This is a genomic window from Pedobacter polysacchareus (assembly GCF_019802255.1).
In the GTDB taxonomy this organism is placed as follows: Bacteria; Bacteroidota; Bacteroidia; order Sphingobacteriales; family Sphingobacteriaceae; genus Pedobacter; species Pedobacter polysacchareus.
The window spans coordinates 57,672-519,044 of sequence record NZ_JAHYSS010000005.1; the positions used below are offsets into that span (position 1 = coordinate 57,672).

Below are 461,373 nucleotides of genomic sequence, written 5' to 3' on the forward strand. Positions count from 1 at the left end.
CCGTACTGGAACATTTGGAACTTCATGATTACCTCAATGTTGCTGAAGGTTATCATAAAGTAGATGAGATTCCTTTTGATTTTCAGCGAAGAAGAATGAGTGTGATTCTGGAGCAGCAGCATGGAAAACAGCTGCTGATTTGTAAAGGCGCAGTGGAAGAAATGCTCGATCTATGTTCTCATGCCTTTGAGCCTGGTGAAAATCGCCAGCTGCACCTGGAAAAAGACGCGGTAATCCCGATGGATGAGCGCATGAGAAAAACAGTGCTGAAAACTTCCAGAAAGCTAAATGAAGATGGGCTGAGGGTATTATTGGTGGCCATAAAGGAATATGACCCGCGTCCATCAAACTATGGTGTGAGGGATGAAAATAAGCTGATATTAACTGGATTCATTGGCTTTCTAGATCCCGCTAAACCTTCTGCCAGACCTGCAATCGAAGGGCTGCAGGAACTCGGGATTACAGTGAAAGTACTGACTGGTGATAATGATGTGGTGACCAGAAAGATCTGTAAAGAGGTAGGAATTCCCTTTCAGCAGGTTTTATTAGGACATGAGCTGGATCAGATGGGGGAGGAGGAGCTTTCTGCTAAGCTTCAGGATACCAGTGTTTTTGCAAAATTAAGCCCTGTTCAAAAGTCCAGGATTGTGAGGTTGTTACAAGCGAAAGGACATACAGTAGGTTTTATGGGAGATGGGATCAATGATGCGGCAGCATTAAGAGTTGCTGACGTGGGCATCTCTGTAGATACTGCGGTAGACATAGCAAAAGAAAGCGCCGACATTATCCTGCTGGAAAAAGACCTGATGGTGCTTCGCAAAGGGGTGATCTATGGACGGCGAACCTTTGGGAACATCATTAAATACATCAAAATGACCGCCAGCAGTAATTTTGGCAATATGTTCAGTATGTTAGGTGCGAGTGCTTTTCTGCCTTTTTTACCGATGCTGCCCATCCATCTGCTGATTCAAAACCTGTTGTATGACGTTTCCCAGATTTCTATCCCATGGGACCGTATGGATGAGGACTTTTTGAAGAAACCACAGAACTGGGATGCTGGAGGGATCAGCAAGTTTATGGTCTTTATCGGGCCAATTAGTTCAATTTTTGACTATGCCACTTTTGCGGTCATGTTTTATGTGTTTAAGGCGAATAGTCCGGCACACCAAACGTTGTTTCAAACCGGTTGGTTCGTAGAAGGATTATTGTCGCAAACGCTGATTGTTCACATGATCAGAACCCGTAAGATTCCATTTATTCAAAGCTGGGCTACAGCTCCGGTGATCGCGCTGACCACCTTGATAATGCTGGTTGGAATCGCGATTCCTTTTACATCTTTTGCAGGGGTTTTGAAGCTAACGCCTTTGCCAATGAGCTATTTTCCATGGCTGTTTGGGATCCTTTTGAGCTATTGTCTTTTAACTCAGTATGTGAAAACTTTGTTTATCAAAAGGTTTAGTCAGTGGTTGTAAGTATCTGAATATGTATTAAATAAAAAATTCAATATTTTGGTGTTTAGTCCTTGTAAACAGCGTATTTTCCATTTTATGCGTTGAAAATCTTCCCGAAATAAATATTAAAAAAAAGAACATGAAACATTTGATTTTAAGCGGCAGTTTACTGCTGTTCCTGGCTTCCTGTGCCCAAAAAAAAGAGGCAGATCCGATTGATAATTACCAATTACAGGGAGATACATTAGTACTTCCTACAGTGTCAAAACTAAATGGCCTTTTGCATTTGGATACGGTGGCCGAAGCTCCTTTTCAAATGGAAATTACCAGTGTGGGCAAGGTAAAAGCCATCCCTAATTTCTATGCAGAAATTGCCAGTCCCTTTTCCGGGCGTTTGCTTCGGGTTTTCATAAAATTAGGCATGAAAGTGAGCCCTGGAACGCCGCTTTTTGAATTGGCATCGCCCGATTTTATTGAACTTCAGCAGCGTTTTTTTAGTACAAAAGCGCAGTTGAAAAAGGCGGGGCTGGATTTGAAACGCCAGAATGATCTTTTCAAAAACGAGGTGTCATCAGTTAAAGATTTGGAAGAGGTTAGTCAGTCTTATAATCTGATTTTAAGTGAGTATAGGAATTTGGTGGAAGGATTAAAAGTGTATCATGTTGTTGCGGATCAGTTGAAAATCGGACAGCCGTTTGTACTTCGTTCTCCTATTAAAGGGGAAGTGATTCAGAATGATCTGGTGACGGGAGGGTACCTGAATACGGAAGCTGCAGCAGGGGTTAAAATAGCGGAATTGAGTCGGGTATATGTCGCCGCACAGGTGAAGGAAAAAGACATCCGTTTTATCCATAAGGGAGACGAGGTCAGGCTGGAGATCACTGCTGATCCTGGCAAAAAAATTAAAGGAAAGGTGGGGCATATCGCAGAGATCCTGGATGAGGAAAGCAGAAGCATTCAGGTGCTCATCGAATGTGAAAACCCGGATGCGGCCTTAAAACCAGAAATGTACGCGAAGATCAGTTTCAAAGGAAGGCCGGAAAATGCGCTGTTTATACCCGAAAAAGCAGTGTTTCAGCAAAATGACAGCAGTTTCGTTTTTCTGCAAACAGGAAAAGGACGCTTTGTTCGAAGAACAGTGGAAACAGGAGGCCTGCATCAGGGTAAAATAATGATTACAAAGGGCTTAAAGGTTGGAGATGTGCTGGTTGCCTCTGGCGCCTTTTACCTCCTGGAAGCAAAATAAATGAGGGAAACATAATTAAAAAGATATGATGAAAAATATGCTACTGATTGCTATACAAAAACGTTGGCTGATGCTGGCCCTTTTTATCATGCTGAGCTTGCTCGGCTATTATTCCTGGACAAAACTGGCGCTGGAGGCCTATCCTGATATTGCAGATGTGACTTCTCAGGTAGTAACTCAAGTACCCGGACTTGCCGCAGAAGAAGTGGAACAACAGGTCACTATCCCCATAGAACGGGCTTTAAATGGGATGCCCGGCATGGAAGTGATGCGTAGTAAAAGTACTTTTGGCCTGTCTATGGTGACCATTGTTTTTAAAGATGGGACCAATGATTATTTCGCCAGGAATCGTATTGAAGAACGTTTAAAAGAACTATCCTTGCCTTATGGGGCGGCACCTGGCCTGGATCCGCTAACTTCCCCAACCGGTGAAATCTATCGGTACATCATTGAGGGCAGCCCGCAGGAGCTGCGGAAACTGACCGATTTGCAGAACTGGGTCATCATTCCTAAGCTAAAACAGGTTGCTGGTGTGGCGGATGTGACCAATTTTGGCGGAGTGACCACGCAATACCAGGTAGAGCTCGATCCTGTGAAACTTGATCAGTATCATTTGAGTACCCTGGACGTAGAAGAGTCGATTCAAAAAAACAATGCCAATGCTGGCGGGAGTATTTTAAATGTGGGAGAACAGGGCTATGTCGTTCGTGGGATCGGCCTGATCCAAAACCTGGAAGATATTGGCCGGATTGTGATTAAAACGGAAAAGGGCGTACCTATTCTGGTGAGTGATCTAGGGGAATTGAAATACGGAAATTTAGAGCGGAAAGGGATTTTGGGTTATACCGATCACCGCAGAAATTACAGTGAAAGCCTGGAAGGAATTGTACTGCTTTTAAAAGGAGAAAACCCTTCTGAAGTCCTAAAAGGAGTGCATAAAGCGGTGGATGAGCTCAATAACGGTCTTTTGCCGGAAGGGGTAGTCATTCATCCTTTTTTGGACCGTACAGACTTAGTGAATACCACTTTAAACACAGTTTCGCATACTTTAATCGAAGGAATGGTTTTAGTGGTGGTGGTTTTGATTGTATTCCTTGGCAGCTGGAGGGGCGCTTTACTGGTGGCCATTACCATCCCTATTTCCCTGCTGAGTGCTTTTATCCTGATGAAACTCACTGATATTCCCGCCAATTTATTGTCGCTGGGCGCAATCGATTTTGGGATCCTGGTGGATGGTGCTATTGTGATGATGGAAACAATTTTGAAAAAGAGAGAAGCTGATCCGGAAGCGGTACTGGAAGAAAAATCAATCGCTAAAAGAGCAATGGAAGTAGCAAAACCGATCATTTTCTCTACCCTGATCATCATTACGGCCTACCTGCCCTTATTTGCTTTTGAACGGGTAGAAAAGAAATTGTTTACGCCGATGGCTTTCACCGTTGCCTATGCTTTACTCGCTGCTTTGGCCGTAGCGCTGCTCTTAATTCCTGGCCTGGCCTACCTGACTTATCGCAGGCCACAGAAGTTATATCACAATAAATGGCTGGAAAAACTGACCGGCCACTATGAACGGATGATCAGCCGGATCATGATGGCTCCTAAGCGCGTTTTCCTGCCTTTACTATTGGTTTTATGTGCCGGAATAGCATTAAGTGTGACTGTCGGTAAGGATTTTCTGCCAGTTTTAGATGAGGGGTCTATCTGGTTACAGGTTCAGCTTCCTCCGGGAATTACGCTGGACAAAGCGAGAGAGATGAGTGATACCCTGAGAAGTCGGACCATGCAGCATCCGGAGCTGAGTTATATGATGGTTCAGGCGGGAAGAAATGACGATGGAACGGATCCTTTTACCGCCTCTCATTTTGAATGTTCTATAGGTTTAAAGCCCTATGACCAATGGCCAGCTGGAAAAACAAAAGAGGACCTGATTGCAGAACTGTCCAAAACCTATGCAGCGATGCCGGGCTATACGGTTGGTTTTGCACAGCCGATGATTGATGGCGTCATGGATAAAATTTCCGGTGCACACAGTGAATTGGTGGTGAAAATTTATGGTTCGGATTTTAAAGAAAGCAGACGGATTGCGGAAGATATGATGCGGATGCTGAAAAGCCTGAAGGGAGCAGTGGATGTGGCCATAGACCAGGAACCTGCGCTGCCTCAGCTGCAGATCATTGCTGATCGGGAAAAAATGGCGCAATACGGGTTAAATACGGAGGAACTGAATAGACTGATCGCAGTGGCTATTGGTGGAAAAGCGATTTCAGCCGTGTTTATTGGCGATCGTGTATTTGAAGTGGTTTGCCGTTACAAGGCCGACAGCCGGGATAGCCGGGAGAAGATTGGAAATCTAATGCTCAGCAATGCGCAGGGAGCCAAAATTCCACTTTCTCAAGTTGCAGAGGTTAAATTGAGTACAGGGGAAAGTACGATCACAAGAGAAGAAAATCAGCGGCACCTGACCGTAAAACTGAATGTGAGGGGCCTGGATTTGGGAACGTTATTGAAGAATGCCCGTGCTAAAATTGATCAAGAATTGAAGTATGATGAAAGTAAGTTCAGGATTGAATGGGGCGGGCAATTTGAAAACCAGAGCCGTGCTTATTCCAGGCTCGCCGTTATTGTGCCGCTGGCATTAACCTTGATGTTTCTGCTGCTGTATGCTGCTTTTGGGAAGTTTCATCAGGCAGCATTGATTCTGGCAATGGTTCCATTGGCGCTGTTTGGCGGGATGCTGGCCTTGAATGTTCGTGGAATGACGCTGAATGTTTCCTCGGCAGTAGGCTTTATCGCTTTGTTTGGCCTGGCGATACAGAATGGCGTACTCATGATGACACACATCAACCAGCTCCGTGAAAAAGGTGTAGCACTCAAAGCAGCCGTTATGGAAGGAGCAAAACATCGTTTCAGGCCAATTTTGATGACCGCTACAGTGGCCATCCTCGGACTGCTGCCAGCTTCTCTTGCTACAGGAATTGGCTCGGATGTGCAGCGTCCTTTGGCTACAGTGATCGTTTACGGTTTGCTTTTTTCTACCGGAATCACGCTGTTTGCACTCCCTGCCCTGTATTATCTTTTGGAACGTGGCAGGGAAATCCGGACTCAGCTGACTAAATCCAACCCTAAGGCTTTCGTCATCATGCTGCTGGTTTTTCTTTTTGTGGGCTTTAGTGGAAAATCGCATGCCCAGGTGGATACTACTTTTAATCAGCATAAAATCGCCTATCCGGCTTTTTTGAAAATGCTGAGCCAAAACAATCTAGGCTATGCGGCAGAGCGGTTTAAGGTAAGTATTGCCACCGCGGATGCGCTGAGTGCAAAGATATTTCCAGATCCGGAATTCAATTTAAGTGCCGGCGACCAACGGGAAGGCGGACTTAGAAAAGGCTATGAACTCATTTCTGGCCTCAGCTATCAGTTGGAACTTGGCGGAAAGCGCAAAGCCAGAATTGAGCTCGCTAATGGAGAACGCAGGCTTACGGAGCTTTCACTGAACGACTATTTCAGGCAGCTGAGAATGGAAGCCACTGTTGCGTACCTGAAAGCCATGAAGGAACAGCGCTTATTAAAGGTCAAAATCAACGGTTATCAAATGATGAAACAGTTGAGCAGGGCAGACAGCCTTCGGTTCAAATCCGGTGCCATTCCAGGCTTGGATGTGCGGCAGTCCCGTCTGGAAGCCAGGTCTCAATTGAACGAAGTTTACCAGCAGGAGGCAGAGTGGAAAATGAGCCTTGCCGCACTGGATCAGCTGTTGGGAACGAAAACGGAAGCCTTGATTTTCCAGCCTACAGGAGACTTTTTGAAGTTCGAAAGAGAATTTCAATTGTCTGCGCTGATTATAAACGCTCAGCAGCATCGTTCTGATGCGCTGGTGGCCATGCAAGAGTTGAATCAAACTCATAACTCGTTTCGTTTGGCAAAGTCGCTCAGAACGCCTGATTTAGGTTTATCCTTAAATGTGACTGCCAATACTGTCGCTTCGAATCGGGCAGATCCCGGTCTTCCTTCTGGTACGATCGCCTTTGGAATGAGCCTTCCTTTGAAATTTTCTAACCAGAATAAAGGAGCCTTGCGCATTGCGGATTATAAAGTACAGCAGGCGGAGTTGAAATATCAGCAGGTAGAATTGCAGATTCAGAGCGAGGTCAGTCAGGCTTATCATCAATATATGAGCAGTCGGAAACAAGTTTTGCAGTACAGGACAGGAATGCTGAATGACGCGCAAAAAGTGCTTGATGGGCGTATTTATAGTTACAAAAGAGGAGAAAGTAGTTTCATAGAGGTATTGATTGCCCAGCGGACTTTCAACGAGGTTCAGGAAAGTTATCTGGAGATCCTTTACGGAAAGGCCATCGCATTGCTGGAATTGGAGCAGGCGGCAGGGATTTGGGATATTGATTTTTAAATGTAATTAATGATGGGATAGCGGTATATTTGAAGCCATGTTTCATATATTTCTACACTTTCTGGTACCTGCAATTGTGGCTTTTCTTTTTTACAGGAAAGCCTTGTTGAAATCCTGGCTGATCATGATGGCTACTATGGCGGTGGATTTGGATCATTTATTGGCAGTGCCGATTTATGATCCAAATCGCTGCAGCATTGGTTATCATCCTTTGCATTCTTATTACGCGATTGGCCTGTACGTCATCCTGCTTTTCTTTCCAAAAACAAGAATCGTGGGCGTAGGTCTGGTGATCCACATGATTCTTGATTACCTGGATTGCTTCATGTAAATAGAATTTATATTGATCAGCTTCCTTATAGAAGTGGAGAGAGCAAACGCGCTATTTTTTCAGGCAGCTGTACCCAGGCAGATCTGGCAGTCCAGACATTTGCGTCAATGATTTTTGAAACTTCGAGGTCTTCTTCAAAAGCGGCTTTCAGCTGCTTTGCAATTTCATCGTCATACACCACTGTATTCACTTCAAAGTTAAGCTCAAAGCTGCGTTCATCCATATTCGCTGTGCCAATAAAAGAAAGCTGTTCATCGATGACCATCGTTTTCGCATGGATAAAGCCCTTTTGATATTGATAGATTTCTACCCCAACATCCAGTAATTCCTGATAATAAGACCTCGCTGCGGCAGCTACCCAAACAGAATCTGATTGGAAAGGGACGAGCAGTTTGATTTTTACCCCACTCAAAGCCGCCACGTAAAGTGCATCCAATAAACTGATTCCAGGGATGAAATACGGGCTGGTGATCAAAATCTCCTGATCTGCCATTCCGATGGCCTGAATCAGGTTCAATAATATTGTGGGATGGTCTGAATCGGGGCCACTGGCGGCAATCTGTAAGTCTACCTTCCCGGCCGGATTGTTCGTGAAATCGAAAAACTCTGGCTGTATTGCTAAATCTTCTTCGGCACAAAAGTTCCAATCGGAGATGAAAAGGTGCTGTAGGTAGTGTACGCCGGTTCCTTTAATTTTTAAATGGGTATCTCTCCAGAATAGTTTGTCATTATATTTTGGGTCATTGATGTAGCGGTCGCTGATATTGATCCCACCGGTAAATGCAATGTTTCCGTCGATGATGATGATCTTTCTGTGGTTCCGGTAATTGAGTCGGTTGGCCAGGGCAATAAAGATCACTTTATAAAAGGGAAAGGCCTGTACGCCTGCTTTTTTAAGTGCTGGGACTAACTTTTTCCGTATGGACCGGCTCCCAAAATCATCATAAATAAAGCGAACCTGAACACCCGCTAATGCTTTTTCAATTAAAATGTCTTTAATTTCATTGCCAATCTTTTCATCTTCAAAAATGTAATATTCTAAATGGATATGGTGTTTTGCCTCCCTTAAAGCCTGTATTACTTCCGGAAATTTCTGCTCTCCGTTGATCAGCAGTTTCACTTCATTGTTGCCGGTTAAGCCGCTTGTATTGCTATTCAATAGCAACTGAGTCATTTTTTTAAACTTTTGAAAGGAAGGGCTCATTTCTCCAATGGTTTTTTCCGAACTCTTCATGATGCTGGAGGTCACCCTTTGCAGCTGGATTTCATCGGAGATGATCTTCTTATTGTAGATCTTCCTGACCCGGTAATTGATCCCAAAAGAAAAATAAATGATCACCCCGATGACTGGTAAGAAAACGGCCAGGAGCAGGTAAGCTAAGGTTTTACTAACCGATCTGGTATCATAGATGATGCGAAGACATACCGTGATGATGAAGAGCACATAAGCAATTTCAAAAACAAGAATCCATTTCATAAAAAAGGGCAATTTACATTACAGACCGAAAAACGGCCATTTTGTTTGATTGATACTAAAATTTGTTTGTTCTGGATCAGGTAAAATGACTAGAGGATTTTGGCTTCATCTAAATCCAGTTGGTTTTCCTGTTTCCGAATCTGTTCATCACTAAATGTTTTCTCTTTTCGCAGCTGGTATAATTCTTTACGTTGAATGCTGTACAAGTCCATTAATACGGCATTGTACCGGGCAATTTCCTGTATTTCGGTAGTGTCACATTCCAGTGATTCTAAATGCTGACGGGTGATGGAAATATTACTTTCCAGCTGTTTTTTTAAAAATCCAATCAGTTCATTTTCTTTTATATCGACCGCGAACTTTTCATTTAACCTCTTTAAGGCCGCCTGCATCAATCTTAAGCGAATTCCAGCTTCCTGTTCTCCCTCAGGAGGAAAATCTTCAATGTCTTTGATTCCGATCCATTTAATTACCAGCGGTAAGGTCAGTCCCTGAAAAACCAGGGTCACCAGGATCACGATAAAAGTAATGAACAGGATGAGGCTACGGTGTGGAAAGGCCTCGCCATTGCTCAATAACAAAGGAATCGAGAGCGCAGATGCTAAGGATACCACCCCTCTCATGCCAGCCCAGCCTACAATGACCGCACCTTTCCATAATGGATTCACAGGGTCTTTCCCTTTCGTATTTCCTAGCCAGGCAGGAATATAAGTAATGAGCAGGGTATATAGCAGGCGGATAATGATGATCGTGATGCTGATAATCAGTCCATAATTAATGGCTTGGGTAATGGAATAATTACCCAGATTTTCCATGATCACCGGGAGTTCCAATCCGATGAGGATAAAGACCAGTCCATTTAAAACATAGGCCAGTGTAGCCCATACGCTGATGGCCTGAATTCTGGAAGCGCTATGGGACAGGATTTCATGGGACCGATAAGAGAGGAATAATCCACCGGCAACTACAGCCATGACCCCTGAAAAATGGAAATGTTCTGCAGCCATGTACATAAAATATGGCGTCATTAGCGTTAATGCGGCATCAATACTAGGGGTGGTGGGTAGAAAACGGTGTACCACATAGACGATATGGGCAATGACAAGACCTACAATCACACCCATCCCTGCAACTAAAAAAAACTGCCCAATGGCTTGTTCCATGGAGAAATACCCGGATAAGATGGCGGCCAGGGCGAAGCGGAATACAATTAAACTGGAGGCATCATTGATTAAACTTTCGCCTTCCAGAACGGTGGTCAGCCTTTTTGGAATTTTAATATGCTTTAAAACGGAATTTGCAGCAACAGCATCAGGGGGAGAGATGATGCCGCCCAATAGAAATCCCATGGCCAAAGTAAAACCGGGAATCATGGCTGTGGAAACAAAAGCGACAATAATTGAAGTGAAAAATACGAGACCAAATGCCAGCATCGCGATCGGTGTTCGCCATTTCCAGAAATCATTCCAGGAAGTATACCAGGCAGATTCATAAAGCAGCGGAGGCAAAAAAATGAGGAACACCAGCTCGGGCTCGACCTCAATTTTAGGAATACCTGGAATAAAACTGATACCCAGGCCGGCAATCACCAGAAATATAGGGTAGGAGATTTTTAGCTTTTGGGCAAGCATAGTGAGCATAAACACCGCAAAAAGCAATGCCAATACCAGGAGCAGGGTTTCAGTAAACATAATCGGTCGTTATTGTTCAGAGGCATAGTCCGAATCTGACCTCAATATAAGTAAAAACCTATAGCTCTTTCATCTCCTGCATGGTCTTTTCGACCTTTTCGCTTGCTTTTTTTGAGTATTTAGCCATGATCTGAAAATTAATGTATTTACTTATAAAAACAATCCAGCAAATAATCGGTTTTTCTAAGTGTAGGGTTTGTCAGTATTTGGTTTAAATTCAGTGCTTTACTTGTCTTTTGTTGAATATTTGACGAAATTTAATTGGTCATGAAAGAGCTAGGGAAAAGATTTGGTTTGGAAGAATTCTTCCTTGATGGACTGGAAGATGTCTATGATGCGGAAAGAAAATTTATGAAGTGTTTTGCTGCATTGGGGATTGCTGCTGGACATGAAGCATTAAAAGAGGTGTTGGTAGTCAATATCAATACTACAGAAAAGCATCTCGGGCATTTAAAGGCCATACTAGAGCGGTTCAATCGGGACGGCAGTAATGGGAAATGTGAGATTGTAGGGTGCTTAACGGAGAAAGCTGCTACAGTAATCAGAGATATGGAGACAGGATCGCCACTGAGGGATGTTGCGCTGATATGCCTGGTCCAGATCATTCAGCATTATAAAATTGCTTCCTATGGAAACCTGATGTCTTTAGCGACTGAAATGAATCATCAGAAAGTTAAAATATTGATCGAAGAGTGTCTTCAAGATGAAAAAAGAACGGATTTACACCTTACTGAAATCGCCAGAAATTTTATAAATCCATCAGCAAAATAATATACTTATTATTTTTATCCATTTTTTTACTAAAGATCGGAAAACAATAGAAATGATCTTGTGTTAAGCTTTTACATATATCTGTCTATGTTAAAGTGGGTTGTGTTTGTTGTTGAGGAAAAAGCAAGACTTTTTTTATTGCTGCTGGGAATAGCTTTGTTGTCTGCATGCGCAATAAAACGTCCTAAGGGATCGACTATGGTAGAAAGATATGGTCAGGATCAGAAGGAAGCTGTGGATTCCGATCTTCAGGAAAGGAGGCGGGAGCAGGAAATTTTGAAGCGGCAGAACGATTCCGCTTTGGTCTTCAAACAACAATTAAAAGCCAATAGCAGCCTGACACAGCATCCTGAATGGTTGGATAGTATTTACAAGGATCATCTTTATAAACCCTTCCTGATCGCTCAGGGAGGTAAATCACCTCTAAAAATAGTGGAGTACCTGCGGAAATCAACGCTTCATGGCCTGGATACCAATTATTTTTACATGAATGGGATTGGACCTTTGCTGAGGGACCTGGAATCATCATCTTTGAAATATCGGGAACAACTGAAACTGGAAATGCTGATGGCCTCTGCTTTACTCAAATATAGCGAAGCCATGCAATATGGGCTGATCCGTCCCGATAGCCTGGATAAAAACTATTTCATCAAGACACAGGCGCCAGACCGATCAAAAATCACAGCAGTATTTAGCGCTCCCGATCTTTTGGCTTTTCTAGACAGTATACAACCCTCCTCTGTGGCTTATCTCGCTTTGCAAAAGGCTTTAAAAGCAGGGAAAGGTACCATAAACAGGAATAAGGAGGATGCTGCCCTGACGATTAAATTAAATCTGGAACGTTTGAGATGGAAGAATCAACCTGATGCGCAGAAATATGTATGGGTCAATATTCCTGATTTTACCTTGAATGTTATTGAAAAGGGAAGTTCTACGCTGGAAATGAAAGTCTGCGTGGGAGAGGGAAGAACGGATACAGACCCGGGTACTAAAGAAACGCCTCAGTTAAACAGTATGATTTACAGCGTTCAGGTTAACCCAATATGGAATATTCCTGCCAGTATCGCGAGGAAAGAGATTTCCAGGTACGCGAGTAATGATCCTTATTACCTCAGCAACAATGATATTGATGTATACAAGGCTGGAAAACGGGTTTCTTCTCCGGAAAGGATAGATTGGGTGAGTGCAGACATTTCACAATATACCTTCAAGCAGCGTCCGGGAGAACAGAATTCTTTGGGGAAAATCAAGTTTATCTTCGACAATAGCAGCAGTGTTTACCTTCATGATACGCCTGCCAGGTCTGCTTTTAAGAAAAAGGGGAGAGCCATCAGTCATGGATGTGTGCGGGTAGAAAAACCGATGGAACTGGCATTGGCACTATTTGGTCCCGGAAAAACCTATGATCAGATTAAAGCAGCTATGGAACGTTCTTATCCAAGAGCCAAATATATTGGTTTGCCAGCAAAAGTGCCGGTTTACCTCACTTATATCACTGCCTGGGTGGATGATCAGCACATCCTGCAAATTAGAAACGACATTTATGGATTAGATGACTTGCTGTATAAGGAGATGAAGTCCAGGGGGATGATTGCAGAATAAAAATCCTTTCTAAAGCCTGTTTATGAGGATAAAGGCCGCAGAAAGGATTTGAGTTAAACAGTTCTATTATCGCTTAATAACCTGCATTGCCATTGATTTCGCCTGCACGTTTGAAATGACGCTCAGACATCCTTAAAGCTTTGGTCGAAAAATTCCTGATTTTAACATCACCAGTTACGCTGGCTGCTTTATAAAGGTCTATTGCAGCGGCATTGTCTTTGATCATCATATCTATATAATGTTTTTCAAAGGCAGCTACATCCATATTTTTAAGTTCTTCTAGATGTTTTAAATCTGCTGCTGGCAGCGCAGAAGGCAAGGCAATACTTTTGCTGGCCGATAATGCCTTTAGGTCTGTTATCGTTTTAGTCTGATCTTTTACGATGACTTCCGCAAATCTTTTGATCAGTTTATTGGTAGATTTCTGTGCAGCCAATTTTCCTAATTCCAGCTGCATCATGCCATCAATTGCTGCTTCCTGCATGAAAGCAGATATATCCCCCCCTCTGCTCACCGTCGCTGTATCAGGAATGGTCTGAGCAATGGTAGAATCAGTAGTGGAGGCGTTGATGTTTTCGGTGTTCCGGCAGGCGGATAAGGAAATCACTCCCAGTGTAAAAATGGCTAGTAAATGGTTGTTTTTCATGGGTTTTGATTTATCGTTTAACGTTAATGTAATTACAAATCTGGAACTGAAATGTTTTGAGTAAATGAGTTTTTTGGCTTGTGCTGCCTCCCTGAGTTGAAACTTTTTAATTCTTCTAATGTTATAGCTACAAAATCACCGATACTTATCCTATACTGATGAAAATTAATAAAGCGAATTTTTTTGAAAGGGCCTCTACAACGATTACCAACTGGACAGGGAGCCCGGTGGCTTTTTGCGTTGCTTTTCTTGTAGTGATTATATGGGTGCTTTCCGGGCCTATCTTTAATTATTCAGATACCTGGCAATTGGTAATCAATACAGGAACTACTATTATTACTTTTTTAATGGTATTCCTGATTCAGAAAAGTCAAAATAAGGATTCTAAGGCTATCCAGTTGAAATTAAACGAGCTGATTGCGGCAAGCAGGCAGGCGAGTAACCGGATGGTCGATATTGAAGACCTGACAGAATCTGAATTAGATGTATTGCACAAATACTATCAGAAGCTATCAGATATCGCGGAGGCTGATTGCGATATTCATCGTTCGCATTCCATTGATGAGGCTGTGAAAAATCACAAACTGAAAACAAGCCCAAGACCAGCAAAGCAAATGGTTAAAAAAGCAGTTCACAGGAAACCGGCCGTTGATCCGAATCCAGAAGCCAAATCCTGATTTTCCTTGTATTTTTTTGTTTACATTTTGATGATCCAGCTTATTAAGATTCATTCTTGATTCAGCTATTTGCATATTTAGTGATAATTTAATAATATTAGATCATCAACCATTCAACCAAATATATGAGTGAATTTCAAATCAAAAAATCGTCTGAGGTCTACGATGTAGTTATCGTAGGGTCTGGAGCAGGCGGAGGTATGGCCGGATATGTATTGGCCCATGCCGGTCAAAAAGTACTGATGCTAGAAGCTGGTGCTTATTTCGACCCAAGAATCGACGCACAACAGTTAAAATGGCCATGGGAATCCCCAAGACGCGGCGCAGGAACAACAAGACCTTTTGGCGATTTTGACGCCTCATATGGCGGTTGGGAATTAGATGGCGAACCGTATACCCAGAAATCTGGAACCGAATTTGCCTGGTTCAGGTCTAGAATGCTAGGTGGAAGAACCAATCACTGGGGAAGAATTTCCTTAAGAATGGGGCCATTAGATTTTAAATGTAAGGATGGACTAACCGACGACTGGCCTATTACGTATGAAGAGCTAAAACCTTTTTATGACCGAATAGACCGCCTTCTTGGCATCTATGGCTCTGTAGAAGGAATCGAAAATGAACCAGATGGAATTTTCATGGCTCCTCCAAAACCTAGGTTAAATGAGCTGTTCATTAAAAAAGCAGGAGAGAAAACCGGGGTAACCGTAATTCCAGGCAGGGGATCTGTTTTAACAGAAGCTTTGCCAGGTAATAAAGATCGTGCACCTTGTTTTTACTGCGGACAATGCGGACGCAGCTGTAAAGTATATGGTGACTTCTCTTCTTCTTCTTGTTTAGTTATCCCAGCTGTAAAAACTGGAAACTTAACCGTGATCACGAATGCGATGGTTAGGGAAGTGCTGACGGATAAAAACGGATTGGCTACGGGTGTTTCTTATGTCAATAAAAAAGACGGTCTGGAATATCAGGTGAATGCGAAAACGGTAATACTTGGTGCGAGTGCCTGTGAGTCTGCACGTATCCTATTGAACTCTAAATCTGTGGCTCACCCTGGTGGATTGGCCAATGGAAGCGGTGTAGTAGGAAAATACCTGCACGATTCGACTGGTGCCAGTTTAAGTGGTTTCTTACCGCAGCTGATGGACCGCAAGCGTTACAATGAAGATGGTGTAGGTAGTGTACACATTTACTCACCTTGGTGGTTAGACAATAAAAAACTGGATTTCCCTCGTGGTTATCATATTGAATATTGGGGTGGCATGGGGATGCCAGCTTACGGATTTGGTGGTGGTACCGCTAAATTAAATGGTATGGTACCGGGCAGAGACGGTAAAATGAAAGAAGCTGGCGGTTACGGTGCTTCATTAAAAGATGATTACAGACGCTTTTACGGGGCTTCAGTAGGTATGGCCGGTAGAGGAACCGCTATTGCCAGAGCATCCAACTATTGCGAAATAGATCCTAAAGTGGTGGATAAATTTGGTATTCCAGTATTGAGATTCAACTATAAATGGGCAGATGAAGAAGTGAAACAGGCGAAACACATGCAGGAGACCTTCCAGTCGATGATGCATGCCATGGGCGCAATCATTACTTCTGATATTCCTGGCCCGGAAACCAATTACGGTTTAGAGGCTCCAGGAAAGATCATCCATGAGGTAGGAACGATCAGAATGGGTGATGATCCTAAAAAATCAGCCTTGAATAAATGGTGTCAGGCACATGAATGTAAAAACTTATTCGTGGTAGATGCAGCGCCTTTTGTTCAGCAAGGAGATAAAAATGCAACCTGGACCATTCTTGCACTTTCTATGAGAACTGCGGAATATATCCTGGATCAAAAGAAAAAACAAAATATTTAATCTGTTTAAAGCGAGATAAAAATTATGAACAGACGTGATTCGTTAAAAGTCTTAGGACTAACCGCCATAAGTTCGGCAGTACTGCTGGATGCCTGTAAACCAGGTGAACCTAAAGTAGCCGGAGTTCCTGAAGAAGGTGCTCCCGCAGGAAGAGAAGAATGGGAAGTACTCAGAGATAAGACGCTGATGGAGGAGAAGTTCTTTTCCGCGCATGAAATGGCCACTATCGCTGTGCTTTCTGACATCATTATCCCTAAAGATGATAAGTCTGGAAGTGCTACTGATGCGAAAGTGCCAGACTTTATTGAGTTTATTGTGAAGGATATGCCGGAACATAAAACACCAATGAGAGGTGGATTGAGGTGGTTGGACCTTCAATGTTTAAACCGTTGGGAAAAACCATTCAAAGATGCTTCTGCCGCTCAGCAAATTGAAATGGTGGATCAGATTGCTTACCCTAAGAAAGCAAAACCAGGAATGGAGCAAGGAGTAGCCTTCTTTAACCTGATGAGAAGTTTAACTGCTTCCGGATTTTATACCACTGAAATGGGCGTGAAAGATATCGGTTATGTAGGAAACGTTCCTAATAAATGGGAAGGTGTGCCTGCAGACGTATTAAAGCAATATGGATTTGCCTAAAAAGCAAGCTGATCATTTGGAGAATCCCTTAGCTGTGATGGCTAAGGGATTTTTTTATGCTTAGATACTGGTCTTTTTTAGCTGATCAAATGCTGGATCTGTATTCAGGCTAAAGATCAGACCGTCCCCGTAATCTACAGGGATTTTGAATATATTTTGAAGAGGAATTTCAATTAAGTAGGCCCAGATACATCTGATCACTCCAGCATGAGTGACAATAGCTACCTTTTTGAAATCCTGTTTTCTGAGCAGGTTCATGAATTCCTGTACTCTTTTGAAAAGTATGGCCAAACTTTCTCCATTTGGTGCTTTGGTATGAACAAAATCAGCCATCCAGATGCCTAAAATTTCCTGATCCATTTCGTTCCATTGCCGTTGTTCCCAATCTCCGAAGTTCATTTCCATTAATGCTTTGTCGCATTCCAATGCTAAACCAGTAATCTGGCTGGCTAATCGCTGGCAGCGACTGGAGGGACTACTGTAGATTTTATCAAAATCCTGTGGCAGTTTCCTGGTTAAAGTTTGAATATCTTGCTCCGCAGATGCTGCTAAGGGAATGTCCGCTTGCCCATAACATACCCCTTTAGGTATGCCTACAGCGGTATGTCTGATTACATAAACTTCCATATCACCAAAAATGTTAATAGGGTAATCACTTCTGCAAATTGTTCTACGGCACCCAGGCAATCACCGGTATAACCATCCAGCCATTTGTTAAAGTACCGCTGACTGATCAGATAAAGCAGGATGAGCGGGACTAATACAAAGATGAGCTGCCAATGAATTGTGGTCAGTACGGCCAGCGGAGCGAGTCCGAATACATAAGCACCAATTACCTCTTTATAAGAATAGGATTTGGCGATCGGCTTGGATTTACTGCTTTCATCCTCTCGGGAATATTTTGAAGTAAAAGTGAGCTGAATGGCAGTGAGTCGGGCAAGAGAATGATAAGTGATGAAAATGAGGAGCAGGAGGTAGGGAGATTGTAGATGGCCAGCTACTTTTTGTAGGGCCAGGTATTTTATGCCAAACAGAAAGATCAAAGCAACTACGCCATAAGTGCCCAGGCGACTGTCTTTCATGATGTCCAGGATTTTTGACTTGGTCCAGCCTCCGCCAAACCCATCAAATACATCCGCAAAACCATCTTCATGGAAGGAGCCGGTAATGTAGACTCCTGCGGCCAACGATAAAATGACTGCGATTTCCGGATCAAATAAGAAATTACTGAGCCAAAATACGAGGAAGGAAAGTCCGCCAACAAGCCATCCGATCAAAGGAAAGTATCGGGTGGATTTGTTCATATAATCCGAGTTATGGTCTACCCATTTCGGACAAGGCAATTGCGTATAAAACATCATTGCCGTAAAAAATATGCGAAGTTCTTCTTTCATTTAGGCCTCTTTTGAGGAAACACCGGAGCTTTCAAAGCTGGCCATTTCATTTAAAAAAAGTACGGCACTTTGAATCAGGGGATAGGCTACTGCACATCCAGTACCTTCACCAAGTCTCATGTTTAAGCTTACTATTGGATCTGCCTGTAAGTATTTCAGCAATTGTCGGTGACCGGTTTCGTCCGATAAATGGCAGAAAATCGCATTGTTTTGTAGTAATGGATTGATCATCACTGCAGCCAGATAAGCGGCGGTAGCAATAAATCCATCAACCATGATCAGCATATTATTTTCATAAGCTGCCAGCATTGCACCGGTGATGTGAGCAATCTCAAAGCCACCATAAGTCTGTAATACAGCTACCGGGTCTGCCGAACGGCCATGGCGCAGTTCACATTGCTTTAATATGTTGATTTTATGTGCAAATTGTTCGTCGTTTAATGCCGTCCCTCTTCCTACGCAGCTTTCAATGGGTAGTCCGCAAAGGTTACTCATCATCATGGTAGCAGCAGAAGTGTTGCCAATCCCCATTTCGCCAAATCCGATGATGTTACAGCCACCGGTATGCAGGTCATTCACGATCTTTTCTGCCTGACTGAGGCAGCTTTCCAATTCCTGAATGTTCATGGCTTTTTCTTCCAGGAAGTTTTTGGTGCCTTTTTCTACTTTTGCCTGGATCAGTTTTTTATGCGGCTCGAATTTGAATTTTACACCCGTATCTACTACTAAAAGGTCAATCTGGTGTTGTTTGCAAAATACATTTATAGCTGCGCCTTCGTTTAAGAAATTCAGTACCATCTGGTAGGTTACTTCTTGTGGATATGCGCTCACACCAGCATTAGCGATGCCATGATCACCGGCGAATACCACAATAGTGGGTTTAGTCAATTCCGGGCTCAGTGTATTTTGTACCGTGCCTATTTGTTGAGCAAGCTTTTCTAACTTACCTAATGCACCTTGTGGTTTCGTCTTTAAATCTATTTTTTGTTGAAGTTCTTCCTTCATATCCTGATCTCAGCTGATTTTGATGATAAATGTAAGCCACATCTGTAGGGATGTGGCTTATACGGGCTGAAATTAATCATATTACTTGTTAAAATTGATAAAACAGCTAGGGATAAATCAACAAAATTTATATGGTGCTGGAAGCCTATTAGATAGGATTTAAACAGAGATTATTGAGAATATGTATGACATAAAACGAAATAATTAGCTATAATTGGGGCAAATAATATTTAATCCCTATTATGAAATACCAATTACTAATTTTTTCGTTTGTTATCTTTCTTTTCTCTTGTAAAAAGGCTGAAAAAGAACGCATTGAAACTGTTGTTTCTACCAAAATTGTAAACTTTAAAACCATCACAGGACTGGAGAATTTGTTGGCTGATACGGAGCCTACTGCTCTGATGGTGACGCGAAGCATCACTTTACGTGATCCGCTTAAAGTTGAACTGACTGGCGCAGCTGAAATAAAACTGATCAATTTCACGTTGAAAACCATCAAAGATGTGCATGTTTTCATGAAGTTGGCTGGCGATGAAGAAAGAGTTGAGCTGTTAAAAATCGACTCGATTACACCATTAGTGGCTTTCAAATTACCTTTGTCGATTGCAGAAAAGGAAGAGCAGCTGTATACTGAAAGTGGGAGATTAGTGACCATTGCCAAACAGACTGATCTTTCAAAAGCCGCGTTTACGGTAGTGGTAGATGATCCGTTTTATAAAACATTGAACAGCATTAAAATCCCATGGAAGCTCAGCTTCCGCAAGTCGCAGGAAGATGCAGGAAATTGGTACCGGATGAATCCTTTACATGCCAGAGAAAGTCTGGTGATGTTTACCAATTTAGCTTATTTGTTTTCACAGCCTTCTACACAAACTGCTTTTATGGCTTATGAAGGACTGACGGCTAATGATGGAGCTTTACTAAGCTCAGAGAAGAAAGAAGCGGTATACCGCGACATTTTGACCAGAGCAAATATAGAAACTGGTTTGGTTAGAAATGTGAGTGGTTTAGGTGGTGGAAATCTCGTTGCTGGTGCAGAATATGTTTTGATGCGTCATTACAACAAGAATGCAGAAGAAGTGATTGTTCATGAATTGGGTCATGCACTTGGTTTCAGCCATAGCAGTAATATGACTTATGCATCGAATAGTAAAGCTTTTCATTTGGCAATGAGGCCTTTGATCAATAAACTGCTGACGGATCGTGAATATCCTTATTGGGACTATAGAATGTTGAATACTTATAACAAGTATATTGATAGGATTGGTGATTACCTCCGTGAAGGAAAGAATCCAGATGGGAGCAGACATAACGCTACCAGGTACGAGTACTAATCCTTTAGGTATAACCTACAGCAGATATTATATTTTATAATGCAAGCGCCGGCAATCGCCGGCGTTTGCATTAAGCCTATTTACGCTTCTATAATATCTCCTTTACCGCCTTTAGCTTTGAGCTCCGTCCGGTCGGTAACGATTCCTTTTTCAATTAAAACAGCAATTCCCAGCTTGGAAATCGCATGGACTCCATTCAACGACGTTTTTCCATTTTGTGTAACAGATATCGCCACTGAATTTTTTCCTTCTGCGATGACCTCTCCTTTGATAGATAATTCTTTGACTATACCACCTTCAACATTGAAAGTCTGGACCCCACTGCCATAGGTAATGAGGCTTCCAAAGATGTTTAACTGCTTAATTTCTCCTCCGGCTTTCACACTGATTCCATCTGCAGGTAAGGATACGAGTACACCTTTAACCAGCGTTTGGCCAACAGCCCCATGAGTGATCAGGTCATTTTTTATGGTGATATTGCCCACTGGTTTACTCACCTGAATGCCAATAGAACCATTGCCATGGGTTTGAATTCCATGAAACACTGCCTGATTGACGGTTCCATCATATTGGTTAAAACCTCTGGAGCCAAGTCCAAAAGTTTCTATTTTATCTTTTGCTTCGAAATAATCGACCACTCCGAAGTTGACGAAGCCGATTCCGCTGGGTCCATAAGAGGTAATTGGCTGTTCGGCTACCCAGCGATCTACCTGGCCCCAGGTATCCAGCACCATATCATTTACGCCATAGGTAGTTACACGGCCTTTATTAGTTAGTTTTTTAATTTTAGCGCCATTTAAAATAAACACAGCTGCGGTGATCATATTAGGCTGGCCATAAGGAATCATGCCATTGCTGTAAATATCTCCGGTACTGATCTGATCCGCAAGTACCCAGCCACCATTGTCGCCAAAGCCAGCAACAAATAAGCCTGTACCAATGACAGGAGCACCCTTTCTTCCTAAAGTAATATTGGTCAGCGTGGCTTGAATCACGCTTTCCGGGTTACTATTGTAGTTGTAAACTGTAAACGCACCCTGGTAAACGTTCACTCCATATTTTTGTGGCTGTTCAGAATATCTACGGGCATCACAGCTCACAATATCTATGTTTTCCGCAATCAATCGGGCTTTAAGGGAGCCTGAACGGATTAATATTTGAACCTGTCCGGTGATGGTTAAGTTGCTGAGCGTAAGCGTTCCAAGATCGTCCTGTTGGCTTAACAGGTAGATCGCACGATTACCCGGGTTGGTTTGAATGTTGAGGTTGCTAATCTCATTGTTGGCCGTTAAACCAACCCCATCACTGTTATTGAAACTAAGGATAGTTTTTTCTTGATCTACGGAGCTGAGGCTAAATCCAACGGGCAGTACAATTGCAAAAGGACAAAGAATGGAAGTCTGGAGTTCTAGATTTAATGGAGAATCCTGGTCTAAAGCGGCCATGAGTTCTTCAAAAGAGTTGATTTTTGCTTTCATAGAAGATATTTTTCAATATAAAAATACGGAAATTTTTAGGTTTGATATAGGGTTCACAAAGAAGGAGTGCAATGGGATCTTCTAATTTTTTTACAGTTAAGTGCTTTATTAGATGTTAATTACAAGATATTTCTTATTTTTATATAGTGTAGGCATTGGATTGAATGCCGAATGAAATTATTGCGGGTATATAGTGTTTGTTTGAATTATAATATTTCTAACCTATAAAACTATAAGCATGAATTTAATTGAAATGTTAAAGAATGAGGTAAGCGGTAACGTAGTCTCTTCTTTAAGCCAGAAAGCTGGTGTAACTGAGGACCAGGTGAAAGCAGGTTTTTCTGCCGGTATCCCTGCGGTTTTAGCGGGAATCCTCAAAAATGGCGCTGGAGGAGGCTTTCTGGATAGCATCCTACCTGGGGTAACCGGTTCTACGGCTGCCAATGCTACCGAAGATTTAGTAAATGGTCCTGAAGATAACCTATTGGAAAAGGGAAAATCCATGCTGGGCAGCTTATTTGGAAATGATTCAGGATCGGTAAATAATGCCGTAGCTGAAGCTACAGGACTTCCTGAAGGCAAATCCGCGGGTTTACTGGCGATGATCGTTCCCTTAATCACCGGCTTAATTACCAAGCTGATGGCTTCAAAAGGCTGGGGTGTATCTGATTTATTAGGGAAAATCTTTGAAAGTAAAAATGAGATTGCTGCAGCACTTCCTGCCGGTTTGGGTACTTCTTTAGGCATAGGCAATATGCATCCTCCAAAATTAGATATTCCTGATGTGCCTAAAGTTGAAGCACGTCACAGTAGTTATACCACACCGGTAAACGTGCCGGATAAAAATACAGGTGGTGGTTTTATCAAATGGCTGCTGCCGCTGATCATCGTGATTGTGGCCTTATGGTGGTTATTGGGCAGACAAGGCTGCAATCAAACGGCAGTGACCAGCACTGTGGATTCTGTTTCCGCTAATATTGATACTGCAGGGGCAAAAATGGGTGGTGTAGTAGATGCAACGGTGGTTGCAGTGGAAGGAAAATTAAATGAAGCCGGAGATTTTGTGAAGGTTCTGGGTGTTAAGATGACCAAGAAACTCCCTGATGGAAAAGAGATCAGCATTGCTGAAAACTCGGTAGAGAACAAGCTGATTGGATTCATCGAAGATAAAAATAAACCTGTAGATAAGACCACGTGGTTTACCTTCGATAGGTTATATTTTGAACCTGGAAAAAGCACGCTGAAACCAGAGTCACAGGAGCAGTTAAACAATATTGCCGCGATTTTAGTGGCTTATCCGCTGGTGAACCTGAAATTAGGTGGTTATACCGATAGCACAGGTAATGCAGATGTAAACAAGAAAATCTCTAATGAGCGTGCAAATGCAGCCAAAAACGAATTGGTGAAATTAGGTATTGATCAAAAACGATTAGAGGCGGAAGGTTATGGTCCTGAGCATCCGGTTGCGAGCAATACAACTGCGGAAGGAAGGGCGCAAAATCGACGCATAGATATCCGTGTAACAGCAAAATAAAGATTTAAATCACAAAAGCCGTTAGGAATAAATCCTAACGGCTTTTCTTATGCTGCGTTATTTGATCAATAGTGCCCCTATGTTTTTATTGAAATTAACCCCCTGATCACAATTGCTGAAAAACACATAACCATTATGATTGGCCTTGTTGATCTTGAATCCCGATTGAGCATCACCATTATTGCCCCCATGTTCGTATAGAACACCGTAGTCAACAGGTTTTATAGCAATGCCTAATCCCCAGGCCGTATCGCCATTATAAAGGTAATGTGGACTCTTCTTATCCAGCTGCACTTGTGCTTTAAACAGCTCTGCATTCATTTCTTTCGATAAGCCCCGACCATCCATTAAGGCTATCAAAAACCGGGAAAAACTCAAAGCTTCCGTATGTAATCCTCCGGCGGCCTCAAACCAGGTGGAATCTTGTTCAGGAAAAGAGGTTGGCCATGCTTTGTCAAATGGTTTTCCATTGACATGGCCTTTAACTTTATGTAATGTGATGTACTTATCGCTGCTAAACCAGGCTTTTTGGAGATGAAGAGGCTGGCTGACTTCCTGTTGAAACAAGGGGTCTAAGGTTTGTATCGTTAAATTGTTCAGCTTGGCGATCACTTTTGAGAGGTAAAAGTACCCTTCTCCGGAATAAGAGAATGCTGTGCCCGGATTAAATTTCAGGTACAATTCCCCATATTTATACAGGTGCTCATCGCGTTTATCGTAATATCTCCAGTTGGGGAAGCCAGTGGTGTGGGAGAGTACCATACGAGCCGTAATGAGTTTGTAACGCTCATCTTTGGCAATATCAGCGTAAGGTAAGTATCGGTATAAGGGCGTATCCAGGTTTAATTTATGCTGATCCACCTTTTTCAATACAAAATATGCAAACAGTGTTTTCGATAGCGATGCTGCTTCAAAGATGGAGTTTGCATTTACTTTTTCTTTGGTTTCGATATTTGTAACACCTAAAGACCGGTGATAAACTACTTTCCCATTGTTAATCAAGGCAAATGATAAGCCTGGCAGACCAAGGGAATCCATTTGATGCTTTATGAATTTGTCTAAATCAGCAACCTTGATTTTAGCTCCGCTTAGGGTTTGTAATTGCGCCCGACTTTGGAAGGCAGAAATAGAGAACAGGAGATAGGTAAGGAGGGGAAATGCGAATCTTTTCATAAATGCAGCCTAGGATTTAGTCTGGTTTATTTTATAGACCCGAAAGAAAGATCGGTGTTACAGCAAGAAGACAAAAGGTTAATAAAACATAACCAATAATTTTTTTCATTAAACAGACTTCCAGATTTTAAAGGTATTCTGATGATTTCCATTAGTTTGGATCACCAGGCAAAGGTGTTCTTCTCTTTGAGGAAAATATTTGTCAATGATCAATTGTGTCTGTTGGATCAATTGTCCAAGGTGCTGTTCAAAATCTATATTTTTAACGTTTAAGATCACCTGGTTCATTCTTGATGAAATGGTGCATTCGAAGGTGAATTCTCTTTTCAGTGCTTTTACTACTTTTGACCTCAGTTTTTTCATTGAATTCTGATTTAGGATGTCATTGAATAGGGTTTTTCCCATTTGTTATTTCAGCTTTAAACGCTGGTAGCTTTTATAAATTGCACCGGGAAATGTCATTATTTTTTATTTCCTGGAAATAATTGGCTACTTTCTAAAAATAGTAAAATCTATATAAGTCAAGACATTTTTAGAGCTCTTTTACTGTAACAAATTTGGGGTGATCGCCTTCTTTTCCAATGGGTTCCTATCCTAAAAAAGCCCCAAGACTTTATAAAATCGAGGGGCTTATCTTTCCGAATTTTGAGGCAATATATTTAATTTGCCAAATTCATTGTATTCTGAAATCTTTTATTTAAACATTGCATTAAGTGCATTTTGTACTTTCTGCGCATCATCTTCAATTGTTTTTTTGATAGCAGGATTAAATGAAGCAGCAAATTCTGGTGTAATAGAAATTAATTCTGGTTCATTTAAGATCGTAAGGTCAAATACATTGCTGCCGAACTTAAACGTGCTTTTAACTTTGGTGATGTCTTTTTCTATGTTTTTTGCAAACTCGTAGCTGTTGCTGATTTGGTCAAATGCATCTTTTGCCGACTGGAATATAATTTGAGTAGCTACATTCAGGTCATTGATGATAATGGTGGCTGCTTGTAATTCTGATTTTAATGCTCCTTTCACACCTTCATCTAAGCTATTCAGCTCAGGTAATAAATCTTCACTGAAGATGATGTCCTTTGGATCTTTAATGAAAATAGCCAGTTTTCCGCTCTCGTCTAAATGCTGTTCCAGAGATATAGGTGCATTACCGTCTTTCAGGTTTGCAACGTTTGTAGAAGTGTATTCAATTTTGATGTCGCTGATCACATTTTTGATAACGTTTACAACGTGTTCCAATACCGGGTTTGGAGTAATATTGCTCATTCTGTAATATTTTTTTTGCAAAGGTACGGGATGCTAACTTCGTTCATATACCCAAAGGATAAAAAAGAATTGATTTTTAAATAAGATATTCATTTTGAGCTGTTTGTGTTTTTCGGTTATTGAGCATGATGCAAATGATTATTTCATGCTGCTTTCCTTATTGCTGAATACAAAAAGCGCTTTTATAATCGACCTCTGATCTCCTGGTTCGCCTCAATGGCCTTATTTTTGATTTTTTGCGGTGTACTGAAGCTATAAACAAGCATAAAAAGGAAGGATCGGGTCCTTCTTTTCTGGTAAAAATCCAGGCTAAAGTCCTCGTAGGTAGAGAAGTTCTTGTCTCGTTGTGTATTGAACACATCATTGCAAGCGAACTTCAGCTGTGCTTTTCCTGCTAATATGCTTTTCTGCAGACTAAAATCAAGCCTGTATTGAGGGGCAGCGCTCACTACATAGTTCTGAAATCTGGAATTGAATACATTTAAAAGGTCTGCGGACCAGGTTTTAGACATACTGAACCGCGTATAAATATTACTGTTGAAAGAATATTGGGAAGGTTGTAAATGACCATTTTTAAATTGGTAATAATAAGCACCTAAAGTAGTATTGGTATACAACCATTTCGTCAGGTTGCTGAAGTAGCTATAGTCGATCCCATACCTGGACTGCGAGCCAAAGTTCTGGGGTTTATAATAGGTGATATTTCCTATATTGGTATACACGCCTGCGATTAAATTCTCGGTATGGTTCATATAAAAAGAGAACAATTGTTTGGGGAGCTGGTAGCTGATGTCCAGGCTATTAGTAAACTGCGGCTTAAGATCAGGATTTCCCTGTAGGTAAGAGTAATCGTTTTCTTTGGTGACAAAAGGATTTAAATCCCGGAATGAAGGGCGCTGAATATTTCTAGCCAAGGAAATGGAAATGGTTTTTTTCGGAGCAATGGTATAGCCGTAATATAAGCGGGGAAAGAGGTTTAAATAATGCTTCGAGACCTGAGTACCATTAATTTTATCTTTACCGGAAAAATCGGTGTATTCTGCCCTTAGACCGAGGTTGAAATTACTTTTTTTAGATATTTTACCGCTTAATGTACTATAAACTGAAGCGATATTTTCTTTGTTTGTGAATTTTTCCTCGTTATAACTGCTCAGCAAATCTTCCGGAGCCTGATAAATACTGGTGTTCAGCTGATGGTCCCTGTTTACGGAACTCATCTTTAATCCGGTCTTTAATTGAAAGCCATTTTTATATTTTTTGGTCAAATCACCCTGACCTACGTAATAATCGGAGAGAGGATTAACGTTAAATACAGTCAGACTGGAATTTAAATTTCCAAATACATAATCTGTGTTTGTGGAGTTCTCGCTCGGGTTTTCATGATGCCCTGCATTCAAAATAAATTTCAGCGTACTGCCCAGGCTGTCCAGTTTATAGGTGTAATTCAGTGCCCCATACCAGACTTTGTTTTTAAAATTTTCTGAGCGTTGATTGCTGCTGATGGAAGAAAGTGAGGGATCATAAACAGTTAAGGATTCAGGGGTAGTATATAAACCTTTTCCATTATTGTAGTACAATTCTACACCAAATTCATTTTTGCTGTCTGGATAGAAAACGACGCCACCGAGCAGGTTGACATTTCTTTTATCACCATTGAAAAGGCCATCTGCTTCATTTCTACTTTGGTTTGAAAAAAGTTTGGTGGTATGGTAGGTACCAAAATCCTTGTCTTTTCCATAACTAATTTTGGTGTAGAAATTCCATTTATCCGATCCATAATTGGTGTTGAGGCCTAGGTAGTCCGACCATATATTTCCTTTTCTATACGTATAGGAAGCCGTGATATTAGCGCTTAGGCCTTTTATGGGCTTCTTAAGGATAATGTTGACCACACCTCCTTGTGCAGAGGCATCTGCGTCTGCTGAAGCCTGGGCTTGAATTTCAATGCTTTGTATCATTTCAGCATTCAGGCTGGAAAGATAACTGGCCAAATCCCGGCCAGCTAAATACAGCTGTCTGCCATTCACATAAATTACCGGTATTTTATTCCGTAACAGTACGGCTCCATCACCGTTCACCTGGAGTCTTGGTGCCCTGGCAAGAACATCTAGCCCAGAGTATCCTGATTTTAAAGGGCTGTTTTCTACACTAAATATCAGTTTGTCGTTTTCCATTTGTACGATAGGACGCTGACCAACAATATGAACCGTTTTGAGTTCGTTGTTTAAATTTACCTGCAGTACACCCAAATCTAAATTCTGATGCAGCTGTATGGGTTTGCGATACAGCTGCTTTCCAAAAATGCTCAGTTTAATGAAATACTGACCAGGTTTCGCGATCAGCATAAAATCACCTTCTTTAGTCGTTAATTCATTTTGATAAAGCAAAGAATCACCGGTCAGGAGTAGTACCGAAGCATAGCTGACAGGCTTTGATTCCATATCCACCAGCTTTCCTGTGATTTTTATTTGCGCTGCGCAGGTTAAAGAAAATAGAAGGAAGAGCCCGGTCAGGATTTTTGAATACATACAGAAATAAATTAGCGCTAAAAAAAAGGCTTAAAGTTCTTGCTCATTGGATACAAGGACTCGGATTTGGTCCCCCAGTTTTTTGAATTTTTTTATCGTAGCCTGACCAGCATTTTTTTTATTGAGGTCAATCATTAGTTTTTCAGCACGAAGGGTAACGGTATAAGCATTTTTATTCAGCCATATAAAAAGGTCATCTTTTTTTTCTGTGGGTGCACCAAGTTCCTTCACTAAAGTTTTTTTGATCTCTGCAGCCGATTCTTCCTGAAAATTAGCGATGAGTGAATAATCAAGGTCGGTACTCGTAATATTAACGCTGGCATTATTTGTAGAGCTTAAGGATGCCTTTCCGGATTGACAAAATGCAGCTGCATTTATTGTGAGAAAAACTGCCATAATGATTAACTTTTTCATATCTTAATTTTTACTTAATCAAATATGTAGAAGTAATTTTTTAAAATCAGTTAATCTTGTGTTAATGAAGCGTTAATGATGTCAGAATTCTTAAAAATCCACCACCCTGGATATATATTTGTGAGAGATGAAAGTTGAAAGAAAAATCAAATGGTTAATTGCTTCCTGCGTAATTATTGTAGGTACACTGTCTTTCATTCAGTATGCGCTGGTCTTAAATACTTACAAGTTAACGAAGGAAAAGTATTACACGGAGATCCGTTCTGAAATAGGAAAACTCATTAACAGGCCATCTATTGCTGTTTTGGAGGAAAAGACGCAGGAAAAACTTAAGCATTTGGCAAGGCTTTTCGTTTTACAGCAGATCGATAAGGCAAGCTTATTTGCCAACCTCAATAAGAGCGATGATGTAGAAATAGATAGCTTAAGACAGCAGCTTTTCCAGGACATTCAATCCAATAAAATCTTAAAAGATTTGAAATATAAAGCTCAGTATGATGAAATTCTGATCACTTTTAATGGAAAAACCGATACTTTATTGTCTACTCGGGAGGCGCCTTTTGTTTTTCTTGGCAGCCCTTTCCAAACCCCGAACACCTTATTAATTGGAAATGGCAGCAACACCATTGTTGATAGCTTTGCCAAAGCTGATGGGAGCGGAAGCTCGGCCATTAAATTACAGATTCAACGCGCTCAGTATTTGGAAGTCTCTACCTGGAAATCGGAGGTATGGAAGCGTATGGCAGGAATCTATCTATTGGCATTTTTAATGATTGTAGCGGTGATTATTCTTTATTATCTGGTATTCAGTGCGATGTTCCGACAAAAAAGACTGGCTGAAATCAAAACAGATTTTGCAAATAACATTACACACGAGCTAAAAACGCCTTTAAGCTCTGTTGGACTGATCTTAAAAAGTCTGGAAAGAGAGGAGGTGCGTTCCAATCCTCAGCTCACAGACGAACTTTTAGCATCCTTAAACCGTCAGCATTTTAAGATCCAGAAGCTGGTCGATTTTGTGTTGGAAACAGCCCTGACATCTCCTCATGAAGTTAAAAAAGTAAGCGTCGATATCACATCCTATCTACAAGATTACGTGAAGGAGCTGAGAATGGAAAACCATCAGTTTACCAGTTCTATCCCCCCTGAAAAGCATACCGTGTTAATAAATCTGGAGATTTTAGATAAAATCTTAAACAACCTGATTGAAAATGCATTGAAGTATAGTCCGGAAGGTACAGTGATTTCTTTAAAGAGTAAAGTGCTGCATCGTAAATACAGGATCGAAATTACTGATGAAGGACCGGGAATTCCTTTAGCCTATCAACCTTTTATTTTTGATCAGTTTTTTCGCATTCCTACACATAATCAGCATGATGTAAAAGGGCTTGGACTTGGTTTATACCTGAGCAAACAAGCGGCAAATTTAATAGGAGCAGAGCTGATCATGGAAAGCCGATCAGGGGCAGGAAGCACATTTATTCTGGAAATAAAATATGGATAGCAAGATACTTATTGTAGAAGACGATCTTGATCTGGGAAACCTGCTCAAGCAGTACATGGAGATGAATGGATTTCAGGTAAAACGGGTATTCAATGGTCTGGAAGCTTTTGATGAGCTAAAGCTAAACTCCTATGATTTGATGGTCCTAGATGTGATGATGCCTGAGCTGGACGGCTTTAGCCTGGCAAAGAAATTGAATAATTATTATCCCGAGCTGCCCTTCCTGTTTGTCACCGCAAAAACCATGAGGGAAGATAGATTGGCAGGCTTAAAGCTTGGTGCTGATGATTATATCGTTAAACCCTTTGATGCGGATGAATTGATCCTACGCATCAGAAACATCTTAAAGCGAACGAAAAATGAAATTAAAAAGATCAATAAGGTGTTCAATATTGGTCTCTTCTCTTTTGATTATAAGAATCTGCACTTAAAATCCGGGGATTTCGAAAAGATACTCACAGAGAAAGAAGCAGATTTATTGTATTATCTATGTTTAAATCAGCAGGAGCTGATTAAAAGAGAAGATATTTTAGTCTACTTATGGAAAGAACCAGATTTTTTTAATGGCAGGAGCATGGATGTCTTTATGAGTAGGTTGAGGAAGTATCTGATCAAAGATCCCGCGATCCATATTGAAAGTGTTAGAGGCGTAGGCTTTAGGTTTTATGTGGATGTAAAATAGTATAGTCCTCCAGGTTATTTGAAATAATATTGAATCAGTAAGGTAATAATCGGACTACCGTTTAATTTTAACAGCCATAACAGGCCTGCAACCAGTACTGTGGTTGCGATGACCAGATAAATCCCATAACTGGTTACACCGGTCTGTAAATATTCTTTTTGAGGGTTGGGCTGCTCCATTTATGCTCCTAATTCTAATTGGTTTTTGATGAGGTTGTAGTAAAAGGATTTGTTGCTGACCAGATGATTGTGGTGGCCGATTTCTACAACGCGGCCATTGTTCAGAACGATAATCTGATCGGCATTTTTTACGGTAGACAAACGGTGTGCGATAATCACTACAGTTTTTTTCTTGAAAAACTCTTTGAGATTGTCGTGAATAATTCTTTCATTTTCAGCATCCAGCGCGCTCGTAGCTTCGTCAAAGAAGATGTAATGCGGTTGTTTGTAAACTGCTCTTGCAATCAGGATTCGCTGTCTTTGACCGCCTGAAATTCCGCTGCCTGCTGCGCCTAATTTTGTCTTAAGCCCTAAAGGTAAAGCGGTGATGAAATCTTTGATGTTGGCTACACTGATGGCATGCTCCAGTCGCTGGTAATCGATCACTACATCTCCGGTAGCAATATTCCGCTCTATGGTATCTGAAAAAATAAAACCATCCTGAAGCACAATTCCACAGTTTTGTCTCCAGCTTTTAGCCGAAATGTTAGACAAACCATCATTATTGAGCAGGATCATCCCAGCAGTCGGATCATAGAATTTTAGTAGTAATTTCATTAAGGTGGTTTTACCACTGCCGCTTGTCCCTACAATAGCTGTTGTTTTTCCATCTGGAAGGTATAAATTGATATCCATCAATACAAAAGGTGACCTTGGACCTTCGTATTGAAAGTTCAGATCTTTAATAAGCAGTCCGCTCCGTCCAGCGGAAACAGCAGGGGGATTAAAACTAAGCTGTCCCGTTAATTCTTCTTCTTTTTGATCCTGGATTTCACTCAGTCGGTCTAAACTTAATCCTGCATCCTGAAGGGAACGGAAAAAACCCAAGAGCTGATTGATTGGACCATTCATCTGACCAATGATATAAGAAATGGCCAGTACAGCACCCAGCGTAATATTGCCGGCAATGGCCTCTCTTGCCGCAAAATAAGTCACCAGGATATTCTTCAGCTGGTTTACAAAATCAAATCCTGTAATCTGAAGCTGATTGATTTTTAGTGCTTTATAATTGATGTTGAATGCTTTTTTCTGGATGTTTTCCCATTCATTTCTTTTATAATCTTCAAAACTATTCATTTTTATTTCCTGCATCCCGGAGATCATTTCAAAGATCGCTTCCTGATTTTCACTTTTATTTTGAAAACGGGAATAGTCGAGCAGCTTACGTTTGTTCATGAAAATTAAGGTCCAGCTAATTGCAATGGCCGTTAATACAGTATAGACTGCAACAATCTGGATGTTATAGCAGCCCAGTACAAAAAAGAAAACCAGCAGGTTGACAAAAGAAAATACGGTAATCAAACTTTGAGAGGTCAGGAAGTTTTCAATCCGGTCATGGTCCATAATCCGCTGGTTAAAATCGCCCATCATCTTGGTGTCGAAAAACTTGATGGGCAATTTCAGTAGTTTTCGTAGAAAATCAGAGATGATGGCAATATTAAGCCTGGTACCGATAAATAAGGTCATTGTATTTCTTGTAATTTCGACCATTACGGAGCCGAGAAAAACAAAACACTGCGCCAGCAGTATCGTAAACACATGGTCTAAATTTTTAGGGGAAATTCCATAATCCACTAAGGCCTGGGTTAAAAAGGGGAAAGAAAGGGTGAAGAGGTTCCCGATTAACAGGCAGCCCAGCAGTTTCATTAAATCAATTTTATACGGACTGATAATTTTACTGAGGTAAGCTGTTTTACTTTGTTTAGTTTTAATGGGTTTTGCATTATAGAATTCGGCGGTTGGATTCAGCATTAATGCGATTCCTTTTCCATCCTCATTCAGCCAAGACCGATTTAGGGTATCTTCCTGGATAGATAAAATACCTTTCGCAGGATCAGCGATTTTATAAGACCATTTTTCCTTTTTAAAAAAGGATAGCTGCTTTCTAGTCTTTTTCAATACTACAAAATGGTTCTGATTCCAATGCAGAATGCAGGGAAGAGGAACTTCATTCAAGTGTTGAAGCTCTATTTTTACACATGCGGTTTGTAGACCAATCTTTTCGGCAGCTTCAGTAATTCCCAATAGGGATACGCCCTCTCTGCTGATAAAAGATTGATCTCTCAGGTACTGCATCTCATAGTCCTTGCCATGTGCAGCGGCTACCATGGCCAGACAGGCAGGGCCGCAATCCATCTGGTCCTGTTGTGCGATAAAATCAGGCATTCATCAAGTTGTTTGATAAGAACATATTTAAAACAATGTCCTTCTTTTTGTTCTCGTCAAAATTATTTACACAATAGTCTTTACCGCGATATTCCAGTGCCTGCTGAGAACAGCCACCTCCGCAAATCGGTAGAATACTGCAATCCAGACAAGGCTTGTTGTTCAGTTTTGCGCTCATGCGTTCTTCCATTTTGGGATTCCATGAAATTTCATTTTCTAAAAGCACTCCTTCGCGGTTTTCTTTAGTGAAATCTCTAGCATTACACTTGTAAACGTCTCCATTATAGTTGATGACTGATTGGTTTCTCTTATCTGCATAACAGGAGTTTTTTACCCGGTTACCCTCAAAAGCGTCTGGTATGGAAAACCCGAAAATCGTTGCCTTTTCTTTAAAATCGATTACCTGATCGCCCAGATTTTCGTTGTTTTCCTGCCAGACTTTATTCATAGAGAGCGTGATATATTTTCTTTCTGTGGTGCTGAGATCGTTAAAACTATTTAGAATGTCTTCCAGTCCAATCAGGTTCTGTTCGGTATAATTTATCCGGAGGGTAATCCTGATGTGATTTCGAACGAGCAGTTTGATGTTCTCGACGATCACATCATAGGAACCCCTGGATTTAGAAACAAATCTGGTCTGGTCATGCAGTTCTTTATTGCCGTCGAAAGAAATCTGTAGTCCGGTAACATTATATTTTAAGAAGTCTGCCACCATTTCCTCATTAATCAGAAAGCCATTGGTGGTGAAACTGATGCCTAAAGCCAGTTTATGGTCATCAGCAGCCTTGTAAGTATACTGCATTAAAGGAAGTACTACATCCTGGTAATAGAGCAAAGGCTCTCCACCGAAAAAAGACAAGACAAACTGCTTGATTCCTTTTTGATTAGACATGATATTGTCTATATAATTGGTGATCTTTTCCAGTGTTCCAGGAGAGGTTTTTGAGCCTTTAATGTGCGTTTCATAGCAGTACCAGCATTTAAAATTACAATTCATCGTGGGGTTCACCATTAGGTGATACGTTTCCTGCTGATTGTCTATTTTGTCCATCAGTACCCTGACACTTTGGATTTCGTCAGTTTCTTTTGGAACAATAAATCCGTTTATTAATAAGGATTTGTAAAGTTCTTCGTGTATTTCTTCTATGCTGTTTACACTATCTTCATTTTTTGCTGCAGTAATTAGGTCCATTAATAATGGGTCAAGCAGCAAGAACTTTTCAGTTAAAGAGTTGTGGTAAATGAATTTTCCATTGTAATGAATTGAGGTATTGAATTTACTTATTTTCATTTGGATAGGATTTAGCAAAAGAGCAGTGAATTGATTTGGTATTGGGAAGAGATTACAGGGCTATTCATAGAATGGGCCCTGTAATTAAGTAAGGGATGGTTTAGACAGTTGTAGATGTAGCCTCGCAGGTACAGCTGCAGCTGCAATTTCCACTCACGGTTACCGTGTTAGTCACTGTGCCATCGGATAATAACTGTGGGGATGCAAATGCAGCAAAACCACCTCTTAATTTTCCTAACTGACCATCTTCCATTACGGCCATTTTCTTTACTAATTCCTCAAAGGATTTTTTCTGTCCCATGTTTGTAGAAATAAAATTGATACCTACTCTTTAAAGGATTTTCGGCGTACTCCTATATGATCTTTTTTTTTCTGATCTATTAAATTAGGGCCTTCGATTAAGATTGTATTTTATTGATATTTAATTAAATATCATTATTCGTTAAGCTGGAATAGGTTAATGAGTGGTTAATGGAGGGTTAATAAAGCGTTAATGATTGAGCTGGAAAAAATTAAACGTATGGCTGATAGAGCCCTGGGGAAGAGGGCTTTGTGTGGTGTAGAATTGTAAAATTATTGACTTGAGGAGCCGGATGTACCCTTGGTAGCAGATACTGAAGTGGGGGATGCTTCAGCTGTTTAGGGTAATTATAAAAAAAGGAATAAGCTGAGCTTATTCCTTTACTTCTTTAAGGTCGTTTTTATTCAGCCAGCCTTTGGTGACTTGTCCGTCTTTATTGGTATGTGTCACATAAATAAAGCCTTTGTCTTCTTCAATTACGTTAAACTTGGCATTGTTCCATAAACCCAGGACACCATTTTTTTGTGCATTTGCATTTGCAGATTCATAAAAATAAATAGTTCCTTTAGGCAGCTGGTACTTCTTACCCTCGCTAACAATGGTAAGTGCGTTTTCTTTTGCCTTCGCTTCAGCTTCTGCGCGTTTTGCAGCGGCAGTCATCTGTGCTTCATATTCTTTCTTCAGACTATCAATTTCGGCCTGCTGTGCTGCAGTATCAATGGCTACAGGATGTACTTGTGCCGTTGTATCAGGGACATATTCTGGTTCGTTTCTAGTGGTGTCAGCTGCCGCTATATGAGTGGTATCCAATACCGCTTTTTGCTTAGCTGAATCATCACCCTTCATGAAAAGGCCATAGACGGAAAGCATGCTTAACATCACGATACAAAGGATCATCAGGGTAAAAACCGATTTGGACAATAGCATCTGGTCTTTTGCCGGTTCCACCTTGACTTCTTCTTTCTGATAGAAAGGTGCGGGCTTTGCTGCCGGAACAGCAGCAGGTGCTACTGCTGTTGTTGTTACTGCATCGCCGCCTCTGTGTATAATGGCGTCCTGTAAGACTGCACCATTGGCATATCGGTTCTCAGGGCGTTTTTCTAAACAGTTTTTGATGATGAGTAATAACCATTTCGGGACATTTGCCTCCTTTTTTCGTTTCTCCTCATCCCAGCTTTCCGGCAATCTATTGATACGTAAAGTGACCGGGTCTGGAACTTCAGCTTCCATGTGTGAAATCATCACCTGATTACGCGAACTTTCGTTCTTATTGATCAGTGGGAAAGGTACCGTTCCTGCAAGTAGCTCGTATAAGATGATGCCATAGCTATAGATATCTGTTTGAAAAAACATCTCGCCGTCATGCTGCTCAGGAGCCATAAACTCAACTGCACCGGCATGGCGCAGACTGGTACGGCGCTGCTCATCAGACATGATCGCCAGACCAAAATCCAGCAACACATAATTACCGGTTTCCGTATTGAATTTTACGTTGTTACTTTTTATATCACCATGCTTAATGCCTACCCGGTGACAATGCGCAAGTGCATTGGCCAGCTGTTCGGCCAGTTTAATGACTTCCTGTATCGTAAATATTGGGGGATGAGGGGGCATTAACAACTTCTCCAGATCAGGTCCTTCAATATACTCCATCTCAATAAAAGGGAAAGAACCACTTTCGGTAAGTCCGGATCCAAGTATTTTTACCACATTAGGATTGGGTACTTCATTTACCTTTTTAAGTTTTTCTACCTCATTTTTAAACCTGATGAAGTTCTTATCATCCTCACTTTCTGTATGGATGGGGGTAGGCATGATCTTCACTGCGGTGATGATGGTGCCAATCCGTTTACCCTTATATACAGAACCCTGGCCGCCGGTACTTAGGGCACCCAGATTTTCTAATCCCTCTGTTATCGTAAAAACTTTACTCATTATACAATATTAATAATTCCTGAATTAATATAACTAAATTCTAAAACTGCAAGTTCACCTAAAATGATCTGATCGCCCTCCTGTAAGGTATGGCCGATCTCGGCAACATTCAGTTTTACCGGAGTATGGTCGCCAATTGATCTCATTCTTACCTTATTGCGCGGTGGAATGCCACCTTCATCTGCAAACAATAGAAAGGATCCGGTATTGCTGTCCCATTCTATGTGCGCATGCTGTCTGCTGATAAATTTATTGGCCTCTTCTGTACTGTCATCATAAAAAGCAATGTGGTTGATTCTGAAAAAACCATCACTCACTTGAACCTTGGCTGCTCTTCCAATATTGATCTTTCCATCGGCAGCAGTAATCTTATATTCCATCTGCTCTGAAGCTCCGTTCAAAGTACGGATATAAGCCGTGCTGGATTTTGTCACCACTACATGTTCCGGTGTCCTGATGTAAAGCGCGGCATTGATATTGGACAGTTTGATGGCATCTGGAGGCAATTCCTCTACAAAATTAACTTGTAAAGTCCAGTCGCCGGGCAAATCTATTGCAAAATCATCAACTATGCGCTGGATTTCATTTTTAAACCGCTGTTCATCCTCCACAAAAACCGCGGATTCGTACATAAACCGTTCTGCAGGCAAACAGGCTAAGAGCAATGCGAGGCCTTTAATGTGCTTGCCTTCCCCACCTTCAAGTTTCTGAAGTTCCTGCTTGATCGCAGTGAGCAATGCCTCTCTAATGGCTTTTACATCCTGCAGGGGTTCGGGTGTGCGCTTACTAAATAGATTAAACATACAATCTCTTTTTAAGTTTTACTCTGTTCTTTATTTACGTATCCTAATTTTAACAAGGCTGGAATTACATGCTGACCAGCCAGTCTAACGGCTTTGCTGGAGCCGCGGGTAGATTCAATTCTGATACAGACTACAATGTGCCCTTTGCCATTAGCTTTAGGTGCATAAAAGGTATACCAGCCATCATTTATCTTTTCATTTTTCCAGATCCGCTCTGGAGTACCTGTTTTACCGGCTACTTTTAAACCAAGTATAGCGGTTTTATTGGCACTTTGTTTCAGCATATATCCACCAATGGTATTTGCATATTGCGGGTTATTGCTCAGCTGAGTGGCGGGATTCACTGCCGTTGCGGAATCACTGATCTTTAATACATATCGGTTGGCCACCAGGTTGCCGTTATTGGCTACGCCTGAAATCAATCTGGCTACAGCAGCGGGCGTTGCGATGAGTTCACCTTGTCCCCATGCCATTCCTGAGATACCCTTTGCCCTGGTCCGGCGAATGCGTGTCGGGTCATATTTAGGCTTGGTATTGAATTCTGTTTTAGCCCAGAAAGCCATCCATTTGGCTTCCTGTTTCAGGTTTGCGGTATCTCTGCCATAATAATAACCGCCTACACCATGTAAAAACATTCCGGTTTTTAAATATAGGCTGGCCATTTCATCCTGGAGGTGTTCCTCATTGGCAATTTTTATGAAGTAAACGTTATTCGATTTTACAACGGCCTTTTCCATATCAATACGGCCGGTTTCATCGGGCTCAATGCCTTTGGTTCGAATCCGCTCTGCCATCGTCACATTGTAGGTTTTATTCGCTGCTTCAGGGCCCAGCTTATTAAAAGCAGCCATCGCAGTCAGCACTTTTGCGGTTGATCCCGGTGGGGTGGCAGTAGTAAAGCCCAGATCTGAAGTGGTATACCATCCGGCCATTTTATTCTGTTCGGTGGTACTCGTATTGAGTAGATCCCAGTTTTTAATAGGAGGAAGAGGGTATACTGCGGAACTGAGCACATCGCCAGTCGCATCTTCCATAATCACTACGGATACCCTGCTGTTTCTGATGGCGGTATCCTGTGCCATCGTATTTTGGATGGTCGTTTGCAAAGCGGCATCTATGGTCAGTTTCACATTGCGATTCCGCTTTTTAAAGGCTTCCACTTCGACGCTGTTGATCCCTGAAAGTAATAGGGGAGCCAATGCGGCATAATCCCTTTTGCTGAGGGTCATTTCTTTTACTCCTCTTGGCAGGAACCGATTTTCGCGGTATTTGTGTGCCTGGGTATTAAAGGAGATCGTTGGTGTTTTAAATCCTCTGAGTTCTGCGCCATGTTCATATTCGGCAAAATATCCATTGGTACTGCCGTTAAAAACATTGGTATTCTGATCTCCAACCCAGAAAAATAACTGTTCCTCAAAAGGATAATACCTGTCTACACGCTTATGTTCTGCAGAATCAAGGTTATAAGCAATCCCAGCGTTACTGAGTTCCTGCTGTTGCTTTTTGATGTGTTCAGGGTTGCCGGTAGCTAATATCAATCCGTTTCTATCGTATAAATCACCTGCGGCCAGTTTGTTCATTAAGATGGCAATTCTGGGATTATAACTGAACATCCTTGCGCCACTTCTGTCTGCTACCATGGCAGGCTTCACTACCCATTTTTTATTGTGGGTAATGTATCCGGTTACGGTGAATGAAAGCAATATGATTGCTATACTTGCTGCAAGCAGGGCAGGAACGAGGTTTTTATCTTGTTGTTTGGTGATGTAGGTCATTTGTACATCGGTGCCTTTTACCAGGGATACTGCCAGTAAAAACCCTGCAGCCAGCATATTGGCCACCAAAGAAGAACCACCGTAACTGATGAAAGGAAGCGCTACACCTGATAAGGGCAGCGCGCCTGTAGAGCCACCTGCGATGAGTAAAAACTGAATAAATAAACTGATGCCTATTCCTGCAGATAGATAGAAGAGAAAAGGCATGCCGGTTTGCCGCCCGATCAGGATCGCCCGGTGTAGGAAAATGAGGAATACAATAAATATTCCTATAATGCCGGCCAGGCCAAACTCTTCTCCGATTGCGGGTAAGATCATGTCTGTATGTGCTTCAGGAATTGTTTTCGCAAAACCTTGTCCGATTCCCTGGCCACTGATGCCGCCACTGGAAATTGCCCAGATGCCGTTGGCTACCTGATCACCGCCGTATACTTCATTGTTCCATGGGTCCTGCCAGATCGATTTACGTTCACTCAGCCTGTTTACGGGGCCTGGAATCAGTTTATCCAGATAGGGAACCTGATCGATCAGTAAGAATGCGGCCATGACGACTACAATCATTACCGCCGATTCACTGGTCTTTTTATTGATCACCATAATCAGCGACACCAATGCTGCGGTCACTAGGGTAGCGATCCATACATTCAGCAGCCACGCGCTAATCACATAGATAATAATTGCGGTCAGCATCATCATAAAATCGCCTCTAGAAAAAGAGAAGAGGATGATAAAAGTGAAACAAACCACCATTGCAGGGCCAAGATCGCCCAGCAGTAAGTATAATAATATGGCGCCGAGAATGGCAATTAAAGCAAAAGAGAAGAAGAACCAGCGTTTTTTCCAACTGCTGTATTCGGTAATGAAACGTTCATTTGAAGCAAAAAATCCAGCAAGAAAGAGGATGATGGCATATTTCACAATTTCACTGGGCTGTACGCCAAATAGGTTCACTTTTACACCACTGCCTTCCGGACCGGTACCAAACACGATGGTAAAGGCCAATAAGCAAAGTGCCAGGATGGCCCATTGCCAGCCTTTAGCCTTACTGAAGGCATTTTTGACCAGGAACATTCGGTACAAACGGGAGTCGACATTGAATTTGCGCAGGTTTAGGGAGAGGATAATTCCGATGCTCAATACCCCTAAACCATAAAAAATAAGGCTGTCACGGGCTAAGAATCGATCCCTTAATGGATCTTGTAAGCTCAATAAAGTCAGAAATGAGAGCCCGGTCATTAGCATAATGATGGGAAGTATCAATTGATCTGCCTGCGGATATTTTACTTTTAGCAGGAAATGAAGCAGGAAAAAGCCACTAAAGAAACAGCCGACTATGATCCAGTACCATTGGTTATAGTTTTCTGGCGTCCTTACAATCAGTGATTTTTCCTTTTTAAGGATTTTAAAATCACGGGTGGAGAAAAGCTTAATGCTGTGTGGTGATAGCTTGAAATTGATCGTGACCTCTTTATCCAGTTCCTGCAGGCCCTGCGACTTTCCGAATTGAGCACCCGGTTTCAGCGGGAGTACGCTGTAAGCTTCATGGTCTGGCAAATGCTGGAAATGGTATTCGCCCTTCGCGTCGGTTCTTAAATAAGCAATGAAATCATTGACTACCTCATCTTCAGTATAAGCGGTGTCCTGAGGCAGGATCATTTGCAGGCGGACCAAAACACCGGCAACTGGCCTGTTTGCGGTATCGGTTATTTTTCCGCTCAGCCCATAGCTGCCTTTGGCAAAATCTTTGACCGACGGCAATGATGGAGGATGTTTTTGTTCCTGCTGATATTTTAAAGAGTCTGTTCCCGTAAATCCCAATAATAGGCGCGATGCCAAAACTCTTTCTTTAAAGTTTTTTCCGCCATTTGAAAAAGCGAGGTCTGCAGGGACGAAGAATTTGCGTTTGTTCAGCTCGCCAATGTTGTCTATAGCTTGCTGATGCTGCGAAACCTGGCTGCTCACTACCTGTTCAATCAGGTTGATGTCTTTTTTATCCTCGAAATAATATCCTTTGATCAGGAGGTTTTTGATCCGTTTACCGGGCGCTGCATCATTTAAATTCACCATTGTACCTTCCTTCAATCTCGGGTGGACTTCAGTAAAGGTTTGCTGCTGAGTAAAATAAAGCGTCACAAATAAGGCTCCCAATACGATCGTACTGAGCAGTAAAAAAATACGCTCAATTTTTCTGTTTTGGGGAATTGCTGTTTGTTTGCCCATGTGATGGATTTAGTCTGGATGATTGGTGTATATTATTTTTTTGCTGTACGTTATTTTGGCTTTACCGCCGGGATATCCGTTCGTATGAAGTTTACATTTTTAAGCAGTACCCCTTTTTTCTGCAAAGCGCTGTTGTCTATCACATTTTCTAAAGTAAAGTTCTCCAGTAAAATACTTTTATTGCTTGGGGAGATCAGAAATGCTGGTCCTTTATAGCCGGTATCACTTTTAATGACCAGGTTCCGCTCTGCCTTGAGGTATAAACTATCTCTGGTAATCTTGATGGGTTCAGTAATCAGGATCGGCGATTTAAATAGGGTCGTGTCCAGAATCAGTATGTTTCCTTTCAGCTTATTCAGGGTGTCCTGGAGTTTAAAGGCCTGCGAGGGTTCTACTACTGTCGAATCAGGAAGCAGGGCTGGCTTAGTTTCCGGATGTTGCTGGTCCCAGAAAAAGTAAGCGATTGCGGCAATGACCACAAAGCCAAGAATCAGCAATGCCGGATTTAATTTACTGCCTTGCCTTTTATCCGGGGCCTGAGTTAAATTTTCGCGATTTTCCGGAATTGTTTTTTCTGAAACTGTGCTTTCCAGATTTGTTTGTACTGGAATTTGCTGCGCTGGATTTGTTTTTTCTGAATCAAGAACAGCTGTTACGGTTTTCTTCTTCCTGGCTTCAGATTTTGGTTTTGTAGCTTCATGAACAAATGTGGCTTTGTCATTTTTAACCAACACTACCGTGATGTTATCGCGACCGCCATTCGCATTTGCGAGGTCGATTAAAGCCTTTCCTTTTTGTTCCAGATTAACGTCTTTGAGCAGGATACTGGTGATACTTTTTTTATTCACCATATCCGACAATCCATCGCTGCAAAGCAGGATCAGATCACCGGGCAGAAAAGGAGATTGTCCGGTTTCGATGTCTTCTTCGAGTCCGTTTATACTTCCAGGGAAACCAAGTGCTTTGTTGATTTCATTACGTTTTGGGTGCAGCATGGCCTGTTCCTCTGTTAAACGCCCTGAATCTTCCATAAAGCCAACAAAAGATTGGTCTTTAGAGATTTTGATTAGGGAATTGTCGCGCAGGAGGTATAATCTGGTATCGCCCACATGTGCATAGTAGAAGAGGTTATTGCTTAGGTCTGCGATTGCAATTGTAAGTACGCAGGCCATGTCTTCATGGGCTTTTTCCTGCTGTTTGGCAGAAAGGATGCGATCGTTTGCTTCGGTAATTGCCTTTCGCATCAACTGCAGGATATCGCCTGTTGGCTGGTCCAATTGCGCTTTTATCGTCTCTTTCGCAATTGCAGCCGCGACTTCGCCGCCGGCATAACCACCAACACCATCAATTACGCAGGCCAGGACCAGTTCGTTCCCTGTTATTTTTTTGGCAACAAAGGTATCTTCATTATTGCCGCGGACTTTTCCTACATCTGTAATTCCAAAATAATTGTTATCCATTATTCCTGTTTGTTGGTCGAGTTTTTAATCGACACAAAATGTGCGATCAATAAAATGATACATATGAGCAATAACGCCAGGGACAGGATTTGTGACATATGCTAGGCTTTAAATATATTGATGCCGATAATTCCATTCAGGATGATTTTTGAGTTCAGGGGCAGTTCCACCCAATTCGGATCATCCGGATTACTTCGTTCTACCAGGTTTTCATTGAGAATGGTTTTCTCTCCAAATGAGGAAAGAAAGAACTTATCTTCTGTTTTACGATAGCGAATTTGCAAGTGTGGGGAGTTGACCCATTCAGAAGGGATTTTGAAAATATTGGCCTCTTCTCTGATTTCTTCATTTCCTGAAATGATGATGTCATTAGACATCATCAGGTACTCCAGTTTTCTTCCTGAGTAGGCTTTATCGGGCAGGGTGGTTTCAAATCTTGCCAGCAATACATTTTCTATGACCGGATTATTTTTAGGTGTAGATTTTAGATTGGCCAGGTAGGGGATTTCATAATAACCTTCACTGTAAAATATGAAATCTTTTAAGATATCGTTACTGATGTCGAATGTTTGGGCCAGTCCAGTTTGACGGGGAATAAAAGTAACCCTTAGATTTTCTTGTTTCTGACCACCATCAGGCATTAATTTACCAATAAATCCTTTATCTCCAGGTTTGTAATCCGGGTGGGAAACAAAGCGAAATACCCATTTATTACTAGATGGTTCCACTCTTTTTCCTGTTTCAGCATAATCGTTCAATATTTCATAAAACTTCTTTACAGATTCTTGCGCAATTAATCCGAAAAGACCATTCCTATTGTCCATAAATGCACGGTAATCATCGGTATTTAAGCAAATGATGTACTCATGATAAAAAACTACGCGTTCCGCAAAGGAGAGTTCCGCAATAGACTCTTTAAATTTCTCTATGATATAGGTATAAACGGTATCAGGCGTAAGTGGCTGTGCCTTAGCTACGGGATCAGTGTTATTATTGCTTAAAAACCAATCTTGTATACCTATTCGCTGCCAAAAAGAAGTTTTTTCTTCCATTAATTAACGTTTAATGATCTTGTAAATTTTTATATAACGGTAAAGCTAGGTAATTCATTGTTAAAATAACTATGCTACTCTATCGCTGCAGCTCTTATCAGCAGGTTTAAGTGATAGATAATGAGCTCAATTAAAAACCGAACCAACCTTTCTTTTTTCCCAAAAGATCTTCTGGAATCTCCAATTCTGCTGCTTTGGCTTCTTTTAGATGCATTTCTGCTTTCTTTTCGTCCTGAAATCCCTTTTCATTTCTGTAAATCCGGGCAAGTTCGATGTGTGCATTGGGATAGCCGAGTTCTGCGGAAAGTTCAAAATACTTTATCGCCCGCTTAATGTTTTTAGGGGTTCCCAATCCTTTGCGATTTAGATTAGCGAAGTTGAAGGCGGATACTTCTTCTTCCTCCTCAGCACCCAGCTTGTAATATTCCAGCGCCTTTTCGTACGCTGCTTTTAAATCGTGCAGGTACCCTAACCATGTATATTTAGGTTCACCTTGTTCTTCTGCTAATTGAAAGTGGACTAAAGCTTTATCCAGATCATAGGCTGGAAGGCTTTCATCTGAATAAATTTCAGCCAGATTGTTGTTTGCTATTGCGACTTGCGCATCGGCAGATTTATTTAACCAGTACATTGCCTTTTCTATATCGGCTACGCATCCAATCCCACGCTTGTAGCACATACCCAAGCCATTCATGGCATCCTCATCACCAGTTAAGGCATTTTTCTGGTACCAGAAGTAGGCTTTATCATGATCTTCCACCTCCTCAATACTGTAGTAAGTATGTGCCAGATTGTTCATGGAAGGGTTATGGCCTTTTTCTGAGGCGATGGTATAGTAGTAAATGGCTTTTTCATAGTCCTCATCTTCGTAAGCCTGCTCGCCCTGTTCAAATAAAGTGTAGGTGTCGCTAAGTTCATCCTCGATCTGCTGATCGGTCATTTGCTTGCCTTTCCCATAACTGATCAGTCTTTTCCTACTTTCTTCATCAAAATAATAAGCATAGTCAGCACTGGCATGTTCCAGGGCAATCTCTTTATCGGTTGGTGTGATACTGTTTTCGCTTATGGTATACACCTGATTATCTTTGAAAGCATATCCGCAGCCATCCTCTCCCGGTTTTCGGATGACAAGGTCAAATATAAAGTCGCTAAGTTCCTGACTTACCGGATTTGCAATCGCCCAGGTTTTATTTTTCTTCAAAGCGAAAATAGGGCCCTCCAGCCAGATGATCTGCTGATAGTTGTCCAGAGGAATAAGCCAGGACAATTGCTCGGGATTTCCATTGAAAATCCCTTTTTTGTTTCCTTGATGGACCAATGCCTGATCTGTATAATCATAATAGCCCTCCTGGGTAATTCCAATGTCCAATATGGCATCATATTCAAATGGGAGCACAAAATCTTCCGTTTTTCTGCTGACGGCAGCGTGTTTTTTTTCTTTTCTAATCACCAGTAGATCCGGGAAATTCGTTTCCCTGCTTAGTTTTTCAAATCCTGTAACCAGCAAAGTACCATCCTTTTTATAGATCGCATTTGAATTAACGCCTTGATGAGGTTTGATCCATAATAAACCACCCTCAATGTTTTCTACAGCCGAAACAGGAAATTCTCCCAGATAATTGAAAAGTTCATTGAAAATCTTTTCATTTTTCTGTCCGGGGATTTTAACGTGGTAATAGCCATATCCTTCCTCAATTTCATTTTCATGCTCAAAAGGGATGACAACTTTTCCGGTAGCAGTAATGACACCCCAAAGTTCCTTGGTTGCTGCGTTATAACAGGTTCCATTATTAAGGCTTTTCAGGTCGTCATAAATGATTGGTGTGATCTGTTCACCTTTGGTATTGATCAAGCCCGTTTTTCCTTGTAATGCTACCACAGCGACTTCTGAATATTCGAAGTCAAACGCATCCTCCCAGATTAAGGGAATTACAATTTTTCCGCTGGTGTCCAGGTATCCATATTTGCCGTTTTTTGAAACTACAGCGAGGTCACGGTGCCCAAAAATATAAAACTCATCAAACTGAGGACTGAGTATCACCTCGCCTTCCTTATTTTTAAAGCCCCAGAGCTGATTTTCTTCAAATAATTTAAACTCTTCTTCTTCCTTGTACTCCTGATAGATGCAGATCCAGCCATATTCATAGTCTTCATAATTCAAAAGTTTTGAGAAGGTGGTAAAAGCAGGGCTGACGTCTTTAAGGTTTTTGTAGTTGAGTAAACTGATGTCGTTTGCGTCCATTGCCGCTGTAATGATCCGATTGTTATAGGCAATACTCGCCAGCCATTCGGCTGCCTGTTCTTCATGAGGGGTATCATCCATATTGAATATATCCCACATATCAAGATGGAAATAGGTACCATCAAGTTGATCGAGGTAATTAAATAGCTTATCCCTGGCTTCTTTAAACTTTTCTATGTTTTCAATGAGCCCCGGCTGTGCTTCCAGGAAATTATAAAAGCGCTTTAAGTTCTCAATGCCTGGTTTGGCATTATAAAATAAGCCTGAATCGTTATATTCTACATGATTGTTGTAGTTATTGCCGGCAACAAATCCACCTTCAATTAACAGCGGCTGAAGCATAAGCGGCATTTCATATTTCCATTCCATCATGATGGTGTCGGAATCTTCAGCAATTGAAGGAGTATCGAGATTGTATAAATAGGCGCGGTGTGACAATTTAGTTGAGGTTAAAGGGTTTCGTTAAGCGTAATAAATTCAGTGCCAATTTTATGCCACTATTGAGCTGCTTATCGTTTTAGGAGCACAAAAAATGCATACCTGGTCGATATTTTAATTTTTTGAACAATTAAAATGAACAGGTAGTCTGTATTTAACGATAAAATTATCTTAATAATTGTTAGTCTGAGATTTTCGTTGCATCTTCATTTATGCCGAGGTTAGGGTATTCACCCCGAATAGTGTGTTTTTTATTGTAAGAAACTGCGGCATTGTAAAAATTTTTATAGGTACCAGCAGTGATGTACCTGAATCCGGTTCGGATAAAGTTTAAACTAGGCGTAGAAAGGTATGGGAAGAGACCTGCTTTTTTTTAGCTGGAGGATGTGGTTGGGAAGGGGGCTGGATAGCAGAGACTATGGCAACCCTAGGTGAACCCTAACCGAACCCCTTCCGCTACCTATTATAAGGCCCTTCTCTTCCCGAACACTTCCCGACCACTATTCCTTTTTTTGTTTCTGATTATCGGCCAGGACTTATATGAATTAAGATGCTCCGGCTAAGCTAGCCTTTAAATTATATTATCTTTTTATTAAACAATGTATCCTTGCGTAGATTCCAAAAATGAGATAAAGTTTCAACTTTAATGTGTAAAGGTTACTTTAGAGAATATTATGGCTTTTGCCTTCTAAGGAATAAACTCAATTAAATGGTTAACGAACGTTTCGAGTGTGAAATTTTGAGAGCTAGCAGAACCAGGCTATTACAATTGATGGAAACGAGTAGTAACGAAATATTGTTCAAAATTCCAGCGGGGTTTAACAATAATATAATTTGGCAAATTGGTCATTGTATTACCTCTCAACAGAGGCATATGTATATGCGTAGCGGATTACCAATGTATATATCTAAAGAATTCATGGAGTCCTTCAAAATTGGATCGTCACCAGGTTCTTGGAAAATCGCTCCAGATGTTAATGAGGTCAAACATTTATTAATTGATACAGTTAACAACCTTGAATCAGATCTGGAATCAAAGTTATTTGTCAACTATACCCCCTTTGATTTACCGATCGGAATTCAAGTAAAAAATCACGTACAGGCACTGCAGGCCGCGAACTATCACGAAGCGGAGCATAGTGGGAAGATTTTCATGTATTTGAAGCTACTAGTTAAAGAATGAAATCGATGAGGATGCATCATATATTTACTCCTATTTCAAAAGCTGATCTGTTGTAGATGATGAACTGAAATTTTGAGTTAAAATAATTTTAAAATATTAACATGAGCTTTGGCGAGAAAATATTATTCTTTTTTAGTTTTTTGGGGGCATTTAACGCACTCATTTTAGGTGTTTATTTTATCTTCTTTACGGCGAAGAAACATTTGTCTAATTATTTTTTAGGCGCATTGTTAGTGGTATTGAGTATCAGGATCGGAAAATCGGTCGTCTATTTTTTCGACAGTAGTTTACCTCGAATTTACCTCCAACTTGGACTGACAGCCTGTCTTTTTATCGGACCGTTTTTGTATTTTTTTATCAAATCGGAAGCTAGAAAAATTAAAAGCTTACCTGGTTTGTGGTTATGGCAACTGGTAGGTTGGTTGGTACTGATTGTAGTAATTGGTACTATTTATCCTTATGAATATTTTGCTTCCTTATGGTGGAACTATATCATTCCTCTCATTTACTTTCAATGGGGCATTTATATTGTTTTTTCAGGGTTTTTATTGTTGCCAATAGTAAAAAGATTATTCCATAAAGAAGAACTAAAGACTTTTGAAAAGTGGATATTGACCATTTACTGTGGGGTCTTGGTACTTTTTGCATCCTATGTTTGGGCAATACTGAATATTACCAAGGGTAGCTATATAGGTGCGGCTGTATTCTTTTCTTTAATTCTTTATTTAGTGGTATTTACATTACTTTACCGAAGGAAAACAAACGATCTTTCTGCGTTCTCTGTTCAGAAATATGCCGAAAAAAAGCAGGATGATGAAGAAGTGAAGCAAATCATCTCCAAGCTAACCAAAGTAATGACTGAGAAAGAGCTTTTTAAAAATCCAAACTTAAAAGTATCAGACTTGGCCAAAGCGATTAACATTTCTAGCCATCAACTTTCGCAAATTCTAAATGAAAGTATTGATAAGAATTTTACGCTGTTTATTAACGAGTATCGAATAAATGAAGCTTGTAAACTATTATTAATTAATACAAATCTTACTATTGAAGCGGTAGCAGATGAAGTGGGATTTAATGCAAAATCAACTTTCTTTGCGGCGTTCAAAAAAATGAAGGGTACAACGCCCAGTGTTTATCAGCAGTTAAACACTCCAGATTTATAAAATCGTACTACCAGATTTAAATTACAAGACCCTGATCATAAAAGTACAGTGCAAATTTGAGCAACAATTAAAATTTCAAAATTATCAAAGCACTTTTATGAAAAATGTAATTCTGACTATCATTGTAATAGTCGCCTTTTTTTTCTCTGGATTTTCCCAAAATCAGCCGTCTGAAAGGCAATTAATAGAAAACACAATACAACGCTATTTTGATGGCTGGGCAACTGGAGACACGACTAAACTGGGTGGGGCAATGCATCCTTCTTGTCATTTAAAAAATTATAACAATGGTAAATTTATCACATTTACCAGGAATCAGTATCTCAGCTTATTCAAACTTCATGAGCGTACTAAGAATTTAAAAACCAGTATAGTTGCTATCGATATTACCAACAATATGGGTAGTGCAAAAGTGGAAATTAGTACGGAAAGAGATCTGTTTACTGATTATTTCAATTTAATGAAAACTAATGAAGGCTGGTTTATTGCCGATAAGGTTTCGACGAGAACACCACATAAAATCTTTAATGTAAATTCGATCCTGCCCAAAAAAGAAATCATTATAGAAGGTTTAAAACGCCCTTGGAGCATCGCTTTTATATCAGAAGATGAAGCGCTCATCTCTGAGAAAGAAGGCGATCTTGTAAAAATTAACCTTTTGACCAAAGAAAAGACTAGGATACAGGGTTATCCAGCTGACCTAGATGATAGCATTACTGGCTTTGGAGACAATACAGGAAAATTTGAAGTTCTGTTAGACCCAGATTTTAAAACAAATAAATATGTTTACTTATCCTACGTTGCACTAGCGGATCATAATAGAACTACTAAAATTATAAGAGCAGTATTGGAAAATGAAACATTACAGCAAATTAAAGTGCTTTTTGTAGCAGAACCTTATACAAAAGAGCGGTATCATTATGGAGGTGGAATGGTTTTTGGCAAAGATGGTAAATTGTATTTTACTATCGGTGAAAGATTATTTTCTGAGCAAGATGAGCCTGTAATTCCCATTGCCCAGAATATTGAAGATAGAAGAGGAAAAATATATCGAATTAACTCTGACGGAACCATTCCAAAAGACAATCCAGATTTTGGAAGCAAAGTAAGTCCAGGATTATATGCTTTAGGAATCAGGGCGGCACAGGGTATGACGCTTGATACAGCCACTAATAAAATCTGGTTTACAGAACATGGTACACATCAAGGGGACGAAATTAATGTGCTGAAAGCAAAAGCAAATTATGGTTGGCCTATAAAAACCACTGGGAAGTACCGTTTTGCAGAATTTGCCCCAAAACCTATCCCTGATAATAAGTATACAGACCCTGCATGGTCTTGGGTACAAACTGTAGCACCTACCGGATTACTTTTTTATTCTGGAAATGAGTTTGTAGCTTGGAAACAAAACTTAATTGTTGCAGGATTATCTAAAGGTAGCTTATGGCGCATGGTGCTAGAAGGGGAAAATATAAAAAGCGCTGAAGAACTTTTTACAGATGATAGAGTAAGAATACGAAAAGTGACGCAAAGTCCTATGGGTAAATTATACATTCTTACCGATGAACTGAATGGTAAGTTGATAAGGATAAGAAATGCAGCTCTTTAAGCGGAAGAGAATGAATGATCAAAGAAAATTTACACATACAGAATTCGATGAGTAGTGTCAATTTCAAAAACCGCTCACCGAATCGCTCAGTTAAAGGATGAGAAACGGAACATATTTTGAATACCTGTAAAATGCAAAAAGCCTGAAATCTTACGATTCCAGGCTTTTTGTATGGTTTTGATGACCATTTCAGCGGAGAGTGGGGGAACTGTACCCATGGTTAAAAACCCGCTTTAATATGGCGTCTGGATGGTTTGTGATTATTGACTCACCGAATCACTCACCGATCTTGTTTCTTTTGTAGATGCAAATGCTATAAATTAAATTTAGATATAATTCTGTTAAAATCCAAAGGGTAAGGATTATATGAGAGGTAAAGTTTCGTACATATAATCATAATGTATTTTTATGATGCCTTAAAACTAAAATAAAAAACAAGTTATATATTTTTAGCTGCTTTTGCTACTTTAATTTACTTAAGTTTACCTTTTAAAGATTTTTATCTAAATTTTATGAAGTTCACTTATAATCCCAGGATTTTAAGACATCTCGGGTATGAATTAATTACGTCTGACGAAATTGCTATTACGGAATTGATAAAAAATTCATATGATGCGAAAGCGGAAAATGTGTTTATACAATTTCTCTCCTCCCTAGACAATTTTGAAATAAATAAGTCTAAGGCATCTATTCCTTCCATCATTACAAAAAGAATAGAAAATTTAAATCCAGATGGTATTGTTGTGATTGAAGATGATGGTAAAGGAATGGCGTATGAGATTTTAAGGGATGGTTTTTTTGAAGTTGGATCGACATTGAAAAAAGTTGAGAAGAATGATTCAGAGGATGATCCAGATGAGGATAACTTAATCTTAGGTGACAAAGGAATTGGGAGACTAGCTGCGCAACGTATAGCACCTATATTGATAGTAGAGAGTTTAGCAGATGGGCATCAAATAATAAACGTTATTGAGGTTGATTGGGAAGAGTTCATTACAAATAGTGAGTTTGATGCTCCTGAATGGCAGGAAGAGTGCTTAAGCTGCAAAAGCTATACAAGGCTATGGTTAATTGGAAATGATAAAATTCCAGTTGATATTCATAGATATAGTGAAATTAAAAGAGAATACGAGACGGATTTATTTGGAAATGCTGGTAAAAGCCTTGGCGAAAAGTTAGTTGTCAAAAGTGAGTTACAGACAGCTTTAGGCTTCTTATATTCCCCCTTTGAGGAAAAGAAGAGCGTTATCAATATTGATATCTCCGTAGATGGAACACCTGTCAAACTTGATTTCAATTATCAGGCCCTTGGGGTAGCCGAATCGATTCATTCTTTCAAATCTACTACGATTTTTGATGAAGAAGGTAAATTAGTCGATTTGAGATTTGATTTAAAACTTGAAATACGTCCTTGGTTCATTGAAAGGATTCATCATAGAGAGCTTGGAAGTGTTCTGTATCAGGACTGGAAACGATCGCCATCTGAATATCAAAAGTTTTTTAAAAAGTATGAGCCTGAATATAAACTGAATCTTTCTGAAAGTTTTCTGTTATCGGAGGTATTAGAAAAATGGAAAAAGAAAGATATTGATAGTGTCAAGGACGGCTTTTTAAATGCGCTTTTAAAACTATCTCCAATTGAAGGTAAAATATATTCATTCAAGAGAGATAATACACTGATGAGCTTAGCAAGGCGCTCTGCGGTAGAAAATGGATATATTGATGCCTCAACAAGAGTTAATTATGATATCCGTCCTTTTTTAGATGCTAACAACGGAATAAAATTGTACAGAAATTCTTTCAGGATTGCTACTATAGGTAACCGTGATAATGATTGGCTCGAATTGCAACAAAAGCGAACGTCTGGGCAGCAATTTTACAGGTTTGAATTAGGTAATGTGGTTGGCTTTATTAAAATTAACGACAAAAAACAGGAGTATATTTACGAAACCAGTTCTAGAGAGCATCTTACCCAAAATATCTATGCAGAATCTTTGCGGATAACATTAAATGAAATTCTTGAAATTTTCTCTCCTAGTTTTTCTAAACTAGCAGTTGAATTAACCAAGCGGTTTTTGACCTTGGAACCAGGTTGGATACCTGAGAATAACGAAGAAGAAATCCAAAATGAAGTAGATAAAGCTAAGGAGGTATTTGAAGCTGCCAGAAAGAATCTTGGTGCAATTAAAGAAGCAATAACTGCAATAAAGGACAACATCGATCTCGATTCTGAAGATAAAATTGCTTCTGTAAAGAGAGTGTTTGAAAAGCTTGAGCCGGTTGCGCTCAATTTTGAACAAAATATAGACGATACTACTAGATCCTTGAAAAGCGCTAATCAATTATTGGAAGTAGCTAAACAAGAGCAGGTAAGAATAAAAACAGAGGCCTATAATAATTACAAATTGATGGCTAATGGGTTGGTTACAGAAATAATCACCCATGAACTTCATTCTCTATTGAGCAGTTCTGAAGAAGAGGAGAGAAAGTATGATGAACACTTCAGTTTTCTTGAAAACTACTTTCTTGAAAATGAACTTTTTGAAATTAATAAGTTGCATTTTCTTCCTGTTAAAAAGAAATTTGAACATCTGTTCAAAAAAATGGGTGATTTGGATAAATTTTATTCTTTTCTTGATAAGACATTTATCAAAAATGAAGGTAATAGGGCGTTGATACCGACCGATGTAAAAAGCGAACTAGATATTATTATTGAAAGATTCAAATTTCGACTGAAAAGACATAAAGTTGAGGTCAATATTTCCGGTGTAACTAATATTTGGGAAGTTCCGAAGGGTGCACTATTACATGTATTTTATAATCTTATAGACAATTCTATATACTGGATTAGACAGCGTCAAAAAATTTCAAAAACTAATATTAAATACGAAAGATCAAAACTTGATTCTATTATAATTAAGTCGACCTCTCCAAATACACTACAGTTTCATGATACTGGAATTGGTGTATTGGATAGGTATCAGCATATTCTTTTCAATGAATTAGTGTCAGGCAAGGAAGATGGAAGAGGTATGGGACTGTATATTGTTAGGCAATTTTTGAAATCCTTCGGTGGCGATATAGAACTGTTGCCTATGAGAAACGAATATGGCAATCGATATATTTTTGAAGTTCGTATAAATCAATTTATTGAAGACAATGAGTAAATTATTAGAGCTTATAAAAACTCTTAGAGCCTTTACAATTCTTATTATTGAGAATGAATTTAGCTATGTTGAAAATCCCAAACTAATTTTGGGTAAATGCATTAAGCTTACTGACGAGAATTTTTTTTATCTTCTTACAGACCTTGAGGAAGCTGGATTCTCTGAGATTTCGGAACAGTTAAAGATTTTTAATAAAAAATGGTTAGAAGTTCCTAATCTAGACATGGCCGAATTTGAAAAGATTGGATTGGACTATCCCGATTTTTTTTTAAAAAAAATAGGCCACCAAGAAATAATTAATGAGCCTTTGGCAATTCTTACAAAAAAAATTGCTGATGATAATGATGATTGTGTAAAATCAATCTTTCTTAAGAACGGAATATATATTGACGAAGCTGTTCCAAAGTATAGAGAAATACTTACACTCTTCAATTCAATTAAAGAATGTAGGGTAATAATTAAAAAAGAAAGGCCAACTGTAGGGGAGTGGGATAATTTTAAATCCCAGATTGAAGGAGCTTTATTACATTCTAGAAGCCATTTTTGCTTATCAATAATAGATAAAAGCTTGGGAGGTGGAGGAAATGAAGGGAAGGAGTTCATTAAAGAGCTAATCGAAGCACACAAAAATGATGAGCGATTTAAACATATATGTTGTTTGTATACGAGTACAGCAGCATCGGTATTACCAGAAAACTATGATGACTATTTTATACAAGAAATTTCCAAGAATAGTGAAGATAGTATTACGGACATTGTATCAGCTTTAGCCCAATCTGCATACGCTGAGGTTTTTAATTCATTACGAATAAAAACAATTGCAAGTGCAGAGCACACCTTAAAAATAGTACTTAAAAATCAAAAAAACATTAAATATATAATTGACAAATCACATGAAGAGGGTATTCCGGCCTATGACTCTATAAAGTACTGGAATGAACTTTCTATTCAGAATGACTTTGACGATAGAGAAGTAAATGATTTTAAATTTATAGCGAGTTTAACTTCTTTCTTTAATAAAGACTATTTAGTTGACCATCCACATCTTTCACAAGTCAGTAAAGAATTAAAAAAAATCAATACTTATGAGCTTTTCGATTACAATATAAATAAAAAACATTTACCTATCGCCCCAGGGGATATATGGGAAGCGAATGGAGAATACTATATACTTGTAGGGCAGTTGTGCGACCTGCTTTTAAGAAAAGAAACTAATGAAAGAAATGCACGCATTGGTGAACTTTTCAAAATTGAATTTGGCAAGCCGCAAAAACACAAATATGAAATCGTTATAAATAATGGTAAAAAATCGATTTTTATTGATAATTTCAATGACTTTACTGACAAACTTAAAACTATCCGAATAGATATCTCAACACCAAATATATTTTTCGCTGATTTGAAGGTTTTAGATTTAGCAATGTATAATGAAAAAGGGGCATGTGACATTGATCCACTTTTAGAACTGGACGAAACCACGAAACAGATATTGCCAGCAAATAGAGATATCTATTTTCACAAACTGAAAAATGAATATAAAAATTTGGGAATGGTTAATGTTAGGCAACTATTAAATGCTTTGGATGGGTCAGATCCTATAGATTTCTCAAGATTGAAGTTTCAAAGGACAGGTAATGTAATTTCGCACGGTTTGCAAAGGATATGTAGATTGAAAGGACGATATTTTGATTCATTGTATAATAACTACCTGAATAATAAGGGCAGAGTTGATCTTAACTTAATCGATAATGCTTCAGAAACTTCTGATCTAAAAATAATTAACTATCAATTTGGAAATAATTCACAGTCAAAAAAGAATATCGAATTGAATGTATATTATAGTAAAGCAGGTATTTATTTGCTCAAAAAAGAGCTACTATCAAAACTATCAAGTGAATTTCATGAATTAGTAAATTATTTTGATGATGAAGTCCAAATTTCAGATAAAAAATATGCAGAAATAATAGAGAGTGAAGATGGATCTTTAGAGATAAAATTCAGATATCGGATTGATGATAAGACATTGGTTGAAGTAAGTGTGGAAGAATTTGACTTTAGATATCTTTTCAAAAATAATCAAAATCGTTATAAGGGAAAAGAATTTTACATATCTGAAAGTAAAGATGATACAAGGTCATTCTCAACAAGTAAAATACACATTAATGACCTGTTATCCGGGATAGTTATTCCAGAAATTAAAGAGAAGGTTAGTATAATGAATGGACTTTTAAAAATAGAACAAATTGAAGAATAAAACTTTTGACATTTTATCGCTTTTTTCCGGTGGCGGCTTTTTAGACATTGGATTTGTTAATAATGGATTTCAGGTACTGGAAGCAATTGAAATCCAGCCATACTTTATTCAGGCATATAATGCTGGTCTCGGCAACTATTTTAAACATACTAATAATTATTACATTAAGAATAACTTAGTCAAGCATAATGAGATTACTAAGTCTACTGATGCCTCTTGTTCTAAGGAACAGCAGCGGCTTCAACAGAATTACAAACAAATATCTGGAATCATAGGTGGGCCACCTTGTCAAGATTATTCCGTAGGTGGGAAAAACGGAGGAATTGAAGGAGAACGGGGGCGTTTAATAAATAGTTATTTTACCATTATTAAGAAACTAAGGCCAGATTTTCTATTCTTTGAAAATGTTGGGGGTCTTTACAAAACTAAAAAGCATAGAGTATCGTTTGATGCCTTTGTCAGAAGTATTGAGGATGAGGGCTATTATGTGTGGCATGATTTACTTAATGTTCTGGAGTATGGATATCCTCAAGACAGGCCAAGAATTGCGTTGGTTGCTTTCAAAAAAGCGATTGGCGATAGGCTCCAAAAAGCAGGTTATTCCTTGGAATTTGATAATAATATATTGAAATTTAAACACACTGAAAAATTAGCATTCAGGTGGCCTAAACCGCTTTACGAAAACCCCAAGAAATTAAACTGGCCAATAAAGTGGAAATTTGGAAATGAAATGAAGGACTACCCCTTGAATGAGAATAGTCGACTCTTTGTAGAAAGTGTATTAAGTGACCTGACAGAAGAGGATCCCAATCAATGCGAATATTTTGTCCCAAGATCTACACGTTTTACCCAAATCGATGAAGGAGATACAAATCGGAAGTCATTTAAACGTCTTCACCGATTCCGGTATAGTCCTACTGTGGCTTACGGTAATAACGAAGTTCATCTCCATCCTACAAAGCCTAGACGTCTAACAGTAAGAGAGGGGTTGAGATTGCAGACTGTACCCGACGAATATGTATTGCCGGCCAACATTCCCTTAACACATAAATTTAAATTGATCAGCAATGGAGTACCAACAGCCAAAGCGGAGTTGATAGCCAAAGAAATACGGCGTACACTTGTTAATTTTCTAAAATGCCAGCAAAATAATGACTGATATATGAGATGGTAACTTCTGTTTTTAGATAGGTAAGTTTTTATGTTATGAAATCAAGTTATTTCAAACCCCGCAAGTTATTCGATTTTTTTCCTCATCCTTATGATGTTGGTAATATAATTGGGGCTTGGCGAAAATATGAGGACAACCATTTTTTGAAGAAACTCTATAAGGTCAGTGACGATGAGTTTGACGCATTTTACAAATATCATCTGTTATATCGTATAGAAAATCAAGTTTGCAGCGATGAGGTTTTCTTTTTTAAGGTATGGGGGGTCGTTGAAGATAGAATCAAGAACTTGAAAGCGAAAGATCCTTTTTCTAGCTATCACGACAGATATATATTTAGGATCGAAAAATTACAGCAATTCCAGAAGTACTTGAATAGCATTGACCAATGGAATGCAAGGCCATCACATATCGTTATTGCTGAAAAAGAAGAGTTGATTCAGCGGCAAAAGGAAGAAATTCAAAAACTCATGACCCGATTATCTGAACTTAATGAATACGAGGTCTTACAGAAAATCAGTATAGAAGATAATGCCCTTCCAACTTTGGTTGATTTGCTTAAACAAATGAGTCAATTGACTTTGCCATCAGGCAGAGACTTCTTAGCCTGTGATAAAAAAAGTCCATATTCCAAAATGATCAGCAAATATTTTTCGCAGGATGGTAAAGATATTCCGCTGGAAACTTCACGCAATTATTTTGTCGAGAAGAAAGGGGATGTACCCATAAAAGGAACAGCAGTACGCAAAGAACACCAGCTGTTTGAAATCATCCCTGTAAAAGAGGTTAAAAAATAGCAACAGGTTTCATATCTGTATATGACCGATACAAATCGATGGTCATTATTTATCTGTTCTCCCATCTGACATTTGCTACCATAAACTTAAAAACGGAGGTAAATTATGCAGATCGAGATTCTCAGCAAGGAAGAATTGCTAAAGTTCAAGTCCGAACTTATTCAGGAGATTAAACAAGCCATCAAATCAGATGATGCACCAGCAAAACAATGGCTTCGGAGTTCAGAAGTCAGAACACTATTAAAGATTTCATCCGGTACACTACAAAACCTGCGGATCAAAGGCATTCTGCCTTATGAAAAACTAGGAGGCATCTTTTACTATGCCCATTCTGATATTGTCCAGTTGTTAGGTGAAATCGGGAACTCATGATGGATACCGGAAACAGACTCAGCAGTTTTTTAAAACTTGCCAGCAAGCAGAAGCGCTTCCATCAATCACACCTAAGCTTATATTCAGCTATACTGATGTTCTATTCTCAGGGCTTGTGTCAAAATCCTTTCAGGATATCCAGAAGCAAGCTGATGAAGCATTCGGCTATCCATTCCTTTGCCACTTACCACAAGTGCATGGATGATTTTGTGACAGAAGGCTTCCTTGATTACGAACCTTCCTATCATCCCAAGCTAGGTAGTCAGGTCACTTTGTTAAATGACCATGATGCAGGGGCGGATGGTTAGGCTCATTACATTCAAGTCCTTTTCCTTTTTCAGGAAAAGGAGCAAGCAGGAATTGGGCAGTAGCCCTATTCTATGCTCGTATGCGTTGCAAACGGGCTTGTAAGAATCCTCCGAGGATTCTTTGGCCTCCGGCAGGTAGCAAGGGGGCAGAAAAAGGAATGTTCACCAGGGTGCCGATGTTAAATGAATATAACACTGCACGCTTTTAAATCAAAACAAGATGCAAGAAGAACAATTCAGAACGGTGAAATACTCACTAGCGGTAGACCTGAAATTTGACAAGATTGCCCTGAAATTAGGGAGAGCTAAAAGACTTCTGTTCATTCAGATGGTAGAATACTTCTACCGAAATAAGAAAGACCCTGCTGATTTTAATGATGAGTTATTAAAGAATACCCTGCTCAAACAGCATCAACAATACATTGGCTTTATCAAAGTGCAGGAGTCGGAGTATTTTGATCCTATAAGGGTAGAGATAAACCGGATGGCTGAACGTCAAAGGAACCTCCTGAATCTTTTTAATACCCAGGTACTGAAATCAAACGAACAGTTGTTCCAGAATCAAAATGAGATGCTCAGTCAGCAACAAATGCAAATAGCGAAGTTTAGTCAAACTGATTCGCTGATCGCAAGGGTAGAAGTAAAGCTGTATACCAAGGAAAGGCTGAAACAGGAGTTTGCCATTATTCTGGAAAACTATGTTAAGGCTAGGGAGGCTTTGGGACTCATGTTCTCTGGCAAGGAAAAAGAGGCACTGCTCACCAAGGTGATGGCACAAGTTAAGGGATTGTAGTTATGTACCTAAATATCTCAGACAGCAGTACAGCGAATAACAAAGGCAGTAGTGGTACACTTGTTCATTATTTGGAAAAGGAAAACAGGGTCTTAGAACTGGAAAACCCTGAACATTGGTTTAACCAAAAGCATTCCGATATAGAGCCTTATGAAGCTCGCAGGACGATTGATCAGAATATAGCCAAGCTCAGTAAAACTGATGCCAAGTTTTTTCTAATCAATATCAGTCCCAGCCAGAAGGAGATTGCTCATCTAAAAGCGTGTTATGGGGCAGAGGGTGCAAAAACTCAGCTCAAAGCGTATGCAAAAAAGGTGATGAATGAATATGCGAAGAATTTCAATCGTGAAGGGATTAACAGTAGTAAAGATCTGGTCTGGTTTGCCAAACTGGAAAACCACAGATATTACAGTTACAAAGACAAAGAAGTCAAGGAGGGAACCAAAAAGCGGGGAGAGCTGAAGGCAGGAGATCAGATGCACGTTCAGGTGATAGTCAGCAGGAAAGATGCAAGTAATAAAATTAAGCTGAGTCCGATGAACAATTCCAGAGGAAAGAACGTAGAACATTCCAAAAAGCTAGGTCAATTTGACCGGATGAAATTCAAACAGTCCGGTGAAACCTGTTTTGATAAGTTCTTTGATTTTGACAGAAAGCTAAGTGATACATTTGCCTACGCTAAAATTCAAAAGAACGGCACTTTTGCACAACGAATGCAATTAAGTACTTTGGTGCAGGGATCGGCAGTCAACGTTGATTCCAAATATTTGGCTAGAGAGTTGATTCAAGGGGTAGCGGAAGGCAGGTTTTTAAGTGCCACCACGATGCTGGAAAGTGTCGGAAAAACAGCAGGAGATTTTATGAAAATCCTATTGGCACCTGTTTCCCAAGGATTGGCAATAGGGGGTAGTTCTGATGGATTATCTGTGAGACCGAAAAAGAAGAAAAAAAAGAAAGGCCAACAACAGGAGCAGGAATTGCAAATAAGTCGTTAACAGGCAGGGTGTCTTTGCAGGAGTAGCTTCCCCCGCTCAAGGAGTGGCCTGCAAAATACCCTGCCCGCTTTGGCCTTTGCACAATTTTGCGGGGGGATTTACGGAAAAAGACAGTGGACTAAAAAAGGAAGGAGGCCTACTGATCAAGGTGCATTGCTTTTAAACTTCCAGAAGTTGGATTCTGATAGGCCAGCGTGCCTTGTTCAAATTCAAAGAGTTGTTCCATAAGTACTACTTTTTCGTATGGAATATCCTTGCTTTCCTCTATTAGAATCTTCCGGTAATTGTGAAAGGTGTTCATGGAAATTCCCAGCAGTTCTGGGAGCAGAATCATCGCTTTACGGTATTGCAATATGTTTAGCGCATGTAAATACTCATTGATTCTGTATTTGGTGATTGGCTTGTTCATGATCTTTGATTTTTAGAGGGGTTAATAATCATTGGATATTGGAAGCAGACCATTTTTAGCAGATCAAGCTATAAAAATGCAAGGAAAAAAATGGTCTTTCCTTTGAGCTTAATTGGTGCTTTCAAGACGTTGTTTTTCTATCTGAATAAAGGAAGCGTTTAAAAAACCAATCAGCTGGGTATAAAACAAGAGCATACCAATAGTCTGATTGCTGTCGTATTCTGCGGTATGGTATGTCCATCCTTTATACAGTTCCCAGACCAGATCCCTGCATTCGTGAATAGGGGTATTGTCGAAGAATTCAGTGAGTAAATTTTCAGGATTTTGCAGTTCATCATCGGACAAACGTGCAGGCTGGTAATCCAGCTTTCTTAGGATTTCTTGCATGGTGATTGTTTTATGGGTTTTAATTGGACAGTTCTTTAGTAGTCGCTTTCTTAAATTCATATAAGCTTTCCAGTTGGCTGATGAAATCATGAAACTGCGGACTGTAATGTTTTTTAAGTACGCAAATGCTGAAATGGCGTGCTTCAAAAAATGCGCTGAGTTGGTAATCCGCCAAAGTGCCCAGCAGATAAAGTTTCATTGGTTCTTTTAAGCCACGTAGGAAAAATACAGGGTTTTGTGTCTCTGGTACTAAGGTTTTATTCCCAATGCGAAAGCGCATCTTTAATTCATAGTAGTCACCTTTATCCAGCCATTGAAAGTAAATCTCAGGGATTTCTTTGGCAAATACGCAGGGGATTAAGTACTTCTTAAATGGTTTTGGTTCCAGATTTTTCATGCCATAGGTCATGAAATAATGGGTGTAGGCTTGTGATTCAAGCATAGGATATGCCTCTTGCCATAAATAGAAAAGCTGATCTCTTCTTTCCATATTTTGATGGTGGATTTCGCGTTTTTCTGCCTTAGTATGGCGGAATTGTGTGTTTTGCATCTCAGCAAGCGCCTTCATTTTTACCAGTAGCGGATGGAGTTGGACTTGGATAGGGCTGTACTGCGGTTCTGCTGAAACTTCGGCATCTTTAATGAAATAGGAATAGCTTTTTATGGTTTCTTTATTCTTGCCGATTTTTCCAAGGTAAGAGATCAGAAAAGGGTAATGGTTCGGACGGTAGGGAGCAAAAGTGGTGTCGGCGAGACAATACCCGATCACACAATTGCTTGCGGAAATATCGGTCTGCGTAATTGGGAATCTCTTTGTGCGGGCAGGGTAAAGGGTATCTTTAAACGGATAGTAAAGTTTGGACTCCGGTTTATAGAAATAAGAATATTGCGCTTTTAGCCCAACGTTCATTCCCCATCTGTCGTTGATGACATTAAGGTATTTGCTTTTACCAGTTTTGGGATGAAAGAAATCCGGCCAGTAAAACTCTTTAAAATCACATTCTCCGCTATGGTTCATTAAATCCTGTAAGGCGTAATAAGCATAACGGCTGAGATAGCTTTCGCTGGTGTCTACACTACAGCCGACCAGTAGTTCAGTTGGTTTGACCTGTAGATACACCATTTCTTCTTTCTCCTCCCCAAGCGTAATCCCAATAGTGAGAATCTCGCTCTGAAAGGAGATTTTCCTTTGTTTGATGTACAGAAATGGCTTTCTGGTTCTCCTGAATGCAGAATGCCTGTTTAAAGTTTCCAGACTGAGTATTACAGTCCCTTTTTCCAGCGGAAGATGAAAAAAGTCGATGCCCTGAGGCAGTAATTGTTGCATTTCCATATTTGATCTTATTTAATTTCTCATTAAATAAGCCTTAGATAAGTGGGATGCCGGAAATAAAATAAGGCTGGTAACTCACTTAGTCTAGTGTAACACGGCTCTGACAAAGCCACCTTCTCTTTCGAAAAGGTTCCCACAAAAGACATAAGCGAGCACCAGCCCTATATCAAATATAGGGTTTTGGTTGCTCAACTTAGACTCGCGGGGTTAAACTGTCAGATTTAGTTGCGAGGCTTGTAAAGCAATTCCTTGTCACCGATTTTAGAACTGCAAATTTTTAGTTTCTTCGTTCATTTTTTAGTTAATCTAATGTAAGAACAAAAACCTGTAATAGCAAATTTGCTATTAATATATTTACTTTATAACTGTCTATTTGTTTGGTGAAGTATTTAAAAGACGAAGAATTTATTAAGAAGTTTGGACAGAAGTTAAAACAAGTCCGTGAAGGGCAGGGGATTTCTCAGGAACAATTTTCCTTGCTTACGGATATATCGCAAAGCCAGATTGCAAGAACCGAACTGGGACAGGTAAATACCAGTATTAGCCATGCTTCCACTTATGCGAAGTTTCTCAAAATTAATCCGATGGAGCTTTTCGATTTTTCTGATCTAAAAGTAAAAGACAAAAAATAGCCATAAAATGTAAAGCGGAAATGATCCTCCGATCATTCCCGCTTTATCTAAATTAACGCTCTCATATATAAAGACGCTCAAGTGTGCTTGTATATTGTGTGGCACTAAAATTAAAATAAGAAAATCACAATGTCTAAGTATCAAATTGTTGGAATAGTATTAGTCTTTTTGGGTATTGGGATGTTTTTGTATGGGGTGTCATTGTTTACCTATCAAGGTCCTCCGTTAAGCTCTTTTGAAATTAAAATGGGAGAATATTCCTTTGTCTTATGGCTTCCAACAATTATTATAGGTATCTGCCTGCTCTTTATTAGAAAAAAGTAGTTAGATGATTACTGATGAGATTTTCGTCTATGATAGCTAAATTAAATCAGCATAAACCTTCTTTAGTAAAGCCATATCTTTTCCCACTTTTATATCCAGCATTTTTGCATAATGCTGTGTGGTCTGGATATTAGTGTGCCCCAGCATTTTCGATACGCTTTCAATAGGAACGCCATTGAGGAGCGTTACTGTAGTAGCGAAAGTATGCCTCGCAATATGAAAAGTAATCGGTTTATTGATGCCACAGAAATCAGCGATTTCTTTTAGGTAGCTGTTTGTTTTTTGATTGCTTAATACTGGAAGTATCATTCCCATATTCAAACACACTTTATTTTTAGCATAACGGTCTAATATATCTCCGGCCATCGGTAATAAAGGAATATGGGAAGGGAGGTTAGTTTTTTGCCTTTTTATGGAGATCCAATTCTCACCATCTATTCCAATTACAATATTATTATTCTTTAACTGCTTCACGTCAATATAGGAGAGTCCGGTATAGCAACAGAATAGAAATACATCTTTGACCTGTTCTAGTCGCTCAGTAGCCATTTTCTTATTGGCAATGGTCAGTAACTCTTCCTCGGTTAAATGCACGCGATCCAGTTTCCTAATGGTGTGTCGGTAACTCAACAGGGGGTTAGCGGTAAGATGTCCATTGGATAAAGCAATACGAATGATCTTTCCGAAGTTCTTCAAATACTTTACGGCAGAATTATTAGCGCATTTACGGACTGAGCGTAAATAATAATCATACTCAGCAATAAATTCATGATTCACCATGGCAAGCTCAGCATCATCAATTTTATACTTCCAGTTCAGGAACTCAACAGTGTGCTTTAAAGAAGTACGGTATCTTTCCATAGTTCCCTTACTAAATTCAGTGCCTACCAATGATTCCATCTTTCTGTTGTGCTCTTTGAATACTTCTAACAAAGTAGGACGGTCTTTCTCTTTCCCAAGAAATTTATCACGTAGCACCTGAGCAGTGATCTTTTGGTTTTCTTTTGTGAGTTGGGAATGTGCTTCGTGGATCTTGACCTGTAAATCGTCCAGATAGAAGTTGAATGATTTAACTGATTCTTTGTAGCCTTTGGCTCTTCCTAACCTTGGATTCCATTGTAGCGGATCAATGGATCTACCAGTAGTTACCTCAGACCTAGTTCCGTCAATAGTTATCCTTAGATAGATAGGGGAAATCGCGCCAGCTTGATAGTTTTTCTGTTTCTTCATGTAGAAGAGTAGGCTGAAATTAGTTTTCATAATGTTGCACATTAAAAAGTTAAACAAATTTAGCTTTGCTACTACTATCAGTCAAGATGTTGGATCATTTAACTAGTTCATTGTTAATGAGATAGACCCTATTCGGTGAGTACCTTAAATTACCTTCAACTACTCACCGAATGACTCACCAACTATATGTGAATTGATGCTTTATTTGGCTTTGGTCTTAAATGAAAAAACCCGCAAATCGTATGATTTGCAGGTTTTTTCGAAATCTAGTCACCTAGTGGCGGAGAGTGGGGGATTCGAACCCGCGGACCCTTTGACAAGTCAACAGTTTTCAAGACTGCCGCAATCGACCACTCTGCCAACTCTCCGGCACAAAAGTACGAACTCCAGTCAATTCTACAAATTATGATCGCTATTATTTAAAAGGATTTCCCTAATCAGCTAATCCTGAGTCTTTTTATTTTTCGTACTTGCATGATTTAACCCAATTCATTACGTATTTACTCGTTTTTGTAGGCTAAAACAGTGTCTAATCCCATGTTTGGGTGTTTTCTGTTAGTTATTTATTCATCTTTTCTGATATTGAACTTCGATAAGTTTAATTTATTTATGTTGCTTACGGATAAAAGTTGCCGGAAATGATCTTCTCCTCGGTTGTTTAGCACTGTCTTTTCAGGTGTAGTTTTTGGTTATAAAAATATCTAATTTTTTTTATTTTAGTTGTTTATTTTAATCTATGAGAAAATAATGTTTTAAAAAAATCTTGTTTCTTGATTTTTTCTGTTTTTTATCAGTATAAATAAAAGTTAGTAAGAAAAATATTACATTAGTTCTGGGGGATAATATCATGTCATTGCTTACTACTTATTCTGACCCAGAATTGGTCGCTTTATTGAGGTTGGGTAACAGAGCCGCATACACTGAGATTTATAAAAGATATACTGGGATTTTGTACAGTCATGCCTATTCAAAACTACAGAATCGTGAGGAGGCAAGAGACATAATTCAGGAATTGTTTACTGTGTTTTGGCATAAAAGAGAAAGTATTGCTATTGAAAACAACTTGTCTGGATATTTATATTGTGCTTTGAGAAACAGGATTCTTAATGCTATTTATCATAAGCAGGTGGAATCTACCTATTTTCTAACCATCCTGGATAATGTAGAAAGATTTGAATCTCCTACTGACCATCGTTTGCGGGAAAATGTGCTCACCGTACTCATAGAAAAAGAAGTTTCTTGTTTGCCGGAAAAGATGAGAGAAGTATTTGAACTCAGTCGGAAGCATAATTTATCCAGAAAAGAAATCGCTTTACAGCTTAACCTTTCCGAAAAAACTGTTAAGAATCAGATTAATAACGCTTTAAAGGTGTTGAGGCTGAAGATGGATGGTTTTTTTCTTTTTTTTTAATTTTCATCTGGGCCCTACCTTCTAGTTAAGTGTCTTGTTCTTTAATTAAGCGCAATTCCCTACTATGCAGAGTACTCAATTCAAAGAACTGTTAAGAAGATACCTTGCCAATCAGTGCTCATCAGCGGAAAAAGCTTTTGTGGAAAATTGGTATAACCAGCATACTATAGAAAATCATGAACCACTGACTGAAGTGGAATATGAGGAGGACATTACATTTATCCATGATCATCTGGAACAATCAGAGCAACAGCAAAAAAAACGACCATTATGGCCTCGAATAGCAGTGGCGGCTACTGTTTTATTCACCCTGGGGGTATCGTTATATTATTATTTTCCAGGAAAGCAAAGCTCTGCATACTCCAATGAAAGTATTCTAGATATAAAAGCTGGTACCGATAAAGCGATGCTGACACTCGCCGATGGATCTAAAATCAGTTTATCAGATGTTAAAGCAGGAGAAATTGCCACTCAATCCGGGTTAAAGATTTCCAAATCTAGTGATGGCCAGGTGATTTACACCTCTGCTCCAGCTGAATCTACAGCGAAGAACCTTAAATCGCCACAATTCAATACCATAGAAACCCCCAGAGGAGGCAAATTTCAAATCTTATTGCCCGATGGCAGCAGGGTTTGGTTGGATGCTGAATCCTCCCTAAAATATCCGGTGGAATTTGTTGGTGCTGAAAGAAAAGTAGAATTAACTGGACAGGCTTATTTTGAGGTCGCCAAAAAACAAGGCAAATCATTTAAAGTGGTCAGCGGAAAACAGGAACTGGAAGTGCTGGGAACTCATTTTAATATCAATGCTTATGCTAATCAACCCAATATCCTAACTACCTTATTGGAAGGAAGTGTGCGTCTAACTCTTAAAGGTGCAAATACGTCCGCACTCTTAAAGCCAGGACAGCAATCCTCACTGGAGGTAAAAGATTTCCAGATGAAAGAAGTTGATGTTGAAGATGCAATTGCCTGGAAAAGCGGTTTTTTTGCATTCGATAGGGATGATGTTCCTACTGTGCTGCATAAGCTGGAAAGATGGTATGATGTAGACATCAGTATTGAAGGAGAATTTGACCAGATTAAAATCGGAGGGACGATCTCCCGATCTAAAAGCCTTTCGGAAGTACTTAGGGTACTTCAGTTAACCAGAAAAATTAAATTTAAGACAGAAGGAAGGAGGATTATCGCTATGCCTTAAACTCTACTCTAAATGATGTATAAAGAAACCAGGAGCGTTGACGCGCCCCCGGGATCATATTGTGGGTCATTGCCGCTAATACATTGTATTAAACAAAGTTATCAACCAAACTGATGATGATGATACCGCGAAGTTGAACTCATCATCACGAACCCAAACTTACCAAATGTATGAAATTGTACGATTTTAATTCGTATAGGAATTCCTATATGAAAAATAAAATTCTTTTAACCATGAAACTTTCCATAGCTATGCTATTGTTGATTATGTTTCAGGTGAATGCTTCTACTTTAGCACAAAAGAAAGTTACATTGTCGGAAAGCAATGTAACGCTTGAAAAAGTCTTAAAATCAATAACCAAACAAACAGGTTATGACCTTGTATTTATTGCAACAGATATCTCTATAGCAAAACCTGTTACTATTCATGTCCGTGATGCCAGTCTGGAAGAAACGCTGGACCTCTGCTTTATCAATCAGCCATTTGAATACTCACTGGATACAAAAACATTGATTGTTCAGGAGAAAACAAAAACCAATCTGCAGACAAAAAAGAGCGTTGCTTTTTTGAGTATCTCAGGTAAGGTGCTTGATGAAACCGGACAAGGTCTTCCAGGAGCTTCTGTGAAAGAGATTGGCGGCACTAATGTGGCGCAGACAGATAGCAAAGGAGACTTTAAATTGAATGTTGCCGGACCTGAATCTTCAATTTCTATATCCTTTGTTGGATATGTAACCAAAACCTTAAAAGTGGGCTCAGAAAAAAGGTTCAATATCAAGTTAGAGCCGAATCCAAATTTATTGAAAGATGCAGTGGTGATCGGATACCAAACGGTTTCCCGTAGAACCTCTACTGCTGCAGTATCAACAGTCAAAGCGAAAGACATCGAAAACCTCCCTTCACCAAGTTTTGATCAGTTGCTGCAGGGAAGAGTGGCAGGGGTAAATATCCAGAATTATTCTGGTGAACCAGGGTCCAGGCCAACATTTACCGTTCGTGGAAATACAGCCATGAGCAGAACTGTGAATGCAGCAAATGCCCTCAGTAGTCCATTATTTATTATCGATGGCGTTCCAGTCTCTTATAATGATATATCCGGCTTCAGTGATGTGACCCAAACAAATTTTGTAGCCGGCATTAACCCCAATGATATTGAGAGCATAGATGTTTTGAAGGATGCAGCTTCTGCCTCTATCTATGGCTCCAGGGGTGCAAATGGCGTAGTAGTGATCAAAACTAAAAGAGGGAAAAATGGGGAGAAACCGCAGGTAAATGCGAATTTCTATACCGGATTATCGACCAGGGCACGAAGTGAAGTTTATTATGTAGGTGCGGAAGAACGCAGGTACAAAATGAATTACCTGACTTCTTTAGGAAATTATCAGCAGCTAAGCACGCTTCCGCTGCTGCTAACAGACAGTTTGAATCCAGCATTTAATAACAACACCGACTGGCAGGGACTTTTCTTCCAAACCGCGAGAATTTATAACGCTGATGCCTCTGCTTTTGGAGGTAGCGAAAATGTGAATTACCGCCTAAGTGGAAATTATTATAATGAAGAGGGAATTGTAAAGTCGACCGGCTTTAAGCGTTATAACCTCGCTGCAAATATGGGGTATAAAATGTCACCAAAATTGAACATCGACCTTTCCTTCCGCGCTTCCAGAACTGACAGATCCAGAGGAAGGGGAGTAATTCCTGATCCTAATGCAGATTATAGTAATCCGCTTCCGATCAATAGCGGCGCTTTTCCATCTTCCTTGTTTCAGCTTAGCCGGATGGATAGCCTGAATTTTATTGGTCAATATGACCTGGCAAAAGATAAGAACATCAATGATGACATTTCTACGAGTGTGACACTTTATTATGACATCACGCCAAAATTAAAATTGACCAGTCAGAGTTCATTATTACTCACGAACTCTAGTCGTGATTTGTTCAGACCAAGTGCTTTAGATGCAGATGGTGTATTTTATACTTATTCCATGAATTCTAAGTACCAGAATTTTAACATGGACAATTTCTTGAGCTATAACCTGGACATTAAGGATGATCATCACCTGAATTTTCTGGTAGGTAACACGATTAACTATATTAACGTAGGCTATTCAGGAGTGGGTGGATATGGAACAGGAAATAACTCTATTTCCACTGTCAATGGAATTAAACCCGGAAATTTTGATCTGAACTATACCAAATCAAATAATGCTGAAGCAGGAATGCTGTCTTTTTTCGGTCGTGTGAACTATGATTTTAAATCCAAATACTTATTGTCTGCTTCCATCAGAAGTGACGCTTCTTCTCGTTTCGGTAAAAACAACCGATGGGCTTATTTTCCAGCAGTTTCAGCAGGATGGATCATCTCTGATGAAGCTTTCATGTCTAAAACGAAATCCTGGATCAATATGCTAAAGATCAGAGGTAGCTTTGGAATCAGCGGTAATCTTCCTGATAATTTCTATGCCCCTTATAACTCCTATCTGGTGGGAAAAGCAGGTTTATACGATGGAAACAATATGTATACCTATAATGGGGTAACTGCGATTAATCATGATCCGGGGACAGTTACTCAGGATAACCTGACCTGGGAAAAGGCAGTGCAAAGTAATATCGGTATTGATGCCGACTTCTTTAATAACAGGTTACAAGTAGTTGCTGATGTGTACAACCGTGGTACGAAAGACATCTTTTTTAAGTTGAAAATGCCTTCCACCAGTGGCTACGATGAGGTGTTTACAAATTCAGTAGGGGTGCGCAACATTGGTTTTGAATTTAATATCTCAGGTAAAGTCTTCTCTCCAGAGAAAAGTTTCCAGTGGAATCCACGCCTGATTCTGTCCATGAACAGAAATCAGATCACTAAACTTCCAGATGGAAACCGTGATATTGTGATTGATTATAATGGTACAACCTATATCCTTTCAAAAGGCCGACCTATTAATGAATTCTATCAGGTGAAATCTAATGGTGTTTATGCTACGCAGGGAGACGTTCCTTTTGATCCGAGAACAGGTAATCTGATTACCTATTGGGATGGGTCAGTAGTAGCCGGTGCAGGTACTTATCGTTGGATCGATCAAAATGGAGATTATGATGTCTGGGATAGAAATGACCTGGTCAGAACAGGCGATCCAAATCCAAAAGTAACCGGTGGTTTCAGCAATACATTTAGTTATAAAAACTTCTCGCTAGAAGTGTTTACTTCCTTTGCCCTAGGTCGGGATGTATACAATACTTACGTGGCTTCGCTGCTGACCAATTATAAACAAATCGGTAATTTCTATGGACAGGGCTTAATTGACCTGAGCAAACTTTCCATCTGGCGCAATCCTGGTGATGTGGCCGATTATGCGGATGTCAACCCCTATAAAAGTTATTATTATCAGTTCAATACTTTTTCTTCTGCCTATATGGAAGATGGAAGTTATGCCCGTATCAAATACATAAACCTGGGATACAGATTCAAAAATGAATGGATGAAAAGAGCAAAAATAAGTGCTTTGCAGGTATATGGCATTGTGGATAATGTGTACACGTTCCAGAAATCAAATTTACCAGATGTAGAGGCTGTAGATGCACTCGGTATCTATAACGGAAACGGCTATCCTTTACCGCGCAAGTTTACTTTAGGATTTAGGGCGACATTTTAAACACCATTAGAACCATTTGAAGATGAAAACTAAAAAATCATACTTTGCGATCAGCATGTTGTGCCTGATCGCATCCATAATCATATTACCATCCTGTAAAAAACTCTTGAATTTTTCACCTGAAGATGCACCCTATGAAGGTTCATTCTGGAAAACTCAGGATGATGCCATCTCTGCACTGGCGGGAGTATATTCTTTGTCCAGAAAGTCGATGTTCAGAGGGGCTAACAGTCACCATATGTCGCATTTTAGCTATGGCGATCTTTCTACCAATGAATTTAACAAGGTGAATTCAGACTTTACCCTGAGCTTCCTGATAGAAGGGGATGGTTACTATGGAACAGGAATCAATATCGGTGACTTTATCGGACCGTATCTGGAAGATCTCGGCGAGTGGGATTCTTACTATAAAACCATAAATATGGCCAACACGGTATTGGATAAAGTAAACCAGATGCCGAATAATGTATTTACCTCAGATCGTAAAAATAGAATCCTTGGAGAAACCTATTTCATGAGGGCATTCAACTATTTTTACATGGTTAGAATCTGGGGAGATGTGCCATTGGTACTTAAAAATAATCCTGACCCAGTGTCTTCTCAGAACTTAGCGCGTACTTCGGAAAAAGTAGTGCTGGATTCAGCACTCGCAGATCTGGCAAAAGCACAAAAACTGCTGAAATTTACTACCGGAGCTGACCATGCTGTAGCGGCTGATAAAGGTGCTGTTTTTGCATTGAAAGCAAATATCCTTCGCTGGCAGTACTTTCTGGGTAAAAATACGAACAGTGCCTTACTAACGCAGGCAGTAGCCTCGATTGATTCCATCACCAATGCAGGTACTTATACTTTAGTGCCGGCAGCTAACTTCGATCGTTTGTTCAAAGGAAGAAGCTCGGAAGCAATTTTTGAAGTACCGCTCAGCCTGGAGCAAAATGAATATCAGCTGGGCGATGGTTTCTACTATACGACCAGTATGCAGCCCTACATTAAGGATAAGTCTGATATGCGTGTAGTACTAAATCATAACTTTTTGGAAGGCATGTATTATTACGACAATGATGCGCGCTATAGCTATAATTTCGACAAAGCTAAAGTAGACAATTGGATCCTCACCAAATTTACAGGCCGTAATGGAGAAAATGTAAAGTTCAGAAATCCTGAAAACAGTACCAATCCGCTGGTTGATTGTAACATTCCAATCTTTAGACTGGGAGAACAACTCCTACTCCGTGCAGAATGTAATGATTTACTAGGCAATGCTGCTGCTGCGCTTACCGATTTAAATAAAGTGAAAAATCGTGCCGGTCTGACGGATTATGATGGCAGTAATACTGACCTCAAAACGGAGATTTTCGAAGAAACTTATCGTGAAATCGCTTTCGAAGGACAGCTGTGGTATGTGATGGTTCGTAACAATCAACTGGCTGGATATACTGAAGGTCGTTTCCCTCAAAGTCGTTTTGACCAGGAGGGCTGGAAATGGCCTATCTCGAGAAATATACTTCAAAAGAATCAGCTATTGGTTCAAAATAAATATTGGAATGGTAGAATTTAAGCACTTGAATATGAAAATAACACACCTGGTGTTACTCGCATTTGCAGTAGCCGTGATGGTCACATCATGTAAAAAGGACAAATATATTATTGGTGGTAGCCTGCATGATGCTCAAGTAAATATGAGTACTTATGATTACCTGAAAACAAATCGATTATTTGATACCCTACTGGTACTCATTGATAAAGCAGGGATGAAGGAAGAGATCAATGGGAATGTCACCTTTTTTGCGCCAACAGATTATTCCATCAAAGCTTTATTGGTAAGAAGACAGGAGAAACTTCAGCAGGAAAATAATGATGAAAACTTAAGATATAACTTAAGCGATCTTCCCATTCCTGAACTTAGAGATTCTCTGCGTTCTCATCTTTTTACAGGGAAAATTACACGTGAAAGCCTCAGCCTGTCCAATAAATTGTTTACCAGCAAATCCAATGAGCCCTTTTCTATCCGACTGATAGAAGGAGTGAGCCCCGGACTGGTGAGTTCTAAACCTCAATATCTGTTTTTAGTGAAGTTAAGAAATGGCCTGGATCCTGAGCCGCTTCCAGATGATTATGCAGATGAGGACAAGGACATAGCTGATGTGGCGCAAACTTCAAATATTCAAACCACGACAGGCGTGTTACACGTGCTAAACAATACGCATAGGTTTTATTGGTAACCCAAAATTAAACATCTGATGAAGAAATATATATACATAACGATGGCCTTAATGCTATCGGTAGTCATCTGGACAGGATGTAAAAAGATCACTGTAGGTTTTTTAAGCGATTCTGTTTATTACGTCAACAGCCCATTCCAGGTGGAAAAGGGTAAAAATGGTTTTATTACCTCCGAACTAAAAGGAGATGGATCGACTGCACCATTGAAAATAAAGTTATTGCAGATTAAGAAAAAAGGAACGGAACAGCGTGCTGATGAACTGTACCAGGAACAAAAGGTCTATGTCTATAAAACAGCCTTTGATCCGGAAGTGCATACCACGCTCGAATTGTTGAATTCTATCAGAGAACTAAAATCGAAACCTCTGTTTGAATTCCTGCCCAGCGGTCAGTTTCTTTTTACATCTGGAACCAGCATCATCCCTAAAGGTGCTGAATACACTTTTGATATAGAAGTGAGCAATGAAAGTGGTGCCAAAACATTTAAGAATATTGGAGAGCTGGATTTCGTGGAATCTCAGCCTTTTTCCATCAACAGAAACACCGCGACCTACCTCCAGGACGGAGGAACCGTGTTTGAATCACTGCCGCCTGTAGAAATTACAATCACCAGAACCAGTGTAACCGGGACTAATGTGATCGTCAGGTACGTGGATGAAAATGGAGTACCATTTAATCCAAAGGATGGAGAACTCATTGTTCGTGGAGATCGCCCAACACTCGACTCTTACGCAAAGTTCAATCCCGTATTGAAAACGAGTACAGAGATGAGCTTAAACTTTGAGATCATCCCATTTCCTTACAAAACGATTACTGGATACGGCTCATTTGATATCTTCTACAGGATTCCAAGTGATTTTGTAACCGTTACCAACCCTAAGTCAAGTTATCCCGGAAATGCCAGGTTCAACATCAATCCGGCAATTGGCTTCCAGTTAAAACAAGAAGGAAACTATGTAGTGGAAGTGAAGATCAAAGGGGTAAAACACAGATAACCCAAATAAGTTACCTCTATAATTACAATGATGAGCCTGCGGTTAGTCCCGCAGGCTTTAATTATTTTCTATCCTATCAGCTGTAGAACCAGGTTTTTTGAATAGATTGTAGCTTGGACGTAGGATTTTTACACTTCTTTTCGACAAGTCTACACTTGCATTAAGTTCAAAACCCACCAAAAGAATCAAAGAATTCAGATAAAGCCAAATCATCAGTACGATTAACGTACTAATGGAGCCATAGATTTTATTGTAAGAGCTAAAATTGTCTATGTAAAAAGAAAATCCCCAAATGGTCAGGAAAGCAAGTATGGTAGCCAAACAAGAACCCGGACTAAAGAATTTCCATTTCTTTACATGAGAAGGACCGTATTTGTAGAGAATGGAAATGGTAACAAAATAGAGAATGCCTAACAGTGCCCATCTGCTGAGCTGGATCAGATACACCATAAAGCTCCCATGAATGTTCAGTTTCTTTAAGATGATCACCCCGATGGTCATGGCAACTATGCAGATGATCACGGATAGGGCAATGGTAATCGTAAGTAATACCGCAATCAGACGCTGTTTTAGCCAGCTCCGGTCTTCAATGATCAAGGACGACTTATTAAAGGCCATCATCAGGCTGTGTACGCCATTTGTCGCAAAAAACAAGGATAGAAAGAACCCAAAAGATAGTAAACCACCGTTCTGCTTGTTTACAATCTCATTTAAGGTCGCCTCAAAGGCTTTGTAGGCATCTGCAGGTAAAATGAGCACAATCAGTTCCATTAATTGTTTCTGAAAGCCTATGCGCTTTGGAATAAAGGGGATCAGGGTAAATAAAAAGATGATGGCCGGAAATAAGGCCAGCATAAAATTATAGGCCAGGGAAGAAGCCTTATTAACTAAAGAATCCTTCCCGATCTCGGTGAAGAAAAAACTGGCAACAGTATAGAGGGGCAGCGGACTGAAACCAGGAAGTATACATACTTTGGTCCAATCTATAAACAAAGCATAAATTCTGATTTTTAGTAGTTGCTTATGTACCCACTCCATCTATCAAATTTAATTAAAAAATACCTTTAACTTCTCCATGAAATCCTCAGGAGGGGAGCAAGGTTTGTTTTTTGCCATGTCGACAAACACTAATGTAGTTTTGCCAATATTAATGAGCTCATCGGCCTCATTGAATAGTTCGTATACAAAATAAATCCGGACTCCTGGAAGTTCGTGTATGGTGGTTTTAATAGTGATTTCCTGGTCATAAAGCGCAGGTTTGATGTACTTACAATTCAGCTCTAAAACTGGCATCATCACACCACTGCTTTCCATACTGGCGTAATCCATGCCCAGGCTCCTCAACATTTCCACCCTCGCTACTTCATAGTATTCCGCGTAATTGCCGTAATATACGTAGCCCATCTGATCCGTTTCACCGTATCTTACCCTTACTTTCGTGCTGTGTGTAAACATCCTATTTGTAAATATTACGTTTGTTCAAAGCTTCTCTATATTTTTTCGCATTGATTTCGTGTTCCTGAACCGTAACCGCAAAATTATGGTAGCCAGAGAAGTCCTCCTTCGCACACATATAGATGTAATTGTTGTCGTCTTTATTCAATACCGCATCGATCGCATTGATACTAGGCATCATGATTGGCCCTGGAGGCAAACCTGCATATTTGTAAGTATTGTATCTGGAAGGAACCTGTAATAATTTATTGGTCACCCTTTTTACCGTGAAATCATCATTTGCAAAGATCACCGTCGGATCTGCCTGAAGAAGAATGCCTTTTTTTAACCTGTTTAGGTATAATCCAGCGATGATAGGCATCTCTTTGTCGTATAAAGCTTCCGCATCTACGATAGAAGCCAATATGGAAACCTGAACAGGGCTTAAGTTTAACGCAGCAGCTTTACGTTTGCGGTCATCATTCCAGAACTTCGCATATTCTTTTTGCATTTTCTCGAAAAACTCAATCGGCGCGATGTTCCAGTACATTTCGTAAGTATTTGGAATAAACATCGTATAAATGTTTTCTTTATTGAAGCCGTACTTCTCAATTAATGCAGCAGAATCCAGGACAGTGATGAAAGCTAAAGAGTCGGCTTCCAGGTTTTTTGCCAGATAACCTGCAAAATCTTCTTTCTTTCTGATGTTCTGGAACTTTAATTTCACAGGATCCTGGTTGCCGGATTTCAGCATATTGACCAGGGTTCTGTTGTTCATTCCTTTGCTCACTTTATAGCGGCCAGGTTTCAAGTTTTGTGCAAGGTCCATCTTTGCAGCGGCCTGACTAAAGGACCCGATATCTGTCAATATATCTTTCTTGCGGATTTCCTCAAATAAGTCGTCTAAATGACTTCCCGTTCTTACATAGACGTATTTTTCCTTACCAGTAATGTTAGGCGCAAAAAACACTTTGTAGAATTTCAGGCCGAAATAACCACCAACAACCAATACCACCAGTACTGCGGCCAATATTACTTTAGTACTTTTCTTAAAGCTTTTCTCGTTTTCGTTTGACATATAATGAGGCTAATAATTATTTTTTATTGGACAAGGTAATGTTTACTGGTGTGCCGATTTTAACTTTAGTTACAGAATCCGTTAAGAATGGATCCTGCTTTACAATCACCGCATTAGCAGTATCTGTAATTTCGCCTTCATAGTACACGTTTCCTAAGCTCAGCATGGCGCCATTCTTTAAAGCAAATCTCGCTTCATCGATTGTTAATCCAATTAATGATGGAATATCAACTTCTTCATTTCCTCTTCCGTCACCTAAAACTAAGTCAATTCTAGACCCTTTAGGCATGGATTCTCCAGCTTTAATCGGTTGTCCGCCAAACAAGGCTTCCAATACCACGTCTCTGGCCTGATCGGATTTATAAGTAGTATCTCCTAGTTTTAGTCCGAAACTCTCAATCAAAGCCTGTGCCTGTCTCAAAGGTTTGAACTCTATGTCTGGAAATTTAACATTAGGAGCCATAGCTACATTTACAGTTAAATAAATAGTACGGTTGTCTTTTACAAAGGTGTTCGCTTCAGGATCCTGGTCGATCACAATGCCCGGAGGCGAATCCATCACAAATACGGAATCCACTTCATAACGAAGTCCTAATCCTTCTAATTTGCTCACTGCCTGTGTGAAAGATAGGCCTTTAACTGCGGGAACGTTTAAGCCCTGGCCATGTTTGGTGTAATATCTTAAACTAAAGAAAGCCGCAAGGATAATGATCACCACAGTAACTATTGCCGCAATGATGTTGGTTCTAAAGGATTTAGTCTTTAGGTAAGATATGAATTTGCTCATAGGGATTTTCTCTTCAATATGGTATATCGGCCAAATTTAGGCTAAAAAAATATTTTATTGGAATTAAAATGACATCTGGGCCAACTAATTTATATTTGTGCTTACAATTGACTTATTACTTTGAATAGGTTTTAACACGCTTAAAAAATGAAGAAAACATTAGCATTACTAACCGGTGGGACCACAGGTGAATGGGTCATCTCGGTTAAAAGTGCAGCCACTATCGCCCAAAATCTAGATGCCGACAAGTTTGATGTTTATAAAATCATGCTCAGCCAGCAAGGTTGGTTTTATGAACCGGCAGACTCCGTGAAAATTGAAGTAGACAGAAATGACTTCTCCCTAAATATTAAAGGTCGAAAAGTTACTTTTGATGGGGTCTTTATTGCCATTCATGGCTCTCCGGGCGAAGATGGTAAATTACAAGGCTATTTTGACATGCTAAACCTTCCTTATACTACTTGTGATGCGCTCACCTCAGCAATCACCATGAATAAAGGATATACGAAAGCGATTGTTCAGGGCATAGAAAATCTTCATGTAGCAAAGTCTGTACAGATCAGTAAGAGCCTGGCCTACAATGTGGAGCAAATCAAAAGAGACCTTAAAATTCCTTACTTCGTTAAGCCAAATAATGGCGGTAGCAGTATCGGTATGAGCAAAGTAAAACATGGTGCTGATCTGGAAAAAGCAATCGAGAAGGCTTTTAAAGAAGATGATCAGCTGCTGATTGAAGAGTTTATTTCCGGTAGGGAATTTACGGTAGGGGTAGTGAAATTGGATGGAAAACTGGTTGTACTTCCGGCAACAGAAGTGGAAACGGCAAAAGAGTTTTTTGATTTTGAAGCTAAATATACACCTGGAGTAGCTAAAGAAACTACGCCGGCTCCAATCAGACCAGAAACGAAAGCCAGAGTAGAGCAGATTGCTAAAGATGTATATGTGAAGTTAAACTGCAGGGGTGTAGTGCGTATAGATTTTATCCTGACGGAAGATGAAGGTGATTTTTACTTCATTGAAGTGAATACCATCCCAGGACAAACCGCTACAAGTTTTATTCCTCAGCAAGTAGCCTCGGCCGGAATGAAATTGAATGATTTTTACACCAAGCTGGTTAAAGAAACCATAGGTTAGTCGCTAGAAAAAGACATACAAAATATATATAAAGGCGCTGCGGAATCCTTGTTCCGCAGCGCCTTTATTATAAAAAAGAAATGTAATTCACACCTTTCATTTCTGACTTAGAAACGGTAACCGATACTCAATCCTGATCTTACTCCTGCCCATGGGCCACTGAAATCAATCTTAGCACCATTGCCATCTACTGTAGATTTTGTTTTTACCACAGGAAGATCATCCAGATCAGTCAAGGCCTCTCTCAATGCTTTTTGCTCATCAGCATTCAATGTTTTCTTGCCTGAAATGCTGCCAGAAGCAGATCCGTAATTAGGGCCTAAAATCCACCAATCCAGATAAATTGCTTTGCTCAGTTTCCATTGCGCACCTAAAAGCAAACCTGTAGTCAGCGTGTTGATGCGGCCATCCATGTCAATTTTATCCTTTACTGTAGTGCTGCCACTGCCATTACTGAAAGTTGCCTCATAGTTATATGGAACCGCAACATTATAGCTTGCATATCTTACAAAGGGTGCCACGTAAAAACCACGGAACACACTCTGACCAACATAATACCTAAACTCTGGCGTGATCGCAAAGTTGCCGGTTTTGAAATCCTTGATACTTTCCCAGGTTTGATCGTCATCAATCAGACTTTTGAAAGTCGAACTGAAAGGGATATGAGATTTTGGCATCATCCTGAATCCTAAGGAAACAGATATTTTCTTGCCAACAGCACGTTCATACTGGAAAGAGTAAGTTTTTAACGCCAAAGCTGCTACGTTCCATTTTACCAGGTTTTTAGACTCCGTGTTTTCCTCCTCCTGATTCGTATTGGTCTGTTGGGCGAAGCTGTTTGTCGCTGAAAAGCTAAGCGCCGCCACTCCGCATATTAACATTGTTTTAGTAAAGGTTTTTTTCATATAAATACAATTTGTTTTAAGTGGACTAAATTATATATTTTATGGAGTTAAACCTTAATAGTTTTCCATCTTCCCTTTTTAAATAGGATATATCCCGCAATGGCGATGCCTACTTCTGCCACAGGAATTGCAATAAATACTCCTGTAGGCCCCATTTCAAAGTGTTTTGCTAGTAAATAAGCCAGTGGAATCTGAAATAACCAGAAGCCAAAAAAGTTTACCCAGGTAGGGGTCCAGGTATCTCCTGCTCCGTTAAACGTGCTGACCAGCACCATTCCAATACCGTAAAAGATATACCCCAGACTCATAATCTGCAGTGCATGCAGTGCAACTTCCTGTACTAACTGATCATTCGTAAAAAAAGAGATGAAATAATAACCACCAATAAAAGTGAAGGCCATCACCAAAACCATATAAACCACAATGTACTTTGCAGTTTTCATCACCGAATCTATAGCACGCTGTAAGTGTTGAGCACCTAGATTTTGACCTACTAAAGTGGCCGCGGCATTACTCATTCCCCATGCTGGGAGCATAAAGAACATCATCAGTCTTAAAGCTGTTTGATAGCCGGCCGAACCATGATCGCCACCTGTAGTAGCCACCAATTGCGCCAGGAATATCCAGCTGCAGGAAGCAATAATGAACTGAAAAATACCTGGAGTCGCGATCTTTAATAAGGCTTTCATCTGCTCGAAATGTGGCTTTAAATAAGATAATTGTACCTTTAAAAGTCCCTTGCCATTGATGAGGTGCCAGATTTGATAAGCAACGCCCATGCTTCTTCCTATGGTGGTCGCAATGGCAGCCCCAGTTAAACCAAAAGCAGGGATAGGGCCAAAGCCATTAATAAGAATGGGACATAAAATGATGTTGGCGATATTCGCGATCCATAAACTTTTCATCGCTATAGCCGCATTTCCTGCACCTCTGAAAATCCCATTGATCAGGAAAAGCAATACAATGATCACACTGCCACCCATCATTATCTGAGTAAAATGGGTTCCCTGAGCGGCGGTTTCTGCAGAAGCACCCATCAATATCAGGATGTCTGAGGCATAAATAACGCCTAAAACACTAATGATAAGGTTGAAAAAGACAGCGATCAAGATCGCCTGAACACCCGCTTTTGCCGCAGCCTCCGGGTTTTTCTCCCCGATTCTTCTCGCTACTACAGCAGTTGCAGCCATACTCATTCCAATAGCCAGGGAGTAAATAATGGTCAGTACAGATTCTGTCAATCCTACAGTCTGTATCGCGTGACTGCTATTTGGCAGGTGTCCCACAAAATATAAGTCTACCAATGCAAATACAGATTCCATTGCCATTTCCAACATCATTGGAATGGCCAATAAAAGTACTCCTTTACGGATACTGCCTTGTGTGAAGTCAAGGTCTTCGCCCTTCAAGGCTTGTTTTAAAAGTGATATAATTCTAGATAGCTTGCTCGTTGAAGCTGCTGGTTGTGCTGACATATAAAAGGAGAAAAAATTGGAAATAAACCGTTTCTAGCATTCAAATGCTGATACTTTATCGCTAATAAGGAAGGGAGTCCTCGGTCTTAGAACCTTAAACGGACGTGAAATACTATCATCGTACTGCGGTTTTATAAAATCAAATATAGTTTTTTTTAACTAAAATCCTCAACAGGCAAATTTTTTTATAAAAAAGATGGATAATCGCTTAGGCTGCCTACTATCATCTTCGAAAAGACATGGTCACAAAATATCGGCTAAGCGGTCGGCTTTCAGAAATTTTCATTAATCTTACGGCCATTATCATGTAACGCGTTATTGAAATGAAAATTACCGATGTAAAAGTTTGGCTGGTAGAGGGGGTTAAATACAACTGGACTCTTTTAAAGATATATACCGATACAGGGCATACAGGAGTAGGGGAAGCGACCAATTGGCCGGGAAGCCCGATCGTGTATAACGCAGCGAAACATCTGGGGGAACGGATCATTGGCCTGGATCCTATGCGGACAGATTTTATCTGGACAAAGTTATATCGGGATCTAAACTGGATGGGACCTTTCGGGGCAAGTATGTGCGCCATCAGCGGGATTGATATGGCTTTACTTGATCTGAAAGGAAAAGTATTGAAAACACCTTGCTACGAATTGTTAGGCGGGGCTTTTCGTAAAGATATTCTGCTATACGCCAATTATTGGTTTACTGGAGGCGGTCATAACGTGGAAGATTATGTAGCACAAGCTTTGAAAGTGAAAGAAGCCGGTTTTACCGGTTTAAAGTTTGACCCTTTTGCACATACCAACTATTTATACGGTGAAGACCTATCCAGTAATCTCCAACTCACAACACAACAGCAAGATCTGGCTTTTGAATTGAGTAAAGCGGTGAGGGAGGCGGTGGGGCCTGATTTTGACATCATGATCGAAACCCATGCCATGCTCAATTTCCGGGTCGCTGTAAAAATGGCGCAGCGTTTAGCTGAACTTGACATTACCTGGTATGAGGAGCCTGCAGGGCCTGAAAGTGCGGATACTTTAAAAGCAATGCGGGATCGGATCCCTTCCAATGTTTCTATTTGCGTAGGAGAACGCCATTATACCCGCCATGGGATACGGCCTTTATTGGAAAAGAATGTTTGTGATTTTATCATGCCTGATATTACCCGCTGCGGCGGTCCCTCTGAAATGAAACGCATGGCGACAATGATGGAGGCTTATAATGTGTTACTCGCTCCGCATAATCCGAACGGGCCATTGTCTACGCTCGCTTCTGCGCATGTTTGTGCAGCTGTGCCTAATTTCTTCAGACAGGAATTCATGTTTAACGACGTGCCCTGGAGGGATACCGTGATTACTCATCCGATTAGTGAAATGATCAAAGATGGTCACCTGCATTTAAGCGAACGACCAGGTTTAGGGGTAGATCTGGTAGAAGAAGAAATGGAAAAACATCCTGGAATAGTCGTACCCAGACCTGGATTCTATGTCTGATTGTTAACAGCAATCTATAAGACCTGATCTAAATTGCCCGCTATCTATCAAAAGACTGACAAATAATTTATTATACACTCACTTATATGTTCGAAATAAACCTTCATGGAAAAATAGCCCTGATTACTGGCGTAACTTCTGGTATCGGCTTAGGCACGGCGAAAATGCTGGCAAAGGCAGGATGTGCAATTGCAGGCTGTGGAATGGAAGAGGAAGATAGTGTAGCAGCAAAAAGTTTTGTAGCTGCAATCGAAGCAGCGCAAGTTCCGGTGTTTTATAGCCAAACAGACCTGACCAAGCCTTCCGAGATGGAAGGTTTTGTGAAGGAGGTGCTGAAAAAGTATAACGGAGGGATAGATATTCTGGTTTCCAATGCAGGAAAGAACTTTTTTAAAGGCGCAGATTGTGAAGAAACAGAATGGCAAGAAAATATGGACCTGAACTTATCTGCCCACTGGCGCTTAGCAAAACTATGTAAACCCTATCTGGAATTATCCGAAGGGCTGGTGATCATCATGACTTCTAACCATGCATCGGCAACTATCCCTGGCTGCTTCCCTTATAATGTGAGTAAAACAGCCTTAACAGGTTTGGTACGTAGCCTGGCTATAGAATGGGGGCCGAAAATACGTACTGTGGGCCTTGCTCCCGGATTTATTGATACCCCAGGGAATCAGGATTGGTTTGATTCGTTTCAGGAACCCGAAAAAGAAAAGCAAAGAACAATTAATTTACATCCGGTAAAGCGCTTAGGAACACCCGAAGAGATTGGTGGCTGGTGCGTGTTTCTGGCGAGTAAATACGCCGCTTTCGCCTCTGGTACCACCTATTTAATAGATGGTGGAAGAAGTGCGTTAATGCAAGACCCCTATTAAATCTTTAAATTCCGCTTAAACTCTGTAGGACTGACTTTCGTATACAGCTTAAAATTCCTATTAAAATTAGTCAGGTTGTTAAAGCCGGATTGAAAGCAGATATCAGTGATGTTGAGGTGGTCATTGAACAGCAATTTGCAGGCATGGCCGATCCTGACCTCATTCACAAAATGGGTGAACGTCTTTTGCGTCCGAGCCTTGAAGTATTTGCAAAAAGCCGAGGTAGTCATGTTTGCTAATCTTGCAGCAGCCTCCAAAGAAACATCCTCTGTGAAATTGTCCATGATATAGGAATAGATGGTATTGATTCTTTGCACATCTTTCTGGTTGTGCGGGTTGGTATAGCCGATACTGGAAAGACATTTGTATTCTTTCGTTTCAGAAAGCAAGGTCAGGATGCTCAGCAATTGAATAATCCTTCTTAAGCCGTTACTTTTTAAAAGCGCTTCCAATAACAAAATGACCTTTTGATGCGTGTCTCCATACACACGGATGCCCCGGTTAATGTCTAGCAATAAATCATGAAGCTGTGGGATTTCCTTGGAATTTATAAATTCTTCGTTTAACCAATCCATTCTAAAGTAAGTCACAATAGCGGAGACCGGGAGCTCACTGTCTGGCTCATAATACGCTTTATCATTGTACATCACATGAGGAAGATTCGGCCCGATCAATACCAGATCACCTTCCTCAAAATTCTCAATGCTATCGCCAACAATCCTTCGCCCTTTACTTGCGGTGATTAAAACCAGCTCATATTCAGTATGGAAATGCACCGGATTACTCAGGTTTTTTACATTGATTTCTTTAACAAATATCGTATGCCGGTTTACGGTGTTGGTTTCAAGCAGAAGTGGTTGCATTTGCTGAATTTGCAAAATATATTCCAAAAATCCATATTATTGACAATATAGTGTCAGTATTAGACAATGGACGTATTGTAGAGGGCTTAAATAGGCGGTATTTTTAGTTTACACAAATAAGCCTAAACCAAACGAAAATTAAGCCATGAAGTTCTTAAAAAATAAGAAACTATGGGTGCTCAGTATACTAGCTATACTAGTAGCATCAGCTGTGCTATTGATGCCCTACGAAAAAACCGTAGATTTTAATACGGAAGTAAAACCGATCATCAACAAGAAATGTATCTCTTGCCATGGTGGTGTGAAAAAGCAAGGTGGATTCTCCTTCCTATTCGAAAAAGAAGCGCTCTCTGCCACAAAAAGCGGTAAGCCAGCCATTATTCCTGGAAATCCTGAAGATAGTGAAATGATTAAACGACTAACCTCGAAAGATCCGGAATTGCGTATGCCTTATAAACATACGGCGTTGAGCGAAGAAGAAATCGACATCTTCACCAGATGGGTAAAACAAGGTGCCAAATGGGGCGACCATTGGGCCTACCTCCCAGTTAAAGAAGTCCAAATCCCAGACGTAGACGAAGACTGGGGAAGGAATAATATCGACAAATTTATCCTGGCCAAGCTAGAATCCGAGCAGCTAAAACCTTCAGCAGAAGCAGATAAACCGACCTTGTTAAGGAGATTGAGCCTTGATCTTATCGGAACGGTACCTTCTAAATCATTGATTCAGCAATACCTGAACGCCAAAGACTCAGATAAAGCCTATGAGGTTCTGGTAGATTCTTTACTTGCTTCCCCACGTTTTGGAGAGAAATGGGCATCGATGTGGTTAGATGTAGCCCGTTATGCAGATACGAAAGGATACGAATCTGATGGCAATAGAAACATCTGGCAATACCGGGATTGGGTCATCAAAGCGTTTAACCAGGACAAACCCTACAATGAATTCATTACCGAGCAAATTGCCGGCGACTTCTTTGTAAACCCTACAGACGACCAGTATATCGCCACTGCTTTCAACAGAAATACGATGACTAATGATGAAGGGGGAACTAACAATGAAGAATTCCGGGTATCTGCCGTGATGGATCGGGTAAATACCACCTGGGAAGGTCTTTTGAGTACCACGTTTGCTTGTGTACAATGCCATAGCCACCCTTATGATCCTTTTAAGGATGATGAATATTATAAGTTCATGGCCTATTTTAACAATTCAAGAGACGAAGACCTGGCTTCTGAATATCCCTTATTGAGACAATACAATGATTCCCTGAACAATAAGTTAGGTGCTTTAACCTCTTGGCTGAAACAAAATGTTTCAGACCAGAAATCAAAAGAGATTCATAAGTTCTTAAAAACCGGGCAGCCAAGTATCAATTCCACTACGACCGATAAATTGGTCAACGCAGTAATTGGGAACAACAACATTGCACTTTTCTTTAGAAACAATGCAGTAGCAAGAATTGAAAAAGTAGACCTGGAACAGGTAGATCAGTTGATCTACAGATATTCCTCAGGCAAAACCGGGGGGAAGATGCAGCTGCGTTTAGATCAGCCCAACGGGCCTGTATTTGCCGAATGGAAAGTGCCTGCAACCAGCGGTGCTCAAAATCTACCTGTTGATTTTAAAGCGCAGAAAGGTGTTCATGATATTTACCTGAGCTATTACAACCCTTCATTGACCAATAAAGATGAGGTGGTGGTTACGTTCGACTGGTTTCATTTTGGTCAGCAATTTCCAGGAAAGAACAAGCCCGATTATGCAGCACAAAAACAGACTTTCTGGGCACTCTTAAATGCCAATGTAAGAACGATCCCTGTCATGGTAGAAAATCCAGACAACAGGCTGCGTAAAACGTATGTGTTTGAACGTGGCGCATGGACTTCACATGGGAAAGAAGTGCAGCCTGGAGTACCAAAAACACTGCAGTATGCGATGCCTGCAAATGCACCAAAAAACAGAATGGGGCTCGCCATGTGGTTAACTGATGTCAAAAACCCATTGCTTTCCAGAACCATGGCCAACCGCCTTTGGGAACAGCTGTTTGGAACCGGTATCGTGGAAACACTCGAAGATATGGGGACTCAGGGTATGAATCCAACACATAAGGAATTACTTGATCATTTATCCTGGGATCTAATGCATGATTATAAATGGAGTGTCAAAAGGATGATCAAAGAAATGGTGATGAGTGCGACTTATCGTCAGGACTCCCGATTGAGTGATCAGATCAAAGAGAAAGATCCTTTCAATAAATTCTATGCCCGTGGTCCAAGAATGCGATTGTCGGCAGAGCAATTAAGGGATCAGCACCTGGCCATCAGTGGGATGCTGAGTACTAAGATGTATGGGGTAGGTGTAACGCCATGGCAGCCGGAAGGGATTTGGAGCTCACCCTATAATGGTGATACCTGGAACAATGCGACCGGAGAAGACCAATACAGAAGAGCCATTTATACCTATTGGAAGAGAACTTCTCCTTATCCTTCCATGATTGCATTTGATGGTGCGATGCGAGTGGCTTGTGCACCGCGTAGGATTCGTACAAATACACCTCTACAGGCATTGGTGACACTAAATGATGGCGTATACATCGATTTGGCCAAGCATTTTGCATTCAGAATGCAAAAAGAAGGCGGCAAGGAAATCCTCAAGCAAATTGCTTCTGGATACCAGCAAATGCTGTATAAACCTATTCCTGCACAGAAGTTGAAAATATTTGATGAATTATACCGTAAAGCTTTGGCGGATTATAAAGTAAATCCTGCTAAAGTAAAGGAACTAATGGGTACAACAGACAACAAAAGTCCGGAGACTGCTGCACTGGTGATCGTCGCAAATGCGATGCTGAATTTGGATGAAGTGGTGACAAAAAATTAATTGATATGACTAGAGATGAACTACACGCTTACCGTCTGGTAAAAGAAGCGAATGTGATCCAGGCAGCAGCATATACTCGTCGGCATTTTTTAAAGGAAAGTGCGATGGGCTTGGGTGGCCTGGCCATGGCTGCCTTATTTGGAGGATGTAATTTTGGGGCTAAAGGCAATAATCCGGTTTTATATGATGCTGCCCATCCCTTATTGCCAAAGTCGCCGCCGTTTTTGGGGAAAGCAAAAAGCGTGATTTATTTACACATGGCTGGTGCACCTTCACAGTTAGAATTGTTTGATTTTAAACCGGAACTGATGAAAATGGACGGTCAGGATTGTCCGCCTTCCTTGCTGGCAGGGAAAAAGTTTGCCTTCATTACCGGCGTACCCAAAATGTTGGGACCACAGGCAAATTTTGCACAGCATGGTCAGAGCAGGGCTTGGGTGAGCGACAATATGCCTCATTTCTCGACGATGACAGATGAAGTGAGTTTCCTGAAAGCAGTGACCACTGATCAGTTTAACCATGCTCCAGCACAGTTGTTAATGCATACCGGAAGTGCCCGTTTAGGCAGGCCAAGCATCGGCAGCTGGGCAACTTATGGCCTGGGGACAGAGAATCAGAATCTGCCGGGTTTTGTAGTGCTCACCAGTGGTGGAAGTTTTCCGGATGCCGGTAAAAGTATCTGGGGAAGTGGGTTCCTGCCTTCCGTTTATCAAGGGGTACAGTGCAGAAGTGAAGGCGATCCGGTACTGTTCATTAAAGATCCGCATGGCATGAGCCGGGATTTAAGAAAAGCATCCATAGATGCCATAAACGAATCGAATTTAGAAGAGTATGCAACCTATAATGATCCCGAAATACAATCACGTGTAGCGCAATATGAGATGGCTTACCGGATGCAGATTTCAGCACCAGAAGTGATGAACATCAACAATGAACCACAGTACATTCATGATATGTATGGCACACAGCCTGGTAAAGCCTGTTTCGCCAATAATGTATTGCTAGCTCGTAAACTGGTAGAAAAAGGGGTTCGCTTTGTGCAACTATTCGATTGGGGATGGGATGCCCATGGTGATGGACCTGCAAACTCTTTAAATATCGGCCTTAAAAATAAATGCCGCAGTACTGATAAGCCAATTACAGCGCTTTTGCTAGACCTTAAACAACGAGGAATGCTGGAGGATACATTGGTAGTTTGGGGAGGCGAATTTGGTAGAACACCAATGATGGAAAATAGAAATGGGATACAGAATCCATACAATGGAAGAGACCACCATACCGAAGCATTCACCATGTGGATGGCAGGTGGTGGTATCAAAAAGGGCTATACGCATGGCGAAACCGACGAAATCGGTTATAGCGCTATCAGCGGAAAAGTAGATCCTTTCGATATCCAGGCCACCATTCTAAATCAACTGGGTTTCGATCATGAGCAGTTTACGTTCCCTTTCCAGGGCAGGCCATTCCGACTAACAGATGTTGCCGGGAAAGTCATCAGAGATATTGTAGCCTAGAATTTATTTAATCAGCACCACATTTAACAACGATTAGAAACAAACTAAATGCACCAAAATAGAAGACACTTTTTGAAAACTACCGTAACGGCTGCCGCAGGAGGGATACTTGCTCCTTATGCCGGAATTAAAGCAGCAGAACTACCTTTCGTAAAAGCAATATCAGGATATGAATTGCTATTTATGGCGACCTCCTGGGGTTATAACGGCTCAACAGAAGATTTTTGTGCCCTGGCCAAAAAGGAAGGTTATGAAGGGATAGAAGTTTGGTGGCCGGGAAGCGATCAAAAGGCCCAGCAAGAGCTGTTTGAGGCCTTGAAAAAACACAACCTGCAAGTCGGCTTTCTTTGTGGGGCAGGAGAGCATGATCCCAATCAGCACCTGAACTCTTTCATGAAAAATGTAGATTCGGTCATTAGTAATGCTTTCCAGAAACCGTTATATATCAACTGTCACTCAGGTAAGGATTACTTTACTTATGAGGAGAATAAAAAGATGATAGACTTTACGGTAAAGAAGGCAAAATCATCCGGTATCCCAATTTATCATGAAACACACCGTGGCAGGATGCTTTATACTGCACCGATCAGTAGGAACTTTATAGAAAAGAATCCGGAGCTGCGGATTACCTTAGACATCTCTCATTGGTGTGTTGTGCATGAAAGTTTGCTGGGAAATCAAAAGGAAACCATCAAGATGGTGCTGGATCGGGTTGATCATATCCATTCCAGAGTAGGCCATCCGGAAGGACCGCAAGTGAGCGATCCTAGAGCACCAGAATGGGCGGATGCACTAAATGCGCACCTGGCATGGTGGGATCAGGTGATAGAAAGAAAGAAAAGTAAAGGAGAAAGAATGACCATTCTTACAGAGTTTGGTCCGCCTGATTATATGCCAACTTTACCTTACACCAGACAGCCAGTTGCCGATCAATGGCAGATCAATGTATTTATGATGAATTTATTACGTAAACGCTACCAATAAGCAGTATGATCTATCTAACTATACCTGAATTTATTGGTCGTTTTCATCCGATATTGGTGCATTTGCCCATCGGGATTCTATTGCTGGGCTGCTTGTTTCAGCTGTTTACTATAAATAATAAGTTTGCTTTCCTGAGGCCCTCGATTCCTATCATTTGCTTGCTGGGAGCATTCGCGGCAGTGTTTTCCTGTATTACCGGGTACCTATTGTCTGAAAGCGGAGATTATGATGGAGATCTGATAGGCCTGCATTTTTGGATGGGTATCGGCGTTGCTGTGATGGCCTTGCTGCTGTATTTTATGTATTGGAAAGCGGTAAAAGAATTGTTTCTTAATCTAGTCTCCGCTGCTTTGGTCATCCTGATTACCCTGACTGGCCATTATGGTGGTTCTTTAACACATGGTTCTGATTACATGACTGCTGCATTGAAAGGGGAAAGTACTAAAGTTGCGATTCCCCCGGTTCCTGATGTACAGAAAGCAATTGCCTACACGCATTTAGTTCAGCCGTTGCTCCAAAATCGCTGTTACAGCTGTCATGGTGCAGAGAAGCAAAAAGGGAAATTGAGGATGGACAACATCAGTTTCATGTTGAAAGGCGGAGAAGATGGAGCAAGCCTGGTTCCTGGCCGGGCAAATGAAAGTGAATTGATCAAAAGAATGCTGCTGCCTATTTCTAATGATGACCACATGCCTCCAAAAGAGAAGCCTCAGCTCAGTGCAGAAGAAATTGCTTTGCTGCAATGGTGGATCAATGAAGGCGCTGCGGCAGATAAAAAAGTAGCAGAGTTGAAACAACCGGAAGAGATAAAACCAGTGTTGATGAGTTTTCAGGTTGGCGCTGCAGTAGCAAAGAAAACACTTGCTGCGGATATTCCAGAAGAAGAAGTAGATAAAGGGGATGCCGCTGCAATTGAAAAGTTAAAGAAGGCGGGAGTCGTGGTAATTCCGGTATTGAGCAATAGCAATTATTTATCGGCCAGCTTTGTGACCGCAAAATCAGACCCAGAGACTTTGAAGTTATTGGAGCCTTTAAAAAAGCAATTGATCTGGTTGAATCTGGCAAATACTTCCATCACAGACCAAAGTATGGCAGATGTGGCCAAGCTGCAAAGCCTGCGAAAAATTAACCTGAGCCACACCGGAATAACCGATAAAGCTTTAAGCCTGTTAAAAAGCCTTCCCAAATTGCAAGTCTTAAATCTGGTAGGGACAAAAGTCACAGCCACGGGGATGATTACTCAGCTAAAAGGATTGAAAGACCTGCAATACCTTTACCTGTATCAAACCGGCGTGGAGGAGAAAGACCAGGCTAAACTGAAAACCAGCTTCAGTAAGCTGAAGCTTGATTTCGGAAATTACAGTTTACCCGTTTTAGCGCAAGACACCACCGTATTTAAATAAAACATAATGATAAGAGGCCTATTACAGAAATAGGTCTCTTATCAAGAGTAAAAATGCTGCTATTGTGTTTGTTGTCAAAGATGTTGTGGCTGTTGAGGTAAAATCTACTTAAGACCTTTAAACTTGAAAATGGGTTCTTTTTAAGCTTTAGAGCTGATTAAACTTACACTGACTTTTTTTCTTTAAATCTGTCAAATTTTCTTTTTGAGACGCATGAAAACTGAAAATTTTTCAGAAAAAACCAGCATAAACTACCTAAAAACCTTGTTTTTTCAATTTGGCACAGCAGTTGAAATATGCCTGGTGTATTTGATTTTTTAATTGATAGACCACAATCTAAAAATAAAGGAGGATAATATATGTCACTAGTAAAATTTAATAACGGAGCAAAAAACACTGGATTAATGAACGATTTCAATGATGTTTTCGGATCAATATTTACCGATGCGTTATTGCCAAGTCACCTGATCAATAAAGTGCCTGCTGTAAATATCAGCGAAACTAATGATCAGTACCATATAGAAATGGCCGTTCCAGGTTTGAAAAAAGAAGATTTTAAAGTTAATATTGAAGGAGATGTATTGACCATCTCTGCAGAAGTTAAAAAAGAAGAGCAAAAAGAAGATAAGCAATATAAGAAACAAGAGTTCAGTTATACTTCTTTCTTACGTTCTTTCACCTTGCCTGATTCAGTAGATGCTGCAAGCGTTAATGCAACCTATAAAGATGGTGTATTGGTGATTGAAGTTGCTAAAAAAGAAGAAGCTAAAAACGCTGTACGTCAGATTGAAATTAAATAATAGCGTTTTTTGAAAAGATTATCTAATAATTTGTAGCTCATCTGGCTTATTCAATCCAGCCTTCATCCTCAATAGGGGATGAAGGCTTTTTGTTTTTATATACTATAAGCCTGAATCATTTCCTGTGTTACTTTACAGCCTTTTCCTGTTTTCGTATCGATCATGACATAATCAAACCAACCATCAGCAGCAATCTTTTTGGTGCGTTTGTTTTCCATTTCGAACTGTACCCTGCATCCTTTCTCATTGATTGTTAAAATTCCGGTGCGGATTAAAACGACGTCACCTAAAATCAGCGGGCGTTTAAAATCTACATGAGCAGTGCGTACAACCCAGCCGTAGCCACTTTCCAGAAAAGACTCCATAGACATCTTGTAAAATTCTTCCATCTGGTCGTAACGCGCAGAAAGCACATAGTCGAAATATTTGCTATTGTGCACATGCTGGAACATATCTATATCATCTGGGCGTACTTTTAATTCAGTTTGAAATATGCTGTATTCGTTCTTTTCCATGTTTTCTACGTTCTGCGTCAAAAATAAGGTTTAGATTTTGATATATATTGGTCTCCGGTGCTAAATTGAACCGATATGACAATTGTTTTTTTTGCGATTCACTAAAACTTAAACTATCTTTGCACACAATTAATTAATCCATACACACTTTAGTATCATTCAAGAAATGTATTTAAGTAAAGAAAAGAAAGCCGAAATCTTCAAAACACACGGCGAAGTAGAAACCAACACTGGTTCTGCTGAAGGTCAAGTAGCATTGTTTACTTACCGTATTGCACATTTAACTGAGCACTTAAAGAAAAATCGTAAAGATTTCTCTACTCAGTTATCTCTACAAAAATTAGTAGGTAAACGCCGTGGTATTTTGGCATATCTATTTAAAAAAGATATCAATCGTTACCGTGCTGTTATCAAAGCTTTAGGCTTAAGGGACATTATCAAACCTTTAGGTTCAACTAGAGACAGCAAATAAGCGTTATAATATCAGGAAAAGCCATTCTTAGGGATGGCTTTTTTACTTTGAATAATAAAATTAACATATATAAATCAGGTGTGTAGAAAGAGGAAAACACACCACAACACTCTTTAAATGAATGTAATAAAAAAATCGTTCGACCTGGGCGACGGAAGAATTATCGAAATTGAAACAGGAAAATTAGCAAAACAAGCTGATGGTTCTGTAGTTGTTAAAATGGGAGACACCATGTTATTGGCTACTGTAGTATCTTCAGTAGGCGCTAAAGCAGGTGTAGATTTCTTACCATTATCAGTAGATTATCAAGAGAAATATGCAGCCGCTGGCCGTATTCCTGGAGGTTTCCTACGTCGTGAAGCAAGATTATCAGACTATGAAGTTTTAATTTCTCGTTTGGTTGACCGTGCTTTACGTCCGATGTTCCCTGAAGATTACCACTCTGATACTCAGGTGATGATCTCTTTGATCTCTTCTGACAAAAATATTATGCCAGACTGTTTAGCTGGTCTTGCTGCTTCAGCTGCACTTGCAGTTTCAGATATCCCTTTCAACGGGCCAATTTCTGAAGTACGTGTTGCTAAAATTGACGGTAAATTTATCATCAACCCTTATGTAAGTGATTTAGAACGCGCAACGATGGAATTCCTTGTTGCCGGTACTGAAAGCGATATCGTGATGGTAGAAGGTGAAGCTGATGAGATCTCAGAAGCTGACATGGTGGAAGCAATTGAGTTCGCTCATAAAGCCATCGTAATTCAGGTTCAAGCTCAAAAAGAATTAGCTGAATTAGTAGGTAAGACGGTTAAACGTACTTATTCTCATGAAAACAGCAATCCTGAATTGAGAGAATCAGTATTCGCAGCTACTTATGATAAAGTATATGCAGTTGCAAAAAGCAATACAAGTAAAGGTGAGCGTACTGACGCTTTCTCTGCTATCCTTGCTGAATTTGTAGCGACTTTAGGTGAAGACATCGATGATGTAACTTCATTCTTAGCTAAAAAATATTTCCATGATGTACAGTATGATGCCATTCGTAACCTGGTATTAGATGAAGGAATTCGTTTAGACGGTCGTGATGTACGCACTGTGCGCCCTATCTGGTCTGAAGTAAGTTACCTTCCTTCTGCTCACGGTTCTGCAGTTTTCACCCGTGGTGAAACTCAAGCATTAACTACTGTTACTTTAGGTTCTAAAGACGACGAGCAAATGATTGATGGTGCATTCATCAATGGTTACAACAAATTCTTATTACACTATAACTTCCCTGGATTCTCTACTGGCGAGGTTCGCCCGAACAGAGGTGCTGGTCGTCGTGAAATTGGTCATGGTAACCTGGCCATGCGTTCATTGAAGAAAGTATTACCAGGATTAGAAGAAAACCCATACACGATTCGTATCGTTTCTGATATCTTAGAATCTAACGGTTCTTCATCTATGGCAACTGTTTGTGCTGGTACATTAGCATTAATGGATGCAGGTATTAAAATCAAAGCACCAGTATCTGGTATCGCTATGGGATTAATCACTGATGAGAAAACTGGTAAATATGCGATCCTTTCGGATATCTTAGGTGATGAAGATCATTTAGGTGATATGGACTTTAAAGTAACTGGTACTGAAAAAGGTATCGTTGCTTGTCAGATGGACTTAAAAATCAATGGTTTGAAATGGGAAGTTTTAACTAACGCCCTTAACCAAGCTAAAGATGCTCGTTTACACATCTTAAACGAAATGAAGAAAACGATTTCTGCACCACGTGAAGACTACAAAGATCACGCGCCACGTATCGTTTCCCTAACAATTGATAAAGAATTTATTGGTGCTGTAATCGGCCCAGGCGGTAAAATTATCCAGGAAATGCAACGCGAAACCGGCGCATCTATCTCTATCGAAGAAGTAGGTAACAAAGGTATCGTTGAAATCTTTGCGGATAATAAAGCGGCTATTGATGCTGCTGTAGGCCGTATCAATGCGATTGCTGCTAAACCAGACATAGGTGCTACTTATGATGGTAAAGTGAAATCTATCATGCCATTCGGTGCATTCGTAGAAATCATGCCAGGAAAAGACGGATTATTACACATCTCTGAAATCGACTGGACTCGTTTAGAAACGATGGACGGTGTGTTCAAAGAAGGTGATAGAATTCAAGTGAAACTTTTGGATATTGACAAACAAGGTAAAATGAAACTTTCTAGAAAAGCTTTATTGCCTCGTCCAGCGAAACCAGAAGGAACTGCAGAAAACACGCCTGCATAATTTCACAAAACAACACTCAAAACCCCGCAATCTGCGGGGTTTTTTGGTTTAAAAAGCTTTATTTCTTTATATTTACCTAAGAAATAAAACGATCCTATGAAACACCTCATCGCCCCATCTGTACTTTCTGCTGACTTTGCAAACCTTCAAAGAGATGTTGAAATGATCAACTCCAGTGACGCAGATTGGTTCCATGTAGATGTGATGGATGGCGTTTTTGTGCCGAATATCTCTTTCGGATTTCCCGTGATGGAGGCAATTAAGAGATATGCAACCAAACCATTGGACGTGCATTTAATGATCGAGAATCCTGATCAGTATATCGAACGTTTCGCGGAAGCAGGTGCCACGGTGATCACTGTGCATTACGAAGCCTGTGTACACCTTCATCGTACCGTACAAGCGATTCATGCGGCAGGATGTAAAGCTGGCGTAGCAATCAATCCGCATACGCCTGTGGCTTTGTTAAAAGATATTCTTGCAGATTTAGACCTGGTATTGGTGATGTCGGTAAACCCTGGTTTTGGCGGACAAAAGTTCATTCCCAATACGCTCCACAAGCTGAGAGAATTGAAAGCAATGGCTTTGCAATTAAACCCTGATCTGATCATCGAAGTAGATGGTGGGGTAGGGATTCATAACCTTGAAGATTTAATCGAGGCAGGTGCTACGGCGTTTGTTGCCGGTAATGCCATCTTCGGCGCCTCGAATCCAATGGAAATGATTGCCGATATGAAAAACCTGAAAATTTTGCCTAGCGCCTAAAAGGGACCATTATACCCTGCTTTCTTCATATTCCTCCTGTAGGTTTAAACTCGCCTCCCGCGCGGTTAACCGCTGTTTTCTGCACAGCGTGCATTTGATGTATTTCAATTTTTATTCGAAATGTCCTTATGCTAATGATTTAACTGGCAGGTATTTTAACGCCTAAATCTTTATTAAGTTCAAAAATTAGAATCATTAAATCATATAAAATATTACATTTACAACCAATAAAAATAAACATAAAAATGAGACATAATTTCGGCGCTGGACCCTGTATCCTACCACAGGAAGTTTTCAAGCAAGCATCACAAGCAGTACTTGATTTTAAAGACGGCTTGTCTATTCTGGAGATCTCACACCGCACACCTGAATTTGAAGGTGTTGTGGAAGAGGCCGGAAAGTTGGTTAAAGAATTGTTAAATGTTCCTGCCGGTTATTCCGTTCTCTTTTTACAAGGTGGTGCGAGTTTGCAATTTGCAATGGTTCCTATGAACTTATTGCCTGAAGGCCAAACAGCTAGTTACCTGGAGACAGGAGTATGGGCAAACAAAGCGATCAAAGAGGTCGTTAATTTTGGAACTGCAAATATTGTAGCTTCTTCAAAATCATCAAACTATACTTTCGTTCCTAAGGGGTATAGCATTCCTGAAGATAGTGCTTATTTTCATTGTACTTCCAACAACACCATTTATGGAACGGAAATGTTCGAATTACCGGAGACAAAAATTCCTGTAGTTTGCGACATGTCTTCTGACATCATGAGCAGAGTGATCGACGTATCGCAATACGACCTGATCTATGCGGGTGCACAGAAAAATATCGGCCCTGCCGGCTTAACTGTAGTGATCGTGAAAGACGAGATCTTAGGTAAATCAGGTAGAAAGATTCCTTCTATGTTAGATTATAAAGTGCATATCGAAGGTGGTTCTATGTACAATACGCCTCCTGTGTTTTCTATCTACGTAGCGATGTTAAACCTTCGCTGGTTGAAATCTAAAGGCGGTGTTGCTGAGATCGAAAAAGAAAACATTGCTAAAGCAAGAGCTTTATATGCAGAGATCGATAGAAATCCATTGTTTAAAGGTACTTGTGCAATAGAAGACCGTTCTAGAATGAACGTTTGTTTCGTAATGGAAAACCCGGAATTGGAGAAACCATTCTTGAAATTCGCGGAAGAAAACGGTATTGAAGGCATTAAAGGACATAGAAGTGTAGGTGGTTTCAGAGCCTCTATGTACAACGCACTTCCGATTACCAGCGTACATGCTTTAATTGAATTAATGCAGATTTTTGCAGAGAAAAACCAATAAAAATATATAATTGATGATCAAAATACTTGCCAACGATGGGATTGATCCTATCGGAAAAGCCTTATTGGAACAAGCGGGGTTTGTAGTAGATACAGAAACCGTAGCTCAGGATAAATTAGCCGAAGCTTTACAGAATTATGATGCAATTACGGTACGCAGTGCCACAAAAGTTCGTCAGGAACTGATAGATCAATGTCCTAACCTTAAACTGATTGGTAGAGGTGGTGTTGGTATGGATAATATTGATGTGGATTACGCCAGAAGTAAAGGCCTGGCAGTCATCAATACGCCAGCAGCGTCTTCTTTATCAGTTGCAGAATTGGTATTCGCACACTTGTTTACAGGTGTTCGTTTTCTGCAGGATTCCAACAGAAAAATGCCGGTAGAAGGTGATACTAAATTCAATGCCCTTAAAAAAGCGTATGCTAAAGGTGTAGAATTGAGAGGTAAAACCATCGGTATTATCGGATTTGGTAGAATTGGAAGAGAGACCGCTACTGTCGCTTTAGGCTTAGGTATGAATGTACTGGCTTATGATCTTTTCCCTTTCGAAGGAAACTTAACCTTGAACCTTCAAGGTGGTATCAAAGTGGATATTCCAGTGAAAACAGTTTCTTTAGAAGAAGTGATCAGCAACAGTGATTTCATCAGTTTACATACGCCATTCGCAGACAAGCCAATCTTAGGTGCAGCAGAGTTTGAGCAAATGAAACCAGGTGTTGGTGTGGTAAACTGCTCAAGAGGCGGTACTATTGATGAGGCAGCTTTAATTGCGGCTTTAGACAGTGGTAAAGTATCTTTCGCAGGTTTAGATGTGTTCGATAACGAACCAACGCCAGCAGCAGCTATTCTTCAACATGCTAAAATTTCTTTAACGCCACATATTGGTGCGGCGACTAATGAAGCACAAGAACGTATCGGTGTGGAATTAGCCAACCTGATTATTGAGCATTTTAATAAATAGCTTTTAATGAGGTGCCCTATGTGTTGGGCACCTCATTTCCATTCCTCTTATGCCAAATATAAAGCCTTTTTGCGGATTAAAACCTGCAGCACACCTGCAATCAAAGGTGGTTACCCGCCCATTGGAAAACTATGGCTCAGGAGAAGCACGATTGATTGCTTCTGAGAACAGCTGTAGCTTTTTACACCTGATCAATCCCGAACTGGACAATCCTTACCTCAGAGGAACCAGACAAGAACTGATTTTCAAGAAAATTGCTGAGAACTTCGAAGGTTTTTTGGAACACCATTACCTGGAACGAGAAAAAGTACCAGTGATTTATGTATATCAGGTAGTACATGACGGACTTTGTCAGACAGGAATATGGACGCTTACTCATATCAATGATTACCTGGAAGGCCGCATCAAAAAGCATGAATCTACCGTAGAACGGAGAGAAAAATTGCTGGCGGATTACTTGCAGCAAACTGGTCTGGATGCCAACCCGGTGCTGATTACTTACCATCCTGATCCTACCATAAATCAACTGATTAAAAAGTATACGGCACTAAAACCGATACTTGATTTTGTGTTTGCAGATCAAACTGAACACCGGATCTGGGCCATTGATGATGCTCAGGATTTACAGAAAATGGTGAGCGCTTTTGCAGCAATTCCCGCGGTTTATATTGCCGATGGTCACCATCGCGCCGCTTCAATGGCTAAAATGGGACTGCAAAAACAAGCGTTAAACGCTGATAAACATACTGGAACAGAACTCTACAACTATTTTACGACGGTATACATGAATACGGAAGAAGTAAAGGTTTTGGAATTCAACAGATTGATCAGAGACATGGGGAGTTTGAGCAAAGCTGATTTTATGAAAGCTTTAACCGAATGTTTTGAAGTATTTCCTGTAAAAGCAGCCCTTAAGCCCGCTGGCCTGCATCAGATAGGGATGTATTTTGACGGACAATGGTACCTGCTCCAGCCAAAACCGGAAATTTACGATCCCAATGACCCGGTAGGGGTACTGGATGTAAGCATCTTACAGGATTATATTTTAGAGCCGATCCTGGGCATTAAGGACCCAAGAACAGACGCGCGGATTACCTTTGAAGGAGGGCGTACCGCGGTGCTTGAATTGCAAGAGAAGGTAGATAATGGCCTGTTTGTCATCGCATTTACCTTATTCCCAACCTCAGTGGCCCAGGTGATTGCAGTGGCAGAAGCAGATGGTGTTATGCCACCGAAATCAACATGGGTAGAGCCGAAGTTTTTAGTCGGACTGCTGACTAATTATTTCAACTAGCGCATCTAATGAGGTCAGTTATCTGATCTAATGTGCTGTTTGGTTAGTCTTTAAAAATTCGTCAAACAGCCCTTTTTTATAGCCAAAAAAGACCATTCCAGCCATCAATAAACCTAAAAATGAAATGACATAATAGTAAAAGGTCTTTCCCTTTTCTATGGTTGCTATTTCCTTTTTTAAATGCTCATTCTGGTCTTGCAATTTCTTGATAGACAGCATGTAACTTTGGATTCTGCCGTTGGTGTTATTGGACGTGATGATCACATTTTTCACCTCCTGGTCTTTATAGTCCATCAGTACTTTAAGCTCCTTAAAAATATTGTTATCGTTCAGGACAATTTGTCTGAGTATTTCATTGGAGTTTTTAATATCTCTTTTGGTTTGGAAACCAAATATTCCTGTTCGGGCATCCAGGCTCTGGTCATATTGTCCGAACCTGGCACTTCTTTCTGCCAGTAAGGCATTGATTTTCAGTCTTTGCAGCTGATAAGCGCTCGTGTCTACCCGAATGGCCACCGCGTTGAAACTAAATCCAACGAAAAGCAGCAATAAGAAGTTTTTAATCATTTGTGTGTGTTTCTTTCTATGGTGCAAGCAAACTCCATGCCTCAGGTTTAGCGGCAAAATGTGGTCTGATGCTGGTCCAGGTTTCCCTGAACAGGTTAGAGCGCCTGTAATCCTCCAGATGATCTTCATCTTCCCAGAGACTGATCGTAAAGAAGATATTGATTTCATACTGGTCTTGCAGCAGCTGAACCCCCTTGCAGCCTTTAAATCCAGCGATTTTAGGCTGTACAGCTTTAAAAGTTTCCTGGAACTCAATCAGGAACTCTTCATTAAATTGCATTTTGACCAGACGGGTAAGCATTTTTGCAGGGTTATGGATGAAACTCTATTCGGATGATATCGTTGAGGTGTAAGCCTAATAATCCGCTCGCTTTTCCTTTATTAATGGCGATTTCCAAGTGGTTACTAATGCCAAAAAGGCATAGTTTCTCGCCTTCAGGAACCTCATTGTAATGCCAGCTGAGCTGGGTAATGGTTTCACTCTTCCTGAAGTATAAAGTGAAGTCGCGGTTGCGCTGGATCCGGGTGAACAATTCCTTAGTAATATTGGTGATGACGTTAGAAAAAGTATCAATGTAAATGACACTTCCACGGATGATATCACGCTCAATCACAGGGTTTAGCAGCATGCGTTCCTCTATGCTGTCGGTAGGCATACCAATGTCTTTTAGCTTGCCTCCTTTAGCCAGGTGAATGGCTGCTTTTACAAAGATATCCACCAATGGAAAATGCAGGTATTTAAGGTCCTGCATAATGTTCAGTTCCACAATCTCTTCCGGAAGGTCTTCAAACAATAAAGAAAAAATCCCATTGTCGGCACCTACAAAAAAGTGATCCCTATACTTTAAAGCAATATATCGTGTGTTTTCACTAAAAACAGAATCAATGCCAATTAAATGCACCGTTCCTTTAGGGAAATAAGGGTATACATTTTTTAAAACGAATGCTGCATAAGAAATATTGAAGGATGGAACTTCATGGGTAACATCAACAATGTTGGCTGTAGGCAAGATGCTCAGGATACTGCCTTTCAGTGCAGCCTGATAAAAATCTTTTGAACCTAAATCTGTTGTTAATGTAATTATGGCCATTAAAAATTGAATATTTATTCTTATTCTTGCGTAAGCGGCAAATCGCCTACAAATATTCAATTTTTATATCAAAATATACACCTCTTACTAAAAAACAATATTTTGAACGAACTTAAATTAACATTAGAATCGGTAGATCCGGTACAGTTTTGGGGAGCAAATAATGAGCATTACGAGCTGATTAAGAATGCGTTTCCGAAACTTAAAATGGTGGCAAGAGGGATTGAACTGAAAGTGTTGGGCGATGAAAATGAACTTAAAGTTTTTGAGCAGAAGTATATTCTTTTGTTAACCCAGTTGGAAAAATACCTTGCTTTGACTGCAAATGACGTAGAATCTATCCTGGGTTCCAGTCTGAAAAGTACGAATCCTGCGGACAAAGAAACAGAGAAACCCGCAAACACAGGTGGCGGCGGTGAAGTCATCGTATATGGGACGAATGGTTTAATGGTGAAAGCCAGAACCGCGAACCAGCGGCGTATGGTAGACAGCATGGCTAAAAACGATGTTTTATTCGCGATAGGCCCTGCAGGAACAGGAAAAACCTATACCGCAGTTGCACTGGCCGTGCGGGCACTGAAAAATAAAGAAATCAAAAGGATCATTTTAACCCGACCTGCAGTTGAAGCAGGGGAGAGCCTGGGCTTCCTGCCTGGCGATCTAAAGGAAAAAGTAGATCCTTACCTTAGACCACTATATGATGCCCTGGATGATATGATTCCAGCAGAAAAACTGAAACAATTAATTGAGAATAGAACTATAGAAATTGCTCCTTTGGCATTTATGCGTGGGAGAACACTCGATAATTGCTATGTGATTCTGGATGAGGCGCAGAACTCAACTGACCTACAGCTGAAAATGTTCCTCACCCGGATGGGCCCTTCTGCTAAGTTTATTGTAACAGGAGATGTGACGCAGATCGACTTGCCGAAAAAGCAAATGTCCGGCCTGTTTAACGCCTTGCGTATCTTAGACGATATTCCTGGTATTGAAATTGTTTACCTGACGGGGGAAGATGTAGTGCGGCATAAACTGGTAAAAAGAATTTTAAAAGCCTACGGCGATATCCAATAATTAAGAACAAATAACACAACAGCTCTTTGGCAAATACCATGACAGCAATTAAAGAAACCAATTTCAGCTTTCCACAGCAAAGCAATTTTTACAAGGGAAAAGTGCGCGACGTATACACCATCAACAACCAGTTTATGGCGATGGTAGTGACCGATAGAATATCTGCATTCGATGTAGTTTTACCCGAAGCCGTTCCTTTCAAAGGACAGGTGCTCAATCAGATTGCCGCTAAATTTTTAAATGCGACCAAAGACATCGTACAAAACTGGGTAATCGATGTGCCGGATGAAATGGTCACCATTGGCCGTATCTGTGAGCCCTTTAAAGTAGAAATGGTAGTACGTGGATACCTTGCAGGTCATGCCTGGAGAGAGTACAGCGCGGGCAAACGCAGTGTTTGCGGAGTAGCTTTACCAGAAGGACTGAAAGAAAATGATCAATTACCTCAGCCTATTATTACCCCAACTACTAAAGCTGCTGTAGGTCATGATGAAGACATCTCCAGAGCAGATATCCTGGCTAAAGGGATTGTGTCTGTGGAAGATTATACAAAATTAGAAGCTTATACTTTAGCACTTTATGCACGTGGAACAGAGATGGCAGCAGAACGCGGCCTGATCCTGGTAGATACGAAATATGAATTTGGTAAAGTAGGGACAGAGATCTTTTTGATCGATGAAATCCATACTCCGGATTCTTCCCGTTATTTCTATGCGGAAGGTTATGAAGCACGCCAGGAAGCGAATGAGCCTCAAAAACAACTGTCAAAAGAATTTGTACGTAAATGGTTAATCGAAAATGGTTTCCAGGGTAAAGACGGACAAGAAGTTCCAGTGATGACTCCAGAAATTGTAAACTCTATTTCTGAGCGTTATATCGAACTTTATGAGCAGATTACTGGCGATACTTTTGTGAAAAACGAAGCATCGAATGTAATTCAGCGCATCGAAGCGAATGTGACTAAATCCTTAAACCACTTATTAGGGAATTAATTCCTAAGTATTAAAGGCTTTAAGGTTGAAGACAGCCAGCGGTTATGCCCATTTTTTTGGCACCGCTGGCTGTCTTTTTTTTATTCAAATCGCCTTATCTGTACTTTTGTGTATGATTTATTAACACAATTGACGATATTACCAGATAAAATTAATTACTTTAGCAATAGAAACTAATAAATCAATATCATGAAATTTTCAGTTGACAAGCATGAAAAGTATGTGGTTTTAAAGCTTAGAGAGTCTAAGTTTACAAATGACAATACCCCTAAGTTAAAATCTGAGTTCATTTTATTGAACGCAGAAGGATACCATAATATCGTATTGGATTTATCCGCAGTAAAAGAGTGTAATGATTCACAGGATTTAAGCAGCCTGTTAGTGGGCGATCGCTTATGTAAAAAGGCAAACGGACTATTTATCATCACCGGAATAAACCCTGTTCTCGCTAAAATATTAGAAATGTCTAACCTGGATCAATCCCTGGTTATTGTGTCTAAATTAGATGAGGCTACCGATCTGATCTTTATGGAAGAGATTGAGAAGGAATTATTGGGGAGTGTAGATAAAGGTTAATGAAATTTGAGGTTACCATTTTGGGCAGCAGTTCTGCTACCCCAGTATACAATAGAAATCCCAGTGCACAGCTTTTAAATTGTAATGAGAAATTTTACCTGATTGACTGCGGGGAAGGAACACAGCAGCAATTGATTCGTTTTGGCTTCAAAGCCAGTAAAATCGATATGGTATTCATTAGCCATTTACATGGAGATCATTATTTCGGCTTAATCGGATTACTATCTACGATGCACTTGAATGGAAGGATCAAACCCATCCGTATCTATGGGCCGCCAGCTTTAATGGAGATTCTGGAACTCCAGTTTAAACATTCAGAAACGATCATCAGGTACCCTATAGAATTTACGCCAATTACTGCAGATGTACCCAAGCTGATTTTCGAAAACTCAGACTTGCTGGTTTCTACCATTGTGCTCAACCATAGAATCCCATGTACTGGATTTACCTTTACAGAGAAGAAAAGATTGCGCAAGGTAGTACTCGAGAAACTGGAGGCTGAAAATGTTCCACTGGAATATTATCCTTTGCTAAAAAGAGGGGTAGACCTGACTTTACCTGATGGTAGAATTTTGCTCAACCAAGACTATACGGTAGACTCCGACAAGCCGAGGAAGTACGCTTATTGCTCAGATACACTTTGTGATGGCAGTTACTTTGAAGAGATTAAAAATTGTGATACGCTTTATCATGAAGCAACTTTCTTACATGAGTTGTTGGAAAGAGCCAATCAAACACATCATACTACTGCATTACAGGCCGCTGAGACGGCCGTAAAGACCGGAGCTAATAAATTACTCATTGGGCATTTCTCGTCCAGGTACAAGACGCTGATGCCATTGCTGGAAGAAGCCCTGCCTGTTTTTGAAAATACGCAGCTGGCCACAGAAGGTAACACTTTCTCTATTTAATCAGTTCAGGATCTCTGGCTTTCACATAGCAGAAACAAATATTCTTTAAACCAAAAAAGCCTTTCAGTATAAACTGAAAGGCTTTTTTAATATCCTGAAATAAAGATTATTTGTCTTTTTTACCACCTCCACCGAAAACGGAGAAGTGTACATAACGTTTCGGGTTTTCTTTTAAGTCGATGATCAACTTGTCTAAATTACCAGAAGCACTGTTTAAGTTGTCATACATTTTAGTATCATTGATCAGTAATCCTAAAGTACCTTTTCCTTCATTGATTTTTCCTACAATACTTTGTAAGTCGGCCATAGATTTGTTAGCGTTGTCAATGGTTTGTTTGAAGTTCGCTGCAGCTACCTGATCAGTCACCGTGCTGATGTTGTTCAGGATCCCATTGATCTTCTCATTGTTATTTTTAAGGTTATTAGAAATCGCTTCTACGTTAGCCAGAATAGAAGAGATTCTAGAGCCTTCAGAACCTACCAGGTGGTCTACTTTCTTAGAAGTTGCCTCTAAGGAAGCAAGGGTAGCAGCAATGCTATTAAAGCTTTTATCGACGTTTTTCTGGAAGTTAGGGTTCAGGATTGAATTCACACTGGTTAAAATAGAATCCATTTTAGCAATGATCACTTCCGCTTTCTTTTGAACCGGCTGTACCGTTTCCAATAGGCCTTTAGCCACATTGGCATTCAGGGTGTCACCATCTTTAGCAAATACATTTCCTGTTCCTAAAGCCATTACAATCGCTTTACCACCTAAAAGGTCTACACTTTCTAATCTGGCAATACTGTTGTTAGGAATTTCATATTTCCCTTTAATCTTTAAAGTAGCAATAATGGTTCCGTCAGGCTGAAGGGTCAGCTGGTCTACACGACCAATCTGGTAACCATTGATCAATACAGGTTTAGAAACACCCAGACCATCTACATGAGAATATCTGGCATACAATACGGTTTCGCTGGAAAAGATGGCGTTGCCTTTTAAAAAATTGTAGCCTATGATTAATAGGGCTATGGAAAAGGCTGCTAATATGCCTACTTTGGTTTCGTTTGCTATTTTCACGTATGTGTATTTACTTAATTTACTTCTGTTTGTTGTTTATATTTCTTTACGGCATCAAAAATCGCATTTACAATTTCCGCCTGACCACTTGCGGAGTTCATATAGTTTTCCTCTGCAGGGTTAGAGATGAACCCTATCTCTGTCAATACTGCCGGCATTCCAACCCTTTGCAGGATTAAAATTCCCTGCTCTTTTACCCCTCTGTTGACTCTTCTATTTTCGTTGGTGTAATTGTCCTGAATCAATCTGGCAAGCTTTAGGCTCTTATCCCTAAATGTATTTTTAAACAAAGATAGTATAATAAATGTTTCAGGATCATTGGGATCGTAACCATCATAGTTTTGCTTGTAGTTTTTCTCCAGCTTAATGTCGGCATTCTCTCTGATCGCAACATCCTGCTCATTAAGTCGATGCGTTCCTGCAACGAAGGTTTCCGTACCACTGGTTCCTGTGTTTTTCACGTAAGCATATTTAGGGATTTTACGCCCATTTTTACCTTTTGTATAACCTGAAACCACCCTGCGGTCAGGCATCGAGTTACAGTGAATAGAAATGAAAATATCTGCTTTTGCATCATTTGCAATTTCAGCCCTTTTATAGAAGTCTACATCTACATCTGTTTTCCTGGTGTATAGAATTTTGATGTGCGGCAGCTCCTCTTCAAACTTTTTACCCAATTTAAGGGCTACCTGAAGGGCTACGTTTTTTTCAACGGAGTAAGATCCTGCAGCACCGGGTTTTCCACCACCGTGACCAGCATCTATGACTATGGTTTTAACTTTGTATCCTTGGGAAAAAGCAAACTCTGAACTTATAAATAATAAAACGGCAAATAAGAATACACTTCTTTTCAATCTCATCGGGCTTAACTCTTAATTTTTACTTGTAATCTAATTATCCTTCTATCCTGTGCTGATAGCTCTGTATGGCCTTTAATAGGCAGTTTGTAATTTCTATTTGTCCAGCTTCCGAGTTCATATAATCTTCTTCGGCTGGATTGCTGATAAAACCAATTTCTGTTAATATTGCGGGCATACCTGCTCTTGCCAAAACGGCCAGACTTTTCTCCTGAACACCACGGTTTACCCTGCCTACATTCACATATTCATCCTGTACCAGTTTCGCTAATTTTAAGCTTTGCGTACGGAAGGTGTTCTTCATCAAAGATAAGATAATATAATTCTCCGCATTATTTGGGTCAAATCCCTCATAGTTCTCTTTATAGTTTTCCTCTAAAAAGATCGCTGCATTTTCTCTTTTAATCACCTCATCCTGCTCAGAAATCCTTCCCATACCTGAGACAAATGTTTCTACCCCACGTGTGGAAGTACTTTTTCTATAAACGGTTTCTGTAATCGGAATCCGCTTTCCATTTTTTCCTTTGCGGGAGCCGGTTACTACGCTGGAACGGATCATCGGCATATCATTGCAATGGATGGAGATAAAAAGATCCGCTTTTGCATTATTGGCAATGGCGATCCGCTCATAAAGTGGTACAAAAACGTCGGTAGAGCGGGTGTAAATCACTTTTACATCCTTCATATTCGCTTCAATAGCAGCGCCAAGGCGTAAAGCCGTCTTTAAGGCGACATCTTTTTCAGTAGAATAAGCCCCTCTGGTAGAGCCGTCTTTCCCTCCGTGACCAGCGTCTAACACGATGGTTTTTATTTTATATTCTTGCGTAAATCCCTGATAACTAGTGGTTATAGCTAGTGTTATGGAAATAAATACGATCAAAATTGCATTTGGTCTAAGCAATGGCATATTTTTCATTAATTTTGAACGTTTTGGATTAAACATTAATGCAAAAATAACATTCACACACGAATTTGAAACTTTTAAGCCACATCATTTTTTATATACGCCCTGTTTTATTGACAATTGTCGGTATTCTGGCATTTGTATCTTCTGTTTTTTCCAGTCCTCAGCAAACGATACCGAAGCTGGGTTCGCCCGTACAGCCGCCAGTAAACAACAGTCCCGCAGTAAAAAGTACGCAACAAACACACCAGGATTCAGTGAGCACGAGCGATAAACTCGAATACTCTGCAAAAGACTCTACCAAAGTGAATAAAAAGGACGGTACCGTTTATCTGTATGGCAGAGCGAGGGTGCTGTATCAAGGTCTGGAATTAGATGCAGACTATATTACCTATAACGACAAGACTAAAAACATATTTGCCAGCGGTGTAAAAAACTCAAAAGGGAAGTATGTGGGCAGACCGATCTTTAAGATGCCCGGACAAGGGAATTCTATTGCCGACTCCCTGCGATATAATATAGAAACCGGTGCAGGAAAAATTTTCGGGGTTTTTACGGAACAGGAAGGAGGATTCTTCTCCGGAGGGATCGCCAAAAAACAACCAGATGATGAAATCCATAGTAAGGGACAGATCTATAGTACCTGTAACTTGCCGCATCCTCACTTTGGAATCCACATTACTAAAGGTATCGTCACAGAAAAACAAATCATTACCGGCCCTGTATACTTAGAAATCGAAGATATTCCATTACCATTGGGTCTACCATTTGCCTTTTTCCCAAAACCGAATAAAAAATCATCAGGTTTTATATTGCCATCACCCGGAGAGGATTATACCCGTGGATTCTTTTTAAGAGAGGGTGGATATTACATCGGCTTAAATGATTATTGGGATGCAAAGCTATTAGGGACTATTTATACCAGGGGTTCTTACGAGGCCAACCTGACCTCTAACTATACTAAAAGGTACAAATACAACGGTAACCTGTATTTATCTTACGGAAGTAACCGGTACGGCATCGAAGGGACACCAGGCTATACTCCGGTAAAAGATTATAAAGTGAGCTGGACACATAGTCAGAATGCCAATGCAAATCCCGGGAGTACGTTTTCAGCACAAGTAAACATCACCAGTCAGGGGTACAATAAGAATACTGCAGCTGGTGGATATTATGATGCCGGACAGATTTCTGCCAATAACTTATACTCTTCCATCAGTTATTCTAAAATGCTGGCGAATGGCCTGTTTAACTTGACGACAGCCGCATCTGTGAATCAGGACATCTCCAAAGGTACCGTAAATATGATTTTGCCAGATATCAATTTGGGTATGACCAGGAATATTTATCCCTTCGCCTCCAAGTATAATACCGGTGATCAAAAGTGGTATGAAAAGATTTCCATTGGCTATACCATGCAATCAGCGAATTCGGTCACTGCAAAAGGAGATGAATTGTTTAAAAAGCAAACCCTGAGTAAATTCAGCAATGGGGTGCAGCATAATATTCCTATTGCCATGAACTTTAATGTGCTGCAGCATTTTAATTTTGGTACCAGCGTCAATTATACAGAGAAATGGTATTTCCAGTCCATCAGAAAAACTTATACGAAACAGACTGCTGGTAAAGAGGACCTCGTTAGAATAGATACCGTTCCAGGATTTAACCGTTTTGGAGAATATACCGTGGGTGGTAGTTTGACCACTAAAATCTATTCCACTGCACAGTTTAAAAATCTGGGTAAGCTGAAGGCCATCAGACATGTGATGACGCCTAATATTGGCTTTGGCTATACGCCTAATTTCTCAGATCCTAAACTAGGAAATTATTTACCTGCTTTGTATGATGATGGTACAGTGGTGATGACTACTGATCCTTCTGGAAATAAAGTCCCATTGTATTATCCTAAACAAGAAGGTGGAAGATACGGTGTGCCCAGCAACAGAAGCCAGGCCAATATCAATTTTGGTATCCAGAATATCGTAGAAGCAAAAGTTTTGGTGCCTAATGATACTACCGGAAAAGGGGAGAAGAAAGTGCCAATCATTAGTAATCTAAGCATCACCAGTTCTTATGATTTATTGAGACCTAGTTTTAAATTAGCTAATTTTAATGTAAGTGGAAGTACCCCATTTTCAGATAAATTTCAAGTCAATTATAATGCAATATTAAACCCTTATCAGGTGGGGAATGTGATTGATAGTGTAACAAAACAAGTCATAGGTAAAAAAGTGATTGATCGTTATACCTGGCAAAAAGGGCAATTGCCGCGTGTGACCAGTTTTGGTTTCTCTTTTGATTATAGCTTAAATCCAGAAGCATTAAAGCGGAAAAATGCAAATGAGCAGGGCATCCGAGATCAAGCGATTCAGAAGGCAATGACTCCAGAACAAGCTGAAGCATTGGCAAAAGTGAGCAGAGACCCAAATGCATTTGTTGATTTTAACATTCCATGGAATTTTGCTTTCAGATATAGTTTTAACTACCTGACTGATGAGACTGGCTTAAATAGTCGAATTTCCAATAGTTTAACCTTTAATGGGGATGCCAATATCACTCCAAAATGGAAAGTAACTTTTGATTCAGGATGGAATTTTGAAACCAATAGTTTCTCCATTACCAGGTTTGGAATTTACCGCGATTTACATTGCTGGGACATGAGCTTCAGCTGGATTCCTTTCGGAACACAGCAGATGTATTCCGTAGATATTAAAGTAAAAGCTTCGGTCTTACAGGATCTAAAACTGAGTAAAAGAAAGAACTACTACACGAGATATTAAAACAAATTTTATGCTGGCAGAAATTATTACCATAGGCGATGAAATCCTTATCGGACAAATCGTGGATACGAATTCCGCCTGGATGGCCAAACAGTTGAACCAGATTGGGATGAAAGTGAAACAGATCACTTCCGTTTCCGATGATGCCGATCATATTATGGAGGCACTCCGACTGGCAGAAAGCAGGGCGGATGTAATCTTAATGACGGGCGGATTAGGTCCAACAAAAGACGACATCACCAAGGTAACCCTGGCTAAATATTTCAATATGGGATTCCGCAGAGATGAAGAAACCCTAAACCATGTCACAGAGATTTTTGCACGTTTAAATCGTCCGATGATCGACCTCAACAGAAGGCAGGCTGATGTTCCGGATGGCTGTACCGTGATTAAGAATAAAAACGGAACTGCACCTTGTATGTGGTTCGAACAGCATGGAAAGATCTTTGTATCGATGCCAGGCGTTCCTTTTGAAATGATGTACCTGATGGATGATGAAATCATCCCAAGGATCAAAGCGGCTTTTAAACTGCCGGTCATTTACCATAAAACCATACTCACTTCCAATATCGGGGAATCCTTCCTCGCCATGGAAATCGAAGACATAGAAAACAGTTTACCTCCGAGTATCAAACTCGCCTACCTGCCTAAACTCGGACAGGTGCGTTTGCGCTTAAGTACCATAGGCGAAGAAGAAGCGCCGCTGAAAACAGCCGTCGATTTTTATGCCCAGCAGATCATCGCCAAGATAAAGCAGCATGTAGTAGCGGAAGAAGACATTGCCCTGGAAAAGGCAATTCTGAACTTTATGGAGCAAAGAAAACTAACCCTTTCTACTGCCGAAAGCTGTACCGGGGGCTATATTGCACACCTGATTACGCAACATCCAGGATGCTCTTCAGTCTATGAAGGCGGAGCGGTGACCTATTCTTATGACCTCAAAATGTCCCTTTTGGACGTTAAAGCAGAGACATTATCTAAATACGGTGCCGTAAGCGAAGAAACCGTAAAAGAGATGGCAATTGGTGCCCTTCAAAATTTTAAAACAGATTATGCGGTAGCCGTTAGCGGGATTGCCGGACCAGACGGTGGAATGCCGGATAAACCAGTGGGAACTGTCTGGATTGCAGTGGCTCATGCCAAAGGTGTGGTGTCTAAAGTTTTTAGCTTTGGCAACAAAAGAACACAGAATATTGAGCGATCTGCCGCCGCCGCTTTATCAATGATTTTGAATGAACTCAGGCAACATGAGGATTAAGTGTCCGAAATACTTTACTTTTGTACCTGTTACCAATTAGAAAATAAAAAATGGCTCAATACGAATTATTGTTACCTAAAATGGGGGAGAGCGTTGCAGAAGCAACCATTATCAAATGGCTTAAACAACCAGGAGATATGATAGAATTGGACGATACGATTTTGGAAATAGCTACAGATAAGGTGGATTCTGAAGTTCCATCACCAATCGCCGGTAAGTTAGTTAAGCAGTTATTTAAAGAAGATGAGGTAGTTCAGGTAGGGGCAGTCATTGCAATTATCGAAACAGATGCCGATGCAGCAGTTACACCAGCTGCAGAAAGCGCAGTAGAAACTGTCGTGCCGCAGGAACAGGCTGATGCCGTTTTAACACAAATTCCAGGTACAGCGCAGTTGTTGTCAAATGATCAGGCTGAGGATACCCCTAAACAAGGCTCAGATCGTTTTTATTCACCATTGGTGAAGAACATCGCCGCTCAGGAAAATATTGAATTGTCGGAGCTGGACAGCATCTCAGGAACTGGAGCAGAAGGACGATTAACAAAAGACGATCTTTTAAACTATATACAACAAAAAATAGGTGGCAGCTTGAAAAAGGAGTCAGCACCCGTAACAGCAGCAGCAGTTACAGCTAGTCAGCCGGCAGCAAGTACTGCAAAAGCAGCACCTGCTGTTAGCGTAAGTGGTGGTGATGAAATCATTGAGATGGATAGGATGCGCAGGCTGATTGCCGATCACATGGTAATGAGCGTACAGAATGCACCACATGTGACCTCTTTCGTAGAAGCCGATGTGACCAATATGGTGATGTGGCGCGAAAAAGTGAAACGTAACTTTGAGAAGCGTGAAAACGAAAAGATCACCTTTACACCGATCTTTGTTGAAGCGGTAACCAAAGCCATCAAAGATTTTCCAATGATCAATGTTTCTGTAAATGGAACACAAATCATTAAGAAAAGAGACATTAATATTGGGATGGCAGCAGCATTGCCAAGTGGTAACCTGATTGTTCCGGTGATTAAAAACGCAGATCAGATGAACCTATTAGGTTTAACAAAATCTGTCAATGACCTGGCTGTACGTGCACGTAATTCTAAATTGAAACCAGACGAAACTCAAGGTGGTACATTCACGTTGACCAATGTAGGTTCTTTTGGAAATGTGATGGGAACCCCAATTATCAACCAGCCTCAGGTCGCAATTTTAGCGGTAGGTGCCATTAAAAAGAAGCCAGCAGTATTGGAAACAGAATATGGTGATGTGATTGCAATCCGTCACATGATGTTTCTTTCACTTTCTTACGACCATAGGGTAGTAGATGGTTCATTAGGTGGGTCATTTGTACGCCGTGTGGCAGATTACCTGGAAAACTGGGACGTCAACAGAGAAATTTAAGGCAGTCGCAGGGCATAATCATAAAGAGCTTTACCCTGCTGATTCTAAATATTTAAAGTACGAAAAAGGCCCCGGAAATTCCGGGGCCTTTTTACGATCAAAACAAAAAAACTATTAGTTAAAAAACACTTCCTCTTCGGTCACAGTTTGAACCTGTTGTTCCGTATAGGTATACCTTCCGGTATGGGCAATAAATACATCTTTTTGCTCCAGTAAACTGCGGTTTTCCAATAGCGTTTTCAAGCTGATGCTGCCGATTACATATTTGTAATCCTGACGTGAAAAGCGCTCTACGATATTTTCTACCTGTAATTGAGCTAGCGTGTCCTCAGTTGAGTAACGCAGATATACTTCAATGTTTACGTTATCAGTATGGATCAAACCATTTTGCTGATGGTACTTTTTATACTCATAACGGTAATCATATCTTAAGGCAGCAATGTCGGAAAGTACGGCAGCACCTGTAGGGTGGCCACCAGCGCCTTTACCGAAAAAGAACTGCTTGTCAGCGAAAGCTGCCTGAACAGTAACACCATTGTATTCATTTTCTACGTTGAACAGGAAATCGTCAGATTTCACAAACTTAGGGAGTACATAAGTCACCACTTGTTTGCTGCTGATTTTACGTGCTGTAGGAACCAGTTTAATCTTGAAGTTTTTCTCTTTTGCATACCTGATGTCATCATCATTCAGGTTTTGAATGCCGATATTCAGAATGTCAGAAGGATCGATAAACAAACCATAAGCATGTGCTGTAGCAATGGCCAGTTTAAATTTCGGATCGTAACCACCCACATCCATAATCGGATCCGTTTCGGCAAAACCAAGGTCTTGTGCTTGCTTTAAGGCTACACCATATTCCATGTTTTCATTGAAAATCTTAGAAAGAATATAGTTGGAAGAACCATTAAAGATGCCGCTGATGCCATGCAGTAATTCGTTGTTGTAGTACTCTTCCAGGTTTCGGATGATGGGAATACTGCCGCATACTGCACCTTCATATAATAAAGATACCCCATGTTTTTCCTGCAGTTCAACCAGTTCAGCAAGGTGATTGGCAATCATTTTTTTATTGGCAGAAACTACATTTTTACCACTAATCAGTGCGCGTTTGGTAATGTTATAAGCGGCATCTGCATCATCAATCAATTCTACAATGGTATTGATTTCTTCGTTATTCAGGATTTCGTCGTGATCGGTAGTGAAAAGGTGTGCGTCTAAGCTGCGTTTCTTTTCTGGATTTTTGATGGCGATTTTAATGATTTCCAGGTTGAGGTCCTGGCCACGGATAATATCGTGTAATCCCTGACCTACCACTCCAAATCCAAATAATCCAATTTTAAGTTTCTTGCTCATCTAAGTACTATGCTGTTTTATGTAATTTAATTATTTTCTTGTTTGTGCTTTCTTTTAGGAAATTCCCGATCACATTGGTCAGTACATCCGTTTCAATCAGGAATCCATCATGACCATACGCAGAGTTTACACTGAAAAATTCTGCATCAGGAATGTGTTTGCTCAGAAACTGCTGTTCAGAAATTGGGAACAGTACGTCGTTTTCTATACCGATCACCAGGGTATTGGCTTTAATAGATGCCAGTGCATCGATGATACTGCCTCTGTTTCTACCTACATTATGACTGTCCATCGCTTTGCTCAGGTACCAGTAACTATAGGCATTGAAGCGTTTGCACAGCTTTTCGCCCTGGTAATTTTGGTAAGAAGAAGCGCGGAAGGATCCTGTTTTTTCATTTACGCTTTCCAGTTGAGTGGCGGTATAGGCATCGTAACTTCGGTAAGATAATAAAGCGATGCTGCGTGCTGTTTTTAGACCTTTTAATCCACCATCTGGTTTGTTTGCGTAGAAAGACCTGTCGGAGCTAATGGCTAAACGCTGACTTTCATTGAAAGCGATTCCCCATGGGGAATGAACCGCGTTAGTCGCAACCAGAATCAGGTTTTGTATCGCTGTGTTGTCTTCAATTGCCCATTCTACGGCTTGCTGACCACCTAATGATCCGCCAATAAGTACTTTAATCTCTTCTACGCCCAGGTGTTTAGCCAGTAAACGGTGTGCAGCCACCATATCACGGATGGTCACTTCCGGGAAGGCTAGGTAATAAGGCAATCCTGTAGTTGGATTTACGCTTAATGGGTTGGTGCTGCCATAATGCGAGCCCAATACATTGGCGCATACGATGAAATGTTCTTCAGGATTGAACAGGTCATTGTTGCCAAACAGGCCTTTCCACCAGTCCAGCACGTCTGCATTCGCTGTCAACGCGTGACAAGCCCAGATCACATTGTCTTTCTTGGCATTTAATTTTCCATACGTCTGGTAAGCAAGCTCGATTTTGCGCAATTTCTTGCCGCTTTCAAGTTTGAAAACTTTGGTGTGGGTATAGGTAGAGGTCGTACTCATGGTGATGCTTTGGTAGTAAGGTGATTATTTAGTGGAGATCCTGGCAAATGCCTGCTCAAAATCCGCTTTGATGTCGTCAATATGCTCGATGCCTACAGAAACGCGCAATAGGTTTGGTGTCACTCCTGCAGAAATTTGCTCTGATTCGCTCAGTTGCTGGTGTGTAGTGGCAGAAGGCTGAATGATCAGCGTTTTTGCATCGCCTACATTCGCTACATGGCTGACTAATTTCAAGGAATCTACCAATGCCGTAGCCTGGCTTTTCTCTCCATGAAGTTCAAAAGAAAGCACTGCGCCGAAACCATTTTGCAGGTATTTCTTTGCATTCGCATGGTAAGGGCTGCTTTCCAAACCTGGGTAGTTCACTTTTTTCACTGCTTCATGGTTTTCCAACCAGGTGGCTAATGCCAAAGCATTGTCTACATGACGCTGTACACGAAGGGAAAGTGTTTCTAATCCCTGAATCAATTGGAAAGAGTTGAAAGGGGAGATGGCAGGACCGAAATCCCTAAGGCCTTCTACACGGGCACGAATAGCGAACTGGATGTTGCCAAATGGACCGCCGATGCCAAACACATCATTAAATACCAATCCGTTGTATCCTTCTGAAGGCTCAGTGAATTGCTTGAATTTACCATTGCCCCAGTTGTAATTCCCACCGTCAACGATCACACCACCAATGCTGGTTCCATGTCCGCCAATCCATTTAGTAGCCGATTGAACTACTACGTGCGCACCATGTTCCAATGGACGGAACAAATAACCGGCTGCACCAAATGTATTGTCTACGATTAATGGAAGACCATGCTTGTTGGCAATGGCCGAGATTTTTTCAAAGTCAGCAATACTGAAAGACGGGTTCCCAATGCTTTCTAAATAGATCGCTTTTGTATTGGTGTCAATCTTTGCTTCGAAATCTGAAGCGTCATCGCCATTGGCAAATTTCACTTCAATCCCTAAGCGTTTGAAAGCTACTTTAAACTGGTTGTAAGAACCACCATATAAATGTGAGGAAGAAACGAAGTTATCTCCGGCTTCCAGAATGTTGTTTAATGCGATAAATTGTGCGGCCATTCCCGAACCTACAGCCACTGCTGCGATACCGCCTTCTAATGCGGCCACACGTTTTTCAAAAACATCTGTGGTTGGGTTCATGATTCTGGTATATATGTTACCGAATTCTTTTAAAGCAAAGAGGTTGGCACCGTGTTCAGAATTTTTGAATCCATAAGAAGTAGTCTGGTATATAGGTACAGCTCTTGAACCTGTTGTTGGATCAATTTCCTGACCTGCGTGTATCTGAAGCGTTTCGAATTTATGGTTGGTTGACATATTTTATCGTTTAAAAGGTTGAAATTTAGTTTTAGGTTTTCCAATTCCTGAGGTTGAATCAAGATTGGATATAGGTGTATAGCGTACCTCAATGGAGGCCTTCCGGATGGATCAAGAATGCAAAAGGAAGATTTTTGAATTTATCGCATGCAACAGCACATACAAATTGTACGCTGCTTACTACAATAATTAAAAGAATCTGATGTAATTTTAACTGTTTTCATTGTCTTAATTTATCTCTCCAGAACGCACCATGCGAACCGGTCAGGAATTGGCACCTTCTCCATTTTGGGAGGGTTGCCAGTGGGTCAAAGAGCCTGTCTCTCGCCACTTCTTTATAAATCAAAACCCAGTTTTAAGCGGGTGATGACTTGAATAGCTTTCGCTAATAATATTTCAAATGTAGAGATAATCGCAAAATAACCAAAATATAATTTTGATTATTTTGTAATTATCTGATATATAGTGGTATAAAATAAATATATAGCACTGTTGATGGGGGTGTTTTTTAGCTTTTTAACCTAAAGCTTGTTTAAAATCTGCGATTAGATCATCTATGTGTTCCAGTCCAACGGAGATCCGAATTAAATTCTGTGGTGTTTTGGTGTCCGGACCTTCCACAGATGCGCGGTGTTCGATCAGGCTTTCTACGCCTCCCAGACTGGTTGCCTGAGCAAACAGCTGTACGGTATTGACTACCCTGCGTGCTGCTTCAGCACCACCATGAACTAAAATTGACAGCATCCCTCCAAAACCGCTCATTTGTCGTTTTGCGATTTCATGCTGAGGGTGTGCGGGTAATCCAGGATAAAATACGGCCTCCACCTTTGGATGTTTTTCCAGATATAGCGCCAATGCCATTCCATTTTCGCAATGACCGCGCATGCGGTAAGGAAGGGTTTTTAAACTTCTCAATAGTAAAAATGAATCGAATGGGGAAGGGACAGCACCACCAATCTGCTGGATATTTCTTACTTTTTCCCAGAATGGCGTCATTTTGGCGGTAATCAAAGCACCACCCAATACATCACTGTGTCCGCCTATATATTTGGTGGAAGAATGCATGACGATATCTGCACCCAGTTCAATCGGCTTTTGTAAACATGGCGAAGCAAAGGTGCTGTCGCAAGCCAGTAAAAGGTCATGCTTTTTTGCGATCTCGGAAATCGCAGCTAAATCAGTTATTTTTAATAAGGGGTTAGAAGGTGTTTCCACCCAGATCATGACCGTGTTTTCTTTAATGTAAGCAGAAATCCCTGCAATATCAGTCAGGTCTATGAAATCGATGGTTAGGGTGTCTGCAAAAATAGATTGCAGCTGCTTTTTGAAGCCCCAATACATATCGTCGGGAGCAATAATGTGGCTTCCAGGGGCTAAGGCCTGAAAAAGAGACATGCCGGCTGTATTTCCTGAAGAAAAGGCACAGGCGTCTACACCATTTTCTAAATCTGTCAATACTTTTTCTAAAGCAGAGCGGTTCGGGTTGCTGACACGGCTATACATATGTCCGCCAGAATAGCCACCATCTTCATCTCTGAAAAACGTTGTGGACAAATTAATAGGCGGTGTGACATCGCCAGTAGCGGATTTATACAAATTTCCGGAATGTATAGCTAAAGTTTCTGGTTTCATTTTCAGGTGGATAAATAGTTAATCTAGGAGCTGGACCCCACAATGCTAAAGGTAAAAATTATTCTGTTGAAGTTTTGGCAAGATTTATGTAATTGAAACAGTATTGTGACTTAATATGGTAAAAAGTACATTTTTTTCAGCAGGCTCACAAACAACGAAAAATTAAACAAATAAAAAAACAGATTGATATGAAAAGAATATTCCTGATCGCAGCCATTTTATGCAGTTCATTAATGGTATTGCAAAGTTGTTCTCCAAAAGGTGGCTCAGGTACCGAAGTGGTGAAGAGAGGTGATGTAACTGGTACTTGGGTATTAAATGACATTACTTATGAAGGTATTCCTCAGGCTTCTGTTAAATCATTATTTGGTGAGGCAGCTCCAAATTGCTTTATTGGCGGTACCTGGAGATTAACGAACAGCGGTAACGGTAGCTATAGCTTACCAGGCGGTGGCAATTGCGCAGCAAGAACACAATCGATTTATTGGTCGGCAAGTGTACCAGATCAGACTTTCCAGTTTAAGAAAATATATGAAGGCGACAAAGCTAAAAACGTAACTGAAGGTTACCGTTTGGTGATGTCTACTTCCTCAAAAGAATCATTGGTGATCAAATCACCTGTAGAATATGGTAATTCCACAGCTTATATCGTGTTACATTTCGCGAAAGCTGCAAAGTAATTTTTGGTTAAATTTGGTTTAGGTGAAGGGACTCGTGGTTGGGTCCCTTTTTTTTGCTTAAAAAAGCCTAATTTTGCGGCATTAAGGGAATACTATGATGTCAGACCTGATTATACTTTGTATAGTCTCTTTTTTTGCCGGTTTTATTGATGCAATTGTTGGTGGTGGTGGGTTACTGCAAACTCCGGCAATTATGATTGTGTTACCTCAATATTCGGTGGCCACACTTTTTGGAACCACCAAAATCCCTTCTCTTTCCGGAACCGCTTTTGCCGCCTGGAAGTACTCACAGAATGTAAAACTGAACTGGCCGCTGCTGATTTACATTGCAGCAGCCGCGTTTATTGGAGCAATATTGGGTGCTCATAGCATTACACTGATCGACAATACGGTGATCAAGCCGATCGTTTTTGCCATTCTTATCCTTGTTGCCCTTTATACTTATTTTAATAAAAAATTTGGTGTCCATCAGGAAAAGGAGCATACAGTGTTTCAGCAGGTGCTGATCGGACTGCTTTTCGGTTTTATCATTGGCTTTTATGATGGCTTAATCGGCCCTGGAACAGGCACGTTTTTTATTTTGGCCTTCATTGCATTAATGGGCTATGATTTCCTGCATGCCAGTGCGAGTGCAAAACTGATCAATATGGCCACCAATATTGCAGCAATCTGTTATTTCGGCAGCACCGGACACATCCTTTATGAGTTCGCCATTCCAATGGCTTTCTGCAATGTGGGCGGCTCGTTTTTAGGCACTAAACTCGCCCTGTTAAAAGGCAATAAATTTATACGCATCTTTTTTTTACTAGTAGTATTCGGGACGATCCTGAGGTTTGCTTATGATATTTTTATCAAAGCATAATTGTTGTTTTATGGCGCTGAGGAAGGTTTTCTTTCCCGCCCAATTGATATTTAATGAAGAAGAATAAATTTTTTGTGTTTGGGATTTTGATTTTTGGCTTGTTAATCGCTGTTTTCGCCTTTGGCTTGTCGACGATTAAAACCGATGTAGCAGTGAGAAGACCGGTTAATTTTCCGGCAATTGTGCAGCAAGGACCTGCGCTGACAGTAGAAGGGGTCACCCTCGGACAAAAGTTATTTGACGATGCACTGCTTTCTAAGAATGGCAAGGTAGCCTGTGCTTCCTGTCACAATCAAACCGACGGCTATGCGAGTAAAGGGATAAAAATCAATCCGGGAGTCAATAAAAATATCCATGGTACAAAGAATACACCCGCTTTAATGAACCTGCAATGGAAGACTTCCTTTTTTAGGGATGGGAGGGAATCGCATTTGCGCAATACGGCAATTAACGCTTTAACCAGTCCGGCAGAAATGGGAGAAACCATGGTTAATGTGGTGGCTAAACTGAACGCTTCGCCGATTTATAAGCATTACTTTAAATCGGTTTTAGGAGTAGATACGATACAGGAAAAAGAGGTAACCGGAGTGATTGAACAGTACCTGCTTTCGCTGGTGTCTGCAAATTCCCGTTATGATAAACTGGTGGTCAAACAGGAAAACACATTTACCGCAGCAGAATTGGAAGGCTTGAAAATTTTCAAAGAAAAGTGTGCCACTTGTCATAAAGGTGATCTGTTTACCGACGAGTCTTCCAGAAATATCGGAACCAGTACGGCCAATGATCCGGTGAAAAAGTTTAAAGTACCATCTTTAAGAAATATCGAAGTCACTGCACCTTATTTTCATGATGGTCGTTTTGCGACTTTAGAAGAAGTGATGGTTCATTATGCGACAGGCGTACATCAGGAAAAGGATTTAGACCCTTTGATGCAGACGAATGGAAAGGCAGGGATTCCCTTAACGGATCTGGAGCAGAAAAAGCTGGTTGCCTTTTTGAAAACCCTGACTGATGAAGCGTTTATCAACAAAATGACACTTCAATAAACTTTCTCTAATTGCTGGGTTACGAAAAAAGCCATTCCTGATCAAACAGGAATGGCTTTTTTGCGAATAACCAGGAAGAATAACCAGGATAGGAATTTCCGGGAATTAAACTTTAGGGTTCAACATTTTGTAAATGCGATCGGCAAGGTCTTCATAATGACTTTTGATCAATGGATTCGTTGCACTTGCCTGTGAAGCTTTTACACTGGCTTGTAGTTTTTTCAATTCTGAACGAACCATCAGCCTCATGTCCGAAATATTTGGATTGTAAGGAGTGATCCCCATAATCGCATAACCCGATTCTACTACCGGTTTATCTAATTTCAACAACACCCCTAAACGATCTGCATAAGATCTTTGTAAGGCTCTTTTGAACACATCTGGTGTCTCTGAATTGAAGATATAACCACGTAAATCCGTCAGCAGGTTGTTTACCGTATAAGCATTCGCTCCGTTTTTCGTCTCATCATCAATCATTCTGGCAAAACCATAAGTTTCCAATAGTGAGGTCAGTACCTGATTCTGCATTTCTGTAATCCTGTGGTTGACTACCCCATAATCTACTCTTGCTAAAATTGCAGGATTTAACAGCCAGTTTGGTGTGCTGAAAACTTGTTTATTTAGGAAAGCTACGGCTTGCTGTTGCTTCGCTTTTGGCGTATAGCTGTACACTGCACCCGGTTCATCAACCGTTTTTACATCTTCCTGCAAACCACTGATGTTAGCCACCACATGGTTTACATAACGTCTGTATTGGCGGATCACTTCATAATATAAATCGTTTACATCTTCCAGTTCTTTGCCTGGCTCATAAGTCCATTTTTCCAGGTTCGGAAGAATTCTCTTTAAGTTTTCAATTCCGTAGGTGCTGGCCTTCATGGCATTGTCGCCCAGGTCTTCACTTTGTGCACGTGGGTCTATTGAACCTTGTTTTCCATAGAAATACAAAGGATCTTTAGCCTTTTTCAAAACCATGGCATCCAGTGTCTTTTTCTCTTCTTTGGTAGATTTGTCTCCAGGGAAATACGTATAACCGAATTTAATGGCATGCTGATCGTAAGCACCGATTTTAGGGTAAATCTCTGTTACGCCATCTGCCGGCTGTGCGATATAGTTGAAACGCGCATAATCCATGATGGAAGGGGCGGTACCATATTTTGCAGTGAAGGTTTTTGAGCGCAAAGAATCTACAGGAAATGCCGCACTGGAACCAAAGTTATGGAGTAAACCAAGGGTGTGACCTACCTCATGAGAAGAAACGAACCTGACCAATTGGCCCATTTGCGCATCGCTGATTTCTGAACCTCTTGCCTGTGGATTAATCGCTGCTGTTTGCACGAAAAACCAGCTTCTCAGTAAGGACATCACATTGTGATACCAGCCAATATGACTTTCCATAATCTCTCCTGATCTAGGATCTGCAATCCTCGGACCATAAGCATTCTCTGTAGAAGAGGCAAAATAACGGATCACAGAATAACGTGCATCTTCTGTACTAAATTCCGGATCCTGCTGATGTGTAGGTGCTTCTTTGGCTACGATTGCATTTTTAAAACCTGCGGCTTCAAAAGCAATATTCCAGTCGTTCACCCCCTGAATTAAGAAAGGAACCCATTTTTTAGGCGTTGCAGGGTCTATATAATAAACGATTTGTTTTTTCGGTTCTACCAATTCCCCACGACTATATGCCGCTTCGTCTTTCGGTTCTAACTTCCATCTCTGGATGTAAGCAGTAGGGGTAACTTGCTTGTCGGAAACGCCAAAATCAAGCTGTCTTTCTGTGAAGTAACCGATTCTTTTGTTCTCCAGACGGGCTTTCATAGGCTCTTTTGGTAATAATAACATGGAAGTGTTTAAGCCAAAAGTCATGGCACCAACGGTTTTATCAGTTGGCAATTCCGGACTTCTATAGGTTTTTACCGTTTTGACTTCTATGTTGGTTGGAAAACTTTTTGCAGTATCAATGAAGGAACGGGTATTGTCGATACCAGCAATTTTATAGGTCTTTTTCAATCCTTCCGGTAAGGACATTCCAGGAATATCACCATTGTAAAAATCCGTTACGTCAATTAAAACACCTTTTCCATTCGCACTGAAAGCTTTGATGTCAAAAGCAGCAAGAATAGGGAGTGCATTAGAGTTTTCCAATGCCTGATGTAAATCCGATGATTTATCGGCTACAAACTTGAAGTTCGGAACTCTGATAAAGATTTGTTTGTCGTGTTTTTCCCAGTTCCAAACCTGATTGTTCAGCATTTCGCCACCATATTGGGCTCTGGACTCTCTCAATGCTACTGGTGTTTGTGTAAATCTGGTCACCACCAACAAGTCTCTGCCCAATAGAGAATCAGGGATTTCAAAAAAGTATTTCTGATCTACTTTATATACGTTGAACAATCCTTCATCGGCTTTAGTACCGGCAGGGATAATTTCTGAAAACTTTTTGATGGTGCTTTTTTTGTTGGCTGCATTTTTTGCCGTGGTATCCTGTACCGCTTTACCGGCCATACTTCCCGGCCATTTTGTAGATTGTGCAAAGGCAGTGCCGCCCATTAGAACAGGAAATAGGAGGAAGAAAGCAGCCCTTGTCAGGCTGCTATTCTTTTGTTTAAAGGTAGATTCGAAATTCATGAACAGATTAAATTGATATTTATGTTTCTGAGGAGCTGGATTACCAGCCCTCGTTTTGTGGTTTAAGGTTTGGGTTGGTCGCGATTTCCGTTAAAGGAATAGGCTGCCAGTAATTTTTATCGGTAAACACCCTGCTGCCTGATTTTTTTGAGGCAAAAGTTAAACTGCCATTGGTCGCTTTGGTGATGGTTACACCGTTTACGGATTTGTTCAAGGTGTTGGCTGCTTCTTTCCATCGACGCAAATCGTTATAACGGGTCTGGTCTTCGAAAGCCAGTTCTATTCTGCGTTCATGACGGATTTTTGCACGCATTTCCGGTTGAGATAAGCCTGTAGGCAGTTCTGGCATTTTCGCTCTTTTACGAATGTCATTGATGGCCTGATAGACAGTCGCATCTGGTCCATTGGCTTCATTTTGTGCTTCTGCATAGTTTAATAGCACTTCTGCATAGCGCAAGATCACCCAATTGGTACTGCTGGTTACGTTCACATCTTTGTTGTAATCGAAATCTTCAGCGATGAATTTTCGGATGTAAAAGCCGGTAGGCGTTGGATTGGAAGTGGGCATGTCTTTCCCTTTAGTGAAGGTTTCTACTGCTCTTCCTTTAAAGCTGGCGTTGTTGTACAATACAGATTTTTCGAAGCGTGGATCGCGGCCCGCATAAGGATCGGAAGCCAGGTAACCAGATCCGCTTTCGCCGATCATTTTCCCGTTTTTCATTTCGTACTCATCTACAATTTCCTGAGTAGGGGCATTGGTACCTTTGCCGCCATATCCTGCCGGACTATTGTTCTTATCAAAGCTGTGTTGTTTCTCACCTTTTAATCCATTGTAACGGAATTCCAGGATCACTTCTGGTTTTACCAGCACATTCTTTTTCAGGAAAGGGTCGTTATAATCTGCTTGTAAGCTATAATAAGCGGTATTCATCACCTTTTTTGCGGCATCAGCAGCTGCCTGCCATTTGTCTAAACTATTGGCAGGGTTGTTTAAGGCACTTGCTGCCCATAGTAAAACACGACTTTGAAAGGCCTGTGCGGCAGCACTGGTAATGCGGCCGTATTCTGTGTTTGTCCAGGATGCAGGTAATTCTTCAGCTGCCTGAGCTAACTCAGCCGCGATGAAGGTCATTCCGTCCTGCTGACTGGTTTTAAAAGGCTTGTCCTGAGCTTCTTCTACTGGCTGTGCCTTTAGCAATAAAGGAACTTCCTTGAAGCTGCTGAACAATTGAAAGTAAACGAAGGCTCTGAAAAAACGTGCTTGTCCTAACATTTCTTTTCTTTGCGCAGGATTCAATACTGGTGCGGTTTCTGCTCTTTCCAGGAAGTAATTGATCTTTCTGATCTGTGCATAGCTGTCTTTCCAAAGGTTCTTTTGAGGAAAAGTAGTGGCATTGAAATCTCCGGTCAGGTAACCTGAGATCTTGCTTTCCTCGCTGCCAATCACCTGGATATCGTCTGTGATGGCGGCAGGCAGGTAAGTAGCCGTAAAACCACTGTTCATGAAGTTGTAAAACTCGTTTACAGACAATTTAATCAGTTCCGGATCTTCCCATAGACTGGCTTCCGAAATCAGGTTTAAGGGTTTTCTGTCCAGGAAATCTTTCTTGCAGGAGCTCATACTAAGTAAGCCTGCAAGGATGATGGTGGTGGTATATTTTGAAGGTATAAAGTTCATAATTGCTGATCTTTTCGATGAATAAATTAAAGGCCTAAACGAAGACCAAAAGAGAAAATCCGTTGTGGAGGGTAAGAGTTGGCAAAGGTGCCGGACGACTCAGGGTCGAACCTCTTGTTGTTACTGATCGTGAACAGGTTTTGCCCTTGTGCAGTCAGCGTCAAGGAAGAAACACCAATCTGTCTCAATACCGTTTTTGGAATGCTATAAGACAATTGTGCGGTTCTCAGCTTGATATAGTTTCCGTTTTTAACATAAAAAGTAGAAGGATATCTGTTGGCTTCATAGTTCGACAATAGTCTTGGGTAAGCCGCATCGGTATGTTCCGGTGTCCATCTGTCTAAATGTAATTCGTAGAAGTTGGTTAAATCGGCAGCCGGTGCATAGTTGATGTAAACCCCTGTAGAAGCCTGGAATAAGGCATCAGCAGAGAAGTTTTTCCATTTAAAGGCCAATGATAAACCGTAAACTGTTGGTGGAACGATGTATTTGGTTTCCACATCACGATCGGCACTGCCGCTAAACAATTCTACTACACCATCACCGTTTAAATCCACATACCTGATGTCTCCAGGTTTACCGCTTACTGGTGTAGCTCCAGGGCTGGTCAGGTATTTTGGCCAGTTGTCTACATCCTGCTGGTCTCTGAAAATACCATCTGCTTTCAGGATTCTTGCGGCGCCTACAGGGCGGCCTTCCTGACGTAATCCAGGCAATACACTTTCGTTTTCGCCATAATCTACAACCCTGCTTTTTGTGAAAGTCATGTTTAAACGCGCAGAGAAATTGACTTGCCCGATGTTGCTTTGGTGAGATAAAGCAAGCTCATATCCATAGTAATATTCTTTTCCAAAGTTCTCCAATGCAGGGCTCAATCCGAAGGTAGAAGGTACGTCGTAACCTCTGGAACGCAGGATGTCATATTTGGATTTGCTGTAATAATCCGCTTCGATCCCCAGTTTACCAGCCCATAACAAGGCATCTATACCGATGTCAAAAGCTTTTACTTTTTCCCAGGTAATATTGGTGTTTGGAACGGTCGTATTGGTGATCCTGGTCATAGGAGAGATGCCATTTCCAGTGCCAAATACATAACCTGCCGGGAAAAGACTGTAGTTGTAAAAGTAAGAATACAAGGAACCACCATCATTACCAAGTTTACCGTAAGAAGTACGGAGTTTCAACTCATTGATGAAGGGATAATGATCTTTAATGAAATCTTCTTCTGATAGGACCCAAGCCGCTGATAAAGACGGGAACAAAGCTCTTCTTTTTCCTTTTGGATAATAAGGGGAGCCATCGTATCTGAAGTTACTTTCTAAAATATATTTGCTGTTGTAATTGTAAATAAAACGGGCAACTGCACTTTGGCGTGCATTTTCCTGCGAGCTGCCTGAGCTTTTTTGGGTGCTTACATCGCCAAGGAAAAGCTGGTCCACACTGGCAACCGGGTAATTGCTTCTTTCTGCGATGATGTTTTCTCCTTTGAACTCATTTTGCTCATATAAAGCCAATGCCGTAACGGAATGCTTGCCAAATAGTCTTTTGTAGTTCAGGGAAACCTGTACGTTTACGTTGTCATTCAGCGAAACAGTTTCACTCAATGAAGCTTTTTCTGTCGCATTTTGCTGGGTATATTCATCCTTTAATGGATCTAATGAATACACAGGATAAGGTACCGTAAATGCTTTTGTCAATGAGTTGTTCTTGTCAACTGTCACCACTCCATTCGCAGAAAGACCTTTGATAAAAGGCAGCTGCTGTGTAATTCTAAGGGAGCTGGTAAAGATGTTTCTGCCTACTTTATTGTAGCCGGCACCTTCCAATGCATCCGCTAAAGGATTGCCTGAAAATCCAGAGAAAGCATATAAGCCATTGGAAAAACGGGCAGGGGATACCGATCCCAAAACCGACATTCTGCTGAAAATACTTTCCGCATAAACAGCTGGGTTTTTTGCATTTTCAGTGATGTAATTCAAGCCCACAGAAAGACTGGTAGTTGGCGTAACATCCAGGTCAAAATTACTGACTAAACCATAACGCTTCATTCCTGAAGTGCTGATGAGTCCTTGCTGATCGGTGTAAGTTCCACTGATAAAGTACCTGGAATTGTTGCCGCCACCGTTTAAACTCAGGTTATGTTTTTGTACAGACGCATAATCTTTAAGTACGGTTTTGTACCAGTCGGTATTTGGATAGCGATCCGGATCTGATCCATCTTTGAATTTCTGAATTTCCTCAGGGGTATATTTTGTTCTTGGAGAGCTTCCTTTTTCAGCCTTATCATTGTCGAACATCTCATTGTTCAAAATGGCATAGTTGTAAGAATCCAGGAATTTAGGCAGTCTTGTGGATTGCTGAATCCCGAAATTACCATTGTAATTCATGGATACTTTATTGGATTTTCCGCGTTTGGTGGTGATGAGGATCACCCCATTGGCACCTCTGGCACCATAAACAGCTGCCGAAGCATCTTTTAACACACTGATGCTTTCGATAGAATTGGGATCTAATTTATCCATCTCCATACCTACAATGCCCATACCTTCCCTGGCTACTCCATCAATCACGATCAGGGCTTCACCCATTCCACGGATTTTGATGGAAGAGCGGTCGCGGTCTGGAGTACCTGAAGTACTCATGTACGACACCAATCCAGTTACTCTGCCCATTAAAGTATTGGATACGTTTACGGCTGGTGATTGTGTCAATTCTTCTCCTTTGATCACACCGATCGCACCGGTTAATAGTTTCTTTTGCTGTGTACCGTATCCAATGACTACTGCTTCGCTCAATTCACTCATGCTCATCGTCATGGATACATTGATTTGTGTTCTCTTTTGGATAGCGACTTCTTCTCTTTTGAAGCCTAGATAAGAAAAGATTAGGGTCTGGTTGTCTTCTGCCTGGATTTTGTAAAATCCATCAGCGTTAGTGATGGCCACCGCTTTTCCTTCTTTCACCAAAATCGTAACACCAGGCAGTGGAATGCCTTTGTCGTCGGTTACTTTACCTTGGATCGTGATGAGGTTTGCCGCTGCAAGTGGTGTTTTCAATGCCGCTTCTTTCAGCTTCAGGACGATGATGTTTTTCTCCATCGTATAGGTCAGGGGCTGATCTTTGAAAATCTCTGTTAGCGCCGTGCTCAAAGCCGTGTTTTTCAAATCCACATTTAATGGTTTGGACTGGCTGATGACTTCGTTATTGTAGATAAAATAATAACCGGTTTGCTTTCTCAGGTCTTGCAAAACGGATTTTAAGCTGGTATTACGCTTAGAAATGGTGACGCGCTGCCCGTAGGAAGCCGTACTTACCTGTATACCCAAGGTAATCAGGATAATCAGTGATAGTTTCATGATAATGAATACTTTTCTTACGGTTTTTTGGCCATAAGGGGAAATGACTTTAGAATGTAGTCGTTCTTTCATAAATTTGAAATGTTTAGGTTTAAGTTGAAGGCTGTGCAATTCCAGTGAAAACTGGAAAGTTCTTTAGGGTAAGCCTGAGCATTGACCTTCCCGGCCGCGAACCGGGTTGGTTATTTTCTGACTCACCTGCGGTGGTGGTTTAAGTGGCAGGTTTCATGTGGTGTATTGGTTTGTGGTGGTGGTAGTTTGTTGATTTATTTTGTTTTTTGAATGATTACTTTGTTTTGTTCAATGCCAAATTTGACGCCTCCAGTGCCTTCCAGTACCCTTAGGAAAGTAGAAAGGTTGCTTTCTCTAGGAATTATCCCAGTGAAATAAAGGTTTGGTGCTGCGCCTTTATAGATCAGCTCTACATTGTACCAGCGCTCCATTTGTTTCATGACTTCCTGGGTTGGGGTGTTGTTAAACACAAAAGCATCGTTCTTCCAGGCGAGTACTTCTTCCAGATCTGCGCTGCTGATTTTAGCCGGGTTTTCATCAATAGTTTTCATTTGAGCCTGTTCCCCAGGTTTTAAAACCTGGTAGTTACTAGATTTAAGACGGCCTAATTTTACACTTCCTTCTGCAAGTGTAGTATTGATCTGCTGTTGATCCGCATAGGCATTGATGTTGAATTTTGTTCCCAGGACTTCTAAAATTTGTTGGTCAGCAATCACACGGAATGGCTGATGCTTGTTCTTTGCTACTTCAAAATAGACTTCTCCGCTAATCGTTACTTTTCTTTCACCCGGAAGGAAATTGGTAGGGAAGCGAATAGAAGAGGCGGCATTGAGCCATACTTTGGTGCCATCAGGCAGGATAATCCGGTATTGTCCACCTTTAGGAGTAGAAACAGTATTGTATTTTAAAGCTTCCGCATTGTCGGAAGGGGTGTTTTTTTGTTTGTTATAGGCCAATTGACCATCCTTGGTATTGCTGAAATTGATGTCTTTTCGCTGGGCAAGCCTGCCATTTGCGGCAGCATCTAAAACTACTTCGCTGCCGTCAGCCAATTTTAAAATCGCTTTGTTTCCGCCAGGTTTTACCTCATTTTTGAAAGTCAGCTGCTCGATAGGAGGGATGGATGAATGCTGCTGGTAAAAATAAACGGCAATTCCGCTGGTCAAAATCAGTGCTGCAGCAACCGCTATTTTCTGCCAGTTGAAATTGGATTTTTTAGGCTGTAAGCTAGTTGTATCCGGAATTAACTGATGTACAGGAGTATGATTCTGGTCAATTTCCTGTTCTATTTTGGAAAAGATGCGCTGATAAACGGCTTCTTCCTCCATTCCAGCTGCTGCTGGCCATTCTACGATTTCATTTTGTGGAGAACGGTACCATCTTAGCAATTGCTCCCGCTCTTCTTCAGTACAGGTACCGTTGATGTATTTTTGAATTAATATAGGAGTATCGTCTCTTTTCATGAGTATAGGTCTTGATTCCAGGCTAATTATAAGAGAGTACGCTGAACCCTGGTCTTACCCTTAGTGGGTAGTAAGAAAAAAGATGTTTTATTTTAAAAAGCGTGTTTTTGAGGGGTTGGGAGGTTTTTTTAGCCGTTATTTTAGGAAAAAGGACCAGGCAATCAGGAGTACTCCTGAGTTATTCAAGTCTTTTCTGATGGTTTTTAAAGCTTTACTGAGGTGTGCCTCGACTGTTTTTTCGGCAATGCCCATTTCTTTGGAGATTTCGGGAATGGTTAAACCGTCCTGGCGACTGTATTTAAAAACCAGTCTGCATTTTTCCGGCAGCTGTTCCACAATACCGTCAATGTATTCCTGCAGGAATTTTGCCTGGATCTTTTCTTCATCCAGGGCAACCAGCTCGGTTTGATAGTTTAATAAAGCCAGTTCCGCTCTTCTTTTTTGCTGATGAATGCTTTTGAAGACCGAAAACTTGACGGCAGTAGCTAAGTAATTTTCAAGGATGTTGATTTCAAGAACGGCTCTTCTGTTCCAAAGGCCGATAAATACTTCCTGAACAATTTCTTCGGACGCAGAATGGTCTTTCGTATAATTGTAGGAAACCGCAAGCAGTTTCTTCCAATAACGATTGAAGAGTGCTGTAAACGCAAGGCGATTGCCAAGACGCAGCTCCTCCAGCAGTTCCTGATCAGAAAAATTATGATAAACCCCCATATATCCCGAGGCTAATGTAGCGATAAAACCATTTTATTTTATTAACGATCAGTTTTATAGACATTATTTTTACAAGCATCTGCTCGGGTAGGCTAGGGAATGAGGTTTTATTTGGTCTGATATTCAGGCTGTTTTGAAAGGGGCTTGCCGGGGCCTTGTCCGGCATTAAGCCCTGTCAACGGGCATTTTAAACACTCGAGGATTCTTTCAACTGGAACCTCTTCCAGACCATTGGGCGACCTATCGTTTATCTTTTCTTATTCATTGTGATTCTATATTGCCTAAGAAAATACCTGTTTTTGATACGCCAGACTAGAAATTAGCGGTGGCGCTGATGAGCTTCAGGAAAAACCTGAGGGCAGCTTGAAACTATTTTGTAATAATTCTGTTGTTGGTAGCTCATATATAGTATAAACCTAAAAACAAGTAGCATTATGGCAATATCAAAAAACGGCCTTCATGGATGGCCAAGCGGTAAAATCGGAAATATAGTTTATTATGAATTGAATGGACAGCACGTGCAGCGCCGTATTGGCAAACCCGGAAAACAGAGTTTGAAGCAAAAGGCAAATCACCAGGCAATGGCTGTTACGACGCGTTTTTTAAACCACATGAAAGATTTCATCAACAACGGTTTAGCGCTGGAAGCTCGTGGGACAATCAGAAATCAGCATAATCTGGCGGTTTCACAGATCAAGAAAAATGCCTTACAGGGGGCATACCCAAATATCAGTATTGATTACAAAAATGTGCAGCTCAGCAAGGGAACTTTAGCCAATCCGAAAGACCTTCGAATGGAGAAAATCAATGGTGGCTTACAGATCAGCTGGGATTCTTCCTATAGTGCTGGAGCGCAGTATGATGACTGCTTTCAGCTGGCCGTTTGTTTTCCGGCGACCGGCAAGAAGAAAATAGAACTGAACTTCGCGAAAAGGATGGATGGAATGGCTTTTTTAGCGCTGACTGAGGAAGAATTGGGTAGATCTATGGAAGTTTACCTGTTTTTAAGTGCTGCTAATCATGATTCTGTTTCTGATACGGTTTATATGGGTAATTTGAATGGTACCTATGAAAGTCCGGAAATTGCAGCGGCAAAAGAAAAAATTCAAGCTGAAGACTTAAAGTTAACTGCGCGGTATGAATTGATTAGCGGGCAATATCGCGCGCAAATGGATTTAAAACCTGAAGAAAGGACCAGGGGTAAAGTTTTTCGAAATTTAGAAAAGGAATATCTGGTGCTGCTGGATCGATGGAGGTCCAGAAAAACAAAGGAAATGTAGGACTATCGTTTGTATTTCCAGTTTCTTGATTTTCCTTCGGAGATCCATTCTAGGGCTGTGCTCAATCTTTTTTGTCGGGTATCTTCGCTTTTGGCTTCAGTAATCCATTCCAGATATTCTTTTTTCTGAGAATAGCTGAAGTTTTCAAAATGCTGTTGGGCAGCAGGGACTTCGGCCAGACTTTTGGAAAAATAGTCGGGGATAGTTAATACTGTTTTTGGAGCTGCCGGCTTCTTGTCGACTTTGATGCCTTCTTTATTTAGGATCACCGCATTTTGGATATAGGTCAGGAAAATGTTTTTATCAGGTAAATCGGCAATGCTGGTGATTCTTCCCAGCTGTCCCATGGCCTGTGCTTTATCTTCGGAAAGGAGGTGATGAGGATCTGGTATTAATGAACTTTTCCAAAAGCCAAAAGCACAGTGGTTTTTAAAAGCAGCCATACTGCAGACGGTTCCTTTATAGTCGAAATGAGGGAAGCTCCATTTCATGGTTTCTATAATCTCTGGACAGGCTTCATGGACCAGGGCCCTGATGTGCTTTAATATGGGCTGTGCAAAATCGGCTGCCTGATCAATATAAACGTCTATTCTAGGGTCGTATTTTTCCATGGCTCCGCTTTTAAATGTAAGTTCTAAAATACTTAAAAAATAAATTACCTGCCAGGGCCTGTGTTATTTTTTAGTGCTCCTGCTCTTTTACATAATGCTGACACCATAAACCTGTTAAAAAAGCAGGTTTATGGTGATTTTATACTACTTTTGTTCGTGATAAGCGCAGCTTTCGCTGTGTCTTTTCTTATACATTTGTACCATTATCTCATAATACATGGATGCTAATTCAAAGCTGGCTATAGTTATCAACGACAATGATTTGTCTGCCGAACTTAAAGCCATAGCAAATAAAGTTCAGAACCAGGAAAGAATCACTTTCGATGAAGGCGTATATCTTTATGAACATGCCGAACTGGGCTACCTGGGTGTATTGGCGAACTATATCAGGGAGCAAAAACACGGTGATAAAACTTATTTTAACCGCAATTTCCATATTGAGCCGACCAATGTTTGTGTGTACGACTGCAAATTTTGTTCTTATTCCCGCTTGATCAAACAGCGTGAAGAAGGATGGGAAATGAGCGTAGACGGAATGATGGACGTGCTTAAAAAGTACGACAATGAGCCCGTAACGGAGGTTCATATTACTGGTGGTGTAGTTCCTAAGCAAAATCTGGAATTCTATAGTGATTTCTTCAGACGTGCAAAAGCACACCGTCCGGATCTGCATGTGAAAGCATTGACTCCGGTAGAGTATTATTACATCTTCAAAAAGGCGAAATTAAGCCATTATGAAGGGATGAAATATTTGCAGGAAGCGGGTCTGGATTCTATGCCAGGTGGTGGTGCAGAGATTTTTCACCCGGAAGTAAGGGAAAAGATTGCACACGATAAATGTAATGCAGAGCAGTGGCTGGACATTCATGAGCAAGCACATAAGCTGGGCATGAAAACCAATGCGACCATGCTTTATGGACATATAGAAAAGTTTTGGCATCGGGTTGACCACATGGAACGTCTTCGCCAGCAGCAGGATAAATCAGGTGGTTTTCAGGCTTTCATTCCTTTGAAATTCAGAAATCAGAACAACCAGATGGACAACGTGCCGGAGGTATCTGTGATTGAGGATTTAAGGAATTATGCAATTGCAAGGATTTACATGGATAATTTTGACCACATCAAAGCTTATTGGGCAATGATCAGCCGTCAAACTGCACAGCTTTCCCTAAATTTTGGCGTAGATGATATTGATGGTACTTTAGATGATACCACCAAAATTTACTCTATGGCAGGTGCAGAGGAACAGCATCCGGCAATGAATACCGAAGAACTAGTAAATCTGATCAAACAGGTGAACCGTAAACCGATAGAAAGAGATACCCTTTATAATGTAGTCACCGATTATACGGATGTTGTATTTGAAGGGGAAGCGAAACCACAGTATTATAAATTGCCGGTCATCAATTAATGGATAAAGAACTATATATCATCAGACATGGTGAAACCGATTTAAATAAGCAGGGCATTGTGCAGGGAAGAGGGATCAACAGTGATCTGAATGATACCGGAAGGGCACAGGCCGCGTCATTTTACAAGATGTATAAAGACGTTCCTTTTGATAAAGTATATACTTCTACTTTAAAACGTACGCATCAAACCGTTAAAGGGTTTATCGATGCGGGCATGCCCTGGGAGCAATTGTCCGGTCTGGATGAGCTGGCCTGGGGTGTTTGGGAAGGTAAAGCCAATGATGAGCATGCGATCGCTGCTTTTAAAGGGATGATGGAGAAATGGCAGTCGGGAGATTTCGACAGTCATTTTGAAGGTGGTGAAAGCCCGAATCAAGTAAAAATCCGTCTTCAGGAAGCATTAGAGGTTATCGTGAATGTGCCAAATGAGAAAAAAGTGCTGATCTGTATGCACGGTCGAGCGATGAGGTTATTACTTTGCCTGATTACTGGTAAACCTTTGAGCGAAATGACAGAATTTCCTCATCAGAATACGACGCTCTACAAAGTCGGACTGAAAGATGGTCAGTTTACCATTCTGGAGTTCAACAATACCGATCATTTAAAAACATTTCCAATTGAGTAAGATTAAGATTTCCGCAGTTTCTTATACCAATACCAAACCTTTTATGTACGGTATTGAGCATTCAGAACTGATCCATAAAATAGATTTAAGTTTAGATATTCCTACAGATTGTGCCGCAAAATTGATTCACAATCAAGTGGATATTGGCCTGATCCCTGTTGCTGCCATCCCTTTGGTACCCAATGCGAACATCGTTGCCGATTATTGTATCGGTTCTGTAGGTGCAGTAAATTCTGTGTTTGTATTCAGCAATGTGCCTTTTCAGGAGATTAAGACCGTAAAACTGGACAGTCATTCCCGGACTTCAAATCACCTCGCTAAGGTATTGCTGAAATTCCATTGGAAACAAGAGGTGAGTTTTACGACTGATCTGGAAGCCACAACGGATGCGATGGTTTTGATTGGCGACCGTACTTTCGGTAAAAAATCCGACTATGCATACGCTTATGATCTGGGAGAGGAATGGATGAAATTTACAGGTTTGCCTTTTGTTTATGCTGCATGGGTAGCCAATAAAAATATTCCGGAATCATTTATTTCAGAATTTAATCAAGCATTGGCTTTTGGCCTTTCTCATCGTAGAGAGTTGTTAAAAGAATTGCCAGAAATTGCAAATTTTGATATGGAAGATTACCTGTGTCATAAGTTAGATTTTGAGCTGACCGACAAGAAACGTGAAGCATTAACGTTGTTCTTATCGTATATAGAACAATTATAGAATTTATAGTTTTCAACAAAGCTTAAAGGTTAGCCATTCAGGTGTTATCTTTACAGTTTTGTAAATAAGATACATTTTGGCTAAAGACAAGACTAAAGAGACACCTTTAATGCAACAGTACAATGCGATTAAAGCAAAGTACCCCGGCGCATTATTATTGTTCAGAGTAGGCGACTTCTATGAAACATTTGGTGAAGATGCTGTAAAGACCTCCCAGATTTTGGGGATTGTATTGACAAGAAGGGGAAATGGACCCGGTGGGCACATTGAACTGGCAGGATTTCCACATCATTCTTTAGACAATTACTTGTCGAAATTGGTTAGGGCCGGACAAAGGGTGGCGATATGCGATCAGCTGGAAGATCCGAAAATGACCAAAACCATTGTAAAACGTGGGGTAACAGAACTGATTACTCCTGGCGTTGCTTATAGTGACAATATCCTGAGTCAGAAATCAAACAATTACCTTGCTGCCGTTTATTTCGATAAAACCGGTTTGGGTGTGTCCTTTCTGGACATTTCTACCGGAGAGTTTTACGTGGCTCAAGGCAATGAAGAATATATTGATAAGCTTTTACAAGGCTTTAAACCTACAGAAGTTATTTTTCAGAAGAGTAAGAGGAAAGATTTCCTGGAACTTTTCGGAGATAAGTTCTATACTTTCAGCCTGGACGACTGGGCTTTTACCAGCGATTATACGAACGAAACTTTACACAAGCACTTTGAAGTCAACTCCCTAAAAGGATTTGGTGTAGATAAGCTGTCTATTGGAACGATCGCCGCTGGGGTGATCCTTCATTATCTGAATGAAACGGAGCATAAGAACCTAAAACACGTCAGTGCAATTTCTCGCTTAGAGGAAGATAAATACATGTGGCTGGATCGTTTTACGATTCGCAACCTGGAACTGGTGAGCTCTAACAATGAAAATGCAGTCACGCTTTTTCAGATTTTAGACCAGACTGCTACCCCAATGGGTGCCCGATTGTTACACCGATGGATCATCATGCCGCTGAAAGAACTGAAGCCAATTCAGGAACGCCTCGGGATGGTGGAGTACCTGGTGAAAGATGAAGCTTTGGTAGAAAAATTCTTAGAACATATCAAGCAAATCGGAGATCTGGAACGCCTGATTTCTAAAGTTGGCCTGTTGAAAGTTGGACCAAGAGAATTGTGTCAGCTTAAAAAAGCATTGTACCATATTGAGTCGGTCAAAGATATTGCGAATGCTACGGAAAATCCATTCTTAATGGCATTGGCAGCACAGCTGGATCCTTGTTTGTCTATCAGAGAGAAACTGGAAAGGGAATTACAGCAAGACCCTCCAGCTTTATTGATCAAAGGAAATGTGATTGCCGATGGGGTGGATGAAGAATTAGACCGCTTGCGCAAGATCTCCTTTGGTGGAAAAGATTATTTAATAGAAATTCAAAAAAGAGAAGCCGCCATTACCGGTATTCCTTCTCTGAAAGTAGCCTTCAATAACGTTTTTGGTTATTACCTGGAGGTGACGCATACCCATAAAGATAAGGTTCCTACCGAATGGATCAGGAAACAGACCCTGGTGAGTGCAGAGCGCTACATCACACCAGAGTTGAAAGAATATGAGGAGCAGATCCTGGGGGCAGAAGAGAAGATCATGCAGATCGAAATCCGCCTTTATGGAGAACTAATGCAGCTGGTAAGTGCTTATATCAAGCAAATTCAGCTGAATGCGTTTTGTATTGCACAACTGGATGTATTGTTGTGTTTTGCCCAGCTTGCGGTGAAAAACCACTATGCGAAACCTGTAATGAATAAAGGCAAAGGCCTGGACATTAAAGGTGGTAGACATCCGGTGATTGAAAAAAGACTGCCTGTTGGGGAAGAGTACATTACCAATGATGTTTTTCTAGACAATGTCAATCAGCAGATCATCATCATTACGGGACCCAATATGTCGGGTAAATCGGCGATTTTAAGACAAACCGGATTGATCGTATTGATGGCACAGATGGGTTGTTTTGTTCCTGCTAAAGAAGCAACGATCGGTTTGGTCGACAAAATATTTACCAGAGTTGGGGCTTCAGACAACCTTTCTTCCGGAGAAAGTACGTTCATGGTAGAGATGAATGAGACGGCAAGTATCCTGAATAATATTTCGGAAAACAGCCTGATCTTATTGGATGAAATCGGTAGAGGTACCAGTACTTATGATGGAATTTCCATTGCATGGGCCATCGCCGAATTTCTGCATACGCATCCAACAGCTAAACCAAAAACTTTATTTGCAACGCATTATCATGAGCTGAACGAGCTGGCAAATACGATGAGCAGAATCAAGAACTTTAACGTTTCTATTAAAGAAGTGGGTAATAAAGTGATTTTCTTGCGTAAATTGGTGCCTGGAGGCAGTGAGCATAGTTTCGGTATCCATGTGGCTAAGATGGCGGGTATGCCTCCGAAGCTGATCAATAGAGCAAATGAGATCCTAAAAAAACTGGAGATCGACCGTACAGAGGGACAGAGCATAAAAGATAGCATTAAGAAAGTCCAGAATCAGGCGTATCAGCTGCACATGTTTGCAATTGATGATCCGGTACTGGTGAAAATAAGAGATACTTTAAATAACCTGGATGTAAATGTTTTAACACCAGTAGAAGCTTTGCTGAAACTGGATGAAATACAGCGCATCATTAAACAATAAACGATATGACCATTAATCAGACCGCTCTTAAAGGAAGATTTAAGTTGTTGCTGTTCTTAATGGTGTTGCTCGTTTTTTCTGCCTGTAGTACCAGGAAAAATACCAATGTAAATACAGCTGCCGCGAGAGCTGCGGTGGTGATGTCTCAGCTGAAAAGCAAACCTTTGTACCGTTTTATCAACGACTGGACAGGGGTAAGGTATCGTTTAGGTGGATTAGATAAACGGGGAATCGATTGCTCTGGCTTCGCTTTGCTGCTGCAAAAAAATATCTATGGCAATGAACTGCCAAGAAGGTCCAGCGACCAGGCCGCTGTGATCAGGACGAAAAGTATGGGGCAGCTGAAAGAAGGCGATCTGATATTTTTCTCATTCGGCGGTAGAGCTGTAGACCATGTAGGCGTTTACCTGAAAGACAATTTCTTTGTGCATGCTTCTACTACCCGAGGTGTGATTATAGACGATTTGAGTATGCCTGCTTATCAAAAAGCAATGGTTAAAGCAGGATCTATCAAAAACTAGCATTTCCTTTTTTGCAGATGTCCTTTTCTTTATCAGGCTGGCTTATTTTTTTTTGTAATTAACTGTTAGTCTGTTGGTTTAGGAATAGACAGGAACAAAAACAGGAAACTCCTGTTGTTATATTACATCAATTGTAATCATATATGACAGAGAGACACACTTATCAAACCGGAATCATAGGAAATTGCGCTTACCTCGCCCATGTGAATAAGAACACCAATATCGACTGGCTGTGCTGGCCTAGGTTTGACAGCAGCTTTGTTTTTGGTGGTTTATTGGACCAGGAAAAAGGTGGTGAATTTTCGATACTCCCGGCCGGTGAGTACTTATCAAAACAGTATTATCTGGAAAATACGAATATCATTTGTACCGAAATCAGCAATGAGGAAGGCAGTTATCGCGTTACCGATTTTGCTCCGCGTTTTCATCAGTTTGAACGCTATTTTAAACCGCTGATGTTGATCAGGAAGATAGAGCCTTTAACAGGGAACCCAAGGATAAAGGTAACCTGTAAGCCGGTCTGTGAATACGGAGGAAGGAAACAGAATATAAGCAGAGGAAGTAACCATCTTGAGTTTAGCGGGGATACAGAGGATATGCAGCTGAGTACCAATATCTCCCTGAGCTATATTGAAGATGAGAAGTATTTTGCTTTGAATGAGACAAAGTACCTGATCTTAACCTATGGGAATGAACTGGATGCGCCCATCATCAGCACTGCAGAGCGTTTTTTATTGGAAACAAAGAAATATTGGCGCACCTGGATCAAGCACTCTACGATCGTAGGATTTTATCAGAATTATATTATCCGTTCCGCATTGACTTTAAAAATCCATCAGTATGAAGATACAGGTGCGATCATCGCCGCTAGTACCACCAGTTTGCCGGAATCACAAGGCAGTGGAAGAAACTGGGATTATCGCTATTGCTGGATGAGGGATACCTATTATGTGATCACTTCTTTAAATCATATCGGCCATTTTGAAGAAATGGAAAGGTATTTTAATTACATCACCGATCTTTCTTTTAGGGATGAAGAACGTTATCAGCCCCTATTCGGTATTGCCGGAGAACGGGTTTTGACCGAACATATCGTTCCTGATTTGAAAGGATATTTAGGAAATACGCCCATCAGAATTGGAAATCAGGCTTTTGAACACATTCAAAATGACATTTATGGACAGGTATTGATTTCTATGCTACCCCTGTATACAGATAAACGTTTTATTTATTCAGAAAGAAAGGATTCAGAAAAATGGCTGGATGCGCTATTGAAAAAGATTGAGCATACTATTGATGAAAAGGATGCCGGAATCTGGGAATTCAGAAATCTCCCGAATACCCATTGTTACACCAATCTGTTCCAATGGGCAGGGGCAAATGCCGCATTGAAAATGGCGAAAACCATTGACGATAAGCCTTTGCAAAAACGTGCGCAGCTATTAATCGACAAAGCAGCGCAGCACATTGAGGATTGTTATGATCCTGTACGCAAGGTGTATACCCATGCGGTGGGCAGCCCTTATTTGGATTCCAGTACTTTGCAGTTGATTTTAATGAATTATCTGGATCCGAATTCGCAAAGAGCGAAGGATCATCTGAGCGCTTTAGAAGCGGAACTTAAAGGCGCAAATGGGTTGTTTTATCGATACATTCATACGGATGATTTCGGTAAGCCGAAAACTACCTTCTTAATTTGCGCGTTTTGGTATGTAGAAGCCCTGGCCTGTGTAGGCAGACTCGATGATGCGATCAGGGAGTTCGAGTCCATCATTAAATATTCCAATCATTTGTTGCTATTTAGCGAGGATGTAGATGAAGTTGATGGCGGGCAGTGGGGGAATTTTCCACAAGCTTATAGTCATGTAGGTTTGATGAATGCCGCACATAGAATTGCAGTAAAGCTAGACAGACCTTCTTTTTTATAAGCAGGTTTTATATTAAATGCGCTGGTCCTTTTATTGGACCAGCGCATTTTTTTATTGGATGAGTTCTTGCAGCAGTGCTCTAACTTCTCTAAAATCTTTCAGATAGTAGCTTGCTGCGGAGATATTGCTGCCGACTTTAATGGTGTAGGCTTCTTCTGGGAGCGCTTTAAAAATATCCTCATCGGTATGGTCATCTCCAAGGGCCAGGATAAAATCAGGATTTTGCCCGTAAAGCCAATTTTGTGCGGCCTTCCCTTTATTCACCTCAATGTTCTTGAACTCTATAACCTTGTTTCCCGGCATCATCTGTAATCCTTTGTCGGCAATGACCATACGAAGGTGGTTGATGATTTCGTTGGCTCTGAGGGCTCCTAAGCCTTCTTCTACTTTTCGGTAATGCCAAACCAGGGAGTAACTTTTCTCTTCAATAAATGATCCGGGGGTACGGTCGGTGTAGGTATCCAGAACCAGTTTGATCTCTTGTTTCCATTTATCTGTGAGTAATGGGAGGGGTTTCCAATCGGTATGCTTGTATTTTTGCCATGCGCCATGTTCTGCAATCATATCCACATCTAAATGTCCAAACCACTGTTCTAAGGTTTGGTAATTACGGCCACTGATAATGATGACCTGGTTTGCAGGATCCATTGCCAGTTTTTTTAGAATTTCATACAACTCTTCATCAGGGGAAGCTTTGTTGATATCGGCATTAAAGCCAACCAATGTTCCGTCGTAATCTAGAAAGATATACCTGTCTGTCGCATTTTTATAATCATTTGTAATTTGATTTTTAATCGATGCCACCGCGTGTTTGGTATGTAATGATTCCTGCATCGTTTTGACTTCTTTTAATTTATCCATAAAGTTTTTCACCCAGAGGTGTATGTTGAATTTGCTGACGATTGCCCGCATACTTTTCATTCTACTTTGTTGCTCTTCTAAAGGCATATTAATGGCCTGAATGATGGTTTCAACCAGGTCTCCAATGTTATTTGGATTTACAATCAGGGCATCATTCAGCTCTTTTGAGGCGCCGGCCATTTCGCTTAAGATCAATACGCCATCTTCATTTACCCTGGAAGCGACATATTCCTTGCTTACCAGGTTCATGCCGTCGCGCATTGGCGTAACCAGACAGATGTCTGCAGCACTATAGATGGCGGAAAGGAATTCAATAGAAAATGAGCGGTAAAAATAATGCACAGGTACCCAGTTGATGGTTCTGAATTTTGCATTGATATTGCCCACCAACTGATCGATCTGGTCTTTCAATTCCTTATATTTTGGCACGGTATCCCTGGATGGGACTACAATCATATAGAGCGCTAGTTTTCCAATGTATTCTGGATGAGTCTGCAATAAAAGCTCTAAAGCCTGCAGCCTTTGTAAAATACCTTTGCTGTAATCGAGACGATCTATGGTCAGGATTGTTTTTATGTTTTTCAGGTTATTTTTAATGGAAACGGTGAATTTCGCCACTTTAGCATCTCTGGTCAGCTGGTCAAATTTTTCATTATCGATTCCCATTGGAAATGCTTCAACTACGACCTGTCGGTTCTTGTAGTTCAGGATATTGTCGGAAGGATTGCTGGACGACAAGCGGGAGGCTGCACTGATGAAATGTCTGGCATCATCAAAGGTATGGAAGCCTAGAAGGTCTGCCCCGAGCATCCCAGCGATGATTTCTTCCCTCCATGGGATGAGCCTGAAGATTTCAAAGGAAGGGAATGGGATGTGCTGGAAGAACCCAATTGTCAATAAAGGCAGTTCTTCCCGTATTAAATTGGGTAGTAATAATAGTTGGTAATCCTGAATCCAGATCTTATCGCCACTGGAAAGGTGCTGAGTAATTACCTGTTTGAATTTCTCATTTACCGTCTGATAGGAATCCCAATAGGATTGCTCGAAATTTGCATAGGTAACCAGGTAATGAAATACTGGCCATAAAATCTCATTAGAAAATCCCTCGTAATATCCGTTGATATCTTCGGTGGTTAAAAAGACTGGAATGAGGTTTAATTCTGCCAGTTTTTCGGTCACCTCTGCTTGTCTTTCCTCAGGGACTTCTATGCCTGGCCAGCCGATCCAAATGTTGTTGCCTTCTTTATAAATGGAGCCGAGGCCGGTAGCAAGGCCGCCTTCGCTGGGACTAAGTTGATAAACGCCGTTTTCTTCTGTTATTTTGACCGGTAGCCGGTTGGAGATGATGATGGTTTTACTTTCTCTTATCATTATACTAAATAACAACGCATTTTATTATGTTTTGTTTTGCTTTTTTTAACTATTGAGTATTTTGAAGCGGGTTTTATACGTGGTTAGCTTTCTTATTTGGTGTAAAAACACGTATTTTTTTAATATTCTTAAGATAAAAATAGTTTCTTTAAAGATTATTTTGGTTAATTGTGTATCATTGTATTCAATAGAATAGAGATCTTATGAAAGCTATAGCAGACAGAGTCACAGCATTAGAAGCTGCAATTCCAGAAATTTTGCGCACAATTCAGGAATTACAAGTTTTTATGGTTAAAGGTTTTGATGAAATAAACAGGAATTTGGTTTTAGTACAGGAGCGCCTAGATCGGTTGGAAGATCGGGTAGATCAGTTGGAAATTCGTTTAAGCACAAAAATAGAATCTTTAGAGGTTAAGCTAAATATGATGAAAGGAAATTCCGTGGCAAGTCTGGAAACCATAGATCGGAAGGTCAATCGGATGCAGGTGAATGTATCCGGGCAGCTGGAAATTATGGAAGAAAAGATGACCGTGCTGCAGGTCAATTTATCTGCAGGTTTTGACAGGATGGACACTAAGGTCGACTATTTAACAGTCGGGGTTTCTAAGATCAACGTGGTTACAGGTGATGAAGGGATTTTTGAGAACACAATAATTATCCCTAAAAAATAGAATGATCAGCCTATATTTGCTGATTAATCCTGAGAAACCATGATGCCGATGCCAAAACAAGAAGAGTCCTTTTGGAAAAAATACAAAAAGTTTGCGACTACAGAGATCCTGATGTACCTGATTATGATTATAGGGATTGCCTTAGGAATACTTATTCTCAGCTAGTGGTGTTATCAATCAGCTAATGTGGCTATAACTTATAAACCACTCTATTATGATCAGCCGCATTGATATCATTTATAAAAGTGCTGAATTCCTGGTATTGTTCAGCTGGATATGTTCCGTCTTTAAGGACCATTTTCCTTTTGTAAATCAGGGTTCTTCCTTCTAGTAGAATCGTTGCGTTATAACTGCCAAATGCAGAATTGATCTGTTTGTTTTTTGGCAAGGCTTCTAATTTAAAACCTTTAGGAAGAAGGTAAGTTAGTTCATCTTCATCCGTATACCCTCTATTGACGTAAACTTTTAAGGTCCTGTTTTTTACTTCTGGAATAATATTGGATTTATTAAATAGGTTGATTTCCAGATAAAAAAGCTGATTGTTTCTAGCTGCATATTTCTGGATGTCAAAATTAAAGGATGCTGTGGTGCTGGGGGCAGCGCTTTTATCCTGACTGAGTTTAAAATCACTGAAACTGATATTGTCTATATCGTAACTGCCTTTTAACAGCTTAAGTTGTTCGGATAGGGGTAGGCCGATTAAGTTGTTGTCATTGTCGTATTGAGCACCGCTATAAATAGTTTTCAGGTTGCCCTTTATATTTCCAAGGCTATCAATATCAAGAGTTGCCTTTCTGAGCAATCGATTCATGTCGGTTGTCAGTTTGGGTGTCCGCAGTATTTTACCGCCATCTGGTGTACAGGCGAAGACCGTTCTGTCTTCTGTGAAATCACCAAGAAAGCCGAAGGGACTTTCTGAGCTGGTACATTCTAACCAGACGGTATCCGTTTTTAGTGGAACTGCTAAAATGATATGGTTGCCCTGGTCCATACTTGCAAAATCGAGGTCTATATCTTTTCTAGTACTTCCAGCATTTACCACACAATACAAAGAAGGAATACCCACACTCTTTAACAGGGTCTGTGTATAGTTGACTAATGCTTTACAATCTCCATAGGCCAATTGCTGTACTTCTGCTGCGGGCATCGGCTGAAAACCGCCAATTCCTATTTGTACACTAATGTATCTTGTTTTCTTCTGGACATATTCATAGATTTTTTTCGCTTTTTCACGGTCGTCATTAATACCAGTAACCAGTCTTTTTACTTCCTGAATAGTGGCTTCCGGGAGCTGCTGCCTGTTTTTAATCAGGTCATCATAAACCCATTTTCCCAATTCTTCCCAATTTTGATAGCTGCCTTTATAGCCATAATAACTGAATTGTTTTGCGGCAATCTTAACTGATACTTTGTAATTGTCAGGGTCGGGCGCAAAGGGTTCCTTTTTCATCGCAGACTTATTACTGAGCTGCCAGGTATAGGTTTTTGTTTTCTCGGTACTGATTACTTCCACCTTTCCTGGGTAATTGTTTTCTTTGATTCGGATTTCCTCCTCAGGCTTAGTTATAAAATGATATTTACTATTTTCTAAGGATTGATCAGGATATGGGTTAGGGTACCAATCCGGAAGAATGAGGTTTTGTTTGTTTTTCAATTCATATTCATAAACAATCGTATAAGGATAGCTGAGTACACGCGGAACATAATACTTGACCCGGTAATCCACATATAAACTTCCATTGCTTACGGCACTTTCATCGCTGAAATCACTTTGTGTAAATTTATAAGCCAGCGCTCCAAAGGCATCGAGCATTTGGCCTTTTATACGTTGAATTGTCGTGCTTTTATCGTAATGTAAAGCCAATTCTGCTTTAGCATCTCCATTTTTATTCCATACGGTAACCACCTTTTTAACGCTCATCATTACCTGGTCTATACCTTTCATTTCCACGGTCGTTTCCATATCACGGATCACGGAGTTGGCGTTGATTTTTAGGTTCGCAGGTATTTTATCTACGGAATAGCTGGATTGGGAAAAACCGGATATACCTGTCAATAGCGTCAATAAGATTAGGAACAGCTGCTTCATTATTTTGCTTTTTTAAGGATAATATCCGTTTTTTGATTTTGAATTATCTGACTATAAAACTCTTTTAAAGAGAAGTATTCCGAAGGATCATAAATTGGTTTATTGAGCTGCAAGAATTGGCTAAAGCTAATGACATGATCAGAAAAGTTAGTGCTGGTCAGGTAACGGCCTCCGTTATCAGGCAAGCCAATGCTCATGTCTTTTGGCTGATCTGCCAGGCTGAAATCATCAGGGACATTTAATATGATCGTGACACGACGCTCGGAAGCGGCACCTAAATCTACCGGATAATTTCTTTCACTGAGGTTGAAAGGATTTTTGCTGGTCCGGTCAATGAAGAAGGGATTAAAGAAAATTTGGGATAGGCCATCGCTTTCCTGAGAATTGATCAGCAATTCATATTTCTCTATCAATGTTAGGTTAAGGCTATCTACATTAATGATCTCATGGTTGGTAATGCTAATCTTTGGCATTTTTTCATCTAGTTTCTCTACATATTCAGCAATGGTACCTGCAGCTTCAATTGCTTTTCTTTTTTGTAATGCGGAGTAGCCGGTAGAATAAGTAAGGAGTTCTCCTTTTATCTTTCCATCTTTTGTTAATGTGGCTGTGAAATTATACCGGATATAATCTTTTTGGCCAGAGCTGATGTCGTACCAGTAGGATGGCTTTTTCAAGTTAATGACCCTTCCTTGTCCGTTCATACAGTGTAATGGAAGCATGCCAAAAGGTAAAAGAGGGACTGAAGCATCTAATAAATAACTTTTCTCTCCAATATTTAATTTAACGACTACATAGTTGAAATTACTGATGACAGGAAATATCTTGTTCAGCTCACCATTATTTCGGGTAGATAAAATGAGGGCTTCCGCATCGAGATCTGCAGCGCTGAGTGCAGAAATTAAAGCCAGATTGATATCTCCGGTATTTCCAGAATGGCTTTCTAATGCTTTTTTTACAGCAGTTTCGCTGTATATGCCAATATATCCGTTAGATTTTATGTTTTTCGCGATGTAATTATAGATGGCCTGCGCTTTTGAAAGATCATCTGTAGTGTGCTTTAGAATCTCAGGCATTAATTCTTTGAAAGCATCTTTCTTTTTCATCTGTGCGCCAAAAGATCGATCGGAAGTCAACTCATTGTCTACATTTTTCCAGGTTTTCGTAACATTGACTTTTCCTCCTGTTAACAACACGTAATCAGAAAGCTCAAAATAGATGGCGGAGATAAAATTGGTGGGCGCAGTCATGTGTTCCTCTTCTATAAAGGCAGGAATGTTTTCCATAGTATAGGTCATCTTTGAGCAATCAATCTGGGTACCATTGATTCTCAGACATTCTTTACTGATTTCTGCTTTTGTGTCTTTGAGTTTTAAAGCGCCTCTAAGTACCACATTGTAATTGTATAAAGCAGGTATGGAGGCAATATACTGACTGTGTAATTTTGGGATATCAGTTTGAAAGTTCCAGCTTTTAAAGTTGAAAATATAAGGAATGTGTACGGTATAGCTATATTCAATGATACTGCCGTCCATGATATTGGGCAGCGTGAATTTGGTATTGGCGGAGTACTTACTGACTTTTTCGTTAAATACTTTTTTTAGATCCAGCTGGCTTTGTTTGAACTGACCATCAATGAAGTTAATGGTGACTGCTTTTAGCTCAGATACCTGATCTGGCACATCGTTGTAAATGTGCTGCGGGATGCTGATGTTTGCTTGTTCATAGCCTTGCTTATTAAATATTTTCAGGCGTACATGGTAACGGTAAGCGACAACAAGCCTGCCTCCTCCAGCGTCTTCTTCTATAGCAGCAGTACCAAATTCCCGTAGGACAATCGCATTTGCATTGGAATCAATAACGGTGTTTTTCAGCGCAATGTCTTCATGTGTAATGGCTGCAAAAGGAAAGTCCTGAGCGTAAGTAGGGAGTGCAGCCAGGAGTAGAAAGGCACAGCATAAAAGGTATTTCATAAGAGCGTGTAATTTGAACGAGCAAGTTAAGTTACTTTAAGCTAAAAAAGAATTTTTGACGTTAATTAGATTAAGGATTCTACTTTACTTTCTTAGAATGGAATTCATTGCCATGGTATTTAGTACATTACTAAATAAGTTCAGGTTTAATGGATGATTTTTACGACTTTTGAAGCGCTACCAAAGCGTTAAGAAAGGATTCTTTAGGATTCAAACCTTTAAAAATAGCAACATATACGAATGAAATTAAATTTAAACCGCCCTCTTGCTTTTTTTGATCTGGAAACTACAGGTGTTAATGTAGGTGCAGATCGCATTGTTGAAATTGCCATTTTAAAAGCGATGCCCGATGGTACGGAGCAGATCAAAACGATGCGCATCAATCCTGAAATGCCAATTCCTTTAGCTTCTTCCCTGATTCATGGGATTTATGATAAGGATATTGCCAACGAACCAACCTTTAAAGAGGTAGCCGCTGAACTGGCTGAGTTTATTGGAGATGCTGATCTTGCAGGTTACAATTCCAACAGATTTGACATTCCGGTATTACTGGAAGAGTTTTTAAGAGCAGGAGTAGATTTTGATATGTCTGACAGAAAGTTTGTTGACGTACAGAATGTTTTTCACCAAATGGAACAACGCACCTTGCGTGCTGCATATAAATTTTATTGCGATAAAGATATCGTAAATGCACACTCTGCTGAAGCAGATATTACCGCTACTTACCATGTATTGCTTGCGCAGATTGAGCGTTATAAGGATACTGAGTTTGAAGATAAACAAGGGAATATCTCTAAACCGGTTCAGAATGATGTAGATGCGCTGCATACTTTTACAAATATGAACAAACCAGTAGATTTTGCTGGCAGAATGGTATTCAATGAGCAAGGACAAGAGACTTTTAACTTCGGCAAGCATAAAGGTAAAACTGTAGAACAGGTTTTTGATACTGAGCCAAGTTATTATGCCTGGATGAGACAAGGAGATTTTCCTTTATATACCAAGAAAAAGTTAGAAGAGATCTGGGCCAGATGGAACAAGAAAAAGGAACAGCTGAAACAGGAAAAACAACAGCAGACGGTGGTGAATAAGCCTAAGCCAGCTGTAAATTCTGGAGCAAGCAATGTAGTTAAACCTGCAGCTGCAGCATCAGCACCACAACAAAAAAAGCCGAAACCAGCAGTTGAAGTAACTAATGACATGCTGGAACAACTGAAAATGAAATTCGGTAAATAAAGAAAACCCAAAAGAAGAAAAAGAGGCTGCCCGGAAGTTAAGAAAACTTTAGGCAACCTCTTTTTTGTTAAAACAACATTTATATGATGATCAAAAGAATTTCGTTCTTTATCCTTTCTATCGGATGGTCTGTTGTAGCCACTGCGCAGCAAAGTTTACCAATCCCGCCGGAAATTCAGGCAGCTTACACTAAAGGAACCAGGGATGTTTCTGGAAAACCAGGTCCTAAATATTGGCAGAATACCGCCAATTATGATTTAAAGGTGAACTTTAATCCGGGAACGAGAGCGTTAAAAGGAGAGGTAGAAGTTGTTTATCATAACAATAGTCCGGATACCTTAAAACAATTGTGGTTTAAACTGTACCCAAATCTGTATAAAAAAGGGGTGGAGCGCAATACTAAATTTAATAGCCGCGACTTAAATGATGGGGTAGATATTTTAGCCATGCAGGCGGATGGTCATCAGCTGGATAAGAAAGCGATTACTATCGATGGGACTAATATGCAGGCTAGTATTGCTGCCCTGGCACCAGGAAAATCTATTAAGCTAAAAATCAGTTATCAATATGATTTGAACAAAGGTTCTCACATGCGCACCGGACAAGTCGATGAAGGTTCTCATTTTGTAGCCTATTTCTTCCCTCGGATTGCAGTGTATGACGATATTGAAGGCTGGAATAAATATTCTTATACCGGAGATGTGGAGTTTTACAATGACTTCTGTAATTTCAAGGGGGAGATTACCGTTCCGAAAAACTATGTGGTTTGGGCAACAGGTGATTTAATGAACTCAAAACAAGTGCTGCATAAAGAGATTGCAGCACGTTTGGCGAAAGCGGAAAAAGAAGATGCGGTTATAGATGTAATCAATGACCAGGACTTAGCCAATAAAGCAGTGACTGCAGATCAAGCTTACAATACCTGGAAATTTGACGCTAAAAATGTGACGGATTTTGTGTTTGCCACCAGTGATCATTACCTGTGGAAGTCGACCAGTTTGGTGGTTGATCCTAAAACGGGTAGAAGAACAAGGGTAGATGCGGCTTTTAATCCTATTCATAAAGATTACTATGAAGTGATCGATTTCGCCCGTCAGACGGTACATGCAATGAGTTATACTTTTCCAAAATGGCCTTTTCCATATGCACACGAAACGATTTTTGATGGATTAGACCAGATGGAATACCCAATGATGGTGAACGATAATCCGGTAGCAAAAAGACAGGATGCCATCACACTTACAGTTCATGAAATTTTTCATACCATGTTCCCTTTTTATATGGGCATCAATGAAACCAAGTATGCCTGGATGGATGAAGGTTGGGCAACCATCGGAGAATGGCTGATTGGACCAATGATCGACACCACAATGGTGGATGAATATGGGATTGCACCTACAGGAATGACTTCAGGTACAAAAGATGATACCCCGATTGTGACTTTAACTACAGAACTTAAAGGTTCAGGAACATTCACTAATTCTTATCCAAAACCAGGACTGGGTTATTTATTTGTGAAGGATTACCTGGGAGACGAATTGTTTCTCAAAGCCCTGCACCATTATATTAAATTGTGGAATGGAAAACATCCGATGCCATATGATTTCTTCAACAGCATGAACGAGGGTTCCGGGAAAAACCTGAATTGGTTCTGGAAACGCTGGTTTTTTGAAGAAGGAGTGACAGATATGGCTATTGAACGTGCCGATAAAGTAGCGGATGGCTATGAGATTACCATCAAGAATAAGAGCAATAAACCTTTGCCAATTGATTTAAAATTCACTTATGATGATGATACGACTGAAGATCTTCATAAAAGTATTGGAATATGGGAAAAGGAAGCTGCTCAGGTAACGATTAAACTAAAGACAGCTAAGAAACTGGAGAAAGTGGAGTTGGGCAGTGCTCATGTGCCAGATAAAGATAAATCGGATAATATGCTGCGTCTTTAATCAGTGTAATTATAATTTATTCAATAAAAAAGCACCATTTTCTAATGGTGCTTTTTTTGAGCATTTTAGTTGGTTTTTTTTATAAAATCTATATTCCGGGTTAAGCCTTTAAATTTTGTACGTTTTACGGCAGAATTCTTAAATATCGTCTTGAATACATCCTCAGTAATGTCCATCCAATCTTCTTTTTTCATGTTCAGTAAAGTCTGATTGGCTTGGAACTGAGGTTCAGTATGAGGCGTAGAAAATCTGTTCCAGGGGCATACATCCTGACATATATCACAGCCAAACATCCAGTTTTCCATTTTATCATTAAATGATTTCGGGATTTCTTCTCTGAGTTCTATGGTGAGGTAAGAAATACATTTTTTTGCATCAATAATAAAAGGGGATAAGATGGCATCGGTAGGGCAGGCATCAATACATTTTGTACAGGTACCGCAATGGTCTGTTTGAAAAGGCTGGTCATATTCCAGCTCCAGGTCTACGATCAGCTCAGCGAGAAAAAAGAAAGAGCCACTTTTTTTATTGATGAGGTTGCTGTTTTTTCCGACCCAGCCAATACCGGCACGTTTTGCCCAGGCACGATCTAAAACGGGAGCTGAATCTACAAAAGCACGACCAGACACCTCGCCGATTTCCTCCGAGATAAAGTTCAGTAATTGAAATAGTTTCTCTTTGATCACCAGATGGTAATCCATGCCATAAGCATATTTTGATATTTTTGGTGCTTCAGGATCTTGCTGCTGACTTTCTGGGTAATAGTTGAGCGTCAGGGAAATGACAGATTTGGCATCATCTACCAATAGCCTTGGATCCAACCTTTTGTCGAAATGATTTTCCATATAATTCATCTCTCCATGGTACTCTTTTTTGAGCCAATTTTCCAATCTTGGTGCTTCTTCCTCCAGAAAACCTGCTTTGGCAATGCCGCATTGCATGAAACCTAGTCGGAGGGCTTCCGCTTTAATTAACGCACTATATCTTGCCGCATTGTTCAACATCTGATACAAAGATAGGATTTACCAATAAAACCTTTTAAAAGATGCAGTGTTATTAATATAGACCAAATCTATGAATACAATGGAAAATCAAAATGATGAGAATGGCCAAGAGCCACTAAAACCACATAAGCCCATAGAAACAGATTACTCGAAGCACCAGGATGATCCCGGACCTCCTCGCAAGGCAGTGGATGAATATGATGAGAATGGCGCAGCGGTTGCGCTAAAATGGATTATTCCGGTATTGATTATTGCATTACTCATTTACTGGCTGTTTTTTAAGTAGCACCAAAACCATAAATAGTTATGGTGCTACGCTGAGCTTTTAATAAGAGCATGCAGCTAATTTCAGGCTTGTTTACTATTTAAGTAAACGCACTTCGTAAAGATCCTTACGTCGATCTTTCAGGATTCTTACTGTTCCAAAGTGATGAATTTCATCTAATAAGTGAAGATCCACATCCACTACCAACATCATTTCTGTATTCGGTGTTGTTTCTGCTTTTACTGCATTGGTTGGGAAAGCGAAATCTGATGGTGTAAATACCGCAGATTGCGCAAACTGGATGTCCATATTGTTTACCTTAGGTAAATTACCCACACAACCTGCAATAGCCACATAACATTCGTTTTCTATCGCCCTTGCCTGTGCACATCTTCTTACCCTGGTGTAACCGTTTTGAGTATCCGTAAGGAAGGGTACAAACAGGATCTGCATGCCCTGATCGGCATAAATTCTGCTCAGTTCCGGGAATTCCACATCATAACAGATTAGAATTCCTACTTTACCACAGTCGGTATCAAAAACCTGGATTTTATCACCACCTACCATTCCATAGTATTTCTGCTCATTTGGGGTAATGTGAATCTTTCTAAATTCATCTGTTTTTCCGCTTCTATGGCACAAGTAAGTCACATTGTAGAGTTTGTTATTCTCTAATACCGGCATACTTCCGGATACTATATTTACATTATAGGATACGGCATATTCCTGCATTCTAGCTACAATCTCTTCGGTAAATTCTGCTAATTTGCGCATGGCCTCCATTTCTGGAAGGGCGTTATAAGGTTCCAGTAATGGCGTGTTAAAGAATTCAGGGAACATGATAAAGTCCGACTGGTATCCGCTTACTGCATCCACAAAGAATTTCACCTGCTCATAAAAGCCTTCAATATCTGGGAATAAACGCATTTGCCACTGCACCAATCCGATTCTAATCGTTTTTGCAGAACGTGCAGAAGCATCCACACCTCTATAGTAAATGTTATTCCATTCTAAAAGCGTTGCATAATCTTTGGATTCATGATCTCCTGGAAGGTAGTTTTTCAATACTTTTCTAACGTGAAAATCATTAGAAAGCTGGAAGGTAAGGGTAGGGTCGAAAATCTCTTTTGCTTTTACCTTATCGATATATTGTCTGGGGGTTAAAGTATCTGCGTATTGGTGGTAGTTTGGAATTCTGCCACCTGCAACAATGCTTTTCAGGTTTAAAGTTTCGCAAAGTTCTTTTCTGGCTTCATATAACCTACGTCCTAATCTTAGTCCACGGTATTCTGGATGTACAAAAATCTCTATGCCATACAGTACATCGCCTTCTCTATCGTGTGTAGAAAAGGAATAGTCGCCGGTAATATTTTTGTATGTATGTTTATCGCCATATTCGTCGTAATCTACAATAATAGATAAGGAACACGCCACTACTTTATCATCTACAGAGATACAGAGCTGACCTTCAGGGAATAGTTTAAGCAATCTTTCGATGCTGGCTTTGCTCCATATCTGTCCGCCTAATGTATCGTAGGCCTGGCTCATGGATTCCTTTAAATCATTATAGTCTGCTAAAGTTAGTTTTCTTAATTCTATGTTCATATACCTAAAGTTTAGGAGATCAACACAGAAATGATGCCTAAAGCGGTTAATCGACTAAAATAGTTGACCGGTATGTCCTGGAAAGTTCTTTTTCAGGTGCTTATAAGCAGCCTCTGTCACCTCTCTTCCACGTGAAGTACGCATCAGGAAGCCTTCTTGAATTAAGAACGGTTCATAAACTTCTTCAATGGTACCTTCGTCTTCACCTACGGCAGTGGCAATGGTTTTTAACCCTACCGGACCACCTTTAAACTTGTCGATAATGGTTACCAGGATTCTATTGTCCATTTCGTCCAGTCCGTGTTCATCTACGTTTAAGGCCTTTAGTGCATATCTGGAAATGGCGGTGTCAATCTGTCCATTGCCCTTAATTTGCGCAAAATCACGGGTACGTCTGAGTAAAGCATTGGCAATACGAGGTGTTCCCCTGCTGCGGCGTGCAATCTCATAAGCGCCTTCTTCGGTGATTGGTGTTTTTAGAATGTCTGAAGAGCGCAGGACGATGGTAGTCAATAACTTCGCGTCATAATAAGCCAGACGGGAGTTGATCCCAAACCTTGCTCTTAGCGGCGCGGTAAGGAGTCCGGAACGGGTAGTGGCACCTACTAAAGTGAAAGGGTTGAGGCTGATTTGTACGGAACGGGCATTGGGGCCACTTTCTAGCATGATATCGATTTTGAAATCCTCCATTGCAGAGTATAGGTATTCTTCTACCAATGGGCTCAGCCTGTGAATCTCATCGATGAAGAGAATATCACCTTCGTCAAGACCAGTTAATAAGCCGGCAAGGTCGCCAGGTTTATCCAACACAGGGCCTGAGGTAACTTTAATCCCTACACCCATCTCGTTGGCAATGATATAGGAGAGCGTGGTTTTGCCAAGTCCCGGAGGACCATGTAATAAAACATGGTCTAAAGGTTCTCCGCGTAACTTTGCAGCCTCTACAAAGATCTTTAAGTTCTCCATGATCTTTTCCTGTCCTGTAAAGTCTTCAAATGCCTGCGGACGCAATACTTTTTCAATATCGCGTTCAATAGGGGTTAAACTTTCAGCGTTCGGGTCCAGATTCTCGTTCATGGGGTAAAGTTAGTATAAAAGGCTTAAAATTGATATTATTTACTAAATTTATTAGCCACAACGGCATCTTTTATGCCATTTGAATAGTTGTAAAAGCCTTCTCCGGATTTCACTCCTTTATTTCCGGCGGTCACCATATTGACCAATAGTGGGCATGGTGCATATTTAGGGTTTCCAAAACCATCATGCAGCACGTTTAATATCGCCAGACAAACATCAAGGCCGATAAAATCTGCCAGTTGAAGTGGTCCCATTGGATGTGCCATTCCCAGTTTCATTACCGTATCAATTTCGGCAACGCCAGCTACACTTTCATATAGCGTATAGATCGCTTCATTGATCATAGGCATTAAAATACGGTTGGCTACAAAGCCCGGATAGTCATTCACTTCCACAGGCGTTTTGGCCAGTTTAGTCGACAATTCCATTACTATCGCAGTGGTTTCATTGCTGGTCGCGTATCCTCTGATCACTTCAACCAGTTTCATCACTGGAACAGGATTCATGAAATGCATACCAATGACTTTATCGCCGCGATTGGTTACTGAAGCTATTTTAGTAATAGAAATAGAAGAAGTATTGCTGGCCAGTATCGCTGCTGGTTTGGCAAAACTGTCGAGGTCTTTAAAGATTTTCAGCTTAAGGTCCAGGTTTTCTGTAGCGGCTTCCACGATCAGGTCAGCATCGGCAACGCCAGCCTTCATATCTGTGAAATTAACGATGTTTTTAAGGGTATTAGCTTTGTCGGCTTCCGTAAGGGTACCTTTAGCCACCTGGCGATCCAGATTCTTAACAATCGTCCCGATGGCACGTTCTAAAGCCTCATTGTTGACATCAATTAAGTTTACCTGATAACCAAACTGCGCAAAAGTATGCGCGATTCCATTGCCCATTGTTCCTGAGCCAATCACTGCGATGTTCTTCATTTATGTTTCTTTAAGGTAATAAGTTATGGCGCTAATCTATTGATAATCCATGAACCTTCCACCAAATGGTAATTTATTCGGTCGTGAAGTCGACTTGGGCGGCCCTGCCAGAATTCAATATGCGTTGGGCTGAGTAAATATCCTCCCCAATGCAGCGGACGAGGGATTTCCTGACCTTCAAATTCAGCGGTTAATTGTTTCACCTTTTCTTCCAATACTTCTCTGTTTGGGATTACACTGCTTTGTGGAGAGGCTGTGGCTCCAATCTGGCTGCCTATCGGGCGTGAATGAAAATAATCTGTAGAATCTGCTGCTGCGATTTTGTTCACTAAACCGTCAATGCGTACTTGTCTTTCCAGCTCCGGCCAGAAGAATACTAAAGAAGCTTGTGGGTTTTCAGCCAGGTCTTTTCCTTTATCACTGTTGTAATTGGTAAAGAAGACAAAGCCATCTTCGTCGAAACCTTTGAGCAGGAGAATGCGTGCGGAGGGTTTTCCGCTGGCATTTGCCGTCGCGAGGGTCATCACATTTGGTTCAAATAATTTGGCGTCTACCGCTTCGGTAAACCATTTCTTGAATTGCAGGATGGGATTGCTTTCCACATCAGTTTCGGCCAGTTCTGCTGAGCGATATTCCTGTCTTAGGTCTTGTAGATTTTGTTTATTCAGCTCCATGTACAAAAATAGGTTTTAGTTTATTTAATATTATCGCTAAATTTCCGAAATGTTAAGTCGATTAGCGCCATCAGCAGGTAAATTATTAATTTCGGAGCCATTTTTAATGGACCCTAACTTTAAACGTTCTGTAGTTTTTATGACGGAACATCAGGAAGAGGGAACGGTTGGTTTTATTTTAAACCATAAAAGTTCTTTGTTGCTGAGTGATCTGGTGCCTGATTTTACAGGAGGTGATTTTCCCGTGTTTCTGGGCGGACCGGTGGCGGTAGATACGATTCATTTCATTCACCGTTGTGCGAATCTGTTAACAGATGGAGAGGAAATTGCAAAAGGGATTTACTGGGGTGGCAATTTTGAGGCTTTAAAGGTGCTGGTGAACAGTCACCACATTAAACCGGAAGATATTAAGTTTTTTATTGGCTATTCTGGATGGTCTGGAGAACAGCTGGAAGAAGAAATGAAAGAGAATACCTGGATTGTATCCGACCAGTTTGATGCTGATTTGGTATTCTCTAACAATGAAGAGGAGTTGTGGAAGGAAGTGATCATTAACCTCGGACCTAAATACGCCCATGTCAGTAATTTCCCTCAGAACCCTAATCTGAATTAATTGAAATCGGATCTGATGGATCCGATCTTATGCTATTTTAGGCGTAATTTTCAAGATCGATTGCGCTTTCTTCAATTTTTTTCTTTAAATCATCTTTATACTGTTGCATTTTTGCAGAAAGGTCCGGATTTGCAGTCGCTAAGATCTGCACAGCCAATAAACCTGCATTCTTAGCTGCGTTTAATGCTACGGTAGCCACAGGAATACCATTTGGCATTTGAAGGATAGAAAGGATAGAATCCCAGCCATCAATTGAATTAGATGATTTTACAGGCACACCAATTACAGGCAGGGTAGTGATCGAAGCCACCATACCAGGTAAATGTGCTGCACCACCTGCACCGGCGATGATCACTTTTAAGCCTCTTGATGCTGCATCTTTCGCATATTCGAACATTTTTTCAGGTGTACGGTGAGCCGACACAACGGTCATTTCAAATTGGATACCGAATTCTTTCATGACATCGGCTGCGTCTTTCATGATATGAAGGTCAGACTTGCTGCCCATTATAATACCTACTTGTATGCTCATTAGGAAATAACTTTTAGTGTTTCTTTGATGTAATTGGCTTTTTCAATTGCTTTCTCGCGGTTTTGATCTACAATCGTGATGTGTCCCATTTTGCGGAAAGGTTTGGTATATTTTTTACCATAAAGGTGAACGTAAACGCCATCTATGGCCATTACTTTTTCTAATCCTTTGTATTTGGCTACGCCATTGTGGTTTTTCTCTCCCAAAAGGTTGATCATCACCGCATTGTTTGTAGCGCGGGTATCTCCCAGAGGAAGGTTGAAAATCGCACGTAAATGCTGGTTAAACTGAGAAACGTAGTTTCCTTCGATGGTTTGGTGTCCGCTATTGTGTGGACGTGGCGCCAATTCATTGACCAAAATTTCTCCTGATCTGGTCACAAACATTTCTACTGCCAATAAACCAGTGATGTTTAAGGAAGTCGCAATGTTTTTTGCAATAATTTCTGCTCTTTCCTGAATTGCTTCCGGATAAGTAGATGGAGAAATCAGAAATTCTACCAGGTTTGCTTCGGCATTGAATTCCATTTCCACCATTGGGAAGGTCTTCATATCGCCGTTAGGGTTTCTGGAAACGATGACAGCGATTTCTTTTTCAAAATCTACCAGTTCTTCGATTAAACATGGGGCATCGAAAGCATTGTCGATGTCTGCCAGGTTGTTTATTTTCATTACTCCTTTACCGTCATAACCATCTTTACGCTGTTTCAGTATGTAAGGGAATGGAACGTTGCTATTGCGCATGTCTTCTTTGGTATTCACCAATTGGAAAGGTGCAGTAGGGATGTTGTTTTCTTTAAAGAATTGTTTTTGAACACCTTTGTCCTGAATTAGACGGATCACCCTAGATTGTGGGTACACTAGTTTTCCTTCTTTTTCCAGTTGTTCCAGCGCTTCAATATTTACCTTTTCTATTTCAATAGTAATGATGTCTGCTTTCTTGCCGAAGTTGTAAACGGTGTCGAAATCAGTGATAGAACCACATTCAAAATAGTTTGCGAGGTGTTTACATGGAGCGTCTGTATCCGGATCTAAAATTAAAGTGGTTAAATTATAATTGATGGCTTCCTGGATCAACATCCTGCCCAATTGACCGCCACCTAATATGCCTAATTTTAAATCACTTATTTGTTTTGCCATATCGATATGAAAAAGTTATGCTTATTTTGCACAAAAATAACAATATAAACGGATTGATGGAGGCAGATGCTATAATTATTGGTGCTGGAGCATGCGGATTAATGTGTGCGGTACAAGCGGGCTATTTGGGAAAGCGAGTAATATTGTTGGAAAAAAGCGATAAACCAGGCGCAAAGATTTTGATCTCCGGTGGGGGTAGGTGTAACTATACCAACCTGTTTGCCAGTGATGAACAGTTTATTTCTAACAACAAACACTTCTCAAAATCGGCTTTTACACAGTGGACAGTTGAGGATACGATCAGTTTTTTTGAGACTTACGGCATCAGCGGAAAAGAAAAAACTTTAGGGCAACTTTTTCCTGATGGGAAGAATGCAAAAGATATTGTGGCTGCCTTTACAGAGATTTGCAGTGATTTTGGTCAGCAGATTATTTGTGATGCACAGGTGACGGACATCGAACAAACGGCCGATGGTTTTTCGGTGAGCTTTGATAAAGGAAATAAATCGAAAACTTTGAAAGCACCGAAACTGGTGATTGCTACCGGTGGCTTGCCAATTCCAAAAATGGGTGCTACAGATTTCGCCTTGCGATTTGCGAGGAAGCATGGGCTGAATATCATAGAGACGGCTCCTGCATTGGTACCATTGACGATTACGGGGAAAGATGAGGACTGGTATGCGGCTTTATCTGGAAACTCTGTATTCAGTGAAGTCAGCAATGACCGGATCTCTTTTGAGGAGAATATTTTGTTTACGCATTGGGGCTTAAGCGGTCCGGCGATCTTACAGATTTCTTCGTACTGGAGAAGAGGGGAGTCGATCAATATCGACTTGCTGCCAAAACAATCGATCTTAGAATTGATCGAGAAAGAACGGAAGTTTAATGGGAAGCTATTGCTTTCTACTTTGCTTAACCGCTATTATCCAAAGAAATTTACCGAAGCGATGGGCAAATTCCTTCCTGTAGAGAAGCAGGTGGCAGCTTTGACGAAAACGGAATTAGAAACGATTCAGCAGAAGATTCATTTTTTCAAGGTAAAACCAGCTGGTGATAAAGGTTATGATAAAGCGGAAGTGATGAGGGGCGGCATTGATACGAATGAGTTGTCGTCGAAAACATTGGAGTGTAAAAGCATTCCAGGATTATATTTTGGCGGGGAGTGTGTAGATGTAACCGGATGGCTTGGCGGATATAATTTCCAATGGGCCTGGGCAAATGGTTATGTGATTGCACAGAATATATAATACCTCTGCCGTTTACAGAAATCAAGAGAATTAATATCTCCGTTTTCGAGAATCAGAATTGGGCAATCCACAGATGAACTCAAGGATTAACAATAATAATTCGAGTAAAGAAAGCATGTCTATTGATTTGAGAGGGCTAATGTAATTTTAAAAAATCCGGAATCCAATTGTTATTGGGCTCCAGATTTTTAATTTAAAATTTCATCCCCATCAATTCGCCTAATTTGAAAGCATTGCCAATCGCTGTTGCAGCGCCATAATCTAAGATTGCTCGGTATTTGTTGTGGTATTTTTTATACACGTAAACATCTCTTCTCCAGGCTTTATAATTGGAGCTGTTCACCTGATCGATAATCGTAGAAATGTTCTGACCATGTGCTTTCGTAGTATGCCATATTCCACTTGGGATATACAGTACTTCTCCTGCTTTTAATGTAATGGTGGTAGGGGTGGCTTCTCTGAACCTGGGGTATTTTTCGTAATCAGGGTTAGAGATGTCTATTGGCGATCTGGATTCTAATAGCCCGCCTTTTCCAGGATACATTAATTCCTCCTGATCCCTTGGGAAAATGATCACATCTTTTTCACCATACAGCTGAATCAGCCAGGCATGAACATCATAAGCGTCTTTATGGACAGAATAATGATTTCCTGCACCGCCGATGTGTAAATCCATCCCGTTTCCTAGTTTGTTCTTTAGGATTTTGTGGTTCAGCCAATTCGGTTTTACCAGGGTCATGTCCATGGGATCCATGTATTCCAGGATTTCCGGGAGCTGGGTGAGGATGTTGAATTTAACAGGGTAGGGGGCTGGGTTTTCTTTGGTACTATTGGCTGTTAAGTCCAGCAATTCCGATATCGTATATTGCTTGTTGGAAAACCAAGTGGTTCGATCTCCAAACTTTTCTCTGAAAAATTCGGGTGTAAAAATCAGGTTGGATTTCCATACCTGGGTTGCATTTTCGAGGATGACCGGAATACCGGGCTTTTGATACTTCTCTATGAATTCCTTGTAAGAGAGGTCTTTCCTTCTTTCAATTGTTATCATAATTCCCTATAATGAGCTATTGTTTGCGCAAATATTGTAAATACCAGGTTTAAAAAAGGTATAAGAACACTACATTAATCCCTACATGAAGTTAAGTATTTTTTAGAATAGTTAAAAAAACATTTATATATTTGCGACCCGCTAAGGAAATAAATGCCCGGATGGCGGAATTGGTAGACGCGCTGGTCTCAAACACCTGTGGGAAACCGTGCCGGTTCGACTCCGGCTCCGGGTACATTGGAAAGCCTTAGAGAAATCTAAGGCTTTTTTGCTTTCCGGCTATTTTGTGGCCGCACAACAGTTGCCGATCAATGGGATTGACCCGATTGTGATTCAGGATTTCTCTATTCCCGTATTCCCGGGCATAAGGTGTTATCATATCAGAGGTCGTAGATGGCTTAATACAGCGACCGATAAGGTGATTTTTTGTTTCTTTACATACTACATATATTATATTTAAATAATAACTTGGAGGATTGAACCTTGTAAATAGATGCAACCATTTTTTTTGTAAAATTCATCTCTGTTAAACTGACATCTAATATGAAAAGACGTGTTTTCGTAAAGACAACAATCTTAAGCAGTGCTGCCGCCGCAATACTACCGCGGATTGGATTTGCTCAAACTAAACCTGACAATAAGACACACTTTTATTATGAACTTAGGACCTATACCTTAAAGGATGCTAACCAGCAGACCCTGGTGGAAGACTATTTTGAAAAAGCAGCAATTCCTGCATTGAACAGACTGGGCATTAAAAACGTCGGTGTATTTACCGAACTTAAGCCTTCAGGCCAATCGATATTGGTTGCGCTAATCCCTTATCAATCGCTACAGGAGTTTGAAACGATAAATAACAGGCTTGAACAGGATAAACTCTATACCACAGCAGGTGCTGCCTATCTGAATGCTTCGGCAACAGAACCGGCATATGAGCGTATAAAAAGTTCCTTACTTAAAGCCTTTAAAAACATGCCTGGCATAGAGCTCCCACCGAAGGATAAACGTATTTTCGAGCTGCGTAGATATGAGCATGCAACTGAGGCGGCAGGAGCAAAGAAACGTGAGATGTTCAATGATAAAGGAGAGATTGATATTTTCAAACGGCTAGGTTTTAAGCCGGTTTTCTTTGGAGAAACGATCATAGGAGAGGCCCGACCCAACCTCATTTATATGGTTACCTTCGATGATATGGCCGCGCACGACCAGCATTGGAAATCTTTTAGTGCTGATCCTGAATGGAAGAAAATCAGTGTGATTCCGGAATATGCAGACTCAAAGCTTGTATCTAAGATAACGACCACATTTCTTCAGCCTACGGAGTATTCGCAGATCTAGCCAGGACGAAGGCATGATAATCTATGTTTAGCTATGAAAAAGCAAAGAGGTACATAAATTTTTCCCATATGGGAAAAATCATTAAAAATATATTTAGTGGGGGCCTTTAGATGATATCTAAAGGCTTTTTTAATTCTTGATATTTATAAGGTTGATAATTACCTTCACCATCATTTCTTCTTTTGAACTGTCGCATTTTTTGCAACAGTTGCTTCGAATACTGTTCCGATCTTAAAAAAAATCACTAAAAATAGGTTTTAATAGCAGATTCAAATTGACTCTTGAAAATTTCCTTAAAAGGATTAATGTTATTTTGCTCATAAAATATCAGCATTGCCTTTTTGTATTCGATTGAATCTACTGTTCTAAATGACAAAGGGCAATATCCATGAGCGATCAATAAAGCATTGCTGACTATCCGGGCAGTACGTTTATTGCAGTCATTAAAAGCTTGTGGATAAGATAGCAGTACTAAAGCTAGTAACGCTTTTTCAAAGATGTTTTCTTTCTTGTTAATCAGCATGCACATTTCATTGAGGGCATCACATATCTGATGCTCATTATCTAATGGCTTATAATTGGTTCCGGAGATACCTACACGTCTCTGGCGGATGTTCCTGTCCACACCCAGATCTTTTATCAATAGACTATGTGTATCCTCTATACTCCAGATGGTTAGAGTCACAACATAGTCAGGATGCGCTACAATAAAATTGATCGCTTCTTTATGATTCAGCAACATAGTCGCATCATCTTTCGGTTTACCTTCAGCAGTTTCCTGTTCCTTCAGCAAACGTTCTGTTTCCAGAAGCGAATATGATCCTTTAAGTAATCAAGGATCAGGGTATTATTTTTTCCTTGCATAGTATTTAAATGATAAAATGGAGCTCACTGTTTATACAAATGAGGTTGTAATGAGCTGTCTTCATTCTTCATGTTTTCGAATTGTACATCCGGAAGATACTCAGCCAAAGTGACATCTGGTTTGTTTTTCCTGAACGATGCCATAGCTGTGTTCCGAACCATTTTATTTAGATTCCTTCCTTTCCACTGGCAATCGTAGCAGATGGAGGATTAACCAACATTATAAATCTGATCTTAAAACAGCACCGTTGCTTGCATTCGTAACCAATGCTCTATACTGACCAAGCCACTTTGATTGCAAGATTTTTTTAATAGGCACAAACGTTGCTTTCCGTTTCGCAATTTCCTCATCATCCAAATTAACAGATAAGATGTAATTATCTACATCGATATGGATTTCGTCACCGTTCTTAAGTAAGCCAATCATTCCACCTTCGGCAGCTTCTGGCGATACATGGCCGATTGACGCTCCTCTTGTTGCTCCACTAAATCTTCCATCAGTAATCAGTGCAACGGAACTTCCTAATCCCATACCCATGATCAAACTTGTTGGGGTCAACATTTCCTGCATGCCTGGTCCGCCCTTAGGACCTTCATATCTAATGACCACGACATCACCCGCCTTTACTTCTTTCATCAGTATTCCTGCAATAGCCTCATCTTGTCCATCATAACATACAGCTTTACCGGTAAATATCCTTGCACCCGTAAGGCCAGCTGTTTTTATTACAGCACCTTCCTCGGCAAGATTACCATAAAGAATGGCTAATCCGCCTACAGGGCTGTAAGGATTGTCAATAGTGCGGATGATATTTTTATCTTTGATCTCTGCATTCGCAATCTTTTCAAGTAATGTTTCCCCGCCGATTGTCAAATTATCCAATAAAACTGCATTACCTCTTTTTGTCATTTCCTTCATCACTGCATTTACACCACCAGCCTTATTAATGTCTTCCATGTGGACGGTTGATAAACTAGGGGATATCTTAGCAATATGAGCAACTTTTTTAGAGATCGCATTGATGTCTTTGAGTTGAAAATCAACATCTGCTTCATTAGCAATAGCCAGCATATGTAAAACCGTGTTTGAACTTCCACCCATTGCCATATCTACAGCAAAAGCATTCTTAATCGCATTTTCGTTTAGGATGTTCTTGAGCTTAAACTTTTCACTTGCAACCTCATCTTTTGCTATTTGACAAATACGTCTCGCAGCACTTCTATAAAGTGATTCACGTTCGCTTGTTTGGGCCAATATTGTTCCATTTCCAGGTAGCGCAATACCCATAGCTTCCATTAAAGTGTTCATAGAATTTGCGGTAAACATTCCCGAACAACTTCCTCCGCTAGGACAGGCATTACATTCAATATCCAGAAGTTCTTCATCACTGATTTTTCCTGCTTCGTGTTTCCCTACAGCTTCAAAGGCAGAGGCCAGATCAATTGGAGTTCCATCCTTTTTATATCCTTTGGCCATTGGGCCACCGCTTACAAAAATTGTTGGCACATTCACCCTAAGCGCACCCATAATCATCCCCGGAACGATCTTGTCACAGTTGGGGATCGCGATCATTGCGTCAAGTTTGTGCGCATTCATCACGGTTTCTATGGAGCTCGCAATCAGTTCTCTGCTTGGTAGTGAAAACAGCATCCCATCATGTCCCATAGCAATGCCATCATCAACACCAATGGTATTAAATTCGAATGGAACACATCCATTTCTTTTGATTTCATCTTTTATGATCTCAGCTACTTTATTTAGAAAAAAATGGCCTGGAATGATTTCTATAAATGAGTTTGCTACACCGATAAATGGCTTTGCAAAATCTTCGTCTTTTAATCCTGTTGCTCGGAACAATGATCTATGTGGTGTTCTTTGATGCCCTTTTTTTACTTCGTCACTTCTCATATTGAAAGTTTATTTATACCTGCAGATTTTGTCAGGATAGGTGATGTATAGTAGTTCTGGTTCATGTAGCTTGATGAATAAACTATATCTGAGACTTTAGCCTGCTCAGCGTTTCCGGCGATATATTCATATAGGCAGCAAGATTGGAGTTAGACAATCTTTGAATAAGTTCAGGATTGTTTTTAAGCAGATTGCGATAGCGTTCAGCGGCACTTTGTGTGAGTAGATTACCTAATTTGGAAGTCATCACCGTTAATCCGTATTCCAGAATATGAATATACATTTTGTCCCATTCAGGTATTGTTTTTCTTAAATAAGAAAAGTCCTCGTATGTAATAACCAAAAGTTCTGATGTTTCCACTGCCTGGATATATTCTGCTGAAGGGGTTCTGGAAATAAAGCTTACAATAGAAGTCAGGAACGTATTTTCAAATGCCATGAACCTTGTAATGATACTTTGATCATCATTAGAATAATACAATCGAAGACAGCCTTTGTTAATAAAGAAGAGTCGGTTTGCTACCATGCCATACTCAAGCAACTGTTCGTTTTTCTTTGCTTCAACTGGTTTGAAATATGAAATGACAGTGGCTAATTGCTCCTCATTGAGCACTGTTATCTTTTGGATTAAGTCTGCAAGTATCATTGTAATCGTATATATAACATTATTGAAAGTTAAAGTTGCAGCAAAAATATTTAAGAAACATTGACGAAGGTCAAAATCAAACCAGTAGTACCTAAGTCATACTATGGTAATTCATTCCGTATTTTGCGACCAGAACGGCGCGTTGTTGATTTTTTTGCTAAAATCTTTTCGTAAGCCGCTATTCGGATCGAAATTTTGCAATCCTAAGTAGAGCTTAATATGGATGGGGGGCAGACTCCGTAGACTTAAATTTTGCAGTAAACGATTACTATTTGTGATTTTCAGTAAGTTTTCTGATTTGATAAAAAAAACGTTCAATTAATCTTAAATCTTCTGTCACAATTTCTGCGTTGCCTTTTAATTCTTTGTCAAAAGTTAGGGTTTTGTGATATGAGGTGGTTAACCCTTTGGGTAAATTAACATCTACATAATAATTTCCCTTTTCATCTGGAGCGAAGGAAATATTTTGTACCCTGCCTTCTACAATTCCATATTCTTGAAAACGATAATTATCTAGTTTAATCAGCACTTTTTCTCCGCGTGCTATTTTGCCCGAGTTGACTGCAGGAATGAACATTCTGCCAATTAAAGCTTTATTGTGGTCTGGCAGTATAGTTAAAATAGCATCGCCGCTTTTTAAAAATTGATTTTCAGCCCAAAATTGCTGAAAACTTGCCAAACCATCTGTGGAAGAGATGATTAAATAATTTTGCTCCCATTCTCTTAAAGACCTTTTCAATTGTTCAAATAATTGTAAGGTTTGCAAAGCAAAATTGCTTTTGTCCTTCTCATTATTAATGTTTGTTCCGCTTCTTGTTTTATTGAGATTTGCAATCGTTTCCTGGGTTTGAGATAATGAAATTTCTATATTTTCTAAACTTTGCTCTGCTTGTATAAATTTAATTTTTTCATTTTCAAATTCGGAGGTCGAAATTACTTTTTGGCTTACGAGCTGCACTGTCCGCTGATAATTTTTCTTAATTAGCTCGAATTTGGCCAATTCTAGTTTTTTTTGCTGCTTTAACGCGACTATCCTGCTTTTATTGGCTTGGATATTTTGCTCGGTGGCTTTATTTTCCGGTTCATAGGGTTTTAGGCTGACAAACAATTTTTCGTCTTGAAATGCCTTAGCAAAATTATTGTAGTCACCCTGAAGCTCACCTAATTTAAAATTGGATAGTTTATTAACAGGAAAAGAGGACATATGAGCTGGTGATATGGAATCAATTATTTTTTTAAGCTGTAAAATGTCTTTATAATTAGCGGTGGACTGTAAGACCATTAAAATCTGGTTTTTTTTAACTTGCTGATGGTCTTTAATGAGAAGCTTTTCCAGTCTGGAATTTATTCGTGCCTCTAGTTTTTCTGGAGGATTTTGCGAGGTTACGATAATTGTTGCGGGCACAAATTCTGGATATTTGATGAAATAGCTCATCATGAAGATCATTAACAGGATCACCAAAATTACCACATTGCCCCAGCGGAACATCCAATGTGGTGGCTCTGCCAATACATCCTGCACACTCTCCGAGCGAAGATTGATCTCGTCTAATTTATCTTTTTTAGTTTCCAAGTTCGAGCTGATTTTTGATTAGTCTGTAATATTCTCCCTTTTGGGCTACCAATTCCTGGTGATTGCCTTCTTCGATAGCCTTTCCCTTATCCAGTACAATAATTTTATCGGCATGTTTAACGGTAGATAGCCTGTGCGCAATAACGATAGCCGTTTTACCTTTAAAAAACTGCTCCAGGTTTTCGATAATGATCTTTTCATTATTGGCATCCAGGGCGCTGGTGGCTTCATCGAAAAATATATATTCGGGCGACTTGTAAACTGCCCTGGCAATAAACAAGCGCTGTTTCTGACCGCCGCTTATGCCGATGCCCTCATTCCCGATTTTAGTATTGTAACTTAGCGGCAAACTTTCTATAAAGCCTTGTATGTTGGCAATTTCGATTGCTTTTCTCAGTTTTTGCTTGTCAATGGTATCTTCGCCAATGGCGATGTTGTTGGCGATGGTATCGTTAAATACATAACTTTCCTGCATCACTACCCCACAGTGATCCCGCCAAAACCTGGGGGAAATATTTTTCATATCGGTATTGCCAATTTTGATATCACCCTGGGTAGGTTCGTAAAATTTAGTGATGAGTTTTAAAAGCGTTGTTTTACCACTACCACTGGCCCCAACTATGGCCGTGGTTTTTTGATAGGGGATAACCAGGTTTAAATCCTGAAAAACAAAAGCATCAGAACCCGTATATTTAAACGAAATATTGGTTAACTCGATATCTTTTTGTGGAACTTCAGTGGCATACTGTTCATCGCTGTCTTCTTCGTCTTCTTTATCATGTATTTCGCCCAGGCGTTCAAGCGATATTTTAGCATCCTGCGTTTGTTTAATAAAATCAATTAATTGCAGTAAAGGGCTATTGAGCTGCCCGATAATATACTGCACAGAAAGCATCATCCCCAGGGTAAGGTTTCCACTTAATACCAGTTTTGCGGCTAGAAAACTTACCAGGATATCTTTAATCTGGTTAATAAAACCTCCACCAACGGATTGCCATTGCTCTAACGAAAGCGCCTTTATTTTGATTTTGAATAACTTTACCTGTAAAAACTCCCAAGCCCATCGCTTCTGTTTTTCTGCATTGTGCATTTTTATCTCCTGCATACCGTTAATGAGTTCTATGACGGTACTTTGCTCTTGCGCAACCTGCGAGAACATTTTATAATCCAATTCTTTTCTCTTTTTAAGGAAAAAACTGATCCAGGCAATGTAAAGAATAGCGCCAATTAAATAAACTACAAACAGACGGTAATCGTACACCAAAAGCACAATGCTAAAAACGATGAGATTAACCATGGAGAATAGCGTGTTTAACGAGGAATTAGTTAGTAATTGCTCAATCCGATGATGATCGTTAATGCGTTGCATGATGTCTCCTGTCATTCTGGTATCAAAGAAACTGATGGGAAGTCTCATTAATTTGATAAAGAAATCTGATATGATGGAGATATTAATTCGAGTGGAAAGGTGCAGTAAAATCCAGCTTCTGATAATATCAATGCCTATTTTGCCCATAAAAAGCATCACCTGGGCCAATAAAATCAAATAGATGAAATTAATATCCTGATTTTGTATCCCAACGTCTACAATACTTTGAGTTAGAAAAGGGAAAATAAGTGACAATAAACTTCCTGCCAATAGTCCAAATGCTAACTGAATAACAAGTGATTTATATTTAATCAAATATCTGAATAGGAAGGAGAAACTTGTTTTTTTCTCTTCTTCCTCAAATTCATTTTTATAGAATGATGGGCTGGTTTCTAAAATTAGCGCAATACCTTCTTCAGTTTTATCATTCGCATTTTCGCCAATCCAATGTTTAATAAATTCTTCTTTCGGATAGGTGATTAAGCCATAACTGGGGTCTGAAATATAAACCTTTCCGGCTTTATCAATTTTATAAACCACCACATAGTGATTTTTGTTCCAATGTACAATACAAGGCAATGGTGCTTCTGCAACCAAAGTATCAAAATCTATTTTAACCCCTAAAGTTCTAAAACCTAAATTCTCCGCAGCGTTGCTAAGCCCTAACAAACCACTTCCTTCTCTGGTCGTTTCAGATAGTGTTCTCAAATGCTGAAGTGGTATACTTTTTTTATAGTATTTTGCTATCATGCGTAAGCAAGTAGGGCCACAGTCTTTTGCATCTGGTTGTTTATAAAAGGGGAATTTTTTCATTTTATTCTGACCAGATTTTATTAAAGGTTTCGGATAATTTATCTTTATTTATAGTACAGCCTGATTCAGAAACAGTGATTCCGGATTCTTTTAAATTGAGGTAACCTTCTTCATAGTTCCATCTAGAAATAAAAGGATTATAAATACATTCAAAACGATGAAACCAGTATTCAGCTCCCTTTTCAGGCACGCGTGTATCGGTACACATATATCTGAATTCGCAGTGCTGGCAAACAAGGATTTGTTTCTTGTTGAGGTTGCCAAGGTCCAAAAATGAATTGCCATTAATGATTTGATGAAATTCATCAGAAGTCATCGAAGTAATGTTGCCGAAATTTTGTAAATTATTGAGTCCGTTTTTAATATTGCCACTTTGGTCAATATAAATTTTGCCGTTGTAATAGGAGTGTTTGTTATAAGCTTCCAGAAAAAAATCTTGGTTTACAAACAATTTGTCTTTGGTGAGCAGCTGTTGGTAATCTGCAAAATTCTCAGTGAAAAAATTGTAATAAATGTTATCTTTTAGTTTGGTGTGCGGCTTATCTGCCCCAAAAAAATTAACTGAAAATACGGGCTGTCGAGCTAATTCCCGCTCATATTTGTCAGAGGTTTTTTCATCAAATTTTTCAATATAAAGATATATACCATCAATCTCCAGATGGGCAAATGACTTTATCACGTTGATCACTTTATCGTCTATTTGCGGCGAAATTATGCTTAAGTTTTGAAGGTGATGTTGACTTATAAAATCAATAAAACTATTGTTAATATTGACATGTACTACCGCGTGCGTTAGCTGGTTAGTATGGTGTAAGGCTTTCGATATTTTCGGAAATCTTTTCTTTTCCTGAGCTGATGCCACTTCAAAAATAATCTCTAAATTCAAAAGATAATCTATCAGTTCGCTGCGCTCAGATAGATCAGAAATCCTGGTAAAATCGATAAAGCTATCGGTGTTTAAAATATGGTAATGCTCGTTTGAAATAAAATGGTAGTCTTTACGACCCAAATCGTAAATTACAGCCCTGTTGAACCCAATTACTGGAACGCACAGTTGGTTTCGAAGATATAATTTGATCATATCGGGGATTTAAAGTATAGGTCCAGTTGTAATCTATTGGTATGGTAGATCTTAGAAATCCTCGTTTTAATAAGGTAACTAGGTTTAGGCTTTTTTACCAATGATTTTAGGTGCAATGGTGCTTGTCCGGTACCTATCAGGTCTTTTATTTTTTTCATAGGTTTTATCGTTATATGGATTAAAAATTAAAGTGCCAATGCAATCTCTTTCTCCAAATTGTAATTGCAAGGGGATGATACCATACCAAACTGCCCAACGGGATTTAAGTCTAAAAAATAATACTTAGCATCATCACTAGAGTAAATCACATCAAACGATGCACAGTTAAGTCCGCATGCATCAAGCATTTTTTTTAGTTTTTTTTCATATTTTTTTTCTAAGGCATACGGTGCAACCCTATTTGGTTTATCTCTATCATAATTTCTGAAATCAACATTGGTATTGCTATTGTTTTGGGAGAATATGGCCATGGCGTAAAATTTACCATTCAGGTAAAAAACTCTAATCTCATAGGCTTTAGTGATGGCCTGCTGAAAAAAAGTAGGCACAAATTGCTCTGGGAGGGCATCAATATCTTCTGGACTAACCATGGAGGTATAGGCCATGTGCGAGAAATCTTCCTCATCTTGTATGGAAAAGGGGGTGCTAATAGGCTTAGAAATAATACGCTTTTCTTGCTCGAAAAAATTGGCAACTGTGTTTTTACAACTTGTAACTAAGTATTTGGGAGCTAAAACACCATATTGTTCACAAAGTTCCATTAAATACAGTTTGTTGATGTCGCTGTTTTTGAATTTATTTACCGAAGGAATTTTATCCAGCCTATAATAAAAATATTCTATCAGGGCGGTATGCTCAGTGCGTAGATAATCTTTAATTAAAATGTTCTTAAATCTGGCAAAAAGATCCAATCCACCCCTGCGGTACCACATTTTGGTAATCTGACTGCCCAAAACTGTTTTCCCATTTATGGTGATGGCAAAATCTGAAGAGGTAAGCCAAAGCAGTTCTAATAAGGTATCTTCATTGATTCTAATAAACGGCTTATTTAGCCGTATAAGCCAGCTGATGACAGAACTGGTAGAATAATCGCTATTTATTGAAAATATTAATATCACGTAATTGGATTTTTGATTTTTAACAGCCAGCATTTTCAGCCACCTATTTTTTTGCCTGGTCATTTGTGTTTGAGAAACAAGGAGTTTAAACCATAAAGACCGGTGGCTCCCGTTTCAAAAGCAAATAAAACCATCGAGCCTATTATAGCTCGATGGGTATTTGAGTTAGTTAATTAAGTTTGCCATGATGAATTAGCGACAGTGCCAATTGTTTGACCCTGATCGTCGTACATTGCTATTGATTTATCTGCACAGTTTTCACCATAAGTATATTTGCTGCATAGGGCGTGGGTTCCCATAGCAAGGCCACCGTTAACTTGGCTGTTTTCTAGTACTATTTTTTTCTCCAACAATTTTTTGCTGTTTTTCATATCTTATAAATTAAGTTTTTAATAGATGGTTCGTTATGGACAACTTGTGAAAAAGCATTCTTCAACAAGTTGTTTACTGTCTGTAACTACTTGTGAGTTTATCACAGTACAACCTTGATTATTTGTATAGGTATGGCTTGTGTTTTTGTAAGTTACATTATCAAGTCCTCCACTAATTTGACTATTCTGTAGTTCGATTTTTTTCTCGAACAATTTTTTGCTGTTTTTCATTTTTTTCTGATTATTATTCATTCGATTGACAACTTTTAAATTTTGAAACTTTAAATAGAGATCTTGATGATTATTCAAGAGTTCTAATTTTGCGTCAAATTTTAAAATAAGAAGGGATTGTTTTCCTGTTAGCGTAGTCCGAAACCAATTGGTACGTTAGTTCCAGGCTGGTCAAAGCCAACGTCTGTGCAAGTATCAGGGTTTTCTCTTGTTCCTGTTTCTGCTACAGATAATTGATTGCTGAATCCAAGTTTGCCGCCGTTGATCTGGCAATCTTTTAATTCAATACTTTTTTCGAATAATCTTTTGGTTGTTTTCATAATTAAACTTCTGTTAATAGTTAGATCGCCAACATACCCTGGCGTTTAGGTTTCTGCTGATCAGCTATTTATAACTGCGTTATTTGTACGTCTACAAGCACAGGATATAAATTGCATATTTAGGTGGTAATTAAATCTCGAACCAAGGGTTACAAGTTTAATTACATCTTAAAATTCGACACAAACTACTGGCCACACAAGTGACAGTTGATATGTGATGGGTTTGAACCCATATTCGTAAAGTATCTGTGAATATTCGCGAATGAAAACTCGTTTAGTAGCGTGGTCTTGCTTTTTGGCTAAAAAAAATTGATAAATATTACATTTAATTATATTTTTAGATAAGCTTAAGTAGTCAATTCTGGATGCTGAATCAACTGTTATTCCTAAACCAAATAAAGGGCCGATTTAATCGAATAAAGGTTAGAATGTAACGAATATTTAATAAGGCTATCAATTAAAGTGTACTGTTAATATATTTAGGAAATGGTTTCGATATACTTTGATAAGTCAATACACAATTAATGAATAATTATAGAAAAAGTGGAGTTCCTGTCTTATGCCTAACATTAAGTTTGTTCTTACTTGGTTCCTGTAACCGGCAAGATGCCAGTTCTACGAGCAAAAATGTAACTATCGTAAACACTGAAAATCCAAAAGACTACTTAGCACTGATCATTTCATTTGATACACTTGCCGCCGCTAACGTGAAGAAAATCATTGATCAAGAAGATAGTCTACTTTCGCAGCAACCCAATCGAGATCAAAATCCTTATTTCCACTATTTTAGAGCGAGAAAATTTAATCTTGAAAAAAAGAGAGATAGTGCATTGGCAGAATTTGAGCTGATGAAAGGAGGGCAGACGCCCAATGACGTTGAACTGTTGAGGAAATTAAATGCATTAGACCTTGCAATGGGCAACGGTGCAATGGTCGAGTCTGTTGTGATGAAACGTATTTTTACTGCAATTGAAGAAGCTGAGCGTATAAAAAGTAAACTGACCTATCGTTTTTATGATCTGCTGGCCAGGGCTTACTATCAAAATCACAATGAGGAAAAATCTTTGGCTTATGCTGCGGTGTATTTTGAAAACCATCCTTACAAATCACATTCGGTTATTAAGCAACGGTATTTCGATATCTCTTTCTTATTAGCATCTCGTCTGGGAGATTTTAAGAAAATGGCCTATTATAATTCTCGTGCCCGCATTTTGGCCCAAAAAGGTGGCGATAGTTTGGCTATTGCTCGTACTTACGATAACGAGTCTCAAATTTATAGCGCACAAATGCAACATACAAAAGCATTGGCCTGTAGTAAAATCTATTTCAACTACCTTAAAAAAACGAATAATCTAAATGATATAGCCTTCAATAATTTGGCTACAGCTTTTAACCTCAATAAGCAACCAGATTCTGCAATTTATTATTATAAAGAAGGTATTGCTCTAGAGCGTAAGAGTGCATCTGGTAAACAAAATAAAGTTTATTATTTAGGTTTAATAGACTCCTATAAAATGAAAGGCGATTTTGTAAAAGCTTTGGAAGCTGCAGATTCTGCCCATACCATTGAAATTCGTAATAATAAAGCCATTGAGGCAGTCAAAGTGGCGGAGATGCACGAGAAATACGAAACTGAAAATAAAGACCAAAATATACAGCAACTAAAAAGCAGGAACCAGCTGAATGAAACTATCATTAAACAACAGCGTTGGACAATATTCTTAAGTTTATTGGTTTTCATAAGTGTGCTTTCCTTTCTATATGGTTTTTATCGCCAACAAAGATTGAAAGAGAAAAATAAGTTGTTGAAATCTGACGTGGATCGGTTGAATATGGAGCAGAAAATGTTACAGTCACAACTAAATCCGCATTTTATTTTCAATGCTATCGCTAATTTGCAGAGCCTAATCGCCTCAGGGCATACAGATGAATCGGTAAGTTACCTGAAGTCATTTTCTGGACTGTTGAGAGGTGTTTTAGAGCAAAATAGAAAGGATTTCATTGAAATTGAAGAAGAAATAACTTCCTTAGAAAACTATATTCAACTCCAGCAAATGCGTTATGCTGGAGCTTTCGATTATAAAATTACAGTGGACGACGAGTTAGATCAAAATGAGATTTTAATTCCGCCCATGTTAATACAACCCTTTGTCGAAAATGCCATAGAACATGGTTTTAGGAACATTGCCTATAAAGGTTTGTTGACCATCTCTTTCAGATTGGAAGACAATAGTTTAATGATTGAGATAGATGATAATGGTAGTGGCTTAACCAAAATGGAAACCGATAAGCAGAAAAAGCAATCGTTAGCACAAATTATTTTGAAAGAGCGGTTCGATCTTTTATTTACATCCCGTAGCCAAAAGGCCCACTTTAAAGTAGCAGATAATATAGGCCCTGATGCAAAAGGTGTGCGGGTTGAAATTACAATACCAATAATTAATGAATAAGATGATTGCTATGAAACTTTACATTTTAGAAGATGAAATTCGAATTTTACAACATATCCAGCAAATTGTAAAAAAGATAGATTATATCGAAGTAGTTGGTTTTGCAGGGGAAATTGCAATTGCAAAAAAAGAAATCCCAGTTTTAAGGCCAAATATGATTTTGGCTGATATTAGGCTTAAAGATGGAGATAGTTTTCATTTATTTAATGAAATAGGTGTTGCCGATTTTCAGGTTATTTTTCTAACAGCGTATGATCAATATGCCATCCAAGCGCTTAATTTGGGCGCATTTGGTTATTTACTCAAGCCAATTGATGAAATATCATTAATAGCGTATTTGAATAAATGTTATCATCACCATTATCAAGAGACTATAGAACAGCAGCAACTTGAAATTGCTAAAGAACATTATCTTGCTAGAGGTGTGGCAGAAACAAGACGTATTGCATTAAAAAGTCTTGAATATATAGAAGTAGTAGCGATTGAAGATATCATGTTTTGCAAAAGCGATCGAGGCTACACTACATTTTATTTGAAGAATGGTAGTGAGATTTTAGTTTCCAGAGGATTGAAAGAATATGAGATTTTGCTTACTCAGTTTGGCTTTTTAAGGTGTCATCAGTCTTATTTGGTCAATTTTAAATACGTTAAAAAATATTATAGAGAAGGATATTTGCAAATGGAAAACAAAGAAAATATACTCGTTTCCAGTAGGAAAAAAGATGAGGTTTTGAGATATCTGGAAAACATAACGTAAGTTCTTTCAATTCTTCTTTTGTGGTGTTGCTGAAAATTAACTCCTGTTTTTTGACTTGTAATCAATTGCTATATTTGAAAGGTCTACACCATTTAACAGTTAGCCTATCTTCAGTAACAAAAGATGAAATCAAGCCAAACATTTAAAACAGTTCTTCTTGTTTTGTTAAGTTTTGCAGCTTACCATTATTTTTTTTTAAATTTTAAGCCTATAAAAATTGGACTGGATAAGATTACCCAGCAGGGGCTGATTAGTTATGTTTTAACCTATTTAATAATTGGAATTCCAATTTTCACAGGAACATTTTTCATTAACAAAACAACTTGTTTTTTTAGAAATCTTGGGCTTTCATTGGACGTTTTACCTGCAATATGGACAAGTCTGTTATTCAGTACGCCAATGTTTGTAGGCGGTTTAATCTTTTTTAAATTTAATCAACAAATAGACATTGAGAATTTAATTGCAGGAACTATCATTGCTGGCTTTATGGAAGAACTATATTTTAGAGGTTTTCTGTTTGGGCAATTGTTTAGAAAGACTAATCTGGGTTTTATACCGTCCATACTTCTGGGTGCATTAATTTTCGCTTCCGGACATTTATACCAAAGTCAAATTATAAGTGAACTAATCGGAATTTTTTTAATTACTTTTTCAGGAGCTATCTTTTTTGCGTGGTTGTATGTTGAGTGGGATTATAATCTATGGGTTCCAATTTTTACACATACTTTAATGAATCTTTCATGGAACTTATTTGAAGTTGACAGTTCGGCACTAGGTGATTTTAAAGCAAATGCTTTCAGGGGGATGACCATCTTTACGGCAATACTGTTTACCGTTTTATACAAAAGAAAGAAAGGTCTAAAACTAAGGGTTAACAGACAAACATTACTATTAAAAAAGGGTATATAGCAAATTTGTAGTATTCAGTCCCATATACCAATCGCCTATTTTGGACTTGAATTTCTCTTCTAGCTTCAGAATTTTGACGCTGATTATGCTGTTATGAAATTTCTTCCTTGTTTTACTGAGAAAAAATTTCTAATAAAATCCACCGTAAAAAATAACCAGCTTGGTGTTGTTCTTTTAAAATTTATGGTTAACATTGAATATATAAGCGTCTGGTTTAATTTTTTCAATCTTAAAGGGGGGTATTGACAAATTTAAAAATGCTAATTCATTTAAATGAAACCTTAGTCAGTGAAAGTGATTTACTTTCAAAAGTTGCGGGTGGTGATCATCATGCTTTCAGGATAATTTATCATAAATATTATAACAAAATTTATACTTTTTCCATCAGGATCCTACATTCACAGCTTTTGGCCGAAGAAGCAGTACAGGAGAGTATGCTTAAATTGTGGCTAATGGGACCTCAACTGATGACTATAAATAATCTGGATAGTTATCTGAAAAAGATAGTCCGTAACTGCGCTATTGATATCCTGCGGCGTAAGGAACTGGAACTTAGAACTGACCGTAAACTTGGACTCACCTGGGAGGAAACTCATAATGAGACTGAAGAACAAGTGCTGCTGAATGATATGAGGAGGGTGCTAAATAATGGCATAGCCTTACTGCCTCAGCAGCAGAAACTGGTTTATCAATTGTGTCATCAGGAAGGATTAAAATATGAAGAAGCAGCACTGCGTTTAAATTTATCTGTCCTTACTGTTCAAAGTTATATGAAACTTGCTTTAAGGTTTTTAAGAAGTTATTTAAAAACACACACAGACCTCGCTGTCCTGTTGGTTATTTTTAAACTATTCTAAAAAAATAACCAAATCAACACCCCCGAATTTTAACCTCAGTCGTCTTTATAAAAAAGGATGTCTTCTGATGCAAGAAGATCATCCCGTTATTGAACGTAAAAATGACCAAATATAGATTACGATTTTTATACCAGCATTATCAGGCTGGGACTTTGACCAACCTGGAACATTTGGAATGGAAGACCCTGCTGGCAGATCCAAATTTGAAGGGGAGTTTAGAGGAGATCATTGATGAAGGGTGGTATGACTTCTCTGAACAGGAAATGAGTGTAATGGATCCGTCTCATGCCAATCAGATTTTTGATCGTATTGTGGCTACACCTCAGCAAAAAGCCAAGCCAACTTTCTTATGGAAACCGATTGCTGTGGCGGCGTCGATCTTACTGATTGCGGCCCTAAGTGTAGTCTTTTTTACAAGGATGCCTTCTGACAACCGGGGAGCATATGTGAAACATACCACTCACATTAAACCTGGTGGCAATAAGGCCTATTTAACTTTGGGTAATGGAAAAAGAATCATTTTAACTGATTTGGAGAATGGAACTTTGTCTGCACAGAATGGTTTGCAGATTACAAAGACACATGATGGGCAATTGGTTTATACCATTACTGGTGATCAGCCATCAGGTGGAAATGATTACAATGTCATTGAAACACCCAGAGGCGGACAATACCAGATCCTGCTGCCGGATGGTACGCATGTCTGGTTGAATGCGGCCTCCTCATTAAAATATCCTTCGGTTTTTACAGGAAAGGAACGTAAGGTAGAGCTCCAGGGAGAAGCCTATTTTGAAGTCTCCAAGAATAAAAAAATGCCTTTTAAGGTTATTTCCAGCCAGCAGACAGTAGAAGTCTTAGGCACACACTTTAATGTAAATAGTTATGCTGAAGATAAAGAGGCCAGAACAACGCTTTTAGAAGGAAGTGTTCGTGTGGAGCCGAACCACAGTGCAGGCATCATGATTAGACCAGGACAACAAACAAGGGTGAAATTGAATGATAAAATAAATGTCATTGAGGCTGATCTGGAAGAAGTAATGGCTTGGAAGGATAATTACTTCCGGTTTAATAATGAGAAGATCGAATCCATTATGCGTAAAATTTCAAGGTGGTACGATGTCAGTGTTGAATATCATGGGCCGATATCCGAGGAAGAATTCAATGGAACAATTTCCAGAGCTAAGAACATATCACAGGTATTGGAAATGCTGGAAGATACAAAAAGCGTTCATTTTAAAATTGAAGGAAGGAGGATTATCGTGATGAAATAACCATACCTATACCGATAATCCAAAAAGCCAGGAAAGGACTGTCATCCGAATCCTGGCCATGAATGGGTTGTCTTGAATAATATTAAAACTAAACAACTAACCTAGCGGTGCAGGGCATCTGGACAATGAACAAGCACTCGCTATAAACCCACCTAAACAAATGTACAAAATTTGCAACCCAAACCTATGTCTCCGAAAAAGGGACATACCTAAATTACTATTGGTTATGAAACTAACCATTCTGCTACTTACCACAGCAATACTACAGGTCAGTGCCAATTCATTTGCACAAAGAATCACCCTGTCTGAAAAAAATGCAAAACTGACAAAAGTATTTGACAAGATCCGCATACAAACCGGTTATGATTTTCTGGTCACCAAATCGGTGCTTAAAAATGCAAATCCAGTGAATATTGAGGTTAGAAACGAACAGTTTCTGGAAGTGTTAAAAAAAGTTTTTGCAGGTCAAAACTTAAACTATTCTTTTAAAAATAATGCCATAATTGTTACGGAAAAACTTGTCCTTACTACTTTTCCCGCCACAATTATCAACTTCTCTATCAATGTGACGGGTAAGGTTGTTGACGAAAAAGGACTGGGTTTACCTGGCGCTACGGTTAAAGTTAAAGGAGCTAACAAAGCTGAAATTACAGATAACGCCGGTCGTTTTGCTTTTAAAGGAATAGATGAAAATGCCATTCTTGTGGTTTCCTATATAGGTTATGTGCCGCTTGAAATAAAAGCAGAGGGTAAATCAGAAATGCTCATCACATTGACACCTCAGGATGCTTCCTTAAGTGAAATTGTGGTGGTAGGCTATGGTACTCAAAAGAAAGAGAACCTGACTGGAGCTGTTGCTCAGGTAGATAAAAAAATGTTGGAAAACCGCCCGATTGTCCGCCTCTCCCAAGCTTTACAAGGGGTAGTCGGGAACCTGAACATTAGCAGTAATAATACTGGTGGTGCCCCGAATGCAAAGCAGGACATCAATATCAGAGGTTTCACTGGTTTCGGAGCTAAGGGTTCTCCGTTGTTAGTGATAGATGGTGTCCCTGGAGGAGATATCAATACGATTAATCCTAATGATATAGAAAATATCAGTGTGTTGAAAGATCAGGCTTCAGCTGCAATTTATGGAGTTGATGGTGCTTTTGGTGTCATATTGATCAATACAAAACAAGGTAAAAAAGGAGCTGCTCCCCAGATCAGTTATGATAATAATATTTCTTACGCGCAGTTGATGAACACCCCTAAGACCGTTGGCTCCCTGGAATATGTAACGATGTGGAATGAGGCTGCCCAGAATGCTGGGAGTACACCTATATATCCTGAAGAGCAAATCCAAAGGGTGAAAGATTATCTTGCTGGAACCTTAAAAACCGAAACTCAGGCAAATGCCGCAAACACAGACTGGAACAATGGGCAGCTAGGCAATGCGAACAACAACTGGTTTGATATTCTCTTTAAAAAATGGGGCATCAGTCAGCAACATAATATTGGCGTAAGCGGAGGCTCTTCCAATATCAATTATTATGTGGGTCTGGGGTACAACGATGTTGTTGGGATGTACAGCTATGGAAATGATAATTTTAAACGTTACAATTTCAGGGGAAATCTGGGCGCGGATGTGACCAGCTGGATGAAAGTTAACGTGAGGACTTCATTTTCAAGATCGAATTCAGATATGCCTTTTGAATATCCAGCCAGAACGGGTGGTGGCTTAAGCGGTTACATGCACCAGGCAGCCAGAGTTGCACCTGTGGTTCCACTATACAATCCTGATGGTAATTTGTCCAACTTCAGTGACCCCGCCTGGATGGGCTCTGGCAGCAGAAGATTGGAGAATCTGGATCAGACTTTCTTAACTGGGGAGTTTGTACTTGCTCCCATCAAAGGCCTGAATATTACTGGAAACTATTCTTTGTTTGCGACTTATAACGAGTCTTCGGCTCAGGGGAAAACGTTTTACATCCCTAAACCGGACGGCTCATTGGCAACTTTTGGAGTAAACCCAAATACCTTTAGTCGTACATTAGGTAAAGCCAACAATCAGCTGATTAACCTGTTCAGTTCTTATGAGCATAGTTTTGGTGATCATAATTTTAAAATCCTTGGAGGTTATATTAGAAGATTTAATGAATCTCTAAGTGTTAGCGCAAGTAACAGTAATTTATATACCGATAATTTGCCCTCTCTTTCTTTAACCTACAATGATAAACCTATAGTAGGCGATGCCATTGAGCAATTGGGTACACAAGGCTACTTTACCAGGTTCAATTATAATTATAAAGAAAAATACCTTGTGGAATTTAATGGACGTTACGATGCTACCTCAAGATTTATCACTAAGAGATGGCAATTTTATCCTGGGGTATCTGCCGGTTATGTGGTTTCTAACGAAGAGTTCTGGAAACCCATTAAAAATACACTGAACTTTTTTAAACTAAGGGCATCTTACGGGCAGTCTGGTGATCAGGCGAGTCTTTCTCTGTATCCTTTTTACCAGTCTATGGTCACTGTGGCTCCCGGAGCTGGTACCTCTGTGACAAACAATCCAAATAATTGGTTTTTCAGTAACGGCAGACAAGCTTATGTTTCTGCTCCAGGAGTGATTAATCCTAATATTACCTGGCAGAAACCGGTGATGATTGACTATGGTTTTGATGCAGAACTTTTAAACAACCGTTTATCGGTTTCATTTGACTGGTACAAACGGACCATGAGGGATATGATCGTTGCATCAGCTCCCTTACCTGCCACATTTGGTACCGCGGCGCCAACGATAAATGCGGGCGAAATGGAAACCAAGGGTTTTGAATTGACTTTGGGATGGAAAGACCAGGTTGGAGATTTTAGGTATGCTGTTAAAGCACTGCTGAGTGATTATACTGGAAAAGTTACGAAATATCCTAACCCAACACAGATACTGAGCGATTTTTATGTAGGTCAGCATATCGGAGAAATATGGGGTTATACGTCCACCGGCTTGTACGCAAATGATCAGGCAGCAGCAGGAGCACTTCCAGCTTCATTCTGGAACAGCACCTGGAAAGGCGGCGATGTAATTTATAAAGATCTTGACCAGAGCGGACGGATTGACAATGGCAAAAATACAGTGTCAGAATCAGGGGACCTTTCCATTATTGGTAACAATACACCAAGGTATTCTTATGGTTTAAACCTGGACCTTGCCTGGAAGAATTTTGATTTCAATGCCTTTATTCAAGGGGTGGCGAAGCGGGATGTATGGGTGAATTCAAATTACTTCTGGGGCATTACTGGTGATCGTTTTCAGAGTTCATTCTTTGACATTCACCGTGATCGCTGGACGGCGGAAAATCCTGGCGGATATTATCCTAAGTATTACATGAGCTCAGAAATGGCAAAAAATGAAGTGGTACAGACCCGTTACCTCCAGAATGGTGCTTACTTAAGATTTAAAAACGTTCAGTTGGGGTATTCTTTGCCTAAGCATCTGATAGAACGGGTTAAAATAAACAGATTGAGGCTGTATGTATCCGTAGAAAATTTAGCCACCATCACCAAGATGGTGAAGTCTATTGATCCGGAGCTGGCTGTTCCTGTTGATGGCGCAATTGCGAATGTAAACAGCTCGGATGGTAAAATTTATCCCCTCCGACGCACCTTTTCATTTGGCCTGAATTTAACCTTATAATTTACCCATTAACTGTACAAAATGAAAAATATAAATCACGTAGCAGGTATTTTCATCTGCTTCATCCTGTTGTTCACAGGCTGCAAAAAAGAGATACTGGACTTAACCCCTCAGGATAAAATTACCGATGCACAATTTTGGAAGAGTAGCAGCGACCTGCAACTTTATGTGAATGGATTTTATAGTCGGATGCTTCCAACTTATAATGGGTTCAGCACCTTGGGTATTTATGGACTGGATGCCGATCAGGGTAGTGACAATATGATCCTGACGAGTGAATATAATAGGGCGATCAACGGCGAAAGGACGGTGCCCGCTACTGATGGGGGCTGGTCATGGTCAGAACTGAGGAACATCAATTACTTCCTTGCGAACTACAATAGGGTACAGGCAGCGCCTGCTGCAGTGAATCCATTTGTTGGGGAAGCACTATTTTTCAGGGCCTGGTTTTATTTTGAAAAAATGAAGGCCTATGGAGATGTACCGTGGATCAATATTCCGCTTTCCGTAGCAGACCAGGACTTGATCTATGGTGCCCGCCTAAAAAGAAATATCATTGCTGATTCTATTTTAAATGATCTTGACCGGGCAATTGCTTTACTTCCTACCAAAGCACTTGCACAAGGACAACGTGTAAATAAAGAAATTGCTATGGCATTTCAATCCAGAATTGCCTTGTATGAAGGCACCTGGGAAAAATACCATGCTGGAACTGTCTTTGGCGTAAATGGATCCGATGGTAAAAAGTATCTGGAAAAGGCCGCAGCGGTTTCGGAAGCTTTGATCAATTCAAATGTTTATCAGTTAGACAATACCGGTGTTGATTTTGGCTACTGGAAATTATTCAACCAGACAGATTACAGCACCAGTAAAGAAATCATGTTCTGGCGAAAATATTCGATTACTGATAATCCTGCTTTCGGCAATAACTGGGTAATTACGATTAAGCGTGGAGGAGGAAGAGGGATCACAAAAAATTTAGTCGATGCTTACCTGTGTACGGACGGTCAGCCGATTTCCGGGAATAATTTGTATGGAGGAGACAATTCACTGCTGCAGGTAGTGGCCAATAGAGATCCGCGTTTGAATCAGACCATTTGTACGCCGGATGGCAAACACACTTTGCTGCAAAGTCTGCCAGCTGAGATTTTTACCCTTCCAGGATTTACAGGGGCCATTTCTGATAAAACAGCTACCGGTTATCAATCTTACAAAGGTTTAAATCCTGATCCCGTGATGCAGCAGAACATATCAAATATAGGATACACCGGTTTGATTTACTTCCGTTATGCAGAAGTGCTGTTAAACTTTGCCGAAGCAAAGGCTGAACTTGGAACACTGACGCAAGCTGACATTGATAAAAGTATCAAAAAACTCCGCGACAGGGTGGGGATGCCAAACTTAACGATCACTGCGATACAGAATGACCCAAACTGGGGATTCCCGGAATTATCAGGGCTGATTAATGAAGTCAGGCGTGAACGTAGAGTAGAGCTGGCAGTTGAAGGCTTCCGTAAGGATGATATATTCAGATGGGCATCCGCAAATAAACTTTTGCTGGGCTGGAAACCTAAAGGAGCCAAGCGTGATCAATGGAATGGGGCATTTCCTGCGGCTGTACTCAATGCTTATCCTGTGGATGCAAATGGTTATATCGAACTGTATCAAAATATAGGAGCGATGAGTTCTGGTTATAAATTCAACCTGAACAGGGATTATTTATCACCTGTTCCGCAAAATGAGCTCACTTTGAATCCTAAATTACTGCCGCAAAATCCAGGCTGGTAATCTTTCTTTTATCTGCAACAACCAGTCATCATCTGGTTGTTGCTTTAACTTGAAATTTCATGAAGAATAAAATAAATTTTACAGGGATAAGACCACTTATCGCCGTGCTGATGATGAGCATCTCTTTTGCACAGGCACAAATACTTCCTAAGCCAAATGCTCAGCAGCTCGCCTGGCAGAAGGCGGAGCTGGGGGTGGTATTTCATTACGATCTGCATGTTTTTGATCCGTCAAAATATGCACAGACGGCTAACAGAATGACACCTGTACCGGATTATAATATTTTCAATCCGGTAAGTCTGGATGTGGAACAATGGGTAAGGTCGGCAAAAGATGCGGGTGCAAAGTTTGCCATTATTACGGCTACTCACGAAACCGGTTTTGCTTTATTTCAGTCCAACGTAAATCCATATAGTTTGAAGGCTTTAAAATGGAAAGATGGCAAAGCAGATCTGGTAAAGGATTTTGTGGACGCTTGTCGGAAGCACGGATTAAAGCCAGGCATATACCTGGGAATTCGCTGGAACTCTTTTCTGGGAGTTCATGATTTTAAAGTCGATGGAACTGGAGAGATGCAAAAAAAGCGTCAGCAATACTATAATGCAATGGCGGAGGGGATGCTGAAAGAAATTTGTACCAATTATGGCGATTTGTTTGAGATCTGGTTTGATGGTGGTGCCAGCGGCCCGGAAAAAGGAGCTCCGGATGTTTTGCCTATTGTAAAAAAATACCAGCCCAATTGCCTGTTTTATCACAATGATCAGCTGGCTGAAGCAAGGTGGGGAGGTTCAGAATCGGGGACAGTAGGTTATCCATGCTGGTCTACTTTTACTTATCCATCCACTGGTTCAGGAGAAAGTACCTATAAAGGAATTTCAGCAAATAATTTTGCATTGTTGAAACATGGGGATGTCAACGGTAAGTATTGGATGCCAGCCATGGCAGACGCACCGCTTAGGGGATATAACGGCAGGCATGAATGGTTTTGGGAACCCAATGATGAACAGCATATTTTTCCTTTGGATGATTTAGTGGATATGTATTATAAATCGGTAGGTCGAAATTCTACGCTCATCCTTGGGTTGACTCCAGATAACCGTGGATTATTACCTGAAGCAGATGTTAAACGTTTAAAGGAATTTGGAGCAGAAATTAAGCGCAGGTTCGAAAATCCAATTGCTGTAACCTCAGGGCGTAAAAAGGTCTTGCAATTAAATTTATCTAAAGCCACCACAATCAAACAGTTTGTGATTCAGGAAGAGATTGCAGAGGGACAACGCATCAGGAGTTTCAGTATCGAGTGCTTCTGGAATGGAAAATGGGAGAAATTGTTCGATGGCTCTTCGGTAGGAAATAAGTTTATTCATTTATTGGAAAAACCGATAACAGCGACCAAGGCCCGTTTAGTCATTAATGAAGCGCGTGGTGATTTTCAGATTAAGGAATTCGGAATTTATTAATTAAGTAAAATAGATATGAAGTGTTTTTTTAGAAAACTAGGTTTAATATTATTAATAGTCATCGCAGGTCATCATCGTATTTATGCCCAGGAAAAGCCCAATATTATTTTTTTTCTGGTAGATGACATGGGATGGCAGGATACCTCGGTTCCTTTCTGGGATAAAAGAACCCCTGCAAATCAGAAGTTTCATACGCCAAATATGGAAAAGTTGGCTGCAAGTGGTGTGAAGTTTACCCAGGCTTATGCGAATTCCATCTGCACACCATCCAGGGTAAGCCTGCTATCAGGAACCAATGTGGCCAGACATAGGGTCACTAACTGGACCATGTTTAAAGATCAGTCGACCGATGTAGCAAATGACAGTGTATTACTGGCGCCGCAATGGAATGTAAATGGATTGAGCCCGAATAAAGAAACGGCGAATGCTTTGTTTGTTACTCCATTGCCTCAATTACTAAAAGACAATGGATATTATACTATTCAATGTGGCAAGGCTCATTTTGGCGCCGATCAAACGCCCGGGGCTAATCCTCTAAACCTTGGTTTTGATAAAAACATTGCGGGTAGTGCTGCGGGTAATCCAGCTTCCTTTCTTTCCGAAGAAAATTATGGTAATATCAAAGGCAAGACTAATTTAAGGGCTGTTCCTGGCTTACAAAAATATTGGGGAACTGGTACTTTTTTAACTGAAGCCCTCACTCGTGAGGCTCTACTGGCCTTGGATACAGCCAGGATGAAGCAACAGCCTTTCTTCTTATACATGTCTCATTTTGCGGTTCATCTTCCTTTTGATGCAGATCAACGTTTCCTGGAGCGGTATACTAAAATGGGTTTAACGCAGCAGGAAGCAGCTTATGCCACCTTAGTGGAAGGGATGGATAAAAGTTTGGGAGACCTGATGGGCTATCTGGATGAAAATCATCTTGCGAAAAATACAATTATTGTATTCATGTCAGACAATGGTGGTTTTTCCCGTGCTCCGAGGATGGGAAAAATAGATACCCAGAATTTACCCTTGCGAGCTGGAAAAGGATCTTTATATGAGGGAGGGATTCGTGAGCCGATGATGATCAGGTGGCCTGGGGTTACCAAGGCAAACACGAGTAATGATCAGTATGTGGTGATTGAAGATTTTTATCCGACTTTACTGGAGATGGCTGGGATCAAGAAGTATAAAACTGTGCAGACGATAGATGGTCAGAGTATGGTTCCATTTATAAAAGGAAAACGGGATCAGGAAAAAGTACTGATTTGGAACTTCCCCAATAAATGGACGGCCAGTAGAGATGATGAAAATGTGAGCTGGCTGACTGCGATCAGACAAGGAGACTGGAAGCTGATTTATTTCCAGAAATTTGGCAGACTAGAGCTGTATAATATTAAACAAGACATAGGGGAGGAGTATGATTTGTCTAAGAAGTATCCGAAAAGAGTTAGAGCTTTAGCTGATTTATTAACGAAGAAGATGAAGGAGAGTGGCGCCCAGTTGCCAACTTTTAAGAAAACTGGTCTCCGCGTTCCTTTTCCGAATGAATTATTAGGAAATAGATCTATTTAGAGAGTTTTTGATTTAAATTCTACATCTGAGAATTGACTACAATAATCCAAGGACTGGCTACATTCTGCTAGATGTCAATACCCAACTTTGTATAATTAAATATTATAATAATGACAAAGGAAACACAGCAAGCAGGAAAAGTATGGTTTGTGACTGGCGCGTCCAAAGGATTAGGCGCTGATCTTATTCAGCGATTATTATCAGAGGGGTATCGGGTAGCAGCGACTTCAAGAAAAAAACAGGCTTTAATTAACCTTGTTGGTGAACAGGAGAACTTTCTTCCATTAACGATGGATGTTACCAGCAATGAGGATGTCAAAAGGGCAATAAAGGAGGTCATTGAACGGTTCGGTCGCATTGATGTTGTCGTAAACAATGCAGGTTACAGTCAGATTGGGGCTATTGAGGAATTAACGGCAGAAGAAGTGCAAAAGAATTTTGATGTCAATGTTTTCGGACCGTTACATGTAATACGGAACGTAGCTCCTTATCTGAGGGATCAGCGCTCCGGGCATATTATTAATATTGCTTCAATTGGCGGTTTCGTAGGGGATTTTCCAGGATTTGGTATTTACTGTTCTACTAAATTTGCTATGGCTGGCTATACCGAAGCCCTGGCTGTAGAAATGAAACCGTTTGGCATTCATACCACCTTGGTTTATCCAGGTTATTTTCGGACGAACTTCCTGGATAAAGATTCCGCAATGGTGCCCGCCCATCCGATTGGGGCTTATGCTAATGCAAGAGCAGGTGAAGCGCAACACCTAAATGAGATCAATGGGAACCAGCCTAATGATCCGAAGAAAGCGGCGACAGTTTTTATAGAACTCAGTAAACAAGTACAGCCCCCTGTGCATTTCTTTATGGGGATTGGTACATCTGAATTTGTGAAGAATAAGATTGGGGTTATTGAAAAAGCACTGATGGATCATTTAGAACTTGGAGAATCAACCGGTATTTAATCATCATGCGAAGTATGATTGCAAAAACGGTTGGATACCTCAGCGTGTGGGTAATGGGGGTTGGCTATTTCCGCCATGAACCATTACCCGCTAATCTTGTACAAAGAAAATTTAGTACCTTAGTTTATGGGTAAAACATTCCGCTTCCACTCACTACATGACCTACATTCCTACTATGGTTTGCCGGATCCGGAGCATCCGCTCATTAGTCTGGTGGATTACAGTAAGGTAAACTATCCTGACGGTGTTTCGAATCTGAAATGGATGCAGGATTTCTATATCTTAGCCCTGAAGCGGGATGTTCATGCTAAGTTCAATTATGGCCAGCAACCTTATGATTTTAATTCTGGGGTATTATCATTCTTTGCTCCTCAGCAGCTGCTGCAAGTCGAGATCAACCTGGATGTAAGCGTAAGGCAATCAGGATGGCTGTTGTTGCTGCATCCCGATTTTTTGTGGAATACGCCGCTGGCTGAACAAATCAAAAAATATGATTTCTTTCAATATAAGGTTAATGAAGCGCTCTTCCTTTCTGAAAAAGAGGAAACTGTGGTGGCAAAGATATTTCAAAATATAGAAAAGGAATACCAGTCTAATATGGATAAGTTCAGCCAATCGCTGATTATCAATCAACTGGAATACCTGATGATTCACGCAGACCGCTTTTATCATCGGCAGTTCCTGACTCGCAAAATCACCAGTCATCAGGTTTTACACAGACTGGAATCGCTGCTAAACAGTTATTTTACAGAGGAGAGGTTAGTTGTTGAAGGCCTTCCTACGGTACAATTTGTAGCTGATGAATTAAACATCTCCGCCAATTATTTAAGTACCTTACTGAAAATTCTAACCGGGCAGAGCACCCAGCAATTCATACATGATAAACTGATTGAGAAGGCAAAAGAAAAGCTGTCATCGACCAATCTATCCGTATCGGAGATTGCTTATTATCTCGGTTTTGAACACTCGCAGTCATTCAGTAAATTATTCAAAACTAAAACCAATCAGACACCGCTGGAATTCCGTGCTCCCTTCAATTAATGGAAGGTGAATGCAGGTCTTGCCTATTTTGCATATTGCTTTTTTATCATTTTCTTTAAAAAACCTGTTAATGAGATTGTAAATCAATGTTTTATTTTCTCAAAAAACATATTCTTAACCTTGTCAGAATATATATAAAAGCCTGTAATGTTTTTTTGTTTGTCGCGGGCAAACCGAATTCCCCCCAAATTCCTGGCACTACTTAGGAACATGTCTTTTTGAATAGGACTGAGACTAATTATGGGTTGATCTAATCGATTGTTGCTTTTGGCCAGTTACTTTTTATGGCTTCGGCCCTATGCAGCATTCCCCAATCAATCATCGAGTCGATAACACTGGTGATACTCTTACCAGACTCAGTCAGTATGTATTCTATTAATACAGGGGTTTGATCGTATACTTTTCGCTCAACAATGCCATTAATTTCCAATTCTTTCAGTTCTTTTGATAACATCCTGGGTGTTATTTTATCGATGTTGTCTTGTAGATCTTTGAAGCGTGTTTTTCCATGCAAAAGCGAAGCAATTATAGGCAGTTTCCATTTGCCATTCATCACATTTAAAGTGTCCGTTAAGGCCATTACATAATGCTTTGGGCACTGCTGTACTTTATCTCTATCTAATAATTCCTTGAAATCACTCATATTATTGTCTTATTCTTAGTATACAAATGTATAGTGCTAATCTTTAGTAACAAAGTATACTTAGTATATTAATATCGCTAGGTTTGAATTATAATTAAAACATAAGATATGATTTTAGTAACCGGTGCAACAGGTCAGTTTGGCTCAAAAGCCATTGACCATTTATTAAAAAAAGGGGTTAAACCATCTGAAATTTCCGCTTTAGTAAGGGATGCAGCAAATGCAGATCATCTTAAAAGTAAAGGAATTGAAGTAAGAGTTGGGGATTACACAGACTATGATTCATTAGTTGAAGCATTTCAGGGAGTAGAAAAGCTATTATTGGTTTCTAGTAACGATAGACAAGCGGTCGAAAACAGGACTGCGCATCATATAAACGCCATAAAGGCTGCGAAATCTGCCAATGTTAAACATATTGTTTATACCTCTTTTGTGAGGAAATCAAATTTTGAGGATTCGGCTATAGCAGCATTCCAAGATGCTCATGCACAAACAGAAGCCTACCTAATCGCTAGCGGTCTTAATTATACTATTCTTCAAAATGGGATTTATCTGGAAATGATACCCGTTTTTGCCGGAGAAAAAGTAGGGGAGACTGGTGTCATATTGTTTCCCGCAGCTGATGGAAAAGCAAGTTATGTGCTACGCGAAGAGCTGGCAGAAGCAGCTGCAGAGGTATTAACTACCGAAGGACATGAAAAACAAATTTATAGTTTAACTAATTTAGCTTCCGTTTCTTTTAAGGAGATCGCTAAGGCCATAGCGGATCATTTGGGAAAAGAGGTTGATTATCAGTCGTTATCAGTGGAGGCGTTTGAAGACAGAATGAAACAGTTTGACGTGCCAGACTTGTATATTGGTATGTTTACCATGTGGGCAACCGCGCAGGCAGAAGGTGCAATGGATGTAGTGGACGATACGTTAGCAAGATTCTTAGGTAGAAAACCTACAACTATGCCTCAATTTATTGCTCAGATCTATTAGGCTGCTATGGCTCGATCGTACTTATTTTAAACTGAATTCGTTGTCCTGTAAATTCTCTTTTGTCAATTGATGATTTTGATATAGGTTTCTTTGATGCCGTCTTGAAGCAATTTAATTTCATTCTTTTCAGTAGAAAAACTAAGTGTAATGTTTTCATGTTTAAAAATATTATTGCCCAGATAATCAAAGGGTACATAGATTTGACCTGCTTTCGAATGTTGAAATACTAAACTTTGCCCATTAGAAGAAATGGTTACGGTGTATTTTTTATTCTCGTCTAAATATGTGCCCTTTAATTTATACTGGCTGGATGATTGGAGAAATTGACGTTTCCGTTTTTCACATACTTGTTTTGAGTATTGTAGGAGCTTACCTCGTTTTTTTTAACCTCTACTTTAAAGGTATAATAGGTGTTTTTCAGCAGTAGGGGTTTGCATATTTTTTGTGTTTGGCCAAGCGCATAATGGCTGAGCATAAAAAGGAACAGGGTATTTAAAAGGATCTTCATTTCCATGGGTTTGTTTAATGAAGAGACACCCTTTAATTTTATAAGTTGCAGGTAATTTAATACGGCTGCCTTTTAATCCGATCTCTTTCTCTTACCTTTGCAAATATTCAATATTCCATACTGTGATTAATGTAAACAACATCTCCGTTTCATTTGGCGGAACCACTCTTTTTAGCGATGTCACCTTTTCGATCAACGAGAACGATAAAATTGCCCTTATGGGTAAGAATGGTGCGGGCAAGTCGACCATCTTAAAGATCATTGCCAACGCGGCAAAACCTACTTCTGGTAACGTAACCGGTCCTAAGGACGCGGTGATTGCGTATTTGCCACAGCATTTCCTGACTCAGGATAAGGTGACCGTTTTTGAAGAAACGATGAAAGCTTTTGAGGAAGTAAACCAGATGCAAAAAGAGCTTGAGGAGCTGAATGAGCAATTGACGATTCGTACTGATTACGACAGTGACGATTACATGAAGCTAATCGAACGCGTTTCCGAACTGAGCGAGAAATTTTATTCGATCGAAGAGGTCAATTATGATGCAGAGGTAGAAAAAGTATTAAAAGGCTTAGGCTTCGAGCGTAAAGACTTTACCCGACAAACTTCTGAGTTTTCTGGCGGTTGGAGAATGCGTATTGAACTGGCTAAAATTCTATTAAAGAAACCTGATTTGATCTTATTGGATGAGCCTACCAACCACATGGATATCGAGAGTATCCAATGGCTGGAAGATTTCCTGATCAACTCTGCTAAGGCAGTGATGGTAATTTCCCACGACCGTGCCTTTGTAGATAACATTACCAATCGTACCATTGAGGTAACGATGGGCAGAATATACGATTACAAAGCAAAATATAGTCATTACCTACAGTTGCGTGCAGACCGCCGTGTCCATCAATTGAAAGCTTATGAGGAACAGCAGCGTTTTATCGCAGACAACCAGGAATTTATAGACCGTTTTAGAGGGGTTTACTCGAAAACCTTATCGGTACAGTCGCGTGTGAAAATGCTTGAAAAGCTCGAAGTGATTGAGATAGATGAAGTGGATACTTCGGCATTGCGCCTGAAATTCCCGCCATCGCCGCGTTCGGGGCAATATCCGGTAATCGTAGAAGAGCTTACTAAAACCTATGGCGATCATGTGGTGTTCGAAAAAGCATCAATGGTGATCAAACAGGGAGAAAAAATAGCTTTTGTGGGTAAAAACGGGGAAGGTAAGTCGACCATGATCAAAGCCATCATGGGCGAAATCGACTTTGAAGGGGAATTAAAAGTAGGTCACAATGCCAAGATTGGATACTTTGCCCAAAATCAAGCTGCCCTGCTTGATGAAAATTTAACGGTATTCGAAACCATTAACCAGATTCCATTAAGCGATGGTTCTATAAAAATTAAAGACCTTTTAGGTGCCTTTATGTTCAGTGGTGATGATACCACGAAAAAAGTTAAGGTGCTTTCAGGAGGAGAGAAAACCCGTCTAGCCATGATCAAGTTACTGTTAGAGCCAGTAAATGTACTGATCCTGGATGAGCCAACCAACCACTTGGATATGAAGACCAAAGATATTATCAAGGATGCGCTTAAAGATTTTGATGGCACTATTATTTTGGTATCCCATGATCGGGATTTCCTGGATGGCTTGGCTGAAAAAGTATTCGAGTTTGGTAATAAGCGTGTTCGTGAGCATTTTGAAGATATCAAAGGCTTCCTGGCCTACAAAAAGATGGACAGCTTAAAAGAAATAGAACAAAGCTAAAAAAACATATACTTACATACAGGTACTCACCGGGGTTGAACTATCAATCCCGGTTTTTTTTGCTCCAGCTTTTTCAAGCCTTGTGCCAATCTTCTGGGAGATCATCATAAATTATACTTCAGCTGTTGCTGATCTGCTTCCTCGCTAGCCTAATCAGGGCAGGTAACATTGAATAAACTTTTGTATTTTTCAGGAGGTAAAAATCAATATGAAAATAGAGAACTTAAAACCGTTTGAGGGAGAGCATTGTGAAACAACTGCAACCGGAACTTTGCTCCGACAGCTCAATGTTCAGCTTTCTGAACCCATGCTCTTTGGTTTAGGAGAGGGACTTGGTTTTATCTTTTGGAAGATGAAATCAATGAATTTCCCTTTTATTGGTGGGCGGGTAAAACCGGATGTCTTAACTGAGCATCTCTCGAGGAATTTAAATCTGGTGCTGACCGTTAAAGAAACCTCTTCCACTCAAAAGGCTTGGGAAAATGTAAAAGCACTCCTTGATAAGGGAAAAGTTGTGGGTTTAAAATTAGACTGTTTTCATCTGGAATATTTTACAAGACCATTTCATTTTGCTGGGCATTATGCTGCAATTTATGGTTATGATCATAACCATGCTTTTTTAGTAGACACGAAGGCGCAAGGTGGTCAAGTAAAAACATCTTTGAAAAGTTTGGCCTTAGCAAGAGCGGAAAAGGGCCCAATGTCCTCTAAAAATCTGTATTATACCTTAGAACTGTCCTCAAAAAAGTTTGATCTGAAAACAGCAATTCCTGCAGCTATAAGAAGTAATGCACATCAATACCTCAATCCACCAATTACGAATATTGGCTATAAAGGAATCTACAAAACAAGTTCCGAAATTATCAAGTGGTTTAATACCAGTAAAACCATAGAGAATGACTTTAAGACAGTGGCCATGCTGATGGAAAAAGCAGGCACTGGCGGCGCTTTATTTAGAAACTTATATCGTGATTTCTTAAAAGAAAGTTACGAACTACTTCATCTTGAAGAACTTAAGGCAGGGCATGAGGCGTTTGTAGAAATTGCATCGCTTTGGACATTCCTCTCTGAACTGTTTGAAAAAATAAGTCAAACAAAAGATATTAAATATGTTCAGGAAGCATCGGAAATATTAAAAATAATAGCAGGTAAGGAAAAGAACGCAATGGAAGTATTGGCCACGATATAGCCCCTAATGCGCATGCTAGGAATAAAAATTTTAGCTGAATCAACCAGATAATTCGAGCTTTCCCAAATTATTTACATATTATTGGATCGAAAATTTAACTCATATTACTCCCGGAAGCTAATTATTAATGGAAAACTACGCTAAGCGCTCCGACTTAGAATTGTTACAGCTCCTCCAGCTTGGTGACCGTTTAGCTTATACGGAAATATTCGAAAGGTATAAGTTTATTCTGCATCACCATGCAATAAAAAAACTCCCGAATAGAGAGGAGGTGAAGGATATTGTACAGGAAGTATTTACCATGCTTTGGACAAAAAAAGAAGGTATAAATATCCATACCAACCTTTCAGGATACCTCTATACTTCTTTAAAACACAGTATTCTTGATCATTTTTCAAGACAGAAGGTACGCGACAAATATGTGGATTCGATGAAGAACTTTGTCGGACAGGGAACGGTTTTGCCTGATTACCGCATCAGGGAAAAGCAATTATCCGCAGCTATAGAAGCAGAAATTAGTCTGTTACCTGAAAAAATGAGGATTGTTTTTGAGATGAGCAGGAAAACTTACCTCAGTCATAGCGAGATTGCCGCTCAATTAGGGATCTCTGAGAAAACGGTCAACAGGCAGATTTCTAATGCTTTAAAGATACTGAGGTCGAGGTTAGGCCTTTTCGCTTACCTGGCTTTTCTGATCAGGTATTAAATAAAATAAAAAAATATTCATTTCATCTGCATGTTCTGCCCGACTTAACCGTCTTGGTATTAGATTGGGGGAAAAAACAATCTGAAATCAATATGCATGAAGCAGATTATGAAAAATTATTAGATCAATATAAAGCAGGTAAATGCACTGAAGAAGAGATCGCTTTTATTGAAAGCTGGTACCTTGTTTATCAGGAGGGCACCTTACATGAGGATTTATCTTTAGCAGAAAGAACAGCTGATTTGACTATGGTAGGGGCTGGACTTGGCCTGGAATATCCTGAGCCTAAAAAGGTCCGACTCTGGCCGCGACTGGCAGCCGCTGCGGCGATCTTCATCGTAGTTGGGGCAGGCCTGTATTCTTACATGGATAAAAACAGTCCGGCTGCTCCTGTCTACGCCAACGACATTCCCTCTAAAGGACAAAAGACCGCTACGCTAACCCTGGCTAGTGGCGAAAAAATCCAATTGTCTGATGCTAAAGTTGGTTTACTGGCAGATCAGTCAGGGATTGAAATCTCCAAGACTAAAGACGGACAATTAATTTATGAAATAAAAGATCAGGCAAATGCTGCGGCTAATAAGTGGAATACACTTTCTACAGCTAAAAGTCAGACCTATGGGATACAACTTCCTGATGGAACGAAAGTCTGGTTAAATGCAGCCTCTGTATTGAAGTATCCAGCTTCATTTGCAAAACTAAAAAACAGGGCTGTGGAACTGACTGGGGAAGCCTATTTCGAGGTGGCCAAAGATCCGCGTCATCCATTTGTGGTAAAAACCGCCACACAAGAGGTCGAAGTTTTGGGAACACACTTTAACATCAATAGTTATACAGACGAAAATAGTACCAGAACTACGCTGCTGGAAGGAGCGGTAAAGGTAAGTTTGGTGAATGGCATACTTTCAAAGGTAATTAAGCCTGGTGAAGAAGTACTGAATATACAGCAGCAGCTGCAGGTCAGACCGGCAAATCTCAAAGATGCGGTCGCCTGGAAAACAGGATATTTTAGATTCAATAATGAAAGCCTGGAAAGCATTATGCGTCAGGTATCCAGATGGTACGATGTAGATGTGGTGTATTCGGGTAATCGAAACGAGCTTGCGGCCCTTACTTTCTGGGGTATTGTTTCAAAAGAGAAAAATGTTTCTGAAGTGCTAAAGATGATCGAACGTGCTGAGCAAGTGAAGTTCAGTATTAATGGCCGCACCATAACGGTCATGTCCAATTAAAATCTCCCACCCTTAATTATATAAACCTAAACCAAACCAACCACATGAAAAAGAGAAACCACCGCGACCCTTAGTCAGATTCAGGTAAATCAGAAAACAGGAACGTTCGAACCGTTCCTGTCTAATCCTGATTGGCACAAAATAATGAATTAACAAATTTTATGATTACCGGATTGCCTGTAGCCTCTGAAAGCAGGGCATTTCCGGTACAGACCAACATGTCAAATGTATACAAATTTTACAAAATATTTTTGTGAGTCTTCGGGCTACAAGGATAATTTCCTAGAGTCAGCCCGGCCAGATCAATATCCGGCAACTGGCTATAGGTTATGGGGGATAAATACAATTCTTGTGATGAAATTAATTACAGCGTTATTAATCCTGAGCCTGACTCAGGTGACTGCGGCTACTTTTGCACAGAAAATTACCATGAACAAAACCAACGCCACTATTGAAACCGTTCTGGAAGAGATAGGAAGGCAAAGTGGTTATGATGTTTTTGTTGGGGTGAAGACCTTAAACAGCGCAAAATCTGTCAGCATTAATGTGAAAAATGCAGCAGTAGAAGAGGTTCTGAGACTTTGCCTGGAAGGACAGCAGCTTGATTTCTCTATTGAAAATAAGATCATTGTCATTAAACAGAAGCAACCTTCAATTCTGGATAAAGTAGCTGCCGTTTTTTCGGGTAATGAGGTATTTGGGATTGTGCTGGACAATGATAACAACCTGCTGCCGGGAGCTACGGTCACCATTAAGGGGAGTAATAGAAGTACGACCACCAATGGGATGGGGCAGTTTAAATTAAAGGATGTTCCGGACGGTGCCATATTACAGATTTCTTTTATGGGCTATGTGACCAAAGAAATTAAGGCAACTGAAAATCTATTGGGTGTGAAACTGGAATTGAGTACTTCTAAGCTGGATGAAGTACAGGTGATGGCTTATGGAAAAACCAACAGAAGAATCTCTACCGGAAATATTGTAACGATCAGTGCGAAGGAACTGGAAAAACAGCCGGTCACCAATCCCTTACTAGCGCTTTCAGGCAGAGTTGCAGGAATGATCGTAACGCCGACCAATGGTTATGCATCAAGTCCTGTGAAAGTAGAAATCAGGGGAAGAAAAGCCATTAATCCAGGATTTGTGTCTGATCCATTGTATATCATAGATGGTGTTCCACTCAGTAATATAGAACTTGGTGCCGGATCAGATTATAACAAAGGTTCTGCAGGTGTGGTTCAAAATGGATTTTCTTACACAGGAGGCCAGAGTCCACTGTTTAATATCAGTACGAATGATATCGAGAGCATAGAAGTTTTGAAGGATGGTGATGCGACTGCTATCTATGGTTCAAGAGGCGCAAATGGCGTAATTCTCATCACCACGAAAAAAGGAAGAGTTGGAGCAACTACGCTTTCAGTGAATACTTCACAGGGACTCAGTTATGTGACACAGCGTTACAATATGTTAAACACAGAACAATATCTTCAGCTGAGAAGAGATGCATTTGCAAATGATAACATCGTGCCAACGGTAGTCAATGCACCTGATTTAACACTTTATGATCCTAATCGTTATACCGACTGGCAAAATAAACTATGGGGCAATATGGGTAAAAAAACCAATGCTTCGCTGAGTTTAACCGGTGGTGATCAGGTAACACAGTTTCTTTTCTCCGGTAATTATGGCCGGACGGAAGAGATTCTTTCCAATGGAGGAAACAATCAGAATGCCTCGATGGCTCTTAATCTGGCTCACAGTGCTATGGAGCAGAAATTCAGAATCAATGCAAATGTCCTTTATACTTATTCAGCAGTAAAAACCATTGGTACACCTGATGCGGTTACTGTGGCACCTAATGCTCCTGATATTTATGCAGAAGATGGCAGTTTGAATTTTAAGGCCTGGGGTAGAGGTACGGATGGTTCTTACTTCCCTTTCGGATCCCTGGAATCCGGCTATTTTTCCAATACGAATCTGATGAAAATGGGCGTGAATCTGCATTATCAGCTCGCAAATAACCTTTCTTTAGCTACCAATCTGGGTTATACGTTTACCTATAATACCAACCGTTTTTACAACCCGATTTCCAGTATGGATCCCTTAAGCAGCCCAACAGGAGCTGCATTTTCGGGAAGTACCAATAATTCCAACTGGATTATCGAACCTCAGCTAAATTATAATGTAAATTTATTTGGCGGTGAGTTCAGTGTGTTGTTGGGCGCTAGTTTACAAAAAGACGGCACTAAGACTGGTGGTGTTTATGGTCTTGGGTACGAAACAGACGATTTTTTGGAGAACATTGCCCTGGCTCCTATTAAATTGATTTATGACAACATAGGTTATTATAAATATGCCGCAATATTTGGCAGGCTAAGCTATAACCTAAAGGACAGATATATCCTGAATATCAATGGCAGAAGAGATGGATCATCGCGATTTGGTCCCGGAAAACAGTTTGGTAATTTTGGATCTATCGGAGCAGCATGGATCATATCAAATGAGAACTGGCTTAAGGATCGACTTCCTGCAATGATCAGTTTTATTAAATTGAGAGGAAGCTACGGATTAACAGGCAGCGATGCCGTTGGTGACTATAAGTACCTTACTCAATGGGCAAGTAATATGCCAGGTTCAATACCACTCCCTGGTTATAATGGTGTTTCGCCTTTGGTCAGCTTATTGGCAGTAAACCCAGACTACAGGTGGCAGGTAGCGAAGAAACTGGAAGGTGCATTAAATTTAGGTTTTTGGGAAGACCGTGTCAACCTGCAGATTTCTCGTTATCGTGAACGCATAGGTAATCAGCTGACAGAGTATCCAACACCACTTTTTAGTGGCTTTAAAAGTGTGGTCGCCAACTGGCCGGCTTTGCTTGAAAATAAAGGCTGGGAGTTTTCAGCAGATATCGAAGCCATCAAAACTGATAAAATAAAATGGAACTGGAGTCTTAACGGCGCTCGGAATACCAATATACTAGCCAGTTACCCAGGAATAGAACTTACGCCTTATGTGAATCTTTTTAAAGTGGGAGCATCGCTAAATTCCTTGTACCTATTACATTATACGGGCATAGATCCACAAACAGGGAAATATACGTTCGAGGATTATAATAAAGATGGGGTTATTGGCTTCGACAATACCAAACAACCAGGTACTGGTGATGACGATCGTTTTGTGGCTGTTGACATGACGCCAAAGTTTTCCGGTGGTTTCGGGACTTCTTTTAGTTACGGTAATTTCAATATCAGTGCCTTTTTTGAATATAGACAGCAAATCGGTATTAATCCGGATTATAACAGCGGAAGTTTGTTAGGCAGTATGCACAACCAATCTGCTGATGTATTTGGTAACTATTGGAAGAAGCCGGGCGACCAGACCTTATATGCAAAACCAACCACATTAACCGGTGATGACAGTACCAACAACTTTTTTGCTTCTGATGGTCAATACCAGGATGCTTCCTATCTGAGAATGAACAATATTTCCTTCGGGTACCAATTCGATAAGAGAATCTCTAAAAAACTGGGTGCAAAATCATTGAATGTATATGCCAATGCACAAAATATTTTTGTACTGAGTAAAGGAAGGGGCTTGGATCCTTCTGTTCAAAACTTTGGAGCGCTTCCACCGGCAAAAGCAGTAGTATTTGGTATTTCCGCACAATTTTAATCTGATAATGACATGAAGATGAAAAGAAATCTAAAATTATATAGTGTAATCATGCTGACAGTGGCTTTGGCTTCCTGTAAAGAATGGGTCAGCATCCCGGAGCCAACAGGTTCTGTGACCACAAAAAAAGTGTTTTCCACGGATGCGCAGGCAAACTCTGCAATGGCTGGCGTGTATACCCGCATGATCAACAAAGGCTATGAAGGAGCTACAGGAATTCAGGGTTTTGCGGCGGGGATGTCTACGATATTTGGAGGGATGTCTGGTAATGAGTTGATTACAATCTCTACAGGGGGGTCTTATTATGCTTATAATACCAATAACCTGTTTGCGAATGATGGCTCAGCAGCAATGATCTGGGTTACTGCTTATGATGCCATTTATGGTTGTAATGCCGTAATAGAAGGCATTGAAGCTTCAGTTTCTGACAAATTGCACGATAATGTCAGAAATAGACTGATTGGAGAAGCCAAATTTGTTCGAGCATTTTCTTATTTCTACCTCCTTAATTTTTTTGGCGATGTGCCTATGGCGCTGACGATAGATTTCAATAAAACCGCTACCATGAAAAGGACACCAAAAGCGGAAGTCTACGCGCAGCTGATTCAAGACCTGCTGGAGGCTAAAACCCGGTTGCCGGATAATTTTTCTGGCACAGGCGGCCAAAGGATTTTGCCTACTAAATGGGCTGCAACGGCATTATTGGCCAGGGTCTATTTATATACAGGAGATTACTCAAATGCTGCAGCCCAGGCTACTGAATTGATCAGTCAATCTGCATTATTCAAACTGCCGGAAGATTTAAACAATGTTTTCTTAATCGATAGTGAGGAAGCCATCTGGCAATTGCAGCAAGGCGACCTTCCTGCAAATGGTAAAGCAACTCCTGAAGGATATACCCTGGTTGCCAACAAAGCAACCATTCTTAACGACCGCCCTTTTTTCCATATGACGGAGGAATTGAAAAATGATTTTGAAGCAAATGATCAGCGAAAAATAGCCTGGACCTGGAATGAAACCGCTGGAGGTCAGGAAATTTACTACCCTTATAAATATAAAGTCGGCAGCTACAATGCACGTACTGGTAGTATGACCGAGTATTATATGGTCTTAAGATTGGCTGAGCAATACCTGATCCGTGCAGAAGCACAAGCACTTGCCAACATGCCTTTAGGCTCGGCGATTGCCGATCTGAATGTGATCCGTCATCGCGCCGGTCTGGATGATCTGCCTGCCGGACTTTCTAAAACAGCAGTCATCCAGGCCATTGAACATGAAAGAGAGATCGAACTTTTTGCAGAATGGGGACATCGGTTTTTTGACCTCAAGCGAACAGGGCGCGCAGAAAATGTGCTCTCAGCATTGCCAATTAAGCAGCCCTGGAGAAGTGATCAGTTGATTTACCCCATCCCAAAAACAGAAATTATTGCCAACCAAAACCTGACGCAGAATCCAGGTTACTAATTTTTAACATACAGCCGTCATCTCTGGTAAAATAGGGGGAATACCTGCAGTAAAACTGCGGAGCGGGAACCCCTTTGTCTGAAGATGACGACTGAACCAAAACAATAACTTATCAAACTCAATAAAAACTATGGAACCAATCGTTCGTATCAGCGGGCTTTCGCACCGTTATAGTACCAGCTGGGCTATACGTGACATCAATTTCGAAATTCCAAAAAGTGGGATTGTTGGCCTTCTGGGCTCCAATGGTGCCGGTAAATCTACTACCATGAATATCCTTTGCGGGGTACTCACACCGACCACAGGAAAGGTGATGATCAATGGCATTGACCTGAGTAAGCAGCCGGAATTGGCCAAGCAGGAAATCGGCTTTTTGCCGCAAACTCCTCCATTGTATATGGACCTGACGGTGGATGAATACCTGAGGCATGCAGCGATTTTACGTTCAATAGAAGATAAACAATTAAAATCAGCACTGGAGGAAGTCAAGGAACGCTGCGGTTTAACCCACATCAGCAAAAGACTGATCAAGAATCTATCTGGAGGTTATAAACAGCGGGTGGGCATCGCTCAGGCCATTGTCCATCAACCAAAATTAGTAGTATTTGATGAGCCTACAAATGGCCTGGATCCGAACCAGATTCTGGAAGTACGCGGACTGATTAAAGACATTGCCACAGAACGTGCGGTTATTCTCTCTACACACATCCTAACCGAAGTTCAGTACCTCTGCAAAGATATTGTCATGATTGAAAGCGGAAGGATTGTATTTGCGGATACGATGGAAGCTTTTGACAATTATATTGCCCCGCACAGCATGCTGCTGACCTTGGAAAATGCACCGGCAGAAGCTGCATTGATGGCTATAGAAGGGGTGATCAGGATAGAATTCCTCACGGAAAAACAATTACGGATCTATTTCAATGGCGACCGCAGTATTTCTGAAGCTGTGGTGCTGGAAAGTGCAAAACAGGGATGGCGCTTACGGGAGCTCAATATGGAGAAAAACTCTTTAGATGAAACTTTTGCCCAACTGTCTAAAATCTCTAAATAGCTTATGAAAAAAATTATACAGATAGCCAGGCTAGAACTCAGTCTGCTATTTTATTCCCCGATTGCATGGTTGCTGATCCTGGTTTTATTTCTGCAGATGGCACTCGCATTTTTGTCGTCCATCTCCGAAATACAGTATCTCCAGGAATTTATTCCTATTACAGGGATATCAGAAAGACTATTCACCATCATGATTGGGACGGACACGATTCCTGTAGGTATATTCCTTACGATGCTGGGCAGTTTATACCTGTATACGCCGCTCATTACAATGGGGATCATCAGCCGGGAAATGAATACAGGAACAATCAAACTGCTGTATTCTTCACCAGTAAAACTTAGTCAGGTGGTGTATGGAAAATTCCTGGCAATGTTGGGTTATAACCTGATAGTGATGGTGCTCATGAGTCTTTTTGTAGTTGCTGGTGCTTCCGCTGTGCAGCATTTTGATTATTCCCATATTCTGGTAGCGATGCTGGCTTCCTTCCTGTTAATGAACGCCTATTCGGCTATCGGCATCTTTATGTCGAGCTTAACTACTTATCAGGTGATTGCGGCGATTGGCACTTTTGCCGTACTGGCCTTTATGAATTATATCGGAAAATTCGGACAGGGGATAGATTTCGTTCGTGACCTGACCTATAGCCTTTCCATGCCAAGTCGCGCAGAGCGAATGGTAGGCGGTTTATTGACCAGCAGGGATGTAATTTATTACCTGGTGATCTGCGGTATTTTTCTAGGATTTACCATTGCCAAACTAGAACTGGCCAGGAATTCAAAGTCTCTCGCAAAGCAGGTCTCACGATATGCCCTTATTTTAATCGTTGGTTTAACAGTCGCTTATATCAGCTCCCGACAACCATTGATTGCTTACTACGATGCTACGGCAACCCAATCCAATACGCTGGTAAAGGCTACTCAGGAAATCCTGAAACAAATGGGTGATGAACCTATTGAAATGACAGAATACATCAACGTAATGGACGATAGCTATAACTATGGCGCTCCTCAAAATCGCATTTCAAGTATTGCGCGCTGGGAGCCTTATCTGCGGTTTAAATCCAATATTAAGTTAAACTGGGTTTACTATAACAGCAGTTTCGACCTTCAGGCTTTTACCGAAAGGGCAAAGTATTTGGAAGTAGATACCGCAGACTTTCTGACACCAGAAGCTATCCGTAAACAGGTAGACCTCAGCGGAGAAGATGGCCGTTTGGTGATACAGTTGAAATACAAAGGCAAAACCACTTTTTTACGGACCTTTTTTGATGCTGGATTCTGGGCCAAAGAAGCAGAAACTGCAGCCGCATTAAAACGACTGCTGGTGACTCCGCCGAAAATTGTTTTTGTGACGGATGGCTATCAGCGTAGTGTTGCCAAGATTGGTGATCGCGACTACCAGCAGTTTTTTAATATCAAAGCTTCCAGGCCCGCTTTGATCAATCATGGTTTTGATATCGACAGCCTCTCGATAGAAAATGCAGAGATACCGGCTGGCATTGCCACGTTGGTGATCGCTGATCCGAAAGTCAAGTTCAGCCCGAATGCATTGGCAAAGCTTCAAAAATATATTACAGCGGGTGGAAACCTGTTGGTGGCCGGAGAACCAGGGAAACAAGAGGTGATCAACCCAGTTCTCAGTATGCTGGGACTCAAAATGAGCAACGGGACACTCGTTCAGCGCAGCAGAGATTACTCTTATGGTCTGGTGACGCCAACTTTAGGGGCAGCGTCCCTGGTGATGAGCCCTGGATTAAAGAAGCAGTACGAGGATAAAAAGGTAGTCGCTATGCCAGGCGTAGCCGCATTAAAAATAGAGGACAAGGGCATCTTTAATGCCCAGCCTGTATTGATAACCGATGATAAAAAGAGCTGGATCAAAGCCGGAACTTTTGTGCTGGACTCAGCTGCCCTGGCATTTGAGGCGAAGAATGGTGACCAGAAAGGTACTTTCCCGACAGCGATGATGCTGACCAGAAAGCTGAACCAAAAGGAACAGCGGATTATGGTATCCGGAGATGCCGATTTCATGAGCAATAACGAAATGAATAGGGGAAATCTGGCCACTGTGAACAATGCTTTTGTACTCCATCTTTTTAAGTGGTTTGCTAATGATCAATTTCCAGTAGATATGACCAAAATTGAGTCTAAAGACAATAAACTAGAGCTGAACGAGGCTGGGTTGAGAACGATACAGATCATGTATTATGGGCTGATTCCGGGTGCCATATTCATCCTGGGAATGATTTTACTTAGCCGAAGAAAACGTAAATAATTATGAGCTTTATAACCGATAAACAAACGATCGATGATCTGAATATCTTCGCCAAATCGGGGAGCGATTCGATCTATCATATTTTTAATAAAACCTATACGCAGGGTGCTGCTGCCCTGCTGGAGGAGCTGTTCAGGAATCCACTTTCTGATGAAAAACTGATCAATGAACGTGTAGCTATACTGCGGTATTTCCAGGGAAGTAAACTGGCTTTTCCTTTACAGGGGAATCGTTTTGAGGAGGCAGAAAGGTACCTTGCCAATACCGAGCCGCGAAGCCGACTGTCTAACCAGGGTTTTAGCATGGCTGATTTCCAGGCTGCGGCACAAAGTGTGACGGCATTAGTGGAGATCTTGCAGGGGCTGAAAGCATTTATGCAGGACCTTCAGCCTAAAGTAGCCCAAAATCCTTACGGAGCAGAAGTAGAGAAGGTTTTGGAGCTCCTCAATTCAAGAGCGCTGGAACTCGTTTTCAGCGACCATGGAAAAGGCAAAATCTCCTCAGGGAAAATCGTAGAGTACGACAATATTTTAAGGTTCCAGCAGCGTGACCTGCTGGAAAAAATACTCCAGCATATTTATCACCTGGATGTGTATTGTTCTATCGCAAAGGTGGCAGAAGAACGTGGGTACCATTTTGCAACCGCCTTAAAGCGGGATGCCAATCGCTTAGAACTACAGGGGCTATACCATCCTTTGCTGCACAAGCCGGTGGCGAATTCCTTAACGATGACACCGGATAGTAACATTGTTTTCCTAACCGGGGCCAATATGGGGGGGAAATCCACCTTCATGAAGTCACTGAGTATTGCCATGTATCTGGCGCACCTGGGTTTCCCCATTGCGGCAAAAAGCATGGAGTTCTCTGTTTGCGATGGGATGTATACCACCATCAATTTACCAGATAACCTGGCCATGGGCGCCAGCCATTTCTATGCAGAAGTGCTCCGGGTAAAGAAGGTAGCAGTAGCCCTTGGTGAGGGAAAAAACCTGTTTGTCGTATTTGATGAACTTTTCCGGGGAACCAATGTGAAGGATGCTTACGAAGGAACGATTTCCATCATGGAAGCTTTTGCCAGTAAACCACATTCGCTGTTTGTGATTTCCACGCATATCATGGAAGCGGGGAAAGTATTACAGCAGAAATGCAGCAATATGATTTTCCGTTACCTGCCTACGCGTATGGAAAATGGCAAACCTGTGTATACCTATACACTAAAGGAAGGGATTACCGACGACCGCCATGGGATGATCATCATTAATAATGAAGCCATTTTAGAACTGATCAGCCATGAAAAACAAAGCAGGAGAACACAAAGCAATTTTAATGCAGATAAACAAACGGCAGATGACTTAAACCTTCAGGGGAAATTCAAACAGCAATCTATTTACAGCTTATTTAACCACCTGCAAACCAGAGGTGGCGAAAAGGAACTGGAAGGTATGTTTGCGCGGCCATTAACTACTCCGGAGCAGATCAATAAAAGAAGTTCGGTTTTTGCATTTTTTCAGCAGCATCGGGTGATCTTTCCTGTGATCCGTTCACAGGTAGAATCTATGGAAGATTACTTGTCGGGCGGTGCAGGAGCAGCTTTACCAGCGGTAGCCTGGAGCATCTTTGCTAAAAAAATCAAACAAGTCCTTTTTCATGATGCCGAATTGCTGCAATTACAGGCAGGGCAGTCGGTCACTATTGAAGTGCTGCAGTCTTTCCGCGATTTCTTTAAGGAATTGGCGGAGAAAGGGAATGTGGCCGTTTACCAAAAAGAACTGGATAATGCAGCGCAGATTTTTAAGGACAAGAGGCTGGAGGATATTTTAAATGCGCCAGATGAACAGCTTTCTTTAAAGCAGCTGATCCGCAATGACTATGTGATTCGCCATTCGATGATGGCGCAGATGGAAATCCTGTTGAAATTAATTTATGAACTGGATGTGTTTGTGGGTGTAGCTGCGGTTGCAGCTGAACAAGGTTTCGTGTATGCGGAAGCTTTGCCAGCTGAACAGATGGTCCTGGATATGGAAGGTTTCCGTCACCCGGGATTAAAAAATGGAATCAGCAACAGCCTGCATTTAACTGCTGATCGCAATGTGTTGTTCTTAACCGGTGCTAACATGGCCGGCAAATCCACCTTCATGAAATCTATGGGGATTGCGGTTTACCTCGCGCACATGGGTTTTCCTGTAGCGGTAAAAAGAATGAGGTTCTCTGTAAAGGATGGGCTGTTCTCTTCTATCAATGTTTCCGATAATCTGGACATGGGTTATAGCCATTTTTATGCAGAAGTATTGCGCACCAAAACGGTCGCACAGGCGGTCAACGAATCACTCAATTTATATGTGCTGTTTGATGAGCTTTTTAAAGGAACCAATGTAAAAGATGCTTATGATGCTACGCTGGCAGTGACGCAGGCTTTTGCGGAAAACAGGAACAGTTTCTTTGTGATCTCTACACACATCATTGAAGTAGGGGAAGCCTTAGGTAAAGCCTGTCAGAATGTGCAGTTCTCCTTCTTACCAACGGTGATGAAAAATGGTGTACCTACTTATCCATACACCCTGGCAGCTGGAATTACCAGCGACAGACAGGGAATGATCATCATTGAAAATGAAAAAATTGTTGACCTCATCCGTAATTAATATGTTATTTAAATATAAACCTTTAAGCCTGCTTTTTATCGCAGGATTATGTATCCCATTCGCATGCAAAACGCAATTGGATACCCAGGCACTGCCATTAGATCCGCAGCTGCGTACCGGAAAATTGCCGAACGGTTTTACTTATTACATCCGTAAAAATAAAACACCAGAAAAACGGGTCATGATGTACCTGGCTGTAAAAGCAGGTTCTATCCTGGAGACGGATCAGCAAAGGGGAGTGGCTCATTTTATAGAGCACATGAGCTTTAACGGAACAAAGCATTTTCCTAAAAAAGCGCTGTCTGAATACCTGGAGAAATCTGGTGTGCGGTTTGGTGCAGACATCAATGCGACTACGCTTCCTGATGAAACGGTATACCAGCTGCCTTTGCCATCGGATAATCCAGAACTGCTGAGCAACGGTTTACAGATGATGCGCGATTGGGCGCAGGATGCCAACATAGAACCGGAAGATGTAGAACGTGAGCGTCATGTCATTCTGGAAGAAAGACGCGTTCGCCAGGGAATTACCCAGCGTTTACAGGAACAGACTATTTCGCTGTATACCAACCAGTCGCGTTATGGCTCCCGTTTGCCAATCGGTACGGAAGAAGTACTGTTAAAGGTAACGCCTGAAGAAATCCTTAGTTTTTATAAAGATTGGTACAGACCGAATCTGCAAGCCTTATTGGTGGTAGGTGACATTGATGTGGATCAGATGGAAAAAGAGATCAAGGCTAAATTCTCTGACCTGAAAAACCCTGAAAAGGAGAAAGAACGTACAGTTTATCGCGCAGAACTTACAGGTAAAAACCAATACATGCAATTTATAGACCTGGAATTGGGTGGTGTTTCCCTGGAAATAGTCATGAAACAAAAGGGAAATACGGTCATTACAGCAGCAGATTATCGGGCTGACCTATTGAAAAATTTGTTTGCTCAAATGCTGGCCGCAAGGTTCAGACAAATGCCTCTTGTGGGGATTGCACCTATCATGGGTGGATTGAATTCATTTTATGTGAATATTACGACTAAGCCCGCGGAAATGGAACCTGCTTTGAAAAGCGTATGGCTGGAGCTCCGTAAAATAGAAGAACAAGGATTTACGGAAGCTGAGCTAGACCGCATGAAAAAAAGTTACTTGCTGAAACTTTCCGAAAGCCTGCAGGAAAAAGATAAAACCGCTTCGGAAGACCTGATCAAACCTTATTTGCAAAATTTCCTGATTGGCAGTGCTGCAGCTGGCATCGCCAAAGAATATGAATTGACAAATGAGTTGCTTCCAGAGATCAGTTTAAAGGAGGTCAATGCAATGATGAAAACTTACCTGAAGCAGACGGATAGAGATATCGTTGTGAAGTCATCAGCGATTAATAAAGTGTTTTTGCCAACTGAAGCAGCCATCCAAACCTGGATTGAAGAGGTTTATGCGCAAAACCTACCACCATTCGTGGATGATGTATTGAGCCTTCCGCTGCTTAAAAAGGAACCTAAAGCCGGAAAAATCACCGAGATTGAGGATTTATCACAAGCTGGATTGCAAAAAATTACGTTGAGTAACGGGGTCAAAGTGATCCTGAAGAAAACAGATTTTCAGAATAACCAGGTGCTCTTTAAAGGGTTTTCTGAGGGTGGTGCATCCTTATCTTCCGATGAAGATTATCAAAATGCAGTCAGTGCGGCAAATATTATTGCTGCTGGTGGTGCCGGTAATTATGATGCTTTACAGCTGGGTAAATTATTCGCAGGAAAGCAGGTGCAGCTGATTCCATTTATTCTGGATAACTACCAGGGTTTTAGTGGAAGCACAACGAAAGAGGACCTGCCCGCAACGCTGGAATTGATGTATGCTTATTTTACGGAACCGCGTAAAAGTGAAGAAGCTTATCAGACATTGATCGGCAGAACCCGGGAAACCTTCGCTAATAAAGCGAATGATCCCAATCAGGTATTTGCAGATACAGTAAACCTAGTGCTGGCCAGCCATCATGTACGCAGAACACCACAAAGCATGGCTAAAATCGCCTCTATTAACCTTGATAAAGCCTTTAAGATTTATCAGGAACGCTTTGCAGATGCTTCAGGTTTTACCTTCGTTTTTGTTGGAAATATAGATGAAAAGACGATAAAACCATTGCTGGAGAAGTATCTGGGCAGCTTACCTGCTACAGGACGGAAAGAAAAGGCCAGCGATCTTGGGATTAATATTCCTTCAGGCCATATTGCTAAAACAGTATACCATGGCGCTACGCAAAAGGCAAGTGTAATGATGGTCTATGCCGGTGATTTCAATTATAATCTCGAAAATACCATCCAGATGAATGCCCTTGCTGATGCACTGAATATCAGTCTCAATAAGCGGCTACGCGATCAGGAAGGCGGGACTTATACCCCCAATGTGCAAATGAACATGACCAAGTACCTGAAAAACAGATTTAGTCTGACGATCTCTTTTGATTGTGCCCCGCAGAATGTAGAAAAGCTCATTGCTTCGGCACAGGATGAGGTCAATAAGATGAAAGTTAACGGTCCCTCTGCTGAGAACCTCCAAAAGTTTAAGGTTGCCCGTAAGCTTTCGCTTCAAACCGGATCTACCAACAATAATTTCTGGTTGGATTACCTCCTTGGTCAGGAGATGAATAAAGAACCACTGACTGAGTTTTATAACTACGATGCAGTATTGAATAAAATTACGGTGAAATCTGTGCAGCAAGCTGCGGCAACTTTTATTCAGGATAAGAATTACATCAGGCTGGTCTTGATGCCAGAAAAAAAATAACGATTCAAGCTATGAAGAAAATCATACAAATAGCCAGGCTGGAACTCAGCCTGCTATTTTATTCCCCAATTGCATGGTTGCTGATGATCATACTCTTTGTACAGATGAGTGTCGATTTTACAGCAGCGCTCCCTCCATTGGAAAAAGGAGGTAACTTCTCTTTTTTAACCAGAGACCTCTTTACGAATCCTAACGCACTGGGACTGCTGAGCCGGATTTTAGATAGTTTATACCTGTATATCCCATTGATCACCATGGGCATCATTAGCAGAGAAATCAGTTCTGGCAGTATCAAACTGCTCTATTCTTCTCCGGTAAAACTGAGCCAGGTGGTGTATGGGAAATTTGCAGCGATGCTGGTTTATAACCTGGTCATTATAGGGGTAATGAGCTTATTCGTATTGGCTGGGATTACATTTATCCCTGCTTTTGATTATCCGCATATCCTGGTCGCTTTGTTTGCTGCATTTTTACTGCTAACTGCTTATGCCGCTATCGGGATTTTTGTATCCAGTTTAACCACTTACCAGGCCGTTGCAGCGATCAGTACTTTTGTACTGCTGGCCTTTATGAACTATATTGGGAAGGTAGGGCAGGAGTATGATGTGATCAGGGATTTAACGCATAGTCTTTCCATGCCAACTCGTGCAGCACGTATGATGGCCGGTTTGCTGAATAGCAGGGATGTGATTTATTATCTGGCAATCACCGGAATGTTCCTTGCTTTTACCATCACCAAGCTGGAGCTGGAAAGGAAATCAAAATCAGTTTTTCAGCGGGTATTCAGGTATACAATCATTGTTGTTATTGGGTTAACCATTACCTATGTCAGTTCAAGGCAGTCGATGATTGCGTATGATGATGTGACGGGAACCCAAGTGAATACCATTACCAAAGCCAGTCAGGAGATCCTGAAAAAGATGGGAGATGAGCCTGTTGAGCTGACTACTTACATCAATGGAATGGAGGGCTCTTACTGGGAGATTACTCCATCAAGGCGCATTTCAAATATTTCCAGATGGGAGCCTTATTTACGGTTTAAACCCAATATAAAGTTGAAGTGGGTTTATTATTACGACAGCATTCCCGGGATGACGGCTACGCTTAAAGAGTACAATAAGACCTTTGAGGAGGCCGTTGTACAGCTGGCAAAATTGCAGAAGTTAAATCTTCGGAATTTTAAGAGGCCGGAACAAATCAGGAAAGAAATAGACCTGACCGGGGAAAATGCGCGTGCGGTCATGCAGTTAAAATATAAAGGTAAGACTACTTTTCTGCGTACATTCCCTGATCCGCAATTCTGGCCAAATGAAGAAGAAACTTGTGCCGCATTAAAGAGGCTGATACAACCTATTCCCAAGATCGTTTTTGCAACTGATGGTTATCAGCGCAGTATTGATAAGTTAGGCGACAGGGATTATCAAATGCTCATTAATGATAAGCTCAACAGATCTTCCATGATCAATCAGGGCTTTGATATAGATACTGTTGCCTTGGAAGAGTCTGCTATTCCAGCCAATATTGCTGCCTTGGTGATTGCGGATCCGAAAGTGGCCTTTAGTGCTACTGTAAAAGCTAAACTCCAACAATATATTGCTGCAGGAGGAAACCTGATGATCGTTGGCGAACCAGGTAAACAGCAGGTGATTAATCCGCTGCTGGAATCCCTTGGCGTTAAAATGGAGAACGGAATGCTTGTTCAGCGCAGTAAAGATTATTCGTATGATCTGGTGACGCCTGCATTAGCGCCGGGGGCTGTGGCCATGGATCCGAAACTACAGTCTTTATTTCAGCAGAAAGCCATTGTAGCCATGCCGAGTGCCGGTACTTTAAGCTATGAAGAGGGCGGGGCTTTTGCGATTCATCCTTTATTGATGACCGATGCGCAAAGCAGCTGGATCAAAAAGGGAAAGTTTGTCCTGGATTCTGCGGCCTTAACCGTTGATTCGAAATCAGGAGATGAACAGGGGGCCTTTCCAACCGCATTAATGCTGACCAGGCAGGTAAGCAGTAAAGAACAGCGCATCATTGTTGCCGCAGATGCTGATTTTTTCAGTAATGCAGAGGCAGGAAGACGCAATCTTGGAACGCTGAACAGCTATTTTGCCACGAGGATATTCAGCTGGTTCAGCTATGGGGAATTTCCTGTGGATGCAAGCCGTCCTTTTCCTAAAGACAATAGCACCACACTCAGTAAAGGCAGTGTAAAAACAATGCAGGTATTGTATTATGGTATTATCCCAGGAATCATGTTCCTGTCCGGGATGATGACTTTAATCCGTAGAAAACGTAAATAAATATGGACCATTTTCTAGAAAGTTTCAGCGTAGCATTTCTACTCACTATAGCCCGTTATTTTGTCATTGCAGGTATCTTTTTTTTAGTTTTTTACCTGCTTTTTCCTAAAAGCCTGCTGCGAAATAAAATTCAAAGCAGGCTGGCCGGCAAGCTTGATTTTATGCGGGAAATGCTGCACTCTTCTGTATCCAGTGCGATGTTGGCTATTACTGCAATTATTGCTTTATCGGATGGACTGAGGCCTTACACTTTAGTCTATACCGATATCCATGACTATCCATTGATTTGGGTTCCGGTGAGTCTGTTGCTCAGCCTGCTGGTGCATGATGCTTATTTCTACTGGATGCATCGGATCCTGCACCATAAAAGATTGTTCAAGCTCACGCATTTGGTGCACCATAAGAGTACCAACCCTTCTCCCTGGACTTCCTATTCTTTTCACTTTCTGGAAGCGATAGCAGAAGGAGGGGTAATGATTGTACTGGTTTTTGTGATGCCATTACACCCTTTAACCCTGGGGTTATTTGCCCTTTCCTCTTTTGTGATCAATGTGTATGGCCATCTGGGCTACGAAATTATGCCGAAAGGATTCCGGAACTCCTTCCTGTTCGAGATTGTCAATACTTCCACCTTTCATAATTTCCATCATTTGAAATTCAAAGGCAATTACGGACTGTACTTACGGGTATGGGATCGGTGGATGAAGACGGAACATCCGGATTATGTGAAGGAATACGACAGGATTCAACAGCAGCGTTTTGGAGAATCCAGTCCGCAATGATCATTTATTAATGGTGTCCTCTAAATGATGTTTACCTCCCCTAAATATCATAGATTGTACCGACCGGGATTGATTGTTCAATCTCGGTTTTTTTATGCCCATTCCAAACTTCAGTATGCTCCATTATCAGGCAGATATCTGGCAAAGCGGTAAAATTAAAGCCCTTAATGCTGAATAAAACACCGGCTTTTTACTGACATCTGCGGAAAATATATTATTATTGTTACAAAAAAATGTAGGGGGATTTATGAGTCAGTCATTAGTGCTAAGCGATGATGAACTTCTGAAGGCATTTCAGTCAGGAGATCAGCGAGCTTATAGGCAAATATACGACCGCTACTGGCAGTTATTGTACCGTCATTCCTGTCATATGATGAGAAATGATGAGGAAGCAAAAGATGTGGTACAAGAGGTTTTTACCACGCTATGGACGAAGAAATCGGAGATCAAGCCCCCTTTAGCAGGTTTTTTGTATACCGCCTGTAGAAACAGGATCCTCAACCAATTGAAACACCTTAAAATAGAAGCCAGGTATGCCGAGCAGCGTAAGGCTGTGCTGGAAAATCCTGGAGTGACCTTGCCAGACGAACTGGTGATTGAACGCGATTTTGAAAGGCTGATCGAAGCGGGCATCCAAAGCCTCCCACCAAAAATGCGGCAGATATTTGAGCTGAGCAGGAAAGAATTTAAAACACACCGCGAAATTTCTGAAGAGCTGAACATTTCTTCTTTAACTGTTAAACGTCAGGTTAGCAATGCTTTGAATATCCTCAAGAATAAACTTCATGTTTTTTTAACATTTCTTTAATTTTCATCTACATCCTCGGCCATCCTGAGTTGTTATACCTATAACCAACGCTAGATAACTGCTGACCGATGGACCAATTAGACAAAAAACAAGAAGAACTGCTTAAAAAATACCAGCAAGGCAACTGTAGTCCTGAAGAGATTGCTGCGGTTCAGTATTTGTATAATTTGGCAGCTGCTGCTGCAATGGATGATTCGGTTGCAGAGACCGATCAGGGAATTGGAGAGGAAATCTGGAACAGACTTCCGGCTGGCAGAAAAAGTTATCAACTGAATCTATTCAAAAGATTGTCTTCGGCTGCCGCAGTGATACTGATGATTGGCGCTGGTTATTTTTGGTTCAGCAGCAAATCGAAGGAGGAAAAAGAGCAGCAGGCCTATCACGACATCAGTCCGGGGAAAAATGCAGCAACGCTTACGTTGGCCAATGGCAAAAAGATTGTACTCAGCAGTGATGTGAAAGGCGAACTGGCCACTGAGGCTGGGGTAAGTATTACAAAAACTGCTGATGGACAACTGATCTATGAATTAAAAGATCAGCAGAATGGAGATCCGAATGCGGTCAATAAACTTGCTACTGCCAATGGCGAATCTTACCAGCTGCGTTTACCTGATGGCACCATGGTTTGGCTGAATGCCGCTTCTTCCATCACCTATCCAGTATCTTTTTCCAATACGGCACTGCGTGAAGTGAAACTGGCAGGTGAGGCTTATTTTGAAGTCGTTAAAGACAAGAAACGTCCGTTTGTGGTCAGCACAAACCATCAGCAGATCCGTGTTTTAGGGACTGAATTTAATGTAAACGCTTACGCTGATGAGCCTGAGCAAAGGACAACTTTGCTGGAAGGCAGTATAAAATTAAGCCTGGAAGATGGTGTCCTTGCGCGGGTATTAAAACCAGGTGAACAAGCTGTTTCAGCAGGGAAACAGCTTCAGGTAGCTGCAGTAGATGTAGACCAGGCGGTAGATTGGAAGAATGGAGATTTTATATTCCAGTCGGAACCTTTAATATCCCTGATGAGGCGTGTTTCCAGGTGGTATAACGTGCAGGTAGTTTATGCCAGCGGTGTAGATCAGCAAGGCACATTTACCGGAAAAGTATCCAGAAGTAAGAACATATCTGTATTGCTGAAGGCATTACAGTCGGCCGGACTAAAATTTGATGTCCTTGGCAATAAGATCATCGTAAAAAATCAATCCACATAAATTCAACTAACCAACCAAACAAATGAAAAAAAACTACAAACAAGATCCCTAAGCCTGGAAGATATAAGTTAAATAATGGCCGAAAGTGTACCACCACTTCCGGCCGGTGTTTCAGCTTATCTACTAGCCCCCGGAGAACCGGGTAATTCATAACAATTATTAATGAACTGATGTAGGTTGCCCTGAAAATTTTGAGGTGCAGGCAACTAACTGATTAAACACGATGTAAATATATGATATTTTACACCAAAAGCCTATGCAGGCAAGGGACTGCTATTGCCAAAATTTCACTGTGGATGAATCCTGTTTTTAGCAGGCTCAGTGCGGTAAATCAAAATAAATGGATCATGCGAATTAAACTGATGGTCGTCTTGTTAACTTCTGCTATTCTACAGGTAAGTGCGAGTACTTATGGACAGAATGTGACGCTTAAACACGAGCGTGTGAAGCTGGCGACGGTATTAAACGAGATTAGAAAACAGAGCGGCGTTGATTTCGTGTTCAGCGATAAAATCATTGCCTTGTCTAAACCAATTAGCATCAATGTAGAGAATGTGAGTCTTGAAGCGGCGCTGGAAGCGTGTTTTAGAAATCAACCTGTTACTTATACGATTGACCACAAGATGGTGACCATCATCAAGCGGCCAGCTGCTGTGCTGCGGATGGATCAGCTAATTATCGCCAGGTTAAGCGGCGTAGTAAAAGATACAGATGGAAATCCTTTACCGGGCGCATCGATTGCGATCAAAGGAACTACTAAGCACGTCATTACTGATGCAGAGGGCAAGTTTGTATTGGATGGGGCACAGAAGGGGGACATCATTGTGGTCACCTATGTGGGTTTCGTTTCACAGGAAGTGGTTTGGAATGGCGAGGGACAGCTGAATGTGAAATTGTCCAGCCAGGAGCAAGGATTGGATGATGTGATTGTGGTAGCTTATGGTACTGCAAAAAAATCAACTTTCACAGGCTCTGTTGCGGTGATCAGTGGCGAAAAACTGGCTAAAGTTCCAGGTTCAAGTTTTGCTGAATCCTTGCAGGGAATGGGAAGTGGTGTCAATGTAGTAAATAATGAAGGTAATCCTGGAGGGAATACCCGTATTCAGATCCGTGGGATCAGCTCGATGAGCGGAGCCTCTAAACCATTATATGTACTGGATGGAATGCCTTACGACGGAGAATTGAATTCCATTTCACCAAGTGATATCGAGTCGATCTCTGTATTAAAGGATGCTGCAGCTTCCTCACTTTACGGTTCACGTGCCTCTGATGGGGTAGTGATGATCACCACAAAGAAAGGAAAATCAGACATTCCAAAAATCAATTTCCGCTCTGCCTGGGGAACCTCAGACAATGCGATTGGAAATCCCGTGAAGGCCGATCCAGCGCAGCAATTGCTGTATACCTGGGAAGGGATGTACAACGATCAGTTTTACAAATACGGAATGACAAAAGCTAATGCCGGAAACTGGGCATCTAACAATGTACTGGGTAAAATCTTAAAAGCAGTGACCAATTCTGCCGGACAATCTAGCTATGTATCTCCTTTTAAACACATCAATGAGAACTATGTACTACATGATGGAAATGGAAATCCATACCTCAACCCTAACCTGCAAATGGTATGGGATCCTTCAGATTATGATGTGAATGGGGCAGTGTATTCCCGTAAACTGCGTCAGGATTATGGTTTGGATGTGAGTGGGGCCAGCAGTAATGGGAAGACAAATTATCTGATTTCAGGTTCTTACCTAGATGATAAAGGTTATGCGAGTAACCAGTATTTCAAGCGTTATACCTTTAGAACAAATGTGACCACACAAGCAACAGACTGGTTGCAGCTGGGTGGAAGTATCGCTTACAGCAGCTCAAAACAAAATACCTCGGGTTCCATGCGTGCGCAGATTTTCACGACTACGATGTCTTCGCCATGGTTGAGAAATATTGACAATAACGATTGGGTATACTCTGAGAAAACCGGTAAAAGAATGTTCGATTATGGCTCTTATGTCAACAACTTCTTTGGTATTCACCCAATGAACAATGGCGGTGATTACTGGAACAATCCAAATGATGAAGATTTTAATAACAATCAGGCCAGCCTTGTTTCTACCCGCTTTTTTGCAAATGTTAAACTTCCTTTTGATCTGAATTTTAAATCAAGTTTAGGTATTGATAACAGCAGCACCAAGTACTTTTTATATGGTTCGGCTGTTCATGGCTCCGGACAGATGGCGCCTTACGGGCTTTCTGTATTGACCTCTGGTGGTAATGCTACCAGAAGTAATGCGGATAATACTTCTTTAACCTGGAACAACATATTAACCTGGAATAAAACGATTGGTGACCATAATTTTAGCGCGCTAGCCGGACAGGAATTGTACAATTACAATTATTTGTACAACACTGCTTATGGAGAAGGGATCATGCAAATTGGGCAATATGAGTTGAGTTCTACGACTAAAGGCTGGACCAATGGTTCTCAAAAAGACCGTTATGGATTGTTCTCTTTCCTTGGTAAGGTGGATTATAACTTCCAGAACAAATATTACCTGTCGTCCTCTATTAGAAGTGATGGTTCATCCCGTTTTCATCCTGACAACCGCTGGGGTTATTTCTACTCGGTAGGTGGTTCATGGAGAATGTCTAACGAAAACTTTATTAAGGATACGGAATGGATCAATAACTTATCCCTTCGCGCGAGTTATGGTACCAATGGAAACGATAAACTAACCACCAGAAATGGAGATGGTAGTCCGGGTTCTGAAACATTATATGCTTACGAAGGGGTATATGAGGATGATCCTATGTACGGAAATCCAGGATTACGTCCTTCCGCGATGGCTACGCCAGAGCTGAGGTGGGAAAGTAACAAGCTGCTGAATGTAGCTCTTGATTTCAATATCTTTAAAACGATTACCGGTACAGTAGAATATTATACCCGTAATTCATCTGGATTGCTATATCAAAAACCATTGCCACTGTCTGCACAAGCAGGTGCTATCGTCGGAAAAAACACCAATCTAGGTAATATCCGCAATAGTGGTTTTGAAGTAAGTCTGGGTGCGGAGCTGATCCGTAGCAAAGATTTCGGCTGGAGAATTGATGCCAATATTTCTACCCTGAAAAATGAAGTGACCTATCTTCCTGGTGGAGCATTTACTTTCGCCAACCGTGCCGCAACTTATAAACTGGAAGAAGGACACTCTGTTTATGATTTCTTTATGGTGAAAAATGCAGGTGTGAATCCTGATAATGGAAATATGCGTTACCTGGTTAAGGATGGTGCTGGAGGTTGGAAAACCACTGAGAACTATGCTCAAGTAACCACCGCTGATTATCAATATGGCGGATCGGCATTGCCTAAAGCTTATGGATCATTTACCAATAGCTTTGACTATGCTGGATTTGACCTTTCTATCATGTTTTACTACTCTTTGGGTGGCAAAATGTTTGATTACGGTTATATAGAGCGTACTGCATTGCGTGGTGGAGTAGGTGTGATTCCAGACCTGGTAGCAGACAGATGGAAAAATCCTGGTGATCAGGCGATGTTCCCAAAATGGTCGAACGACAATTATGCAGATACCCGCAGGGCTTCAGATTTTTATGTGTTCAACAATAGCTATTTACGTCTGAGGAACCTGACACTAGGCTTTACATTGCCTAAAGAACTTAGCAAAAAACTGGGTATGACCTCTGCCCGTATTTACCTGACTGGAAATAATCTGCTGACTTTCGGATCGGCTAAAAACCGTTATTCAGATCCTGAAACAGGAGTATTGGGAAATAACTACAACGGTAATGCGGATACGGATAATGGTGTTCAGGGTTCCAGAAGAATCTATATGGGCGGTATCCAGGTTTCATTTTAATAACAAATAGATACGACAACGATGAAAACAATATATAAAACAGTCTTATTGCTGGCAGTACCCGTTTTGATGACAAGCTTCGCCGGCTGTAAAAAATTCCTGGACACAAAATCATCAACCGCTACCTCTGATGGGGCGGTGCTTAAAAATGTGACCCAGCTGAATATGGTGCTGACCTCAGCCTATAAAAAACTGTATTTTAACAATGGAGGAGCGGATAGGGCTTATTCAGGTCTGGCGGGTTTACAGATGTACGTAGACCTTGGCGGTGCTGATATACTCAGTCACACCAATATGGGGGGGAATCAGGTGATTTCCTATACTTATGAGCCTACCAGGACGCAGATTACTGGTAATTCAGATGCGATCTGGTCTATGATGTATAAAACCATCAATGAGGTGAATGCGATTATCACGGCATTGCCAACTGCAGATGGAGGCCCGGAATTGAAACAACAGATTATGGGACAGGCAAAAGCCATCCGCGGCATCTGTTATTTCCACCTGATCCAAAACTATCAGCAAACCTATATGCTGGCTAAAAATAAACCAGGGGTGATCCTGAGGTTATCTTCTACGGATCCAGAAAGCATGCCGCGTTCTTCTGTAGAAGCCTGCTACCAACAGATTTTAGCTGACCTGAAAGAGGCGAAAGGCCTGCTTGCCAACTATGAGCGCCCGAACAAATGGACGATTGATAAAAACGTGATTTCAGGACAACTGGCCAGGGTATATCTGGTGATGAACGATTGGCCAAATGCGCTTGCTGAAGCAACAACTGCTTACAATGCTTATAGTCAATTGATGACTCGTGATCAGTACAGAAGTGGTTTTGATAAAGTGATCACCAATGGTTATCCAGAGATCATGTGGGCCATGAAATACACAGATACCGATAATATTGGCGGAAGTACCCAATTTAACTTCTGGTACAATCAGGATGAAAGCTATGGTGAAGGTTTTACAGATGGGCCAATTTATGCTTTCCTAAGTTTCTTCGCAGATGGTAAGTATGAGCAGCTGTTTGAAAAGACAGAAGACAGGTACCAGTTCTGGAAACGTACCAAGAATGCTTCTCAGGAATGGTCTACAAAATGGGCGTATAACAAGTACAAACATTATGGCGATGCCAATGGTGCGGTACAGGGAAATACCCGTCCGGAAGTTTCGCTGATGAGAGGTTCTGAAATGCTTTTGATCATGGCTGAAGCTGCGGCTAATTCTGGTGGAGACGGTTTGACTTACTTAAACCGTTTGCAAAGAGCAAGAGGAGTGGTCAATGTGACTACTGCCGCTGCTGGTCCAACATTACTGGAAGCCATTTATGTAGAAAGACGTAAAGAATTACTTTGTGAAGGGGTGACTGGTTTTTATGACCTGCTGCGCCTGCAAAAACCATTGCTTCGTTACCAGGAAACTGCAACCTACAAAGAAGGACATTATACCTGGGGTGTGAACCAATTAAATGGTTATGTAGCCTCATCGCCAAATCCTACGGGAACATTGCCTTCAAATGATTACCGTTTTCTCTGTCAGATTCCACAATTGGAAATGACCAATAATGAAGCGCTTAAACCTACTGATCAGAATCCTTATTCTGGACAATAGTAAGGGCTTTAATGAAATAAAAAAAAGCTGCCTGGTCGTCAACCAGGCAGCTTTTTTTGTTTCGTGCATTGCGTTTCATCACTTTCTAAACCCGTATTAATCGCAGTTTGGAATGGTGTACGTATAGGTTTCTGCAACTCCGGTTGGGAAACTGTAAATCATTCCTTTTCCAGTTTCAAACCAGAACTTGCCGCGAAGCTTTTCTCTGGTACCAATCTCATTCATCGAAAGACTGTCGAAAATACGACCGTTAATCATTACATATTTGATCTTCTCAGAGTTTCTGATGTCGTTCAAAGGATTGGCATCCATGATCACTAAATCCGCTAGTTTTCCTGGCTCCAGAGAACCAATTTCTTTGTCCATGCCTAAGTAAGCTGCGCCGTTTAAAGTACCGCTTCGGATGGCTTGTAATGGCGACATGCCGCCTTGTACCAACATCCACAATTCCCAATGCGCACCTAGTCCTTGAATCTGACCATGCGCACCCAGGTTTACTTTTACGCCTGCATCGGCAATTTGTTTGGTCGCCTTGGCTACTTCAATATGTCCGTAATCTCCGTATTCAGACGTGGTTCTTCTTCTGGCGCGTGCATCAATAATCGCACGGGGCGTGAAGGCCATCAATCGCTCATTTTCCCAAACATTGGTTCTGTCGTACCAGTAGTTCTCGCCCCACTGGCTACCATAACTTACGATCAGTGTTGGTGTGTAACCTACTGCGGTATTGCCCCAGAAAGAAGTCACATCTTTATAAACTGGTGCCACAGGAATGCTGTGTTCAATTCCGGTATGACCATCGGCCACCATATTCATATTGGTGAAAAACGTAGATCCACCTTCAGGAACCACTTCCATTTTCAATTGTCTGGCTGCTTCAAGGATCTGCTGACGCTGATCTCTTCTTGGTTGATTGTAAGATTTTACTGAAAAAGCGCCCACTGCTTTTAATCTTTTCAAATGAGATAAAGCATCATCAAGACTATTGATCACGACTTTGAAATCGCCATCGGCACCGTATAAAATAGAACCCGTAGAGTATAAACGAGGGCCAACCATTCTCCCTGCTTTCAGCATTTCTGCCTGGCTAAACACCATTTCTGTATTGCTGGAAGGGTCATGAGAAGAAGTTACCCCGAAAGCAAGGTTTGCCATATAAGACCAATCCTGCTGCGGTGAAATCCCATCAGGGCTTGTTCTTAAGTGCGCATGTACATCCACTATCCCTGGCATAATCGTTTTGCCGGTCACATCAATTACTTTAGCGTTCGCCGGGACAGTCATTTCCGCAGACTTACCCACTGCGATAATCTTGTTGTTTTCTACCAGAATGGTTCCTTCTTCAATCACTTCATCACCTTTCATCGTAATGATTCTGGCGCCTGTTAGCGCAAGTAATCCATTCGGACGGTCGCTTTTCAATTTTAATCCCAGAGGAAGACCAACAGTATCTGGTTTTTGCGCTGCCTGTACACCCGCATCATCGAAGCTGAAAGCCGATTTGATGTCTTTGCTGAAGTATCGATCGCCCAATGTCCACAATAACTTCTGTGAGTCATTGCTCCAATGGATGTATGTTCCGCCATCCTTAGTGATTTTGGTCAGTGGAATTGCTTTGTTGGTAGCGGAAAGTTCCAGGGGAGTGCCTACAGTAACCATTGGCGTCACATAGACATTAAACAGCTCGGTGAAAGCCATCCATTTTCCGTCCGGACTTGGGGTAAACTGCGTGACGTAAGTAGAGGTGTAATGGGTTCTCTCATTTGCACCGTTAAGATCTACACTTTTAAAAGCTTTTTTACCATTTTCATAACCCTGGAAAAAAATACGGGTATCGTCTGTATTGAACTGTGGCTTAATGCCATTATCGGAGATCAAGGTTTTTGCTCCACCATTCGCCGACATGATGTAGATTCCCGTTCCTCTGCCATAAGCGTATCCCAATACATCATTTCCTATTCCTTTTCTGAAAATAATGCGGTCTCCTTTGTTGGAGTAGGATGGAGAATAGTAGAATCCTTTTTCATCTGTTAAAGTGATGGTTTTTCCTGATTTGAGATCGGTTCTTTTAATCGCACCTTTTAATTCATCATTCCAGGTGGTATAAATCACGTATTTTCCATCATTGCTGATTTTAGGCTCGAACTCAAAATCAATCCCATTGGTGACGCGTTCAGGAGTACCATCAGGCAGGTCTTTTTTGTATAGGAATCCTGCAGCATTGAAGATCACCATTTTTCCATCTGCAGAGGTGGTCAGCTGTCTGATCATCTTCACCTCAAATTCATTGCTGTATACCTGATGAGGGAAATGAATGGCCTGCTGAACAGTTTGTTTACTGTTTACCTGGAAAGGAATGTCGTTGCTGATCAAGGTAGACAGCTCGATTCTTTTGATCTTTCCTTTAGCGTAAAATACGATGTTTTTATTATCTGGTGTCCAGGCAAAGTTTGGGTATACGCCAAATATCGCCCAGGTTTCCTGTTGGTCATGAGAGAGATCCTCATATACCGGCCATTCTTCGGCAGTACGTAAATTCTGTACATATAATACCGATTTTAGGCGAACGCGTTTTACATAAGCCATCATTTTTCCATCTGGAGAGATCTGCGGACGGGCAGCACCACCTTGCTGTGCCACAAGATTGCTGAGTTTGCCAGTCACCATGTCTAATTGACGGATGGCATAAATCATCCCGTTTGGATCTTTGCTGTATTCAAAATTAGGTCCCGGAGCCATGTCTTCAGAGAAGTATAAGTACCTGCCGTTAGGGCTGATATTTGGCTCACCGGCATCCTGCTGGTCGTTTTTTCTTTTGGTCAGCTGTACACCTTCACCACCATACATGCTGTACATCCACATTTCTCCTGCACCAAGAGAACGGGAGCCCGTGAAGTGTTTACGTGCTACCAGGTATTCACTGTTTGGTGTCCATGTTGCATTATTCAGCAATCGGAAAGTTTCTTTGGTGACTTGTCTTTTTCCTGAGCCATCGCGGTTCATGATCCAGATATTATCAGCCCCATTCTTATCGCTGGTATAAGAAATGTATTTTCCATTCGGACTAAAGCGCGGCTGGATGTCCCAGGGTACACCGCCACTCAGTAGGGTAGCGTTTCCTCCTGTGATGGGCATGCTGTAAATATCTCCCAATAGGTCAAAAACAATATCTTTACCATCGGCACTCACATCCAGGTTCATCCAGGTTCCTTCATCGGTTTCAATATTGAAGGTTTTTGTTGGGCCCTGGTATTTTTCGATGTCCCATTTCTTTTCCTGGGAAAAGGCAGACTGAAAGATGAATACCAAAGCCAATGGTAGTAAAGTTTTTTTCATCATGAAGATCGGTGTAAATAAGCCTGCAATTTAATAATATCAGTTCATTTTTATAGTTTTGATGAGTAACCTTTTTATGAGCGAAGCCGAGATACTTAAAAAATACTGGGGGTTTGATACTTTCAGACCACTGCAATCAGACATCATCAGTTCCGTTTTAAATGGCCATGATACTTTGGCATTATTGCCAACCGGTGGAGGTAAGTCCCTTTGCTTTCAGCTACCTGCATTGGCGAGGGAAGGGATTTGTATTGTCATTTCTCCGCTGATAGCATTGATGAAAGATCAGGTGGAAAACCTGAAAGCGAAAGGCATTGAGGCCGTCGCGATCTATGCAGGAATGGGAAAAAGAGAAATCGATATCCTGCTGGATAACTGTATTTATGGCAAGATTAAGTTTTTATACTTGTCGCCGGAAAGATTATTATCAGAAATTGTGCGCATTCGTATTTCTTATATGAATGTGAATCTGATTGCGGTAGATGAAGCGCATTGTATTTCCCAATGGGGATATGATTTTAGGCCACCCTACCAGCAGATCGCTGAAATCCGGGAGATCCATCCTAAAGTACCTGTGCTTGCCTTAACGGCTACTGCTACGCAGTTTGTAAGGGCAGATATTGTCGATAAGCTAAAGTTTAAAGACGCAAAAATATATGTGCAGAGCTTTGAGCGTAAAAACCTGAGCTATGTGGTCATGGATAAAGAAGACAAATACGGAAAACTGCTCGACATTGTGAAAAACGTGAAGGGGAGTGGCCTGGTGTATGTCAGAAATAGAAGAGAAACTGTTGAAGTTGCTTCTTTTTTAACCAGAAATCATTTAGCGGCAGATTTTTACCATGCCGGAATTGAGAAGGCAGATCGTTTCCGCAAGCAAGACGAGTGGAAAAAGAATAAAATAAGGGTGATGGTGGCCACCAATGCTTTTGGCATGGGCATCGACAAGCCGGATGTGCGCTTTGTAGTGCACCTGGATTTACCGGAAAGTTTGGAAGCCTATTATCAGGAAGCAGGTCGCGCAGGCAGGGATGAGCAAAAAGCTTATGCGGTATTGCTGGCCAATAAATCCGACCAGGTTTCTTTAAAAGCCAAATATGCAGATCATTTTCCCAGTGTAGAAGACATCAAAAAGACGTACCATTACCTTGGGAATTACTTCCAGCTGGCCTTTGGTGCCGGAGAGGGACTGACTTTTAATTTTGACCTTGCTGATTTCTGTAAGCGTTTTAATGTAGGCGTGATCAAGACCATGGCCGCACTTAAGTTTTTAGAGCATGATGGTTATCTGACACTTTCAGAAAACATCTTTTTGCCTTCCAGGGTGTTGTTTACCGCTGCTCATGAAGATGTTTATCGCTTTCAAATAGAGAATGCGGGATATGATCCTTTGATCAAAGCAATCCTTCGGTCTTATGGCGGCGCTTTTGATCAGTATGTGAAAATTGAAGAAAATGAGCTGGCTAAGAAAGTCGGATTGTCGTTTAGTACCGCAAAGAAGATGATCAGTAACCTGGAAGAGCAGGGTTTATTGTCTTATCTGCCGCAATCAGATCAGCCTCAGCTCCAATATATCCGTCCAAGAGTAGATTTTGTACACATGGATATTGATGTGAAATACATCGAACTGAGAAGGAAAATCCAGCTGGACCAGATCAATTCAGTATTGGCCTATATGGACCATAAAGAATGCAGGAGTGTGCAGCTCCTGCGGTATTTTGATGAGCCTGATGCGGATAAATGTGGTGTTTGCGATGTTTGTCTGGAAGAGAAAAAAGCGGAGGACCAGGATTTACGCTTTGATCGGATTGATTTTGAGCTGGTCACTTTACTGCAAACCAAAGCACAATCTATCGAGGATCTGGTTACAGGAATCAAAACCGGAAATGAAAATGATCGGTTAGGACGTATCCGTGAATTGTTGGATGCCGGAAAAATTAAAACAGATGGTAAAAACTATTATTTGTAAATTGCCATAAAAATACCCCTCTATGAAGAAATTACAACTTATTGCTTTTGCTATCCCTGTGCTGTTGGCAGGATGTACCTCAAAATGTATTGAAGATTCAGGAATCCAGATCACTAAGGTAGTGGAGCTAAAAAGCTACGATAAAATTAAGGTGAGTGGTACAATTAAATTGGTTTTAACGCAGGACAGCACTTATAATGTGAAGATCCAGGCGGATTCTAATGTAGTGCCATTGATCAGATCAAGGGTAAGCGGCAGTGAACTGGAGCTTCAATTGGAGAATGGAAAGTACTGCGGTACAGATTCTGTGGTCATTTACGCCGGAATTGGCGAGTTGAAGGAGTTAGAAACCAGTGGAATGGTACGTGTAGTTGGAACTGCACCTATTTATGTGAAAGACCTGGATCTTAATTTACAAGGTAGTTCTGATGTGAAACTGAATATCAATGCGAGCAAGCTGACCTCAAAAATTGACGGCGTCGGAAAACTAACTTTAACCGGCCAAACAGGTACTCATGTGCTGAAAACAAGTGGCAATTCGAAACTGGAAGCTTTTGATTTCGTAGCAGGTGTGTATGATATCAATATTGATGGTACCGGAAAAGCCAATATCAATGTACTGAACGACTTAAAAGTAAAGACTTCTGGCGCGAGTGAGATTTATTATAAAGGAAATCCTAAAAACGTATCTGAGAAAAAATCCGGAGCAGCGAAACTGGAGAAAGTTAATTAGCCTGATTGCTGTTTTTTAGCTATTTTAGCGGCCTTATTTGATACATGGAACAAAAAAACGACAAAAAAGTCATCCGGTCATGGGCTTTTTTTGATTGGGCAAATTCTGCTTATAATTTAGTAATTACTTCAACAATTTTTCCTGCTTATTATACGATCATCACGACTACTGCCGAACATGGCGATCAGGTAAAGTTTTTCGGTCGTACTTTTACGAATACAGCCCTGTCAAATTACGCGCTTTCGGCAGCTTATTTAGTGATGGTGATTTTAATGCCCCTGCTTTCCGCCACTGCGGATTATCGGGGGAACAAGAAAATATTCATGAAGATCTTTACCTATATCGGTGGTTTTGCCTGTATGGGATTGTTTTTCTTTAAACTGGAAAGCCTGGAATTGGGCATTATCCTTTTCGCTATTGCGGCCATGGGGTATATAGGTGGGGTGCTGTTTAACAACTCCTACCTGCCAGAAATCGCGACTAAAGACCAGCAGGATCGGGTGAGCGCACAAGGTTTTGCCTACGGTTATGTGGGGAGTGTAATCCTGCAGGTCATCTGTTTTGTGTTTGTACTAAAACCAGAACTATTTGGGATTACCGACGGTTCTTTGCCAGCAAGGCTGTCCTTTTTACTGGTAGGGATTTGGTGGGTGGCTTTTGCACAGATACCTTTTCGTAAATTACCTGCCGGAAGCCCGAATTATACATCGATCAATAAGAGTTTGGTACATAGTGGCTTTGGAGAACTGCGCAAAGTTTGGCAGCAACTAAAGCAAATGAAGTTTTTAAAGCATTACCTGATTGCTTTTTTCTTTTACTCGATGGGGGTGCAGACGGTGATGCTGGCAGCGGCTGGTTTTGGAGAGAAAACCCTGCATTTGGGGACTTCTAAATTAATTGCTGTAATTTTGATCATGCAGCTGGTGGCCATTTGGGGTGCCATGTGGATGTCTAGGTTTGCCAGGAAGATTGGAAATGTAAATGTGTTGATTGTGGTCGTTATGGTATGGGTAGGGTCTTGCATTGCCGCTTATTATACGACTAATGAATATGAATTTTATGGCTTAGCAGCAGTAGTTGGCTTGATTATGGGTGGGATTCAGTCTTTATCAAGGTCTACTTACTCTAAGTTTTTGCCTGAAAATACACCAGATACGGCTTCCTTTTTCAGTTTCTATGATGTAACCGAAAAACTGGCGGTAGTGATTGGTCTTTTTAGTTTTGCTTATATTGAGGAAAAAACCGGTAGCATCAGGAATTCTGTGCTGGCATTGGTGTCCTTTTTTGTAATAGGTTTGATATTTTTGCTGCTGTTAAAAAAGGCAGAACCAAAATTGGTTAAAGGTTAACCATGATAGATTTTAATAAGAATTAGATACCCATGAAGATAGAATTGTTTGTTCCTTGTTTTGTTGATCAGTTATATCCTGAAACTGCATTTAATACGATAAAGCTATTGGAGAAAGCGGGTTGTGAGGTGTTTTATAATTCTGCACAGACCTGCTGCGGTCAGCCGGCTTATAATTCCGGATATTGGGAGCAGGCGAAAGAAACAGGAACGAAGTTTTTAAGTGATTTTTCTGGTACAGATTATATTGTGGCACCTTCTGCGTCCTGCGTTGGGATGGTGAAGAGTGGCTATAGTGATCTGTTTACCAATACCAATCTTCATAATAAATGCCGCAGCATTCAGCAGCATGTGTATGAGCTTTCTGATTTCCTGGTGAACGTGTTGAAAAGAGATTATTTTGGGGCGGAACTGGACGGAAAAGCGGTTTACCATGATTCCTGCAGTGGGTTGAGAGAGTGTAAGATTAAAGAAGAACCGCGTCAGCTATTGTCTAAAGTCCATGGACTGGAGATGGTAGAAATGAAGGATACGGATATGTGCTGCGGATTCGGCGGTACGTTTTCTGTGAAGTTTGATGCGATTTCTTCGGCTATGGCGGAGCAAAAAGTAAATAATGCCTTGGAAATGGGCGCTGAATATGTGATCTCCACCGATTTATCCTGTCTGATGCACTTGCAGGGATATATCGATAAAAACAACATTCCTTTGAAAACGATGCATTTGGCAGATGTTTTAGCGAATGGCTGGTTAGAAAGTACAGAATATTAATTGCTGTATAAGACACAAAGATAAAAAGACGAGAAAGTGGTCGGGTAGTGTTCGGGAAGAGAAGGGCCTTATAATAGAGTTCGGAAGGGGTTGCTATAGGGTGGCCATAGTCTGTGCTATCCGAACCCTATAGCAACCCCTTCCTGCAGGATAAAAATGATTGCTTGATCAAGGCTGTATTTTCGGACTTGAATTGTTATATTTGTGCCAGTGGCAGGCAAAAAAACTGCCATGATTTAGGTAATATTTTATTACACGTAGAATAAGAGTTGTCTAAATTATTTAAAATCAATTAATTAACTTAAATCATAGTTGTAGATGATTAACATTACACTGCCTGATGGTTCTAGCCGTCAGTATGAAAAGGGTATAACAGCCCATCAAATTGCACTCTCTATTTCAGAGGGATTAGCGCGCAACGTATTAGCTGCGGAAGTAAACGGTGAAATTTGGGATTCTTCCAGAGCAATTGAAAGCGATTCGACTGTAAAGTTGCTGACCTGGAATGATGCTGCTGGTAAGGCTACATTCTGGCATTCTTCTGCCCACTTGATGGCGGAAGCCTTAGAGGCATTATATCCGGGTACAAAATTCGGTATTGGTCCTGCTATTGAAACTGGATTCTACTATGATGTAGATTTCGGAGACAGGGAATTTTCTTCGGATGATTTCAAAGCGATTGAAGCCAAGATGATTGAGCTGGCCAAGCAAAAACAAGTTTTTGTAAGGGAAAGCGTTTCTAAAGCGGATGCGATTAAATATTTTACAGAAAAAGGTGATGAGTACAAACTAGACCTGTTAGAAGGACTGGAAGATGGAAAGATCACATTCTATAACCAAGGTGAGTTTACGGATCTTTGTCGTGGGCCGCACATTCCAAATACCGGTTTTGTTAAAGCGGTAAAATTGATGAATGTTGCAGGTGCATACTGGCGTGGTGATGAAACTAAAAAACAGTTAACCCGTATTTATGGGGTAACTTTCCCTAAAGCGTCTGAGCTGACTGAGTACCTTCACATGATTGAAGAGGCTAAGAAAAGAGATCACCGTAAGTTGGGTAAAGAACTGGAATTATTTGCTTTCTCTGAGAAAGTAGGTATGGGATTACCATTGTGGCTGCCAAAAGGTGCTGCTTTGCGTGAGCGTCTGGTTCAGTTTTTAACAAAAGCACAGGCAAAATCTGGATATGAGCAGGTAGTTACGCCTCATATTGGCCATAAGAATTTATACATTACTTCTGGTCACTACGAGAAGTATGGTAAAGATGCTTTTCAACCGATTAAAACCCCACAAGAAGGGGAGGAGTTTTTCCTTAAACCGATGAATTGCCCTCACCATTGTGAGATTTATAAAGTAAAACCTCGTTCTTATAAAGACCTTCCTTTGCGTTTTGCAGAGTTTGGAACGGTATACCGTTACGAGCAAAGTGGAGAGCTTCATGGCTTAACCAGGGTTCGTGGCTTTACTCAGGATGATGCGCATTTGTTTTGTCGCCCGGATCAGGTAAAAGAAGAGTTCAAAAAAGTAATTGACCTGGTATTGTATGTGTTTAAATCTCTTGGGTTTAACGACTACACTGCACAGATTTCTTTGAGAGATCCTGAAAATAAAACGAAGTACATTGGTTCTGATGAGAATTGGGCTTTGGCGGAATCGGCGATCATTGAGGCGGCTGCGGAAAAAGAATTACCTACTGTAGTAGAATACGGTGAGGCTGCATTCTATGGTCCGAAGTTAGACTTTATGGTGAAAGATGCACTGGGTAGAAAATGGCAGTTGGGAACAATTCAGGTAGATTATAACTTACCTGAGCGTTTTGAATTGGAATATACTGGCAGTGACAACTTGAAGCACCGTCCGGTGATGATCCATAGGGCTCCATTCGGTTCTTTAGAGCGTTTTATCGCGGTATTGATTGAACATTGTGCGGGTAATTTCCCATTATGGCTTTCTCCAGAGCAATTTATTATTCTTCCGATCTCAGAAAAGTATGAAGATTATGCAAAAAAAGTTTCAGATGAGCTAAATAATTCCGATATTCGCGGTTTGATTGACTTCCGGGACGAGAAAATTGGAAGAAAAATCAGAGACGCTGAGGTGAAGAAAATCCCTTATATGCTGATTATCGGAGAGAAGGAAATGGCGGAAGGAAAGGTTTCAGTAAGGAAACACGGTGCAGGAGATTTAGGTGAAATGACTCAGCAAGAGTTTAGTGAATTATTAATTAAAGAAATAACAATTTAAATAGTATATAAATTTGGCATTAGGCAGACCAGGATTTAACAGGGGACCACGTCCTCCTTTTAAGAAAAAAGAAGCAGAACATAATATTAATCAGTTTATCAGAGCTCAGGAGGTTAGATTAGCTGGAGATAATGTTGAACCGGGGATCTATCCTTTGGCAAAAGCTTTAGCCCTTGCCGACGAATTGGAATTGGATCTTGTTGAGATTTCTCCAAATGCAGTGCCTCCGGTATGTCGGATCATTGATTACAGTAAGTTTGTTTACGAGCAGAAGAAAAAGCAGAAGGAGATTAAAGCAAACGCAAAACAGACTGTCATTAAGGAGATCCGTTTTGGTCCTAACACAAATGATCACGATTTTCAATTTAAGTTGAAACACGCGATTAGTTTCCTTGAAAACGGAGAAAAAGTTAGGGCTTATGTGCACTTTAAAGGTAGAGCGATTGTTTACAAAGAACAAGGAGAGATCCTGTTGCTTAAGTTTGCACAAGCGCTTGAAGATATCGGTAAAGTAGAGCTATTACCTAAGTTAGAGGGCAAGCGTATGTTTTTAACGCTAGCTCCAAAAGTTGCTAAGAAATAAATAAATTACATATTAATAAACACAGGTTATGCCAAAAATGAAAACCAATTCCAGTGCTAAAAAGCGTTTTAAGCTTACTGGAACAGGTAAAATTGCAAGGAAGAATGCCTACAAAAGCCACATCTTAACTAAGATGTCGACTAAACGTAAGCGTAATTTGGGTCACACTTCAATGGTGTCCGCAGCTGATATGGGCAACGTTAAGCGTATGCTTGCCATCGGTAAATAATTAAATTTTTAACCAGGTACCCGGTAGTAAGTTTGCTGTAATACGCAACACCGTTTATCAAAAAACAACACACTATGCCACGTTCGGTAAACGCAGTAGCTTCGAGAAGAAGAAGGAAAAAAGTCCTAAATATGGCCAAAGGCTATTGGGGATCAAGAAGTAAGGTTTTCACAATCGCTAAAAATACGGTAGAAAAAGGTTTGCAATATGCATACCGTGACCGTAAAGTTAAGAAAAGAGAATTCCGTGGATTATGGATTCAACGTATCAACGCTGGAGCTCGTCAACATGGTATTTCTTACTCTCAATTGATCGGTAAATTAGCGACTGCAAACATCGGTTTAAACCGTAAAGTTTTAGCTGATTTAGCAATGAACCATCCAGCAGCTTTCAAAGCAGTTATTGATGCAGTAAAATAGATCTAACGATCATTTTAATCATAAAAAAAGGGAGCTTCCAGCTCCCTTTTTTATTGGATAATGTTTTTAAAGCTGGATGAATTTTCCGGCTTCTGCAATGGATTCTTTGTTTAAGCTTACTAATTTTGGGATATGCCCAAGGACAGGAATGCCAGTATAGCTGGCGATATAGCTTTCAGATTCTTTGTTGGCTTCTCCATTGAAGATGATACCTTCTACCTGAATGTTTCTTGATTTCAATACTTCCAGCGTCAGCAGGGTATGGTTAATACTGCCCAGATAATTCTGTGAAACGATGATCAGCTTTGCGTTTAATACTGGGATGAGGTCCAGGATCAACTCTTTCTCATTAATTGGTACCATTAGTCCGCCAGCACCTTCAATGATGAGCTGGTTGTTGGTGATTGGCAGTTTGATCGCTTCTGTCTTAATTTCGATGCCATCTAATCTGGCAGATAAATGCGGAGAAAGGGGCTGTGTTAATCTATATTGCTCCGGATGGATCACTGTTTTTGTATTGCTGATCAGATCTTTAATAGATAAGCTATCGCTTTGCTCTAAATCTCCGGATTGTATGGGTTTCCAGTAATCTGATTCTAGTTTTTGGGTCAGAATGGCGCTAACGATCGTTTTTCCGATGCCCGTACCGATTCCTGTAATGAAATACGTATTGTTCATGTTATTTTAATAAAACCAATGATTGGATCAAGGCGTTAATTTCTTCTTCTGTATTGTAGGTATGCAGGCAAATCCTTAGCCTTTCTGTTCCAATGGGGACGGTAGGACTGACAATTGCACGGATGTCAAAACCTTTCTGCTGTAAACTTGCTGCCGCATTTTTTGCGGAAGTATTGCTTTGGTAGCGAATGGTTTGAATGGTGCTTTGACTGGTAAGGCCACGGTAACCTGCTGATTTCAGCGCATCGCTGTATTGCTGGATGGTTTGCTGGATCCATGGCGTATGGTCTGCTGAAGCCAGCAGCTGATAGGCGCAGTTGATGCTCGCTATACTATGGAGCGGTGCAGCGGTCGTATAAATAAAGGATCTGGCATAATTGAGCAGGTATTCCCTTAATGGTGCATTTCCTAGAACAATCGCCCCGTGACATCCAAGTGCTTTTCCGAAGGTTACTACGCGTGCAAATACTTCGTTTTCCAAGCCAAGTTCCTGCACTCTTCCTTTTCCGTAAACGCCAAAAACACCAATGGCATGGGCTTCATCTACGATAAGATTGGCTTCATATTTTTTACAGCAAAGATTGATTTCGTGTAGCGGAGCAAGGTCACCGTCCATTGAGTATACGCTTTCTACCAGTACATAGATATTTCCTGTAGCCAGTTTGAGTTTGGCTTCCAGGGCTTCAATATTATTGTGTTTAAAGGTATATCGGTTGGCGTGACTGAGGCGTGCGCCATCAATCAGACTGGCATGGATCAGCTCATCGGATATGATGGTATCTCCACGCTGTGCTAAGCTGGAAATCAAACCAACATTGGCATCATAGCCGGAATTAAAGATCAATCCGCTTTCTGCCTGATGAAAATCTGCGATAAAAGCTTCGGTTTCTTCGGTATAGGAGTGGTTGCCGCTGAGTAACCTGGAACCACCAGAACCTATTGGCGAATGGGGAATCTGGCTGAGGGTATCGGCGATATTTTGCTGCAGTTCCGCAGATCTGGAAAAGCCCAGATAATCGTTTGAGCAAAAGTCGATAGGATATGGATTGCTGGATAATTTTCTCAATGATCCTTTTTCCTTTCTATCCTGTAACTTGTGTAGTATAAACTGCCAGGTTTTATTCATTGCCCAAAAATAAAGAAAGCAGGAGGAACCTGCTTTCTTTATTTTTAATTTATGTCTATGTTTTGTTCTTTTTAACGCTTTTTTTAGTTTTTATTGAGCTGAGAGATTGATTTCTGCATTTGCGCCATCATGCTGCTCAGTGTTTCAATGCTGGGTTCCGGTGTTGGATCAGGCAGAGTAGAAGAGATAAAGGCTTTTGCTTTCCATATTTCCAGGATGTCATCCGAAGCAATGGTATAAGGATCGTAAAGTCTATTGTCGGAAACCAGTTTTAATTCTTTGTTCTCTTTGAACTTGTTGCCAGCTCTTTTGTAAACTACGCCTTCATTTTTACTGATGACAATATAGGTTTCTCCTATTTTAACATCATTCCAGTTGTCCAGGTATTCGGCAAGGATGATACTGCCGGATTGGATAGGGAGCATGGAATCTCCTAAAATTTCGAAGGCTCTGAATGTACCTTGTTTTAAGAAGGGCAGCGGCAATTGAAACTTTGGTAAATCTTTGATGTATTCTGGGTCAGAAAATCCGTTCAGGTAACCCGCACTTGCTTTTACTGGCACCATTTCTATGTTCTCCTTGTCGTCTTTATCTACCGAAATACTGAGTATCCTTAGGTTGGATCCCTGGCTTTTTAGCTTAGGTTTCCAGCTATCACTGATACTTTCATTGATAAACTCATCTATAGTGAGGTCAAAGAATTCTGCTATTTTTTTTAGCAAATCGTATTTTGGTTCTGCACGGTCTTCTTCGTAGGCGCCAATGAGCGATCTCTTAATTCCCATAGCATCAGCAAATTGCTGCTGTGTGAGGCCTTTTTTCTTTCTTAGATACTTTAGGTTAGGGGAGATATTTGACATAAAATAAAAGTTTAGTATTTATTTGTTTTTACTAATATAGTTAGTATTATTGTACCAATAAAGTTAGTAATTATAATTCGAATACCAAATAGGTATACTAACTTAATTAGTTTGTATCATTTAACCCTACAGTCATGAAGAAATTTGTATATATCGTAACCGATAGAAACCGCAAGAGTTTACATGTTGGAATGAGCTCTGATCTAATTAAAACGCTGGATTTTTATAAGCAGATGCCGAACCTGTTTTTTGATTGCGGGCAGCAGCTCACCAGATTGGTATATTTCGAAGAATTCAAGACTGAGGCCCAGGCACTGGGAAGGTTTAAAGTGATCAGTCGTTTTACAAGAATGCAGAAGGAACGGATGGTGAGGTCTTGTAATCCGAATTGGATTGACCTGACGATAGGCCTGGATTTTGAACATATCCTCAGCAGTAAGCCCATCGTGACTCAGGTGAACCTGCCGTTTAACATCATGTCTTAGGAGATGGCGCCGTGCTGGTGATTGCTGGGGAACTCTGCTAAATTCGACCTGGATTTATTCATCCTATAGGAAATAATGGCAGGAAAATCAGGAGGTATGAAATAAGAAAATCTAATTTATATAAAAAGGTCCTATAAAATAAGCCGATGTGCTGGCTGTATTTTATAGGACCATATTTAGTAAGGAAAGTGATCTCACCTTTTATTTAGCAGGTTTATTTTTTTCTTGTTCTTTTTTTATGCGCTCTTTCTCTTTTTCTTCTTCACGTTCTTTCTTTCTCTGCTCTCTTTTTTCTTTTCTGGTCAGAGGAACTTCAGTAGCGGGTTGTTTTACTGGTTCTGGAGTCTTTTTATCCTCCGTTTTGATGATGTCTTCTTCTTTTACTACTGGTTGCTGATCATCCGTTAATGGGGCATCAAAGCTCGTTGAATCTACCGCCAGACTATCGGTAGTCGCGGTATCAACCTTTATTCTAGGACTTGGACAATCAATTGTTCTGGTAATTTTTACTTTAGCTTTCGGGAAAGGGCCGTAGGTATATCCTGTACTAGGATCATGGTAAACTTTTTCCATGAATTTAGCAAAGATAGGTAAGGCGGTTCTTGAACCCTCTCCTGTTTCACCATTGTTAAAGTGAGCGGTACGTTCGTCACATCCTACCCAAACACCGGTTACCAGGTCTTTAGTAACCCCCATATACCAGGCATCTACATAGTCTGAAGAAGTACCGGTTTTTCCACCAATCTGGTTGCCTTTTTTCCAAAGATCCCATTCCCAAAGCGCTTGAGATGTTCCTCCTGGTTCTTCCATACCTCCACGAAGCATGTACAGCATCAGCCATGCAATCTCTTCAGAAAGTACTCTTTTTGTTTTCGCTTTAAAGTCTTCAATGATGTTGTCGTCCTGATCGGTAATTTTCTCTACCAAAATAGGATCTGTTCTTACTCCTTCATTCAGGAAGGTACTGTAGGCCCTTACCATTTCAAAAACGGAAACGTCGTTTGGACCAAGGCTAACAGATGGTACGGCTTGCAGCGGACTTTCAATACCACATTCTTTTGCCCATTTCACTACATTATCTGCACCTACAGCTTCGGTAACCTGAGCGGTAATGGTATTTACAGATTTACCCATGGCCCAGCGCAGAGACATTTCTCTGTAGCTGTAGTTCCAATCTGCATTTTTAGGCTCCCAGTATTCTGTTTTACCTTTTTCCTGGTAAGCGATTTTTACTGGTTTATCCGTGAATTTATCGCAAGGACTCATTCCCGCTTCCAATGCGGCCAGGTAGGCGAAAGGCTTGAATGTAGATCCTGCTTGTCTTTTACTTTGGTTAACGTGGTCGTATTTGAAAAACTTATGGTCGATACCACCCACCCAAACTTTGATCTTACCACTGAATGGGTCCATGGTCATCATTCCGGCATTCATGATTTTTCCGTAGTAGCGGATAGAATCCATGGTAGAGAACAAGGTATCACGATCGCCTTTCCAGGTAAAGATTTTCATCTTCTTCTTTTTATTGAAGTAGGCTTTAACAGAATCTGGGCTGTTACTGTATTTCTTTTCTAATAATGCGTAGATCGGCAATTTGCGCATGGCACGATCAGGGTAGTCAACTTTCTTTTTTTCAGAATCCTGCCATGGGTCTTCATTACCCCAGACACTATAAAACCTTTTCTGAATGATTTTCATTTGATCTGCCACAGCTTCTTCAGCGTACTTTTGCAGCTTTGAATCGATGGTGGTATAGATCTTTAGACCATCCTCGTAAAGGTCGTAGTCATTATCGTCTGCCCATTTTTCAAGGTATTTGTCGACTGCCGCACGTAAATAAGAATCTCCGTCGCCACCTTCTTCAATGCTACCTTCTTTAAGTTTGATTGGGGTATTCTTAAAGGTGTCTAATTGTTGCTTATTGATGTAGTTGTACTTGTTCATTTGAGCGAGTACCACATTTCTGCGTTCCAGTGCCTTATCTGGATTTCTCAAAGGATTGTAAATGGAAGTTCCCTTAAGCATTCCTACCAGCAATGCAGATTCTGGTACCTGAAGTTCATTCGGGCCTTTGTCAAAATATACTCTGGAGGCAGTTTTTATGCCGAAAGTGTTGTTACCAAAAGAGACCGTATTGAGGTACATCGTGATGATGTCATTTTTAGAATAATTGGATTCCAGTTTTACGGCAGTCATCCATTCTTTTAACTTGGAAACAATGGTGCGGACTATCGGGATATGTTTAATCACTCCTTGTGATTTATTGTACCTGGTGCGGTAAAGGTTTTTTGCCAGCTGTTGAGTGATGGTACTTGCCCCACGTTTGTCGCCGGTAGCGGTAGAAATCCCACTAGATAATAATGAGCGGAAATCTATGCCCATGTGGCTATAAAAGCGAACGTCTTCCGTGGCAATTAAAGCTTCAATTACGCTGGGCGAGATCTCTTTAAAGCTCACTGGTGTACGGTTTTCCTTGTAATAACGGCCGATCAGTTTTCCATCAGCAGTATAAAGTTCAGAGCCTACACTTTGAGTGGGTGCTTTAATGTCTTTATAAGATGGGGAGTAGCCAAATAGCCATAAGAAGTTGAGCTGCAGGGCGCAGAAGAATATGATAATGCAATATAGGAATATGCTGATGTAGCGAATATACTTATTGCGGATTTCTTTAAACATGGACGTAAAGATGAAAAAAAAACGTAAAATAGTTCGTGTTAAATAGTGTTAAAACTGTAACGCAAATTAACATAAAAAAATTGCGAAAGTTCATATTTGTTGTTCAAAAGGCTTTCTCAGGTATTTCTCCTACAAAAAGAGGCCTTAACGTAGTAAAATAGCGTATAGACAATTTACGTGTAATAATTCTTTCTGCACTATTTTAAGGTTAAATTGATTTTAGTGAATATTTGATGTTTTAAATAGATAATTATTTTGTTTATTGTGTTATTATATTAGTTTGCATTAGCACTATAGATCATAGGTTGATGTAAACCAATGTAAAACAGATCCCTCCGGGAATAGTATCCAAAGACATTGTTTTGTCACCTGGTCATTAATATCTATTTCAGTAAATTTTTAATACAATCTAATCTCCATTGGTATGCTGCTGCCCTCAGCTATATAGTGGAGATCCTGATTTCATTAGGAGGGATTCCAAACTTCTTTTTAAATGCACGGCTAAAGTATTTGTGGTCGTCGTAGCCAACACTTACAGAGATCTCCCGGATGTTTTTTTGAGTAGTTAAGAGTAATTTCAAACCGTGGTGCATCCTCAGTTCTATTACATGTTGGTGTAATGGTCTGTTAAAAGCAAGTTTTGCCAACCTGATCAGCATTGTGGTAGAGATCATAAAACGTTGAGCTAATTCTGCCTCATCACCTACAATTTTGCTAGCATAATTCTTTTTCACAAACTTGGCAATTTCTGTTGCTTTATTCTCCTGATATTTTATAGTGACCATTCCTTGTCCTAATTTAAACAGATACCTGCTAAGGCATTCATTTAAAAAGATATGTAAGTCTATTTCGACATCTCTGTGCTCAGCCAGAGTACCTAATTTTTTAAGACTGTTGAATAGCTGTTGGGTGATATTAAAACTGGGTAATCTGAAAATCAGTAGCTCATCGGTTTTAAAGCTGTTAATGAATTCCTTTAACTCTTCCATCGGACCATATTTTGGAATAAACCATTCTGATTTTATACTGAGTGATAGAATCTGATGCTTTCCAGCCGTCATATTTCGCTTATATTTCCCCGCTTTAAGATAAGATAAAATGCAAGTATTACCCAGTATTTCAAAGATGCCCTCATTGTCGTCTTCATGTAATACAGGAGAATCGTCCTGCATGGCTATCAAAAAGAATAAATCTCTGGTCACTTCAAAATCTACAACGAAATCTGTCTTCAGGTTATAGTCATACAGTTGAATATCAACAAGGTGGTGGCTGATAGATTGTACCAAGATATCGGCATCATCTACAGTCATATAAGTGGCCTCTGCCAATTTTAAAGGTATGGTGGTCAAGCCAAATCGTTGATCAAAGGAGGGATGGATTATTTTATTTGGTTTAAAAAGTAATTTAACGTGAGCGCGCATAAATTTATTTTTTAATCTAATTTAAACCCTTTCTCTCTACATATAGGAATAGAAGGATAATAATAACGTAGTTTGTTTTCATCTGACTAATGATTGCTGAAATGCTCAGAGATTTCAGTCTTCAAATGGGCTGAATTTGTTTTTGAATCCGGGTAGCTGAGGTCCAATAGTAAATCATTGTATTGCTCCAGCAGATTAATGTATTTGTTAATCCAATAATCTACACCATTCGCGCCATCTTTATTTTCTGTTGGAGTATCAGCAGCTGAATTCTGCGCATTAGCAAATTCCTCAGGAAATTCTTTGGTGAAATCATGATCTATGGCCTGGCCAATTTTACAGATTGTGTCTAGGTTTATCTGACCGTATTCAAACCAGTTATAGATTGCTGTTCTGCTCACTTGAAGCTTTCTGGAAAGTTCGCTGATTCCGATCTTTTTACGTACTATACGTTCGATCACATCTCCTTTATTAGGTGTCATAATTTATTGAGAATTTAAATTAAAGAAAACCCTATATGAAAACAAACAAGACCAGTGGGAACCTGATCATACAAATATATATGAAAAAATTATACCAATTCAGTAAAATTTAAGTTTTTAGTCCGGTTGTTATTCACTGTTTTGAAAATAATTAATGAATTATTCACGTTGGGCCATTTTAACGAGGATAACTGGGGGTTGATTATTTTAATGATTAGCTTTATCTTAAAGAATATTTCAAGTACCCGATCAGTGAGATTGTGTAAGTATGGGGAATTGTTTGTGCAGTGATTGTGTGTAGTTTTATCAGAGTGTAAAGTTGATTGTATAATTTATACAATACATTGACAACTTTTACAATTGTAATGATTTCTCAAATAATATTGTCTAGCTTTATTCTATGTAATCGCCTACTTAAAAGGTGTTTTATATACAATAGCTATTCTTCAAGATGAACATGTCTGAACAATAGGTTGAACAGTTTCTAAATAAGAGGGGGTGAGATTTCTTGGATATTTTAATTCAAAATCAGCTGCTGTAACTGATGTAGCGAAGCTATAAGTGCTCCTGATGATTTGATTCTCGCATTAAACTTTATGACGATCAAACTTTTATCCTCCTCAATTTTCGAGGCCCTTTGATTCTTTCTTACAAGCATCAATTCCAAAATCATATTCTGATTCATTCATTATTAAAACCATTAACATGCTAGATTCGCGTACTAAAATTGGTATTATCGGCCTCGGATATGTGGGGCTTCCCTTGGCAGTGGAATTCGCTAAGAAATATAAAGTATTGGGTTTCGATATAAATGAGGAGCGTATTTCCGAACTCAAGTCCGGATATGATCATACCCTTGAAATAGATACTGATTTAATGCATCAGGTGCTCACTAGTACCTGTACTTCTGAAAAGGGATTATTCTGTACGAATGACGCTGAATTGCTAAAAACCTGCAGCATCTTTATTGTTACCGTACCTACACCGGTAGATAAGAATAATCGCCCTAATCTGATGCCTTTAATTAATGCAAGCATCACTGTTGGTGGCGTTCTTAAAGCAGGAGATATCGTCATTTATGAATCAACAGTTTATCCCGGCGTTACAGAAGATGAATGTGTACCGGTGCTGGCTAAAATCTCTGGCCTTAAGTTTAACATTGATTTTTATGCAGGTTACTCTCCAGAAAGGATTAACCCTGGTGATAAAAAGCATACTGTAGCAAATATTCTTAAAATAACTTCAGGTTCCACCCCTGAGATTGCAGAGATAGTGGACCAATTGTATAAATCGATCATTACAGCAGGTACTCATAAAGCTTCCTGTATTAAAGTTGCTGAAGCGGCTAAAATTATTGAAAATGCACAGCGGGATATTAATATTGCCTTTGTGAATGAATTGGCTATGATTTTTAATCGTTTAGGCATTAACACAAATGAAGTATTAGATGCTGCCAGCACCAAATGGAACTTTTTAAATTTCAGACCAGGTCTTGTTGGGGGGCATTGCATTGGCGTAGATCCTTATTACCTGGCGCAGAAAGCCCAGGAAGCAGGATATCATCCAGAAATTATCCTGGCTGGAAGAAGGGTGAATGATGGTATGGGCGCCTACGTAGCCGATCAGCTGGTGAAACAAATGATTCAAAAAGATACTCATATTGTTGGTGCAAAAGTGCTGGTATTGGGCTTCACATTTAAAGAAAACTGTCCGGATGTAAGAAATACTAAAGTTATTGACATCATCAACAGGTTAAAAGAATACAATGTTGAAGTAACTGTTCATGATCCATGGGCCAATGTGGTGCATGCAAAAAATGAATATGGTATTATATGTGAAAACGGGGAGTCTAAAACCCGAAAATACGATGGGATACTAGTTGCTGTTGCCCATCAGGAGTTTAAAAGTATTGAGTTGGGCAGATTATGTAAAAAGAATACAGTGGTGTATGATATTAAATCATTGCTCCCTAATGCATCAGTTGATTTCCGATTATAAAGGTGATGGATCTACAGGGGAAAACAGTCTATGGTGTTCTTTGGTCCGTCGGACAGGAGTTAAGCTCAAAATTTATTGGCTTCTTTATTACTGTAATCCTGGCCAGAATCCTTTCTCCTGCAGAATTTGGTTTGATCGCGATGCTCTCTATTTTTATCGTAATAGGTAACGCCCTATTGGATGGTGGACTAACTTCCTCCTTAATTAGAACAACAGAAGTCACGCAAAAGGATTGTTCTACAGTCTTTTATTTTAACCTGATTGGCAGTGTATTGGTGTATGGTATTTTGTTTTTGTCCGCTCCTTTCATCGCCAGATTTTATGAACAGCCAGTGCTCAGTAATGTCGTTCGGGTATACGGAATCTCATTAATCATAAATGCCTTTTTTGGAATTCAGCAAACCCTGCTGGTGAAGGAGATGAAGTTCAAAACAATGACCATGATTCAGATCCCAGCAGTAGTAGGTGGTGGGATAGTCGGCGTTTTTTTAGCGAAAATGGGATATGGAGCTTGGAGTTTAGTGTGGATGAGTCTGGTTACTTCATTGATATCTACCATACTCCATTGGTATTGTTCTCCCTGGCGACCAGTGCTGATATTTGATGCGGCCAGTTTTAAAAGCCATTTTCACTATGGCTATAAACTTACTTTATCTAGCATGATTGATAAGTTGTATCAGAATATCTATACCATCATTATAGGTAAATTCTATGTGCCGGCCCAATTGGGGTTTTATTCAAGAGCCGATTCTATTAGTCAGCTGCCAATCGGTATCATCTCATCGGCCGTTAATAAAGTCACTTTTCCAATGTTTGTCAATATATCACACGACAATGAGCAGTTGGTATATGTGTATCGAAAAGTAATGCTGCAGGTGTTATTTTGGATGGCACCGACTTTAATTGCACTCTGTGTGGTGGCTGAGCCTCTATTTCGATTCATGCTGACTGATAAATGGCTTCCGGCCGTCCCATATTTTCAGATTTTATGCGTCGCAGGAATCACTTATCCAATTCATGCTTACAACTTAAATATTTTAAAGGTAAAAGGTCAGACTCATCTTTTTTTGAGACTGGAGATGATAAAAAAAGTGCTTTGTGTAATTGGTATTCTCTGCGTATTTCCTTTTGGAATTTATGGCTTGCTTTATTTTCAATTGTTTTTTAGCTTTTTCGGCTTGTACATCAATTCAATCTATACAGTCAGGTTTATCAACTATCCTTTTGTAAAGCAAATAGGAGATATTCTACCCACTTTATTCATTTCCGGGCTTGTCGGCATCACTTGCTTTTTTTTCGATAAGCTCCTTGTTGCTGCAAATTTTAATGATCTATTCAGAATTATTGTTTTAGGCCTCACTTATTTTGTGGGTTACTTTGCGGCGAGCTACCTCTTTAAATTATCTGCAATTATTGATTTTAAACAACTTGTCTTAAAAAGATTATATCAGTAAAAAAGATCCTTAACCGAAGCCTTCGAAAGGAAAATTAATGAATTGTTGGAATTAATCACAAAACATGGAAACAAATGATCAAGAAGTTATGGTTAGCGTGAGCTGCCTAACCTACAATCATGAGCAGTATATTGCTCAAGCAATTGAAGGGTTTCTAATGCAAAAAACAAAATTCAAATTTGAAGTTCTGGTCGGTGAGGATTGCTCAACTGATGGAACCAGGAAAATCGTTGAATTTTATCAGAAAAACTATCCTGAAATCATTAAAATGGTCACTTCTGAAAAGAATGTAGGATTAAAAGATAATTTCAACCGAATCGTTAAACAGGCCAAAGGAAAATACATGGCGATGTGTGAAGGTGATGACTTCTGGACGGATCCTTATAAACTTCAAAAACAAATTGACTTCCTGGAGAATAATCCGGACTATATTATCTGCTGTCATTATTCAAAAATTATTGACCAGCATGGTGAAACACTTTATGTACATCCAAATCCTGTAAGTCTGGAATTTGGTTATGAGGACATTTTACAAGGAAACAAAGATGAAACCTTTACCGCTACATTGATCTATAGAACCAGCCTGGATGTAACCCATATGGGGAATCAGGACTGGTACCTTAAATGCCATGCACCAGATAAGTTCTTGAAATTATACGCTACAGCAGTTACCGGAAAGAAAATTTATGTGATGCCGGAAGTGATGAGCTGCTATAGGAAACATGTTGGCGGGGTTTGGAGCATGGTAGATCCCCAGGTCATTAGAGGCAGAATGCTCAGCGACTTTAATGTGATCATAAAAAACTTTAAATATCCTACCTCATTAAAATGGAAACTGCTGAAAGTCTATTCTAAAAACTATCTGCGCCATGACATCAGGCATTTACAGCTGAACAACGCGATCAGCACCATCAAGTACCTCTTACTTTACTAAGTAAAGATTAAAACTATACTGGATCTCAAACACTAGTCCTACCATTAATAATCGTTATTAGATGAAAAAACTAAAACTTTTTTTTGTAATTAATTCTCTGACTGCAGGTGGTGCAGAACGTGTGGTGACCAATCTGGCCAATTATTTTAATCAGGAAGGCTTTCCCGTGACCATGGTTTGTCTTAACTATAAAGAGCCTGTGTATACGGTAGATGAAGGGGTGAAGCTGGTATATCTCACGAATAGGGCCAACAGAGATCATTTGTTTTATCGCTTTTGGTTCGCAATGATGACTTTCTTTAAATTACTGCGACTATTGCTGAAGGAGAAACCTCGTTGTGTCATCTCCTTTATGACCTCAGCTAACCTATGGGCAGGTTTAACCTGCAGCTTAACAGGTACTCCATTTATCGTTTCTGAGCGCACTACACCAGACAATACCATTAATAAGTTTAATTTTTTATTGAAATGGATTTATTCTCTGATCTATAGCAAATCTAAAGCAATCGTAATACCTGCAAAAGCCATGGAGGACTGTTTGAAGAAAAATAAGTCTTTTCAAAAACTGAATAATTTTTATCTGATTAAAAACTATGTCAATGTTTTTCAGCTGCCAGGTCTGGAGCAGGTTCATTATAAAAAGTTTATCCTTGGAGTTGGTCGTCTTTCTTATGAAAAGGGCTTTGACCAGTTAATAGAGGCCTACAGTAAAATCCATACGCCAGAAATCGACCTGGTTATCGCAGGCGACGGAGATGATCGTGAGCTCCTGATGGAGAAAATTAAAAGTCTTGGTCTATCGAATCAGGTGCGGTTGATCGGTTCTAAAGAGAATTTACAAGACTATTATCAGCAAGCAGAATTATTTGTACTTCCCTCCAGAAATGAAGGTTATCCGAATGCCTTAATTGAGGCGATGAGCATGGGTTGCCCAAGCATCGCCATGGACTGTGAATTTGGGCCTGCTGAAATCATTGAAAACAGGAAAAATGGCATCCTGGTAGAAGATAAAAATATAAATATGCTGGCAGCCTCCATGTCAGAAGTTTTAAATGATGCTGTATTTAAAAAAAGGCTATCCAAAGGCGGAAAGTTAATTGGTAAAACAAACTCTCAAAAAGCCATTACCTCAAAATGGCAGGACTTAATATTGAGCTAAACATTTAATCCATCTGGTTATGTACGTTAAAAGAGTATTTGATGTTACAATTTCCTTATTAGGGGTTTTATTTCTCCTGATACCTTTTGTGATTGTGGCCGTTTTAATTGTCGCAGATTCCAAAGGCGGTGTTTTTTATAGGCAAACTCGAGTAGGCAGGGATAAGGTCAATTTTGAGCTGTTGAAGTTTAGAACGATGTATACCAATTCCGATAAGCTTGGTTTACTAACCGTTGGTGCCCACGACAAACGAATCACGAAATTTGGATATTGGTTACGAAAGTATAAAATTGATGAATTGCCCCAATTACTGAACGTTTTGAAAGGCGACATGAGTTTTGTAGGGCCAAGACCGGAGGTGATTAAATATGTTGAGCTGTATGATTTACAGCAAGTAAGAGTGCTTTCTGTTAAGCCTGGGATTACCGATTGGGCCTCCATCGAATTCTCGGAAGAAAATGAGCTGCTGGCTAAATCTGCCGATCCGGAAAGCTTCTATATCAATGAGATCATTCCTTCTAAAATTGTCCAGAATCTAAAATATATCAATAAACATGATATCTGGGTCGACTTGACCATCATATTCCTGACGTTGAAAAAAATAATGATCAGGTAATCAAAAATAAAAGATATGTTACTTAAAAAGTTAATGATCACATTTTTTATGACATCGTATCTCTATACTTTGTCGTTCGGGATTTTCATGACTCAAATTTTCAGAATTCCGGCACCACTTGTGTTATGCCTACCGCTGATCTTGTTTTTTAAAGAGGAAAAACTTCCCTTTCTATATGCGAAGGAAGCTATTCTGTTCTTCTCAGCACTGTTTTTTTATGATTTTATTGGAATGGCTGATCGTCTTGCTTTTTTTGCCAGTCTCATTGTGATTTCGTGCTGCATGTTTTATTTCAATTTTTTCGTGGGCTATAACAGACGCAGGTTTAATATTTCCATGGCCATATTTTATGTGCTTCTTTTTTTCTCAGCGGTGATCATGGTCCTGAATCATTTTTTACCTGCGCGGATAGATCAATTGAGAAGTACATTGCTGAACGATACCATTATGCAAAGCCCTGCAGGCTTGGCGCTAACACAGTTTAACTATGGATATCAGCTGGCAGCTCTGGTCTCATTTATATTTGTTTTTACGCATGTGTTCCGATTAAACATACTCATCAAACTCCTCGCATTTATCATATGTGTTACTTTCATTTATCTCGGAATGAACAGATCTGTTTTTGTCACCTTTTTAAGCTCTTCCTTTTTGTTTGTGGTTTTTTACTACCGGTATAAATCCATTTTCATCATCAGCGCTGCAGTATTAATTGGTTTCGTTTCCTATGCATTTATCATCAAAGAAAACTTCGATGCCAAGAATAATATTATGGCTAAAAACGAGGGGAAGAATGCAAATTACTATAACCGGGTAGGGCTTTCAGAAGAGAATCTGAAGGTCTATGCGGATTACCCATTTGGATTGATCTTTTATGGTAAAAATTGGGGAGAGGTGACTTATAGGAGTACAATTTTTACAAATGGATTGACCTCTCATAATGCCTACCTGATGTTTTTCACCTATTTAGGGCCTTTTTTAGGATTGGGATTACTGATATTTCTTTACTACAATATCGGGAAAATATTCCTGGGGATACTACCCAAGATAAAGCTCAAGGAGAATGCCTTGTTAATTGGATTATGCTTTTCTTTTTTAGGCGTATCTATCAATGCGTTTTCTCATAATGGTTGGTTGGTAAGTGCAGATGGACCTACTTTATTTTTGTATTTCAGCATCCTGCATCTTGCTAAGATCCAGGCCTATCACAATACTCAGAAACCGGCTGAAATTGTAATTGATCATCAATATGTTAAAATATAATACTGTAATCGTGGAAGATAAAAAACTCAAGGACATAGTAGACTGGGACGTTGTAAACTGGGCCAAGGCCCTGGATTATTGGGAGAAAAATGCAGACTTAAAAAACAAAGGGTATAATTGTCTGGAGCTGGGGACGGCTAATGGTGGGCTATCATTATGGCTGTCGCTCCATCAGAACAAGGTGCTTTGTACAGATCTATTGCCGCCAAAAGAAAAAGCAAGAAGTATTCACAAAAAATACAATTGTGATTCTAATATTGAATATGCGGCTATGGATGCCTTAAATATCCCTTTTGAAGGTCATTTCGATATTGTTGTGTTTAAATCAATTCTTGGCGGGATCAGCCAAAATGGGAAAGATGAAAACAAATTAAAAACCTTAAATGAAATATATAAAGCACTCAAGCCAGGGGGGAAGCTGCTGTTCGCGGAAAATTTGGAAGCTTCTCTATTTCACAAGATGCTAAGGAAGAAATACGGTACACCTGATTGGAACTATGTGCGATTGAGTGAAATAGGGGAGATTTTTCAGTCCTATAAAAATGTATCCTTCACTACTGTAGGTTTTTTGGGCTGTCTGGGTAGAAATGAAAACCAAAGAAATATTCTCGGTCGGATAGACAACCAAATTGAAAAGATGATTCCCCAAAAAATGCACTATATCATGATCGGTATCGCTTACAAATAGTAAATAATGTTTAATTATGACTAAAATAGCACATATTGTAGGAGATTTGGGAAGAGGCGGCGCAGAACGTTTTGTGGTTGATTTATGTAATGAACTCGCAGAGAAGAGTGAAAATGAGGTGTACTTAATCTCACTTTCTGACAATGATCCAGAAACTACTTTTGTGAACGAGATCTCTGATAAAGTAAACTACGCTTCATTTTATAAAACACCAGGATTTAGTATGGAAGTTCTTTTAGAATTGACCAACTGGCTGATCGCAGAGAAAATGAATGTCGTTCACTCTCATTTAAACTCCTTAGAATATTTGCTGCTTTATAGGCTTAAAAGAACAGAAACCAAGTTTTTTCACACCATACACTCTACAGCAGAGGCGGAATGCCCAGGGCGCTTCCTGAAATTCCTGAGGAAGAACCTCTATAAAAGAAATTTAATCAGACCTATTGTAGTTTCCAAAGATGGAAGTGAGTCCTTCCGTAAATACTATAGACTGGAAAACGAAATCATTATTGAAAATGGTAGGCCCTTTCTAACCAGAACAGCTGAGTATTTAAGTTTGCAGAATAAATACAAAGGAGCGCCTAATACCTCCCTTCTTGTGCATGTTGGCCGGATCATTAAAGTAAAAAATCAACGATTACTAATTGAAGCGGTACAGCAGTTTAACGCCGCAGAAGAACAGAAATGCAGGCTGCTAATTGTCGGCGATGTGCGCGATGAACCATTGTATCAAAAACTGCTGGAGCTCACAGAAGGGGATCATTACATCGAATTTCTGGGAGGAAAAGATAACATCGTGGATTACCTGAGTATCGCTGATTTCTTTTGCTTATCAAGTTTTTATGAAGGGATGCCTATTTCCTTGATTGAAGCGCTGTCTGTGGGTTGTATCTCTATTTGCACCCCAGTAGGTGGTATTAAGAATATGATTGACCATGAGGTTACAGGATTCTTAAGTAAGGACGAGGGAGTGGATAGTTATTATCAGGCCATCCGGGAAGCTGTATTTTATGCTGATCAACCCAAAATAAGAGAGAATAGTAAAAATATATTCAGGTCAACCTATCATATTAGCGCTTCAGAAAAAAAACATAGCCAGCTCTATAGTCTATAGTGCTGCATTCAATATAAATCCAACCATCAAATCATCTAATTTTTTATAGCTGGCGATTCCTTTGATTCCGGCTTTATCCTGATCATTATGAATAACGTTATTGATAGATATTTTGGCGCCGATAAATGGAATATAGGTATGATCAGGCAGTCTCAGCGAGATTTGGTGCTTAGGAAAGGTTTTAGCAGGAAAGTGTTATGGCTTAAGGAAGATAAGGCAGATTATTCTGCAGATCCCTTTGTAGTCAATATCAAATCAAACCTTTATATCTATTATGAAGAGCTCAATTTTTGGAAAATAAAAGGTAAAATTTCCCAGATTAAGAACTTTGATTTTAGCTCTAAACAAAAGGTAACCGGGTTTTTGCCTAATGATATCCATTTTTCGTACCCTTATATTTTTGAAGACAAATCAGCATTTTACTGTATCCCGGAAACTGCTGATATTGGAGAAGTTAGCCTTTATCAGGTAAATCCTGAAAATCCTACAGCCATCTTAAAGAAAAGGGTCTTGTTAAGCGATGCGCGTTATGTAGACAGTTCTATTGTCCATTATGATGGTAAATACTGGTTATTTACAAACATTGATGGCAAGTTAAATGAATTGTATATCTATTATTCGGAACATTTAGATGGAGAATTTCTTCCTCATGCACAGAACCCGATTCCGGTAAACTTTAAAAATTGCAGGGGAGCAGGGAGTTTGTTCCTAGTTGATGATGTGCTGTATAGGCCAACGCAAAACCTGGAGATCCGATATGGTGGTTCCATTATCATCAATAAAATAACCGCGCTTACGTCCAGTACTTTTGAGTCTGAAGAGGACTTTGAATTGTATCCTGAAGCTCCTTACTTGTCGGGAATGCATAACATCAGCTTCGCCAAAGATTTTATCGTTGTAGATGGCAAAAGAAGAAGGCATTCGCCAATCACTCCTGTACACCGCTTATTGAAAAAAATCTTCTATCAAAGATCATATTGATCCACTTAGCAAATATTAGAAAACAAGGGCTTTTAGTTATTCGAACTTATGGGACAGCATGTTTTGTTTATTACAACGGGCCTACGTAAAGGTGGTGCAGAAACGCAGCTGATTAAAATTGCGCGGTTTCTAAAAAGTCAGCAGTACAAGGTGAGGGTAGTTTCTTTAAAACCTATAAATGATTTCAATATTGATTTTCAAAGAGAAGGCCTGGATGTGGTGTTTCTCAAAAGCTGGAGTCGTCGTCCTTTTTCGAATCTTTTACGGCTATACAAGACAGTCAGGGAATTTAATCCGGATGTGGTCATTGCGTTTATGTTTATCTCCATCATTTTTGCTCGTTTTCTAAAAATGTGGTTTGGTTTTAACCTGATCTCTTCCATAAGAACCCCCGTGATTGCAAATAAGTGGTACGTGCTCTTTAAGCTAACCGCAGATTGGGACGATGTAGTAGTGTATAACTCTTACAAATCGAAATCTAATTTTGAACAAAATAAGCTGGTTAAGAAGCCAGGCCTGGTGATAAATAATGCCATTTCTATTCCTGCTCTTTCCAGGACAAGCGATAACCATCCAGTGAAGCAACCTTTTGTCTGGATTTCAATGGCACATTTTGTTCCTGAAAAGGATTATGTAACGCTCTTTAAAGCGATATCCTTAATGAAAAATGAAAACTTTAGACTAGATGTTTTGGGTAATTTATTTGATCAGGATTGGCCTTTTGAAATGATTAAAGAATTGGATATAGCGCACCATGTGAATCTGTTGGGATTAAAAACAGAGACCAGTACTTTTCTGGAGAAAGCAGATGGTTTTGTGCTTTCCTCCTTTTTAGAGGGGATGCCAAACGCATTATTGGAAGCCATGGCCTATCAAAAACCTGTAATTGCATCCGCCGTTGCTGGTATTGAAGAGTTACTTGAAAATGTGGATGGTGGTTTTCTTTTTAAACAAGGCGATGCTCTAGAGCTTGCTTCAAAAATGAAGCGCATCATGCATATGCCAGTTCAGGAACGGGAGGCAATGGGGAAAAATGGAAGGCGACATATTGAGCAATACTTTTCAGAAGAAAAGGTCTTGCAGGACTGGCTGTCATTAATCGGACAGTTTGCTGAAAACAAGGTGGTTTCTTTATCAGGATTCTTATCACAATAACTAGCTACAAATTCAATTTAACGCTTAAAATCAGAAAACATGTGCGGAATATTTGGAACCTTAAATTTTAATTCCAGTAAAGACCAACAACATATTTACCGTGATTTGTTTCATCGTGGGCCAGATGAGCAACGCCATGTCCAACAAGATAATTTGGAGTTATACCATACCAGACTGGCCATACAGGACCTGACTGACCAAGGTCAGCAGCCGATGAAATATGAAGAGCTCACTATTGTTTTTAATGGGGAGATTTATAATCACCTGGATATCAGGAGAAAATATGGCTTGCAGAGTTCTTCAAGTTCTGATACGAAAACCATTTTGATGTTGTACAAGGTCATTGGAATGAAAATGTTGGAAGAGTTCGATGGCATGTTTGCCTTTGCCTTATATGACTCCATCAAAAAAAAGCTTTACCTCGCCAGAGATCGTGCAGGGAAGAAACCACTCTATGTATATGTTAAAGGACTGCAATGCGTTTTTTCTTCTGAATTGAATATTCTATCCAAAGTGGTGCGTCCAGAAATAGATTATGCGGCCATAGCGGATTACCTCTATCTGGGCTATCATTACAGAAAAGCCACTCCTTATCAAGGGGTAACAGAGTTGGAAAATGGCTGTTATCTGGAGATAGACACCCATACCAATCTCAGTAAAAAGGTGAAATGGTTTGATATGGCTATTTACTATCAGCAAGAGAATAAATTAAAGTATGCTGATGCGATTGAAAGGTTAGACCATCACCTTCATTTGGCGATAAAAAGAAGGATTGATAGTTCAGATCTGGATGTCGGGGCATTTTTAAGCGGTGGGATTGATAGCGGATTGGTGACCTCAATAGCAGCCGAACATACCACAAATTTAAAGACGTTTACCGTTAAGGTAGAAGGAAGCTATGATGAGTCTCATTTGGCGCAAAAAGTAGCTCAAAAATATTCGACCAACCATACGGTGGTCGACATCACTTTTTCAGATTTACAAAAGGATATAGAAAAAATACTCATCAACCATGGTGAACCCAATTGTGATAATTCAGCGATTCCTAGTTACTATGTAGCAAAAGAAGCAAAAAAACACATTACAGTAGTGTTAAATGGCGATGGAGCCGATGAGTTATTCGGTGGTTATCGCCGTTATGTGCCTTTCAAACATTTTGATTTTTTTAACTCTGGTAAAGTAAGTACTACTGCCGCAAAAATGCTGACCAGCATTCTGCCAATTGCAAATGAAAAACAAAGCAGTTACAACTATGTGTATCGTTTGTTAAAGTTAGCTGGTTATGATGATTTGCTTAAGGTGTATAATTCGGCATCCTGTGACTTGTTTGTGGGCTTTGAAGACCAATTTATTCGTAAACCATTGATGAAAGAGATCACGGCAGACCTGATGACCGTCAATCAAATGCCAATCACCTCCTTAAAAAAAATCATCCTTACGGATTTTCAATCGATGCTTTTCAGTCGATTACTTCCTAAAATGGATATTGCTACAATGGCTCATTCCCTGGAGGGAAGAAGTCCATTTTTATCCAAAGAAATATTGGAATTCGCCCCAGGCTTACAGGATCATTTTAAGATAGATAAATTCAAAACTAAGCCGATTTTGAGAGACCTGGCGATCAGGTACCTGCCTGCAGAGCTGATCAATCAACCTAAACGTGGGTTTGAAATCCCCCTGAAATCTTGGGTAAATGGCGAATTGAAGGATATTATCAACGATTACCTGCTCGCTCCGGATGCACTTTATGCAAAAATCATTAAGAAAAGTTTTATAGAAGATTTATTGGACTCGAAAGTTAAAATCTCCGATGAAAGAAGGGCGAAAATTCTCTTCTGCATTTTTGGACTGGAAGTTTGGTTCAAGGGCTGTTATCGCCAGTAGAATGCTCCAATTTCTCGCTTCATCCAGGAAAATGCCTTTTAATTTAAAATCATATTTAAACACTTAAAATAATCACTATGAAAATTTTAGTAACTGGTACAGCCGGATTTATAGGCTTTCATTTAGCAAAACGTTTATTGGAAAGAGGAGATGAAGTTGTTGGGGTAGACGTAATCAATGATTATTACGATATCAATTTAAAACATGCGCGTTTGGAAGAAACTGGGATTTCTCCGGACCTTATTGTTTATGATCAGCCCATAGCAAGTACAAAATACGACAACTATGTATTTGTGAAATTGGACCTGAACGATAAGGATGGGATGATGGAGCTCTTTAATACCCATCATTTTGATGCCGTATGTAACCTGGCAGCTCAAGCAGGGGTAAGGTATAGTCTCACAAATCCATCAGCCTATGTAGATTCTAATATTAGTGGATTCTTGAATGTGCTGGAATGCTGCAGATTTGCCAATGTGAAACATCTCCTGTATGCGAGTTCTTCCAGTGTCTATGGTTTAAATGCGAACATGCCCTTTTCGGTTCATCATAATGTAGATCATCCCGTATCCTTATATGCTGCCTCTAAAAAATGCAATGAGCTGATGGCGCATGCTTATAGCCACCTTTTTAATCTGCCAACTACTGCTTTACGTTTTTTTACAGTCTATGGCCCTTGGGGCAGGCCGGATATGGCTTTGTATATCTTTACAAAAGCCATCATGGAAGGTAAGCCAATTGAGATTTTTAACAATGGGAATATGAGTAGGGATTTTACCTATATTGATGATATTGTGGAAGGAATTCTACGGTTAATTGATCAGCCGGCAAAAGCTAATGTGAACTGGGATGCAGCTCAGCCAGATCCTGCGAGTTCAAATGTGCCATTCCGTTTATTCAATATAGGTAGAGGAGCACCGGTAACACTATTAGATTTTGTGAAAGAAATAGAAGAAAATATCGGCATCTCTGCCATTAAACAGTTCTTACCAATGCAATCTGGGGACGTAGCCGCTACCTGGGCAGATATTACGCCGCTAATGAATGAGCTGGACTACAAGCCAGCAACCTCAGTGAAAGAGGGGGTGCATAAATTTGTGGACTGGTACAAGATGTACTATGGATACCATAAAGAGGCGAGGAGAAGGTCAAGAATCAGGCCATCAAATCAAATTCTTGTCTATGGAAATAAAGTATAGTATTTTTTAAGGAAATAAAAGTCATTTAAGAGTCATGAAATAAAAATGTGCAATAAGTGTGAAATAGCTTTACACCCTGTTTTACAGTTATATAATCTTCATTTGAATGCTGGAAACCTAACTTTTGAGCTGCTATTAAGCCTCCATGCAGTATCTCATTGTAACTTTTGAGATACAATTTTTTTACAACCTCCCCGTTTAGGAGTTGTATTTAAAAATTAGAGCGTTTAATGGAAAGATTGAAAGAAAAATTAAAAAAAGTGTGTGTGTTAAGTTTATTGTTATCAACAATTTTAACGTTTAGTCAATGTAAAAAAGAGGGGATGAGACCTGGGAACTCTGATAACCCCCTCACTAATGAAACCCCGGGTGTGTTAGATTCACAATTGGTGAGTGGATCAGCTTCAGGACCAATGCAAGTGAATGTCTCTACCGGGACTTCGGATGGAGGTTTTTCTTTAAGAATTCCAATGGATGCTAAATTAACCAGCGATTCTAATGAGAAACCAACAGCTTCTACAGTAAGAGTTTTTGAAAATGGAGTAGAAATTGGCCCAGCTCACTCTTCACATGATGACATCAGAACTAAAGGAAAAGGGCGTTTCAGCCACAAATCAAATTTCCTGTATTTATCAGCTTCTGATAACTCAGATCCAAAAACAAACGGTAAAAAGTATACTTATACTGTAAACGGACAGGGTGGAGCTACTTTAGAACCAACTCCGCCAACTACTGAGCAGCCTACCGCTCCAGTTGCTGGAAATGAACCGATTGGTTATGCTTCAGTGAATGGGAAAACTACAGGTGGTGCTGGTGGACAAACCGTTACCGTAACTACTTTGGATGCGCTTAAAAGTGCTTTAAGCTCGAAGTCGCCTTTGATTATCCAGGTATCTGGAACGATTACAGGTACAGGTTTACTTCAAGTAGAGTCTAACAAAACAATTTTGGGTCTTAGCGGATCTAAGCTTATTGGTGCAGGACTTTTGATCTACGGAAAGAACAATGTAATTGTTAGAAATATGACGATTAGTAAAGTGCGTACGTATTCTAACATTATCATTAAAGAAGGTTCTCATCACGTATGGGTAGACCATTGCGATCTTGGATCAGAGTTGGTAAGCGACTGGGATTATTATGATGGATTATTAGATGTTGGAACAGGTGCTGATTATGTGACTTTATCATGGAATAAATTACATGACAATCACAAAGCAATGCTGATCGGTTTTAGCTATACCCGTCCGGATGATGCCAACCACTTAAAAGTAACCGTACACCATAACTTGTTCTCTAACATCTCGGAACGTACTCCTGATGTGAGATACGGAAATGTTCATGTGTTCAATAACTATATGTTGAATGCTGGTTATGTTGGTTCACTAATGGGCGCAACAGTTAGAGTAGAAAATAACTATTTCAAAGGTTCTTCTCTTCCAATCAGAACAGAGATTAGCCCGGTTGCAGGTGTAATCAGTGGTTTAAGTACCAACATTTTTGAAAGCTCTGGTAGCAACAAAATTACTACGGCTCCTTCTACATGGGTACCAACTTATGAGTATAAATCAGCACTAAATGCTGCAGCAGATGTACCGGCTGTTTTAACTAAAGGTGCAGGTGCAACTTTATAAAATTTTAAAACTAAACAATACCATGCTAACCATTCAAGCTACCTTCAATATAGGTAGCTTGAATGGTTTTTAATCATCATCCCCTTTTTTGACAAGGGCTCCCGCCTTCGATTTTAATAGTGCTTCATCTTCTGAAGCTCCCAAATGTATTTTTATTAGAACTTATGTTGCTCCAGATTAATAAATCTGGCCGCCATAATTCCTCCTATATAATAGATTCTGATTGCATTAAATCGCTTTGTATTATGGACAATAACAAGAAAAATGTATTGATTGCCTGCGATTCTTCTCATACCTTGTTGGAATTTCGTGGTAAACTTATTGAAGAGCTGGTAAAAGGGAATAATGTGGCTGTTTTTACGCCAACTATTGCCAGACAGCAGGTTAGAGATAAGTTAGAAAGCCTTCATGTGAAGATATATGAGAACGACCTGAATGGAAGTAATGTCTCTATCTTTTCTGATCTTAAATATATCATTCAGTTGCATAAACTGATTAAAAAAACCAAGCCAGATGTGTTTTTTCCCTACACTTTTAAACCAGTGATATATGGAACAATGATTGCGAAAATATGTAAGATAGCCTGTATTACCCCGATGCTAACGGGCTTAGGTTATAATTTCAGCAATAATGGGACAAAAAACAGGTTGGTTAGCGCCATCACTAAAATCTTACTTAAAATCAGCCTAAGAGGTAATAAAGGAATTCGAATCATCTTTCAGAACAAAGATGATTACCATAAACTATTGGAGACCGGAATTATTAGTCGGCAACAAGAGGCATTTGTAGTAAATGGCTCTGGGGTAGACCTAAGTCATTATGAGTATACCGAACCCGATACTTCAAATATTAGCTTCCTGATGATCTCCAGGTTAATCAATGCTAAAGGAGTTAAAGAATATTATGAAGCTGCCAAAACCATCCGCCATAAGTATCCCGATGCCAAATTTAAACTGATTGGTTCTTTTGATAATAATATCGACTCCATTACCTTAGAGTTGTTCTCCAAAATTCTATTTGATGATACCATAGAATACATTGGAAGAGTGGACGATGTGAGACCTTACATAAAAAATGCTTCAATTGTAGTATTGCCTTCTTATTACGGAGAGGGTGTTCCAAGGTGTATTCTGGAAGGGATGGCAATGGGTAGAGCCATCATTACCTGTGATTCTGTGGGCTGTAGGGAGACAATACATAATTCCTCAGTCGGTCGTAATGGCTTTTTAGTTCCCGTGAGAAATGTTTCGGCGCTTGCTTTGAAAATGGAATACTACATCAACAATACCACAGATATCGTTTTGTACGGGCTCAATGGAAGGAGCTTTGCAAAAGAGAAGTTTGATGTGGATCTTGTAAATGCAGATATGCTTAGGATCATGAACCTTGGTTGAAATATAAATAAATCGACATATTGTAATTATTAATTATCATGTCATATCACTTGATTACTATTCAGCAATCAACAGAATGGATTGATTGTGTTTGTGCGGCTGTGAACTATGATTTTTATCATACCTGGCATTATCATGCGCTGGAGAAAAATGGAGAGCCAATTCTTTTCGTATATAAAGAGGATGATGTTTTTATCGCTCTTCCATTGTTAAAACGGGAAATTAATAAATCCGGATTGTTTGATTTAACTTCAGTTTACGGCTATTCTGGTCCGATCTCTAACTTGAAATTTAGAGACATCAGTGAGCAATTGCTTGAAAGGTTTAAACAGTCCTTTTTAGCGTTCATGAAAGTGGAGGGGTATATCTGTTTGTTCTCCAGACTAAATCCTTTCATTGATCAAAAGGTGCTCGTAGAAAAGATAGGAGGTTTAGTTGATAATGGAAAAACAGTCTATATGGATCTCTCTGTTTCCCTTGAGGAGCAAAGGGCGGGCTATGAAAAGAGACTGGCCAGGCAAATCAGACAGCTTAGAAAGATGCCATACCATATAAAACAAGCAGGTACGGACAAAGAAATCCGATTGTTTACAGCGATGTATACTGAAAATATGCTGAGATTGGGAGCCGGAAAACGCTATTTCTATGAGGAGAAATACTTCATGGAACTCCTGAAAAGCAATAGAGAGGAATGTAAATTGATTCTGATTTATGATGGTGAAGAAATGATTTGTGGCGCGGTGATCATGTGTGCAGGAAATGTAATTCGTAATCATCTTTCTGCAACTGCCAGCACCTATGTTCAATATTCTCCCAGTAAATTGCTGACAGATGAAATTAGCGTCATCGGCCGACAACTCGGAAAGCAATATTTTCATCTTGGTGGTGGTCTGGAAGGCAAGGAAGATTCCTTGTTTAAATTTAAATACTCTTTTTCCAGACTTTTACTGGAAGACAATACCTGGAGGTTCGTATCCGATCATCAAGTTTATGATGACCTGGTAAAAGAGCGAAATGACAGTAGAAATGTTAACTATTTTCCATTGTATCGCGTTCCAGCGCTATCTATCAAATAAGATTTCTTTAAAATTCGATAATTAACTAAAGTTTAACCTTTAAATCTATTTGCTTTGAAAAATAAATTTATTTATTCCGAAGCCACTTTAAGTGACTTTGAGAATGCAATTGACGAATATGGATGGGTAATCTATGAAGATGCCGTTGATGAGAAGATGATCAATACCATAATCAATGATCTGGAGCCAGCCTATTTAATGAGAAGGAAAATTCAGGTTCAGAATGGTATTGAGACAAATATGGAAGGAACACTGCACCATTTGTTGGAGAAAGAGAATTTTAGTATGCCATTCTTGTCCCAGAAGTATTGCGATAGAGAAATGAGGCATTTCCTGGATGGCAATTATATTGTAAATGGGATAAGTGGAGTGCTCAATTTTAAAAACTTTAAAGCCTATGTGCACAATGTTCATCGGGACATCAGGAGCTTCACCGGAGATTTTAAAATTGCGATTCAAATGATTGTTTTACTGGATGATTATACCCTTGATAATGGGGCAACCTATTTTCTTTCCGGATCTCATAAGAAAGATGTTAAGCCATACGATGTGTTTTTTTACGAGCAGGCAGACAGGGCAGTGGCGAAGAAGGGAAGCATTATTTTATTTGATTCTAACATCTGGCATGCTGTAGGGGTAAATAATACTGATGGCCCAAGAAGAGCATTAACGCTAACCTTTACCAGGCCATTTTTTAAACCACAGTTTGATTTTCCCAGATTCCTGGGATACGAATATGGAGAAGGTTTAAATGATCATTTGAGGCAGGTCATTGGATATAACGCCCGTATTTCTGCCAATTTGCAAGAGTTCTATCAACCCCCTCATTTAAGAATGTACCAACCTGGTCAAGGCTAGAGATGTCCTTTTCAGCCTAAAAATATCATTTATTAAAATAGAATAATATGAATAATCCTGTCTATTTAAGGCCCTTAGAGATAGCGGACGCTAAAATCTCTTATCAATGGCGTAATGACCCAGAAGTATGGGTGTATACCGAATTTAAACCTGCTCAGCCAGGAATTACGATGGAAAAAGAAACGGAATGGCTCCGTCTTAAATTAGAGAAATCAAATGATAAGCGCTTTGCCATTTGTTTAAAAGAGACAGATCAATATATTGGTAATATACAATTGATTGATTTAAAAGATGGCCAAGGCGAATTTCATCTATTTATTGGGGAGCGCCAGTTCTGGGGAAAAGGAATAGGGAAAGCCGCTACCCAACTTATTCTTGAAGCTGCGTTTTCTGAGCTGAATCTGGAAAGCGTTTTCCTATTTGCACATGAAGACAATGCCGCCGGCCTTTCAATCTATAACAAACTCGGATTTGTTCCTGTAGGCAAACATCACAATCAGTTGAAAATGCTGCTGACAAAACAGACATTCACTCCCTTTAGCTAATCAGCTGGCCTGTATTTTAATTTTTTTAAACCTATATACTATGAGGAAATTAATCACCCTTCTTGAGAGGAAGGAATGGACTGCTTATGTCAATGCCGCTGTAGAATATGATTTTTATCATACCTGGCTCTACCATTCTTTGGATCATGATGGCCATCCCATTCTTTTTGTATATGAAGAAGATGAAAATTACATCGCTTTCCCATTGTTAAAAAGAAATATATCTGATTCTTTATTTTCTGATTTGAGCTCTGTCTATGGATACACGGGCCCAATATCCAATCGGAAATTTGAAGATATAGAGGACAGCATGATGGATAATTTTAAAGTGTCATTTTTAGAGTTCTTAGATGCGGAACAAAATGTATGTGTTTTTTCAAGACTTCATCCGTTTTTTAATCAATACTTGTTGTTTGAGAAATTTGGAGGCATTTATGAAAATGGAAAGACAGTAGCCATAGATTTAACCATTTCTATTGAAGAACAACGAAAGAAGTATAGGAAAACCACACTGAAAAACATCAAACAATCATGGAAAGCGGGCTATTCAGTTAGAGAGAGTAGGGCCCCGGAAGACATCACGTTGTTTTATGATTTGTATACCCAAAATATGGAAAGGGTGGAAGCCTCGGATTGCTATTTTTTTAGTAAAGCGTATTTCAATTACCTTATTGATAATGATGAATTTGATTGTCGACTGTTATTGGTTTGTGCTAAAGAAGAGGTTGTTTGTGGGATGATTGTGACCTTTACTCATGGTATCATTCAGGGACACCTGGTGGGAACGAAACTAGAATATTTAAAGGATTCTCCTGCAAAATTTTTGGTAGATGAAATTACCTTGATTGGTAGAAATGAAGGAATGAAATACCTGCACCTCGGAGGAGGATTAGGCTTTAAAATGGACACTTTATTTAATTGGAAGGCGGGCTTTTCAGATCTATTTCTGGAATATAAAAGTTGGCGTTATGTGTCCAATAATTCTGTTTATCATGCGCTGGTAAGTCAGCGAGAAATTGATGAGCATAAAAATATAGATTTTTTTCCGCTGTATCGGGCGGTGCTAAATAGTTTAACATTTGGTTGTTTTCAACTGGTTATCTAAATCTTCATATTATGAAAATGCTCCTATTTCGTGATAAAATATATTCGCGTTGGCTGATCCTATTTATTGATCAGATTATCGTTATATGGACATTATTTATGTCCTTCCTGCTGCTTCACAAATTTGAATATGTGGAGTTAGGCTATTCAAATTTTGTCATTTATACCTCTTTGTATAGCTTGATTTCAATTGCCGTATTTATGGTGATGCGTATCCATACTGGAATTATAAGGTATTCTAATACAGAGGATATCATAAGGATATTTATGGCAGTACTGTTCACCAGTATTATTTTTACCATTACGAGTAACGTCTTTTTTGTACCAGATTTTAAACTCTCTTCAAAATGGTTTCCCGAAGTGCTGATTATTAATTTCTTCGTCTCTTCATCTTTGCTGATTATGCTCAGGGTAGCAGTGAAAAATCTGTTTTTTTATGTGAAAACAATGGAGCCCAATGATAAGAAAGAGAATATACTGATTTATGGCTCCGGAAGAGATTCTATTCTGGTTAAAAAAGCGCTGGAGGGAGGAAATACGGATAACTTAAATGTCTTTGCTTTTGTAGATGACAATGCCGATAAAATCAATAAACATATTGAGCAGAAAAACGTGTATCATTCTAAATCAATAGAAGCTTTACAGCGGAAATTTAACATACAGAAAGTGCTTTTTGTTGGTGATGATTTGAATATAAACGGGAAGAAAGTAACGATTGATAAATGTATTGAACTAGGCATAAAAGTAGTTACGGTTCCGCAATCTGATAAATGGTTATATGGTAAACTGACACCGAATCAAATTAAAGATTTAAAAATCGAGGATTTATTGCATAGGGAACCAATCGTCCTGACCAAAAACAACATCTTAAGAGAAATGCAGGGAAAACGCATCCTGATCACAGGTGCTGCGGGCTCTATAGGTTCTGAAATTGTACGTCAGATCGTAGGCTTTAATCCAGAATTTGTGGTGTTATGTGATCAGGCTGAAACGCCTCTGCACGATCTGCAATTAGAGATTGAGGATGATTTTAAAGGAGCCAAAACTCATGTTGTCATGGCGAATATTCAAAATAGATGCCGGATGAAATCGATTTTCGAGGAGTATCAACCTCAGATTGTTTTCCATGCAGCAGCTTATAAACATGTTCCAATGATGGAGAATAATCCTTCAGAAGCCATTTTGACCAATGTAATGGGCACTAAAAACATTGCAGATTTAGCCATAGAGTATGGTGTTGAAAAATTTGTAATGATCTCCACAGATAAAGCCGTAAGACCAACTAATATTATGGGGGCCTCTAAACGCCTGGCGGAAATGTACATTCAATCCCTGAACAATGAGAAAAACCTCACCTTATCGAATGATAAATCAATTGTCCATCAAGCAGAAACACGGACAAAATTTATTACCACCAGATTTGGCAATGTGCTGGGCTCTAATGGCTCTGTGATCCCAAGATTTAAAGCACAGATCGCTCGTGGAGGACCAGTTGCAGTCACGCATCCGGAAATCACCAGGTATTTCATGACTATTCCAGAATCGGTGCAATTGGTATTGGAAGCTGCAGCTATGGGCAATGGGGGAGAGATCTATATCTTTGATATGGGAGAACCCATTAAGATTGTAGACCTGGCTACAAACATGATTAAATTAGCCGGATTAATCCCAGATAAAGACATCAAAATAATATTTACCGGACTTAGACCTGGAGAAAAATTATACGAAGAACTGCTGCTGGTGGAAGAACAAACTATCTCTACCTATCACCCAAAAATTAAAATCTCAAAAATTATAAGCTATAGTATCTTCTACGTACAAAATGTAATTGAAGAGCTGCTGCTGCTTAATAATTCCAATAATGACTTGGCAATGGTTAAGAAAATGAAGGAAATTATTCCAGATTTTAAGAGTAAAAACTCAAAATATGAAGACATAGATCATTATATGGTTGGTTGATCATAAATTTTTATTTTTTAAAATTTCATTTGCTTTATTGTCATAATTTTGTTATTTTTAATATAGATCTCATCCCTCTAATTCTAGTTAACATATTAAACTTATTTCTATGAATTTAAATGTAGGTCAAGTAATTGAACATGTTGTAAGAAAGGATCATATGGGGATCACTGAACTTTCTAGGAAATTACACGTTAGTAGACGAACCATATATAATTGGTTTGATCAAGAGTCTTTAAGTTTTGATGTTATTTGTAAAATTGGGAACGTCATTAATCATGACTTTTCTAAAGAATTTCCGGATGATTTTGCTCGTTTGCAAGATGAGGCTAGAGAAAAGAAACTAGATCTGATGAGCAATGAAGAAAGTGCTACGGCGAACTACTCAACCGCCGTAAATTATTGGATGAACAAATACATTAAACTACTCGAAAAATACAACGAGCTGTTAAGTCAGAGCTTTCCGAAACAGTATAAAGAAATGAGATCAGACGAGTAATTACTCAACCCCAAAAAGATTTTTATTTAACAACTAGCCTCAGCTAGAAACTGAAAAAGGTGTCCAAATGTTTTGGATACCTTTTTTTATGTCTGGGCAATCAGCTGGCTTAAGCCTGGATAGGAATACTGATCTTTTGGCAAAAAAAAAAGGATGTCTTTCAGACATCCTTTTTAATAACGAACAAGGGCAATTACCAAAAAATTAACTGCGGTATGATTTGATAAGTGACAATTCCTGATGTTTGTTATGCAGCATTTGTGATTGGACAGATTTAATCACGGCATCAATAATGTAGTCTGTATCTTCATCGGTTAGTGTAGGGTAGATAGGTAAGGAAATTTCACAGGCATATTGTTTATAGCTGTTTGGATAATTCACAATATTATATCCCGTTTTCTTAAAATAGGTTAACATCGGCATTGGTATAAAATGAACGTTGACGATGACTCCGAAAGCAACGATGTCTTCAATAATACGATCCCTTTGAGCTTCTGTGATATGCTTAATGCGCATCGGGAAGATGTGATAAGAAGATTCCCTGGAATAATCTTTTAAGGTTGGTGGTATGAACCATTCGTAATTACTTAAAATGCTGCAATATTTTTCTGCGATTTTTTTACGTTCAGGCAGTAGCAAGCGCTTATACTGTTTGATTTGTGCTAAGCCTATAGCCGCACATATATCCGGCATATTAATTTTTAATCCTTTGTAGAGGATATCATACTTCCAGTTGGCCCCTTTTGATTTCGCATAAGCATCTTTATTCTGGCCATTTAATGAAAAGATTTTGAGAAACTTATACTCTTCATTGTGGTCGAAATTACCGGGTAAGTTTAAGCAGGCACAGCCTCCTTCAGCAGTGGTAATATTTTTTACAGCATGAAAAGAAAAGATAGTTACGTCGCTGCTTACCGCTGCGGAGTGGCCCATATAAGTAGAGCCAATGGAGTGTGCGGCGTCTGCAATCAAGAGGATTCTGCCAAGTTTTCGCTGCTCTTCTGAATTCGCCGTAAATAAGCTTCTGATCCTGGCGCTCCTGATTAATGATTTAATGCTGTTGTAATCACAGGGTAAACCAGCAATGTCGACCGCAATAATAGCCTTTGTTCTAGAGGTAATGGCCATTTTTATGCGTTGCGGGTCTATGGTAAGGTCGTCAGCAATATCTACCATCACCGGTGTAGCGCCGCAATGTAAAACACATAAAGCGGTTGCACAATAAGAATATGCAGGTATAATGACTTCATCGCCTTCTTTTACACCAAACCATTTTAACATCATAACTGCACCAGAAGTCCAGGAGTTAACGCAGACGGCAGCTTTAGATCTGGTTAAGCGCATCACCTCCATTTCCAGTGCCATCACTTTTGGTCCGGAGGTAATCCAGCCGGACTTCAGCGTATCCATTACTTCATTAATTACATTTTGGTCAATAAACGGTGGTGAGAATGAAATATTCATGATTTTAGGTTTAAGTTGATGAAAGCTTATGATTGGTTTGTTTAATGAAAGAGCAGAACTTCCTGATAGCATCAATTGATCGCCCTTAAATCATTAATTTCTGTGGCAATTTTGTTGGTCACCTGTACGCCAAAATTATCTGTAGCGACTGGTACTGCATCGGCATAATTCTGAGTTCTTAAAATGACCCTGCAAATCATGTCCAGGTCAGGAAGTGTTAAAGTATGATAGAGCGGCAGACAAACAATCCTGCGGGAAATATCCTCGCAAACAGGCATGGACACCGGATCCACATAAGGTAGGGTAGATAGAGATGGTGAAAAATACCGTCTGCAGTACACTTGGGAAAGTTCGAGTTTTTCCATACACCGCTGTCTTAATTGTTCCGTCTCAAACAATACCGGGAAATAGGCGTAATTATAATCTTTATCTTTATTCAGCTTTGGAAAACGACCTTTAATTTTCCTTAATTGCTGGAAATAATGAAGAGACAGGAGTTTTCTTCTTTCGAGGATCTCATCCACATACTTCAAATTACACAAGCCCATAGCCGCATGAAATTCGCAATTTTTGCCATTTACGCCCAATCCTGCAAAAGTATCAGGACTGCTATGGCCAAAATTCCGGATGTACTGCATTTTATTCAGGAGCTCAGGATCACGCGTGAAAACAGCTCCTCCCTCTGTCGTATGGAAGAGCTTTGTGGCATGGAAACTGGTCGTAGTGATGTCCCCGTAATCAAATACAGACCTGTTTTTGTACTGCGTCCCAAAACAATGTGCTGCATCATAAATTACCTTTAATCCATGTCTGTCTGCTATCGCTTGAATGGCATCAATGTCGCATGGATTTCCATAAACATGGGTGGCCAGAATGGCGGAAGTGCGAGGGGTAATCGCAGCCTCAATTTTAGTCGGATCTATGTTAAAGGTCTCATTGTCGATGTCTACATAAACTGGTTTGCAGCCTTCCCAAACTATACTGCTCGTGGTGGCAACATAAGAGAAAGGGGTAGTGATAATCTCACCTTTTAGCTCCAATGCTCTAATGGCTAACTGCAAAGCAAAAGTACCGTTACAGACGAACAGCATGTGGTTTACATTCAGATATTGTTTAAGTTTTAATTCAAGATCATTTAGTAATGGCCCATTATTGGTGAGCCATTGACGTTCCCAAATACTGTCTAGATATTCTTTAAATTCTTCTGCTTTTGGGAGAAATGGTTTAGTTACAGGAATCATAGGATTAGTTTTAAAGGTGGAAATTTATTGCATAGCGCAGCGGCCATTTAAGAGGATCATAAATGGACAGGAGGTTTCTTTGAAAAGAAAGTTTTTGGAGTATTTGTCTAACTTATATGGCTGTATTTAGTATGATATCAGCAATGGGAACACTGCTCACCACAGCACAGTTCAGATGGTCCAGAACCATCAGGACGTGCTTGCCCTGTACCTTAATCACGGTTCCTTCCTGATTGTAAAATATGCCGTGTTTTATACGGATACGGTCACCAAGATTTATATCTTGTGAATTGATGATTTCACAAGCTACATTTCTATTCATCAGTTCCTCGATTTTTTCAATCACACTATCCCTGATTATTGCAGGTTTTCCCATATAATAAATGAAGTTTAATACCCCTAAGGTTTGTCTTACTTTGTATTCTTCGCGTTCATTTACCCAAACAAATACATAACCGCTAAACAAGGGTAAATCCACAATTTTCTTTCGATCTGCCCATTGATTGGTGATGCTGCGAACTGGACAGTAGGATTTAATGTCCTGCTGTTTTAGCAATCGATCCACTTTTTTTTCCCATCTCGGACGGGTATAAACTACAAGCCAGTGCCTGCTCCAGTTGCTCCTGGAGCCGAATTGATTTTCCATATCGAGAATATTTAATTGTGAAGGCAATAATTAGTACTGATATAAAAAGGACAGAGCTTCGCTACATCACTTACATGATCGTGGTATTGAAACACTTATATTAGGGGTAATTATGAATTAGTTTTTTGAGACCTGGTAACCTAAACCGTACCCGTATCCAAATCCTCCATAACCATAGGTATTGCTGTTCTCAACTTTTGCATCATTAAAGACGACCATAGGGTTAGTCAGTTTTTTATAATACAGAATATCTTTTAATATGTTCAACTGCAGTTTATCAGTATAATTGTAACGGATCAGGTAAATGCTGAGATCGGTGTAGGCAGATAAACTAAAAGCATCAGCAACTTGTCCAACAGGGGCAGTGTCTATGATTACATAGTCGAACCTGCTCTTCAATTCTTCTATTAGTTTTCCAATCTTAGGATGCATCATCAGCTCCGCAGGGTTGCTGGTAATAGGACCACAGTCTACCACAATTAAATCATGGTACTTTCTTGAATTCATGAGCAGATCATCGATGCTCACATCGGGATTCAGCAGGTAATCTGTGATTCCGATTTTTGAATTTAAATGGAGTTTCTGAAGTAACTGAGGCTCGCGCATATCGAATTCCAGTAACACCACTCGTTTATTTACAGAAGCTAAAGTCAGGCCCAGGTTGATAGAGAAAAATGTTTTTCCTTCGGATTTCATACAGGAAGTGATCAACATCACCTGATCAGGCATCCCATTGTTCATGAAGTTAAGGTTACTTCTGATGTACCTGAATAATTCAGTAATGGTTGACCTGCTGTTGTGATCTATCATAGTTGCTTCATTTTTGCTGACATGGTTTAATACGCCTAAAACAGGCACGCCGGTCAGCAGTTGTATGTCTTTTACGTCTCGTACTTTATTATTGAGTAATGACCTGCCGTAGATAAATGCACCAGGGATGAGGAGACCAGCGAAGCTGGCACATAGGTATATCAATTCCTTTTTTGGCGTTACAGGTACACTATTGTACGCTGGTTTATCAATGATTTGAGAAGTAGGAACAGTGGCAGATAAGGATAGCGTTGTTTCTTCTCTTTTTTGCAATAGATATCTATACAATCCGGATTTTACGCTTTGTTCTCTGGTTCTTTCCAATAGCCCGCGCTCCACTGCAGGTACCGAACGGACCTTAGAATTAAATCTTGAGTTCATGGCCTGCTGACTGTTTCTTTCAATCTGCAAACCCCTTTTGATATTTTGCAGGTTTTCCTGGATATTCGATTTTAAACTTACTAATTGGGCCGTGAGGTTTTGTACTAAAGGATTGCTTTCCTCAGAACTCCTCAGCATTTTTGCCCTTTCCTGCTGGGTCGCGTTATATTTAGCGGTTAAGTCGTTTAAGGTCGCATTATTGATGTTTAACGCGCTAGGAACCACATTTAAGTTGTTGTTTTGGAGGTATTTTTCCAAGGAAGAAAGGACGTTGAGCTGGGTATTTGTTGAAGACAGCATTTGTCCGTATTCTCCGGATTTAGCCACATTGACAACTGCATCAGCATTGACATCGGTCACCATGTTCTGCTGTTTGTAATTTTCTACATCATGCTCCACACCGGTTAAATCCTCGCTCAGTGCATTCAGTCTTTTGTCAATAAATTTAATGGTATTCATGGCAATCAGGTTTTTTCTGATCACATCTTCCTCATTGTATTTTTTGATGAGTACCGTTAGAATATCAAGCCCTCTTTGAGGAATATTATCCGTTAAACTGATAATTATCGTGTTGGCATCTTTTACAACAGGCAGCACGACAAGGCCTGTTAAACTATAGGATTCTGCCATGCGATGCAGGTTTTTGAATTTCAAAAGCACTGGAGCAGTAAAATTTTTAAAAGCAGGACCTTTGCTGACGATAATTTTATAGCCAGATTGTTGTACCACACTGTCGTAAGGCAATGTATACTTGTTCTTATTGTCTGTTAAGATGTACGCTTGATCACTATAAGGAGTTACTGTCGGTTTTTTAAGGTATCCACTCGCATTTACGCCAATAACACTCACTTTTATCGGTACATTTTTTCCGTAAAGTTCTTTGTCATTTAAGGTGCCTTTAATAAAATAAGCAGTTTCTAAATTTAGTGCTTTCAGCGTTTTATAAATTAGATCTCTGGAACGCAAAACTTCCATCTCATTGTCTGCTTTGCGATCGCTGCGGAACATATTCAGGTCGCTAAATGCACTTTCCTTAACTTGTCCTTCGCCTTTTTGATCGTCCTGAACCATTAAAGTACTGCTTACTTTGTATCTCGGACTAAGGGTTTGCAGGTACAGAAAACTAGCCCCAAGACATATTAAGAATGCCAGAACAAAAGCATACCAATATTTTAAATACTGCTGTATATTTTCCCTTAAATTCTCCAGCGCAGTGGGCGTTTGTTGATAAACGTTTGAGTTCATAATTTTATAATTAAAATAGAACGGATTATCTTAGTATAACAGTGAGTAATACAGCGGCTGCTGAAACGCAGGTAGATATGATAGGAAGTAAGGTGTTGTTTGAATTGACCTGTCTTTCTTTTGATTTGTCGGGCTCGACATATACGATGTCATTCTGTTTTAAATGGAAATACGGGGAGTTGTAAGTGTCCTTGTCATTAAGATTTAACCTGGCCATGTTACGTACCCCATCTTCTTCCCGAATCACCAATACGTTTTCTCGTTTGCCAAAAACAGTCATGTCTCCAGCCATCCCCAAAGCCTCTAATAAATTAATCTGCTCGCCAGGAACATTTAATGAAGCCGGATGATTTACCTCCCCAATTACCGTGATTTTAAAATTGAGAAGCTGTAGATCCACATAAGGGTCCTTGATCTGTTTTCTTAATACCTGGGTAATTAAAGCCTGGGCTTCTTCCAGACTTAAACCTTCCACTTTTACTTCTCCAATCAGTGGTAGATTAATGTTTCCGGCATTGTTAATCCTGAAACCACCTTTGCTGTTTATAGGCGTATTACTATTATTTGCATTTGCACTCGCAAATAATACATTATACTCCGTATTTAAGCTGGTCAGAGAGATGCTCAGCTGGTCATTCTTTTGCAGTTTTAACTGGGCTGCACTTTGAATAAGATCATTGGAGCCTTTGGAAAGGTTGCTAAAATAGACTAGGTTTCTTTGTGGAGCACAACTGAAAAAAATCAGTGAAATGAACACAGTAAACGTTAAATTTTTCATTTTGATGGAGGTTAAATGAATTAACTACTTGATATCCCCGGAATTCTTAGAATAAAGTTAGATAAATAAAAAACCATAAAAAGAGTAGTTGTTCAAGTTGTGTTTTAAATTGTGAACTTGCACACATCTGATTTACGAAACTGCGCAAATTGCAGAATGAATTACACAAATTAGTGATAAATAATAGCTATGTTTTCACAGTTACTTTGCAGTCGCTGGACAGCTAAAAATGAATAGTTGTCTGGCATTCCGGAAAAAGAAGGAGCACAGCGCGTAAAATGAAAATTATTGACTTTTAATTCGAATGTCTATCTCCGTTTTAAATTTAAACACCATTTAATTTAAACATTCGGGATCCAATGAACGTTCTATCAAGTAAAGACAAATAATTGCCAATGAAAAAGGAGATCGAAAAATCCCGGGTTATGCCCGGTAAGAAATTTTCACTTAAAGATTATGATACTGCCTATACAGGTGACCGGGAAAAGGAAGCTGGAAAGGAAGAATTGGACCTGACGAAAGAAGCACTGAGTAAATTGCAGGAAACCTTGTATGCCGCTGATTCTCATTCTATTCTTATTTTATTCCAGGCGATGGATGCCGCAGGAAAAGATAGTGCGATTGCTCATGTGATGTCTGGATTAAATCCTCAGGGTTGTCAGGTGTATAGCTTTAAGACGCCAACCTCCGAAGAATATGACCATGATTTTCTATGGCGACATTATAAAGCCCTGCCAGAAAGAGGTCGTATTGGCATTCACAACAGGTCCCATTATGAAAATGTACTGGTTTGTAAAGTCCATCCTGAATATGTACTCAATGAGAAAATCCCTGGATATGATACGGTAAAGAAGATAGATGATAAGTTTTGGAAAAGGAGATATGAGAGTATTCGAAATTTCGAAAAGCACATTACCGATAATGGAACTGTGGTGATCAAGTTTTTCCTTTATGTATCTAAAGATGAACAAAAAGAAAGGTTTTTAGAGCGGATAGACAATCCGGTTAAAAACTGGAAGTTCTCTTCAGCTGACATTACAGAGCGGGAAAAATGGGGCGATTACATGTCGGCCTACGAACAGGCTATTGAAGAAACCTCTACTGAAAAAGCACCCTGGTATATTATTCCTGCAGATAAAAAGTGGTATGCGAGGTTATTGATTAGCCAGATTTTAGAGCAGCATTTGAAAGATATGGACCTTAAATTTCCTGTACTTGGTGATGATGAAATGGCAAAATTAGAAGAAATACAAAGGAGCTTACTACTCGGTGGCTGAAATCTTCCGCCCCGAAGAGGGGCGAAGTTCTCTATGCCACCTTCTAGCAAGCTCCTTTTCCATCCATCAGCGATTATAACAATGGCTAAAGTTTGTTCTTCGCTAGATAATTGAGTACATTTGCCACGCTTTTGGTTCCAAGTAATTTTTACCTGGATTAAAAGGGAATACGGTGTAAATCCGTAACTGTCCCGCAGCTGTAAGCTCTATAACGGTATTCAAATCGAAGCCACTTTTTTTTACTCTATTTAGGGTTTGAATTGGGAAGGCAGGATCACCGGGAGTAAGTCAGAAGACCTGCCATAAGTATAATATTTCATAGCTTTCGGGGATTGAAGCTTGGAGTGAGTGCTTGTTTACTGTATTTCATTTCCTTGATCTAACTGTTTGCTGTGGGTAAATAACTCACAACAAAAATGAGAAGAAACAAATTTGCCGGTTTAGGCATCAGCGCTTGTTTTTTTACTTTTCTAGCCTTTACAGGGCTCGGAGGAGTCATGCCTTTAAATTTGCAGGCACAGACTCAGCCAGTTAAACCAGAAAGTCGTCGGGGTCAGTCAGTAAAACAAGATTCCCTGGAAAAAGTCAATGCTTTGAAAGAAGTGCAGATTAAAACCATAAAACTCAGCAGGCGACAAACGTCTTCCACTCCTTTACAAATCCTTTCTGGTGCAGAGCTGGAAAAACTAAATAGCCTTTCCGTTGCCGATGCAGTGCGTTATTTCTCTGGGGTACAGCTTAAAGACTACGGCGGAATTGGCGGGTTAAAAACCATTAATGTTCGTAGTATGGGGAGTAACCATACTGCAGTGTTTTATGATGGTGTACAATTGGGGAATGCGCAAAATGGACAGGTAGATCTTGGTAAGTTTTCATTAGATAACATTGAAGAGATAGAATTGTATAATGGACAGAAGAGCAGCATTCTTCAGTCTGCTAAAGGCTTTGCTTCGGCAAGTTCTTTATACCTGAAAGCCAGGCAGCCATATTTTGAACCTGGCAGCAGTAGCCGACTTAAAGCGGCTTTCAGAACAGGCTCATTTGGATTGGTAAATCCTTCTATATTGTGGCAAAGCAAACTGAGCGAGCATACTTACAGCACGGTGAGTGCAGAATTGAAAAAAGCAAACGGTCGTTACAAATACCGCATTACGAATGGGGTATATGATACTACAGCAGTCCGTACGGATGGGGATGTAGAAGCGATGCGACTAGAGCTTGGTTTAAATGGCATCTTATCCGATAGTAGTAAATGGAATGTAAAGCTATATGGTTACAAGGACAATCAGGGTTTACCTGGCGCCATCGTAGCCAACGTTTTTCACTTTGCACAACGTATGTGGAACCGCAATTTCTTTGCGCAATCTGCTTATGAAAAGAACATTGGGAAATACAGCCTGGTCGCTTCAGCCAAATATTCAAATGATTACATGCGTTTCCTGAATCCGGATATTGTAAAAACCACAGGTTTTCTAGACAATACTTACCATCAGCAGGAACTCTATTTCTCTTTAGCGAATAAACTGAAAATTAATAAATTCTGGGATGTGGTCTGGTCTGCTGATTATCAGCTAAACGATATGAATGCCAATCTGGACCTCTTTGCGTATCCCACAAGATATACTTTGCTGAATGCTGTAGCGACTCAATTTCATTTCGACCGGCTAGATATTCAGGCCAATCTATTGAGTACCCTGCTGAAGGATAAAGTAGAATCCGGTCCTGCAGCAGGAAGTAAAAATGAGCTGACACCTTCAGTAATGGTATCCTGGCAGCCTTTTAATCAAAAGGAATTCAGGATCCGATCTTTTTATAAGAGCATTTTCCGGATGCCTACCTTTAACGATCTTTATTATACTTTTTACCAGTTTACGGTGCTGCGTCCGGAATATACCAAACAATATGATCTCGGTTTTACTTATATCAAAGGTTATGAGAATCGCGCGCTTAAACAGTTTTCTATCCAGGCTGATGCTTACTTTAATCAGTTGAAAGATAAGATTGTGGCCGTTCCGGGAACCTCACAGGCCATGTGGAGTATGAGAAACTTAGGAAAAGTAGCAATAAAAGGAATGGATGTCAATGTTCAGTCCGCTTGGGAATTGGCTGGTGCCCTTAATTTAAGTCTGGGGCTTACCTATACTTATCAACAGGCGATTGATGCTGATCCAATATCTACGACTTATAAAGATCAGATCCCTTATACTCCTAAACATAGCGGCACCTTTTTAGCTGGGGCTTCCTATAAGAAATTTGCCTTGAATTACAGCTACCTATATACAGGTGAGCGGTACGACCAGAGTGCCAATATTCCTAAAAATTACGTGCAGCCCTTTTATACCCATGATCTGGCCCTGCATTACAATACGCAAATCCAGAAACGGAAATTAAGGCTGACAGGGGAGGTTAACAACCTCTTAAATCAGGCTTATGCAGTCATCACAAATTATCCGATGCCAGGTCGCTCTTACCGATTCAGTTTAACCTATGAATATTAAAATATGAATAGAATGAAAATCCATAGAAATTCCGCTTTGATCCTATTGATCTTGCTGAGCTTATACATAACTGCCTGCCGCAAGGATGCGCAGGTCATTCCAGAAGAGCAGGATCGTGTATTGCCAGCTAATCCTTCGCGTCAGCTACAAGGATTTTACCTGGTAAATGAAGGGAATATGGGCATGAATAAAGCCTCCTTAGATTATATGGATTTTTCTACTGGAATCTACAGAAGAAACATTTATAATCAGCAGAATCCCGGACAAATCAACGGTCTTGGGGATGTAGGTAATGACATTGCGATCTATGGATCTAAGTTATATGTAGTAGTCAATGCTTCTAATAAAGTAGAAGTGATGGATGCTAAAACTGGCAAGCGAATTAGACAAATTAACGTGACGAATGCGCGCTATATCACTTTTAATGCTGGGAAAGCTTATGTAAGTGCTTACCTCGGAAAAATAGGCGTGCCAAACGCGCCGAATGGAGTGGTTATACAAATAGATACCACCTCGCTTACTGAAGAAAAACGAGTAGAAGTAGGCAGGCAACCTGAAGAAATGGCGGTTGTAGGGCAAAAATTATACGTTGCCAATTCAGGTGGATACACCCCTTTAAACTATGATACCAGGGTTTCTGTTGTTGATCTGAACTCATTTACAGTAGTTAAAAATATAGAAGTTGCCATCAATCTACATCGCGTAAAAGCAGATAAATACGGAGATATTTATGTGACTTCCAGAGGGAATTACTTAGATATTCACTCCAAAATATTTGTGATTGATACCAAAAACGATAAAATAAAAACACGTTTTGATATTGGGGCCAGTAATCTTGCCATAGATGATGATATTGCCTATTTCTATGGCTCAGAATGGAGTAATAATACTGGGAAATTTACCCTGAGCTATGGAATGCTGGATGTAAAAGAGGAGAGAATTTTGAGTAAAAACTTCATCACAGATGGAACAGAAGCTAATATTATGATTCCATATGGGATTGCAGTGGATAAATACACGAAAGAAGTTTTTGTAACGGATGCCCGGGATTACGTTTCGCCGGGAGTACTATATTGCTTTGACCCCTCAGGAAGAAAAAAATGGTCGGTGGTTACAGGCGATATTCCTGCCCATTTTGCCATGGTATATAAATAAGTCATTATAAACACAATCTAAAATATAAACAACCTAAACATGAATACATCAATTACTAAATCAGGTAGAGTATTTCTCTTCCTTGCCACAGCAGGCATACTATCATTAACTGCTTGTAAAAAAGATAAATTACCTGAAATTCCGCCAGCATCCCTGTCTACCGTTGGCGTATATGTACTCAATGAAGGTACCTACAGCGCAACGACAGGTGGTTCAGCGAGCTCTATCAGCTACTATGATGTGGTATCACAAAAAGTGGAGATCGATTATTTCAAGAAGCAAAACAATAAAGCACTTGGTGATAATGCGAACGACCTGAAGCAATATGGCAGTAAAATCTATTGCGTGATCACTGGAACAACTCAGAGCGCTAAAGATTCTTACCTGGAAGTGATCAGCGAGTCGACCGGAAAATCATTGAAGCGCATTGCTTTTTCAGATGAAAACGGAGGCTTTATGCCGAGAAATATTGTGTTTGATAAAAACAAAGCCTATATCTCAGGTTATGATGGAAAAATTACGAGATTGGATACTGCGAGTTTAACGATCGACAGCAGATTACTTGTTGGTGGTGCCTTAGAGCAATTGGCCATCGCTAAAAACAAAATTTATGTGACCAATTCAGTACACCCATCATTCCCTTCACCTATTAGTTCTTCTGTATCCGTAGTGGATATCGCTACCTTTACTAAGTTGAAAGAAATTCCTACTGCCCTTAATCCAAGAGCAATTTCTGCAGCACCTTCTGGCGATTTATTTGTGCAGACTTCTGGTCAGTATCCGACTATTCCAGGCACAATTGATAGGTTGAGCAGTACTTCAGATACTAGAATCAGTACTGGCAGTGATTTAGGTCTTTCATTTCTGAGCATCACCGGAACAACAGGTTTTGCAATTGGTTATGCTTCAACTGCTCCATATGCTGCTGCTGTTAAATTCTTTGACACCAACACTGGTACTTTGGGTGCTGATCTGGTAAAGGATGCTACCGTAATCAAAGGACCTTATGGAGTGACATTAGACCCATTTGAAAAGACATTTTATATCGCCGATGCAAAGACTTTTACCGGTAATGGTACGATGTTCTGTTTCGGAGCAGATGGAAAAACTAAATTCAGTTTTGAAACGGGAATTGCGCCTAAACTAGCAGCATTCAAATATGGCTATTAACCATTTTTCCTATTAAATATCATATCTAAAATCATCATATAATGAAAATTAAGCACTACCTGGCTTTTGTGGGAATGGCCGCTTTGGCATCCTGTTCAAAAGACTCAGAACCAACGCCAACACCAGAACCTCCAATTGTTCCAACGAGTTTTGTCTCTAAATTAATCGAATATCAGCCGGCTCCAGGCCAGTTTATCAATACTGATCTTGGCAATTTGAAAGGTGCTAATACGATCATCGGTAAAAAAGGAATGGTGAGTCTAGGTGCTTGGGGTGGATTTATTGTGCTTGGCTTTGACCACACCGTTATCAATCAGTCAGATAAAGACGATATCATTGTTTATGGAAATCCATTTGAAAACTTCTCAGAGCCAGGCATTGTTTGGGTTATGGAAGACACCAATGGCAATGGATTGGCGGATGATACCTGGTATGAAGTTGCGGGCAGCGAGTTCAATAAACCAGGTTATCAGCGCAATTATGCTGTGACCTACAGCAAACCTGCGGCTGATATTGATCCAGTACCATGGTTAGATAGCGATGGTCATTCTGGCGTAGTAAAGACAAATAGCTACCATGGGCAGGCTTATTTCCCTGATATGAAAGACAAGGATGGGAAAACGATTACCAGCTATACGATAAAAGGTTCTAAACTGCCTTCAACGCATGTGGATATGACCGTTCCTTCAATGATCATCAGTAAGCCTTTTGAATGGGGTTACGCAGATAATTTAGTGGACGGGGATAAAATTGACATCGCAAATGCGATAGATCAAAATGGAAAAAAAGTGGTTTTGAAAGGAATCAATTTCATTAAAATCCAAACTGGGGTCCAGGCAGACCTGGGATGGTTGGGAGAACTATCTACAGAAGTTACGGGTGTAGAAGACATCAGCCTGATTAAAAAGCAGTAATACCTTAAAAATTAATAGTACAATTCAACAAACTAAATGAAGATTACCAATTTTAAAAGATTAGCATTAGCAGCTGTTTTCTCCGTTGCGCTATTCTCGTGTAAGAAGGATGCAGAAACAGTAGTAGTACCAGAAGTTCCTGGGAAGTATGAAAATGGTTTTTTTATCATCCATGAAGGATGGTTTGGTCATGGTACTGGATCAGTATCATTTTATGATGCAGGAACTGGAACATTGAGAGATAGTATTTTCCAAAAGGAGAATACTGGAAAAGGCTTTGAGCCAGCAAGCTCTACGGTGCAATTTGGTACTGTTTTCAATAAAAACTTATATGTAGTGAGTAAAGCAAAAGGACCTGTAGTCGTGGCTGATGCGTTAACGATGAAAGAAGTCGGTAGAATTCCTGCATCTACGGAGTACGATTGGCGAGCATTTGTGGGTATAGATGAGAATAATGGTCTTTTAAGCAGCAGCGATGGGGTTTATTTGGTAAATCTAAAGACCTTTAAGCCTACATTTAGATTAATAGGCTCTAAAGGGCAAATGGGGGATATGCTGAAAACAGATAAATATATCTACACGCTTTCTCAAACGGAAGGTGCGATAATTTACAATGTTTCAGACCTGTCTGTTCAAAAGAAAATTTCTGGGGTAACGATGGGCTTTGTAAAAACACCAGATGGAAATGTATGGTTTACAGGTGGTAAAAACCTATATAAATCTAACCCAGTAACCTTGGAAACGGAAACTATTGAATTGCCTTTTAGCACTTTCAGTACTTATAATGCCTGGTTTTCTTCACCAATGATTGCCTCTACTAAAGAAAATGCGGTGTTTATGATTAACATTTCCAGTGGATGGGGTGGTGGTAAAAACATTTACAAATATGTGTCTGGTGATAAAACTTCTCTAGATAAACCTTTTATTACGACTCCTGATCTCCAGAGTTTCTATAAAAAGAATCTGGGTTATTATGCTAAAACAGATCAGATTGTAACGACTACATTGTTGAGTGGGTACGTAAGTAATTTCCTGAATATCTATGATGCAAAAACTGGAACATTAAGTAAAACAGTTCCATTCAGCGGTTATTATTTTCCGGCAATGTTTGCCTTCCACTAAAGCTTGTCGCCATAGGCTTTTTTATGCCGTGGAAAAAATATAACTTTGTTTTATAATATATACATGAATATGTCTGAATCTAAATTCAACCCGCGTTCGATCATCCTGTTGTTGATGATCATTTTTGTAAGCATTATCCGTATTACAGCACCTTTGTCTGGCGACTTTAAAGAGATCGCTAACTTTTCAGCTGTAGGAGCAATTGCCTTATTTGGCGGCGCATATTTCAATAATAATGTTAAAGCATTTGCTTTTCCTATGCTGATATTGGTGCTGAGTGATGTTTTTATTGCAAAAATATCAGGTTACGGGTTTTTCTATGCGGGCTGGTACTGGACTTATATTGCCATCATTGCAATGGTAGCCGTTGGTAAACTGATGATGAAAAAAGTAAATGTAGGTACGTTTATAGGCGCTACATTTATTGGCGTATTTCTTCACTGGATTTTAGCTGACATTGGTCCAATGTATGTACCAAGTATTTATCCAACAACATTAGCTGGTTACGGACAATGTTTAATCAATGCCATTCCATTCGAATTGAATTTCCTTTACGGTACAGTAGTGTATGGAGCAGTTATGTTTGGTGCTTTTGAAGTGCTGAAAGCGAAATATCCATCGTTAAGTTTAGCTAAAGCATAGTTAAAAAGGATTAATTACAGTTATAAGAGATAAGCAATCCCGGGATTGTTGCGGAGCATACTCCTCAGCATCCCGGGATTTTTTTTACCTGTATTTACCATGGCTTGTCCCCATTTTATCATTAAATTCAACCTTATGAAAAAGAAATTAGTCGTATTAACGGGAGCGGGAATCAGTGCAGAAAGCGGATTGAAAACCTTTAGGGATACGGACGGCTTATGGGAGGGCTTTAATGTTTATGACGTTGCTACACCTGAAGCCTGGCGAAAAAATCCGGAAATGGTGCAGGATTTTTATAACCAACGCAGAAAACAGGTGTTGTTGGCACAGCCTAATGATGCACACAGGGCATTGGCAGAATTGGAGGCAGAATACGATGTCCACATCATCACCCAAAATATAGACGATTTACATGAAAGGGCAGGTTCTACAAAAGTGACGCATTTACATGGGGTCATTACGCGTTCACAATCCGACGGAAATCCTGATTTAACCTATCCAATTCATGGCTGGGAGTTAAAAATGGGAGAGTTTTGCGAGTTGGGAACACAGTTGAGGGCACATGTCGTTTGGTTTGGAGAAGCGGTGCCTATGATTGAGGAGGCGGCTAGAATTTGTGCGGCCGCCGAAGTATTTGTATTAATAGGTACTTCCTTGGCGGTATATCCAGCTGCCGGACTGATTGATTTTGTTCCTGCGCAAAGTCCAACTTACATTATTGATCCAAAAATCCCAAAGCTGAAAAATAGCCATCAGGTGATTAAAATCGAAAAGAGGGCTATTGCAGGAATGAGGGATCTTGTGGAACTGTTAACTTAAGGGATTAGAAAAAGGTAATCCCTGCATTCCATCCATACCAACCTTTGTTGTTCCCACTAAAACTGTGGTGTTTGTCGGGCACTACCTGCTGCTTGTAATTTTTTGAGCTTGAACCAATAGGAGCATCGCTGTTGTAAAAAGAGTAAGCCGGTCCGCCGAATATGGCGATACCTTTCAGCAATTGTATCTGCAGGTTCATCTGGAATTTAGTCAGGATATTCGAATATTTCCAGTTGCCAAGATACAGGTATTGAAAGCTAAGTTCTGGTGCAACCGACAGGTGTTTGCTGAAGATGAAGTCATGGCCAAAACCCAGGCCAAGTGTGGCTATTTTTGCAGTGTCAGTAAAGGTTTTGCCAATAAAAAGGATATTATAAAGGTTGGCATTTCCGGTTTTTAAAGCCACATTCGTTTGTACCAATTCATTTGTAGAAACAGAGAACTTATGGTAACCATCCCCTACAAAATTGAGCAGACCTAAGCTGGTGCCTGTTGAGGAACCTGAAAAGTTCAGGAGGGCTAATTGAAAACCAGTATTGTTCTTTGCAATATTGAATAATCCTGCAATCTGTATTCCTGATGATGTTCTGGAAGAAATATTAGCCAGACCGGCAATTTCAACGCCCCTGGAATTTCTGGAATTGATATTTACCAATCCGGAAACCTGAAAACCATCTTTATTTCCGATGTTAACATTAAGTGCTCCTGCTGTCTGGAAACCTTTCATGTCGCCAGTTACCATATTAGCAAGCCCTGCAATCTGAAAACCTTCCGCATTCCGTTTCACTACATTTAAAGCCCCAGCAACTTGCAGACCCTTCATATTGGTTCGCACATCATTGTGTAAGCCGGCCACCTGTATCCCTTGTACGGAACCTCCAACCACATTGAAAGCACCTGCCACTTGTAATGCCCTGACTTCACCTTTACTAAGGTTAAAAAGCCCGGCGATTTCAAAGCCATCCACTCCGGCAGTATAACCTCCAATCACATTTAAAGAAACTTTATTGATTACTTTGGAACTCATCATTCCATGAGAACTCAGTCCAGGGGTAAGGGAAGCCTGGAAAGGTGTATTTGCGAAAAAACTGGGAATATTCAGGTTTTGAATTCTTTGTGTAGAAGAGATGAAAAACCGACTGATACCTAGCTCTTCAATTGCATTATTGGCTACCGTTCCTTTTTCCTTGTCGGGGTCATCATAAGATTCCGGTTTAATGGTGATATCGGCCAGGAAAACCAAGGCGGTATCTCTATATGTTTCTTTACTGGCAGTCAGGATCACCTCTTTGTGTTCTCCTTTAAAACGTAACTTGAAATAGCCGTCATTGTCAGTTAGGGTAGACTGTAGTAATCTTTTTTCATAAACACTGGCTTGTTTTATTTTCCGCCCTGTTTGTGTATCGATCACATAACCGCTGATCAGGTAAAGGTTGTCGGCTGTAGTAATATTATCCGGTTCAATGGTCAGGTGGTTGACTGCATAACGTAAAATCACGTAGTTTTCACTTTCTTTATAATCCACTTTTCCATCAAACATCTGATCCAGAATGGTCCTTACCGGCATGTTTCTAATGTTCATATTCACCAGGCTATCCTGATTAAACAAGGCCCCATTATAGGCGAAATAGAAATCTCCAGCCTTACTCATCTTATTGAGTACCTGACTAATCGGTTCTTGCTTTACCGTAAAGCTTAGACGTCTGGAAAGATTTCGCTGAACATTACTCGTCATTTCGGGGGACTGTGCACTTGCAACACTAAAAAGGATCAGCAAAAATAAGGTGAGTTTGGTCTTCATTACTTTTTATTAGACAGCTGGATTTCCTTTCCGTTACTGCTATAGGTTAAATTTAAAACCTGGCAAATGATTTCCAGGTTGTAATCTAATGGTACATTAAGTTTCAGTGTAGTATTTAGAGTCAGATTTTTAATGGCAGGTTCTACATTGATTTTAGTGTTGTAAGCCTGACTTAATACTTCAGCCAGTTTCCATAGTTCCGTGTTTTTAAGGATAAATACATTGGTTCTGTAATAGCTGTACAACTCATCTTTATGCTGTTCTTTAACCAGTTTTTGAGTATTGGAATTGATGAGCACGCGTTCTCCGGCTACCAGATTAATGGTTTCTTCTTTCAGGCTCACTTTGACGATACCAGTTTCCACAATTACTTCTGTTTGCTGATGAACATGTTTCACATTAAAAGATGTACCTACTACTTTCACAGCTACCTGATCTACTTCGATGGTAAAAGGATGGCTTTTATCTGGAGCCACATTAAAGAATACTTCCCCGGAATCCAGTCGCACACTACGGTCGGTCTTGAAGTCCGAAGCATAGCTCAAGGCTGATCTCTTGTTTATAGTAAGCTCTGATCCATCAGGTAGTTTTTGGATGATGACTTCCTGATTAGCCGCTATTTCCATATATTTTTCCGGTATCAATACCTCATAAAAGACCCAGGCACCAAGGGCGAGTATCAATACTGCTGCCACATTGATCCAGGTATATTTTCTTTTGATGGGCAGTACTAAAGGCTTTTCTTTTTCAGCCGGTTTTTCTCTTTTATTCACTTTTTCTTTGAAGCTGAGCCAGGCAGTCTCTTCATTTACTGAGCTTTTTGGCGCCAGTAATTGACTGCTTTCCCAGATCTTCTCCAGTTCCAGAAATTCGGAAATATGGTTCGGATCGGCAGCCAGCCATTTTTCAACGGCCGTATTTTCCTCCTCACTTGTTTCTTTCAATAGAAACTTTATCAATAATTCATCAGTCATTGCCATTGTGTTAATTGAAAAAATCTTTGTAATACATGATACCTAATAAGATGAGAACTAGAAAATCAGATAGCTTTAAGCGCAGTATCCGTAATGCTTTGCCCATTTGATTTTCCACTGTTTTAATAGATAGGCCTAATTGATCTGCAATTTCCCGGTATTTAAGTTCTTCAAACCTACTCATTTGAAAGATCGTTCTACATTGTTCAGGCAACTCATTCATTGCTATATTTAGGTTATTTTCTAAATCATTCATTTCTAGCTTCGCAGAAGCCGGCGCTGGGCTATCGAAAACGTTGTTCATAGTGTATTCCTGATGTTTAAATTTTATTTTTTCATGTTTCAGATAATTCAAACAGTCGTTATGAATACACTTGTATAGGTACGCTTTAATTGAAGTCGATATCTGGAGCATTTCCCGCTTTTCCCAGAATTTCATAAACATACCTTGAACCATCTCTTCTGCGGTATCATGGTCTTTTAAGATCACAAAAGCATAAGCGTGCAGCGCCTTGTAATGCAATTTGAACAATTGTTCAAAAGCGGCATCATCATATTGCTGTGGATTTGGGGATAGGGGATCTGTTAACTTCACGCGTTTAATTCTAATCAAATATATTAGTTTCTATGTGCTTATGCACTGTCAGTAATACCAAATTGTTAAAGGTCAATTCTTTTGAGCATTTCTATACCTGTTTCGGAATTAGTGGTAATCAGATCAATGTAAACCACTTTTGGAAACCAGAAAGAGCCGCCTTTCACCTGGACAAACACCCGTTTCAATAAATGATTACGCCCTTCATCCTTAATGTAGATGTGGTATTTTTGATCTGTTTCAGACCTGATCAGATACATTGGCATTTTCTGATAAGCGGCCAGGCGGATTTCATAGGCTTCATTTCCCAGCGCCTTAGATTTTACGCCATAGGCGAACTTTTGCTCTATACTAGTCAGCGGTTTTAATCTGCCCTGCTCTTCATATCTGATCCAAGAGCCTTTAACGGGGGCTTTCGGGTCTAGTTGTCCATCTTCTTTATAATTAAGCTCATAAACCACCGTATTCGCATCTGGGGTTCTTTGTAGAAAGAATAAGAGATTCTTTCCGTTTGGAATAGGCAAAGGCTCGATGTTTTTTAGGGGCTGAGCATCTACCACCTGTGTCAATACCAAGAGGATCAACAATACGATGGCTGTGGTTTTAGTATGGGTTTCTTTTGTTACATGAACCTGCTGATCCCTTTTCAATTTATGTCGGTATATTTTCCCAGGACTAGCGAAAATGAAAAACAAACACTCCCTGAGTCCATCGCTTTGCTGTACATCTTTTAACATATCACGGTATTCGTGGAAGTTCAGCACAAAAGGATTGCTTTTGTTTTCAATTGGAGTAGTCAGTCCATAAATAGGCTTTTCCTCCTCATATTGAAAAGTGCCGAACAGATGATCCCAAATCATGAATGTGGCACCGAAATTCTTATCCAGGTATTTTTCCTGACTTCCATGGTGTACCCGATGATTAGAAGGAGTGCCAAAATATTTTTCAAAAAACGGGGGCAACTTACCGATGGCTTCTGTATGCACCCAGAACTGATAAAGGGTACTCAGCTGACTCGCCACCAAAAAAATCACTGGATGAAAACCCATTAATGCAACCGGAATGAAAAACACGGTTTTGAAATGCTGCACCCAGCTTTGCCGGAAAGCAACAGTGAGGTTATAGTGCTCAGCAGAATGGTGTACCACATGAGTTGCCCAAAAGAAGCGGTTAAAATGGGAGGTGCGGTGCGACCAGTAACTGCAGCAGTCGTAGATTAGGAAGCAGGGGATTAACGTCCACCAATTCAGTTCCATGCGCCATGGCAGCAGGTTGTAAATCCAAATTGCGCAATAAATCAGCACCACTTTCATCAGCACATTAACCACCAGATTACCTATTCCTACCAGTAAAGAACCTATTGTTTCTTCTTTTTCATAGGTTTTATGCGTCCCGAAATGAGACGTCAGAAATTCTAGTAATGCCAGGATAAATACCGCTGGCAGTGCATAAGCGATCAAATTGGGAGCTTCCTCCTGCATCAGGTAGCTGTCTGCAAAGTTAATTTTTGTTGCCCCAAATAAGGGGAGCAGATCCAGCCATTCGGTAGTTAAAGTTGCCATAGTTTTTTGATTAAAAGATGAATTGGATCCCGCCGGAATAGCCGATATACAACGCCTGGAAATCCGCGGAACGATCGCCCCAGGTATGGATGAATTTCTCATGGAGGTTCCTGCCTTCTGTAGTGTTCGTACTTAGGAAATTAAAGGAGGGGCCTCCAAATAATTCGAGGTGGTTGCCCAGTTTTAAAGCGGGTAAAATGCGAAGTGCCGATCTAAAATATTCTCCTGATTTAAAGCTTTCTAAAACGGTGGCGCTGAGTTCTGTGTTCAGTCTGAAAGCAGTCGTTTGAAACCAATGGGCGCCAATGCCGGCTTCCATTGCATAAACTTCTTTTTTATTCTTTAAGTTGTAACCAATGCCTAGAATACCATAAGTAACCTTTCCTCCGGAACGGAAAGAAAGCATTCCAGTTTGGGTCTCATCCATCGTTAAACTGATACTTTTTTCCCCTTTTTTAACCAGGTTGATGATTCCGATAGGATAATCACTGCTATCGGCAATATTGATAAATCCTGCGGCTTGTATGCCTTTTACCTTTTTAGCAATATTGATGAATCCGGCAAATTGCGACCCTTTTACATCTGCTGCGGTATTCATAAACCCAGCCAACTGCGATGCAGATACGTTTTTCTTCGCGATGTTTAGGAAACCCGCTAGTTGTGATCCTTTAACCGCATTTGCTTTATTTAAGAAGCCGGCAAACTGTGCACCGTTCAGGTCTTTGGCAATGTTGCTGAAACCGGCAAATTGAACGCCTTTCACATTTCCCCGGGAAACATTGGCAAAACCGGCAAAGGCTGCGCCCTGATTTTCTTCGGAAGTATTCAGGAATCCGGCAAATTGCAAACCTGTCGCTTTTTTTCCAATATGATTGGAAAATATACCGATTTGTGTTCCCGTAGCTTCATTGCGGACAATATTTGAAAGACCAGCAAAGCTGAATCCTTTTTCAACAGAGGAAACCCCTGTTAGTAAGTGAAAAGAAAGCTTATTGGTGTCTAAGGGGGCGTGTGTACCATTGCTGCTTAAAGGGTAAACCAATCCAATATGGATTTTTTCTGATCCGCTGCTTTGTGCGAAAGCGGTGGTGTCGGAAGAAAGGAGTAAGCCGGTAAGGGCGATGGCCAGATAACCTGGTTTTAATAATTTTAAAGTTTTGTTGTAATTGGTAGTCCTCATTTTTGTCTGATTTAGAAATGAGACAACACAAGGAGGACTTACCCCTACGACCTTTTAAAATAAATTAATGCACAAAGGCACCTGGCGCTTTACTTTCTGGAATTTGAACTTTAATATTTCTTCTACCAATGATCAGAATCATCAAGGCAATAATAGTGGTGCCCGTCATGATGGCTACCATAGGAACGGCCGATCTGATCTCAAACATGCTGACTCCGAATGAAGCTAAAGCACCTAATCCCATTTGTACGGCGCCCATTAAGGCTGATGCACTCCCGGCATTTTTGCTGAATGGCGCAAGTGATAAAGCGGAAGTATTTGGATTGGTAAAGCCCAGGCAGGATAGGAATAAGAATAGTAATAGGACGGTTTCTATAAGGCCAAACCAATTGTAAACGCTGCCAATCAAGAAAAATACCACTACAAAAACCTGTATGCTCAATGCGGCGAAAATCACTTGTTCACTTTTGTATTTTCTCAATAACAGGGTGTTTATTTGACTTGAACCAATTAATCCGGTAGCCAGCAAGGCGAAAATCCAGCCGTAGGCCTCTTCAGACACTTTAAAAATATCGATGAAAATGAGCGGTGAACCGGAGATATAGGCAAATAGCCCTGCAAAGGCTAATGCTCCGCTGAAGGCGTAGGTGTAAAACTGTGGATCTTTGATCACAGAAAGAAAGTTTTTGATAATAGGGACCGGCTTCAAAGAAAGACTGGTATCTGGTTTATAGCTATCTGGTAACCAAAGCCAACTAGCAACTAGATTCAATATCCCTAAGCCCATCAAAATGATGAATACAGAATGCCATCCCCAGGCTACTGTAACATAGCCACCCAAGGTTGGGGCAACCATTGGCGAAACACCCACTACCAGCATCAGCAAGGCGAAAACTTTGGCGTTTTCTTTGACCGGGAAGAGGTCTCTAACCATTGCAATTGAAGCTACTGCTGCGGCACAGCTACCGATTGCCTGCATAAAGCGCAATGCGATTAAGGTATCCAGACTGCTGGCAAATACGCAGCCTGCAGAAGCCAAAATATAGACAATCAGTCCGATGTATAAGGGTTTTTTCCTTCCAAAACGGTCTAATAAAGGACCATATAGGAGCTGGCCAGCAGAGATTCCAATGAAATAACTGGATAGTGAAAGAGATATTTTAAGTACAGTAGTGTTTAGATCTTTTGCAATTGCTGGAAATCCAGGGAGGTACATGTCGATTGAAAAGGGGCCTAACGCGGTTAGGGAGCCTAATAATACAATCAGGAGGAAGTATTTTTGTTTTGTCATTAGCTGCTGCAAATATAGGAATTGTACTTTTGGCATCCGCCGAAATCTGTTATTATCTCCAAACATAATCGCCGGCATTCTGGTTTTTAATTATATAAGTTTTAAGCAGGATTTTGTAAGTTACAGGAAAGAAAATACCTTATTTTTGTAATTGTTTTTTTAACTTCGGAGAGCTAGATTATGATGTTATATGTAAAGAATATGGTGTGCGACCGATGTGTGATGATTGTTCGTCAGCAGTTGGAGCAACTTCATTTCGAGGTAAAGGACATTACATTGGGTAAAGTGGAGGTGGCTCCGGATCCAACTGCCCATCAGTTGCAGGACATTTCAGCTACTATGGAGCTGCTCGGTTTTGAATTGATGGATAAGGAAAAGGATCAGCTGGTAGAACAGGTTAAAAATAAGGTGATTGAGTTGGTTCATTATTCAGATTTAAACGAGGTTCATCAGAGCCTGATTTCCATCATCGCAGATCGTTTGGATAAGGATTATGCTTATCTGAGCCGATTGTTTTCCGACGTAGAAGGCCTTACCATTGAGAAATATATCATTCAACAGAAAATAGAAAAGGTGAAGGAATTGCTGGAATATGGAGAGCTGAACCTGAACGAAATCGCTTATAAAATGGGCTATAGTAGCAGTGCGCATCTATCAGCGCAATTTAAATCGGTAACCGGTTTAAGTCCCAGTAAATATAAATCCTCTAGCTTAAACAAAAGGAAACCCTTGGATAAAATCAAATAAGCCTGCCGATTTTTGTAACATTACCTTTCGAATTACATTCTAAACTGGAAATATAAACACACAGATGCCTTTTTACAAACACTACTCATTTGATTTATGGCTGACATTGATCAAATCCAACCCGGCTTTTAAAACGGAGCGGACAAAATATTTTCATGCCCATTACAATTCCAGAAAGAAAACAATTGAGGAGGTGGCCTTAGTTTTCAGGCAGGTAGATTTAATGGTGAATGCCATTAATGAAAAGACTGGTAAAAATATCGATGCCGACGAAATGTATTTGATGGTCATCAGTATTATTAATGATTATTCAACAGAATTTCAAGGTGTAGACCTGGAGGGATTATACCTGGAAATGGAAAGCCTGCTGTTGAATAATATGCCTTTGATTTATAACGAATCCTCTTTGACCGTGTTAAGCGAACTGAAATCAACTGGGCTCAGTACTCTGAATATTTTAAGTAATACAGGTTTTATTAAAGGAAAAACACTCAGAAAAGTACTAAAACATTTGAAATTGGATGAATTCCTGGATTTTCAATTGTATTCAGATGAACTGCGTTTATCTAAACCTAATCCCGAATTTTTTCAAGTGATGCTGGATACCATTGATCGGGTAAAGCACCCTGAAATTGGTTTACATGAAATTATTCACGTCGGTGATAATCCTGTTGCAGATGTAAAAGGAGCGAAGGCGATGGGTATTCATACCTTGCTGATCAATTCAAATGATTTATTAATTTCACACTTACGCTCATGATCCCATATACTTACTCACTTCATAAAATAAACAATACCGTCGATTTCGGCTTTTCTGCGGATGATTACAGCAGGTTTAAGTTTGGTGATGATTTGGTTTCTAAAGCTTTTGGGAAAGATTTAGCCGCAGGCTTTATTAAATATTATTTGCAGGAAAATTTGATTACAGAGCAAATTGTGGTCATTTCCAGTCCTTTTTGTTTCATTCCGACGGCAACTTTTGCCATGAAAAATGCATTTGTATCACATTTAAACCGTTGGCTGGTAGCGCATGGCGGATTGGTGGTGCAGGAAGCAAAAGTACACCGAACCATCACGTATAAGGAAGATTACGGCGGACTAAGTGCGGAAGAAAGAATGAACCTGATTGGCAATGATTCTTTTCATATCGACAAAGATTTTTTAACAGGTAAGACGCTGCTTTTTCTGGATGACATCAAAATTACCGGCAGTCATGAGCGCATGATCCTTAAAATGGTAAAGGAATATGGTTTGAAAAACGACATCCACATGCTTTATTTTGCGGAGTTGGTGAATAAAGACATTCATCCGAATGTGGAGAATCACCTGAACTATCATTCTGTGAAATCAATATTCGACCTGGATGAGATCATTAAAAGTGGAAATTTTGCAGTCAATACCAGGATTGTAAAGTATCTCTTAAATAGCGATTTTGAAAATTTCTGCATTTTTATAGAAAAACAGAGTCTGGAGTTTCTGGAGAGTTTATACGACTTGTCCCTAGGGAATAGTTACCATACGATCCCTTCTTATGAGGAGAATCTGGATCATTTGAAAAATCACTTGCATCAACAAACTTTCAAAGTAATTTAGCACGCTAAAATTAATATCGAAGCTTCTGTATGAAAGTACAGGGGCTTTTTTTGTTTTCAATATGCTGATCAGGAGTGAGGCTGGATCCAATTGTCTAAACCATAGATGATAAAGTGTAACCTTATTTCAGTATAGTACAGATCATGTTTATTAAATTTTTATTAGCACCTTGATAGGTCCCTAATAGGACTAAATGATCTATCAACCAAGATTGATGGACCTGTTAAATCTGAAGAAATCACGAACACATCTTCATTCTTCCTATACTCATCGGAAATTGGATCTGCCGGTGATGGTCTTGAGAAGTGCAGATCAAAAACAATTGTCATAGGATCTTCAAATAGGTAGATCCGATACGAGAAAAAACCTATTTTTTACATTAAAAAGCTAGTTTTTTCACTTAAAAAATGATATTTTGCAGGTACTGATTATGGTGGTCAATTTTGAGAAATTGAATCTGTGAAACAGCAGATTTGTAGGGAAAAACAGACGCTTGAAGCAGTATTGTTAATTATTGATTATAATTTAAAATTGATGAAATATGGCAATTAATTTGCAAAAAGGACAAAGGGAGGGCATTGATGCTCCTAAATTTACGATCGGTCTGGGATGGGATACCAATAGTTCTACTACGGGTACTGCATTCGATTTAGATGCTTCGATTTTTATGCTAGATGAGCAAAAGAAATTAGTTTCTGATCAAAACTTGATTTTTTATAACAATCTGGTTTCTCCTGACGGTTCAGTAGAACATACTGGTGATAACTTAACCGGAGATGGCGATGGTGATGATGAGCAAATCAAAATAGATTTGACGAAAATAGACCCTAAAGTTAATGAGATTTGCGTAGTAGTCACCATTCATGATGCAGAAAACAGAAAACAGAATTTTGGCCAGGTGAGAAATTCTTTTGTTCGTATTTTTGATGCTTCCAGCAATGAAGTGATCTTGAAATATGAATTGGAAGAAGATTTTTCAATTGAAACTGCAGTAGAATTTGGTAGAATTTACAAGCGTGAAGGAAAATGGAAATTCGAAGCGGTAGGAATGGGTATGAAAGGTGGTTTACAGGATTATTTAAATAAATATCAATAAGAAATTATGGCAATTAATCTTCAAAAGGGACAGCGTATCAGTCTTGAAAAGAGCAACGGAAGCAAGCTTCAAAATATTTGTGTAGGAATTAACTGGGGTGCCATTGAGAAAAAAGGCATGTTTGGTTTTGGCAAAACAAAAGAAGCAGTAGATTTAGATGCAAGCTGTGCTTTGTATAATGATAAAAAACAACTGGTAGATGTAGTTTACTTCGGGAGTTTAAAATCTAAAGATGGTGCGGTAAAACATAGCGGTGATGATTTAACCGGTGATATGGGTGGTGATGATGGCCTGGATAATGAGGTGATTACCTTAGATTTCTCGCAGCTAAATCCAGCAGTAGAGTATGTAGCATTCGTGTTAAATAGTTTTAGAGGTCATGATTTTGGAGCTATTCCTTTCGCTTCTATTCGTATCTACGAAGGCAATCCGAAGCAGGTAAGAGAAGTGTTTGCAACATACGACATTGCAAATGGCGCAGGTTTTGCTGGTCATGTTTCCATGGTTTTAGGCGTGTTTTATAAGAGAAACGGAGAATGGAAATTCAATGCGATCGGAGAGCCTACTAAAGATAAGAAATTAGAAGAAACAGTGAATACAGTAACACAAAGCTATCTATAGACTCTAAAGGTAAAGGAACATTTTATTGAATTATGGAAATAAACCCGAATAATACCCAAAGCCTGACGCCTGTTCCAGTTAAACTGGATAAGGATGGAAATGTTGATTTGGCAACAATCAGCCCGGAAGAGGTGAAAAAATATAGTGAAATTAATAAATCACTTGTGCCTTCTGACGTGAATTCTATCTTGAATTATGGAGTAGAAGCGCAAAACTCTATGGAGAAATACAGTAATGATTTTTTATCATCTGTAAGAACCTATAACAGCGGTGATGTAGGTGGTTTGATTAATGAATTGCTAACTGAGCTGAATTATATTGATGTTACTGAGTTGGAACAGAGTGGTTTTAAATCTTTTATTTCAAAAATCCCTTTTCTAAAGAATCTGGTAGTTGACGTTAAAAAACTCTTTCAAAAATATGATGTGGTGGTCAATAATATTGACAAAATCACTAATAAGATTAAAGCTGGCCGTTTAAATTCTATCAAGGACAACAGTTCATTGCAAACCATGTTTGATAACAATGTGTCTTATATCCACCAGATGGAAGAACTGATTATTTCAGGACAATTGAAGTATGAAGAATTGAAATTGAAACTGGCGGAAATGGAAGGCAGGCCTGCTGATTTTGAGGACTATGAGATCGCTGATTTAAGAGATTTCGTAACCCGGTTGGACAGGCGTTTGGCAGATATGAAAATTGTCCGCTTTATCATGTTGCAATCATTGGCTCAGATTCGTGTGGTGCAGAATAACAATACTTCTATCGCTGAAAAAGCGCAGTCTATTGTATCTACTACCATTCCAGTATGGAAAAACCAGCTGACTATTGCCGTGGCTTTACAAAGACAAAAAGCCAATGTAGAGATGCAGAAAAAGATTTCTGATACGACCAATACGATTCTGCAAAAGAATGCAGAAATGCTGAAACAGAATAGTATTGATGTGGCGAAGGAAAATGAAAAAACAGTAGTATCATTAGATACGCTGAAAATGACTACGCAATCGTTGATCGAAACCTTGAATGAGGTGAAGAAAATTCATGAAGAAGGAGAGAAGAGCAGAAGAGTGTTGGATGGGGAATTGAAAACTCTGGAATCTGAATTGAAGAAAAACGTGACGCGCGTTAATTAAAAAAATCGATGGATGACCGCCGTAATTATATTTTAAAGGAATCCCGCGCAGAGATCAGCCGTTTACAGCTGCTCTCTGTGTTTTTTGAGGAGGAAGCGGTTTACAAAATTTACCTGCGCAGCCAGGTGATACATCAGTTATTTGAGCAAAATGAAGAATTGGATATTGATAAACTGGAACTTTTTCATGTCCAGTTTACCTCCAGTGTCATCGAGCTGCTTAGAAAAATAAAGAAAAATAATGAGAAGAATGTCAGCCTGATCTATGATGAAATAGAGCTGAATAAGGAGCTGATCGAACGAATGAGTAATTCTGTCTTTACAGATAAGAATTTTAAGCTGGACCAGCAGAAACAAGCCTTAAAAATCAATTTGTCTTTAAGGAAGCTTTTTGAGGTACTGTCTGAGTTGAGTACCGATTTTCCTTTTTCAAAAAATATCAATTCATTTAGCTCCAGATATGCTAAGGATTTTTATTATAACATTACTCCTGATCAGTTGAGTGAACTGATTCAATACGATCCTAAGAATGTGTATTTAAATATACATGCGACGATCGAACGAAAGTTAATGGGCACTCTTTGTAAGTACGATTTTAAAACGGAGTTTTTCTGCGGATTAAAGTCAGGGCAAATGATCATTGAGGTTTATAAGTTCCTGGAAGTGGATCGGTATTTTCTCTTTTTCCCCAACAGGAACCTCTTTCTTTTTTGTGATATGGAGGTATTAAAGGATATCGACTGGACGAATAACCTATCAGAAAAGGAAAAGATGATTCAGGAGCTTTCCTACAAAAATGATAAACTGGAAAGTAGTGCTGCAGCACTAAAAACCTATATTCCCAAGGAGATTATTGACCTCCTGGAGGAGAATTACCTGAAAATTTCAGATATAGATTTTTTGGAACATCTGAATAATTTTGATGTACAGGCTAATATTTTAAAGGCAATGCTTAAAACCGATCTTTTTTAGCATTTTTAACACAATAAAATTTTAAAACAACAATTTAACATGGATAATAATTTGATTAATCATCCCGGTGTGATCATCGGGTTTGCGGTACTGGTCGTCGTGATGCTGCTGCTGGATTTAGGCGTTTTTAATAAAAAGGTACATGCCGTAACCAGCAAGGAAGCTGCAATATGGTCTGTAGTATGGATTACATTATCTATGGCATTCAGCGGGGTAATTTATGTGACCTCCGGATTTGAGAAGTTTACTCAATTTCAATCGGCATACTGGATTGAGAAGGCATTGTCGGTCGATAACCTCTTTGTGTTTATCCTGGTATTTGGATTTTTTAAGGTACCTAAGGAATTACACCATAAGGTGTTATTCTGGGGTATTATTGGTGCCTTACTTTTCCGTGCAATCTTTATTTTCGCGGGTGTAGGACTGATTAACTTAACTTATTTACCTGAAATGACCGTATTTGGTGAGGTCATTCGCATCAATGTAGTCTTATTGATTTTTGGTCTTTTCTTAGTCTACGCCGGTATTAAATCCTGGGTGGCAGACGACGATGACGATGAAGAGAAAGACTTTAGTAAAAGTGCTGGTGCACGGTTGATTTATAAATTCTTTAAAGTATCAAAGGAATTTGATGGCGGTAAATTTTTTACTGTAGAAAACGGAATCAAAGTAGCTACACCTTTATTGGTAGTGGTTGCGGTAATTGAGTTTACAGATTTACTTTTCGCAGTAGATTCGATCCCTGCGATTTTTGCCATTGCTCCGGATGATCCATTAATTCTATATACGTCTAACATTTTCGCCATCCTGGGTCTAAGGGCCCTGTATTTCCTATTGGCTAATTTCATCCACATGTTCAGCTTATTGAAATATGGATTGGCGATTATTTTATCCTTCATTGGGGTTAAAATGGTGATTGCACCGTTCTATCATATTTCTTCACCACTATCATTGTCGATTGTAGGTGGGGTGTTGATTTTATCAGTGATTGCTTCTATTATTTTTGTACCAAAAGAGAAAGCAGCATAAGCTCAACATTAGTTCTATGGAAAAGGCCTGGGTTTTAATCAACTCAGGCCTTTCTTGTGATAAGATTTCTATATTTGAATCGGCATCTATAATGAGGCCCTGAAAACCAGTCACCATGCAATACCATTTAGAGATCAACCTTCCAGCAGACTTTTCTATCAGAGATAAGGAAAAGGCTATATTTGAGTTGTTGGAGGCTAATCAAGAGACTTTAGCATTCATGCTGCAAGGATACCATACAAAAGAAAAGGTGCGCCATGTCCTATTAAGGGCGGATAGTTTGAAGTTTGAGGGAGCAGGGAAGGGGAGTGTTACCGCTGTTTATCAGCTGGAAGAATATAACGTATGCAGTGCCATTGATCGAACCGATATGGAAACGATGATCCTCAGTTTCATCATTGATGAACTGCGTAATACATTGAAAGTATCAGGTGTTTTTATCCCGGAACGCGAGCCAGATTCCTTTTAATTTTGGACATAAAAAAACCGGCAATTGCTTGCCGGTCTTCATTCTTATGAATTGATTAAACTAGTACAATGTAAATTCTACTCTTCTGTTCTGTTGACGGCCAGCTGCAGTTTTATTGGTTGCAATTGGTTGGTTTGGACCGTAACCTACTGCCTCAATACGTGAAGCATTAGCGCCTTGAGAAACTAAGTAAGCTTTAACTGCTTCAGCTCTGTCTTTCGATAAACGTAAGTTTAAAGCCATAGAACCAGTGTTATCTGTGTGACCAGCTAATTTAAGGCTGAAGTTTTTCTCTACTAATAATGCCGCAACACGGTTTAAAGTAGGGAAAGATTTATCACGAATGGTTGCTTTTCCTAAATCAAATTCTAAGTTTTTAATCGCCTCAGATACTACTTTACGATCAGCTTCTGTGATGATGATTTTTTCTTTGATGATAGGAGCTACTGCAACGAATGGACATCCTGAACCATCAACAACTGTTCCTGATGGAGTACCAGGGCATTTGTCAAATTTGTTTGCTACGCCATCTCCGTCGTCATCTCCCATTTCTTTAGCATAGATTTCTCTATCTCTTGCCGCTTTTTGTTCAGCTGTAGACAATGCATTTCTTAATGCTGCACTCTCTTCTGCACTTTCATTACGTAAGTTAGCTAATGAGCTGTAGTTTTGTAATTGTGGTTTTGATTTACTTCCCAATGCAAATTCAATACCTGCATGTCCGTAAGAGAATTTATCAAATTTACCAGTATTTAAACCGTCAAATTCTGCAGTTTTTGTGAAGTTTACATCATAACCGAAGTCTAAGTTAATACCCTTAGCTACGCCTAATTTGAAACCTGCACCTACAGGGATAAAATATCCGTCTTTGTAATGGTTCTGTACTGTTACTGTACCGTTTGATGTTTCAGCACCTGAAGACATATAACCCACACCACCTTTTACGTAAGGGATCAATACTGCATTTTCGTTGTTAATGCTGATATTAGCCAGGTTATAAACTGCTGTTAAAGCTGCAGACCATTCCAGGTGAGTTTCAAAAGTATTGTTGTTACCTAAATATTGAGGTGTTGTACCAAGTGTATTTAATGGTCCTGAGCCTTTTATTTTACCAGCAAGGAAATCTGCTTGTAAGCCTAAAGCTGGAAGGATTTGTTTCTTGATATACCCACCGTAACCTAGTGCTTCTCTAGCGCTATTGTAATCTCTAGTTGCACCATTGAAAATAGTGTTTGAACTCAGGACACCAGCATGACCACCAATAGACCAGGTGCGAAACTCTTTTTTTCCGAAACGGCCAGTAGTTTCAGGAGTTGTATCTTGTGCGAATAATTGCGATGAAGCACCCAATAGGGTCACTACCATTGCGGCTTTTGTAATGTTGGATTTCATATTCTTTTTCAATTAGATAATGCGTTCTTCAATTGTTGAACTACAATCCCCCTTGAAATAATCTTGCCAAACACATTTTAGCGCTTAAATATTTAAGAATATGTTAATAATGAGTTAGTTATTGGTCTTTTGGAAAATGGCTGAATTTCCATAAATCGGGATCAACGCTTTAAGATTGTGTATAGTATTTTAGACATTTATTATAAATCGAAAACTTCTCCGAGCTCTGGAATGCTGACTTTATAGTTGATTTCCCGCAATGCTTCAGCAAGACTTTGCGTGCTTTTATCTTCGCCATGAACTAAAAACACCTGTTTTAACAGCGTAGAATCTTGCTGTTTGACAGTATTCACCAAATCCTGGTGGTCCCCATGCCCGCTCAAAAGATCTGTTTTTTGAATTCCAGCATACACCATTAAGTCCCGGTTCCTTAATCTTACTATAGAATCTCCACGAAGTAAGCGGTGGCCTAATGTGCCTTTTGAACAATAGCCGATGAATAGGATGGTGCAATAATAGTTTTGTATATTATAATATAAGTGGTCTTGTATTCTTCCACCTTCCAGCATTCCCGCCGAAGAAATGATGATACAAGGTTCATGGTAATTGGAAATAGAAATACTTTCACGTTTATCCTGTACATAAGAGAGCCCCTCAAACTCAAACTCATCTCCTTTTTGTTTATAAAATTCCTGAGCCTCTTGATTTAGTAAATGATGATGTCTGCGGTAAATAGCGGTAGCAGACTCCGCCAGGGGGCTATCTACAAATATTTTTACGTAAGGAAGTAAGCCTTTACTGAAGATTTGATTTAAGGCAAATACGAGTGCCTGTGTTCTGCCTATGCTAAAGGCTGGAATGATTAACCTCCCAGGGGATTTAATACAGGACTCCTGAATGGTGGTCACCAGTTTTTCCTCCAGGCTCATTTCTTTGCTGTGGAGCCTTCCGCCATAAGTAGATTCGGAAACCAGATAGTCAACTTGTGGAATGGGTTCAGGATCGGATAATACAGGATAGTTACTCCGGCCAATATCACCGGTAAATGCTATTTTCTTAGTAATTCCCTGATCTTCTACGGTCAAAACAACTGCTGCTGCGCCAAGCAGGTGACCTACGGGGATAAATTCGAGACTGACCTCCGAATTGAGGCGGAATGGTTTATGGAAGTTAAGGGTCACAAAGCGGTCAACCGTATCCATAACGTGTTTATGCAGATAGAGTGGCTGTGGACCTGGTCCTCTTTTTCTACGTCCTTTACTTGGCTTGCTCTGTTTACTTAGAAAAATGTTAACAGAATCAAGTAAAAGCAATTCCGTGAGGTCGGCAGTAGGTGGGGTACATAAGATCTGGCCTTCAAAGCCCATTCTGATTAGAGTTGGCAGATTTCCAGAGTGGTCAATATGAGCATGGGTAAGGATCACTACATCTATAGCGGCAGGATCAAATGGAAAGTATTGGTTCTCTTCCTGATAAGTCTCTTTCTCATAATCCAGACCACAATCTACCAATATTTTGTAATCTTCTAATTCCAGCAGATGCATGCTCCCTGTTACCTGTCTTGCTGCTCCCCAAATGGTCAATTTCATATTCCGGTATTCCTTAAATGCAGCAATATATCAATTTAAAATTTATTGCGATCCATCCATTCCGAAAAATCAGCGATCCGGTATTGGTATTGCAAGGCCGTATTGGAAGGTGCTCCGGAAACAATTTTCCAATTTAATAATTCATCATTGAAGGCTGGTAAAGGCAACTGAGCTTGTTGTGCAGCTTTAACATAAAAGACTTGTTTACTGGGATGGTCAGGACTGCATACATTATATATGTGACCAAAGGCAGCCTGCTCAATCAAGGCCAGCGTAAATTCTACACAGTCTTCCTGATGCACCAGATTTACCGGAGCCCGTCCGTTTGGAATGTTCTGTTTTCCGGCAAAGAACCTTCCTGGATTTCTCCCCGGGCCGATTAATCCGGCAAAACGCAGAATGGTGGTGGTAAAAGAAGGATTGGCGCTTAACCATTGTTCTGTTTCCAGCATGGCTTTACCGGAAGCAGTATCAGGTATTGCCGGACTTAAGCTGGTTATTTCCGCATTAGCTTCTCCGTAAACAGCAGTGGAACTGATAAAGATCACCTGTGGTACTTTTTGAGCTTGAGCTAATGTCGCTATCTTTTGGATTTTCCCTAAAAAGGAGGCCTGTTCGGAAGTATTTCTTTTAGGAGGTATAGCGATCAGCAGAAGGTCTGTTTGGAAAAACTCTGGATGACTTTCTATGGCATCCTCCTGAAAATTGAGCAGGAAAGGTTGGATAGATAGGGAAGAAAGCAGTTCCATTTTCTCCAGACTGGTGCTGGACCCTTTTACCTGGTAGCCGGCAGATAGGAGGCGCTTAGCGAGCGCTAATCCATACCAGCCACAGCCAAGAATGCTGACGGTCGGTTTTTTGATTACTTTTGAGTTAGTTTGCATGGGAATGCGTTGCTGGTTAAATAAAAAAGGGGTAATGCCTGAGCATACCCCCTTTATACAATGAATGTAAAGACTAAAGAACGGTTACGTTTGAAGCCTCAGGACCTTTTTTTCCTTCATTCAATTCGAATTCTACGCTGTCTCCTTCATTCAATTCTCTGAATGAATCTCCTGCAATCGCAGAAAAATGTACGAAAATATCTTTTCCTCCATCTTCTGGAGTTATAAATCCAAACCCTTTTGCAGAATTAAACCATTTAACTTTTCCTGTTGTACGCATATTATTATATATATATTTCGAGGTGAAAATAATGAATTGAATATTAATATCAAAATCTTAAAGTGAGGGTGGAGCATATTTTAAATATAGGAAATTTTATTTTGTTAAAACCTATCTTAGAGGGACTTGTTAATTTATCGAGGCGATGATCAACCGGTAATTCGCTTTCATTTTGGTTCACTACCCAGGCTATGGTCTGGTACTGATGTGATTTAACTCCTTAATGTTAGCCCAGTATCTTTTGATATCAGCTGGAAACTTGTTCCAGATAGTAAAATTGCAGGGGTAGTTTAATGGTAGTAATTAAAGAATTATAGGCACAATATGATGAATTACAGGAAAAATCAGCTGAGCAATAGAATTTATGAGGAAAAAAATAACCTTGGTTTAGATGCCGATGGTTCTTCTGAAGATTTTTCATTTAATGGTTATTTGAATAGCGACCATGAAAGAGTGACGGGGAATCCCGATGGGGAAAATGACCTGAAGTATCCGAACTTTCCAGCGGAACGGAGTTCATTAATGGACAAATAAAACTGCACAGCATGAGCCGTATTTATTGGTCCGAAAAGATGCTTTAAAAGCTGATTTGGCGGTGTAACACGCATTTCGACAGTTCGAATAGTTGTAGAAAAATGCCCACAATGGGGCGTTTATTGGGAAAATAAACCTCCTTTAATTTAAGGTTTATCAAATCATCAATCATATTTTTAATATAGAAAATAGGTCTCAATTGGCTTAGGCCTGAGTTTATGAGTTTATTTTTGCCTTCATTTCCGAAAAATACAGGCTTGGCTTGGTTTTTTCCTTTAATATCTTGTTAAATTACAGGAAAATGCGCCTTTTATATCCCTTATTGTTAATAGTAATGGTTGCTTTTTTAAGCAGCTGTAAGAAAGACAATTCTTTAGATAGTCTTGATCATGTGATTTTAAAGCGTGAAGGGCTATTGAGAGTCGAATGTAGTAATTGCGAAGTGACGTATCAGGTCAATAGCAAGGACTATAAAGTAGGGATTGACCAGGGAAGCAATGATATGGCTTTTTATTACTCTGGTGATTTTGCCTTGGTGACAGAAGTACTTTCCAAAGAAGAACAAAAAATAAGGGTTTTAGTGGTCGATTCTTTCGGTCGGGTAGTGTCTAATGAATTGAATAAGTGGTCTGCTGGTGAACGCCGCAAGAAGACATTTGAGATAAATATTAAATAAATGAGCTGGTAGGAAATATGGAATGAAATAATTCCTGCTTTTTTTTAAATCAAAGAAAGTTTAATAAAGGTTTAACTAGAAAAAGCATTATGTTTACAGATAAAATCAGTAACAACAATAGTACAACCAGATCAACTGAAACAGATGACGCTCCATATTTGGATAAGTTTTTGTTGTGGAGTTCTGGCAAGACGCACACTAAAGAATACATGGAAAGTAAAACTAGTCACAGAAAAAGCATATTAATTGTAGATGACGAACTTAGTATTCTCAAGCTGTTGAGTTTCATTTTGGCCGCAGATTATGATTTAATCATTAAAAAAAGTGGGATAGAAGCAATTGCATGGTTAGAAGAAGGCAATGATCCTGACCTGATTATATCTGATTTGATGATGCCTTATTTTGATGGAAGTTCTTTAATCAGAAACCTTAAAATAAGTGGCTTCTATAGAAATACACCGGTAATCTTATTGTCGGGCGCCGAGGATCTTGCTGAAAAAGTAAAAAATATGCCGTTTAAAATAGACAGTTATTTGGAAAAACCTTTTAATCCGGCAACATTAAAAACGCAAATTGCTCAACTTATCGCATAATGAACACGTCTACAATTAATCGTCCTCAAATTAATGCTAAAATTGTGCATTTCGGAAAGCTCCTTAAAAGTGTGATTTCCGACGAATTTGATGCCAATGTAGAGCAAATGGATGATCCTGAAGATTTTAAGAGGTATCTGGATCAACAGTCTTTACTAACCCTGCCGGATATTATTTTAATTGAAGTGGATGATAACAAGAACTGCTTTGATCAGATTAGAGAAATTAAGAAGAACCCTCTACTTCAGGGATTGATCATTGTGCTGCTTGGCATCAAAGAAGATAAGAAATGGAGACAGCAAGCTTTGGAGCTGAAGGTAAATGATTATTATACCTATCCATTTCCTCTGGAAGATTTTTGTGAAAGACTTAATTTTTTAGTTAAATTTAAGTTAATCAAACCTAAATTAATGGAATTGGCTCAAACAGTAGAGGTGGAATACCAAACTCCCTTCGCAAAACGTGCATTTGATGTGATTGCATCAGGCATGGCACTGCTATTTTTATTTCCATTGTTCATCGTTGTCGCCATCTTAATCAAATTAGAATCCAAAGGCCCTGTAGTTTACAAGAGTAAAAGGGTAGGTGCAGGGTATCGCATTTTTAATTTCTATAAATTCCGCTCGATGAGAAGTGATGCAGATAAGATGCTTGATTCCATTGCTAATTTGAATCAATATGCCAATGAATCAGATAAAAAGAACGGTAAAGCGGCTTTTGTAAAGTTTAAAGACGATCCAAGAATAACGAAGCTGGGTGCATTTTTAAGGAAAACGAGTATCGATGAGCTGCCACAGTTGATCAATGTGTTTATCGGTGACATGTCGCTGGTAGGAAATCGCCCCTTGCCTTTATATGAAGCTGAGCAGCTGACCACCAATGAATGGTCTACCAGGTTCCTTGGTCCTGCAGGCTTAACCGGTTTATGGCAAATCAGCAAAAGAGGGAAGAAAGATATGTCTGAAACAGAACGCAAGGAGTTAGATAACTTTTACGCAGACAATTATTCGATATTACTGGACCTTAAAATTATATTGAAAACGATTCCTGCATTGATTCAAAAGGAACAAGTTTAGCCTCAACACATAATCTTAATTAGAAACAAAAAAATAAACGCTTAAATAAAATTCTCTTAACCACACTAAATCATGAAAAATCTATTTAAAATGGCATTAATTGTATTAATGTTTATAAGCCTAGATACTTACGCTCAGGAATCAATTATCGGCGATATTAAATATGCTGATTTGGAGAAATACATTGCATTAGCAAAACAGAATTACCCAAGAAGAAAAGCATTGAATGAGACCGTAACGAAGGCAAAAGCTGAATTGCCAATCACTGCGCTATCCTATCTGGATATATTTAATGCATCTTATTTCTACAGACCTGAAAAGAAATCAGTCATTGATCCTATAAATCCATATAATGTAAATGGATTCCAGTTCGGAATTAATGTGAACCTAGGTGCTTTCTTACAAAAACCATTCACTGCTAAAAAAGCTAAATCTGATCTGAAAATTGCACAATATCAGGCAGATGAATATGAACTTGCATTGGCTGTTGAAGTAAAAAGAAGATATTATGCGTATATTCAACAAATAAGCCAGCTGAAAATTTATACTCAAAGTGTTCAGGATAATAAGAATGTTGCTGATAATCAATTGTATAAGTTTGAAAAAGGCGAGATTACTTTAGATACCTATAATCAATCAAGAATTAACTTGACGAATGCGAATACAGCAAAAATTCAGTCAGAAGTAAATTTGCTCAATGCTAAAGATTCATTGGAAGAAATTATTGGTGTCAAACTTTCCGAAGTTAAATAGATAAATATTTTAGCCCCTGATAATGGATATAAAAGCATTTTTAAAAGTTCTTAATAAATATAAATGGTTATTGATTTTGGTGCCCATCACGGCAGCAGTCATTACTTTCTTTCTGGTAAAAAATCTTCCTAAGGAATACAGCTCTGAGGCACAAATTGCTACTGGACTTGTGGATCAATCTAAGCAAGTAGTTGGAGCTGGAACTCAGAATGCTGATTACTTTAAAATAAATCAGCAATTTTCTAATATCATTGAAAGAATGAAAATGAGAAGGATTATGAGTATTCTTTCTTACCATCTCATTCTTCATGATCTTGAAAATCCAAAAGAGGCTTTTAAGCCTTATAGCCCAAAATTGGATTCTCTTAATAATAACCAGCGCCAAGAGCTGATTCAGATTTTTAATGAAAAGCTACAGCAAAAGAGTGTGGTGACGATTCTGGACAATAAGGGCAAGTTTAAATTGTACGATATCCTGTCCTCTATGGGGTATAACAAAGAGGATATAGAGAAAAAACTAAACATTTACAGACCTGACAATAGCGATTTTATAAACGTTAATTACGTTTCTGAAAATCCTAAGCTTTCTGCTTTTGTCGTGAATACCTTAGCCTTAGAATTTATTAATAATTATGGACGGGATGTAAACACCAATCAAAATAATTCTATTCAGCTTTTGGACTCCTTGTTGAAAAAGAAGGAAGGTACAATGAACGACAAGAATGCTGCGTTAAAGGAATTTAAGATGAGAAATGGGGTGTTAAACCTCGACAAACAATCTGAAATTGTTTATACGCAGATTTCTGCTAATGAGGAGCGTAAGGCTCAAGCAATTAGAGAGATTCAGGCCAACCTGATGGCTATAGCCGATATTGATGCCAAATTGAATGGACGATCCGGCGATAGTTTTTCTCAAGGAAATTCTACGGTTGATAATAGAGCTATCGTGAACCTTAAGAACCAGTTGAAAGAGGCAAATGATGCATATATCGATGGTAATTTTAAAGTGAGCGATAAAAAAAGGATAGATTCTCTTTCCAGACTAATTGATCGTTTGAGTTCGAGGATTTCTGATGGTGATGTAACCAATCCTATAGCTTCAAGACAAGGTTTGATTCAACAAAAATTGGCTTTGCAAACTGCTGTGAGTCAGGCTAAGGGAAGTATCAAGTCTATTGACAATGAATTGGCAATGCTGAAAGCCAAATACAATAGCATGGTTCCATTTGATGCTGGTATTCAGAACTATGAACGTGATGCTGAATTGGCGACTAAAGATTATATGGCTTCTTTAGACTCTTATAATCAAACCCGTACTGAGCAAAATATTGCGTTAAAACTTCAGTTGGCTCAGGTTGGATTGGAAGGACCTCCAATGCCGTCAAAAGGGATTATTTATATCGGCTTAGCGGGAATAGCCAGCTTTTTTATCTGTTTCGTTGCCATCTTGATTATTTTTCTATTGGACAACACCATACGTGATTCGAGACAATTGGAGGCCGCAACAAGCTCAAGAGTGCTGGGCAGTTTAAATTATATGCATGATGCTGACCTTAGTATGAGGAATGTATGGAATGACAATAAGAATAATCCTGAATATACTGCCTACCGGGACCTGTTGAGATCACTGCGGTTTGAGATTTCTAATGCATTTGAAAGTGATGATACTAAGATTTTAGGGGTAACCAGTTTAAATGACAAAGAAGGTAAATCTTTTATTGCAAGTAGCTTGGCCTATTCTTTTGCCATGATTGGAAAAAAGGTATTACTGATCGGTGGGGAAACTGAGGTCGTAAAATCTAATTCTAAAGAATTGTCTTTAAGTCAGGATTTTGAAACCTTCCTGGTAAAAAGGCAAATTCAAACCGAAGATTTGATCACTGTTTTGAATAAAAACGATAACAATTCTTCCTTACTGGAAATGCAGAATGCTAAAAATCTGCGTGCTGGATTTGAAGTACTCAGAAATGAGTTTGATGTAATTATTATTGATGTGAACAGTCTTCATGATATTAATATCGCCAAAGAATGGTTACTGTTTACCGAGAAAAATATTGCCGTATTTGAGTCCGGAAAATCATTGGAAGACAGAGATAAAGAGCTGATTGCTTATATTAAGGACCAGCCAGGTTTTCTAGGTTGGGTTCTGAATAAGATTCAATTAAAGAAAATTAAATAGCATTTAAACATCAGCGGTCTGAATTTTTATAAATCCAGACCGCTGATGTTAACTGAAATATACCCCCGATCACAATGATCCGATTTATATCATCCTTATCACAAACGTGGCGGACAGTGATTATTTCTTTATTAGGTTTGTTGCTCTCCGTTGTGGTGAGTGTGCTGACCTTTGCATCTCCATTGGCCCCAGTGATATTAATCGTAGGGGCATTGGTCGTGATATTCATTATTTTTCTATTTCAAGATCCCGCTGTTGGCCTTACTGCTTTAACTGTTTATTGCTTCTTATTCGGAATTCTCGCCAGGGAAATCGGTGGTTTACCTTACGGTATTGGAATTGAGATCTTTTTGCTGCTCACTTGGTTGGCAGTGATTATTTTAAATAATAGGTACGATTGGAAAAGTTTGAATAATAACTTAACCAAATTGATGCTCGCCTGGTTCCTCATTAGCTTTATGGAGATTATCAATCCAGCCGGTGCAAGTGTAAGGGGCTGGCTCCAGGAAATAAGAAGTTCTGGACTTTTTCCAATTTTGATTACCCCATTGGTTTTTTTAATTTATAATTCTAAACAGAAACTTAACCTCTTTCTCATCTTAATCCTGTCTTTGTCTTTATTGGCGACTATCAATGGGCTTAAACAGCAATTTATTGGCCTTTCTCCTGGAGAACAGCAGTTTTTAACTGATGGAGGGGAGGTCACTCACGTGTTATGGGGTAGGTTGAGGGTGTTTTCATTTTATAGTGATGCCGGACAGTTTGGTGCTTCTCAGGCTTCCTTCGCATTGATGGCGATGGTTTTGGCTTTAGGACCTTACAAATGGTGGAAACGTCTGATTCTTTTTGTTGCAGCTGGATTATCTTTTTATGGCATGCTCATCTCCGGAACAAGGGGAGCGCTTTTTGCGCTGCTGGTTGGCGCTTTTTTTGCTATATTCTTAACAAAAAACATTAAAGTCCTGGTCATAGGTGGTACATTGGCACTGTCGTTCTTTTTTGTCCTAAAGTACACTTATATCGGTAATGGTAATTACCAGATTTATCGCTTAAGAACAGCGTTAGATCCTCAGGAAGCCTCTTTGAATGTCCGTTTTAACAATCAAAAGATTATTGGAGAGTACTTGAAATCTCATCCATTTGGAGGAGGACTGGGGGTAATTGGAACCTGGGGTAAGGAATACAATAAGGACAAATTCCTCTCAACAGTTGAACCTGATAGTTATTGGGTGAAAGTTTGGGCGATGTATGGAATTGTCGGTTTCACAGCTTGGTTCTGTATCATGATGTATATTTTTGGGCAGGGCTGTGGCATTATATGGAATATCAGAAACGAAGGGTTAAGATATAAAGCAATAGCTATGATGGCTACCTGTACAGGAATATTTTTCTGTAGTTATGGAAATGAAGTGATCAATTCAATGCCTTCGTCATTGGTAGTTGCTGTGTTTCTTGCTTTTATTTACCTATGTCCAAATTTTGACGATAAACCAGAAAGCTAATGCCATTTGAAATTTTTCTAATTCCTGGTCTGCTCTGCTTTGCAATTGCCTTTTTTCTTGAAATTAGAAAGAAGAAATAGATATGGACCATATCATACGTAGCACCTATTCATTAATATGTCTCTAATCAATAAAATCAAAGAAAATCCGAAGCTAAAAAAGATCGCGCATCGGTTATTGATCCCTGCAAATGACCACAGGCCTAGGTTGTGGGTGAGGTTGTTTCTTAATCCTTTTAAACATAAAAGAGGAAAAGGTAGCATTGTGCGTTTCAACAGTAGGATGGATGTTTTTCCTTTCAATAATTTTGAGTTGGGGACAAGATCGGTAATTGAAGATTTTGTAACCATAAACAATGGCGTTGGAGATGTGATTATAGGAGCGCATACGATGATTGGAATTGGAAGCGTCATCATTGGCCCAGTAAATATAGGTCATCATGTGATGCTGGCTCAGAATATTGTGGTTTCGGGCCTGAATCATGGTTATGAGGATGTGAATATCCCTCCAAGTCTGCAAAAAGAGATACGTAAACAAATTACAATAGGTGATGAGGTATGGATTGGTGCGAATAGTGTGATTACGGCCGGTGTAACTATTGGTAAGCATTCCGTTATTGGGGCAGGTAGTGTCGTTACTAAAGATATACCTGAGTTTTGTGTAGCTGTTGGAAATCCAGCAAAAGTGGTCAAGAAATACAGTGCCACTGATAAAGCCTGGAATAAATTATAACTTTAATCATCAAATGATCAGTAGAGATATCATCATTATAGGCCAACAGGCATGGGATACCGATATAGGTAGTAATTGTAAGAATATTGCGCTTGAGCTTTCCAAAAGTAACAGGGTGCTTTATGTGAATTCTCCTCTGGATAGAATTACACTTTTTAAGAAACGTACAGATCCAAAAGTTCAGCAGCGTATTGCTGTGATTAAAGGCAAACAGTCTGGTTTAGTTAAGATTCAAGACAATTTATGGAACTTATATCCGGATTGTCTGGTAGAGTCTATCAATTGGATTAAAAATGAAAAAATTTTTAATTTTCTGAATAAACGCAATAATGTCAAATTTGCAGATGCGATTGTTAAAGGGATTAAAGAACTTGATTTTAAGGATTATCTATTGTTTAATGACAATGAGATCTTTAAAGGGTTTTATTTGAATACACTGTTGAATCCCTATTTGAGCATTTATTACTCCAGGGATTATATGCTGGCAGTTGATTATTGGAAAAGACATGGTGAGCGTTTAGAGCCACTGCTAATTGCGAGTAATGATATTTGCATGGCAAATTCTGTTTATCTTGCAGACTATTGCAAACAGTATAATGAAAATTCTTTTGATATTGGTCAGGGATGTGATCTGGAGATTTTCAAAGATGATGTTAATGCTGAAAAACCAGTGGAATTGAGAGACATTCATACCCCAATTATTGGTTATGTAGGTGCTCTTCAAAGCATCAGATTAGATATTGAGCTGATTGGATACCTGGCAAATCAACGAAAAGACTGGACGATTGTACTGGTTGGACCAGAAGATGAAGATTTTAAAAACAGTGTGCTGCATCAATTGCCCAATGTTGTATTTACAGGGATCAAACCAATGGAGTCTTTACCTTTATACATGCAGTATTTTGATGTATGCATCAATCCACAATTGGTAAATCAGGTGACTATTGGAAATTATCCTCGTAAAGTAGATGAATACCTGGCAATGGGTAAACCAACGGTAGCTACGGAAACACGTGCAATGGATATCTTTAAAGCACATGTTTATCTTGCACAGTCGAAAGAAGATTATATCAGATGTATAGAGAAAGCATTGACTGAGGATTCTTCAGCACTTCAGGAAGATCGGAAGTCTTTTGCCGCCAGTCATAGTTGGGAAAATTGTATTCTTAAAATGAATGAGGCAATTGAAATGACCATTAACAAAAAATAAAACCAGCATACATGAACCTATTGTATTTTCTTCTCGTATTGTTACAGGTCTTATTTGGACTACATTTTTTTATGCCGTTAATTTTATCAGTAGCGGGTAAATTCAGAAAGCAAGCTCAGCCTTCAGCTCAACCTGTAACTGCTGATTATGCGGTAATTGTGACTGCTTATCAGCAAGTCAATTTAATCCCACTTGTAGTCGATTCTATTCTTAAATCTGATTATTCTAATTATATCATTTATGTGGTGGCCGATAATTGTGACATTAGTGAATTGAGTTTTGAAGATCCAAGAGTAGTGGTGTTAAGGCCAGCTGAAGTATTGGCCTCCAATACGAAATCACATTTTTATGCCATTCATAATTTTAGGCGTGATCATGAACGGCTGACGATTATAGATAGTGATAACTTGGTTCACCCAAATTATTTTAAGGCCTTAAATGTAGTTTTTGATCAGGGCTATCAAGCGGTCCAAGGTGTGCGTGCAGCTAAAAACCTAGATTCAACCTATGCTTGCTTAGATGAGGCCGGTGATATTTATTACCGTTTGGTAGATCGTAAGTTAATGTTCGAAGCGGGATCTTCCGCTGCATTGTCAGGATCTGGAATGGCATTTACTTTGTCGCTTTACCGTTCCTGCCTGGAACACCTTGAAATTTCAGGAGCGGGTTTTGATAAAATCCTACAGTATGAGATTTTAAATAGGGGAGATAGCATCGCCTTCGCGGAACAGGCAATTGTATACGATGAGAAAACGGCAAAAACAGATCAGCTGGTGAACCAACGCTCCAGGTGGATAAATACTTGGTTTAAGTACCTTTATCTAGGAGCTAAACTGCTATTTAAATCAATTTCCAGCTTAAATTGGAATCAATTTCTATTTAGTGTGCTATTGTTGAGACCACCGCTATTTATGCTGCTGATGGTTTCCTTCCTTTTCTTCTTAACTGATTTGTTCCTGATGCCTTTATTTGCAATTTATTGGGTGGTTGCGGTGCTGACCTTTTTTACCTTTGTATTTAAAGCATTGCGGCACTTCAAAGCCGATGATAAGATTTATCATTCTCTAAAGAATGCTCCGAAATTCATTTACTTTCAGATACTTGCCTTATTGAAAGTGCGAAAAGCAAATAAAATATCTGTAGCCACAGAACATTATTACGAAGAAAAAATAAATAAGTAAACTGCTGTTATTAATTGAAAACTAATGAAAGATAAACTCCGAATAGGTATAGAAGTACAGCGTATTTTCAGGGAAAAGAAGCATGGAATGGAAGTGGTTGCACTGGAACTCATTCGCGAAATTCAGAAAATCGATCAGCATAACGAGTATATTCTATATGCAAGGAAGGATGTGGATGAAAAATGTTTATCAGAAACTGCTAATTTTAAGATAAAATCACTTCCAGCAAGTTCTTATTTTACCTGGGAGCAGTTTACGCTTCCTGCGGAAGTAAAAAAAGATAATTTGGATTTTCTACATTCTACATGTAATACTTCTGCATTGCGCTTATCTGTTCCAATGATGCTCACTTTACATGATATCATCTATTTGGAAAAAACTGATTTTAAGGGTACAGCTTATCAGAATTTTGGCAATCTGTATCGAAGGTTTGTTGTTCCAAAAATCGTAGACAAGAGTAAGTTGATCATTACGGTTTCAAACTTTGAAAGAAATGTGATTTTAAACAAACTCAATTTGCCTGAGCAAAAGGTGAAGGTCATTTATAATGCGGTGAGTCCGAAGTTCAATATCAATTATGCACCTGAACGATTAGCAGAATTTAGAGCAGCTCATCAACTGCCTTTGGATTTTATACTTTTTTTAGGGAATACAGCTCCTAAAAAGAATACGCTCAATGTCATCAAAGCTTATGCAGCATATAAGGCAGAGGTGCCTGATGGCATACCAATGGTGATTCTTGATTACGATAAAAATCTGGTCTTTGAATTGCTGGCAAAGCTAGGTCAGCAGCATTTGGAAAAAGATTTCTTATTTCCAGGATACATCGCCTCCGAAGAAATGCCTTTATTGTATAATATCAGCAGGCTTTTCCTTTACCCTTCATTGAGGGAGAGCTTTGGTCTGCCGTTATTAGAAGCTATGGCTTGTGGCGTCCCTGTAATTACTGCTAATACTTCTTCTATGCCAGAAGTAGCGGCTGATGCAGCATTGTTTGTTGATCCATTGGATTATCATCAGATAAAAGATCAAATGATCACCATTCTGAACGATTCAGAATTAGCAGTTCAGTTGAAAGAAAAAGGACTGAAAAGAGCGGCAGAGTTTACATGGAAAGCTGCAGCAACACAACTGCTGGCACTTTATAGTACATTTAATCAATTATCAAAAGGATAAAAAGTATATGCCAATCAGACCCTTGAAAATTCCTGCTTACCTGGAAGCACAGCAATACGATGGGCAATGGTTCCTGGATCATATCGATGAAATCCGAGAAGGAATTAAACGTCTTCATTCAGATCAGGCAGAGGTAACTGTAAGTATTCCCGCATACAATGAGGAGGCTTCTATTTTGAAAACATTATGGTCGCTGTCCAAGACCATTACCAGTCAAAAAGTAGAAATACTGGTGGTGAATAATAATTCTACAGATCGTACACAGGAGTTGATTGAACTTAGTGGTGCCAGCTGGCTAATAGAAAAACAGCAGGGAGTCACTCATGCCAGGAACGCTGGATTACAGGCTGCAAAAGGAAAAATCATCTTGAATGCTGATGCAGATTCATTTTATAGCCCATATTGGGTAGATTTACTTTCCTTGCCGCTAAAAGATAAGTCTGTAGCTTGTACCTATGGCCGTTTTGCTTTTGTATCAGATGGTCCTGCTCATCGATTTCCTTATTTTCTGTACGAAACTGCCGGAGACTTTTTCAAAGCCATAAAACGAAGAAGTAATGACGAAGCGATGTATGTGTATGGCTGCAGTTCAGGATACAGAAAGGATCAAGGCTTACAGGTTGATGGTTATCATCATCCACCTGATACCAACGAAGATGGGTATCTAGCACTGAAATTAAGAAGTAAATTTGGAAAACTTCATAAGATCACAGCTAACCGTGCACTGGTTTGGACTTCAGACAGAAGGTTAATGGAACAAGGTGGACTGTTCAGAGCTTTTTTAGCCAGGACAAAATTTTTATTAGGATGATATTAAATTCATTTTTATAGTCGCTTTTGTTGCGTGAATTTGCTAATTTGTTCAGCCATACATTGAGCTGGCTTTTATGAAGTAGCTGCTTTGGCATTATTTTTTTTCGCAATTTGATGTAACCACCAATGGTTTTATATAATCAATTAATGTTGTGGAGTATATTCCTCAATATTATCTTTTTGTAAATAATTTAACCTGTGGGTTACTGTTTTGTGAGAAATTTCAATCTTTTAAAGACTTGTTTGTCATGGAAAAGTCATAAATGTTTTTAATTTTTTACTCCTGAAGTGATGAAAAACGAGGAAAATATTCCCCGATTACTCGCTTTGGCGGTTTTTTCGAAAAAGCCTAATTTGGCAGCGAGACAAGCCCGTGCTTTTATATGTAGATTATTTGTTACAATTGCTCTCATTAGCAATAGTAACAGTAATTTTTAAGTTATGGTAAACGCCCTAAAAATGAATTTAGCATTATGTGCATTGGTTGTTTTGTGTGCATGTAAGAAGAACCCGGAAATAGCTACTGATGTCACTAAGCCGGTAACTGAAATTCCAACTATTCCAACTCCTCCAAAAGATTCAGTGGTTATTCCTGGTAATTCCAGAATGATTGAAGTCGGAACAGGGTCTGGAAATCTATCGATTGATGGGAAAACATTGTCCATCACAGGGAACACCGTAATTAAAATTAAAGGAGGATCTTATAATGATATCCAAATTTCAAATATTAGTGTCTTAAATGCCACAGTATTCATTTTAAATGATGGTTTGGTAGAATTAGCAGGGAACAAACAAATGACCTTGTCAAATCTTAAGAACGTAACGATTTCCGGCGATGGTACTCCGGGAATTGATAAAGGCTTTGTTTTCAGAGATAAAACAGATGGCGGCACTTTTATTCAGCTTAAAAATGACATCAACGATTTTACATTAAGATATGTTTCTTTTAAGAATGTAAATACCTATAATGCGATTCAGTACGATTCTCAGAAGAGCTATGATGGATCAGAAAATTCTTATTCACAGAATTTTAAATTCCTTTATATTGATGGTGAAAATATGGGAACCCTGATTAGATTAAGAGGGGTAGTAGAGAATAATAAAATCGTTGGATTGGTTAAAAATGTAGAGATTGCCTATCTGAATTTTAAGAATTCAAAAGACGTTGGTAGCGTAGTATCCCTTGAAAACACCGAAGGTTATGATATTCATCATAATAATGTGCAGGATATCAACCAGAACAATAATAACCATAATGGAATATTTTATGTTCAGGGTAATGGTAAATTCTATAATAATCAGATTAGAAACCATCAGGGAAATGCAATCAGGGCCTGGGCTTACAGCATTGGTACCACTCCTAAGGAGATTTTAATCTTTAATAATATTGTCATTAATTCGAGAATGTACAGCGCGTTTGAGCTTCAGGCTTTCCCATATAACATGCTGCCAGGAAAAACCACTTATTCGAATGCGAAAGTATTTAATAATACTTGCGGGAACTTGTTGCCTAAAGAGGGCTTCCCAGCGGAGATATTGGATCTTTATGGTTTGCAAGGTGGTAAAACTGAAATCTTTAATAATTTAGGGTATAAGTTTACTCTAGTTGGGCAAAATAACACCAATTTTATTTTTAATGATATGGGGCCTATACCTCCGAATTCCTTTAATAACAAATATTTTAATAGTTATTCAGAAGCAGGAATCGTAGATGACAGCAAATTGATGCTCAATAGTAACTCCGCAGCAAAAAATGCAGGAGCGCCTATAGCGGGTCAAAATCTGCAGACTTCTTCCACTCCAGCAGTTAATTTTGATATTTACAATACCCCAAGGTCCTTATCGAGGCCTTCAATTGGTGCAGTTGAATAAATAACAGTGGCAGTTTGCTCCTTCATGGAATAAAAGAAATCTCCTTAATCAGAATAATGTTTAGGGAGATTTTTTTTACTCATTTTTTTTGCCATGTTTGGTCTGTTTATTGTAAAGGGGGGGAGGATGATCTTTCGAAAGAACGTTTTTGTTATTTAGGTTTAATATGCATTTAAGCATTTGTTCTACTTAAGAATGATAATTTTTATATCTTTCCTTATCATTTGCTCAATTCATAATTGATAACCTGTTGTACATGCTCGGAATCTTAAAAAAACTGCTCTCCATCTTTAAAAATATGCATTTTCAATCTTTGCTCGGAAATGCAGTGATGGCAGGTTTTGGAATGGTCACCCTTGCTATCTTATATCGGGGACTTTCGGTCACTGATCTTGGTATTTATATATTTTTTCTAGCGGCAATCGGGTTAATTGATACTTTAAGAGCTGGATTCTTAACCATTACCTTTGTGAAATTCTATAGTGGAACTGAAAAGGAAAGGGCAGAGGTGGTTGCCGGTTCGGCATGGGTGATCGCATTATTAATTACCTTATTACTGGTAGTCCTTAATATTCCTGCTTATTTCATTGCGGATCATGTGAGTAACGAAGGCTTATCGGTATTTCTCAAATATTTTTCCCTGATTTCGGTCATCACGCTGCCTTCTTTTATGGCGAATTGTGTCGTTCAAGCTGATAAGCGCTTTGATCGCTTACTTTGGCTTAGGATAATGACTCAGGGCAGCTTTACCTTAATCGTCTTTATTCTGGCTTTATTAGGGAAATTAAGCCTGGATTCTGTGCTTGCAGGTTATTGTTTTTCCTTTTTGTTCTCAGGTATTCTCGTGTTTTTTTTAAAGTGGACTATGATCCGGTCAGTAGTCAATGCCGATCGTCCAACTGTTCTTGAACTATTTCATTTTGGGAAATACAGTATGGGCACCAATATCGGATCCAATCTTTTTGGAGTGACCAATACTTTTATCATCAATTTCTTTATCGGTCCTGCCGCATTGGCCATGTATAATCTGGGTGGAAAGCTGATTCAGTTAATTGAAATCCCACTTTCGAGCTTTGCAGCTAGTGGAATGCCAATCCTTTCCCTGCATTACAATAGAAATGAAAAGAAAGAGATGATGTATACCTTGAAAAAACTAATTGGGATGCTCACTATAGCGCTAGTGCCAATAGTGATATTTGCACTCGTTTTTGCAGAACCGATAATTAGCTTAATTGCAGGTAAGGAATATATTAATAATGAAGCACCAAATCTGTTCCGTATATTTATGGTGATTGCCTTGCTATATCCGGCAGACCGCTTTTTTGCACTGGCATTAGATGTAATTCATCAGCCTAAAGTGAATTTTTATAAAATTATCGTCATGCTGATTGTCAACATTGTAACCGTGTTTATCGGAATGTCGATTTACCATTCCATTTATACGATTGCCATCGCTTCTGTATTCCCTACTTTAATCGCTATCATTATGACTTATTATCCTTTGTATAGATATGCTAAATTTAGTTTTTGGGGTATTTTTGTGATTGGCTATAAAGAAATAGTTGTATTTTTAAAACAAGTTAACCGTACGTTTTTAACCCGAGGATAATGGTGTTTTTTGAAATACCATCATATATATAACATAATAATGAGTAAAAAAATCTCTATAATATTAGCTTGTGATAATCATTATGTGGTGCTATTGGCAGCGCTTTTGAAGTCAATTGAAATGAACCATCACACTGAGGAGTCAATTGATGTTTATTTGGTAGATGACCAGATATCTAAGCTGAGTAAGCAAAAGCTAATGGCTTCATTGACCTTGGACAAGATGAATATCATCTGGTTAAAAATGGAGGAAATTATCCCTGAAGATGTGACTTTACCGCTGGTCAATAATACCTATCCATTAAATACTTACATCAGACTGCTGATTCCGTATTTTATTCCTAAAGAGGTGAACCGAATTATCTTCCTCGATGTGGATATGATTATGCTGGACGACATCAGCAATTTATGGAAAATCGATATCGGAGACAAAGTTATCGGAGCAGTCAATGATGGTCCGGATGTAAAAACCATTGCTGAAGGAATTGAAAACTATAGTGAATTAGGCTTAGACCCAAATCAGAAATATTTTAATGCGGGCATGCAGGTGATCAATATTGACAAATGGAGAGCGCTTGACATTACACAGAAGACATTTGATGCCATCAATAACAATAAAAAATATGCAGGCTTAGGAGATCAATATGGTTTAAATATTGCATTAATTGGAAACTGGCATGAGATAGATGGAAAATGGAATCGCTTTTCTGTGTGTACGGATCCACAGCCTAGTTTAATTCATTATTTCCACCGTAAACCCATTTATAAAACCTACGCTTATAATTATAAAGAGGAGTTTTTCTATTATTTGAATAAAACAAAGTTTAGTGATTTTCAGCCTATCGGGGAAACGACCAGGTATTTGAAAAAAATTAACAATATGTTGGAGAAAATTAAATTGTTTTTTAAATAGAACGTGTTTTATTGATAAGACCCATTGCGTATTTTTAAATGTAGTAACCTGGATAGGAATGATTAATTTTAGTTAGAATTTAGTGAATAGAAGGAGTTATTTAAAGCGCATTGTAGTGCTTGCAGCCCTGGGGGGGGCATCATTTTCCATTTTTAAATGGAAGGAGTTGACGCGGTATGTAGATCCTGATTTATTATGGAGTAAGAAGGATCTTGTTGCAGAACTTGCAGAAATTATTATTCCTGAAACGGATACTCCAGGTGCCAAATCGGCAAATGTTGCAGATTATATTATTAAAGTACTGCTCAATTGCATGGACATTAAGAAACAAAATAAATTTTGTTCCGGTCTGGAGCTCGTGGAATCGCAGTCCCTGCGGAACTATGGGAAATCATTTTTGAATTGTTCCGATAAAGAGAAACAAACTGTTTTTGAATATATTGCCAATCATTCCGGTTTTTCCTACCGGATTTTAAATAGAATAAATAAGAAAATTTTTGGGGAATCATTTTATTTGACGCTTAGAGATTTAACCATTGAAGGGTATTGTATGTCTAAACCTGGGGCTACTCAGGGTTTGGCCTATGATTATATCCCAGGTACTTTCGAGGCCTGTATTAAACTGAAACCAAATCAAAAATCCTGGGCCACCAAATAGTTATGTATAACAGCAATAAAACAAAGGAACTAAATACTTATGATGCAATTGTCATCGGCTCAGGAATAAGTGGCGGATGGGCAGCGATGGAGCTTTGTAGAAAGGGCTTTAAAACCTTGCTTCTGGAAAGGGGAAGGAATGTAGAGCATATTGTAGATTACCCTACAGCCAATCTTAATCCCTGGGATTTTAAATACGGACTCAACAATACATTAAGGGACCGGGAAATTGATCCGGTTCAAAGCAATACTTATAATCCTGCTACAAAACATTTTTTTGTGAGTGATGCTGAACATCCTTATCTACAGGAACAGCCTTTTGACTGGGTGAGAGGGTATCAGGTAGGCGGTCGGTCATTGGTTTGGGGCAGACAATGTTATCGCATGAGTGACCTTGATTTCGAGGCTAACCTCAAGGAAGGTATTGCAGTAGACTGGCCAATCAGATACAAGGATTTGGCACCATGGTATAGTTATGTGGAATCTTTTATTGGTGTAAGTGGACAGAAGGAAAATTTAGCCCATTTGCCCGATGGTGAGTTTTTACCAGCAATGGAATTAAATTATATCGAAAAACACCTCGGAGATTCCATAAAAAAAAATGAACATCATCGTTTATTAACTATTGCAAGGGTAGCGAACTTAACCCGGGGATGGGATCATAGAGGCCCTTGTCAGAATCGGAATTTGTGTGAACGCGGATGTCCTTTTGGAGGCTATTTTAGCAGCAATAGTTCTACAATTCCTGCCGCCGTTTCGACAGGAAACTTAACCCTAAGGCCTTTTTCAATCGTGACAGAGATTCTTTATGATGAACAACGTCAAATGGCGAAAGGGGTAAGGGTAATTGATACGCTTAGTCATGAAGTTCATGAGTTTTACTCGAAAGTATTGTTTGTTAACGCCTCTACTATTGCTACTGCAAGTATATTATTGAACTCTGTTTCTTCCCGTTTTCCAAATGGTTTTGGGAATGACAGTGAACAGCTTGGACATAATTTAATGGATCATCACTCTTCTGCAGGTGCTTATGGTATTCATGATCAGTTTAAAGATTATTATTATAAAGGAAGAAGACCTTGTGGGTTCTTAATTCCGCGTTATAGAAATCTTAAAGAAGGTGAAAATCTTAACTTTAAGAGAGGATATAATATTCAGGGCCATGGAGAAAGAATGGAGTGGCAGGACCTTTCCTATAATCTGAATGGATTTGGAAAGGATTTTAAAAAACAACTCACTACACCTGGCGATTGGACAGTCTGGATGGCGGGTTGGGGTGAGTGTTTGCCCTATTTTGAGAATCAAATTACACTAGACAAAATTCAAAAGGATAAATGGGGATTGCCTTTGGTTAAAATCGATTTCTCATTTGCTGAGAATGAAAATAAAATGATGATTGACATACAGCAAACCTCTGCAGAAATGCTGGAAGGTGCTGGATTTAAAGACGTGGAGATGTTCAATTATAAAAAGTCTGGCGGGAGCACTGTCCATGAGATGGGAACCGCACGTATGGGACATGATCCCAAGACTTCTGTGTTAAATAAATTCAATCAGATGCATAATGCAAAGAATGTTTTTATAACAGATGGGAGCGCAATGACTTCTTCAAGTTGTCAAAATCCTTCTTTAACTTATATGGCACTTACTGCAAGGGCATGTGAATTTGCTTATCAGCAGCTAAAAAATGGTAAATTGTAATTATGGCTTGTAATTTGACTATAAATCAGACGCTTAATGTGAGTTTTATGAATGTAAGTGTATGGTGGCCAAAGTACCTAAAATGCGATATAATGTATTGAGGGCCGGGGAAACTAAAAAATCCTCTCGAATTTTAAAATTAATGATAAAGTAATGGAGCCTTTATTTAATGGTCATATGTATTTAATTTAACTGGTGATGCGCGTAGCTAATATTATAATTGCCCATAAGAACCCACTGCAGCTTGAGCGTTTAATTAGGAAAATGCAGCATGAGAATTTCGATTTTTACATCCACATTGATAAAAAAGTCGACATAGAAAGCTTTCTGTTCTTAAAAGGGATCAAAGGGGTGTACTTTATAAAAAACAGAGTGGTGTGTAATTGGGGAGGTCACAGCACGCTAAAGGCGATGTTAAACTCCTTGAAAGAAACATTGGCGAACGAAACCAGTTATGGTTTCTATAACCTAATGAGTGCTCAGGATTACCCAATAAGGAAAAATCAGGAATTCTATGACTTTCTTTTAGCGCATGAGAAAAATTCTTTTATTTTTTATGAATCAGAAGAATCTGGATGGTGGAAAATGGCTATCCAACGATATCAGCACTATCACCTTACCGACTTTAACTTTTTTGGGAGTTACTTTTTGGAGCGAATGATGAATAAAGTGCTGCCGATTAGAAAATTTCCTATGGCGCTGAAACTATATGGAGGTCGGAAGGCTAGCTGGTGGACATTAAATCATGAATCTGCTAGTTACTTATCTAATTTTTTCAACCAGGAAAGCAAGCTTGATAAGTTCTTGAAATTTTGCTGGGGAACCGATGAATTTGTAATTCCAACAATTTTACTCAATTCTCCTTTCAAGGAGCAGATGATCAATGATAATTTGCGTTATATCCATTTTCCGGAAGGAAAAGCAAATCCCAGGATTTTAGAGATAGAAGATTTGTCGCTGATGAAAGATTCAAATATGTTTTTTGCCAGGAAATTCGATATGCCAATGAGCGAAGAAGTCTTGCGCAGAATAGATGAGCAGACGGAATAGTTTATTGATGAACTTTGAATAAATAAACACTGACATCTTTCGTCACGTATTTCTTTAAGGGTTTACCTAATTGATTAAACGTATTCAGTAAATGATCCATGGGTTTTATGGGATCTTTGTAGTACCAGGAAGGCTCATCAATGCCGTCTCCGATGTCGGTTTGGAACTGAGTATTAAAAATTAGCCAGACTCTCTTGCTTCCGCCTAACTGCTTCAAATCAGCACCTAATAACTGTTCGTAATCGCTGTAGCTGTTCGCTTCTTTTCGGTGATCGATTCCTTCAATCGCATTAAATTTAAAGGGGTACATTATTTTGTAGACCTTGTAGCCGGGTAAATTGTTCCAATAGATATACACGGCATCACCATCCTTGTATCGTTGATTTATGAATTGTAATGCCTCGTGCTGATAGGATTTCTTATGGACATAAAAATGCTCTGGTTGAAAAATAAAGATTGCCGATTGCACTATTGCTGGTAAGATGACCACAAATGATAACATGAAAACTGCGTTTTTTGATTTAATCCTAGCAGTTCCGCATTCAAACCCTTTGGCAATAAACAGCATGAAAACTGGTGAAATAAATACCCAAAATCTTTCTGTGAGTGGGTAGAGTTCCAGCCCTGAGGCGATTAAGGTAAGTAAGCAGGGGGTCAGCAGCACCCAGGCTAATGTTTTATTTTCTTTAAAAAAGGAGTATATCCCATAAATCAACAACAGAATGGGTATGATGAATACTTTCAGTAATGGATTAAAATTCCATATTAAGCCTAATGGGTAGTCCATTAGCCGGTAAAGATTTAGCCAAAACCAATTCAGTTCCGATATGGAAGTAGGGGGAAAGGGCATAAAATTTTCATAAGATCTGAACCAATAAGCGATCCATTCCGATTGTGCATGTTTATAGGTGAAAAGTAGGTAGTTGAGAGAAAAACTAACTAGCCACAGGCCAAATGGAAGGATACTGATCGCAAAGAGCTTCCATTTTTTATGTAGCAGATAGGAGATACTCATACTGATGGCGATTCCTCCTAGCAGGAAAATGGCAGAATAAGAGAACCATAAGATCAGCGCGCCGCTTAGCCCCCAAATGAGTAGGTCTTTAAAATTTTTCGCTGCCTGATAATGAATAAAAAGGTATAGGACTGTAACCGTTGCCAACAGTTCTGTAGCATATTGTTTAATTTCAACGCTATGGTAAACCAAGGCCGGTGAAAAGCAAAGTATACCGATTGCCATTATTGCTGCTGGCTTTTTCAGAAAATAATTAGCGACCGGAACAAATAGGAATAAAGCTGCGATTCCTGAAATTAATGGAATCAACCTTAATGCCATCTCGTTTGGTCCAAAGATATTTACGGTGAATTTTACCAATAAGAGAAAGCCAATCGGTGCTTTTTGCTGATAATAGAGGGGATGAGTCAGCAGTTGCATGGCATCCATCTTTAGAAAACTACTGGATAAATACACTTCATCCATCCATAAAGAACGATTGTAGAAGAAATGAAATAGCCTAATGAGAACTCCAATGATTAAAAAAATGACCAATAGCAGGTTCCATTGTTTCTTTTTATCTAAGAAAGAGCTGTAAGTTATTGTGTTCATTTATAGTTAATAACGTTCGCAATATCGATTTTTTTAATAATTTTACCACTAAATAGAGATAAACAATTGAAAGACATACCATGGGACACGATCGAGCTTGTCATCTTCGACGTGGACGGCACGCTTTATGATCAGTCTAAGTTAAGAAAGAAAATGCTTTTGGCGTTAATTGGGCATTATATCATCAGGCCATGGAAGTATTATGACTTATTAATTTTATATCATTTTAGGAAAGAAAGAGAAAACCATGCCGGATACAAGTCAGGGAATTTAGAAGAGGCACAATATGAGTGGTGCTTAAATAAAGTAAATTCATCGTTAGGGGAGGTTAAAAAGGTCATTGCAGATTGGATTTTTACTTTTCCGAATCCATACCTTTCCAGCTGTAAATATCCAGGTCTCACTGCTTTTTTTGAGGAGCTGGAAAAGAAGAAGATCGCGACCGCAGTTTATTCTGATTATGATGCAGAACAGAAACTACAGCATTTGAATGTAAAGGTAGATTTGGTGGCAAGCTCTACTCAGGAAAAGATTAATGCATTGAAGCCTCTGCCTGATGGCTTGAACTTTATTTTATCGGAATTGAAGATTCAGGATAAGCAAAAATGTCTTTTTATCGGTGATCGATTGGAACTTGATGGTGCTTGTGCTGATGCTGCAGGGATTCCATTTCTATTGGTCAACAAACAAAAAGATGGCGCTTATTTTTATGAAGCATTATCCGCCAGTCTTAAAAAAACAAGATTATAACTGTTGCATATATGATAAACGAACAAACGCGGAAAGCGGCAACTTTACAGGATTATATCGCGATTGCGAGGCCAGATAATTGGGTGAAGAATTTGTTTATGGTTCCGGGGATGCTTTTTGCATTGTCTATTTTTCATACCCCTTTTGATGCAGCCTTGCTGTTTAAAATCGTGATTGGAATTGTCAGTATCTGCTTAGTGGCGTCTGCTAATTATGTTATTAATGAATACCTGGATGCGGGTTTCGATCAGTTTCATCCTTTAAAGAAGAAAAGATCCTCCGTAGTCACCACCATCAATCCAATTATTGTGTACCTCGAGTATGGAGTGCTGGCCCTTATCGGATTGATGCTGGCCTATACGGTCTCGTTAAAATTCCTATCTACAGCAGCGGTATTGTTGTTTATGGGGGTGATTTATAATGTAAAACCATTTAGGAGTAAAGACCGTGTATTTTTGGATGTATTGAGTGAATCTGTCAATAATCCAATTAGGTTTGCCGCAGGCTGGTTTATTTTTAGTCCGGCTTTAGGAGTTCCTGACAGTAAGTGGGATTTAGATTGGATCAATACCTTTCCACCGATTAGTATTATTATTGCCTATTGGATGGGGGGCGCATTTTTAATGGCTACAAAACGTTTCGCAGAATACAGACTCATCGGTAATGCGGAAATTGCCGGCCAGTACAGAAGATCGTTCCGCCATTATACGGAAAACAGCCTATTGGTATCCATGTTTTTTTACGGAATTACCTGTGCCTTTTTTATGGGGATATTCCTGATCAAAGACCGTATTGAACTGCTATTCAGCTTCCCTTTTTTTGCACTGCTGTTTTCATGGTATCTTCGGATTGGTTTGCTCAATGATTCTCCGGTTCAGGGTTCAGAAAAGTTATATACCAGGAAATGGTTCATGCTATACCTTGTTTTATTTACTACATTGTTATGTATTTTGATGTTTGTTGACATTCCATGGTTACATTGGTTCTTGAAAAATGCTAATAATTACTAATTTGAATCCTCAATTATTTAGCTTTTATTTTATTCTAAATGAAAAATAGCCATTATGATTTAATCGTAGTTGGAACTGGTTTTGCGTCTAGTTTCTTCTTAAAGAAATACTTATCTAAGGTTAAATCCAATCAGAAAGTGCTGGTTTTAGAGCGTGGACATTTTTATCCTCATGCAGAAAGACTAAAAGTAAAGAAAGGAGAGCATTCAGATTTTCAAAAGTATGAAGAGCCCTGGGAAGAAGCGATTGTCAATGTAAATACCAAGAAGAGATGGCCGTTCACAACAGGTTATGGCGGCTGTTCTAACTGCTGGTGGGGCTGTACGCCTAGGTTTATGCCTTCAGATTTCAAGATGAAGAGTCTTTTTGGGATTGGTGAAGACTGGCCAGTTGATTACGATGACCTCGATCCCTATTATTATGAAGCTGAGGAGCTGATGTCTATTTCGGGTCCGGAAGGAACTCCTTTTCCCCGGAAAGGTAAATATCCTTTGCCCCCGCATGAGTTTAGTATTGTCGACAAGATTTTACATAAAACCTATGGCAATCAATACATCAGTCAGCCTACAGCAAGGGCGAGCAGGGCTGTAAACGGTAGAAACCGATGCATGACCTCCAGTACCTGCGATATCTGTCCTGTAAATGCCAAATTTACGGTAGAAAATGCAAATCTGGGTGTTTACGAAGATAAGCGGGTAGAGTTGGTGTACGGCGCTCAGGTTTATAGTTTGGAAGTTCAGAATGATGTGGTTAAGAAGGTGCTATATCAACTAGACGGGAAAGAATACTCGGCCTCTGCGGAGGTCGTTGCATTAGGCGCAAATCCTTTTTTTAATACGAACATCCTATTGAATGCCGGGGACAAAAATCCGTTAACTGGAAGAGGATTTGGTGAGCAGCTTGGTATGCAGGTTTTGATTTACCTGGATGGAATGAAAAATGTTGGGGGAAGCACCTGGGTGAATGCCAATGGATATATGCTCTATGATGGAGCACATAGGAAAGACTTTGCCGCCTGCTTAATGGAAGTGAACAATGCACCGTATTACATCCGCATGGAGCGTGGAAAGTGGCTGAATATTGCCAGTTTCCGCTTGCTATTTGAAGACCTGCCACTCTATAATAATTACATCACCACTTCTGCAAATAAACTGATTCCTGAAGTCCATTTTACAGAGCGTTCTTCGTATACGATGAAAGCAATTGAGAACATGAAGAAAACCCTTCCTGGAATTTTATCCTGCTTGCCGGTAGAAAAATTAAAATACCTGGATCCCTTTCCAAATGAGGGACATATTATCGGTGGAACAAGAATGAGCAAAGATCCTAAGCTGGGTGTGGTGGATCAGCATTTAATCCACCATCAATATAGAAACCTATTTGTACTCGGCGCAGGAGCCTTTACCACATTTAGTGCTTCAAATCCTACATTAACCTTATCTGCACTATCTTTGTATGCAGCAGACCAAGCCTTTTAAGTCATGAAGCGAAGGAAATTTTTATTGTTAACAGGCCTGGCCTCCGGAAGTATACTCATTCCTTCTACTTTGTATTTTGTGTCTCCAGGAGTAAAACAGTTTGCGGCCTTACTCATCGAACGTGAATTTAAGTATTTGAAGCTGGAACCTGGAAGTGTAACCCATTATGTGGATGATTATTTTGCCGCTGGAGGAAATAATATAATGGCCAGTTTAAGATGGAAAACAATGTTCTATCTCAACATGAATTGGGAGCAGTCAAATCTGATTTTTGAATTGATCAGGACATTTCTACTGTCGAGTGATTTTTTTATCCATAAGACTGACGAAACCAGGGTTGTTCGGTATATAGGGCTCTATAATCCCTATAAAAGCCCGGTTCCAAATCCGTTTTCTTATTTACTTTATCCTCCTGATGAAATCGGAGAACCATGATCTGGACCTATTTTGATAATAAAGACTTAAAATCTTTAATTGCGATGATGGTTTTCTGAGGGAAAAGCACCAGGTGAGCGAGTAATATAATCCAGGCATATGGTTGCACAAAGGCTGCGGAAACCAATAGTGCAAGGGGGAAAAATACCTGATAAAAATCGGCCATTAAGATGTGAAAAGGACGGTTTTCCGGAGAAATAATGAGCACGGGAACATAATGCAGACGTTTTGAACGGATCACTGCAAGCACAATATAAAGCATCAAGAATAACACAGGTAGGAATAGCTGCAGCGAAAATAGCATGGCTGCAATTGCAGCAATCTCTACACAGAAAATGGTGATTTCTTTATTTCTGAAACGATCAGGTAAGATGTTTACTGCATAAGTATTTAAACCAGCCTGAATGTCGTTTTTCCGATCATAGAACTGGTGCCAGAGAATCCCTCTGGAGCCATAGCATAATGCCCAGACACCGGTACTCCAAAACCAAAGCCAGTCCATAGATTGTCCGGTCACATAACTAATGCTGCTCACCATTAATAGACTCGTAAAAATATGAGAGCCTGAAGCATCAGCCAGTACACCCCAGATCCCCCTGTTTTTTAACCTTACCGGACGGAAAGAATAAAGGCTGAAACTGATCCAGGGGATCAGGTATAAAAAGATAGATAAACGATCTGGATACAAAAAATAACCGCATACGAAACCTGACAATAAGCAAATTACGGGAAAAACCCATCGGATTTCGGGACGTATGCCTACCATTCTATTGGCTTTTCCACTGGCGAGATCGGCCTCAATATCCGTCATATCATTGATGATACTTACATAAACAGCACCAATCACCAGAGCAAATAATAGGAATAGCAATTGGGGGATAGCCATCATAAAAACACCTTCGGTTTTTAATGCAGTAGCATAACCAATAGCAAGTAATGGCGGTAGTTTATATTCCCACCATTCTACAGACCTGATTATTTTAAAAAAACTCAATAGCTGCTCTTTTAGGGGGTTAAATTTTTTTATTAAACTTCTCCGTTAAACTTTTCACTTTACTGCCAAGGCCCTTCATCATCACATTTGGGATGGTTCTCAAGGTAAAAGGAATATCAATTGCAAATGAGCGTTTCAATAAGCGGAAAGAATGGGGGATGTTGAATTCCCGAATTAAGTTATGTTTGGACAATTCTACCAAACTAGCCATATACCTTCTTTGTAGGATTTTGAGTTCGTCTTTGTGAAGCAGGTGCTTAAACTTATCTATTTTAATCTTTAAATCAGCGATGTATAGGAACTCCAGAATCTCGCTCCATTTTCTACCGTCAAAAATGTTGATCTCATCTACACGTTTTCTCCATAAGCGATCCAGCGTATAAGCAGCTTTACATTTCTTCGTCAGGATCATTTCCAGGTACATACACCAATCATCTCCAATGTTTATTTGTTCATCCCAGCCTGAAACAATCGAAGATTTACGGATAACCACAGCGGAAGAAGGGGAAGGGCAGGCCTTCAGGAATAGATCTCTTAATTCCTTGTTACCGAGATCTGACCAATGGTTTTTGAGGTGCTGATGATATGGCTTTAAAAATGGGTCGCCGGATAAAAAATCCCAGCTGTCTCCAACTTTTACATCCTGATCCCAGTTTGCGAAAACGAAATCAAGATGGTCTGATTCCAGTTTCTCCACACATCTCTCCAGGAAATTTGGATACCAAATGTCATCTGAATCCAAAGAAGCCAGAATTGGGCCCTTTGCATTTTTTAAGCCTTTATTTCTTGCTGCGGCTTGTCCGCCGTTTTTCTGCCAATGGTATTCTACATCTGGGTATTTTTTGACAAGCTCAGCGGTGTCATCCGTTGATCCGTCGTCAATAACAATTACCTGAACATTTTTATAAGTTTGATTGAGGGCACTTTCAATAGCATCAGAGAGCTTATCTGCTCTATTAAATGTGGGGATAACAATCGAAACTAATGGGTTATAACTCATCTAGTAGGAAGTTTAGTTGATTCGCGAAATCCGTTTCCGGAGAAATTGGGAGGTGATTTGTTATATGTAATGAAGCTGCTTTTCCTATTTCTGGCCATTGATCACGCAATTCCCAGGCGCGTTCCATAGCAGATTCAAAATCTTTTTCTGTGGCTTCAGCGATGAAACCATTTATACCGTCTTTAATGATATCGGCATTGCCGCCGGCATTACTGACAATAACCGTACGTCCAACGGACATGGCCTCAATCATTGACAATGGAAGGCCTTCACTTCTTGAAGGCAATAATAAGGCGTGATAATTCCTCCATAAGTTATCTATATCCTCATGAAAGCCATTGAACTCAACATTGTCGAGTGCTAAAAGCTGCGCCATTTCTTTAATGCCTTCTTCATCTAGTCCGGATCCGATAAAAGAAAGCATAATGGGTCTTTCCCTCCACTTCTTTTTATTCATAATCCTTAATAAAATATCCTGGGCCTTATCAATGACAAATAGACGAGCTACACAAGCCAGTTTATATCCATTAACCGTATCTGGATGTGGTAAGATATGAACCTTAGTTTTTATAGGATTAAAGACAACAGTGCTGTTGTTCAAGCGTAATCCAAATTGTTCTTCAGTTAAAGTCTTATTGTGATTGGAAACAAAAAAGCATTGTTTTGCATGAAGCAGGGTTTGCTTCATATAGTCGCGGTCAGTAGGATAGGGCCAATAAAAATCAACTGCCTTCTGTGCAATAATTACATATGGTATGTTCAGCAGGTGACATTCATAAGCGTAAATCAGACCATCAAAATTAATTCCCTGCGCAACGATCACCAGGTTTGGCGGCTGTTTCTTCAATTGATCCCTGAACCGATCTAAACCTGCATTCTGTCTATAATTTTTAATGGTCGCTCTTTTAATCAGCTGTCCGATTTTTCTGTTGAATTGCTGGGGTAAAGAAAGGTCAGGCTCCAGCTCTATCAAATTGACCTGCTGCTGGATCAGTTTAACAAACTCAGGATGCGATCTGTTGATGCGGTTTTTATATAACCTCAGACGGGTACCTTCTTTTAACATAGGGATACTTTTTGCCCAAAGTTCTTCACTTCCGCCCCAGTCGTCCATACAGCAGGTGATTATAGCTATTTCTTGATGATTTTTATTCTTCAATTTTTTCAAATTGCCTGTGATTTGAAGGTGTCAATATCAAACGAAGATTCCTTTACATTTTCGACATGATATCTGCCCCGTCTTAAGGCTAAAGATAGCGTTCCTTTCTCAATATAACAGGCTCTATTTACGTTTTTTAAGCACCGTATATTTACTGGAAAAGGACTCCGTATATGAAATTGGGTATTTCGAGAGATGAGCAAATCTAAAAAAAAGAAGCAGTTATTTAAAGGTTTCGGTATAAATTCTACAACTATATGTTTTCTTGTTGAATACTTTTTATGATGTTGTTCCTGATAATTTTTAGAATAAATAATTAACCTAGCTCCTTAGGATTTAACTTATTTAACTTTGTAGGCATAATTTTAGCTACTTGTAGTATATTAGAGTAAACAAATTTGTATGAGAAAAACTTACCTATTAATCAGTAGCGTATTATTAATCTTCCTGAGCTCTCTGGCAGGTTGTACGCAAGATAAAAAATCACCTGGAGAAATAAAGCCGCTCAGAAATAAGCAGGTAAAGATCAAGGATATGTTTGGCATAAATGGTTTCGAATGGGACTTTTATGAGAACCACAATAATTTTGATTCCGCGAAATATAACCTGATTCGCAATTTCAGTGGCTTTAGGCATTTCCTGGATTGGGAGCGTATAGAACCGCAGAAAGGTGTTTACAGATTTAACCATAAACCAGAAGGTGGCTGGAGTTACGATGAGATTTATGAGAACTGCTATCGTGATAGCATAACGGTACTGGTTGATTTGCAGGTGACGCCAAGCTGGCTGGTCAGCACTTACCCTGAGAATCAAAGACAAAGAGATCTGAGTCCGGTTCCATACGGTGCAAAAAGAGATTCACCTAAATCTTACATCGACATTGCCAGAGCAGGTTTTCAGCTTGCCGCAAGATATGGACGCAATAAAAATATTGACCATAAACTCATTCTTGTTCCGAAAGAAGGAGCTGCACCGGTGCTTGGTCTTGGCTATGTGAAATATCTGGAAAGCAGTAATGAACCTGATAAATGGTGGAGAGGAAAAGATGCACAGCAGAGCCCTGAAGAATTTGCAGCACAATTATCTGCATTTTATGATGGTCACAAAGGAACGCTTGGTCCAGGCATTGGTGTAAAAACAGCTGACCCTACGATGATGGTTGTGATGGGAGGCATTGCAAAACCGAATGTTGAATTTGTGAAAGGAATGGTAGAATGGTGCAGGAAACATAGAGGACTTAAAAAAGATGGTCAGGTGGATTTATGTTTCGACGTAGTCAATTACCATATGTACTCCAATGATTATACCGGATGGTTTGCCAAATTCAGAAGCAAGGGCAGGGGTGTTGCACCAGAAACCAACGACATGACAGAGATTGCAAATTCCTTTACCAATTATACAGCAGCAGAGCTGGGTGATATACCGGTATGGTCTACAGAGACAGGGTACGACTTAAGCTCAAGAAGTGCGCAGCGTGCGGTTGCAGTAGGAAGCAAGTCTAAAGAAATTACTCAGGCCGATTGGATTTTGAGATTGGCTCTGTTATATGCAAGAGTTGGACTAGAGAAGGTTTTCTTCTATCAACTATATGATAACAATGAACCTGGACAAGATGATGGTGGCCCTTTTGGTTTTTCCGGCTTAGTAGATAAAAATAAACGCAGACCAGCTGCGGATTACATTCACCAGGTGACCAAATTGATGGGTGACTACTATTACCTGAATACGATCAATAAAGACCCAATAGTAGACGTATACCAATACGGAAAGAAGAGAATGTATGTTTTGGTTGTTCCAGACGAGTCTGATCGTAAAGAGAAGTATACATTGGATTTGGGTGCTGCTAAAAAAGCACTCATTTATACACTTCAACCTGGAAAGGATGCCATGTCTGTAAAAGAAGTGACTGCTCCTGGCGGTATTTTAGAGATAGAAGTTTCGGAAACGCCAACTTTTGTGGAAGCTAAACCGCAATAGTTCTTTTTTGAACGCATTAAAGCCTAATAATTTAACCAGCTCTGAACAGATGACCGTTAAATTATTAGGCTTTTTGCTGTAATTGATATTGGTATGCAGCCAGGGCTTCCAGGCAAAATCCTGTAGTCATCTCTTCGGATCCATAGCACAACCTTTTTTTAGGACCACCATAATAAACTGCCCATCTTGACCAGCATCCAGAAGGTTTTTGCTGCTGAATTAAATATTGGACAGCGGCTTCCATCTCGGATGTGTTTATTCCGCATTGAAGTAGGGTGCTGATGCTTAATGCGGTATCCAAAATACTCTCGCCGAAAGATCCATTCGGTTTTGAGGTTTTTAAGATGCGCTGAACGATTTTATCTACTGCAGGTTTCAATTGATGTATGCCTGCCTTATAGGTTCTCGAGAAAAAGTAATAAATAGTGAAAGGGTTACGATACCAAAGATCGCAGTCTCCTTCTTTTTCCTGATCGATGATGTCCAGCATATAATCGATAATGGGGGCAGTTTCAGGGCGGTAACCGAAATAAAATAATGCGTTCGCGTTTACGGCAGCGTCAATATCATATCTTCCCGCCTCAGTGTTTCTCCAAAATAAGAAAGTCGAAATCGGATGTTTAAAAGCCCTTAAATTGAGCATCCAAAAATCCTTAATGGGTACCAGACTTGGGCGAAGGGTAAACCAGGTGTAAAATAGTCCTGAAGCATGCCTGTTGGCTAGCATAATTGCCTCATTCTGAGGATCAGCTTTCCCCAAAGCTTGCAGTACCTTTGAAGCGCATGCCGTGCTGTCTACATCGGGTGGACAAATGGGAAACAGCGGATTTAGGATAGTGAAATTGTTCCATACTCCGCCCCGCATTTTTTGATATTGTAAAAATGCAGCGCCCATTTCCAGCATCTCCTTCACTTTAGGATCTTGCTGCAACTGGAGGATTGAGTACATAATCAGGGAGGTAGGAAAAACATTGCTGTGTGGGATACACTGCTTCATTTCATCCTCGTCAGAGATGTAACAGCAAAATTCCCCATGGGGATATTGATGTTCATAAAGATAGTTGATCCCTTTTAAAATAGCTTGATCCATAATCGCTGATGAATTTTATCTGTTGTTTACACCTGATGTTGCGTCGAATTTTTATTAAACAGTTTAAAATAATGACCTTGTAATGCCATCAATTCTTCGTTTGTTCCGGATTCTACTATTTTCCCATTAGAAAGCATATAAATGTAATCTGCATGCTTTACCGCCGACTGTCTATGACTGATGACAATAGCAGATCGGTTTCCAATTCTTTCCCGGAAGGAATCGAACAATGTTTTTTCCGCATTTGCGTCCAGCGCGCTGGTGGCTTCATCCAGAATGATAAAGCGAGACTTGCTGTAAAATGCTCTTGCAATGGCTAATTTCTGCCATTGACCGATGCTCACCTCATGTCCATCCTCAAAAATTCTACCCATAATGGTTTGATAACGGTCAGGGAAAGTATCTATAAACAAGTCCGCACCTGAATTCTTAGCCGCCTCCTCAATTTCCTCTTCCCGGCGTTGCCCGTCAATATCGCCAAATCGGATATTATCCGCGGCAGAAACATTATATTTCCCGAAGTCTTGAAATACCGCACAAATTTGCTTCCTATATGCGCTGCTTTCAAAATTCCGGATGTCAATTCCATTTAAAGTGATTTCACCCGAACTCGGATCATACAACCTGCACATCAGCTTAATTAAAGTCGATTTTCCAGCACCATTCATGCCTACCACAGCCACAATTTTACCCGCGGGCATTTTGATATTGATGTCCGTTAAGGTAGGGCGTTTTGCATGAGGGTACGTGAAGCTCATGTTCTTGATTTCCAGATTGATTAAGGGGGCATCGGGTATTGGTAATGGGTTTGGTACTTCAGGTAAGCTGCTTTTCAGGTCGAACAATTCAAAAATACTTTTTACAAAAATGTTATTCTGGTAGAGTGTCGATATGCTGGTAGATAAACCCTGAAGGATGTTAAAGGCCTGAGGAAAGGCCACAAGAAATAAGGTAATATCGCCTACACTGGTACGGCCATGAATACTGCCTATAGCGATATAAGCGATACATGCAAAAAAACCAATTGCGGCAATGGTAGAGGTAATTAATTCTTTATAAGTACGCCTTTTACTGATTTTTAGTCTTCCTGATAAGAGGTCTAAGCGAATGCTGGTATGTATTTTTCTCAGGTAATTTCCTAGTCCAAAACTTCTGATTTCTTTAGCATGGGTATCTGCAGTTAATAAAGTGCTCATATAACCAGACTTTCGCTCCAAAGCAGTCTGAGCAATCCGGAGTGCATTCTGACTATCTGCAAAATTTATCCTAACCCATAAAGTAGGAATGATGAAAAGGGCTAGAATAGGGAATAGCCTCCAGTCGATGGCCACTAACATAGAAGCGATAACAACCAGGCTCATGGCATTTTTAGCAATGTCAACAATGCTGAAAACAATCATGTTGGGACGGTCGCTGCCCATATCTCTTGCCCGTTTTAAAATGTCAAAATACTCGGGACTCTCATAAAAGGAAAGGTCCAGGTCGATTGCACTTTCATGAATTTTGCTATCGATATATTCGGCTACTTCCCCTGATTGCTTTTCGGTAATATAGACCGAAATTGCTTTAATTGCTGCATAAGAAATTGCAGACAAAGCGGCAAGAACAAGGTATTTAATAACTTCCGATTCATTCTGGACATTGTTGATCCCATATTTAGAAACCGTGTCTATTAATTTCTTCAGCATATATAAGGAGGAAAAAAACAAGACACTTTCTATAACAATGAAGGCAATAGAGACCGCTGTCCATGTTTTTGAGGCTGACCAAATCAATTTTAAGATCCTTAAAAGATTCAGGTTCGTACTTAAATTATGGAGTTTAGCTAAAAATGATTTCATCATTGGATGAGGAATGGCAAAGTATAATAGTGATAAGCTGCTTTATTTTTTGATTTCCCAAAAGGACCCCTCATATCGGAAAGGTTTTAGTTGAAGGTAATATTTTTCAGGTGCGGAAATGAACTCATATTTCTTTTCATAGCTTTTCCCAAGTACAGATTCAACGCGATTTCTATCGGGGAAGTGGCATGGATAAGAAGCTTCAATTCCATAAAATACCGGTGGAACATGCTGGATCGTCACTCTATCACCTGGTTTGTCATTATAAGCGATAAAATCAAGCATGACATGTGGAATGCCAGTGCTGGTTATTTCTTCCAGCAATTGATAAGGATCTTCAAGATATTGAAGCACGTTGCAAATTAAGAAGAGCTGAACATTGTTTTCTGCTAAACATTCCTTGATCGTACTATAGAAGGTGATGTGTTCATTTTCAAATTGTTCCTTACCAGCAGCTACAAATTTTGGTTGCTCAATGATACACCATTTTAACTTTTTTAAATGCTTTAAAAAGGGGTAGTTTTGATAAAAGGTCGTGCCTAATGATCCACCAAAGTCAATCAGCGTAAGTTCATTGTTGTTCTTAGAGGCTACATATAATAAACTGCTGAGCAAAGAATAGTTCATCTGGACCTTATCATAGGCAATTCCGTCCCGTTCATAAGGGATTTCATTATTCTTTACCTTTAAAGTACTCTCTTTAATTTTGTTTAAAATATCTGCCTCATCATAACCCCGGCATTTATGCTTTGCCTCTTCATAATTTCTATAATTACCCTTCCAGCCATGTTTAAAACTATACCATTTCAGACTATGGGCAATAGGGGGGATTAATTCTTTGACGAGGTAAAACATGGTTGATGACCTTAGGAGTTGAACTTATTTATAATCTCTACTACCTGATAAATATCCTCTTTGGTATGTGCAAAGGAACAGGGTAAACTCAGTGTAGTTTGATGTATGTTACTGGAGATAGGGTAATCCAATCTGGTCAGCTTACCTTTTAAGGCAGCCTGATCTTGTGGAGCTACAGGATAATGAATTTCTGTTGCTACGCCATGATCTAATAAATATTGTTTTAACCGATCTCTTTCTGGATGTAAAATATTGAAAATATGGTAAACATGATGGAAATCAGGATCAATGTGAGGTTTGATAAAATCAGCTTTTAGTTCATTGAAATAGATTGCTGCCAAAGCACGCTTATGCTCGTTAATCTTGTCGAGAAAGGGGAGCTTAACCCTTAAAAAAGAGGCTTGTAATTCATCTAATCTGGAATTATAACCCACAACACTATTATGGTATTTTTTTTCAGAACCGTAATTCCGAAGCTGTTTGATCTGCTGATGATCTGCTGATGATTTACAAATTACAGCACCAGCATCACCTAAAGCTCCTAAATTCTTTGTAGGATAAAAGCTAAATGCCCCAAAATCCCCAAATGTACCGGCCAGTTTGTTCTTGTATTTTGCGCCATGTGCCTGCGCACAATCTTCAATAACTTTAAGTCCATGCTGAGCAGCAATCTCCATGATCGGATCCATTTCACAGCATTGCCCATATAGATGAACCACCATGATCGCTACCGTTTTTGAGGTAATTGCCGGACTGATTAAAGCAGGGTCAATATTATACGTTCTTGGATCAGGCTCAACCAATACCGGTGTTAATCCACAATGTAAGATAGATAAAATGGTTGCAATGTAGGTGTTGGAAGGCACGATAACTTCATCACCAGGATTAAATTTGCAGCATTTTAAGGAGAGAATTAAGGCATCCAATCCATTGGCTACCCCAGCAACATGCTTTTCCTGGTGGTAGCTGGCAAACTCTTCTTCAAACAGGGACACTTCTTCACCTAATATATACCAGCCTTTATCTAAAAACAGGTCGAATTTCTCGCGCAGCTTTTCTTCAAATGGTTTATTTAAAGTTTTTAGATTCTCATACGGTATCATACGGCTCATAAATATAGTCTTTAGGATCAAATGCTGTGGAAGCCAATACTAATAAAATGGCATCCGAAGAAAAGTCATGCATGACATGCCAATCTTCAGGTAATAAAAATAAGCACTTTTCAGGACTATCGAGGTCGAAAATTTCAGTTTTTGTACCGTTGTTATTTGTGATTTTGCAGGAACCTTTTATGCAAATAGCCGCCTGGTGGGTTTCGTGATGCCTGTGCCCCCCTCTGTCGGTATTGTCAACAGCGTAAATGTAAAAAAGCCGTTTAATTTCAAATGGAACCACCTGATCTAAAACCGTAAGTATTCCTCTGGAATCTTTGAATGTTTGTATGTTAACTATGTGCGCCATCTGTTAATAGGTTGTTGTCAATTAAATTTAGAATTTCAGGTTTATTGATCATGTCAAATTTTCTCGCAAAAAGCATTTTTGTGGTTTTTAAATGCTCAAAATCTGTTTCATCCAATATTTTTGGATTCGCTCCTCCGGCAGACCAATCAATGTATCTGTAATTATTATTGACAACTTTATCTTTATGTTTTGAGTTGAGAATCATGGTTTGGAAAACAAATTCATCACTTGCCCAGCAAAATGAAAAGAATTGCCTCAGTTTTTTGTCTTGTTCTACTTTATTTACCACATACATGGCTATTTCTGGACTTAGCATCCAAAACATTGATTTTCCGTAAGGATGTAATTTATAAGGTAACTTTCTGCGTGGCATTACTTTATTGATCAGCTGCTCTAACCTGTGTTTGCCCAGAAAATTATAACTGGATAAAAAGTAGTTTTCCATGCGAATCAAGCCCTCTTTCCAGTCATTTTTGATATCCCTGTAACTCAAAAACTCCTTACCAATGTTCTTCTTGAAAAAATCATGAAGGTATGCCGGTGATTTAAGCGGGTAATCCTGACCACTTAAAAAATTAATAAATTCATATCTAATTCCCGTACCCACAATTTCTTTTATACACTCAAAAGTGGCAATAACAGTGCTAAATCCAGCCCATTTTACATCTACACGGTTATTTATAAAATAAACGTTAGGTAATGACTTTAAAAATAAATGAGGATTAATGTCGAATTTTTTATCTACATGGATGTAGAAATCGAAATCAGGATGATACATATTCCTGATCATTCTTTCAGTCTGCTGAGGATTGGTATAAGTGAGGATCAGATGAGCAATACGCATGTTTAAATAAATAATTTTCTGTGGAAATATGATGCCAATATTTTAAATTTTTATAGAATATTGACTTGTGGCTAAAATATTACAATTCTAAATCTGATAATAAATCAGAAATTGCGCATAACTCAATAGTATAAAGTAAGTATTGCGCTAAGATAGCGATCCTTTAGCTAAAGGGTCATCAGAATGACTAAAATCACCGCGCTGCATTCTGGAAATTAGGAAAGGGGGAATAAGGGCCTCATTTTGTCTGAGTAATTGCCATATCTTTTTTCTAGGGACTAAATCGAATGTTTTGTTTCCGTAGGGTAAATCAACCTGCTTTCTGGTTAGATTGATGGGTTTATTATATAGAACGGCAACACGATTTTTTTTATAAAGAACTTTTAAAGTCTGGGTGGGTAGTTTGTATTTAAAAGTACGCTTAGGTACATGGTGATTTAAACATTCATAAACCATGGTATGAGGAAGGAGAATGTATAATCCCGGAGCCAGTTCGTAATCGTGATTCAGCGCCTGATCGATCGGATGTGTAATCGGTTTTAGGGATACAACACTATGCCGTGTTTCTTTAAACGATGAAGGAACAGCTCGCCAAACGATAAAAGTTACCAATACCATCACCAGGCATTTAATTGCCTTACTTATAAAACGTATGGTGACTCTATTTCTCATTCCCTGCTTACATCAGCACTATATATAATTGATTACATTCATCAGCTCGGGAAACTTCATTAAAGCTGGCACATTTATAGTTCTTTTGCAAATTAATTCATTAAAAAATGATCAATCTAAATCCTACTTTTACAGCAGATGAAACTGACCTCTATAATTTCTGTTAATTTTAACCAACCCGAGGTAACCCTAGCGTTCTTACAATCAGTCAAGAATAATACCAGTGGTTTACCTATTGAACTTATTTTGGTAGACAATGGGAGTAAAGTAGACCATGGCGTTGAATTTTTAGCTGCCTATCCAGGCCTGAAATACCTGCGTTCTGAACAGAATCTAGGTTTCGCCGGAGGTAATAATATCGGCATTAACCTCGCTTCAGGCGAGTTTTTGTTGTTATTGAACAACGATACGGAGATCAGCGATAACCTCATTCAGGTGCTAACGGAAACCATGGATAAAAATCCTGAAATTGGAATAATTTCTCCACTTATTCTTTATTATGATCAACCAGATACGATTCAGTATGCGGGATTTACGGAGATGAATTACCTCACTGCGAGGAATAAAGGGATCGGTAATATGGAAATTAATCATGGACAATATGAGAAACAGAGCAGGGAGACCGCTTTTTGCCACGGGGCGGCCATGATGTGCAGAAGGGGAGACCTTGCCACAGTTGGACAAATGGCGGATAATTATTTCTTATATTATGAAGAATTAGATTGGTGTGAACAGTTTAAGCGGGCGGGAAAAAAAATATGGTTTACCGGCCAGACAAAAATTTATCACAAAGAATCAATGAGTGTGGGTAAAGAAAGCAGTATTAAAACCTATTTCATGACCAGGAACAGAATGCTCTTCATCCGCCGAAACACCAGCTGGTTCAATACACTTCTTTTCAGTTGTTTTTATATAGGCATTGCCTGCCCAAAACAAATCCTGATCTACTTGAAAAAGGGTAGGAAAGATCTCGTTAAATGGGTGTTTAAAGGCATATTGTGGAACTTCAGCCATTCCAAAACAAGTAATTACCTGGGTTTTAAAATATAATATTAATGATTATAATCTTCTGGATCAGCATTTTTTTGATCGTATATACATTTGTGGGATATGGCTTTGTGCTCTACTTTCTGCTGAAGCTGAAAAACTTATTTGTAAAACCTTTTTCGTTTAAAGCTAATGCGGGATTACCTACAGTCAGCCTATTGGTTGCCGCTTATAATGAGGAAGAAATGATCGGGGAGAAGATCAAAAATACCCTTGCACTAAACTATCCTAAAGAAAAAATGCAGTTCATTTTTACCACCGATGGTTCTTCAGATAGCACCCCGGATCAGGTGCGCCAGTTTCCAGAAGTCACCTTGCTGCACATCGATGCCAGGGAAGGTAAAATGGCAGCCATTAAAAGAGCAATTCCATTTATCAAAGGAGAAATCGCTGTGTTCACAGATGCCAATACTTTTTTGAACAAAGACGCCATCCTGGAATTGGTAAAACACTACCAGAATCCAAAAGTAGGAGCGGTAGCGGGAGAAAAAAGAATCCTCGTACCGGAAACTGCTGATGCCAGCTCTGCCGGAGAAGGTTTTTACTGGAAGTATGAATCCCTATTGAAAAAATGGGATTATGCCTTGTATTCTGGAGTAGGTGCCGCAGGAGAGCTGTTTAGCATTCGTACTGCATTGTACCAGCCCGTAGAATCAGATACCATTATCGACGACCACATGATCGCCATGCGTATTGCGGAGAAGGGATACATCATTGCCTATGAACCCAATGCCTACGCTTTGGAAACGGCTTCTGCAGATGTAAAAGAGGAATTAAAACGTAAAATTAGAATTGCTGCGGGTGGCATGCAATCCATCTTGAGACTGAAAAAATCGGCAAATCCTTTTCATAATCCCATCTTTACTTTTCAATATTTGAGCCATAGGGTATTGAGGTGGACCATTACTCCATTTCTGCTGATCCTGGCTTTTGTCTTAAATGGAATAATTGCCGTACAAACTGGTGAATTATTTTATCAGGTGTTATTTGGCTTCCAGGTACTTTTTTACCTTTTAAGCCTCATCGGACTCTATTTTGAAAATAGAAACATCAGAATCAAAGCCCTATTTATTCCTTATTATTTCTGTGTGATGAATTACGCCGTGGTTGCAGGGATCATCAGGTATTTTAAAAAGAACCAAAGTGCAGCCTGGGAAAAGTCAAAAAGGAAGTAGTTATCAAAAAATTAAGCGTCAAAGGAAAAGGCTTGTCTAAAAGAAGATGCTAATCATTAAAAGAAACTAAGCCCATTATTCAAATTCCAGAACTTAACTTGCTGATGATGATCCATCGGAATAGCAGTACTGAGTAAATGGGTTTCTGTGGCAAAAAAGCTATCTACCTTATAATCAACACCATTTCTAAAAATGGAGCTACCTCGTGTAGGTACGTTCTGAAGCTGTTCTACAATCCCTTCGCCGGTGGCCTTTACGATGGCCTCTTTCCGGGTCCAGAGCAGGTAAAAGGTCAGGATCGGCAGTGCCGAATTGTCCACCATAGCTTGTTCTTCTTTACTAAAACAAAGATCTATTACTTCTTTATATTGAAAATATGGGTCTACATACTCAATGTCAACACCGATAGAAGTTTCACTCATTGCGATCGTAATTAGATCTTTGGAGTGGCTCACATTGAAAAATAAGCCATCCACCCCAGGCTTTTTATTCTCCTTCAAATGAAAAACAATTGCGGCTGCAGGAATACCCATAAAATGTGCCAGCAGCTTCCTTAAAAAGTATTTGCGGACAGTATAATTTTCCCTGCTCTGCTGATGAAGAAATCTGGCTGCTTTAGCCAGTTCCTCTGTAGATAATAACTCTTTTGGGTCAATCTTTTTAAAAAAATCGCTGGCCTTAATTTTAAAAATATGTACACCATCTTTGATAGACAGTGCTTGTCCATCATAAGGAAACCATTCAATCGGCCCCTTCAGCAAGTAATCAATGCTTGGTTCCATTATATTTTATTTAATGCATCCTGTAAAATTCTGGCAAACTCTTCATTATTTGGAGGGTATAAAAATGTCTCATGGTCACCTGGAACATCATGACGTTCTATGCCTTTATTTGCATATTTGGCCCAGCCAAGAGAATGATTGTCATCCAGATAATACAACCTTTTCTTTACGGTAAACAGACTGATTTTTACATTCTCCGTCACCATAGTATAATGGTTATGGGCTTGATCATAATTGCTGTAAATCTCCTTTTCATAAGGACTAAAATGCAAGGTGTAATCCTCGCCCAATGGTACTTTCGTATCGCTCAACCGGCGTTTGATCATTTGTAACTGATAACGCAGTGTTTCTCCGGGATGACGGAAAAGGGAACCGATGATAAACGGAATTTTATAAAATTGTCTCTTTATCTTGTTCCATAATTTAACAGATTTAGGAACCGAACTGCCTACATCTCCAGCATAAGTATCAAGAATCCCCAAGAATTTCACCTCTTTACCCATTTTTGTCAGCTGTTTGGCCATCTCATATACGATAAAACCACCCAAAGAATAACCGGATAAATAATAAGGCCCTTTTGGGTGTACCTTTATCACTTCCGACACATACACGGCTGCAATTTCCTCAATACTATTGTAAAGTGGGGTTTCCCGATTTAATCCCAAGGCCTGTAAGCCATAAAGTGGCTGGTCTTCATCCAGGTATTTACTCATAGATTGGAAAACCAGCACATTTAATCCACCGCCATGAACCATAAACAATGGATTTTTACTCCCTGAAGTTTTAATGGGTACCAAGGCATCCCATTGTGCTTCATGTTCATCTGAATTCAGCTTTTTCGCCAGCTTTTGAATGTTTGCATTTTCAAAAAGAGTGGCTAATGGCAATCTCTTTCCTGTTTCCTTTTCAATTGCAGCCATTACCTTTACTGCAAGTAAAGAGTGACCACCAAGTTCAAAAAAGTCGGCAGTAGTATCCATATATTCCAGGCCAAGCACCGCCGACCAGATGTCGAAAATCAGCTGCTCATTCTTATTCTGAGGCAATTCCCTCGTTTGCCATTGGTTTTCTGACTTTGGTTGAGGCTTAGGAAGTGCTTTCTTATCAATCTTATGATTAGGGGTAAGTGGGAAAGCTTTCAAAGCAATGAAATCATTCGGAACCATATAATCCGGAAGATCACGTCCCAAAATTTCCTTCCATTCCGCAATCGTTTTTTTAGAAAGGAAAAGCTCGTTTGTGGAGATCGGAGTCTTCGCAAAATCTGAAGGCTGAGCAGTCTGGAAAAGCCCTGCCATCGGATTTTCAGGGATCAGCAAGGAATTTCCCTCCTTAATGAACAACACATCATAACGGCCATCAGTGCCATCGGAACTCCAGCGGATATGGGTATTATAACCCATCCTGGAACCTAAATCCCAAAATTCATCAGGGGAAATACCTTGTTCTAGTTCTGCCATCTGCTGCTTTATCTCGCCAACCAAGGCTGTCGCTGAGGCCGATTTCATCCATTCAAACAGGACGTAATCTTTAGCCGTCCGCGAATTGAATACTCCGTTTATCGCAATCGAAGCTGCGCTTTCTTTTTTAAGTAAGGCAGTCAGCGCAGTGATGTTTTTTACCTCTTCCCAGTGCTTTGTTAGAGTTGGAGCTATAGTTTTATGATCAGAATTCACATAAATCCATACATCATAATGGTATTTAGTGGTCTCATTTAAAGATGAGCCTCTTCTCAATTGTACATCTACACCAGAAATTTCTGGCATTATTTTCGGCAATAAATAGAAAAATGCTGGATCAGCTACAAACTCATCCTCGATTCTTACCCGGTTGCTCACTACTTCCTGAAAATCAGGAAGCGAAGTACTGTCTTTTGCATTGGCCAGATAATCCATCGCATGATACATCGTAAGGCTGTTTTTGCCTTGCATATCCCCAATAAACAAACAGCCGCCTTTTTTTAAACGTTGTAAAGCAGAACCGATCACTTTGAGAAAGTAATTGGTGTCTGGAAAATATTGGGCCACACTGTGAATCAGGATCAGGTCGAAGGAAGCACCATTCATCCCACTGAAATCATCCGCAGCATTAGCTCTTGTGGTAACATGAGCCCATTTTTCCGGATGTGCATCCAGTTTTTGCTGTAGTTTCCCGATCGCTGTTTCTGCATAATCTGTGGCCAGATAAGAAGTTGCAAAAGGAGCAAGTTCAAACATCAGCTGACCACCGCCACTGCCAATTTCTAAAATATCCTTTGCTTTTAATGCCTTAATTCTTTGCGCTGAAACCTCCAGCCATTCCGCTGCCTGTTCTACCAGGCTATCACTATTTTTCCATTGTTCCAGCAAAATACCATCAATCTTTTGTTCCGATTCCGCTTTTCCTGCTGATGATTGTGCGGCCATATCGTAAATGGTATCCCATCGGTCTTTCCAGGAAGGCGTGGTATTTTTGGATTCCAAATCTTCTGGAACTACATAAGCAACCAGTCGGGGTTCAGACAATTGGTCTGCTCTGGCCAATACAACTGCTTGTTTTACATCTTTCAGCTCGCTTAAGCAATTTTCAATTTCCCCAAGCTCTATCCGGTGACCACGGATTTTTACCTGTTGATCAGACCTGCCCAGGCAGATAATTTCCCCATCTTCAGTAAACTTCCCGAGATCGCCAGTTTTATAAAGTCTGCTGCCAGCCTTTCCACTAAAAGTATCCTTAATAAATTTTTCGGCGGTTAGCTCCGGCTGATTCAAATAACCAGCGGCCAACCCCGCACCACCAATTAAAATTTCCCCGATATTTCCCGGAGGAACCAATTGTCCGGTTTCATTTACCAGATAGATACTGGTGTTGTGTATCGGTCTGCCAATACTGATCAGCTCATCATCTTTTGTAATCTCTTTTACAGTCGACCAGATGGTCGTTTCCGTAGGCCCATACATATTCCATAAGGACGAACATCGCAATAGCAATGCATTAGCCAGGTCTTTAGGGAGTCCTTCTCCACCACACAATACCTTTAAATTAATCGAACTTGTCCAACCTGATGCAATCATCATTCTCCAGGTAGAAGGAGTGGCCTGCATGATCGTAATCTGATGCTCCCGAATCAGATCTAACAGTAAGCGCCCGTCTCTGGAACTTTCCGTATCACATAAAACCAATTCTGCACCGGTAATCAGCGGCAAGTACAATTCCAGGCCTGCAATGTCAAAAGAAATTGTGGTGATGGCCAGTAAACGATCCAAAGGACTAATTCCTGGAAGGGATTGCATGCTGAGTAGGAAATTAACGAGGTTAGCATGCATGATCTTTACCCCCTTAGGTTTTCCTGTGGAGCCAGACGTATATAATATATAGGCCAGATCAGTACCAGAAAGTGGAACTGTCCAGCTTTTAGTCGGACAATGCGCTAAGGACGGCCAAAGATCTTCTATGACTAACTCTTCCGATTCAGACTCATATTTACCTTGATGCGCCTTGGAAACCAATAGCATTTTTGCCTTGGAGTCCTCCAGCATATACACAATCCGATCATGCGGGAAATCCGGATCCAATGGCAGATAGACTCCGCCAACCTTAAGGATTGCCAATAAACCAATCACCATCTCTATAGAACGGTCACTCGCAATCGCAACAATATCGCCGGTTTTGATCCCCTTATCCTGTAAATAGGAAGCAAACTGATGAACCCTATCTATCAGGTCCTGATAGGTCAATTTTTCCTTTTTAAAAGTAATCGCTTTCTGATCATGGAATTTTAAAGCGGCCGCTTCCACCAATTGCAATAAATTCGCATCACTGTCGAAATCAACATCCGTTTGGTTCCATTGCTTCAGTTGAGCTAGCCATTGCTCCGAATTGGCCAGGCTATGCGCCTGTATGGTTTTGGTCGGGTCTGCAACAAATTCTTTCAGCAGCTTTTCAAAATCCCTGGCCATCTGCTCCATGGTAGCTGCAGTAAAAAGCTGGGTATTATAAGTCCATTCTAAAGTAAGTCCATTTTTAGAACTGGTCGCATTTAAAAATAGCTCAAATGTCTCATAAGCTCTTGGATTAGAAATCAGCTCATAACTCAATTGATCAAAGGACACCGAATTGTCCATGCCCATGTCAATATTGAAAACTACTGGAACCAGTGGAACCCTGGAAGGGTCTCTTGGTATATTCAGTGCTTTTACCAATTGCCCAAAAGTGAACTTCTGATGGTCATAAGCATCAAAAAAAGCTTTTTTCCTGTTCTTTAGGTAGCTGCCGAATGATACATCCGGATCAATCCTTGTTTTTAAAGGAAGTAGGTTCACACAATGGCCAACCAAACCGAATTTCTCTGTTGCCGCTTGTCCGGCAGCAGGAAGCCCGACTACCAGTTCCTGTTGATGGGTTTGCAGGTATAAGAATACCTCAAAAGCACTCAGGAGGGTATTTACCAAGCTGGCGCCTGATGTTGCCCCCATCTTTTTCAGCTGTGCCACCATTTCTTTAGAAAGATGCAGGTCAAACCGTGATGCTTTATAGGTTCGGAGTGCCGGTCTTGGGAAATCCGTAGGAAGATCCAAGACCGGGACATGGTCACGATACAGATCCAGCCAGTAATTCAAAGTTTCCTGGTATTCCGGACTATGCTCAAAAGCCATCATTTCAGCAGCATAATCGCTGATTTGAGGGGCAGGACTAAGAGCTAGGGCTTTACCCTGAACTTTTGAATTGTAAATTTTACTCAGGTCTTCCAGAAATACTCCGGTAGACCAGCCATCACTAATAATATGGTGTTTAACAATCGTAAAAAAATGATGGGTCTCGCTAAGTTGATGTACAAACAATCGCAGCAATGGGCCTTCCTGTAAGTCAAAAATGAGCTGCATTTCCTGTTCAATAAAGCCATTCAGTACCAACTTCTGATCGCTTTCCTGAGTAATATCAAAAACTGTAAGCGCAATTGGCAATGTTTTATAGATGATCAGCGTTTCTCCATTCGGACTTACGGTAGCACGTAGGGCCTCATGTCTATCCACCACTTCTTGTAATGCAGCAGTAAAATGATCCAGCTGAAACGCACCCTCAAGATCCAAAGAAACAGATTCATTGTAAGCCAGATTTGCTGCTGCTTCCCCAATCATGCAGGACAGCCAGATTTCTTTCTGTGGCTCATTCGTGAACACAATCTTTTCAATCTCCTTCTTTTCTTCAAAGGGGTCAAAATCAACTGGTATAAAAGTATATAAAGACATTAAATTTCTTGTTTAATTTACCTGAAGATATTTCCCTGGATTCTTTTCATCCTCAACAAACCAAGCTGGGTTACCTTCTTTATCTTTCCCCAATCTGGCATTTGGTACTGGCGGACTATTAAATATATCCATTTTTGCCGGTATTTTTTCCGTTTCTGCAGGATGGCTATATATCGGAATAAATCCAGCCTTTTTAAGCTCCATCAGGCTGTCTTCGAAACTGTTAATGATCTTGTCAATGTCGCCCTGACTATGAGCAGTGGTCAGGAAGCAAGAAAATCCTTCCAATATATGGATGCCTTTTAAACGCATTAGCGTAAAGAACAACTCCGTATAGGCATAGTCTTCTAAGAACTTAACTCGCCATAAAGAACCAAACTGCGCAATAAACATCGGAACATCCAGTTTCTTAATGATGGCGTTTAAAGTATCCGCAATGTATTTTGTTTGATCATTTAAGCCCGACTGTAATCCCGGACCTTGTTCCTTCATATAGGTCAAAGAAGCTTTAGCTGTAGCCAATGCCAATGGATGACGTACAAAAGTACCTGCAAAATAGGTGACGCCAATTTCAGGAATAGAGTCATCACCATATTGCCAGAAACCACCATCCAGTGCATCCATAAACTTCCTCTTTCCGGCAATTATCCCAATTGAAATTCCTGCTCCAGCTACTTTTCCGTAAGTACCCAGATCAGCCTTGATGTCAAATAGTCCTTGTGTACCGCGAGGGTGGAAACGGAAGCCGGAAATAACCTCATCAAAAATTAAGGCCGTCCCAGCTTCTTCAGTCAGGGTTCTCAGCGATTTCAAAAAGGCAATCGGCTGAAATTCCGGTCTCCGGCTCTGCACTGGCTCTACCAATACAGCAGCAAGCTCATGCGCGCGTTCCTTGATAATCCTTAACGATTCGTCCGTTCCATAATCCAGAATCAGCATATTTTGTACAGCTTCGGGCATAATACCTGGTGCCGCAGGAAAAGATTTCAATTTTTTACTGCCTCTCACAATCACTTCATCCACAATTCCATGGTAGGAACCGGTAAAAGCAACAATTAAGGAACGGCCAGTTACAGTACGTGCAATTCTCATGGCCCCCAAAACTGCTTCCGAACCCGTATTACAAAGTGCAGAACGGTCGAAATCAGTAAACTCACAAATCAATTTACTCACTTCTCCGGCAAGCTCATGCTGCGGACCAATTTCATAACCCTTTTCAATTTGATCCAGCAAGGCATTTTTAATGACATCAGGCTGATACCCCAGCATATTTGAACCGAATCCATTGAGGGCATCGATATACTCGTTTCCATCCAGATCCCAGAATTTGCTGCCTTTAGATTTATTGATTACAATAGAATAAACCAGTTCTTTAGTTGCCGGTTTAAATCCGGAAACAACCCTTGGATCGGCCATGTGCGACCTGTTTTCCTGGGTATAGCGCTTGCTGGATGCAGTCTTTTGTGTATAACGGGCGGTCAGGTCGTCCAAATAGGCTTGCTGTGCGGGGCTTAAGGCCGCAGATTGTTTCTCTATTTTCGGACTGGCACCAAAAGGTTTTTTAATTTCTACCAACTCTTCCGGTGTTAAGTCCGGAGTTTTTCCATTCCTCAATGTCAGCGCCTCTTGTGGCGGTACAGGAGGAGTCACCATCACAGATACGCTGTTTTGCGCAATCGGAGCAGGGCTGCCTTGCAATAAAGCGACTTGTCTAGCCAATAATTGGATTTGCTGACTGATCAAATCTATCGCAGCAACAGAATTTTGCGGGTGATATCCTACATGGTTTCCATTTGAGGAGGTATTCCATGAATTTACTGCTGGAGCCGTTGGAGGAGCAATACTAGCTGAGGACACAGCTGTAGCATTTTCAGGAGGCAATTGCTGGTCAAGATAATTGGCCAGTAATTCCAGATTACTAAACTCCTCATTCAACTGGCGAAAAGTAACCGGTACTTGGAAACTCTTCTTTAAAGCAATTGCAATCTGGGTTAACAGCAGGGAATCTAATCCCATTTCTATAAAGCTCATCTCCGCAGAAGCGTCCTGCATATCGATTCCTGAAGTGTTTTCCAGAATGTCTTTGATCTGACTAATTAAGGATTGCTTTCTCATTACTGCTGTAGTTTGTTGGTTTGATGAAATTTGGCTTTCTTCTACTGGATTAAAAGTAAAAGGAGCATTAAAATTGGTTGAAACAGGCGCTTCGACCCAGTATTTTATTTTATTAAAGGCGTATGTAGGCAGGTCAACTAACCTGATGCGTTTTTCTTCTTTATAAAATGCAGTCCAATCAGGTTGGTATCCATTTAGCCAAAGCTGGCCAAATGCCTTTAATAAGCTATGGTAAGCTGATTCCTGGTCTTTTGGCATTTCCAGGGAACTAATGATCAGGTTGTTTTTTCCTTGTGGCTGCTGACGTAAAAATGTGGCGGTGGCATTGCCAGGTCCCATTTCAATAAATGCTTTTCCAGGGTTTTCTGCTAGTAATTCAGCTGCAGCATCGTCAAATAAGACAGACGAACGAAGATGGTTTGCCCAATATGTAGGATCCGTAGCCTCCTGATCTGTCATTTTTCTCCCTTTTACAGTCGAATAGATAGGGATCAGCGGAGCATTGAACTTCAATTGCAGCAGCTCTTTTGTGAAAGGTTCCAGCACAGGATCCATCATATAAGAATGGAAAGCATGACTGGTATGCAGTAACCTGTTGGCGATTTCTTTTTCATTTAACAAGACACTAAATGCGGCAATGGCATCATCCGGTCCTGCCAATACACAAAGGTCTGGGGAATTGATGGCCGCAATAGCAATTTCGGCTGGAAGCAAGGGTCTTAATGTCTCTGCTTTTTCACGTACCGAAAGCATACTTCCACCAGGAAGCTCACTCATGAGCTGTCCCCGCGTGGCGATGATGTTTAAAGCGTCGGGCAGGCTGAGGACACCCGCAAAATGCGCGGCTGCAAATTCCCCAATGCTATGACCAATGAAAGCGGAAGGTAAAACACCCCAGCTCATCCATAATTTACCCAAAGCATAGCCGATCATAAACAAGGCTGGCTGACTATATTTCGTGTTTTTCAACTGCTCTTCCGCGGCCTGGTTGATTTCCTGAGGATAGATAATGTCTAAAAGGCTTTCCTGTAATTTAGGCATCAAAATCGCATTACATTCCTCCATCGCCATGCGAAACACAGGTTCATGGTCATATAGTGCTTTTCCCATGCCTGGGAATTGTGCCCCTTGTCCGGGGAATGTGAAAACCACTTCTCTGATGGTTCCAGGGTTTTTCTTGGTTTGTCCAGCAGCTAAGCTATTGCCCAGTTCTATTTTAAGGGATTCCAGATCTGCAGCCAGTACAAATCTTCGGAATGGAAATGATTTTCTATGTTGGTTTAAAGTGTAGGCAATGTCTGGAAGGGCTAAATCAGAATCATTGGCCAGGTAGGCTGCAAGCTTTTCTCCATATTGATTTAAACTCTGTTCGTTTTTAGCAGACCAGCTGATCAGTTGCAATGGGCGAGAAGGGCCAGCAATTGGGCTCGCCGAAACCTGATTGGCGTGTGATTCCAGAATGATATGCACATTGGTACCGCCAACGCCAAACGAGCTGACTCCTGCAAGGCGATGTTGGCCTCCCCAGTCCGTCAGCCTTGTATTTACAATAAAAGGGCTGTTCTCAAAGTCTATATTCGGATTTGCATGTTCATAATTTATACTGGCAGGAATCTGCTGGTGATAAAGGGCCAGACTAGCTTTAATCAATCCGGTAACGCCTGCCGCACAGGTCAGGTGGCCGAAATTGCTTTTTACCGATCCAATCGCACAGTATTGTTTCTTTTCCTGCAGACCAAAAGCCAGGTTTAATCCTTCAATTTCTATCGGATCACCTAATGGAGTTGCAGTGCCATGGGTTTCTATATAGCTGATCTTTGCTGGATCAACACCTGCATCATCAATGGCCATTCTAATGGCAGCAGCCTGTCCTTCTGCACTTGGTGCGGTAAAACTGCCTTTGCCACCACCGTCGTTGCTAATTCCTATCCCTTTAATTAAGGCGTAGATCTGATCTCCATCTCTTAATGCCGCAGCTTTGCTTTTCAATAAAACAACGCCAGCACCATCACTAAAAACAGTGCCTTCGGCTGCGGCATCGAATGGCCGGCAATGACCGTCATTGCTCAGCATAGCACCTTCTTCATAAAGATGGCCTACATTCACTGGAGCATTAATGGTGGCGCCACCGGCAAGTGCCATTTCGCATTGCCCGCTTCTAATGCTCTGTACGGCTTGTGCAACGGCCAGTAGGGAAGTAGAACAGGCAGATTGAACGTTGACTGCCGGTCCTTTTAGATTGAAGGTGTAAGCGGTTCTGGTAGCCACATAATCTTTATCATTGACGGTTACCACCTGGAACCTGCCTACATTGTCGATCAGATCTGAATTGGGCAATACATTATTGGCATAATAGGTATTCACACGGACGCCGGCAAAAACACCGGTTGGCCCTTCGTAATTGCCAGCTGCATAGCCGGTTTTTTCCAATACCTGCCAGGCAATTTCTAAAAATATACGCTGCTGCGGGTCCATTAGCTCAGCAAGCTTTGGTGTAATGCCAAAGAATGCGGCATCAAAGCCCTGTACCTCTTTTACAATTCCTCGTGCTTTTACATAATCAGGATGATTCCTGATTTCTGCAGGAAAGCTCGGATCAAGTTCCTCCTCTGTAAAAAAGGTGGTGCTTTCTTTTCCGGCTTTCAGGAGTTCCCAAAGTTCAGCTACGCCATCTGCACCTGGAAAACGACCGCTCATACCAATTACCGCAATATCGCGGTCCTCATTGGCTAAAATGTTACTCTTCTTAAAAGTAGTCAGGCTTTCCTTTCCATCGAGAAAGGCAGCAAGGTCTTTTATAATTGGAAACTGATAAAGTCTGGTGATCGCCAGATGTATACCATGACGGGTTTTTAATAAGGCAATGGATTTTTGAGCCAGCAGGGAATTGCCTCCAAGCTCAAAAAAGTTATCTTCAATACCAACTCTACTCAGGCCAAGAATTTCCTTCCAGATTTCTGAAATCTGATTTTCTCTCTCATAATTGGGCGCTTGATAGGGATTGCTCAATAGGCTGGTCACATCTGGATCAGGTAAAGCGGCTTTATTCACTTTTCCATTCGGACTAAAAGGTAAGGCTTCCAGCTGTACAATCAGCTGTGGCACCATATAATTAGGTAGTTTGCTTTCTAAATAGCTGATCAGCGTTTTCTTGTCGTAGTTTTCATGAACCACTACATAAGCAATCAGTCTTTTATCACCCAGCTGATTTTCTCTCGCCAGAATGACACCTTGTTTGATGCCTGGGGCAGTTTGCAGAATGCTTTCAATCTCTCCGAGCTCAATTCTGTAGCCTCTGATTTTCACCTGATCATCAATACGACCCAGGTATTCAATCTCTCCATCTGCACGTTTTTTACCAAGATCGCCGGTCAGGTATAAACGTGCTCCGGGTTCATTGGAAATGAAATCTTTTACAAAACGTTCTGCAGTGAGTTCCGGGCGGTTCAAATAGCCACGTGCCAAACCAGAGCCACCTATATAGATTTCTCCTGGTTCATCGGTTCCAGCCTCCTGAAGTTCGGCATTGAGCACATATACTTTTGCATCACTAAAGGGCTTGCCAATTGGGATGGTATGTTGATATTCGGTGTTTTCATTAATCAGGTGCAGCAGTTTTCCAATGGTGGTTTCTGTAGGACCATAGTGGTTTACCATGCGGCAGGTATTAGATAGGGGACTGTTGATTTCGTTAACCATGCTGGCACTCAATGCTTCGCCCCCAAATATCAGCAGTTTTGCAGGCATTAAATCAATGCCATCTAGCGCCAGTGACTTCCAGTGGGATGGTACAATTTTCAGACAGTCTATCGCCTGATCCTTGAAATAAGGATGGATATATTCAGGGGTATTAAAGTTTTCTTTACTGAAAAGGTGTAAGGTGCCGCCAAGGGCTAAAGCGCTAAATATTACGGTATTTCCAAGGTCGGTAGCCATAGTGGCACCTACTGCATAGTTTTTACAGTTGGATAGGGGTAAATGAGCAGCTAAGCCAAGTATATAATCTGTTAAAGAATGATGTTCAATCAATACCCCTTTAGGAACTCCTGTAGAGCCTGAAGTATAGATGACATAAGCAATCTGATCTGGAGAAACAGCAATCTCGATAGCATCGTTTGAAAATTCAGCCGTGATGCTCCACTCATCGTCCACCAGTAAAATTGGTAATCCTGAGGCTGCAGATAGAAAAGGTAAAGACATCAAATCCGTAATGACCATTGCCGCATGGCTATCCTGAACCATATATTTCATACGTGCCACCGGAAATTCTGCATCAACAGGAACATAGGCAGCTCCGGCTTTGAAAATGCCTAAAATACTGATGAGCATATTTAAAGGGCTATTCAGGCAGATAGGGATGAGGCTTTCTTTAGTTATACCTTTACCTATTAAATAATGGGCAAGGCGATTCGAAAGCTGATCCAGTTCCTGATAACTTAGGGCATGATCCTCAAATACGACTGCAGAATGATGGGGCGCTTTTTTGACCTGTTCAGAAAATAAGTCCAGAATGGTATTTCTATCCGTAAAATGGGAGAGGCTATTCATATCGATTGACATTTAATCTCTTTTAATATTTGATTATTCAGCAAAAAACAGGCTTATTTTTTTAAAATTAATAAGATTGATGGAAATTATACATTCTGCCATGATCAAAAATACTAAAATAGCCGGTTTATTTTCAGGCAAATAAATGCCTGAGGAGTATGCAGCAGGAGTAACTGCGTGTACGTTAGTAAATAGCAAGGTCTGATTGTCTGTGAATATGGCCTCCTTTTAGGAAAAGGAATGAAATGCAGGGCCGTAATTTTTTTTGTAAAAAAAGAAAAAAATTCCCGCTTATTAAACAGGAAGGTAGATTAACGTGGATTAATGCCTGATATTGTGGTGTAGTGTACCCAATAGTGTACAAAAAAAGCCGCTAAACAGCAGCTCTCTTATTTTTTTATTTCTTTTCGGGTCCTTTTTCTGGTGCCTTTTCCGGTGGAGTAGATACAATCTCTCCGAATTCATTCACATAAGCCATCATGCTTTCTAGATCACCACCAGTAGAATTTTGTTGACGCTCTTGCTTGCGATGTTCTTTATCTTCTTTTTTCTTCTGCCTGTTTTTTTCTAGTTGCTTCTTCATGAAGGTAGCCTGAGATTTAGCCATAAATTCAATGTATTAGTTAAAAAATAACCTTCTCCTCTGGTTTTACCTATTCTTTAATGCCTGATTACCTGAGTCCCCTATGGATCAATAATGGCTAGAATGTAATTTAATTCTCGGGAGGCAACGGATCAGCAACCTGGAGAAATTGAAACCTAATCAATCGAATTGATTAGTGGGTAAGTAGAAAGAGAATAGTTGTAATGATATCCCGTTTCATGCAAATATAAACAATTTTATGTTCATAATCAATTCTCTGAGCGGTAAAATGATGGTTCTTGAAGAAAGCAGGTGTTTAAACGCCTTTTGATGCTTAATATGAATGAATCTAAATTGCATTCTCTAGCCTCTTTTGAGCTTTCAATTTCTATTTTTGTCAAAAATTTAAAAGATGTCAAAAACAAAACTAACCATAAATAACAACGGATCTGTAAAGATCGAAGGGGACTTTGAAATTGTAGATATGCAGGGAAATGAATACAATTTGCAAGGTAGAACAGCCTTGTCGATCTGCCGTTGTGGATTATCTGCTAACAAACCTTTCTGTGATGGTGCTCACCGTGGTCATTTTGAGCATGAAGCCGTAGCATTCGCACTTCCTCCGAAAAAAGTATAAGCAGGGAATCATCAAAAATTATAAAAAAGGGTGTTCAATTAGGTTTGAGCACCCTTTTTGCGTTAGTAGGAATACTGTTGGATATTGGGTTTAACTGTGTTCAGCCTTGCTAGTTCTTTAGCAAGGCTTTAAATTGGGGCTGGCGGGGCATTTGGCCCTAGCAAAGCCCTAGTAGCTGCCTGCCAGAGCTCTGGTAGGGCTTTGCTAGAATTGAACTGTCCTATACTGGAATAAACTTACATTGTAAGCTCAGTTGTTTCGGTTAGGGATAGAAATATAGCATACCAGAAGAAAGGATTAAGTACCTTTTATTTGCTAAGCGTTAAGGTATAGCTTGCGCTGATTTTAGCTTTGATGGTATCCGTGATTGATTTTCTGGGTTTAATCACCATTGTGTAGGTTAAGCCTCCATCATTCAAATAGCTTTTTAACAACTCTTTGTCCATAACCTGGGTCAGGCCGAAATTTGTAGAAATTGCATCAACAGAAGAGGTATTGATGAATTTGGCCAGACTATCTGTCTTACTGCTGCTCACTAAATTTACCCTTACAGATCCGATATTGCTGAAATTATTTTTCACACTTACACTGTCCTTAACCTTGGGTACATAAGTAAAGCTGAAGTTTGAAAGTCTGGCAGTTTGGATGTTGTTTACGCTGAAGTTCTCTCCTCCCAGGTCGGCAATTGCAGCCTGGATATTTACGGTGGTTGGAAGATTCTTGATGACAACAGAGTCTCTGTTTACTAGCATAGGAGGGATGCTGATGAGTATCGTGTCGGGCTTAATAATGACATCCCGCTGGATGCTTTCCGAAACTTTATTGCAAGCTGAAAATGCCAGTAGAAGAGTAACTGCTATTAAAAATAAGTTCGTTTTCATGAAGGCAAAAGTAAACATTAAGCGGCAGATTTAGGAACGCTCTTTTGGAAGATGTGATACGAAGAAAGCGGCTGGAGATCCTGCTGGATTGCCAGCAGCATAAGCATCTGAAATGGACTGCTGTTTTCTTTCTGAATTGTTGTTTTGAGCTAGAAAATAGGAGGGATGTTTTGCTTTTTTATGTGCTTAATTCCTTACCTTGTCAGGAGCTCCTGATCGCTGCTTTTTATCTTTAAAAACTCAAAACCTCCCTAATATTTGGCTAAAATTGGCACCCATATAATGTTTTGTTGGTTGTTTTAACTGGTTGTTTTTCAGTGCTATTAAGTGTATATAGTTGATCTTTAGCTAAAGATTAGATAAATTTTGAGTCTATTTTTTTTACTATTTTACAGAATTTAATTCTGTATGCCTATTTATGTTGCTGTATGGCAATTAGTTAGGTGTGTTTTGTTTGATTAATATTGTTGACGTTGGTAGGCTGCCGAAAAATCGGTTCTCATCTCCTTAAACCTGGCGACAACAGTTGCGATGAATGCCTCGTCAAGGATCTGGAAAATCTCATTTGCGCCACCTCCTGTAAGGTCTAGTTCGGATAATTTATAGCTCTGCTCCAGTCCACCCTGCTCGAACTTAATGATGTATTTTTGGTTCATATTGAACAAGGTGATTTTGCATTCCGGGTGTGGTAGTTCTGCGATTACTCTCATGTGATCAGTTGTAAAAAGGGCCGTCTTTACCTAGTTGGAAGACGGCCTTTTGGTGTCATATTTAGATTAAAGTTTAACGCCCATTTCCTTAATCAGGTAATCGGCTTTGTCGATTTTTGAAGCTACCCATAAGACGTAACGAATGTCTACGCCAATAGATCTGCTGTAGCTTTCATTCCAGGCATAATCATTAATGGTAGCGCCATAAGCACGGTCAAAGTTGACTCCAATTAGTTCGCCTTTGGCATTCATAATTGGTGAACCTGAGTTTCCACCTGTGGTGTCCATGTTGTATAAGAAAGCTACAGGAACATCATTCAGGTCTTTTTTAGCGTAAGGACCGAAGTCTTTAGCATCCCATAAGGCTTTAATTTGTGCAGGATAACCAAAATCTGGGTTTCCAGTAGTTCCTTTTTCCAAAATACCTTTAACGGTGGTGTAAGGCCTCATGTAAGCAGCGTCTGCTGCCCAGTATCCTCTTACATATCCGTAAGTAAGACGTAAAGTGCTGTTGGCATCCGGAATGAAATCTTTCTTCATGAATTTCTCTTTTACATTCACGTAATCACCCATTAGCTTGTTTAAAAGGCCGTCTCTGCGGTCCTTTTCAGGCTTTAATTCCGTGATTTGCTTAGCAATGTCTTGCTCAAAAAGCAATAAGCCGTCGTTATAGTCGGCAATTGATTTAGGCGATTTTAACAAGTTGTTCATCACATAAGATTCGTCTTTAAGCTTGCTGAGGCCGATGCTGTTGTCTATGAACTGGTCAATAACAGCGTTGCTATTCGTTCCTTTGCTGGTGATTTTATTCACTGCAGTTACTTTTTGATTCGGATTGAAAGCTGCGGCATCCGTAAGCATTCTTTTGAAGATTTTCTTGTCTACATCAATATCATATGCCTCATAATTTGCTGCTAAGCTCTGTTTAAGCTTATTGATGTTCTGATCAAAGAAAGCTTGCTTTTGTGCTGCAGGCTGAGCATCAAGCGCAGCTTTGAAGTTGTTGATATTTCTGGAGACATTTAATAAACTAGTCGAATTGTAGATTTGTGAGAACCATAAGTCTCTCTGCGCATCGCCATTGATGATTTTGTACAGGTTGTCAATATCGCTCATTAAACTGCCGTATTTTGCTTTTACATCTACATTGCTGTTGATGAATTGGGCCAATGCAGCGTCTTCCTGTTTCTTTTGGCCAATCAGGTCAATGCCTTTTAAGCCTTGAAGTTTGCCTCTGTAGTTTTTCAATACATTGGCGTTTCTTTTGATTCTGGTCGCCAGTTTGAGCTCTGTAGTTTTATTCTTCTTGCCTGCATTTTCCATGGTGGTATTCTGGAAATCATACAATTCAGAAGTGTATGGCAATACAAATTGCTGCTGATATTGGATAAATTCAGCTGGACGGTGGCGGAAAGTTCGTCCTGGATAGCCTAAAATAAATACGAAATCTTCCTCGTTAGTTCCATTCGGATTTACTTTAAGGAATTTCTTAGGGCTGTAAGGTACGTTGTCTTTCGAATATTTAGCTGGAGAACCATCCTTAGCTACGTACGCGCGCATGAAAGAGAAGTCTCCAGTATGACGAGGCCATACCCAGTTGTCTGTCTCCCCTCCAAATTCGCCAATCTGACGGTTTGGAACGTATACCAATCTCACATCCTGTATGGTCTTGTAACGGAAAAGAACATAGGTCTTTCCGATAAACATTTCAGATACTTCTGCTTTGATGCTTGGGTCTTTTTTCTCTGCTTCCAATGCAATGTTTTTCATTGCATTGTTGATGATTTGTAGTCTTGAAGCGGGATCTTCTACCTGTGCTGCAGCGCCTAAAACTTTATCTGATACATCTTCATAACTGTCAGTAATACGACAGGTTAGTCCTTTTGCTTCAATTTCTTCTTCATGTGATTTGGCTACGAATCCGTTGGTCAGGTAATCATGCTCTGGTGTGCTCGCCAACTGTACTGCGCTGAAAGCACAATGGTGATTGGTGATGATCAATCCTTCACCAGAAACAAAGGATCCGGTGCATCCGCCTACGTTCACTAAGGCGTCTACCAGGCTGGTGCCATTTGGGTTGTAAATTTCATTTTGATCTATCTTTAAGCCTGCTTTCTTTAGGTCAAGTTTGTGAATCTCGCTCAAAGGAAACATCCCTTCATCCCAGGGTTTGTAGCCCGATTGGATCACGCCAAAGGCGAGCAGGGAAGTGATTAATAAGATTTTCTTATTCATTTCGATGGTGTATGTGATTATAAAACCCCAAACTTAGATAAAATATGGCAAACAAAAGGATCGGGCTTTTGTATCTTTGGGTATTCAATAGATCCAGATATGGCAGAAGATTTAAAAATTATAACCGCTACTGATAAAGCGGAGCAATACCGTTCCTTAATCCCTCAGATTGAGGCATTGATTACCGGAGAGACCGATCAGGTCGCAAATTTAGCGAACATTGCTGCGGCACTAAAAGAGCAGTTTAAATGGTTTTGGGTAGGTTTCTACCTGGTGAAAGAAGGGGAGTTGGTATTAGGTCCATTCCAGGGGCCAGTAGCCTGTACCCGCATTCAAAAGGGAAAGGGAGTTTGCGGTGCTGCCTGGGCACAGAAAGAAACCTTGATTGTACCGGATGTAGATGCTTTTCCAGGACATATTGCCTGTGCAACAGCCTCCAGGTCAGAGATCGTTGTGCCTGTTTTTCAAGGAGATGAAGTGATTGGTGTTTTAGATGTAGATAGTGAGTATTTAGCTCATTTTGATGAAGTTGATGCGAAATACTTAAAGGAAATAATCAACTTATTGCATGGCTAAACTACCTTTTTCTTTTTACCAGCAGGATGACGTGAACGCATTGGCCATCGCGCTATTGGGTAAGCAGCTGTTTACTTTTGTAGATGGACAGCTCACAGCCGGGATTATCGTTGAAACCGAGGCTTACAAAGGGATAGAGGATAAGGCTTCTCATGCTTACGGTGGTCGGTTTACAGACCGCACAAAGGTTATGTATGAGCCGGGAGGTTTGTCCTATGTATACCTGTGTTATGGGATTCACCATTTGTTTAATGTAGTTACCGCTGCCAAAGGCACGCCCCATGCGGTGCTGGTGCGTGGGTTGGAGCCAGTGATTGGGATCGATGTAATGTTGGAAAGAAGAGGGATGGAAGTGTTGAAGCCAAATCTGACTGCCGGGCCTGGAGCACTGGCGAAAGCAATGGGGATAGACCGCCGCTTGAATGGATTAGAGTTGAACGGCTCGGAAATCTGGATAGAAGATGCACCGGAAGATTGGCTGTCGGGAACGGTAGTAGCAAGCCACAGAATAGGTGTGGGTTATGCCGATGACCATGCGCTTTTGCCATGGAGATATTACCTGAAAGGGAATAAATATGTAAGTAAACCTCGTACCTGATTAAATTATCTGCCCATTTTTATTGATATTTGAGACAATGAATTTTGACTATACTTTAGCGTTTGCAAAAGCGCAGGATCAAGCCGATCCATTGGCTGATCTTAGAAACGATTTTCTTTTTCCTAAACAGCATGGAAAGCCATTTATATACTTGTGTGGTAATTCTTTAGGTCTTCAGCCTAAAGCTGCACGTGAAGTGGTAGAGCAGCAAATGACTAACTGGGAAAACCTTGCGGTAGAGGGTTGGTTTGAAGGGGAAGAACCCTGGATGTTTTACCATAAAAAGCTGAAATCATTGATGGCGCCAATTGTAGGTGCCAGTCCTTTAGAGGTTTGCCCGATGAATACGCTGACGGTAAATCTTCACCTGCTGATGGTGAGTTTTTACAAACCTCAGCCAGGAAAATTTAAGATCATTATGGAGGCCGGAGCCTTTCCTTCCGATCAGTATGCCATTGAAAGTCAGGTTCGTTTTCATGGCTTCGACCCTAAAGAAGCGATTGTTGAAATCAGCCCAAGGGCAGGAGAATATACCTTGCGTACAGCAGATATTGTGGCAGAAATTGAAGCCGCTGGTTCAGAAATTGCCTTGGTGCTGTTTGGCGGTGTCAATTACTTTAGCGGCCAATGGTTCGATATGGAAGCGATTACTAAGGCCGGCCATAGGGTTGGTGCATTGGTGGGTTTCGATCTGGCCCATGCGGCAGGCAATGTGCCATTAAAATTGCACGACTGGGGTGTTGATTTTGCTTGCTGGTGTTCTTATAAATACCAGAACTCGGGGCCGGGTGGAATCAGTGGGATCTTTGTGCATGAGCAGCACTTTACCGACAAGTCCCTGAATCGCTTTGCTGGCTGGTGGGGCTATCAGGAAGCAGAACGCTTTAAGATGGAAAAAGGTTTTATACCTGAGGCCGGAGCTGATGGCTGGCAAGTCAGCTGTACCCAGGTTATGCCAATGGCTTTGTATTATGCTTCCCTCAAGATTTTTGAGAAAGCAGGTTTTATGGAAGCATTGAGAGCTAAAAGTGAAGCTTTGACTGGATATCTGATATTCATTGTAAATGAGGTGAATAAGGAGTTAGGTGAAGAGCAGTTTAAAGTGATTACGCCAGCTGAATCAGCAGATCGCGGTGCACAGGTATCGATCATCGCCAAAAGCAAAGGAAAAGAAATATTCCAGCAATTGGTGGCACACAACGTGCTCGGCGACTGGCGTGAACCGAATGTAATTCGCCTGAGTCCAGTGCCATTATACAACTCCTTTGAGGACGTTTTTAAAACAGGAGCTTTAATGCTCAAAATTAGTAAAGAGATATTCGCATGATAAATTATAATCCAAAAGATTGGATCACCTTCATATTTCACATGGACCAGGCAGATGTGTTCAGAAAGCTATGGGCATTAATGGTCAGTGTAGCTATCTTTTCTGCTGGGATCGCCTACTTGGAGCTGAACTATCTGAAACTTTCAGAAACACAATATGTGAAAAACATAGGCATGATGCACAGTTTGCTGGGCTTCGTGATTTCCATGCTGCTGGTATTTAGAACAAATACGTCCTACGACAGATGGTGGGAAGGCCGCAGATTATTAGGTGCACTGACCAATGTGAGCCGCAATTTTGCGATCAAAATCAAGAGCTTGAAATTGAGCAGGGAGGATGAGGAATTCTTTGAATATGGGATTCCTAAATTTGCTTTTGCCCTTAAGGAACACCTTCGTGAAAAACAGTATTTTGGCAAGAATAGCCTGCTGATAGAAGTGGATGGTGGGAAGCATATTCCAATACAGATTGCGGCCAGTATTTCTACCCGTGTGTACGATCTACAGGCAGCTGGAAAGATCAGTCAGGAGCAGTTGATTATACTTAATGCAGACCTTGAGAAGTTTGTGGATATATGTGGTGGTTGTGAGCGGATTAGGAGAACGCCAATTCCATATTCTTACAGTGCTTTTATCAAGAAATTTATCTTTGTTTATGTGATCACTTTACCCATCGGATGGGTGTTTAGTTTAGGATATTATGTGGTGCCAATCGTACCCTTCATCCTCTATGTTCTGGCCGGTTTGGAGCTGATCGCAGAAGAGATTGAAGATCCATTTGGAGAGGACGCAAATGACCTTCCTGTAGATGATATCTGCAACAATATTGAGAAACATGTAGGGGAGATTTTAAGCTAAATGGGAAGGATTGCCTGGCACCCTCTGTTTGCCCATCCTTTACCTGAAGGCCATCGCTTTCCCATGTTGAAATATGAGCTGATCCCGGAACAGTTGCTCCATGAAGGAGTCATCACGAAAGATCAGCTTTTTGAACCCCTGGTAGCAAAGGAAGCGTCGGTACTGCTGGCACATGATCCTGCTTATTGGGCACAATTACGGGACTTAAGCCTGCCGGCAAAGGAACAGCGAAGGATTGGTTTTCCTTTAAACGCACAATTGCTGGAAAGAGAGCTTAGGATTGCACAGGGAACGATAGATGGTGCTATTTTCGCCCAGAAAAATGGGATTGCTTTTAATGTGGCCGGTGGTACGCATCATGCCGGAAGCAATTGGGGAGAAGGGTTTTGTTTGCTGAATGATCAGGCGATTGCCGCACATTACTTATTAAATAGAGGCTTGTCACAGCGCATCTTAATCATAGATTTGGATGTACATCAAGGGAATGGTACTGCTGAGATTTTTAAAAACGAGGATCGGGTATTCACTTTTTCCATGCATGGGGATAAGAATTTTCCATTTAGAAAGGAGGTTTCTAACCTCGATATCCCATTGGAAGAGGGTTTAAAGGATGATCAGTTTCTCGCTAAGCTGGATGACGCACTACCGGAATTGCTGAAACATCAGCCTGATTTCGTATTTTACCTGTCCGGCGTGGATGTATTGGAAACAGACAAGTTAGGTAAACTGGCTTTATCAAAAGAAGGCTGCAAGACCCGCGATAAAATGGTTTTTGGTTTTTGCAAAGACCACAACCTGCCTGTACAGGTGAGCATGGGCGGGGGATATTCCCCAAACATCAAAGACATTGTGGAAGCACATTGTCATACTTTTAAAATTGGTTTAGATATTTTTGAATAATTATGAAGATTGTAATTGCAGAAAAACCCTCCGTAGGGCGTGAGTTAGCTAAAGTCTTCGGTGCTACGACAAAAAAAGATGGTTACATTGAAGGAAAAGGGTATTCATTTACCTGGGCCTTTGGTCATTTACTTCAATTGGCGCCACCGCAGGAATATGGTTTTATTGGCTGGAGAAGACAGCACCTACCGATGTTACCCAAGAAATTTAAACTGGCGATCCGTAAAATTAAAACCAAAGACGGTTTGGTAGAGGATCCCGGGGTAAGAAAACAGTTGGATACGATCAAGATGCTGTTCGATGAGGCGACAGAGATCATTGTAGCAACGGATGCCGGACGGGAAGGGGAACTGATTTTTCGCTACATCTACTATTTCCTGAAATGTAAAAAACCATTCAAAAGACTCTGGATCTCTTCGCAAACTGATGAAGCGATCAAAGAAGGATTTAGAAACCTGAAACCAGGAACGGATTACGATACCCTATTCAATTCTGCACATTGCAGGTCGGAATCAGACTGGCTGGTCGGGATGAATGCGACCCAGGCTTTGAGTATTTCCGCAGGAAACCGCTCTGTATTGTCGCTGGGAAGGGTGCAAACCCCAACTTTGGCCATGATTTGCTCCCGTTATCTGGAGATCAAAAATTTTGTGCCCCAAACGTATTACCAGCTGGCGATACAGCTGGATAAAGATGGACAACTCTTTAGAGCGATGTCTATTGCCAATTTCAGCAAAAAAGAAGAAGCACAGGAGCTGTTCGATAAAATCGAAGATGTGGCTTCCGGTTTCCCAAATGGAGGTAAGATCCTCAGTGTAGAAGCGAAACCAAGAAAAGAACCACCACCGCTGTTACATGATTTAAGCAGCTTACAGCAGGAAGGAAATAAAAAGAAGGGATTTACTGCTGATCAGACTTTGAGTTTATTACAGGGCTTGTATGAGAGTAAATTGATTACTTATCCCCGTACTGGGAGTAGGTTTATCGGTGATGATGTATTTGCCGGCGTACCTTCGCTGATTGAAAAACTCAAAGACCATAAAGATTTCGGTAAACAAGCCGAGTTTCTGAGCACTGCCAAGCTGAATAAGCGCAGTGTAAATGCGAAGAAAGTAACGGATCACCATGCGATTCTGCCTACCGGGGAGTCCCCTTATCAGCTGAGCGGTGATAAACAAGCCATTTATGACATGGTAGTTGGCCGTATGCTGGAAGCATTCCATCAGGAATGTGTGAAGGAAATCACCAAAATAACAGTAGAATCCGGTTCTGTATTTATCGCCAATGGTACCGTGATCCGCTCTGCGGGGTGGAGATCAGTATTCAATGAGTCTGATGAAGAGAAAAAAGATGAGGAAAACCCTGCATTGCCTAAGGTGAAGGCAGGAGAGCTGCTGCCAGTAGTGAATAAAGCCTTTATGGAGAAACAAACTAAGCCTAAACCGATGTACAATGAAGCTTCTCTTTTGAAAGCTTTAGAAACATCAGGCAAGGATATTGAAGATGAAGAACTGCGGTATGCGATGAAAGACAGTGGTTTGGGGACTCCAGCTACAAGAGCGGCGATTATCGAGACCCTCATCAACAGAGAATATATCATCCGTGAAAAGCGAAATTTAGTGCCTACGCCTAAAGGATTAGCCGTATATGATGTGGTGAAAGACCAGAAAATTGCACAGGCAGAATTGACAGGACAATGGGAAAAACGCCTGGAAGAAATCCGTTCCGGAGCTTCTGTGGCCGATTTTAAAGCGGAAATTACCGAGTATACGAAGGAAATTACCAATGAGATGCTATTGGCAGGAAATGGTTTGGCGGCTAAATTGGCCCCTCCGGCACCAACGCCAGCAGCAATTCCGGATGCTGGCGTTTAAATGAAGAAATTTATGTATATTTTTTTAGTGCTGGTGCTGGTCATCAGCGTTTTTACCTTTTGGGTAATCAGTTTACCTGTATTTGGGAATTTACCAGAAGGAGCAAGGCTGGAGAAGATCAAATCTTTGCCAAATTATAAAGATGGAGGTCTGGAGAATCTATCGCCTACCTCGATGAAACCAGATGAGGTGAGTTATCTGGATATGGTGATCGCCATGATCAAGGGGAATGAGCATTCCAGTCCTAAAAAAGCATTACCACATGTAAAACCTGATTTTGCTAAGATGGATGGGGTTAAGGTCATCTGGTTTGGCCATTCTTCCTATCTGCTGCAGGTAGATGGATTGAACATTCTGGTAGATCCTGTGTTTTCTGCACGCACTTCACCATTTTCGTTTTTAGGCAATAAAAACTATGCAGGAACGGATTTTGTAAAAACGGAAAATTTTCCTGATTTAGATGTGGTGCTGATTACGCATGATCATTATGACCACCTTGATTATCAAACGATATTACGCTTGAAAGATAAAACGAAACATTTTGTGACTTCTTTAGGCGTCGGTACTCATTTGGAACACTGGGGAGTTCCTGCAGCTAAAATTACAGAATTGGCATGGGGAGAGGCGAAGGCTGTGAATGGACTGAAGTTCTTAGCCAGACCTGCCAGACATTTTACCGGCAGACTTTTCAAAAGAAACCAAACCGCATGGTCAGCTTTTATCCTGCAAACAACAGCTCATAAGTTTTACTTAGGAGGCGACTCCGGCTATGATACCCATTTTAAACAGGACGGTGAGAAATATGGTCCTTTTGACCTCGCGATTCTGGAATGCGGACAGTACAATGTAAACTGGCCATTGATCCATATGTTTCCTGAGCAGACTGTTCAGGCAGCAATAGATTTAAAGGCTAAAGTATTGCTCCCTGTGCATTGGGGCAAGTTTACACTGGCTTTGCACGATTGGAATGAACCAGTCATTAGGGCAGTAAAAAAGGCAGATGAACTGAACCTGAAAATTACCACTCCGATGTTAGGGGAAGCTATTGTCCTGGATCAGGAATATCCTGTGAAAAGATGGTACCTGGATTAGGTTATCCTAAACAATATCTGGTAAATTCATGTTATGGTGGTAGTATTTAAATTCACCTATAAACCGATACTCATGAAAACTGATTTTGTAGAAATTTTCCAAACCATAAGAGCCACTATGCAACCCTATGAAGCCATGGGATTCAACGATCGTGTGAATAGTGACACTGCTTATGAATTGTGGAGCGAAAAAGAGGTGGTCATTGATGGTAAGCAGCGGTTGGGTTGGTTTTTTGCCAGTGTAGTCATTATGAAAAATTATGTCGGCTTTTATTTTATGCCGGTATATTTGGAACCGGAGATGAAAACTGCTTTTGATCCGAAATTATTAAAGCATTTAAAAGGGAAGTCTTGCTTCCACATTAAAAAACTGGATTATGACCTGCTTTCTATGATAGAAAGTGCCATGGGGGAAGGATTCAAATTATATAAAGAAAAGGGTTGGGTAGATTAAGACCGGTTTGGCAATTAGATTTTATTAAGACATTAATCGATAAAGGCATTGCTTTTACCGAAGAAGAGGGGAATGAGCTGGTCTTTCTGAACCAGCAGCAAGTAGCGATACATTTAGTTTCCTTAACAGATCCTGGTACTCCTACTGATTTTATCGCGATGCAAGTACTGGAACAGGAGCAAAATCGCTATGTAGTTCATTTATGGGAAGACATCTGGCAGAGCAGACGGGAACAGGTATTGGCAAGAATCGCTTCCATTCTCGGACTCAATAAAACACTTCATGGACGTAAAGGCAAAATTATAGCCATCAATCAGGCACAGGCCGATGAGTTTCTTTGGCAGCATCACTTACAGGGATCTGCAAAAACGAAATATAAATTTGGATTAATGATCGGGGAGGAACTTATTGCCGTTGCTTTGTTCAGTGCAGCAAGGCCGATGAAAAGTATTGGCCCTGATTACCGTTCTTACGAATTGGTACGTTTCGCGACTCAGATGGGATTTACGGTGACCGGCGGTTTCCGTAAATTACTCAAGCATTTTATAAATCTGGTACAGCCGAATGACCTGATGAGTTATGCCGATAGAGATTGGTCGTTAGGCAATGCTTACGACTCTTCGGGTTTTAAATTGGTCAGCACCACGGAACCGCTAGCGATGTGGCTGGATTTAAAGGATTACAGCCGGAAAACTTTGTTTCGCCTGCCTGCGGCGCTGCTCGAGTCATTAAAACCACTGGATAAGGCTGAACAGCATCAATTTTTGATAGAAAATAATTATCTTCCTGTATTCAACACAGGCAATTTAAAATACATCTTATACTTGTAAATGGACCATCACCCACTTCTGGTCGTACTTGGACCTACGGCCTCCGGCAAAACAAAACTTGCAGTAAAACTGGCCTCCGCACTTCGTGGCGAGATCATCAGCGCGGATAGCAGACAGGTTTTTAAAAATATGGACATCGGGACCGGAAAGGACCTCCAGGAATACCAGCTCGATGGAAAAAATATTCCTTATCACCTGATCAATATTAAAGAAGCCGGAGAAAAATACAACGTAAACGAGTTTAAAGAAGACTTTTACCGGACTTTTGAGTCGCTGACTTCCAAAAATGTATTACCAATTCTATGTGGGGGTACAGGAATGTATGTGCACAGCATTCTGCTGGAACAGGAATATACCGCCATTCCAATAAATGAAATGCTAAGAGCGCAGCTATTGCCGAAATCGATTACCGAATTAAGAGCAATGCTCGGCAATTATCCAAAAGAACGGGTAGCCCATGCAGATCTTTCGTCCCATAAAAGACTGATTCGTGTTTTAGAGATCGCGGAATACCTACAGCACCATGAGTTTATTCCTGTAAAAAGGCCATTCATTACCCCATTTATCGTTGGACTGCAAACAGAAGTTGGTTTGCGCAGGGAAAAGGTCCTGACCAGAATGGAAGCCAGGTTTAAACAGGGAATGATGGAAGAAGTAGAAATGTTGCTGGAAATGGGAGTAGCTCGTGAAACTTTAATTTTTTACGGATTGGAGTATAAATTTATCATTGCTTATCTGGATGGTGAATTGGATTATGAAACAATGAAAATTCGCTTAGGAACGGCAATATGCCAGTTTTCAAAGCGCCAGATGACCTTTTTCAGAAAAATGGAGAAGGACGGTTTGAAGATTAACTGGTTTGATGCCGCCCAAAATGAAGCAGATTTATATGGTCAGGTGATGACTGCTTACCAGCAGGATTTATCTTTTTAAAGTGTAAATTATTTCCTATGGCATGCATTTTGTATTTGCCCTGGCATATCAACGAAATTACAAAATGAAAAAATCTACCACCTTTATAGCCTCAGCAGCAGCTGCAGTGGCTTTATTATTTAGTACGAATGTAAATGCGCAGAAACTTGGTGTAGGTGTTAATCTTGGTGTTCCAACCACAGACGCTTATAGCTTTGCTATAGGTGCCGATGCAAGAATGCAATTTGATGTTTCAAAACAGGTTTCGATTCCTGTAACCACCGGTTATACGCATTTTACTGGTAAAACCATCAATGGTTTTGACATTCCTGATTATGGGTTCATCCCAGTTAAAGCAGGTGTCAAAGTATTTTTTGATGAAAGCGGTTCCGGTTTATATGGATTAGGAGAAGTAGGTGCAGCCTTCGGTGTGACCAAAAATTCTGGCACTTCATTTCTTTATTCTCCTGCAATTGGTTATGCCTGGAGCAGTGGTTTAGATTTAGGTGTGAAATATGAAGGCTTACCAAAGAGCGGTTTAAATACCGGACAGGTAGCTTTACGTATTGCTTATGGCTTTAAATTATAGGTCTGAAAAAGACTTAATTACACTAAGCCCCTGTTTTTTTCAGGGGCTTTTTTATTTATTTAAATATAAAACTGTAATTTAACCAAAAAACAGAATATCATAGCTCTGTTATTCATAAAAACTAAAACAATATATGAAAAGATACTTCGCTGTAGCGGCAATTATGGTGGCTACATCTTGTACCAGCAACACGAACCAGAAAGTCGGATTAAGTGCCGCCGATTCTACGTCTGCTACGGTAGCTGATGCCGCAGTACCGGCAGGCATTAAATTGAAGGATGCCAATGTCCAGTCCATTTATAATAGCTACATCGCTTTAAAAGATGCTTTGGTTAGCGCTAAATTTGAAGAGGCTAAAGCAGCAGCTGCCACCTTAAAAACAAGTTTAGCCAGTCAGAAAGGCTGTGAAAGTACTGCCGTAACCGCAGACAAAATCGCTGCAGCAAAAGATATCGCTGCTCAAAGAAAAGATTTTACTTCCTTAAGTACAGACCTGATCGCCATGTTCAAACATGCAGATGTGGAAGCAGGTACCATTTATGTACAGCACTGCCCAATGGCCAATAAAGGTGATGGCGGCGATTGGTTATCCTCAGAAAAGAAAATTCAGAATCCTTATTACGGAGATGAAATGATGGAGTGTGGTCGTGTAGTCGAAGAAATTAAATCAGCGAAGTAATTTCTCGGATTCTTACTTACCCTTGACTCACATTTAATAATTATTTAACAGTTTTGTTAGCGCTGATCAAATGCTATTCAATATGGAATAGCTAGTTTTGTTTATTATAAATTTAAGATATATATATGTCAGATATTGCAGAAATTAAGATTGACGGAAAAGTCTATGAATTTCCCGTTATTACCGGTACCGAAGGGGAGAAGTCTATAGATATTTCTAAACTTAGAGATTTAACCGGTCACATTACCTTAGACTTTGGTTACAAAAACACCGGATCCACTAAAAGTGCAATTACCTTTTTAGACGGAGAAAAGGGGATTTTAAAATACCGTGGTTATTCAATTGAAGAACTTGCGGAAAAATCTACCTTCTTAGAAGTAGCATACCTGCTTATATATGGCGATTTACCTACCACTGAGCAATTGACTGATTTCCAGGTTTCGATCAGCCGTCATACACTGATTCATGAAGACATGAAGAAGTTTTTAGATGGTTACCCTTCTAAATCTCATCCGATGGCGCAGTTGGCTTCATTGGTGTGCTCATTGTCTACTTTCTACCCAGAGTCATTGAATGCAAACTCTTCGCCGGAAACCATGGATCTGACCATGATTAAATTACTGGCTAAGTTCCCAACGATTGTATCTTTCATTTATAAAAAATCTTTAGGTCACCCACTGATCTATCCAAAAAATAAATACGACTACGTTAGCAATTTCTTAAACATGATCTTCGGTCAGCGTACAGAAGAAATTGATATTGATCCTGTAGTCGTAAGTGCGATGAATACTTTACTGATCTTACATGCGGATCATGAGCAAAACTGTTCTGCATCGACCGTAAGAATGGTAGGCTCATCAGACTGTAACCTTTACGCTTCTGTTTCTGCAGGAATCGCTGCTTTATGGGGTCCACTTCATGGTGGTGCCAACCAGGCGGTAATTGAAATGCTGGAACGCATTAAAGAAGATGGTGGTGATACAGAAAAATGGATCAATAAAGCAAAAGACAAAAACGATCCTTTCCGTATGATGGGCTTCGGACACAGAGTTTATAAAAACTTTGACCCAAGAGCTAAAATCATTAAGAAAGCTTGTGACGATATTTTAGAAAAATTAGGTATCAATGATCCAGTATTGGAGATTGCTAAGAAATTAGAAGAAGCTGCATTGAGCGATCCTTACTTTGTAGAGCGTAAGCTTTATCCTAACGTAGATTTCTATTCTGGAATCATTTACAGAGCGCTAGGCTTCCCTACAGATATGTTCACGGTATTGTTTGCTTTAGGACGTCTGCCAGGATGGATTGCACAATGGAAAGAAATGCATGAGAATAAAGAACCAATCGGTCGCCCACGTCAGGTGTATGTTGGTCATACCAATAGAGAATTTGTGCCTTTAGACAAGCGTTAATCCTGTTTTAAAGCTCATAAAAAAACCGCTTCTGTTAAGGAAGCGGTTTTTTTATGAGCTTGTTTTTTAACAGATCAATTTTTTATATCATCGCGGTAGATACACCAAGTCCTATGAGGATGGTGAGTGTGAGTAGTATGGTATAGCAGATGATCAATAAGAAAAACCTGAGTATAGTTGCTCCAACATTGCCTTGATAGAATGTTCTTAAAGACTGGTAGATGTACCAGACGATGTAGAAGAAGCAGAGGGTAAAAATAATGCTGCTAATGTCATAAATATAGCCAGCGGCCCAGGTAATGAAGATGCTGATCAGTACCACTAAAAATATCGCGGAGTGTATATGAAAAGAGTAAATCAGATGCTCAAAATAATATTTTTTCTTATCAATGTAAACCAGTTTTAACAGTAATGCGAAAAGCGGGAGCAAGATGAACATCAATTTTGGAATGTTGTGTAAAAGATTTTCTTCTACTTTCTTGTTGGCATCCTCAGAATTATTGAGCATGATCGCTTTTTTATTGAAGTACTTTTCTATAAATCCGTCCCGCTTATTTTCTGGTAAGGTCAGCTGTCTTTTTTCGTAGGCTGCTAAGGTACTGTCCTTAGCCTCATCCAACTGTATGATATTTGTTGGACGAATAGAGTCACTTTTTTGTTTTTCCTCCTCTACCTTTTCGTTAATCTTACCTAAAATGTCAAAATTACTTGCTTTAGTTTTTACTTCCCTTAGCTGAGCTTTGTCTACACTGTCTTTGGACAGTCCTGTCGTTTGTCTTTTCTGTTCGCTTTTCTTCTTTTCATTGCCAGATAAAGTGACTAGAAAGAAAACAATACTGATAAAGATGTATAGCTTAATTGGGTGTAAATAGGAGGCTCTTTTACCTTCCACATACTTTTGTGTCAATAAGCCCGGCTGCAGTAATAAAGGTTTAATCGTCCCAAAAAACTTGGATTCAAAATGAAAATAATCGGAAACAGCATGCACCACCATGTGTAGTGCATCCTCCTTAACAACGATGTTTTCTTGGCCGCAGTAAGAGCAAAAATGAGCTTCGACCTCATGACCGCAATTTAAGCAGTCCTTTTCTTTACGATATTTACCAGACATATTAGAGAGGTTATCTGTTGGTTAATGGTTCATTGCATTGATCGCATTTAATTCCGCTTTGTTGTGCTTGTATTTGAAGATGAAAGGGAAGGTGATGGCCAATATCAGCGTATAAGCTGCAAAAGTTAACCAGATGCCCTGCCAGTCTTTGCTCTGATTTGCTCCGGTAAAGAAATGCTCAATGATCATACCGCTGGTGAAACTTCCAAATAAAGCACCAAAACCGTTAACCATCATCATGAATAAACCTTGTGCACTTCCTCTGATTTTCTCATCTATCTGAGTCTCTACGAATAAAGAACCGGAGATGTTAAAGAAGTCAAATGCCATTCCATAAACGATACATGACATAATGATCATCCACAATCCGCCCGCAGGATCGCCAAAGGCGAAAAGACCGAATCTCAATACCCAGGCCAGCATACTGAACAGCATTACGTATTTAATACCAAACTTCCTTAAGAAGAAGGGGATGGCCAGAATAAATAAGGTTTCAGAGATCTGTGAAATCGACATGATGATCGCAGGATATTTCACTGCCAGCAGGTTGCTGAATTCCGGAACTTCTTTGAAATCATGCAGGTAAGTATCTCCATAAGCATTTGTCAGCTGTAAAGCTGCACCTAAAAACATAGAGAAAAGAAAGAATACCGCAAATTTCTTTTGTTTGAACAAGGTGAAAGCCCTTAATCCTAAGGCATCTACAAAGGATTTGCTTTCTACTTTGTTAGACAATGGAGGGCATTTTGGTAGGGTGAAGGCATAAATACCTAAAGCCAGAGAAACACCTGATGCGATGTAAAACTGATTCGAAGAAGCTTCATTTCCAGTTAAACTCACTACCCATAAGGCAGCGATAAAACCAATTGTTCCCCAGATTCTAATTGGGGGATAGTCTTTTACGACATCCTGTTTGGCATTCTTTAAAGCTGAATAAGCCACGGTAATCGATAAAGACAGCGTGGGCATATAAAAGATCATGTTGAGCAGGATGACCCAGAAAAATGTACTGGGATTGGTCACCATTGGGAGGCAAAAAAGGACACATGCCCCAAGAATGTGAAATGTTCCGTATAACTTTTCCGCATTTACAAAACGATCTGAAATAATTCCGGCAAGTGCAGGCATGAAAATAGAAGAAATCCCCATAGTGGAGAAGATGATTCCGAATTCTGCACCTGACCATCCTTTATTCTGGAACCAATACACGCCAATAGTAATAAGCCATGAACCCCAGATAAAGAATTGTAAAAAATTCATCAGAGTTAAGCGTAACTTAACATTCATAATAATAATTTAGTAGTTTTTTGAATTAATACTTCAAGATAGAACTATTTTGAATAGATCGTCTAAATTGAGATAAGATATTTAAAATAATAAGTAATAGGGGGTTATGCAGAATTTCTTCTGTTTAATTCATCACGTATTCTTGCTGCTTTCTCGTACGCTTCTTCGGCAATGGCCTCCTGAAGTTTCTGATTTAATTCTTCTATGCTGAGTGATTTATAATTGGAGCCAGGAATGGAAGGGCTCATGTCTTCAGAACTCTGTTCTTTTGAGATGTTATCCATGTTTTCTAAGAACAAGAAGTCATTGCCTTCAATGACAATACCCGCTGAAGAAAGGATAAATTCATAAGTGTAGATGGTGGCATTGAAGCGAACTGCTAATGCAATGGCATCAGATGTTCTGGCATCAATTTCCTGGATGGTTTCGCCATCCGTGCAAATCAGTTTAGCAAAGAATACACCCTCTACCAGGTTGTAAATCAATATCTCTGTGATTTGTACATGATAAGTCTGTGCAAAAGTCTTGAACAGGTCGTGAGTAAGCGGTCTGCTTGGGACCATCTTCTCAATTTCTATGGCAATAGCTTGTGCTTCAAACGCACCGATGATGATCGGTAAACGTCTTCTGCCATTTACTTCACCAAGAACCAGGGCATAAGCACCTGATTGGGTTTGGCTGTAAGACAAACCGATAATTTCGAGTTTTACTTTTTTCATCTTAAGTAATACCCGGCCAAAACAAGGTTTCAGCCGGATATTTATTTAGCCTTTATGTGCTTTTAATGCTTCTATTAATTGGGGAACAACTTCAAAGGCATCGCCAACGATCCCGTAATCCGCAACTTTAAAGAAAGGAGCTTCTGGATCTTTGTTGATCACCACGATCACTTTTGAAGAACTTACGCCTGCTAAATGCTGGATTGCTCCGGAAATACCAATGGCGATATATAAATTCGGACTGATGGCAATACCAGTTTGTCCAACGTGTTCAGAGTGAGGTCTCCAGTCTGCATCTGAGACTGGTTTAGAGCAGGCTGTAGCCGCGCCAAGTAATCCGGCAAGCTCTTCGATCATTCCCCAGTTTTCAGGACCTTTAAGGCCTCGCCCTGCGGAAACTACCAATTCTGCATCCGGTAAAGAGATTTTGTCAGTTGCTCTAACGATTTCTTTAACGATGGCCACTAAATCGGTCGCTTTCACTTCCGGAGCGAAAGTTTCAATAGCAGCATCAACAGCTGATTCTTTTACACCAAAAGCATTTGGGTTTAAAGCAATCACTTTAATCGCTGAAGTCAGTTCTGTAATGGCAAATGCTTTTCCAGAGAAGGCATTTTTCTTTACTGAAAACGAAGCGCCATCAATTTTAGGCAATTCTACCGCACCGTCTACTAATCCTGCTTCCAATTTCACTGCAACGCGTGGTGCTAAACCTTTTCCAGAGAAAGAGTTCGACAAGACCACTACATCTGCGCCTTCTTTTTTAGCGGCTTCCGCGATCACCGAAGCATAAGCCTGGTTTACGAAGTTCTTTAATTGGTCGTTGGCTACGTTTAAAACTTTAGAAGCGCCGTATTTACCCAGCTCTTTTAATTCGCTTTCTCCAACATTACCAATAGATATCGCGGTTAAATTACTTCCTTGTATATCTGCAATGGCTTTCGCATAAGCTACTGCTTCAAAAACAGATTTCTTAAACTTACCATCGACTTGTTCTACATATACTAAAACTGACATAAGATCTTTATTAAATAATTTTAAAAATGAGAATAGAACGGATTAGATCACTTTAGCTTCTGTATGTAAAAGCTCGATTAACTGTGCTGCAGACTCTGCAGGGATCAGTTTCACTGCACCACGTGGGGCAGGAGTCTCAAACTTAGTGACTTTGCTGATCTGCGCGATGTCTTTAGCTTCCACTACTTGCAGCGGCTTAGACCTTGCAGACATAATGCCTCTCATATTTGGAATGGTTGGAACTGCAGTACCTTCTGCACAGCTTGCAATAAACTTGCCAGTGACAGAAACTACTTCTTTTCCACCTTCAATTTCACGTTCTATTGTGGCAGTCGTTCCATCAAAGTCTAGCTTTTTGATGATGGAGATCGAAGGAATATCTAAAAACTCGCCCACCATTGCTGCTACCTGTGATCCATTGTAGTCAATAGATTCACGTCCGCAAAGGATCATATCGAAGTCTGTGGTTTTTGCATACTCCGCGATTTGGTACGCCGTGAAGTAAGCGTCTCTAGGTTCAGCGTTGATTCTGACAGCATCATCTGCTCCGATGGCAAGTGCTTTTCTTATGGTTGGGTCTGTGGTGCTTTCTCCAACATTGATTACGGTAACGGTTCCTTTACCACCCTCACACAACTCAATTGCTTTAGATAAGGCAATTTCATCATACGGATTTACAATAAATTGTACGCCTGATGTATTGAATTGTGTATTATCGTTAGTAAAAGTTATTTTTGTCGTTGTGTCGGGCACATTACTGATACAAACTAATATTTTCATAAAATTGTCTTTTTGCAAATCTAATTAAAAAAGCAGGGATTTAAAATGCAAAGTACCCGATTAGCAAAGTTATTGGAGTTTTTATCCAATGATCCTCATGATCCATTCGTTCTGTACGCTTTAGCTACCGAATATAACAATTCAAATGACGTAGAAAAGGCATTTGAATATTACTTAAAACTAACCAGTGATCACCCGGATTATGTAGGTACTTATTACCATTTAGGAAAACTTTATGAGAAACAAGGACAGAAAGATACGGCCCTGGAGATTTATCAAAAAGGGATGACTGTAGCCAGGAATAAACGGGATATGCACGCCTTTTCTGAATTGCAGGGCGCTTATAATTCTGCTGCAGGTCTGGATTACGAAGACGATTAGCCTGGGAGATGATGAACAAAAGACAACTGTTGTTTATCAGAGACGTTTTCCTCTTCACGTTTACTGCTTTTGGCGGTGCACAGGCACACCTGGCATTATTGCTTAAATATTTTGTAAAGGATGTCAGGTACATTACAGAAGAGGAACTTCTGGAACTAAATGCGCTATCGCAGGTATTACCCGGTCCTGCTTCTACCCAAACCCTGGTTGGGATTGGGTATAAAGTAGGAGGGCTGAAGCTGGCCATCCTTACTTTTCTCATTTGGATCATCCCTTCTGCGGCGCTGATGACCTTTGCCGCCATTAGTTTTGGCAAATGGGGACAGCAGCAAAAGTTCAACGAAATATTGGAGTACATCCAGCCCATCGCTTTGGGGATTGTTGCTTTTGGTGCTTATAACCTGGCAAAAAGAGTCTTGGTTTCACAGCTGACTATCTTTCTGGCCGTCGCTGCGGTGGTCGGCACTATGGTATTGAGAAATGCGTATGTATTTCCAATTGCCATTTTAATCGGCGGGATGATTTCCTCTGCCATTGGTACGCCGAAAGAGGAAAGTGAGCTGAGGGTGCGCCTATTTTCCAACATCAACCCCAAAAAACTGATCTACTTTATTGGAGTATTACTGATTTTAGCTTCTTTAGGTGCTATTATCAACCGCACCTCTCTTTTTAGTCTGCCGATCAGGTTATTCGAGAATTTTTACCGGAATGGGATTTTCATTTTTGGCGGCGGACAAGTTTTAGTACCGCTGATGTTTACCGAGTTTGTGGAAATGAAACGTTACCTGACGGGAACCGATTTTCTTTCCGGATTTGCTTTACAGCAGGCTTTGCCAGGTCCGACGTTTTCATTTACCAGTTATGTGGGCGCGCTGAGTATGAAAACTTTTGGTTTTGGATTAACCGGTCAGATCTTAGGTGGTTTTGTCGCCGTGATGGGAATCAACCTGCCTGGTTTGATTTTGGTCCTGTTTATTGTGCCTTTCTGGGAAGACCTGAAAAAGATTTCCCGCATCAAATACTCTATGGTGGGGATCAATGCTGTAAGTGTTGGCTTTATCATTGCCGCTTTTATGCTGCTGGTACAGCCAATGGGCTTAAATCTGATGGCAATAGGCGTAATGGTCTGCACTTTTCTGTTGCTGAACTTCACAAAAATAAGCCCGCCAATTATTGTATTGGCAGGCATATTATTAGGTTATTTTATCTAAATCCTATCCTTTAAAATGGAGCGTCATCGTCATGCATATCGTCCATTCTGGATGGCTTGATGATGACGTTTCCTGCTGGGCGGTCAAAATCCTGCGAAGGAGCCATGCCTGCGCTGGTGCTGTCCATAGAGAAGGAAGTAGGTGCCGCAAAATTGTCTTCCAGATCTGTAAATTTAACGTATTTACCGATGAATCGTAAGGGAACAATACCGGTTTCACCGTTACGGTGTTTCGCGATAATTACCTCTCCAATACCTGCTTGTGAACGTCCTTGCTCATCTTCTGTAATGCCGTAATATTCCGGTCTGTATAAGAAGAGCACCATATCCGCATCCTGCTCAATGGAACCGGATTCACGTAAATCCGATAGCATCGGGCGTTTACCATTCTGACCTGGTCTGCTCTCTACCGCACGACTCAGCTGAGAAAGTGCCAGTACAGGAACGTTTAGTTCTTTAGCCACAGATTTCAGGGCCCTGGAGATGCTACCAATCTCCTGCTCCCTGTTTCCACCACCGCCTTCACCTTTACCATGCATCAACTGCAAGTAATCGATGATGATCAGCTGTAAGTCGTATTGTGATTTTAACCTTCTGCATTTCGCTCTGAACTCAAAGATGTTCAAGGCAGGGGTATCGTCAATTAATAATGGCGCTTCTGTTAAGGTGCCGATTTTGCTATGGAGCTGCTGCCATTCCCACTCCGCAAGGTTTCCTTTTCTGATTTTCTCCTGCTCGATTTCTGTTTCTCCGGAAATCAAACGATTCACCAACTGTACTGAGGACATCTCCAGGGAGAATACCACCACGGGACGTTTGAAATCTACTGCCGCGTTTCTTGCGCAGGTCAGTACGAAGGCCGTCTTTCCCATCGCCGGACGTGCCGCGATGATCACTAAATCTGAAGGCTGCCATCCACCGGTAATCCGGTCTAAGTCGGTAAAACCGGAAGGTACCCCCGTTAAACCGTCGCTTTTTCCGCGAAGCGCTTCTAAAGTGGCTAAAGATTGTTTTACAATCTCATCCATTTTCTGGGTGTCCCTGCGCAGGTTATTCTGTGCAATGTCAAACAGGTTTTTCTCTGCATGATCCAGCAGGTCGAAAATATCTGTGGTGTCCTCGTAAGCATTTTGGATGATCTCAGAAGAGATCCTGATCAGCTCTCTCTGGATATATTTTTGAGAAATGATCCTCGAATGGTATTCAATGTTGGCTGCAGAAGCAACCCTGTTGGTTAAATTGGTGATATAGTAAGCACCGCCTACCATCTCCAGTAAACCCAGGTTTCTCAGTTCTGCGGTAACGGTTAAAATATCTACAGGTTTTGATTTCTGGAATAATAAGGCAATGGCCTCGAAGATTTTTTTATGCGCTTCCGCATAGAATACTTCTGGTTTTAAGATGTCAATTACAGTAGATAGGGCGTCCTTTTCTAGCATTAAAGCACCTAAAACAGCTTCTTCAAGGTCTAATGCCTGAGGTGGTATCTTTCCCATGGTATTCATGGAATTGCTGATTCTGGCCTTTCTGGCAGTGAAGGTAGCTTTATCTTGTCCTTGATTTCCGTTGTCGTTACTCATGGTCACAAAAATATGGAAAAATTAGGGCCTTTGCTTAATTCTTTTATGAACATTTAAAAAGAGTAATTAATGGATTTGCAGTTGTAAATTTAAGGAAGGCCGGATTTTCTCAGCCGAACTATGTGGAAAACAGTGGTTTAGCGCGCTCGGAAAATTGGTTTCCTTAAATCGCATTATTTCAGCTATTTTTGCGCTTCAATTTTAAGAAAGATGGAACATTCGAGGAGACCTGCGAGAGCTAAAGAAAATAATGAATTCGTATTTGGCATACGAGCTGTAATAGAAGCTATTAAAGCTGGTAAAGATATTGAAAGTATTTATATTCAGCGTGGATTAGGCGGCGATCTGATCGTGGAGCTGAAAGGATATTTGAAAGATGTAGATGCACCAGTTCATAATGTTCCGGTAGAAAAGCTGAACAGAATGACCTTAAAGAATCACCAGGGTGTGATTGCGGTGATTTCTGCCATTACTTTCCAGAAAATTGAAGACATTATCCCGGCGGTTTATGAGAAAGGTGAAGTGCCATTGGTATTGATCCTGGATGGCATTACCGATGTGCGTAATATGGGGGCAATTGCCAGAACAGCGGCTTGTGCCGGTGCACATGCCATCATTGTACCTACTAAAAACTCAGCACAGATCAATGCAGATGCGATTAAAACTTCGGCAGGAGCATTATTCAGCATTCCGGTATGCAGACACCCGAACCTTCATAAAGTAGCTTTGTACTTGCAGGATTGTGGTTTGCAGATTGTTGCCTGTACAGAAAAAACCAATGATTTGATTTATGCACCTGATTATACTGCACCTACAGCAATTGTAATGGGAGCAGAGGATGAAGGGATTTCAAATGACATCATGAGAATGGCAAATCACCTGGCTAAAATCCCGATGATTGGAGAGATCAGCTCACTAAATGTGTCTGTTTCGGCAGGTGTAATTCTTTACGAAGCGATCAGACAGCGTCAGACCCTATAATTTTAAGAATTTATGTTTTGATATTTTGGGAGCCTGCAAAACAGGCTCCCATTTTTTTTAAGCTTCTTCGAACAAGTATCCGCTGTAGGCCAGTCCTTTGGCTACACTGATAAAGTTGTCGCCTGAGTTGACCGGCACGCCGGGAAATCTGCTGTTAAACAAATCTTTTACTGCTGATACCATGGAAGTTCCACCAGTCAGGAATAAGCTGTCTATCTCTGCAGGATTGATCTTGTTTTTCGTTAAAAACTCTTCCAGATACAGACTGATCTTTCTTAAATCCTTCTGAATAATTTTATTGTATTGCTCCAGGGTCACCTCCTGATCAATATCGATCTCCATATTGTGGTACACAAATGGAGCCGCTTCCTGTTTCGATAAACTAACCTTTGTTTTCTCAATAGATTGAAATACGGAATAACCCAGGTTATGGTCCGTTAAGGTAATCAGGTTTTTGAATTTAGGGGCCTGTTTAGAGTAATGGTAATAGGTTTGGATGTCATTCCTCACCTTGATGCCATTAAAGAAGTTCATTTGCTCCCAGGAACATATGTTGCTGAAATAGGAGTTAGGAACGGTCAGCATTTTACCTGGTGCAGCTTCGTAAAGGGTATCTTTACCAAAATGAGGGGTACCCTGATCCCACATGAAAGAGGAATCAAAACTATCTCCACCAATGTAAATTCCACCGGTAGCAAGAATGTCATTCTTACGGTCTTTACTGCCTACTTTTTCCGGATCTAATTCCAGATAAGTGAAATCTGTTGTTCCACCGCCAAGATCGGCAACCAGTACTTTCTCTTTTTTAGTGATCGACTGCTCATAAGCAAAAGCCGCCCCAATAGGCTCAAATTGAAAACGGAAGTCGGTAAATCCTGCATTCTCGGCCGCTTTGTTTAAGCGTTTTTGAGCCAGCGCATCCTTTGCGGAACTCTCATCGTCAAAGAAAACCGGTCGGCCAATGATGGCTTTCTGACAATCATACCCGATGATTTTATCTGCTTTCGCTTTCAGGTCTTTTAAGATCAGCGTCACCAGGTCCGAAGCATTGTATTTTTTAGTGAATACGCGGGTTTCAATGAAACTACTTCTCGGCAGTACTCTTTTAACCGACTTCATGAAACGACCTTTCATGCCATCATTGATATAGGCGTTTATCGCATCTTCTCCCACATAATAAGTGATGGAATCTGCTTCAGTAGCCTCATCCTTGAAGTATAGAATGGAAGGAACAGTAATGGTAGCGATGATTTCTTTTTTTTCATCGTCATAGATGGATAGGGCAGAATTGGTAGTTCCAAAGTCAATTCCGTATAAGTACTTATTCATTGTAATGAGAAATTTGGGGCAAGAAAAAATGATAAAAACAATACATCCGGATTTCGACTGAAGCCAGAATCCGGATGTATCATGAAAAAAGGTAAACGCTTGTTTATATATACTTTGTGCCGAATTTTGATTTTACATCGGCAACTATCTGTTTAATGTTTTGTTCCTCTGTTCTTGGACAGATCATCAAAGTGTTGTTGGATTCTACTACAATGTAGTCATGAAGACCCTGAAGGATCACCAATTTGTCTTTTGGTACATTCACCATGCAGTTTGAGGAATCAAACATCATCACTTTTTCTGCTGGAATAACGGCATTGCCAACGTAATCGTGTGCTGCAATTTCATAGATGGAAGCCCAGGTACCCAGGTCTGACCAGCCAAAATCCGCAGGAAGGACGTATACATTGTCGGCTTTCTCCATAATACCAAAATCTATAGAGATATTGGTGCACTGCTGATAAGCGTCGCTGATAAAGTTTGCTTCCCTTTCGGTGTTGTAGATCGGATTCCCCTGAAGGAAGATCTCATGCATGTCAGGAAGGTGCTTAGAGAAGGCCTTAGTGATCGATTTGGCCGACCAGATAAAGATTCCGGCATTCCATAAGAAATCACCGCTCTGAATAAATGATTTTGCCAGTTCCAGGTTGGGCTTCTCCGTGAAAATCTTCACCTTGTGGATCTGATCATCGGTAGCAAGGGTGTTTTCTACATATTGGATATACCCGTATCCAGTGTCCGGTCTGCTTGGCTTAATCCCTAAAGTAATCAGACAATCGTTTTCTGAAGCTGCTTTTAAAGATTGTTCAATCGCCGCGATAAACGCCTCTTGGTTGGTAATGGTATGGTCTGAAGGTGCAACCACAATGGTGGCATCTGGATTCAGATTAAGGATTTTCATGGAGCCATAAGAAACGCATGGCGCCGTATTTCTCATAATTGGTTCGGCAAGTATTTGATTGACTGCCAGATCTGGTAATTGTTCTTTAACAATATCGGTATAGATCTCATTGGTCACTACAAAAATATTCTCTGCTGGACAGACTTTTAAAAAACGCTCATAAGTGCTTTGAATCAGTGTTTTGCCAATTCCGAAGAAATCGATAAACTGCTTTGGGAATTCTGTTCTGCTGACTGGCCAAAATCTACTGCCAACGCCACCGGCCATTATTAATGCGTAATTATTTTTATTCATGCTAAATCGAAAGTATTAAATTATGCCTTCCTGTAGAAGGTCATGTAAATGGATCATCCCAAAATACGCTCCGCCATCCGTCACCAATAATTGAGTGATGTTATTCTCCTTAATCATTTCCAGTGCATTGATGGCTAAAAGATCTTTTTCAATAGTTTTAGGATGAGGATTCATGAGGTCGCTTGCTTTAATGTCGGCTAAATTAGTATGTTTTTCTAACATTCTCCTGATATCTCCGTCAGTAATGATCCCTAAAATCGCATCCGCCTCAATAACAACCACCGCACCTAAACGGTTTTGACTAATTTCAATAATCACATCTTTTACGGAAGCCGATGCTGGAATGCTGGGTTTCTGGTTTTTAACTGCAATATCCCCGGATTTTAAATACAGCCGTTTTCCTAAAGCGCCTCCAGGATGGTATCTGCCAAAATCTTCTTCATTGAAATTTCTTGCATTCAGCAGACAAATCGCCAGGGCATCACCCATCGCCAATTGCGCAGTAGTGCTGGTGGTAGGGGCCAGGTTATGCGGACAAGCTTCTTTGGCTACAGTCGTATTCAGGATCAGGTCTGCCTGTGCGGCAAGATCTGAATTGAGCTGCCCTACCATTCCAATCATCAGGTTGCCGGATTGCTTCAATAAGGGCGCAAGGACTTTGATCTCTGGGGTGTTTCCGCTCTTGGAAATGCAGATCACAATGTCGTCTTTCTGGATCATTCCAAGGTCGCCATGCACCGCATCTGCAGCATGCATAAAACTGGATGGGGTGCCCGTAGAATTGAAAGTTGCTACTATTTTTTGCGCAATAATGGCGCTTTTGCCGATTCCGGTCACGATAACACGTCCGTTACATTGCAGAATATGGTCGATAATCTGGCAAAAATCATCATTTATATGGTCAATTAGCCCCAAAATGGATTGTGCTTCCAGTTGTAACGTGTTGACTGCGTCCTCGATAATCGCTTTTTTACTTTTCAAACAGAATTTATTAGTATATTGATGCTTTGAATTAGTGCAAAATTATGTTATTTTGAAGTAAATATAGCACTGAATATTTTATACGCGTAATGGATGTGAAAAAGTCGTTGTTTGATAACTTGCAAACCTTTTTTGGTTTTGATAATTTTAAAGGTGACCAGGAGTCTATCATCACCAATGTTCTCGAAGGAAAGAATACGTTTGTGATTATGCCTACAGGTGGAGGGAAGTCCATATGTTACCAGTTACCTGCGCTAATGAGCGAAGGAACTGCAATTGTTATATCGCCCCTGATTGCCCTGATGAAAAATCAGGTAGATCAGCTGAGGGCATTTGGTGGAAGCGACAGCATTGCACACTTTTTAAACTCTTCTTTAAATAAAGCAGAAATTACCCAGGTAAAAAGTGATCTGCTCAGTGGACAAACCAAATTGCTGTACGTTGCCCCGGAATCATTGTCTAAACCAGACAATATTGAATTCTTAAAGCTCATCAAGATTTCTTTTGTAGCTGTGGATGAAGCCCACTGTATTTCGGAATGGGGACACGATTTTCGTCCCGAATACCGGAAAATCAGACAGGTGATCAGCGGACTGGGAGAGGATATCCCAATTATCGCTTTAACGGCTACAGCAACCCCAAAAGTACAGCAGGATATCATTAAGAATTTACAGATGTCTGATGCTACCTTGTTTAAATCTTCTTTTAACAGGCCGAACTTGTTTTATGAGATCCGCCCGAAAAGAGATGTCATCAAGGAAATGATCAGGTACATCAAGTACAATACCGGAAAATCTGGAATCATTTACTGCCTCAGCCGTAAAAAGGTGGAAGAGGTCGCGGAAGCGCTTAACCTGAATGGCATTAAGGCCCTTCCTTATCATGCCGGTCTGGAGCCTAAAGTACGTGCAGATACACAGGATAAATTCCTGATGGAAGATGTAGAGGTGATTGTTGCCACCATCGCTTTTGGGATGGGAATCGACAAACCTGATGTACGTTTCGTAATCCACCATGATATTCCTAAGAGTATGGAAGGTTATTACCAGGAAACTGGTAGAGCCGGAAGAGACGGAGGAGAAGGGGTATGTATTGCTTTTTATGCACAGAAAGACGTAGATAAACTGGCGAAATTCATGAAGGATAAGCCGGTGTCTGAACGTGAAATCGGAACACAGATCCTGAAGGAAGTGATCGATTATGCCGAATCAGGCGTTTGCCGTAGAAAACAGATCCTGCATTATTTTGGTGAAAACTTCAATGAAACAGGCTGTAACTGTATGTGCGACAACTGTAAAAAGCCTAAGAAACTTTTTGAAGCAGAAGATAACCTGTTGGTTTTATTGAAATTAATCCAGCGTATCGGCGAGAAATTCGACGATGCACATATCCTGAACATCTTTACCGGATCGGAAACCGCTCAAACCATCGCTTACGAGCATGGCAAAATTCCTGAATTCGGTTTAGGAATGGTAGAAGGAGAAAACTATTGGAAGTCCTTAATCCGCCAGTCGGTATTGAACAACTTCCTTTCTAAAGATATTGACAATTATGGCCTTTTAAGGCTAACCAATAACGGTAGAGACTTTATCGAGAATCCATACAGTCTTAAATTTGTACTCAATGAGCCGATAGAAAGTGCGGCTGATGATGATGAAGATGATGTGAAACATGGATCCGGAACTTTAGATACCCAGCTGCTGCAGCTGTTAAAGGACCTGAGAAAGAAAATCGCCAAGCAAAAGAATGTACCACCATTCGTCGTGTTCCAGGATCCTTCGCTGGAAGAAATGTGTACGCATTATCCGATTGCAATGGATGAGCTGAAACAGATCTCAGGAGTAGGAAATGGAAAGGCCATGAAGTTTGGTTCGCCATTCATTGAACTGATTAAAAAATATGTGGAGGACAATGATATTGAACGCCCGATCGACCTGATCATTAAAACTCAGGCTAATAAATCGCAGCTGAAAGTATCGATTATTCAAAATGTAGACAGACAAATCAGTTTAGAAGACATTGCTAAATCTAAAGGCATCACTTACTTCGACATCCTAAAAGAGATTGAAGCCATTGTGAACTCCGGAACAAAGCTGAACCTGAATTATTTTGTAGATGAATTGATTGATGAAGACCGTCAGGATGAAGTATTCGATTACTTCCAATCTGCGGAAAATGACTCTATTGATGAAGCACTGAAAGAACTGGGAGAAGCCGATTATTCCCGTGAAGAGATTCAATTGATGCGCATCAAGTTCATGTCTGAACTAGGTAATTAACATTCTGTATTAGGTAATTATTACAAATAAACAATGATCAATTTTCCACTAGATAATTTAAAACACCAGGAATCAAATAATTTCTTTTTAATGGCAGGACCCTGTGCCATTGAAGGAGAAGAAATCGCTATGCGCATTGCAGAGAAGATCATCACAATTACTGATAAATTAGAGATTCCCTTTATTTTTAAAGGTTCCTACCGTAAAGCCAACCGTTCTAAAGGCGGTTCTTTCACCGGAATCGGAGATGAGAAAGCTTTGAAGATTTTAGAAAAGATAGGTAAGACTTTTAATGTGCCTACCGTAACTGATATTCATGAAAGTGCAGAAGCGGCAATGGCTGCGGCTTATGTGGATGTATTGCAGATCCCAGCTTTTCTGTGTCGTCAAACCGACCTGCTCATCGCTGCTGCGAAAACAGGAAAGGTAGTCAACGTGAAGAAAGGTCAGTTTTTGTCTGCAGGATCTATGAAATTTGCAGTAGAAAAGATTGTAGAATCCGGAAACCATAAAGTAATCCTGACAGATCGTGGCAACACTTTTGGTTATCAGGACCTGATTGTGGATTATCGTGGATTACCAGAAATGCAAAGCTTCGGAGTGCCGGTAGTCATGGATTGTACGCATTCCCTACAGCAGCCAAACCAAAGTTCTGGGGTAACCGGTGGTAAACCTGAACTGATTGAAACGATCGCTAAAGCTGCAATTGCAGTGGGCGCAGATGGATTATTCATTGAAACACATCCTGATCCTGCAAATGCAAAATCAGATGGTTCAAATATGTTACACCTGGATTTACTGGAAGATTTACTGGTAAAACTGGTAAGAATTAGAAAAGCGGTTATTTAACCGCTTTTTTTATGCCTTAGATTTTAGTAATCAGGAAGGAAGTTCTTCTATTTTGTTTGCGCTGCGCTTCCGTATCATTACCCACAATAGGTTTGTTTTCACCATAGCCTTTAAAGCTCAGTCGGGAAGGATCAATCTTTTGAGCGATCAATTCGTCATAGACTGCTTTAGCACGATTTAAAGAGAGTTTTTCATTCTGCAACTCATTCCCTACATTGTCTGTATGCCCCTGAATTTCTATTTCCAGGTGGAGATTACTTTTCAATAAGGCAGTTAAGGTACGTAACTCGGTCACAGATGCTGGTAATAAATGATATTCATTGGTGTCAAAAAATATGTTCTTCATTACGAGATTAGTGCCCACTTTTAAACGCTCGAGGTTAATCTCCAGCAGGAAAGGCTGCGTCCTGCTTCCAGTACCCAGTTCGTAGTTTTCCGAATAGAAAAGATAGCCATCTGCACTGGCATTGAAAGCGTAATTTGCCCCTAGAGGCATGACTGCAAGGAATTCACCATTCTCTTTATCAGTATAGTCGTTGTAGGCAGTATTTTTATTGAGGAGGTTGACTACCTCTACTTTTGCATCCAGAAATTTGTGGGTTTCCTTGTCGCGCACTACTCCTTTGACATAAGTAATAGGCATAGGTTGTTTATCCAGCGGAAGTTTAAATTGGTAAATGTCCATATCGCCATAGCCATCCTTTAAATTGGAAGAGAAAAAACCGGTGCTGCCATTCGGACTCACGATCATTCCGTTTTCTTCATTAAAGGTATTGATCGGGTACCCCATGTTTAATGGAGTACTCCAATGGCCATTGTCCTGCATACGACTGACAAAAATGTCTTTATTGCCCATTCCTGGCCATCCATCTGAAGAAAAGTAAAGCGTTTTCCCATCTGCATGTAAGTAGGGGGTATTTTCATCATAAGGGGTGTTAATTTCCGGACCAAGATTAACCGGAACAGACCAGTCGCCATCTGCGTTGAGGTTGGATTTCCAGATGTCGTAACCGCCAATTCCACCGGGCCTGTTGCTCACAAAGTAAAGCGTGTTGCCATCCGGGCTAATGGCTGGCTGGGATTCCCAATAAGCACTGTTTACCGGGGCACCAAGGTTAAAAGGTTCGCCCCAGTTATTCCCTTCTTTATGACTCACGTAAATGTCGCATCGGCCAAGGCCATTAGGACGGTTACAGCCAGTAAAAAACAGATATAATCCGTCTGGGGAAATGGATTGTGCGCCTTCATTAAATTGAGGCGTATTGATGTTGCTGCTTAAGGGAAGGGAGTTACCCCATTCATTATTTGCCTTTTTGGAGATGAAGAAATCTTCGTTTCCCTCGATATTTCTACTAAAAATAAGCGTTTCATCGTCGGCTGTAATGGCAGGGAAATAATCCCGGTATGCCGTATTTATTTTAGGACCCAGGTTGATGGGCTCGTATTGCTGAGGTTTTTTTATGGCCTCAATAGCAAAGGCACAGTCTTTCTGGTATTTCTTAGCCCTGGCGAGAAAAGCAGCATCATTACCGGTGTATTTACTGATGAATGAGCTGATGTGTTTTAAGGCATTTTGATAATCACCGCTATAAAGTTCAGCTTCTCCAAGCCCATAATAGATCCGTGGTTCTGAATTTGGGTTCAGCTCCAGGGCTTTCCGGTAATAAACAGCAGCTTGTTCGTAGGATTTAATCCTTCTGTTTAGTTCTGCAAGTTGCAAAACGGCATTTTGAAAGGAGGGGTCAGCCTGAACGGCTTCCTTGAGTGCGAAAATCGCTTCAGGATATAGGTTGTCATTTAAAAGGCGCTGCGCTTTATCAAAGCTGGCCATGGCTTTCTTGATGGTAGAATTCTGGGCTTTAGCACCAAGAACCATCAGGAAAGACAGAAAAAGAGCAACAGATATTTTTTTCAAAACGCTATTGTTAATGGTGTAAAATTAAATATAGCGAAAAATCTGAATTTGCGATTAAGGGATATTTAAATATTTATGTGTTTGTAAAGAAATTTCCCATTTAGGGTTGGCCATCACGTAATCAATAATCAATGGTGTAATTTCCTTTGACTTAGACCATTCTGGCTGCAGGTATAATTTACAGGTATCAGAAACCGTTGCAGCATATTGTTCTGCCCATTCAAAATCACTCTTGTTGAACACAATCACTTTTAATTCATTGGCGAATGGAGTGATGTCTGGACGAGGGGCTTTAAATTTCTTTGGAGAAAGACAAATCCAGTCCCAGGTACCTGAAAGGGGATAAGCTCCTGAAGTTTCAATAAAAGTAAGGATATTTTTCTCCTTTAACTTTTGAGTTAAATAATCCAGATTATAAATCAATGGCTCACCACCGGTAATGACCACCGCTTTACCCGGAAAGGTATCTGCTTTGGCTACAATATCATCTGCTGAAGTCAGGGGGTGTAATTCTGCATCCCAGCTTTCTTTCACATCACACCAGTGGCAACCTACATCGCAGCCTCCCAAACGAATAAAATAAGCCGCTTTTCCTGTGTTAAATCCTTCGCCCTGTATGGTGTAAAACTCTTCCATTAATGGAAGTAATGTGCCGTCTGCTGGTATATTGTGTGCCATATATTATTCGGCAAAGGTAAATAAAATATTTACGGGAAATGGGATTATATGTATATTGAGCCGATTTATATGACCAATCTGTGAAAAAAGAAGGTTCATTTATAATCATTTACCCTAAATACGAGCTATGTTGAAGTGGTATAAATTGGAAGGCAGCTTCCCGGAGCATGATTTCGTGGAACAGATTAAAGTGAACGGGAAAAAATTATGTCTGGTGAGACACCAGGACCGGACTTTCGTGGTTCAAAACAGCTGTCCGCATGCAGGAGGGATTCTGAGCGGCGGCACTTGTAAAAATGGTTACCTGATTTGTCCGATACACCGATGGGAATACAACCTGGAAACGGGAAGAGGGGCAGAGGGACAAGGAGATTATATTGATACCTACCCGGTAGAAACAAGGGAGGATGGAATTTATGTCGGCTTAAAAGAAAGTTGGATAAAAAAGCTCTTTAGCTGAGTTACTAAAGAGCTTTTTATATCTTCTTTAAGAATAGATTTCCTTCTTTGCAGAGGCCAATGTATTTTTCAACAAGCCTACAATAGTCATCAGACCAACACCTCCAGGAACTGGAGTGATCCATGAAGCTTTAGGAGCTACATTTTCAAAGTCTACATCACCAAATAATTTATAACCAGATTTGGTTTCTGTAGAAGTTTCTCTATTGATACCCACATCAATGATGATCGCACCTGGCTTCACCATATCTGCAGTTACAAAGTTCTTTTTACCAATTGCAGCAACGATAATGTCAGCCTGTAAAGCCAGTTCTTTCAAGTTGGCAGTTTTGCTATGCGTTAATGTTACGGTACAATTTCCTGGGTTGGCATTTCTAGCCATCAGAATACTCATCGGACTGCCTACTATGTTACTTCTACCCACTACCACGCAATGTTTTCCAGTGGTATCAATCTCGTATGCCTGAAGCATTAACATAATGCCATAAGGAGTAGCAGGGATGAAACAAGGAAGGTTCCTCATCATACGTCCCAGATTTACCGGATGAAATCCGTCTACATCTTTACGGTAATCGATAGTTTCAGTTACTTTTTCAGGGTCTATATGCTTAGGAAGAGGTAATTGAACAATCAGTCCATCTACACCAGCATCCTGATTAATTTCTTCAATCTTTTGCAGCAATTCCGCTTCTGTGACCGAATTATCGTATCTGATAAGTGAAGATTGAAAACCTACCTTCTCACAGTTTTTCATTTTGCTGGCAACATAGGTTTCACTGCCACCATCATTACCCACCAATATGGCTACTAAATGTGGTTTTCTGCCACTTTCAGCTAAGAAAGAGGCGGCTTCTGCTGCGATTTCCAGTTTAATTTTTTCTGATGCGAATTTTCCGTCAAGTAACTGCATGTAATCCTTATATGAGGTTAATTATTAATCTAATTTAAGTACGGCCATGAAAGCAGATTGTGGAATTTCCACATTACCTACCTGACGCATACGTTTCTTTCCAGCTTTTTGTTTTTCAAGTAACTTACGTTTACGTGAAATATCACCACCATAACATTTAGCGGTTACATCTTTACGAAGTGCACTTAGTGTTTCTCTGGCAATCACTTTTGCACCAATAGAAGCTTGGATTTTAATTTCAAACTGCTGACGAGGAATTAATTCCCTCAATTTTTCACAGATTTTCTTTCCGAAATCATAAGCATTGCTGCGGTGAATTAAGGAAGATAAAGCATCCACAGGCTCTTCGTTCAATAACATATCCAATCTAACCAGGTCTGATTTACGGTAACCGATCTGATGATAATCGAATGAAGCATAACCTTTGGAAATCGTTTTTAGCTTATCGTAGAAGTCGAAAACAATCTCGCCCATAGGCATCTCAAAAACGAGCTCTACACGGTCTGATGTTAAGTAAGACTGGTTGATGATCGTTCCTCTTTTCTGAATACAAAGGGACATTACCGGACCCACAAAGTCAGCTTTGGTAATGATGTTTGCTTTAATAAAAGGTTCTTCTACTGCGTCCAGTTTACTTGGATCTGGTAAATCTGAAGGATTATTTACAGAAATCACCTCACCTTTAGTGGTTTTAGCAATGTAAGATACGTTGGGAACAGTAGTGATCACTGTCATGTTGAACTCACGCTCTAAACGCTCCTGAATGATCTCCATGTGCAGCATACCCAGGAATCCGCAACGGAAACCAAAGCCTAATGCTGCAGAACTTTCAGGTTCGAAAACGATAGAGGCATCATTCAGCTGCAATTTATGCATGGCTTCACGCAATTCCTCAAACTCATCTGTATCTACCGGATAAATACCAGCGAAAACCATTGGTTTCACCTCTTCGAAACCTTGGATGGAATCTGGTGACGGCCGGTCTACAGTAGTGATGGTATCTCCAACTTTTACCTCACGTGCTTCTTTAATTCCAGAGATGATATAACCTACATCACCGGTTTTAACCACGCTGCGCGGCGACATATCCAGTTTAAGGATACCCACCTCATCGGCTAGATATTGTTTGCCTGTATTTATAAATTTAACTTTATCGCCTTTTTTAATCTGACCATTCACTACTTTATAGTAGGCAATGATTCCTCTGAATGGATTGAAAACAGAGTCAAAGATCAATGCTTGAAGTGGCGCTTCAGGATCCCCAACTGGGGCCGGAACACGGTCTACAATAGCTTGAATAATGTCAGGAATACCCATTCCAGTTTTACCTGAAGCAGGAATAATATCTTCACGTTTACAGCCGATTAAATCAATAATCTGATCTTTTACTTCCTCAGGCATTGCCCCAGGTAAATCCATTTTATTTAAAATAGGAATAATTTCAAGATCGTGCTCTAGCGCAAGGTATAAGTTGGAAATGGTCTGTGCCTGAATTCCCTGCGATGCATCTACAATAAGTAAGGCACCTTCGCAGGCTGCAATGGAACGGGAAACCTCATAGGAGAAATCTACGTGTCCAGGAGTATCAATCAGGTTGAAATTGTATTCAATATCACCAACCTTATAATTCATCTGAATGGCGTGGCTTTTTATCGTGATCCCACGTTCACGTTCTAGATCCATATTATCCAGCAATTGAGCTTGCGCCTCACGTTGGGTAATGGTTCCAGTATATTCTAACAGACGGTCAGCTAGTGTGCTTTTCCCGTGATCAATATGTGCAATTATGCAAAAATTACGTATGTGCTTCATCAGTGGCGCAAATATAGGATTTTGAGTCGATTAATTTATTGTAAATTAATCATAGTATATTGTAATGACTGCGGCATTACTAGGAATTGGCCATTAGGATCAGGTTCTTTACGGTTTGGGCATTGGTCAGGTCGTAGCTGAATTCATCTTCGCTGGTGCCCATACTTAGGTTCGGGTTTCTGAATTCCATTTCGCTTTTTACTGCATGTTTGGCAGAAGCATGGAACTCTTTAGCACCGGTAATCCGGATGATTTCAGCGATGTTGTCTGTATTAACACCTGCACCAGGCATGATGCTGATTCTTCCTGCAGCCTGTTTGATTAAGGCTTTGATCTGCCCAACGCCTGCTAATGCCGAAGGAGCAGCACCTGAGGTCAGTACCCTTTCACAGCCCAATTCGATCAGGTCTTCCAGACCTTGTTCCAGGTTATTGCACATATCAAAGGCCCGGTGGAAGGTGACTTTCATAGGCTTGGCCAGTTCAACTAACTCCGCACAGCGAGCTTTATCGATACTGCCATCTGCATGAAGAATGCCAAACACTACTCCATCACAATTTAATGATTTACAGATTTTAATGTCTTCCTTCATGATGCTGAATTCTAAATCAGAATACAAGAAATCTCCACCTCTGGGGCGGATGATTGGATACACTAAAATGTGCAGTAATTCTTTTGCCAGCTTGAGCTGTCCATAGCTTGGGGTAGTGCCTCCCTCTGGTAAATTGTCGCAAAATTCTACCCTTACTGCGCCGCCTTCCTGTGCTGCTAAAGCAGAGGAAAGGGAGTTGGCGCATACTTCCATTTGAATCATTCGATACGGTTTATTTCTGGTTAGTAATAGCTTTTTCCAGGAATTAATAAATCGGTTTTGTTTTGGTCACAAACCGCATAGCTGAAGCCTTGCTGAATCGCATAAGCTCCATATTCTCCTTTTTTATTTAAAGCAAGGAAGCCTACCTGGATATTTTTGGCAATTTCAGGTTTCTTTTTAATGATCCTCATGACTGCCTCTTTACAAGCTGCTTCAGGCGTATAACCTTGTCTCATGAGTTCTACCACTAAAAAGCTGCCTACATTACGGATTACTTCTTCACCAACACCGGTAGAAGTAGCACCGCCAACTTCATTGTCTACAAATAAACCAGCACCAATGATTGGACTGTCACCCACACGTCCATGTAGTTTATAAGCCATTCCGCTGGTGGTACAAGCACCTGAAATGTTTCCTTTAGCGTCTAAAGCCAGCATGCCAATGGTGTCATGGTTGTATTGATTTCCTGGCAATCGGGTAGGAGCGGCTTTATCGTATAATTTATTTTCTATGTTCATCACCGGCGCATACTTTGCCGTTTTCAACCATTCTTTCCATGCTTTTTCACTTTCTTTAGTCAGCAGGTTCTCTTTTTTGAATCCGTTTTCCAAAGCAAACTGAAGTGCGCCATCACCTACAAGCATCACATGCGGCGTTTTTTCCATCACCATTCTGGCCACAGAAATGGGATGCATAATGTGTTCTAATCCAGCAACGGCACCGCAGTTGCCCAAATCATCCATAATACAGGCATCCAGGGTCACATGACCATCTCTGTCTGGCAAGCCGCCATAGCCTACAGATTGGTTTTTTGGATCAGCTTCAGGAACATGTACTCCTTGTTCTACCGCATCCAATGCTCTTCCGCCTGCAGATAATACCTTCCATGCCGCCTGATTGGCAGCAATACCGAAATCCCAGGTAGAGATGACGATTGGTTTTGCAGCTGCATAAGATGGGCTTGGGATCATTGCAGCAGCGCTTGTTCTATCAATGGCTAATAAGGAGGCAGAAAGCGCAGATGCTTTAATGAATTTTCTACGGTTAAACATGTTTGGTATAGCTTTAAATAATTTGAAAGTGATCGGCGTCTTTTAAGAATGGGAAGGCCCTGCGGGTTTTCGCCAGTTCTTCGTAGCCGATACTAAAGGTATAAAGATCTTCGTCTTCGGGTTTATAATAAATGGTTTTACCCATTGGATCGATACATTGGGAATGTCCGCTATGGTATACTTCTTTGCCATCATGACCTACACGATTGGCTGCAATCACATAACTCTGGTTTTCGATGGCACGGGCAGGAATTAGTGCGTTCCAATGAACGGCACGTTTATCAGGCCAGCTGGCGATCAGCAATAGAATGTCGTATTCTTCATTCTGATTGCGCAGCCATACCGGGAAGCGGAGGTCATAACAGATCGCAAGGCGGATTTTCCAGCCTTTTAATTCTACAATGACCTTGTCCTTGCCTGGAGAGTAGTTTTTATCCTCTTCACCCAGGCCAAATAAATGTCTTTTATCATAATGGCTATAACCGCCGTCAGGAAGCATCCAGATTAGTCGGTTATAATAATGACCATCTTCTTTGATGATCAGACTGCCCGTAACTACGCATTCATATTTTTGTGCAATCTCCTTCATCCATTGCATCGTTTTACCATTCATCTCTTCAGCAAGTGCTGGAGCATTCATGCTAAAACCGGTGTTAAACATCTCTGGAAGTACAATCAGGTCTGTTTTTTCTTTAACACCTGAGGACAATCTTAGGGATAGATTCTGCAGGTTTTTGTCAACATTCTCCCAAAATAAATAGGCCTGGAAAATAGTGATTTTCAGGTTTTTAATACTTAGGTAATCTGGACTTTCCATTATTGTAATTTAAAGGGATGTAAATTATAATTTAACTAGTCTTTCAACGGCTTTTTCCAATGTTTCTTGTTTTTTCGCAAAACAAAACCTTAAAACATGGTAATCCGTATTCCTAATGTAGAAGGCTGAAACCGGAATGGAGGCAACTCCATATTCTTTAATTAACCTTTCGGCCATGGCGACATCTTTTTCATCGCTGAGGTGCTCATAGCTAACGCATTGGAAATAAGAACCATCGCAAGGTAATAATTTAAACTTAGTTTCGGTAAGGAGCGAACGAAACAAATCGCGCTTCTGCTGGAAGAAAGCAGATAAGCCAAAGTATGTTTGTGGATCTTTCAGGTAGCGAGCGATGCCCAGCTGCATGGGCGTATTCACACTGAATACGTTGAACTGGTGTATTTTTCTGAACTCCTTCATCATTTGTTCAGGCGCCAGGCAATATCCTAATTTCCAGCCGGTAGTATGCAGTAATTTGCCAAAGGAAGCCACAATAAAGCTTCTCTCGCGGAGTTCCGGGTATAAAGCCACGCTGTGGTGCTTCTTACCATCGAAAATAATATGTTCATAGACCTCATCACTTAAAATCATGATGTCAGTATTCTTTGTTAATTTGATGAGCGCTTTGATGTCCTTCTCTGATAAAACACAGCCTGTTGGATTCTGTGGACTATTCAAGATGATCATTTTGGTATTGGCGGAGAATAGTTTTTTCACCATTTCCCAGTCGATCTCATATTGAGGAGGGGCAAGCTCATAAGGTTTTACCAGGCCGCCCAGCAACTTAACGGTAGGGGCATAAGCATCGTAAGCAGGTTCAAAAATAATCACCTCATCACCAGGATGAATACAAGCACTTAAAGCGGTGAATATAGCCTGAGTACCTCCGGCAGTAATATTGATCTCCGTTTCCGGGTGATAATTTGCGCCATAGAGCTGGTTCATTTTTTCAGCAATCACTTCGCGTAAGGCTGCTAGGCCTGTCATGGGTGCATACTGATTAAAGCCCTGGCGCATGGCCTCAGCTACATATTCGATGAGTTTCGGATCACATTCATAGTCAGGAAATCCCTGAGAAAGATTAATGGCCTGATGTTCTTCTGCTAATTTGGACATGAGCGAAAATATGTTCGTTCCTGTACCAGGTAGTTTTGATTGTGTAGCTATCATTATGACAACGAAAATAGAAATAATATTTATCGTCTTATATCAGATTTATTTAATAATTTCATTTTGCTATGACTTTTAAAACAAAAGAAAGCAGATTATTGCTTATTCTAGGCTCCTTTTTCGTGGCCAACGCGATCCTTTCAGAATTTATAGGTGTAAAAATATTTACAGTGGAAGGCACACTGGGCATCAGGCAGTTTGATATCAATTTGCTGGGTGTTCCTAACCTCTCTTTTAACATGTCGGCAGGGGTGCTCACATGGCCTTTGATTTTTATCATGACGGATATTATCAACGAATATTTTGGCGTTCGGCAGGTTCGGTTTTTATCAGTGCTGGCGGCTATTCTGATTTCTTACGCCTTTTTTGTAGTCGCTGCGGCGATGCGGCTTTCGCCTTCTGATTTCTGGATAAATCAAACCATTGATGGCCATCCGCTCAATATGAACCATGCTTTTGCTGGGATATTCGGACAAGGGATGTGGATCATTGTGGGTTCTGTGATTGCCTTTTTAGTAGGGCAGATTGCGGATGTGTTTATCTTTCATAAGATTAAAAAGGTAACCGGAGAACGTGCTTTATGGCTGCGCGCCACTGGTTCTACGGTGATTTCTCAATTTATAGACAGTTTTGTCGTGATCTTTATTGCTTTTTACCTGAATCCTCAATACCACTGGAGCTGGCAAATGGTAGCCGCAATCGGTCTGGTAAATTATACTTATAAATTTGTAGTCGCAATTTTAATGACGCCGTTGCTGTATGTGGTGCATTATGTGATTGACCGTTACCTAGGTAAGGATCTTTCACAGCGTATGATTAAAATGGCAGCAAGATAGTATCAGCCGGGATTTACCGATTACAGCTTAATTCTTTTGTCGAATACAAATGGCTCAGACTTCAGTAATTTGATGAACTTGAAATCCGCATGGTTAGGGTTGAGGAGAAAATTTGATTCCGCTGATATAATGGAAGAGGGGACTTTCAACAGGGCTGTTTTCTCATTCCTGACCCAATTCTCCCCTAATTCCTGTGTATGAGACATGTTTTCAAAAGAAAACCAGTTTTCCGGTAATGATTTCAAGGGAATGCTGGCAATGGGGAGGTCATCCGGAATTTCAATCGTCATGACCTGAAAAGCGCTGTTCAGCCCAAATTGACTCCGATGCACTACATTTTCCAGACAGGCCAGGGAGCGAGATTCCGCCGTATAAATCATGGAAACATCATTCGGATTCCATCTTGCTGCACGGCCTGAAGCGACTAGCGAGCCAGCGTAATTGCTCAAACAAATGCGAAATACCTGCATAAATTAAGCGAGATCTCCGTGAGCAATTCTAATGAGCTCTTCTTCAATGAGGCTGATGCCCGTGAAAGTATCCATTAAATCAAAGGGAATTTGGTGGCCAAGCCCATAAGAAGGGGTGTTGAGCCATTGGTGAAAAGCCTTTGCTGAGCCGAAGATTTCTATTCCTTTTTCAAAAAGAGAGAAAGACTTCAAAAGTTTCTCGCTGAGGGAAGGATCTAATTTGGAAGCATTAGAAGCATAGTTCTGGATGGTTTTAACATTAGTTTTAAAGGTATCCTGGAATTCTTCCCTGGTAAAACCCGAAAGACTTAAAAAATCGAGTGCAGCTTTGGCTGATAAGCCTGATTTTGAGCTCATGAGCAAGCTGATAGAATCGTTGTAAAGCGGCTGATAAGGGGCGATTAACGCAGCCTCTGCAACGACTGATAGTGGTGTTTTGTCTTTGTAGGGTTTTGAAGTGTTTGCCATAACCATAAATTTTACTCAATTCGAATATACGGAATTTTTTCCGGTATATCTGGAATTTTTTCCATAAAAAAACCGCAATCCTTGTTTTGCTGACCTTTCAGGTAAAAAATAGGAATGCGGTTTTTGATAAGCCGGGGAGTTTAGCTCATTCTTTTAACTTCCAGGATTTTAAACTCCTGAATGCCGTCAGGCATTTCCCAGTTGATAATGTCGCCTGTTCTATAGCCAAATAAGGCAATGCTGATCGGAGCAAAAACAGATACTTTCTGCACTTTGATGTTCGCTTCTTCCGGCATTACGATCTTAAAGGTAAATTCTTTACCGGTTTTTGTGTTGGCAATTCTAGCTTCAGATTTCAGACATACCACGTCTTCAGGAAGATCCTGATCTGCGTAGATTGTTGCTTCTTTGATCTCTTTTCTTAGTTTTTCTTTATTATAAGGACTCATGTTTGATTTGTCCAGGTGATCTTTTAATAATTTTAAATCGCTTTTTGAAAGTGATAATGTTTTTGTTTCCATGTTTAAATGTCTTAATGTAATGATTGATAGTTAATTCCTTAGTAAGATACAGGGAGGCAAACTGATATTTACGAATATATCACACCTTAAGCGGTGTAATTGCTTAATATAAAAAAGAAAATAAACAACTGCTTGCTATTTCCTTAAATTATAAAATAACGAAAATCATCAGAAGAAAAATGCCCCTGAACCGAAGAGTAGAATGAAATGATTCGGGGCTTAGTTAATAAAGTCTTTACTGCTGATTTGATAAGTAAAGCCGAAGGGATAGTTTTCCCTGAAGAACCTTTTGAACAGCGCATAGGCTTGCAGCTGACTCTTGTTATAAGTCATTAAGGTTGCCTGATGTATGCCTATTCTTTGTTTCATTATTGCTAATCTCGGTAGGTTTTTTATTAAATCAAAGGAAAAATGGATTTATCTTAGCATGAAGGGCTTTAATTGACATTGGTGTTATTGTTCTTGCTGATTTCCTGAATATTTATGTAGTTCTCCTCTATATTCTCCCAGATTTGCTGATGGGCCCTGCAGAACATCAAGATTATGAGGATATCGGCTGATTAGCCTGGTAAAAAAAGCCGGATATTCGGTGACAGCAGCCTCAAAATTCCGCGTTACAACACGCTTTTTGAGCTGTTAATAAGGGGCATAATCCGAATAAATCGGCCCTTATAGGCGCCAATAAGGCCGAAAAAAGCAAGATTTAACAGAAAAAACGCAATAGAATGGAAGTTATGTACGTTTATTTCCAAAATAATATATATTTGGCCACAAATTAAATAATTAAAACATGGAAAAATTTTCAAAAGTTAAAGAATTATTAGCTTCTATTGAAGCTGACGCTGAGAAGTTTTATAATGCAGGAAACAGTGCTGCTGGAACTAGAGTACGTAAAGCTATGCAGGATTTAAAAGTTCTTGCTCAGGAAATTCGTTCTGAAGTAACAGAGAAAAAAAACAGCGATAAATAATATCGATTAATTCGAAAAGCAGCAGCACCATCAACCGTGTTGCTGCTATTTTACCTCCCCATCATTATGCCATATACTGCCGCCCCTAACAGATATACTCAAATGCAATACCGCAGATGCGGAAACAGTGGACTGAAGCTGCCAGCCATTTCTCTTGGCTTATGGCATAACTTCGGACATGTGGACCAGCTGGAAAACTGCAGTGAGATTTTAAAACTGGCTTTCGACAACGGGATTACCCATTTTGACCTTGCTAATAATTATGGTCCGCCTCCAGGATCTGCAGAGGAAAATTTCGGTCGCTTGCTGAAAAGAGATTTCGAAGGATATAGGGATGAAATGATCATTTCTTCCAAGGCAGGATATACCATGTGGGATGGCCCTTATGGAGATTGGGGTTCAAAAAAATACCTGGTGTCTAGCCTGGATCAAAGTCTGAAAAGAATGGGACTAGAGTATGTAGATATCTTTTATCATCACCGTCCGGATCCGGAAACGCCACTAGAAGAAACAATGGCGGCATTAGATCTGATCGTTCGCCAGGGAAAGGCATTATATGTTGGGATTTCTAATTACCAGGCAGCAGAAGCTGCTGAGGCGATGGAAATCTTAAAGCGTTTGGGTACACCATGTCTGATCCATCAACCTAAATACTCTATGTATGAACGTTGGGTAGAAGGTGGTTTGCTGGATTTACTAGGCAATGAAGGTGTAGGCTGCATTCCTTTTTCACCGCTTGCTCAGGGCATGCTGACCAATAAATACCTGAAAGGGATTCCTGAAGACTCTCGTGCAGCAAAGTCGCATGGCGCATTACAGCAAGATCAGTTGACACCTGAAAGAGTGAAACAGTTGAATGAACTGAATGTACTTGCAGAAAGCCGCGGACAAAAGCTCGCACAAATGGCTTTGTCATGGATTTTAAAGGATGAACGCATTACTTCCGTATTGGTGGGTGCCAGTAAACCTGAACAGCTTGCGGATTCTTTAAAATGTTTGAATAACCTTGATTTCAGCGCAGAAGAACTGCAGGAAATTGAGCAAATTTTAGCCTCCTAGCCTAGAAAGCTTCCGTAAATCATAAAAGAAGCTGTCTTAAATAATAATTCAAGACAGCCGCTCTATTTTTTATACGGTTAAAGTTGTAGTCAATTCTATTTCCGCTTTTAAATCCTGTACAAAATGGTCGATCTGTGCCTTGGTTACCCCAGGCATACAGATGACATGACTATTGCCATCTTCGGTCGCAATCTGCCATTTCTGTCTCAATGCAATAGATGGCGCAGGGAACACTACCGTTAATGCAAAAGGATTGGTCCACGCTGGTACGCCGATATCATTTAGGCTTTTTACCGTATAGGCTGCGGTTTCCAGACATGCCAACGCACGTTGTTTCAATCCCTCTTTTCCTAGTTTTTTAAGCGCATACCAAATGAAAATAGGGCTGTGACCATTTCTGCTGCCTGTAATCGTCGTGTCTACGGTACCGATATATGGAATCGCTTTTCCAATCCTGTCTTTATAATTCTTTTTGACCAATACCAGTCCGCAAGGGATAGGAGAACCGATAAATTTATGTCCGCTGATGGCCATACTGTCTGTTCCATGGTTAAAATCAAAACCTGGTTTTAAATCCAGTAAAGCACTGTAGGTGCCAGCCAAAGCAGCATCACAGTGGATGTAATGATTTTTAATCGCCTGCCTGCGGAGGATTTGCTGAATTTGATGCAAGTCATCTTTTGCTTCCATCATCGTAGTGCCAATATTGGCCAGAATGATGACCGGCTGATCTCTGTGCATTTGTACCATCGCATTTAAATCCTCGTAATCCATCTCCCCGTTTTTCTGAGTTCTGATCACGATGCTGCGCAGATTGAGGAGCTGTATGTTCTTTTGAACACTGTAATGTGTGGCTTCTGAATAATAAACGATGCCATTAGGGTAGAGCTCCCTGGCCACGTAAAGGCCGTACAAATTTCCTTCTGAACCACCATTGGTAACATAACCCCACCAGTTATTTGCTGGTGCGTTGAACAATTCGGCGAAAAATTCCAATACTTCTAGTTCCAGAGAACGGGAATTCAAATCGTAGGTAGATTCTACCCATGGATCACCCACATTATTTAATGGCAGTTTTAAAAGTGGATACAACTCTGAATAGTCAAAATCCTGTGCAATTGGGTAACCGATAAACTGCTTGGCGCGTGCTTCAGCGAGTTTCATATAAGCGCTTAAACGCTCGTTATCTTTAGTATTTAATGGAGTTTTCATTGGGCAGTGCTGATATTTGGTATTTAATCCTTCAAAATTAGACAAGTACCATATTATTTCCTTTGCTTATCTGATATTCAATAAAAAATACTGTTGTTGATGTATATAACAGTAAAAACTACCATATTTGTGGCTTGCTGGATCCTATTTCAGCAAAATGCTATGATGGAGAAATTAGATAAGCTCGACACCAGGATATTAAACATCCTGCAAAAGGATGCTTCTTTAAGTACAAAAGACATTGCAGGGGAAATTGGCCTAAGTGTTTCCCCAACTCATGAGCGCATCAAGCGCCTGAAATTAGAAGGATATATAGAGAAATATGTAGCACTGGTAAACCGGGAAAAGCTGGGAAAACACTTACTGGTGCTCTGTACCGTAACTTTAAAAGAACAATCCATTGCTACCTTAAAGAACTTCGAAGAATCAGTAGTGCAATTTAAGGAAGTGCTGGAAGTACTGTGTATTGCCGGCGGACAAGATTATCTACTCAAAATCGTAGTAGAAGATGTAGACGATTACCATACTTTTGTGGTTACTCATTTATCTTCACTTTCCAATATTTCTACCTTAAGCAGTAGTTTTGTGTTAAAAGAGATCAAAAGAGAAACAGCATTCCACCTTAATTTCTAACTTTAGGCATGGAATCAACACAAACTTTGCCCGAATTAAACGCAGAAGAACTTCGTGTGCTAGGCGTTTTAATGGAGAAATCTAAAACTACCCCTGAATATTATCCAATGACGATCAACAGTCTGACGGCTGCCTGTAATCAAAAGACCTCAAGAAAACCTGTGGTTCAGTATGACGAACAGATTGTAGTACTGGCATTGGACACCCTCAAAAGAAAAGGATTGATTTCTACGGCCACCGGAGGATCAAGCCGCAGCATTAAATACAAGCATAATTTCGCGATTGTATTCCCGGTAACGCCTCAGGAAGTCGCTATTCTTTGTCTTTTAATGTTGAGAGGCCCTCAAACTCCAGGAGAGCTAAATACCAATTCCGGCAGATTGTATGAATTCGATTCTTTGGAAGAAGTCCAATCCGTATTGGAACGCTTAACAGGTGCCGAGCCTCCTTACGTCATCCAATTGCCGAGAAAAGCTGGACAAAAAGAAATGCGTTACGCACATTTACTTTCTGGTACACCAGATCTAAATGCAGAAGACTTAACAGAAGAAGCTCCTCAAAAGACGAACACAGATCTGGAAAACCGGGTGCTGAAACTCGAAACAGAATTGGACGAACTAAAGACCGCTTTTGCTCAGCTGATGAAAGAACTGATGGGCTAAAAACCTATTCTACTAAAACTATCAATAAAACTTGGTGTTATTCTTTTGTAACATCCATTTCCTATTGATCTGCGATGTTATGGTCCTAAAAATATCATACTATGTCAAAAAAAGTAGCAGAACAATTGGTGGAAATGCTTGTTGAAGCAGGTGTTAAGCGTATTTATGCCGTAACAGGCGATAGTTTAAATGAGTTAAATGATGCGGTAAGACGCAACGATAACATCCGCTGGATCCATGTGAGACATGAAGAGGCAGGGGCTTATGCTGCCGCTGCGGAAGCAGAATTGCATGGCCTTGCGTGTTGTGCGGGCAGCAGCGGGCCTGGTCATGTGCATTTGATCAATGGCCTTTATGATGCCCATCGTGCAGGAGCTGCAGTACTAGCGATAGCTTCTACCTGCCCAACTTCTGAATTCGGTTCCGGCTATTTTCAGGAAACCAATACCACCAAACTTTTTGATGATTGCAGTCATTACAATCAAATTGCCACCACTCCGGCTCAGCTGCCAAGAATGACACAGGCTGCTTTGCAGCATGCCTTTCACCATAAAGGGGTGGCCGTTCTTGGTTTGCCTGGTGATGTGAGCAGCATGGACGCAGTCGAAAATATGTCTGCAGATAAGACCTATTTTTCTAAAGCAAGCATCTGCCCGGCAGAAGAAGAGCTACTGGCACTTTCCAGCCTGATCAATAAACATAAAAAGATTGCTATATTTTGTGGAATCGGTGCTGTCGAAGCACATGATGAGGTCATTAAACTTGCAGAAATACTGAAAGCTCCTGTGGGTTACTCTTTCAGGGGTAAAATGGGAATCCAGTATGATAACCCTTATGAAGTTGGGATGACCGGCCTCCTTGGTTTGCCATCTGCCTACCATAGCATGCATGAAAGTGACCTGGTGATTTTATTAGGCACAGATTTCCCTTACGTGCCCTTTATTCCGCAGGATAAAATTTTAGTGCAAATCGATAGTAAGCCAGAAAGACTGGGTAGGAGAGCTAAGCTGGATATGGGACTTCATGGAGACATAAAAACCAGTTTAAATGCGCTATTTCCATTATTAGATGCGAATACCGATGATAGTTTTCTGGCCGCTCAATTGAAAGTTTATGAAAAGGTAAAAGAACATTTAAATACTTATGTTGCAGATAAAGGGGAAAAGGATGCGATTCATCCGGAAGCCGTTGCTTTTGAAATCAATAAACTGGCTGCTCAAGATGCCATTTTTACGGTGGATACCGGAATGTGCTGTGTTTGGGGTTCCAGATATATTGATGCGACAGGAAAACGTACGATGCTGGGTTCGTTTAACCATGGTTCTATGGCAAATGCGATGCCTCATGCCATTGGTGCTGCTTTATCTAGTCCAGAACGACAAGTTGTGGCGATGTGCGGAGACGGTGGATTGTCGATGATGCTGGGAGATTTAGCTACCATCAAACAATATAACCTACCCATTAAACTGATCGTTTTCAACAACAGGTCTCTGGGCATGGTAAAATTGGAAATGGAAGTTGCAGGACTTCCAGATTCGGAGACGGATATGGTTAATCCGGATTTTGCATTAGTGGCTACCGCGATGGGCATTAAAGGAATGACAATTGATGATCCTAACCAGCTGGAGGAGGGGATGAAAGCCGCATTTATGCACGATGGTCCAGTATTAGTCAATGTGATGACGGATCCGAACGCAATGGCGATGCCACCAAAAATTGAGTTTAAAATGATGAAAGGGATGGCACTCACGATGACGAAACTGATGTTGGGTGGCAAGTTCGACGAAGTACTGGATACGGTGAAATCGAATTACAAACATTTAAAAAGTATCATAGATTAAAGCTTAAATTTGTGTCCGATTTATGATCCAAATACACCCAACCACCGCCCTTACCTCTATCCTTGACAATGATTTTTATAAAATCACCATGCAGCAAGGGGTGATCCGTCTATTTCCGGCAGCAAAAGCAAGATATAAGTTCATCAACCGTGGAAAACATTCTTTTCCTGAAGGATTTGCGGAGGCTTTAAGAGCTGCAGTGGATCAGATGGCTTTGCTCAAACTGACAAAAGAGGAGAAACATTTCCTGCAGGTGACCTGCCCGTATCTTGATCCGGTATACCTGGATTTCCTGGAAGGTTACCGTTATCAGCCCGAGGAAGTACAAATCGAGCAGCATGGAGATCAGCTGGAAGTGCGCGTAGAAGGATTGTGGTATCGAACGATATTATGGGAAGTTCCCTTAATGTCCTTGATTTGCGAATTGTATTATGTGCTGAATGGCTCGCATCGGATCAGCAATGAAGAAGTGATGCAGCTCACAGCACAAAAAATAGAAAAATATAAAGTGCTTGGCGTAACCGTAGCAGAATTTGGGACAAGAAGAAGGTATTCCTATGAGGTGCACCGGTCGGTTTTACAAGCTTTAAACGAATTTGGCAGCGGATCATTTATTGGAACCAGCAACGTACACATGGCAATGCGTTATCAGACCAAGCCAATTGGAACGCATGCCCATGAATGGTTCATGTTTCATGCCGCCAGATATGGTTTTAAAATGGCCAATGCCATGGGATTGGAACACTGGGTCAATGTATACCGTGGAGATTTAGGAATTGCCCTTTCTGATACCTATACCACAGAGGTGTTTTTTAGTCAGTTCGACAAAATGTTCTCGAAGTTGTTTGATGGTGTCAGACATGATAGCGGTGACCCTTTGCTGTTTGCAGATAAAGTGATCAATCATTATCAGAAAATGGGGATTGATCCTAAATCCAAAACGATTATCTTTTCTGATGGTCTTAATTACGATAAAGTGGAAAGAATCGCAGCGCATTGTCAGGGGAAAATAGGGATGTCTTTTGGAATAGGTACCAATTTAACCAATGATGCCGGACCAGCAGCCATGAATATTGTAATTAAAATGACGGAAGCACAACCTAAAGATGGAGAATGGACAGAAGTGGTGAAATTATCTGATGAACATGGGAAATATACCGGCACAGAAAGAATGATTAATCTCGCGAAAACGATATTGCAGATTGAAGATTTTTAGTGTAGAATACAGCCTTTAATAATGTTTATCTTAAACCAAGGTATTCTTAAAACAAAAGCGCACTGCAAAATGAATTGCAGCGCGCTTTTTATTACAGATTAAAAAGGATTAGGCCCCTTGTTTTCTAGTATATTTTGTAAGGATCACAATCACTTGCCCTTCGATTTTTCCTTCAATCTGATCCGTATTGTTTTCTACCAGGCGGATATTCTTCACTACCGTACCCATTTTAGCATTTAAAGTAGAACCTTTTACATCTAAAGATTTCGTCAGTACAATAGAATCACCTGCTTGAAGCAAGGCACCATTGCAATCTTTATGAAGTTCAGCAACGGCATCATTGTCAAGGTCTGCAGCTTTAGCCCAAGCCAAACGATCTTCCTCAAGATACATCATATCCAGGTTGTCCATTGCCCAGCTTTCATTGCTTAAGCGGTTCAACAAGCGCCATGAAACCACCTGAACTCCAGGGACCTCGGACCACATGCTGCCACTTAAACACTGCCAGTGCTTGCTGTCTAATTCTTCTCTTTTCTCAATTTGAGCCAAACATTTATCACAAATCAAGATACAGTTGTCGGCAGTATTTGCAGTTTGAGGAGGAACTTCGTATACTTTAAGCTTTTCCGCAGATTGGCATAGTTCACATTTGTTTTCGCTTCTACTCAGTAATTGTTCTTCCAGTTTCATGGTACTTATGTTAAAAATGTTCTTGTAATCGACTCAAAGGCGCGAAGATAATTAATTTAGACGGCAAACTGGCTTTCCATTATTATTCAAATTTCTCATCTTTCATGTATGGTGTTTTCCTTTTATGACTATATTTAGAAAACATGGTCTCAAAATTTAAACTGCGAGCGCTCTTTTCTCTCATCTTCATTGCTTTATCTGTCAATTGTTATGCGCAAAATAGCCCGAAAGGACTGAAATCTGTACTTTGGAAAGTGCAGTTCCCAGGAACTGATAAAGTGTCTTATTTATTAGGTTCAACACCACTTTTTTTGGCGAAGATTGGGTAGCACAATGGCTGATTTTAGATATGAATTAACTTTATCCACTGCTGCTATAGATAACGTTAAACGTGCTGATCAAAAAGAATAGGATTCCCATCTGGGTCGATCACGATTAAACTCGCAGGGCCGCTTGTATTTTCATCTGCTTCAGTTTCTAACTTTAATCCTGCACTTTTCAGTTGGCGCTGAATTACTCTGATGTCATCAAACGCATCAAGAGCTTGTGCATTTTCGTCCCAACCCGGATTAAAAGTAATCATATTCTTCTCGAACATGCCCTGAAATAAGCCAATTAAAGCATTCCCATTTTTCATAATGAGGTATTTCATGTCCAGGCTGCCAGCGAAAACGCTAAACCCTAGATTTTCATAAAACTGTTTTGAAGCTTGAATGTCTTTTACATTCAGGCTGAAAGAGCAGGCGCCTAATTTCATATTGATTCTGGTTAAGTTTAAAATCTCATCACCGTCAGTAGCTTTATTAAAAGTACCTATTTTTTCCTGATTTTCATTCGGTAGAATTTTGAGTAAAAAAGAAAGGGCATCATCTTTAATGGATGACGCCCTTTCTTTTTATCTTAACTATTTTTTACTAAAAAGCGTAATTCGCTGAAGCGCTTAATATAGCTCCGGTTGATTTTCCATCTGCTTTTTTAACACCATCCACCCAAATTTCAACAATAAGGGTAGAAGTAGCATCTTTTCCAATCGCATTAGCGCCAAAATTTACCATAAGGTCTTTGGAGTCAATTGTATATTCAGTGCTTGTCCAGGTTTCTCCGGTTAAACTGGTGAAATTTTCAGTTTTTCCACTGCCAGCAGTATATAATGCAGTTTGAATAGAACTTCCTGAAGAAGCAATGGCTTTAAAAATAACTTTGTGTGAGCCTGAAGGTGAGTTGTCTTTATCTTTCGAGCAAGACATGAGTAGCATTAATCCTAATACCATGGTTAGAGATAGAAGTTTTGTGATTTTTTTCATTGTTTTTTTTGTATTGATTATTGAAATCTTAATTAAGATGAGCCTAAATACAATTTGTATGCCAGTTATTTCTAATAAAGATACTTTTTGTGTTAACTTAGTGGTTTCATGTGTTTTATGTGAAATTAAATAGTTATACTATTTCTTGTTTCTCAATTAGAAATAATAATAAGCAGGTGGGTGTTTTCGAGAAATCCAATAAATTGAGTAACTGTGTATAAAATTGAATACAATTTTTTAGGAGAATAATTGTGGTGTTGCTCGGGAAGAGCTTAAGGTTCGGAAGGGGTTCGGAACTCTAAAATAAGGGCGATCTCTGTCCGACCAGTATCCGACCAGTATACAGCCTGTCTTATTAAGAATCGGATGATAGTTTTGTACCGGTTCTTTAGTAAATGTCCTAGCTTTCTTCAGCTACAGTAAAATCTTTTTCTTATCTATAAGTTGTTTTAAGCGTAATTTATAGAAAAATAATTTCTTTTTATATTTTTTATGCTGCGTAATCTGAATAAGATATTTTTATCTGATTTGGTTGTTTATTTTGATAGCTGAATGATAAATTCGCTTAATATGTCATACAATATGGCTATATTTTGAAATAAATAAGTATATATTCTATCAGCATAGAGAGGATTTATAAAGAATTTCATCTTGCCAATTCGATTTCTTTAAGATAAAACTATTGTTTTTTTCATTAGGGGCTTGTTTTTGAACAGCTAAACTGATGATTGCTAAATGTTTGAATAATATATATATTCGCTATTATGTATTTATTATGTCATACAATATAATCGAAGGTGATCAGGAATTAATGCAACTACTCCGTGAGGGAAATAGGGAGGTATATATGGTGATATATAAAAAGTATCAGCGTTTGTTATTCCTTTATGCATTTAGAAAATTAAACAATCAGGGGGAAGCTGAGGATGTGGTTCAGGAAGTTTTCATTTCCTTTTGGAACAAGCGTCATATTTTGAGTCTGGATATAAATATTGCAGGTTATTTGTACCGTGCAGTACGAAACCGTTCTTTAAACATCTTTGCGCATCGGGAAATTGAAGCAAAATACCTGGAATCTTTGGATGATTTTTTAGGGAGTAATTATGAGAGTGCGGATAGTTTAATTCGCGAGCATCAGATTGCAGCATTGATAGCCCAAGAAATCGACAGGCTTCCTGCCAAGATGCGGGAGGTATTTGAACTGAGCAGAAAAGATCATTTGTCCTATAAAGAGATTGCTTTAGCGCTGAATATATCAGAATATACCGTTGCAACTCAAGTCAAAAGAGCGCTAAAAATATTGCGCACAAAACTGGGTGCTTGTGTTTTTTTACATTTTTTTTTCTAAGACGTACCTTAAGCCTTTTAGTTGCCTGTTATTGATTCCGAAGACTGCAGCTTATCGTCGTTTCAGAAACAGCTTGCAGAATTCATAAGATTTGAACCAGTTACCTTATGAATGCTAAAGAGCTATTAGAAAAATATCGCGCCAATCAATGTACGGAAAAAGAGCAGATTCAAGTTCAGAATTGGTTTCATCAACTGGGTCTGGAAAAGCAGGTTGATTTAACAGCAGCTGATTTGGAGCGGGCAGAGCAGCAGATGTGGGCGGTGATCAATCAGGAAACAATGCCAAAGCGTATCAGATTATGGCCATCAATAGCTGCTGCAGGGGTTGTGGTGATAGGGCTTGGTATAGGCTACCTTATCCATCAACAGCAGGGGCATTCTAAGGAATTAAAAGTTGCATCACAAGATATTCTTCCTGGCGGCAATAAAGCGGTTTTGGTACTGGGCAATGGCCAGCGCATTTCATTAACAGACGCAAAAAATGGAGATGTGGCAAGCCAGTCTGGGATTCATATCACCAAAACCGAAGATGGGAAGCTGGTTTATGTTGTCAGGAAAGAGGATACCAACAGCAATTTATTCAATACCATAGAAACTCCGGCAGGTGGACAATATCAGGTCGTTCTGCCCGATGGCAGTACGGTTATGCTGAATACCGCTTCTTCACTTACCTTTCCTACCTCTTTTGCATCAAAAAATGAACGTCGGGTAACCTTAAAAGGAGAGGCCTATTTTGAAGTCGCCAGAAATAAAAATAAGCCCTTTAAGGTGATTACTGAGCGACAGGAGGTGGTCGTTTTAGGAACTCATTTTAACATTAATGCCTATGCCGATGAAGACCTCACTTTAACCACCTTGCTGGAAGGAAGTGTTCAGGTAAGTAAGGCAGGGAAATCTATCAAAAACCTTGTTCCAGGAGAACAATCTGCCTTAAGTGATCATCAATTTACCGTGAAAACGGTAGATCTGGAAACTGCGGTATCCTGGCAAAATGGAAGATTTACTTTCGAGAATGAATCTGTAGAAGCCGTGATGCGTCAAATCGCCAGATGGTACGATATAGAAGTGATTTATAAAGGCGACCTCAGTAATGTTAAATTGATGGGTTCCGTTTCCCGGAAAAAGAAACTTTCGGAAGTATTGCGGGTCCTCCAACTGAGTCGTAAAGTTAAATTTAAAGTAGAAGGAAGGAGGGTCACTGTCATGCCATAACTCTACATACGACATGATCTGGTGAATAAACCGAAAGCGCGGGAACGCTTTCGGCTAAAAAGCTGGATTATAGTTTTTATCGAATCGTTCAAGTCATCAACTCAACCTGAAACAAAAGTTAAACCCTTGTTTCATTAAAACCAACTAACCAAATGTATGAATTTTTATAATATAAGTTCCTGCTGGAATTCCAGTAGGGCAATTAGGGTAATACGCACCATGAAACTGATTCTCTTACTGGTCACCACAGCTATCCTTCAAGTCAGCGCGGCTGGATATGCCCAAAAGAACATTACGCTTAATTTACATCATTCCTCCCTGGAAACCGTACTGAAAGAACTCCGTAAACAAAGCGGTTTTGACCTTGTGGTTGCCTCCAATACGCTTGGGAAGGCGGCTCCGGTCAGTATATCTGTAAATAAAGTTTCCCTGTCGGAAGCCCTGAAAATCTGTTTTCAAAACCAGCCCTTTGACTATTCAATTGATACCGAAACGATCATTGTTCAGGAAAAACAAGCATCGATCCTGAAAATGAAAGCCGCATTTTCCTATAAAATATCTGGAGAGGTGCGTGATGAATTGTCAAATCCAATCCCGGGTGTAAACGTGGTAGTGGTACGTGGTAAACGTAAAACGAGTACCAATAACCAAGGTAAATATACCATTGAAGTAGAGCCAACCGACACGCTTGAGTTTTCATATATCGGTTATAAGAAACAATATATGGCTGTACGCAATAAACTCGACATCAATATTGTATTAGAACCAACTCAGGGAAGCCTGGATGAAGTGTTGGTAGTAGGCTATGGCAAACAAAAAAGCTCACAGCTGGTAAGTTCCATCTCTACCATTAAAGGGGAGCAGCTGCAATTGCCGGGCAGAAGTTTGCAGAATGGCCTGGCCGGACAAGTGGCTGGTTTGTTTGCCGTCCAAAGAAGTGGGGAGCCTGGTTATGACAATGCCGAAATATGGATTCGAGGAATCAGTTCTTTTGCCGGAGGAACCGGTGCATTGGTGCTGGTAGATGGTGTACCCAGAAAAATTTCAGACATTAGTCCGGAAGAAGTAGAGACGTTTACCATTTTGAAAGATGCCTCAGCTACGGCGATTTACGGAGCTGAAGGTGCGAATGGGGTCATCCTGGTGACTTCCAAAAGAGGGAAAAACCAAAAAACGTCGATAGATTTCAGAGCAGATTACAACGTAAATCAACCTACAAGAGTCCTCTCATTTTTAGGATCCCCGGATTTCCTGCGTCTTTATAATGAAGCGAAATGGAATACTGAAGGAAATCCGGACATGAGCGCTTTTATTCCTTATAAAACAGAAGAAGAGATCGCAAAATATGCCAGTGGAGAAGATCCGGATCTTTATCCCAATACCAATTGGATGGACCTGCTGGAAAAAAATGCAATCAGTCAGCGGTATGCCCTTAATTTCCGTGGTGGTGGTGATAAACTGCGTTTTTTTGTAGCCAGTTCTTACTACACAGAAGAAGGACTGTTTAAGTCTAATCCCGTTGATGCCAATGAGTTCGCCAGAACGGCAAAATATAATACCAACATTGGATTAAAGCGATACAACTTAAGGTCTAATGTAGATTTAGATATTACCAAAACGACACTGTTGCGTGTCGATATGAGTGGTCAATACCTGACAACTAATTACCCTGGGACTGGAACAGCAGCTATATTTTCGAATATGATGCGTAGCGCCCCGCATTTGATCCCTATGATCTATTCTAACAATTTCCCTTCCAGATATAGTGCTGCCGCAGGATATGAAAATCCTTATAGCCAATTGAATTTCTCGGGTTATGCGAAAGAATACCGTGTGGCTTTGCAAACAAATGTTGGCTTAGAGCAAAAACTGCCATTTGTGCCAGGTTTATCCGTAAAAGGTAGTGTAAGTTTTGATACCGATTTCCTTTCGAAGGTGAACCGTACACGTACACCAAGTCAGTATCTGGCTACAGGGAGAGATGAGGATGGCAACCTGTTGTTCAGAAAAATTGTAAACGGTTTAAATACCGCTACTGAGGCTGCTGGTGGTGGTTTCTCAGAAGGTAATAAGCGGATTTACATGGAAACTTCATTGAATTATAACCGTGCTTTTTCTGAAGATCATTCCGTATCAGGCCTATTGTTGTACATGCAGAAAGAAAGTCAGCTGCAAAATGATCCCTACTTATATAAAAAACAAGGAATTGTTGGACGTGGCAGCTATGGTTATAAAGATAAGTATTTTTTCGATGCCAGTTTCGGCTTTACCGGAAGTGAGAACTTTGCAGCAGGAAATAGATTTGGTTTCTTTCCGGCACTCGGTTTAGGGTATACCATCTCTAATGAAAAAGGATTGAAAAGTATGTTCGATGCAATCGGGGTAGACCGCTTAAAGCTGAGACTATCTATAGGACGTGCAGGTAATGATCAGGTTTCCAATACCAGGTTCCCTTATAAAGAGGCGCTTACCTGGTCTACGGAAACGGCTTTTTTGGGAATGACTTCTGGTGGCGGAACAAATAGCACTGGTAACATGATTTATGAGAATAAAGCTTATAATCCAACGATCAGCTGGGAGATTGAAGAAAAGCGAAATATAGGGGTCGATCTGATGGCCTTTAAAGGAGCGCTTGACTTCACTATAGATTACTTTAACAATAAGAGACATGATATCCTTTTGCAGCGCAATACTGTAAACCAGGTCGCAGGTTTTATGAATAATCCATTCCAAAACTTCGGTGTGGTGACCAATAAAGGGATTGATGCCAGTTTAAATGCCAATAGGAAATTTGGCGAATTGGGTGTAAACGTTAGAGGGACTTTTACCTATGCACACAATAAAATCATCGAAATGGATGAAATTCCAAGGGCCAATTCTTATCAGAATTCAACCGGAACAAGTATTGGTCAGGTAGATGCTTGGGTGGCTGAACGTCTGTATACCGACAATGATTTTGACATTACTACTAATCCTGCCAATGGTGCCAAATCTTATGTGTTAAAAGCAGGACTGCCACTGTCGAAATTCGGACCGGTTTATCCCGGAAATATCAAGTACGTAGATTTAAATAATGATGGAGTAATTGACGACAGTGACTGGACTAAAACACCGCCAAATGCGAAAACGGCTAATCCTGAAATCATTTATGGCTTTGGTATTAACTTCACTTATAAAGGGTTTTATACCAGCGCCTTTTTCCAGGGGGTAGGCAATACCAGTGTATATCTGGAGCCTTCGGCGATGATTCCTTTTGTAGGGGTAGACCCGATGACGACCTCGGCAAAGGGATTTTCGAACAACCATTGGTCGGTAGATAATCCGAACCCATCGGCTTTATTGCCACGTTTACAATTGAACAATACGAATTTAAATGACAACCGCAGGAGCACCTGGTTCCTAAGAAACGGCAGCTTTTTAAGGTTTAAAAATCTGGAATTTGGTTATGCCTTCAATAAGAAACAATTGGAGAAATTGGGTATCCAGGGCTTAAGGTTATATGCACTTGGACAAAATTTAGGCATCATCTGGGATGATGTTAAATATTGGGATCCAGAACAAGGCGGTACTTCCTCAGGATTGAAATATCCTATTCAGCGTACAATTAATTTCGGTGTAGAATTAAAGTTTTAAAAGGTCATGAGAAAATATACATATCTAATACTGTTCGTAGAAATATTAACCCTACTTACTTTTAGTTCCTGCAAAAAATACCTGGATGTTAGTGATGACTTTTCAGAGTCAGATAGTAAAGGGTTTATCTTTACCAATCCCGGGCAGTCCAGAAGGTTTCAGCGCTATATCTATAAGGCCATGCCCGATTATTCGGACTATTCTTCCGCAAGTTCTAATGCCAACGGATTGGGAAATCCATGGGCGAGTATGAGTGATGAGCTTAAAAATAATGCGAACGGCGTACTAAGAAACATCGTGACTCAGGGTTATACGGCTAGTACCGCTCCAGGTAACACTTTTCACCGATGGGCAACCTTATACAAGGTGATCCGTCAAGCCACCATTTATATTGATTCAGGAAGGGTGATTGGTGCACAGGGTGATCCAGACTTTATTGATGATGCCGAATTAAAGCAATTAAAAGCAGAGGCTTATTTTTTTAGGGCTTACTCGCATTATCTATTGTTTGAGCAGTATGGGCCAATTCCAATTATGAATACGGAAGCCGATCCTACAGATCCTAATGTTGATTTTTTTAGGAACTCTGTAGATGAGGTTCTGGCTTCAATCGATGCTGATTTGCTGAAAGCTAAGGAAGACTTATCAGAAAATAGGTTTTCAACTTCATTTGCCAGCGGCTTTGATGAAAACAAGCTGGCGATCCCCACTAAAGGTGTTGCCCTGGCGGTCAGAGCTAAACTTTGGATGTATGCTGCCTCTCCATTGTACAATGGAGGTTATTCGGAAGCTTTAGCCCTGACGAATAGTGATGGAAAAAAACTGTTTCCTGCGAAGGATCCTGGTAAATGGGTAAAGGCAAAAAATGCAGTGAAAGACTTTATTGATTTCGCCAATGCAGGTAATTATGAGCTATATTATAGTGCCACTGCCAACAATCCGCATTTAAATATTTATGAACTGTTTCAGCGGTATAACAAAGAAATTATCTGGGCGAATCCTATTCAGAGTTTTGCTGCAGTAGAAGCCAATCAAACACCACGAGATATCACCGTGACAGCAGGTGGAAGCACTGGTGCTAATCTGGGTGTAACACAGGAAATGGTGGATGCATTCTTTACTAAAGATGGTTTAGATATTCATGATACAGGTTCTCAATATACAGAGGTTGGTTTTTCTAATGTTCCTAATCCAGCTACGAGATTTGTAAAAAGCGGCAGTACGGTGATCATGACGGATGCAAATATTTCAAATATGTACGCCAACAGAGAGCCGCGTTTTTATGCATCAGTTACTTATCAGGGAAAAAGCTGGCACGATGTGGTGTCGAATACGGCTTTACAAGGGACAACTGCTGCTACTTCAAAGGCGACAAAAGTGTTGTTTGCCAGAGGTATTTCTTCCTCTGTGAACCCGCTGCCTGGCTATGGTGGGATTGCGAATAATGACAATCGTATCGGTGGATTTCCTAGTACTGGGTACCTGTGTTATAAGCGAAGCAACAGAACGATTCATCCGACCGTTGGTTCTGGTATTAGATCGGTTTTCAGACCATCAATTATTTTCCGCCTGGCTGATTTCTACCTGTTATATGCAGAAGCATTAAATGAAATAAATCCAGCTGATCCTGAAATTATTACTTACCTGGATAAAGTGAGGTTGAGAGCTGGGATTCCAGGATATTTGGATTTGCAGAACAGTGGTCTTAAAACAGGTGTGATTGGTCAGTATGCGGCACAGGTAAAAGCAATCAGGCAAGAACGTCAGATTGAATTGTTCACTGAAGGGCAGCGGTATTTTGATGTGCGCAGATGGATGATTGCCGATAAACCGGAAGGTCGTCAGGGAGGCGTTTTTCATGGAATGAATATGGATGGTAAAGCCGATGACCTCAGTTTTTATCAACGCAATGATTATGATCGTGCCCCGAGGGTCTTTTCTCGCGCGATGTATCTGTACCCAATCCCTTTGAGTCAGATTACAATAAGTAAAAAATTAATCCAGAATCCTGGATGGTAAAAGGACAAGAAAGGTGGTTTTTTAAGACCACCTTTCTTGTGTTTAAGGCTTTTTATTTTGACCCGATCGAGGCCGCAGGATCGTTAAAGGAATTTCTAGACATCGCCTTTTTAGATTTTTTACTCCCTATATGTTTGTTTTGAAGAAATGAACAAGCCAGAACGAATTTTTAGTGCTTGATTTTTAGCTTAACATTAAGTATTTGTTAAGTTATCTGCCTGTGTGTCTTGTTTTTGGCCTTTTTTGTTTGTTCTTTTTGTTCATTGTTAGACTTTTCGTGTCGTCGAATGATTATAGTAGTAATTTTGTCAATATAGAAGCGTAGGATTATAGCTTTTTATTGTCTTTTTAGGATTTTAATAAATAATTATTCTAAAAACGCATGATTTTATTGACATAGAGCTACTTTGAGTAAAAACCAAGGTGTTTTCTTTTCAAAAATACTGTTTCTAATCTAATATTCCTATTGGTTTTAGAATTACACGAAAAATTGAATCCCTAATCATCCCTAATTATATGAAAACTCCCTTAATTATTGGAATAACTCCGTATGAAAGGCCCGATGTGAATCTCGCACTCTCATTATCAAATGCCAAGGCTTTTCCTGTACTCCATCTCGGTAGAGATAGGGCAAGGGCTGCTGAAGCACTTGAACAACTCACACAGAAATCTGCGAAGCAATTTGGCGTATGCCTGGTTTCGGAGGAGCTGCAGGACCTCATTTTACCTGAACAGGTAACAATGGTGATTTTGCCCTACGGCAAGAAATTTACTGGAAACAAGCGTTTAAAGCTGTTTTACCAGGTACATGATATTGAAGAAGCTCGAAAAGCAAAGGCGGAAGGTGCCGCTGCTATCGTGATAAAAGGCAATGAAGGTGCCGGAAGAGTAGGATATGAATCCTCATATGTCCTTTTCCAGCGTATTGTCAAGGAAATTAAAGACATCGCCATTTATGTGCAGGGCGGCGTAGGCATCCATACTGCAGCAGCATTGGTGGCTGCTGGTGCCACAGGAGTAGTCCTGGACAGTCAGCTGACCTTATTTCCGGAATGTACAGCGCCAAAAGCAATTAAACTGGTTGCTGAAAAATTAAATGGAAATGAAACCAGATTAATAGGTAATTGCCGCGTATTGGTACGTCCAAATTCTCCGGTGCTGGAAGACCAGGCAACAGAAAAAGACCTGGAAAAGTATTTTAATGGCTTTGATCTGGCAGAAAACTTTCTTCCCCTCGGACAAGATATTGCCTTGTCAATAGATCTTGTAGCGCGTTATAAGAAACTAGATCAACTGGTATTTGGAATGGAAGAGGCTATTTATGGCCACTTAAATCAAGCTAAATCATTGAATGTGATCAGTATGGGTAATCCGCTCGCGCAAGACCTGAACATCACTTATCCGATTGCCCAGGGGCCGATGACCAGAGTAAGCGATGTGGCATCATTTGCTGATGCCGTTGCCGATGCAGGAGCACTGCCTTTTATTGCGCTGTCTCTGTTGAAAGGAAAAACTGCCGAAAACCTGATGATAGAGACTAAAAAACTCGCCGGAATTAAAACCTGGGGAGTAGGCGTGCTTGGTTTTGCGCCTCAGGAATTGAGGGATGAGCAGATGGCCTATATCAAAACCCATTTGCCACCGGTAGTTTTAATTGCCGGAGGAAGACCTTCTCAGGCAAAACCTTTGGAAAAACTGGGCATTAAAACATTTTTACATGTGCCTTCAGCATCCTTGCTGGATATGTTTCTTAAAGAAGGTGCAAAAAGATTTGTTTTTGAAGGCAGGGAATGCGGTGGGCACGTCGGCCCATTGTCGAGCATGGTACTCTGGGAAAAACAGATCGAGCGCCTGTTAAAAGAAGAGCAGCCAGCGCAGATCAGTGTGTTCTTTGCAGGAGGAATCCATGATGCCTTATCTACTGCTTTTATCGCCGTGATGGCTGCCCCACTGGCAGCTAAAGGGGTAAAAGTAGGGGTGTTAATGGGGACTTCCTATTTATATACAAAAGAAGCAGTAAGTACGGGGGCCATTCAGGGGAAATTCCAGGAGCAGGCATTGTTATCAAATGATACTGTATTACTGGAAACTGCCCCTGGTCATGAAACCAGGTGCTTAAACTCGCCCTTTGCGGAATTCTTTAATGCAGAGAAAGAAAAACTTCAGCAGGAAGGAATTGATAAAAAGGAAATCTGGGAGAAACTGGAAACCCTCAATGTAGGACGTCTGCGCATTGCCGCGAAAGGCATTGAACGTAAAGGTGATCAACTATTGAGCATAAATGAACAGGAACAGCTGGACCTGGGCATGTACATGATTGGTCAGATTGCTTCGATGTGTCATAACGTGGTATCGATCCTGGACCTGCACAAGGAAGTCGCAGATCGGAATTACCATTATATTCAGGAAGCAAAGCTGGCAGCAGTACCGGAAGCGAAAGAAAAATCGCTTAAAGTAGCCATCATTGGTATGGCCTGTATTTTCCCTGGAGCAAAAAACCTGGAAGAATATTGGCGCAATATTGTGCTTGGCAAAGATACCGTTACAGAAGTTCCAGATGAACGCTGGAATAAAGAATTATACTATGATCCTACCTCTACCGCAGGAGAAATGTCGCATTCCAAATGGGGGGGATTTATTCCGAAAGTTGATTTTGATCCCCTGGAGTACGGCATTCCACCGCAGTCGCTGGCCGCAATTGAACCCACGCAATTACTGACCTTAATGGTGGCCAGACAGGCGATGGAACACGCTGGTTACAAAGAAGGGAGTTTCAATGCCGAAAACGTATCGGTTATTATTGGTGCGGAAGGTGGAAATGACCTGGCCAATAGCTACAGTTTCCGTTGTTTCTACAAACAGGTATTCGGAGAAATGCCAGAAGAACTGGATGCAGCCCTGCCAAAGATGACAGAAGATTCCTTCCCTGGAATTCTCGCCAATGTGATCTCCGGAAGGATTACGAACCGCCTAAACCTTGGTGGACGCAATTTCACGGTGGATGCTGCCTGTGCTTCTTCCCTGGCCGCACTGGATCTGGCTTGTCAGGAGTTATTCCTGGAAAAATCTGATATGGTACTGGCAGGTGGTTCAGACCTGCACAATGGCATCAATGATTACCTGATGTTTTCCAGTACACATGCACTTTCCCGCAAAGGCAGATGCGCGACTTTTGATGCGGAAGCAGATGGAATTGCCCTGGGTGAAGGAGTGGCCATGCTGGTGCTGAAAAGAGAAGAAGATGCCATCAGAGATGGAGATACGATATATTCGGTGATTCAAGGGATTGGTGGATCCAGTGATGGTAAAAGCCTTGGCTTAACCGCACCACGTAAATCCGGACAAGTAAAAGCCCTGGAACGTGCCTATTGTCAGGCGGGAATTTCCCCTGCTGCACTTGGATTGGTAGAAGCCCATGGAACAGGAACGGTTGTTGGCGATAGGACAGAATTGAGCGCGCTTACCGATATGCTCCATCAATCTGGTGCTACAGCCAATCAGACGCACCTTGGATCTGTAAAAACACAAATCGGACATACGAAATGTGCTGCCGGTTTAGCCGGTTTGATTAAAGCTACCTTATCCACTTATTATGGCGTAAAACCGCCAACCATCAATTTAAAGAGCCCTAACAGTTATTATAACGGTAAAACAAGCCCTTTTGCTTTTCATACGGAAGCAGGCCTGTGGATGGAAGAAAAACGTTATGCCGGTATCAGTGCTTTCGGTTTTGGCGGAACAAATTTCCATGCCGTAATAGAAAGCAGCAACCCGGTTGCGGATCAGGTATCCGCATTGAAATCCTGGCCTTCTGAGCTTTTTGTTTTCAGAGGGGATACTTATGAAGAAGCAAAAGCAAGGCTGATTACTGTGAAAACATTGCTGGACGACAACGACAGCGTCCCTTTAAAAGACATTGCCTATAGTCTGGCCCTTGGAAATGGAAAACCTGTACAGTTTAGTATGGTGGCCGACAGTCCCGAGGATCTGATCATGAAAATTGATCTGGCTTTATCGGGGGTAGAGAGTATCGATACCTATATCACTAAAAAGAAAGCCGGTAAAGTGGCCTTTATGTTCCCCGGACAAGGTAGTCAGCGCATCAATATGGCCAGAGACTTATTTGTCATCTTCCCGGCCATGCGCAAGCTCTTGAAAGGAAATCCTGTATTGGAACAAGTGCTTTTTCCAAATGCCGTTTTTGATGAAGCTTCCCTAAAAGCGCAAAAAGAAAGGATCAAAGATACCCGTATGGCACAGCCGTTATTAGGAATTGTAGACCTTGCATTGGCCAATTTCCTAAGAGATTTGGGGATAGAGCCTGATATGGTGGCCGGACATAGCTACGGTGAATTACCCGCTTTATGCTTTGCAGGTGCCTTTGAGGAAGATCAGCTGGTTTACCTGAGTGAGCAGCGTGCTAAAGCAATTCTGGAGGCCGTAGCAGGAGAAGATACCGGAGCGATGATCGCCGTTAATGGCAATCAGGAAGAACTTCTGAAATTAATTGAAGGAATGGAAGACATCTATCCGGTTAATTTCAATTCCCCAACTCAACTGGTGATTGCAGGAACAACGCCCGCCATCCAAAGCCTCAGCGCCAATCTGAAAACTGCAAAAATTTCCTTCAGATTATTAGAAGTGGCCTGTGCTTTTCATAGCCCGATCATGGCGAAATCCAGAGGAGGCTATCTGGAAGTCTTAAGTCCTGTTGATTTCAAGGAGCTGACCTTGCCGGTATGGTCAAATACCACCGCTGGATTGTATCCTGAAAATGCCTTGGCTGTAAAGGAAAGATTAGCTGAACATCTCGTGAAACCCGTAAGGTTTGTAGAACAGGTACAGCAAATGTATGCCGATGGGGCCAGGATTTTCATTGAAGTTGGGCCAGGAAAAGTCCTCAGCTCCCTGGTGAAAGCCTGTATTGCCAAAGACGAATTGATACTCTACGCAGAGGACAATGGGCACAACAAAATCACACACCTGCTTTGCATGATCGCAGCTTATATGGCAACCGGTCGTGAGCTGAAAATTGAACAGCTTTTTGAAGGTCGTGATGCCAGATTATTAGACCTTGGTGAGGTCGGAAAATATAAAAAAAACTCTACTGTATGGACAGTAAATGGACAGCACGCCGTGCCGATTACAGGAAAGCTGCCAGCTTATGGCGCATTACCAATCATAGAACCCATAAAATTGAAAAATAGAATAGAAAATACCGCAAGCCCTTCCAATGCAGCAGAACAAATGATGCAGGAGTATTTGAACAGCATGAAAATGATGATTCAGGCACAGCGTGATGTGATGCTAACCTTTTTAGGACAGCAGCAGTTAAACGTTAATCCAGTGGTTTATCCTCAAATCATCAGCGCAACCCCGGTTACCCCGCAAACGATGACCACTCCGGCACAAATACTGAGCCCATCGGTAACTACTGCAGCACCAATAGCAGCAAAAACGATTCATATTGATGTGAAAATGGTGCTGATGCAGATTGTGAGTGATAAAACGGGCTATCCACAGGATATGCTGGGAATGGAAATGGATCTGGAAGCAGACCTGAGCATCGATTCTATTAAGAGAATGGAAATCATTGGTGCCCTGCGTACAGAATTAGGTGGTTTTAGTGATGCCGGAAAAAACGAAGATACCTTTATGGAGGAGCTCGCAGGAATTAAAACCTTGAGCGGCCTGGTCAATTGGATCAAAGAAAATAATACTCCTGCGATTGTTGGTGGGGAAACACTGAACACTGAAAATACTGCAGCAGCATCGCAGCTGGCTCCAGTGCAAGGAAATGGACTGCTGAAATTGAGCCCCCCGGCGATAAAATCAGCTATTCTGAAGGTGGTCAGTGAAAAAACTGGTTATCCGGAGGATATGCTGGGAATGGACCTGGATCTGGAGGCTGATTTAAGTATCGATTCTATTAAAAGAATGGAGATCATCGGGGAGCTAAAAACAAAAATCGGCTTCAGCAAAGGCGATGAAGCCGATGATGACCTGATGGAGAAATTAGCCGCCATCAAAACTTTGAATGGGCTGCTGAACTGGATTGCAGAGATCGAATCGGAAAGTTCAGAGACCTTTTTGGAAGCAAAAAAGATCATTGAAGAAAGTGGAATCAGCTCCAGAAATAACGAACCTTTATCAAGGTTGCGGTTTGAATTGACTCCTTCAAACTTAATAAATGAAATACCTGTAAGCCTTAAAGGGATGCGTTTTGCCATCACAGATGATAAAGGGCCGCAGGCATTAGCGATCAAAACAGTTTTCGAGGAGAAGGGGGCAGCTGTAACTGTTGTTACTCCAAAGGATAGCCTCAAAGGATATCAGGGACTTTTGATCCTCAATATGTTCAGTTCCAGCAATCAAACAGAGATGATGGATTGTATTGGATTGATCAAAAAGCTGGATCTGGAGGAAATGAAATGGGTGTATGTGGTCTCTGATACGAAGGGTCACCTGAATGATATCGGAGATAACACACTACTTAGACGTTTTCAGGGGTATTCAGGACTGTTTAAAAGTCTGGATAAGGAATATGAAAATACAAAATTCAGGGTATTGAGTTTAACGACGAAGCTGAGCCCGGAGCATATTGCCAGGCTGACTTTAACTGAGGTATTGAACCCGGATTTACCTTCAGAGGTGATCTATAATGACCAGGGCCGACAAACTTTGGAGCTCATTCCAGAGCAGCTGGTGATTGGTAATGCCGCTGCGCATATCCAGCTGGATAAAGAGGCCGTAGTATTGGTGCTGGGTGGTGCACAGGGCATTACTTCCGCATTAACCATGCACTTTGCTAAAGATTATCCATGCCGGTATATTTTAGTTGGCCGCTCTCCTGATCCGAGGTCAAATGGATTAGAGCAGTTCTCTTTCATGAAAACAAAAGAAGAAATCAGGACTTACCTGATCAAACTCGGCGTACTTAAAAAACCGTCAGAGATCGAGCAGGAAACGGCCAGGATTTTCAAAAACAACCAGGTGCTTCAAACGATTACCGCCTTAGAAATGACAGGCTCTATTGTCACTTATTGCGCCATGGATTTACGTGATGAGGCCAAATTGAGCGAACTGATCAGTCATGTGTATGAACAGTATGGCCGTATAGACGGAGTGATTCATGGGGCAGGGCTATTGGAAGATAAACTTTTCCATGATAAGAGTCTGGAGTCTTTTCAAAGGGTATTTGAAACCAAGGTGAACCCATTGAGAGTGCTTGCTGAACAATTGAGAAGAGATACCAAGTTTGTGATCTTCTTCTCCAGCATCGCTTCTGTATATGGAAACCGCGGACAAACAGATTATGCCGCTGCCAATAGTGTGATGGACAGGTACGCCTGGGCTTTAAAAGAGAAAATCACCGGAAAAGTGATGGCCATCAATTGGGGGCCATGGAAAGGTGCCGGAATGGTTTCCGCCTCTTTAGAGAAAGAATATGAGCGCAGAGGGATTGCAATGATCCCATTGCAGGAAGGAATGGAGTCATTTCTGAATGAGCTGAAGTACGGAAATGAAAGTCAGGTACTCATCATGGCTGGAAACAATTGGTAGCTATGAAGAAAACTGAAATCGCCATTGTTGGCATGTCCTGCATCTTTCCGGGTGCAGTAGATGTAGAACGCTTTTGGCATAATATCATCAACAAGGTGGATGCGACTGAACCCGTGCCAGCAGATCGCATTGATCCGGTACATTTTGAGTCGCATACACCTGGTGTAGACCGATTCTATTGCAACAGGGGAGGTTTTATTCCGGATTTCGACTTTGATCCTTCGAAGTTCGGGATCCTTCCCTTAGCGGTAGAAGGCACCGAGCCGGATCATTTACTAACCCTCAGTCTGGTGCATAAAGCACTGGCTGATGCGGGGGTATTTGAGCAGAATTCTTCTCTTGAAAAAACAGGAATCATCATTGGTAAAGGAAATTATACAGGACCTGGTGCCACTCGTGCCATTGAAATTGTAAGAACAGGTGAGCAGATTGCGAGCCTGTTAAAAGACCTGATGCCTCATTTATCGAAAATAGAAATTGATCAGGTAAAGAAAGAATACCAGCTGCGTAAAGGCCGTTTTGGCCCGGATACGGCAATGGGGCTGATTCCAAATCTGGTGGCTTCCTTAGTGGCCAATCGGCTTAACCTTGGTGGTGTGGCCTATACGCTGGATGCCGCCTGCGCCAGTTCTTTGATTGCCGTAGATCATGCCGTGCAGGAGCTAAATAGCGGACGCTGTGATATGGTGATTGCCGGTGGTGTTCATGTAGGGCAAAATGCCGCTTTCTGGAGCATTTTCTCTCAGCTGGGTGCCTTATCAAAAAAAGGACAGATTAGCCCTTTTGATGAAAATGCAGATGGATTGATCATTGGAGAAGGCTGCGGTTTCGTCGTCTTAAAACGCCTTGAAGATGCGGTTAGAGACCAAAATAAGATCTATTCGGTATTAAAAGGAGTCGGCGTGAGCAGTGATGGCAGTGGCACAAGTGTGATGAGCCCTTCCGTAAAAGGACAGCTAAAAGCGATTTCACAAGCCTGGGACAATTCAGGTCTGGAACCTAAAAATATCGGGTACCTGGAAGCGCATGGAACAGGAACAGCTTTGGGGGATAAAACAGAAATCGAAAGTCTCACTCAGTTTTTTGGAAATGATACTGGCCTGCCTAAAGCGGGAATTGGTTCTGTGAAATCAAACATCGGCCATGCCATGCCCGCTGCGGGAATTGCTGGATTGATCAAAGCTTCACTGGCTTTGTATCATGGAATTATACCGCCCACACTTCATTGTATAAAACCAGTTGCACAGCTGAAAGACAGCCGTTTTATGGTGGTTCAGGAAGCGCAGAAATGGACGGATTCTGGTTTGCCGAAGGTAGCCGGAGTTAATGCTTTTGGTTTTGGTGGCATCAATGCACACCTGGTATTGGAAGCTTACGATAGTGCTCCATTAGTGGATGAAGTTTTATTGCTTGCCCGCGAAAGTCAGGAAGAACTGCTCCTGGCCTTAGAAAAAGGAGATCGTCACCCTGGCGATGGTTCTTTTCGAATCGCCTTGTTCAACCCTTCTCCGGAAAGGATAAAAAAAGCATTGAAAATTGCTGCTAAAAATATGCCCTGGCATAATAAGCAGGACATCTGGTATAGCAATAGTCCTTTATTAAGCAATGGCGGTAAAATTGCCTTTGTGTTTCCTGGCTTAGATGGACTGGCAGGTGGTGAAGTGAATACCGTGGCGGAATACTTTAAGATCCCTCAGGAAAAAGAGACTAAAACGGAAGGCCTCTTGAAAGAGGCCCTGAAAATATTGAATAAGAGCAGTGTGCTGGATACCGCGCTGAAACAATTGGGCGTATTGCCGGAGATGAATGCCGGACATAGTCTGGGGGAATGGCTGGCGGCAAGGTCTTCGGAGCTCGCCGCAGAATCTTCGGTATTGCAGCTGTTGAATATCCTCAACCCGGAAACCTTCGAATTGAAAGATTCCCGCTTTATCGCGGTCGGATGTAGTATAGAACAGCTGCAGCCGATGATGCAGGACATTGAGAATTTATACCTTTCCAACGACAATTGCCCACAGCAGGTGATCCTTTGCGGCAGCAATTCGGCACTGGAGCTATTGATACCTATTTTAAAGGAAAGACAGATTTTTCATCAGATCCTGCCTTTTCAGTCTGGTTTTCACTCCCCATTTGTGGCGGATAAATTAGATATGATGCTGGAAGGAATGAGCCAGATGGAATTCCGGAAAACAAAATTCCCTTTATGGTCGGCAACTACACTGGAATTGTATCCGGAAGGTTTCGAAGCCATCAGGGAATTGAGTGTGGAACACCTGATTAAACCCGTTCGTTTCCGCGAATTAACGGAGCGCTTATATGAAGAAGGAGCAAGGGTATTTATTCAGGTTGGATCTGGTGGTTTAATCGGTTTTATCGATGATACTTTGAAAGGTAAGGCATGCAGTACTATCGCTGCAAATGTGCCATTGAGATCAGGTATTGCCCAGTTACAGCGTGTATTGGCCGCTTTATTCGTAGAAGGAAAGGAAGCTGGAATGGCATTTTTGGGCTATGAAAAAGAAGAGCCTTTGCTAAGAAAGACGATCAAACTGCAATTGGGACTGCCTATTGTTAACGGTTTAGAGGGCTTAAAAAAACTAAACATTCCGCAAAGTAATGCCTTTAAAAAAACAGCCCTTCTTCAGGATCAGGCCGACCCATTGATGAAAGCTTTCCAGGAGAATGTAGAAGAAATGATGGGCATTCAGTCAGAGCTGCTGGAGTTTTTCCAGAATAGAGGAAATATAAGTCGAGGTTCGGCTGCATTAACCGAGTCTGTTTATCCCGGAAACACTGAAAAAGAGCTGATTTCTCCGTTGACCAAAAAAGAAAGACTGCCATTCTCAAAAGCATTGGATGTGAGCCTGGAAAATTGTCCGTACCTGATCGACCATTCCTTATTGAGGCAGCCGAAAGGCTGGCACTGTGTGGATGATATGGATCCGGTGATTCCTATGACCATGATTTTTGAAATGTTCGGAGAAATTGCTGCGGAACAGCTACCGGGGGCTCAGGTGCATAAACTTTTGAACATTAAAGTGTTTCAGTGGATGAATGTTTCCAGGCCTTTCAGAGAAACAATAATTGGCGAATGGAAATCGGAAGATCTGGTATACCTCAATCTGGAACGTTTCGCAAATGCAGAGGTCCTGCTGAGTCATGAGCTGGAAGCAGCAGTCCCACAAGACTTTGAAGTCGGTGCGTCTTTGAATATCGACCGTACGGAAACTCAGATTTATGAAGAACACATGTTTCATGGCCCTGGCTACCAGGGCATCAGAAAACTGATCAAAGTAGGGGAAAAAGGAATTGTTGGACTCATAGAAGGGAGCAGCGGTAAAGGTTCTTTGCTGGACAACGCCGGACAGCTTTTTGGCCTTTGGTTACAATTGTTTTTAACCAAAGATAGGATTGCTTTCCCTGTGAAAATACAGGAAATAGAGTTTTTTGGAGAGATGAACAATCAGCAGGGAACTTTTGAATGTACCTGTGTGCTGACCGAACTGACGGATGAATTTGCGACGGCCAATATCATGATGAAAAGAGCAGGTAAGATCTGGGCGATCATTACTGGTTGGCAGAATAGGCGTTTAGAGATCGATGAAGCGCTATGGCGGGTTTCTATGTCGCCGCTTCACAACCGCCTTTCAGCGGAGGTGGCACCGGGAGTTTTCATGTTCCATAACGCCTACACGCGTGTCGTTTCCTGGGATTTTATCCTGAAACGCTATTTCAATCAGGAAGAAAAGAAACACCATAATTCCTTATTGCCGAACAAGCGGAAAGAATGGATGATCAGCCGGGTGGCCGTAAAAGATGCGGTAAGAAACCTCTTAAAACAGGAGAAAAACGAGGCCTGTTATCCGATTGCATTTGAGGTCAGATCGGACGAAGTCCGCAAGCCTTACCTGCATGGAGACAAGATGGAGGACATTCAGATTTCCATAGCCCATAAAGGCACAGATGCCGTTGGAATTGCCAGATTCGGTCGGCCTGTAGGCATAGATATCGAACGCATTGAGGAGCGGAGTGAAGGCTTTTACGAGCTGGTGTTCTCTGCTCATGAACAGGCATTACTGGCGGATAAAGCGCATTCAGAATGGGCAACCCGTTTTTGGGTAGCCAAAGAAGCTTATGGTAAATACCTGGGAAAAGGCCTGCAGGGGAACCCTAAAGCTTATGTGATTGAGGCAATCAATGGCGAAGAATTGACAATTAATGAAGTAATCATAAAAACTATTAAACACCATAACTATATCATCGGATGGACACTATAATATCAACTACGAAACTAAACAGCAGCGAAATTTTTGACCTGATGACACAATTTATTACCGAAGTAATTGGGGAAGAATTTGTCGAAGAAATGGACATTACGATGGAAAGTTCTTTTACCAAAGACCTGGAGATGGACAGCATAGAGATTGTCTCTTTTTCAGAGAAGATAAAAGCACATTTCGGAGCGCAGATCGATTTTACAGGATGGTTGTCGAACATGGATCTTGATCAATTGATCAATCTGAACCTGGGCACCATCGTTAACTATATCGAGGAATGCCAGTAATCAGCGTCAATAACCGGGGCGTACACATCCAGGAACTCAATACCGGCGCATCAGAAACGCTGGTACTGGTTCATGGGATGTTTAGCAACCTTTCCGTCTACTATTTTAACATCGCGCCAATTCTTGCACAGCATTTTCATGTGGTCATGTATGATTTGAAAAGTCATGGCTTAAGTGAAAAGCAGGCAGATGGTTATGACCTGGAAGAGATGACGAACGATTTGTCGGACTTGCTGGCACATTTAAACCTGAGTTCGGTGCATCTGGCGGGTTATAGTTTCGGCGGACTGATTGCTTTAAAAATGGCAGCCCGTTTCCCTGAAAAGGTGAAAAAGCTAGCCATTATTGAAGCACCGGATCCTAGTGACGATAAAACCAGAGGCATTATTGATGAATACAGCAGAGAATTTCTGGAGCATTATGTGGCCAATTTTACGGATACCACAAAAGTGAAAATGGGAAAGCGACAGATGGAACGCAACCACCGCATGTATGAATATCTCTTCCATGAAACGACGATAAAAACGGATATGATTAAAGAAAGAGAATTTTTCAGCGCGGCAGAAATCACCGCGATTCCGCAGGAAGCTTTGCTTTTATATGGTAAAGATTCTAATTGTCTGGAAGCTGGTAAAAGATTGGAAAAGAAGCTGAAAAGAGTAGAATTGCTAGAGCTGGATGGTGATCATAATGTACCGATTCAATATCCGCTGAGCATTGGAACCCTAATGGAAACATTTTTTAAGAACTAATGAAATTGTCCTATGGCAAGATTTGTATTTATAGTTCCGCCTTTAACCGGACATATTAACCCTACACTAAGTATTGGCGCTGTTTTGCTGCATCGCGGACATGAGGTGGCCTGGATTAGTTTAGACCGGTCGCTGGAAGCCAGGCTTCCAAAAGGAGGACAATTGCTGTTGATTGAATACGCTGAAAATGATCAGCAAAAGCAAGAAAGTGAAAAGTACCTGGACCTCATCACCAAGAAGATCGTTTACGGTATTGATAGCATCAAATTTCTGTACGAAGAAGTCTTGATTCCTTTGAACAGACATAGTTATGAAGGTATTGTGGACTTGCTGGCTCTGTTTAAACCGGATTTGATCATCACTGATCACCAGATGTTTGCAGGTGCCATTGCGGCCACAAAAGCAGACATTCCTTATGTGACTTCGGTCACTGCACCTGCGGCGATTAAAGTGATGGATGAATTGCCGAAAATCCATGAATGGGAGGTCAGTCAGATCATTGCATTGCAAAAGGAATTTGGGGTGACGCGGGAAGATTCGATAGCCTGTTCTGAACTGCTGACAATGGTGTTGACTTCCAAAGCCTTTTTTGGAGAGATGAATTTGCCGGAGCAATACCGTTTTGTAGGCCCGGTCATCCATAAAAGAACCGAAAAGACCTCATTTGATTGGGAAAAACTGGAACAGGGAAAGGACAGGCCAAAACTGCTGGTGAGTATTGGAACGACCTTCGACCATGAGCATAAAAAGAGTTTTTTTGAAAAAGTGGTCGAAGCTTTTGGCGATACTGAAATGACAGTGGTGGTGGTTTCGGACCCGGATCTTTTTACCGAATGGCCGGGGAATTTCATTGTGCAGCGCAATGTGCCGCAGCTGGAACTGCTGCCTCATTTGAATGCTGTAGTTTGCCATGGCGGACACAATACCGTGTGCGAAACTTTAACCGCTGGATTGCCTATGGTTGTGGTGCCAATTGCTTACGACCAGTCGCATGTGGCTGGAAGAGTGGTACGTGTAGGGGCAGGACTCCGATTAAACTTTAACCGTTTTAAAGCAAAACACCTGCAAGAATCAGTCACTGAAATTTTAAACAACTGGAATTATAGGGAAGCCGCCATTAAGATTGGCGACTCTTTCCGTAAAGCCGGTGGTACGGAAACTGCGGCAGATCTGCTCGTAGAATTGAGTCGCTCCGCCACCTTATCCTTGTTAAATAATGATCATTAGTATCCAATAATTAAAGAAATTATGTCAAAGTTTTTATTTGTCGTACCCCCTTTTTTTGGCCATATCAGCCCGACGCTAAGTATTGGTGCCAGCTTAATTGCCAAAGGTCATGAGGTGAAATGGCTGGGCATTACGCCCCTTGCCGCAAGTCATGTACCTGAAGGAGGAGCATATATATACCCGGAATCAGATCTTCTGGAATACCAGGAGGAGCTGCAGAAAATATTGAAACGCCAGGATGATGGGCCTGCTTGTTCCGGTCCGGAGGTGATGAAACTCGCGCTGGAAGAAACCTATGTACCCATTGCCCGCATCATGATGAAAGGTTTAGGGAATTTTGTAGATGCCTGGCAGCCAGATGTGATCGTGAACGATTGCATCACTTTTGCAGGTGCTTTATGTGCGCATATTAAAGGGATTCCCAGCGTCACGACTACACCAGTACCACCGGATGTAATGGGAGATACCGCCAATTCTGCGCCCAAAATATTTGAATGGCAACAAAATCTAGTAAAAGGTCTGCAGGAGGAATTTGGGGTATATGGGAAGGATATTGTGATCCATTCCCGAAAGCTGAACCTGGTGTTTACCTCACAGGAATTTGCCGGTTTACAAGATCCGATGCCACACATGAAATTTGTAGGTCCAGTAAAAGGAAGGCCAAATCCAGTCGCATTTGATTGGGAGCGACTGGAAAAAGCAACAACACCTAAGGTTTTTGTTTCGCTGGGCACCTTGCTGGTTGACATCAGGACAGCATTTTTTCAAAAGCTGATTGATGCTTTTGCTGATGCACCTTTAACAATTGTAGCCGCAACAAATCCTGATATTTTTGAGAAATGGCCGGATAACTTTATCGTGAGTGGCTTTGTGCCACAGGCAGAGCTCATGCCAAAAATGGATGTAGTGATTTGTCACGGTGGATTTAACACGGTGAATGATACTTTCATCAATGGTTTACCAATGCTGATTACACCGATTGCCTACGATCATTTTCATACCGCAAAACTGATTGAGAACGCTGGATGCGGCCTCAAAATCAGGTACAAAAGACTAAGGATTGAAGACCTGAAGCAAGCCATATTTGAATTGCTGGAAAACCCACAGTATAGAAATGCGGCGTTAAGGATCAAGGACACTTTTATTGCTGCCGGAGGAAATGATAAAGCAGTGGAACTGCTGGAAGAATTTGCTGAACAAGCATTAGCAATTGAAAACTAATGGCCATGAAAAGAAAACTATTATTTGCAGAAAGGATGCTTCACGGAAATGGGGAAGCACCTTTTAATGCCGTAATTCCGGTAAAAATCAAAGGCACTCTTGAACCTGAAGCGATTCATCATGCCTTAAAAAAGCTCCAGGGAAAACATCCTTTATTAAACGCGTCTATAGAAAATGACGAAAATGGAATGCCCTGGTTTGTGGTGAAGGAAGGGAAAGGGATGGCTATTCCTGTCCGCATAACGGAGCGTTTAAATGAGGAGGATTGGAAAATACAAACTACGGTGGAATGGGCAACTGTTTTCGATACCGCTAAAGGTCCTTTGATGCGCTTGGTATGGATCAAAGGGGCAGTAGTTTCGGAATTGGTCCTGGTGATCCACCATTGCCTTTGCGATGGGGGATCAGCGATGGCGATCTTGTCTGAATTCCTGTTGTTGCTGGATGATGGATCTGTAGATATTGGTCTGGAACATCCGATTCTTGGCGTAAATGATATCATTCCTGCGGAGGTTTTGAAAAACAGGAAAAAGCGTGTTAAAGCTAAGCTGATTGGCGGTGTCGCTACTTTCGTCCTTTGGCTGGTTCCGGTAAAGAAAAAACTGGTAGCCCGGAAAAGGGATTATATGCTGCATTGGAAGCTGGAAAAGGAATTGAGCGACCTGCTGATGCTGAAATGCAGAGCAGAGGGAATTACGGTGAATACCATGCTTTGTGCAGCGGTATTGGCTGCCTTTAAAGCTGTCAGAAAAGATCAGTTTCACAATAAAATCTCTTGTCCGGTAGACATCAGGAGGTTTGCACCAAGAATAAAAAGAGACAACATCTTTGCCTTCGGCCTGATGTTCGTGGTTTCTGCGGATCAGCAGTTGGATTTCTTTAGCAATGCCCGGAAGATGCAGGAAGATATCAACCATAAAACGGCAAAACTGGATGCTTATGAGAATATCATGATGATGGAAGAATCTCATGCCTCTCTGGATAAATTTACAAACTTTTTAAAGTATGGGAAGTCCAGCAATGACTGTATGTTTTCCAATCTTGGGAAATTAGACATCCCTTATCAATATAAAAACTTTGAGCTGGAAACGATCTACAGTCCATCTGTAATCGGCCCCTTAGGCAATACCACTACAATGGTGACTTCTACTTACCGCGGACAAATGGATTTTACTTTCATTGCCAGTGAAGGGTTTATTCCTTATGAAGAAGGGCTCGCCATTCAGGAGAAACTGATGGAAATCATCCATACACAGCTATGAAAAGAAAATTGATCATGGGCGAAAGAATCATGTATGTAGATGAATCAACGCCATTAAACTGCGTCTTTGCAGTTAAAATAAGAGGTAGTTTTTCAGCGGAAAACTTACATGCTGCCCTTGCTAAAATCCAGAAAAAACATCCTTTGCTGCGCAGCAGTGTGAGGGAAGATCAGCAAGGACGGCCTTATTATGAATTATCTGAGGACCTGGAGCCGATCCCTGTTAAGATAATAAAAAGAGAAGGTGATGATCATTGGATGGAGGAATCAGCGCAAGAATGGGAAAAGCTGTTCGATGAGCCTAACCTGCCAATGGCCAGGTTGGTCTGGTTAAAAGGGGAGGACGTTTCTGAACTCTTGCTGGTTTGTCCGCATTGTATCTGCGATGGAACAACCTTTGTGGCTTTGATGTCGGAAATGCTGATGCTTTTAGACCATCCCGAAAAGGAGCTGTTGCCTTATCAGTCTTTTAACTCCATTGAAGAATTGCTGTCTGCAACCTTCTCTAGTACGCGGTCGAAGGTGGTTAAAGCAAAGTTCTTTTCAGTGATCGCGAAGTTGTTTTTCCTTTTCAAATCTACCAGCAATCAGCAACCAGCAGGATCCGGGTATATGCTGCACTGGAAGCTGGAGGCAGAAGAAACCAAAAGGTTGGTGCTGGCCTGTAAAGCAGCGGGACTGACTCTGCATGCAGCATTGTGTGTGGCTTTCCTGGATGCGTTTAAGGCGGTTCGAGGGGGTAAAGCACAGGGGAAAGTGATTTGTCCGGTGGATGTGAGGCGGTTTGTGAAAGAGATTAAGCAAGACACGATGTTTGCTTTTGCACCAATTGCAGAGTTGTCGCTTCCTAAAGAAAAAGACTTTTGGGCAAAGGCGAAAAAGCTGCAAGAGGAACTGAAGACTAAAATCGAGGGGATGAAGGTCCATGAACTGCTGGTGATGAGTGAATATTTCCATGGATCCGTTCGGAAGATGGTAAAATACCTGCGTGCTACTGATGGAGGACATGATCTAACACTATCCAATATGGGCAGACTTGGAATCCCGGAAAACTACGATTCTTTTGAGGTAGAAACGCTTTATAGTCCTTCCGTAGGCTTTCCATGGCGCAATGCCAATACTTTAGTGCTGAGCACTTTTAAAGGGAGAATGGACTTTACCTTTTTATCTAACCATGCTTTTCTGGATAAAAAGGAAGCGGAAAAGATTAGGGACACTGCATTGGAATTGTTGATGGCTGAAGTAATGGTAGATTATGCTTCATATTAAAAATCAGGACAATCAGGTATTCAGGAAGTTTATTCAAAAGAGACTGCTGTATTATACGGTCCCTAATGTTTTTTTTAATACCCTGATTCCTTATTTAACATTAAGGGATTTAGGGCCTGTTTACTTATTTCAAGGGGAGTATTGTATGGCGCGGTTTTTATTGCCCATGGCTTTATTCCTGCCTTTTATCATTACCTATGACATTTTAAAAAGGACCATCATTTTGTCGGAGGAAGGGAAAGCGGGTTTTGTACTGCCAGAGGATTTATCCAAGAATAGGTTTATGTTTAAAATGGCTGGGATCAATGGCGCGCTTTCTTTATCGGTCAATGTGCTGGTGCTGCTGCTGGTGCAGCTGAATGTGCCGGAAGGTTATGGTTTTGATGGCACTGTACTCTCTCTGATTGTGGGAGTTGTGGCTGCAGTGCTTACGATCTTATCTACGCTATGGCCGATAAAAAGAGTGAAAGCGATTGGCATTTTTTAACCTGGTATATGTTGTATATTTGCGGGAAATTTCTGTAAATCCGGCTTAAAACTGGTCTACAGAAATCATAAAGCAATTGAAAACATGAAGGTTAAAGGGTATCTGCTGGCCGCCATTTCGGCCATTTCTTACGGGCTAATTCCGTTATTTATTTTGCCTGTAAAAGCGAGTCATTTCTCGCTGGATACCACTTTGTTTTATCGGTTTTTTATCGCAGCAATATTCATTTTGGGCTACTTGATTTATAAGAAGGAAAGTTTGCGGGTAAACCGTTCAGAATTTATGATTCTGGTATTGCTTGGACTTTTCTACGCGCTCTCCGCAGAGTTTTTATTTATGGGTTACGATTATTTGTCGCCGGGAATTGCCTCCACCATATTGTTCGTTTATCCGGTGATCGTAGCACTGATCATGACGTTTTTCTTCAAAGAGAAAATTACCGTACTCACGGTGCTTTCGCTGGTCATCACTATTGCTGGAATCATCGCATTGAGTGCTAAAGATGGTGCCCTGGACATTAATTTACCTGGACTGCTGATCACTATGGGAAGTGCTGCTTTTTATGCCATGTATATGGTGGTCGTCAATAAAGCGAAAATCAATGCTTCCGGATTTAAGATCACTTTTTACTCCCTGTTATTTTCTTCGGTTTTTTACTTTGGTAAAACGCTGATCATGAAGGAATCATTGCTGATCCCTAATGTAGAGCTGTTTGTTAACTTCACGGCCTTTGCATTTGTAACAACTGTGCTTTCTATGTCGGCCCTGGTGTATGCGATAAAAAGTATTGGATCAACGCCGACTTCCATTTTAGGTGCCTTAGAACCGGTGGTAGCAGTAGCCCTGAGTGTCGTTTTATTTCATGAAATCCTGACTTCCAGTTTAATGATTGGAGTTGCGCTGATCCTAACTGGTGTAATGATCAATATCATATCAGAAAGTGTGAAGGAAAAGACAGTAGCTTCCTGATTTTCTTTGATGCTGTCGTTATCAGGTTTAAATTAGCAAAACCATAATTCAGTGTTTTTTTCTGAACTTTACGGGATGATAACCGTTATCTAAGATCTGATTTACCTCAATATGAAAATGACAAGCCAACTAGCTCCATCCAATCTTACTTTTTTAAATAAGCTGAAGAATCACAATGACAGGGATTGGTTCAACGCCAATAAAGAGGAATTTCAGGAAGAGCAGGCGATGGTCACCGCTTTTGCAGAGGCCTTGCTTCAGGACCTGAACACTCATGATGTAATTGAAACTCCCTCAGGAGCGAAAAGTGTGTACAGGATTTATAGAGATACCCGTTTTTCTAAAGATAAAACACCTTATAAAACACATTGGAGCGGCAGTTTTAAACGTTCGGGCAAACACCGCAGGGGTGGTTATTATTTCCATATTGAACCTGGCAATACTTTTATTGGCGGTGGTTTTTGGGGGCCAAATGCGAATGATCTAAAGCTGATCAGGGAAGATTTTTCATTTGATGCTGCGCCGATGAGGAAGATCTTAAATGATGCGGCTTTCATTTCTACATTCAAAACGCTGCAGGGAGAACAGCTGAAAACCAGTCCAAAAGGATTTGATGCGAATGATGAGGCGATTGATCTTTTACGTTATAAGCAGTTTTTAGTGCTGAGGAAGTTTTCTGATGAAGAAGTATTAAGCCCCGGTTTTCTAAAAGAGGCTGGCGAAACCTTTAAAAATATGCGCCCATTTCTTGATTATATGTCTGAAGTGCTGAGCACCGACATCAATGGTCTGCAGGCATAAAATTTACATAATATTTATATTTGATATTAAATATGAACATAGAAGAATTACGAGATTATTGCTTGCAAAAGCCGGCAGCCACAGAGGGTTTTCCTTTTGGCGAGGATACTTTGGTTTTTAAAGTAGGAGAGAAGATCTTTTTACTCTGCAGCTTGTCTACTGGCAATCGGTTTAATGCAAAATGTGATCCGGAAAAGGCCATTGAATGGCGGGAGCAATATGATGAGATTTTACCAGGTTACCACATGAATAAAAAACATTGGAATACGGTTTTTATGGATGGTAGATTAACAATGAGACAGCTGCAGGAGTTGATAGATGATTCCTATGATTTGGTGCTAAATAGCTTACCAAAGAAAATACAGGAAGAAATCAGGGCTTAAGCAAAGCCAGCAGCTGGTCTCAGAAATCAGCTGAGCCCAGTATCAATTTCATCATTAAGTTTTTGGATTGAACGGATTTGTCGCCATCAATGGTGGTATTGGTATTGTCAAAAATATCATTGACTGATTTGATGTCAAATAGTTTCCTGCCATTTTCATCGACTACACTTTTCTTTTCATTTCCAAAAATATCGGTATCGGTTTTTATCGTTAGTTTGGTTTGTCCATTGCGGTTCATCACGGTGATGTTATCATTCCCGAATATATCGGTAGATCTCTTCATAGAACCTATTTGCTGGCCGTTATTATCGGTTACAGTTTTCGTTTGATTCCCGAAAATATCAGTAGTTGTCTTTACTGACATCTTTAGAGCGCCGCTTCCATCGTTGATGGTGATGGTCTGATTTCCGAAAATATCATTTGTTTTTTTTACCGAACTGATTTCATTTCCATTTGCGCCGCTGACGTGTTTAGTCTCATTTCCAAAGATATCTGTAGTCGTTTTTATGGTAGTGGTAGACCGTTCTTTTTCATCGAAAATCTCTACCTTATCGTTCCCGAAAATATCTTTTGATTTTTTTATAGACTGAATCCTTTCTCCATTCGGGCCGGTGATGGTTTTTATTTTGTTTCCAAAAATATCAGTAGAATGCGTGATGATGGCAATATCCCTTAAGTTTCGATCTTTATGGGTCTCAACGGTGTCGCCAAAGATATTGACAGTTTTCGAAATGCTGTAAGTTTGCGCATTCGCGCTAAGGGTTCCTATTATAAAAAACAGGAGGGTGAATGGTTTAATTTTCATATAGATAGGTCATTTGTGTGTCTCACTAAGATACAATGATTATTATAGAAAATCAATGGAAAGCAGGCATACCACGTTAATGAATGTTAAACAATTTTGAGGAGTTGCAGCTGAACAGGGGCAGGGTCATTATCGAAATTCCAAAAGTGTACCATGTTTTCATAAAGCGTTGTTTTTTAGGGTGGAATAGTTTAGTAAACAACAGTTTTACGACTTTTTTTGCTGAAGCCTGCTTACCTGGCTCCAGCACCTTGTAAGCTCAGCTTATAGCCGATGTAAACCAATGGAATGGTGCAGGTCATCACAATGGTAGTCGTTAACAATGCATCCTTTGAAAACAAGGAGACTACTGCACTGGCTAAAAAGCAAATGCCCAATTGAATGGTGTTTTGCAGGCCAGCTGCTTTTCCTACATTATTTGGGAACAGCTTTAAAGCTTCTGCAACCACGATTGGATAGCAGGCGCCATTAGCTAATGCCATTAAGCAAAACGGGATTAACAAAATGGTTAAGGTTGGCGTAATTGAAATGGTAATTAAATAAAGGGATAGGCAAGAGGCTGAGTATAGGATCAGTAAATAAGGAAGTAGCTTTTTCCCCTCTATTTTGCTGGAGAGGCTTCGATAGCCATACCCACCAATCAAAAAGGCAATGGTTTGAGGGAAAAAGCTAAAGCCGATTTCACTTTCATTGTAGCCAAGTTCCTTTAAAAAGAACGGAGAACCCGTTAGCCAGGCAAAAAAAGCGGCGGAGCAAAGGGCGTAAAGTAATACATTTCCTAAGTATTTTTTAGATTTCAAAAGAGACCAATAGGTTTGATCAGCTGCATCACCGGCTGCTTCACTGTTTTTATCAGCCGTTTTTTTCTCTTCTTTTATCGTTAAGGTGTATAAGATGAGCAGCAGGGAGATGAGTGCGAGCGCGATAAATATTGATCTCCAGCCAAAGTAATTGAGCAGGAAAGCGCCAATTAATGGTGCTAATGCGGGCGATAATGCCACCAATGGCATAATTGAAGCAAATATTTTGTTGGTTTCTTCTTTCGGGTACCTTTCAATCACTAAAGCCTGCCAGCTTACGGCGGCGGCACAGACACCAATGGCCTGGACTAATCTGAGCAGGAGTAAAACCGATACACTTGCGGTAAAATAGATGCCTAGAGAGGAAATAGTGAATATACCGAGTCCCATAAGGACTGTTTTTCGCTTACCAACTTGGTCAGAAATAGGGCCCCATAATAGTTGTGCGATACCGTATCCTGCCAGGAATAAACTCAATGTGCCACTGATACTGCTTTTGCTGGTGCCTAAATCTATGCGCATTTTATCAAATGCAGGTAAGTACATGTCTGTGGCTAAAAATCCAATAATGCTTAGTCCTGCGAGGTAGATAAAAAATAAAAAACTGTTTTTGTTATTTGTAGAGGAAATCTCATTTTTCATGATGGCGCAAAGGTAAGACAAAAGCTAGTCTGACTCATGTCATAATTGATCACGGTATTGATCGGTATTTCGAATTCATCGATGTAAATCGTATGGTTGTCAATGAAATCCTATCCAGTTTAAAAAAATCAGGGCATTCCTGTGAAGAAATGCCCTTTTAATGAGGGTTTTAAATAGATGTAGCTATTATTGAGCCGGTTTCGATCGGATCATGATGGAGTTGCTGTACGCGGTAATTCCAGGATTATATAAACACTGTAATACTGCTGCACCATTTCTAAAAGTTCCTTCCTGGCTAACGATGACTTCATAACTGAATTCTGATCGGCCAGATGGTAAATAGTCAATGAACAATTGTTGTCCACTGTCTCTGATGGCTTTATAATAAGGGATCCCAGCTTTGTATTGCTGACCGCTCTTGTTGTTCAATGGTTCAAAAGCGCCTGTACGCTTGTCGTCAATTTGTAGAAAACGCAAAGGTTTTTCTGTTTCCACAGTAAGCAATACTTTGATTTTATCTCCCACTTTTACTTCCTGAGCAGGGCCGAGTTCCAGCCATTTATCCAGTTTAGCATTAAAGGTGTAAAGACTTTTTACCAGTTTCAGCGCTGGGTTAAGGGTATCTGTATTTGGAGATGCGCTAAAATAATACCAGGTTAAACCACCTGCAGCAGGATGATTTGCGAAGATCTGGATTGCTGGTGCTTTTTTCGATAAGCTGATGAATTGATTGCTTTTTCCGCTCATCAAATCATTGGAAACACTGATGTTTTGATCTTCAATTTTAGCGGTTACTACATCGGCAGCTGCGCTGATGTTCAATTCCGGGGAGGCCTGAATCATCTCAATTGCAGCAGCAGTACCTGTAGTACTCGTCCAGTTATAGTCTTGTCTGGCAGTCAGCATCCATTTAACCAAGCCAGTGCTAACCGACTTATTCCCGGAAAAAGCTTCGTAAAGCATGGCAATGGTTTCTTCTTTGGAATGGTTTAAGTCCCCTCCATTTGAAAATTCCTTCCAGCGCAGTCCATGCTGCTCATCGTTGATGGCGCGTTCCAGGAGGTGTTTTCGCTGGGATTCAATTTTTGCGGTAAATGTATCTTCTTCAGTGCCATATTTTGAGGCGGTAGTAATCCATAATGCCTGATTGTATAAGGAGGCTTTATCTATGTTTTCCAGCTGACTGCTGATCGACTCCTGAATTTTCTTATAAACCAATGGGTCAATTTTATATTGATCTTTCCAATATGACCTGGCATCAGCATCATAAAGACGCGAATCTGCAGGGTTTTTTAGGAACTGAAGATCAGCATACGCGATTATTTTCTTTAGAAAGATTTCCTGCTCCTGGGGTTTTGGAGCGATCCAGCCTGACTGCTGTAGCTTCCCAAATCCGCGGATCAGGTAATTGGAAATCCAGCTGTTACTGAGGCCACCTTCAAACCAGGGCACTCCGCCGTCATCATTCTGCATTTTATACAATTTCTCCAGAAGGCTTAACATTTTGGGTTTGCTGGCAAGGGTATCTAAAGTCTGATAAAGTTGTTTGTGCTGTTTTGAAGTCTGGTTTGCCAGGTTTAACCAGGGCATACTGCTTTCGGTCAGTTCATCAGGAAGCAGAGCGGATTTGCTGCTATCTGTAGCTAATTCCCGACCTGCTTTAAGGAAAGATGCGGCAATTGCAGCATCAGATCTCATCAGTTTTCCTGCGGTAACATAAGCAAATAACTTGTTGAAAGTCTGCTCAGCACAATCATAAGGGTAATTTACCAAATAGGGCAGGGCATTGATGATTGCTGCTTGCGGCTTCGGGTCAATGTAGATCCCCAAGCCATATAATTCCGCATCGGAAGGAAGAGCTGGCGTTTTTATGACGCTGTCTTTAGCAGAAAAAACCAGTGGCAACTGCTCGCGCACAAATATCTTTTTTGGGAGAATAGGAAGGGTATGTTCTTCAGCATCAGCTATTCCAGGGCCGGTGGCTGTGGTCACGATTTTTAAAGGGTTCAATTGATCTTCTGGTATTTTAAAACTGAAACCATCACTGCCGGTTTGTTGTGCCGGCAGATTAATCATTTTAGAAGACTGCCCTTTTAACAGCAGCAAGGTGAGGTCTTCGCCTGTTATTGCATCTTCAATTCTGCAGCTCAGTTTCACATTCATGGCGATGCTGTCCAAATTGCTGACCCTGCTTTTTAAAACCAGCTCATCTCCCTGATATAATAACCTGGGCATGTTAGGCTGCACCATTAGATTTAAGCGGGTATTGAGTTTACGTTCTGCATAAGCATATAAACCTTTTTGGGTATGGGCCAGCATTTTCCAGTTCCATGCGGTGGCAGTTTGAGGCATGGTAAAACTGAAGGTGTACAGGCCGTTTTTATCAGCATATATGGCCGGATAAAAGAAGGCCGTTTCATTAAAATCTTTGCGGATCACCGCTTTTGGTTCTTCTATGGCCTTAGGTAATATGATTTTCCCATTTGTGCTGATGATGATGACCCCTCCAGCTGCATTGGAACCGTATAGGGCAGTAGCTTCTGCGCCTTTTAATACCATCATCTGAATGGTTGCCGGATCAAATTTATCCATGGATCCGGTATATGGCACTCCATCTACAATCTTCAGAACCTGATCGTTATTAGCAGAATGGCTTAATCCCCGAAGTTTTATCGTAGTGGTACTACCCCTCATGCCATATCCGCCCAACATAACTTCATCAAGTTGATTACTTTGCTGAAGGCCACTGCCAATGCTCAAACCTGGAACTCTGCCCTGTAAAAGATGGTCGACGCGGTAATAGTCATCGATGATAAAATCGTCGGTTCTAAGTTGGAAGAGGTCAGGAATGTTTCGCTGCATATTCGTCACATTGTAGCTCCAGGATCTGTTAAAATAGCCATTAAAATAACTGTTAAAGGGGTTTCCCCAATTGTGGGATTCCAGTTTGTCCAGCGAAGCATCATACAAGACGGTCATGAGTTGTGCCGCAATATTTTCCTTGGCTGTTTTAATAGAAACGCTGAATGTTTCCTTGGCGCCTGGGGTCATTACTTTTCTATACTTCTCAATAATGAGCTCTGGCTGTTCTTTTAAACTTGGTTGTAAATAGATGGAATGCTCATTTTTATATAAATGGTTATTTAGCACATAAGCACTCGTAAAAAGGAGACTCTCTACTGCATCTTTAGGGATTTTGATTGGGTAGACCTGTAATCCTTTGTTTTGGTACTGACTATGGTAAAGGGTTTGTACAGCCAATCCTTTATTTGTTTTTGCATAATATTTCAGGCAATAAGTGACATAAGCATGGTTTACAGCTGCAGTATAGTAAGTTAGCGTATCTCCAGCATTTACGGCATTTAAAGGAAGATAATTGAAGTCTTCCAGGCGGCCAGGAACTGTTCTTTCCTGACTGTCGAAAATGTTAAATGTTCGGGATGATTGCCCGCTGAGCGCTCCGGATTTCTGAGTACTGGCCATGATTTCATAACTGCCGCTAGGGAACATGTCTTTATGGAAAACATACTTCGTTATGCTATCTATGGGGATCTCCTCTGTAGATACCAGTTGTTTTTCCTGTTTTGTTCGTTCCTGGAAATTCAGGTTAGGGAACCAATTTTTGAGGTTTTCTTTTGAGTATAGCCATTGGTCTACCTTTTTATTGTCCATGGTATCCGGCACTTGTTCCAGCTTATAGATGCTTAAAGTAATCCGATCCGGTTTATAACTACTGACGGTTGATTTGGCAAGGATAGAGAGCGTTGGTAAATGCTTTCTATCGTAATAGTTCTCTGTAGGAATATCGATTTTTACCGGCCAGGAAGAAAGAAAATACAGGTCTTGAAACTGGATGCTTTCGCCTGTAGATTCCGTTGCTATGGCGTTCAGCTGGTAGCTTAAGAGCTGCTCTTTGTCCTGGGATTTCAAGGTTTCAGGATCAATGGTATCTTTTACCCGAATTACCAGTTCACCCTGTGCATCGGTATAGCCAATACTATCTAGTAATCTTGGTTTTTTACGGTTGGAACGGCCATATTTGAAATTATCTTTCTCCAACTGATAACTAATCATTACATTTTTCAAATCTGCTCCACTCAGTGATTTTACTTTTAGTTTCAATTCGAAAGGTTCGCCAGGCATGGTTCCTTCTTTCGGTTTTTCCATGGTCATTTCGAGAGTAGGACGTTTATACTCTTCTACCTTAAAATTTCCGCTTTCGTCATCCACGTTTTTGCTGCTGATCTCCCATCTTCCCGGTAATGCATCTTTTGCCAGAAGAAAGGAGCCGGAGAAACTACCATAAGCATCTGGACTTATACTGATGGTATCGATTATTTTATAAGTAGGGTTTTTTAAGATTAACTGAGGATGATAAAGCGCCAGCCATTTTTTGAAAGTTGGATTGGTCGCATCGCTGAAAACCACCGGGGTTCCGGTAGCAGGGTCTCTGGTAGATAAAATGGCTTTATAGAATACCTGCTGGCCAGGTCTGTAAATACTCCTGTCTGTATAAATATGGAGCTTTGCCTCCTCGTCGTAAAAGTCTTCCAGGTCCTCATAATCCTCGGTATTGTAAACTCCTTTTGGCAATGGATCTGCATTAGTATCAAAATGATGAAGGAGGGTATCTACACCTAAAATTAATAAGATTTTATCGGCACTCTTTTTTTCGCTGAATACAAATCCCTGTGCATCAGAAATGAAGTTTTGCTTGCTAAACTGCTTCGGGATGACTTTCTTGTTTTTCTCTTTTAGATAATAGGTGCCACTGGCTTTTACGCCTTTAACTGCTACGCCGGTCTTTCGATTGAGCACCATAAAACGATCGCCGGTATTTACAGCGGCCAGGCTGGAAACCTGGAATTTCAGGTCTTCTATAGTTGTTTTAGCCTGATTTTCCTTGATTTCTTCTACGGAAAGTAAGATAGAATAGGATCCTGATGGTAATGCTTCCAGTTTTAAATAAGCACTATGTTTATCATAATCCCCAGGTAAGGTGGGCAGGGTAAAACTCGAATCCCGGAAAGCGTGCTTGCGGAGCAACACATTTAACCGGGGTATTTTTTCAGTTGGTAGCTGTTCTTCTACGCCGACTTTTACGATCCTATAAAATAGCTTTTGTGCATTTCTATATTTTGCGGTAATTAGAATGGGTTGCTCAGGTATTTGTTGATCCTCGGTCTGGAATCTTAATTCCTGCGCTTTGATCTTTCTCAGCATGGTTTTCAGACTGTTCCTGTAGCTGGGGAATTGGTTTAAAACGAGCTTATTTTGTTCGTACAAATTGACGGCAAGGGCAAGTTGTCCTTTGTACTTATCTTCAAATTGAACACCATACCTGCTTCCGTTTCTATAGTGTATTAAAAATAAATGGTAGGCAGTAGCAGCATGCATCATTTGATATTTAGCATTTAAACCTTCCTCGATGAAGTTCTTCCAGGCTTCGCTCACCATTTCATTTTCCTGATACTGTGTATACATCAAGTATTTTAGCAGCAGCTGAATGTATTCTAGTTTTTCCGGGTTAGCAATGTGCTGATCCATCCAGCCCAGGTAAGATTGCAATAGTTTTGAACCGGATTTATCCATGGCATGGAGTACCCTGATTTGACTTCTGAATTTGGCTGAACTGGCCGTTATTAAGTCTTTTACCTGATCGGCTGTTAAAGGAAGTACGCTATTTTTACCAAATTCGTAGGCAATTTTTTCAGAATGCGAAATATCGGCCAAATCAGGTTTGAATAACAGTTGATCTGCACTTGAAGACAGCCAATTGAGATCTTCCGTAACTTTTAGTGGTTTGTTACCTGGTTTTGAGACTGCATTGAAATGCGATCTGATCAGACTATCTCTTTCCTGCTGGGTCAGTGTCGTGTAGTTATAGGGCTGGCTGATTGGCGGGAAGCGAAATGTCTTGAACTTCAGACTTTTATATTGACTCAATTTTAGTCGTCTGGCCTGTAAAAGATGCATGACGTTTTTAAGAAGATCTGAACTGCCCGGATCCGTTAACAGGCTGTCGATGAATACGCTGTTTTTAAAATAAAGGCTGTCTTCTGTTTTTAAGTCTTTAATGAGCATTTGATAGTAAGCATACCTTGCAAATTCAATGTCATTTCCATTTAACCTGGCCTCAGATTTCCCTTTATTGACTTTTGTCAAGGTTTCATTTAAGTTTTTGCGGGTCTTGATGGAGTTTTCAATATCGGTCCAATTGCTGGTAGGTAAAACTTGAGCTGCGGAATTTGAGGCCGTCATTGTCAATACCAATAGTAAAGCCACTAGGGAAGAGAGGTAATTCATGGAATATAGTTGAGCGTAATAAACGTGTTGAATATAGGGATTAATTTTCCTTATATCAGGTTCATTCTTTCGGCAATTCTGCAGGCCTCCAAAGAGTTGCTTACCCTTAGCTTTTCTAATATATTCTGACGGTGTCTATTCACGGTATTGATACTTATAGACAATAAATCAGCTACTTCTTTACTCATTTTGCCTTTTCGAATGAGCTTTAAAATTTCTTTTTCCCTGCTGGATAAGAGTTGATTGACAGTTTGCTGATCAGGTTTTATACTGAGACCAGTCGTAGAATTGAGAATTAAACTGTATGGAACTGATGGCGTAGATTGATCAGTGGAAAGATTATATAGGCAAAGTGCTAACCACAAGCTACCATTTACTGCACTGGATACATAAAACATACGGTGGTCCACAAATGTGTAATCTCCAGTTTTGAGCTGCATGCGGATTTTGCTTTTTACCTGATAGTCGGATCTTTCTTCGATAGGCAGATTTTTTATGATATTGAAAAACTGCAGCTCCAGCAGGTGTTTCTCAAAGAGGTCGTCTGGATGGATTTTATTAAAAATAGCTTCTTCCCATATGGAATTGATTTCTTCTGAGCCTTCATTTTCACCCAGGCCGAGTGCCGCCGCAGCTTTGCCCTTATAGATGTAACTTTTATTGGCATTCATATCACTCAATACTGCTATGGAGTTTTCTATCCTGGAATACATCAGGGCCATAAACTGATATTGGCTCAGGCTGGTCGGTTGATCCGGCTCTGCACCAAAAGCCTGGGTCAATAGTTTCTCATTTAGCGTATTAATAATGTTCATTCAATATGGTTATTATTCAGTATTGGACTGGTGATTATGGTGCTTTACCTTTGGAAGGTAAATGTAATTTATGGTTATTAACTCAAAACAAAAAATGAAGAAGATTATTTTAGGTCTCATTGGATTCGCCATGGCACAGACAGGATTTGCACAGAGTCTGGAAAAGATGCAGTGGTTTAATGAGCCTCAAAAGTGGGAAATTAAAAACAATGCTTTAACAATGTCTGTGACTCCTCAAAGTGATTATTGGAGGATTTCGCATTATGGATTTACTGTTGACGATGCGCCATTTTATTACAGCACCTATGGGGGAGAGTTTGAAACTAAGGTAAAGATCACCGGAAACTATAAAGCGCGTTTCGACCAAATGGGATTGATGCTGCGTATAGATCAGGAAAATTACATCAAAGCAGGGATTGAGTTTGTAGATGGTAAGTACAATTTAAGTACCGTAGTGACCCATAAAACAAGTGATTGGAGTGTCACTACTTTAGATAAAGTCCCTGAATTTGTATGGATAAAGGCGGTAAGAAGATTGGATGCAGTAGAGGTCTTTTATTCCTTTGATGATAAAACCTATGTTATGATGCGCAATGCTCATCTGCAGGATAATGTGCCGGTAATGGTAGGATTTATGGCAGCCAGTCCGGATGGAAGTGGATTCCAGGCGAAGTTTGAAAACTTTAGTGTAAAGCAGTTGCCTGATCAGCGAAGATTGGAATGGCTGAAGAAAAACGCCAATCCATAGTCATGATCATTCCCCCTTAATTTTCTATTTAAACAGAGCACTAAGGGGGAAATTGAATTCCACTGATGTTTTCCTGAATATCGCCTGTCCAATTTAAAAAATCATTTGAACTGCAAGCTTAGGTTATTTTAAGGATCTGATTTTGGTAGCCTAATGACTCTTTTTGTCTATGTTTTTAGACAAATCTTCCCTTTGCTCTTGTTTGTCTAAAAACATAGACGTAGTTTAGCTTTCCTAAACCACATTAAATATGAAGCAATTATTAGCCATCCTTTGTATTTGCACACTGAGCATTTGCAGTGCTGCACAGGAAAAATTAAGCAAAACAGCCATTGATCGGGCATCTTTAAGGTGCTATTACGCTTTTAGCAAGAAGAAACCAACTGAACTTAAGCCTTATCGTGTAGATACGATGGTCTTGGACATCGGATCTGAACTCTCCAGGTTTTATGATCCTGCAAGGCTAGGGCGTGATTCTCTAATCGCTGCAAAAATGAAAAATACCGACGCTTCTATTATAAAAAGCATCAGCATTTTTAAGGGTGAGAGCAGTAAAGATTTATCAGGTATGGTGGGGACGGTCAGTTCTAATGCTGCTGAGGGGGAAAGTATTCAGATTTTTAAAAGTAAAAAATCAAATCAGTTGAAAATCCTGGATTATGTTGGTATGGGGCAACGGTTTTTATACATGGATTCATTGGATAAAATGAGCTGGAAGGTCTTGCCGGATACCGCCACTATTGCAACTTATCCATCCCAAAAGGCTACGCTAAGCTTCAGAGGGAGAGATTATATCGCCTGGTTTACCACTGAGGTGCCCGTAAATGACGGTCCATGGAAGTTCAGTGGCTTACCGGGATTGATCGTTAAAATTGAAGATACTAAAGGTTTGTTTTCTTTTCAGCTCGTTGGATTACAGCAGCTGCCAAATCCTCAGTTGATTCAGCTGGATGAGAAGAGCAGTTTAAAATGTACGAGGGCAGAATTTGAAAAGCAGAAATTGAAACAGGGGGCCGGCATGCAGATTAATTTCAATGCTGGAGATATGATTATTGCTGAAATACCTGGACAGGTAGATTATACGCCAATTGAAATCGAATGATTAGGGTATTGATACTGATATTTCTGTCCAGCATGGTGATTGATGTGAAAGGGCAGACCATCATTCAGGGGCAAATCAGCAATAAAAATGATGGGAAGGCTTTGATCGGAATCAGTGTAACAGTAAAAGAAAAAAATGCCCTTGCCGTATTTGCATTTGCTTCGACCGATTTAAAGGGGAATTATCATTTAAATTTCAGCAGTAAAGCAGATAGTTTGCTGATTATAATCTCCGGATTGAACATCCAGAGACAATCTATGCTACTGAGTAATACGAGTCAGGTCAGAAATTTCAATGTGATTGCTGAAGCGATCAAATTGAAGGAGATTAAGGTAAGCCCTCCTAGAATCCGGCGGCTGAATGATACTCTAAATTACCTGACTGATACCTTTATTGATCAAAATGACCGTACCATTGGCGATGCCCTAAAAAAAATGCCAGGGATCCTGGTAAAAGATGATGGTTCGATTTTGTACAATAACAAACCGATCAGCAAATTTTATATGGAGGGCAAAGACCTGCTGCAGGGGCGTTATGGGATTGCAACAAATAATGTCGCCGCTAAAGACGTGGCTACTGTACAGGTGCTGGAAAATCATCAACCCATTAAAGCACTCAAAAATAAGGAGTTTAAAGAGGAGGCTGCGATTAATTTGAAGCTGAAGGATAGCGCAAAAGGTATACTGACGGCAAATGCACAGCTGGGAGCTGGTGCTGCGCCTATGCTGTATCATAATGAATTATCGGCGATGTACTTTGATCAGAATAAGCAGCATATGGATACTTATAAAGGGAACAATACAGGTAATGAGGTATCAAAGGAACTTCAGTCGTTTTATACGATTGATCAGCCAGTTAAAGAGGGGAGTTCGTTAAACCTGCAGACGCCGGGACTGCCAGAAATCAGTCAGAAGCGTTATTTATTCAATAGGGCAAATATGGGGACTGTGAATCAGCTATGGGCAACAAAAAACGATTTACAGCTAACTGCCAATCTGAGTTATATTAATGATCGGCAGGATCGGGAAAGTGCTTCGCGTTCCGTGTATTATTTGCCAGCCGATAGCTTACTTACTGTGGAAGAAACATTGGCGGCTACCGAACATATTAATTATTTGGAAGGAACACTGCAGCTAAATGCCAATAAAGACAAGTATTATCTGGACAATACATTTAAATTTATAGGAAAATGGAATCAGGCGGAAGGGAAGGTTTTCAACTCTGAACAGCTTTTTCAGGAGTTAAATAAGCCCACATTTCGTGTAGTTAATACCTTCAATACTTTGAAGAATTATGACCGGGCAACCTGGCGATTTTTCGCTTATCAGGAATATGAAAGTAAGCCTCAGGTATTAAAGATTAAACCTTTATTATACCCTGATTTATTTGAAAACAGTGCTGCTTATGACTTCATGCGGCAGTCGCTCCATCAGGAAAGTTTCCGTACTCAAAACAAGGTAACTTATAGCTTAAACGCTAAGGCTTTTAAACAGAATTATACGGTTGGTTTTAATGCGAATTTACAGCAATTCAGGTCTGCGCTTCAAGGTCTGACTGGAGGAGGTGACTTAAGTAAAATGGTGGATTCCTTACGCAATGAGCTGAGCTGGAATACTTACGAACTATTTATAAGTCCTGATTATACCTATTCAAAAAACAAGTTGCGTACCACACTTCAACTTCCATTGGTCTATAATTACTTAGATAGAAATGACAGGCTAAATGGATGGAATTCTGCAACAAAAAAAGTATTCTTTAATCCTTCTTTTTCATTGAGGTATGAATTGAATCTGCTTTGGAATTTGACGTTTCGGGCCAGCTTCGGCAATGAATTGGGAGATTTAGCAAATGGATTTACAGGTTATGTATTGCAGTCCTACAGGAGTTTATTGAGGAATGAAGGTGCATTGCCGGAAAGAAAAAGTCAGACGTACCATATAGATCTGGCTTATCGGCAGCCCATTCATGAGGTGTTTCTTAACCTAAGCGCCAGCTATTTCAGAAATACAGCGAATTTGATGTATGGTTATGATTATGAAGGGATCAGAAGTTTAAAAAGAACGTATGAACTTCCGAATGTAAACGATGGGTATATATGGTCTGGAATTTTGAGCAAAGGAATAGACGCCATTGCCTCTACATTCCGGCTGGAAATGGAATATAACCATTCCAGTGCTTCACAAATCAGCCAGGGAAAGGTTTTCGATTTTCAAAATGATCAATATAGTATCAAGCCAGCTGTATTAACTAAAATAAAAAAATGGGCAAGCCTATCTTATGCTTATCAATATTTAAGAAGCGTCAATAAGATCGTTCAGGTGGATGATCATTTTAAGCCCATCAGCAGGAGTATTCAAAGGGGGCAGCTGAGTATTTTTCCATCAAAAAGCTGGACTGTTAATCTGGCTATGGAGCAGTTTTATAACAACTCGATTTCCTGCGCCAGCAAGTCGATGAAGTTTGCTGATCTGGCTACAAAATATACTTATAGGCGTGTGGAATTTAATCTGGAATATAGCAATGTGTTTAATGTAAAAGAGTATGCATCTCTGGTCTATAATGAGTTGAGCACGTATTACACGACTTATAAGCTAAGGCCAGCACAGATCTTGCTGAAGGTTCGATTCAAGATAAAATAATTTTTGCTGGTCTATAAAAATAGTCGTAAGTTTATTAAATGGAAAAAGGAGCGCAATTGACGAGGGCAGAAGAGCAGATCATGCAGGTGTTGTGGACCCTCAATGAAGGTACCGTGCAGGAAATTCGTGATCAACTGGAAGATCCAAAGCCTGCAAGAACGACCGTGTCTACCGTGTTGACCATCTTAGAGAACAAGGGCTTTGTTTCCCATAATAGTTTAGGCAGAACGAATGTATATGCGCCTTTAGTGGCTAAAGAAGTTTATTCAAAATCTCAATTGTCTGGTTTGCTTAGAAATTACTTCAACAATTCATTTGCGGCGATGACTTCTTTCTTTGCGAAAGAAAATAATTATACCATTGAAGAACTCGACCTGCTCATCAGAGATACAAAAGATCAATTGAAAAAAGAAGAAGAAAAATAATTGATGATGGAACAGTTAGCACTATATCTTTTAAAATCTACGGTATGCATCAGCGGATTTCTAGGTGTGTACTGGTGTTTTTTAAAAAACGAGACTTTCTACCGCTTTAATCGATATTTCTTGCTGGCTGGCTTATTAACAGCAGCTTTGCTGCCATTTTACACCTATACTTTTAAAGTAAATTCTGTTCCCAATGTGGCTGTTTTACCCGCCTCTAGCCCAAGTGCTATCGTCCAAACTACTGCTGGATCACCTTTAATTTACCTGTTTTTAATTGTGGTCTATGCACTAGGAATTGTGTTTTTTGGGCTTCGTTATTTTATAGGTTTAAGCAAGCTGAAAAGTCTGATTCGTAAGTATGGATTTACGGAAATGAAGGGCTATAGATTGGTCAAAACAAATGATTTGAAGTCGTCATTTTCAGTTTTTAATTATATCCTTGTGAATGGTTCTGCTGAGACTTCGGAAATAGAAAAGAAACTGATTTTTGAGCATGAGCTGGCTCATGTAAAGCAATTCCACTGGCTGGATCTGCTGCTATCTCAATTGCTTTGTGTTTTTCAATGGTTCAATCCGTTGGTATGGGTATATACTTTTTGTATCAAGCAGAATCATGAATTTCTTGCAGATACTGCGGTATTGGCAAAAGGAAATCCGGTAGGATTGTACCGTGCTGCATTGCTGAACCATAGTTTGGGGACACCGATATTTGCTTTGTCGAGTTATTTTGCACATTACGATAAATTGAAGCGTGTTAAAATGATGACGAAGGCTGCTTCTGCATCGACAAAAAAGCTGATCGTTCTGGTGTTACTTCCGCTGCTCGCGGTCTTTCTCTGGGCCTTCGCGAAACCTATATTTGTAACTGTTCCAGATGTACGTGCCAGGGGCTTGGCAACTTCAAGGGGTATAGTTTCGAATGCAGCAAGTTCAGAGGTAACAGCTCCAGGGTATGCGAGGCAAGAGGTTTTAGCCGATACTGCTCAGGTAAAGCCGCAAAAGAAGGCGAGTACTGTGATTAAAGTTGAGTCAAAGGAAGTCGAAATGAAGCCTAAGGAACCGGCTCCAGTCATCCTGGAGGCCACCTTGTTACCTACTGTTTCCGACGATATGGTGGTTTCTCCAGTAAAAACCACCGCAATTAAACCAAGTGTTCTGGTTTATCTGGATGGCCAGGAGATTCACTATGAAATCAACCAGATTAAATCGGAGACAATTGAATCTATACATGTTTTGAAGGGCACTTCAGCCACTGATCTTTATGGCGAGCGTGGTAAAGATGGAGTGGTCATCATTACTTCTAAGAAACAGCTGTAGCCTGCTGGAATAATTGAGATTTTTATTTCAAATTCACTGTGTGTAAGTAGCATTACATCATGGTACCGAATGGACAGTAGCAGAAGATGCATTGGCTTTTCTAACAGATGCTGCTTTAGTGGGCCGTCATACAATGTCTCAGCAGCAAAGATGGCCAAAAGCAGATACGGATACTGAATTAGCCCATAAATTAGGGGAGTCTATTTGGTGGCTAATTGTTTTTGCGGATAGGATGGACATTAATATAGAAGTAGCAATAGAAGGATTTCTTAGCAAAACCGAGCAGATGCTCAAAAAATAATCAGCGGATAAACCGGCTTAATTTAAGCACTCGGGAAAGCCTTGGAAATTATTAATTTTCAAGATTTCTCTTTTAAGATTCTTCCTAAAACAATTTTTCGCGTTGTCAGTTCTATAGTAAAGCTTAACAAAACACATCTTCATTCAATTAAAAACATAATGGCAAAGCACAAATCTCCGGGAAAGCCGGGAAATCAACCTGAAAACGAAAAAACGAAGGATTTGCAAGCGAATTTGGCGGATGCATCCGGGGAGTTTATGACTACCGATCATGGTGTCCGAATTAATGACGATCAAAATTCACTAAAAGCAGGGGAGCGGGGAGCAACCTTACTGGAAGATTTCATCTTAAGGGAGAAAATCACTCATTTTGATCATGAGCGAATTCCTGAGCGTATTGTACATGCACGTGGCTCAGGAGCACATGGGGTATTTAAATTATATGAATCCCAATCTGCTTTCACCAAAGCACATTTTCTAAATGATACCACAACGGAAACGCCTGTTTTTGTAAGATTTTCCACTGTTGCGGGATCCAGAGGCTCTACAGATTTGGCGAGAGATGTAAGAGGATTTGCAGTTAAATTTTATACACAGCAGGGGAATTTTGATTTGGTAGGAAATAACATGCCGGTTTTCTTTATACAGGATGCGATGAAATTTCCGGATTTAGTTCATGCAGTAAAGCCAGAGCCAGATAATGAAATGCCGCAGGCAGCCTCAGCACATGATACTTTCTGGGACTTTATCTCTTTGATGCCTGAATCGGCACACATGATCATGTGGGCGATGAGTGATCGGGCAATTCCAAGAAGCTTAAGAATGATGGAAGGATTTGGCGTACATACCTTCAGGTTCATTAATGAAAAAGGAGAAGGATGTTTTGTTAAGTTTCACTGGAAACCTTTATTGGGTGTCCATTCTGTGGCATGGGATGAGGCTCAAAATATCTCGGGTAAAGATTCAGATTTTCATCGAAGAGATTTATGGGAAGCCATTGAAAGCGGTGCTTTTCCGGAATGGGAGCTGGGCGTTCAAATTGTTCCGGAAGCGGACGAGTTTAAGTTTGAATTTGATCTGTTGGATCCTACCAAACTTATCCCTGAAGAATTAGTTCCGGTGCAGCGTATTGGAAAAATGACCTTAAACCGCAACCCTGATAATTTCTTTGCAGAAACAGAACAGGTAGCCTTTCATGTAGGTCATATTGTTCCAGGAATAGATTTCAGCAATGATCCATTGATGCAAGGGAGATTGTTTTCTTATACAGACACCCAATTAATCAGACTTGGCGGGCCTAATTTCCACGAGATTCCAATTAACAGGCCTATTGTTCCTGTACATAACAATCAGCGCGATGGATTTATGCGTCAAACGATTAACAAGGGGAAAACAAGTTACGGCCCGAATTCTCTTGGCAACAATGACCCACAGCAGGCTAAGGCAGCTGATGGAGGTTTTACCTCTTATCAGGAACGTATAGATGCTAAAAAAGTCAGAGCAAGAAGCAAGAGCTTCTTTGACCATTTTAGCCAGGCCACATTGTTCTTTAACAGCCAGTCTGATCCTGAAAAGAACCACATTACTGATGCTTTAAGTTTTGAGCTTGGAAAAGTAAAAACAGTAGCAATACGGGAAAGAATGGTAGGTATTTTGACTAAAATTAATCAGAAACTCGCAGCAGATGTGGCTTTAGCCCTGGGACTGGACACACCTAAAGGCCCTCAGCAACCCATCAACCATAGCGTTCCTGCTGATGGTAAGCAAGCTGATTTTGAGCCAATATCGGTTAAAAGTACGCTGGAAAAATCTGGGGCACTGAGCATGGCTAATACCGTTAAAAATACCATTAAGACCAGGAAAGTGGCTTTCCTAGTCGCTGATGGAGTAGATTCTAAGTCTTTGGATACAGTTAAGAAAGCATTGCTTGCTGCAGGTGGAGTAGTCGAAATCATTGCACCGAAACTGGGTGCAGTCAAAGCTTCAGATGGAACTCAATTTCCTGTTGATCAGAGCTTTTTAACTGCGGCCTCTGTACTTTATGATGCAGTTTATGTGCCAGGTGGAAAAGACAGCGCTGAAACTCTTAAAGGAGAGGCGAATGCCATTCATTTTTTGAATGAAGCTTTCAAACATTGCAAAGCGATTGCAGTGGATCAGCAAGCTGTAAAATTATTAGAGCTGACCTATATATCAGGAAAACTACCTAAGGATGCAAAAGATCAAACCGTAATTCAGGAAGGACTTGTTGTGGAAGGAGATGCAGAATTGCTGGCCAAACAATTTATATTGGCCATCTCGCAGCATCGTTTTTGGGAACGGGAAAAACCAAGAAAAGTTCCTGCATAATTTGAACAGAAAATAAAAATGCCCGGTCATAATGGCCGGGCATTTCTTTTATAAGAACTGCGGATTTAAAATTGCTCTATTATGCTAATGGCTTCTTCATTTCCCTGCTGTGCGGCATGATCCAACACCGACAAGCCACGAAAATCCAGGATATCTTTATCAGCACCTTTGGTTAATAATAATTTTAGGACCTCATTTCTGCCAAACATTGCAGCGAACATGAGGGCCGTCCCACCATTGCCATGTTGTAGGTTAAGGTCTGCACCATGATGAATCAGCAGCTCCGCAATATTAAGGTATCCTTTAAAGGATACGCCCATTAACGCAGTATTGCCGCCCATATCTTGTGAATCTAGCAATGCACCATTTTCAATCAATAACTTTACAGCTTCATATTGATTATTATAACAGGAAATAATAAGTGGGGTATATCCTTTCTCATCACTTGCATTCAAGTCAGCTTTTAGTCGAATTAATTCTTGGAGTACTTCAATGTTCCCAATTCGGGAAGCATGAATGGTAGTTTGAGGATTATGGATCATATGTGTAAGCATTATTAACGAAGTCATCAGGTATTACAAGTCTTAAAAAACTGAATTTCATCAGTGGATACAAAGCTGGAAATTAAGCTTCCCAGCTTTGTAAATTGGTCTATTTAATAAATTAACTGGTGATTTTTGCAGCGTCTCTCAGCGCTTTAATCGCGTCATGGGCTGCTTTAATATCCTGTGCTTGTCTGCTCACTATCTCTAAAGCTTCACCAGTCAATTCGCCTTTTTCCAGGGCCAGCGCGTATGCCGCTTTAATCGCATCTTCGCCACGCTCAGCTTCAGAAAGAATGCTCGCACGGTCGCTGCCACCAAAAAGAGATTTTACATCTATCCATGCCCTATGTAAAGTACCTGCAACACTGTTGCCTGTTTCAATATCTTCTCCATTGGCAGCAACAATAGCAGTCAGCTCCTGGCTGAATTTTCTGCTCTGGCTGCTATACTCTTGAAAGATTGCTTTTAAATCTACATGCTCATCTTTAATGTCGGCAATTGCTTTTTCAAATCCCGCCACTCGGTCATTGTTGATTTCTGTCAGATCGTTTAATATCGATATTGATTTTTCTGTTACATTCATAGTAGTAGTTTTTTTGTTGAACCCCTAGAACACTCCGTAAACCCAAGTGGTTTTAAAATAAAGATTTTTTTAACCTTTAGCCAACTGCTTTTTGATGCCAGTATAGTTAGATCTGGCTTAACTATAATACGTCGAATGAAGATAAACGAAAACATATTTGCTTTTTAACGAGTTATAGATTGAACTGATATCGCAATTGAAAGCCAGATTCGACTAAATTATGAAAGCAACGAAAACTGAAAGAGAAAATTTTAAAGGGGTTTGGAATATATTGAAAGCTACCTTTAACGGATTTATCGACCATAAGTTGACAAAGTTGAGTGGTTCATTGGCATATTATACGGTCTTTTCCATGGCTCCGCTGTTAGTCGTAGTGATCTCTCTTTGTGGTATCTTCCTAGGTCAAGAAGCTGCTCAAGGTCAAATTTATGCGCAGCTCGCAGGCTTTATGGGTAAAGAAACGGCTTTACAGTTACAGCAAATCGTTGCAAATGCAGCCTTAGGGGAGAAAGATACTGTGGCCTTTACCATAGGATTAATAACACTCTTAATCGGGGCAACTACTGTTTTTGCTGATATACAAGATTCCATAAATACGATTTGGGGCCTCAAGCCTAAACCTAAGAGAGGATGGTTAAAAATGCTGCAAAATAGGTTTCTTTCTTTTTCTGTTATTATCAGTCTTGGATTTATCTTACTGGTATCTTTAGCCATCACTACTATTCTGGATGGTTTTAACGCTCGACTTCAAGCCAGGTTTTCTGAGGTTTCTGTCGTCGTTTTTTATATATTAAATCAATTGCTCACCCTGGGGGTCATCTCCCTGATTTTTGCGGTGATTTTTAGAGTACTCCCAGATGCTAGGATTAAATGGAGAGATGTGTTATTTGGCTCAGTGGTGACCGCAATTCTATTCATGCTGGGGAAATTCGGAATTTCTCTATACATCGGACAGAGCGATGTTGGCAGTACTTACGGAGCGGCGGGTTCATTGGTCATCTTATTGTTATGGACCTATTATTCAGCTATAATTTTGTTTGTCGGTGCTGAATTTACTAAAGCCTATGCAGTTGCTTATGGTTCAGAAATTCACCCATCACAATATGCAGTAACCACCAAGGAAATTGAAGTGGAAACGGGGAATAATTCCATTCAGGAAAATGCAGAAGTACCTAAATAAATCACTTCATATTGATGGTCTAAGCATCTTATTGTTAAATATGATGAAACTACCTAAGTAATACTAAAACAAACAAATTACTGGAATGTTATTTATTTTAGTCCAGACGGCTAAGCAGTAATAACTATCCGGAAAATAGGGCGCATTTAAAATGTTTAAATTTTTATAGGTCTTAATCATGATACAGGTCATTCTAGTTGAGGATCATAATGTGGTAAGAAACGGCATAAAGTTATTACTGGAAACGGATAGTAATATAAATATCGTTACCGAGGCTGCTCATGGCAAACAAGCGTTAGTCTACTTAAATGCGGGCGGACCTGCCGATATCATTTTGACAGATATTAATATGCCTGAGATGGATGGGATATCTTTACTGAAAGAAGTTAAAAGAACTTGCCCAACTGTTAAAATCATCATACTTTCTATGCATGACAATGAATTGTACATCAAACAGGCCTTTCATAACGGGGCATCAGGTTATTTATTGAAAAGTGTCAGCATGAATGAGTTAATTTTTGCAATTAAACACATTCATAGTGGAGGCAAATATTTAGGGACGGAGCTGACCATGAATCTTTTAAATAGTATGCCTTCAGGCCGTTTCAACTTTGCAGAGAAGCAACGCCTAAAAATTGAATTTTCTACAAGGGAAGCGGAAGTCCTGCAATTCATCGCTGAAGGGATGACGAACCTGGAGATGGCCGATAGATTGTTCGTTAGTAAAAGAACAATAGAGGGGTATAGACAAGCAATGATTGAAAAGAGTGGGGTTCGAAATACCGCCGCTTTAATTAAATATGCAGTTGTAAATGGAATCTTAAACGCAAGCTGATAAGAGGGCCTTTAATGCCATTGATTTTTATGGGTCATTCTCATGTGCTGAAGGAACATACGTTCCCTATGCTTTTTTTTGGCCGCTTTTTTGGAGCGTTGCACCAAATTCCAGAATAATAACGAAATCATCATCAATCCGATTCCATAGGCTACCTCAGGATTATTAAGGACCACTCCTACAAAATAGCATGCAGCAAAAATGAAGACAGTAAGCATGATGTAAATCCCGATTTTCATAGTGTAAAGATATTAAGAATTCATCTGCATTGATCAGAATTTATCCACATTTTAGGAGCCAGCGTTAATTTAATGTCATTCAATACGTTGCATCTTTCCTGCCGACTCTTTGAAAAAAAGTACGATGTTCTGAAGTCTTGCTGAAAACTTAAATCGTTGAAACAGTTCGGGAAATGCAGTAGGATAGCACCTCGAAAATTTTAGCCTTGAAGGTTGATGATTTTTATAGTAATGTGATCCTTTAGCCCGTTGTAGAATTTTTGAAGCACTTTTTCGAAGATCGGATCGGCACCTGGAACTGCTGAAAATAGCGTCATGCTGGATTTTAATTTTAAATCATCAGGACTGGCAAAAATCCGATGTGCATCGTTAGTTTCCAATTCAAGAAGCGTCTGACACAATAATAGTAGTCTTGGTCCTAAGACCCGATGATGAAGATACTCAGCAGCCTCCGCTAAATCTGCAATTGCATATTGTTTACTGGTTTCAGTGTAACCTAAACCCTGGATTTGCGGAAAAATATACCACATCCAATCACTTTGCTTTTTTCCCGCTTTTAATTCATTTAGTGCGGTCTGATAAGCTGATTTTTGAGCAGTAAGGAATCTTTCAAGGTTGTGTGACTTCATATTGGTAGCGTTAATAAGGCAACAGAAAATGGTTTACCTAATGTAGTAGTTTATTCATAATAAGAGAAGTATATTGTATAAATATTAACTGGATCTAAAATTCTGATACCACTACATCAGCATCGGGATTCACCTTTGTCCGGTGCATATTTCCCCAATCTGACATCGCTTTGAGCATGGGTTTCATACTTAAACCGAGTTCGGTAAGCTCATATTCTACCCTTGGCGGTACTATCGGGTAAACCGTCCGCTTCACCACCTGATCAGCTTCCAGTTCCCGCAATTGGGAAACCAGCATCCGCTCCGAAATTTGGTCTATAGAGTTTTTCAGATCACTATATCGCATCGTTTTGTGCATGAGCCTGCAAAGTATAGCGGGCTTCCATCGGCCCCCTAATACCGATAAGGAGTAAGCCATACCGCAGCTGTCATTGATCTGTTTTTCATTAATAGCGTTCGTAGAAGTTTCCTTTCTCATTTCTTACCTTTTTGTTAGTACCTGACAATTTAGTGTTTACCAACAAAAATAGGAATTAGTCTCTACTTTTGAATTGTAATTAATCAAAAACAATATGAGACGTTTAGAAAATAAGTTAGCATTTGTCACTGGTGGCGGCCGTGGAATGGGTGCAGATATCAGCAGAAGACTTGCCGCAGAAGGCGCACGCGTAGTCTTAACCTATTCAAAATCTAAGGAAAAAGCGGAAGCGGTAGCCGCAGAAATTAATGCAAACGGTGGCCAGGCAAGCACTGTTAATGCAGACAATAATGATCCAAAAGCGTTAACCAGCGCGATCCAAAATACCATCGAATCATTAGGGCCGATTGATATCCTGGTGAACAACGCAGGAATCTATATCGGTAAAGAATTTGAATCACATACGCTGGAAGATTATGAAGAAATTATGGGCATTAATGTTCGTGCGGTATATGTAGCAGCACTCGCTGTAGCGGCTCAAATGCCAAACAATGGTCGGATCATTTCCATTGGCAGCAATATGGCCGAAAATTCACTCAGTCCTCAAACCACTTTATACACGATGAGTAAAGCCGCATTGGCCGGTTTTACACGGGGACTAGCCAGAGACCTGGGTGCGAAAGGCATTACAGTCAACCTTGTTCAGCCAGGCCCAATTCATACCGAAATGAATCCTTCAGATACCGATCTGGCTGATTTCCTGAGGAGCCGTATGGCGCTTTCTGAATATGGAACCGGAGACGATATTGCCGGCCTGGTTGCCTACCTGGCCAGTGAAGAAGGAAAGTACATCACAGGCACTGCCATCACTATTGATGGTGGCCTAAATGCTTAGATTAAAAATGAGGATGTTCTTATATAGTACATCCTCATTTTTTAAGCCTGTTCCTTCCAATGATTGAGTTCTTCATTAATGAAGTAATGAACAAGATCCCTGTACATTTTTTCAATTACATCCGGGTTAAGATCCTCCATTTCTGCCCAACGCCTTCTTTCTAAAAGCATGGAAGCAAATCTTTCCGGTGCTTTAACTGCTGCTTCATCTGTCTTGAATTTAGCAGCAGATTTTACATATTGATACCGTTTGCCGATCATGCTGATGATTTGCTGATCTATCAGGTCTATTTCAATTGGTTATACTTCCTCTTTTGAAATCCATTTACCAACAGCTGGAGCTTCATAATTTGTCATTTTATGAAGTAAATCATCGATGTGATCACTGATTAATAACATCTGCTGATTGACAGGTTTCAGAAATCCTTTCTTGACCATGGTCTCTACTAATGCTAAAAGTTCATCGTAAAAGCCGTTGATGTTTAAAATTGCAATTGGCTTTTTATGAAGACCAAGCTGCGCCCAGGTCAGCATTTCAAACAACTCCTCTAAGGTGCCGAACCCACCGGGTAAAGCAATCACTCCGTCGCTAAGCTCATTCATTTTGGTTTTTCGCTCATGCATGGTTTCTACCAGAATTAATTCTGTTAGCCCCTGGTGAGCAATCTCTTTGTTTTGCAGAAAACGGGGAAGTACGCCTATGACTGTCCCCTTATTCTCGATTGCGCCATCTGCAACAGTGCCCATTAATCCAACATTTGCTCCGCCATAAACTAAGCCAATATTTCTTGCCGCCAAAGTTCTGCCCAATAAATAGGCTTGTGTTTCAAATTCCTGTTCAGTCCCAAAACTAGAGCCACAAAATACAGTTATCCTTTTCATATAAAGGTGAATTTAAGAAAAGTTATGATTAATCCATAGGGAGGCCGCTGAGGTTAAAATCAGCGAGAATAACAAAGTTTAGAGTTTAAAAAAGATCATAATGATTCCAAGATGTTTTAAGGATACCCTTAGGTGCTTTAAAGCATTCGTAATCTGATTTTCGACCGTTCTTTTAGAGATCGAGAGTCGGTTTGCGATTTCATCATTGGAAAGGTGTTCCTCTCTGCTGAGCAGGAAAATCTCTTTACAGCGCTGAGGCAATTCTTCCAGATAGGTGTTGATCCTAATTTCAAGTTCATTGCAATTGAGGTGTTCTTCGGCAGCATTCCGCGTGGAACTTTCCGGTATGCCGATGTAATTCTCTACATATTTAAGGTCTATTACCTTCACCCGCTTTTCCCTTTTATAAACATGGTAACGAGCGGAGCTGGTTAAGTAAGCTTTTATAGAAAGTATATCTAGATTTTGTCTTTTATTCCAAATATTTAAGAAGATGTCATGCGTAATTTCAGCACAGACCTCCGCATCTTTAATATAGTGATAAGAGGTGCTGTAAACAGCAGACCAATATCGCTCAAAAATAATATTAAAAGCTTTCAGCTCATTATTCTTGATGGCGACCCATAATTCTTCATCACTGAGTTTTTTTGCGTTCATACTTGGTGAAATAAAGCTAGTATAATAATCAACTTAAAAAAACTATTAATTTATTTTCGAAGGTATGTGTGTGCCAGGCTGAATCGGGCTCTCTATCTATAACCAATTATAAACTTAAACCTATGTTCATGGAAAAACATGAATACGTATTGCTTTTTGAAAAGCATTTAGCGGGTAAAACTAGTCCGGAAGAGGAGCAATTGCTAAAAGATCATCAGGACGACTTTGACCTTCGGGAATTTCCATGGGAGGAGTCTGCCATGGGCAGCAAAACCGAAATAAAGCAAGCATTATACAGAAAGCTGCAAAAGGACATCCATCCAACTGTCACAAAACCATTGTATTATAAGCGCTGGACTGTGGCTGCTGCCATATTGATCATTTGTTCGCTGGGGCTATATTACACCAAAGTACAGCAAAAAGCGGCGGTAGGAGCACCGTTGGCAAGCCGGATCACTGCAGGTGGTCATAAAGCTGTGCTGACGCTTTCTGATGGTTCTGAAGTTACGTTGAATGATACCGGTACTCTTGATCCGATTAAGGATGGCCTGGCCACTATATCCAATAATAATGAAGGAATATTAGTATATCATCCGGTTGCCAGAGCTAGTGCTGGTCAAGCGGAAAACCCAATGAATACGATCAGCATACCACGCGGCGGACAGTATCAGGTGGTTTTACCAGATGGCACAAAGGTATGGCTGAATGCGGCCTCTTCCTTAAGTTTTCCAACTGATTTCTCAGGGTTGGAACGACGTGTTCAGCTAAAAGGAGAAGCCTATTTTGAAGTGGCAAAAAACACGAAAATGCCCTTTAAAGTTGAGGTAAAAGGGATGAGTGTGAAAGTACTGGGCACTCATTTTAATGTGATGGCTTATGATGATGAACAGCAAATAAATACGACCCTGCTGGAAGGCTCGGTAGAGGTTGCCAGTAGCAAAAAGGTACAAATATTGAAGCCCGGTGAGCAAGCTACCTTAAAGAAATCAGATGGGACTATGAATGTGAATGCGGTAAATACTGCAGAATTCCTGGCCTGGAAGAATGGTAGTTTTATGTTCACAGACGAAAATATCGAAACCATTATGCGCAAAATCGCACGTTGGTATGACGTGGAAGTGATTTACAAAGGAAACCTTTCTGATAAAGTTTTTGCAGGCTCTATTTCTAAAGAGGAGGACATTTCCGAGGTCTTAAAGATGCTGGAATTAACCGGTACCATTCATTTTAAAGTTGAAGGAAGGAGGGTCATCGTAATGCCTTAGCCTAATTAATAAGGTTTAACGGTAACAACCGGAAGCGTTTGCGGCGCTCCCGGAATAAATCCGAGCTAAACCCTTTCAAAAAAGATACCGATATCTAATTGTTGATTTAACCCAAATATTCAAATGTATGAATTTTTACTTTCTGTTTAGGTACAGGATACGACCCTGTATTTTACCAAAAATAATGCTAGCGATGAAGCTAACTATCATTCTAATGATCACTTCGTTAACGAGTCTGTACGCAGCTGGTTATGCTCAAACTGTAAGTATTAACGAAAAAAATGCCCAGCTGAGTGCCATTTTAAAGGATATTAAGAAACAGACAGGGTACAACTTTTTGTACAATACAAAAATGATGGCTGAAGCAAACCCAGTT

General features: G+C 40.3%; 372 protein-coding genes, 2 tRNA genes, 1 pseudogene and 2 riboswitches (2 of these 377 running past the window's edge). Of the genes and pseudogenes, 224 read left to right on the forward strand and 151 right to left on the reverse strand.

Going from position 1 to position 461,373, the window contains the following annotated elements; genetic code table 11:
- From mgtA to K7X70_RS14945, 4 genes are all read left to right on the forward strand, one after another.
- On the forward strand, positions 1-1,472 hold the 3' portion of the coding sequence (gene mgtA, locus K7X70_RS14930; RefSeq protein ID WP_222537810.1) for a magnesium-translocating P-type ATPase. Its footprint begins 1,213 nt before the window's first position; the window shows 1,472 of its 2,685 coding nt (coding positions 1,214-2,685); its start codon lies beyond the left edge, outside the window; the stop codon is at positions 1,470-1,472.
- Positions 1,473-1,590: 118 nt separating this feature from the next.
- Positions 1,591-2,697 (forward strand): efflux RND transporter periplasmic adaptor subunit, encoded by a 1,107-nt coding sequence (locus K7X70_RS14935; protein WP_222537811.1) that lies wholly within the window; start codon positions 1,591-1,593, stop codon positions 2,695-2,697.
- 25 nt (positions 2,698-2,722) lie between these two features.
- A complete protein-coding gene (locus tag K7X70_RS14940; protein ID WP_222537812.1) occupies positions 2,723-7,105 on the forward strand; it encodes a CusA/CzcA family heavy metal efflux RND transporter in 4,383 nt (1,460 codons plus the stop codon).
- 37 nt (positions 7,106-7,142) lie between these two features.
- Positions 7,143-7,436, forward strand: a complete 294-nt coding sequence (locus K7X70_RS14945) for a DUF6122 family protein (RefSeq protein WP_222537813.1) — start codon at positions 7,143-7,145, stop codon at positions 7,434-7,436.
- Positions 7,437-7,461: 25 nt separating this feature from the next.
- Here the strand turns inward: K7X70_RS14945 and cls are convergent, their stop codons facing one another.
- Together cls and K7X70_RS14955 are read right to left on the reverse strand one after the other, a co-directional pair.
- Positions 7,462-8,913 carry a cardiolipin synthase gene (cls, locus tag K7X70_RS14950; RefSeq protein ID WP_222537814.1) on the reverse strand — a complete coding sequence of 484 codons (1,452 nt, stop codon included), beginning with the start codon at positions 8,911-8,913 and terminating at the stop codon, positions 7,462-7,464.
- 89 nt (positions 8,914-9,002) lie between these two features.
- On the reverse strand, positions 9,003-10,604 hold the full coding sequence (locus K7X70_RS14955; RefSeq protein WP_222537815.1) for a Na+/H+ antiporter: 1,602 nt from the start codon (positions 10,602-10,604) through the stop codon (positions 9,003-9,005).
- Between the two features lie 267 nt (positions 10,605-10,871).
- On the opposite strand from K7X70_RS14955, the gene K7X70_RS14960 reads away from it, so the two are divergent.
- Together K7X70_RS14960 and K7X70_RS14965 are read left to right on the forward strand one after the other, a co-directional pair.
- Complete coding sequence (locus K7X70_RS14960) at positions 10,872-11,375, forward strand: DUF892 family protein (RefSeq protein WP_222537816.1); 504 nt, start codon at positions 10,872-10,874, stop codon at positions 11,373-11,375.
- A gap of 198 nt (positions 11,376-11,573) precedes the next feature.
- Complete coding sequence (locus K7X70_RS14965) at positions 11,574-12,977, forward strand: L,D-transpeptidase family protein (RefSeq protein WP_222537817.1); 1,404 nt, start codon at positions 11,574-11,576, stop codon at positions 12,975-12,977.
- A 73-nt stretch (positions 12,978-13,050) separates the two neighbouring features.
- Here the strand turns inward: K7X70_RS14965 and K7X70_RS14970 are convergent, their stop codons facing one another.
- Entirely contained in the window at positions 13,051-13,623 is a 573-nt protein-coding gene (locus K7X70_RS14970; RefSeq protein WP_222537818.1) for a DUF4142 domain-containing protein, read from the reverse strand.
- 158 nt (positions 13,624-13,781) lie between these two features.
- On the opposite strand from K7X70_RS14970, the gene K7X70_RS14975 reads away from it, so the two are divergent.
- The 3 genes from K7X70_RS14975 to K7X70_RS14985 all read left to right on the forward strand — a co-directional run bounded on the left by K7X70_RS14975 (position 13,782) and on the right by K7X70_RS14985 (position 16,801).
- Positions 13,782-14,300 carry a low affinity iron permease family protein gene (locus tag K7X70_RS14975; protein WP_222537819.1) on the forward strand — a complete coding sequence of 173 codons (519 nt, stop codon included), beginning with the start codon at positions 13,782-13,784 and terminating at the stop codon, positions 14,298-14,300.
- Positions 14,301-14,425: 125 nt separating this feature from the next.
- On the forward strand, positions 14,426-16,162 hold the full coding sequence (locus K7X70_RS14980; protein WP_222537820.1) for a GMC family oxidoreductase: 1,737 nt from the start codon (positions 14,426-14,428) through the stop codon (positions 16,160-16,162).
- 24 nt (positions 16,163-16,186) lie between these two features.
- Positions 16,187-16,801 (forward strand): gluconate 2-dehydrogenase subunit 3 family protein, encoded by a 615-nt coding sequence (locus K7X70_RS14985; RefSeq protein ID WP_062547677.1) that lies wholly within the window; start codon positions 16,187-16,189, stop codon positions 16,799-16,801.
- 60 nt (positions 16,802-16,861) lie between these two features.
- Here the strand turns inward: K7X70_RS14985 and cobC are convergent, their stop codons facing one another.
- The 3 genes from cobC to cobT are packed head-to-tail and all read right to left on the reverse strand — an operon-like array spanning position 16,862 to position 19,200.
- Positions 16,862-17,428 carry an alpha-ribazole phosphatase gene (gene cobC, locus K7X70_RS14990; RefSeq protein WP_222537821.1) on the reverse strand — a complete coding sequence of 189 codons (567 nt, stop codon included), beginning with the start codon at positions 17,426-17,428 and terminating at the stop codon, positions 16,862-16,864.
- Positions 17,413-18,195, reverse strand: a complete 783-nt coding sequence (locus K7X70_RS14995; RefSeq protein ID WP_222537822.1) for an adenosylcobinamide-GDP ribazoletransferase — start codon at positions 18,193-18,195, stop codon at positions 17,413-17,415. The genes cobC and K7X70_RS14995 overlap by 16 nt, the downstream gene beginning before the upstream one ends.
- Entirely contained in the window at positions 18,196-19,200 is a 1,005-nt protein-coding gene (cobT, locus tag K7X70_RS15000; protein ID WP_222537823.1) for a nicotinate-nucleotide--dimethylbenzimidazole phosphoribosyltransferase, read from the reverse strand.
- Positions 19,201-19,442: 242 nt separating this feature from the next.
- Between cobT and K7X70_RS15005 the strand changes: the two genes are divergently transcribed.
- Complete coding sequence (locus K7X70_RS15005; RefSeq protein ID WP_222537824.1) at positions 19,443-20,537, forward strand: hypothetical protein; 1,095 nt, start codon at positions 19,443-19,445, stop codon at positions 20,535-20,537.
- An 80-nt stretch (positions 20,538-20,617) separates the two neighbouring features.
- Here the strand turns inward: K7X70_RS15005 and K7X70_RS15010 are convergent, their stop codons facing one another.
- Positions 20,618-22,015, reverse strand: a complete 1,398-nt coding sequence (locus K7X70_RS15010; RefSeq protein ID WP_222537825.1) for a hypothetical protein — start codon at positions 22,013-22,015, stop codon at positions 20,618-20,620.
- 238 nt (positions 22,016-22,253) lie between these two features.
- Here K7X70_RS15010 and K7X70_RS15015 point away from each other — a divergent pair, with 238 nt between their 5' ends.
- Positions 22,254-23,549 carry an OmpA family protein gene (locus tag K7X70_RS15015; RefSeq protein WP_222537826.1) on the forward strand — a complete coding sequence of 432 codons (1,296 nt, stop codon included), beginning with the start codon at positions 22,254-22,256 and terminating at the stop codon, positions 23,547-23,549.
- Between the two features lie 57 nt (positions 23,550-23,606).
- On the opposite strand, the gene K7X70_RS15020 is transcribed toward K7X70_RS15015, so the two are convergent.
- The 5 genes from K7X70_RS15020 to K7X70_RS15040 form a co-directional block, all read right to left on the reverse strand.
- A complete protein-coding gene (locus K7X70_RS15020) occupies positions 23,607-24,722 on the reverse strand; it encodes a serine hydrolase domain-containing protein (protein WP_222537827.1) in 1,116 nt (371 codons plus the stop codon).
- 108 nt (positions 24,723-24,830) lie between these two features.
- Positions 24,831-25,085, reverse strand: coding sequence for a hypothetical protein (locus K7X70_RS15025; protein ID WP_222537828.1), 255 nt, complete (start codon positions 25,083-25,085; stop codon positions 24,831-24,833).
- Positions 25,086-25,415: 330 nt separating this feature from the next.
- Entirely contained in the window at positions 25,416-25,991 is a 576-nt protein-coding gene (locus K7X70_RS15030; RefSeq protein WP_222537829.1) for a hypothetical protein, read from the reverse strand.
- A gap of 182 nt (positions 25,992-26,173) precedes the next feature.
- Positions 26,174-28,519, reverse strand: coding sequence for an outer membrane beta-barrel family protein (locus tag K7X70_RS15035; protein WP_222537830.1), 2,346 nt, complete (start codon positions 28,517-28,519; stop codon positions 26,174-26,176).
- Positions 28,520-28,549: 30 nt separating this feature from the next.
- Positions 28,550-28,933 carry a hypothetical protein gene (locus K7X70_RS15040; protein WP_222537831.1) on the reverse strand — a complete coding sequence of 128 codons (384 nt, stop codon included), beginning with the start codon at positions 28,931-28,933 and terminating at the stop codon, positions 28,550-28,552.
- A gap of 127 nt (positions 28,934-29,060) precedes the next feature.
- On the opposite strand from K7X70_RS15040, the gene K7X70_RS15045 reads away from it, so the two are divergent.
- Entirely contained in the window at positions 29,061-30,437 is a 1,377-nt protein-coding gene (locus tag K7X70_RS15045) for a sensor histidine kinase (RefSeq protein WP_222537832.1), read from the forward strand.
- Positions 30,430-31,119, forward strand: a complete 690-nt coding sequence (locus K7X70_RS15050; protein ID WP_222537833.1) for a response regulator transcription factor — start codon at positions 30,430-30,432, stop codon at positions 31,117-31,119. Before K7X70_RS15045 ends, K7X70_RS15050 begins: the two co-directional genes overlap by 8 nt.
- 14 nt (positions 31,120-31,133) lie before the next feature.
- Here K7X70_RS15050 and K7X70_RS15055 read toward each other — a convergent pair whose 3' ends face one another.
- From K7X70_RS15055 to K7X70_RS24560, 11 genes and pseudogenes are all read right to left on the reverse strand, one after another.
- A complete protein-coding gene (locus tag K7X70_RS15055; RefSeq protein ID WP_222537834.1) occupies positions 31,134-31,298 on the reverse strand; it encodes a hypothetical protein in 165 nt (54 codons plus the stop codon).
- Positions 31,299-33,503: a peptidase domain-containing ABC transporter gene (locus tag K7X70_RS15060; protein ID WP_222537835.1), complete on the reverse strand. Its 2,205-nt coding sequence runs from the start codon at positions 33,501-33,503 to the stop codon at positions 31,299-31,301. It lies immediately after the preceding gene.
- On the reverse strand, positions 33,496-34,794 hold the full coding sequence (locus tag K7X70_RS15065; RefSeq protein ID WP_222537836.1) for a radical SAM/SPASM domain-containing protein: 1,299 nt from the start codon (positions 34,792-34,794) through the stop codon (positions 33,496-33,498). The genes K7X70_RS15060 and K7X70_RS15065 overlap by 8 nt, the downstream gene beginning before the upstream one ends.
- A gap of 100 nt (positions 34,795-34,894) precedes the next feature.
- Positions 34,895-35,095 carry a hypothetical protein gene (locus K7X70_RS15070; RefSeq protein WP_062547696.1) on the reverse strand — a complete coding sequence of 67 codons (201 nt, stop codon included), beginning with the start codon at positions 35,093-35,095 and terminating at the stop codon, positions 34,895-34,897.
- A gap of 372 nt (positions 35,096-35,467) precedes the next feature.
- The gene (locus K7X70_RS15075; protein WP_222537837.1) at positions 35,468-37,030 is read right to left on the reverse strand and encodes a serine/threonine protein kinase; all 1,563 of its coding nucleotides are present in this window, start codon (positions 37,028-37,030) and stop codon (positions 35,468-35,470) included.
- On the reverse strand, positions 37,030-37,833 hold the full coding sequence (locus tag K7X70_RS15080) for an FHA domain-containing protein (RefSeq protein ID WP_222537838.1): 804 nt from the start codon (positions 37,831-37,833) through the stop codon (positions 37,030-37,032). The genes K7X70_RS15075 and K7X70_RS15080 overlap by 1 nt, the downstream gene beginning before the upstream one ends.
- Positions 37,834-37,844: 11 nt before the next feature.
- Positions 37,845-41,828, reverse strand: a complete 3,984-nt coding sequence (locus K7X70_RS15085; RefSeq protein ID WP_222537839.1) for an FtsW/RodA/SpoVE family cell cycle protein — start codon at positions 41,826-41,828, stop codon at positions 37,845-37,847.
- A gap of 50 nt (positions 41,829-41,878) precedes the next feature.
- The gene (locus K7X70_RS15090) at positions 41,879-43,288 is read right to left on the reverse strand and encodes a PP2C family protein-serine/threonine phosphatase (RefSeq protein ID WP_222537840.1); all 1,410 of its coding nucleotides are present in this window, start codon (positions 43,286-43,288) and stop codon (positions 41,879-41,881) included.
- Positions 43,289-43,389: 101 nt separating this feature from the next.
- On the reverse strand, positions 43,390-44,340 hold the full coding sequence (locus K7X70_RS15095; protein ID WP_222537841.1) for a hypothetical protein: 951 nt from the start codon (positions 44,338-44,340) through the stop codon (positions 43,390-43,392).
- Positions 44,341-44,470: 130 nt separating this feature from the next.
- Positions 44,471-47,020 (reverse strand): SEL1-like repeat protein, encoded by a 2,550-nt coding sequence (locus tag K7X70_RS15100; protein WP_222537842.1) that lies wholly within the window; start codon positions 47,018-47,020, stop codon positions 44,471-44,473.
- A gap of 181 nt (positions 47,021-47,201) precedes the next feature.
- Positions 47,202-47,351 (reverse strand): annotated as a pseudogene (locus K7X70_RS24560) (DUF6266 family protein); the annotation flags it as partial.
- 378 nt (positions 47,352-47,729) lie between these two features.
- Between K7X70_RS24560 and K7X70_RS15110 the strand changes: the two are divergent.
- From K7X70_RS15110 to K7X70_RS15160, 11 genes are all read left to right on the forward strand, one after another.
- Positions 47,730-48,203, forward strand: coding sequence for a DinB family protein (locus tag K7X70_RS15110; protein WP_222537843.1), 474 nt, complete (start codon positions 47,730-47,732; stop codon positions 48,201-48,203).
- Positions 48,204-48,304: 101 nt separating this feature from the next.
- Positions 48,305-49,366, forward strand: a complete 1,062-nt coding sequence (locus tag K7X70_RS15115; protein WP_222537844.1) for an AraC family transcriptional regulator — start codon at positions 48,305-48,307, stop codon at positions 49,364-49,366.
- Between the two features lie 97 nt (positions 49,367-49,463).
- A complete protein-coding gene (locus K7X70_RS15120) occupies positions 49,464-50,975 on the forward strand; it encodes a PQQ-dependent sugar dehydrogenase (RefSeq protein ID WP_222537845.1) in 1,512 nt (503 codons plus the stop codon).
- 512 nt (positions 50,976-51,487) lie between these two features.
- Entirely contained in the window at positions 51,488-54,142 is a 2,655-nt protein-coding gene (locus K7X70_RS15125; protein ID WP_222537846.1) for an ATP-binding protein, read from the forward strand.
- Positions 54,135-56,396 carry a hypothetical protein gene (locus K7X70_RS15130; protein WP_222537847.1) on the forward strand — a complete coding sequence of 754 codons (2,262 nt, stop codon included), beginning with the start codon at positions 54,135-54,137 and terminating at the stop codon, positions 56,394-56,396. Before K7X70_RS15125 ends, K7X70_RS15130 begins: the two co-directional genes overlap by 8 nt.
- Positions 56,386-57,555, forward strand: a complete 1,170-nt coding sequence (locus K7X70_RS15135; protein WP_222537848.1) for a DNA cytosine methyltransferase — start codon at positions 56,386-56,388, stop codon at positions 57,553-57,555. Before K7X70_RS15130 ends, K7X70_RS15135 begins: the two co-directional genes overlap by 11 nt.
- Positions 57,556-57,602: 47 nt before the next feature.
- On the forward strand, positions 57,603-58,361 hold the full coding sequence (locus K7X70_RS15140) for a hypothetical protein (RefSeq protein ID WP_222537849.1): 759 nt from the start codon (positions 57,603-57,605) through the stop codon (positions 58,359-58,361).
- Positions 58,362-58,466: 105 nt separating this feature from the next.
- A complete protein-coding gene (locus K7X70_RS15145; RefSeq protein WP_222537850.1) occupies positions 58,467-58,733 on the forward strand; it encodes a helix-turn-helix domain-containing protein in 267 nt (88 codons plus the stop codon).
- Complete coding sequence (locus K7X70_RS15150) at positions 58,730-59,041, forward strand: hypothetical protein (RefSeq protein WP_222537851.1); 312 nt, start codon at positions 58,730-58,732, stop codon at positions 59,039-59,041. The genes K7X70_RS15145 and K7X70_RS15150 overlap by 4 nt, the downstream gene beginning before the upstream one ends.
- A gap of 220 nt (positions 59,042-59,261) precedes the next feature.
- Entirely contained in the window at positions 59,262-59,834 is a 573-nt protein-coding gene (locus K7X70_RS15155; protein ID WP_222537852.1) for a BfmA/BtgA family mobilization protein, read from the forward strand.
- A gap of 2 nt (positions 59,835-59,836) precedes the next feature.
- Positions 59,837-60,829, forward strand: coding sequence for a DUF5712 family protein (locus K7X70_RS15160; RefSeq protein ID WP_222537853.1), 993 nt, complete (start codon positions 59,837-59,839; stop codon positions 60,827-60,829).
- A gap of 136 nt (positions 60,830-60,965) precedes the next feature.
- Here K7X70_RS15160 and K7X70_RS15165 read toward each other — a convergent pair whose 3' ends face one another.
- The 3 genes from K7X70_RS15165 to K7X70_RS15175 form a co-directional block, all read right to left on the reverse strand.
- On the reverse strand, positions 60,966-61,238 hold the full coding sequence (locus K7X70_RS15165; protein ID WP_222537854.1) for a hypothetical protein: 273 nt from the start codon (positions 61,236-61,238) through the stop codon (positions 60,966-60,968).
- 108 nt (positions 61,239-61,346) lie between these two features.
- Complete coding sequence (locus tag K7X70_RS15170; RefSeq protein ID WP_222537855.1) at positions 61,347-61,625, reverse strand: hypothetical protein; 279 nt, start codon at positions 61,623-61,625, stop codon at positions 61,347-61,349.
- Positions 61,626-61,644: 19 nt separating this feature from the next.
- Positions 61,645-62,958: a hypothetical protein gene (locus K7X70_RS15175; RefSeq protein WP_222537856.1), complete on the reverse strand. Its 1,314-nt coding sequence runs from the start codon at positions 62,956-62,958 to the stop codon at positions 61,645-61,647.
- 380 nt (positions 62,959-63,338) lie between these two features.
- On the opposite strand from K7X70_RS15175, the gene K7X70_RS15180 reads away from it, so the two are divergent.
- Positions 63,339-63,590: a helix-turn-helix domain-containing protein gene (locus K7X70_RS15180; RefSeq protein WP_368388864.1), complete on the forward strand. Its 252-nt coding sequence runs from the start codon at positions 63,339-63,341 to the stop codon at positions 63,588-63,590.
- A gap of 360 nt (positions 63,591-63,950) precedes the next feature.
- On the opposite strand, the gene K7X70_RS15185 is transcribed toward K7X70_RS15180, so the two are convergent.
- The gene (locus tag K7X70_RS15185) at positions 63,951-65,174 is read right to left on the reverse strand and encodes a site-specific integrase (protein ID WP_222537858.1); all 1,224 of its coding nucleotides are present in this window, start codon (positions 65,172-65,174) and stop codon (positions 63,951-63,953) included.
- Positions 65,175-65,422: 248 nt separating this feature from the next.
- Positions 65,423-65,512: transfer RNA gene (locus K7X70_RS15190), tRNA-Ser, on the reverse strand.
- Between the two features lie 479 nt (positions 65,513-65,991).
- On the opposite strand from K7X70_RS15190, the gene K7X70_RS15195 reads away from it, so the two are divergent.
- The 6 genes from K7X70_RS15195 (at position 65,992) to K7X70_RS15220 (ending at position 74,624) form a co-directional block, all read left to right on the forward strand.
- Positions 65,992-66,555: an RNA polymerase sigma factor gene (locus tag K7X70_RS15195; protein ID WP_222537859.1), complete on the forward strand. Its 564-nt coding sequence runs from the start codon at positions 65,992-65,994 to the stop codon at positions 66,553-66,555.
- A 64-nt stretch (positions 66,556-66,619) separates the two neighbouring features.
- A complete protein-coding gene (locus K7X70_RS15200; protein WP_222537860.1) occupies positions 66,620-67,756 on the forward strand; it encodes a FecR family protein in 1,137 nt (378 codons plus the stop codon).
- 233 nt (positions 67,757-67,989) lie between these two features.
- Complete coding sequence (locus K7X70_RS15205) at positions 67,990-71,406, forward strand: SusC/RagA family TonB-linked outer membrane protein (protein WP_222537861.1); 3,417 nt, start codon at positions 67,990-67,992, stop codon at positions 71,404-71,406.
- A gap of 106 nt (positions 71,407-71,512) precedes the next feature.
- Positions 71,513-72,964, forward strand: a complete 1,452-nt coding sequence (locus K7X70_RS15210; RefSeq protein ID WP_222537862.1) for a RagB/SusD family nutrient uptake outer membrane protein — start codon at positions 71,513-71,515, stop codon at positions 72,962-72,964.
- A gap of 10 nt (positions 72,965-72,974) precedes the next feature.
- Positions 72,975-73,628 (forward strand): fasciclin domain-containing protein, encoded by a 654-nt coding sequence (locus K7X70_RS15215; RefSeq protein WP_222537863.1) that lies wholly within the window; start codon positions 72,975-72,977, stop codon positions 73,626-73,628.
- Positions 73,629-73,646: 18 nt separating this feature from the next.
- Positions 73,647-74,624 carry a DUF5007 domain-containing protein gene (locus K7X70_RS15220; protein ID WP_222537864.1) on the forward strand — a complete coding sequence of 326 codons (978 nt, stop codon included), beginning with the start codon at positions 73,647-73,649 and terminating at the stop codon, positions 74,622-74,624.
- Between the two features lie 57 nt (positions 74,625-74,681).
- Here the strand turns inward: K7X70_RS15220 and K7X70_RS15225 are convergent, their stop codons facing one another.
- The 4 genes from K7X70_RS15225 to K7X70_RS15240 are packed head-to-tail and all read right to left on the reverse strand — an operon-like array spanning position 74,682 to position 77,923.
- The gene (locus tag K7X70_RS15225; RefSeq protein WP_222537865.1) at positions 74,682-75,662 is read right to left on the reverse strand and encodes a YihY/virulence factor BrkB family protein; all 981 of its coding nucleotides are present in this window, start codon (positions 75,660-75,662) and stop codon (positions 74,682-74,684) included.
- A gap of 9 nt (positions 75,663-75,671) precedes the next feature.
- Positions 75,672-76,079 carry an acyl-CoA thioesterase gene (locus K7X70_RS15230; RefSeq protein ID WP_222537866.1) on the reverse strand — a complete coding sequence of 136 codons (408 nt, stop codon included), beginning with the start codon at positions 76,077-76,079 and terminating at the stop codon, positions 75,672-75,674.
- 1 nt (position 76,080) lies between these two features.
- Complete coding sequence (gene mltG, locus K7X70_RS15235) at positions 76,081-77,136, reverse strand: endolytic transglycosylase MltG (RefSeq protein WP_222537867.1); 1,056 nt, start codon at positions 77,134-77,136, stop codon at positions 76,081-76,083.
- A 16-nt stretch (positions 77,137-77,152) separates the two neighbouring features.
- Positions 77,153-77,923, reverse strand: coding sequence for a PASTA domain-containing protein (locus K7X70_RS15240; protein WP_222537868.1), 771 nt, complete (start codon positions 77,921-77,923; stop codon positions 77,153-77,155).
- Between the two features lie 147 nt (positions 77,924-78,070).
- Between K7X70_RS15240 and K7X70_RS15245 the strand changes: the two genes are divergently transcribed.
- Positions 78,071-79,057 carry a D-alanine--D-alanine ligase gene (locus tag K7X70_RS15245; RefSeq protein ID WP_222537869.1) on the forward strand — a complete coding sequence of 329 codons (987 nt, stop codon included), beginning with the start codon at positions 78,071-78,073 and terminating at the stop codon, positions 79,055-79,057.
- Between the two features lie 107 nt (positions 79,058-79,164).
- Here K7X70_RS15245 and K7X70_RS15250 read toward each other — a convergent pair whose 3' ends face one another.
- Together K7X70_RS15250 and K7X70_RS15255 are read right to left on the reverse strand one after the other, a co-directional pair.
- A complete protein-coding gene (locus K7X70_RS15250) occupies positions 79,165-79,962 on the reverse strand; it encodes a DUF3575 domain-containing protein (RefSeq protein ID WP_222537870.1) in 798 nt (265 codons plus the stop codon).
- A gap of 47 nt (positions 79,963-80,009) precedes the next feature.
- Complete coding sequence (locus tag K7X70_RS15255; protein WP_222537871.1) at positions 80,010-81,437, reverse strand: MATE family efflux transporter; 1,428 nt, start codon at positions 81,435-81,437, stop codon at positions 80,010-80,012.
- 323 nt (positions 81,438-81,760) lie between these two features.
- Between K7X70_RS15255 and K7X70_RS15260 the strand changes: the two genes are divergently transcribed.
- Both K7X70_RS15260 and K7X70_RS15265 read left to right on the forward strand, forming a co-directional pair.
- The gene (locus tag K7X70_RS15260) at positions 81,761-82,927 is read left to right on the forward strand and encodes a mandelate racemase/muconate lactonizing enzyme family protein (RefSeq protein WP_222537872.1); all 1,167 of its coding nucleotides are present in this window, start codon (positions 81,761-81,763) and stop codon (positions 82,925-82,927) included.
- Positions 82,928-83,013: 86 nt separating this feature from the next.
- Complete coding sequence (locus K7X70_RS15265) at positions 83,014-83,802, forward strand: SDR family NAD(P)-dependent oxidoreductase (RefSeq protein WP_222537873.1); 789 nt, start codon at positions 83,014-83,016, stop codon at positions 83,800-83,802.
- On the opposite strand, the gene K7X70_RS15270 is transcribed toward K7X70_RS15265, so the two are convergent.
- A complete protein-coding gene (locus K7X70_RS15270) occupies positions 83,799-84,665 on the reverse strand; it encodes an AraC family transcriptional regulator (protein WP_222537874.1) in 867 nt (288 codons plus the stop codon). The genes K7X70_RS15265 and K7X70_RS15270 overlap by 4 nt on opposite strands.
- Positions 84,666-84,810: 145 nt before the next feature.
- Between K7X70_RS15270 and K7X70_RS15275 the strand changes: the two genes are divergently transcribed.
- The 5 genes from K7X70_RS15275 to K7X70_RS15295 all read left to right on the forward strand — a co-directional run bounded on the left by K7X70_RS15275 (position 84,811) and on the right by K7X70_RS15295 (position 92,247).
- Positions 84,811-87,546 carry a DUF1553 domain-containing protein gene (locus K7X70_RS15275; protein WP_222537875.1) on the forward strand — a complete coding sequence of 912 codons (2,736 nt, stop codon included), beginning with the start codon at positions 84,811-84,813 and terminating at the stop codon, positions 87,544-87,546.
- Positions 87,547-87,551: 5 nt separating this feature from the next.
- On the forward strand, positions 87,552-89,060 hold the full coding sequence (locus K7X70_RS15280) for a DUF1501 domain-containing protein (protein WP_222537876.1): 1,509 nt from the start codon (positions 87,552-87,554) through the stop codon (positions 89,058-89,060).
- A 72-nt stretch (positions 89,061-89,132) separates the two neighbouring features.
- Complete coding sequence (locus tag K7X70_RS15285; protein ID WP_255607294.1) at positions 89,133-90,044, forward strand: sugar phosphate isomerase/epimerase family protein; 912 nt, start codon at positions 89,133-89,135, stop codon at positions 90,042-90,044.
- A 5-nt stretch (positions 90,045-90,049) separates the two neighbouring features.
- A complete protein-coding gene (locus K7X70_RS15290; RefSeq protein WP_255607295.1) occupies positions 90,050-91,447 on the forward strand; it encodes a c-type cytochrome domain-containing protein in 1,398 nt (465 codons plus the stop codon).
- 359 nt (positions 91,448-91,806) lie between these two features.
- A complete protein-coding gene (locus K7X70_RS15295; protein WP_222537878.1) occupies positions 91,807-92,247 on the forward strand; it encodes an Hsp20/alpha crystallin family protein in 441 nt (146 codons plus the stop codon).
- A gap of 95 nt (positions 92,248-92,342) precedes the next feature.
- Here K7X70_RS15295 and K7X70_RS15300 read toward each other — a convergent pair whose 3' ends face one another.
- Positions 92,343-92,762: an acyl-CoA thioesterase gene (locus K7X70_RS15300; RefSeq protein ID WP_222537879.1), complete on the reverse strand. Its 420-nt coding sequence runs from the start codon at positions 92,760-92,762 to the stop codon at positions 92,343-92,345.
- A 166-nt stretch (positions 92,763-92,928) separates the two neighbouring features.
- On the opposite strand from K7X70_RS15300, the gene rpsO reads away from it, so the two are divergent.
- From rpsO to K7X70_RS15330, 6 genes are all read left to right on the forward strand, one after another.
- Positions 92,929-93,234: a 30S ribosomal protein S15 gene (gene rpsO, locus K7X70_RS15305; protein ID WP_062547894.1), complete on the forward strand. Its 306-nt coding sequence runs from the start codon at positions 92,929-92,931 to the stop codon at positions 93,232-93,234.
- A 117-nt stretch (positions 93,235-93,351) separates the two neighbouring features.
- On the forward strand, positions 93,352-95,499 hold the full coding sequence (gene pnp / locus K7X70_RS15310) for a polyribonucleotide nucleotidyltransferase (protein ID WP_187666604.1): 2,148 nt from the start codon (positions 93,352-93,354) through the stop codon (positions 95,497-95,499).
- Between the two features lie 96 nt (positions 95,500-95,595).
- The gene (gene rpe, locus K7X70_RS15315) at positions 95,596-96,264 is read left to right on the forward strand and encodes a ribulose-phosphate 3-epimerase (protein WP_222537880.1); all 669 of its coding nucleotides are present in this window, start codon (positions 95,596-95,598) and stop codon (positions 96,262-96,264) included.
- 245 nt (positions 96,265-96,509) lie between these two features.
- Complete coding sequence (serC, locus tag K7X70_RS15320) at positions 96,510-97,574, forward strand: 3-phosphoserine/phosphohydroxythreonine transaminase (RefSeq protein ID WP_222537881.1); 1,065 nt, start codon at positions 96,510-96,512, stop codon at positions 97,572-97,574.
- 13 nt (positions 97,575-97,587) lie between these two features.
- Positions 97,588-98,538: a D-2-hydroxyacid dehydrogenase gene (locus tag K7X70_RS15325; RefSeq protein WP_222537882.1), complete on the forward strand. Its 951-nt coding sequence runs from the start codon at positions 97,588-97,590 to the stop codon at positions 98,536-98,538.
- Between the two features lie 49 nt (positions 98,539-98,587).
- Positions 98,588-99,832, forward strand: a complete 1,245-nt coding sequence (locus K7X70_RS15330; protein WP_222537883.1) for a DUF1015 domain-containing protein — start codon at positions 98,588-98,590, stop codon at positions 99,830-99,832.
- Between the two features lie 27 nt (positions 99,833-99,859).
- Here K7X70_RS15330 and K7X70_RS15335 read toward each other — a convergent pair whose 3' ends face one another.
- From K7X70_RS15335 to K7X70_RS15345, 3 genes are read right to left on the reverse strand one after another with little or no spacing between them, the layout of a single operon-like run.
- The gene (locus K7X70_RS15335) at positions 99,860-100,399 is read right to left on the reverse strand and encodes a hypothetical protein (protein WP_222537884.1); all 540 of its coding nucleotides are present in this window, start codon (positions 100,397-100,399) and stop codon (positions 99,860-99,862) included.
- 16 nt (positions 100,400-100,415) lie between these two features.
- On the reverse strand, positions 100,416-100,700 hold the full coding sequence (locus tag K7X70_RS15340) for a putative quinol monooxygenase (RefSeq protein WP_222537885.1): 285 nt from the start codon (positions 100,698-100,700) through the stop codon (positions 100,416-100,418).
- 10 nt (positions 100,701-100,710) lie between these two features.
- Complete coding sequence (locus K7X70_RS15345; protein WP_222537886.1) at positions 100,711-101,490, reverse strand: SAM hydrolase/SAM-dependent halogenase family protein; 780 nt, start codon at positions 101,488-101,490, stop codon at positions 100,711-100,713.
- A 102-nt stretch (positions 101,491-101,592) separates the two neighbouring features.
- On the opposite strand from K7X70_RS15345, the gene K7X70_RS15350 reads away from it, so the two are divergent.
- The 4 genes from K7X70_RS15350 (at position 101,593) to K7X70_RS15365 (ending at position 105,043) form a co-directional block, all read left to right on the forward strand.
- Positions 101,593-102,564, forward strand: a complete 972-nt coding sequence (locus K7X70_RS15350) for a PhoH family protein (RefSeq protein ID WP_222537887.1) — start codon at positions 101,593-101,595, stop codon at positions 102,562-102,564.
- A 38-nt stretch (positions 102,565-102,602) separates the two neighbouring features.
- Positions 102,603-103,556 carry a phosphoribosylaminoimidazolesuccinocarboxamide synthase gene (locus K7X70_RS15355; protein WP_222537888.1) on the forward strand — a complete coding sequence of 318 codons (954 nt, stop codon included), beginning with the start codon at positions 102,603-102,605 and terminating at the stop codon, positions 103,554-103,556.
- Between the two features lie 189 nt (positions 103,557-103,745).
- A complete protein-coding gene (locus K7X70_RS15360) occupies positions 103,746-104,132 on the forward strand; it encodes an STAS domain-containing protein (protein ID WP_062547903.1) in 387 nt (128 codons plus the stop codon).
- Complete coding sequence (locus K7X70_RS15365; protein WP_222537889.1) at positions 104,132-105,043, forward strand: ribonuclease Z; 912 nt, start codon at positions 104,132-104,134, stop codon at positions 105,041-105,043. The genes K7X70_RS15360 and K7X70_RS15365 overlap by 1 nt, the downstream gene beginning before the upstream one ends.
- Positions 105,044-105,149: 106 nt before the next feature.
- Here the strand turns inward: K7X70_RS15365 and K7X70_RS15370 are convergent, their stop codons facing one another.
- From K7X70_RS15370 to K7X70_RS15380, 3 genes are read right to left on the reverse strand one after another with little or no spacing between them, the layout of a single operon-like run.
- Positions 105,150-106,103, reverse strand: a complete 954-nt coding sequence (locus K7X70_RS15370) for an MlaD family protein (RefSeq protein ID WP_062547905.1) — start codon at positions 106,101-106,103, stop codon at positions 105,150-105,152.
- Between the two features lie 14 nt (positions 106,104-106,117).
- Positions 106,118-106,963, reverse strand: a complete 846-nt coding sequence (locus tag K7X70_RS15375) for an N-acetylmuramoyl-L-alanine amidase family protein (protein WP_222537890.1) — start codon at positions 106,961-106,963, stop codon at positions 106,118-106,120.
- 34 nt (positions 106,964-106,997) lie between these two features.
- Entirely contained in the window at positions 106,998-107,876 is an 879-nt protein-coding gene (locus K7X70_RS15380) for an N-acetylmuramoyl-L-alanine amidase family protein (protein ID WP_432443877.1), read from the reverse strand.
- Positions 107,877-107,932: 56 nt separating this feature from the next.
- Between K7X70_RS15380 and K7X70_RS15385 the strand changes: the two genes are divergently transcribed.
- The 3 genes from K7X70_RS15385 to K7X70_RS15395 are packed head-to-tail and all read left to right on the forward strand — an operon-like array spanning position 107,933 to position 113,296.
- Complete coding sequence (locus tag K7X70_RS15385; protein ID WP_222537892.1) at positions 107,933-110,644, forward strand: putative LPS assembly protein LptD; 2,712 nt, start codon at positions 107,933-107,935, stop codon at positions 110,642-110,644.
- A 10-nt stretch (positions 110,645-110,654) separates the two neighbouring features.
- Positions 110,655-111,902 (forward strand): competence/damage-inducible protein A, encoded by a 1,248-nt coding sequence (locus tag K7X70_RS15390; protein WP_222537893.1) that lies wholly within the window; start codon positions 110,655-110,657, stop codon positions 111,900-111,902.
- A 50-nt stretch (positions 111,903-111,952) separates the two neighbouring features.
- On the forward strand, positions 111,953-113,296 hold the full coding sequence (locus K7X70_RS15395) for a dihydrolipoamide acetyltransferase family protein (RefSeq protein ID WP_222537894.1): 1,344 nt from the start codon (positions 111,953-111,955) through the stop codon (positions 113,294-113,296).
- Between the two features lie 114 nt (positions 113,297-113,410).
- Here K7X70_RS15395 and K7X70_RS15400 read toward each other — a convergent pair whose 3' ends face one another.
- The 4 genes from K7X70_RS15400 to K7X70_RS15415 form a co-directional block, all read right to left on the reverse strand.
- Positions 113,411-114,652 carry a homoserine dehydrogenase gene (locus K7X70_RS15400; RefSeq protein ID WP_222537895.1) on the reverse strand — a complete coding sequence of 414 codons (1,242 nt, stop codon included), beginning with the start codon at positions 114,650-114,652 and terminating at the stop codon, positions 113,411-113,413.
- 7 nt (positions 114,653-114,659) lie between these two features.
- On the reverse strand, positions 114,660-115,718 hold the full coding sequence (locus tag K7X70_RS15405; RefSeq protein ID WP_222537896.1) for a homoserine O-acetyltransferase family protein: 1,059 nt from the start codon (positions 115,716-115,718) through the stop codon (positions 114,660-114,662).
- 24 nt (positions 115,719-115,742) lie between these two features.
- Positions 115,743-117,050, reverse strand: coding sequence for an O-acetylhomoserine aminocarboxypropyltransferase/cysteine synthase family protein (locus K7X70_RS15410; RefSeq protein ID WP_222537897.1), 1,308 nt, complete (start codon positions 117,048-117,050; stop codon positions 115,743-115,745).
- A 230-nt stretch (positions 117,051-117,280) separates the two neighbouring features.
- Positions 117,281-117,394, reverse strand: a riboswitch (SAM riboswitch).
- A 172-nt stretch (positions 117,395-117,566) separates the two neighbouring features.
- Positions 117,567-118,682, reverse strand: a complete 1,116-nt coding sequence (locus tag K7X70_RS15415) for a trans-sulfuration enzyme family protein (RefSeq protein WP_222537898.1) — start codon at positions 118,680-118,682, stop codon at positions 117,567-117,569.
- Between the two features lie 188 nt (positions 118,683-118,870).
- Here K7X70_RS15415 and K7X70_RS15420 point away from each other — a divergent pair, with 188 nt between their 5' ends.
- The 3 genes from K7X70_RS15420 to K7X70_RS15430 all read left to right on the forward strand — a co-directional run bounded on the left by K7X70_RS15420 (position 118,871) and on the right by K7X70_RS15430 (position 121,270).
- Positions 118,871-119,362 (forward strand): lipocalin family protein, encoded by a 492-nt coding sequence (locus K7X70_RS15420; protein ID WP_222537899.1) that lies wholly within the window; start codon positions 118,871-118,873, stop codon positions 119,360-119,362.
- Positions 119,363-119,456: 94 nt separating this feature from the next.
- Positions 119,457-120,224 carry a sulfite exporter TauE/SafE family protein gene (locus K7X70_RS15425; RefSeq protein ID WP_222537900.1) on the forward strand — a complete coding sequence of 256 codons (768 nt, stop codon included), beginning with the start codon at positions 119,457-119,459 and terminating at the stop codon, positions 120,222-120,224.
- Between the two features lie 53 nt (positions 120,225-120,277).
- Entirely contained in the window at positions 120,278-121,270 is a 993-nt protein-coding gene (locus K7X70_RS15430; protein ID WP_222537901.1) for a cytochrome-c peroxidase, read from the forward strand.
- A 105-nt stretch (positions 121,271-121,375) separates the two neighbouring features.
- Here the strand turns inward: K7X70_RS15430 and K7X70_RS15435 are convergent, their stop codons facing one another.
- The 5 genes from K7X70_RS15435 to K7X70_RS15455 all read right to left on the reverse strand — a co-directional run bounded on the left by K7X70_RS15435 (position 121,376) and on the right by K7X70_RS15455 (position 131,124).
- Complete coding sequence (locus tag K7X70_RS15435; protein WP_255607296.1) at positions 121,376-123,901, reverse strand: zinc-dependent metalloprotease; 2,526 nt, start codon at positions 123,899-123,901, stop codon at positions 121,376-121,378.
- Positions 123,902-123,941: 40 nt separating this feature from the next.
- Complete coding sequence (locus tag K7X70_RS15440) at positions 123,942-125,579, reverse strand: RagB/SusD family nutrient uptake outer membrane protein (protein ID WP_222537902.1); 1,638 nt, start codon at positions 125,577-125,579, stop codon at positions 123,942-123,944.
- Between the two features lie 26 nt (positions 125,580-125,605).
- Entirely contained in the window at positions 125,606-129,007 is a 3,402-nt protein-coding gene (locus tag K7X70_RS15445) for a TonB-dependent receptor (protein ID WP_222537903.1), read from the reverse strand.
- A gap of 194 nt (positions 129,008-129,201) precedes the next feature.
- The gene (locus tag K7X70_RS15450) at positions 129,202-130,410 is read right to left on the reverse strand and encodes a FecR family protein (protein WP_222537904.1); all 1,209 of its coding nucleotides are present in this window, start codon (positions 130,408-130,410) and stop codon (positions 129,202-129,204) included.
- 135 nt (positions 130,411-130,545) lie between these two features.
- Positions 130,546-131,124, reverse strand: coding sequence for an RNA polymerase sigma-70 factor (locus K7X70_RS15455; RefSeq protein WP_222537905.1), 579 nt, complete (start codon positions 131,122-131,124; stop codon positions 130,546-130,548).
- A gap of 434 nt (positions 131,125-131,558) precedes the next feature.
- Between K7X70_RS15455 and K7X70_RS15460 the strand changes: the two genes are divergently transcribed.
- Positions 131,559-132,404: a DUF6266 family protein gene (locus K7X70_RS15460; RefSeq protein ID WP_222537906.1), complete on the forward strand. Its 846-nt coding sequence runs from the start codon at positions 131,559-131,561 to the stop codon at positions 132,402-132,404.
- A gap of 2 nt (positions 132,405-132,406) precedes the next feature.
- Here K7X70_RS15460 and K7X70_RS15465 read toward each other — a convergent pair whose 3' ends face one another.
- A complete protein-coding gene (locus K7X70_RS15465) occupies positions 132,407-133,015 on the reverse strand; it encodes a YdeI/OmpD-associated family protein (protein ID WP_222537907.1) in 609 nt (202 codons plus the stop codon).
- 217 nt (positions 133,016-133,232) lie between these two features.
- On the opposite strand from K7X70_RS15465, the gene mqnE reads away from it, so the two are divergent.
- The 6 genes from mqnE (at position 133,233) to K7X70_RS15495 (ending at position 140,905) form a co-directional block, all read left to right on the forward strand.
- A complete protein-coding gene (gene mqnE / locus K7X70_RS15470) occupies positions 133,233-134,426 on the forward strand; it encodes an aminofutalosine synthase MqnE (protein ID WP_222537908.1) in 1,194 nt (397 codons plus the stop codon).
- Positions 134,426-135,052 (forward strand): histidine phosphatase family protein, encoded by a 627-nt coding sequence (locus tag K7X70_RS15475; protein WP_222537909.1) that lies wholly within the window; start codon positions 134,426-134,428, stop codon positions 135,050-135,052. The genes mqnE and K7X70_RS15475 overlap by 1 nt, the downstream gene beginning before the upstream one ends.
- On the forward strand, positions 135,045-135,770 hold the full coding sequence (locus tag K7X70_RS15480; RefSeq protein ID WP_222537910.1) for a menaquinone biosynthetic enzyme MqnA/MqnD family protein: 726 nt from the start codon (positions 135,045-135,047) through the stop codon (positions 135,768-135,770). The genes K7X70_RS15475 and K7X70_RS15480 overlap by 8 nt, the downstream gene beginning before the upstream one ends.
- 76 nt (positions 135,771-135,846) lie before the next feature.
- Positions 135,847-138,456: a DNA mismatch repair protein MutS gene (gene mutS / locus K7X70_RS15485; protein WP_222537911.1), complete on the forward strand. Its 2,610-nt coding sequence runs from the start codon at positions 135,847-135,849 to the stop codon at positions 138,454-138,456.
- A gap of 5 nt (positions 138,457-138,461) precedes the next feature.
- Positions 138,462-138,977, forward strand: a complete 516-nt coding sequence (locus tag K7X70_RS15490) for a C40 family peptidase (protein ID WP_222537912.1) — start codon at positions 138,462-138,464, stop codon at positions 138,975-138,977.
- Between the two features lie 143 nt (positions 138,978-139,120).
- The gene (locus K7X70_RS15495) at positions 139,121-140,905 is read left to right on the forward strand and encodes a glycoside hydrolase family 15 protein (RefSeq protein WP_222537913.1); all 1,785 of its coding nucleotides are present in this window, start codon (positions 139,121-139,123) and stop codon (positions 140,903-140,905) included.
- A 51-nt stretch (positions 140,906-140,956) separates the two neighbouring features.
- Here the strand turns inward: K7X70_RS15495 and K7X70_RS15500 are convergent, their stop codons facing one another.
- Positions 140,957-143,137 (reverse strand): bifunctional alpha,alpha-trehalose-phosphate synthase (UDP-forming)/trehalose-phosphatase, encoded by a 2,181-nt coding sequence (locus K7X70_RS15500; RefSeq protein ID WP_222537914.1) that lies wholly within the window; start codon positions 143,135-143,137, stop codon positions 140,957-140,959.
- A 203-nt stretch (positions 143,138-143,340) separates the two neighbouring features.
- On the opposite strand from K7X70_RS15500, the gene K7X70_RS15505 reads away from it, so the two are divergent.
- Positions 143,341-143,808 carry a hypothetical protein gene (locus K7X70_RS15505; RefSeq protein ID WP_222537915.1) on the forward strand — a complete coding sequence of 156 codons (468 nt, stop codon included), beginning with the start codon at positions 143,341-143,343 and terminating at the stop codon, positions 143,806-143,808.
- A 190-nt stretch (positions 143,809-143,998) separates the two neighbouring features.
- On the opposite strand, the gene K7X70_RS15510 is transcribed toward K7X70_RS15505, so the two are convergent.
- Both K7X70_RS15510 and K7X70_RS15515 read right to left on the reverse strand, forming a co-directional pair.
- On the reverse strand, positions 143,999-145,897 hold the full coding sequence (locus K7X70_RS15510; protein ID WP_222537916.1) for a transglutaminase family protein: 1,899 nt from the start codon (positions 145,895-145,897) through the stop codon (positions 143,999-144,001).
- A complete protein-coding gene (locus K7X70_RS15515; protein WP_222537917.1) occupies positions 145,897-147,870 on the reverse strand; it encodes a DUF3858 domain-containing protein in 1,974 nt (657 codons plus the stop codon). Before K7X70_RS15515 ends, K7X70_RS15510 begins: the two co-directional genes overlap by 1 nt.
- Positions 147,871-148,110: 240 nt before the next feature.
- On the opposite strand from K7X70_RS15515, the gene K7X70_RS15520 reads away from it, so the two are divergent.
- Both K7X70_RS15520 and K7X70_RS15525 read left to right on the forward strand, forming a co-directional pair.
- The gene (locus K7X70_RS15520) at positions 148,111-149,106 is read left to right on the forward strand and encodes a 3'-5' exonuclease (protein WP_222537918.1); all 996 of its coding nucleotides are present in this window, start codon (positions 148,111-148,113) and stop codon (positions 149,104-149,106) included.
- Positions 149,107-149,189: 83 nt separating this feature from the next.
- Complete coding sequence (locus K7X70_RS15525) at positions 149,190-151,058, forward strand: M1 family metallopeptidase (protein WP_255607297.1); 1,869 nt, start codon at positions 149,190-149,192, stop codon at positions 151,056-151,058.
- 65 nt (positions 151,059-151,123) lie between these two features.
- Here K7X70_RS15525 and queG read toward each other — a convergent pair whose 3' ends face one another.
- A complete protein-coding gene (gene queG / locus K7X70_RS15530) occupies positions 151,124-152,062 on the reverse strand; it encodes a tRNA epoxyqueuosine(34) reductase QueG (RefSeq protein ID WP_222537919.1) in 939 nt (312 codons plus the stop codon).
- Positions 152,063-152,141: 79 nt separating this feature from the next.
- Between queG and K7X70_RS15535 the strand changes: the two genes are divergently transcribed.
- Positions 152,142-152,348, forward strand: a complete 207-nt coding sequence (locus tag K7X70_RS15535; RefSeq protein ID WP_222537920.1) for a hypothetical protein — start codon at positions 152,142-152,144, stop codon at positions 152,346-152,348.
- A gap of 75 nt (positions 152,349-152,423) precedes the next feature.
- Here the strand turns inward: K7X70_RS15535 and K7X70_RS15540 are convergent, their stop codons facing one another.
- From K7X70_RS15540 to pdxH, 4 genes are read right to left on the reverse strand one after another with little or no spacing between them, the layout of a single operon-like run.
- Positions 152,424-153,932, reverse strand: a complete 1,509-nt coding sequence (locus K7X70_RS15540) for a carbon-nitrogen hydrolase family protein (protein WP_222537921.1) — start codon at positions 153,930-153,932, stop codon at positions 152,424-152,426.
- A 54-nt stretch (positions 153,933-153,986) separates the two neighbouring features.
- Entirely contained in the window at positions 153,987-155,009 is a 1,023-nt protein-coding gene (gene ruvB / locus K7X70_RS15545; RefSeq protein WP_222537922.1) for a Holliday junction branch migration DNA helicase RuvB, read from the reverse strand.
- Positions 155,010-155,044: 35 nt separating this feature from the next.
- A complete protein-coding gene (locus tag K7X70_RS15550) occupies positions 155,045-155,935 on the reverse strand; it encodes a 3-hydroxybutyryl-CoA dehydrogenase (RefSeq protein WP_222537923.1) in 891 nt (296 codons plus the stop codon).
- 23 nt (positions 155,936-155,958) lie between these two features.
- The gene (pdxH, locus tag K7X70_RS15555) at positions 155,959-156,609 is read right to left on the reverse strand and encodes a pyridoxamine 5'-phosphate oxidase (RefSeq protein ID WP_222537924.1); all 651 of its coding nucleotides are present in this window, start codon (positions 156,607-156,609) and stop codon (positions 155,959-155,961) included.
- 49 nt (positions 156,610-156,658) lie between these two features.
- Here pdxH and K7X70_RS15560 point away from each other — a divergent pair, with 49 nt between their 5' ends.
- Positions 156,659-157,222 carry a YqgE/AlgH family protein gene (locus K7X70_RS15560; protein ID WP_062547941.1) on the forward strand — a complete coding sequence of 188 codons (564 nt, stop codon included), beginning with the start codon at positions 156,659-156,661 and terminating at the stop codon, positions 157,220-157,222.
- A gap of 37 nt (positions 157,223-157,259) precedes the next feature.
- Here K7X70_RS15560 and purE read toward each other — a convergent pair whose 3' ends face one another.
- On the reverse strand, positions 157,260-157,754 hold the full coding sequence (gene purE, locus K7X70_RS15565) for a 5-(carboxyamino)imidazole ribonucleotide mutase (protein WP_222537925.1): 495 nt from the start codon (positions 157,752-157,754) through the stop codon (positions 157,260-157,262).
- Complete coding sequence (locus tag K7X70_RS15570; RefSeq protein ID WP_222537926.1) at positions 157,754-158,893, reverse strand: 5-(carboxyamino)imidazole ribonucleotide synthase; 1,140 nt, start codon at positions 158,891-158,893, stop codon at positions 157,754-157,756. The genes purE and K7X70_RS15570 overlap by 1 nt, the downstream gene beginning before the upstream one ends.
- Positions 158,894-158,910: 17 nt before the next feature.
- Between K7X70_RS15570 and K7X70_RS15575 the strand changes: the two genes are divergently transcribed.
- Positions 158,911-160,140, forward strand: a complete 1,230-nt coding sequence (locus K7X70_RS15575) for a BaiN/RdsA family NAD(P)/FAD-dependent oxidoreductase (RefSeq protein ID WP_255607298.1) — start codon at positions 158,911-158,913, stop codon at positions 160,138-160,140.
- A gap of 193 nt (positions 160,141-160,333) precedes the next feature.
- Here K7X70_RS15575 and K7X70_RS15580 read toward each other — a convergent pair whose 3' ends face one another.
- Positions 160,334-161,188, reverse strand: a complete 855-nt coding sequence (locus tag K7X70_RS15580) for a cupin-like domain-containing protein (protein WP_222537927.1) — start codon at positions 161,186-161,188, stop codon at positions 160,334-160,336.
- A 155-nt stretch (positions 161,189-161,343) separates the two neighbouring features.
- On the opposite strand from K7X70_RS15580, the gene K7X70_RS15585 reads away from it, so the two are divergent.
- Both K7X70_RS15585 and K7X70_RS15590 read left to right on the forward strand, forming a co-directional pair.
- Positions 161,344-161,423 (forward strand) — tRNA-Leu (locus K7X70_RS15585).
- A 308-nt stretch (positions 161,424-161,731) separates the two neighbouring features.
- Positions 161,732-162,526: an NIPSNAP family protein gene (locus K7X70_RS15590; protein ID WP_222537928.1), complete on the forward strand. Its 795-nt coding sequence runs from the start codon at positions 161,732-161,734 to the stop codon at positions 162,524-162,526.
- Between the two features lie 244 nt (positions 162,527-162,770).
- Here K7X70_RS15590 and K7X70_RS15595 read toward each other — a convergent pair whose 3' ends face one another.
- From K7X70_RS15595 to K7X70_RS15635, 9 genes are all read right to left on the reverse strand, one after another.
- The gene (locus tag K7X70_RS15595) at positions 162,771-163,319 is read right to left on the reverse strand and encodes a Fic family protein (protein ID WP_255607299.1); all 549 of its coding nucleotides are present in this window, start codon (positions 163,317-163,319) and stop codon (positions 162,771-162,773) included.
- Between the two features lie 291 nt (positions 163,320-163,610).
- A complete protein-coding gene (ilvD, locus tag K7X70_RS15600) occupies positions 163,611-165,299 on the reverse strand; it encodes a dihydroxy-acid dehydratase (RefSeq protein WP_222537929.1) in 1,689 nt (562 codons plus the stop codon).
- Between the two features lie 82 nt (positions 165,300-165,381).
- Positions 165,382-165,945: a Crp/Fnr family transcriptional regulator gene (locus K7X70_RS15605; protein WP_255607300.1), complete on the reverse strand. Its 564-nt coding sequence runs from the start codon at positions 165,943-165,945 to the stop codon at positions 165,382-165,384.
- A gap of 268 nt (positions 165,946-166,213) precedes the next feature.
- Entirely contained in the window at positions 166,214-167,518 is a 1,305-nt protein-coding gene (locus tag K7X70_RS15610) for an HlyD family secretion protein (protein WP_222537930.1), read from the reverse strand.
- Entirely contained in the window at positions 167,508-169,700 is a 2,193-nt protein-coding gene (locus K7X70_RS15615) for a peptidase domain-containing ABC transporter (protein ID WP_222537931.1), read from the reverse strand. Before K7X70_RS15615 ends, K7X70_RS15610 begins: the two co-directional genes overlap by 11 nt.
- A gap of 1 nt (position 169,701) precedes the next feature.
- Positions 169,702-170,586 (reverse strand): hypothetical protein, encoded by an 885-nt coding sequence (locus K7X70_RS15620; RefSeq protein ID WP_222537932.1) that lies wholly within the window; start codon positions 170,584-170,586, stop codon positions 169,702-169,704.
- Positions 170,587-170,966: 380 nt separating this feature from the next.
- Positions 170,967-171,932, reverse strand: a complete 966-nt coding sequence (gene gwsG / locus K7X70_RS15625) for a grasp-with-spasm system ATP-grasp peptide maturase (RefSeq protein ID WP_222537933.1) — start codon at positions 171,930-171,932, stop codon at positions 170,967-170,969.
- A gap of 140 nt (positions 171,933-172,072) precedes the next feature.
- Positions 172,073-172,270 (reverse strand): hypothetical protein, encoded by a 198-nt coding sequence (locus K7X70_RS15630; protein WP_222537934.1) that lies wholly within the window; start codon positions 172,268-172,270, stop codon positions 172,073-172,075.
- A gap of 359 nt (positions 172,271-172,629) precedes the next feature.
- Positions 172,630-172,821, reverse strand: coding sequence for a hypothetical protein (locus K7X70_RS15635; RefSeq protein WP_222537935.1), 192 nt, complete (start codon positions 172,819-172,821; stop codon positions 172,630-172,632).
- Positions 172,822-173,345: 524 nt separating this feature from the next.
- Here K7X70_RS15635 and K7X70_RS15640 point away from each other — a divergent pair.
- The 11 genes from K7X70_RS15640 to K7X70_RS15690 all read left to right on the forward strand — a co-directional run bounded on the left by K7X70_RS15640 (position 173,346) and on the right by K7X70_RS15690 (position 189,552).
- Positions 173,346-175,271 (forward strand): sensor histidine kinase, encoded by a 1,926-nt coding sequence (locus tag K7X70_RS15640; RefSeq protein ID WP_222537936.1) that lies wholly within the window; start codon positions 173,346-173,348, stop codon positions 175,269-175,271.
- Complete coding sequence (locus K7X70_RS15645; RefSeq protein WP_255607305.1) at positions 175,264-176,028, forward strand: LytR/AlgR family response regulator transcription factor; 765 nt, start codon at positions 175,264-175,266, stop codon at positions 176,026-176,028. Before K7X70_RS15640 ends, K7X70_RS15645 begins: the two co-directional genes overlap by 8 nt.
- A 123-nt stretch (positions 176,029-176,151) precedes the next feature.
- Positions 176,152-176,937, forward strand: coding sequence for a CPBP family intramembrane glutamic endopeptidase (locus K7X70_RS15650; protein ID WP_222537937.1), 786 nt, complete (start codon positions 176,152-176,154; stop codon positions 176,935-176,937).
- A gap of 242 nt (positions 176,938-177,179) precedes the next feature.
- Positions 177,180-177,794 carry an RNA polymerase sigma factor gene (locus K7X70_RS15655; RefSeq protein WP_222537938.1) on the forward strand — a complete coding sequence of 205 codons (615 nt, stop codon included), beginning with the start codon at positions 177,180-177,182 and terminating at the stop codon, positions 177,792-177,794.
- 101 nt (positions 177,795-177,895) lie between these two features.
- Entirely contained in the window at positions 177,896-179,065 is a 1,170-nt protein-coding gene (locus K7X70_RS15660; RefSeq protein ID WP_222537939.1) for a FecR family protein, read from the forward strand.
- 226 nt (positions 179,066-179,291) lie between these two features.
- Positions 179,292-182,741, forward strand: coding sequence for a TonB-dependent receptor (locus K7X70_RS15665; RefSeq protein WP_222537940.1), 3,450 nt, complete (start codon positions 179,292-179,294; stop codon positions 182,739-182,741).
- 21 nt (positions 182,742-182,762) lie between these two features.
- On the forward strand, positions 182,763-184,529 hold the full coding sequence (locus K7X70_RS15670) for a RagB/SusD family nutrient uptake outer membrane protein (RefSeq protein ID WP_222537941.1): 1,767 nt from the start codon (positions 182,763-182,765) through the stop codon (positions 184,527-184,529).
- A gap of 59 nt (positions 184,530-184,588) precedes the next feature.
- Complete coding sequence (locus K7X70_RS15675) at positions 184,589-185,989, forward strand: alpha-L-fucosidase (protein ID WP_222537942.1); 1,401 nt, start codon at positions 184,589-184,591, stop codon at positions 185,987-185,989.
- Positions 185,990-186,004: 15 nt separating this feature from the next.
- Complete coding sequence (locus K7X70_RS15680; RefSeq protein ID WP_222537943.1) at positions 186,005-187,549, forward strand: sulfatase; 1,545 nt, start codon at positions 186,005-186,007, stop codon at positions 187,547-187,549.
- A gap of 110 nt (positions 187,550-187,659) precedes the next feature.
- The gene (locus tag K7X70_RS15685) at positions 187,660-188,511 is read left to right on the forward strand and encodes an SDR family oxidoreductase (protein WP_222537944.1); all 852 of its coding nucleotides are present in this window, start codon (positions 187,660-187,662) and stop codon (positions 188,509-188,511) included.
- A gap of 126 nt (positions 188,512-188,637) precedes the next feature.
- Entirely contained in the window at positions 188,638-189,552 is a 915-nt protein-coding gene (locus tag K7X70_RS15690; protein WP_222537945.1) for a helix-turn-helix domain-containing protein, read from the forward strand.
- Positions 189,553-189,802: 250 nt separating this feature from the next.
- Here the strand turns inward: K7X70_RS15690 and K7X70_RS15695 are convergent, their stop codons facing one another.
- Positions 189,803-190,132: a winged helix-turn-helix transcriptional regulator gene (locus K7X70_RS15695; RefSeq protein ID WP_255607307.1), complete on the reverse strand. Its 330-nt coding sequence runs from the start codon at positions 190,130-190,132 to the stop codon at positions 189,803-189,805.
- A 171-nt stretch (positions 190,133-190,303) separates the two neighbouring features.
- On the opposite strand from K7X70_RS15695, the gene K7X70_RS15700 reads away from it, so the two are divergent.
- Complete coding sequence (locus tag K7X70_RS15700) at positions 190,304-191,179, forward strand: SDR family oxidoreductase (protein ID WP_222537947.1); 876 nt, start codon at positions 190,304-190,306, stop codon at positions 191,177-191,179.
- A gap of 292 nt (positions 191,180-191,471) precedes the next feature.
- On the opposite strand, the gene K7X70_RS15705 is transcribed toward K7X70_RS15700, so the two are convergent.
- Positions 191,472-191,687: a hypothetical protein gene (locus K7X70_RS15705; protein WP_222537948.1), complete on the reverse strand. Its 216-nt coding sequence runs from the start codon at positions 191,685-191,687 to the stop codon at positions 191,472-191,474.
- 122 nt (positions 191,688-191,809) lie between these two features.
- On the opposite strand from K7X70_RS15705, the gene K7X70_RS15710 reads away from it, so the two are divergent.
- From K7X70_RS15710 to K7X70_RS15785, 16 genes are all read left to right on the forward strand, one after another.
- Complete coding sequence (locus tag K7X70_RS15710) at positions 191,810-193,444, forward strand: ABC-F family ATP-binding cassette domain-containing protein (RefSeq protein WP_222537949.1); 1,635 nt, start codon at positions 191,810-191,812, stop codon at positions 193,442-193,444.
- Positions 193,445-193,652: 208 nt separating this feature from the next.
- Entirely contained in the window at positions 193,653-194,633 is a 981-nt protein-coding gene (locus K7X70_RS15715) for a BtrH N-terminal domain-containing protein (protein WP_222537950.1), read from the forward strand.
- 127 nt (positions 194,634-194,760) lie between these two features.
- Entirely contained in the window at positions 194,761-195,339 is a 579-nt protein-coding gene (locus K7X70_RS15720) for an RNA polymerase sigma factor (protein ID WP_222537951.1), read from the forward strand.
- Positions 195,340-195,431: 92 nt separating this feature from the next.
- On the forward strand, positions 195,432-196,571 hold the full coding sequence (locus K7X70_RS15725) for a FecR family protein (RefSeq protein WP_222537952.1): 1,140 nt from the start codon (positions 195,432-195,434) through the stop codon (positions 196,569-196,571).
- Positions 196,572-196,925: 354 nt separating this feature from the next.
- Entirely contained in the window at positions 196,926-200,243 is a 3,318-nt protein-coding gene (locus K7X70_RS15730; protein WP_222537953.1) for a SusC/RagA family TonB-linked outer membrane protein, read from the forward strand.
- 18 nt (positions 200,244-200,261) lie between these two features.
- Positions 200,262-201,707: a RagB/SusD family nutrient uptake outer membrane protein gene (locus K7X70_RS15735; RefSeq protein ID WP_222537954.1), complete on the forward strand. Its 1,446-nt coding sequence runs from the start codon at positions 200,262-200,264 to the stop codon at positions 201,705-201,707.
- A 130-nt stretch (positions 201,708-201,837) separates the two neighbouring features.
- On the forward strand, positions 201,838-202,761 hold the full coding sequence (locus K7X70_RS15740; RefSeq protein WP_222537955.1) for an ABC transporter ATP-binding protein: 924 nt from the start codon (positions 201,838-201,840) through the stop codon (positions 202,759-202,761).
- A gap of 3 nt (positions 202,762-202,764) precedes the next feature.
- Positions 202,765-205,035 (forward strand): Gldg family protein, encoded by a 2,271-nt coding sequence (locus K7X70_RS15745; RefSeq protein WP_222537956.1) that lies wholly within the window; start codon positions 202,765-202,767, stop codon positions 205,033-205,035.
- Between the two features lie 2 nt (positions 205,036-205,037).
- Positions 205,038-207,674: a MutS-related protein gene (locus tag K7X70_RS24445; protein WP_255607309.1), complete on the forward strand. Its 2,637-nt coding sequence runs from the start codon at positions 205,038-205,040 to the stop codon at positions 207,672-207,674.
- Position 207,675: 1 nt separating this feature from the next.
- Positions 207,676-210,453, forward strand: coding sequence for a M16 family metallopeptidase (locus tag K7X70_RS15755; RefSeq protein ID WP_222537957.1), 2,778 nt, complete (start codon positions 207,676-207,678; stop codon positions 210,451-210,453).
- 11 nt (positions 210,454-210,464) lie between these two features.
- Complete coding sequence (locus K7X70_RS15760) at positions 210,465-212,750, forward strand: Gldg family protein (protein WP_222537958.1); 2,286 nt, start codon at positions 210,465-210,467, stop codon at positions 212,748-212,750.
- 2 nt (positions 212,751-212,752) lie between these two features.
- Positions 212,753-213,532, forward strand: a complete 780-nt coding sequence (locus tag K7X70_RS15765; protein ID WP_255607310.1) for a sterol desaturase family protein — start codon at positions 212,753-212,755, stop codon at positions 213,530-213,532.
- A gap of 247 nt (positions 213,533-213,779) precedes the next feature.
- A complete protein-coding gene (locus K7X70_RS15770; RefSeq protein ID WP_222537959.1) occupies positions 213,780-214,340 on the forward strand; it encodes an RNA polymerase sigma factor in 561 nt (186 codons plus the stop codon).
- A gap of 68 nt (positions 214,341-214,408) precedes the next feature.
- Positions 214,409-215,545 (forward strand): FecR family protein, encoded by a 1,137-nt coding sequence (locus K7X70_RS15775; protein ID WP_222537960.1) that lies wholly within the window; start codon positions 214,409-214,411, stop codon positions 215,543-215,545.
- 296 nt (positions 215,546-215,841) lie between these two features.
- Positions 215,842-219,420: a SusC/RagA family TonB-linked outer membrane protein gene (locus K7X70_RS15780; RefSeq protein ID WP_222537961.1), complete on the forward strand. Its 3,579-nt coding sequence runs from the start codon at positions 215,842-215,844 to the stop codon at positions 219,418-219,420.
- A 21-nt stretch (positions 219,421-219,441) separates the two neighbouring features.
- On the forward strand, positions 219,442-221,028 hold the full coding sequence (locus K7X70_RS15785; protein ID WP_222537962.1) for a RagB/SusD family nutrient uptake outer membrane protein: 1,587 nt from the start codon (positions 219,442-219,444) through the stop codon (positions 221,026-221,028).
- 96 nt (positions 221,029-221,124) lie between these two features.
- Here the strand turns inward: K7X70_RS15785 and K7X70_RS15790 are convergent, their stop codons facing one another.
- Positions 221,125-224,364 carry an amidohydrolase family protein gene (locus tag K7X70_RS15790; protein ID WP_222538266.1) on the reverse strand — a complete coding sequence of 1,080 codons (3,240 nt, stop codon included), beginning with the start codon at positions 224,362-224,364 and terminating at the stop codon, positions 221,125-221,127.
- 76 nt (positions 224,365-224,440) lie between these two features.
- Here K7X70_RS15790 and K7X70_RS15795 point away from each other — a divergent pair, with 76 nt between their 5' ends.
- From K7X70_RS15795 to rplT, 8 genes are all read left to right on the forward strand, one after another.
- A complete protein-coding gene (locus K7X70_RS15795) occupies positions 224,441-226,333 on the forward strand; it encodes a RecQ family ATP-dependent DNA helicase (RefSeq protein ID WP_222538267.1) in 1,893 nt (630 codons plus the stop codon).
- Between the two features lie 22 nt (positions 226,334-226,355).
- Positions 226,356-227,066, forward strand: coding sequence for a head GIN domain-containing protein (locus tag K7X70_RS15800; protein ID WP_222537963.1), 711 nt, complete (start codon positions 226,356-226,358; stop codon positions 227,064-227,066).
- A gap of 44 nt (positions 227,067-227,110) precedes the next feature.
- Positions 227,111-228,415, forward strand: a complete 1,305-nt coding sequence (locus K7X70_RS15805; protein WP_222537964.1) for an MFS transporter — start codon at positions 227,111-227,113, stop codon at positions 228,413-228,415.
- Between the two features lie 32 nt (positions 228,416-228,447).
- Positions 228,448-229,185, forward strand: coding sequence for a (Fe-S)-binding protein (locus K7X70_RS15810; RefSeq protein WP_062547996.1), 738 nt, complete (start codon positions 228,448-228,450; stop codon positions 229,183-229,185).
- 318 nt (positions 229,186-229,503) lie between these two features.
- Positions 229,504-231,429, forward strand: a complete 1,926-nt coding sequence (thrS, locus tag K7X70_RS15815) for a threonine--tRNA ligase (RefSeq protein WP_222537965.1) — start codon at positions 229,504-229,506, stop codon at positions 231,427-231,429.
- 13 nt (positions 231,430-231,442) lie between these two features.
- Positions 231,443-232,012, forward strand: a complete 570-nt coding sequence (gene infC / locus K7X70_RS15820) for a translation initiation factor IF-3 (protein WP_015807729.1) — start codon at positions 231,443-231,445, stop codon at positions 232,010-232,012.
- Between the two features lie 28 nt (positions 232,013-232,040).
- Positions 232,041-232,241: a 50S ribosomal protein L35 gene (gene rpmI / locus K7X70_RS15825; protein ID WP_062547998.1), complete on the forward strand. Its 201-nt coding sequence runs from the start codon at positions 232,041-232,043 to the stop codon at positions 232,239-232,241.
- A 74-nt stretch (positions 232,242-232,315) separates the two neighbouring features.
- Positions 232,316-232,660, forward strand: coding sequence for a 50S ribosomal protein L20 (gene rplT, locus K7X70_RS15830; RefSeq protein WP_062547999.1), 345 nt, complete (start codon positions 232,316-232,318; stop codon positions 232,658-232,660).
- Between the two features lie 66 nt (positions 232,661-232,726).
- Here the strand turns inward: rplT and bioD are convergent, their stop codons facing one another.
- The 3 genes from bioD to K7X70_RS15845 form a co-directional block, all read right to left on the reverse strand.
- Positions 232,727-233,338, reverse strand: a complete 612-nt coding sequence (bioD, locus tag K7X70_RS15835; RefSeq protein ID WP_222537966.1) for a dethiobiotin synthase — start codon at positions 233,336-233,338, stop codon at positions 232,727-232,729.
- Between the two features lies 1 nt (position 233,339).
- Positions 233,340-234,464 carry an aminotransferase class I/II-fold pyridoxal phosphate-dependent enzyme gene (locus K7X70_RS15840; RefSeq protein ID WP_222537967.1) on the reverse strand — a complete coding sequence of 375 codons (1,125 nt, stop codon included), beginning with the start codon at positions 234,462-234,464 and terminating at the stop codon, positions 233,340-233,342.
- Positions 234,465-234,547: 83 nt separating this feature from the next.
- The gene (locus K7X70_RS15845) at positions 234,548-235,324 is read right to left on the reverse strand and encodes an XRE family transcriptional regulator (protein WP_222537968.1); all 777 of its coding nucleotides are present in this window, start codon (positions 235,322-235,324) and stop codon (positions 234,548-234,550) included.
- Positions 235,325-235,458: 134 nt separating this feature from the next.
- Here K7X70_RS15845 and K7X70_RS15850 point away from each other — a divergent pair, with 134 nt between their 5' ends.
- Positions 235,459-235,809 (forward strand): GIY-YIG nuclease family protein, encoded by a 351-nt coding sequence (locus K7X70_RS15850; RefSeq protein ID WP_222537969.1) that lies wholly within the window; start codon positions 235,459-235,461, stop codon positions 235,807-235,809.
- 201 nt (positions 235,810-236,010) lie between these two features.
- On the opposite strand, the gene K7X70_RS15855 is transcribed toward K7X70_RS15850, so the two are convergent.
- The 3 genes from K7X70_RS15855 to K7X70_RS15865 all read right to left on the reverse strand — a co-directional run bounded on the left by K7X70_RS15855 (position 236,011) and on the right by K7X70_RS15865 (position 240,385).
- A complete protein-coding gene (locus K7X70_RS15855; protein WP_222537970.1) occupies positions 236,011-238,482 on the reverse strand; it encodes a penicillin-binding protein 1A in 2,472 nt (823 codons plus the stop codon).
- Between the two features lie 440 nt (positions 238,483-238,922).
- Positions 238,923-239,903: a helix-turn-helix transcriptional regulator gene (locus K7X70_RS15860; protein ID WP_222537971.1), complete on the reverse strand. Its 981-nt coding sequence runs from the start codon at positions 239,901-239,903 to the stop codon at positions 238,923-238,925.
- Between the two features lie 86 nt (positions 239,904-239,989).
- The gene (locus K7X70_RS15865) at positions 239,990-240,385 is read right to left on the reverse strand and encodes a helix-turn-helix domain-containing protein (protein WP_222537972.1); all 396 of its coding nucleotides are present in this window, start codon (positions 240,383-240,385) and stop codon (positions 239,990-239,992) included.
- A gap of 705 nt (positions 240,386-241,090) precedes the next feature.
- Here K7X70_RS15865 and K7X70_RS15870 point away from each other — a divergent pair.
- The 20 genes from K7X70_RS15870 (at position 241,091) to K7X70_RS15965 (ending at position 263,893) form a co-directional block, all read left to right on the forward strand.
- Positions 241,091-242,383, forward strand: a complete 1,293-nt coding sequence (locus tag K7X70_RS15870; protein ID WP_222537973.1) for a nucleotide sugar dehydrogenase — start codon at positions 241,091-241,093, stop codon at positions 242,381-242,383.
- A 5-nt stretch (positions 242,384-242,388) separates the two neighbouring features.
- Positions 242,389-243,837 carry a lipopolysaccharide biosynthesis protein gene (locus K7X70_RS15875; protein ID WP_222538268.1) on the forward strand — a complete coding sequence of 483 codons (1,449 nt, stop codon included), beginning with the start codon at positions 242,389-242,391 and terminating at the stop codon, positions 243,835-243,837.
- Positions 243,838-243,901: 64 nt separating this feature from the next.
- Positions 243,902-244,771: a glycosyltransferase family 2 protein gene (locus K7X70_RS15880; protein WP_222537974.1), complete on the forward strand. Its 870-nt coding sequence runs from the start codon at positions 243,902-243,904 to the stop codon at positions 244,769-244,771.
- 61 nt (positions 244,772-244,832) lie between these two features.
- Positions 244,833-245,930 carry a glycosyltransferase gene (locus K7X70_RS15885; protein WP_222537975.1) on the forward strand — a complete coding sequence of 366 codons (1,098 nt, stop codon included), beginning with the start codon at positions 244,833-244,835 and terminating at the stop codon, positions 245,928-245,930.
- Positions 245,931-245,949: 19 nt separating this feature from the next.
- Positions 245,950-246,546, forward strand: a complete 597-nt coding sequence (locus K7X70_RS15890; RefSeq protein WP_222537976.1) for a sugar transferase — start codon at positions 245,950-245,952, stop codon at positions 246,544-246,546.
- Positions 246,547-246,594: 48 nt separating this feature from the next.
- Complete coding sequence (locus K7X70_RS15895) at positions 246,595-247,806, forward strand: hypothetical protein (protein WP_222537977.1); 1,212 nt, start codon at positions 246,595-246,597, stop codon at positions 247,804-247,806.
- Positions 247,793-248,494: a class I SAM-dependent methyltransferase gene (locus K7X70_RS15900; protein WP_222537978.1), complete on the forward strand. Its 702-nt coding sequence runs from the start codon at positions 247,793-247,795 to the stop codon at positions 248,492-248,494. Before K7X70_RS15895 ends, K7X70_RS15900 begins: the two co-directional genes overlap by 14 nt.
- Before the next feature lie 16 nt (positions 248,495-248,510).
- The gene (locus K7X70_RS15905; RefSeq protein ID WP_222537979.1) at positions 248,511-249,608 is read left to right on the forward strand and encodes a glycosyltransferase family 4 protein; all 1,098 of its coding nucleotides are present in this window, start codon (positions 248,511-248,513) and stop codon (positions 249,606-249,608) included.
- A gap of 87 nt (positions 249,609-249,695) precedes the next feature.
- A complete protein-coding gene (locus K7X70_RS15910) occupies positions 249,696-250,589 on the forward strand; it encodes a glucosamine inositolphosphorylceramide transferase family protein (protein WP_222537980.1) in 894 nt (297 codons plus the stop codon).
- Between the two features lie 48 nt (positions 250,590-250,637).
- Positions 250,638-251,744: a glycosyltransferase gene (locus K7X70_RS15915; RefSeq protein ID WP_222537981.1), complete on the forward strand. Its 1,107-nt coding sequence runs from the start codon at positions 250,638-250,640 to the stop codon at positions 251,742-251,744.
- A gap of 39 nt (positions 251,745-251,783) precedes the next feature.
- Positions 251,784-253,628 carry an asparagine synthase (glutamine-hydrolyzing) gene (asnB, locus tag K7X70_RS15920; RefSeq protein WP_222537982.1) on the forward strand — a complete coding sequence of 615 codons (1,845 nt, stop codon included), beginning with the start codon at positions 251,784-251,786 and terminating at the stop codon, positions 253,626-253,628.
- A gap of 77 nt (positions 253,629-253,705) precedes the next feature.
- A complete protein-coding gene (locus tag K7X70_RS15925) occupies positions 253,706-254,827 on the forward strand; it encodes an NAD-dependent epimerase (protein WP_222537983.1) in 1,122 nt (373 codons plus the stop codon).
- 323 nt (positions 254,828-255,150) lie between these two features.
- On the forward strand, positions 255,151-256,458 hold the full coding sequence (locus tag K7X70_RS15930) for a pectate lyase family protein (RefSeq protein WP_255607311.1): 1,308 nt from the start codon (positions 255,151-255,153) through the stop codon (positions 256,456-256,458).
- 245 nt (positions 256,459-256,703) lie between these two features.
- Positions 256,704-257,852: a glycosyltransferase family 4 protein gene (locus K7X70_RS15935; RefSeq protein ID WP_222537984.1), complete on the forward strand. Its 1,149-nt coding sequence runs from the start codon at positions 256,704-256,706 to the stop codon at positions 257,850-257,852.
- Positions 257,853-257,890: 38 nt separating this feature from the next.
- A complete protein-coding gene (locus tag K7X70_RS15940) occupies positions 257,891-258,928 on the forward strand; it encodes a GNAT family N-acetyltransferase (RefSeq protein ID WP_222537985.1) in 1,038 nt (345 codons plus the stop codon).
- A gap of 54 nt (positions 258,929-258,982) precedes the next feature.
- A complete protein-coding gene (locus K7X70_RS15945) occupies positions 258,983-259,786 on the forward strand; it encodes a phytanoyl-CoA dioxygenase family protein (RefSeq protein WP_222537986.1) in 804 nt (267 codons plus the stop codon).
- A 47-nt stretch (positions 259,787-259,833) separates the two neighbouring features.
- Complete coding sequence (locus tag K7X70_RS15950; RefSeq protein ID WP_222537987.1) at positions 259,834-260,331, forward strand: GNAT family N-acetyltransferase; 498 nt, start codon at positions 259,834-259,836, stop codon at positions 260,329-260,331.
- A 40-nt stretch (positions 260,332-260,371) separates the two neighbouring features.
- Positions 260,372-261,436: a GNAT family N-acetyltransferase gene (locus K7X70_RS15955; RefSeq protein ID WP_222537988.1), complete on the forward strand. Its 1,065-nt coding sequence runs from the start codon at positions 260,372-260,374 to the stop codon at positions 261,434-261,436.
- Between the two features lie 11 nt (positions 261,437-261,447).
- Positions 261,448-263,394 carry a polysaccharide biosynthesis protein gene (locus K7X70_RS15960; RefSeq protein ID WP_222537989.1) on the forward strand — a complete coding sequence of 649 codons (1,947 nt, stop codon included), beginning with the start codon at positions 261,448-261,450 and terminating at the stop codon, positions 263,392-263,394.
- 109 nt (positions 263,395-263,503) lie between these two features.
- A complete protein-coding gene (locus K7X70_RS15965) occupies positions 263,504-263,893 on the forward strand; it encodes a helix-turn-helix domain-containing protein (protein WP_187666493.1) in 390 nt (129 codons plus the stop codon).
- Positions 263,894-264,097: 204 nt separating this feature from the next.
- Here K7X70_RS15965 and K7X70_RS15970 read toward each other — a convergent pair whose 3' ends face one another.
- From K7X70_RS15970 to K7X70_RS15990, 5 genes are all read right to left on the reverse strand, one after another.
- A complete protein-coding gene (locus tag K7X70_RS15970; RefSeq protein WP_222537990.1) occupies positions 264,098-265,357 on the reverse strand; it encodes a DegT/DnrJ/EryC1/StrS family aminotransferase in 1,260 nt (419 codons plus the stop codon).
- Positions 265,358-265,428: 71 nt separating this feature from the next.
- On the reverse strand, positions 265,429-266,598 hold the full coding sequence (locus K7X70_RS15975) for a DegT/DnrJ/EryC1/StrS family aminotransferase (protein WP_222537991.1): 1,170 nt from the start codon (positions 266,596-266,598) through the stop codon (positions 265,429-265,431).
- Positions 266,599-266,710: 112 nt separating this feature from the next.
- A complete protein-coding gene (locus tag K7X70_RS15980) occupies positions 266,711-267,244 on the reverse strand; it encodes a UpxY family transcription antiterminator (protein WP_222537992.1) in 534 nt (177 codons plus the stop codon).
- A 117-nt stretch (positions 267,245-267,361) separates the two neighbouring features.
- The gene (locus tag K7X70_RS15985; RefSeq protein WP_222537993.1) at positions 267,362-269,680 is read right to left on the reverse strand and encodes a GumC family protein; all 2,319 of its coding nucleotides are present in this window, start codon (positions 269,678-269,680) and stop codon (positions 267,362-267,364) included.
- Between the two features lie 25 nt (positions 269,681-269,705).
- Entirely contained in the window at positions 269,706-270,458 is a 753-nt protein-coding gene (locus tag K7X70_RS15990) for a polysaccharide biosynthesis/export family protein (protein ID WP_222537994.1), read from the reverse strand.
- Between the two features lie 395 nt (positions 270,459-270,853).
- Here K7X70_RS15990 and K7X70_RS15995 point away from each other — a divergent pair, with 395 nt between their 5' ends.
- From K7X70_RS15995 to K7X70_RS16030, 8 genes are all read left to right on the forward strand, one after another.
- Entirely contained in the window at positions 270,854-271,735 is an 882-nt protein-coding gene (locus tag K7X70_RS15995; protein ID WP_222537995.1) for a polyphosphate kinase 2 family protein, read from the forward strand.
- Between the two features lie 115 nt (positions 271,736-271,850).
- Positions 271,851-272,054: riboswitch (cobalamin riboswitch) on the forward strand.
- Between the two features lie 97 nt (positions 272,055-272,151).
- Entirely contained in the window at positions 272,152-274,233 is a 2,082-nt protein-coding gene (locus K7X70_RS16000; RefSeq protein ID WP_255607312.1) for a TonB-dependent receptor plug domain-containing protein, read from the forward strand.
- 12 nt (positions 274,234-274,245) lie between these two features.
- Entirely contained in the window at positions 274,246-275,388 is a 1,143-nt protein-coding gene (locus K7X70_RS16005; RefSeq protein ID WP_222537996.1) for a YncE family protein, read from the forward strand.
- A gap of 39 nt (positions 275,389-275,427) precedes the next feature.
- Positions 275,428-276,558, forward strand: coding sequence for a YncE family protein (locus K7X70_RS16010; protein ID WP_222537997.1), 1,131 nt, complete (start codon positions 275,428-275,430; stop codon positions 276,556-276,558).
- A 41-nt stretch (positions 276,559-276,599) separates the two neighbouring features.
- Complete coding sequence (locus K7X70_RS16015; RefSeq protein ID WP_222537998.1) at positions 276,600-277,472, forward strand: cell surface protein; 873 nt, start codon at positions 276,600-276,602, stop codon at positions 277,470-277,472.
- 36 nt (positions 277,473-277,508) lie between these two features.
- Positions 277,509-278,594 carry a DUF5074 domain-containing protein gene (locus tag K7X70_RS16020; protein WP_222537999.1) on the forward strand — a complete coding sequence of 362 codons (1,086 nt, stop codon included), beginning with the start codon at positions 277,509-277,511 and terminating at the stop codon, positions 278,592-278,594.
- Between the two features lie 69 nt (positions 278,595-278,663).
- Positions 278,664-279,236 carry a DUF6580 family putative transport protein gene (locus tag K7X70_RS16025; RefSeq protein WP_222538000.1) on the forward strand — a complete coding sequence of 191 codons (573 nt, stop codon included), beginning with the start codon at positions 278,664-278,666 and terminating at the stop codon, positions 279,234-279,236.
- A 135-nt stretch (positions 279,237-279,371) separates the two neighbouring features.
- On the forward strand, positions 279,372-280,055 hold the full coding sequence (locus K7X70_RS16030; protein ID WP_222538001.1) for an SIR2 family NAD-dependent protein deacylase: 684 nt from the start codon (positions 279,372-279,374) through the stop codon (positions 280,053-280,055).
- A gap of 4 nt (positions 280,056-280,059) precedes the next feature.
- On the opposite strand, the gene K7X70_RS16035 is transcribed toward K7X70_RS16030, so the two are convergent.
- The 6 genes from K7X70_RS16035 to K7X70_RS16060 form a co-directional block, all read right to left on the reverse strand.
- Entirely contained in the window at positions 280,060-281,856 is a 1,797-nt protein-coding gene (locus K7X70_RS16035) for an STN and carboxypeptidase regulatory-like domain-containing protein (RefSeq protein WP_222538002.1), read from the reverse strand.
- Positions 281,856-282,830, reverse strand: a complete 975-nt coding sequence (locus K7X70_RS16040; protein ID WP_222538003.1) for a FecR domain-containing protein — start codon at positions 282,828-282,830, stop codon at positions 281,856-281,858. The genes K7X70_RS16035 and K7X70_RS16040 overlap by 1 nt, the downstream gene beginning before the upstream one ends.
- A 10-nt stretch (positions 282,831-282,840) precedes the next feature.
- Complete coding sequence (locus K7X70_RS16045) at positions 282,841-283,443, reverse strand: RNA polymerase sigma-70 factor (protein ID WP_255607314.1); 603 nt, start codon at positions 283,441-283,443, stop codon at positions 282,841-282,843.
- Between the two features lie 47 nt (positions 283,444-283,490).
- Positions 283,491-284,987: a DUF4833 domain-containing protein gene (locus K7X70_RS16050; protein ID WP_222538004.1), complete on the reverse strand. Its 1,497-nt coding sequence runs from the start codon at positions 284,985-284,987 to the stop codon at positions 283,491-283,493.
- Between the two features lie 10 nt (positions 284,988-284,997).
- Positions 284,998-286,167: a hypothetical protein gene (locus tag K7X70_RS16055; RefSeq protein WP_222538005.1), complete on the reverse strand. Its 1,170-nt coding sequence runs from the start codon at positions 286,165-286,167 to the stop codon at positions 284,998-285,000.
- A gap of 64 nt (positions 286,168-286,231) precedes the next feature.
- Positions 286,232-287,458: a multidrug effflux MFS transporter gene (locus K7X70_RS16060; protein ID WP_222538006.1), complete on the reverse strand. Its 1,227-nt coding sequence runs from the start codon at positions 287,456-287,458 to the stop codon at positions 286,232-286,234.
- Between the two features lie 180 nt (positions 287,459-287,638).
- Between K7X70_RS16060 and K7X70_RS16065 the strand changes: the two genes are divergently transcribed.
- The 9 genes from K7X70_RS16065 to K7X70_RS16105 all read left to right on the forward strand — a co-directional run bounded on the left by K7X70_RS16065 (position 287,639) and on the right by K7X70_RS16105 (position 295,120).
- A complete protein-coding gene (locus K7X70_RS16065; RefSeq protein ID WP_222538007.1) occupies positions 287,639-288,205 on the forward strand; it encodes an AraC family transcriptional regulator in 567 nt (188 codons plus the stop codon).
- 64 nt (positions 288,206-288,269) lie between these two features.
- Positions 288,270-288,965 (forward strand): HAD family hydrolase, encoded by a 696-nt coding sequence (locus K7X70_RS16070; protein WP_222538008.1) that lies wholly within the window; start codon positions 288,270-288,272, stop codon positions 288,963-288,965.
- Positions 288,962-289,798 carry a phosphoribosyltransferase family protein gene (locus K7X70_RS16075; RefSeq protein WP_222538009.1) on the forward strand — a complete coding sequence of 279 codons (837 nt, stop codon included), beginning with the start codon at positions 288,962-288,964 and terminating at the stop codon, positions 289,796-289,798. The genes K7X70_RS16070 and K7X70_RS16075 overlap by 4 nt, the downstream gene beginning before the upstream one ends.
- 541 nt (positions 289,799-290,339) lie before the next feature.
- Positions 290,340-290,894, forward strand: coding sequence for a TerD family protein (locus K7X70_RS16080; RefSeq protein WP_222538010.1), 555 nt, complete (start codon positions 290,340-290,342; stop codon positions 290,892-290,894).
- 6 nt (positions 290,895-290,900) lie between these two features.
- Positions 290,901-291,515, forward strand: coding sequence for a TerD family protein (locus K7X70_RS16085; RefSeq protein ID WP_222538011.1), 615 nt, complete (start codon positions 290,901-290,903; stop codon positions 291,513-291,515).
- A 32-nt stretch (positions 291,516-291,547) separates the two neighbouring features.
- The gene (locus K7X70_RS16090) at positions 291,548-292,651 is read left to right on the forward strand and encodes a toxic anion resistance protein (protein WP_222538012.1); all 1,104 of its coding nucleotides are present in this window, start codon (positions 291,548-291,550) and stop codon (positions 292,649-292,651) included.
- An 8-nt stretch (positions 292,652-292,659) separates the two neighbouring features.
- On the forward strand, positions 292,660-293,622 hold the full coding sequence (locus tag K7X70_RS16095) for a hypothetical protein (protein ID WP_222538013.1): 963 nt from the start codon (positions 292,660-292,662) through the stop codon (positions 293,620-293,622).
- Positions 293,623-293,661: 39 nt separating this feature from the next.
- On the forward strand, positions 293,662-294,651 hold the full coding sequence (locus K7X70_RS16100) for a TerC/Alx family metal homeostasis membrane protein (protein WP_222538014.1): 990 nt from the start codon (positions 293,662-293,664) through the stop codon (positions 294,649-294,651).
- Between the two features lie 115 nt (positions 294,652-294,766).
- Complete coding sequence (locus K7X70_RS16105) at positions 294,767-295,120, forward strand: hypothetical protein (RefSeq protein ID WP_222538015.1); 354 nt, start codon at positions 294,767-294,769, stop codon at positions 295,118-295,120.
- A 60-nt stretch (positions 295,121-295,180) separates the two neighbouring features.
- Here K7X70_RS16105 and K7X70_RS16110 read toward each other — a convergent pair whose 3' ends face one another.
- From K7X70_RS16110 to K7X70_RS16125, 4 genes are all read right to left on the reverse strand, one after another.
- Positions 295,181-296,512 carry an OmpA family protein gene (locus K7X70_RS16110; RefSeq protein WP_222538016.1) on the reverse strand — a complete coding sequence of 444 codons (1,332 nt, stop codon included), beginning with the start codon at positions 296,510-296,512 and terminating at the stop codon, positions 295,181-295,183.
- A 200-nt stretch (positions 296,513-296,712) separates the two neighbouring features.
- Entirely contained in the window at positions 296,713-298,101 is a 1,389-nt protein-coding gene (locus K7X70_RS16115; protein ID WP_222538017.1) for an MBL fold metallo-hydrolase, read from the reverse strand.
- A 35-nt stretch (positions 298,102-298,136) separates the two neighbouring features.
- The gene (locus tag K7X70_RS16120) at positions 298,137-298,985 is read right to left on the reverse strand and encodes an SDR family oxidoreductase (protein ID WP_222538018.1); all 849 of its coding nucleotides are present in this window, start codon (positions 298,983-298,985) and stop codon (positions 298,137-298,139) included.
- A gap of 73 nt (positions 298,986-299,058) precedes the next feature.
- Complete coding sequence (locus tag K7X70_RS16125) at positions 299,059-299,265, reverse strand: cold-shock protein (protein ID WP_062548063.1); 207 nt, start codon at positions 299,263-299,265, stop codon at positions 299,059-299,061.
- A gap of 324 nt (positions 299,266-299,589) precedes the next feature.
- On the opposite strand from K7X70_RS16125, the gene K7X70_RS16130 reads away from it, so the two are divergent.
- From K7X70_RS16130 to K7X70_RS16215, 18 genes are all read left to right on the forward strand, one after another.
- Positions 299,590-299,799, forward strand: coding sequence for a hypothetical protein (locus K7X70_RS16130; protein ID WP_222538019.1), 210 nt, complete (start codon positions 299,590-299,592; stop codon positions 299,797-299,799).
- Positions 299,800-300,214: 415 nt separating this feature from the next.
- Positions 300,215-300,475 carry a hypothetical protein gene (locus K7X70_RS16135; protein ID WP_255607319.1) on the forward strand — a complete coding sequence of 87 codons (261 nt, stop codon included), beginning with the start codon at positions 300,215-300,217 and terminating at the stop codon, positions 300,473-300,475.
- 89 nt (positions 300,476-300,564) lie between these two features.
- Positions 300,565-301,068, forward strand: a complete 504-nt coding sequence (locus tag K7X70_RS16140) for a response regulator (protein ID WP_255607320.1) — start codon at positions 300,565-300,567, stop codon at positions 301,066-301,068.
- Positions 301,068-302,144 (forward strand): sugar transferase, encoded by a 1,077-nt coding sequence (locus tag K7X70_RS16145; RefSeq protein WP_255607321.1) that lies wholly within the window; start codon positions 301,068-301,070, stop codon positions 302,142-302,144. Before K7X70_RS16140 ends, K7X70_RS16145 begins: the two co-directional genes overlap by 1 nt.
- Positions 302,145-302,216: 72 nt before the next feature.
- Positions 302,217-302,897, forward strand: a complete 681-nt coding sequence (locus tag K7X70_RS16150) for a TolC family protein (RefSeq protein ID WP_222538021.1) — start codon at positions 302,217-302,219, stop codon at positions 302,895-302,897.
- A gap of 22 nt (positions 302,898-302,919) precedes the next feature.
- Positions 302,920-305,076, forward strand: a complete 2,157-nt coding sequence (locus K7X70_RS16155) for an exopolysaccharide transport family protein (protein WP_222538022.1) — start codon at positions 302,920-302,922, stop codon at positions 305,074-305,076.
- Positions 305,077-305,150: 74 nt separating this feature from the next.
- Positions 305,151-306,578: an O-antigen ligase family protein gene (locus tag K7X70_RS16160; RefSeq protein ID WP_222538023.1), complete on the forward strand. Its 1,428-nt coding sequence runs from the start codon at positions 305,151-305,153 to the stop codon at positions 306,576-306,578.
- A 117-nt stretch (positions 306,579-306,695) separates the two neighbouring features.
- Complete coding sequence (locus K7X70_RS16165) at positions 306,696-307,310, forward strand: acyltransferase (RefSeq protein ID WP_222538024.1); 615 nt, start codon at positions 306,696-306,698, stop codon at positions 307,308-307,310.
- A gap of 13 nt (positions 307,311-307,323) precedes the next feature.
- Positions 307,324-308,520: a glycosyltransferase gene (locus tag K7X70_RS16170; RefSeq protein ID WP_222538025.1), complete on the forward strand. Its 1,197-nt coding sequence runs from the start codon at positions 307,324-307,326 to the stop codon at positions 308,518-308,520.
- 11 nt (positions 308,521-308,531) lie between these two features.
- The gene (locus K7X70_RS16175) at positions 308,532-309,701 is read left to right on the forward strand and encodes a glycosyltransferase (protein WP_222538026.1); all 1,170 of its coding nucleotides are present in this window, start codon (positions 308,532-308,534) and stop codon (positions 309,699-309,701) included.
- 24 nt (positions 309,702-309,725) lie between these two features.
- Positions 309,726-310,877: a glycosyltransferase family 4 protein gene (locus tag K7X70_RS16180; protein ID WP_222538027.1), complete on the forward strand. Its 1,152-nt coding sequence runs from the start codon at positions 309,726-309,728 to the stop codon at positions 310,875-310,877.
- Positions 310,878-310,884: 7 nt separating this feature from the next.
- The gene (locus tag K7X70_RS16185) at positions 310,885-311,688 is read left to right on the forward strand and encodes a glycosyltransferase family 2 protein (protein WP_222538028.1); all 804 of its coding nucleotides are present in this window, start codon (positions 310,885-310,887) and stop codon (positions 311,686-311,688) included.
- Between the two features lie 461 nt (positions 311,689-312,149).
- Entirely contained in the window at positions 312,150-313,562 is a 1,413-nt protein-coding gene (locus K7X70_RS16190; RefSeq protein WP_222538029.1) for a hypothetical protein, read from the forward strand.
- A 256-nt stretch (positions 313,563-313,818) separates the two neighbouring features.
- Positions 313,819-315,171: a lipopolysaccharide biosynthesis protein gene (locus tag K7X70_RS16195; RefSeq protein ID WP_222538030.1), complete on the forward strand. Its 1,353-nt coding sequence runs from the start codon at positions 313,819-313,821 to the stop codon at positions 315,169-315,171.
- A 39-nt stretch (positions 315,172-315,210) separates the two neighbouring features.
- On the forward strand, positions 315,211-316,083 hold the full coding sequence (locus K7X70_RS16200; RefSeq protein ID WP_222538031.1) for a glycosyltransferase family 8 protein: 873 nt from the start codon (positions 315,211-315,213) through the stop codon (positions 316,081-316,083).
- An 82-nt stretch (positions 316,084-316,165) separates the two neighbouring features.
- Entirely contained in the window at positions 316,166-316,741 is a 576-nt protein-coding gene (locus tag K7X70_RS16205; protein WP_222538032.1) for a gluconate 2-dehydrogenase subunit 3 family protein, read from the forward strand.
- Between the two features lie 2 nt (positions 316,742-316,743).
- Complete coding sequence (locus K7X70_RS16210) at positions 316,744-318,441, forward strand: GMC oxidoreductase (RefSeq protein ID WP_222538033.1); 1,698 nt, start codon at positions 316,744-316,746, stop codon at positions 318,439-318,441.
- 198 nt (positions 318,442-318,639) lie between these two features.
- Entirely contained in the window at positions 318,640-319,491 is an 852-nt protein-coding gene (locus tag K7X70_RS16215) for a beta-1,6-N-acetylglucosaminyltransferase (protein ID WP_222538034.1), read from the forward strand.
- Position 319,492: 1 nt separating this feature from the next.
- On the opposite strand, the gene K7X70_RS16220 is transcribed toward K7X70_RS16215, so the two are convergent.
- On the reverse strand, positions 319,493-321,097 hold the full coding sequence (locus K7X70_RS16220) for a glycosyltransferase family 39 protein (protein WP_222538035.1): 1,605 nt from the start codon (positions 321,095-321,097) through the stop codon (positions 319,493-319,495).
- Between the two features lie 66 nt (positions 321,098-321,163).
- Between K7X70_RS16220 and K7X70_RS16225 the strand changes: the two genes are divergently transcribed.
- From K7X70_RS16225 to K7X70_RS16240, 4 genes are read left to right on the forward strand one after another with little or no spacing between them, the layout of a single operon-like run.
- Complete coding sequence (locus K7X70_RS16225; RefSeq protein ID WP_222538036.1) at positions 321,164-321,847, forward strand: HAD family hydrolase; 684 nt, start codon at positions 321,164-321,166, stop codon at positions 321,845-321,847.
- An 11-nt stretch (positions 321,848-321,858) separates the two neighbouring features.
- Positions 321,859-322,857 (forward strand): UbiA prenyltransferase family protein, encoded by a 999-nt coding sequence (locus tag K7X70_RS16230; protein WP_222538037.1) that lies wholly within the window; start codon positions 321,859-321,861, stop codon positions 322,855-322,857.
- A gap of 38 nt (positions 322,858-322,895) precedes the next feature.
- A complete protein-coding gene (locus K7X70_RS16235; protein ID WP_222538038.1) occupies positions 322,896-324,335 on the forward strand; it encodes a GMC oxidoreductase in 1,440 nt (479 codons plus the stop codon).
- A gap of 3 nt (positions 324,336-324,338) precedes the next feature.
- A complete protein-coding gene (locus K7X70_RS16240) occupies positions 324,339-324,770 on the forward strand; it encodes a hypothetical protein (protein WP_222538039.1) in 432 nt (143 codons plus the stop codon).
- A 7-nt stretch (positions 324,771-324,777) separates the two neighbouring features.
- On the opposite strand, the gene K7X70_RS16245 is transcribed toward K7X70_RS16240, so the two are convergent.
- The 3 genes from K7X70_RS16245 to K7X70_RS16255 are packed head-to-tail and all read right to left on the reverse strand — an operon-like array spanning position 324,778 to position 327,878.
- Entirely contained in the window at positions 324,778-325,764 is a 987-nt protein-coding gene (locus tag K7X70_RS16245) for a UbiA family prenyltransferase (RefSeq protein WP_222538040.1), read from the reverse strand.
- Positions 325,765-325,783: 19 nt separating this feature from the next.
- Positions 325,784-326,764, reverse strand: coding sequence for a glycosyltransferase family 2 protein (locus K7X70_RS16250; protein WP_222538041.1), 981 nt, complete (start codon positions 326,762-326,764; stop codon positions 325,784-325,786).
- The gene (locus tag K7X70_RS16255; protein WP_222538042.1) at positions 326,754-327,878 is read right to left on the reverse strand and encodes a glycosyltransferase; all 1,125 of its coding nucleotides are present in this window, start codon (positions 327,876-327,878) and stop codon (positions 326,754-326,756) included. The genes K7X70_RS16250 and K7X70_RS16255 overlap by 11 nt, the downstream gene beginning before the upstream one ends.
- 447 nt (positions 327,879-328,325) lie before the next feature.
- Between K7X70_RS16255 and K7X70_RS16260 the strand changes: the two genes are divergently transcribed.
- On the forward strand, positions 328,326-329,900 hold the full coding sequence (locus tag K7X70_RS16260; RefSeq protein ID WP_222538043.1) for an alpha-amylase family protein: 1,575 nt from the start codon (positions 328,326-328,328) through the stop codon (positions 329,898-329,900).
- A gap of 64 nt (positions 329,901-329,964) precedes the next feature.
- Here K7X70_RS16260 and K7X70_RS16265 read toward each other — a convergent pair whose 3' ends face one another.
- From K7X70_RS16265 to K7X70_RS16295, 7 genes are all read right to left on the reverse strand, one after another.
- Complete coding sequence (locus tag K7X70_RS16265; RefSeq protein ID WP_222538044.1) at positions 329,965-330,990, reverse strand: prenyltransferase/squalene oxidase repeat-containing protein; 1,026 nt, start codon at positions 330,988-330,990, stop codon at positions 329,965-329,967.
- A gap of 26 nt (positions 330,991-331,016) precedes the next feature.
- Entirely contained in the window at positions 331,017-332,678 is a 1,662-nt protein-coding gene (locus K7X70_RS16270) for an ABC transporter ATP-binding protein (RefSeq protein ID WP_255607322.1), read from the reverse strand.
- 195 nt (positions 332,679-332,873) lie between these two features.
- Positions 332,874-333,686, reverse strand: a complete 813-nt coding sequence (locus tag K7X70_RS16275) for a methyltransferase, TIGR04325 family (RefSeq protein WP_222538046.1) — start codon at positions 333,684-333,686, stop codon at positions 332,874-332,876.
- A gap of 11 nt (positions 333,687-333,697) precedes the next feature.
- On the reverse strand, positions 333,698-334,798 hold the full coding sequence (locus tag K7X70_RS16280) for a DegT/DnrJ/EryC1/StrS family aminotransferase (RefSeq protein WP_222538047.1): 1,101 nt from the start codon (positions 334,796-334,798) through the stop codon (positions 333,698-333,700).
- Positions 334,776-335,147: a sugar 3,4-ketoisomerase gene (locus K7X70_RS16285; RefSeq protein WP_222538048.1), complete on the reverse strand. Its 372-nt coding sequence runs from the start codon at positions 335,145-335,147 to the stop codon at positions 334,776-334,778. Before K7X70_RS16285 ends, K7X70_RS16280 begins: the two co-directional genes overlap by 23 nt.
- Positions 335,131-335,991 carry a beta-1,6-N-acetylglucosaminyltransferase gene (locus K7X70_RS16290; protein ID WP_222538049.1) on the reverse strand — a complete coding sequence of 287 codons (861 nt, stop codon included), beginning with the start codon at positions 335,989-335,991 and terminating at the stop codon, positions 335,131-335,133. Before K7X70_RS16290 ends, K7X70_RS16285 begins: the two co-directional genes overlap by 17 nt.
- Before the next feature lie 147 nt (positions 335,992-336,138).
- Complete coding sequence (locus tag K7X70_RS16295; RefSeq protein WP_222538050.1) at positions 336,139-336,663, reverse strand: hypothetical protein; 525 nt, start codon at positions 336,661-336,663, stop codon at positions 336,139-336,141.
- Between the two features lie 138 nt (positions 336,664-336,801).
- On the opposite strand from K7X70_RS16295, the gene K7X70_RS16300 reads away from it, so the two are divergent.
- Together K7X70_RS16300 and K7X70_RS16305 are read left to right on the forward strand one after the other, a co-directional pair.
- A complete protein-coding gene (locus K7X70_RS16300) occupies positions 336,802-337,713 on the forward strand; it encodes a glycosyltransferase family 2 protein (RefSeq protein WP_222538051.1) in 912 nt (303 codons plus the stop codon).
- Positions 337,714-337,718: 5 nt separating this feature from the next.
- Positions 337,719-338,885 (forward strand): glycosyltransferase family 2 protein, encoded by a 1,167-nt coding sequence (locus tag K7X70_RS16305; protein ID WP_222538052.1) that lies wholly within the window; start codon positions 337,719-337,721, stop codon positions 338,883-338,885.
- A 56-nt stretch (positions 338,886-338,941) separates the two neighbouring features.
- Here K7X70_RS16305 and K7X70_RS16310 read toward each other — a convergent pair whose 3' ends face one another.
- The 4 genes from K7X70_RS16310 to K7X70_RS16325 form a co-directional block, all read right to left on the reverse strand.
- Entirely contained in the window at positions 338,942-339,667 is a 726-nt protein-coding gene (locus K7X70_RS16310) for a 4'-phosphopantetheinyl transferase family protein (protein ID WP_222538053.1), read from the reverse strand.
- Complete coding sequence (locus K7X70_RS16315) at positions 339,667-344,895, reverse strand: non-ribosomal peptide synthetase (protein ID WP_222538054.1); 5,229 nt, start codon at positions 344,893-344,895, stop codon at positions 339,667-339,669. The genes K7X70_RS16310 and K7X70_RS16315 overlap by 1 nt, the downstream gene beginning before the upstream one ends.
- A gap of 12 nt (positions 344,896-344,907) precedes the next feature.
- A complete protein-coding gene (locus tag K7X70_RS16320) occupies positions 344,908-351,570 on the reverse strand; it encodes a polyketide synthase (RefSeq protein WP_255607324.1) in 6,663 nt (2,220 codons plus the stop codon).
- Positions 351,571-351,955: 385 nt separating this feature from the next.
- A complete protein-coding gene (locus K7X70_RS16325) occupies positions 351,956-352,141 on the reverse strand; it encodes a hypothetical protein (protein ID WP_231635066.1) in 186 nt (61 codons plus the stop codon).
- Between the two features lie 412 nt (positions 352,142-352,553).
- On the opposite strand from K7X70_RS16325, the gene K7X70_RS16330 reads away from it, so the two are divergent.
- Entirely contained in the window at positions 352,554-352,778 is a 225-nt protein-coding gene (locus tag K7X70_RS16330) for a CDGSH iron-sulfur domain-containing protein (protein ID WP_187666429.1), read from the forward strand.
- A gap of 308 nt (positions 352,779-353,086) precedes the next feature.
- Here K7X70_RS16330 and K7X70_RS16335 read toward each other — a convergent pair whose 3' ends face one another.
- From K7X70_RS16335 to K7X70_RS16345, 3 genes are all read right to left on the reverse strand, one after another.
- Complete coding sequence (locus tag K7X70_RS16335; protein ID WP_222538055.1) at positions 353,087-353,659, reverse strand: hypothetical protein; 573 nt, start codon at positions 353,657-353,659, stop codon at positions 353,087-353,089.
- A 458-nt stretch (positions 353,660-354,117) separates the two neighbouring features.
- Positions 354,118-354,369: a hypothetical protein gene (locus K7X70_RS16340; protein ID WP_062548106.1), complete on the reverse strand. Its 252-nt coding sequence runs from the start codon at positions 354,367-354,369 to the stop codon at positions 354,118-354,120.
- A gap of 66 nt (positions 354,370-354,435) precedes the next feature.
- On the reverse strand, positions 354,436-356,604 hold the full coding sequence (locus K7X70_RS16345; RefSeq protein ID WP_222538056.1) for a S46 family peptidase: 2,169 nt from the start codon (positions 356,602-356,604) through the stop codon (positions 354,436-354,438).
- Positions 356,605-356,703: 99 nt separating this feature from the next.
- Here K7X70_RS16345 and K7X70_RS16350 point away from each other — a divergent pair, with 99 nt between their 5' ends.
- From K7X70_RS16350 to K7X70_RS16410, 13 genes are all read left to right on the forward strand, one after another.
- Positions 356,704-357,180, forward strand: coding sequence for a GAF domain-containing protein (locus tag K7X70_RS16350; RefSeq protein ID WP_222538057.1), 477 nt, complete (start codon positions 356,704-356,706; stop codon positions 357,178-357,180).
- Complete coding sequence (locus K7X70_RS16355) at positions 357,173-357,778, forward strand: DNA-3-methyladenine glycosylase (RefSeq protein ID WP_222538058.1); 606 nt, start codon at positions 357,173-357,175, stop codon at positions 357,776-357,778. The genes K7X70_RS16350 and K7X70_RS16355 overlap by 8 nt, the downstream gene beginning before the upstream one ends.
- A 37-nt stretch (positions 357,779-357,815) precedes the next feature.
- Positions 357,816-359,105 carry a kynureninase gene (kynU, locus tag K7X70_RS16360; protein ID WP_222538059.1) on the forward strand — a complete coding sequence of 430 codons (1,290 nt, stop codon included), beginning with the start codon at positions 357,816-357,818 and terminating at the stop codon, positions 359,103-359,105.
- Complete coding sequence (locus K7X70_RS16365; protein ID WP_222538060.1) at positions 359,102-359,962, forward strand: bestrophin family protein; 861 nt, start codon at positions 359,102-359,104, stop codon at positions 359,960-359,962. Before kynU ends, K7X70_RS16365 begins: the two co-directional genes overlap by 4 nt.
- Positions 359,963-360,862 carry a histone deacetylase family protein gene (locus K7X70_RS16370; protein ID WP_222538061.1) on the forward strand — a complete coding sequence of 300 codons (900 nt, stop codon included), beginning with the start codon at positions 359,963-359,965 and terminating at the stop codon, positions 360,860-360,862.
- A 2-nt stretch (positions 360,863-360,864) separates the two neighbouring features.
- Positions 360,865-362,736: a DNA topoisomerase III gene (topB, locus tag K7X70_RS16375; protein WP_222538062.1), complete on the forward strand. Its 1,872-nt coding sequence runs from the start codon at positions 360,865-360,867 to the stop codon at positions 362,734-362,736.
- A 12-nt stretch (positions 362,737-362,748) separates the two neighbouring features.
- Entirely contained in the window at positions 362,749-363,828 is a 1,080-nt protein-coding gene (locus K7X70_RS16380; protein WP_255607325.1) for an MBL fold metallo-hydrolase, read from the forward strand.
- Positions 363,829-363,900: 72 nt separating this feature from the next.
- Complete coding sequence (locus tag K7X70_RS16385; protein WP_222538064.1) at positions 363,901-364,281, forward strand: DUF1801 domain-containing protein; 381 nt, start codon at positions 363,901-363,903, stop codon at positions 364,279-364,281.
- Positions 364,269-365,111, forward strand: coding sequence for a hypothetical protein (locus K7X70_RS16390; protein ID WP_222538065.1), 843 nt, complete (start codon positions 364,269-364,271; stop codon positions 365,109-365,111). The genes K7X70_RS16385 and K7X70_RS16390 overlap by 13 nt, the downstream gene beginning before the upstream one ends.
- Positions 365,112-366,044, forward strand: coding sequence for a tRNA (adenosine(37)-N6)-dimethylallyltransferase MiaA (miaA, locus tag K7X70_RS16395; protein ID WP_222538066.1), 933 nt, complete (start codon positions 365,112-365,114; stop codon positions 366,042-366,044).
- A gap of 64 nt (positions 366,045-366,108) precedes the next feature.
- Complete coding sequence (locus tag K7X70_RS16400; protein ID WP_222538067.1) at positions 366,109-366,612, forward strand: hypothetical protein; 504 nt, start codon at positions 366,109-366,111, stop codon at positions 366,610-366,612.
- A gap of 133 nt (positions 366,613-366,745) precedes the next feature.
- Positions 366,746-367,291, forward strand: coding sequence for a DUF3347 domain-containing protein (locus K7X70_RS16405; protein WP_222538068.1), 546 nt, complete (start codon positions 366,746-366,748; stop codon positions 367,289-367,291).
- A gap of 125 nt (positions 367,292-367,416) precedes the next feature.
- Complete coding sequence (locus tag K7X70_RS16410) at positions 367,417-368,703, forward strand: citrate synthase (RefSeq protein ID WP_062548119.1); 1,287 nt, start codon at positions 367,417-367,419, stop codon at positions 368,701-368,703.
- Positions 368,704-368,785: 82 nt separating this feature from the next.
- Here the strand turns inward: K7X70_RS16410 and K7X70_RS16415 are convergent, their stop codons facing one another.
- From K7X70_RS16415 to K7X70_RS16435, 5 genes are all read right to left on the reverse strand, one after another.
- Entirely contained in the window at positions 368,786-369,814 is a 1,029-nt protein-coding gene (locus K7X70_RS16415) for a DUF3667 domain-containing protein (protein ID WP_222538069.1), read from the reverse strand.
- A 21-nt stretch (positions 369,815-369,835) separates the two neighbouring features.
- Complete coding sequence (locus K7X70_RS16420) at positions 369,836-371,101, reverse strand: nucleoside permease (protein ID WP_222538070.1); 1,266 nt, start codon at positions 371,099-371,101, stop codon at positions 369,836-369,838.
- A gap of 104 nt (positions 371,102-371,205) precedes the next feature.
- The gene (locus K7X70_RS16425) at positions 371,206-371,820 is read right to left on the reverse strand and encodes a bifunctional nuclease family protein (RefSeq protein WP_222538071.1); all 615 of its coding nucleotides are present in this window, start codon (positions 371,818-371,820) and stop codon (positions 371,206-371,208) included.
- Positions 371,821-371,865: 45 nt separating this feature from the next.
- Complete coding sequence (locus K7X70_RS16430; RefSeq protein ID WP_222538072.1) at positions 371,866-372,837, reverse strand: electron transfer flavoprotein subunit alpha/FixB family protein; 972 nt, start codon at positions 372,835-372,837, stop codon at positions 371,866-371,868.
- A gap of 42 nt (positions 372,838-372,879) precedes the next feature.
- Positions 372,880-373,617: an electron transfer flavoprotein subunit beta/FixA family protein gene (locus K7X70_RS16435; RefSeq protein WP_222538073.1), complete on the reverse strand. Its 738-nt coding sequence runs from the start codon at positions 373,615-373,617 to the stop codon at positions 372,880-372,882.
- 45 nt (positions 373,618-373,662) lie between these two features.
- Between K7X70_RS16435 and K7X70_RS16440 the strand changes: the two genes are divergently transcribed.
- Together K7X70_RS16440 and chrA are read left to right on the forward strand one after the other, a co-directional pair.
- The gene (locus tag K7X70_RS16440) at positions 373,663-373,998 is read left to right on the forward strand and encodes a tetratricopeptide repeat protein (protein WP_222538074.1); all 336 of its coding nucleotides are present in this window, start codon (positions 373,663-373,665) and stop codon (positions 373,996-373,998) included.
- 11 nt (positions 373,999-374,009) lie between these two features.
- A complete protein-coding gene (gene chrA / locus K7X70_RS16445) occupies positions 374,010-375,209 on the forward strand; it encodes a chromate efflux transporter (RefSeq protein WP_432443886.1) in 1,200 nt (399 codons plus the stop codon).
- Between the two features lie 10 nt (positions 375,210-375,219).
- Here chrA and dnaB read toward each other — a convergent pair whose 3' ends face one another.
- On the reverse strand, positions 375,220-376,788 hold the full coding sequence (gene dnaB / locus K7X70_RS16450) for a replicative DNA helicase (RefSeq protein WP_062548127.1): 1,569 nt from the start codon (positions 376,786-376,788) through the stop codon (positions 375,220-375,222).
- 210 nt (positions 376,789-376,998) lie between these two features.
- Here dnaB and rlmB point away from each other — a divergent pair, with 210 nt between their 5' ends.
- Positions 376,999-377,769, forward strand: a complete 771-nt coding sequence (gene rlmB, locus K7X70_RS16455) for a 23S rRNA (guanosine(2251)-2'-O)-methyltransferase RlmB (protein ID WP_222538076.1) — start codon at positions 376,999-377,001, stop codon at positions 377,767-377,769.
- 57 nt (positions 377,770-377,826) lie between these two features.
- Here rlmB and K7X70_RS16460 read toward each other — a convergent pair whose 3' ends face one another.
- From K7X70_RS16460 to K7X70_RS16470, 3 genes are all read right to left on the reverse strand, one after another.
- The gene (locus tag K7X70_RS16460; RefSeq protein ID WP_222538077.1) at positions 377,827-379,098 is read right to left on the reverse strand and encodes an Hsp70 family protein; all 1,272 of its coding nucleotides are present in this window, start codon (positions 379,096-379,098) and stop codon (positions 377,827-377,829) included.
- A gap of 103 nt (positions 379,099-379,201) precedes the next feature.
- Complete coding sequence (locus tag K7X70_RS16465) at positions 379,202-380,293, reverse strand: mannose-1-phosphate guanylyltransferase (protein ID WP_222538078.1); 1,092 nt, start codon at positions 380,291-380,293, stop codon at positions 379,202-379,204.
- 15 nt (positions 380,294-380,308) lie between these two features.
- A complete protein-coding gene (locus K7X70_RS16470) occupies positions 380,309-381,274 on the reverse strand; it encodes a KpsF/GutQ family sugar-phosphate isomerase (protein ID WP_222538079.1) in 966 nt (321 codons plus the stop codon).
- Positions 381,275-381,363: 89 nt separating this feature from the next.
- On the opposite strand from K7X70_RS16470, the gene recQ reads away from it, so the two are divergent.
- Together recQ and kdsA are read left to right on the forward strand one after the other, a co-directional pair.
- Positions 381,364-383,553 (forward strand): DNA helicase RecQ, encoded by a 2,190-nt coding sequence (recQ, locus tag K7X70_RS16475; RefSeq protein ID WP_062548132.1) that lies wholly within the window; start codon positions 381,364-381,366, stop codon positions 383,551-383,553.
- A gap of 33 nt (positions 383,554-383,586) precedes the next feature.
- A complete protein-coding gene (gene kdsA / locus K7X70_RS16480; RefSeq protein ID WP_222538080.1) occupies positions 383,587-384,402 on the forward strand; it encodes a 3-deoxy-8-phosphooctulonate synthase in 816 nt (271 codons plus the stop codon).
- A gap of 16 nt (positions 384,403-384,418) precedes the next feature.
- Here the strand turns inward: kdsA and K7X70_RS16485 are convergent, their stop codons facing one another.
- Positions 384,419-386,317 (reverse strand): OmpA family protein, encoded by a 1,899-nt coding sequence (locus K7X70_RS16485; protein ID WP_255607326.1) that lies wholly within the window; start codon positions 386,315-386,317, stop codon positions 384,419-384,421.
- 54 nt (positions 386,318-386,371) lie between these two features.
- Positions 386,372-386,995, reverse strand: a complete 624-nt coding sequence (locus K7X70_RS16490; protein ID WP_062548135.1) for a 7-carboxy-7-deazaguanine synthase QueE — start codon at positions 386,993-386,995, stop codon at positions 386,372-386,374.
- Between the two features lie 127 nt (positions 386,996-387,122).
- Here K7X70_RS16490 and K7X70_RS16495 point away from each other — a divergent pair, with 127 nt between their 5' ends.
- A complete protein-coding gene (locus tag K7X70_RS16495; protein ID WP_222538081.1) occupies positions 387,123-387,455 on the forward strand; it encodes a Rieske (2Fe-2S) protein in 333 nt (110 codons plus the stop codon).
- A gap of 27 nt (positions 387,456-387,482) precedes the next feature.
- Here the strand turns inward: K7X70_RS16495 and K7X70_RS16500 are convergent, their stop codons facing one another.
- The 6 genes from K7X70_RS16500 to K7X70_RS16525 all read right to left on the reverse strand — a co-directional run bounded on the left by K7X70_RS16500 (position 387,483) and on the right by K7X70_RS16525 (position 394,029).
- Entirely contained in the window at positions 387,483-388,364 is an 882-nt protein-coding gene (locus K7X70_RS16500; protein ID WP_222538082.1) for a bifunctional 5,10-methylenetetrahydrofolate dehydrogenase/5,10-methenyltetrahydrofolate cyclohydrolase, read from the reverse strand.
- A 24-nt stretch (positions 388,365-388,388) separates the two neighbouring features.
- The gene (gene lepA / locus K7X70_RS16505; RefSeq protein ID WP_187666399.1) at positions 388,389-390,176 is read right to left on the reverse strand and encodes a translation elongation factor 4; all 1,788 of its coding nucleotides are present in this window, start codon (positions 390,174-390,176) and stop codon (positions 388,389-388,391) included.
- 79 nt (positions 390,177-390,255) lie between these two features.
- Positions 390,256-390,990: a copper homeostasis protein CutC gene (locus K7X70_RS16510; protein WP_222538083.1), complete on the reverse strand. Its 735-nt coding sequence runs from the start codon at positions 390,988-390,990 to the stop codon at positions 390,256-390,258.
- Between the two features lie 20 nt (positions 390,991-391,010).
- Positions 391,011-392,042 (reverse strand): glycosylasparaginase, encoded by a 1,032-nt coding sequence (locus K7X70_RS16515; protein ID WP_222538084.1) that lies wholly within the window; start codon positions 392,040-392,042, stop codon positions 391,011-391,013.
- Between the two features lie 13 nt (positions 392,043-392,055).
- Entirely contained in the window at positions 392,056-392,859 is an 804-nt protein-coding gene (locus tag K7X70_RS16520; protein WP_222538085.1) for a nitrilase family protein, read from the reverse strand.
- A gap of 24 nt (positions 392,860-392,883) precedes the next feature.
- Positions 392,884-394,029, reverse strand: coding sequence for a methionine aminotransferase (locus tag K7X70_RS16525; RefSeq protein WP_222538086.1), 1,146 nt, complete (start codon positions 394,027-394,029; stop codon positions 392,884-392,886).
- Positions 394,030-394,097: 68 nt separating this feature from the next.
- Here K7X70_RS16525 and K7X70_RS16530 point away from each other — a divergent pair, with 68 nt between their 5' ends.
- Positions 394,098-394,865: a queuosine precursor transporter gene (locus tag K7X70_RS16530; protein WP_222538087.1), complete on the forward strand. Its 768-nt coding sequence runs from the start codon at positions 394,098-394,100 to the stop codon at positions 394,863-394,865.
- A 20-nt stretch (positions 394,866-394,885) separates the two neighbouring features.
- Here the strand turns inward: K7X70_RS16530 and K7X70_RS16535 are convergent, their stop codons facing one another.
- The 4 genes from K7X70_RS16535 to K7X70_RS16550 form a co-directional block, all read right to left on the reverse strand.
- A complete protein-coding gene (locus K7X70_RS16535; protein WP_222538088.1) occupies positions 394,886-395,335 on the reverse strand; it encodes an RES family NAD+ phosphorylase in 450 nt (149 codons plus the stop codon).
- Positions 395,336-395,338: 3 nt separating this feature from the next.
- Positions 395,339-395,803, reverse strand: a complete 465-nt coding sequence (locus K7X70_RS16540; RefSeq protein WP_222538089.1) for an Xre family toxin-antitoxin system antitoxin — start codon at positions 395,801-395,803, stop codon at positions 395,339-395,341.
- Positions 395,804-395,943: 140 nt separating this feature from the next.
- A complete protein-coding gene (locus K7X70_RS16545; protein WP_187666391.1) occupies positions 395,944-396,324 on the reverse strand; it encodes a GreA/GreB family elongation factor in 381 nt (126 codons plus the stop codon).
- A gap of 219 nt (positions 396,325-396,543) precedes the next feature.
- Positions 396,544-396,693 carry a hypothetical protein gene (locus K7X70_RS16550; protein WP_222538090.1) on the reverse strand — a complete coding sequence of 50 codons (150 nt, stop codon included), beginning with the start codon at positions 396,691-396,693 and terminating at the stop codon, positions 396,544-396,546.
- Positions 396,694-397,114: 421 nt separating this feature from the next.
- Here K7X70_RS16550 and K7X70_RS16555 point away from each other — a divergent pair, with 421 nt between their 5' ends.
- Entirely contained in the window at positions 397,115-397,294 is a 180-nt protein-coding gene (locus tag K7X70_RS16555; RefSeq protein WP_187666390.1) for a BF3379 family histone-like protein, read from the forward strand.
- Positions 397,295-397,360: 66 nt separating this feature from the next.
- Complete coding sequence (gene mgrA / locus K7X70_RS16560) at positions 397,361-398,353, forward strand: L-glyceraldehyde 3-phosphate reductase (protein WP_222538091.1); 993 nt, start codon at positions 397,361-397,363, stop codon at positions 398,351-398,353.
- A 69-nt stretch (positions 398,354-398,422) separates the two neighbouring features.
- On the opposite strand, the gene K7X70_RS16565 is transcribed toward mgrA, so the two are convergent.
- Entirely contained in the window at positions 398,423-399,565 is a 1,143-nt protein-coding gene (locus K7X70_RS16565; protein ID WP_222538092.1) for a histidine decarboxylase, read from the reverse strand.
- A gap of 99 nt (positions 399,566-399,664) precedes the next feature.
- Here K7X70_RS16565 and K7X70_RS16570 point away from each other — a divergent pair, with 99 nt between their 5' ends.
- The 4 genes from K7X70_RS16570 (at position 399,665) to pncB (ending at position 403,917) form a co-directional block, all read left to right on the forward strand.
- The gene (locus K7X70_RS16570) at positions 399,665-400,198 is read left to right on the forward strand and encodes an Lrp/AsnC family transcriptional regulator (protein WP_255607328.1); all 534 of its coding nucleotides are present in this window, start codon (positions 399,665-399,667) and stop codon (positions 400,196-400,198) included.
- A gap of 8 nt (positions 400,199-400,206) precedes the next feature.
- Positions 400,207-400,860 carry a YceH family protein gene (locus tag K7X70_RS16575; protein WP_222538093.1) on the forward strand — a complete coding sequence of 218 codons (654 nt, stop codon included), beginning with the start codon at positions 400,207-400,209 and terminating at the stop codon, positions 400,858-400,860.
- A gap of 101 nt (positions 400,861-400,961) precedes the next feature.
- Positions 400,962-402,701 (forward strand): thiamine pyrophosphate-dependent enzyme, encoded by a 1,740-nt coding sequence (locus K7X70_RS16580; protein WP_222538094.1) that lies wholly within the window; start codon positions 400,962-400,964, stop codon positions 402,699-402,701.
- A 22-nt stretch (positions 402,702-402,723) separates the two neighbouring features.
- The gene (pncB, locus tag K7X70_RS16585) at positions 402,724-403,917 is read left to right on the forward strand and encodes a nicotinate phosphoribosyltransferase (RefSeq protein WP_222538095.1); all 1,194 of its coding nucleotides are present in this window, start codon (positions 402,724-402,726) and stop codon (positions 403,915-403,917) included.
- A 108-nt stretch (positions 403,918-404,025) separates the two neighbouring features.
- On the opposite strand, the gene K7X70_RS16590 is transcribed toward pncB, so the two are convergent.
- The 3 genes from K7X70_RS16590 to K7X70_RS16600 form a co-directional block, all read right to left on the reverse strand.
- Complete coding sequence (locus K7X70_RS16590) at positions 404,026-404,607, reverse strand: PhnA domain-containing protein (RefSeq protein ID WP_222538096.1); 582 nt, start codon at positions 404,605-404,607, stop codon at positions 404,026-404,028.
- Positions 404,608-404,992: 385 nt separating this feature from the next.
- A complete protein-coding gene (locus K7X70_RS16595; RefSeq protein ID WP_222538097.1) occupies positions 404,993-405,364 on the reverse strand; it encodes a VOC family protein in 372 nt (123 codons plus the stop codon).
- 157 nt (positions 405,365-405,521) lie between these two features.
- On the reverse strand, positions 405,522-405,911 hold the full coding sequence (locus K7X70_RS16600) for a hypothetical protein (protein ID WP_222538098.1): 390 nt from the start codon (positions 405,909-405,911) through the stop codon (positions 405,522-405,524).
- A gap of 775 nt (positions 405,912-406,686) precedes the next feature.
- Between K7X70_RS16600 and K7X70_RS16605 the strand changes: the two genes are divergently transcribed.
- From K7X70_RS16605 to K7X70_RS16680, 16 genes are all read left to right on the forward strand, one after another.
- Positions 406,687-407,259 carry an RNA polymerase sigma factor gene (locus tag K7X70_RS16605; RefSeq protein WP_222538099.1) on the forward strand — a complete coding sequence of 191 codons (573 nt, stop codon included), beginning with the start codon at positions 406,687-406,689 and terminating at the stop codon, positions 407,257-407,259.
- 107 nt (positions 407,260-407,366) lie between these two features.
- Positions 407,367-408,473, forward strand: coding sequence for a FecR family protein (locus K7X70_RS16610; protein WP_222538100.1), 1,107 nt, complete (start codon positions 407,367-407,369; stop codon positions 408,471-408,473).
- A 219-nt stretch (positions 408,474-408,692) separates the two neighbouring features.
- A complete protein-coding gene (locus K7X70_RS16615; protein WP_255607329.1) occupies positions 408,693-412,106 on the forward strand; it encodes a SusC/RagA family TonB-linked outer membrane protein in 3,414 nt (1,137 codons plus the stop codon).
- 6 nt (positions 412,107-412,112) lie between these two features.
- On the forward strand, positions 412,113-414,125 hold the full coding sequence (locus K7X70_RS16620; RefSeq protein WP_222538102.1) for a RagB/SusD family nutrient uptake outer membrane protein: 2,013 nt from the start codon (positions 412,113-412,115) through the stop codon (positions 414,123-414,125).
- Positions 414,126-414,641: 516 nt separating this feature from the next.
- Positions 414,642-421,688 carry a type I polyketide synthase gene (locus K7X70_RS16625; RefSeq protein ID WP_222538103.1) on the forward strand — a complete coding sequence of 2,349 codons (7,047 nt, stop codon included), beginning with the start codon at positions 414,642-414,644 and terminating at the stop codon, positions 421,686-421,688.
- Between the two features lie 2 nt (positions 421,689-421,690).
- Positions 421,691-425,965 (forward strand): type I polyketide synthase, encoded by a 4,275-nt coding sequence (locus K7X70_RS16630; RefSeq protein ID WP_222538104.1) that lies wholly within the window; start codon positions 421,691-421,693, stop codon positions 425,963-425,965.
- Complete coding sequence (locus K7X70_RS16635) at positions 425,953-426,252, forward strand: acyl carrier protein (protein WP_222538105.1); 300 nt, start codon at positions 425,953-425,955, stop codon at positions 426,250-426,252. Before K7X70_RS16630 ends, K7X70_RS16635 begins: the two co-directional genes overlap by 13 nt.
- Positions 426,243-427,004 (forward strand): alpha/beta fold hydrolase, encoded by a 762-nt coding sequence (locus tag K7X70_RS16640; protein WP_222538106.1) that lies wholly within the window; start codon positions 426,243-426,245, stop codon positions 427,002-427,004. Before K7X70_RS16635 ends, K7X70_RS16640 begins: the two co-directional genes overlap by 10 nt.
- A 12-nt stretch (positions 427,005-427,016) precedes the next feature.
- The gene (locus K7X70_RS16645) at positions 427,017-428,231 is read left to right on the forward strand and encodes a nucleotide disphospho-sugar-binding domain-containing protein (protein WP_222538107.1); all 1,215 of its coding nucleotides are present in this window, start codon (positions 427,017-427,019) and stop codon (positions 428,229-428,231) included.
- A gap of 21 nt (positions 428,232-428,252) precedes the next feature.
- Positions 428,253-429,452: a glycosyltransferase gene (locus tag K7X70_RS16650; RefSeq protein ID WP_222538108.1), complete on the forward strand. Its 1,200-nt coding sequence runs from the start codon at positions 428,253-428,255 to the stop codon at positions 429,450-429,452.
- 5 nt (positions 429,453-429,457) lie between these two features.
- Positions 429,458-430,714, forward strand: a complete 1,257-nt coding sequence (locus K7X70_RS16655; RefSeq protein ID WP_222538109.1) for a condensation domain-containing protein — start codon at positions 429,458-429,460, stop codon at positions 430,712-430,714.
- Positions 430,711-431,982, forward strand: coding sequence for a phthiocerol/phthiodiolone dimycocerosyl transferase family protein (locus tag K7X70_RS16660; protein ID WP_222538110.1), 1,272 nt, complete (start codon positions 430,711-430,713; stop codon positions 431,980-431,982). Before K7X70_RS16655 ends, K7X70_RS16660 begins: the two co-directional genes overlap by 4 nt.
- Positions 431,969-432,469 (forward strand): hypothetical protein, encoded by a 501-nt coding sequence (locus K7X70_RS16665; protein ID WP_222538111.1) that lies wholly within the window; start codon positions 431,969-431,971, stop codon positions 432,467-432,469. The genes K7X70_RS16660 and K7X70_RS16665 overlap by 14 nt, the downstream gene beginning before the upstream one ends.
- 84 nt (positions 432,470-432,553) lie before the next feature.
- Positions 432,554-433,438 carry a DMT family transporter gene (locus tag K7X70_RS16670; RefSeq protein WP_222538112.1) on the forward strand — a complete coding sequence of 295 codons (885 nt, stop codon included), beginning with the start codon at positions 432,554-432,556 and terminating at the stop codon, positions 433,436-433,438.
- A gap of 117 nt (positions 433,439-433,555) precedes the next feature.
- Positions 433,556-434,239, forward strand: a complete 684-nt coding sequence (locus K7X70_RS16675; protein ID WP_222538113.1) for a DUF2461 domain-containing protein — start codon at positions 433,556-433,558, stop codon at positions 434,237-434,239.
- 32 nt (positions 434,240-434,271) lie between these two features.
- Entirely contained in the window at positions 434,272-434,622 is a 351-nt protein-coding gene (locus K7X70_RS16680) for an MmcQ/YjbR family DNA-binding protein (protein WP_222538114.1), read from the forward strand.
- Between the two features lie 19 nt (positions 434,623-434,641).
- On the opposite strand, the gene K7X70_RS16685 is transcribed toward K7X70_RS16680, so the two are convergent.
- The 4 genes from K7X70_RS16685 to K7X70_RS16700 all read right to left on the reverse strand — a co-directional run bounded on the left by K7X70_RS16685 (position 434,642) and on the right by K7X70_RS16700 (position 443,990).
- Positions 434,642-435,427, reverse strand: coding sequence for a hypothetical protein (locus K7X70_RS16685; RefSeq protein WP_222538115.1), 786 nt, complete (start codon positions 435,425-435,427; stop codon positions 434,642-434,644).
- Positions 435,428-435,660: 233 nt separating this feature from the next.
- The gene (punC, locus tag K7X70_RS16690) at positions 435,661-436,869 is read right to left on the reverse strand and encodes a purine nucleoside transporter PunC (protein ID WP_222538116.1); all 1,209 of its coding nucleotides are present in this window, start codon (positions 436,867-436,869) and stop codon (positions 435,661-435,663) included.
- Between the two features lie 186 nt (positions 436,870-437,055).
- Positions 437,056-443,175, reverse strand: coding sequence for an alpha-2-macroglobulin family protein (locus tag K7X70_RS16695; RefSeq protein ID WP_222538117.1), 6,120 nt, complete (start codon positions 443,173-443,175; stop codon positions 437,056-437,058).
- Between the two features lie 50 nt (positions 443,176-443,225).
- Complete coding sequence (locus K7X70_RS16700) at positions 443,226-443,990, reverse strand: response regulator transcription factor (protein WP_222538118.1); 765 nt, start codon at positions 443,988-443,990, stop codon at positions 443,226-443,228.
- A 94-nt stretch (positions 443,991-444,084) separates the two neighbouring features.
- On the opposite strand from K7X70_RS16700, the gene K7X70_RS16705 reads away from it, so the two are divergent.
- From K7X70_RS16705 to K7X70_RS16735, 7 genes are all read left to right on the forward strand, one after another.
- Positions 444,085-444,738 (forward strand): DUF1349 domain-containing protein, encoded by a 654-nt coding sequence (locus K7X70_RS16705; protein ID WP_222538119.1) that lies wholly within the window; start codon positions 444,085-444,087, stop codon positions 444,736-444,738.
- Between the two features lie 250 nt (positions 444,739-444,988).
- A complete protein-coding gene (locus K7X70_RS16710) occupies positions 444,989-445,840 on the forward strand; it encodes a GLPGLI family protein (RefSeq protein ID WP_222538120.1) in 852 nt (283 codons plus the stop codon).
- Positions 445,837-448,479 (forward strand): peptidase associated domain and porin domain-containing protein, encoded by a 2,643-nt coding sequence (locus K7X70_RS16715; protein ID WP_222538121.1) that lies wholly within the window; start codon positions 445,837-445,839, stop codon positions 448,477-448,479. The genes K7X70_RS16710 and K7X70_RS16715 overlap by 4 nt, the downstream gene beginning before the upstream one ends.
- A gap of 38 nt (positions 448,480-448,517) precedes the next feature.
- Entirely contained in the window at positions 448,518-448,904 is a 387-nt protein-coding gene (locus K7X70_RS16720; protein WP_222538122.1) for a BlaI/MecI/CopY family transcriptional regulator, read from the forward strand.
- Positions 448,905-448,907: 3 nt separating this feature from the next.
- The gene (locus K7X70_RS16725; RefSeq protein WP_222538123.1) at positions 448,908-450,221 is read left to right on the forward strand and encodes a M56 family metallopeptidase; all 1,314 of its coding nucleotides are present in this window, start codon (positions 448,908-448,910) and stop codon (positions 450,219-450,221) included.
- Between the two features lie 91 nt (positions 450,222-450,312).
- Positions 450,313-450,522 carry a nucleoside triphosphate pyrophosphohydrolase family protein gene (locus K7X70_RS16730; protein ID WP_222538124.1) on the forward strand — a complete coding sequence of 70 codons (210 nt, stop codon included), beginning with the start codon at positions 450,313-450,315 and terminating at the stop codon, positions 450,520-450,522.
- A gap of 158 nt (positions 450,523-450,680) precedes the next feature.
- Entirely contained in the window at positions 450,681-452,870 is a 2,190-nt protein-coding gene (locus K7X70_RS16735; protein WP_222538125.1) for a catalase, read from the forward strand.
- Between the two features lie 65 nt (positions 452,871-452,935).
- Here K7X70_RS16735 and K7X70_RS16740 read toward each other — a convergent pair whose 3' ends face one another.
- Both K7X70_RS16740 and K7X70_RS16745 read right to left on the reverse strand, forming a co-directional pair.
- Positions 452,936-453,424, reverse strand: a complete 489-nt coding sequence (locus K7X70_RS16740; RefSeq protein ID WP_255607331.1) for an ankyrin repeat domain-containing protein — start codon at positions 453,422-453,424, stop codon at positions 452,936-452,938.
- A gap of 109 nt (positions 453,425-453,533) precedes the next feature.
- Positions 453,534-453,998: a ferritin-like domain-containing protein gene (locus K7X70_RS16745; RefSeq protein WP_222538126.1), complete on the reverse strand. Its 465-nt coding sequence runs from the start codon at positions 453,996-453,998 to the stop codon at positions 453,534-453,536.
- 220 nt (positions 453,999-454,218) lie between these two features.
- Here K7X70_RS16745 and K7X70_RS16750 point away from each other — a divergent pair, with 220 nt between their 5' ends.
- Together K7X70_RS16750 and K7X70_RS16755 are read left to right on the forward strand one after the other, a co-directional pair.
- On the forward strand, positions 454,219-455,178 hold the full coding sequence (locus K7X70_RS16750) for a YihY/virulence factor BrkB family protein (RefSeq protein ID WP_222538127.1): 960 nt from the start codon (positions 454,219-454,221) through the stop codon (positions 455,176-455,178).
- A 178-nt stretch (positions 455,179-455,356) separates the two neighbouring features.
- Entirely contained in the window at positions 455,357-456,013 is a 657-nt protein-coding gene (locus K7X70_RS16755; RefSeq protein ID WP_222538128.1) for a response regulator transcription factor, read from the forward strand.
- 11 nt (positions 456,014-456,024) lie between these two features.
- Here K7X70_RS16755 and K7X70_RS16760 read toward each other — a convergent pair whose 3' ends face one another.
- From K7X70_RS16760 to K7X70_RS16770, 3 genes are all read right to left on the reverse strand, one after another.
- Complete coding sequence (locus tag K7X70_RS16760; RefSeq protein ID WP_222538129.1) at positions 456,025-456,252, reverse strand: hypothetical protein; 228 nt, start codon at positions 456,250-456,252, stop codon at positions 456,025-456,027.
- A 200-nt stretch (positions 456,253-456,452) separates the two neighbouring features.
- Entirely contained in the window at positions 456,453-456,881 is a 429-nt protein-coding gene (locus tag K7X70_RS16765; RefSeq protein WP_222538130.1) for a DUF1810 domain-containing protein, read from the reverse strand.
- A 94-nt stretch (positions 456,882-456,975) separates the two neighbouring features.
- On the reverse strand, positions 456,976-457,359 hold the full coding sequence (locus K7X70_RS16770) for a winged helix-turn-helix transcriptional regulator (RefSeq protein WP_222538131.1): 384 nt from the start codon (positions 457,357-457,359) through the stop codon (positions 456,976-456,978).
- 94 nt (positions 457,360-457,453) lie between these two features.
- On the opposite strand from K7X70_RS16770, the gene K7X70_RS16775 reads away from it, so the two are divergent.
- Positions 457,454-458,194 (forward strand): SDR family NAD(P)-dependent oxidoreductase, encoded by a 741-nt coding sequence (locus K7X70_RS16775; RefSeq protein WP_222538132.1) that lies wholly within the window; start codon positions 457,454-457,456, stop codon positions 458,192-458,194.
- Positions 458,195-458,235: 41 nt separating this feature from the next.
- On the opposite strand, the gene K7X70_RS16780 is transcribed toward K7X70_RS16775, so the two are convergent.
- From K7X70_RS16780 to K7X70_RS16790, 3 genes are all read right to left on the reverse strand, one after another.
- Positions 458,236-458,490 carry a chorismate mutase gene (locus tag K7X70_RS16780; RefSeq protein WP_368388865.1) on the reverse strand — a complete coding sequence of 85 codons (255 nt, stop codon included), beginning with the start codon at positions 458,488-458,490 and terminating at the stop codon, positions 458,236-458,238.
- A 3-nt stretch (positions 458,491-458,493) separates the two neighbouring features.
- Positions 458,494-459,075: an LOG family protein gene (locus K7X70_RS16785; RefSeq protein ID WP_222538134.1), complete on the reverse strand. Its 582-nt coding sequence runs from the start codon at positions 459,073-459,075 to the stop codon at positions 458,494-458,496.
- Between the two features lie 78 nt (positions 459,076-459,153).
- Positions 459,154-459,732: a sigma-70 family RNA polymerase sigma factor gene (locus K7X70_RS16790; protein ID WP_222538135.1), complete on the reverse strand. Its 579-nt coding sequence runs from the start codon at positions 459,730-459,732 to the stop codon at positions 459,154-459,156.
- Between the two features lie 128 nt (positions 459,733-459,860).
- Between K7X70_RS16790 and K7X70_RS16795 the strand changes: the two genes are divergently transcribed.
- Both K7X70_RS16795 and K7X70_RS16800 read left to right on the forward strand, forming a co-directional pair.
- Entirely contained in the window at positions 459,861-460,997 is a 1,137-nt protein-coding gene (locus K7X70_RS16795) for a FecR family protein (protein WP_222538136.1), read from the forward strand.
- 214 nt (positions 460,998-461,211) lie between these two features.
- A protein-coding gene (locus K7X70_RS16800; RefSeq protein WP_255607332.1) for a TonB-dependent receptor crosses the window boundary here: on the forward strand, positions 461,212-461,373 show its beginning. The gene runs 3,144 nt beyond the window's last position; the window shows 162 of its 3,306 coding nt (coding positions 1-162); it begins with the start codon at positions 461,212-461,214; its stop codon lies off the right edge, out of view.

Excerpts from the sequence above, each read along its gene's own strand:
- K7X70_RS15630 (WP_222537934.1), bottom strand. The coding sequence starts at position 172,270 with ATGAAAAACAGCAAAAAATTGTTGGAGAAAAAAATAGTACTAGAAAAC.
- K7X70_RS16530 (WP_222538087.1), top strand. The coding sequence starts at position 394,098 with ATGACTTTTAAAACAAAAGAAAGCAGATTATTGCTTATTCTAGGCTCC.
- K7X70_RS16025 (WP_222538000.1), top strand. The coding sequence starts at position 278,664 with ATGTCTGAATCTAAATTCAACCCGCGTTCGATCATCCTGTTGTTGATG.
- K7X70_RS15325 (WP_222537882.1), top strand. The coding sequence starts at position 97,588 with ATGATCAAAATACTTGCCAACGATGGGATTGATCCTATCGGAAAAGCC.
- K7X70_RS16105 (WP_222538015.1), top strand. The coding sequence starts at position 294,767 with ATGCAATACCATTTAGAGATCAACCTTCCAGCAGACTTTTCTATCAGA.
- K7X70_RS16695 (WP_222538117.1), bottom strand. The coding sequence starts at position 443,175 with ATGAATTACCTCTCTTCCCTAGTGGCTTTACTATTGGTATTGACAATG.
- K7X70_RS16185 (WP_222538028.1), top strand. The coding sequence starts at position 310,885 with ATGCCAATCAGACCCTTGAAAATTCCTGCTTACCTGGAAGCACAGCAA.
- K7X70_RS15645 (WP_255607305.1), top strand. The coding sequence starts at position 175,264 with ATGAATAAGATGATTGCTATGAAACTTTACATTTTAGAAGATGAAATT.
- K7X70_RS16265 (WP_222538044.1), bottom strand. The coding sequence starts at position 330,990 with ATGGATCAAGCTATTTTAAAAGGGATCAACTATCTTTATGAACATCAA.
- K7X70_RS16030 (WP_222538001.1), top strand. The coding sequence starts at position 279,372 with ATGAAAAAGAAATTAGTCGTATTAACGGGAGCGGGAATCAGTGCAGAA.
- K7X70_RS15910 (WP_222537980.1), top strand. The coding sequence starts at position 249,696 with ATGAATAACGTTATTGATAGATATTTTGGCGCCGATAAATGGAATATA.
- ruvB (WP_222537922.1), bottom strand. The coding sequence starts at position 155,009 with ATGAACGAGAATCTGGACCCGAACGCTGAAAGTTTAACCCCTATTGAA.
- K7X70_RS15035 (WP_222537830.1), bottom strand. The coding sequence starts at position 28,519 with ATGTATTCAAAAATCCTGACCGGGCTCTTCCTTCTATTTTCTTTAACC.
- K7X70_RS16410 (WP_062548119.1), top strand. The coding sequence starts at position 367,417 with ATGTCAGATATTGCAGAAATTAAGATTGACGGAAAAGTCTATGAATTT.
- pdxH (WP_222537924.1), bottom strand. The coding sequence starts at position 156,609 with ATGGAGCTGAATAAACAAAATCTACAAGACCTAAGACAGGAATATCGC.
- K7X70_RS16535 (WP_222538088.1), bottom strand. The coding sequence starts at position 395,335 with ATGCAGGTATTTCGCATTTGTTTGAGCAATTACGCTGGCTCGCTAGTC.
- K7X70_RS16740 (WP_255607331.1), bottom strand. The coding sequence starts at position 453,424 with ATGCTTACACATATGATCCATAATCCTCAAACTACCATTCATGCTTCC.
- K7X70_RS16100 (WP_222538014.1), top strand. The coding sequence starts at position 293,662 with ATGGATAATAATTTGATTAATCATCCCGGTGTGATCATCGGGTTTGCG.
- K7X70_RS15340 (WP_222537885.1), bottom strand. The coding sequence starts at position 100,700 with ATGCTTACCCGTCTGGTCAAAATGCAATTTAATGAAGAGTTCCTGATT.
- rlmB (WP_222538076.1), top strand. The coding sequence starts at position 376,999 with ATGGAACATTCGAGGAGACCTGCGAGAGCTAAAGAAAATAATGAATTC.
- K7X70_RS15010 (WP_222537825.1), bottom strand. The coding sequence starts at position 22,015 with ATGAAAGCAAAAATCAACTCTTTTGAAGAACTCATGGCCGCTTTAGAC.
- K7X70_RS16745 (WP_222538126.1), bottom strand. The coding sequence starts at position 453,998 with ATGAATGTAACAGAAAAATCAATATCGATATTAAACGATCTGACAGAA.
- K7X70_RS15925 (WP_222537983.1), top strand. The coding sequence starts at position 253,706 with ATGAAAATTTTAGTAACTGGTACAGCCGGATTTATAGGCTTTCATTTA.
- K7X70_RS15155 (WP_222537852.1), top strand. The coding sequence starts at position 59,262 with ATGCAAGAAGAACAATTCAGAACGGTGAAATACTCACTAGCGGTAGAC.
- chrA (WP_432443886.1), top strand. The coding sequence starts at position 374,010 with ATGAACAAAAGACAACTGTTGTTTATCAGAGACGTTTTCCTCTTCACG.
- K7X70_RS15205 (WP_222537861.1), top strand. The coding sequence starts at position 67,990 with ATGAAACTTTCCATAGCTATGCTATTGTTGATTATGTTTCAGGTGAAT.
- K7X70_RS16005 (WP_222537996.1), top strand. The coding sequence starts at position 274,246 with ATGAAAATCCATAGAAATTCCGCTTTGATCCTATTGATCTTGCTGAGC.
- K7X70_RS16670 (WP_222538112.1), top strand. The coding sequence starts at position 432,554 with ATGAAGGTTAAAGGGTATCTGCTGGCCGCCATTTCGGCCATTTCTTAC.
- K7X70_RS15260 (WP_222537872.1), top strand. The coding sequence starts at position 81,761 with ATGAAAATTACCGATGTAAAAGTTTGGCTGGTAGAGGGGGTTAAATAC.
- kynU (WP_222538059.1), top strand. The coding sequence starts at position 357,816 with ATGAATTTTGACTATACTTTAGCGTTTGCAAAAGCGCAGGATCAAGCC.
- K7X70_RS16440 (WP_222538074.1), top strand. The coding sequence starts at position 373,663 with ATGCAAAGTACCCGATTAGCAAAGTTATTGGAGTTTTTATCCAATGAT.
- K7X70_RS16090 (WP_222538012.1), top strand. The coding sequence starts at position 291,548 with ATGGAAATAAACCCGAATAATACCCAAAGCCTGACGCCTGTTCCAGTT.
- gwsG (WP_222537933.1), bottom strand. The coding sequence starts at position 171,932 with ATGCTGGCTGTTAAAAATCAAAAATCCAATTACGTGATATTAATATTT.
- K7X70_RS15970 (WP_222537990.1), bottom strand. The coding sequence starts at position 265,357 with ATGAATATTTCATTCTCACCACCGTTTATTGACCAAAATGTAATTAAT.
- K7X70_RS16600 (WP_222538098.1), bottom strand. The coding sequence starts at position 405,911 with ATGAAAAAAATCACAAAACTTCTATCTCTAACCATGGTATTAGGATTA.
- recQ (WP_062548132.1), top strand. The coding sequence starts at position 381,364 with ATGGATGTGAAAAAGTCGTTGTTTGATAACTTGCAAACCTTTTTTGGT.
- K7X70_RS15255 (WP_222537871.1), bottom strand. The coding sequence starts at position 81,437 with ATGTCAGCACAACCAGCAGCTTCAACGAGCAAGCTATCTAGAATTATA.
- K7X70_RS15590 (WP_222537928.1), top strand. The coding sequence starts at position 161,732 with ATGAAAAGACGTGTTTTCGTAAAGACAACAATCTTAAGCAGTGCTGCC.
- K7X70_RS15690 (WP_222537945.1), top strand. The coding sequence starts at position 188,638 with ATGGGTAAAACATTCCGCTTCCACTCACTACATGACCTACATTCCTAC.
- K7X70_RS15005 (WP_222537824.1), top strand. The coding sequence starts at position 19,443 with ATGAAATACCAATTACTAATTTTTTCGTTTGTTATCTTTCTTTTCTCT.
- K7X70_RS15120 (WP_222537845.1), top strand. The coding sequence starts at position 49,464 with ATGAAAAATGTAATTCTGACTATCATTGTAATAGTCGCCTTTTTTTTC.
- K7X70_RS15505 (WP_222537915.1), top strand. The coding sequence starts at position 143,341 with ATGAAAGCTATAGCAGACAGAGTCACAGCATTAGAAGCTGCAATTCCA.
- K7X70_RS15780 (WP_222537961.1), top strand. The coding sequence starts at position 215,842 with ATGAATCCTGTTTTTAGCAGGCTCAGTGCGGTAAATCAAAATAAATGG.
- K7X70_RS15070 (WP_062547696.1), bottom strand. The coding sequence starts at position 35,095 with ATGGGACAGAAAAAATCCTTTGAGGAATTAGTAAAGAAAATGGCCGTA.
- K7X70_RS16210 (WP_222538033.1), top strand. The coding sequence starts at position 316,744 with ATGTATAACAGCAATAAAACAAAGGAACTAAATACTTATGATGCAATT.
- K7X70_RS15810 (WP_062547996.1), top strand. The coding sequence starts at position 228,448 with ATGAAGATAGAATTGTTTGTTCCTTGTTTTGTTGATCAGTTATATCCT.
- K7X70_RS15040 (WP_222537831.1), bottom strand. The coding sequence starts at position 28,933 with ATGAAAAAGTTAATCATTATGGCAGTTTTTCTCACAATAAATGCAGCT.
- K7X70_RS16665 (WP_222538111.1), top strand. The coding sequence starts at position 431,969 with ATGCTTCATATTAAAAATCAGGACAATCAGGTATTCAGGAAGTTTATT.
- K7X70_RS14985 (WP_062547677.1), top strand. The coding sequence starts at position 16,187 with ATGAACAGACGTGATTCGTTAAAAGTCTTAGGACTAACCGCCATAAGT.
- K7X70_RS16240 (WP_222538039.1), top strand. The coding sequence starts at position 324,339 with ATGAAGCGAAGGAAATTTTTATTGTTAACAGGCCTGGCCTCCGGAAGT.
- K7X70_RS16040 (WP_222538003.1), bottom strand. The coding sequence starts at position 282,830 with ATGACTGATGAATTATTGATAAAGTTTCTATTGAAAGAAACAAGTGAG.
- K7X70_RS15425 (WP_222537900.1), top strand. The coding sequence starts at position 119,457 with ATGATGTCAGACCTGATTATACTTTGTATAGTCTCTTTTTTTGCCGGT.
- K7X70_RS15050 (WP_222537833.1), top strand. The coding sequence starts at position 30,430 with ATGGATAGCAAGATACTTATTGTAGAAGACGATCTTGATCTGGGAAAC.
- K7X70_RS16000 (WP_255607312.1), top strand. The coding sequence starts at position 272,152 with ATGAGAAGAAACAAATTTGCCGGTTTAGGCATCAGCGCTTGTTTTTTT.
- K7X70_RS16770 (WP_222538131.1), bottom strand. The coding sequence starts at position 457,359 with ATGAGAAAGGAAACTTCTACGAACGCTATTAATGAAAAACAGATCAAT.
- K7X70_RS16200 (WP_222538031.1), top strand. The coding sequence starts at position 315,211 with ATGAGTAAAAAAATCTCTATAATATTAGCTTGTGATAATCATTATGTG.
- queG (WP_222537919.1), bottom strand. The coding sequence starts at position 152,062 with ATGTTGAACAATGCGGCAAGATATAGTGCGTTAATTAAAGCGGAAGCC.
- K7X70_RS16370 (WP_222538061.1), top strand. The coding sequence starts at position 359,963 with ATGGGAAGGATTGCCTGGCACCCTCTGTTTGCCCATCCTTTACCTGAA.
- K7X70_RS14995 (WP_222537822.1), bottom strand. The coding sequence starts at position 18,195 with ATGAAAGAAGAACTTCGCATATTTTTTACGGCAATGATGTTTTATACG.
- pncB (WP_222538095.1), top strand. The coding sequence starts at position 402,724 with ATGATCCAAATACACCCAACCACCGCCCTTACCTCTATCCTTGACAAT.
- K7X70_RS16675 (WP_222538113.1), top strand. The coding sequence starts at position 433,556 with ATGACAAGCCAACTAGCTCCATCCAATCTTACTTTTTTAAATAAGCTG.
- K7X70_RS16340 (WP_062548106.1), bottom strand. The coding sequence starts at position 354,369 with ATGAGAGTAATCGCAGAACTACCACACCCGGAATGCAAAATCACCTTG.
- cobC (WP_222537821.1), bottom strand. The coding sequence starts at position 17,428 with ATGGAAGTTTATGTAATCAGACATACCGCTGTAGGCATACCTAAAGGG.
- K7X70_RS16155 (WP_222538022.1), top strand. The coding sequence starts at position 302,920 with ATGGATATAAAAGCATTTTTAAAAGTTCTTAATAAATATAAATGGTTA.
- K7X70_RS16085 (WP_222538011.1), top strand. The coding sequence starts at position 290,901 with ATGGCAATTAATCTTCAAAAGGGACAGCGTATCAGTCTTGAAAAGAGC.
- K7X70_RS15115 (WP_222537844.1), top strand. The coding sequence starts at position 48,305 with ATGAGCTTTGGCGAGAAAATATTATTCTTTTTTAGTTTTTTGGGGGCA.
- K7X70_RS16660 (WP_222538110.1), top strand. The coding sequence starts at position 430,711 with ATGAAAAGAAAATTGATCATGGGCGAAAGAATCATGTATGTAGATGAA.
- K7X70_RS15760 (WP_222537958.1), top strand. The coding sequence starts at position 210,465 with ATGAAGAAAATCATACAAATAGCCAGGCTGGAACTCAGCCTGCTATTT.
- K7X70_RS15905 (WP_222537979.1), top strand. The coding sequence starts at position 248,511 with ATGACTAAAATAGCACATATTGTAGGAGATTTGGGAAGAGGCGGCGCA.
- K7X70_RS16140 (WP_255607320.1), top strand. The coding sequence starts at position 300,565 with ATGTTTACAGATAAAATCAGTAACAACAATAGTACAACCAGATCAACT.
- K7X70_RS15085 (WP_222537839.1), bottom strand. The coding sequence starts at position 41,828 with ATGGGCAAACAAACAGCAATTCCCCAAAACAGAAAAATTGAGCGTATT.
- K7X70_RS14955 (WP_222537815.1), bottom strand. The coding sequence starts at position 10,604 with ATGTTTACTGAAACCCTGCTCCTGGTATTGGCATTGCTTTTTGCGGTG.
- K7X70_RS15765 (WP_255607310.1), top strand. The coding sequence starts at position 212,753 with ATGGACCATTTTCTAGAAAGTTTCAGCGTAGCATTTCTACTCACTATA.
- K7X70_RS16790 (WP_222538135.1), bottom strand. The coding sequence starts at position 459,732 with ATGAACGCAAAAAAACTCAGTGATGAAGAATTATGGGTCGCCATCAAG.
- K7X70_RS16590 (WP_222538096.1), bottom strand. The coding sequence starts at position 404,607 with ATGAAACTGGAAGAACAATTACTGAGTAGAAGCGAAAACAAATGTGAA.
- K7X70_RS16570 (WP_255607328.1), top strand. The coding sequence starts at position 399,665 with ATGTATATAACAGTAAAAACTACCATATTTGTGGCTTGCTGGATCCTA.
- K7X70_RS15975 (WP_222537991.1), bottom strand. The coding sequence starts at position 266,598 with ATGATTCCTGTAACTAAACCATTTCTCCCAAAAGCAGAAGAATTTAAA.
- K7X70_RS15915 (WP_222537981.1), top strand. The coding sequence starts at position 250,638 with ATGGGACAGCATGTTTTGTTTATTACAACGGGCCTACGTAAAGGTGGT.
- K7X70_RS16460 (WP_222538077.1), bottom strand. The coding sequence starts at position 379,098 with ATGAATAAGTACTTATACGGAATTGACTTTGGAACTACCAATTCTGCC.
- K7X70_RS15125 (WP_222537846.1), top strand. The coding sequence starts at position 51,488 with ATGAAGTTCACTTATAATCCCAGGATTTTAAGACATCTCGGGTATGAA.
- K7X70_RS15520 (WP_222537918.1), top strand. The coding sequence starts at position 148,111 with ATGAAATTAAATTTAAACCGCCCTCTTGCTTTTTTTGATCTGGAAACT.
- K7X70_RS14945 (WP_222537813.1), top strand. The coding sequence starts at position 7,143 with ATGTTTCATATATTTCTACACTTTCTGGTACCTGCAATTGTGGCTTTT.
- rpe (WP_222537880.1), top strand. The coding sequence starts at position 95,596 with ATGAAACACCTCATCGCCCCATCTGTACTTTCTGCTGACTTTGCAAAC.
- K7X70_RS15720 (WP_222537951.1), top strand. The coding sequence starts at position 194,761 with ATGGAAAACTACGCTAAGCGCTCCGACTTAGAATTGTTACAGCTCCTC.
- K7X70_RS16635 (WP_222538105.1), top strand. The coding sequence starts at position 425,953 with ATGGACACTATAATATCAACTACGAAACTAAACAGCAGCGAAATTTTT.
- K7X70_RS16295 (WP_222538050.1), bottom strand. The coding sequence starts at position 336,663 with ATGAGAAATAGAGTCACCATACGTTTTATAAGTAAGGCAATTAAATGC.
- K7X70_RS15880 (WP_222537974.1), top strand. The coding sequence starts at position 243,902 with ATGGAAACAAATGATCAAGAAGTTATGGTTAGCGTGAGCTGCCTAACC.
- K7X70_RS16285 (WP_222538048.1), bottom strand. The coding sequence starts at position 335,147 with ATGGCGCACATAGTTAACATACAAACATTCAAAGATTCCAGAGGAATA.
- K7X70_RS15345 (WP_222537886.1), bottom strand. The coding sequence starts at position 101,490 with ATGGCCATAATTACATTAACAACAGATTTAGGTTCAAAAGATTTTTAT.
- K7X70_RS15800 (WP_222537963.1), top strand. The coding sequence starts at position 226,356 with ATGAAGAAATTACAACTTATTGCTTTTGCTATCCCTGTGCTGTTGGCA.
- K7X70_RS15445 (WP_222537903.1), bottom strand. The coding sequence starts at position 129,007 with ATGAAAGAACGACTACATTCTAAAGTCATTTCCCCTTATGGCCAAAAA.
- K7X70_RS15540 (WP_222537921.1), bottom strand. The coding sequence starts at position 153,932 with ATGAACATAGAATTAAGAAAACTAACTTTAGCAGACTATAATGATTTA.
- K7X70_RS15080 (WP_222537838.1), bottom strand. The coding sequence starts at position 37,833 with ATGTTTAATCTATTTAGTAAGCGCACACCCGAACCCCTGCAGGATGTA.
- K7X70_RS16760 (WP_222538129.1), bottom strand. The coding sequence starts at position 456,252 with ATGAAAATCGGGATTTACATCATGCTTACTGTCTTCATTTTTGCTGCA.
- K7X70_RS16230 (WP_222538037.1), top strand. The coding sequence starts at position 321,859 with ATGATAAACGAACAAACGCGGAAAGCGGCAACTTTACAGGATTATATC.
- K7X70_RS15605 (WP_255607300.1), bottom strand. The coding sequence starts at position 165,945 with ATGATACTTGCAGACTTAATCCAAAAGATAACAGTGCTCAATGAGGAG.
- K7X70_RS15870 (WP_222537973.1), top strand. The coding sequence starts at position 241,091 with ATGCTAGATTCGCGTACTAAAATTGGTATTATCGGCCTCGGATATGTG.
- K7X70_RS15580 (WP_222537927.1), bottom strand. The coding sequence starts at position 161,188 with ATGATAACAATTGAAAGAAGGAAAGACCTCTCTTACAAGGAATTCATA.
- K7X70_RS15065 (WP_222537836.1), bottom strand. The coding sequence starts at position 34,794 with ATGAAAATAAGTAAATTCAATACCTCAATTCATTACAATGGAAAATTC.
- K7X70_RS14975 (WP_222537819.1), top strand. The coding sequence starts at position 13,782 with ATGAAAATTAATAAAGCGAATTTTTTTGAAAGGGCCTCTACAACGATT.
- K7X70_RS16280 (WP_222538047.1), bottom strand. The coding sequence starts at position 334,798 with ATGAGCCGTATGATACCGTATGAGAATCTAAAAACTTTAAATAAACCA.
- K7X70_RS15290 (WP_255607295.1), top strand. The coding sequence starts at position 90,050 with ATGATCTATCTAACTATACCTGAATTTATTGGTCGTTTTCATCCGATA.
- K7X70_RS16580 (WP_222538094.1), top strand. The coding sequence starts at position 400,962 with ATGTCAAAAAAAGTAGCAGAACAATTGGTGGAAATGCTTGTTGAAGCA.
- K7X70_RS16060 (WP_222538006.1), bottom strand. The coding sequence starts at position 287,458 with ATGACAAAACAAAAATACTTCCTCCTGATTGTATTATTAGGCTCCCTA.
- K7X70_RS16195 (WP_222538030.1), top strand. The coding sequence starts at position 313,819 with ATGCTCGGAATCTTAAAAAAACTGCTCTCCATCTTTAAAAATATGCAT.
- K7X70_RS16015 (WP_222537998.1), top strand. The coding sequence starts at position 276,600 with ATGAAAATTAAGCACTACCTGGCTTTTGTGGGAATGGCCGCTTTGGCA.
- K7X70_RS15460 (WP_222537906.1), top strand. The coding sequence starts at position 131,559 with ATGGCAATATCAAAAAACGGCCTTCATGGATGGCCAAGCGGTAAAATC.
- bioD (WP_222537966.1), bottom strand. The coding sequence starts at position 233,338 with ATGAACAATACGTATTTCATTACAGGAATCGGTACGGGCATCGGAAAA.
- K7X70_RS15245 (WP_222537869.1), top strand. The coding sequence starts at position 78,071 with ATGAAGAAAACATTAGCATTACTAACCGGTGGGACCACAGGTGAATGG.
- K7X70_RS15680 (WP_222537943.1), top strand. The coding sequence starts at position 186,005 with ATGAAGTGTTTTTTTAGAAAACTAGGTTTAATATTATTAATAGTCATC.
- K7X70_RS16215 (WP_222538034.1), top strand. The coding sequence starts at position 318,640 with ATGCGCGTAGCTAATATTATAATTGCCCATAAGAACCCACTGCAGCTT.
- K7X70_RS16550 (WP_222538090.1), bottom strand. The coding sequence starts at position 396,693 with ATGAAACAAAGAATAGGCATACATCAGGCAACCTTAATGACTTATAAC.
- K7X70_RS16755 (WP_222538128.1), top strand. The coding sequence starts at position 455,357 with ATGATACAGGTCATTCTAGTTGAGGATCATAATGTGGTAAGAAACGGC.
- K7X70_RS15980 (WP_222537992.1), bottom strand. The coding sequence starts at position 267,244 with ATGGAAAATCAATTCGGCTCCAGGAGCAACTGGAGCAGGCACTGGCTT.
- K7X70_RS15985 (WP_222537993.1), bottom strand. The coding sequence starts at position 269,680 with ATGAACTCAAACGTTTATCAACAAACGCCCACTGCGCTGGAGAATTTA.
- thrS (WP_222537965.1), top strand. The coding sequence starts at position 229,504 with ATGATTAACATTACACTGCCTGATGGTTCTAGCCGTCAGTATGAAAAG.
- lepA (WP_187666399.1), bottom strand. The coding sequence starts at position 390,176 with ATGAAGCACATACGTAATTTTTGCATAATTGCACATATTGATCACGGG.
- K7X70_RS15735 (WP_222537954.1), top strand. The coding sequence starts at position 200,262 with ATGAAAAGAAATCTAAAATTATATAGTGTAATCATGCTGACAGTGGCT.
- K7X70_RS16300 (WP_222538051.1), top strand. The coding sequence starts at position 336,802 with ATGAAACTGACCTCTATAATTTCTGTTAATTTTAACCAACCCGAGGTA.
- K7X70_RS16320 (WP_255607324.1), bottom strand. The coding sequence starts at position 351,570 with ATGTCAATCGATATGAATAGCCTCTCCCATTTTACGGATAGAAATACC.
- K7X70_RS15060 (WP_222537835.1), bottom strand. The coding sequence starts at position 33,503 with ATGCCTGATTTTATCGCACAACAGGACCAGATGGATTGCGGCCCTGCC.
- K7X70_RS16545 (WP_187666391.1), bottom strand. The coding sequence starts at position 396,324 with ATGGAAACAAAAACATTATCACTTTCAAAAAGCGATTTAAAATTATTA.
- K7X70_RS14935 (WP_222537811.1), top strand. The coding sequence starts at position 1,591 with ATGAAACATTTGATTTTAAGCGGCAGTTTACTGCTGTTCCTGGCTTCC.
- K7X70_RS15890 (WP_222537976.1), top strand. The coding sequence starts at position 245,950 with ATGTACGTTAAAAGAGTATTTGATGTTACAATTTCCTTATTAGGGGTT.
- K7X70_RS15440 (WP_222537902.1), bottom strand. The coding sequence starts at position 125,579 with ATGAACTTTATACCTTCAAAATATACCACCACCATCATCCTTGCAGGC.
- K7X70_RS15175 (WP_222537856.1), bottom strand. The coding sequence starts at position 62,958 with ATGGAAATGCAACAATTACTGCCTCAGGGCATCGACTTTTTTCATCTT.
- K7X70_RS15725 (WP_222537952.1), top strand. The coding sequence starts at position 195,432 with ATGCATGAAGCAGATTATGAAAAATTATTAGATCAATATAAAGCAGGT.
- K7X70_RS15515 (WP_222537917.1), bottom strand. The coding sequence starts at position 147,870 with ATGAAATACCTTTTATGCTGTGCCTTTCTACTCCTGGCTGCACTCCCT.
- K7X70_RS16630 (WP_222538104.1), top strand. The coding sequence starts at position 421,691 with ATGAAGAAAACTGAAATCGCCATTGTTGGCATGTCCTGCATCTTTCCG.
- K7X70_RS14960 (WP_222537816.1), top strand. The coding sequence starts at position 10,872 with ATGAAAGAGCTAGGGAAAAGATTTGGTTTGGAAGAATTCTTCCTTGAT.
- topB (WP_222538062.1), top strand. The coding sequence starts at position 360,865 with ATGAAGATTGTAATTGCAGAAAAACCCTCCGTAGGGCGTGAGTTAGCT.
- K7X70_RS16555 (WP_187666390.1), top strand. The coding sequence starts at position 397,115 with ATGGAAAAATTTTCAAAAGTTAAAGAATTATTAGCTTCTATTGAAGCT.
- K7X70_RS16345 (WP_222538056.1), bottom strand. The coding sequence starts at position 356,604 with ATGAATAAGAAAATCTTATTAATCACTTCCCTGCTCGCCTTTGGCGTG.
- K7X70_RS15705 (WP_222537948.1), bottom strand. The coding sequence starts at position 191,687 with ATGAAGATCCTTTTAAATACCCTGTTCCTTTTTATGCTCAGCCATTAT.
- pnp (WP_187666604.1), top strand. The coding sequence starts at position 93,352 with ATGAATGTAATAAAAAAATCGTTCGACCTGGGCGACGGAAGAATTATC.
- K7X70_RS16070 (WP_222538008.1), top strand. The coding sequence starts at position 288,270 with ATGCCTTTTTACAAACACTACTCATTTGATTTATGGCTGACATTGATC.
- K7X70_RS16425 (WP_222538071.1), bottom strand. The coding sequence starts at position 371,820 with ATGAAAAAAGTAAAACTCGAAATTATCGGTTTGTCTTACAGCCAAACC.
- mgrA (WP_222538091.1), top strand. The coding sequence starts at position 397,361 with ATGCCATATACTGCCGCCCCTAACAGATATACTCAAATGCAATACCGC.
- K7X70_RS16310 (WP_222538053.1), bottom strand. The coding sequence starts at position 339,667 with ATGGAACCAAGCATTGATTACTTGCTGAAGGGGCCGATTGAATGGTTT.
- K7X70_RS15525 (WP_255607297.1), top strand. The coding sequence starts at position 149,190 with ATGATGATCAAAAGAATTTCGTTCTTTATCCTTTCTATCGGATGGTCT.
- K7X70_RS16130 (WP_222538019.1), top strand. The coding sequence starts at position 299,590 with ATGATGAATTACAGGAAAAATCAGCTGAGCAATAGAATTTATGAGGAA.
- K7X70_RS16785 (WP_222538134.1), bottom strand. The coding sequence starts at position 459,075 with ATGAAAAGGATAACTGTATTTTGTGGCTCTAGTTTTGGGACTGAACAG.
- K7X70_RS15170 (WP_222537855.1), bottom strand. The coding sequence starts at position 61,625 with ATGCAAGAAATCCTAAGAAAGCTGGATTACCAGCCTGCACGTTTGTCC.
- K7X70_RS15640 (WP_222537936.1), top strand. The coding sequence starts at position 173,346 with ATGAATAATTATAGAAAAAGTGGAGTTCCTGTCTTATGCCTAACATTA.
- K7X70_RS15295 (WP_222537878.1), top strand. The coding sequence starts at position 91,807 with ATGTCACTAGTAAAATTTAATAACGGAGCAAAAAACACTGGATTAATG.
- K7X70_RS15570 (WP_222537926.1), bottom strand. The coding sequence starts at position 158,893 with ATGGCAAAACAAATAAGTGATTTAAAATTAGGCATATTAGGTGGCGGT.
- K7X70_RS16405 (WP_222538068.1), top strand. The coding sequence starts at position 366,746 with ATGAAAAGATACTTCGCTGTAGCGGCAATTATGGTGGCTACATCTTGT.
- K7X70_RS15300 (WP_222537879.1), bottom strand. The coding sequence starts at position 92,762 with ATGGAAAAGAACGAATACAGCATATTTCAAACTGAATTAAAAGTACGC.
- K7X70_RS15275 (WP_222537875.1), top strand. The coding sequence starts at position 84,811 with ATGAAGTTCTTAAAAAATAAGAAACTATGGGTGCTCAGTATACTAGCT.
- K7X70_RS15130 (WP_222537847.1), top strand. The coding sequence starts at position 54,135 with ATGAGTAAATTATTAGAGCTTATAAAAACTCTTAGAGCCTTTACAATT.
- K7X70_RS15200 (WP_222537860.1), top strand. The coding sequence starts at position 66,620 with ATGCAGAGTACTCAATTCAAAGAACTGTTAAGAAGATACCTTGCCAAT.
- K7X70_RS15455 (WP_222537905.1), bottom strand. The coding sequence starts at position 131,124 with ATGGGGGTTTATCATAATTTTTCTGATCAGGAACTGCTGGAGGAGCTG.
- serC (WP_222537881.1), top strand. The coding sequence starts at position 96,510 with ATGAGACATAATTTCGGCGCTGGACCCTGTATCCTACCACAGGAAGTT.
- K7X70_RS15990 (WP_222537994.1), bottom strand. The coding sequence starts at position 270,458 with ATGAAAAATTTAACGTTTACTGTGTTCATTTCACTGATTTTTTTCAGT.
- K7X70_RS15185 (WP_222537858.1), bottom strand. The coding sequence starts at position 65,174 with ATGAAAACTAATTTCAGCCTACTCTTCTACATGAAGAAACAGAAAAAC.
- K7X70_RS15365 (WP_222537889.1), top strand. The coding sequence starts at position 104,132 with ATGAAATTTGAGGTTACCATTTTGGGCAGCAGTTCTGCTACCCCAGTA.
- K7X70_RS16645 (WP_222538107.1), top strand. The coding sequence starts at position 427,017 with ATGGCAAGATTTGTATTTATAGTTCCGCCTTTAACCGGACATATTAAC.
- K7X70_RS16080 (WP_222538010.1), top strand. The coding sequence starts at position 290,340 with ATGGCAATTAATTTGCAAAAAGGACAAAGGGAGGGCATTGATGCTCCT.
- K7X70_RS14970 (WP_222537818.1), bottom strand. The coding sequence starts at position 13,623 with ATGAAAAACAACCATTTACTAGCCATTTTTACACTGGGAGTGATTTCC.
- K7X70_RS16525 (WP_222538086.1), bottom strand. The coding sequence starts at position 394,029 with ATGATAGCTACACAATCAAAACTACCTGGTACAGGAACGAACATATTT.
- cobT (WP_222537823.1), bottom strand. The coding sequence starts at position 19,200 with ATGAAGGAAGAACTTCAACAAAAAATAGATTTAAAGACGAAACCACAA.
- K7X70_RS16335 (WP_222538055.1), bottom strand. The coding sequence starts at position 353,659 with ATGAAAACGAACTTATTTTTAATAGCAGTTACTCTTCTACTGGCATTT.
- K7X70_RS16110 (WP_222538016.1), bottom strand. The coding sequence starts at position 296,512 with ATGAAATCCAACATTACAAAAGCCGCAATGGTAGTGACCCTATTGGGT.
- K7X70_RS15490 (WP_222537912.1), top strand. The coding sequence starts at position 138,462 with ATGACCATTAATCAGACCGCTCTTAAAGGAAGATTTAAGTTGTTGCTG.
- ilvD (WP_222537929.1), bottom strand. The coding sequence starts at position 165,299 with ATGAGAAGTGACGAAGTAAAAAAAGGGCATCAAAGAACACCACATAGA.
- K7X70_RS15030 (WP_222537829.1), bottom strand. The coding sequence starts at position 25,991 with ATGAGCAATATTACTCCAAACCCGGTATTGGAACACGTTGTAAACGTT.
- punC (WP_222538116.1), bottom strand. The coding sequence starts at position 436,869 with ATGAAAAATGAGATTTCCTCTACAAATAACAAAAACAGTTTTTTATTT.
- K7X70_RS15715 (WP_222537950.1), top strand. The coding sequence starts at position 193,653 with ATGAAAATAGAGAACTTAAAACCGTTTGAGGGAGAGCATTGTGAAACA.
- K7X70_RS15415 (WP_222537898.1), bottom strand. The coding sequence starts at position 118,682 with ATGAAACCAGAAACTTTAGCTATACATTCCGGAAATTTGTATAAATCC.
- K7X70_RS15950 (WP_222537987.1), top strand. The coding sequence starts at position 259,834 with ATGAATAATCCTGTCTATTTAAGGCCCTTAGAGATAGCGGACGCTAAA.
- K7X70_RS24445 (WP_255607309.1), top strand. The coding sequence starts at position 205,038 with ATGAGCTTTATAACCGATAAACAAACGATCGATGATCTGAATATCTTC.
- K7X70_RS15955 (WP_222537988.1), top strand. The coding sequence starts at position 260,372 with ATGAGGAAATTAATCACCCTTCTTGAGAGGAAGGAATGGACTGCTTAT.
- K7X70_RS16735 (WP_222538125.1), top strand. The coding sequence starts at position 450,681 with ATGGCAAAGCACAAATCTCCGGGAAAGCCGGGAAATCAACCTGAAAAC.
- K7X70_RS15790 (WP_222538266.1), bottom strand. The coding sequence starts at position 224,364 with ATGAAAAAAACTTTACTACCATTGGCTTTGGTATTCATCTTTCAGTCT.
- miaA (WP_222538066.1), top strand. The coding sequence starts at position 365,112 with ATGGACCATCACCCACTTCTGGTCGTACTTGGACCTACGGCCTCCGGC.
- K7X70_RS16175 (WP_222538026.1), top strand. The coding sequence starts at position 308,532 with ATGAACCTATTGTATTTTCTTCTCGTATTGTTACAGGTCTTATTTGGA.
- K7X70_RS15510 (WP_222537916.1), bottom strand. The coding sequence starts at position 145,897 with ATGAAGCAGCTGTTCCTAATCTTATTGACGCTATTGACAGGTATATCC.
- K7X70_RS16260 (WP_222538043.1), top strand. The coding sequence starts at position 328,326 with ATGAGAAAAACTTACCTATTAATCAGTAGCGTATTATTAATCTTCCTG.
- K7X70_RS16775 (WP_222538132.1), top strand. The coding sequence starts at position 457,454 with ATGAGACGTTTAGAAAATAAGTTAGCATTTGTCACTGGTGGCGGCCGT.
- K7X70_RS15400 (WP_222537895.1), bottom strand. The coding sequence starts at position 114,652 with ATGAGCAAGAAACTTAAAATTGGATTATTTGGATTTGGAGTGGTAGGT.
- K7X70_RS15220 (WP_222537864.1), top strand. The coding sequence starts at position 73,647 with ATGAAGAAATATATATACATAACGATGGCCTTAATGCTATCGGTAGTC.
- K7X70_RS16275 (WP_222538046.1), bottom strand. The coding sequence starts at position 333,686 with ATGTTTTACCTCGTCAAAGAATTAATCCCCCCTATTGCCCATAGTCTG.
- kdsA (WP_222538080.1), top strand. The coding sequence starts at position 383,587 with ATGATCAATTTTCCACTAGATAATTTAAAACACCAGGAATCAAATAAT.
- K7X70_RS16365 (WP_222538060.1), top strand. The coding sequence starts at position 359,102 with ATGATAAATTATAATCCAAAAGATTGGATCACCTTCATATTTCACATG.
- K7X70_RS14965 (WP_222537817.1), top strand. The coding sequence starts at position 11,574 with ATGGTAGAAAGATATGGTCAGGATCAGAAGGAAGCTGTGGATTCCGAT.
- K7X70_RS15280 (WP_222537876.1), top strand. The coding sequence starts at position 87,552 with ATGACTAGAGATGAACTACACGCTTACCGTCTGGTAAAAGAAGCGAAT.
- K7X70_RS15265 (WP_222537873.1), top strand. The coding sequence starts at position 83,014 with ATGTTCGAAATAAACCTTCATGGAAAAATAGCCCTGATTACTGGCGTA.
- K7X70_RS16250 (WP_222538041.1), bottom strand. The coding sequence starts at position 326,764 with ATGAGTTATAACCCATTAGTTTCGATTGTTATCCCCACATTTAATAGA.
- K7X70_RS16430 (WP_222538072.1), bottom strand. The coding sequence starts at position 372,837 with ATGTCAGTTTTAGTATATGTAGAACAAGTCGATGGTAAGTTTAAGAAA.
- K7X70_RS16720 (WP_222538122.1), top strand. The coding sequence starts at position 448,518 with ATGGAAAAAGGAGCGCAATTGACGAGGGCAGAAGAGCAGATCATGCAG.
- K7X70_RS14940 (WP_222537812.1), top strand. The coding sequence starts at position 2,723 with ATGATGAAAAATATGCTACTGATTGCTATACAAAAACGTTGGCTGATG.
- K7X70_RS16415 (WP_222538069.1), bottom strand. The coding sequence starts at position 369,814 with ATGTCTGGTAAATATCGTAAAGAAAAGGACTGCTTAAATTGCGGTCAT.
- K7X70_RS16355 (WP_222538058.1), top strand. The coding sequence starts at position 357,173 with ATGGCTAAACTACCTTTTTCTTTTTACCAGCAGGATGACGTGAACGCA.
- K7X70_RS16795 (WP_222538136.1), top strand. The coding sequence starts at position 459,861 with ATGGAAAAACATGAATACGTATTGCTTTTTGAAAAGCATTTAGCGGGT.
- K7X70_RS15075 (WP_222537837.1), bottom strand. The coding sequence starts at position 37,030 with ATGAGTAAAGTTTTTACGATAACAGAGGGATTAGAAAATCTGGGTGCC.
- K7X70_RS15055 (WP_222537834.1), bottom strand. The coding sequence starts at position 31,298 with ATGGAGCAGCCCAACCCTCAAAAAGAATATTTACAGACCGGTGTAACC.
- K7X70_RS15670 (WP_222537941.1), top strand. The coding sequence starts at position 182,763 with ATGAAAAATATAAATCACGTAGCAGGTATTTTCATCTGCTTCATCCTG.
- K7X70_RS15660 (WP_222537939.1), top strand. The coding sequence starts at position 177,896 with ATGACCAAATATAGATTACGATTTTTATACCAGCATTATCAGGCTGGG.
- K7X70_RS15855 (WP_222537970.1), bottom strand. The coding sequence starts at position 238,482 with ATGTTTAAAGAAATCCGCAATAAGTATATTCGCTACATCAGCATATTC.
- K7X70_RS15785 (WP_222537962.1), top strand. The coding sequence starts at position 219,442 with ATGAAAACAATATATAAAACAGTCTTATTGCTGGCAGTACCCGTTTTG.
- K7X70_RS16190 (WP_222538029.1), top strand. The coding sequence starts at position 312,150 with ATGAATTTAGCATTATGTGCATTGGTTGTTTTGTGTGCATGTAAGAAG.
- K7X70_RS16500 (WP_222538082.1), bottom strand. The coding sequence starts at position 388,364 with ATGCAGTTACTTGACGGAAAATTCGCATCAGAAAAAATTAAACTGGAA.
- K7X70_RS16050 (WP_222538004.1), bottom strand. The coding sequence starts at position 284,987 with ATGGCAACTTTAACTACCGAATGGCTGGATCTGCTCCCCTTATTTGGG.
- K7X70_RS16095 (WP_222538013.1), top strand. The coding sequence starts at position 292,660 with ATGGATGACCGCCGTAATTATATTTTAAAGGAATCCCGCGCAGAGATC.
- K7X70_RS15795 (WP_222538267.1), top strand. The coding sequence starts at position 224,441 with ATGAGCGAAGCCGAGATACTTAAAAAATACTGGGGGTTTGATACTTTC.
- K7X70_RS15695 (WP_255607307.1), bottom strand. The coding sequence starts at position 190,132 with ATGGCCTTAACGGACACTTTAAATGTGATGAATGGCAAATGGAAACTG.
- K7X70_RS16540 (WP_222538089.1), bottom strand. The coding sequence starts at position 395,803 with ATGGCAAACACTTCAAAACCCTACAAAGACAAAACACCACTATCAGTC.
- K7X70_RS15110 (WP_222537843.1), top strand. The coding sequence starts at position 47,730 with ATGGTTAACGAACGTTTCGAGTGTGAAATTTTGAGAGCTAGCAGAACC.
- K7X70_RS15575 (WP_255607298.1), top strand. The coding sequence starts at position 158,911 with ATGCTTATTTTGCACAAAAATAACAATATAAACGGATTGATGGAGGCA.
- K7X70_RS15805 (WP_222537964.1), top strand. The coding sequence starts at position 227,111 with ATGGAACAAAAAAACGACAAAAAAGTCATCCGGTCATGGGCTTTTTTT.
- K7X70_RS16075 (WP_222538009.1), top strand. The coding sequence starts at position 288,962 with ATGATCCCATATACTTACTCACTTCATAAAATAAACAATACCGTCGAT.
- K7X70_RS15430 (WP_222537901.1), top strand. The coding sequence starts at position 120,278 with ATGAAGAAGAATAAATTTTTTGTGTTTGGGATTTTGATTTTTGGCTTG.
- K7X70_RS15665 (WP_222537940.1), top strand. The coding sequence starts at position 179,292 with ATGAAACTAACCATTCTGCTACTTACCACAGCAATACTACAGGTCAGT.
- K7X70_RS16655 (WP_222538109.1), top strand. The coding sequence starts at position 429,458 with ATGAAAAGAAAACTATTATTTGCAGAAAGGATGCTTCACGGAAATGGG.
- K7X70_RS15020 (WP_222537827.1), bottom strand. The coding sequence starts at position 24,722 with ATGAAAAGATTCGCATTTCCCCTCCTTACCTATCTCCTGTTCTCTATT.
- K7X70_RS15650 (WP_222537937.1), top strand. The coding sequence starts at position 176,152 with ATGAAATCAAGCCAAACATTTAAAACAGTTCTTCTTGTTTTGTTAAGT.
- K7X70_RS15165 (WP_222537854.1), bottom strand. The coding sequence starts at position 61,238 with ATGAACAAGCCAATCACCAAATACAGAATCAATGAGTATTTACATGCG.
- K7X70_RS15900 (WP_222537978.1), top strand. The coding sequence starts at position 247,793 with ATGTTAAAATATAATACTGTAATCGTGGAAGATAAAAAACTCAAGGAC.
- K7X70_RS15420 (WP_222537899.1), top strand. The coding sequence starts at position 118,871 with ATGAAAAGAATATTCCTGATCGCAGCCATTTTATGCAGTTCATTAATG.
- K7X70_RS16685 (WP_222538115.1), bottom strand. The coding sequence starts at position 435,427 with ATGAAAATTAAACCATTCACCCTCCTGTTTTTTATAATAGGAACCCTT.
- K7X70_RS15360 (WP_062547903.1), top strand. The coding sequence starts at position 103,746 with ATGAAATTTTCAGTTGACAAGCATGAAAAGTATGTGGTTTTAAAGCTT.
- K7X70_RS16565 (WP_222538092.1), bottom strand. The coding sequence starts at position 399,565 with ATGAAAACTCCATTAAATACTAAAGATAACGAGCGTTTAAGCGCTTAT.
- K7X70_RS16400 (WP_222538067.1), top strand. The coding sequence starts at position 366,109 with ATGAAAAAATCTACCACCTTTATAGCCTCAGCAGCAGCTGCAGTGGCT.
- K7X70_RS16385 (WP_222538064.1), top strand. The coding sequence starts at position 363,901 with ATGAAAACTGATTTTGTAGAAATTTTCCAAACCATAAGAGCCACTATG.
- K7X70_RS16315 (WP_222538054.1), bottom strand. The coding sequence starts at position 344,895 with ATGTCTTTATATACTTTTATACCAGTTGATTTTGACCCCTTTGAAGAA.
- K7X70_RS15465 (WP_222537907.1), bottom strand. The coding sequence starts at position 133,015 with ATGGAAAAATACGACCCTAGAATAGACGTTTATATTGATCAGGCAGCC.
- K7X70_RS16765 (WP_222538130.1), bottom strand. The coding sequence starts at position 456,881 with ATGAAGTCACACAACCTTGAAAGATTCCTTACTGCTCAAAAATCAGCT.
- K7X70_RS16750 (WP_222538127.1), top strand. The coding sequence starts at position 454,219 with ATGAAAGCAACGAAAACTGAAAGAGAAAATTTTAAAGGGGTTTGGAAT.
- K7X70_RS15885 (WP_222537975.1), top strand. The coding sequence starts at position 244,833 with ATGAAAAAACTAAAACTTTTTTTTGTAATTAATTCTCTGACTGCAGGT.
- K7X70_RS16270 (WP_255607322.1), bottom strand. The coding sequence starts at position 332,678 with ATGCTGAAGAAATTAATAGACACGGTTTCTAAATATGGGATCAACAAT.
- K7X70_RS15405 (WP_222537896.1), bottom strand. The coding sequence starts at position 115,718 with ATGAGTACGACCTCTACCTATACCCACACCAAAGTTTTCAAACTTGAA.
- K7X70_RS16115 (WP_222538017.1), bottom strand. The coding sequence starts at position 298,101 with ATGAAATTGACCATTTGGGGAGCAGCAAGACAGGTAACAGGGAGCATG.
- K7X70_RS15015 (WP_222537826.1), top strand. The coding sequence starts at position 22,254 with ATGAATTTAATTGAAATGTTAAAGAATGAGGTAAGCGGTAACGTAGTC.
- K7X70_RS16610 (WP_222538100.1), top strand. The coding sequence starts at position 407,367 with ATGAATGCTAAAGAGCTATTAGAAAAATATCGCGCCAATCAATGTACG.
- K7X70_RS15770 (WP_222537959.1), top strand. The coding sequence starts at position 213,780 with ATGAGTCAGTCATTAGTGCTAAGCGATGATGAACTTCTGAAGGCATTT.
- K7X70_RS15025 (WP_222537828.1), bottom strand. The coding sequence starts at position 25,085 with ATGAAAAAACTGAGGTCAAAAGTAGTAAAAGCACTGAAAAGAGAATTC.
- K7X70_RS16170 (WP_222538025.1), top strand. The coding sequence starts at position 307,324 with ATGATCAGTAGAGATATCATCATTATAGGCCAACAGGCATGGGATACC.
- K7X70_RS15090 (WP_222537840.1), bottom strand. The coding sequence starts at position 43,288 with ATGGATAACAATTATTTTGGAATTACAGATGTAGGAAAAGTCCGCGGC.
- K7X70_RS15930 (WP_255607311.1), top strand. The coding sequence starts at position 255,151 with ATGAGACCTGGGAACTCTGATAACCCCCTCACTAATGAAACCCCGGGT.
- K7X70_RS15250 (WP_222537870.1), bottom strand. The coding sequence starts at position 79,962 with ATGAAAAAAACCTTTACTAAAACAATGTTAATATGCGGAGTGGCGGCG.
- K7X70_RS15495 (WP_222537913.1), top strand. The coding sequence starts at position 139,121 with ATGACAGAGAGACACACTTATCAAACCGGAATCATAGGAAATTGCGCT.
- K7X70_RS15230 (WP_222537866.1), bottom strand. The coding sequence starts at position 76,079 with ATGTTTACACACAGCACGAAAGTAAGGGTAAGATACGGTGAAACGGAT.
- K7X70_RS15960 (WP_222537989.1), top strand. The coding sequence starts at position 261,448 with ATGAAAATGCTCCTATTTCGTGATAAAATATATTCGCGTTGGCTGATC.
- K7X70_RS15550 (WP_222537923.1), bottom strand. The coding sequence starts at position 155,935 with ATGAAGAACATCGCAGTGATTGGCTCAGGAACAATGGGCAATGGAATC.
- K7X70_RS16615 (WP_255607329.1), top strand. The coding sequence starts at position 408,693 with ATGAAACTGATTCTCTTACTGGTCACCACAGCTATCCTTCAAGTCAGC.
- K7X70_RS16620 (WP_222538102.1), top strand. The coding sequence starts at position 412,113 with ATGAGAAAATATACATATCTAATACTGTTCGTAGAAATATTAACCCTA.
- K7X70_RS16725 (WP_222538123.1), top strand. The coding sequence starts at position 448,908 with ATGATGGAACAGTTAGCACTATATCTTTTAAAATCTACGGTATGCATC.
- K7X70_RS15845 (WP_222537968.1), bottom strand. The coding sequence starts at position 235,324 with ATGTCAAATATCTCCCCTAACCTAAAGTATCTAAGAAAGAAAAAAGGC.
- K7X70_RS16255 (WP_222538042.1), bottom strand. The coding sequence starts at position 327,878 with ATGGACGACTGGGGCGGAAGTGAAGAACTTTGGGCAAAAAGTATCCCT.
- K7X70_RS15140 (WP_222537849.1), top strand. The coding sequence starts at position 57,603 with ATGAAATCAAGTTATTTCAAACCCCGCAAGTTATTCGATTTTTTTCCT.
- K7X70_RS16605 (WP_222538099.1), top strand. The coding sequence starts at position 406,687 with ATGTCATACAATATAATCGAAGGTGATCAGGAATTAATGCAACTACTC.
- K7X70_RS15755 (WP_222537957.1), top strand. The coding sequence starts at position 207,676 with ATGTTATTTAAATATAAACCTTTAAGCCTGCTTTTTATCGCAGGATTA.
- K7X70_RS14980 (WP_222537820.1), top strand. The coding sequence starts at position 14,426 with ATGAGTGAATTTCAAATCAAAAAATCGTCTGAGGTCTACGATGTAGTT.
- K7X70_RS16145 (WP_255607321.1), top strand. The coding sequence starts at position 301,068 with ATGAACACGTCTACAATTAATCGTCCTCAAATTAATGCTAAAATTGTG.
- K7X70_RS15635 (WP_222537935.1), bottom strand. The coding sequence starts at position 172,821 with ATGAAAACAACCAAAAGATTATTCGAAAAAAGTATTGAATTAAAAGAT.
- K7X70_RS16330 (WP_187666429.1), top strand. The coding sequence starts at position 352,554 with ATGTCAAAAACAAAACTAACCATAAATAACAACGGATCTGTAAAGATC.
- K7X70_RS15435 (WP_255607296.1), bottom strand. The coding sequence starts at position 123,901 with ATGAATTTCGAATCTACCTTTAAACAAAAGAATAGCAGCCTGACAAGG.
- K7X70_RS15390 (WP_222537893.1), top strand. The coding sequence starts at position 110,655 with ATGCTGGCAGAAATTATTACCATAGGCGATGAAATCCTTATCGGACAA.
- K7X70_RS16380 (WP_255607325.1), top strand. The coding sequence starts at position 362,749 with ATGTATATTTTTTTAGTGCTGGTGCTGGTCATCAGCGTTTTTACCTTT.
- K7X70_RS15095 (WP_222537841.1), bottom strand. The coding sequence starts at position 44,340 with ATGGAAGAAAAAACTTCTTTTTGGCAGCGAATAGGTATACAAGATTGG.
- purE (WP_222537925.1), bottom strand. The coding sequence starts at position 157,754 with ATGAGCATACAAGTAGGTATTATAATGGGCAGCAAGTCTGACCTTCAT.
- K7X70_RS15375 (WP_222537890.1), bottom strand. The coding sequence starts at position 106,963 with ATGAGATTGAAAAGAAGTGTATTCTTATTTGCCGTTTTATTATTTATA.
- K7X70_RS16035 (WP_222538002.1), bottom strand. The coding sequence starts at position 281,856 with ATGAAGACCAAACTCACCTTATTTTTGCTGATCCTTTTTAGTGTTGCA.
- K7X70_RS15380 (WP_432443877.1), bottom strand. The coding sequence starts at position 107,876 with ATGAAAAATATGCCATTGCTTAGACCAAATGCAATTTTGATCGTATTT.
- K7X70_RS16625 (WP_222538103.1), top strand. The coding sequence starts at position 414,642 with ATGAAAACTCCCTTAATTATTGGAATAACTCCGTATGAAAGGCCCGAT.
- K7X70_RS16575 (WP_222538093.1), top strand. The coding sequence starts at position 400,207 with ATGGAATCAACACAAACTTTGCCCGAATTAAACGCAGAAGAACTTCGT.
- mltG (WP_222537867.1), bottom strand. The coding sequence starts at position 77,136 with ATGTCAAACGAAAACGAGAAAAGCTTTAAGAAAAGTACTAAAGTAATA.
- K7X70_RS15045 (WP_222537832.1), top strand. The coding sequence starts at position 29,061 with ATGAAAGTTGAAAGAAAAATCAAATGGTTAATTGCTTCCTGCGTAATT.
- K7X70_RS16595 (WP_222538097.1), bottom strand. The coding sequence starts at position 405,364 with ATGAAATTAGGCGCCTGCTCTTTCAGCCTGAATGTAAAAGACATTCAA.
- rplT (WP_062547999.1), top strand. The coding sequence starts at position 232,316 with ATGCCACGTTCGGTAAACGCAGTAGCTTCGAGAAGAAGAAGGAAAAAA.
- K7X70_RS16520 (WP_222538085.1), bottom strand. The coding sequence starts at position 392,859 with ATGGAAAGTCCAGATTACCTAAGTATTAAAAACCTGAAAATCACTATT.
- K7X70_RS16715 (WP_222538121.1), top strand. The coding sequence starts at position 445,837 with ATGATTAGGGTATTGATACTGATATTTCTGTCCAGCATGGTGATTGAT.
- K7X70_RS15860 (WP_222537971.1), bottom strand. The coding sequence starts at position 239,903 with ATGCGCGCTCACGTTAAATTACTTTTTAAACCAAATAAAATAATCCAT.
- K7X70_RS15330 (WP_222537883.1), top strand. The coding sequence starts at position 98,588 with ATGCCAAATATAAAGCCTTTTTGCGGATTAAAACCTGCAGCACACCTG.
- asnB (WP_222537982.1), top strand. The coding sequence starts at position 251,784 with ATGTGCGGAATATTTGGAACCTTAAATTTTAATTCCAGTAAAGACCAA.
- K7X70_RS15215 (WP_222537863.1), top strand. The coding sequence starts at position 72,975 with ATGAAAATAACACACCTGGTGTTACTCGCATTTGCAGTAGCCGTGATG.
- K7X70_RS15740 (WP_222537955.1), top strand. The coding sequence starts at position 201,838 with ATGGAACCAATCGTTCGTATCAGCGGGCTTTCGCACCGTTATAGTACC.
- K7X70_RS15775 (WP_222537960.1), top strand. The coding sequence starts at position 214,409 with ATGGACCAATTAGACAAAAAACAAGAAGAACTGCTTAAAAAATACCAG.
- K7X70_RS16680 (WP_222538114.1), top strand. The coding sequence starts at position 434,272 with ATGAACATAGAAGAATTACGAGATTATTGCTTGCAAAAGCCGGCAGCC.
- K7X70_RS16055 (WP_222538005.1), bottom strand. The coding sequence starts at position 286,167 with ATGAGGACTACCAATTACAACAAAACTTTAAAATTATTAAAACCAGGT.
- K7X70_RS15145 (WP_222537850.1), top strand. The coding sequence starts at position 58,467 with ATGCAGATCGAGATTCTCAGCAAGGAAGAATTGCTAAAGTTCAAGTCC.
- K7X70_RS16235 (WP_222538038.1), top strand. The coding sequence starts at position 322,896 with ATGAAAAATAGCCATTATGATTTAATCGTAGTTGGAACTGGTTTTGCG.
- K7X70_RS16220 (WP_222538035.1), bottom strand. The coding sequence starts at position 321,097 with ATGAACACAATAACTTACAGCTCTTTCTTAGATAAAAAGAAACAATGG.
- K7X70_RS16350 (WP_222538057.1), top strand. The coding sequence starts at position 356,704 with ATGGCAGAAGATTTAAAAATTATAACCGCTACTGATAAAGCGGAGCAA.
- K7X70_RS16465 (WP_222538078.1), bottom strand. The coding sequence starts at position 380,293 with ATGAATAAAAATAATTACGCATTAATAATGGCCGGTGGCGTTGGCAGT.
- K7X70_RS15270 (WP_222537874.1), bottom strand. The coding sequence starts at position 84,665 with ATGCAACCACTTCTGCTTGAAACCAACACCGTAAACCGGCATACGATA.
- K7X70_RS15225 (WP_222537865.1), bottom strand. The coding sequence starts at position 75,662 with ATGGAGTGGGTACATAAGCAACTACTAAAAATCAGAATTTATGCTTTG.
- K7X70_RS15355 (WP_222537888.1), top strand. The coding sequence starts at position 102,603 with ATGACAGCAATTAAAGAAACCAATTTCAGCTTTCCACAGCAAAGCAAT.
- K7X70_RS16325 (WP_231635066.1), bottom strand. The coding sequence starts at position 352,141 with ATGAAGAAGCAACTAGAAAAAAACAGGCAGAAGAAAAAAGAAGATAAA.
- K7X70_RS15560 (WP_062547941.1), top strand. The coding sequence starts at position 156,659 with ATGTTAAGTCGATTAGCGCCATCAGCAGGTAAATTATTAATTTCGGAG.
- K7X70_RS15840 (WP_222537967.1), bottom strand. The coding sequence starts at position 234,464 with ATGAATAAAACCTGGCAGTTTATACTACACAAGTTACAGGATAGAAAG.
- K7X70_RS16650 (WP_222538108.1), top strand. The coding sequence starts at position 428,253 with ATGTCAAAGTTTTTATTTGTCGTACCCCCTTTTTTTGGCCATATCAGC.
- K7X70_RS15535 (WP_222537920.1), top strand. The coding sequence starts at position 152,142 with ATGGAAAATCAAAATGATGAGAATGGCCAAGAGCCACTAAAACCACAT.
- K7X70_RS16120 (WP_222538018.1), bottom strand. The coding sequence starts at position 298,985 with ATGCAAACTAACTCAAAAGTAATCAAAAAACCGACCGTCAGCATTCTT.
- K7X70_RS16125 (WP_062548063.1), bottom strand. The coding sequence starts at position 299,265 with ATGCGTACAACAGGAAAAGTTAAATGGTTTAATTCTGCAAAAGGGTTT.
- mqnE (WP_222537908.1), top strand. The coding sequence starts at position 133,233 with ATGGATGCTAATTCAAAGCTGGCTATAGTTATCAACGACAATGATTTG.
- K7X70_RS16010 (WP_222537997.1), top strand. The coding sequence starts at position 275,428 with ATGAATACATCAATTACTAAATCAGGTAGAGTATTTCTCTTCCTTGCC.
- K7X70_RS15850 (WP_222537969.1), top strand. The coding sequence starts at position 235,459 with ATGAAGAAATTTGTATATATCGTAACCGATAGAAACCGCAAGAGTTTA.
- K7X70_RS15935 (WP_222537984.1), top strand. The coding sequence starts at position 256,704 with ATGGACAATAACAAGAAAAATGTATTGATTGCCTGCGATTCTTCTCAT.
- K7X70_RS16180 (WP_222538027.1), top strand. The coding sequence starts at position 309,726 with ATGAAAGATAAACTCCGAATAGGTATAGAAGTACAGCGTATTTTCAGG.
- K7X70_RS15410 (WP_222537897.1), bottom strand. The coding sequence starts at position 117,050 with ATGTCAACCAACCATAAATTCGAAACGCTTCAGATACACGCAGGTCAG.
- K7X70_RS15395 (WP_222537894.1), top strand. The coding sequence starts at position 111,953 with ATGGCTCAATACGAATTATTGTTACCTAAAATGGGGGAGAGCGTTGCA.
- K7X70_RS15475 (WP_222537909.1), top strand. The coding sequence starts at position 134,426 with ATGGATAAAGAACTATATATCATCAGACATGGTGAAACCGATTTAAAT.
- rpmI (WP_062547998.1), top strand. The coding sequence starts at position 232,041 with ATGCCAAAAATGAAAACCAATTCCAGTGCTAAAAAGCGTTTTAAGCTT.
- K7X70_RS16510 (WP_222538083.1), bottom strand. The coding sequence starts at position 390,990 with ATGATTCAAATGGAAGTATGCGCCAACTCCCTTTCCTCTGCTTTAGCA.
- cls (WP_222537814.1), bottom strand. The coding sequence starts at position 8,913 with ATGAAATGGATTCTTGTTTTTGAAATTGCTTATGTGCTCTTCATCATC.
- K7X70_RS16305 (WP_222538052.1), top strand. The coding sequence starts at position 337,719 with ATGATTATAATCTTCTGGATCAGCATTTTTTTGATCGTATATACATTT.
- K7X70_RS16420 (WP_222538070.1), bottom strand. The coding sequence starts at position 371,101 with ATGAATGTTAAGTTACGCTTAACTCTGATGAATTTTTTACAATTCTTT.
- K7X70_RS16435 (WP_222538073.1), bottom strand. The coding sequence starts at position 373,617 with ATGAAAATATTAGTTTGTATCAGTAATGTGCCCGACACAACGACAAAA.
- K7X70_RS15615 (WP_222537931.1), bottom strand. The coding sequence starts at position 169,700 with ATGAAAAAATTCCCCTTTTATAAACAACCAGATGCAAAAGACTGTGGC.
- K7X70_RS15730 (WP_222537953.1), top strand. The coding sequence starts at position 196,926 with ATGAAATTAATTACAGCGTTATTAATCCTGAGCCTGACTCAGGTGACT.
- K7X70_RS15700 (WP_222537947.1), top strand. The coding sequence starts at position 190,304 with ATGATTTTAGTAACCGGTGCAACAGGTCAGTTTGGCTCAAAAGCCATT.
- K7X70_RS16020 (WP_222537999.1), top strand. The coding sequence starts at position 277,509 with ATGAAGATTACCAATTTTAAAAGATTAGCATTAGCAGCTGTTTTCTCC.
- K7X70_RS15150 (WP_222537851.1), top strand. The coding sequence starts at position 58,730 with ATGATGGATACCGGAAACAGACTCAGCAGTTTTTTAAAACTTGCCAGC.
- K7X70_RS16165 (WP_222538024.1), top strand. The coding sequence starts at position 306,696 with ATGTCTCTAATCAATAAAATCAAAGAAAATCCGAAGCTAAAAAAGATC.
- K7X70_RS16640 (WP_222538106.1), top strand. The coding sequence starts at position 426,243 with ATGCCAGTAATCAGCGTCAATAACCGGGGCGTACACATCCAGGAACTC.
- K7X70_RS16065 (WP_222538007.1), top strand. The coding sequence starts at position 287,639 with ATGATGTTATATGTAAAGAATATGGTGTGCGACCGATGTGTGATGATT.
- K7X70_RS15895 (WP_222537977.1), top strand. The coding sequence starts at position 246,595 with ATGACATCGTATCTCTATACTTTGTCGTTCGGGATTTTCATGACTCAA.
- K7X70_RS15745 (WP_222537956.1), top strand. The coding sequence starts at position 202,765 with ATGAAAAAAATTATACAGATAGCCAGGCTAGAACTCAGTCTGCTATTT.
- K7X70_RS16490 (WP_062548135.1), bottom strand. The coding sequence starts at position 386,995 with ATGGCACACAATATACCAGCAGACGGCACATTACTTCCATTAATGGAA.
- K7X70_RS15160 (WP_222537853.1), top strand. The coding sequence starts at position 59,837 with ATGTACCTAAATATCTCAGACAGCAGTACAGCGAATAACAAAGGCAGT.
- K7X70_RS16290 (WP_222538049.1), bottom strand. The coding sequence starts at position 335,991 with ATGCGTATTGCTCATCTGATCCTCACTTATACCAATCCTCAGCAGACT.
- K7X70_RS16495 (WP_222538081.1), top strand. The coding sequence starts at position 387,123 with ATGTTGAAGTGGTATAAATTGGAAGGCAGCTTCCCGGAGCATGATTTC.
- K7X70_RS15965 (WP_187666493.1), top strand. The coding sequence starts at position 263,504 with ATGAATTTAAATGTAGGTCAAGTAATTGAACATGTTGTAAGAAAGGAT.
- K7X70_RS15195 (WP_222537859.1), top strand. The coding sequence starts at position 65,992 with ATGTCATTGCTTACTACTTATTCTGACCCAGAATTGGTCGCTTTATTG.
- K7X70_RS16160 (WP_222538023.1), top strand. The coding sequence starts at position 305,151 with ATGATCCGATTTATATCATCCTTATCACAAACGTGGCGGACAGTGATT.
- K7X70_RS15450 (WP_222537904.1), bottom strand. The coding sequence starts at position 130,410 with ATGAAAAGAGACGATACTCCTATATTAATTCAAAAATACATCAACGGT.
- K7X70_RS15240 (WP_222537868.1), bottom strand. The coding sequence starts at position 77,923 with ATGAGCAAATTCATATCTTACCTAAAGACTAAATCCTTTAGAACCAAC.
- K7X70_RS15675 (WP_222537942.1), top strand. The coding sequence starts at position 184,589 with ATGAAGAATAAAATAAATTTTACAGGGATAAGACCACTTATCGCCGTG.
- K7X70_RS16710 (WP_222538120.1), top strand. The coding sequence starts at position 444,989 with ATGAAGCAATTATTAGCCATCCTTTGTATTTGCACACTGAGCATTTGC.
- K7X70_RS16515 (WP_222538084.1), bottom strand. The coding sequence starts at position 392,042 with ATGTTTAACCGTAGAAAATTCATTAAAGCATCTGCGCTTTCTGCCTCC.
- K7X70_RS15335 (WP_222537884.1), bottom strand. The coding sequence starts at position 100,399 with ATGATTAAAAACTTCTTATTGCTGCTTTTCGTTGGATTTAGTTTCAAC.
- K7X70_RS15865 (WP_222537972.1), bottom strand. The coding sequence starts at position 240,385 with ATGACACCTAATAAAGGAGATGTGATCGAACGTATAGTACGTAAAAAG.
- K7X70_RS16705 (WP_222538119.1), top strand. The coding sequence starts at position 444,085 with ATGAAGAAGATTATTTTAGGTCTCATTGGATTCGCCATGGCACAGACA.
- K7X70_RS15875 (WP_222538268.1), top strand. The coding sequence starts at position 242,389 with ATGGATCTACAGGGGAAAACAGTCTATGGTGTTCTTTGGTCCGTCGGA.
- K7X70_RS15685 (WP_222537944.1), top strand. The coding sequence starts at position 187,660 with ATGACAAAGGAAACACAGCAAGCAGGAAAAGTATGGTTTGTGACTGGC.
- K7X70_RS15940 (WP_222537985.1), top strand. The coding sequence starts at position 257,891 with ATGTCATATCACTTGATTACTATTCAGCAATCAACAGAATGGATTGAT.
- K7X70_RS16700 (WP_222538118.1), bottom strand. The coding sequence starts at position 443,990 with ATGAACATTATTAATACGCTAAATGAGAAACTATTGACCCAGGCTTTT.
- K7X70_RS15995 (WP_222537995.1), top strand. The coding sequence starts at position 270,854 with ATGAAAAAGGAGATCGAAAAATCCCGGGTTATGCCCGGTAAGAAATTT.
- K7X70_RS15500 (WP_222537914.1), bottom strand. The coding sequence starts at position 143,137 with ATGATAAGAGAAAGTAAAACCATCATCATCTCCAACCGGCTACCGGTC.
- K7X70_RS16150 (WP_222538021.1), top strand. The coding sequence starts at position 302,217 with ATGAAAAATCTATTTAAAATGGCATTAATTGTATTAATGTTTATAAGC.
- dnaB (WP_062548127.1), bottom strand. The coding sequence starts at position 376,788 with ATGAGTAACGACAACGGAAATCAAGGACAAGATAAAGCTACCTTCACT.
- rpsO (WP_062547894.1), top strand. The coding sequence starts at position 92,929 with ATGTATTTAAGTAAAGAAAAGAAAGCCGAAATCTTCAAAACACACGGC.